Origin of the sequence: Arthrobacter sp. 9AX (assembly GCF_902506095.1) — a bacterium.
Lineage (GTDB): Bacteria > Actinomycetota > Actinomycetes > Actinomycetales > Micrococcaceae > Arthrobacter.
The window spans coordinates 2,805,677-3,267,049 of record NZ_LR733293.1 but is presented as its reverse complement, the minus strand read 5'-3'; the positions used below and the strand labels follow the sequence as shown (position 1 = coordinate 3,267,049).

General features: G+C 65.3%; 420 protein-coding genes, 5 tRNA genes, 1 other RNA gene, 4 pseudogenes and 2 riboswitches (2 of these 432 only partly in view). Of the genes and pseudogenes, 276 read left to right on the top strand and 154 right to left on the bottom strand.

Annotated elements, in window-relative coordinates:
- The 3 genes from BACI348_RS15080 to BACI348_RS15070 form a co-directional block, all read right to left on the bottom strand.
- Window positions 1–168 carry the start of an RNA degradosome polyphosphate kinase gene (locus BACI348_RS15080; RefSeq protein WP_159827107.1) on the bottom strand. Its footprint begins 2,082 nt before the window's first position, so only the first 168 of its 2,250 coding nucleotides appear in the window; it begins with the start codon at window positions 166–168; its stop codon lies off the left edge, out of view.
- 129 nt (window positions 169–297) lie between these two features.
- Window positions 298–1,266, bottom strand: coding sequence for a mycothiol synthase (gene mshD / locus BACI348_RS15075; protein WP_159827104.1), 969 nt, complete (start codon window positions 1,264–1,266; stop codon window positions 298–300).
- Between the two features lie 50 nt (window positions 1,267–1,316).
- Complete coding sequence (locus BACI348_RS15070) at window positions 1,317–2,015, bottom strand: winged helix-turn-helix transcriptional regulator (RefSeq protein ID WP_159827101.1); 699 nt, start codon at window positions 2,013–2,015, stop codon at window positions 1,317–1,319.
- Window positions 2,016–2,354: 339 nt separating this feature from the next.
- Between BACI348_RS15070 and BACI348_RS15065 the strand changes: the two genes are divergently transcribed.
- From BACI348_RS15065 to BACI348_RS15040, 6 genes are all read left to right on the top strand, one after another.
- Entirely contained in the window at window positions 2,355–3,122 is a 768-nt protein-coding gene (locus tag BACI348_RS15065; RefSeq protein ID WP_159827098.1) for a permease, read from the top strand.
- 170 nt (window positions 3,123–3,292) lie between these two features.
- Window positions 3,293–3,901 (top strand): nitrobindin family protein, encoded by a 609-nt coding sequence (locus BACI348_RS15060; RefSeq protein ID WP_159827095.1) that lies wholly within the window; start codon window positions 3,293–3,295, stop codon window positions 3,899–3,901.
- Window positions 3,902–3,940: 39 nt separating this feature from the next.
- Window positions 3,941–4,693 (top strand): flavodoxin family protein, encoded by a 753-nt coding sequence (locus BACI348_RS15055; RefSeq protein ID WP_159827092.1) that lies wholly within the window; start codon window positions 3,941–3,943, stop codon window positions 4,691–4,693.
- Window positions 4,694–4,772: 79 nt separating this feature from the next.
- Window positions 4,773–5,855 (top strand): CAF17-like 4Fe-4S cluster assembly/insertion protein YgfZ, encoded by a 1,083-nt coding sequence (gene ygfZ, locus BACI348_RS15050; protein WP_201298434.1) that lies wholly within the window; start codon window positions 4,773–4,775, stop codon window positions 5,853–5,855.
- A complete protein-coding gene (locus tag BACI348_RS15045) occupies window positions 5,855–6,271 on the top strand; it encodes an ankyrin repeat domain-containing protein (RefSeq protein ID WP_159827089.1) in 417 nt (138 codons plus the stop codon). Before ygfZ ends, BACI348_RS15045 begins: the two co-directional genes overlap by 1 nt.
- Window positions 6,272–6,319: 48 nt before the next feature.
- The gene (locus BACI348_RS15040) at window positions 6,320–7,831 is read left to right on the top strand and encodes a DHA2 family efflux MFS transporter permease subunit (RefSeq protein WP_159827086.1); all 1,512 of its coding nucleotides are present in this window, start codon (window positions 6,320–6,322) and stop codon (window positions 7,829–7,831) included.
- Here the strand turns inward: BACI348_RS15040 and BACI348_RS15035 are convergent.
- The 5 genes from BACI348_RS15035 to BACI348_RS15015 all read right to left on the bottom strand — a co-directional run bounded on the left by BACI348_RS15035 (window position 7,793) and on the right by BACI348_RS15015 (window position 11,886).
- The gene (locus BACI348_RS15035) at window positions 7,793–8,509 is read right to left on the bottom strand and encodes a GNAT family N-acetyltransferase (RefSeq protein ID WP_159827083.1); all 717 of its coding nucleotides are present in this window, start codon (window positions 8,507–8,509) and stop codon (window positions 7,793–7,795) included. The genes BACI348_RS15040 and BACI348_RS15035 overlap by 39 nt on opposite strands.
- Before the next feature lie 46 nt (window positions 8,510–8,555).
- Window positions 8,556–9,581, bottom strand: a complete 1,026-nt coding sequence (locus tag BACI348_RS15030) for an ATP-dependent 6-phosphofructokinase (protein ID WP_159827080.1) — start codon at window positions 9,579–9,581, stop codon at window positions 8,556–8,558.
- A gap of 192 nt (window positions 9,582–9,773) precedes the next feature.
- Window positions 9,774–10,031 (bottom strand): PspC domain-containing protein, encoded by a 258-nt coding sequence (locus BACI348_RS15025; protein WP_159827077.1) that lies wholly within the window; start codon window positions 10,029–10,031, stop codon window positions 9,774–9,776.
- Between the two features lie 3 nt (window positions 10,032–10,034).
- Complete coding sequence (locus tag BACI348_RS15020) at window positions 10,035–10,334, bottom strand: hypothetical protein (RefSeq protein WP_201298433.1); 300 nt, start codon at window positions 10,332–10,334, stop codon at window positions 10,035–10,037.
- Between the two features lies 1 nt (window position 10,335).
- Window positions 10,336–11,886 (bottom strand): PspC domain-containing protein, encoded by a 1,551-nt coding sequence (locus tag BACI348_RS15015; protein WP_159827074.1) that lies wholly within the window; start codon window positions 11,884–11,886, stop codon window positions 10,336–10,338.
- A gap of 124 nt (window positions 11,887–12,010) precedes the next feature.
- On the opposite strand from BACI348_RS15015, the gene BACI348_RS15010 reads away from it, so the two are divergent.
- On the top strand, window positions 12,011–13,489 hold the full coding sequence (locus BACI348_RS15010) for an ATP-binding protein (protein WP_159827071.1): 1,479 nt from the start codon (window positions 12,011–12,013) through the stop codon (window positions 13,487–13,489).
- Window positions 13,486–14,175 (top strand): LuxR C-terminal-related transcriptional regulator, encoded by a 690-nt coding sequence (locus BACI348_RS15005; protein ID WP_201298432.1) that lies wholly within the window; start codon window positions 13,486–13,488, stop codon window positions 14,173–14,175. Before BACI348_RS15010 ends, BACI348_RS15005 begins: the two co-directional genes overlap by 4 nt.
- Before the next feature lie 174 nt (window positions 14,176–14,349).
- On the opposite strand, the gene BACI348_RS15000 is transcribed toward BACI348_RS15005, so the two are convergent.
- Window positions 14,350–15,567: a pyridoxal phosphate-dependent aminotransferase gene (locus tag BACI348_RS15000; protein ID WP_159827068.1), complete on the bottom strand. Its 1,218-nt coding sequence runs from the start codon at window positions 15,565–15,567 to the stop codon at window positions 14,350–14,352.
- Window positions 15,568–15,845: 278 nt separating this feature from the next.
- Here BACI348_RS15000 and BACI348_RS14995 point away from each other — a divergent pair.
- The 9 genes from BACI348_RS14995 (at window position 15,846) to rplL (ending at window position 22,403) form a co-directional block, all read left to right on the top strand.
- Window positions 15,846–15,918 (top strand) — tRNA-Trp (locus BACI348_RS14995).
- Window positions 15,919–16,001: 83 nt separating this feature from the next.
- Window positions 16,002–16,286, top strand: a complete 285-nt coding sequence (gene secE / locus BACI348_RS14990; RefSeq protein ID WP_050054296.1) for a preprotein translocase subunit SecE — start codon at window positions 16,002–16,004, stop codon at window positions 16,284–16,286.
- Between the two features lie 113 nt (window positions 16,287–16,399).
- The gene (gene nusG / locus BACI348_RS14985; protein WP_159827065.1) at window positions 16,400–17,230 is read left to right on the top strand and encodes a transcription termination/antitermination protein NusG; all 831 of its coding nucleotides are present in this window, start codon (window positions 16,400–16,402) and stop codon (window positions 17,228–17,230) included.
- 129 nt (window positions 17,231–17,359) lie between these two features.
- Window positions 17,360–17,791 (top strand): 50S ribosomal protein L11, encoded by a 432-nt coding sequence (gene rplK / locus BACI348_RS14980; RefSeq protein WP_003803853.1) that lies wholly within the window; start codon window positions 17,360–17,362, stop codon window positions 17,789–17,791.
- Window positions 17,792–17,976: 185 nt separating this feature from the next.
- Window positions 17,977–18,684 carry a 50S ribosomal protein L1 gene (gene rplA / locus BACI348_RS14975; protein WP_115525236.1) on the top strand — a complete coding sequence of 236 codons (708 nt, stop codon included), beginning with the start codon at window positions 17,977–17,979 and terminating at the stop codon, window positions 18,682–18,684.
- 133 nt (window positions 18,685–18,817) lie between these two features.
- Window positions 18,818–19,945: a GNAT family N-acetyltransferase gene (locus tag BACI348_RS14970; RefSeq protein WP_159827062.1), complete on the top strand. Its 1,128-nt coding sequence runs from the start codon at window positions 18,818–18,820 to the stop codon at window positions 19,943–19,945.
- 7 nt (window positions 19,946–19,952) lie between these two features.
- Complete coding sequence (locus BACI348_RS14965; RefSeq protein ID WP_159827059.1) at window positions 19,953–21,071, top strand: GNAT family N-acetyltransferase; 1,119 nt, start codon at window positions 19,953–19,955, stop codon at window positions 21,069–21,071.
- A gap of 295 nt (window positions 21,072–21,366) precedes the next feature.
- Window positions 21,367–21,951: a 50S ribosomal protein L10 gene (rplJ, locus tag BACI348_RS14960; protein ID WP_159827056.1), complete on the top strand. Its 585-nt coding sequence runs from the start codon at window positions 21,367–21,369 to the stop codon at window positions 21,949–21,951.
- Window positions 21,952–22,028: 77 nt separating this feature from the next.
- Window positions 22,029–22,403, top strand: coding sequence for a 50S ribosomal protein L7/L12 (gene rplL, locus BACI348_RS14955; protein ID WP_159827053.1), 375 nt, complete (start codon window positions 22,029–22,031; stop codon window positions 22,401–22,403).
- 150 nt (window positions 22,404–22,553) lie between these two features.
- Here the strand turns inward: rplL and BACI348_RS14950 are convergent, their stop codons facing one another.
- The gene (locus BACI348_RS14950; protein WP_159827050.1) at window positions 22,554–23,039 is read right to left on the bottom strand and encodes an aminoacyl-tRNA deacylase; all 486 of its coding nucleotides are present in this window, start codon (window positions 23,037–23,039) and stop codon (window positions 22,554–22,556) included.
- Complete coding sequence (locus BACI348_RS14945; RefSeq protein ID WP_159830169.1) at window positions 23,039–24,238, bottom strand: acetyl-CoA C-acetyltransferase; 1,200 nt, start codon at window positions 24,236–24,238, stop codon at window positions 23,039–23,041. Before BACI348_RS14945 ends, BACI348_RS14950 begins: the two co-directional genes overlap by 1 nt.
- 440 nt (window positions 24,239–24,678) lie before the next feature.
- On the opposite strand from BACI348_RS14945, the gene rpoB reads away from it, so the two are divergent.
- From rpoB to BACI348_RS20915, 7 genes are all read left to right on the top strand, one after another.
- Window positions 24,679–28,188 carry a DNA-directed RNA polymerase subunit beta gene (gene rpoB / locus BACI348_RS14940; RefSeq protein ID WP_159827047.1) on the top strand — a complete coding sequence of 1,170 codons (3,510 nt, stop codon included), beginning with the start codon at window positions 24,679–24,681 and terminating at the stop codon, window positions 28,186–28,188.
- Window positions 28,189–28,302: 114 nt separating this feature from the next.
- A complete protein-coding gene (locus BACI348_RS14935; protein WP_159827044.1) occupies window positions 28,303–32,202 on the top strand; it encodes a DNA-directed RNA polymerase subunit beta' in 3,900 nt (1,299 codons plus the stop codon).
- Between the two features lie 341 nt (window positions 32,203–32,543).
- Window positions 32,544–32,918, top strand: a complete 375-nt coding sequence (rpsL, locus tag BACI348_RS14930; RefSeq protein ID WP_009358312.1) for a 30S ribosomal protein S12 — start codon at window positions 32,544–32,546, stop codon at window positions 32,916–32,918.
- Between the two features lies 1 nt (window position 32,919).
- Window positions 32,920–33,390 (top strand): 30S ribosomal protein S7, encoded by a 471-nt coding sequence (gene rpsG, locus BACI348_RS14925; RefSeq protein ID WP_026531948.1) that lies wholly within the window; start codon window positions 32,920–32,922, stop codon window positions 33,388–33,390.
- A gap of 69 nt (window positions 33,391–33,459) precedes the next feature.
- Window positions 33,460–35,574: an elongation factor G gene (fusA, locus tag BACI348_RS14920; protein WP_159827041.1), complete on the top strand. Its 2,115-nt coding sequence runs from the start codon at window positions 33,460–33,462 to the stop codon at window positions 35,572–35,574.
- Window positions 35,575–35,836: 262 nt separating this feature from the next.
- Entirely contained in the window at window positions 35,837–37,027 is a 1,191-nt protein-coding gene (tuf, locus tag BACI348_RS14915; RefSeq protein ID WP_003803827.1) for an elongation factor Tu, read from the top strand.
- A gap of 102 nt (window positions 37,028–37,129) precedes the next feature.
- Entirely contained in the window at window positions 37,130–37,255 is a 126-nt protein-coding gene (locus BACI348_RS20915; RefSeq protein WP_268892351.1) for a hypothetical protein, read from the top strand.
- A 9-nt stretch (window positions 37,256–37,264) separates the two neighbouring features.
- Here the strand turns inward: BACI348_RS20915 and BACI348_RS14910 are convergent, their stop codons facing one another.
- Window positions 37,265–38,701 carry a GH1 family beta-glucosidase gene (locus tag BACI348_RS14910; RefSeq protein ID WP_159827038.1) on the bottom strand — a complete coding sequence of 479 codons (1,437 nt, stop codon included), beginning with the start codon at window positions 38,699–38,701 and terminating at the stop codon, window positions 37,265–37,267.
- Window positions 38,702–39,085: 384 nt separating this feature from the next.
- Here BACI348_RS14910 and rpsJ point away from each other — a divergent pair, with 384 nt between their 5' ends.
- From rpsJ to BACI348_RS14755, 31 genes are all read left to right on the top strand, one after another.
- Entirely contained in the window at window positions 39,086–39,394 is a 309-nt protein-coding gene (gene rpsJ / locus BACI348_RS14905; protein ID WP_043119398.1) for a 30S ribosomal protein S10, read from the top strand.
- A 17-nt stretch (window positions 39,395–39,411) separates the two neighbouring features.
- On the top strand, window positions 39,412–40,062 hold the full coding sequence (gene rplC, locus BACI348_RS14900) for a 50S ribosomal protein L3 (RefSeq protein ID WP_013601833.1): 651 nt from the start codon (window positions 39,412–39,414) through the stop codon (window positions 40,060–40,062).
- 4 nt (window positions 40,063–40,066) lie between these two features.
- On the top strand, window positions 40,067–40,690 hold the full coding sequence (gene rplD / locus BACI348_RS14895) for a 50S ribosomal protein L4 (protein WP_159827035.1): 624 nt from the start codon (window positions 40,067–40,069) through the stop codon (window positions 40,688–40,690).
- A complete protein-coding gene (rplW, locus tag BACI348_RS14890; RefSeq protein WP_011692807.1) occupies window positions 40,687–40,992 on the top strand; it encodes a 50S ribosomal protein L23 in 306 nt (101 codons plus the stop codon). The genes rplD and rplW overlap by 4 nt, the downstream gene beginning before the upstream one ends.
- Window positions 40,993–41,021: 29 nt before the next feature.
- On the top strand, window positions 41,022–41,861 hold the full coding sequence (rplB, locus tag BACI348_RS14885) for a 50S ribosomal protein L2 (protein ID WP_043454598.1): 840 nt from the start codon (window positions 41,022–41,024) through the stop codon (window positions 41,859–41,861).
- A gap of 12 nt (window positions 41,862–41,873) precedes the next feature.
- Entirely contained in the window at window positions 41,874–42,155 is a 282-nt protein-coding gene (rpsS, locus tag BACI348_RS14880; protein WP_003803803.1) for a 30S ribosomal protein S19, read from the top strand.
- Window positions 42,156–42,193: 38 nt separating this feature from the next.
- Window positions 42,194–42,559, top strand: coding sequence for a 50S ribosomal protein L22 (rplV, locus tag BACI348_RS14875; protein WP_009358304.1), 366 nt, complete (start codon window positions 42,194–42,196; stop codon window positions 42,557–42,559).
- Complete coding sequence (gene rpsC, locus BACI348_RS14870) at window positions 42,560–43,390, top strand: 30S ribosomal protein S3 (protein ID WP_050054314.1); 831 nt, start codon at window positions 42,560–42,562, stop codon at window positions 43,388–43,390.
- Window positions 43,391–43,807, top strand: a complete 417-nt coding sequence (gene rplP, locus BACI348_RS14865) for a 50S ribosomal protein L16 (RefSeq protein WP_050054315.1) — start codon at window positions 43,391–43,393, stop codon at window positions 43,805–43,807.
- Window positions 43,808–43,809: 2 nt separating this feature from the next.
- Window positions 43,810–44,139 (top strand): 50S ribosomal protein L29, encoded by a 330-nt coding sequence (gene rpmC / locus BACI348_RS21015; RefSeq protein WP_013601828.1) that lies wholly within the window; start codon window positions 43,810–43,812, stop codon window positions 44,137–44,139.
- On the top strand, window positions 44,136–44,441 hold the full coding sequence (rpsQ, locus tag BACI348_RS14855; RefSeq protein WP_009358300.1) for a 30S ribosomal protein S17: 306 nt from the start codon (window positions 44,136–44,138) through the stop codon (window positions 44,439–44,441). Before rpmC ends, rpsQ begins: the two co-directional genes overlap by 4 nt.
- A 660-nt stretch (window positions 44,442–45,101) precedes the next feature.
- A complete protein-coding gene (gene rplN, locus BACI348_RS14850) occupies window positions 45,102–45,470 on the top strand; it encodes a 50S ribosomal protein L14 (protein ID WP_009358299.1) in 369 nt (122 codons plus the stop codon).
- A 3-nt stretch (window positions 45,471–45,473) separates the two neighbouring features.
- On the top strand, window positions 45,474–45,833 hold the full coding sequence (gene rplX / locus BACI348_RS14845; RefSeq protein WP_159827033.1) for a 50S ribosomal protein L24: 360 nt from the start codon (window positions 45,474–45,476) through the stop codon (window positions 45,831–45,833).
- Complete coding sequence (gene rplE / locus BACI348_RS14840) at window positions 45,833–46,414, top strand: 50S ribosomal protein L5 (protein ID WP_159827030.1); 582 nt, start codon at window positions 45,833–45,835, stop codon at window positions 46,412–46,414. The genes rplX and rplE overlap by 1 nt, the downstream gene beginning before the upstream one ends.
- An 88-nt stretch (window positions 46,415–46,502) precedes the next feature.
- On the top strand, window positions 46,503–46,901 hold the full coding sequence (rpsH, locus tag BACI348_RS14835) for a 30S ribosomal protein S8 (protein WP_050054318.1): 399 nt from the start codon (window positions 46,503–46,505) through the stop codon (window positions 46,899–46,901).
- Window positions 46,902–46,919: 18 nt separating this feature from the next.
- Window positions 46,920–47,456 (top strand): 50S ribosomal protein L6, encoded by a 537-nt coding sequence (rplF, locus tag BACI348_RS14830; protein ID WP_159827027.1) that lies wholly within the window; start codon window positions 46,920–46,922, stop codon window positions 47,454–47,456.
- 2 nt (window positions 47,457–47,458) lie between these two features.
- Window positions 47,459–47,842 (top strand): 50S ribosomal protein L18, encoded by a 384-nt coding sequence (gene rplR / locus BACI348_RS14825; protein WP_079596676.1) that lies wholly within the window; start codon window positions 47,459–47,461, stop codon window positions 47,840–47,842.
- Window positions 47,839–48,561: a 30S ribosomal protein S5 gene (gene rpsE, locus BACI348_RS14820; protein ID WP_159827024.1), complete on the top strand. Its 723-nt coding sequence runs from the start codon at window positions 47,839–47,841 to the stop codon at window positions 48,559–48,561. The genes rplR and rpsE overlap by 4 nt, the downstream gene beginning before the upstream one ends.
- A gap of 2 nt (window positions 48,562–48,563) precedes the next feature.
- Window positions 48,564–48,770: a 50S ribosomal protein L30 gene (gene rpmD / locus BACI348_RS14815; protein ID WP_142038794.1), complete on the top strand. Its 207-nt coding sequence runs from the start codon at window positions 48,564–48,566 to the stop codon at window positions 48,768–48,770.
- 2 nt (window positions 48,771–48,772) lie between these two features.
- A complete protein-coding gene (rplO, locus tag BACI348_RS14810) occupies window positions 48,773–49,264 on the top strand; it encodes a 50S ribosomal protein L15 (protein ID WP_159827021.1) in 492 nt (163 codons plus the stop codon).
- A 214-nt stretch (window positions 49,265–49,478) separates the two neighbouring features.
- On the top strand, window positions 49,479–50,789 hold the full coding sequence (gene secY / locus BACI348_RS14805; protein ID WP_159827018.1) for a preprotein translocase subunit SecY: 1,311 nt from the start codon (window positions 49,479–49,481) through the stop codon (window positions 50,787–50,789).
- A gap of 5 nt (window positions 50,790–50,794) precedes the next feature.
- Entirely contained in the window at window positions 50,795–51,364 is a 570-nt protein-coding gene (locus BACI348_RS14800; protein WP_201298431.1) for an adenylate kinase, read from the top strand.
- Window positions 51,365–51,434: 70 nt separating this feature from the next.
- Window positions 51,435–52,262, top strand: a complete 828-nt coding sequence (gene map, locus BACI348_RS14795) for a type I methionyl aminopeptidase (protein ID WP_159827012.1) — start codon at window positions 51,435–51,437, stop codon at window positions 52,260–52,262.
- A 33-nt stretch (window positions 52,263–52,295) separates the two neighbouring features.
- Window positions 52,296–53,303: a P1 family peptidase gene (locus BACI348_RS14790; protein ID WP_159827009.1), complete on the top strand. Its 1,008-nt coding sequence runs from the start codon at window positions 52,296–52,298 to the stop codon at window positions 53,301–53,303.
- A gap of 172 nt (window positions 53,304–53,475) precedes the next feature.
- A complete protein-coding gene (gene infA, locus BACI348_RS14785) occupies window positions 53,476–53,697 on the top strand; it encodes a translation initiation factor IF-1 (protein WP_009358723.1) in 222 nt (73 codons plus the stop codon).
- A gap of 70 nt (window positions 53,698–53,767) precedes the next feature.
- Window positions 53,768–53,881, top strand: a complete 114-nt coding sequence (gene rpmJ, locus BACI348_RS14780; protein WP_009358722.1) for a 50S ribosomal protein L36 — start codon at window positions 53,768–53,770, stop codon at window positions 53,879–53,881.
- 185 nt (window positions 53,882–54,066) lie between these two features.
- Window positions 54,067–54,441: a 30S ribosomal protein S13 gene (gene rpsM / locus BACI348_RS14775; RefSeq protein WP_003803743.1), complete on the top strand. Its 375-nt coding sequence runs from the start codon at window positions 54,067–54,069 to the stop codon at window positions 54,439–54,441.
- Between the two features lie 54 nt (window positions 54,442–54,495).
- Window positions 54,496–54,897, top strand: a complete 402-nt coding sequence (rpsK, locus tag BACI348_RS14770) for a 30S ribosomal protein S11 (RefSeq protein ID WP_009358720.1) — start codon at window positions 54,496–54,498, stop codon at window positions 54,895–54,897.
- Between the two features lie 131 nt (window positions 54,898–55,028).
- Window positions 55,029–56,039, top strand: a complete 1,011-nt coding sequence (locus tag BACI348_RS14765; RefSeq protein ID WP_050684374.1) for a DNA-directed RNA polymerase subunit alpha — start codon at window positions 55,029–55,031, stop codon at window positions 56,037–56,039.
- 71 nt (window positions 56,040–56,110) lie between these two features.
- On the top strand, window positions 56,111–56,683 hold the full coding sequence (gene rplQ / locus BACI348_RS14760) for a 50S ribosomal protein L17 (RefSeq protein WP_159827006.1): 573 nt from the start codon (window positions 56,111–56,113) through the stop codon (window positions 56,681–56,683).
- Window positions 56,684–56,715: 32 nt separating this feature from the next.
- Window positions 56,716–57,609 carry a tRNA pseudouridine synthase A gene (locus BACI348_RS14755; RefSeq protein ID WP_201298430.1) on the top strand — a complete coding sequence of 298 codons (894 nt, stop codon included), beginning with the start codon at window positions 56,716–56,718 and terminating at the stop codon, window positions 57,607–57,609.
- A 61-nt stretch (window positions 57,610–57,670) separates the two neighbouring features.
- Here the strand turns inward: BACI348_RS14755 and BACI348_RS14750 are convergent, their stop codons facing one another.
- Window positions 57,671–59,335: a sensor histidine kinase gene (locus BACI348_RS14750; protein ID WP_159827003.1), complete on the bottom strand. Its 1,665-nt coding sequence runs from the start codon at window positions 59,333–59,335 to the stop codon at window positions 57,671–57,673.
- Window positions 59,336–59,591: 256 nt separating this feature from the next.
- Between BACI348_RS14750 and BACI348_RS14745 the strand changes: the two genes are divergently transcribed.
- Window positions 59,592–60,383: a response regulator transcription factor gene (locus tag BACI348_RS14745; RefSeq protein WP_159827000.1), complete on the top strand. Its 792-nt coding sequence runs from the start codon at window positions 59,592–59,594 to the stop codon at window positions 60,381–60,383.
- Window positions 60,384–60,411: 28 nt separating this feature from the next.
- On the opposite strand, the gene BACI348_RS14740 is transcribed toward BACI348_RS14745, so the two are convergent.
- The 19 genes from BACI348_RS14740 to BACI348_RS14650 all read right to left on the bottom strand — a co-directional run bounded on the left by BACI348_RS14740 (window position 60,412) and on the right by BACI348_RS14650 (window position 76,284).
- Window positions 60,412–60,876 (bottom strand): Hpt domain-containing protein, encoded by a 465-nt coding sequence (locus tag BACI348_RS14740; protein WP_159826997.1) that lies wholly within the window; start codon window positions 60,874–60,876, stop codon window positions 60,412–60,414.
- 83 nt (window positions 60,877–60,959) lie between these two features.
- Window positions 60,960–61,844 (bottom strand): type II secretion system F family protein, encoded by an 885-nt coding sequence (locus tag BACI348_RS14735; protein ID WP_159826994.1) that lies wholly within the window; start codon window positions 61,842–61,844, stop codon window positions 60,960–60,962.
- 7 nt (window positions 61,845–61,851) lie between these two features.
- Complete coding sequence (locus tag BACI348_RS14730; RefSeq protein ID WP_159826991.1) at window positions 61,852–62,784, bottom strand: type II secretion system F family protein; 933 nt, start codon at window positions 62,782–62,784, stop codon at window positions 61,852–61,854.
- Window positions 62,785–62,792: 8 nt separating this feature from the next.
- Complete coding sequence (locus tag BACI348_RS14725) at window positions 62,793–64,289, bottom strand: TadA family conjugal transfer-associated ATPase (RefSeq protein ID WP_159826988.1); 1,497 nt, start codon at window positions 64,287–64,289, stop codon at window positions 62,793–62,795.
- Window positions 64,289–65,482, bottom strand: a complete 1,194-nt coding sequence (locus tag BACI348_RS14720; RefSeq protein WP_159826985.1) for a CpaE/TadZ family protein — start codon at window positions 65,480–65,482, stop codon at window positions 64,289–64,291. The genes BACI348_RS14725 and BACI348_RS14720 overlap by 1 nt, the downstream gene beginning before the upstream one ends.
- Window positions 65,479–66,222 (bottom strand): Flp pilus assembly protein CpaB, encoded by a 744-nt coding sequence (gene cpaB, locus BACI348_RS14715; protein WP_159826982.1) that lies wholly within the window; start codon window positions 66,220–66,222, stop codon window positions 65,479–65,481. The genes BACI348_RS14720 and cpaB (BACI348_RS14715) overlap by 4 nt, the downstream gene beginning before the upstream one ends.
- Window positions 66,223–66,260: 38 nt before the next feature.
- Window positions 66,261–67,217, bottom strand: coding sequence for a pilus assembly protein TadG-related protein (locus BACI348_RS14710; protein ID WP_159826979.1), 957 nt, complete (start codon window positions 67,215–67,217; stop codon window positions 66,261–66,263).
- Window positions 67,214–67,603: a TadE family protein gene (locus tag BACI348_RS14705; protein WP_159826977.1), complete on the bottom strand. Its 390-nt coding sequence runs from the start codon at window positions 67,601–67,603 to the stop codon at window positions 67,214–67,216. Before BACI348_RS14705 ends, BACI348_RS14710 begins: the two co-directional genes overlap by 4 nt.
- A 90-nt stretch (window positions 67,604–67,693) precedes the next feature.
- Window positions 67,694–67,879: a Flp family type IVb pilin gene (locus BACI348_RS14700; RefSeq protein ID WP_442858504.1), complete on the bottom strand. Its 186-nt coding sequence runs from the start codon at window positions 67,877–67,879 to the stop codon at window positions 67,694–67,696.
- Window positions 67,880–68,167: 288 nt separating this feature from the next.
- Window positions 68,168–68,380 carry a Flp family type IVb pilin gene (locus BACI348_RS14695; RefSeq protein WP_236557572.1) on the bottom strand — a complete coding sequence of 71 codons (213 nt, stop codon included), beginning with the start codon at window positions 68,378–68,380 and terminating at the stop codon, window positions 68,168–68,170.
- Between the two features lie 8 nt (window positions 68,381–68,388).
- Window positions 68,389–69,261 (bottom strand): type II secretion system F family protein, encoded by an 873-nt coding sequence (locus tag BACI348_RS14690; RefSeq protein ID WP_159826973.1) that lies wholly within the window; start codon window positions 69,259–69,261, stop codon window positions 68,389–68,391.
- 10 nt (window positions 69,262–69,271) lie between these two features.
- Entirely contained in the window at window positions 69,272–70,225 is a 954-nt protein-coding gene (locus BACI348_RS14685) for a type II secretion system F family protein (RefSeq protein ID WP_159826971.1), read from the bottom strand.
- Window positions 70,225–71,688, bottom strand: a complete 1,464-nt coding sequence (locus BACI348_RS14680) for a TadA family conjugal transfer-associated ATPase (protein ID WP_159826969.1) — start codon at window positions 71,686–71,688, stop codon at window positions 70,225–70,227. Before BACI348_RS14680 ends, BACI348_RS14685 begins: the two co-directional genes overlap by 1 nt.
- The gene (locus BACI348_RS14675; protein WP_159826966.1) at window positions 71,685–72,884 is read right to left on the bottom strand and encodes a CpaE/TadZ family protein; all 1,200 of its coding nucleotides are present in this window, start codon (window positions 72,882–72,884) and stop codon (window positions 71,685–71,687) included. Before BACI348_RS14675 ends, BACI348_RS14680 begins: the two co-directional genes overlap by 4 nt.
- Window positions 72,881–73,645: a Flp pilus assembly protein CpaB gene (cpaB, locus tag BACI348_RS14670; protein WP_159826964.1), complete on the bottom strand. Its 765-nt coding sequence runs from the start codon at window positions 73,643–73,645 to the stop codon at window positions 72,881–72,883. The genes BACI348_RS14675 and cpaB (BACI348_RS14670) overlap by 4 nt, the downstream gene beginning before the upstream one ends.
- Before the next feature lie 20 nt (window positions 73,646–73,665).
- Window positions 73,666–74,661 (bottom strand): pilus assembly protein TadG-related protein, encoded by a 996-nt coding sequence (locus BACI348_RS14665; RefSeq protein ID WP_268892350.1) that lies wholly within the window; start codon window positions 74,659–74,661, stop codon window positions 73,666–73,668.
- Window positions 74,649–75,047, bottom strand: a complete 399-nt coding sequence (locus tag BACI348_RS14660) for a TadE/TadG family type IV pilus assembly protein (protein ID WP_159826960.1) — start codon at window positions 75,045–75,047, stop codon at window positions 74,649–74,651. The genes BACI348_RS14665 and BACI348_RS14660 overlap by 13 nt, the downstream gene beginning before the upstream one ends.
- Before the next feature lie 71 nt (window positions 75,048–75,118).
- Window positions 75,119–75,346 carry a Flp family type IVb pilin gene (locus tag BACI348_RS14655; protein ID WP_159826958.1) on the bottom strand — a complete coding sequence of 76 codons (228 nt, stop codon included), beginning with the start codon at window positions 75,344–75,346 and terminating at the stop codon, window positions 75,119–75,121.
- Window positions 75,347–75,624: 278 nt separating this feature from the next.
- On the bottom strand, window positions 75,625–76,284 hold the full coding sequence (locus tag BACI348_RS14650; RefSeq protein ID WP_159826956.1) for a prepilin peptidase: 660 nt from the start codon (window positions 76,282–76,284) through the stop codon (window positions 75,625–75,627).
- Window positions 76,285–76,585: 301 nt separating this feature from the next.
- On the opposite strand from BACI348_RS14650, the gene rplM reads away from it, so the two are divergent.
- From rplM to glmM, 3 genes are all read left to right on the top strand, one after another.
- Window positions 76,586–77,029, top strand: a complete 444-nt coding sequence (gene rplM / locus BACI348_RS14645) for a 50S ribosomal protein L13 (RefSeq protein WP_009358699.1) — start codon at window positions 76,586–76,588, stop codon at window positions 77,027–77,029.
- 38 nt (window positions 77,030–77,067) lie between these two features.
- A complete protein-coding gene (gene rpsI, locus BACI348_RS14640) occupies window positions 77,068–77,571 on the top strand; it encodes a 30S ribosomal protein S9 (RefSeq protein ID WP_050054349.1) in 504 nt (167 codons plus the stop codon).
- A 135-nt stretch (window positions 77,572–77,706) separates the two neighbouring features.
- Entirely contained in the window at window positions 77,707–79,068 is a 1,362-nt protein-coding gene (glmM, locus tag BACI348_RS14635) for a phosphoglucosamine mutase (RefSeq protein ID WP_159826954.1), read from the top strand.
- A gap of 64 nt (window positions 79,069–79,132) precedes the next feature.
- On the opposite strand, the gene mscL is transcribed toward glmM, so the two are convergent.
- From mscL to coaA, 3 genes are read right to left on the bottom strand one after another with little or no spacing between them, the layout of a single operon-like run.
- A complete protein-coding gene (gene mscL, locus BACI348_RS14630; RefSeq protein WP_159826952.1) occupies window positions 79,133–79,537 on the bottom strand; it encodes a large conductance mechanosensitive channel protein MscL in 405 nt (134 codons plus the stop codon).
- A 23-nt stretch (window positions 79,538–79,560) separates the two neighbouring features.
- Entirely contained in the window at window positions 79,561–80,430 is an 870-nt protein-coding gene (locus BACI348_RS14625; RefSeq protein ID WP_159826950.1) for a M15 family metallopeptidase, read from the bottom strand.
- 5 nt (window positions 80,431–80,435) lie between these two features.
- A complete protein-coding gene (gene coaA / locus BACI348_RS14620; RefSeq protein WP_159826948.1) occupies window positions 80,436–81,401 on the bottom strand; it encodes a type I pantothenate kinase in 966 nt (321 codons plus the stop codon).
- A 136-nt stretch (window positions 81,402–81,537) separates the two neighbouring features.
- Here coaA and glmS point away from each other — a divergent pair, with 136 nt between their 5' ends.
- The 8 genes from glmS (at window position 81,538) to BACI348_RS14580 (ending at window position 94,313) form a co-directional block, all read left to right on the top strand.
- Window positions 81,538–83,424 carry a glutamine--fructose-6-phosphate transaminase (isomerizing) gene (gene glmS / locus BACI348_RS14615; protein WP_159826946.1) on the top strand — a complete coding sequence of 629 codons (1,887 nt, stop codon included), beginning with the start codon at window positions 81,538–81,540 and terminating at the stop codon, window positions 83,422–83,424.
- A 117-nt stretch (window positions 83,425–83,541) separates the two neighbouring features.
- Complete coding sequence (locus BACI348_RS14610) at window positions 83,542–83,889, top strand: holo-ACP synthase (protein ID WP_091721869.1); 348 nt, start codon at window positions 83,542–83,544, stop codon at window positions 83,887–83,889.
- A 25-nt stretch (window positions 83,890–83,914) separates the two neighbouring features.
- Window positions 83,915–85,507: an NAD(P)H-hydrate epimerase gene (locus BACI348_RS14605; RefSeq protein ID WP_159826944.1), complete on the top strand. Its 1,593-nt coding sequence runs from the start codon at window positions 83,915–83,917 to the stop codon at window positions 85,505–85,507.
- Window positions 85,508–85,576: 69 nt separating this feature from the next.
- The gene (gene glgX / locus BACI348_RS14600; RefSeq protein ID WP_159826942.1) at window positions 85,577–87,832 is read left to right on the top strand and encodes a glycogen debranching protein GlgX; all 2,256 of its coding nucleotides are present in this window, start codon (window positions 85,577–85,579) and stop codon (window positions 87,830–87,832) included.
- Window positions 87,829–90,156, top strand: a complete 2,328-nt coding sequence (gene treY / locus BACI348_RS14595) for a malto-oligosyltrehalose synthase (protein ID WP_159826940.1) — start codon at window positions 87,829–87,831, stop codon at window positions 90,154–90,156. The genes glgX and treY overlap by 4 nt, the downstream gene beginning before the upstream one ends.
- The gene (treZ, locus tag BACI348_RS14590; RefSeq protein WP_159826938.1) at window positions 90,153–91,922 is read left to right on the top strand and encodes a malto-oligosyltrehalose trehalohydrolase; all 1,770 of its coding nucleotides are present in this window, start codon (window positions 90,153–90,155) and stop codon (window positions 91,920–91,922) included. Before treY ends, treZ begins: the two co-directional genes overlap by 4 nt.
- 102 nt (window positions 91,923–92,024) lie before the next feature.
- A complete protein-coding gene (gene mgrA, locus BACI348_RS14585) occupies window positions 92,025–93,065 on the top strand; it encodes an L-glyceraldehyde 3-phosphate reductase (protein WP_159826936.1) in 1,041 nt (346 codons plus the stop codon).
- Window positions 93,066–93,227: 162 nt separating this feature from the next.
- Window positions 93,228–94,313, top strand: coding sequence for an inositol-3-phosphate synthase (locus tag BACI348_RS14580; RefSeq protein ID WP_159826934.1), 1,086 nt, complete (start codon window positions 93,228–93,230; stop codon window positions 94,311–94,313).
- Between the two features lie 263 nt (window positions 94,314–94,576).
- Here BACI348_RS14580 and BACI348_RS14575 read toward each other — a convergent pair whose 3' ends face one another.
- Entirely contained in the window at window positions 94,577–95,203 is a 627-nt protein-coding gene (locus BACI348_RS14575; protein WP_159826932.1) for a MerR family transcriptional regulator, read from the bottom strand.
- A 96-nt stretch (window positions 95,204–95,299) separates the two neighbouring features.
- On the opposite strand from BACI348_RS14575, the gene BACI348_RS14570 reads away from it, so the two are divergent.
- Window positions 95,300–95,818 carry a DUF2306 domain-containing protein gene (locus tag BACI348_RS14570; protein WP_159826930.1) on the top strand — a complete coding sequence of 173 codons (519 nt, stop codon included), beginning with the start codon at window positions 95,300–95,302 and terminating at the stop codon, window positions 95,816–95,818.
- A 17-nt stretch (window positions 95,819–95,835) separates the two neighbouring features.
- Here BACI348_RS14570 and BACI348_RS14565 read toward each other — a convergent pair whose 3' ends face one another.
- From BACI348_RS14565 to BACI348_RS14545, 5 genes are all read right to left on the bottom strand, one after another.
- Window positions 95,836–96,795 carry a DUF559 domain-containing protein gene (locus BACI348_RS14565; protein ID WP_159826928.1) on the bottom strand — a complete coding sequence of 320 codons (960 nt, stop codon included), beginning with the start codon at window positions 96,793–96,795 and terminating at the stop codon, window positions 95,836–95,838.
- Window positions 96,796–96,908: 113 nt separating this feature from the next.
- Window positions 96,909–98,585 carry a formate--tetrahydrofolate ligase gene (locus BACI348_RS14560; RefSeq protein WP_159826926.1) on the bottom strand — a complete coding sequence of 559 codons (1,677 nt, stop codon included), beginning with the start codon at window positions 98,583–98,585 and terminating at the stop codon, window positions 96,909–96,911.
- 77 nt (window positions 98,586–98,662) lie between these two features.
- A complete protein-coding gene (mshA, locus tag BACI348_RS14555) occupies window positions 98,663–99,928 on the bottom strand; it encodes a D-inositol-3-phosphate glycosyltransferase (RefSeq protein ID WP_159826924.1) in 1,266 nt (421 codons plus the stop codon).
- Window positions 99,929–100,002: 74 nt separating this feature from the next.
- On the bottom strand, window positions 100,003–101,403 hold the full coding sequence (locus tag BACI348_RS14550; RefSeq protein ID WP_159826922.1) for a family 4 glycosyl hydrolase: 1,401 nt from the start codon (window positions 101,401–101,403) through the stop codon (window positions 100,003–100,005).
- A 124-nt stretch (window positions 101,404–101,527) separates the two neighbouring features.
- Entirely contained in the window at window positions 101,528–101,773 is a 246-nt protein-coding gene (locus BACI348_RS14545; RefSeq protein ID WP_236557571.1) for a hypothetical protein, read from the bottom strand.
- 335 nt (window positions 101,774–102,108) lie between these two features.
- Here BACI348_RS14545 and BACI348_RS14540 point away from each other — a divergent pair, with 335 nt between their 5' ends.
- Genes BACI348_RS14540 through tsaD form a run of 6 tightly spaced genes read left to right on the top strand, consistent with a single transcriptional unit; the run spans window position 102,109 to window position 107,403 of the window.
- Entirely contained in the window at window positions 102,109–103,200 is a 1,092-nt protein-coding gene (locus BACI348_RS14540) for a carbohydrate kinase family protein (protein ID WP_159826920.1), read from the top strand.
- A gap of 37 nt (window positions 103,201–103,237) precedes the next feature.
- Window positions 103,238–104,476: an alanine racemase gene (alr, locus tag BACI348_RS14535; RefSeq protein ID WP_159826918.1), complete on the top strand. Its 1,239-nt coding sequence runs from the start codon at window positions 103,238–103,240 to the stop codon at window positions 104,474–104,476.
- Window positions 104,473–105,099, top strand: coding sequence for a tRNA (adenosine(37)-N6)-threonylcarbamoyltransferase complex ATPase subunit type 1 TsaE (tsaE, locus tag BACI348_RS14530; RefSeq protein WP_159826916.1), 627 nt, complete (start codon window positions 104,473–104,475; stop codon window positions 105,097–105,099). The genes alr and tsaE overlap by 4 nt, the downstream gene beginning before the upstream one ends.
- Complete coding sequence (gene tsaB, locus BACI348_RS14525; protein WP_159826905.1) at window positions 105,099–105,770, top strand: tRNA (adenosine(37)-N6)-threonylcarbamoyltransferase complex dimerization subunit type 1 TsaB; 672 nt, start codon at window positions 105,099–105,101, stop codon at window positions 105,768–105,770. Before tsaE ends, tsaB begins: the two co-directional genes overlap by 1 nt.
- On the top strand, window positions 105,767–106,318 hold the full coding sequence (rimI, locus tag BACI348_RS14520; RefSeq protein WP_442858503.1) for a ribosomal protein S18-alanine N-acetyltransferase: 552 nt from the start codon (window positions 105,767–105,769) through the stop codon (window positions 106,316–106,318). The genes tsaB and rimI overlap by 4 nt, the downstream gene beginning before the upstream one ends.
- On the top strand, window positions 106,315–107,403 hold the full coding sequence (gene tsaD / locus BACI348_RS14515) for a tRNA (adenosine(37)-N6)-threonylcarbamoyltransferase complex transferase subunit TsaD (RefSeq protein WP_159826903.1): 1,089 nt from the start codon (window positions 106,315–106,317) through the stop codon (window positions 107,401–107,403). Before rimI ends, tsaD begins: the two co-directional genes overlap by 4 nt.
- Window positions 107,404–107,416: 13 nt before the next feature.
- Here tsaD and BACI348_RS14510 read toward each other — a convergent pair whose 3' ends face one another.
- Complete coding sequence (locus tag BACI348_RS14510; protein WP_159826901.1) at window positions 107,417–108,568, bottom strand: glutamate--cysteine ligase; 1,152 nt, start codon at window positions 108,566–108,568, stop codon at window positions 107,417–107,419.
- Window positions 108,569–108,952: 384 nt separating this feature from the next.
- Here BACI348_RS14510 and BACI348_RS14505 point away from each other — a divergent pair, with 384 nt between their 5' ends.
- Entirely contained in the window at window positions 108,953–110,389 is a 1,437-nt protein-coding gene (locus BACI348_RS14505; RefSeq protein WP_159830159.1) for a glycoside hydrolase family 3 N-terminal domain-containing protein, read from the top strand.
- 88 nt (window positions 110,390–110,477) lie between these two features.
- Entirely contained in the window at window positions 110,478–111,296 is an 819-nt protein-coding gene (locus BACI348_RS14500) for a shikimate 5-dehydrogenase (protein WP_268892348.1), read from the top strand.
- A gap of 18 nt (window positions 111,297–111,314) precedes the next feature.
- Here the strand turns inward: BACI348_RS14500 and BACI348_RS14495 are convergent, their stop codons facing one another.
- A complete protein-coding gene (locus BACI348_RS14495; protein WP_159826899.1) occupies window positions 111,315–112,544 on the bottom strand; it encodes a THUMP-like domain-containing protein in 1,230 nt (409 codons plus the stop codon).
- A gap of 54 nt (window positions 112,545–112,598) precedes the next feature.
- Here BACI348_RS14495 and BACI348_RS14490 point away from each other — a divergent pair, with 54 nt between their 5' ends.
- Window positions 112,599–112,976: a hypothetical protein gene (locus tag BACI348_RS14490; RefSeq protein WP_159826897.1), complete on the top strand. Its 378-nt coding sequence runs from the start codon at window positions 112,599–112,601 to the stop codon at window positions 112,974–112,976.
- Here the strand turns inward: BACI348_RS14490 and BACI348_RS14485 are convergent.
- Window positions 112,901–113,830: a DMT family transporter gene (locus BACI348_RS14485; protein ID WP_159826895.1), complete on the bottom strand. Its 930-nt coding sequence runs from the start codon at window positions 113,828–113,830 to the stop codon at window positions 112,901–112,903. The two genes, BACI348_RS14490 and BACI348_RS14485, sit on opposite strands and share 76 nt — an antisense overlap.
- A gap of 226 nt (window positions 113,831–114,056) precedes the next feature.
- On the opposite strand from BACI348_RS14485, the gene groES reads away from it, so the two are divergent.
- On the top strand, window positions 114,057–114,350 hold the full coding sequence (groES, locus tag BACI348_RS14480) for a co-chaperone GroES (RefSeq protein ID WP_003805290.1): 294 nt from the start codon (window positions 114,057–114,059) through the stop codon (window positions 114,348–114,350).
- A 78-nt stretch (window positions 114,351–114,428) separates the two neighbouring features.
- A complete protein-coding gene (gene groL, locus BACI348_RS14475) occupies window positions 114,429–116,039 on the top strand; it encodes a chaperonin GroEL (protein WP_159826893.1) in 1,611 nt (536 codons plus the stop codon).
- 159 nt (window positions 116,040–116,198) lie between these two features.
- Here the strand turns inward: groL and BACI348_RS14470 are convergent, their stop codons facing one another.
- A complete protein-coding gene (locus BACI348_RS14470) occupies window positions 116,199–116,807 on the bottom strand; it encodes a dihydrofolate reductase family protein (RefSeq protein ID WP_159826891.1) in 609 nt (202 codons plus the stop codon).
- 59 nt (window positions 116,808–116,866) lie between these two features.
- On the opposite strand from BACI348_RS14470, the pseudogene BACI348_RS14465 reads away from it, so the two are divergent.
- From BACI348_RS14465 to BACI348_RS14430, 8 genes and pseudogenes are all read left to right on the top strand, one after another.
- A pseudogene (locus BACI348_RS14465) lies at window positions 116,867–118,389 on the top strand (ATP-dependent DNA ligase).
- Window positions 118,390–118,514: 125 nt separating this feature from the next.
- On the top strand, window positions 118,515–120,149 hold the full coding sequence (locus BACI348_RS14460) for a helix-turn-helix transcriptional regulator (protein ID WP_159826889.1): 1,635 nt from the start codon (window positions 118,515–118,517) through the stop codon (window positions 120,147–120,149).
- A gap of 143 nt (window positions 120,150–120,292) precedes the next feature.
- The gene (locus BACI348_RS14455) at window positions 120,293–121,399 is read left to right on the top strand and encodes a flavin-containing monooxygenase (protein WP_159826887.1); all 1,107 of its coding nucleotides are present in this window, start codon (window positions 120,293–120,295) and stop codon (window positions 121,397–121,399) included.
- 9 nt (window positions 121,400–121,408) lie between these two features.
- The gene (locus BACI348_RS14450; RefSeq protein WP_159826885.1) at window positions 121,409–123,487 is read left to right on the top strand and encodes an acyltransferase family protein; all 2,079 of its coding nucleotides are present in this window, start codon (window positions 121,409–121,411) and stop codon (window positions 123,485–123,487) included.
- A 231-nt stretch (window positions 123,488–123,718) separates the two neighbouring features.
- Window positions 123,719–125,230 carry an IMP dehydrogenase gene (gene guaB / locus BACI348_RS14445; RefSeq protein WP_159826883.1) on the top strand — a complete coding sequence of 504 codons (1,512 nt, stop codon included), beginning with the start codon at window positions 123,719–123,721 and terminating at the stop codon, window positions 125,228–125,230.
- Window positions 125,231–125,311: 81 nt separating this feature from the next.
- Complete coding sequence (locus BACI348_RS14440; protein WP_159826881.1) at window positions 125,312–126,682, top strand: hypothetical protein; 1,371 nt, start codon at window positions 125,312–125,314, stop codon at window positions 126,680–126,682.
- A gap of 91 nt (window positions 126,683–126,773) precedes the next feature.
- Window positions 126,774–127,181, top strand: coding sequence for a hypothetical protein (locus tag BACI348_RS14435; RefSeq protein ID WP_159826879.1), 408 nt, complete (start codon window positions 126,774–126,776; stop codon window positions 127,179–127,181).
- Between the two features lie 42 nt (window positions 127,182–127,223).
- Window positions 127,224–129,134, top strand: a complete 1,911-nt coding sequence (locus BACI348_RS14430) for an ABC transporter ATP-binding protein (protein WP_159826877.1) — start codon at window positions 127,224–127,226, stop codon at window positions 129,132–129,134.
- Window positions 129,135–129,411: 277 nt separating this feature from the next.
- On the opposite strand, the gene BACI348_RS21010 is transcribed toward BACI348_RS14430, so the two are convergent.
- Window positions 129,412–129,735, bottom strand: coding sequence for a hypothetical protein (locus tag BACI348_RS21010; RefSeq protein ID WP_328699962.1), 324 nt, complete (start codon window positions 129,733–129,735; stop codon window positions 129,412–129,414).
- A 49-nt stretch (window positions 129,736–129,784) separates the two neighbouring features.
- Here BACI348_RS21010 and BACI348_RS14420 point away from each other — a divergent pair, with 49 nt between their 5' ends.
- The 7 genes from BACI348_RS14420 to BACI348_RS14390 all read left to right on the top strand — a co-directional run bounded on the left by BACI348_RS14420 (window position 129,785) and on the right by BACI348_RS14390 (window position 140,792).
- Window positions 129,785–130,921, top strand: a complete 1,137-nt coding sequence (locus BACI348_RS14420) for a GuaB3 family IMP dehydrogenase-related protein (protein ID WP_159826875.1) — start codon at window positions 129,785–129,787, stop codon at window positions 130,919–130,921.
- 105 nt (window positions 130,922–131,026) lie between these two features.
- Window positions 131,027–132,766 (top strand): glycerol-3-phosphate dehydrogenase/oxidase, encoded by a 1,740-nt coding sequence (locus BACI348_RS14415; protein WP_159826873.1) that lies wholly within the window; start codon window positions 131,027–131,029, stop codon window positions 132,764–132,766.
- 39 nt (window positions 132,767–132,805) lie between these two features.
- A complete protein-coding gene (locus BACI348_RS14410) occupies window positions 132,806–133,294 on the top strand; it encodes a PTS sugar transporter subunit IIA (protein ID WP_159826871.1) in 489 nt (162 codons plus the stop codon).
- A gap of 61 nt (window positions 133,295–133,355) precedes the next feature.
- On the top strand, window positions 133,356–134,216 hold the full coding sequence (locus BACI348_RS14405) for an SURF1 family protein (protein ID WP_159826869.1): 861 nt from the start codon (window positions 133,356–133,358) through the stop codon (window positions 134,214–134,216).
- Window positions 134,213–134,749 (top strand): DUF3817 domain-containing protein, encoded by a 537-nt coding sequence (locus BACI348_RS14400; RefSeq protein ID WP_159826867.1) that lies wholly within the window; start codon window positions 134,213–134,215, stop codon window positions 134,747–134,749. The genes BACI348_RS14405 and BACI348_RS14400 overlap by 4 nt, the downstream gene beginning before the upstream one ends.
- Before the next feature lie 108 nt (window positions 134,750–134,857).
- Window positions 134,858–136,447 carry a glutamine-hydrolyzing GMP synthase gene (gene guaA, locus BACI348_RS14395; protein WP_159826865.1) on the top strand — a complete coding sequence of 530 codons (1,590 nt, stop codon included), beginning with the start codon at window positions 134,858–134,860 and terminating at the stop codon, window positions 136,445–136,447.
- A gap of 130 nt (window positions 136,448–136,577) precedes the next feature.
- Window positions 136,578–140,792 (top strand): DUF4011 domain-containing protein, encoded by a 4,215-nt coding sequence (locus tag BACI348_RS14390; RefSeq protein ID WP_159826863.1) that lies wholly within the window; start codon window positions 136,578–136,580, stop codon window positions 140,790–140,792.
- 117 nt (window positions 140,793–140,909) lie between these two features.
- Here BACI348_RS14390 and cpaB (BACI348_RS14385) read toward each other — a convergent pair whose 3' ends face one another.
- From cpaB (BACI348_RS14385) to BACI348_RS14375, 3 genes are all read right to left on the bottom strand, one after another.
- The gene (cpaB, locus tag BACI348_RS14385; protein ID WP_159826862.1) at window positions 140,910–141,641 is read right to left on the bottom strand and encodes a Flp pilus assembly protein CpaB; all 732 of its coding nucleotides are present in this window, start codon (window positions 141,639–141,641) and stop codon (window positions 140,910–140,912) included.
- A 99-nt stretch (window positions 141,642–141,740) separates the two neighbouring features.
- Entirely contained in the window at window positions 141,741–142,007 is a 267-nt protein-coding gene (locus tag BACI348_RS14380) for an FmdB family zinc ribbon protein (RefSeq protein WP_159826860.1), read from the bottom strand.
- A gap of 94 nt (window positions 142,008–142,101) precedes the next feature.
- Window positions 142,102–142,752, bottom strand: a complete 651-nt coding sequence (locus BACI348_RS14375; RefSeq protein ID WP_159826858.1) for a 5-formyltetrahydrofolate cyclo-ligase — start codon at window positions 142,750–142,752, stop codon at window positions 142,102–142,104.
- Between the two features lie 107 nt (window positions 142,753–142,859).
- On the opposite strand from BACI348_RS14375, the gene galU reads away from it, so the two are divergent.
- The 4 genes from galU (at window position 142,860) to BACI348_RS14355 (ending at window position 145,594) form a co-directional block, all read left to right on the top strand.
- Window positions 142,860–143,765 (top strand): UTP--glucose-1-phosphate uridylyltransferase GalU, encoded by a 906-nt coding sequence (galU, locus tag BACI348_RS14370; protein WP_159826856.1) that lies wholly within the window; start codon window positions 142,860–142,862, stop codon window positions 143,763–143,765.
- A 4-nt stretch (window positions 143,766–143,769) separates the two neighbouring features.
- Window positions 143,770–144,390, top strand: coding sequence for a GNAT family N-acetyltransferase (locus tag BACI348_RS14365; protein ID WP_159826854.1), 621 nt, complete (start codon window positions 143,770–143,772; stop codon window positions 144,388–144,390).
- 81 nt (window positions 144,391–144,471) lie between these two features.
- Window positions 144,472–145,389 carry a hypothetical protein gene (locus BACI348_RS14360; protein ID WP_236557570.1) on the top strand — a complete coding sequence of 306 codons (918 nt, stop codon included), beginning with the start codon at window positions 144,472–144,474 and terminating at the stop codon, window positions 145,387–145,389.
- A gap of 132 nt (window positions 145,390–145,521) precedes the next feature.
- Window positions 145,522–145,594, top strand: a tRNA-Ala gene (locus BACI348_RS14355).
- A gap of 21 nt (window positions 145,595–145,615) precedes the next feature.
- Here BACI348_RS14355 and corA read toward each other — a convergent pair.
- From corA to BACI348_RS14340, 3 genes are read right to left on the bottom strand one after another with little or no spacing between them, the layout of a single operon-like run.
- The gene (corA, locus tag BACI348_RS14350) at window positions 145,616–146,611 is read right to left on the bottom strand and encodes a magnesium/cobalt transporter CorA (protein ID WP_159826852.1); all 996 of its coding nucleotides are present in this window, start codon (window positions 146,609–146,611) and stop codon (window positions 145,616–145,618) included.
- A 37-nt stretch (window positions 146,612–146,648) separates the two neighbouring features.
- A complete protein-coding gene (locus BACI348_RS20910) occupies window positions 146,649–146,777 on the bottom strand; it encodes a hypothetical protein (protein ID WP_268892347.1) in 129 nt (42 codons plus the stop codon).
- 10 nt (window positions 146,778–146,787) lie between these two features.
- A complete protein-coding gene (locus BACI348_RS14340; RefSeq protein ID WP_159826850.1) occupies window positions 146,788–147,321 on the bottom strand; it encodes an Lrp/AsnC family transcriptional regulator in 534 nt (177 codons plus the stop codon).
- 169 nt (window positions 147,322–147,490) lie between these two features.
- Between BACI348_RS14340 and BACI348_RS14335 the strand changes: the two genes are divergently transcribed.
- Complete coding sequence (locus BACI348_RS14335) at window positions 147,491–148,747, top strand: MFS transporter (protein ID WP_159830145.1); 1,257 nt, start codon at window positions 147,491–147,493, stop codon at window positions 148,745–148,747.
- A gap of 5 nt (window positions 148,748–148,752) precedes the next feature.
- Here the strand turns inward: BACI348_RS14335 and BACI348_RS14330 are convergent, their stop codons facing one another.
- Together BACI348_RS14330 and BACI348_RS14325 are read right to left on the bottom strand one after the other, a co-directional pair.
- A complete protein-coding gene (locus BACI348_RS14330; protein WP_159826848.1) occupies window positions 148,753–149,256 on the bottom strand; it encodes an Lrp/AsnC family transcriptional regulator in 504 nt (167 codons plus the stop codon).
- A gap of 52 nt (window positions 149,257–149,308) precedes the next feature.
- Complete coding sequence (locus BACI348_RS14325; protein WP_159826846.1) at window positions 149,309–150,571, bottom strand: MFS transporter; 1,263 nt, start codon at window positions 150,569–150,571, stop codon at window positions 149,309–149,311.
- A 107-nt stretch (window positions 150,572–150,678) separates the two neighbouring features.
- Here BACI348_RS14325 and BACI348_RS14320 point away from each other — a divergent pair.
- Both BACI348_RS14320 and BACI348_RS14315 read left to right on the top strand, forming a co-directional pair.
- Window positions 150,679–151,686: pseudogene (locus tag BACI348_RS14320) on the top strand (LysR family transcriptional regulator).
- Window positions 151,687–151,695: 9 nt separating this feature from the next.
- Window positions 151,696–152,640 carry an N-acetylglucosamine kinase gene (locus BACI348_RS14315; RefSeq protein WP_442858502.1) on the top strand — a complete coding sequence of 315 codons (945 nt, stop codon included), beginning with the start codon at window positions 151,696–151,698 and terminating at the stop codon, window positions 152,638–152,640.
- Between the two features lie 4 nt (window positions 152,641–152,644).
- On the opposite strand, the gene BACI348_RS14310 is transcribed toward BACI348_RS14315, so the two are convergent.
- Window positions 152,645–153,658, bottom strand: coding sequence for a pirin family protein (locus BACI348_RS14310; protein ID WP_159826844.1), 1,014 nt, complete (start codon window positions 153,656–153,658; stop codon window positions 152,645–152,647).
- Window positions 153,659–153,903: 245 nt separating this feature from the next.
- Here BACI348_RS14310 and BACI348_RS14305 point away from each other — a divergent pair, with 245 nt between their 5' ends.
- The 6 genes from BACI348_RS14305 (at window position 153,904) to BACI348_RS14280 (ending at window position 159,663) form a co-directional block, all read left to right on the top strand.
- A complete protein-coding gene (locus BACI348_RS14305) occupies window positions 153,904–155,007 on the top strand; it encodes an ABC transporter ATP-binding protein (RefSeq protein WP_159826842.1) in 1,104 nt (367 codons plus the stop codon).
- Window positions 155,007–155,735, top strand: coding sequence for an ABC transporter permease (locus BACI348_RS14300; RefSeq protein WP_159826839.1), 729 nt, complete (start codon window positions 155,007–155,009; stop codon window positions 155,733–155,735). Before BACI348_RS14305 ends, BACI348_RS14300 begins: the two co-directional genes overlap by 1 nt.
- The gene (locus BACI348_RS14295; protein ID WP_159826837.1) at window positions 155,732–156,478 is read left to right on the top strand and encodes an ABC transporter permease; all 747 of its coding nucleotides are present in this window, start codon (window positions 155,732–155,734) and stop codon (window positions 156,476–156,478) included. Before BACI348_RS14300 ends, BACI348_RS14295 begins: the two co-directional genes overlap by 4 nt.
- Window positions 156,475–157,437, top strand: a complete 963-nt coding sequence (locus tag BACI348_RS14290; RefSeq protein WP_159826835.1) for an ABC transporter substrate-binding protein — start codon at window positions 156,475–156,477, stop codon at window positions 157,435–157,437. Before BACI348_RS14295 ends, BACI348_RS14290 begins: the two co-directional genes overlap by 4 nt.
- 99 nt (window positions 157,438–157,536) lie before the next feature.
- Entirely contained in the window at window positions 157,537–158,757 is a 1,221-nt protein-coding gene (locus BACI348_RS14285; RefSeq protein WP_159826833.1) for a pyridoxal phosphate-dependent aminotransferase, read from the top strand.
- Window positions 158,758–158,808: 51 nt separating this feature from the next.
- Window positions 158,809–159,663, top strand: a complete 855-nt coding sequence (locus BACI348_RS14280) for a PPK2 family polyphosphate kinase (RefSeq protein ID WP_159826831.1) — start codon at window positions 158,809–158,811, stop codon at window positions 159,661–159,663.
- 62 nt (window positions 159,664–159,725) lie between these two features.
- On the opposite strand, the gene BACI348_RS14275 is transcribed toward BACI348_RS14280, so the two are convergent.
- Complete coding sequence (locus BACI348_RS14275) at window positions 159,726–159,944, bottom strand: exodeoxyribonuclease VII small subunit (protein ID WP_159826829.1); 219 nt, start codon at window positions 159,942–159,944, stop codon at window positions 159,726–159,728.
- A complete protein-coding gene (gene xseA, locus BACI348_RS14270) occupies window positions 159,937–161,295 on the bottom strand; it encodes an exodeoxyribonuclease VII large subunit (protein WP_159826827.1) in 1,359 nt (452 codons plus the stop codon). The genes BACI348_RS14275 and xseA overlap by 8 nt, the downstream gene beginning before the upstream one ends.
- A 162-nt stretch (window positions 161,296–161,457) precedes the next feature.
- On the opposite strand from xseA, the gene BACI348_RS14265 reads away from it, so the two are divergent.
- Both BACI348_RS14265 and BACI348_RS14260 read left to right on the top strand, forming a co-directional pair.
- Complete coding sequence (locus BACI348_RS14265; protein WP_159826825.1) at window positions 161,458–162,303, top strand: hypothetical protein; 846 nt, start codon at window positions 161,458–161,460, stop codon at window positions 162,301–162,303.
- A gap of 9 nt (window positions 162,304–162,312) precedes the next feature.
- Entirely contained in the window at window positions 162,313–163,392 is a 1,080-nt protein-coding gene (locus BACI348_RS14260; protein ID WP_159826823.1) for a 4-hydroxy-3-methylbut-2-enyl diphosphate reductase, read from the top strand.
- Between the two features lie 73 nt (window positions 163,393–163,465).
- Here the strand turns inward: BACI348_RS14260 and BACI348_RS14255 are convergent, their stop codons facing one another.
- Complete coding sequence (locus tag BACI348_RS14255) at window positions 163,466–164,692, bottom strand: DNA recombination protein RmuC (protein ID WP_159826821.1); 1,227 nt, start codon at window positions 164,690–164,692, stop codon at window positions 163,466–163,468.
- 102 nt (window positions 164,693–164,794) lie between these two features.
- On the opposite strand from BACI348_RS14255, the gene ychF reads away from it, so the two are divergent.
- The 6 genes from ychF to BACI348_RS14225 all read left to right on the top strand — a co-directional run bounded on the left by ychF (window position 164,795) and on the right by BACI348_RS14225 (window position 173,469).
- Entirely contained in the window at window positions 164,795–165,880 is a 1,086-nt protein-coding gene (gene ychF, locus BACI348_RS14250; RefSeq protein ID WP_159826819.1) for a redox-regulated ATPase YchF, read from the top strand.
- Between the two features lie 146 nt (window positions 165,881–166,026).
- On the top strand, window positions 166,027–167,796 hold the full coding sequence (locus BACI348_RS14245) for an ABC transporter family substrate-binding protein (protein ID WP_159826817.1): 1,770 nt from the start codon (window positions 166,027–166,029) through the stop codon (window positions 167,794–167,796).
- A 280-nt stretch (window positions 167,797–168,076) separates the two neighbouring features.
- Window positions 168,077–169,762 (top strand): peptide ABC transporter substrate-binding protein, encoded by a 1,686-nt coding sequence (locus BACI348_RS14240; protein ID WP_159826815.1) that lies wholly within the window; start codon window positions 168,077–168,079, stop codon window positions 169,760–169,762.
- A 125-nt stretch (window positions 169,763–169,887) separates the two neighbouring features.
- Window positions 169,888–170,817, top strand: coding sequence for an ABC transporter permease (locus BACI348_RS14235; protein ID WP_159826814.1), 930 nt, complete (start codon window positions 169,888–169,890; stop codon window positions 170,815–170,817).
- On the top strand, window positions 170,807–171,751 hold the full coding sequence (locus BACI348_RS14230) for an ABC transporter permease (protein WP_159826813.1): 945 nt from the start codon (window positions 170,807–170,809) through the stop codon (window positions 171,749–171,751). Before BACI348_RS14235 ends, BACI348_RS14230 begins: the two co-directional genes overlap by 11 nt.
- A gap of 11 nt (window positions 171,752–171,762) precedes the next feature.
- Complete coding sequence (locus BACI348_RS14225) at window positions 171,763–173,469, top strand: dipeptide ABC transporter ATP-binding protein (RefSeq protein WP_159826812.1); 1,707 nt, start codon at window positions 171,763–171,765, stop codon at window positions 173,467–173,469.
- A 75-nt stretch (window positions 173,470–173,544) separates the two neighbouring features.
- Here the strand turns inward: BACI348_RS14225 and BACI348_RS14220 are convergent, their stop codons facing one another.
- Window positions 173,545–174,408 (bottom strand): SGNH/GDSL hydrolase family protein, encoded by an 864-nt coding sequence (locus BACI348_RS14220; RefSeq protein WP_159826811.1) that lies wholly within the window; start codon window positions 174,406–174,408, stop codon window positions 173,545–173,547.
- A 272-nt stretch (window positions 174,409–174,680) separates the two neighbouring features.
- Between BACI348_RS14220 and typA the strand changes: the two genes are divergently transcribed.
- Window positions 174,681–176,609, top strand: a complete 1,929-nt coding sequence (typA, locus tag BACI348_RS14215) for a translational GTPase TypA (protein ID WP_159826810.1) — start codon at window positions 174,681–174,683, stop codon at window positions 176,607–176,609.
- A gap of 422 nt (window positions 176,610–177,031) precedes the next feature.
- Here the strand turns inward: typA and BACI348_RS14210 are convergent, their stop codons facing one another.
- Window positions 177,032–177,271 carry a putative acetyltransferase gene (locus BACI348_RS14210; RefSeq protein ID WP_236557569.1) on the bottom strand — a complete coding sequence of 80 codons (240 nt, stop codon included), beginning with the start codon at window positions 177,269–177,271 and terminating at the stop codon, window positions 177,032–177,034.
- A gap of 151 nt (window positions 177,272–177,422) precedes the next feature.
- Here BACI348_RS14210 and fdxA point away from each other — a divergent pair, with 151 nt between their 5' ends.
- The 3 genes from fdxA (at window position 177,423) to BACI348_RS14195 (ending at window position 180,455) form a co-directional block, all read left to right on the top strand.
- Entirely contained in the window at window positions 177,423–177,749 is a 327-nt protein-coding gene (gene fdxA / locus BACI348_RS14205) for a ferredoxin (RefSeq protein ID WP_050685972.1), read from the top strand.
- A gap of 14 nt (window positions 177,750–177,763) precedes the next feature.
- Window positions 177,764–178,912 carry a succinyldiaminopimelate transaminase gene (gene dapC, locus BACI348_RS14200; RefSeq protein WP_159826809.1) on the top strand — a complete coding sequence of 383 codons (1,149 nt, stop codon included), beginning with the start codon at window positions 177,764–177,766 and terminating at the stop codon, window positions 178,910–178,912.
- 256 nt (window positions 178,913–179,168) lie between these two features.
- Window positions 179,169–180,455: a citrate synthase gene (locus tag BACI348_RS14195; protein ID WP_159826808.1), complete on the top strand. Its 1,287-nt coding sequence runs from the start codon at window positions 179,169–179,171 to the stop codon at window positions 180,453–180,455.
- 151 nt (window positions 180,456–180,606) lie between these two features.
- Here BACI348_RS14195 and galE read toward each other — a convergent pair whose 3' ends face one another.
- Window positions 180,607–181,620: a UDP-glucose 4-epimerase GalE gene (gene galE, locus BACI348_RS14190; RefSeq protein ID WP_159826797.1), complete on the bottom strand. Its 1,014-nt coding sequence runs from the start codon at window positions 181,618–181,620 to the stop codon at window positions 180,607–180,609.
- A 130-nt stretch (window positions 181,621–181,750) separates the two neighbouring features.
- Between galE and BACI348_RS14185 the strand changes: the two genes are divergently transcribed.
- Window positions 181,751–182,359, top strand: a complete 609-nt coding sequence (locus tag BACI348_RS14185; protein WP_159826795.1) for a TetR/AcrR family transcriptional regulator — start codon at window positions 181,751–181,753, stop codon at window positions 182,357–182,359.
- Between the two features lie 98 nt (window positions 182,360–182,457).
- Window positions 182,458–183,069 carry a hypothetical protein gene (locus tag BACI348_RS14180; RefSeq protein WP_159826793.1) on the top strand — a complete coding sequence of 204 codons (612 nt, stop codon included), beginning with the start codon at window positions 182,458–182,460 and terminating at the stop codon, window positions 183,067–183,069.
- A gap of 18 nt (window positions 183,070–183,087) precedes the next feature.
- Here BACI348_RS14180 and BACI348_RS14175 read toward each other — a convergent pair whose 3' ends face one another.
- On the bottom strand, window positions 183,088–183,939 hold the full coding sequence (locus BACI348_RS14175; protein ID WP_159826791.1) for a transglycosylase SLT domain-containing protein: 852 nt from the start codon (window positions 183,937–183,939) through the stop codon (window positions 183,088–183,090).
- 6 nt (window positions 183,940–183,945) lie between these two features.
- The gene (gene dapD / locus BACI348_RS14170; protein WP_159826789.1) at window positions 183,946–184,974 is read right to left on the bottom strand and encodes a 2,3,4,5-tetrahydropyridine-2,6-dicarboxylate N-succinyltransferase; all 1,029 of its coding nucleotides are present in this window, start codon (window positions 184,972–184,974) and stop codon (window positions 183,946–183,948) included.
- Between the two features lie 50 nt (window positions 184,975–185,024).
- Between dapD and dapE the strand changes: the two genes are divergently transcribed.
- Window positions 185,025–186,161, top strand: a complete 1,137-nt coding sequence (dapE, locus tag BACI348_RS14165; RefSeq protein WP_159826787.1) for a succinyl-diaminopimelate desuccinylase — start codon at window positions 185,025–185,027, stop codon at window positions 186,159–186,161.
- 87 nt (window positions 186,162–186,248) lie between these two features.
- On the opposite strand, the gene BACI348_RS14160 is transcribed toward dapE, so the two are convergent.
- From BACI348_RS14160 to BACI348_RS14145, 4 genes are all read right to left on the bottom strand, one after another.
- On the bottom strand, window positions 186,249–187,088 hold the full coding sequence (locus BACI348_RS14160) for an amino acid ABC transporter permease (protein ID WP_159826785.1): 840 nt from the start codon (window positions 187,086–187,088) through the stop codon (window positions 186,249–186,251).
- A complete protein-coding gene (locus BACI348_RS14155) occupies window positions 187,085–187,735 on the bottom strand; it encodes an amino acid ABC transporter permease (protein ID WP_159826783.1) in 651 nt (216 codons plus the stop codon). The genes BACI348_RS14160 and BACI348_RS14155 overlap by 4 nt, the downstream gene beginning before the upstream one ends.
- Window positions 187,736–187,820: 85 nt before the next feature.
- Entirely contained in the window at window positions 187,821–188,708 is an 888-nt protein-coding gene (locus tag BACI348_RS14150; protein ID WP_159826781.1) for a glutamate ABC transporter substrate-binding protein, read from the bottom strand.
- A 72-nt stretch (window positions 188,709–188,780) separates the two neighbouring features.
- A complete protein-coding gene (locus BACI348_RS14145; RefSeq protein WP_159826779.1) occupies window positions 188,781–189,536 on the bottom strand; it encodes an amino acid ABC transporter ATP-binding protein in 756 nt (251 codons plus the stop codon).
- Between the two features lie 104 nt (window positions 189,537–189,640).
- Between BACI348_RS14145 and BACI348_RS14140 the strand changes: the two genes are divergently transcribed.
- The 4 genes from BACI348_RS14140 to BACI348_RS14125 all read left to right on the top strand — a co-directional run bounded on the left by BACI348_RS14140 (window position 189,641) and on the right by BACI348_RS14125 (window position 192,545).
- Entirely contained in the window at window positions 189,641–190,423 is a 783-nt protein-coding gene (locus BACI348_RS14140) for an LOG family protein (protein ID WP_159826777.1), read from the top strand.
- Window positions 190,424–190,454: 31 nt separating this feature from the next.
- Window positions 190,455–190,901 (top strand): DivIVA domain-containing protein, encoded by a 447-nt coding sequence (locus BACI348_RS14135; protein WP_159826775.1) that lies wholly within the window; start codon window positions 190,455–190,457, stop codon window positions 190,899–190,901.
- A 92-nt stretch (window positions 190,902–190,993) separates the two neighbouring features.
- A complete protein-coding gene (locus tag BACI348_RS14130; RefSeq protein ID WP_236557716.1) occupies window positions 190,994–192,145 on the top strand; it encodes a putative hexosyltransferase in 1,152 nt (383 codons plus the stop codon).
- Between the two features lie 232 nt (window positions 192,146–192,377).
- The gene (locus BACI348_RS14125) at window positions 192,378–192,545 is read left to right on the top strand and encodes a DUF3117 domain-containing protein (RefSeq protein ID WP_009357720.1); all 168 of its coding nucleotides are present in this window, start codon (window positions 192,378–192,380) and stop codon (window positions 192,543–192,545) included.
- 45 nt (window positions 192,546–192,590) lie between these two features.
- On the opposite strand, the gene BACI348_RS14120 is transcribed toward BACI348_RS14125, so the two are convergent.
- Window positions 192,591–193,223 carry an O-methyltransferase gene (locus BACI348_RS14120; protein ID WP_159826773.1) on the bottom strand — a complete coding sequence of 211 codons (633 nt, stop codon included), beginning with the start codon at window positions 193,221–193,223 and terminating at the stop codon, window positions 192,591–192,593.
- Window positions 193,224–193,452: 229 nt separating this feature from the next.
- On the opposite strand from BACI348_RS14120, the gene sigE reads away from it, so the two are divergent.
- From sigE to BACI348_RS14105, 3 genes are all read left to right on the top strand, one after another.
- Window positions 193,453–194,067, top strand: coding sequence for an RNA polymerase sigma factor SigE (sigE, locus tag BACI348_RS14115; RefSeq protein ID WP_159826771.1), 615 nt, complete (start codon window positions 193,453–193,455; stop codon window positions 194,065–194,067).
- Between the two features lie 7 nt (window positions 194,068–194,074).
- Window positions 194,075–194,938, top strand: coding sequence for an anti-sigma factor (locus tag BACI348_RS14110; protein WP_236557568.1), 864 nt, complete (start codon window positions 194,075–194,077; stop codon window positions 194,936–194,938).
- Between the two features lie 69 nt (window positions 194,939–195,007).
- Window positions 195,008–195,415 carry a twin-arginine translocase TatA/TatE family subunit gene (locus BACI348_RS14105; RefSeq protein WP_159826769.1) on the top strand — a complete coding sequence of 136 codons (408 nt, stop codon included), beginning with the start codon at window positions 195,008–195,010 and terminating at the stop codon, window positions 195,413–195,415.
- A gap of 32 nt (window positions 195,416–195,447) precedes the next feature.
- Here BACI348_RS14105 and BACI348_RS14100 read toward each other — a convergent pair whose 3' ends face one another.
- The 3 genes from BACI348_RS14100 to BACI348_RS14090 are packed head-to-tail and all read right to left on the bottom strand — an operon-like array spanning window position 195,448 to window position 198,553.
- Window positions 195,448–196,587: an Mrp/NBP35 family ATP-binding protein gene (locus BACI348_RS14100; RefSeq protein WP_442858501.1), complete on the bottom strand. Its 1,140-nt coding sequence runs from the start codon at window positions 196,585–196,587 to the stop codon at window positions 195,448–195,450.
- Window positions 196,588–197,286, bottom strand: coding sequence for a DUF1003 domain-containing protein (locus BACI348_RS14095; protein ID WP_159826767.1), 699 nt, complete (start codon window positions 197,284–197,286; stop codon window positions 196,588–196,590).
- Window positions 197,270–198,553, bottom strand: coding sequence for a magnesium transporter MgtE N-terminal domain-containing protein (locus BACI348_RS14090; protein WP_159826765.1), 1,284 nt, complete (start codon window positions 198,551–198,553; stop codon window positions 197,270–197,272). The genes BACI348_RS14095 and BACI348_RS14090 overlap by 17 nt, the downstream gene beginning before the upstream one ends.
- Window positions 198,554–198,630: 77 nt before the next feature.
- Between BACI348_RS14090 and BACI348_RS14085 the strand changes: the two genes are divergently transcribed.
- Complete coding sequence (locus BACI348_RS14085) at window positions 198,631–199,539, top strand: YflT domain-containing protein (RefSeq protein ID WP_159826754.1); 909 nt, start codon at window positions 198,631–198,633, stop codon at window positions 199,537–199,539.
- Window positions 199,540–199,611: 72 nt separating this feature from the next.
- On the opposite strand, the gene BACI348_RS14080 is transcribed toward BACI348_RS14085, so the two are convergent.
- Entirely contained in the window at window positions 199,612–201,192 is a 1,581-nt protein-coding gene (locus BACI348_RS14080) for an aminopeptidase P family protein (RefSeq protein ID WP_159826752.1), read from the bottom strand.
- A 78-nt stretch (window positions 201,193–201,270) separates the two neighbouring features.
- Between BACI348_RS14080 and BACI348_RS14075 the strand changes: the two genes are divergently transcribed.
- Window positions 201,271–202,119, top strand: a complete 849-nt coding sequence (locus BACI348_RS14075) for a PHP domain-containing protein (RefSeq protein WP_159826750.1) — start codon at window positions 201,271–201,273, stop codon at window positions 202,117–202,119.
- A gap of 18 nt (window positions 202,120–202,137) precedes the next feature.
- On the opposite strand, the gene BACI348_RS14070 is transcribed toward BACI348_RS14075, so the two are convergent.
- The 4 genes from BACI348_RS14070 to thiE all read right to left on the bottom strand — a co-directional run bounded on the left by BACI348_RS14070 (window position 202,138) and on the right by thiE (window position 207,301).
- Entirely contained in the window at window positions 202,138–203,010 is an 873-nt protein-coding gene (locus BACI348_RS14070; protein ID WP_159826748.1) for a DNA-methyltransferase, read from the bottom strand.
- An 8-nt stretch (window positions 203,011–203,018) separates the two neighbouring features.
- On the bottom strand, window positions 203,019–204,698 hold the full coding sequence (locus BACI348_RS14065) for a DEAD/DEAH box helicase (RefSeq protein ID WP_159826746.1): 1,680 nt from the start codon (window positions 204,696–204,698) through the stop codon (window positions 203,019–203,021).
- Between the two features lie 290 nt (window positions 204,699–204,988).
- Entirely contained in the window at window positions 204,989–206,485 is a 1,497-nt protein-coding gene (locus BACI348_RS14060) for an RNB domain-containing ribonuclease (protein WP_159826744.1), read from the bottom strand.
- 84 nt (window positions 206,486–206,569) lie between these two features.
- A complete protein-coding gene (gene thiE / locus BACI348_RS14055; protein ID WP_159826742.1) occupies window positions 206,570–207,301 on the bottom strand; it encodes a thiamine phosphate synthase in 732 nt (243 codons plus the stop codon).
- Window positions 207,302–207,328: 27 nt separating this feature from the next.
- Window positions 207,329–207,447: riboswitch (TPP riboswitch) on the top strand.
- Between thiE and BACI348_RS14050 the strand changes: the two genes are divergently transcribed.
- The 4 genes from BACI348_RS14050 to BACI348_RS14035 all read left to right on the top strand — a co-directional run bounded on the left by BACI348_RS14050 (window position 207,440) and on the right by BACI348_RS14035 (window position 210,245).
- Window positions 207,440–208,813 (top strand): FAD-dependent oxidoreductase, encoded by a 1,374-nt coding sequence (locus BACI348_RS14050; protein ID WP_159826740.1) that lies wholly within the window; start codon window positions 207,440–207,442, stop codon window positions 208,811–208,813. (Overlaps the previous riboswitch by 8 nt.)
- A complete protein-coding gene (thiS, locus tag BACI348_RS14045) occupies window positions 208,810–209,046 on the top strand; it encodes a sulfur carrier protein ThiS (protein ID WP_050054466.1) in 237 nt (78 codons plus the stop codon). The genes BACI348_RS14050 and thiS overlap by 4 nt, the downstream gene beginning before the upstream one ends.
- A gap of 3 nt (window positions 209,047–209,049) precedes the next feature.
- Entirely contained in the window at window positions 209,050–209,850 is an 801-nt protein-coding gene (locus BACI348_RS14040) for a thiazole synthase (RefSeq protein ID WP_159826738.1), read from the top strand.
- A gap of 56 nt (window positions 209,851–209,906) precedes the next feature.
- Window positions 209,907–210,245 carry a 4a-hydroxytetrahydrobiopterin dehydratase gene (locus tag BACI348_RS14035; protein WP_159826736.1) on the top strand — a complete coding sequence of 113 codons (339 nt, stop codon included), beginning with the start codon at window positions 209,907–209,909 and terminating at the stop codon, window positions 210,243–210,245.
- A gap of 78 nt (window positions 210,246–210,323) precedes the next feature.
- On the opposite strand, the gene BACI348_RS14030 is transcribed toward BACI348_RS14035, so the two are convergent.
- The 3 genes from BACI348_RS14030 to BACI348_RS14020 are packed head-to-tail and all read right to left on the bottom strand — an operon-like array spanning window position 210,324 to window position 211,603.
- Window positions 210,324–210,626 carry a hypothetical protein gene (locus BACI348_RS14030; RefSeq protein ID WP_159826734.1) on the bottom strand — a complete coding sequence of 101 codons (303 nt, stop codon included), beginning with the start codon at window positions 210,624–210,626 and terminating at the stop codon, window positions 210,324–210,326.
- 36 nt (window positions 210,627–210,662) lie between these two features.
- A complete protein-coding gene (locus BACI348_RS14025; RefSeq protein WP_159826732.1) occupies window positions 210,663–210,887 on the bottom strand; it encodes a DUF3107 domain-containing protein in 225 nt (74 codons plus the stop codon).
- 50 nt (window positions 210,888–210,937) lie between these two features.
- Entirely contained in the window at window positions 210,938–211,603 is a 666-nt protein-coding gene (locus BACI348_RS14020; RefSeq protein WP_159826730.1) for a TetR/AcrR family transcriptional regulator, read from the bottom strand.
- Between the two features lie 84 nt (window positions 211,604–211,687).
- Between BACI348_RS14020 and moeB the strand changes: the two genes are divergently transcribed.
- Window positions 211,688–212,887, top strand: a complete 1,200-nt coding sequence (gene moeB, locus BACI348_RS14015; RefSeq protein WP_159826728.1) for a molybdopterin-synthase adenylyltransferase MoeB — start codon at window positions 211,688–211,690, stop codon at window positions 212,885–212,887.
- A gap of 182 nt (window positions 212,888–213,069) precedes the next feature.
- Here moeB and BACI348_RS14010 read toward each other — a convergent pair whose 3' ends face one another.
- Entirely contained in the window at window positions 213,070–214,395 is a 1,326-nt protein-coding gene (locus tag BACI348_RS14010) for a glutamyl-tRNA reductase (protein WP_159826726.1), read from the bottom strand.
- Window positions 214,396–214,553: 158 nt separating this feature from the next.
- Here BACI348_RS14010 and hemE point away from each other — a divergent pair, with 158 nt between their 5' ends.
- The 10 genes from hemE to hemL all read left to right on the top strand — a co-directional run bounded on the left by hemE (window position 214,554) and on the right by hemL (window position 225,697).
- Window positions 214,554–215,648: a uroporphyrinogen decarboxylase gene (gene hemE / locus BACI348_RS14005; RefSeq protein ID WP_159826724.1), complete on the top strand. Its 1,095-nt coding sequence runs from the start codon at window positions 214,554–214,556 to the stop codon at window positions 215,646–215,648.
- A 3-nt stretch (window positions 215,649–215,651) separates the two neighbouring features.
- Complete coding sequence (gene hemG / locus BACI348_RS14000) at window positions 215,652–217,073, top strand: protoporphyrinogen oxidase (protein ID WP_159826722.1); 1,422 nt, start codon at window positions 215,652–215,654, stop codon at window positions 217,071–217,073.
- 106 nt (window positions 217,074–217,179) lie between these two features.
- Window positions 217,180–218,175 (top strand): hypothetical protein, encoded by a 996-nt coding sequence (locus tag BACI348_RS13995; protein WP_159826721.1) that lies wholly within the window; start codon window positions 217,180–217,182, stop codon window positions 218,173–218,175.
- 113 nt (window positions 218,176–218,288) lie between these two features.
- A complete protein-coding gene (gene hemQ / locus BACI348_RS13990) occupies window positions 218,289–218,990 on the top strand; it encodes a hydrogen peroxide-dependent heme synthase (RefSeq protein ID WP_159826719.1) in 702 nt (233 codons plus the stop codon).
- A complete protein-coding gene (locus tag BACI348_RS13985) occupies window positions 218,987–220,276 on the top strand; it encodes a ferrochelatase (protein WP_159826717.1) in 1,290 nt (429 codons plus the stop codon). The genes hemQ and BACI348_RS13985 overlap by 4 nt, the downstream gene beginning before the upstream one ends.
- Entirely contained in the window at window positions 220,273–221,271 is a 999-nt protein-coding gene (hemC, locus tag BACI348_RS13980) for a hydroxymethylbilane synthase (RefSeq protein WP_159826715.1), read from the top strand. Before BACI348_RS13985 ends, hemC begins: the two co-directional genes overlap by 4 nt.
- A gap of 57 nt (window positions 221,272–221,328) precedes the next feature.
- The gene (locus BACI348_RS13975; protein WP_159826713.1) at window positions 221,329–222,198 is read left to right on the top strand and encodes a uroporphyrinogen-III synthase; all 870 of its coding nucleotides are present in this window, start codon (window positions 221,329–221,331) and stop codon (window positions 222,196–222,198) included.
- Between the two features lie 82 nt (window positions 222,199–222,280).
- Window positions 222,281–223,261 (top strand): porphobilinogen synthase, encoded by a 981-nt coding sequence (hemB, locus tag BACI348_RS13970; protein WP_159826711.1) that lies wholly within the window; start codon window positions 222,281–222,283, stop codon window positions 223,259–223,261.
- Window positions 223,261–224,352 (top strand): LLM class flavin-dependent oxidoreductase, encoded by a 1,092-nt coding sequence (locus tag BACI348_RS13965; protein WP_159826709.1) that lies wholly within the window; start codon window positions 223,261–223,263, stop codon window positions 224,350–224,352. The genes hemB and BACI348_RS13965 overlap by 1 nt, the downstream gene beginning before the upstream one ends.
- Window positions 224,353–224,365: 13 nt before the next feature.
- Window positions 224,366–225,697: a glutamate-1-semialdehyde 2,1-aminomutase gene (gene hemL / locus BACI348_RS13960; protein ID WP_159826707.1), complete on the top strand. Its 1,332-nt coding sequence runs from the start codon at window positions 224,366–224,368 to the stop codon at window positions 225,695–225,697.
- Window positions 225,698–225,796: 99 nt separating this feature from the next.
- Here the strand turns inward: hemL and BACI348_RS13955 are convergent, their stop codons facing one another.
- The 4 genes from BACI348_RS13955 to BACI348_RS13940 form a co-directional block, all read right to left on the bottom strand.
- Window positions 225,797–226,534 (bottom strand): amino acid ABC transporter ATP-binding protein, encoded by a 738-nt coding sequence (locus BACI348_RS13955; RefSeq protein ID WP_159826705.1) that lies wholly within the window; start codon window positions 226,532–226,534, stop codon window positions 225,797–225,799.
- Complete coding sequence (locus BACI348_RS13950) at window positions 226,531–227,295, bottom strand: amino acid ABC transporter permease (RefSeq protein WP_159826703.1); 765 nt, start codon at window positions 227,293–227,295, stop codon at window positions 226,531–226,533. The genes BACI348_RS13955 and BACI348_RS13950 overlap by 4 nt, the downstream gene beginning before the upstream one ends.
- Before the next feature lie 16 nt (window positions 227,296–227,311).
- Entirely contained in the window at window positions 227,312–228,247 is a 936-nt protein-coding gene (locus BACI348_RS13945) for a substrate-binding periplasmic protein (protein WP_159826701.1), read from the bottom strand.
- A gap of 323 nt (window positions 228,248–228,570) precedes the next feature.
- Window positions 228,571–229,281, bottom strand: a complete 711-nt coding sequence (locus BACI348_RS13940) for a 3'-5' exonuclease (protein WP_159826699.1) — start codon at window positions 229,279–229,281, stop codon at window positions 228,571–228,573.
- 63 nt (window positions 229,282–229,344) lie between these two features.
- Between BACI348_RS13940 and BACI348_RS13935 the strand changes: the two genes are divergently transcribed.
- The 3 genes from BACI348_RS13935 to BACI348_RS13925 all read left to right on the top strand — a co-directional run bounded on the left by BACI348_RS13935 (window position 229,345) and on the right by BACI348_RS13925 (window position 236,641).
- A complete protein-coding gene (locus BACI348_RS13935) occupies window positions 229,345–229,761 on the top strand; it encodes an MGMT family protein (protein WP_159826697.1) in 417 nt (138 codons plus the stop codon).
- Window positions 229,762–229,916: 155 nt separating this feature from the next.
- Window positions 229,917–233,114, top strand: coding sequence for an ATP-dependent helicase (locus tag BACI348_RS13930; protein ID WP_236557714.1), 3,198 nt, complete (start codon window positions 229,917–229,919; stop codon window positions 233,112–233,114).
- Between the two features lie 14 nt (window positions 233,115–233,128).
- A complete protein-coding gene (locus BACI348_RS13925; RefSeq protein ID WP_236557567.1) occupies window positions 233,129–236,641 on the top strand; it encodes an ATP-dependent helicase in 3,513 nt (1,170 codons plus the stop codon).
- Here the strand turns inward: BACI348_RS13925 and BACI348_RS13920 are convergent.
- Window positions 236,638–237,951: a macrolide 2'-phosphotransferase gene (locus BACI348_RS13920; protein ID WP_159826691.1), complete on the bottom strand. Its 1,314-nt coding sequence runs from the start codon at window positions 237,949–237,951 to the stop codon at window positions 236,638–236,640. The genes BACI348_RS13925 and BACI348_RS13920 overlap by 4 nt on opposite strands.
- 146 nt (window positions 237,952–238,097) lie before the next feature.
- On the opposite strand from BACI348_RS13920, the gene nudC reads away from it, so the two are divergent.
- The 3 genes and pseudogenes from nudC to BACI348_RS21005 form a co-directional block, all read left to right on the top strand.
- The gene (nudC, locus tag BACI348_RS13915) at window positions 238,098–239,120 is read left to right on the top strand and encodes an NAD(+) diphosphatase (RefSeq protein WP_159826689.1); all 1,023 of its coding nucleotides are present in this window, start codon (window positions 238,098–238,100) and stop codon (window positions 239,118–239,120) included.
- A 53-nt stretch (window positions 239,121–239,173) separates the two neighbouring features.
- Window positions 239,174–241,306 carry an ATP-dependent DNA helicase UvrD2 gene (locus BACI348_RS13910; protein WP_159826687.1) on the top strand — a complete coding sequence of 711 codons (2,133 nt, stop codon included), beginning with the start codon at window positions 239,174–239,176 and terminating at the stop codon, window positions 241,304–241,306.
- Window positions 241,306–241,860 (top strand): annotated as a pseudogene (locus tag BACI348_RS21005) (M48 family metallopeptidase); the annotation flags it as partial. The gene BACI348_RS13910 and the pseudogene BACI348_RS21005, both read left to right, overlap by 1 nt.
- Window positions 241,861–241,997: 137 nt before the next feature.
- Here BACI348_RS21005 and BACI348_RS13900 read toward each other — a convergent pair.
- Entirely contained in the window at window positions 241,998–243,461 is a 1,464-nt protein-coding gene (locus BACI348_RS13900; RefSeq protein ID WP_236557566.1) for a zinc-dependent metalloprotease, read from the bottom strand.
- Between the two features lie 328 nt (window positions 243,462–243,789).
- On the opposite strand from BACI348_RS13900, the gene BACI348_RS13895 reads away from it, so the two are divergent.
- The 5 genes from BACI348_RS13895 to BACI348_RS13875 all read left to right on the top strand — a co-directional run bounded on the left by BACI348_RS13895 (window position 243,790) and on the right by BACI348_RS13875 (window position 249,562).
- Window positions 243,790–244,815, top strand: coding sequence for a YlbL family protein (locus BACI348_RS13895; RefSeq protein WP_159830131.1), 1,026 nt, complete (start codon window positions 243,790–243,792; stop codon window positions 244,813–244,815).
- Between the two features lie 150 nt (window positions 244,816–244,965).
- Window positions 244,966–247,944, top strand: a complete 2,979-nt coding sequence (locus BACI348_RS13890; protein WP_159830129.1) for a UPF0182 family membrane protein — start codon at window positions 244,966–244,968, stop codon at window positions 247,942–247,944.
- A 132-nt stretch (window positions 247,945–248,076) separates the two neighbouring features.
- Window positions 248,077–248,150, top strand: a tRNA-Met gene (locus BACI348_RS13885).
- A 267-nt stretch (window positions 248,151–248,417) separates the two neighbouring features.
- Window positions 248,418–248,491 (top strand) — tRNA-Met (locus tag BACI348_RS13880).
- A 138-nt stretch (window positions 248,492–248,629) separates the two neighbouring features.
- Window positions 248,630–249,562 carry a cytochrome b/b6 domain-containing protein gene (locus tag BACI348_RS13875; protein ID WP_159826685.1) on the top strand — a complete coding sequence of 311 codons (933 nt, stop codon included), beginning with the start codon at window positions 248,630–248,632 and terminating at the stop codon, window positions 249,560–249,562.
- A gap of 43 nt (window positions 249,563–249,605) precedes the next feature.
- On the opposite strand, the gene BACI348_RS13870 is transcribed toward BACI348_RS13875, so the two are convergent.
- The 3 genes from BACI348_RS13870 to BACI348_RS13860 all read right to left on the bottom strand — a co-directional run bounded on the left by BACI348_RS13870 (window position 249,606) and on the right by BACI348_RS13860 (window position 254,093).
- Window positions 249,606–251,036, bottom strand: coding sequence for a cryptochrome/photolyase family protein (locus tag BACI348_RS13870; RefSeq protein WP_159826683.1), 1,431 nt, complete (start codon window positions 251,034–251,036; stop codon window positions 249,606–249,608).
- Window positions 251,037–251,137: 101 nt separating this feature from the next.
- Complete coding sequence (locus BACI348_RS13865) at window positions 251,138–251,929, bottom strand: PspA/IM30 family protein (RefSeq protein WP_159826681.1); 792 nt, start codon at window positions 251,927–251,929, stop codon at window positions 251,138–251,140.
- A 112-nt stretch (window positions 251,930–252,041) separates the two neighbouring features.
- On the bottom strand, window positions 252,042–254,093 hold the full coding sequence (locus BACI348_RS13860; RefSeq protein WP_159826679.1) for a TPM domain-containing protein: 2,052 nt from the start codon (window positions 254,091–254,093) through the stop codon (window positions 252,042–252,044).
- Window positions 254,094–254,379: 286 nt separating this feature from the next.
- Between BACI348_RS13860 and BACI348_RS13855 the strand changes: the two genes are divergently transcribed.
- The 4 genes from BACI348_RS13855 to BACI348_RS13840 all read left to right on the top strand — a co-directional run bounded on the left by BACI348_RS13855 (window position 254,380) and on the right by BACI348_RS13840 (window position 258,836).
- On the top strand, window positions 254,380–256,035 hold the full coding sequence (locus BACI348_RS13855) for a S1C family serine protease (protein ID WP_159826677.1): 1,656 nt from the start codon (window positions 254,380–254,382) through the stop codon (window positions 256,033–256,035).
- A 249-nt stretch (window positions 256,036–256,284) separates the two neighbouring features.
- On the top strand, window positions 256,285–257,085 hold the full coding sequence (locus BACI348_RS13850; RefSeq protein WP_159830127.1) for an electron transfer flavoprotein subunit beta/FixA family protein: 801 nt from the start codon (window positions 256,285–256,287) through the stop codon (window positions 257,083–257,085).
- Window positions 257,086–257,099: 14 nt separating this feature from the next.
- The gene (locus BACI348_RS13845; protein ID WP_159826675.1) at window positions 257,100–258,053 is read left to right on the top strand and encodes an electron transfer flavoprotein subunit alpha/FixB family protein; all 954 of its coding nucleotides are present in this window, start codon (window positions 257,100–257,102) and stop codon (window positions 258,051–258,053) included.
- A 3-nt stretch (window positions 258,054–258,056) separates the two neighbouring features.
- Window positions 258,057–258,836, top strand: a complete 780-nt coding sequence (locus tag BACI348_RS13840; RefSeq protein ID WP_159826673.1) for a PIG-L deacetylase family protein — start codon at window positions 258,057–258,059, stop codon at window positions 258,834–258,836.
- An 84-nt stretch (window positions 258,837–258,920) separates the two neighbouring features.
- Here BACI348_RS13840 and BACI348_RS13835 read toward each other — a convergent pair whose 3' ends face one another.
- The 4 genes from BACI348_RS13835 to BACI348_RS13820 form a co-directional block, all read right to left on the bottom strand.
- Entirely contained in the window at window positions 258,921–259,766 is an 846-nt protein-coding gene (locus BACI348_RS13835) for an anti-sigma factor (protein ID WP_159826671.1), read from the bottom strand.
- A gap of 10 nt (window positions 259,767–259,776) precedes the next feature.
- A complete protein-coding gene (sigK, locus tag BACI348_RS13830) occupies window positions 259,777–260,367 on the bottom strand; it encodes an ECF RNA polymerase sigma factor SigK (protein ID WP_159830125.1) in 591 nt (196 codons plus the stop codon).
- A gap of 219 nt (window positions 260,368–260,586) precedes the next feature.
- Entirely contained in the window at window positions 260,587–261,054 is a 468-nt protein-coding gene (locus BACI348_RS13825) for a tRNA (cytidine(34)-2'-O)-methyltransferase (protein ID WP_159830123.1), read from the bottom strand.
- A gap of 22 nt (window positions 261,055–261,076) precedes the next feature.
- Entirely contained in the window at window positions 261,077–262,012 is a 936-nt protein-coding gene (locus tag BACI348_RS13820; protein ID WP_159826669.1) for a J domain-containing protein, read from the bottom strand.
- 335 nt (window positions 262,013–262,347) lie between these two features.
- Here BACI348_RS13820 and BACI348_RS13815 point away from each other — a divergent pair, with 335 nt between their 5' ends.
- Window positions 262,348–262,908 carry a hypothetical protein gene (locus BACI348_RS13815; protein ID WP_328699959.1) on the top strand — a complete coding sequence of 187 codons (561 nt, stop codon included), beginning with the start codon at window positions 262,348–262,350 and terminating at the stop codon, window positions 262,906–262,908.
- On the opposite strand, the gene BACI348_RS13810 is transcribed toward BACI348_RS13815, so the two are convergent.
- A complete protein-coding gene (locus BACI348_RS13810; RefSeq protein WP_236557565.1) occupies window positions 262,905–263,324 on the bottom strand; it encodes a hypothetical protein in 420 nt (139 codons plus the stop codon). The genes BACI348_RS13815 and BACI348_RS13810 overlap by 4 nt on opposite strands.
- Before the next feature lie 88 nt (window positions 263,325–263,412).
- Between BACI348_RS13810 and BACI348_RS13805 the strand changes: the two genes are divergently transcribed.
- The 9 genes from BACI348_RS13805 to BACI348_RS13765 all read left to right on the top strand — a co-directional run bounded on the left by BACI348_RS13805 (window position 263,413) and on the right by BACI348_RS13765 (window position 273,999).
- On the top strand, window positions 263,413–264,078 hold the full coding sequence (locus BACI348_RS13805; RefSeq protein ID WP_159826666.1) for a helix-turn-helix transcriptional regulator: 666 nt from the start codon (window positions 263,413–263,415) through the stop codon (window positions 264,076–264,078).
- A 32-nt stretch (window positions 264,079–264,110) separates the two neighbouring features.
- The gene (locus BACI348_RS13800; protein WP_159826664.1) at window positions 264,111–265,340 is read left to right on the top strand and encodes a cysteine desulfurase family protein; all 1,230 of its coding nucleotides are present in this window, start codon (window positions 264,111–264,113) and stop codon (window positions 265,338–265,340) included.
- Window positions 265,341–265,494: 154 nt separating this feature from the next.
- On the top strand, window positions 265,495–266,616 hold the full coding sequence (mnmA, locus tag BACI348_RS13795) for a tRNA 2-thiouridine(34) synthase MnmA (RefSeq protein WP_159826662.1): 1,122 nt from the start codon (window positions 265,495–265,497) through the stop codon (window positions 266,614–266,616).
- 235 nt (window positions 266,617–266,851) lie between these two features.
- Complete coding sequence (locus BACI348_RS13790) at window positions 266,852–268,483, top strand: ABC transporter substrate-binding protein (RefSeq protein WP_159826660.1); 1,632 nt, start codon at window positions 266,852–266,854, stop codon at window positions 268,481–268,483.
- Window positions 268,484–268,604: 121 nt separating this feature from the next.
- The gene (locus BACI348_RS13785) at window positions 268,605–269,693 is read left to right on the top strand and encodes an ABC transporter permease (RefSeq protein WP_159826658.1); all 1,089 of its coding nucleotides are present in this window, start codon (window positions 268,605–268,607) and stop codon (window positions 269,691–269,693) included.
- Window positions 269,694–269,695: 2 nt separating this feature from the next.
- A complete protein-coding gene (locus tag BACI348_RS13780) occupies window positions 269,696–270,709 on the top strand; it encodes an ABC transporter permease (RefSeq protein ID WP_159826656.1) in 1,014 nt (337 codons plus the stop codon).
- Window positions 270,706–272,415 carry an ABC transporter ATP-binding protein gene (locus BACI348_RS13775; protein WP_159826654.1) on the top strand — a complete coding sequence of 570 codons (1,710 nt, stop codon included), beginning with the start codon at window positions 270,706–270,708 and terminating at the stop codon, window positions 272,413–272,415. The genes BACI348_RS13780 and BACI348_RS13775 overlap by 4 nt, the downstream gene beginning before the upstream one ends.
- A gap of 112 nt (window positions 272,416–272,527) precedes the next feature.
- Window positions 272,528–272,935, top strand: coding sequence for a chorismate mutase (locus BACI348_RS13770; protein ID WP_159826652.1), 408 nt, complete (start codon window positions 272,528–272,530; stop codon window positions 272,933–272,935).
- A complete protein-coding gene (locus tag BACI348_RS13765; RefSeq protein ID WP_159826650.1) occupies window positions 272,932–273,999 on the top strand; it encodes a uroporphyrinogen decarboxylase/cobalamine-independent methonine synthase family protein in 1,068 nt (355 codons plus the stop codon). Before BACI348_RS13770 ends, BACI348_RS13765 begins: the two co-directional genes overlap by 4 nt.
- A 3-nt stretch (window positions 274,000–274,002) precedes the next feature.
- Here the strand turns inward: BACI348_RS13765 and BACI348_RS13760 are convergent, their stop codons facing one another.
- From BACI348_RS13760 to BACI348_RS13735, 6 genes are read right to left on the bottom strand one after another with little or no spacing between them, the layout of a single operon-like run.
- Complete coding sequence (locus BACI348_RS13760) at window positions 274,003–274,707, bottom strand: DUF4166 domain-containing protein (protein WP_159826648.1); 705 nt, start codon at window positions 274,705–274,707, stop codon at window positions 274,003–274,005.
- 40 nt (window positions 274,708–274,747) lie between these two features.
- Window positions 274,748–276,040, bottom strand: coding sequence for a DUF58 domain-containing protein (locus tag BACI348_RS13755; RefSeq protein WP_159826646.1), 1,293 nt, complete (start codon window positions 276,038–276,040; stop codon window positions 274,748–274,750).
- On the bottom strand, window positions 276,040–277,065 hold the full coding sequence (locus tag BACI348_RS13750) for an AAA family ATPase (RefSeq protein WP_159826644.1): 1,026 nt from the start codon (window positions 277,063–277,065) through the stop codon (window positions 276,040–276,042). The genes BACI348_RS13755 and BACI348_RS13750 overlap by 1 nt, the downstream gene beginning before the upstream one ends.
- The gene (locus BACI348_RS13745) at window positions 277,062–278,273 is read right to left on the bottom strand and encodes a DUF4350 domain-containing protein (RefSeq protein WP_236557564.1); all 1,212 of its coding nucleotides are present in this window, start codon (window positions 278,271–278,273) and stop codon (window positions 277,062–277,064) included. The genes BACI348_RS13750 and BACI348_RS13745 overlap by 4 nt, the downstream gene beginning before the upstream one ends.
- Window positions 278,270–278,899: a DUF4129 domain-containing protein gene (locus BACI348_RS13740; RefSeq protein WP_159826642.1), complete on the bottom strand. Its 630-nt coding sequence runs from the start codon at window positions 278,897–278,899 to the stop codon at window positions 278,270–278,272. The genes BACI348_RS13745 and BACI348_RS13740 overlap by 4 nt, the downstream gene beginning before the upstream one ends.
- Window positions 278,889–280,127: a DUF7847 domain-containing protein gene (locus BACI348_RS13735; RefSeq protein ID WP_236557563.1), complete on the bottom strand. Its 1,239-nt coding sequence runs from the start codon at window positions 280,125–280,127 to the stop codon at window positions 278,889–278,891. The genes BACI348_RS13740 and BACI348_RS13735 overlap by 11 nt, the downstream gene beginning before the upstream one ends.
- Before the next feature lie 184 nt (window positions 280,128–280,311).
- Between BACI348_RS13735 and mtrA the strand changes: the two genes are divergently transcribed.
- From mtrA to secA, 7 genes are all read left to right on the top strand, one after another.
- Window positions 280,312–280,986, top strand: a complete 675-nt coding sequence (mtrA, locus tag BACI348_RS13730) for an MtrAB system response regulator MtrA (protein ID WP_159826640.1) — start codon at window positions 280,312–280,314, stop codon at window positions 280,984–280,986.
- A 40-nt stretch (window positions 280,987–281,026) separates the two neighbouring features.
- A complete protein-coding gene (gene mtrB / locus BACI348_RS13725) occupies window positions 281,027–282,871 on the top strand; it encodes an MtrAB system histidine kinase MtrB (protein WP_236557562.1) in 1,845 nt (614 codons plus the stop codon).
- Window positions 282,868–284,586: an LpqB family beta-propeller domain-containing protein gene (locus tag BACI348_RS13720; RefSeq protein ID WP_159826638.1), complete on the top strand. Its 1,719-nt coding sequence runs from the start codon at window positions 282,868–282,870 to the stop codon at window positions 284,584–284,586. The genes mtrB and BACI348_RS13720 overlap by 4 nt, the downstream gene beginning before the upstream one ends.
- An 81-nt stretch (window positions 284,587–284,667) precedes the next feature.
- Window positions 284,668–285,591 (top strand): ComF family protein, encoded by a 924-nt coding sequence (locus tag BACI348_RS13715; RefSeq protein WP_236557561.1) that lies wholly within the window; start codon window positions 284,668–284,670, stop codon window positions 285,589–285,591.
- 144 nt (window positions 285,592–285,735) lie between these two features.
- Window positions 285,736–286,461 (top strand): ribosome hibernation-promoting factor, HPF/YfiA family, encoded by a 726-nt coding sequence (gene hpf / locus BACI348_RS13710; RefSeq protein ID WP_159826636.1) that lies wholly within the window; start codon window positions 285,736–285,738, stop codon window positions 286,459–286,461.
- 31 nt (window positions 286,462–286,492) lie between these two features.
- Window positions 286,493–287,704 carry a winged helix-turn-helix domain-containing protein gene (locus tag BACI348_RS13705; RefSeq protein WP_159826634.1) on the top strand — a complete coding sequence of 404 codons (1,212 nt, stop codon included), beginning with the start codon at window positions 286,493–286,495 and terminating at the stop codon, window positions 287,702–287,704.
- A 99-nt stretch (window positions 287,705–287,803) separates the two neighbouring features.
- Window positions 287,804–290,542, top strand: a complete 2,739-nt coding sequence (secA, locus tag BACI348_RS13700; protein ID WP_159826632.1) for a preprotein translocase subunit SecA — start codon at window positions 287,804–287,806, stop codon at window positions 290,540–290,542.
- Between the two features lie 120 nt (window positions 290,543–290,662).
- Here the strand turns inward: secA and BACI348_RS20715 are convergent, their stop codons facing one another.
- Together BACI348_RS20715 and BACI348_RS13690 are read right to left on the bottom strand one after the other, a co-directional pair.
- Window positions 290,663–291,151 carry an Rv3235 family protein gene (locus BACI348_RS20715; RefSeq protein WP_236557560.1) on the bottom strand — a complete coding sequence of 163 codons (489 nt, stop codon included), beginning with the start codon at window positions 291,149–291,151 and terminating at the stop codon, window positions 290,663–290,665.
- Between the two features lie 49 nt (window positions 291,152–291,200).
- Window positions 291,201–291,995, bottom strand: coding sequence for a LysM peptidoglycan-binding domain-containing protein (locus BACI348_RS13690; protein ID WP_159826630.1), 795 nt, complete (start codon window positions 291,993–291,995; stop codon window positions 291,201–291,203).
- A 142-nt stretch (window positions 291,996–292,137) separates the two neighbouring features.
- Between BACI348_RS13690 and BACI348_RS13685 the strand changes: the two genes are divergently transcribed.
- The gene (locus tag BACI348_RS13685) at window positions 292,138–292,704 is read left to right on the top strand and encodes a hypothetical protein (protein ID WP_159826628.1); all 567 of its coding nucleotides are present in this window, start codon (window positions 292,138–292,140) and stop codon (window positions 292,702–292,704) included.
- A 39-nt stretch (window positions 292,705–292,743) separates the two neighbouring features.
- Here the strand turns inward: BACI348_RS13685 and BACI348_RS13680 are convergent, their stop codons facing one another.
- Window positions 292,744–292,959 (bottom strand): helix-turn-helix domain-containing protein, encoded by a 216-nt coding sequence (locus BACI348_RS13680; protein WP_018768505.1) that lies wholly within the window; start codon window positions 292,957–292,959, stop codon window positions 292,744–292,746.
- Between the two features lie 156 nt (window positions 292,960–293,115).
- Between BACI348_RS13680 and BACI348_RS13675 the strand changes: the two genes are divergently transcribed.
- From BACI348_RS13675 to BACI348_RS13660, 4 genes are read left to right on the top strand one after another with little or no spacing between them, the layout of a single operon-like run.
- Window positions 293,116–293,760, top strand: coding sequence for a hypothetical protein (locus BACI348_RS13675; RefSeq protein ID WP_159826626.1), 645 nt, complete (start codon window positions 293,116–293,118; stop codon window positions 293,758–293,760).
- Window positions 293,757–295,058 (top strand): CpaE/TadZ family protein, encoded by a 1,302-nt coding sequence (locus tag BACI348_RS13670; RefSeq protein WP_159826623.1) that lies wholly within the window; start codon window positions 293,757–293,759, stop codon window positions 295,056–295,058. The genes BACI348_RS13675 and BACI348_RS13670 overlap by 4 nt, the downstream gene beginning before the upstream one ends.
- A 56-nt stretch (window positions 295,059–295,114) precedes the next feature.
- Window positions 295,115–299,968 (top strand): NAD-glutamate dehydrogenase, encoded by a 4,854-nt coding sequence (locus BACI348_RS13665; protein ID WP_159826621.1) that lies wholly within the window; start codon window positions 295,115–295,117, stop codon window positions 299,966–299,968.
- A gap of 28 nt (window positions 299,969–299,996) precedes the next feature.
- Window positions 299,997–301,463, top strand: a complete 1,467-nt coding sequence (locus tag BACI348_RS13660) for a sensor histidine kinase (protein WP_159826619.1) — start codon at window positions 299,997–299,999, stop codon at window positions 301,461–301,463.
- Between the two features lie 93 nt (window positions 301,464–301,556).
- Here BACI348_RS13660 and BACI348_RS13655 read toward each other — a convergent pair whose 3' ends face one another.
- A complete protein-coding gene (locus BACI348_RS13655; protein ID WP_015937605.1) occupies window positions 301,557–301,805 on the bottom strand; it encodes a WhiB family transcriptional regulator in 249 nt (82 codons plus the stop codon).
- 231 nt (window positions 301,806–302,036) lie between these two features.
- Between BACI348_RS13655 and BACI348_RS13650 the strand changes: the two genes are divergently transcribed.
- The gene (locus tag BACI348_RS13650; RefSeq protein ID WP_159826617.1) at window positions 302,037–302,519 is read left to right on the top strand and encodes a hypothetical protein; all 483 of its coding nucleotides are present in this window, start codon (window positions 302,037–302,039) and stop codon (window positions 302,517–302,519) included.
- Between the two features lie 64 nt (window positions 302,520–302,583).
- Here the strand turns inward: BACI348_RS13650 and BACI348_RS13645 are convergent, their stop codons facing one another.
- Window positions 302,584–306,654: a type VII secretion EssC family protein gene (locus BACI348_RS13645; protein ID WP_159826615.1), complete on the bottom strand. Its 4,071-nt coding sequence runs from the start codon at window positions 306,652–306,654 to the stop codon at window positions 302,584–302,586.
- A gap of 155 nt (window positions 306,655–306,809) precedes the next feature.
- On the opposite strand from BACI348_RS13645, the gene BACI348_RS13640 reads away from it, so the two are divergent.
- The 5 genes from BACI348_RS13640 (at window position 306,810) to BACI348_RS13620 (ending at window position 312,313) form a co-directional block, all read left to right on the top strand.
- Window positions 306,810–307,394: an acyltransferase gene (locus tag BACI348_RS13640; RefSeq protein ID WP_159826613.1), complete on the top strand. Its 585-nt coding sequence runs from the start codon at window positions 306,810–306,812 to the stop codon at window positions 307,392–307,394.
- 122 nt (window positions 307,395–307,516) lie between these two features.
- Window positions 307,517–308,704 (top strand): UDP-galactopyranose mutase, encoded by a 1,188-nt coding sequence (gene glf / locus BACI348_RS13635; RefSeq protein ID WP_159826611.1) that lies wholly within the window; start codon window positions 307,517–307,519, stop codon window positions 308,702–308,704.
- Window positions 308,701–310,692, top strand: a complete 1,992-nt coding sequence (locus BACI348_RS13630) for a glycosyltransferase (protein ID WP_159826609.1) — start codon at window positions 308,701–308,703, stop codon at window positions 310,690–310,692. Before glf ends, BACI348_RS13630 begins: the two co-directional genes overlap by 4 nt.
- Window positions 310,693–311,562 carry an ABC transporter permease gene (locus BACI348_RS13625; protein WP_159826607.1) on the top strand — a complete coding sequence of 290 codons (870 nt, stop codon included), beginning with the start codon at window positions 310,693–310,695 and terminating at the stop codon, window positions 311,560–311,562.
- Window position 311,563: 1 nt separating this feature from the next.
- Window positions 311,564–312,313, top strand: coding sequence for an ABC transporter ATP-binding protein (locus tag BACI348_RS13620; protein WP_159826605.1), 750 nt, complete (start codon window positions 311,564–311,566; stop codon window positions 312,311–312,313).
- A gap of 33 nt (window positions 312,314–312,346) precedes the next feature.
- Here BACI348_RS13620 and BACI348_RS13615 read toward each other — a convergent pair whose 3' ends face one another.
- The 8 genes from BACI348_RS13615 to BACI348_RS13580 form a co-directional block, all read right to left on the bottom strand.
- Window positions 312,347–314,428 (bottom strand): DUF6541 family protein, encoded by a 2,082-nt coding sequence (locus BACI348_RS13615; protein ID WP_159826603.1) that lies wholly within the window; start codon window positions 314,426–314,428, stop codon window positions 312,347–312,349.
- Window positions 314,349–315,212: a glucose-1-phosphate thymidylyltransferase RfbA gene (gene rfbA, locus BACI348_RS13610; RefSeq protein ID WP_159826601.1), complete on the bottom strand. Its 864-nt coding sequence runs from the start codon at window positions 315,210–315,212 to the stop codon at window positions 314,349–314,351. The genes BACI348_RS13615 and rfbA overlap by 80 nt, the downstream gene beginning before the upstream one ends.
- A 68-nt stretch (window positions 315,213–315,280) precedes the next feature.
- Window positions 315,281–316,150: a glycosyltransferase gene (locus BACI348_RS13605; protein WP_236557559.1), complete on the bottom strand. Its 870-nt coding sequence runs from the start codon at window positions 316,148–316,150 to the stop codon at window positions 315,281–315,283.
- 52 nt (window positions 316,151–316,202) lie between these two features.
- A complete protein-coding gene (locus BACI348_RS13600; protein ID WP_159826597.1) occupies window positions 316,203–317,090 on the bottom strand; it encodes a glycosyltransferase in 888 nt (295 codons plus the stop codon).
- A 14-nt stretch (window positions 317,091–317,104) separates the two neighbouring features.
- Window positions 317,105–317,488 (bottom strand): DUF2304 domain-containing protein, encoded by a 384-nt coding sequence (locus BACI348_RS13595; protein ID WP_159826595.1) that lies wholly within the window; start codon window positions 317,486–317,488, stop codon window positions 317,105–317,107.
- A complete protein-coding gene (locus BACI348_RS13590) occupies window positions 317,482–318,240 on the bottom strand; it encodes a glycosyltransferase family 2 protein (protein ID WP_201298429.1) in 759 nt (252 codons plus the stop codon). The genes BACI348_RS13595 and BACI348_RS13590 overlap by 7 nt, the downstream gene beginning before the upstream one ends.
- Before the next feature lie 14 nt (window positions 318,241–318,254).
- The gene (locus tag BACI348_RS13585) at window positions 318,255–319,154 is read right to left on the bottom strand and encodes a glycosyltransferase (protein WP_159826593.1); all 900 of its coding nucleotides are present in this window, start codon (window positions 319,152–319,154) and stop codon (window positions 318,255–318,257) included.
- Between the two features lie 26 nt (window positions 319,155–319,180).
- The gene (locus BACI348_RS13580; RefSeq protein WP_159826591.1) at window positions 319,181–320,428 is read right to left on the bottom strand and encodes a polysaccharide biosynthesis protein; all 1,248 of its coding nucleotides are present in this window, start codon (window positions 320,426–320,428) and stop codon (window positions 319,181–319,183) included.
- 98 nt (window positions 320,429–320,526) lie between these two features.
- Between BACI348_RS13580 and BACI348_RS13575 the strand changes: the two genes are divergently transcribed.
- From BACI348_RS13575 to BACI348_RS13565, 3 genes are read left to right on the top strand one after another with little or no spacing between them, the layout of a single operon-like run.
- Window positions 320,527–321,294: a glycosyltransferase gene (locus BACI348_RS13575; protein WP_236557558.1), complete on the top strand. Its 768-nt coding sequence runs from the start codon at window positions 320,527–320,529 to the stop codon at window positions 321,292–321,294.
- A 41-nt stretch (window positions 321,295–321,335) separates the two neighbouring features.
- Entirely contained in the window at window positions 321,336–322,334 is a 999-nt protein-coding gene (gene rfbB, locus BACI348_RS13570) for a dTDP-glucose 4,6-dehydratase (protein WP_159826589.1), read from the top strand.
- 3 nt (window positions 322,335–322,337) lie between these two features.
- On the top strand, window positions 322,338–323,744 hold the full coding sequence (locus tag BACI348_RS13565; protein ID WP_159826587.1) for a sugar nucleotide-binding protein: 1,407 nt from the start codon (window positions 322,338–322,340) through the stop codon (window positions 323,742–323,744).
- Window positions 323,745–323,814: 70 nt separating this feature from the next.
- On the opposite strand, the gene BACI348_RS13560 is transcribed toward BACI348_RS13565, so the two are convergent.
- Both BACI348_RS13560 and BACI348_RS13555 read right to left on the bottom strand, forming a co-directional pair.
- Complete coding sequence (locus BACI348_RS13560; protein ID WP_268892344.1) at window positions 323,815–325,440, bottom strand: DUF2142 domain-containing protein; 1,626 nt, start codon at window positions 325,438–325,440, stop codon at window positions 323,815–323,817.
- A gap of 57 nt (window positions 325,441–325,497) precedes the next feature.
- Window positions 325,498–326,565: a substrate-binding domain-containing protein gene (locus BACI348_RS13555; RefSeq protein WP_236557557.1), complete on the bottom strand. Its 1,068-nt coding sequence runs from the start codon at window positions 326,563–326,565 to the stop codon at window positions 325,498–325,500.
- A 153-nt stretch (window positions 326,566–326,718) separates the two neighbouring features.
- On the opposite strand from BACI348_RS13555, the gene BACI348_RS13550 reads away from it, so the two are divergent.
- Window positions 326,719–328,047, top strand: a complete 1,329-nt coding sequence (locus BACI348_RS13550) for a hypothetical protein (protein WP_159826581.1) — start codon at window positions 326,719–326,721, stop codon at window positions 328,045–328,047.
- Between the two features lie 29 nt (window positions 328,048–328,076).
- Here BACI348_RS13550 and BACI348_RS13545 read toward each other — a convergent pair whose 3' ends face one another.
- Window positions 328,077–330,038: a DUF7657 domain-containing protein gene (locus BACI348_RS13545; RefSeq protein WP_159826579.1), complete on the bottom strand. Its 1,962-nt coding sequence runs from the start codon at window positions 330,036–330,038 to the stop codon at window positions 328,077–328,079.
- 293 nt (window positions 330,039–330,331) lie between these two features.
- Here BACI348_RS13545 and BACI348_RS13540 point away from each other — a divergent pair, with 293 nt between their 5' ends.
- Window positions 330,332–330,763, top strand: coding sequence for a GtrA family protein (locus BACI348_RS13540; protein WP_268892343.1), 432 nt, complete (start codon window positions 330,332–330,334; stop codon window positions 330,761–330,763).
- A gap of 110 nt (window positions 330,764–330,873) precedes the next feature.
- On the opposite strand, the pseudogene BACI348_RS21120 reads toward BACI348_RS13540, so the two are convergent.
- Together BACI348_RS21120 and BACI348_RS13525 are read right to left on the bottom strand one after the other, a co-directional pair.
- Window positions 330,874–332,132: pseudogene (locus BACI348_RS21120) on the bottom strand (ISL3 family transposase).
- Between the two features lie 273 nt (window positions 332,133–332,405).
- The gene (locus tag BACI348_RS13525; protein ID WP_236557555.1) at window positions 332,406–334,619 is read right to left on the bottom strand and encodes a GH25 family lysozyme; all 2,214 of its coding nucleotides are present in this window, start codon (window positions 334,617–334,619) and stop codon (window positions 332,406–332,408) included.
- Window positions 334,620–335,301: 682 nt separating this feature from the next.
- On the opposite strand from BACI348_RS13525, the gene BACI348_RS13520 reads away from it, so the two are divergent.
- The 14 genes from BACI348_RS13520 (at window position 335,302) to BACI348_RS13455 (ending at window position 346,809) form a co-directional block, all read left to right on the top strand.
- Window positions 335,302–336,525: a TadA family conjugal transfer-associated ATPase gene (locus BACI348_RS13520; protein WP_159826573.1), complete on the top strand. Its 1,224-nt coding sequence runs from the start codon at window positions 335,302–335,304 to the stop codon at window positions 336,523–336,525.
- The gene (locus BACI348_RS13515) at window positions 336,522–337,379 is read left to right on the top strand and encodes a type II secretion system F family protein (protein WP_442858500.1); all 858 of its coding nucleotides are present in this window, start codon (window positions 336,522–336,524) and stop codon (window positions 337,377–337,379) included. Before BACI348_RS13520 ends, BACI348_RS13515 begins: the two co-directional genes overlap by 4 nt.
- A complete protein-coding gene (locus tag BACI348_RS13510) occupies window positions 337,379–338,317 on the top strand; it encodes a type II secretion system F family protein (RefSeq protein WP_201298428.1) in 939 nt (312 codons plus the stop codon). The genes BACI348_RS13515 and BACI348_RS13510 overlap by 1 nt, the downstream gene beginning before the upstream one ends.
- A 69-nt stretch (window positions 338,318–338,386) precedes the next feature.
- Entirely contained in the window at window positions 338,387–338,683 is a 297-nt protein-coding gene (locus tag BACI348_RS13505) for a hypothetical protein (RefSeq protein WP_159830099.1), read from the top strand.
- 120 nt (window positions 338,684–338,803) lie between these two features.
- Entirely contained in the window at window positions 338,804–339,148 is a 345-nt protein-coding gene (locus BACI348_RS13500) for a TadE family protein (RefSeq protein ID WP_442858529.1), read from the top strand.
- A 100-nt stretch (window positions 339,149–339,248) separates the two neighbouring features.
- Complete coding sequence (locus tag BACI348_RS13495) at window positions 339,249–339,641, top strand: hypothetical protein (protein ID WP_159826567.1); 393 nt, start codon at window positions 339,249–339,251, stop codon at window positions 339,639–339,641.
- Window positions 339,642–339,670: 29 nt separating this feature from the next.
- The gene (locus BACI348_RS13490) at window positions 339,671–340,084 is read left to right on the top strand and encodes a pilus assembly protein TadG-related protein (protein WP_159826565.1); all 414 of its coding nucleotides are present in this window, start codon (window positions 339,671–339,673) and stop codon (window positions 340,082–340,084) included.
- Window positions 340,085–340,164: 80 nt separating this feature from the next.
- Window positions 340,165–341,280 carry a peptide chain release factor 2 gene (gene prfB / locus BACI348_RS13485; protein ID WP_050054571.1) on the top strand — a complete coding sequence of 372 codons (1,116 nt, stop codon included), beginning with the start codon at window positions 340,165–340,167 and terminating at the stop codon, window positions 341,278–341,280.
- A 181-nt stretch (window positions 341,281–341,461) separates the two neighbouring features.
- A complete protein-coding gene (gene ftsE / locus BACI348_RS13480; RefSeq protein WP_159826563.1) occupies window positions 341,462–342,241 on the top strand; it encodes a cell division ATP-binding protein FtsE in 780 nt (259 codons plus the stop codon).
- Window positions 342,238–343,152 carry a permease-like cell division protein FtsX gene (gene ftsX / locus BACI348_RS13475; RefSeq protein WP_159826561.1) on the top strand — a complete coding sequence of 305 codons (915 nt, stop codon included), beginning with the start codon at window positions 342,238–342,240 and terminating at the stop codon, window positions 343,150–343,152. The genes ftsE and ftsX overlap by 4 nt, the downstream gene beginning before the upstream one ends.
- 44 nt (window positions 343,153–343,196) lie before the next feature.
- Complete coding sequence (locus tag BACI348_RS13470) at window positions 343,197–344,606, top strand: M23 family metallopeptidase (RefSeq protein ID WP_159830097.1); 1,410 nt, start codon at window positions 343,197–343,199, stop codon at window positions 344,604–344,606.
- Between the two features lie 84 nt (window positions 344,607–344,690).
- Complete coding sequence (gene smpB / locus BACI348_RS13465; RefSeq protein ID WP_043453530.1) at window positions 344,691–345,164, top strand: SsrA-binding protein SmpB; 474 nt, start codon at window positions 344,691–344,693, stop codon at window positions 345,162–345,164.
- 77 nt (window positions 345,165–345,241) lie between these two features.
- Window positions 345,242–345,610, top strand: a transfer-messenger RNA (tmRNA) gene (gene ssrA / locus BACI348_RS13460).
- 215 nt (window positions 345,611–345,825) lie between these two features.
- Window positions 345,826–346,809, top strand: a complete 984-nt coding sequence (locus BACI348_RS13455; protein ID WP_159826559.1) for a S1C family serine protease — start codon at window positions 345,826–345,828, stop codon at window positions 346,807–346,809.
- Window positions 346,810–346,854: 45 nt separating this feature from the next.
- On the opposite strand, the gene BACI348_RS13450 is transcribed toward BACI348_RS13455, so the two are convergent.
- On the bottom strand, window positions 346,855–347,223 hold the full coding sequence (locus BACI348_RS13450; protein ID WP_159826557.1) for a hypothetical protein: 369 nt from the start codon (window positions 347,221–347,223) through the stop codon (window positions 346,855–346,857).
- Window positions 347,224–348,044: 821 nt separating this feature from the next.
- On the opposite strand from BACI348_RS13450, the gene BACI348_RS13445 reads away from it, so the two are divergent.
- Both BACI348_RS13445 and BACI348_RS13440 read left to right on the top strand, forming a co-directional pair.
- Window positions 348,045–349,832, top strand: a complete 1,788-nt coding sequence (locus BACI348_RS13445; RefSeq protein ID WP_236557554.1) for a hypothetical protein — start codon at window positions 348,045–348,047, stop codon at window positions 349,830–349,832.
- A gap of 196 nt (window positions 349,833–350,028) precedes the next feature.
- Window positions 350,029–352,824 carry a S8 family peptidase gene (locus tag BACI348_RS13440; RefSeq protein WP_159826555.1) on the top strand — a complete coding sequence of 932 codons (2,796 nt, stop codon included), beginning with the start codon at window positions 350,029–350,031 and terminating at the stop codon, window positions 352,822–352,824.
- Between the two features lie 11 nt (window positions 352,825–352,835).
- Here the strand turns inward: BACI348_RS13440 and BACI348_RS13435 are convergent, their stop codons facing one another.
- The 9 genes from BACI348_RS13435 to BACI348_RS13395 all read right to left on the bottom strand — a co-directional run bounded on the left by BACI348_RS13435 (window position 352,836) and on the right by BACI348_RS13395 (window position 360,902).
- Complete coding sequence (locus BACI348_RS13435; RefSeq protein WP_159826553.1) at window positions 352,836–353,255, bottom strand: fluoride efflux transporter FluC; 420 nt, start codon at window positions 353,253–353,255, stop codon at window positions 352,836–352,838.
- Window positions 353,252–353,653 (bottom strand): fluoride efflux transporter FluC, encoded by a 402-nt coding sequence (locus BACI348_RS13430; protein WP_236557553.1) that lies wholly within the window; start codon window positions 353,651–353,653, stop codon window positions 353,252–353,254. The genes BACI348_RS13435 and BACI348_RS13430 overlap by 4 nt, the downstream gene beginning before the upstream one ends.
- 41 nt (window positions 353,654–353,694) lie before the next feature.
- Complete coding sequence (locus BACI348_RS13425; protein WP_159826549.1) at window positions 353,695–354,408, bottom strand: metal-dependent transcriptional regulator; 714 nt, start codon at window positions 354,406–354,408, stop codon at window positions 353,695–353,697.
- A 31-nt stretch (window positions 354,409–354,439) separates the two neighbouring features.
- Window positions 354,440–355,198, bottom strand: coding sequence for a class I SAM-dependent methyltransferase (locus tag BACI348_RS13420; protein ID WP_159826547.1), 759 nt, complete (start codon window positions 355,196–355,198; stop codon window positions 354,440–354,442).
- A 55-nt stretch (window positions 355,199–355,253) separates the two neighbouring features.
- Window positions 355,254–356,687, bottom strand: a complete 1,434-nt coding sequence (locus BACI348_RS13415; RefSeq protein WP_159826545.1) for an aminotransferase class V-fold PLP-dependent enzyme — start codon at window positions 356,685–356,687, stop codon at window positions 355,254–355,256.
- A gap of 36 nt (window positions 356,688–356,723) precedes the next feature.
- Window positions 356,724–356,837: riboswitch (SAM riboswitch) on the bottom strand.
- Window positions 356,838–356,997: 160 nt separating this feature from the next.
- On the bottom strand, window positions 356,998–357,810 hold the full coding sequence (hisN, locus tag BACI348_RS13410) for a histidinol-phosphatase (protein WP_159826543.1): 813 nt from the start codon (window positions 357,808–357,810) through the stop codon (window positions 356,998–357,000).
- A 48-nt stretch (window positions 357,811–357,858) separates the two neighbouring features.
- The gene (gene rsgA, locus BACI348_RS13405) at window positions 357,859–358,974 is read right to left on the bottom strand and encodes a ribosome small subunit-dependent GTPase A (RefSeq protein WP_159826541.1); all 1,116 of its coding nucleotides are present in this window, start codon (window positions 358,972–358,974) and stop codon (window positions 357,859–357,861) included.
- Window positions 358,958–360,346 carry a 3-phosphoshikimate 1-carboxyvinyltransferase gene (gene aroA / locus BACI348_RS13400; RefSeq protein WP_159826539.1) on the bottom strand — a complete coding sequence of 463 codons (1,389 nt, stop codon included), beginning with the start codon at window positions 360,344–360,346 and terminating at the stop codon, window positions 358,958–358,960. Before aroA ends, rsgA begins: the two co-directional genes overlap by 17 nt.
- A gap of 7 nt (window positions 360,347–360,353) precedes the next feature.
- Window positions 360,354–360,902 carry a DoxX family protein gene (locus tag BACI348_RS13395; RefSeq protein ID WP_159826537.1) on the bottom strand — a complete coding sequence of 183 codons (549 nt, stop codon included), beginning with the start codon at window positions 360,900–360,902 and terminating at the stop codon, window positions 360,354–360,356.
- 281 nt (window positions 360,903–361,183) lie between these two features.
- Between BACI348_RS13395 and BACI348_RS13390 the strand changes: the two genes are divergently transcribed.
- Both BACI348_RS13390 and rsrA read left to right on the top strand, forming a co-directional pair.
- Complete coding sequence (locus BACI348_RS13390) at window positions 361,184–361,951, top strand: sigma-70 family RNA polymerase sigma factor (RefSeq protein ID WP_201298426.1); 768 nt, start codon at window positions 361,184–361,186, stop codon at window positions 361,949–361,951.
- On the top strand, window positions 361,948–362,208 hold the full coding sequence (gene rsrA, locus BACI348_RS13385) for a mycothiol system anti-sigma-R factor (RefSeq protein ID WP_050054586.1): 261 nt from the start codon (window positions 361,948–361,950) through the stop codon (window positions 362,206–362,208). Before BACI348_RS13390 ends, rsrA begins: the two co-directional genes overlap by 4 nt.
- Before the next feature lie 120 nt (window positions 362,209–362,328).
- Here rsrA and BACI348_RS21115 read toward each other — a convergent pair whose 3' ends face one another.
- The 5 genes from BACI348_RS21115 to BACI348_RS13365 all read right to left on the bottom strand — a co-directional run bounded on the left by BACI348_RS21115 (window position 362,329) and on the right by BACI348_RS13365 (window position 368,639).
- Window positions 362,329–362,403 (bottom strand): 50S ribosomal protein bL37, encoded by a 75-nt coding sequence (locus BACI348_RS21115; RefSeq protein WP_369299106.1) that lies wholly within the window; start codon window positions 362,401–362,403, stop codon window positions 362,329–362,331.
- A gap of 131 nt (window positions 362,404–362,534) precedes the next feature.
- A complete protein-coding gene (locus tag BACI348_RS13380) occupies window positions 362,535–363,149 on the bottom strand; it encodes a PadR family transcriptional regulator (protein WP_159826535.1) in 615 nt (204 codons plus the stop codon).
- Entirely contained in the window at window positions 363,149–364,000 is an 852-nt protein-coding gene (locus BACI348_RS13375; RefSeq protein ID WP_159826533.1) for a DUF4097 family beta strand repeat-containing protein, read from the bottom strand. The genes BACI348_RS13380 and BACI348_RS13375 overlap by 1 nt, the downstream gene beginning before the upstream one ends.
- Before the next feature lie 82 nt (window positions 364,001–364,082).
- Window positions 364,083–364,682, bottom strand: coding sequence for a GDSL-type esterase/lipase family protein (locus tag BACI348_RS13370; RefSeq protein WP_159826531.1), 600 nt, complete (start codon window positions 364,680–364,682; stop codon window positions 364,083–364,085).
- 141 nt (window positions 364,683–364,823) lie between these two features.
- A complete protein-coding gene (locus BACI348_RS13365) occupies window positions 364,824–368,639 on the bottom strand; it encodes a multifunctional oxoglutarate decarboxylase/oxoglutarate dehydrogenase thiamine pyrophosphate-binding subunit/dihydrolipoyllysine-residue succinyltransferase subunit (protein ID WP_159826529.1) in 3,816 nt (1,271 codons plus the stop codon).
- Between the two features lie 538 nt (window positions 368,640–369,177).
- Here BACI348_RS13365 and BACI348_RS13360 point away from each other — a divergent pair.
- From BACI348_RS13360 to BACI348_RS13340, 5 genes are all read left to right on the top strand, one after another.
- Window positions 369,178–370,572 (top strand): hemolysin family protein, encoded by a 1,395-nt coding sequence (locus BACI348_RS13360; RefSeq protein ID WP_159826526.1) that lies wholly within the window; start codon window positions 369,178–369,180, stop codon window positions 370,570–370,572.
- Window positions 370,572–371,642, top strand: a complete 1,071-nt coding sequence (locus BACI348_RS13355) for a hemolysin family protein (protein WP_159826514.1) — start codon at window positions 370,572–370,574, stop codon at window positions 371,640–371,642. Before BACI348_RS13360 ends, BACI348_RS13355 begins: the two co-directional genes overlap by 1 nt.
- Window positions 371,643–371,731: 89 nt before the next feature.
- Complete coding sequence (locus tag BACI348_RS13350; RefSeq protein ID WP_159826508.1) at window positions 371,732–372,721, top strand: metal ABC transporter solute-binding protein, Zn/Mn family; 990 nt, start codon at window positions 371,732–371,734, stop codon at window positions 372,719–372,721.
- The gene (locus tag BACI348_RS13345; protein ID WP_159826507.1) at window positions 372,718–373,533 is read left to right on the top strand and encodes a metal ABC transporter ATP-binding protein; all 816 of its coding nucleotides are present in this window, start codon (window positions 372,718–372,720) and stop codon (window positions 373,531–373,533) included. The genes BACI348_RS13350 and BACI348_RS13345 overlap by 4 nt, the downstream gene beginning before the upstream one ends.
- Entirely contained in the window at window positions 373,533–374,408 is an 876-nt protein-coding gene (locus BACI348_RS13340) for a metal ABC transporter permease (RefSeq protein ID WP_159826506.1), read from the top strand. The genes BACI348_RS13345 and BACI348_RS13340 overlap by 1 nt, the downstream gene beginning before the upstream one ends.
- Before the next feature lies 1 nt (window position 374,409).
- On the opposite strand, the gene BACI348_RS13335 is transcribed toward BACI348_RS13340, so the two are convergent.
- A complete protein-coding gene (locus BACI348_RS13335; protein ID WP_159830093.1) occupies window positions 374,410–374,913 on the bottom strand; it encodes a Fur family transcriptional regulator in 504 nt (167 codons plus the stop codon).
- A gap of 94 nt (window positions 374,914–375,007) precedes the next feature.
- Here BACI348_RS13335 and BACI348_RS13330 point away from each other — a divergent pair, with 94 nt between their 5' ends.
- Window positions 375,008–375,664 carry an MBL fold metallo-hydrolase gene (locus BACI348_RS13330; protein WP_159826504.1) on the top strand — a complete coding sequence of 219 codons (657 nt, stop codon included), beginning with the start codon at window positions 375,008–375,010 and terminating at the stop codon, window positions 375,662–375,664.
- On the opposite strand, the gene BACI348_RS13325 is transcribed toward BACI348_RS13330, so the two are convergent.
- Window positions 375,661–376,764, bottom strand: a complete 1,104-nt coding sequence (locus BACI348_RS13325; RefSeq protein ID WP_159826502.1) for a PLP-dependent cysteine synthase family protein — start codon at window positions 376,762–376,764, stop codon at window positions 375,661–375,663. The genes BACI348_RS13330 and BACI348_RS13325 overlap by 4 nt on opposite strands.
- Window positions 376,765–376,837: 73 nt before the next feature.
- Here BACI348_RS13325 and BACI348_RS13320 point away from each other — a divergent pair, with 73 nt between their 5' ends.
- The 3 genes from BACI348_RS13320 to BACI348_RS13310 are packed head-to-tail and all read left to right on the top strand — an operon-like array spanning window position 376,838 to window position 379,389.
- Window positions 376,838–377,764: a sulfurtransferase gene (locus BACI348_RS13320; RefSeq protein WP_159826500.1), complete on the top strand. Its 927-nt coding sequence runs from the start codon at window positions 376,838–376,840 to the stop codon at window positions 377,762–377,764.
- Window positions 377,765–377,773: 9 nt separating this feature from the next.
- Entirely contained in the window at window positions 377,774–378,967 is a 1,194-nt protein-coding gene (locus BACI348_RS13315) for an NAD(P)-dependent alcohol dehydrogenase (protein WP_159826498.1), read from the top strand.
- A complete protein-coding gene (locus BACI348_RS13310) occupies window positions 378,964–379,389 on the top strand; it encodes an HIT family protein (RefSeq protein WP_159826496.1) in 426 nt (141 codons plus the stop codon). The genes BACI348_RS13315 and BACI348_RS13310 overlap by 4 nt, the downstream gene beginning before the upstream one ends.
- 44 nt (window positions 379,390–379,433) lie before the next feature.
- On the opposite strand, the gene hrpA is transcribed toward BACI348_RS13310, so the two are convergent.
- On the bottom strand, window positions 379,434–383,399 hold the full coding sequence (hrpA, locus tag BACI348_RS13305; protein WP_159826495.1) for an ATP-dependent RNA helicase HrpA: 3,966 nt from the start codon (window positions 383,397–383,399) through the stop codon (window positions 379,434–379,436).
- Between the two features lie 93 nt (window positions 383,400–383,492).
- Entirely contained in the window at window positions 383,493–383,660 is a 168-nt protein-coding gene (locus BACI348_RS13300) for a hypothetical protein (RefSeq protein WP_201298425.1), read from the bottom strand.
- Between the two features lie 81 nt (window positions 383,661–383,741).
- Here BACI348_RS13300 and BACI348_RS13295 point away from each other — a divergent pair, with 81 nt between their 5' ends.
- Complete coding sequence (locus BACI348_RS13295; protein WP_159826494.1) at window positions 383,742–384,710, top strand: GlxA family transcriptional regulator; 969 nt, start codon at window positions 383,742–383,744, stop codon at window positions 384,708–384,710.
- On the opposite strand, the gene BACI348_RS13290 is transcribed toward BACI348_RS13295, so the two are convergent.
- Both BACI348_RS13290 and BACI348_RS13285 read right to left on the bottom strand, forming a co-directional pair.
- Window positions 384,707–385,024, bottom strand: coding sequence for a protealysin inhibitor emfourin (locus BACI348_RS13290; RefSeq protein WP_159826493.1), 318 nt, complete (start codon window positions 385,022–385,024; stop codon window positions 384,707–384,709). The two genes, BACI348_RS13295 and BACI348_RS13290, sit on opposite strands and share 4 nt — an antisense overlap.
- A 61-nt stretch (window positions 385,025–385,085) precedes the next feature.
- Complete coding sequence (locus BACI348_RS13285; protein ID WP_159826492.1) at window positions 385,086–386,129, bottom strand: M4 family metallopeptidase; 1,044 nt, start codon at window positions 386,127–386,129, stop codon at window positions 385,086–385,088.
- 433 nt (window positions 386,130–386,562) lie between these two features.
- Between BACI348_RS13285 and BACI348_RS13280 the strand changes: the two genes are divergently transcribed.
- The gene (locus BACI348_RS13280; protein ID WP_159826491.1) at window positions 386,563–388,332 is read left to right on the top strand and encodes an HNH endonuclease signature motif containing protein; all 1,770 of its coding nucleotides are present in this window, start codon (window positions 386,563–386,565) and stop codon (window positions 388,330–388,332) included.
- A gap of 293 nt (window positions 388,333–388,625) precedes the next feature.
- On the opposite strand, the gene BACI348_RS13275 is transcribed toward BACI348_RS13280, so the two are convergent.
- From BACI348_RS13275 to BACI348_RS13260, 4 genes are all read right to left on the bottom strand, one after another.
- A tRNA-Arg gene (locus tag BACI348_RS13275) sits at window positions 388,626–388,701 on the bottom strand.
- A gap of 164 nt (window positions 388,702–388,865) precedes the next feature.
- The gene (locus tag BACI348_RS13270; protein WP_159826490.1) at window positions 388,866–390,410 is read right to left on the bottom strand and encodes a ferredoxin--NADP reductase; all 1,545 of its coding nucleotides are present in this window, start codon (window positions 390,408–390,410) and stop codon (window positions 388,866–388,868) included.
- Window positions 390,407–391,279, bottom strand: a complete 873-nt coding sequence (locus BACI348_RS13265; RefSeq protein WP_159826489.1) for an FAD:protein FMN transferase — start codon at window positions 391,277–391,279, stop codon at window positions 390,407–390,409. The genes BACI348_RS13270 and BACI348_RS13265 overlap by 4 nt, the downstream gene beginning before the upstream one ends.
- Window positions 391,280–391,282: 3 nt before the next feature.
- Complete coding sequence (locus BACI348_RS13260; protein WP_159826488.1) at window positions 391,283–391,756, bottom strand: FMN-binding protein; 474 nt, start codon at window positions 391,754–391,756, stop codon at window positions 391,283–391,285.
- A gap of 181 nt (window positions 391,757–391,937) precedes the next feature.
- Between BACI348_RS13260 and argS the strand changes: the two genes are divergently transcribed.
- The 26 genes from argS to BACI348_RS13130 all read left to right on the top strand — a co-directional run bounded on the left by argS (window position 391,938) and on the right by BACI348_RS13130 (window position 421,238).
- Window positions 391,938–393,602, top strand: a complete 1,665-nt coding sequence (argS, locus tag BACI348_RS13255; protein WP_159826486.1) for an arginine--tRNA ligase — start codon at window positions 391,938–391,940, stop codon at window positions 393,600–393,602.
- A gap of 4 nt (window positions 393,603–393,606) precedes the next feature.
- The gene (gene lysA, locus BACI348_RS13250; protein WP_159826484.1) at window positions 393,607–395,076 is read left to right on the top strand and encodes a diaminopimelate decarboxylase; all 1,470 of its coding nucleotides are present in this window, start codon (window positions 393,607–393,609) and stop codon (window positions 395,074–395,076) included.
- Window positions 395,077–396,393: a homoserine dehydrogenase gene (locus BACI348_RS13245; protein ID WP_159826482.1), complete on the top strand. Its 1,317-nt coding sequence runs from the start codon at window positions 395,077–395,079 to the stop codon at window positions 396,391–396,393. It begins immediately after the preceding gene.
- The gene (gene thrC, locus BACI348_RS13240; RefSeq protein WP_159826480.1) at window positions 396,394–397,500 is read left to right on the top strand and encodes a threonine synthase; all 1,107 of its coding nucleotides are present in this window, start codon (window positions 396,394–396,396) and stop codon (window positions 397,498–397,500) included.
- A gap of 2 nt (window positions 397,501–397,502) precedes the next feature.
- Window positions 397,503–398,477 (top strand): homoserine kinase, encoded by a 975-nt coding sequence (gene thrB, locus BACI348_RS13235; protein WP_159826478.1) that lies wholly within the window; start codon window positions 397,503–397,505, stop codon window positions 398,475–398,477.
- Window positions 398,478–398,775: 298 nt separating this feature from the next.
- Window positions 398,776–400,950, top strand: a complete 2,175-nt coding sequence (gene rho / locus BACI348_RS13230) for a transcription termination factor Rho (RefSeq protein WP_159826476.1) — start codon at window positions 398,776–398,778, stop codon at window positions 400,948–400,950.
- Between the two features lie 245 nt (window positions 400,951–401,195).
- A complete protein-coding gene (prfA, locus tag BACI348_RS13225; protein ID WP_159826474.1) occupies window positions 401,196–402,269 on the top strand; it encodes a peptide chain release factor 1 in 1,074 nt (357 codons plus the stop codon).
- A 34-nt stretch (window positions 402,270–402,303) separates the two neighbouring features.
- Window positions 402,304–403,191, top strand: coding sequence for a peptide chain release factor N(5)-glutamine methyltransferase (prmC, locus tag BACI348_RS13220; RefSeq protein ID WP_159826472.1), 888 nt, complete (start codon window positions 402,304–402,306; stop codon window positions 403,189–403,191).
- Window positions 403,188–404,045, top strand: coding sequence for an L-threonylcarbamoyladenylate synthase (locus tag BACI348_RS13215; RefSeq protein ID WP_159826470.1), 858 nt, complete (start codon window positions 403,188–403,190; stop codon window positions 404,043–404,045). Before prmC ends, BACI348_RS13215 begins: the two co-directional genes overlap by 4 nt.
- Before the next feature lies 1 nt (window position 404,046).
- On the top strand, window positions 404,047–404,958 hold the full coding sequence (locus BACI348_RS13210) for a glycosyltransferase (protein WP_159826468.1): 912 nt from the start codon (window positions 404,047–404,049) through the stop codon (window positions 404,956–404,958).
- A gap of 6 nt (window positions 404,959–404,964) precedes the next feature.
- Window positions 404,965–405,924, top strand: a complete 960-nt coding sequence (locus BACI348_RS13205) for a glycosyltransferase (protein WP_159826466.1) — start codon at window positions 404,965–404,967, stop codon at window positions 405,922–405,924.
- A gap of 99 nt (window positions 405,925–406,023) precedes the next feature.
- On the top strand, window positions 406,024–407,889 hold the full coding sequence (locus BACI348_RS13200; protein ID WP_159826464.1) for a polysaccharide biosynthesis protein: 1,866 nt from the start codon (window positions 406,024–406,026) through the stop codon (window positions 407,887–407,889).
- Entirely contained in the window at window positions 407,886–408,911 is a 1,026-nt protein-coding gene (locus BACI348_RS13195; RefSeq protein ID WP_159826462.1) for an MraY family glycosyltransferase, read from the top strand. The genes BACI348_RS13200 and BACI348_RS13195 overlap by 4 nt, the downstream gene beginning before the upstream one ends.
- A 98-nt stretch (window positions 408,912–409,009) precedes the next feature.
- Window positions 409,010–409,492, top strand: a complete 483-nt coding sequence (locus BACI348_RS13190) for a hypothetical protein (protein WP_159826460.1) — start codon at window positions 409,010–409,012, stop codon at window positions 409,490–409,492.
- A complete protein-coding gene (locus BACI348_RS13185) occupies window positions 409,485–409,823 on the top strand; it encodes an AtpZ/AtpI family protein (RefSeq protein WP_159826458.1) in 339 nt (112 codons plus the stop codon). Before BACI348_RS13190 ends, BACI348_RS13185 begins: the two co-directional genes overlap by 8 nt.
- An 81-nt stretch (window positions 409,824–409,904) precedes the next feature.
- The gene (gene atpB, locus BACI348_RS13180) at window positions 409,905–410,705 is read left to right on the top strand and encodes a F0F1 ATP synthase subunit A (protein WP_091415702.1); all 801 of its coding nucleotides are present in this window, start codon (window positions 409,905–409,907) and stop codon (window positions 410,703–410,705) included.
- Between the two features lie 79 nt (window positions 410,706–410,784).
- A complete protein-coding gene (gene atpE, locus BACI348_RS13175) occupies window positions 410,785–410,988 on the top strand; it encodes an ATP synthase F0 subunit C (RefSeq protein ID WP_009356484.1) in 204 nt (67 codons plus the stop codon).
- 52 nt (window positions 410,989–411,040) lie between these two features.
- A complete protein-coding gene (locus BACI348_RS13170; RefSeq protein ID WP_159826456.1) occupies window positions 411,041–411,592 on the top strand; it encodes a F0F1 ATP synthase subunit B in 552 nt (183 codons plus the stop codon).
- A complete protein-coding gene (locus BACI348_RS13165) occupies window positions 411,592–412,419 on the top strand; it encodes a F0F1 ATP synthase subunit delta (protein WP_159826454.1) in 828 nt (275 codons plus the stop codon). Before BACI348_RS13170 ends, BACI348_RS13165 begins: the two co-directional genes overlap by 1 nt.
- Window positions 412,420–412,501: 82 nt before the next feature.
- Window positions 412,502–414,139: a F0F1 ATP synthase subunit alpha gene (gene atpA / locus BACI348_RS13160; protein WP_159830091.1), complete on the top strand. Its 1,638-nt coding sequence runs from the start codon at window positions 412,502–412,504 to the stop codon at window positions 414,137–414,139.
- 73 nt (window positions 414,140–414,212) lie between these two features.
- Entirely contained in the window at window positions 414,213–415,103 is an 891-nt protein-coding gene (locus BACI348_RS13155) for a F0F1 ATP synthase subunit gamma (RefSeq protein ID WP_159826452.1), read from the top strand.
- Between the two features lie 81 nt (window positions 415,104–415,184).
- Window positions 415,185–416,639 carry a F0F1 ATP synthase subunit beta gene (gene atpD, locus BACI348_RS13150; RefSeq protein ID WP_159826450.1) on the top strand — a complete coding sequence of 485 codons (1,455 nt, stop codon included), beginning with the start codon at window positions 415,185–415,187 and terminating at the stop codon, window positions 416,637–416,639.
- A gap of 1 nt (window position 416,640) precedes the next feature.
- Window positions 416,641–416,925 carry a F0F1 ATP synthase subunit epsilon gene (locus BACI348_RS13145; protein ID WP_079597677.1) on the top strand — a complete coding sequence of 95 codons (285 nt, stop codon included), beginning with the start codon at window positions 416,641–416,643 and terminating at the stop codon, window positions 416,923–416,925.
- A 10-nt stretch (window positions 416,926–416,935) separates the two neighbouring features.
- The gene (locus BACI348_RS13140) at window positions 416,936–417,367 is read left to right on the top strand and encodes a DUF2550 domain-containing protein (protein WP_159826448.1); all 432 of its coding nucleotides are present in this window, start codon (window positions 416,936–416,938) and stop codon (window positions 417,365–417,367) included.
- Window positions 417,368–417,372: 5 nt separating this feature from the next.
- The gene (locus BACI348_RS13135) at window positions 417,373–418,683 is read left to right on the top strand and encodes an alpha/beta hydrolase (RefSeq protein WP_159826446.1); all 1,311 of its coding nucleotides are present in this window, start codon (window positions 417,373–417,375) and stop codon (window positions 418,681–418,683) included.
- A complete protein-coding gene (locus tag BACI348_RS13130) occupies window positions 418,680–421,238 on the top strand; it encodes a bifunctional lysylphosphatidylglycerol flippase/synthetase MprF (RefSeq protein ID WP_159826444.1) in 2,559 nt (852 codons plus the stop codon). Before BACI348_RS13135 ends, BACI348_RS13130 begins: the two co-directional genes overlap by 4 nt.
- Window positions 421,239–421,601: 363 nt before the next feature.
- On the opposite strand, the gene BACI348_RS13125 is transcribed toward BACI348_RS13130, so the two are convergent.
- On the bottom strand, window positions 421,602–421,805 hold the full coding sequence (locus BACI348_RS13125; RefSeq protein WP_011692441.1) for a cold-shock protein: 204 nt from the start codon (window positions 421,803–421,805) through the stop codon (window positions 421,602–421,604).
- Window positions 421,806–422,131: 326 nt separating this feature from the next.
- Window positions 422,132–422,827: an endonuclease NucS gene (nucS, locus tag BACI348_RS13120; RefSeq protein WP_159826442.1), complete on the bottom strand. Its 696-nt coding sequence runs from the start codon at window positions 422,825–422,827 to the stop codon at window positions 422,132–422,134.
- A gap of 139 nt (window positions 422,828–422,966) precedes the next feature.
- Here nucS and BACI348_RS13115 point away from each other — a divergent pair, with 139 nt between their 5' ends.
- Together BACI348_RS13115 and BACI348_RS13110 are read left to right on the top strand one after the other, a co-directional pair.
- Window positions 422,967–423,323: an Rv1322 family protein gene (locus tag BACI348_RS13115; protein ID WP_159826440.1), complete on the top strand. Its 357-nt coding sequence runs from the start codon at window positions 422,967–422,969 to the stop codon at window positions 423,321–423,323.
- Window positions 423,324–423,346: 23 nt separating this feature from the next.
- Entirely contained in the window at window positions 423,347–424,147 is an 801-nt protein-coding gene (locus BACI348_RS13110) for an alpha/beta hydrolase (protein ID WP_159826438.1), read from the top strand.
- Between the two features lie 13 nt (window positions 424,148–424,160).
- Here the strand turns inward: BACI348_RS13110 and BACI348_RS13105 are convergent, their stop codons facing one another.
- Entirely contained in the window at window positions 424,161–425,468 is a 1,308-nt protein-coding gene (locus tag BACI348_RS13105; RefSeq protein WP_159826436.1) for an AI-2E family transporter, read from the bottom strand.
- Between the two features lie 190 nt (window positions 425,469–425,658).
- Between BACI348_RS13105 and BACI348_RS13100 the strand changes: the two genes are divergently transcribed.
- The 9 genes from BACI348_RS13100 (at window position 425,659) to BACI348_RS13060 (ending at window position 435,277) form a co-directional block, all read left to right on the top strand.
- Window positions 425,659–427,359: a DUF8094 domain-containing protein gene (locus BACI348_RS13100; RefSeq protein ID WP_201298424.1), complete on the top strand. Its 1,701-nt coding sequence runs from the start codon at window positions 425,659–425,661 to the stop codon at window positions 427,357–427,359.
- 51 nt (window positions 427,360–427,410) lie between these two features.
- Complete coding sequence (locus BACI348_RS13095) at window positions 427,411–428,388, top strand: tetratricopeptide repeat protein (protein WP_159826434.1); 978 nt, start codon at window positions 427,411–427,413, stop codon at window positions 428,386–428,388.
- Complete coding sequence (locus BACI348_RS13090; RefSeq protein WP_159826432.1) at window positions 428,388–429,485, top strand: NADH:flavin oxidoreductase/NADH oxidase; 1,098 nt, start codon at window positions 428,388–428,390, stop codon at window positions 429,483–429,485. The genes BACI348_RS13095 and BACI348_RS13090 overlap by 1 nt, the downstream gene beginning before the upstream one ends.
- 14 nt (window positions 429,486–429,499) lie before the next feature.
- The gene (locus BACI348_RS13085) at window positions 429,500–429,787 is read left to right on the top strand and encodes a DUF3253 domain-containing protein (protein ID WP_159826430.1); all 288 of its coding nucleotides are present in this window, start codon (window positions 429,500–429,502) and stop codon (window positions 429,785–429,787) included.
- A gap of 106 nt (window positions 429,788–429,893) precedes the next feature.
- Window positions 429,894–430,688 carry an ABC transporter ATP-binding protein gene (locus BACI348_RS13080; RefSeq protein WP_159826428.1) on the top strand — a complete coding sequence of 265 codons (795 nt, stop codon included), beginning with the start codon at window positions 429,894–429,896 and terminating at the stop codon, window positions 430,686–430,688.
- Entirely contained in the window at window positions 430,670–432,241 is a 1,572-nt protein-coding gene (locus tag BACI348_RS13075; RefSeq protein ID WP_159826426.1) for a transporter, read from the top strand. The genes BACI348_RS13080 and BACI348_RS13075 overlap by 19 nt, the downstream gene beginning before the upstream one ends.
- Before the next feature lie 20 nt (window positions 432,242–432,261).
- Window positions 432,262–433,044: a glucosamine-6-phosphate deaminase gene (gene nagB / locus BACI348_RS13070; protein WP_159826424.1), complete on the top strand. Its 783-nt coding sequence runs from the start codon at window positions 432,262–432,264 to the stop codon at window positions 433,042–433,044.
- Between the two features lie 119 nt (window positions 433,045–433,163).
- The gene (locus BACI348_RS13065; RefSeq protein ID WP_370455872.1) at window positions 433,164–433,496 is read left to right on the top strand and encodes a DUF3039 domain-containing protein; all 333 of its coding nucleotides are present in this window, start codon (window positions 433,164–433,166) and stop codon (window positions 433,494–433,496) included.
- Complete coding sequence (locus BACI348_RS13060; protein WP_159826422.1) at window positions 433,496–435,277, top strand: DEAD/DEAH box helicase; 1,782 nt, start codon at window positions 433,496–433,498, stop codon at window positions 435,275–435,277. The genes BACI348_RS13065 and BACI348_RS13060 overlap by 1 nt, the downstream gene beginning before the upstream one ends.
- Window positions 435,278–435,335: 58 nt before the next feature.
- Here BACI348_RS13060 and BACI348_RS13055 read toward each other — a convergent pair whose 3' ends face one another.
- Window positions 435,336–435,974 (bottom strand): isochorismatase family protein, encoded by a 639-nt coding sequence (locus BACI348_RS13055; RefSeq protein ID WP_159826420.1) that lies wholly within the window; start codon window positions 435,972–435,974, stop codon window positions 435,336–435,338.
- The gene (locus BACI348_RS13050; protein ID WP_159826418.1) at window positions 435,974–437,302 is read right to left on the bottom strand and encodes a nicotinate phosphoribosyltransferase; all 1,329 of its coding nucleotides are present in this window, start codon (window positions 437,300–437,302) and stop codon (window positions 435,974–435,976) included. Before BACI348_RS13050 ends, BACI348_RS13055 begins: the two co-directional genes overlap by 1 nt.
- Before the next feature lie 276 nt (window positions 437,303–437,578).
- On the opposite strand from BACI348_RS13050, the gene clpS reads away from it, so the two are divergent.
- The 6 genes from clpS (at window position 437,579) to rdgB (ending at window position 441,927) form a co-directional block, all read left to right on the top strand.
- Entirely contained in the window at window positions 437,579–437,962 is a 384-nt protein-coding gene (gene clpS, locus BACI348_RS13045; protein ID WP_159826416.1) for an ATP-dependent Clp protease adapter ClpS, read from the top strand.
- Window positions 437,955–438,521 (top strand): DUF2017 domain-containing protein, encoded by a 567-nt coding sequence (locus BACI348_RS13040; RefSeq protein WP_159826414.1) that lies wholly within the window; start codon window positions 437,955–437,957, stop codon window positions 438,519–438,521. The genes clpS and BACI348_RS13040 overlap by 8 nt, the downstream gene beginning before the upstream one ends.
- A 123-nt stretch (window positions 438,522–438,644) precedes the next feature.
- The gene (gene murI / locus BACI348_RS13035) at window positions 438,645–439,640 is read left to right on the top strand and encodes a glutamate racemase (RefSeq protein WP_159826412.1); all 996 of its coding nucleotides are present in this window, start codon (window positions 438,645–438,647) and stop codon (window positions 439,638–439,640) included.
- Window positions 439,637–440,434 carry an MBL fold metallo-hydrolase gene (locus BACI348_RS13030; protein WP_159826410.1) on the top strand — a complete coding sequence of 266 codons (798 nt, stop codon included), beginning with the start codon at window positions 439,637–439,639 and terminating at the stop codon, window positions 440,432–440,434. Before murI ends, BACI348_RS13030 begins: the two co-directional genes overlap by 4 nt.
- A gap of 60 nt (window positions 440,435–440,494) precedes the next feature.
- Window positions 440,495–441,253 (top strand): ribonuclease PH, encoded by a 759-nt coding sequence (gene rph / locus BACI348_RS13025; RefSeq protein ID WP_159826408.1) that lies wholly within the window; start codon window positions 440,495–440,497, stop codon window positions 441,251–441,253.
- On the top strand, window positions 441,250–441,927 hold the full coding sequence (gene rdgB / locus BACI348_RS13020) for an RdgB/HAM1 family non-canonical purine NTP pyrophosphatase (RefSeq protein ID WP_159826406.1): 678 nt from the start codon (window positions 441,250–441,252) through the stop codon (window positions 441,925–441,927). Before rph ends, rdgB begins: the two co-directional genes overlap by 4 nt.
- An 84-nt stretch (window positions 441,928–442,011) precedes the next feature.
- On the opposite strand, the gene BACI348_RS13015 is transcribed toward rdgB, so the two are convergent.
- On the bottom strand, window positions 442,012–442,788 hold the full coding sequence (locus tag BACI348_RS13015) for a VTT domain-containing protein (RefSeq protein ID WP_159830087.1): 777 nt from the start codon (window positions 442,786–442,788) through the stop codon (window positions 442,012–442,014).
- 164 nt (window positions 442,789–442,952) lie between these two features.
- On the opposite strand from BACI348_RS13015, the gene BACI348_RS13010 reads away from it, so the two are divergent.
- Together BACI348_RS13010 and BACI348_RS13005 are read left to right on the top strand one after the other, a co-directional pair.
- Complete coding sequence (locus tag BACI348_RS13010; RefSeq protein ID WP_159826404.1) at window positions 442,953–443,963, top strand: 3'-5' exonuclease; 1,011 nt, start codon at window positions 442,953–442,955, stop codon at window positions 443,961–443,963.
- Window positions 443,964–444,036: 73 nt separating this feature from the next.
- Window positions 444,037–444,516, top strand: coding sequence for a DUF4395 domain-containing protein (locus BACI348_RS13005; protein WP_159826402.1), 480 nt, complete (start codon window positions 444,037–444,039; stop codon window positions 444,514–444,516).
- Here BACI348_RS13005 and BACI348_RS13000 read toward each other — a convergent pair.
- Window positions 444,497–445,579, bottom strand: a complete 1,083-nt coding sequence (locus tag BACI348_RS13000) for an ADP-ribosylglycohydrolase family protein (protein ID WP_159826400.1) — start codon at window positions 445,577–445,579, stop codon at window positions 444,497–444,499. The two genes, BACI348_RS13005 and BACI348_RS13000, sit on opposite strands and share 20 nt — an antisense overlap.
- A gap of 163 nt (window positions 445,580–445,742) precedes the next feature.
- Here BACI348_RS13000 and BACI348_RS12995 point away from each other — a divergent pair, with 163 nt between their 5' ends.
- The 4 genes from BACI348_RS12995 (at window position 445,743) to BACI348_RS12980 (ending at window position 452,557) form a co-directional block, all read left to right on the top strand.
- Window positions 445,743–446,654 (top strand): aquaporin, encoded by a 912-nt coding sequence (locus BACI348_RS12995; protein WP_159826398.1) that lies wholly within the window; start codon window positions 445,743–445,745, stop codon window positions 446,652–446,654.
- Between the two features lie 67 nt (window positions 446,655–446,721).
- The gene (locus BACI348_RS12990) at window positions 446,722–447,915 is read left to right on the top strand and encodes an exonuclease SbcCD subunit D (protein ID WP_159826396.1); all 1,194 of its coding nucleotides are present in this window, start codon (window positions 446,722–446,724) and stop codon (window positions 447,913–447,915) included.
- Window positions 447,912–451,016: an AAA family ATPase gene (locus tag BACI348_RS12985; protein WP_159826394.1), complete on the top strand. Its 3,105-nt coding sequence runs from the start codon at window positions 447,912–447,914 to the stop codon at window positions 451,014–451,016. Before BACI348_RS12990 ends, BACI348_RS12985 begins: the two co-directional genes overlap by 4 nt.
- Before the next feature lie 122 nt (window positions 451,017–451,138).
- Complete coding sequence (locus tag BACI348_RS12980; RefSeq protein WP_159826392.1) at window positions 451,139–452,557, top strand: MFS transporter; 1,419 nt, start codon at window positions 451,139–451,141, stop codon at window positions 452,555–452,557.
- Window positions 452,558–452,579: 22 nt separating this feature from the next.
- On the opposite strand, the gene BACI348_RS12975 is transcribed toward BACI348_RS12980, so the two are convergent.
- Complete coding sequence (locus BACI348_RS12975) at window positions 452,580–453,314, bottom strand: IclR family transcriptional regulator (RefSeq protein ID WP_159826390.1); 735 nt, start codon at window positions 453,312–453,314, stop codon at window positions 452,580–452,582.
- Window positions 453,315–453,551: 237 nt separating this feature from the next.
- On the opposite strand from BACI348_RS12975, the gene BACI348_RS12970 reads away from it, so the two are divergent.
- Window positions 453,552–454,883: an MFS transporter gene (locus BACI348_RS12970; RefSeq protein ID WP_159826389.1), complete on the top strand. Its 1,332-nt coding sequence runs from the start codon at window positions 453,552–453,554 to the stop codon at window positions 454,881–454,883.
- 68 nt (window positions 454,884–454,951) lie between these two features.
- Here the strand turns inward: BACI348_RS12970 and BACI348_RS12965 are convergent, their stop codons facing one another.
- From BACI348_RS12965 to BACI348_RS12955, 3 genes are all read right to left on the bottom strand, one after another.
- Complete coding sequence (locus BACI348_RS12965) at window positions 454,952–455,599, bottom strand: phosphoribosyltransferase (RefSeq protein ID WP_159826388.1); 648 nt, start codon at window positions 455,597–455,599, stop codon at window positions 454,952–454,954.
- 96 nt (window positions 455,600–455,695) lie between these two features.
- A complete protein-coding gene (locus tag BACI348_RS12960; RefSeq protein WP_159826387.1) occupies window positions 455,696–456,523 on the bottom strand; it encodes an alpha/beta fold hydrolase in 828 nt (275 codons plus the stop codon).
- A gap of 180 nt (window positions 456,524–456,703) precedes the next feature.
- Window positions 456,704–458,083: an amino acid permease gene (locus BACI348_RS12955; RefSeq protein ID WP_159826386.1), complete on the bottom strand. Its 1,380-nt coding sequence runs from the start codon at window positions 458,081–458,083 to the stop codon at window positions 456,704–456,706.
- Window positions 458,084–458,270: 187 nt separating this feature from the next.
- Here BACI348_RS12955 and BACI348_RS12950 point away from each other — a divergent pair, with 187 nt between their 5' ends.
- The 3 genes in view from BACI348_RS12950 to nadB are tightly spaced (at most 17 nt apart) and all read left to right on the top strand, a layout consistent with a single transcriptional unit that may run on beyond the window.
- Entirely contained in the window at window positions 458,271–458,981 is a 711-nt protein-coding gene (locus BACI348_RS12950) for an NUDIX hydrolase (RefSeq protein WP_159826385.1), read from the top strand.
- Window positions 458,978–460,282: a quinolinate synthase NadA gene (nadA, locus tag BACI348_RS12945; protein ID WP_159826384.1), complete on the top strand. Its 1,305-nt coding sequence runs from the start codon at window positions 458,978–458,980 to the stop codon at window positions 460,280–460,282. Before BACI348_RS12950 ends, nadA begins: the two co-directional genes overlap by 4 nt.
- A gap of 17 nt (window positions 460,283–460,299) precedes the next feature.
- A protein-coding gene (nadB, locus tag BACI348_RS12940) for an L-aspartate oxidase (protein WP_159826383.1) crosses the window boundary here: on the top strand, window positions 460,300–461,373 show its 5' portion. 840 nt of this gene lie beyond the right edge of the window; only the first 1,074 of its 1,914 coding nucleotides appear in the window; its start codon is at window positions 460,300–460,302; its stop codon lies beyond the right edge, outside the window.

The window sequence follows — 461,373 nt, the reverse complement described above, 5'->3', positions numbered from 1 at the left end:
GCGGTCCGGCCGGATATCCCCTTCGGGCTCGAGGTTGGGCGCAAAGTCCGGGATGTCAATGCGGTCCTGCGTGGCCCGCGACGCCGGGACCTCCGAGGAACCGAAGCGCGCACGCACCGGGACTGGAGCCTCTTGGGACGTGGCTGCTCCGGACGGTTCCGGGTTCATGGCATCTCCTTTACCTGGCGCTTGATGCTGCCGTTTCCGGCCGGCGCGGTTCTGTTTCAACCTTACAAGCTTTCACGGCGGCAAAGCCCTCGATTTAGTGTCCGGAACCCCATGCGTCAGGCGATTGGACTAACCCGCCGCCGGGCCGTACATCACGTCCATGTCCCAGCGGGTGAAGCCCAGCCGCCGGTACAGGGCAACAGCCGGCGCGTTATCGGCGTCGACATACAGCATCACGGCGTGCAGTCCCTGGTCCTGCAGGTGTTTGATGCCTGCCACCGTGAGGGCCTTGCCCAGCCCTGACCCCTGGGCCCCAGGGGTTACGCCTACCACGTAGATCTCCCCGATGGCGGGATGCGAGCCGTGCCGGGGATGGACCTTGGTCCAGTGGTAGCCGAGCAGTTGGCCCTCCCCGTCCACGGCCAGCAGGAATCCTGCCGGGTCGAACCAGGATTCGGCCATCCGGGCGTCAAGGTCCGCCCGGGTGAGGCTGCCCTGCTCCGGGTGGTGGGCGAAGGCGGCGCGGTTGGCAGCCAGCCAGGCGTCCTCATCCTGCCCCGGCACAAACGTGCGGATGGCCACGCCGTCCGGCATGGCGGCGTCGGGAAGGTCCGCCGCCGCGGTGGTCATCCGCATCTTCCACAGCTCACGCACGGGCACGTAGCCGTAGCGGGCGGCGAGGTCAGCGGCGGCCTCGTGGTTGCCGTGGGACCAGGCCTTCAGGCCGTGGAACCCGCGCCGGTCCTGGAGGGCGCCCACCAGGCGGTCAGCCACACCCTGGTTGCGGTAGCTGGGGTGGACGGCGATCTCCACCACGCCGGTGCCGTCTGTCTCCTCCACCACTGCGGCGAACCCGGCCAGGTCCTGGCCGGAGGAAGGATCCGAGTCCTCGTCCGGTGCGTACAGGGCCAGGGTCAGCAGCTTGTGGTCAGCGGAATCGCCGGCGCGCATGCTGATCAGGGTCTGCTCGGAGATGGACGGGTTTCCGTCCGACTCTTCCGCCGCTGTCAGGAGGTTGCCGCAGTCCTTCAGAAGCTGCTGGTCAACCGCGCCGTAGACTGCATGGACGGGCCACTTCTCAGGGTGCGCTGGGGTCATGAAGCAAGGCTATACGGGTTCGCCGCATCCGGGACCGAAGCGGAGCCGTCTCAGGCTTCGGTCAGTTCGTCTTCCTGCTGCCGGACCAGGGTGAGCCGGTAGCCGACGTTGCGGACAGTGCTGATGAGGTTCTCGTGGTCCGCGCCCAGTTTGGCGCGCAGCCGCCGCACGTGGACGTCCACGGTGCGCGTGCCGCCGTAGTAGTCATATCCCCACACCTCGGTGAGCAGTTGCTGGCGCGTAAATACGCGGCCCGGGTGCTGCGCCAGGTACTTGAGGAGCTCGAATTCCTTGAACGTCAGGTTCAGCGGCGCACCGTTCACACGGGCCGTGTAGCTCGCTTCGTCGATAACGACGCCGGCGGCCCGGATCTCGGACGGGGCATCCTCCTGCTCGGGGACGGCCCGGGCAACGGAGAGCCGGATGCGGGCTTCCACTTCGGCAGGGCCGGCGGATTCGAGGACGATGTCGTCCACAGCCCAGGCGGAGGAAACGGCAGCCATGCCGCCTTCAGTCAGGATGAGCACCAGAGGGGCGCTGAGGCCGGTGGCCTTGAGGAGCTGGGTGAGGGACCGGGCGCCCACGAGGTCCTTGCGTGCGTCGAGCAGCACGATATCGCAGGGGTCGGTCTCCAGGAGTGCCGTTGGCTCGGCCGGGAGGATATGTACGCGGTGGTTGAGCAGTTCCAGGGCAGGGAGGATGTCCACCGATGATCCGGTGCTGTTCGTCAATAACAGGATGTGCGACATTGTTCCTCCAAGGGCCGTCCGCGCATCTTTGGGCGACTGAACCGGGTTCTCACCGGCCGGTACCAGCTCCCGGCCGCGGTTTTTGGGGCCGCTGCAACCGCAGCGATCCTGCCACCTCAGCAGGGAACTTAGCTGAGCCTCGAGTATACCCGGCAGGCCCGCAACAGGTATGGATAAGTTTCGGATCAATATACGTTTTGCGACATATCCCGTTCACATAAGGCAGGATTGGAGCAGGCTGGATGCCCTGGCACTGAGGGCGGACGCCGTCTTCGTACGCCAACGCAGGATGGGATGCAGCGCAGTGAGTGCACAGACTAAGCCCCGGCCGGGATCCGCATGACGCCGGAACTTCAGGCACCCGTGCGCTCCCTGGGCTCGTGGACCATCGGTGTGGCGGGCATCGCGGGGCTGGCAGCCATCATTGCCGGGGTTTATACGTCCCGTGAGGCCCTTGTGGGCGTCGCCGTGGCCATCGCTGCCGCTGTTGGCACCGGCTGGCCGCATTTCCTCAGAATTCCCGCCAAGAAAACCCTTGCCGCGGTGATCGGCCTCGCCGGGGCCGGGTCGGCCCTCGCCGCCGCCTACGCGCCTGCCCCGGGTTACCTGGACTGGTCACCGCCTTTCATCGCGCTGGGAATCATGGCGGTCTTTGTAGTCCAGCTCATCCGCGGAACCGGGCAGGCGCAGCGCCTGGAGTCCACCCTCGGATGTTCGGTGGGCGTGCTGCTGTCCTGCCTGGGCGCCGGATGGATCGCCGGTGCCAGGTTCAACGGGGTGCGCGAGATGCTGCTCGTGGCGGCCATCAGCGCGGCGGTGGCCCTGCTGGCGGGGCTGATCCGCTGGCCGGACAGCATCGTGGCGCCGCTCGGGATTGTCCTCGCCGGGCTGGCCGGTCCGCTGGCCGGGCTGGTCCTCTCCGACATTTCGGTCCTGCCGGCCGCCATCTTCGGTGTGGTGGTGGGCGCCGTGCTGGTGAGCTTCCGGCGTCTCGTCACCCTCCGCGGGGCTCCGCTTAATATTCCTGCTGCCCTTGGCATGGGCCTGGCGCCCGTTTCGGCGGTGGGTTCGTTGGCCTACTTCATAGACAAACTACTCATCTACTAACGGTTAGGATGGCATCATGTCCGTACTTGCATTTGAAATCTTCTTCCTTGTCCTGCTCGGCATCGCCAGCGTATCCATGGCGTGGTTTGCCGGCTTTGTTGTCTACCGCCTCTTCAAAGGGCAGAAGTAGACCCCTTTTCCGCACTCACCAGTTTCCCGAGGTAACCGCTGTGCCGATTGAGATTCCCACAGACCTGACTCCAGAACTCGTCCCGCTTTCCTGGCTCATTGGTGAGTGGGAGGGCCGCGGCCGGCTGGGCAGCGGGGACGAGGATTCGGAGCATTTCCTGCAGCACGTTTCGTTCACGCACAACGGGTTGCCGTACCTGCAGTACCGTGCGGAGAGCTGGCTGACGGACGACGACGGCACGCGCCTGCGGCCGTTGACGGTCGAGGCCGGCTTCTGGGCACTGGAGCGCGAACAGCTGGATGCCGACGGCGGCCCCGGCCTGATCCCTGCGGACATTGTGCCGGTGCTCAAGAGCGCGGATGAGGTGGAAGCGCTCCGCAACAGCGACGGCGGCTTCAACATTTCCGTCTCCATAGCCCACCCCGGTGGCATTTCGGAACTGTACTACGGGCAGATCAAGGGCCCGCAGATCCAGCTGACCACGGACATGGTGATGCGGGGAAGCCATTCCAAGGACTATAGTGCTGCCACCCGGATCTTCGGGCTGGTGGACGGTAACCTCCTCTGGCGTTGGGATGTGGCCGTTGGCGGTAAGGAAGGCAAGGGGCTTGAAGCCCACGCGTCTGCCTTCCTCAAAAAAGTTTCCTGACCCCAACAGGCCCGGAGGAACGAAAGAGGGGCGCGCCACATGGAAGATCCCCGGAACCTGCAGGCCCCACCGGATAAGCGGGACTACAGCGACCTGAAGGCCGTTTTCTTCAACGGGACCCTCAAGAGATCACCGCAGACCTCCAACACGGACGGGCTGATCGCCATCAGCCGGCTCATCATGGAAAAAGAGGGCGTCAGCACCCGGGTGATCCGCACCGTGGACCACGATATTGCCAGCGGCGTCTACCCGGACATGACCCAGTACGGCTGGCCCACCGACGAATGGCCCCGGCTGTATCCGGCGGTGCAGGAAGCGGACATCGTGGTGGTGGCCGGGCCCATCTGGCTCGGCGACAACTCCTCCCAGACCAAGAAGCTGATCGAACGCCTCTACGCCCACTCCGGCGAACTCAACAGCAAAGGCCAGTGGGCGTTCTATCCCAAAGTAGGCGGCTGCCTGATCACCGGCAACGAGGACGGCATCAAGCACTGCGCCATGAACGTCCTCTACAGCCTCCAGCACATAGGCTTCAGCATTCCGCCGCAGGCCGATGCAGGCTGGATCGGTGCTGTGGGTCCCGGCCCGAGCTACCTCGATGTTGGCTCCGGCGGTCCCGAAACGGACTTCACCAACCGGAACGCCACCTTCATGACCTGGAACCTGCTGCACCTCGCCCGGACCCTCAAGGACGCCGGCGGCTACCCCGCGTACGGCAACCTCCCCAAGGAATGGACTGCCGGAACCCGCTTCGATTTTGAAAACCCGGAATACTCCCCACCCGCACCCTAGCCTCGCAAGGCCGCACCGGCTCCTTGCCCCCGCAAGCTCGGGCCGGAATACTCCCTGACCAAAGGACGTTGCCCCCAGTATGACTACTCCCAGCCCTCTGTTGTCGCGCCCCGGAGCCGTTGAGGCGGCGGGTGCGGACGCCGGCGTCGCTGCCCACTACGGCGAGCCCCTTCGCGAGCAGCGCGCTCTCGCGGCCGGAACCGCCGTCGTCGACCTCTCCTCCCGCGGTGTGGTGACGGTCAGCGGGCCGGACCGCCTGAGCTGGCTCAACACGCTGTCCTCCCAGCAGGTCACCGGCCTGCAGCCGGGCGAGTCCAGCGAGCTGCTCCTCCTGAGCGTGCAGGGCAGGATCGATTTCGACGCGCGGGTGATTGACGACGGCGTGACCACCTGGCTGATCGTGGAGGCTGCCGAAGCTGCCCCGCTGGCAGAGTTCCTCAACAGGATGAAGTTCATGCTGCGGGTGGAAATCGCCGACGTCTCCGCCGACTGGGCCGTGGTGGGCAGCACCAAAGCGGTCCCCGAATGGCCGCAGCGGCTCGTATGGCTGGACCCCTGGCCCAACGTTGGGGCGGGCGGCTACTCGTACGCCACTGTTGAGCCGGCTGCCCACCCCGGGCTTGAGCGCCCGTGGTTTGAGTACCTGGTTCCCGCCACCGAGCTTGAGGACGCCGTGGAGGGGCGCCCGCTGGCCGGAGTCCTCGCCGCAGAAGCACTGCGCGTCGCTGCCTGGCGTCCCCGGATCGGCGCCGAAACGGACGACAAAACCATCCCGCACGAACTGGACCTCCTCCGCACCGCCGTCCACCTGGCCAAGGGCTGCTACAAGGGCCAGGAAACCATCGCGCGGGTGCACAACCTGGGGCACCCGCCACGGCGGCTGGTGTTCCTCCAGCTCGACGGGTCCCAGCACACCCTGCCGGAGGCCGGCAGCCCGGTCTTCGTCGGGGAGCGGAAGGTGGGAACCGTCACGTCCGTGGCCCAGCATTACGAAATGGGGCCCGTGGCCCTGGCAGTCATAAAGCGTTCCGTGGCGGCGGATGAAATACTGACGGTCCTGGACGGGGACGAGCCCTATACCGCCGCCCAGGAACTCATCGTTGCCCCCGACGCCGGCCAGGTGGTGGGGCGCCAGACCGGATTCCTCAGGGGGCCACGCTAATGACAGACAACGCCGGAACCAACGCGGAAACCAACGCCGGGCCCGACGACGAGGCGCTGGCTTTGGCGCACTCGCTCTTCCAGGCTGCCCGGGAGGGGGACTCGGCGCTGCTGCGCGCCTATCTCGAGGCCGGTGCTCCCGCCACCTTGACCAATGCCGCCGGCGACTCGCTGCTGATGCTGGCCGCCTACCACGGCCATGCGGACACCGTTGAGCTGGTCCTGAAGCACGGTGCCGACGCGAACGCCGCCAACGACCGGGGCCAGACCCCGCTGGCCGGGGCCGCCTTCAAGGGCTACACCGATGTTGCCCGCGTCCTGCTGGACGCCGGAGCAGACCCGGACGCGGGATCGCCGTCGGCCCGCGCCGCCGCGCAAATGTTCGCCCGGACGGAGATCCTGAACCTCCTGGGCTAGTATTTCCGGGTCCCGCCCGGCAGCAGCAACCTGACGAAGGATGACCCAGTGGAAAACGTAGCAAAGCAGTGGCCGGCCCTTTGGTCTCTGGTGATCGGGTTCTTTATGATCCTGATCGACACCACCATCGTGTCCGTGGCAAACCCGCGGATCATGGAGGGCCTGAATGCAGACATCAACGCGGTCATCTGGGTCACCAGCGCCTATCTGCTCGCCTATGCCGTCCCGCTGCTGATCACCGGCAGGCTGGGCGACCGGTTCGGGCCCAAGAAGCTTTACCTGTCAGGGCTGGTGGTGTTCACCCTTGCCTCCCTGTGGTGCGGCCTCTCCGGCGATGTCACCACCCTGATTGCCGCCCGGGTGCTGCAGGGCCTCGGCGCCGCCATCATGACGCCCCAGACCATGGCAGTGATCACCCGCATCTTCCCGCCGGACCGGCGCGGTGCGGCCATGGCGGTCTGGGGAGCCACAGCCGGCGTGGCCACGCTGGTGGGCCCCATCCTGGGCGGTGTTTTGGTGGACGGGCTTGGCTGGGAATGGATCTTCTTCATCAACGTGCCGGTCGGCATCGCCGGCTTCATCCTCGCCTGGCGGAACGTTCCCGCCCTCAGCACCCACCCGCACCGGTTCGATATCCCGGGTGTCCTGCTCAGCGCCGTCGGACTGTTCCTGCTGGTCTTCGGCATCCAGGAAGGCGAAACCTACAACTGGGGCACCATCACCGGGCCCATCACCGTGTGGGGCCTGATCATCGCGGGGATCGCCGTCCTGGTGCTGTTTGTCCTCTGGCAGCGCTTCAACAAGGGTGAACCGCTGCTGCCGCTCGCCCTTTTCCGCGACCGGAACTTCTCCCTCGCCAACATCGGGATCACCACCGTGGGCTTCACCGTGACGGCGTTCAGCCTCCCGCTGATCTTCTACTACCAACTGGTCCGCGGCCTGACACCCACCCAGTCGGCGCTCATGATGGTGCCCATGGCCCTGATCTCCGGCGGCCTGGCGCCCGTGGTGGGGAAGGTCATCGACAAGGTCAACCCCAAGTTCATCACGGCCGCGGGCCTGGTGCTGATGGCCGTGGCGCTGGTCTGGAACTCTGCGTTGATGCAGCCGGACACGCCCATCCTGATGTTCCTGCTCCCCAGCGCCGTCCTGGGGTTCGCGAACGCAGGCATCTGGGCGCCGCTGAGCACCACCGCCACGCGCAACCTTCCGCCGCGCCAGGCCGGTGCCGGCTCAGGGGTCTACAACACGACGCGCCAGATCGGGGCGGTGCTGGGCAGCGCCGCCATCGCCGTGCTGATCCAGTCCCGGCTGGCGGCCGAGCTTCCCGCGGGCGGTCCCGGCGGAGGCGCCGGCGGGGGCATGGCGTTCTCCGGAAGCCTTCCGGAGGCCCTCCACGGTGGATTTGCGACGGCGATGGGCCAGTCCATCCTGCTTCCCGCCGGAGTGATCCTGGTGGGCGCAGCCGTGGCACTGTTCTTTGCCAAGCCCCAGCCCGTTCAGAACTGGGGCGCTTCGACGTCAGCCAAGGTGGACGCTGGTCTGGATTCCGCCGGTTGACAGGCCGAGCTTCCGGGCCAGCGCCAGGGACCCGGTATTGCTGACGTCGGTGCGCCACTGCAGGGTGAGTCCGGCGGCAAGGGCTTCGTGGGCGGCGATGGACACCGCAAGGGTGCCCAGGCCGCGGCGCCGCCAGTCCGGGTCCACCAGGACCCCGAGGTGCGCCAGCAGGCCCACCCACTCGGAGTAGGCGCCGCAGGCCAGGGGCACGCGCCGGCCCTCCACCTCGTGGACGATCGTGTAACGGTTTTCGAGGTCCGACAGGCCTACTTCGTTGACGTCATCCGGAGGGCAGCGGCCCTCAAGCTCGATGGCTTCCGGGTTGCCGTGCGAGACCGTCATCTCTTCCGGCGGCTGCTTGAGCGGCAGGTCGTCCGCGAAGAACAGCGCGGCGGCGCCCAGCCCATGGCCCCCGTGGGACCGGGTCAGAGTCAGGAGCGTAACGTGCTGGGCCATCTCCTCGTCCGGCAGGTCCGCGGCGGCGTCGATGACCCACTGCGGACCCACCAGCGCCGAACTGCCGAAGAGCCGGACGAACTCCACGGTCCGGGCTGATTCGTCCGCGCGGACAATCCGCTCCCCGGAGGCCAGTGCATTTCCGAAAGCGTCGTCGTCGAGGCCCAGGCGCCGGGCCCAGGCAAGCTGGATGATGGCGGCGGAACCGGGGTCAAGTGTCATAACCCCAGCCTAGGGCGGCGGGCAGGCCCAGCCGGGCAGGACACCTTTAGCCGAAGAGGACAGCGGCTTCGTCGTAGCGCTTCTGCGGGACGGTCTTGAGCTGGCCCAGGGCCTCCTGGAAGCCCACGTGCTCGATGTCCGTGCCCTTCAGCGCCACCATGGTGCCCCAGTAGCCTTCCACCACCGAGTCGATGGCGGCCATGCCCAGCCGGGTGGCGAGGACCCGGTCGAAAGCGGACGGCACGCCACCGCGCTGGATGTGGCCCAGGATGGTGGCACGGGTCTCGATGCCGGTGCGGGCCTCGAGTTCAGGGGCGAGCTGGTCCGCGATGCCGCCCAGGCGGGGCCGGCCGAAGGTGTCCAGCCCGCGTTCGGAGTGCGGAGTTTCCATGTGCTCGGGCACGAAGCCTTCGGCCACCACCACCAGCGGCGCACGGCCACGGGCGTGGGCGTCGTTCACCCATTCGGTGATCTGCTCGATGCTGACCTTCTGCTCCGGGATGAGGATGGCGTGGGCGCCGGCGGCCATGCCGGCGTGCAGGGCGATCCAGCCCACGTGCCGGCCCATCACCTCGGCGATCATGCAGCGGTGGTGTGATTCCCCAGTGGTGCGCAGCCTGTCGATCGCTTCGGTGGCGATCTGCACGGCGGTGTCGAAACCGAAGGTGTAATCGGTGGCGTCGAGGTCGTTGTCCACGGTCTTGGGGACGCCCACGATTTTTAGTCCGGCGTCGGTGAGGCGCTTGGCCGCGGCCAGGGTTCCCTCACCGCCGATGGCGATGATCGCGTCAATGCCGAGGCGATCCATGTGGGCCTTGATGACCTCGGGGCCGCCGCCGTTTTCGAAGGGGTTGGTGCGGGAGGTCCCCAAAATGGTGCCGCCCTGCTTGGCGATACCACGGACCATGGTGCGGGGGATGTCGATGATGTCGCCCTCGACCACGCCGCGCCAGCCGTCGAGGAAACCCACGAATTCGTGACCATGGATGGCGATGCCCTTGAGGACGGCCCCGCGGATCACGGCGTTCAGTCCGGGGCAGTCGCCACCGCTGGTAAGAATTCCAATTTTCATGTCTCTGGCTCAAATCCTGGGAGAAGGTATACAGGCAGAGCGCCACGCTGAGCTCACATAGAGTCTAGTGGGGGGTGTGGGGTACGACACAAACCGGTTACATTGGCCGCTCCCGCGATGGAGCCGCCCCGGAGGCAAGAATGCGGAAGGCTCCCGCTCCGTAGGAGGAGCGGAAGCCTTTGGCTGCAGGGCTTAGGAGCCGTTGATGGACCGCCGCTGAAGGAACGTCTCAAGCGGGATGGCGTTTCGCTGGTCCGGCAGGACCACCCAGGCCAGCAGGTAGAAGATCACGGCCGGACCGGGGAGCAGGCAGAAGATCAGGAAGGCAATCCTGACGAAAGCAACATCCACGTTGAGCTTGGCGGCGATACCTCCCAGTACCCCTCCCAGCCAGCGTTCCGGTCCGCGCTTCAGGCCCAAGCCCCTGACGATGCTGAAAAACTTGTCCATGGTTCAAGACTTCCGTGTTGAGGGGCTGTTGTCACGTTTCCGGGCGGAGAGGAGGCCGCCCACCACCAGGGCGGCGCCGGCGCCGATCATCAGGCCAATCAGGACGTAGGTCCCGTTCAGGGTGACGATGCCCAGCTGGGCGATGATGATCAGTGCGGCGAGGGCCAGGACGATCAGGCCCCACACCACGGTGCCCACCCTCGCCCCTGCAGGAGGGGCAGCCGAGGTGCCTGCCGCCGTCGTGCTTCCCGGGACGTAGGGGTCTGGAACGTAAGGGTCCGGGGCCGGAGTTTGGCTGCTCATCTTAGTTACCTTCCTTGATGGTGACGTTGCTGACGGTGCCGTCGATCTGGATCACCAGGTGGCTGCCGGGCTTGTCGGTGTTGTAGCTGGTTTCACGGGTGGAGATCCCGCCGCGCTGGCTTCCCCCCTCGTTCAGGTTGCCGAGGGTCATGTTGGCCCTGACGTCCACGGGCACAGTGTCCGGGATGACCACCGTGACGTTGCTGGCCGTGATGTCCAGCGGGACCAGGACCTCGGACTGCAGTGGGGCGGTCAGGGCCAGCCCGGTAAGGTCCACCGTGCCGCGGCCGGCGGTGATGTTCAACCCGTCTGTTGCCTGCTGGGTGCTGGTGGGGGTCCAGTTGACTTCCTGGAAGCGGACGCGGTCGGCGTTGTTTCCCACTACGTTGAAGATGCCGCCGATGATGAGCGCCGCCACCGCGAAAAACGAGAGGATGCCGGCTGTCCTTCCGCGGAGGCCCATCACAAGGATCCCGAGGCCAAGTACCACTGCCGCGCCGGCCCAGGCGATGGCGTTGGTGGAGTCGCCGAGGTTGATGATGTTGGTGACATCCAGTGCTTTCAGGCCGGCGCCCACCAGTAGGGCGCTGCCGGCAACGATCGCGACAGCGGGTGCGCCGGGACCAGCGGGACGCACCTTAGGTGCCGGGGGAGGACCTTGGGGCGGGCGGGTGCCCCCGGACCGTCCGTTGTCCCAGCCGCTGCCGCCGTAGGCGCCGCTGCCGCCGTAGCCGCTCCCGGAAGGAATGCCCGCGGAGGTGCCGCCGTAGGGGCTTCCGGTGAACGGACCGGTTCCTGCGACGTCGGAGTAGGGCGGTGTGGTCGCCGAGGACATGCCCGCAGCGTAGGCGTTGGTGCCGGCCGATGCTGCGGCCGCCGGGGTTCCCACTGCGGCCTTGTTCCGCTGCACGAGGTAGTAGATCAGGTAGATGGCGCCGCCTACCCAGAAGACGGTCCAGAGGAAGGCGCCGAAGCCGTGGTTGCCCCAGCCCCAGAAGCCTCCGCCCAACCCGCTGAAGCCGAGGATGGTGGCGATCAGGGAACCGGTCATGCCGCTGGTCCAGCGGCCGGCACCTGCCTCCTGGACGTGGATACGGCCATCGGGTTCAGGCAGGAACGCCCAGGACAGGCCGTAGAGGAGGACGCCGATGCCGGCGAAGAGGGTGAGGACGATGAAGACTCCGCGGACGATCAGTGGGTCGATTCCCATGCGGTGCGCGATGCCGCTCGATACGCCGCCGATCCAGCGGTCCTGGCCGCGGCTGATGCCGTGGCTGCGCAGCCAGCCGAAGAAGTCAGACTGCTGGCCGGGCATCCCGGCGTAGGCGTAGCTTCCGGTGTTCGGTGCGGAGTAGGTTCCCGCGTTCGGCGCGGAGGAGGAGCGGTTGGATTCGTTTCCCTGGTCCTGCGGCTGGTCCGGCGTCTGGTTTTGCGTCCGGTCCTGGGGGCTCCCGGAGGTTGGCGGCAGGGGTTCGGTGGGGTGGGCGTTCGTCCGCTCAGGGAGGGGTTCAGTTGGATGGCTGTCGTCGGGGGTGGGTGTTTGCGAGTTCATACCTCGATCCTTCCGTCCGCGGCGCTTCGGCTCTACTGGGGGACACCCTGAGCCGTCCCTGAGCGGCCCCCGGTTCAGGCCGGAACCGGGTCCGGGAAACCCTGATCCGTGTTTGGATTGACTTATGACAACAGCCCCCCTCCGGCCTCCGCTGGTCCGGCGCAGCGACCGCTTCATCGCGGGTGTGTGCTCCGGCCTTGCCGCACACCTGGGCTGGCCGGTCCGCAACGTGCGGGTGGGGATGATCCTGGCTTGCCTGGCGGGCGGGGCCGGCGTGGTCTTCTATGGCTGGCTGTGGATCATGGTCCCCACGGCGGACGAACACGCCCGCCGGCAGGCACGGCGGCCGGCGTCGCCCATTGCACCTGCGGTGAGCCAGGAGCCCTCTCATGCCTTTGCCCGCGGTGGTGTCCAGGGCGGCGTCCCGGGCGGTATCCACGGTGTCCCGATCCCGGAACCGGGCATGCCGCTGCCTGGTATGCCGCCGCCGGGTATGCCAGGCGCCGGCGCCTTCAGGGACGGACCCGGCGACCCGGCCTACGCTGCGCCGGGGGACTTCGGCGGAACCACTCCGGCGGCAGCACGCCCGCCATGGTTCCAGTTCCGGGACATGCGGTACGGCAAGGAAATCCTGCTCGGCGTCGGACTGTTGCTGGTGGCGGGCATCCTGATCGCGCAGATCCTCGGCGTCGACGTTCCGCTGGGCACGTTGATTCCTGCCGCAGCAGTCCTGGGCGGCGCTTCCATCGCCTGGATGCAGCTGGATGAAACCCGGCGCGCCGGGCTGGTGGACAAAACCAAAGCAAACCAGGCCGGCGGCTGGGCCCGACTCGCGGCAGGCCTGGCGCTGGTGGTGGCGGGCGTCCTGGTGATGGTCTCCGGCTCCGGTTCCTGGGAACAGACCTGGCTCGCTTTGCTGGCTTCCGTTGCAGTCCTGGGCGGGGTGGTGCTGGTCCTCCTTCCGTGGGCGCTGAAATTCTGGCGTGACCTTGAGGCCGAGCGGGCCGGCCGGATCCGGGAAACCGAGCGCGCGGAAATCGCGGCCCACCTCCATGACTCCGTGCTCCAGACCCTGGCACTGATCCAGCGGCGGGCATCCAACGAACACGACGTCGTCCGGCTGGCCCGCGCCCAGGAACGGGAGCTGCGGGGTTGGCTGTTCGCCGATCCGGGAAAGGATGCCGGGCAGCTGTCGGACCGGATCAAGGCAGTCGCTGCCGAGGTAGAGGACCTGCTGGGCAACGCCGTGGAGGTGGTGAGCGTGGGGGACACCGCCGTCACCGAGGGCCATGAAGCGCTGATCCAGGCCGGCCGCGAGGCGATGCTGAACGCTTCCCGGCACGGCGGCGGGACCGTCTCGGTGTATCTGGAGGTATCCGGCGGACGGGCCGAAATCTTCATCAAGGACCGCGGCCCGGGCTTCGAACCGCAGCACGTGCCGGAGGACAGGCTCGGCGTCCGTGAGTCCATCATCGGCCGGATGAACCGCCATGGCGGCACGGCCACCATCACCAGCACCGCAGAGGGCACAGAGGTGCGGCTGGGCTACCCCGCCGTCCCGCAGGCCGACAAAGCATCGCAGAGCACGGAAGGTAAACCATGAACACCACGCAGGGACCCGGTACGGGCCCGGTCCGGCCCGCCACCACAGTCCGGGTGGTGATCGTTGACGACCATGCGATCTTCCGCTCCGGCCTCAAGGCGGACCTGGACCCGAGCATCCAAGTGGTGGGGGAAGCAGCCACGGTGGAACAGGCGATTGCCGTGATTGCGCAGGAGCGCCCGGAGGTGGTGCTGCTGGATGTCCACCTGCCCGGCGGCCTGGGCGGCGGCGGGCGGGAAGTCATCGCCGGTTCGGCCGCGCTCCTGTCCACCACACGGTTCCTGGCGCTCAGTGTCTCGGACGCCGCCGAGGACGTGGTGGCCGTGATCCGCGCGGGAGCCCGGGGCTACGTCACCAAAACCATCTCCGGGAAGGAGATCACCGACGCCGTGTACCGGGTGGCCGGCGGAGACGCCGTCTTCTCGCCGCGCCTTGCCGGCTTCGTCCTGGACGCCTTTGGCACCGCCCCGGCGGACATCGCCGACGACGAACTGGACAAGCTCTCCGCACGGGAACTTGAAGTGATGCGCCTGATTGCCCGCGGGTACAGCTACAAGGAAGTGGCGAAGGAACTTTTCATCAGCATCAAGACCGTGGAAACCCACGTCTCGGCGGTGCTCCGCAAACTCCAGCTGTCCAGCCGGCACGAGCTCACCAAGTGGGCCGCCGAACGCCGCCTCCTCTGACCAGCCCAACGCTCTCTCACTTAACGCACGGCTTTTGCCAACGCTCTCTCACTTGATGCGCCTTAACCCGGAACGCTCTATCACTCGCTTGAAGGAAGTGATAGAGCGTTCCGGTTTTTTAGGTTTTAGGTGATGGGGCGTTTGGGATTTTCCGACGTTAAGTGAGAGAGGGTCCTACTGGGCCTTGCCGAGGAAGTCCTGCAGCCGCTGCACGCCTGTGGCGAGGTCCTCGTCGCCCAGCGCATAGGAAAGGCGGAGGAAGCCGGACGGGCCAAAAGCCTCGCCCGGAACCACTGCCACCTCAACCTCGTCCAGGATCACAGCAGCCAGTTCGGCGGAGGTCTGCGGCGTGGAGGTGCCGGACGCCGTCGGGAATTCCTTACCCAGCAGCGCACGGACATCCGCGTATACGTAGAAGGCACCCTTCGGCGTCGGGCATTCCACGCCCTCGATGGCGTTGAGGCCGGCGACGATGGCCTTCCGGCGGCGGTCGAAGGCCACCTTCATCTCGTCCACAGCGGTCAGCGGTCCGGATACGGCGGCGAGGGCCGCCACCTGCGGGATGTTGGAGACGTTGGACGTGGCGTGCGACTGCAGGTTGGTGGCGGCCTTGATGACGTCGGCCGGGCCGATCATCCAGCCCACGCGCCAGCCGGTCATGGCGTAAGTCTTGGCCACACCGTTCAGGATGACCACTTTGTCGCCCAGTTCCGGGGCGGCGGTGGCGATGGAGGTGAAGGGAACGCCGTCATAGGTCAGGTGTTCGTAGATTTCGTCGGTGACCACCCAGAGGCCCTTGGCGGCGGCCCACTTGCCGATCTCCGCCACTTGCTCCGGCGAGTAGACCGACCCGGTGGGGTTGGACGGCGAGACGAACAGGAGGATCTTCGTTTTCTCGGTGACAGCGGCCTCAAGCTGATCGATGGTCACCAGGTAGTCCTGCTCGGGACCGGCGAAGACCTCGACGGGCACACCGCCGGCAAGCCGGATGGCCTCCGGGTAGGTGGTCCAGAACGGGGTGGGGACGATGACCTCGTCGCCCGGATCCACCAGGGTGGCGAAGGTGTTGTAGACGGCCTGCTTGCCGCCGTTGGTCACCAGGACCTGGGAAGGGTCGACGGCGTAGCCTGAGTCGCGCAGGGTCTTCTCTGCAATGGCTTTCTTCAGCTCGGGCAGCCCGCCGGCAGGGGAGTAGCGGTGGTACTTCGGCTGGCTGGCGGCTTCGATCGCCGCCTGGACGATGTACTCCGGGGTGGGGAAGTCCGGTTCGCCTGCGCCGAACCCAATAACCGGCCGGCCTGCTGCCTTCAGCGCCTTCGCCTTGGCATCAACGGCAAGGGTGGCGGATTCGGCAATTGCGGATATGCGCTGGGAAACGCGGGCGGCAGACATGGCAGGTCCGTTCTTCGCTTGCAGCCCGAAGGCTGGAATGTGGGATTCGACGAGTTCTACTCTATGCTGTTCACCGGACCCTCCGGGTTGCCGGTTTTGAATGTGACTGCCCTGCAGTCAATGTCAGGACAGTGCAACGGGAAGGGCCGGAAACGGGCCGGTTCGACGAACGCGAAGTTGTTGCGTAGACTGGTTCACCGGTGTTGAAAACACGGATGATGGCGTGCGCCCCAGTGCAAACTGGCGGTTCGTTCTGGTCCGGGTGACATTCACTCCATAGGGTAGTGGCGCAATTGGTAGCGCAGCGGTCTCCAAAACCGCAGGTTGCAGGTTCGAGTCCTGTCTGCCCTGCGCAAGCTGTCCCGGGCGAAAAGCCCGGGGCAAGCGCAGCAACCATGGTTCTGATCAGGGCCGGGTAATCCACCATTGCAAAGATGAGCGAGGACCAGGTGACCGAAACAGCTGCCAGCAGCTCCAAAGGCCGCCCAGCTAAGAAGGACGCCAAGGCAAACTTCTTCGCCCGCATTGCATTGTTTGTCCGCCAGATTATCGGCGAACTGAAGAAGGTTGTTGCACCCACCCGCAAGGAACTGATCAATTACACGCTCGTGGTGCTGGTGTTCGTGGCCATCATGATGGTCATCGTCAGCCTGCTGGACATCGGTTTCGGAACTGCTGTCGGTTGGGTCTTCGGCGGTACCGGTCCCACGGACAGCTAAGGCTGAACCATCCGCAGCTGCGTGTTCCGTCCGGGAAGCCGGAGGGGAACACCGGTGTGCGGAATTGAGCCATTTAAATAGGCATGTTAGGCAATGAGGAAGCAGGAGACCAAGTGTCTGAGCAGGAGCTCGAGGTAACCGAGACTGAGCTGGAAGAGTCCGCGGACATCACGGCAGAAGCCGGTGACGAGTCTGAGGTTGATTCCTCCGCGCCCGAAGCCAGCGACGCCGATTCCGACGACGACGCCGACTCTGACGACTTTGACGCAGAGGACGACGACGAGGCCGGCTCCGACGAGGAGTCCGCTGACGCCCTCGCCGTTGCCGCCGCCAAGGCCGACGTTGACCCCGCCGAGGAGTTCAAGGCCAAGCTGCGCCGCCAGGAGGGTGACTGGTACGTCATCCACTCCTACGCCGGTTACGAGAACCGCGTGAAGGCGAACCTGGAGACCCGCATCCAGACCCTGGACATGGAAGATTACATCTTCGAAATCCAGGTGCCCATGGAAGAAGTCGTTGAGATCAAGAACGCCCAGCGCAAGGTCATCAACCGCGTCCGCATCCCCGGCTACGTCCTGGTCCGGATGGACCTGACCGACGCCTCCTGGGGCGCCGTCCGCCACACCCCCGGCGTCACCGGCTTCGTGGGCAACGCCCACAACCCCGTGCCGCTGCGCCTCGATGAGGTTTTCTCCATGCTCGCTCCCGTCTTCGAGGAAGAGCAGGCAGAAAAGGGCAAGCCGGTCAACAAGCAGCACCAGGCCCCGGTGGATGTCGACTTCGAGGTCGGCGAATCCGTCATCGTCAAGGAAGGCCCGTTCGAGACCCTTCCCGCCACGATCTCCGAGATCAAGGTCGAATCCCAGACCCTTGTGGTGCTGGTTTCCATCTTCGAGCGCGAAACGCCCGTCACCCTGGCGTTCAACCAGGTCACCAAGATCTGACAACCCAAGAATTCGTCCCGGCGCTGCCCGCTTTGGCAGCACCGGAACGGCCGGCCGCCTTGCCATGGCGGCCAAAAACCTGAGGCACGCTCCTGTGCCCCAGGACGTTATTGAGAGAAGGACCCTACATTGGCTCCCAAGAAGAAGGTCACCGGCCTCATCAAGCTGCAGATCCAGGCAGGTGCCGCTAACCCGGCTCCGCCGATCGGTCCCGCGCTTGGCCAGCACGGTGTCAACATCATGGAATTCTGCAAGGCGTACAACGCTGCGACGGAAGCCCAGCGCGGAAACGTCATCCCCGTGGAAATCACGGTCTACGAGGACCGTTCCTTCACGTTCATCACCAAGACCCCGCCGGCTGCAGAGCTCATCAAGAAGGCTGCAGGCGTCGCCAAGGGTTCAGCAACCCCGCACACCGTCAAGGTTGCCAAGCTGACCCAGGCCCAGGTCAACGAGATCGCTTCCACCAAGATGGAAGACCTCAACGCCACCAGCCTCGAAGGCGCAGCGAAGATCATCGCCGGCACCGCCCGCTCCATGGGTATCACTGTCGAGGGTTAATCCCTTCCGCCGCCTTTGGGTCGGGCCCGGGAAACCGGTCACGACGACGGGCGGCACCGCCGGGACACCGGCACCACCAAAACTGAAATGTTGGACATCCGGCACGGATAACGGGTCGGAGCACCAACTGTGGCAGGGCCCAGCGCGGTCCGCAGACCACAACTGCACAAGGAGAAACAAGCAGCATGGCAAAGCGCAGCAAAGCATATGAGGCAGCAGCCGCCAAGATCGACGCGGAGAAGTTTTACGCACCGTTCGAGGCAGTGACGCTGGCCAAGGACACCAACCCGTCCAAGTTCGACGCCACCGTTGAGGTTGCATTCCGCCTCGGCGTCGACCCCCGCAAGGCTGACCAGATGGTCCGCGGCACCGTCAACCTGCCCCACGGCACCGGTAAGACTGCACGCGTCCTGGTTTTCGCAACGGGTGACAAGGCTGAAGCAGCAATCGCTGCCGGCGCCGACTTTGTTGGTTCCGATGACCTGATCGAAAAGATCGCCGGCGGCTGGACCGACTTCGACGCCGCCGTCGCCACCCCTGACCTCATGGGCAAGGTTGGCCGCCTCGGTAAGGTCCTGGGCCCGCGTAACCTGATGCCGAACCCGAAGACGGGCACCGTGACCCCCGATGTCACCAAGGCCGTCAACGACATCAAGGGTGGAAAGATCGACTTCCGCGTCGACAAGCACTCCAACCTGCACTTCATCATCGGCAAGGTGTCCTTCGACGCCGTCAAGCTGGCCGAGAACTACGCAGCAGCTCTGGAAGAGGTGCTTCGCCTGAAGCCTTCCGCTTCCAAGGGCCGCTACATTCAGAAGGCCACCGTTGCCACCACGTTCGGTCCCGGCATCTCCGTTGACCCCAACGTCACCAAGGTTCTGACCGAGGCCTAAATCCTCGTCTGAACTTTCGCCCCGGCACTCCGCGGCAGACAAAACCGCCCGGCGCCTGCCGGGCGGTTTTGTTTTAAGCTTCTTGTCGCAGGACACTTACCGGACGGGGCACATTCCTGCCTAAGCTGGGGAAATGGCCGAACCCGCTCCAGCTGCAGGCGAAAACGCTCTAGTGACCATCGCCGCCGTCGAGGTGCCGCCGCGGGGCTGGGACACGGCCACCGGGCCAGGCCAGGCTTACAGAGAGTTCCTGGAGTGCCATGCCCTACGGGTCGCCCACGAACGCGCCCTCTGGGGCAACTTGGACCGGTGCGACACGCTCGAGGAAGCCGTGGAGTATTGGCGGGGCAACGAGTACGAGGAACGGCGCCTTTACCTTGCCAGGCGGGGCCCTGAAACCGTGGGATTCTGCTCGGTCACGCTCCCGTTGCGCGAGAACATGCACACCGCCGGGATTGATGTCTTGATAGTCCCAGGGCGCCGCCGCGAGGGCCTGGGACGTGCCCTGCTGGATCATGCCGAAGCCGTGGCCGGAAACAGCGGCCGGACTTCCCTGGGCGCTTATCACGAGGTCCCTGCCCACGCGGCGGTGGGACCAATGCTGCCGGCGAAATCGGGTGCCGGCGGACTGCCGCTCGGCGACCCGGCCGTCGCCTTTGCCGTTGCCGCCGGCTATGAGCTGGAGCAGGTGGAACGGTCCAGCCGGCTCGCCCTGCCCGTGCCGCCGGAACTGCTGGACCGGTTGGTCACCGAAGCTTCGCCCCGGGCGGAGGACTACGCCATCACCGGCTGGGACGATGCCTGCCCGGAAAACCTGGTGCAGGCCTACGCCCGGCTGAAGGCAACCATGACCACGGACGTACCCATCGCCGGGATGGACTGGGAGGGCGAGGACTGGGACCCGGCCAGGGTCCGCGCCGAGGAACAAACCCTTGTCCGGGGCGGAACCCGGTCTGCCGTCACGGCGGCGGTGCACCGGGCCACGGGCGAGTTGGTGGCCTACACCGTCCTGAACTGGCGCCCCGGTGTCCCGGATTCCATCCTGCAGCAGGACACCCTCGTCACGTCCGGGCACCGCGGCCGGCGCCTCGGCATGCTCATCAAAGTGGCAAACCTGAAGCGCGCCCGCCACAGATGGCCTTCGGCCCGTTCGGTCCTGACATGGAATGCCAACGAAAACCAACATATGCTGGCCATAAATATCGCACTTGGATTCGAGCCTGCAGGTTATGAAGGCGAGTGGCAGAAACGGCTGGGATGATGCGCCTATGGCACACGATGTAAAGATCGAGCAGCTTTGGATTCCCGATTCACTGGACTCGCCGGACGCAGCGGACTTCCTTGCCGCCGTCGAGGTGGGACGAAAAGTCCGGATGCAGACCTGGGGGAGTGACGACCTCGCCTACGCTCCGCTTGAGAAGCTGCTTGAGTTCCAGGACCCCTACGAGCGTCAGCTCATCCTCGTCGCCAAGGTCGCGGGGGAGATCGTGGGCACGGTCGATATTGCCCTGCCCCTCACCGACAACCTCGACCTTGCGGAGTTCACTCTCGACATCCTGCCCGAGTACCAGCGCCAGGGCGTGGGGCGGCGCCTGCTTCAGGCAGCGGAACAGCTGGCCCGCGAGGAAGGCCGCACCATGATTCTGGTGGACACCAACCACCCGGGCGCGTCCCTGCACGAATTTGAACGCGCCCAGCTGGTCCCCGGCTCGGGGCAGGGCTTTGTGCCGCTCGAAAGCCGCGAAGTCGAGTTCGCGCAGCGCACCGGCTACACCCTGCAGCACATTGAACAGTTCAGCTCGTGCGCCCTGCCGTTGGACTCCAAGCTCGTGGCCGACCTGCAGGCGGAAGCGGATGAGGCCAACAATGGGCGGTACCGGCTGCACCACTGGACGGACCGCTGCCCGGACCCGTGGCTGGAGGCCGTCGCTGCCCTCGAGAACCAGGCGGGGGCCGACGTCGATCCCTCCTTGGATCCGCCCGTTGAGCAGGAGATGGTGTTCGACGGCGCCATCCTCCGCGAAGCGGAGGAGGTCGCCATTGCTCAGGGCAGGCGGACGGTGGTCACCGCCGTCGAGCATCTCGCATCCGGTGCGCTCGTGGGCCTGACGACCATCACCGTGCTGGCGCACCGCGCCGACGTCGTCTTCCAGGACGACACATTGGTCCTGCAGGAACACCGCGGCAACAAGCTGGGCCTGCTGATCAAGGTGGCCAACATGGAGCGGCTCACCGAGCAGTTCCCCGACGCGCGGATCATCTACACCTGGAACGCGCCGGAGAACCGGTACCTCCTGACCGTCAACAAGCAGCTGGGCTTCCAGACGGCCGGAGTGACCGGGATCTGGCAGAAAGAGCTTCCACACCTGCATACCAGCACCAGCTGAGCCCCGATTTGGCGGACCCCGGGCTCTCCCGTAGACTGGGATGACCAAAGACCGTCGGTTGTTGGAAATCCACTCTCTCGAACATGGCTCAACTCTGCAGTTGTGCTCGGGAGAAGCAGTGGGTTTCTGGACGAAGGCCCCTCAACGCAGGGCGGCCGGCGCAGGTGAACGAAGCAACGCTCCATGGATTGATCCGTGTTGAGCCAAGCCCCGTGCATCTGCGCGGGGCGTTTTTAGTTTTAGCTCATCTGAGCGGGGACCGTCGCATACCGGCACTATCCCCGGAAGGAGGGTTATGGCAACGCCTACCAAGGTTTCAGCAGTAGCTGAGATCACTAACGATTTCAAGGAATCGAACGCCGCTGTCCTGACCGAATACCGCGGGCTCACCGTTGCACAGCTCAAGCAGCTGCGTGTTTCTCTCGGCCAGGACACCAAGTTCGCGGTCGTCAAGAACACCCTGACCGCCATTGCAGCCAAGGAAGCCGGTGTCGAAGCATTCGACGGCCAGCTTGCCGGCCCCACTGCAATCGCGTTCATCAAGGGTGACGCAGTTGCCGCTGCCAAGAGCCTGACGGATTTTGCCAAGACCAACAAGCAGCTCGTCATCAAGACCGGTTACTTCGAGGGCAAGGCACTGAACGCCAGCGAGGTTGCCGCACTGGCAGCGCTCGAGTCCCGTGAGCTGCAGCTCGCCAAGGTTGCAGGCGTCCTCAAGGCACCTGCCGCAGCCGCTGCACGCATCATTGACGCACTGCGCCTCAAGCTTGAAGAAGAGAACGGTGCACCGGCAGCTGCCGAAGCGCCTGCCGCTGAAGAAGCACCCGCCGCCGAAGCCGAAGCTCCCGCAGCTGAAGCTCCTGCTGCCGAAGAGAACTAATTCTCTTTACCCCACCAGACTCCGGTGTGACGCAAGGCTTTGCCCGTGCCGACACCACAACAGGAAGGACGCCTACCATGGCGAAGCTCACCAACGAAGAGCTCATTGAAGCTTTCAAGGAACTGACCATCATCGAGCTCTCCGAGTTCGTCAAGCTCTTCGAAGAGACCTTCGAAGTTACCGCTGCTGCTGTTGCTGTTGCTGGCCCCGCCGGCGCTGCTGCAGAAGAGGTTGAAGAGAAGACCGACTTCGACGTCGTCCTCGAATCTGCCGGCGACAAGAAGATCGCAGTGATCAAGGAAGTTCGCGCCATCACCTCCCTGGGCCTCAAGGAAGCCAAGGACCTGGTTGACAGCGCACCCAAGGCTGTTCTCGAAGGCGCCACCAAGGAAGCTGCCGAGAAGGCCAAGGAGCAGCTCGAGGCTGCAGGCGCCACCGTTACCCTCAAGTAACAACGCCTTTTCCGCAAAAAGCCCCGTCCACGTTTGTGGGCGGGGCTTTTTGCGTTCCCCCAGGTGGCCACCTACCCAACCAAGTAAGGCCAGGCGTCATTCCGGGACCCCAAAACGACACGTGGCGCTGCCTGATTGGGAGAGCCGGGGTCAGGTGGGGTCGCTGATGTCCGCCACCACTGCACCCAGGGCTCCGGTCAGGGCGTCGGCGTCTACAAAGGCGCTGTATCCGTGAGCTCCCGCCCCCATCGATATCCTGCGGCCGGTGATGGTGGCGTCCGCGTAGACCGGCCAGCTGTTGGTGCTGCCCAGCGGCGTAATGGTCCCCCGCTCGTAGCCGGTCGCGTCAAGCGCAACATCCGCCGAAGGCAGCGACAGCTTGTTGACGCCTACAAGATTCCGGAGCTTGGGCCAGGAGATCTGGCGGTCACCCGGCACCAGCGCAAACAGGAACGAGCCGTCCTTGTGCTTGACCACCAGCGACTTCACGATGTCCGCGGGACTGATCCCCAGGATGCCGGCGGCTTCCTCCAGGCTCTTGGCCGCCGGCCTTTCCACGACCTCCACCTGCAGTCCGCGGGCCGCGGCATCGGCAAGGAACCTGTCCCGGCCTGCACCCGCTGCGTGGCGGGCCATCAGTCGCGGTAGAGCAGGAGCGCTTCGCCCTGCCCGCCGCCGCCGCACAGGGACACCGCGGCCTTGCCCGAGCCCCGCCGCTTGAGTTCGTGCGCCGCATGGCCTGCCAGGCGCGCGCCGGATGCGCCGATGGGGTGGCCAAGGGCGATGGCCCCGCCGTGGATGTTGCACTGCTCCAGGGGGTAGTCCAGGTCCTTCAGCGACTGCACCGCAACGGAGCCGAACGCCTCGTTGATCTCGATGAAGTCCAGATCTGCGGTGCTCCAGCCTGCCCGTCCCAGGGCGTCCCGGATGGCGTTGGAGGGCTGCGAGTGCAGCGAGTTGTCCGGCCCGGCCACCTGCCCCGGCTTGCCCACTACTGCCAGGTATTCCAGTCCGTGCTCTTCCGCGAAGGCCCGGGAGGAGAGGACCAGGGCAGCCGCGCCGTCGGACAAGGGAGACGAGTTGCCTGCGGTGATGGTGCCATCGGTGACGAAAGCCGCCCGCAGCCCGGCCAGCGATTCCACCGAAGTGTTGGGGCGCACGCCCTCGTCGGTGGAGACCACCAATGGGTCGCCCTTGCGCTGTTTGACGCTGATGGGCACGATTTCGTCGTCGAACGTTCCGTTCTTGGCTGCCAGCGCGGCCCGCTGGTGTGACTGCGCAGCCACGTTGTCCTGGGACGTCCTGTCGATGCCGAGCGCGCGGTTGCGGGTTTCGGTGGACAGGCCCATCGAGTGGCCGTCGAAGGCATCGGTCAATCCATCGTGGGCCGCCGCGTCGAGTGCCTCGATGGATCCGTAGGTCCAGCCCTGCCGCGAGCCGGGCAGCAGGTGCGGTGCGCGGGTCATGGATTCCTGCCCGCCTGCCACCACCACGGAGGCCTCCCCGCTGCGGATCAGCCGGGCGGCGTCAATCACTGCCGTGAGCCCGGACAGGCATACTTTGTTCACGGTGACAGCCGGGACGTTCCAGCCGATGCCGGCCCCGATCGAGCTTTGCCGCGCCGGGTTCTGCCCGGCGCCGGCCTGCAGCACCTGGCCCATGATCACGGCCTCCACCTGGCCGGCGTCCACCCCGCCGGCGTTAAGCGCTGCCCTGATGGCATGCGCCCCGAGGTCGACGGCGGTAAAGCTCGCCAGCTGCCCGTTGATCCGGCCCTGCGGCGTGCGCGCCGCTGCAAGAATGACAACGTCAGTGTTGTCCGCGGAGTTACCCATGTTTATCTCTCCCGAGTTGATCCGGTTGTAGGCCACCAAGGCTACCGTGACGCTGGTCACCCAACTATTCAAACGTCCGGGGAGCCACCGGCATTCCGGATCCACAGCCCTGCCGGGAGAGCGGCACCCTGCGTCTCATCAGCCGCCCAGGAAACGGTAAGGAAAACCAATGCTTGCATTCAGGCCGGATGTGGGGTAGACATGTAGGTTATTTTGCCGTATCGTAGATATTTGCGTCTTCCCTGTTTACCTTCAGCCTTCATATAGCGGTGGGCTTTCGCCTGGCAGCTGGCAATCAACGTGCCGTCAACAACGTCACAGCATGGTCAGCACCGGCCCCGGGTCATATAGCGGAACCGGATGGTAGCACTGCGGAGTCATTCCGCAGGGTGCAGCGGGGGAGATCTGAAAACGCCTGAAGGTCTGTGGAAGGATCCCTCTTGGTCGCCTCGAGCACCTCTAATAACGAAACCGCTAACACCGCCGACAGCACTGATGGTGCCACTCGCCGGCTTTCATTCGCAAAGATTCACGAACCTCTTGACGTTCCGAATCTGCTGGCCCTCCAGACTGACAGCTTCGACTGGCTGGTCGGAAACGAGCGCTGGCAGGCACGCGTAGCGAAAGCCGTTGAAGAAAACGATCTTAGCGTCGCCACCACGTCCGGTCTCTCGGACATCTTCGAAGAGATCTCCCCGATCGAGGACTTCCAGGGCACCATGTCCCTGAGCTTCTCCGATCCGGAGTTCGCTGACCCCAAGTACACCATGGCCGAGTGCAAGGACCGGGACGCTACGTACTCGGCTCCGCTGTACGTCAAGGCCGAGTTCATGAACAACAACACGGGCGAAATCAAGCAGCAGACCGTGTTCATGGGTGACTTCCCGCTGATGACCGAGAAGGGCACCTTCGTTGTCAACGGCACCGAGCGTGTCGTCGTCTCCCAGCTGGTCCGTTCCCCGGGCGCCTACTTCGAGCGCGCCGCCGACAAGACCAGCGACAAGGACATCTTCACTGCGAAGATCATCCCGTCCCGCGGTGCCTGGTTCGAGCTCGAGATCGACAAGCGCGACCAGGTGGGCGTACGCCTTGACCGCAAGCGCAAGCAGTCCGTCACGGTGCTGCTGAAGGCCCTCGGCTGGACCGAAGGCCAGATCCTCGAAGAGTTCGGCCAGTACGACTCCATGCGGGCTACCCTGGAGAAGGACGCTACCGAAACCCGCGAAGACGCGTTGCTGGACATCTACCGGAAGCTGCGCCCGGGCGAGCCGCCCACCGTCGAGGCTGCCCAGTCGCTGCTGGACAACCTGTACTTCAACTCCAAGCGCTACGATCTGGCCAAGGTTGGCCGTTACAAGATCAACCGCAAGCTTGGCATCGACCGCTCCCTTGGCGACAAGGAAGCCTCGGTCCTGCACGTTGAAGACATCGTTGCGATGATCAAGTTCCTCGTTGCGCTGCACGCCGGCGAGAAGACCATCAAGGGCACCCGCGATGGCCAGGAAGTGGACCTGCGCGTCGAAATCGACGACATCGACCACTTCGGCAACCGCCGTATCCGCGCCGTCGGCGAGCTCATCGAGAACCAGGTCCGCACAGGCCTGTCCCGTATGGAGCGCGTTGTCCGCGAGCGTATGACCACCCAGGACGTCGAGGCCATCACGCCGCAGACCCTGATCAACATCCGCCCCGTCGTGGCAGCCATCAAGGAGTTCTTCGGAACCTCCCAGCTGTCGCAGTTCATGGACCAGAACAACCCGCTCTCGGGCCTGACCCACAAGCGCCGCCTGTCCGCGCTTGGCCCCGGTGGTCTGTCCCGTGACCGCGCCGGCATGGAGGTCCGTGACGTGCACCCGTCCCACTACGGACGTATGTGCCCCATCGAAACCCCTGAAGGCCCGAACATTGGTCTGATCGGTTCGCTGGCTTCCTACGGACGCATCAACCCGTTCGGGTTCATCGAAACCCCGTACCGCCTGGTCAAGGACGGCGTCGTTTCCGACGACGTCCAGTACCTGACGGCCGACGACGAGGCTGAGGTGCTGATCGCCCAGGCCAACGCGCCGCTGGACGAGAACAAGAAGTTCGCCGAGGACACCGTCCTCGTGCGTGCCCGTGGTGGTGGAGGCGAGCCCGTCCTCGTTCCCGCCGAGGACGTCGAGTTCATGGACGTTTCCCCGCGCCAGATGGTGTCCGTGGCTACCGCCCTGATCCCGTTCCTCGAGCATGACGATGCAAACCGCGCACTCATGGGTGCCAACATGCAGCGCCAGGCCGTGCCGCTGGTCCGTTCCGAGGCTCCGTTCGTGGGCACCGGCATGGAGCGCGCCGCAGCCGTCGACGCCGGTGACGTCACCATCGCGAAGAAGGCCGGTGTGGTCACCGAGGTTTCCGCCGAGCTCGTCATCATGCTCAACGACGACGGCACGGAAACCAACTACCGCATCAACAAGTTCGCCCGCTCCAACCAGGGCAACTGCTACAACAACCGCGTACTGGTGAACGAAGGCCAGCGCCTGGAAGTTGGCGGCATTATTGCTGACGGCCCGGCAACGGACCAGGGCGAGCTCGCCCTCGGCAAGAACCTGCTCGTGGCATTCATGTCATGGGAAGGCCACAACTTCGAGGACGCCATCATCCTCTCGCAGCGCATTGTTGCCGAGGACGTTCTTTCCTCCATCCACATCGAGGAGCACGAGATCGACGCCCGCGACACCAAGCTTGGTGCCGAGGAAATCACCCGTGACATCCCCAACGTGTCTGAGGAAGTCCTGGCCGGCCTGGACGAGCGCGGCATCATCCACATCGGTGCCGAGGTTGAAGCAGGCGACATCCTGGTCGGAAAGGTCACCCCCAAGGGTGAAACCGAACTGACCCCGGAAGAGCGCCTGCTGCGCGCCATCTTCGGTGAGAAGTCCCGCGAAGTCCGCGACACCTCCCTGAAGGTGCCCCACGGCGAGTCCGGCACCGTCATCGGCGTGCGCGTCTTCGACCGCGACAACGACGACGAACTGCCCCCGGGCGTCAACCAGCTGGTCCGCGTCTACGTGGCTGCCAAGCGCAAGATCACCGACGGCGACAAGCTCGCCGGCCGCCACGGCAACAAGGGTGTTATCTCCAAGATCCTCCCGATCGAGGACATGCCCTTCCTTGCCGACGGCACCCCCGTTGATATCGTCCTGAACCCGCTGGGTGTCCCGGGCCGTATGAACGTGGGCCAGGTGCTCGAGACGCACCTCGGCTGGGTCGCCAAGACCGGCTGGAAGATCGAAGGCGAGCCCGAGTGGGTCAAGCAGCTGCCGAACCTGCCGCGCGAGAGTGGCCAGACCACTGTTGCCACGCCGGTGTTCGACGGTGCCCGCGAAGAGGAAATCACGGGCCTGCTGGACTCCACCAACGTGACCCGCGATGGCCAGCGCCTGATCGACTCCTCCGGCAAGACCCGCCTGTTCGACGGCCGCTCCGGCGAGCCGTTCCCGGATCCGATCTCGGTCGGCTACATGTACATCCTGAAGCTCCACCACCTGGTGGACGACAAGATCCACGCACGCTCCACCGGCCCGTACTCCATGATCACGCAGCAGCCGCTGGGTGGTAAGGCACAGTTCGGTGGCCAGCGCTTCGGTGAAATGGAAGTGTGGGCGCTCGAAGCTTACGGCGCCGCCTACACGCTCCAGGAACTCCTCACGATCAAGTCCGATGACATCCACGGCCGCGTCAAGGTCTACGAAGCCATCGTCAAGGGCGAGAACATCCCCGAGCCGGGCGTTCCCGAGTCCTTCAAGGTCTTGATCAAGGAAATGCAGTCGCTGTGCCTGAACGTGGAAGTCCTCTCCACGGACGGAACCACAATTGAAATGCGTGACTCTGATGACGCAGTCTTCACGGCTGCGGAGGAACTGGGTATCGATCTGTCCCGTGCAGAGCCCAGTTCCGTAGAAGAGGTCTAAGGAGGCGTGCCGGAAAAGGCAACGCGCCGCCCGCGCCGCCTTTTCCGGTACCTCACCTTCCTCATCCCGCACCAAGACTTCAGAATTTAGAGAACAAGAGAGAACAGGGACCATATGTCCAGCGAATCCTCCTTCGGCCTCATGCAGATCGGCCTCGCCACCGCGGAAGACATCCGCGGCTGGTCTTACGGCGAGGTTAAGAAGCCGGAAACCATCAACTACCGCACGCTCAAGCCCGAGAAGGACGGCCTCTTCTGCGAGAAGATCTTCGGCCCGTCCCGGGACTGGGAATGCTACTGCGGCAAGTACAAGCGCGTGCGCTTCAAGGGCATCATCTGCGAGCGTTGTGGCGTTGAGGTCACCCGCGCAAAGGTACGCCGTGAGCGCATGGGCCACATCGAGCTCGCCGCTCCCGTCACGCACATCTGGTACTTCAAGGGTGTTCCGTCCCGCCTGGGCTACCTCCTTGACCTGGCACCGAAGGACCTCGAAAAGGTCATCTACTTCGCTGCCTACATGATCACCAGCGTTGACGAGGCTGCCCGCCACGAGGAACTGCCCAACCTGCAGGTTGAGCACGACATCGAGAAGAAGCAGCTGATCGACAACCGCGACTCCGACATCGCGGCGATCGCCCGCGACCTCGAAGGCGAGATTGCCCGCCTCGAGGGTGAAGGCGCCAAGGCTGCCGACAAGAAGAAGGCGCGCGACTCGGCCGACCGCCAGATGGCCAACGTGCGCAAGCGCGCCGACGCCGACATCGAGCGCCTCGAGCAGGTCTGGGACCGCTTCAAGAACCTGAAGGTCGCCGACCTCGAAGGTGACGAAGGCCTGTACCGCGAGCTGCGCGACCGCTATGGCATGTACTTCGAAGGCTCCATGGGTGCCGAAGCCATCAAGAAGCGCCTTGAAGGCTTCGACATGCAGGCCGAGTCCGACCTGCTGCGCGACATCATCGCCAACGGCAAGGGCCAGCGCAAGACCCGTGCCCTCAAGCGCCTGAAGGTGGTCAACGCGTTCCTGACCACCAACAACAGCCCGCTTGGCATGGTCCTTGACGCCGTCCCGGTGATCCCGCCGGAACTGCGCCCCATGGTCCAGCTGGACGGTGGCCGCTTCGCGACCTCCGACCTCAACGACCTCTACCGCCGTGTGATCAACCGCAACAACCGGCTCAAGCGCCTGCTTGACCTCGGTGCTCCGGAGATCATCGTCAACAACGAGAAGCGCATGCTTCAGGAAGCTGTTGACAGCCTCTTCGACAACGGCCGCCGCGGCCGTCCGGTCACCGGACCGGGCAACCGTCCGCTGAAGTCCCTGAGCGACATGCTCAAGGGCAAGCAGGGCCGTTTCCGCCAGAACCTCCTCGGCAAGCGTGTTGACTACTCCGGCCGTTCGGTCATCGTCGTCGGCCCGCAGCTGAAGCTGCACCAGTGCGGCCTGCCCAAGCAGATGGCGCTGGAGCTCTTCAAGCCGTTCGTGATGAAGCGCCTGGTTGACCTCAACCACGCCCAGAACATCAAGTCGGCCAAGCGCATGGTGGAGCGTTACCGTCCGCAGGTCTGGGACGTGCTCGAAGAGATCATCACCGAACACCCGGTGCTGCTCAACCGTGCACCTACCCTGCACCGCCTCGGCATCCAGGCGTTCGAGCCGCAGCTTGTTGAAGGCAAGGCCATTCAGCTTCACCCGCTGGTGTGTGGCGCGTTCAACGCTGACTTCGACGGCGACCAGATGGCAGTGCACCTGCCGCTGAGCCCCGAAGCGCAGGCTGAGGCCCGCATCCTGATGCTGTCCTCTAACAACATCCTGAAGCCCTCCGACGGACGCCCGGTCACCCTGCCTTCGCAGGACATGATCATCGGCCTGTACCACCTGACCACCAAGCGTGCCGGTTCAGCTGGTGAAGGCCGCGTGTTCGGTTCGGTTGCGGAAGCCATCATGGCGTTCGACGCCCGCGAGCTGCACCTGAACTCGCAGGTCAAGATCCGCCTCGAAGGCTTCGTGCCGTACGCCGGCTGGGAAGCTCCGGAAGGTTGGGAGCAGGGTCAGCCCGCACTCGTCCAGACCTCCCTGGGCCAGGTCCTCTTCAACGAGACCCTGCCCGAGGACTACCCCTGGGTTGAGGCTGTTGCCGACAAGGGCGAACTGTCCCGCATCGTCAACGACCTCGCCGAGCGCTACCCGAAGGTAGTCACGGCGGCAACGCTGGACAACCTGAAGGATGCCGGTTTCTACTGGGCCACCCGTTCAGGCGTCACCGTTGCCATCTCCGACATCGAGGTACCGGCCGCGAAGCCGGCCATCCTTGCCGGTTACGAGGAGCGCGCCGCCAAGATCCAGGGCCAGTACGACAAGGGCCTGATCGATGACGACGAGCGTCGCCAGGAACTGATCGAGATCTGGAACAAGGCAACGAACGAGATCGCCCAGGCGATGCGTGACAGCCTGTCCCCGATGAACACCATCAACCGCATGGTGTCCTCCGGTGCACGTGGTAACTGGATGCAGGTCCGCCAGATCGCGGGTATCCGTGGCCTGGTGGCCAACCCGAAGGGTGAGATCATCCCGCGTCCCATCAAGTCCTCCTACCGCGAGGGCCTGTCGGTGCTGGAATACTTCATCGCCACCCACGGTGCCCGTAAGGGTCTGGCTGACACCGCGCTGCGTACCGCCAACTCGGGCTACCTGACCCGTCGTCTGGTGGACGTCTCGCAGGACGTCATTGTCCGTGAAGAGGACTGCGGCACCGAGCGTGGCCTGGTCACGCCCATCGCCGTCGCCGACTCCAACGGTGAGCTGGTCCTGGACGAGAACGTCGAGAACAGTGCCTACGCACGCACGCTCGCCGTCGACGTCGTGGACTCCGAGGGCAAGGTCCTCGCAGCCGCCGGCACCGACTGCGGCGACGTGGTGATTGACGAACTCTTCAAGGCCGGCATCACCGAGGTCAAGGTCCGCTCCGTACTCACCTGTGAGTCCAGCGTTGGCACCTGCGCCCTGTGCTACGGCCGTTCACTGGCCACCGGCAAGACCGTTGACATCGGCGAGGCCGTGGGCATCATCGCCGCACAGTCCATCGGTGAGCCCGGTACCCAGCTGACCATGCGTACGTTCCACACCGGTGGTGCTGTTTCCGCCAGCGGTGGCGACGACATCACCCAGGGTCTGCCCCGTATCCAGGAGCTCTTCGAAGCCCGTACTCCGAAGGGTGTTGCACCGATTGCAGAAGCAGCCGGCCGCATCACCATCGAAGAGTCCGAGCGTCAGATGCGCCTGGTTATCACCCCGGATGACGGAACCGAAGAGATCGCCTACCCGGTCCTGCGCCGTTCACGCCTGCTGATCGAGGATGGCGACCACGTCACCGTCGGCCAGAAGCTGATCAACGGACCGGTCGATCCCAAGCAGGTCCTGCGCATCATGGGTCCGCGTGCGGCACAGAAGTTCCTGGTGGACGAAGTCCAGGGCGTGTACCGCAGCCAGGGCATCGGTATCCACGACAAGCACGTCGAGGTTATCGTCCGCCAGATGCTGCGCCGCGTCACGGTCATCGAGTCCGGCGAATCGGACCTGCTGCCCGGCGAGCTCGCCGAGCGCAGCCGCTTCGAGGAGGCCAACCGCCGCGTTGTGTCCGAAGGCAAGACTCCGGCTTCCGGACGTCCTGAGCTCATGGGTATCACCAAGGCGTCGCTGGCCACCGAGTCCTGGCTGTCCGCAGCTTCCTTCCAGGAGACCACCCGCGTCCTGACGCAGGCGGCCATGGAAGGCAAGAGCGACCCGCTGCTGGGCCTCAAGGAGAACGTCATCATCGGTAAGCTGATCCCGGCCGGCACGGGCCTCCCGCGCTACACCGAGGTCACCGTGGAGCCCACTGAAGAAGCAAAGGCCAACCTGTTCACCGGCCCCAGCGCGTTCAGTGACTTCTCGTACGACACCCTGGGCGGTGACGGAGCTCCTGAGTTCCACGCCATCCCGCTGGATGACTACGACCTGGGAAACGACTTCCGCTAAGCGTTCCTGAAAAGGCCTCGTCTCCCTCTGCCCAGGCAGGGGGAGGCGGGGCCTTTCGTATACACCCGATTAAGGCCCAGGATCAAGCCGTGCTAGAATTTTGGTAATTGTTCTGTGTGGCAGTGGATGAAGGCCGCCGCAGCATCATTTTGGTTTTGTTCTCATGATGCTGGGTGTGAGCTTGTTTCCGGGTTGCGGGCTAGGTGCGCAACGAATGCCACTCTTTTGCACGCCTGGGCACGATTCGAGTAACCAAGGCTGCAGGGACAACGCCAAACCGACGCAATGAGGGCTGACGCCTGAATGTTCCGGTAGAGATCAAACCAACGGAGAACACGAGAGTGCCTACGATTAACCAGCTGGTCCGCAAGGGCCGCACGCCTAAGGTCTCCAAGACCAAGGCCCCCGCGCTTAAGGGCAGCCCGATGCGCCGCGGTGTTTGCACCCGCGTTTACACCACCACACCGAAGAAGCCGAACTCGGCTCTGCGTAAGGTGGCACGTGTGCGCCTCAACGGCGGCGTCGAAGTAACCGCCTACATCCCCGGTGTGGGACACAACCTGCAGGAGCACTCCATTGTGCTTGTCCGCGGTGGTCGTGTGAAGGACCTCCCGGGTGTCCGCTACAAGATCGTCCGTGGCGCCCTCGATACCCAGGGTGTGAAGAACCGTAAGCAGGCCCGCAGCCGCTACGGCGCAAAGATGGAGAAGAAGTAATATGCCTCGCAAGGGTCCGGCCCCCAAGCGGCCGCTCGTACTAGATCCCGTTTACGGCTCCCCGCTGGTCACCCAGCTCATCAACAAGGTGCTCGTTGACGGCAAGAAGTCCACGGCAGAGCGCATCGTCTACGGTGCCCTCGAAGGCGCACGCGCCAAGTCCGGCGGCGATCCCGTAGCAGCCCTCAAGAAGGCCATGGACAACGTCAAGCCTTCCCTCGAGGTCCGCTCACGCCGCGTCGGTGGCGCCACCTACCAGGTTCCGGTTGAGGTCAAGCCGGGCCGCTCCACCGCACTCGCCCTGCGCTGGCTGGTTGGCTACTCCAAGGCCCGCCGCGAGAAGACGATGACCGAGCGCCTCCAGAACGAAATCCTGGATGCCTCCAACGGTCTCGGTGCCGCTGTGAAGCGTCGCGAAGACACCCACAAGATGGCCGAGTCCAACAAGGCCTTCGCACACTACCGCTGGTAATACTTCCCGGACGCCGCCGGCTCTCACGGGCCGGCGGCGAACGTGTAGTCCATCCGAAAGGGAGACACCGTGGCACAGGACGTGCTTACCGACCTTAGTAAGGTCCGCAACATCGGCATCATGGCCCACATCGATGCCGGCAAGACCACCACCACCGAGCGCATCCTGTTCTACACGGGTGTGAACCACAAGATCGGCGAAACGCACGACGGCGCTTCGACGACTGACTGGATGGAACAGGAAAAGGAACGCGGCATCACCATCACGTCTGCCGCCGTGACCTGCTTCTGGGAAAACAACCAGATCAACATCATCGACACCCCCGGCCACGTTGACTTCACCGTTGAGGTTGAGCGCTCCCTGCGCGTCCTCGACGGCGCTGTCGCCGTCTTCGATGGCAAGGAAGGCGTTGAGCCCCAGTCTGAGACCGTTTGGCGCCAGGCTGACAAGTACAACGTTCCGCGCATCTGCTTCGTCAACAAAATGGACAAGCTCGGCGCTGACTTCTACTTCACCGTTGACACCATCATCAGCCGCCTCGGTGCCAAGCCGCTGGTTATGCAGCTGCCGATCGGTGCCGAGAACGACTTCATCGGCGTCGTGGACCTGCTTTACATGCGCGCACTGGTGTGGCCCGGCGATGCCAAGGGTGACGTGACCATGGGTGCCAAGTACGAGATCCGCGAGATCCCGGCTGACCTCCAGGAAAAGGCTGAAGAGTACCGCGCGACCCTCGTTGAGACCGTCGCCGAGTCCTCCGAAGAACTCATGGAGAAGTACCTCGAGGGCGAAGAGATCTCGATCGACGAGCTCAAGGCCGGCATCCGCAAGATGACGATCAACTCCGAGCTCTACCCGATCTTCTGCGGTTCCGCGTTCAAGAACCGTGGCGTTCAGCCGATGCTCGATGCAGTTGTCGACTACCTGCCGAACCCGCTCGACGTCCCGCCGATGGTCGGCCACGACCCCCGCGACGAAGAGAAGGAACTGACCCGCAAGCCTTCCGCTGAAGAGCCGTTCTCCGCACTGGCCTTCAAGATTGCTGCGCACCCGTTCTTCGGTCAGCTCACCTTCATCCGCGTGTACTCCGGTCACGTGGAAGCAGGCGCCCAGGTGGTCAACTCCACCAAGGGTAAGAAGGAGCGCATCGGCAAGCTGTTCCAGATGCACGCCAACAAGGAGATGCCCGTCGAGGGCGCTACCGCCGGCCACATCTACGCAGCCATCGGTCTGAAGGACACCACCACGGGTGACACCCTGTGTGATTCCGCCAACCAGATCGTGCTCGAGTCCATGAGCTTCCCGGAGCCCGTGATCTCGGTTGCCATCGAGCCGAACACCAAGGGTGACCAGGAGAAGCTCTCCACGGCCATCCAGAAGCTCTCCGCTGAGGACCCCACCTTCCAGGTGTCCCTCAACGAAGACACCGGCCAGACCATCATTGCCGGCATGGGCGAGCTCCACCTGGACATCCTGGTGGACCGCATGCGCCGCGAATTCAAGGTCGAAGCCAACGTGGGCAAGCCCCAGGTTGCTTACCGCGAAACCATCAAGCGCGCCGTCGAACGCCACGACTACACGCACAAGAAGCAGACCGGTGGTTCGGGCCAGTTCGCAAAGATCCAGATCGCGATCGAGCCGCTGGACACTGCGGAGGGCGAGCTGTACGAGTTCGAGAACAAGGTCACCGGTGGCCGCGTTCCCCGCGAGTACATCCCGTCTGTTGACGCAGGTATCCAGGATGCCCTGAACGACGGCGTCCTGGCCGGCTACCCCGTGGTGGGCATCAAGGCCACCCTGGTTGACGGTGCGTACCACGACGTTGACTCGTCGGAAATGGCGTTCAAGATCGCCGGCCGTATGGCTTTCAAGGAAGCCGCACGCAAGGCGAACCCGGTTCTGCTTGAACCGCTGATGGATGTAGAGGTCCGCACCCCTGAGGAATACATGGGTGAAGTTATCGGTGACCTCAACTCCCGCCGTGGCCAGATGCAGTCCATGGAAGATGCACAGGGCGTCAAGGTCATCCGTGCGCACGTTCCGCTGTCCGGCATGTTCGGCTACATCGGTGACCTGCGCTCCAAGACCCAGGGCCGTGCTGTGTACTCCATGACGTTCAACAGCTACGCCGAGGTCCCGAAGGCTGTTGCCGACGAGATCATCCAGAAGACCCGCGGCGAATAGTCTTTCGGACTTTCAAAGCGAACAAACTCGGGTGCGCTGGCCGGCAACGGAAAGCACAGCCGGTGCAGGCGGCCGGGAACGGCCGGATCCATCCGGACAAGCCGGTTCCCGGCCATCTGCACGAACAGGCTCTAGGGACTAGTATTAGTCTCTGAATCTGCAATTTCACCAATCCAAAGCCCCCAAGTAGACTTACCTGAGTTTCTGCCGCGACAAGCGCGGCCGAAGGGTATGTCATTTGAAAACGTTCTAGGAGGAACCTGTGGCAAAGGCAAAGTTCGAGCGGACTAAGCCGCACGTTAACATCGGCACCATTGGTCACGTTGACCACGGTAAGACGACGTTGACGGCCGCCATTTCCAAGGTGCTGTACGACAAGTACCCGACTCTCAACGAGAAGCGTGACTTCGCGTCGATCGACTCTGCTCCCGAAGAGCGTCAGCGCGGCATTACCATCAACATCTCCCACGTTGAGTACCAGACCGAGAAGCGCCACTACGCACACGTAGACGCCCCCGGTCACGCCGACTACATCAAGAACATGATCACCGGTGCTGCACAGATGGACGGTGCAATCCTCGTGGTTGCCGCCACTGACGGCCCGATGGCACAGACCCGCGAGCACGTTCTGCTCGCCCGCCAGGTTGGTGTTCCCTACCTGCTGGTCGCCCTGAACAAGGCTGACATGGTTGACGATGAGGAACTGCTGGACCTCGTTGAAATGGAAGTTCGTGAGCTCCTGAGCTCGCAGGGCTTCGACGGCGACGAAGCTCCGGTTGTTCGCGTTTCCGGCCTGAAGGCCCTGGAAGGCGACCCCGAGTGGGTCAAGTCCGTCGAGGACCTGATGGCTGCTGTGGACGAGTCTGTTCCGGACCCCGTACGTGACCGTGACAAGCCGTTCCTGATGCCGATCGAAGACGTCTTCACGATCACCGGCCGTGGCACCGTTGTTACGGGCCGCGCCGAGCGTGGAACCCTTGCCATCAACTCCGAGGTCGAGATCGTCGGCATCCGCCCGGTCCAGAAGACCACGGTTACCGGTATCGAGATGTTCCACAAGCAGCTCGACGAAGCATGGGCCGGCGAGAACTGTGGCCTGCTGCTCCGCGGTCTGAAGCGCGATGACGTAGAGCGTGGCCAGGTTGTCGTCAAGCCGGGTTCCATCACCCCGCACACCGACTTCGAGGCTAACGTCTACATCCTCTCCAAGGACGAAGGCGGACGTCACAACCCGTTCTACTCCAACTACCGCCCGCAGTTCTACTTCCGCACCACGGACGTAACCGGCGTTATCACCCTGCCCGAGGGCACGGAAATGGTTATGCCTGGCGACAACACTGAGATGACCGTTGCGCTCATCCAGCCCATCGCTATGGAAGAGGGCCTCGGCTTCGCTATCCGCGAAGGCGGCCGCACCGTTGGTTCAGGACGTGTCACCAAGATCATCAAGTAATTCTTGTTGAACTGAAGAACGGCCCCGCTGCAGATGCAGCGGGGCCGTTCTTTTTCGCGTTAACCGGCCCTGATAGGGTTGCTGGACCGAAAGGAGTTCATCGTGGGGTGGCTTATATTCCTCATCATCGCTGTAGCCGTAGTGGCCGGAGTTCTCTGGGCCAGGCGGTACTTCCGGCACGAGATTGACCGTGCCAAGCGGATCAACCGGTCCAACAAGAACCAGTAAGCCCAGCGGCTAGCCCTGCAGCCTCCGCCGGGCCTTGCTGAGCTCCTGGTACCAGTAGAACGACTGCTTGGGCGTCCGTTCCAGGGTCTCGAAGTCCACGTGCACCAGGCCGAAGCGCTGCGAGTATCCGGCGGCCCACTCGAAGTTGTCCATCAGCGTCCAGACGTAGTAGCCCCGCAGGTCCACGCCCGAGGCCGGGCCGCCGGGGGAAGTCGCGTCCAACGCAGCCCGCAGGTGTGTAGCGAGGTACTGCACGCGGTCCGCATCCTCGAGGGGGCCGGACACCCGGTCAGGCTCAGGGAAACTGGCTCCACCTTCGGTGATGTACACCGGCGGCAGGGCGTCGCCGTACCGGTCCTGCATTTCTTTGAGCAGGATGCCAAGGTGATCCGGCGCCACCGGCCATCCGAAGCCGGTGCTGCTGTACTCGGGGTAACCCACTTCGTGGAACGGCAGTTGCGCCACGGCCTTGTGCATATCAGCCGGAATGGGGGTCACTCCGCGGCCCAGGGCAACCTTCACCGGGAAGTAGTAGTTCAGGCCATAGAAGTCCAGGGGCTGGTGGATGGTTCTCAGGTCCGCGTCGGAGATGCGGCCGATGGAGCGCAGCCAGGGCCTGGCATACAAGGGAAGGCTTGGATAGCGGCCCAGCAGCACCGGGTCGGCGTAGATCCTGTTCATCAGCAGGTCGTACAGGCGGGCCACCATCCGGTCTCCGGCCTTGCGGGTGGCGGGGCGGACGGGGGAATGCAGGTTGGTCACGCCCACAGCGCCTTTGACGCCGGCACCGCGGAGGGCCTGGGCGCCGAGCCCATGGGCAAGGAGTTGGTGGTGGATGGACGGAAGGGCGTCAAACATCAGGGTACGGCCTGGGGCATGGACGCCCAAGGCATAGCCGTTCAGTGTGACCGAGAGCGGTTCGTTGAGGGTGACCCACTGTGCCACCCGGTCCCCGTAGCGGTCGCCGGCTGCTGCGGCGTAGTCACCGAACCGTTCGGCTGTCTCCCGGTTCATCCAGCCGCCACGGTGTTCCAGCGGCAGGGGTGTGTCCCAATGGTACAGAGTGGCCATGGGGGAGATCCCGGCTTCGAGCAGCTGGTCGATCAGCCGGTCGTAGAAGTCCAGCCCCTCGGCGTTGAAGGATCCCCGGCCCTCCGGCTGGATCCTGGGCCAGGACAGGGAGAACCGGTAGGAGTCCACGCCCAGCTCCTGGAGGAGGGAGACGTCTTCCTCCAGCCGGTTGTAGTGGTCGCAGGCCACAGCAGGGGAGTGCCCGTCAATGATGCTGCCCGGCTTCTCGGCGAAGGCGTCCCAGCCGGACGGTCCCCGGCCTCCTTGGGTGAGGGCCCCTTCAATCTGGAAGGCGGCGGCCGCTACCCCCAAAGTGAACGACGGCGGCATGCGGCTGGCGAGTTCCATCACGGATTCGGTGCTTTCCAGCGTCATGCCCCTATCATCCGTTCCGGCGTTGCCGTTGGCAATGACCGCCCCGACGGGCCGCAGGCAAGGGCCGATTCGCTTCTGCAACCAAATTCCGGCATACTAGATGAGTTGTTCAAGCGCTTCTTCGCGTCCCGATCCGGATAATGCCGGGTGCCAGGGTCCAGGTGGAAGACCAAACATAACCCACTCCCAAGGAATTGCGGACGTGCATGCGCGAAAAGCGCGACACGCCCGACCGCGGGGGTCGGTTGCGCCGGCAAGGTGAGGAACCCGGATTTATCCGGATTCAGTTTGTGCGGCGGGTGGTAGTTACGACTTCAAATGCTTCGGCAGCCATACAACACGTAAGTAAACAGAGCAGCATTTACTGAAAGAGAGTCAGGCGACATGGCGGGACAAAAAATCCGCATCCGGCTGAAGTCATACGACCACGAGGTCATTGACACTTCAGCACGGAAGATCGTTGAGACGGTCACGCGCGCAGGCGCAACGGTAGTGGGCCCCGTGCCGCTGCCTACGGAGAAGAACGTGTACTGCGTGATCCGCTCTCCGCACAAGTACAAGGACAGCCGCGAGCACTTCGAAATGCGCACGCACAAGCGTCTTATCGACATCATCGATCCCACGCCGAAGGCTGTTGACTCGCTCATGCGTCTCGACCTGCCGGCTGACGTGAACATCGAAATCAAGCTGTAGGGAGGTGCTGAGAGACTATGACCGCAACCCGTAACGTAAAGGGCCTGCTGGGCACGAAGCTCGGCATGACCCAGGTCTGGGACGAGAACAACAAGCTCATCCCCGTCACTGTGGTCCAGGCAGATTCGAACGTCATCACCCAGCTGCGCAACGCAGAAGCTGATGGCTACGTCGCCGTTCAGATCGGCTACGGCCAGATCGATCCCCGCAAGGTCACCAAGCCGCTGGCTGGTCACTTTGAAAAGGCAGGCGTCACGCCTCGCCGCCACGTCGTCGAACTCCGTACCGCAGATGCTGCTGAGTACGAGCTGGGCCAGGAGCTCTCCGTAGAGGTCTTCGAAGCCGGCCAGAAGATCGACGTCATCGGCACCACCAAGGGTAAGGGCTTCGCCGGTGTTATGAAGCGTCACGGCTTCCACGGCGTTGGAGCTTCCCACGGTGCCCACAAGAACCACCGTAAGCCCGGTTCAATCGGTGGCGCATCCACCCCGAGCCGCGTCTTCAAGGGCATGAAAATGGCCGGCCGCATGGGCGCCGTTCGTCACACCACGCTGAACCTCACGGTCCACGCGGTTGACGTCGAGAAGTCGCTGCTCCTTATCAAGGGTGCCGTTCCCGGCGCCCGCGGCCAGGTCGTCCTCGTACGCACCGCCGTGAAGGGAGCCTAGTTCAATGGCTAACACTGTCCAGGTTGACCTGCCTGCAGAAATCTTCGACGTTCAGACCAACGTGCCGCTGCTGCACCAGGTCGTCGTTGCTCAGCTTGCTGCTGCTCGCCAGGGTACCCACAAGACCAAGACCCGCGCTGAAGTTTCCGGTGCAGGCCGCAAGCCGTTCAAGCAGAAGGGTACCGGCCGCGCCCGTCAGGGTTCCATCCGTGCTCCTCACATGACCGGCGGTGGCGTTGTCCACGGTCCCACCCCGCGTGACTACAGCCAGCGCACCCCCAAGAAGATGATTGCTGCTGCACTGCGCGGCGCACTGTCTGACCGGGCACGCAACGGCCGCATCCACGTTGTGGCCGAACTGGTTGAAGGCACCAAGCCGTCCGCCAAGACTGCACTGGCAACGCTGCGCGGCGTTTCCGACCGCAAGAACCTGCTGGTTGTCATCGAGCGCGCCAACGACGTTGCTGCACTGTCCGTGCGCAACCTCGGCGGTGTTCACGTTCTGTACGCAGACCAGCTGAACACCTACGACGTTCTCGTGTCTGATGACGTTGTCTTCACCAAGGCTGCCTACGAAGCATTCGTTGCCGGCAAGGCAGTGGCAAAGAACGAGGAGGATGCCAAGTGAGTGCAGCCACCATCAAGGATCCCCGCGACGTCGTGCTTGCACCCGTCGTGTCGGAAAAGAGCTACGGCCTGATCGACGAGGGCAAGTACACCTTCCTGGTGGACCCCCGCTCGAACAAGACCGAGATCAAGCTGGCCGTGGAGAAAATCTTCTCCGTCAAGGTCGAATCGATCAACACCATCAACCGTGCCGGTAAGCGCAAGCGCACCAAATTCGGATGGGGTACCCGCAAGAACACCAAGCGTGCGATTGTCACCCTCAAAGAAGGCACTATCGACATCTTCGGCGGTCCGCTCGCGTAGCGGAGACCACTTTAACGAGGAAATAAATTATGGGAATCCGTAAATACAAGCCGACTACCCCGGGCCGTCGCGGCTCGAGCGTAGCGGACTTCATTGAAATCACGCGGTCGACGCCGGAAAAGTCGTTGGTACGTCCCCTCCCCAAAAAGGGCGGCCGTAACAACACCGGTAAGATCACCACCCGTCACAAGGGTGGCGGACACAAGCGCCAGTACCGTCTGATCGACTTCCGTCGCCACGACAAGGACGGCGTTGACGCCCGCGTTGCTGAAATTGAGTACGATCCGAACCGTACGGCCCGCATCGCCCTCCTGCACTACGTTGATGGCACCAAGCGTTACATCATCGCCCCGAACAAGCTCTCCCAGGGTGACTTCGTAGAGGCCGGCGCCAACGCTGACATCAAGCCTGGCAACAACCTGCCCCTGCGCAACATCCCCGTGGGTACCGTTATCCACGCGGTGGAACTGCGTCCGGGCGGTGGCGCCAAGATGGGCCGCTCCGCTGGTGCGTCCATCCAGCTTGTTGCCAAGGAAGGCCGGTTCGCCCAGCTGCGTCTGCCCTCCGGCGAAATCCGCAACGTTGACGTGCGCTGCCGCGCAACCGTCGGCGAGGTCGGCAACGCCGAGCAGTCGAACATCAACTGGGGCAAGGCCGGCCGTATGCGCTGGAAGGGCGTTCGCCCGACCGTCCGTGGTGTCGCCATGAACCCGGTTGACCACCCGCACGGTGGTGGTGAGGGTAAGACGTCCGGTGGACGTAACCCCGTCAACCCGAACGGTAAGCGCGAAGGCCGTACGCGCCGCCCCAACAAAGAGAGCGACAAGCTTATTGTTCGTCGCCGTCGTACTGGCAAGAACAAGCGATAGGAGCCTGGACACATGCCACGCAGCCTGAAAAAAGGTCCTTTCGTTGACCAGCACCTCTTTGTGAAGGTAGCCAGGGAAAACGAAAAGGGCACCAAGAACGTCATCAAGACCTGGTCCCGCCGTTCGATGATCATCCCCGACATGCTTGGGCACACGATCGCCGTACACGACGGACGCAAGCACATCCCGGTGTTTGTCACTGAGTCGATGGTCGGGCACAAGCTCGGCGAATTCGCTCCCACGCGGACATTCCGCGGCCATGTCAAGGACGACCGTAAGGGCAAGCGCCGCTAGGCGCCTGCACTTACGTCAAAGACGAGAGAAGGAAAGCAATGGAAGCCAAGGCAATTGCGCGTCACATCCGCGTAACGCCTATGAAGGCCCGGCGCGTCGTCAACCTTGTTCGTGGATTGCAAGCGAATGAGGCTCTGGCAATTCTGAAGTTTGCCCCGCAGGCAGCTTCGGAGCCGGTATTCAAGGTAGTTCAGTCGGCAATCTCCAACGCCCGGGTCCTCGCGGACCGCGACGGCGTGGCGTTTGACGAAGGCGACCTCATCATCAGCGAAGCGTTTGTTGATGAAGGCCCGACCATGAAGCGGTTCCAGCCGCGTGCCCAGGGTCGTGCATTTCAGATCAAGAAGCGCACCAGCCACATCACCGTGGTAGTCGCTACCCCGGAGAAAGAGGAGGCTCGCTAAGTGGGACAGAAAGTAAACCCGCACGGGTTCCGACTCGGCATCACCACCGATCACGTATCGCACTGGTTCGCTGACAGCACCAAGGCCGGCCAGCGGTACAAGGACTTCGTTCGCGAAGACATCCGCATCCGCCAGCTCATGTCTACAGGCATGGAGCGCGCCGGTATCGCCAAGGTTGAGATCGAGCGCACCCGTGACCGTGTCCGCGTGGACATCCACACGGCCCGCCCGGGCATCGTCATCGGCCGCCGTGGAGCAGAAGCAGACCGCATCCGCGGCGAGCTCGAAAAGCTCACCGGCAAGCAGGTCCAGCTGAACATCCTCGAGGTCAAGAACCCCGAGATGGAAGCACAGCTTGTTGCCCAGGGCGTTGCTGAGCAGCTGACTTCACGTGTGGCTTTCCGCCGCGCCATGAAGAAGGCCATGCAGTCCGCGCAGCGTGCAGGTGCCAAGGGCATCCGTATTGCCTGCTCGGGTCGACTGGGTGGCGCTGAAATGTCCCGCTCGGAGTTCTACCGCGAAGGCCGTGTGCCCCTGCACACCCTCCGCGCGAACATCGACTACGGCTTCTACGAAGCCAAGACCACCTTCGGCCGTATCGGTGTGAAGGTTTGGATCTACAAGGGTGACGTCACCGCCAAGGAACTGGCCCAGCAGGCCGCTTCCGCCCCGTCCCGCGGACGCTCCGGCGACCGTCCGGGCCGCCCGGGTGGCGCTGACCGTGGTGACCGCCGCCGTCGCAACGACCGTCCGGCCGCTGAAGCAGCTCCTGCTGCCGAGGCTCCGGCAGCTGAAGCTGCTGCTCCCGCAGCAGAAGGAGGACAGGCTTAAATGCTTATCCCACGTCGAGTCAAGCACCGTAAGCAGCACCACCCGGGTCGTTCCGGCGCTGCTACGGGCGGCACCAAGGTCACCTTCGGTGAGTACGGCATCCAGGCCCTGAGCCCGGCATACGTCACGAACCGTCAGATCGAATCCGCCCGTATCGCGATGACCCGCCACATCAAGCGTGGCGGTAAGGTCTGGATCAACATCTACCCGGACCGTCCCCTCACCAAGAAGCCTGCCGAAACCCGCATGGGTTCCGGTAAGGGTTCACCGGAATGGTGGGTCGCAAACGTCAAGCCGGGTCGGGTTCTCTTTGAGATCTCCGGCGTCGAAGAATCGGTAGCTCGCGAGGCACTGCGCCTGGCAATCCACAAGCTCCCGTTGAAGGCACGCATTCTGCGTCGCGAAGGTGGTGAATAGAAATGGCAGTAGGATCCAAGGATCTGGCTCCCGCACAGCTGGACGGTTTCGACAACGAGCGTCTCGTTGAAGAACTCCGCAAGGCCAAGGAAGAGCTGTTCAACCTGCGTTTCCAGTCCGCCACCGGACAGCTGGAGAACCATGGTCGGCTGCGCGCGGTAAAGAAGGACATCGCCCGCATCTACACCGTTCTCCGTGAGCGCGAGCTGGGCATTCGTGCTGAGGTTGCCGCACCTGTTGTGGAAGCCAAAGAAGAGAAGAAGTCCAAGAAGGCTGCAACCAAGAAGGCCGAGCCGGCTGAAACGGTTGAGACCGAGGAGGATGCCAAGTGAGTGAAAAGGACCAGAACGTGACGGAAACTGCTACCGCAGCCACGGCTGAGCAGCGCGGTTACCGCAAGACGCGTCGCGGCTACGTGGTCTCGGACAAGATGGAAAAGACCATCGTTGTCCAGGTTGAAGACCGCGTGAAGCACGCGCTGTACGGCAAGGTCATCCGCCGTACCTCCAAGGTCAAGGCACACGACGAGAACAACACCGCCGGCATCGGCGACCTCGTTGTCATCGCCGAGACCCGTCCACTGTCCGCCACCAAGAACTGGCGGCTCGTGGAAATCCTCGAGAAGGCCAAGTAGCACCTGCTGCTTAGCCGGAAGCCCCTTCTCCACTGGAGCGGGGGCTTCCTCGTTTTTAGCCCGCTTCCCGTCACGCCGGGCTTGCTTTTGGCGGACGGACGACGCCGGGTCCCCGACGTTGCGGGGGAGTGGCACCCAGGGTGGGCCAAAAGGCTGCCGTGCGTGACGCCGTCGTCCGTCCCCCGACGCTCTCTCACTTAATGCCGGTTTTTGGCCGTCGCTCTCTCACTTCTCTAAGGAAAGTGAGCGAGCGTGAGCCGAAAGGGCGCATTAAGTGAGAGAGCGTCCCCATGGGGCCACGGGTGGCGGGCACCAAGGGTGGGCCAAAAGGCGGCCGTGCGTGACGCCGTCGGACGCCTTGCGGGGGAGCGCCCAGCGGTGATATGGGGATGGGCGGAAAACGTGCTAAGATTTTGAGTTTGTATGGCGCCTTTCGCGCGCCGTCATCAAACTCGTAAACAAGCGTGCCACAGCATAGTGCCCCCTTGCGCCCAGGAGCAGTCCTGGACCGGATGGGAGCAACTGCTTCTGGCACGGGCGTTTAGGCCTGGTCTGGCAAAATCCAGGCAGGTCAAGAGACACCCCGATCAACCGTTCCGCAAGGCTCATTCCGTAGGAAGATTTTCGGTCTGAGAACCGGCGCGACGCAAGGAGTAAATAGTGATTCAGCAGGAGTCGCGGCTCAAGGTCGCCGACAACACGGGTGCTAAGGAAATCCTTACCATTCGCGTTCTCGGTGGATCCGGTCGTCGCTACGCAGGCATCGGTGACGTCATTGTCGCCACCGTCAAGGATGCAATCCCGGGCGGCAACGTAAAGAAGGGCGATGTTGTCAAGGCAGTCATCGTCCGTACCAAGAAGGAACGCCGCCGTGCGGATGGTTCCTACATCAAGTTTGACGAGAACGCAGCTGTAATCCTGAAGGGCGACGGTGACCCCCGCGGTACCCGTATCTTCGGACCGGTTGGTCGTGAACTGCGTGACAAGAAGTTCATGAAGATCGTTTCTCTGGCTCCGGAGGTGCTCTAGTCCATGGCTAAGATCAAGAAGGGTGACCTCGTTCAGGTCATCACTGGCGCCAAGGCTGAGCGCGGCGGCGACCGCGGCAAGCAGGGCAAGGTCCTGCGCGTGTTCCCCGAGACCAACCGCGTGTTGGTTGAAGGCATCAACCGCGTCACCAAGCACACCAAGGTCGGTCAGTCGCAGCGCGGCACCAAGACCGGTGGCATCGAGGTTGTTGAAGCTTCGATCCACATCTCCAACGTGGCTCTGGTAGACCCCTCCACCAAGAAGCCCACCCGCGTTGGCTTCCGCACTGAAACCGTTGAGCGCAACGGCAAGCAGCGCGAAGTGCGCATCCGCGTGGCCAAGAGCTCAGGGAAGGACATCTAATGACTGAGACTCTCGAGACTCCGGCAACGAAGATCGTTCCTCGTCTGAAGACCAAGTACGCCGATTCCATCAAGAGCACGCTCATTGAGGAATTCAAGTACCAGAACGTCAACCAGGTTCCCCGCCTGGTCAAGGTCGTTGTGAACATGGGTGTTGGAGATGCCGCCAAGGACTCCAAGCTGATCGACGGCGCTGTCCGCGACCTGACCCAGATCACCGGCCAGAAGCCGCAGGTAACCAAGGCCCGCAAGTCCATCGCACAGTTCAAGCTGCGCGAAGGTATGCCCATCGGTGCACACGCTACCCTCCGTGGCGACCGCATGTGGGAATTCCTGGACCGCCTCGTGACCCTCGCACTGCCCCGCATCAGGGACTTCCGTGGTCTCTCCGGCAAGCAGTTCGACGGTAACGGCAACTACACCTTCGGTCTGACCGAGCAGGTTATGTTCCACGAGATCGACCAGGACAAGATCGACCGCGTCCGCGGTATGGACATCACGGTTGTCACCACTGCCAAGACCGATGACGAAGGCCGCGCGCTGCTCAAGGCGCTTGGTTTCCCGTTCAAGGCCGAAGACTAATCTAACTACGTAAAAGGTCCGGCGGTACGGCTCCCACCTGTGGAAGCGGCACCGCGGAAACCGTTATGAGGAAGGGCAAGAGCCCACCATGACAATGACAGATCCTGTCGCAGACATGCTTACGCGTCTGCGCAATGCAAACTCGGCATACCACGATTCCGTGTCCATGCCGTACAGCAAGCTCAAGGCACGCGTTGCTGACATCCTCAAGGCCGAAGGCTTCATCGCCGGCTGGAAGGAAGAAGACGCTGAGGTTGGCAAGAAGCTGACCATCGAGCTCAAGTTCGGACCGAACCGCGAGCGTTCAATCGCTGGTGTTCGTCGTATTTCCAAGCCGGGCCTGCGTGTTTACGCAAAGTCCACCAACCTGCCGCACGTGCTGGGTGGCCTGGGTGTCGCAATCCTGTCCACCTCTTCCGGCCTCCTGACTGACAAGCAGGCCGGCAAGAAGGGCGTGGGCGGCGAAGTCCTCGCTTACGTCTGGTAACGGGAAAGGAAGAGAATAATGTCACGTATTGGACGTCTCCCCATCACCGTTCCTGCCGGCGTTGAGGTCAAGGTTGACGGCTCTGTCGTCAGCGTCAAGGGATCCAAGGGCGAGCTGAACCACACTGTGGCCAGCCCGATCGAGGTCACCCTGGAAGCAGACACCCTGACTGTCGCCCGCCCGAACGACGAGCGCGCCTCCCGTTCACTCCACGGCCTGACCCGCACCCTGATCTCCAACATGATCGAGGGCGTTACCAAGGGCTACGAGAAGAAGCTTGAAATCGTTGGTACCGGTTACCGCGTTCAGGCCAAGGGATCTGACCTTGAGTTCGCTCTCGGTTACAGCCACCCGGTCAATGTCTCCGCACCGGAGGGCATCACCTTTGCAGTTGAGACCCCGACCAAGCTCTCTGTTTCAGGTATCAACAAGCAGCAGGTCGGCGAGGTTGCTGCCAACATTCGCAAGCTGCGGAAGCCGGACCCCTACAAGGGCAAGGGCATCCGTTACGCCGGCGAAGTCATCCGCCGCAAGGTCGGAAAGGCTGGTAAGTAACCATGGCCATCTCAATTAACAAGAAGCGTACGAACAAGAGCAAGTCTGCTTCGCGCAGCCGCCGCCAGCTTCGTATCCGTAAGCGCATCTCCGGTACGGCTGTACGTCCTCGTCTGGTCGTCAACCGCTCCGCACGCCACGTATTCGTCCAGGTTGTCGATGACACCAAGGGCCTGACCGTAGCGAGCGCCTCCACTCTGGAAGCCGACCTTCGTGCATTCGACGGCGACAAGACTGCCAAGGCCAAGCGCGTTGGCGAACTCGTCGCAGAGCGTGCCAAGGCTGCCGGTATCGAAGCTGTTGTCTTCGACCGCGGTGGTAACAAGTACCACGGCCGGATCGCCGCCGTCGCTGACGGCGCACGTGAAGGTGGGCTGTCACTGTGACGGAAGCAAACAAGGAAAAGGACACTGTGTCTGCAGATCAGAAGGCTACTGAAGCCGTAGCTGCCGCTGAGACCACTGCTCCCGCAGCTGCCGACGACCGCCGTGGCGGCGCTCGTCGCGGCGAGCGTGGCGACCGTGGCCAGGGCCGCGGCGACCGTGGTGGCCGTGGCGGCCGCGACGGCGGCCGTGAAGCCGAGAAGAGCCAGTTCGTAGAGCGCGTTGTCACCATCAACCGCGTCTCCAAGGTGGTCAAGGGTGGTCGGCGCTTCAGCTTCACCGCCCTGGTCGTCGTCGGTGACGGCAACGGTATGGTCGGCGTTGGCTACGGCAAGGCTAAGGAAGTTCCTGCCGCAATCGCGAAGGGCGTTGAAGAGGCCAAGAAGTCCTTCTTCCGCGTTCCCCGCGTTGGCAACACCATCCCGCACCGCGTTCAGGGTGAGGCCGCCGCAGGCGTTGTAATGCTGCGTCCGGCTTCCGCCGGTACCGGTGTTATCGCCGGTGGCCCGGTCCGTGCAGTACTGGAGTGCGTGGGCATCCACGACATCCTCTCCAAGTCGCTCGGTTCCTCCAACGCCATCAACATCGTTCACGCGACTGTTGATGCCCTAAAGCGCCTCGAAGAGCCGGCAGCAGTGGCAGCACGCCGCGGCCTGCCCCTCGACGAGATCGCTCCGGCGGCACTGGTGAAGGCCCTCCTGGCCCCGAAGGCAGGTGTCTAGTCATGGCTAAGAACCTGATTCCCTCCGACGCACAGTTGGAGATCACTCAGATCAAGTCCGCCATTGGCGGCAAGCAGAACCAGCGCGACACCCTGCGGTCCCTCGGCCTGAAGCGGATCGGACACACCGTTGTCCGCACCGCCGACGCCGTGACCGTTGGAATGCTCAACACGGTTCCGCACCTGGTACAGGTAGAGGAGGCGAAGTAACAATGGCAGAGAACACTCCTGCAAAGGCAGAGAGCGCCGCTGCTGAGAAGCAGAACGCACTGAAGGTTCACCACCTGCGTCCCGCCCCGGGTGCAAAGACCGCCAAGACCCGCGTTGGTCGTGGTGAAGCATCCAAGGGTAAGACCGCCGGTCGCGGTACCAAGGGTACTGCAGCCCGCTACCAGGTGAAGGCTGGCTTTGCCGGCGGCCAGCTGCCGCTGCACATGCGCCTGCCCAAGCTGCGCGGCTTCAAGAACCCGTTCCGCGTTGAGTTCCAGGTTGTGAACCTGGACAAGCTCAACGAGCTGTTCCCGGAAGGTGGCGCTGTCACCGTCGAGAACCTGGTCGAAAAGGGTGCCGTTCGCAAGAACCAGCCCGTCAAGGTGCTGGGCACCGGCGACATCACCGTCAAGGTAGACGTCACCGCCCACGCATTCTCGGCCAGCGCTGCTGAAAAGATTGCTGCAGCAGGCGGAAGCACCACCGCTCTCTAGAGCAGGTGGGCGAAAGCCCGTTGTTGAACTCCCGGTATGGGGGCCTTGGCCCCGGTACCGGGAGTTTTTCACATCCGCCGGACGTGTTTTTCCCGCCATCGGGCGCACTCCGGCTTCCGCGGATTGTTCGCATGGCGCATCCAACCGTTAGACTCGGTTGTTGGGATTCTTAGATCCCCATCACACACTCTTAGACAAACCACCAGGAGGACGCTTGCTTAGCGCATTTGGCCGGGCCTTTCGCACGCCTGATCTGCGACGCAAGTTGTTGTTCACGCTGGGAATCATCACCATCTTCCGCTTGGGTGCTTTCATTCCCTCGCCGGGTGTGAACTACCAGAATGTCCAGCAATGCTTGCAGAACGGTCAGACCGCAGGCGGCCTGTACCAGCTCGTCAACCTGTTCAGCGGCGGCGCGTTGCTCCAGGTGTCCATCTTCGCGCTGGGCATCATGCCGTACATTACGGCCAGCATCATCGTCCAGCTGCTCCGGGTGGTTATTCCCCGGTTCCAGGAGCTTTATGAAGAGGGCGCGTCCGGGCAGTCCAAACTGACCCAGTACACCCGCTACCTCACCATCGCCCTGGGCCTTCTTAACGCCACCACGCTGGTGTCACTGGCGCGGTCCGGCCAGCTTCTTCCCGGCTGCAACCTGCCGATCATCCCTGACGACAGCGTGATCACCACAATCCTGATCATCATCACCCTGACGGCCGGCACTGGCCTGATCATGTGGATGGGCGAGCTCGTCACCGAGAAGGGTGTGGGCAACGGTATGTCCCTGCTCATCTTCACCTCGATCGCAGCCCAGTTCCCCACCTCGCTGGGTGCCATCTGGACGTCGCAGGGCCCCGGAACCTTCTTTATTGTCCTGGCCGTCGGCCTGCTGACGGTGGCGCTGGTGGTCTTCGTCGAGCAGTCGCAGCGCCGCATTCCGGTGCAATACGCCAAACGGATGATCGGCCGCCGCACTGTGGGAGGTACCAGCACGTACATCCCCATCAAGGTCAACATGGCCGGCGTCATCCCCGTGATTTTTGCTTCCTCAATGCTTTACCTGCCTGGACTGATTTCCCAGTTCAACCAGCCAAAAGCGGGGGAGCAGCTCCAGCCGTGGGTCGAATGGATCAACAACAACCTGACCCGCGGCGACCACCCGATCTACATGGCGATCTACTTCGCCCTGATCGTGTTCTTTACCTACTTCTACGTCGCGATCACCTTCAACCCTGAAGAAGTCTCAGACAACATGAAGAAGTACGGCGGCTTCATTCCAGGTATCCGCGCCGGTAAACCGACCGCTGACTACCTGCAGTACGTGCTGTCCCGGATCACGCTTCCCGGTGCCCTGTACCTGGGCTTCGTGGCGCTGATTCCGCTGGTGGCACTGGTACTGATCAACGCAAACCAGAACTTCCCGTTCGGTGGCACCTCGATCCTGATCATGGTGGGCGTTGGCCTGGAGACCGTCAAGCAGATTGATGCGCAGCTACAACAACGTCACTACGAAGGGCTTTTGCGATGACGAGAATGCTGATTATTGGACCTCCCGGTTCCGGAAAAGGAACGCAGGCGGAGCGGATTTCAGAGCGCCTCGGCGTTGTGGCAATCTCCACCGGCGACATTTTCCGGGCCAACGTGAAGGGCGAGACGCCGCTTGGCATTGAAGCCAAGAAGTACATGGACAACGGCGACTTCGTCCCGGACAGCGTCACCAACAAGATGGTGCGTGACCGTCTAAGCGAGTCCGACGTCGAAAACGGTTTCCTCCTGGACGGTTACCCCCGTACCACGGCACAGGTTGACTACCTCGACGAGATCCTCGCCAAGGACGAAGCGAAGCTCGACGTCGTCCTGCAGCTGACGGCGGATGACGAGGAACTGGTGCACCGGCTTCTCGGCCGGGCCAAGGAAACGGGCCGGAGCGACGACAACGAAGCCGTCATCCGCCACCGCCTTGACCTGTACCACGAGCAGACCGAAGCAGTGGTGGCAAAGTATGCCGAGCGCGGCATCCTCACCCAGGTTGACGGCATCGGCCCGATCGACGAAGTAACGGACCGCGTGATGCAGGCCATCAAGGCTGCACAGGCCGCCTGATCCAGGCAAGCATTTCCGAGGCTCCTCCCGGTACACGGGAGGAGCCTCAGCCATTTGAAAGGAATTACCCATGGCCTTTGGCCAGCCACGCATCGAATACAAGACCAACGCCCAGATGCGCACCATGCACGAGGCAGGGCTGGTCCTCAGCCGTGCCCTGGATGCCGCTGTTGCCGCCGCCGTTCCCGGCGTGACCACCAAGCACCTGGATGACGTGTTCGCCGCTGTCCTGAACGAGGCCGGCGCCAAGTCCAACTTCCTCGGCTACCACGGGTTCCCCGCCACCATCTGCACCTCCGTCAACGAGGAAGTGGTCCACGGCATCCCCGGCAGCCGCGTCCTGAACGACGGCGACATCATCTCGATCGACGGCGGCGCCATTGTGAACGGCTGGCACTCCGACTCCGCACGGACTGTAATCGTGGGGACCGCCGACCCCGAAGACCAGCGCCTTTCCGACGTGACCCACGCAGCCCTGTGGCGGGGAATCGCGGCGCTGGCCACCGGCAAGCACGTGGGCGACATCGGAGCGGCGATCGACGACTATGTTTCCTCCGTGCCCGGCAAGCCGCTGGGCATCCTCGAGGACTACGTGGGCCACGGCATCGGCTCCGAAATGCACATGGCACCCGATGTCCTCAACTACCGCACCAGCCACCGCGGCCCCAAGATCCGGCCGGGTCTGTGCCTGGCGATCGAGCCCATGCTGGTCCGCGGCGGCATCGAGACCGCAGTGCTGGAGGATGACTGGACCGTCATCACCACGGATGGCGCACGCTCCTGCCAGTGGGAGCACTCCGTTGCGGTCCACGAGAAGGGCATCTGGGTGCTTTCAGCGCCCGACGGCGGTGCGGAGCACCTGGTGCCCCTCGGCGTCACTCCGGTGCCGATCCCGTAGGTCCTGCGCAGGGGAAGGGAAAGAATGGGTGGCATGGGAGCGATCACCGATGTGCCCGGGATCCGGGTTGGCCAGGTCCAGAGGTCCGACGACGGCTGGCTGAGCGGGGTGACCGTGGTCCTGCCGCCGCCGGGCACCGTCGGATCCGTGGACGTGCAGGGCGGGGGACCGGCCACCCACGAAACCGATGCGCTCGATCCCACCACCCTGGTTAGTGCCGTGGACGCCGTGGTCCTCACCGGCGGCAGCGCCTACGGTCTCGCCTCGGCCTCAGGCGCCCAGCGCTGGTGCGAGGAAAACGGCCGCGGCTTTGCCGTCCCCGGGGGAGTAGTTCCGATCGTCCCGGCGGCCGCCATCTTCGACCTTGGCCGTGGCGGTGACTTCGCAGCGCGTCCGACCCCGGACATGGGCTACGCGGCAACTGCCGCCGCCGCTGCACAAACAGAAGGTCACGACGTCGACCGCGGGAACGTGGGGGCCGGCACCGGAGCAGTCATCGCCCGGACGTACAAAGGCGGCGTAGGCAGCGCTTCGGTCACCCTGGAGAACGGAGTGGTTGTCGGCGCGCTGGCGGTCGTCAACGCGCTTGGTTTGCCGGTGGTTGACGGCGGGCAGGAGCCGCGGCCCTCCGCGCGCTCGGTCGTTCCGCCCCACGAGCCCCCTGGCCTCGCAAGCTCGGCCAGGGAACCCGGCTCGCGTGGGCCCACCTTAGACGCGCCGTTGAATACGACCCTTGTCGTTGTCGCAACCAACGCCGTTCTGGACGTGGCCGAGTGCAAGCGGACTGCTTCTGCCTCGCATGCCGGGATCGCCCGGGCACTGAATCCTTCGCACACCTTGGCGGATGGGGACACCGTCTTCTGCCTGTCTACCCAAGCCTTGGCACTCGACCGCAGTGACGAAGCTGCCCGGCAGGTCAGCCTCATCACGCTGCAAAGTGCGGCGGCCGACGTCGTCCGCCTGGCCATCCTCGACGGGGTGGCCAGCGCCCGGGCTGTGAGCACTCCGGCCGGAGATTATGGTGTGTACGGCACCGGGTAGGTTACTATTGCCGATTTAACTTTTACGTCGATAGAGAGTAGTGTTGTCTGTTGGTTGTCTGGACTGCCACGCCCTTTTGGGGCCTGGAACCGGCAATCGATCCAACAAAAACGTTCGTGGTCATGACCGGTGCAATCCGGCGGGACTGCGGCAACAACAGTTAGCGGAGGGTATGGCCAAGAAGGACGGGGTCATTGAGATCGAAGGCGTTGTGACTGAGGCGCTGCCTAACGCGATGTTTCGCGTTGAGCTGACCAACAAGCACATCGTACTGGCACACATCTCTGGAAAGATGCGTCAGCACTACATCAGGATTCTCCCGGAGGACCGCGTAGTGGTGGAGCTCAGCCCGTACGACCTCACCCGTGGTCGTATCGTCTACCGCTACAAGTAAATTGCTGGGCGGCCTCAGTGCGAACTGAACGCCGCTTCAGTTGACCAACTGTTACACGCAAAGGAATGCCATGAAGGTCAAGCCGAGCGTCAAGCAGATCTGCGAAAAGTGCAAAGTGATCCGCCGTAATGGCCGGGTCATGGTGATCTGCGAGAACCCGCGCCACAAGCAGCGCCAGGGCTAATTTCCTTCCCTGAAGGAAATCCTGGGTTGCTAACCCACGCAAGTAAATAAAGGCAGCACAAGCTGATCTGGAACATTGAGCTCGAAAGAGTCCGGACAGCTGACCCCCGGTCGGAGGCTGGGGCCGCACAGAACGTGCGGGTGTACTGCCTACGACCTCCGGTTTATTCAAGGAGTACTGCCACTATGGCTCGTCTCGCTGGCGTAGACATTCCCCGCGAAAAGCGGCTGGAAATTGCGCTTACTTACATCTACGGCGTGGGTAAGACCCGTGCACACGAAACCCTGGCTGCCACTGGCATCAGCGCTGACGTTCGCGTCAAGGACCTGACTGATGCCCAGCTGGTTGAGCTGCGTGACTACATTGAAGGCAACTACAAGGTTGAGGGTGACCTTCGCCGCGAAGTAGCAGCAGATATCCGCCGCAAGGTTGAAATCGGCAGCTACGAAGGCCTGCGCCACCGCAAGGGCCTGCCCGTACGCGGACAGCGTACGAAGACCAACGCCCGTACCCGCAAGGGCCCGAAGCGCACCGTCGCCGGCAAGAAGAAGGCCCGTTAAAATCCCCGCCGGGATTAACGGACTTTTCCCCAATAACTTTCTGTAGGAGAAATAATGCCCCCGAAGACTCGTGGCGCGGTTCGCAAGCCGCGTAAGAAGGACAAAAAGAATATCGCGCTGGGCCAGGCGCACATCAAGAGCACGTTTAACAACACCATCGTTTCCATCACGGATCCGACCGGCGCTGTTATCTCTTGGGCTTCCTCAGGTGAGGTTGGCTTCAAGGGCTCGCGTAAGTCCACCCCGTTCGCTGCCCAGATGGCTGCCGAGGCTGCTGCGAAGCGCGCCCAGGAGCACGGCATGCGCAAGGTTGACGTTTTCGTGAAGGGTCCGGGCTCCGGACGCGAGACGGCGATCCGTTCGCTGCAGGCCGCCGGTCTCGAGGTTGGCTCCATCCAGGACGTCACCCCCGCTGCACACAACGGCTGCCGTCCGCCGAAGCGCCGCCGCGTCTAAGGCTTCCAGCGCCGCTTAAGCTTGCCCGGACCATCGATGGTCCGGGCAAGCCCAGCGCGTTAAGTCTTCAGACCGAATTTCCACCACCTGTGTTGCGTCATATAGCGGATGCTCGCCGAAAGGAAACCTAAGTGCTCATTGCACAGCGCCCCACCCTCTCCGAAGAGGTAGTCTCCGAAAACCGTTCGCGTTTCATCATTGAACCGCTGGAACCGGGCTTCGGCTACACCCTCGGAAACTCCCTCCGCCGTACCCTGCTCTCCTCCATCCCCGGTGCCGCTGTAACCAGCATCCGGATCGATGGCGTGCTGCACGAGTTCACCACGGTTCCGGGTGTCAAGGAAGATGTCACTGAGATCATCCTGAACATCAAGAGCCTGTCGGTCTCCTCCGAGCACGATGAGCCGGTTGTTGCCTACCTGCGCAAGCAGGGCCCCGGAGTCGTCACCGCCGCGGACATCGCTCCGCCGGCCGGCGTCGAATTCCACAACCCGGATCTGCACATCGCCACGCTGAACTCGAAGGGCAAGTTCGAACTCGAACTGACCATCGAGCGCGGCCGCGGCTACGTTTCGGCAGCTCAGAACAAGTCCGGCGATGCAGAGATCGGCCGTATTCCGGTCGACTCCATCTACTCGCCGGTACTGAAGGTTACTTTCCGCGTGGAAGCAACCCGTGTTGAGCAGCGCACCGACTTCGACAAGCTGATTGTCGACGTCGAGACCAAGCAGGCCATCGCCCCGCGCGATGCCGTTGCTTCCGCAGGCACCACCTTGGTGGAGCTCTTCGGTCTGGCACGTGAGCTGAACACCGCAGCTGAAGGTATCGAGATCGGACCGTCGCCCACCGACGCTGCCCTGGCAGCCGACATGGCACTGCCGATCGAGGATCTGGACCTCACCGTCCGTTCCTACAACTGCCTCAAGCGTGAGGGCATCCACTCCGTGGGTGAACTCGTTGCCCGCTCCGAGGCTGACCTGATGGACATCCGCAACTTCGGTGCCAAGTCCATTGACGAGGTCAAGGCAAAGCTGGTTGAACTGGGCCTGTCCCTCAAGGACTCGCCTCCCGGTTTTGACCTCGCAGCACGCGCCGCAGCAATCGAAGAGGACGACGCCGCCTTCGGCGACGACGAACTCTAAACCAGACCTTGGCCGGCTGGCAGGCACCATGGTGTGCAGGCCCAACGGCTTCCATTTGAGGAGAAACAACTATGCCTACCCCCACTAAGGGTCCGCGCCTCGGAGGCGGCCCGGCTCACGAGCGCCTCATGCTCGCGAACCTGGCAGCATCCCTGTTCGAGCACAAGCGGATCACCACCACGGTGACCAAGGCCAAGCGCCTGAAGCCGTACGCAGAGCGCCTGGTGACCTTCGCCAAGCGTGGCGACCTCGCTTCCCGCCGCCGCGTGCTCGGCCTGATCAGCAACAAGGGCGTCGTCCACGAGCTGTTCACCGACATTGCCCAGGCAGTGGAGAACCGCGACGGCGGCTACACCCGCATCACCAAGATCGGCAACCGCAAGGGCGACAACGCTCCCATGGCTGTCATCGAGCTCGTCCTTGAGCCCGTTTCCGCCAAGCAGGCCGTTGTAGCCGAGGCTACCCAGGCTGCTGCCAAGGCTGCTCCGGCTGCCGAGGAAGCTCCCGCCGAAGAGGCTCCGGCCGCTGAGGAAGCTGCTGAGGAAACCACCGAGGCGCCCGCCGCTGAAGAAGCTGCAACCGAAGAGGCTCCGGCCGCTGAGGAAGCTGAAGCTCCGGCTGCCGAGGAAAAGGACGCGAAGTAATTCGCTGATTTTCTTCGCATAGACTTGAGTCTATGAACGACCAAAAACCCGCGGCCCCCGTATTGGGGGGCGGCGGGTTTTTGCGTGTCCGGCTTGATGTGTCGTACGACGGCGGCCCCTTCAGCGGGTGGGCCCTGCAGCCGGGACTGCGGACCGTCCAGGGTGCCCTGGAGGAAGCGCTGCAGCTTCTGGTCCGGCGTCCCGTCCGTGTAACAGTCGCCGGCCGCACCGACGCCGGCGTGCACGCCCGCGGCCAGGTGGTCCACCTGGACCTCACCGAAGCCGAGTGGCAGGGACTGCCGCGCGGACACGAACTCGATCCCGCCGTCGCCATGCTCCGAAGGATCCGGGGCGCCCTCAGCCGCATCCTCGGCGACCTTACCGGGGCGGTGGAGGTGCACCGGATCTCGCTGGCCCCGGAAGGTTTTGATGCCCGGTTCTCGGCCCTGTGGCGGCGCTACAGCTACCGCATTGCGGACGGGCCGGCGCTCTGGGATCCGCTGGGCCGGTACTCAACCCTGTGGCACAAGAACCCGCTGGACGTTTCGCTGCTGAACGAGGGTGCGTCCAAACTGCTGGGGCTGCAAAATTTCCTGTCCTTCTGTAAGCCGCGGGAGGGCGCCACCACCATCCGTGAGCTGCAACGCTTCGAATTCGCCCGGTCTGAAGACGGGGTCATTGTGGCCACGGTCCAGGCTGATGCCTTCTGCCACAACATGGTGCGCGCCCTGATCGGTTCTGCCCTGTATGTGGGCGAGGGCGTGGAGGAGCCGGGGTGGCTGTACGAGCGGCTGCTGGCTAAGAAGCGTGACGCAAAATCCGTGCTGGCCGCGCCGCACCCGCTGGTGCTGGAGGAAGTGGCCTACCCGTCCGACGACGAACTGCTGGCCCGCGCGGAACTCACCAGGGCGCTCCGGGAGTACTAATCCCCACCCGCACCCTAACCTCGCAGGCTCGGCCAGGGAACCCTCCGGGCGTGGGCCCAGCCTAGAACGACGGCGGGCCCTCGGCCGGGAGGGTGAGGGTGAAGGTGCTGCCTTCCCCTTCACCGCTGACGCAGCTGATCTGCCCGCCGTGCCGCTCCACAATCATCTTGGTGATGGACAAGCCCAGCCCGGCCCCGGCGATGGACGCCTCCCTGGCGGACTCAGTGCGGAAGAAACGCTTGAAGACCCTGTCCTTGTCCTCACCGCTGATGCCCATCCCGGTGTCGCTGACGCTGAGCTGGACCCACTCTTTGGTGCTGCGGGCGCTGATGCTGACGTTGCCGCCGTCGGGGGAGTACTTGATGGCGTTCGACACCAGGTTGTCCAGGGCCTGCCCGATCCGGAGCGGGTCTGCGTAGGCCCACAGCGGCGAGGGGACGTCCGCCGACAGCTGGATGTGGGCCAGCTCCGCCTGGGCCTGCGCGGAACCGATGCTGGTTTCCACCAGGCTGGCGAGGTCCGTGCGTTTTGGGTGGACGTTGAGCGCAGCCGACGCTGACGCCGAGAGGTCAGCCACGAGGGCCAGCAGCCGCTCGGCGTTCCGCTCGACCACCAGCAGGCGCTGGGCGACCTGCGGCGGAAGGGCGGCAACGTCGTCGAGCACCAGGTCCACGTTGCCGATGATGGAGTTCAGCGGAGTCTTGAATTCGTGCGTGACGTTGGAGACCAGTTCCTGGTTCGCAGCCAGCGCCTCAACCCAGCCGGTCACGTCGCTGTAGACCACCACGGCGCCGGTCAGCTGACCGTCCTCACTGACAAGCGGGCGGGCTGCCGTGGAAACCGCCCGCTGCCCGGCTCCCTCCCCGGCCCAGACGAGGTAATCGGCGAAGGACTCACCGGCGATGGCCCGGCTGATGGGCCGTTTTTCCGGTGGCAGCAGGGTCTGCCGGTCCTGCCCGAAGATCAGCTGATGGCCCTGGCCGGGGGCGGTGTCGTCCGCGTGGGTGGCCTGGCGGAAGTTCCGCTGCCGGTCGTTGGAGACCAGGAAGTGGCCGGAACGGTCGACGGCCGCAATTCCGACGTCGGTAGCGTCCAGGACCGTCAGGAGCAGCTTTTCCCGTTCCCGGCTCTCGCGCAGCAGCTCGCGGAGCTCCATGTCCTTCTTCGCCAGCTCCCGCTGCTGCAGGCGGACGTGGGCACTCGCGAAGCGGATGGACAGGGACACCGCGAGCATCATCAGGGGAAAGAGGAACGTGCTGGTGATGTCCGAGGGTGTCAGGTTGGGGAACCGTCCAGCGAGGGTGGGAATCATGATGAACATGGGTCCGAAGAAACTCAGGACCAGGCTGCCGCGGGTGAGCATCCCGGAGGCGGACAGCCAGATGACCGGGAAAACCGCCATGACGGCCAGGCCGGGTAGCAGGGGAGAGGCACCGTTCCGGAGCAGCCCGATGGCCACGAAGTCGAGGACGGGAATCAGCAGGTACGGACGGTGTGCCAGCCGTTCCCACGGGACCAGGAAGCAGCCGAAAAAGAGTACAACGGAAAGAAAGATCCCGGCCAAATACGGGGGGCTGTGCATCAGCGTAGGCCAGGCAAAGGGGGTGGCCACAGCAAGGGCAACCACCATCAACGTCAGTGGGAGCTGGCACAGTGCCACCTGGGAACGCGGCCCGAGAGCCTGGAAAATCCGGGCAGGTCCGCGCGGAAAAAGACGCTCAGCCATGGATCCTGCCCCGGTCAGGCGAGGCGGCAGTGAAACGAAGTGCCAGCGCAGGCGCAACCGAATTGCTGATAAGCACCTGGCACACTTCCTCTCCCATCGTATTCCACATGCTCTGTCATAATAATTGACTTTTCAAATGCAATGTTGAAACAGGTGTCATCAGCTCTGCTTACTTGTAGCGTATAAAGGGTTGGAGCGGGTATGGCATTGGCGCTGGGCCAATGGGGGGCCATGACCGCCTGGCGCAGGGATATCAATGGACGATCTTGGTGTGGCTGTAGTAATCGAAGACGACGCCGATGTGCGCAACCTCCTCGAGGGAGTGTTGAGCCAGGCGGGCTTCGAGGTGCATACAGCGGTTGACGGGCGGGCCGGCGTCGAAGTGGTCCGCAGCAAGCAGGCCAATGTGGTGACACTGGACATCGGGTTGCCGGATATCGATGGCTTTGAGGTCCTGCGGCGGATTCGTAATTTCAGTAACGCCTATGTGGTGATGCTTACCGGACGGACTGAGGAGCCGGACCTGCTGTCCGCCCTCAACGCCGGTGCTGACGACTACATTGCCAAGCCCTTTCGGCCTCGGGAGCTGCGTGCCCGGGTGGCCGCCATGATGCGCAGGCCCCGGCATGAGATCACAGGCCAGAAGCCCGCCCCGGCGGGGTGGGGAACCGCGCCGGCAACGGCAGTCCGTGCGGAGGATGCCGCAGTCCTGCAGCACAACGGCCTGGAACTGAACCACCGGACCCGCACCGTTGAAGTCAGTGGTGAACCGCTGACCCTCACGCGCAGCGAATTTGATCTGCTGCACGTGCTCCTCCGCGGCGCCGGGGCTGTGTGCACCCGGGCGGACCTGGTGCGGGCAGTGCGCGGCGATTTCTACGACGAGGACACCTACATCAGCGAGGCCGACGAAAGGGCGGTGGAAGTCCATATCGGCAACCTGCGGCGCAAGCTGAAGGAAGACCCCGTCTCACCCCGGTGGCTGCAGACCGTCCGCGGCGTGGGTTACCGGTTGGCGCCGAGCAGGCAGGACGCCCCGCAGGGCTGACCGCGGGCAGGCGCATCAGTAAGGCGGCTCAGCCGTTCTTGAGGATATACGTGCTCTGCAGTTCGGACACCGTCTCGCCGCCGTCCTGGGCAACGCGTTCCATGAGGACCTGGCCCTGGCCAAAATCGCCCTGCCGGATCAACGTCTCCAGCAGTTCCGCCAGTTTTGCCAGGCGGACCCCGCCCACCATGGCGGAACTGATTTTCAGGCTGATGGCGGCGTCCAGGGCGGACTCGCTGTCCCGGCTGTCCACGGCCGCTGCCAGGCGGGCGCAGCGCTGGTCCCACATGGCGGCGTAGTCACGGGCGAAACGCTGGGCGAGGCCCGAGCCAGCCAGTTCGTCTTCCAGTTCCTCAAGAACGGCGGCGTCAACGAGCGGCAAGAGCCCGGCCGCTTCCTGTGAAAGAGCGGAACCGGCAGGTGCGGTGATCCCGGGCCGCGGCGGGTCCGCGGCTGCGCCCCTGTCGCTGGAGCCGGGATCTGGACTGTGCATTCTCCAAGGCTACTTCCTGGAATCGTTTAGGTGGCCTATTTTCGGTGATCCTGTGTAAACCTTGAGCGATCCTTGCTGCCGGACTATTGGCTGCTGAAAGTCACTACGGTGTTGATGACTGCGGGTCCGAGAATTGCAATGAAGAGGACCGGGAAGATGAAGAACAACAGCGGAAACAGGATCATCACCGGAAGTTTCATCGCCTTTTCCTCGGCCCGCTGGCGGCGCTTTACCCGCATCACTTTCGCCTGCACCCGGAGTACCCGGCTGATCGCTATGCCATATGTGTCCGCCTGGACCACGGCCTGCACAAAGCTGCGCAGCTCCGGGATGTTGGTCCGCTCGGCCAGCGCGAGGTAGGATTCGCGGCGGCTGCGGCCCACCTGCATGTCCTGCAGGGTCCGGACCAGTTCCTCGGCCAGCGGTCCTTTGCCGTTGTCCCCGGCCCGCGCCATCGCGCCCTCAAAGCCCAGTCCCGCTTCGACGGAGATAAGCATTTGGTCCAGGGTGTTGGCCAGTTCCAGCTGGATGACCTTCTGGCGCTCCTGCCCTTTGCTGTAAAGCAGGAGGTCAGGGATGAAGTAGCCCAGGAACAGCAGGAACAGTCCCGCCAGCTTCATCAGGGGGGTGCCTCCGATGGCCGTTAGATAGATCCCTGCAGCTGCTCCCGCGAAGCCAATCCCGAGCTTGGACCCTAGAACTTTGCCCAGAGGCATGGACGCGGGCCTGCCGGCGAGGGCCAGCAGCCGGTCCAGGAAGGCGACATACGCCGGAGGTGTGAGCCGGCGTCCGAAGCCTTCGAGCAGGCCGGGTTTGGCCGCGGGAGCGGCCGCCGCCTGTGAAGCCCCGCGGGAGAGCAGGTCATTGACCGCCACGCGGCCCTGCTTGTCCACCGTCAGGACTGCCCACGCAAGGGTGCCAACAGGGACGCAGACCAGGAGGACGGAGAGGAGGACTATCAGGTTCATGGCGTCCTCAGAACTTCAGGTCGATGATCTTGCGCATCCAGAGCGCGCCGATGGTCATGAGCACGAACGATGCGCCGATCATCACCCAGCCGAGGGGATGGGTGAACATCGAGTTCATGTACGTGGGGCTTACGGCCAGGAGCATGGCCACAATGCCGAAGGGCATGGCGATGAGGATGTAGGCGGAGAACTTGCCCTCCGCCGCCAAGGCCTTGATGTGTCCCTTGATTTCGGCGCGCTCGCGGATGGTTTCGTTGACCTGGTCCAGGACGTCGGCCAGGTTGCCGCCCACTTCGCGGTTGATCTGTATCGCCTGGGAGATCCAGACAAAGTCCTCGTTCTTCATCCGGTCGGCGGTGTCGTTGAGTGCGGCCAGGAGGTCGCGGCCCAGGCTGGTCTCGGTGATCACCCGTCGCATCTCCTCCGACGTCGGCTTCTGGGACTCGGCGGCGGCAGCGTCAATGGCGCGCAGGATGCTGTGGCCCGCGCGGAGGCCGCCGGAGAGGAGCTGGAGGGTGTCGCCGAGCTGGCTGTCGAACGTCGCCCGGCGTTTTCCGGCGAGGAATCCCAGGACGAGCTTTCCCACGAAGGGTGCGAGGATGGCCAGCAGGATTCCCACCAGCGGTCCCACAGTGACCATCCCCACCAGCATGCCGACGCACGCGACGATGCCCAGGAGCAGGAAGAACTCGGCCTGGCTCAGGCGGAGCCCGGCGTTTTCGAGCTCCGCCCGGGAGAAGAGGCGGACGTTCCGCCCCTGCAGGAGCCGTTCGAAGGACCGGACGCCGGAGAGCGCCAGGCGGGAGATCGACGACGGCGGCTCGGGTTCGAAGGGACGGCGGCGGTCCAGGGGCACATCCGGAGTGCCGGGCAGCAGTACGGCCACGCCCAGGAGGGTGACGGCGAGCAGCAGGATGACTGCTCCAACAGCGAGGATCACAGTTGCGCCTACCTTCCGGGCGGTGGGGATGCGGGGTTCTGGGGACCGGCGAAGACGCTGGGGGAGACATGGATGCCCAGGTCCTCGAACCGGTCGATGAAGCGCGGCCGGATGCCGGTGGCCACCGGTTTGCCCAGGAATCGGCCGTTCGCGTCCACGCCGGCGGAGTAGTCAAAAACGAACGCGTCCTGAAGGGTCACGATGTCCCCTTCCATGCCCTGGACTTCGGTGACGTGGGTGATGCGCCGGGAGCCGTCGCGGAGCCTGGAGATCTGGACGATGAGGTTGACGGCGGAGGCGATCTGCTCGCGGATGGCCCGCAACGGCAGGTCCATGCCGGCCATCAGCACCAGGGTCTCGAGGCGGGCCACGGCGTCGCGGGGCGAGTTGGAGTGCACGGTGGAGAGGGAGCCGTCGTGGCCGGTGTTCATGGCCTGGAGCATGTCCAGCGATTCCCCGCCACGGACCTCGCCTACTACGATCCGGTCCGGGCGCATACGCAGCGAGTTCCGGAGCAGTTCACGGATGGTCACTTCGCCCTTGCCCTCGGTGTTGGGGGGACGGCTTTCCAGCCGGACAACATGCTGCTGCTGGATCTGGAGTTCCACCGCATCCTCAATGGTGACGATCCGTTCGTCCGAGGGGAGGAAGGAGGACAGCACATTAAGCAGTGTGGTCTTGCCGGTGCCCGTACCGCCGGAGACGATGATGTTGAGCTTGGCTTTGACGCAGGCGTTGAGCAGCTCGGCCATTTCCGGGGTCAGGGTTCCGAAATCGATCAGGTTCCGGACAGTCAACGGAGTCTTGCTGAACTTACGGATGGTGAGCGAGGAGCCGCCCACGGCCAGCGGCGGGATCACCGCGTTGACACGGGAGCCGTCCTCGAGGCGTGCATCCACCAGCGGGGAGGACTCGTCGATGCGGCGGCCCACCTTCGAGACGATGCGTTCGATGACCTTGCGCAGGTGCTCTTCTGAGCTGAACCGGGACTCCGTAAGGGTGAGCTTGCCTTTGCGCTCCACATAGATCTGGTCCATGCGGTTGACCATGATTTCGGTGACGGCGGGATCGTCCAGCAGGCGCTGAAGGGGGCCGTAGCCCAGGACGTCGTCCGCGACGTCCCGGACCAGACGGGTGCGTTCCTCGGGGGAGAGGGGCACCTGTTCGGCGTCGATGATCCGGGTCAGTTCCTCCTTGGCGGTGGCACGGAGTTCCTGCTCTGTGACGGCTGCGTCGTTGAAGCGGCTGCCCATCCGTTCGAAAAGGGCTGTGGCCGCCCTGTCCTTCATGGCGGCGAAGACATCCACCTTCGGTGACGTGGGCACCTGCTGGGCGCCGGCGTCGTACGTTGGCGTTGCGGGAGCCTGCGGGGCAGGAAGGTGCCGGACCCCGCCGTCTTGAGAGGGGGGCACGACGGCGGGGCGTGGCGGCTCGAGCACGGCAACGTTGTTGCCGTCCGGCTGGTTGCGGTCCTGGGCTGCGCTGAGCCGTTCGGAGAGCTTCATTAGATGACCACCCTTCGGTGAAGCTTGCGCTGGGCCTGGGCGCGCCATGCCGGGTTGAACCTTTCCACCAGCTGGCGGAGGCTTTTCACGGCGGGGTCCCTTTTGGATTCCTGGAGGACGGGGATGCCGCGGTTGGTGGACAGTGCCACGGCGCGGGAGCGGGGGACGCTGACGTCCACGGGCGCGCCGATGGTGGATTCGACGTCGCGGACGTTCAGGCCTGCCTTGGCGTCCGCCATGTTGAGGACCACGTGGCGGGATTCGGGCATGATGTCGAGCTGGCGGAGCACTTCGAGGCCGGAGCGGAGGCCGCGCAGGCTGGGGATGTCCATGGCGCTGACCCACACCACGTCGGTGCAGTGTTCCATGGCGGCGAGGCCGATTTCGGGCATGCCGGGGGCGGTGTCCAGGACCACGTACTGGAACTCGTGGGACAGCTGCTCCACGAGGCGGCTGACCTGTTCCGGGGTGATGTGGTCCGCGTCCACGGGGTTGAGCGGTGCGCAGAGGGCATAGATGCCGGCGGGGTGCACGGTGAGGAAGGCCTTGAGGACCAGGGAATCCTGGGCTGCTGCGGGGGTGACGGCGTCGGTGACGGTGTGCTCCGGGTTGAGGTAGAGGCCGGAGGCGACGTCGCCGAACTGCAGGTCCAGGTCCACGATGACCACGCTCATGGGTGCGATCCGGCCCAGGCCGATGGCGATGTTGGTGGCGAGGGTGGTCTTGCCCACGCCGCCCTTCGGCGAGAAGACACCGATGACCAGGCCCTTGCCGTTGGTTTCCCCTTGCGCTTCCGGGGCGCGGTGGCGGGTGGCGAAGGACTGGCAGGCGCGTTCGAGCAGCACGCGGATCTCTGCGGCGTCGGCCTGGGGGCTGAGGATGTCCCTGATGCCGGCGCGCATGGCGTTGAGGAGGTGCGCCGGATCCACGTCGCTGACCAGCACCAGGCTGAGGCCGGGGAGCTGGACGTCGAAGACCTTGGCGAACCGCAGTGCCTCCTCGTAGGGGACGTCGGGGCCGATGATCAGGACTTCGGGCTGTTCCTGGTTGAGGAGCGCGAACAATTCCTGCGGGCCGGCCGGGAGGATGTCACTCGCGATGGTCTGGACGGACCCCCGCAGGCCGTTGGCGACGGCGGCGCGCAGCTTCTGGTCGAACTCGCCGTTGGGGGAGAGGAGGACGAAGCGGCTCACTTGTACACCACTTCCTTGCGTTCGATCCGGGGGCCGTTGTCCTGGGCATCGATCGGTTCTTTGGTGAGCCAGAGGCTGCCGAACTCGGACGCGAAGATGATTTTGTTGGCGTCGATGTCGTTGACAGCGACGGTGATCATGAAGGCGCCCTGGGGGAGCGCAGTGTCCTGGGACTCGCCTTCGGCGGGCTTTTCTGCGCTCGCCGCACTTTGCACCACAGTCACCAGAACCTTTCGGAGCGTGAGCTGTGTGGTTGGAGTTGCGGGGTCTGCCTTGTAGGCGCCGTCCTTGAAACTCAACGCGATTCCGACGTGATCTCCTGCTTTGATGCGGCCGCCCGCTACCCGCTGCGGCTCCAGCTGGAAGGAAACTTCCTGGAAGCCGGCGGGCACCTTGGTGGATTTTGCGTCCGCAGTCTCTGCGGGGGGCACAAGCCGTTCGGCCAGGAGCTGTTCGCCCGGGATGAGGTCGACGGCGGCGACGGTGCCGGCTTTGTCGTCCAGGTTGCTAAGCGCGCTCTTGGCTACTCCTGCAGCGGGCACTTTCTCTGTAACCAGCGACGCTGCGATTGCGTCGATGGAGGTGCCGGCTGGGATTGCGGTCTTGACCACCAGGACGTCCACCGTTTCGAGAGTCCGCAGGGCGCGTTGATCCGCTCCCTGGGCGTAAAAGACGATGAGGAGGGCTCCCACGAGCGCCAGGGCGACGGCGGCCGTTCCGGCGAGCAGGCGAGACTTCACTTATTACTCCTGGTTAGGGTGGTGCTGGGCTTCGGTTCTTAGAGGACCGGGCGCACGATGGTGGCGCCGTAATTGGAGGTGTTGCCGAGTTCAAAGCCTTGGGCCAGGGAGACGTACTTTACGAAGTAGCCGCGGATGGTCTTGTTGTCCACTTTCGCCCCGGCAGTCCAGCCGATGCTTGCGAAGCGGTAGCCGGTCACATGAAACGCAGCGAAGCCCTTTATGTAATATTTGCCGCTGGAGCCGGTGCCCGTCGCTACGTCGTACAGGGGCAGCAGGACGGTTTGGTTGTTCATTTGGGTGAAGTCCGCAGCGGTGCACATGGACGGGACACTTGCTCCCGTGTCGCTGGAGAACCAGATGCCAGAGGTGGTGGAAGCTCCGGCCGTTGCGTTTACGGCACATGTAGATGAAGTGGTTTGGATCCAGCCGAATCCGCCTGGAATGCCGCCGCAACCGTTCACCGACTGCTCCAGCACCTGCTCGGCGCCAACAGTTCCGCCGTCAGGGATGTTCAGCTTGCAATGAGCTATGGCCAAGGGCAGAATGATCGGCCCCTTGGAGGGGCTGCCCCATTCCGCGGACGCCCGAGCGCCGACCTCTTTGCCCGGGATGCCCAGGACGTCCGCGAAGAAGAGCGAGACAGAGTTGTCCGTCCCGCCCTTTTCCTTGGCGGACGTGGTGACGCTGACTTTTTGCGCAGCCGTCTCCAACTCAATGCTGTACACCTTGCTCATGCCATCGAGGGCGTTCTGGTTCGCCAGGCTGGTGGCGAGGGCGGACGTCGTCGAACAGTCTGGGTTGGTTGTCGCTTTTGCGCACTTCTGGGCTATCGCCAGGGCGGAGGCGTCGGCGCCACTCTGCAGTTGGGCGCGTTCCGAGTGGATGACACCGACGTCAACGGCGATGGCCACGAAGCCGAGGAGGGTCACCAGGAGGATCGCGACGATGACTGAGATGGCCCCGCGCTCGTTTGCAGCTGTGTCTGTGGTCATCCGCCGCACAGCATGACCCCTTTGCCTGTGATCGGGAAAGGCCCCGCGACACCGGTGATGGTGGAAAGCGTGTAGTTGATGGTGAAAGTGGTTTGCGGGCTTGTGCCAGCGGGAATAGTTGAGGGACACACCGTGCCGAACTGTATGTTCGTGTCCTGCAATCCGGGGGAAAGCGAAGCTGCTGCGTTCCTGGCCGCCGAACGCGCGGCGGTCTGGTTCCCGGAGATGGCCATGACGCGGACGCCGTCGCGGGCTGCGTTGGTAAGCGTGATCTGCGCGTTGTAGGCGCGGCCGAATTCGATGGTTCCCAGGACAAGCATCAGGAGGAGGGGCAACAGGATCGCGAATTCGACGGCGGCCGCGCCGCGCTCCGAATCGTGGGACACCTGCTGCACCTCCTCTTGGGTTGCTTGTTTCTGCCGGCAGAGTCCCGCCGTTTCGATATGGGGTCCGGAACGGAAGGGGTGGTTTGCCGACTAGTTGGCGGCGGGGGCGGCAGGTGCGGGAGGGTTGAGGATGTCATCGTTGACGCCATTGAACATGTCAGTAAGCGTGCCCCCAAGGGTGCTGACAGCGACGATGATGACGACCGCGATAAGGGCAACCATAATGCCGTATTCGACTGCGGTGGCGCCCTTTTCGTCGTTGCGAAGACGGGTCATGAGGTTAGTGTAGAGAGAAAGCATTTTGACTCCTGAGCGAGACGGATGGCTGGCCCTGCACCAGCACTAGAACGAAGTTAGCAACGGTTTACCGGGTTCCCGCCTGATCTTGGAACATCCTGCGCAAACGCTTTCACCGCCGCACTTTTCTTGCGCTTTTGCTCGGTTTTCGCTGCGCTAATGCTGGGACTTTGGCCTTACTCGGGCACACAAACGGACCCCCTCGGTTCTGGGTGCCGAGGGGGTCCGGTCTATGGGGCGCCAGATGGCGCGAAGGGCATGTCGTGGCTAGGGGATACCTAGTGCTGTCCTGATGCCCGTGGTAAGAAACCCGAAGACGGAGTCGAGTGCAACCCCAAACAAACCGACTCCGGCCACAATGACTATGGCGATGAAGCCGACCAGAATGCTGTACTCAGTGGCGGTGGCGCCGCGTTCCTGGTCGCGCAAGGCAACGAAGTATGCCGAAGCCACGCCCAAAAGCCGCGTTAGGTGTTTCACAAGTCCTCCTAGGAGAAAGCTGCGACGATGTTCATAACAGCCGGCCCCAGCAGGATGATGAAGAGGGTCGGGAAGATGAAGAAAATCAGCGGAAAAAGAATCTTCACGGGGATCTTCATGGCATGCTCCTCAGCCCGCTGACGGCGCTTGAGCCGCATCTCGTTGGCTTGAACCTTCAGCACCTTGGCGATGGCAATGCCGTAGGCGTCCGCTTGGACAATGGCCCGGATAAAAGACCGCAGATCCGGGACATCAACACGGTCAGACATTGACAGGTAGGCTTCCTTCCGGGAACGACCTACCTGCATGTCCTGCAGAGTGCGGGTCATTTCGTCTGCGAGCGGCCCGCTTCCGTTTTGGGCCGTCCGGGCCATTGCAGCCTCAAACCCCAGACCTGCCTGTACGGAGATCAGCATTTGGTCCAGGGTGTTAGGCAGCTCTTGTCGGATCTTGGCCCTACGTTTTTCCGCGTTGCTGCGCACGAGCAGGTCAGGTGCGAAGTATCCGAAAGCAATGGCAGCCAGGAAGATTGCAAACCTGGCTGGCTCTGGAGAAGCGAGAAAGTAAAGCAGTCCAAGCATCCCGCCAGCGAGCGCCAACAACGGCTTAACGACCAAGAGTCGTTCAAGGGGCCATTCCTTTGGCCGGCCGAGGGCTGCAAGCTGTTTGTCCAGCCAGGCAACGTATCCCGCAGGGGTAATTTTGCGGGCGATGGCAGTCGCATCCACAGAAAAAGTCTGTTGAGACGCATTCCTGGCCCGTTGTCCCAGGTTGGCCTGGATGTTGCGTATGGCTACCCTGTCCGTAGCGAACACCGACCAAACCAAATAGGAGATCGGAAGAACAATTGCCAACATCGCGCCCAGTGCTATTGGTGACATGTCATTGCTCCTAGTACTTAGGCTTGATCAGACGGCTGAGCCAGACACCGCCGGCGGTCAGCATGACAGCGGCAACCCCCAGCATCAGATAGCCGGGCACAGTGCTCGTAAAAGTCTTCGAGTACTGCGGATTAATAAAGATCAACGCAAAGAAGAGGACCACAGGAAGACCCATCAGGACGGCGGCGGACATTTTGCCTTCCGCACTCAGAGCTTTCACTTGGCGTCGGATCTGGTTTCGGTCCCGGATTGTTTCGCCAACATGATCCAAGACCTCTGCCAGGTCCCCGCCAACTTCACGGTGGATTTCGATCGCCTGTGAGATCCATGCGAAGTCCTCACTCCCAGTGCGCTCAGAAACATCCGTCATGGATTCGCCGAGGTCCCGACCGATCCTGGTCTCGTTGACGATTCGGCTCAGCTCTTCCGACATCGGTGCCTCAAACTCACGTGAAGAAGCATCTATTGCCCGGAGGAGGCTGTGCCCGGCACGCATACTGCCGGTCAACATCTGCAGCATGTCCGGCAGTTGTTCGTCGAACTTGCTCTTACGCCTTGAGGTCAGAACGGTGAGATAGGCAAGCATGCCCGCCGGGACGACCGCAAGTGCCAGAACTGCGAAGAAGAGGCCGCCCAGTAAGAATCCCAGAACCGCGCCTGCCAGCGAACCTGCTCCCATCATCAGAAGGAAGTCGGCCGGCTGAGTCTTTAGCCCGGCCCGCTCCAGACGTTCCCGGCTGACCAGGAAATCGTTCTTCCCTTTCAGTCTCTTGTTAATCGCCCCGACAGCGGTATCGGTGAGGAGGGTGAGCTTGGAAGCTGCCGCGGCGACGTCCGGCCGGCGCCTCTCGATCGGAATCACATGACTGGACTTCAGAACCACTGTGAACAGCACGGTGATCGCTGCGAGAATCATCAGCACACCCAGGACCATAGGTGCGATTGAGGCCTCTGGTAGTTCCATCACCGGCTCCTGGCTGCCTGGGCACCGAACACGGAGGGGGAGATCCTGATGCCGAGTTCCTCGAACCTGTCAGTGAAGCGAGGGCGGACGCCTGTGGGTACTGGCTTCCCCAAGAACCGGCCGTTGGCATCGATGCCGGCAGAGTAGTCGAACACGAAGGCGTCTTGGAGCGTAACGATGTCCCCTTCCATCCCCTGTACTTCCGTTACATGCGTTACCCGACGGGACCCATCCCGAAGCCGGGAAATGTGCACGATCAGATTCACAGCCGAAGCGATCTGCTCCCGAATGGCCCGCAACGGAAGATCCATGCCGGCCATAAGCACGAGGGTTTCCAAACGCGCGACCGCGTCCCGTGGCGAGTTGGCGTGAACAGTCGAGATCGAGCCGTCATGGCCGGTGTTCATCGCTTGAAGCATGTCCAGCGACTCACCTCCACGGACTTCGCCGACAACAATTCGGTCAGGCCTCATTCGCAGCGAGTTGCGGACCAGGTCGCGGATTGAAACTTCGCCCTTTCCTTCGATGTTGGCCGGCCGGCTTTCCAGCCTGACCACGTGATCCTGTTGAAGCTGTAGCTCCACTGCGTCCTCAATGGTTACGATCCGGTCCGAAGCCGGGATGAAGGAGGACAGAACGTTCAACATGGTCGTCTTGCCAGTGCCGGTACCCCCGGAAACGATGATGTTCATCCTGGCCAGCACGCAGGCTCTGAGCAGCTCCGCCATCTCTGGCGACAAGCTTCCAAAGCCAATGAGCTTCTCAACCGTGAGTGCTTCCCGCGAGAACTTTCTGATCGTGAGGGAGGCGCCGTTGACGGCCAAGGGCGGGATGATGGCGTTGACACGGGAGCCGTCGGGGAGCCGGGCGTCCACCAAGGGAGAAGACTCATCGATGCGGCGGCCAATTCGGGTGACGATGCGCTCAATCACTCGCCGCAGGGCTTCTTCGCTGGTGAACTTGGTATCAGTCAGAAACAGTTGGCCGTTGCGCTCCACGTAGATCTGGTCCGCCCGGTTCACCATGATTTCCGTGACACTGGGGTCGTCGAGGTAGCGCTGCATAGGGCCGTGACCCAGAACGTCGTCGATTATCTCGCGGGTCAGCCGTTGGCGTTCCCCTTGCGACAGAGGTACCTGTTCTTCGTCGACCACGGCCCGCAGTTCATCCTTGACGAACTGGTGTAGCTCGGACTCTTCAAGGGACGAGTCGGTGATCCTTGAGCCAAGCCGTTCATACAAGGCCTGGCTCGCCCGCTCCTTCAGCCCCGCCAGTGCTTCGCTCGCGATTCCTTCAGTGAGTTGGACGTGTGTGGAAGCCTGAGATTGTTCGGCGGCCTGGGCCTGCTGCAAGGCGCTCAGCGTAGCTGTCGGCGCCTGCGGTGCAGGTGAAGTGTCTATGCTCACATCGGGAGTGCTGCTTCCATCGGAGCGCAGCCTGGCAAATCGGTTAGAGAGTGTCATTGCACTACCGCCCTTCTGTGGAGCTTCTTGCGTGGGGCTTCCCAGTTTGGTTTGAAACGGTCAACCAAATGCCGGAGGCCCTTGGCTGCAGAGTCACGGCTCCCGTCCTGCAGGAGGGGAACACCCTTGTTTGTTGAAAAAGGGACAGTCCGTGAACGGGGGAGCACAATGTCGACGGGAGCTCCGATGGTGGCCTCCACATCCTGGACGCTCAGGCCGGTCTTGCGGTCGGCCATGTTGAGGACAACGTGCCGGTGGTCTGGGAGGAGGTCGAGTTCGGAAAGAATCTGGAAGCCCGTCCGCAGGCCACGAATGCTGGGTACGTCCATTCCGCAAACCCAGACAGCGTCTGTGGCCTGCTCAAGGGTTGCCAGCACATGCTCACCAAGACCAGGTGCCGTGTCTACGACTACATACTGGAACTCGGCCCGCAGCTGACGCAGAAGATGGCTGACATGTTCGCCTGTGATCCTGTCCATGTCGATCGGGTTGCGGGGGGCGCACAGTACGTAGATGTTGCCTGGATGAAGAGAGAGGTAGGTCTTGAGTACCATGGCATCCTGGCTCGCGGCTCCGACTACGGCGTCGGTGATGGTGAAATCAGGATCGAGCATGAGCCCGCTGGCTATGTCACCGAACTGAAGATCGAGGTCAACCACCACTACGCTCATCGGTGCTATCTGCCCCAAGCCGATGGCCAGGTTGCTCGCGATCGTAGTCTTGCCAACGCCGCCCTTCGGCGACATGACTGCGATCACCCGACCGCCTTCAGCAGTTGGTCGCTCTGCCGTATTAGGGCCCAACCCGCGACGACGTCCTGCAGCAGCCAGGCTGGCCCGCTCCACCAAGGCGCGGACCTGATCCATGTCTGCGGACGGCGGCATCAGGTCCCGGATACCGGAGCGCATGGCACTCAAGGCAAGCTCGCCGTCGTCGTCTGCGGCAAGCACGATGCTGATCTCCGGGTACTGCAGATCCATCACGGCAGCGAACTTTAGCGCCTCGTCCTTGGGCAACCCCGGCCCCAGGATCAGAACTTCAGGCGGTTCTCCGGCCTGCTGCCGAAGGATGTCATCCGGAGATTCGGGCAAGTACGCGGCTTGAAAGAATTGCAGGGATCCGCTGAGCGGAGCCACCGATGCTCGAACCTTCCGCTCGTACTCTACCGACGGTGATATCAAGATAAAGCGGCTCATTTGAATACCTTCGTCTGATTGACAACACCGCTGGTGCCTTCAGTCGCATCAGCCGGCTCCTTGGAAAGGTAGACCTTGCCGAACTCGGCCGCGTAGACCAGTTTCTCGGTATCCACAGCGTCACGAGCGAAGGTGATCAGGTACGAATCGCTCGACGTCTGTGCGGACTTGTCGGCGTTCAGTGACCCTGTGGAGCTCGCCTGGGTGGCTTGAGCCTGGGTCTGGGCGGCTGCCCCCGAACTGAACTGAACAGCCGTCACCAGGACCTTGTGGAACGTGAGCTGCGTGCCGTTAGCACCACCGGAGTCAGCCATGGAGATGAAAACGCCTACCGTGTCACCGGCCTGGATTTTGCCGCCGACAACTCGTTCGATTCCCAGACGGAGGGTGATCTCCTGCAGTCCGGCAGGAACGGCGACCCGTGAGGGGCCGAGATACGCGTTTGCGTCGACCAACCGGCTGCTGAGCAGTTGCTCGCCCGGGACTAGTGCCACCGAGGTGACCATGGATCCCAGGGCGCCAAGATCCTGTACGCCATCGGCTGCCACGGCGCTGCGCGGCACAGGCTTCGAGATGACGTACTGTGACAGTTGGCTTGCCGGCGTTCCAGCCGGCACCTCCTGTTTGACCACCAGGACGTCCTGCGTTTCCGTGTTTGCAAGGGCGCGGCGGTCCGCGCCCTGGACGTAATTGAAAAGAAGGACGGTGCCTATGATTGCGACAACTAATGCGGCAATGCCTCCCAGTAGGCGTGCTTTCATTGCTTTCCCCTTGGTAGTGACTACTTGATGAGTTGAGGTGGGAGTGTGGCCCCGCCTTCGCTGTAGCCACCTCCCGTGTAAAGGCTGGGGTCGGCTACCCACTTCTGGAAGTGCCCCTGAATCCCGTTTTCCGATCCGCCGCATTTGCTTGCAATCAGCGAGTAGTTACCAGCACAGTCACTTCCACCGATCTTGAAGCCTTCCAGATAGAAGGCTGCGAAACCTTTGATGTAATACACCGCGTTATCTCCGGTGCCGCTGGTGCCGCTGAAAACGGGGATAAGAACTACTTGGCCCACATAGGATGCCATCGCCCCTTTGCTGCACTCAGATGGCATGCTCGCGCCCGTACCCGATTTGACGAACGGCAACGTAGTATCCTCATTCGTGGCGCTTGGCGGGTAGACCTGAGACGTGCACTTGCTGTTGATGGTCTTGATAAATTCAAAACCGCCTGGGATCACTTTCCCCGATGAAGAGGAATCCCCGGCACAGTTCACGTTCTTACCTTTGCTGAACATGGCCACTGTTTTGCCAGAAAAGTCGAACTGGCATGGCGCAAATGTCATTGGAAGAGTAGCCGGACCGGTCAAGGGGGCTCCGCCCCACGTCGCGGTCGCGCTGGCGCCGACTGTGACCGGGCCAGCGTCAAGTGCGCTGGCAAAAAGTTTCACTAGAACGCTGGATGACCCGGTTTTTGTTGACGTAGATACAGTCACCTTCCCGGGTGCGGTCAGGTCAACGCTAGCGTTGCTGGAGTTGTCATTCGAATTAGCATTTGCTAAAGGTGCCGCAAGTGAAGGGGCGCAGGGGCCGGGATCGCAGCTGCGTGCCACTGCCAGGGCACCCGCATCCGCTCCATTCTGAAGTTGGGCCCGCTCAGTGTAGATTTGACCGACGTCAACGGCCATGGCGCCAGCTCCAATGAGGACGAGCATCATCACGGCGACTGTTACTCCCGCCGCTCCGCGTTCGCCTTCTTTCGCAGACCTCAGCTTCTTGACTAGCCGCCGCATTGCATTGCTCCTTTGCCTGTAACGGAGAGCGTGGTGCCGAAGAACCCTGTCAATGACGAGCCGCTGTACTTCACCGTCACGACGGCGGTTGAGGCTGGCGTCGTCGCGGGGCAGGTTGCGGCCGAGTAGTCGAATGTGAGCAGAGAAGCGTCGATTGAAGGTGCGCCGGCTTTGCCGGCCGTGGTTGCTTTCGTCGCATCCTTGGTGATCGCCATCGTCCGGGCAGCCTCACGGGATGCTTGGGTCACTGAAACCTGGATGTTGTAGACGTTGGCAAATTCGACTATCGCAATGATGAGTGCGATTAGGATCGGAGCAACAAGGGCGAACTCTACGGCGACTGCGCCTCGCTCCTTTTGCTCAACATTTTTGTACCTGCGGTTCACCGTGGCTCCCTGGTCGGTTGGCAAAATGACGAAGGGCCCGCGCGTCGTGTGACGCGCGAGCCCTTGACCAATCAGGTGGCAGGGGTGCCCGTCTTGGTTACCCAGCCACCGACGGTGCCACCGAGGTTGGTGAACCACGTGTTCAACGCCGTTCCAAAGATTCCAACGCCGGCCACGAGGACAAGAGCGATAAGCCCAACCAGGAGTGCATATTCGGTTGCTGTGGCACCCTTTTCGGAGGAGAAGCGATCCTTGACGCTGGCGACGAAAGCCATCATCGAGACCATGAGAGAAGCCATTGTATTTTCCTTTAATTCGGTGAAATGGGTTGTTTGATTTCAACGAATTTCCAGCTGCCCCCATAAGTCCTTAGCGGCTGGACTTCGCTAAGAAGAGATTGTCATTCGGGGGCTGGGCCAACAATGCGTAGTGGTACTCGATTTTCTTATGGGGTAAAAAAAGTACGTACTCGAAAGATTGGCGCAGTACTCGGAAAGGTAAGCAAGTAAATTGCCACGCTACTTGGACCGGGCGCGCAGCTGATCAGAGGTGGCGCCCGAAATGGCGCCGGAGAAAGTTACGGGAGCAGCAGGGTGACCACCAGCGTGGCGCCTAGCATCGAGGGGCCGTGGGCTACCTCTGTGGCTTTGCTCCGGTTTTTTTGACTCAGAATCATGACTGCTATGAGGCCGTTCAGGATAAAGCCCAAGAGGCCTCCGTAGAGCAGTTGACTCCAGCCTGAGTACCCGAGGTAGAGACCGACGGGCGCTGCGAGCTTTACATCGCCCATCCCGATGCCTCCGGGCGAAATTAGACCCAAGATTAGGTAGCTGGCAAACAGAACGACTGCCCCAAGAAACGCACGCAAGAGATCATCAGCATGCTTATCGAATAACCCGGGCATTAAAAAGAGTAAAAAACCACCCGCCAGCAGCATTATTACAAGCGGGTTCGGCAGCAAATGCAGTGCCACGTCAATCCGGGCGAGTTGAACGCCCAATGCGGCCAGAAATATAAAGGCCGGCAGGGCAAGGCTTACTCCAAAGCGTAGAGTAAAGGCTGCGCACGCCAAGGCGGTGAGTGCCGCCGTCGTGATCCTGACAGGAAGGGCGGGAAGCCCGCCCAAACGGGGAAGTCGCTTGGCGATGAGGACCTCGGCGAGGGGGGAGATGGCAAAGCCCAGGACTCCGGCGCCGACGACCAAGAGCCACTCTGGAGAACCGTCATGACCCGTCATAAACACTGCGACCCCCTGCGTCCGTCAGGCCGGTCAGCGCTGACGCAGCATCCGGCTACCCCATTTTGACCCCGAACCCCTTAACGCGCTAATCTTGGTAGTCGTTGTGCGTGTCCTATTCCGATGGTGCGTGCCCGCTTGAGAATCCGGTTGCAGGATGACTACTCAACGTGCACATTCGGAACCTCAGGATGACTGGTTACATAGAGCCCTCACCTCTGTTCCGGTAGCGCGCAGACAGTAGGTGCACGAGCTAGTGACACCTAAACAAGAACGCCAGAACAAGAACGAGGCAAACACCGTGCGTACGTACACCCCGAAGCCCGGCGATATCAACCGCCAGTGGCACGTCATTGACGCCACAGACGTTGTCCTTGGTCGTCTTGCAAGCCAGACCGCAATCCTGCTGCGCGGCAAGCACAAGGCCACCTATGCATCCCACATGGACATGGGCGACTTCGTCATCATCATTAACGCTGAAAAGGTCGCCCTCACCGGCGCCAAGCTGGAGCAGAAGCGCGCATACCGCCACTCCGGCTACCCGGGCGGCCTGACCTCCGTCAACTACGCGGAACTCCTGGAATCCAACCCGGTCCGCGCCGTTGAGAAGGCCATCAAGGGAATGCTCCCCAAGAACTCGCTCGCTGCACAGCAGCTGGGCAAGCTGAAGGTATACCGCGGTGCTGAGCACCCGCACGCCGCCCAGCAGCCCAAGACTTTCGAAATCACCCAGGTCGCCCAGTAGTCCTGGCCACCAAACAACTTATCTATACAAGGAGAACCGTGGCTCAGAACGAAGAGACCACCGAGGCCGTCGAGGCCGAGGAAACCCTGACCAGCTACACGTCTGAAAGCTCAGCTGCTGAAGCTGCGCCGAAGAAGGAGCGCCCGGCACTGACCGTTGCCGGCGCAGCAGTTGGCCGCCGCAAGGAAGCCGTTGCACGCGTTCGCGTTGTCCCCGGCTCCGGCAAGTGGACCATCAACGGCCGTGCGCTGGACAACTACTTCCCGAACAAGCTGCACCAGCAGGACGTCAACGAGCCCTTCAAGATCCTTGATCTCGAAGGTGCCTACGACGTCATCGCCCGCATCCACGGCGGAGGCATCTCCGGCCAGGCCGGCGCCCTGCGCCTCGGCATCGCCCGTTCGCTGAACGAGATCGACGTCGAGAACAACCGCGCCACGCTGAAGAAGGCCGGTTACCTGTCTCGCGACGCCCGCGTCATCGAGCGTAAGAAGGCCGGTCTCAAGAAGGCCCGCAAGGCCCAGCAGTACTCCAAGCGCTAAACACGTTTGCCCAGAAGCCCGTTCCGCCATTGGCGGGGCGGGCTTCTGCCGTTAACAGCGGGTTTGCTACGACGCCCAATTGACTGCTGACCTGCCGTTTCAAGCCTCCCCGTACCCATCCTCTAGACTTGACCGGTGTCTAGATTATTTGGAACTGATGGTGTCCGGGGCCTGGCGAACGGTCTGTTGACCGCGGAGCTTGCCATGCAGCTGGCCCAGGCGGCCGCCGTCGTGCTCGGCCACGACCGCAACTCCAACGGCTCCCGGCCGCGCGCCGTGGTGGCCCGTGACCCGCGGGCCAGCGGCGAATTCATCGCCGCCGCCGTGGAGGCCGGGCTCTCCAGCTCTGGCGTTGATGTCTATGACGCGGGTGTTCTCCCCACCCCCGCGGCGGCCTATCTCGTGGCCGACCTGGACGCGGACTTCGGCGTGATGATCTCCGCCTCCCACAACCCGGCTCCGGACAACGGCATCAAGTTCTTCGCGCGCGGCGGCCAGAAGCTCCCCGATGAAGTGGAGGACGCCATCGAGGCGCAGATGTCCAAGGAAGCGGTCCGCCCGGTGGGTGCAGACGTCGGGCGCATCCAGCGCTTCTCCGACGCCGAGGACCGCTACATCGTCCATCTTCTCCAGACGCTCCCGCACAACCTTGAGGGCCTCAAGGTGGTCCTCGACTGCGCCCACGGCGCCGCGAGCGGCTGCTCCCCGCAGGTCTTCAAGGACGCCGGCGCTGACGTCGTCGTCATCGGGGCCGACCCGGACGGCCACAACATCAACGACGGGGTTGGCTCCACCCATCTCGGCCCCCTCAAGGAAGCTGTGGTGAAGTATCACGCTGACTTGGGTATCGCCCACGACGGGGACGCGGACCGCTGCCTCGCCGTGGACCACGAAGGCAATGAGGTGGACGGTGACCAGATCATGGCCATCCTCGCGCTGGCCCTGAAAAAGTCCGGCAAACTCAGGGACGATGTCCTGGTCGCCACGGTGATGAGCAACCTCGGCCTGAAGATCGCCCTGCGGGACGCGGGCATCAGCATCCGCGAAACGGCCGTGGGGGACCGCTACGTCCTCGAGGAAATGCGCGACGGCGGGTTCAACCTGGGCGGCGAACAGTCCGGCCACGTCATCTTCGCCGACCACGCCACCACGGGTGACGGCGTCCTCACCGGCCTGCAGCTCGCCGCCCAGATTGCACTCACCGGGAAGCCGCTCAAGGAACTCGCCACGGTAATGACCAAGCTCCCGCAGGTGCTCATCAACGTTAAGGGCGTGGACCGCACCAAGGTGCGCAGCAACGAAGTCCTGGCCCAGGCCGTAGCCGCCGCCGAAGCCGCCCTGGGTGACACCGGCCGCGTTCTGCTCCGCCCCTCCGGCACCGAACCCGTGGTCCGCGTGATGGTGGAAGCAGCTGACGAAGAAACCGCGCAGTCCATCGCCGAGCACCTCGCCCAGGTGGTCCGTGCAGAGCTCGCCCTGGAACTTGTCTCCGAATAACCCAGACCAAACAAAAGCGGCCCGCCTCCGTCAGGAGCCGGGCCGCTTTTGTAAGTGCAGTAAGTTACAGGCTGCGTTCCTTCAGCGCATCGCGGATCTCCGTGAGAAGCGCGATCTGTGGGTCCTCCGCCGACTCCTTCTTCACGTCCTGGTTGATCCCCAGCCGGCGGTTCCGGCGTTCGATCATCAGGTTCATCGGCATCACCACAACGAAGTAAATGGCGGCCGAAATCAGCAGGAAGTTGACGATTGCCGTCAGCAGGACGCCGAACTCGATGGCGTTGCCGTTGAGTTCGACCCGTGCGAAGCTGTCGAAGTTGGGGGAGCCCACAATAGCGGCAACAAAGGGCATCAGGACCTTGTTCACCAGCGCCGTCACCACGGCGCCGAATGCGGTGCCAATCACGACAGCAACAGCAAGGTCAACAACGTTGCCCTTCATAATGAAGTTCTTGAATCCTGTAAGCATAGGAATCACGCTAGCCCATCCGTTCATAAATACCCCGGTGCCGCCTCGATGCCGAAGTACTCCTCCAGCGTGTTGATGCCGCGGTTCGCCATGTCCGTGGCCGCCTCCACTCCGACGTACCGCAGGTGCCAGGGCTCGTAGTAGTAGCCGGTGATGGGGTGGAACATCCACGGATACCGCACCACAAACCCGAACCGGTGACCGTTCGCCTTCGCCCACACCGCCGCGGGCTGTTCCGCGAAGCACGGCTGGAAAGCACACGCTCCTCCGCCGTCGGCAATGTCGAACGCCCAGCCGGTCTGGTGCTCCGAGTAGCCGGGCCGCGCGCTGGCCGTATCCGCGTCGGCCTGCCCGCGCGAGGCGACATATCCGTTGTAGGTGGCCACCTGCGTCGTATAGGACCGGTAGCCGCTCGCCAGGACCATCGCCACCCCTTGCTGCGCGGCCGCCGCGAACATCGACTCGGCCGCGGCCGCCGTCGTGCCGTTCAGCAGCACGGACTCGCCGGACGCGGTGGTCGCCACGGCGGGCTGCACCAGGTCCGTCGGGACATAGTCCGCGGGAACAAGCGGCCGGCGCTTGTTGACCACCAGCCACGGGCTCGCCGGGTCAGTGAGCGAGTACTGCCGCGGCAGGGCAGAGGAGGGCGACGGCGTGGGGGACGGCTCAGAAGGCGGGGGAGCCGGAGTGGCCGCCTCCGCCGTCGTAGTCGCCGAGGAGATAGAGGGTGACGCGGAAGGGGAGGCCGACGACGGCGCCACCGCCTTGGGTGCTTCAGGCGTGCAGGCAGTCAAAACAGTTAGTCCTGCCCCCACCGCGAGGAAGCGGGCGAAGGTGCGCCGGGTGGTTGCCGCCTCCCCGGGTCCGGAAGTAGGTGGGCAGTGGTAGCACACCTGTGCTAGACCTTCCGGAGCAGCATGCGGCGGATGGAATGGTCCGCTTCTTTGGTGAGCACCAGCTGGGCCCGGCCACGCGTGGGGAGGACGTTCTCCTCCAGGTTGGGCTCGTTGATGCGCTTCCAGATGTCCCGTGCAGTGCTTTCGGCTTCGTCGTCGGAGAGGCTCGCGTACCGGTGGAAGTAGGACTCCGGCTGAGCGAACGCCGTGCTGCGCAGCTTGCGGAACCTGTCCACGTACCATTCCTCAATGTAGGAGGTTTTGGCATCCACATATATGGAGAAGTCGAAGAAATCACTCAGCGCCAGCCCCTGTTTGCCGTCATGCCGGGGCCGCGCCGGGGCCAGCACGTTCAGCCCTTCAACAATCAGCACGTCGGGGCGGCGGACCACCACTTCCTTGCCGGGGACGATGTCGTAGGTGACATGCGAGTACCAGGGCGCCCGCACTTCCTCGGCACCGCTCTTGATTTCGCTCACAAAACGCAGCAGCGCACGGCGGTCATATGACTCCGGGAAGCCCTTGCGCTCCAGCAGCTGCCGCCGCTTCAGCTCGGCCAGCGGGTACAGGAAACCGTCCGTGGTGATCAGTTCCACGTTCGGGGTGCCGGGCCAGCGCCGCAGCATCTCGCGGAGCACTCGGGCAATGGTGGACTTGCCCACAGCGACAGAGCCTGCCACGCCGATCACGAAGGGGGTGCGCTGGGTCTGCTCGCCCAGGAAGGTGGTGGTGGCGGCATGCAACTGGCCGGCCGCCTCGACATACAGGTGGAGGAGCCTGGAGAGCGGCAGATAGACCTCCCGGACTTCCTTCAGGTCCAGGGGGTCGCCAAGGCCGCGGAGACGGAAGATGTCCTCCTCGTTAAGAGGCTGTTCCATCTCGTCTGCGAGCCGGGACCAGGTCTGCCGGTCCAGCTCAACGAACGGGGAAACACCTTCGCCGTTCGCTTCGTTGCGTTGCACAGTCACTTTAGAGATTCTGCCCCCAGCCCGGCTGAGAGCGAAATGCGGGCAGCCTGGCGCGCACTGTTGAACGCAACACAAGCGGCCCTGTGCACGGCTGCCTGGTTTAGATCTGGCGGCCCCTGCCGATAGTCTTGAGCCTATGTGTGGAATCGTAGGATACGTGGGCCGTTCTGTTAACGGCGGAAGTCACAGTGCGCTGGACGTGGTTCTTGAAGGACTGCGCCGCCTGGAGTACCGGGGCTACGACTCCGCAGGGGTCGCTGTTGTGTCCCAGGGTTTGATTGAGTCCCGCAAGAAGTCGGGGAAGCTGAGCAACCTGCTCGCCGAACTGGAGGAGCGCCCGCTGCCGGAAACGGTGACCGGCATCGGGCACACCCGCTGGGCCACCCACGGCGGGCCGACGGACCGGAACGCGCACCCGCACCTGGCCGACGACGGCAGGCTCGCCGTGATCCACAACGGCATCATCGAAAACTTTGCCGAGCTCAAGCTTGAGCTGGTCGAAAAGGGCGTCACCTTCCTCTCCGAAACGGACACCGAGGTGGCCGCGGCGCTGCTGGCGGACATCTTCCGGAACAAGCTCGACGGCGATGCCTCCAACGGTCGCCTGACCCGCGCCATGGAACTGGCCTGCCAGCGGCTCGAGGGCGCCTTCACGCTCCTCGCGGTCCACGCTGACCAGCCGGACGTCGTGGTAGCGGCCCGCCGCAACTCACCCTTGGTGGTGGGCCTGGGCGAGGGCGAGAACTTCCTCGGTTCGGACGTGTCAGGGTTCATCGACTACACCCGCCGCGCGGTAGAGCTGGGCCAGGACCAGATCGTCACCATCACCGCGGATACGGTGGAGATCACCGATTTCTTCGGCAACCCGGCCGCGGGCAAGGAATACCACGTGGACTGGGACCCCGCTTCTGCCGAGAAGGGCGGCTTCAGCTCGTTCATGGAGAAGGAAATCCATGACCAGCCCGACGCCGTGGCGCAGACGCTGCTGGGCCGATCCGACCTGGACGGCAAGCTGACCCTTGATGAGATCCGGATCGACCCGGAACTGCTGAAGCAGGTTAACAAGATCATCGTGCTGGCCTGCGGTACCGCCGCGTACGCCGGCACCGTGGCCAAGTACGCGATCGAGAACTGGTGCCGGATCCCCACGGAGGTGGAGCTCGCCCACGAGTTCCGCTACCGCGATCCCATTCTGGACCAGAACACCCTGGTGGTCTCCATCAGCCAGTCCGGCGAGACCATGGACACCCTGATGGCCGTCCGCTACGCCCGTGAGCAGGGCGCGAAGACCATCTCGATCTGCAACACCAACGGCTCCACCATCCCGCGCGAGTCCGACGCCGTGCTGTACACGCACGCCGGCCCGGAGATCGCGGTGGCCTCCACCAAGGCGTTCCTCGCCCAGATCACCGCCGCGTACCTGCTCGGCATGTATCTGGCCCAGCTGCGCGGCAACATCTTCTCCGGCCAGATCAAGGACGTCCTGGCGGACCTGTCCAAGATCCCGGAAAAGATCCAGACCATCCTGGACGGCGCGGGCCCGCTGCGCGAGCTCGCCCGGAGCATGGCGAACGAGAAGTCGGTGCTGTTCCTGGGCCGGCACGTGGGCTACCCGGTAGCCCTCGAAGGCGCGCTGAAGCTCAAGGAAATCGCGTACATCCACGCCGAGGGCTTCGCCGCCGGCGAGCTCAAGCACGGCCCCATCGCCCTGATCGATGAAGGCCAGCCGGTGTTCGTGATCGTCCCGTCCCCGCGCGGCCGCGAATCGCTGCACGCCAAGGTGATCAGCAACATCCAGGAAGTCCGCGCCCGCGGCGCCCGCACCCTGGTCATCGCCGAGGAAGGCGACGAAGCCGTGAAGGCCTACGCCGAGCACGTCTTCTACGTCCCCGAGACCCCCACCCTGCTCATGCCGCTGCTGACCACCGTCCCGCTGCAGATCTTCGCCGCGGAACTCGCCGCAGCCAAGGGCTACGACGTGGACCAGCCGCGCAACCTCGCCAAGAGCGTCACGGTCGAGTAACCGGTTTTCACGGACAGCGGAAACCCCAGGCCCAACAGCCCGGGGTTTCCGCTTTTAACGGCTCCTGCGCTGCGCGGTGGCAGGGAGGGTAACGGGCGTCACCGTAGAATAAGCCGCATGATTGTTGGCATTGGCGTAGACGTTGTAGACATCGAGCGGTTTGGCCGCCAGCTTGAGCGCACCCCCGGCCTGCGTGACCGGCTGTTCGTTCCCGCCGAGCGCGAGCTGAACACCCGGTCCCTGGCCGCGCGGTTCGCCGCGAAGGAAGCAGTGGCCAAGGTCCTCGGTGCGCCGGCCGGCATGAACTGGCAGGACTGCTGGATCGGCCTGGACCACAACGGGCCCACCGTCCAGGTCAAAGGCACGGTCCTGGCCGTCGCCGAGGCCAAGGGCGTCAAGCGCTGGCACCTCTCCATCAGCCACGACGGCGGCATCGCCACGGCCACTGTCGTGGCGGAAGGCTGACCGGCGGGCCGACGCCACCGACACCGTGATCAGCGCCTACACCGGAACGCAGGTCCGGCACGCCGAGGAACCCCTCCTCGCTGCCGGCCTTGGTGATGTCCTCATGCAGCGCGCCGCCCACGGTCTGGCCCACGCCGTCATCCGGGAGCTGAAGGCCCGCGGCCTCCGCACCTACGGCGCCCGCGTCGCCGTGCTCACCGGCAAAGGCAACAACGGCGGAGACGGCCTGTACGCCGCCGCATTCCTCGCCGGCCGGGGAATGCGTACGACGGCGGTACTCACCGCAGACGCTGCCCATCCCCAGGCCTTGGCTGCTTTTGGGCGGGCAGGCGGCCGGGTCCGGCACCTGAGTGAAACGGCACTCGCTGAGTTGGCCGCCGAAGCGGCGGACGCCGCCGTGGTGATTGATGCTGTGCTGGGGACGGGTGCCAAAGGCGGCCTGCGGGGGAGCGCCGCCAACCTCGTCCAAGCCATCGCGGAGGCCCGGACACAACACGGCCAGGGCTTTGTGGTGGCCTGCGACCTGCCCAGCGGCGTGGATGCCGATACCGGCGCAGTCTCGGAACCGGTACTTCCCGCGGACCTCACCGTGACATTCGGAGCTGCCAAATCAGGCCTGCTCGCGGATCCCGGCGCCGACTTTGCGGGCCGCGTGGAAGTCGTCACCATCGGCATCGAAGACCACCTGGAAACCCCGGAGCTGCGCCGGCTCGAAGACATGGACATGGCCCGCCTCCTGCCGCACCCGGCGCGGCGGGCGCACAAATACTCGCGCGGAGTCCTGGGCGTGGTTGCCGGCTCCGCAGACTACCCGGGCGCCGCCGTCCTTGCCTGCCGCGGCGCCCTGGCCGCTGGCGTGGGAATGGTGCGCTACCTCGGGCCGCCGGAGGTCGCGGACCTGGTGCGGCAATCCTGCCCCGAAGTGGTCTGCAGCAGCGGCGCGGTGGCCGACAACCGCGTCCAGGCCTGGCTGGTGGGCTCCGGAATGGGGCCGGGGGACCATGACCAGCTGCAGCGCGCCCGGGACGCCGTAGCGTCCGGCCTGCCGGTGGTTGCCGATGCCGGCGCCCTGCCCGCCCTGCCCGACGCACTGGCCCCCCACGTGGTCCTCACCCCGCATGCGGGCGAACTCGCCGCACTGCTGGCAAGGCTCGGCCGCGATGGGGACCGCCCGGCGGTGGAAGCCGGAACCCTTGCCGCTGTCCGCCGGGCCGCCGCCTTGACCGGTGCCACCGTCCTGCTCAAGGGGGCCACAACGCTGGTGGCCGCACCGGGAGGGGATGTCTTCAGCCAGGCGGACGGGACGCCGTGGCTCGCCACTGCCGGCAGCGGCGACGTGCTCGCGGGCATCATCGGTGCGCTGCTCACCCAAGCGGCCCCCGACGTCGAACGCTTTCATGAGGTTGGTCTGGCGCCTGAGGCAGGCTGGGCTGCGGTGGCCGCGCTGGGAGCGGCGCTGCACGGCAGAGCCGGGAGGGCGGCGTCGGACACGAACTCCGGCGGCCCGATCGCTGCTGGCGGAATCGCCGACTCTTTACCTCAAGTGTGGGGTAAAGTAAGCACGCTTAGTAACTCTGGGGTCCGGAAACGTAATAGTCACACCCAGCCGTTACGGTAGGCATAAGTTCGCACGGACAGCAGAAGCGTTCCATGGGCCTCTGCTGTCGAATCATAAATGAGGAGCATTATGGAAGTCTGGCCTGGATCGGCTTATCCCCTTGGCGCCACGTTTAACGGAACCGGCACCAACTTTGCGCTGTTCAGCGAACGTGCCGAAAAAGTGGAACTGTGCCTCTTCGACGAGGACGGCGAGGAAACCCGCATCACCCTGGACGAGGTGGACGGGTACGTCTGGCACTGCTACATCCCGCAGGTCCAGCCGGGCCAGAAGTACGGTTACCGGGTCCACGGACCTTACGACCCCGCCTCGGGCAACCGCTTCAACCCCCACAAGCTCCTGCTGGACCCCTACGCCAAGGCCGTCCATGGCCAGGTTGACTGGGACCCGTCTCTGTTCACGTACAACCTGGGCGAGCCGGACTCCATCAACAACGAGGACTCCGCCAGCCACATGATGATGGGCGTGGTCATCAACCCGTTCTTCGACTGGGAAGGCGACCAGAACCTCCGGATCCCTTACCACGAGTCCGTCATCTACGAAGCCCACGTCAAGGGCCTCACCCAGCTGCACCCGGAGATTCCCGAGGAACAGCGCGGCACCTACGCCGGCGTGGCGCACCCGGCCGTCATTTCGCACCTGCAGAAGCTGGGCGTCACCGCCATCGAGCTCATGCCCGTGCACCAGTTCGTCAATGACGGCACCCTGCAGGACAAGGGCCTGAACAACTACTGGGGCTACAACACCATCGGCTTCTTCGCGCCGCAGAACACCTACAGCTCCACCGGCGACACCGGCCAGCAGGTCCAGGACTTCAAAGCCATGGTCCGTTCCCTGCACAAGGCCGGCATCGAGGTCATCCTGGACGTGGTCTACAACCACACCGCCGAAGGCAACCACCTGGGCCCCACGCTGTCCTTCAAGGGCATCGACAACGCCGCCTACTACCGGTTGATGGAGGGCGACGAAAAGCACTACATGGACTACACCGGCACCGGCAACTCGCTGAACGTCCGCCAGCCGCACTCGCTGCAGCTGCTGATGGACTCGTTGCGCTACTGGGTCACCGAGATGCACGTGGATGGCTTCCGCTTCGACCTCGCCTCCACCCTGGCCCGCGAGTTCTACGACGTGGACAAACTGTCCACCTTCTTCGAACTCATCCAGCAGGACCCCGTAGTCTCCCAGGTCAAGCTCATTGCCGAGCCGTGGGACGTGGGGCCCGGCGGTTACCAGGTGGGCAACTTCCCGCCGCAGTGGACGGAGTGGAACGGCAAGTACCGCGACACCGTCCGCGACTTCTGGCGCGGCGAGCCTGCCACGCTGGGCGAGTTTGCCTCCCGCATTACCGGCTCCGCTGACCTGTACGAGCACTCCGGCCGCCGGCCTGTGGCATCCATCAACTTCGTCACCGCACACGACGGCTTCACCCTGGCGGACCTGGTGTCCTACAACGAGAAGCACAACGACGCCAACGGCGAGGGAAACAACGACGGCGAATCCCACAACCGGTCCTGGAACTGCGGCGTTGAAGGCCCTACGGACGATCCCGAGGTCCTGTCACTGCGGGCCCGCCAGCAGCGGAACTTCATCGCTTCGCTGCTCCTGTCCCAGGGCGTGCCGATGCTCCTGCACGGTGACGAGCTGGGACGCACCCAGCAGGGCAATAACAACGGGTATTGCCAGGACTCCGAGCTGACCTGGATCAACTGGGAAACCATCGACCAGCCCCTGGTGGAATTCACCGCCGCAGTCAACGCCCTGCGCGCCAAGCACCCAACCTTCCGCCGCAGCCGCTTCTTCGACGGCCGTCCCGTCCTGAGAGGCGAAGGTGAGCGGCTGCCGGACATCGTATGGCTGGACCCCGAGGGCGAAATCATGAAGCCCGAGGCCTGGGACAGCGGCTTCGGCCGGTCTGTTGGCGTGTTCCTCAATGGAGACGGCATCCAGGGCAAGGACAGCAGGGGCCGCAGGATCACCGACGTGAACTTCCTGCTGTACTTCAACGCTCACGACGACACCGTCAAGTTCACGCTGCCCTCGGACGAGTTCGCTCCTGCCTGGGACATCATGATCGACACCGCCGGGCACAACGCGGACACCGAGCCGGTTACCGCCGGGGTTTCCCTGCCCGTGGAAGCCAAATCCCTGGTGGTTCTGCGAGCCCACCAAGTCGAGGAAGTAGAGCCTGACCACTCGGTGGCCGCCTCCCTGGCAGCCTTGACCCAGGCCACTACAAGCGAGGCTGAGTCCATCAGCACCCCTGTGATCGCTGAACCCGGGAAAACAACAAAGGTGGGCTCGCGGAAGGACAGCAAACAGTGAGGGTCCCGGCCTCCACCTACCGCCTCCAGATCCGCAGCAGCTTCACTCTGTTTGATGCCGCCGAGCAGGTCCCGTACCTGAAGTCGCTCGGGGTGGACTGGGTGTACCTTTCACCCATCCTGACGGCGGAGCAGGGCTCGGACCACGGCTACGACGTGACCGATCCCTCCGCCGTTGATCCGGAGCGGGGCGGCCCGGAAGGGCTGCTGGCGCTGTCCCGCGCGGCACGGGAGCACGGTATGGGCGTTCTGGTGGATATCGTGCCCAACCACGTCGGTGTTGCCACCCCGGTGCAGAACCCCTGGTGGTGGTCCCTGCTTCGGCTTGGGCGGGAGTCGCCGTACGCCGAGGCGTTCGACGTCGAATGGGAACTGGCCGGAGGCAAGATCCGGCTGCCCATGCTTGGCTCGGATGAGGACCTGGACAAGCTGGAGATCAAGGACGGCGAGCTCCGCTACTACGACCACCGCTTCCCGATCGCTCCCGGCACGTTCTCGGAAGGGGACTCGCCGCAGGAGGTGCACAGCCGCCAGCACTACGAGCTGATTGGCTGGCGCCGGGCGGACGCCGAGCTGAACTACCGGCGCTTCTTCGCCGTGACCACGCTGGCCGGGATCCGGGTGGAAAACCCGCACGTGTTCGAGGAAGCCCATGCCGAGGTGGGCCGCTGGTTCCGCGAGGGGCTGGTGGACGGCCTCCGGGTGGACCACCCGGACGGCCTGGCCGACCCTGTGGGCTACCTGCGCTGGCTGAAGGACCTCAGCGGCGGCGCCTACATCCTGGTGGAGAAGATCCTCGAGCCGGGCGAGACCCTGCCGGGGGAGTTCGCCACGGAAGGGACTACCGGGTACGACGCCCTGGCTGACGTGGACCGGGTTTTTGTTGACCCGGCCGGTGAGCAGGCGCTGGACTCGCTGGATGCCGCGCTGCGGGGCTCTGACGTTCCGGCAGACTACGCGGAGATGATCCGTGGCACCAAGCGGATGATCGCGGACGGGATCCTGCGGTCCGAGGTGCTGCGGCTGGCCCGGCTGGTTCCCGATTCCCACGGGCTTTCGGTGGAGGCGGCGGCTGATGCCCTCGCCGAGATCATTGCCGCCTTCCCGGTGTACCGGTCGTACTTGCCCACTGGCGCTGACGTCCTCAAGGAAGCCTGCGAGTCCGCCGCGGCATACCGGCCCGAGCTGGAGGTCGCGGTGGGTACGCTGTTGCCGCTGCTCCTGGACCCGGCCGACCCGCTCGCGGTCCGCTTCCAGCAGACCTCGGGCATGGTGATGGCCAAGGGCGTGGAGGACACAGCGTTCTACCGCTATACCCGGCTGGGCACGCTGACGGAGGTGGGTGCTGAACCCACCGAGTTCGCCGTGTCACCGGAGGAATTCCACCGCCGGATGGTCCGGCGCCAACAGGAGCTTCCCCACTCCATGACCACCCTGTCCACCCACGACACCAAGCGCAGCGAGGACGCCAGGGCCCGGATCTCCGTCATTGCCGAGGTGCCGCAGGAGTGGAGCGAAGCTCTGCAAACCCTGCGCAAGCTAGCCCCGATTCCGGACGGGCCCTACGAGAACCTGCTATGGCAGGCCATTATTGGCGCGTGGCCGGCGAGCAGGACGCGGCTCCAGGGGTATGCCGAAAAGGCTGCCCGGGAGGCAGGGAACTCCACCAAATGGACGGACCCTGACGAAGAGTTCGAGTCCCGGGTCAAGGCCGCTGTTGATGCGGTGTTCGACGACGAGCGGGTCACCAGGGTGGTGGAGGACTTCGTGGCGCGGATCGATTCCTACGCCGCCTCCAACTCGGTGTCCGCCAAGCTGGTCCAGCTGACCATGCCGGGTGTTCCGGACGTGTACCAGGGCAGTGAGTTCTGGGAACGGTCCCTGACCGATCCGGACAACCGGCGCCCGGTGGACTTCGCAGTCCGCCAGGAGGAGCTGGCAAAGCTCGACGGCGGCACGTTGCCTGACGCGGGAACGGAAGCCAGCAAGCTGCTGGTCACCTCGCGCGCCCTCCGGCTGCGCCGCGACCGGCCCGAACTGTTCCAGGGCTACACCGCGGTGAGCGCGTCCGGCACTGCGGCAGGGCACCTGCTCGCGTTCCACCGCGGAACGGAAGGAACGCCCGGCGCCTTGACGCTGGCCACCCGGCTGCCCGCCGGACTGGCGGCCGGCGGCGGCTGGCGGGACACCGCCGTCGAACTTTCAGTCCCTGTCCTTGACGAGCTGACCGGCGCCGCGTACGGGCCCGGCGCGGTTTCGGTGGCTGATGTGCTGGGTACCTACCCGGTGGCTTTGCTGGTACCCGTGGACGGAGATAAAGCATGACCCTCGTCAACAGCGGGCCCGGGCGTTTCGACGTTTGGGCACCGGACGCGCAATCGGTGATCCTGCAGGCGAACGGCCGGCAGTATCCGATGGTTCAGAAAGAGACAGCACCGGGAACAGAGGGGTGGTGGACCGCTCCAGACGCTCCGGATGAGGCTGAAGTGGATTATGGCTACCTGCTGGACGGGGACGGCCACCCGCTGCCCGATCCGCGCTCGCGCCGGCTGCCCGCCGGAGTCCACGAGCTCTCCCGAACCTTTGATCCCTCCGCGCACGTCTGGCAGGACGCCGGCTGGAAGGGCAAGGACCTGCGGGGCTCGGTGATCTACGAACTCCACGTGGGCACCTTCACGCCCGAGGGGACGCTGGACGCCGCCGCCGGGAAGCTGGGCTACCTGGCGGACCTGGGCGTCGACTTTGTGGAACTGCTCCCGGTCAACGGCTTTAACGGCACGCACAACTGGGGCTACGACGGCGTGCAGTGGTACGCCGTCCACGAGGGCTACGGCGGGCCTGCGGCCTACCAGCGTTTCGTGGACGCAGCGCACGCCGCCGGCATCGGCGTCATCCAGGACGTGGTGTACAACCACCTCGGCCCCAGCGGCAACTACCTGCCCAGGTTCGGCCCGTACCTGAAGCAGGGGGACGCCAACACGTGGGGCGACTCCGTGAACCTGGACGGTCCCGGCTCTGACGTGGTGCGGGAGTACATCCTGGACAATCTGGCGCTGTGGCTCCGGGACTACCATGTGGACGGGCTGAGGCTTGACGCCGTACACGCCCTGCGCGACGAGCGGGCCGTGCACATCCTGGAAGAGTTCGGTGCACTGGGCGACGCGGTCTCGGCCGAAACCGGGCTGCCGAAAATCCTGATTGCCGAATCGGACCTGAACAACCCGCGCCTGATCTACCCGCGGGACGCCAACGGCTACGGGCTGGACGGGCAGTGGAGCGATGACTTCCACCACGCCGTGCACGTGAACGTCAGCGGCGAAACCACCGGGTACTACTCTGATTTCGAATCACTCGCAGTCCTGGCAAAGGTCCTGAAGGACGGTTTCCTGCACGACGGAACCTACTCCAGCTTCCGCGGCCGGCACCACGGACGGCCCATCAACGCCTCGCTGGTCCACCCGGCGGCGCTGGTGGTGTGCGACCAGAACCACGACCAGATCGGCAACCGGGCCACGGGGGACAGGCTCTCGCAGTCGCTGTCCCACGGGCAGCTGGCGGTGGCCGCAGTCCTTACGCTGACGTCGCCCTTCACGCCGATGCTGTTCATGGGGGAGGAATTCGCCGCCAGCACGCCGTGGCAGTTCTTCACCTCGCACCCGGAACCGGAGCTTGGCAAGGCGACTGCGGAAGGGCGCATCAAGGAGTTCGAGCGCATGGGGTGGGATCCCGCCGTCGTGCCCGATCCCCAGGATCCGGAAACCTTCCGCAGGTCCAAGCTGGACTGGAACGAGGCCGCCGGCGGAGACCACGCCAGGCTCCTGGAGCTTTACCGCGCTCTCACGGCGCTGCGGCGGGAGCATTCCGAGCTGGCCGGTCTTGGGTTCAGGGAGACGGACGTAACGTTCGACGACGACGCCGGCTGGCTGCGGTTCCGGCGGGGGAGCGTCGAGGTGCTGCTGAACTTCTCCGACGCCAAGGTGCGTCTGGACGATGTTTCCGGAACGGTGCTGCTGTCCACCGACGAGGCAACCGGCCTGGATGGCGAGGCCCTCGCCTTGGCGCCGTGGAGCGCGGCGATCCTGAAGTCCTGATTCCTGCCGGAAAGTTACGCCGCGTGCTGCCGCCTGTCAGCCCGCGGCGTAACTTTCCCGGCATCCTCTGTTGCGCCGGTCACAACTGGCAGGATGGAACGTATGACTTATTCCGCGGCGGAAAACCGCTACGACACCATGCCCTACCGCCGCGTCGGTCGCAGCGGCCTCAAACTTCCGGCCATCTCCCTGGGCCTGTGGCATAACTTCGGTGACGACAAACCTTTCGAGGTGCAGCGCGCCATCCTGAGGCGCGCCTTCGACCTGGGGGTCACCCACTTCGACCTCGCCAACAACTACGGCCCGCCCTACGGAGCCGCTGAGACCAACTTCGGCCGGCACTTCAAGGACGACTTCAAGCCGTACCGCGACGAACTCGTCGTCTCCAGCAAAGCCGGATACGACATGTGGCCGGGCCCGTACGGCAACTTCGGCTCCCGCAAGTACCTGTTGGCCAGCCTGGACCAGTCGCTGGCCCGGATGGGCCTGGACTACGTGGACATCTTCTACAGCCACCGCCCGGACCCTGAAACTCCTTTGGAAGAGACCATGGGAGCCCTGGACCAGGCCGTACGCTCTGGCAGGGCGCTCTACGCAGGCATCTCCTCCTACACTCCGGAGCAGACCCTGGAAGCCGCACGGATCCTGAAGGAACTGGGGACACCCCTGCTGATCCACCAGCCGAGTTACTCCATGCTGAACCGCTGGACGGAGAACGGCAGCCCCAACCTCTATGAGGCCCTGGACCAGGTGGGCGCCGGCTCCATCGCCTTCTCCCCGCTGGCCCAGGGGATGCTCACTGACCGCTACCTCACCGGCGTACCCTCGGATTCTCGGGCGGCACAGAACAAATCCCTGAACCAGGACCTGATCACCGATGAGAAGCTGGACCGGATCCGCGGCCTGCACGCGATCGCCGAAGGCCGCGGGCAGTCCCTGGCCCAGATGGCCATCGCGTGGATCCTGCGGGACCAGCCCAAGGGCTCCCCGGTGACCTCCGCGCTGGTGGGCGCCTCCAGCGTCGCCCAGCTGGAGGACACCTTGGCCGCCATCAACAACCTGGACTTCACGGCCGACGAGCTGAATGCCATCGACGAGTTCGCTGTGGAATCCGACATCAACCTGTGGAAGCAGCCCGCCTAGCTTCCGCTCTGTCATTCCAAGAGGCGGGACGGGGGAACAAGCCTCCGTCCCGCTGTGTTGGGTAATATGAAAAGGCGCCGCGCGGCGCCGAGCCTGCCGGCCGTCGTCGTACTTCCCCTCGAAGCCGAACCGGCCGGCTGACGTTTGTCCTAAAGGAGTTCCGTGTCTTCACATCCGATTCGTGTTGCAATCGTCGGCGTAGGAAACTGCGCCGCTTCGCTGGTCCAGGGCGTCCAGTACTACAAGGATGCCGATCCCAAGGCCACGATTCCGGGCCTGATGCACGTTGAGTTCGGCCAGTACCACGTCGGCGACGTTCAGTTTGTCGCCGCGTTCGATGTCGACGGCAAGAAGGTGGGCGTTGACCTGGCCGACGCCATCCTGGCAAGCGAAAACAACACCATCAAGATCGCTGACGTGCCGCCCACCGGCGTCACTGTCCAGCGCGGCCACACCCTCGACGGCCTCGGCAAGTACTACCTCGAGACCATCGAACAGTCCACCGAAGAGCCCGTGGACGTTGTCCAGGCGCTCAAGGACGCTGCTGTTGACGTGATGGTCTGCTACCTGCCCGTTGGTTCGCAGGAAGCTGCCGAGTTCTATGCCCAGTGCGCCATCGACGCCGGCGTGGGCTTCGTCAACGCCCTGCCCGTGTTCATCGCCGGCACCAAGGAATGGGCGGACAAGTTCACCGCCGCGGGCGTGCCGATCGTGGGCGACGACATCAAGAGCCAGATCGGGGCAACCATCACGCACCGCGTGATGGCCAAACTGTTCGAAGACCGCGGCGTTACCCTGGACCGTACGTACCAGCTCAATGTCGGCGGCAACATGGACTTCAAGAACATGCTGGAGCGCGACCGCCTGGAGTCCAAGAAGATCTCCAAGACCCAGGCCGTGACCTCCAACGTCGAGGCCGAGCTGGCTGCCAAGGACGTCCACATCGGTCCGTCCGACTACGTCCAGTGGCTCGATGACCGCAAGTGGGCCTTCGTCCGCCTCGAGGGCCGCAACTTCGGTGACGCCCCGGTGTCCCTGGAGTACAAGCTGGAGGTCTGGGACTCACCCAACTCTGCCGGTGTGATCATCGACGCTATCCGCGCCGCCAAGATCGGCCTGGACCGCGGCATCGGCGGCCCGCTGCTCTCCGCATCGAGCTACTTCATGAAGTCCCCGCCGGAGCAGTTCAACGACGACCTCGCCCGCGAAAAGGTGGAAGCCTTCATCCGCGGGGACCTCGAGCGCTAAGCCCCACAACGCTCTCTCACTTCCTGCAGGTTTTCACGCAACGCTCTTTCACCTACTGCAGTTTTTGACCTGACGCTCCCTCACCGTGATCGGTGGGGGAGCGTCCGTCGTTGACGCGCCATCACCTTCCGCGGGTTTGCTGGGGACGCGCCATCACCTTCCGCGGGTTTGCTGGGGACGCGCCATCACCTTCCGCAGGTTTGCTGGGGACGCGCCATCACCTTCCGCGGGTTTGCAGGGACGCGCCATCACCTTCCGGCCGGCTAACCAGCGCCCGGTTCAAAACGACGGATGCTGTGGCTGGTTTGGGCTAGGGCAAGCAGTCTCAGCAGCAGTTGGCTGTGCATATGCATGCCGACGGCGGCTGTGAGGATAAGCCGGTCGGCGCTCCCCGGGGCAGCGGTGACTGCGATGTCGAATCGAGCGACGTCGTCCATCGCTCTGCTATAGATGTCCAGCAACTCTTCACCCACCTTGATGTTCAGGCTGTCCATCAGCTGCAGGTGAGCATTCAGGGCATCTCGCGCTTCGCTGGGATAGTCAGGCCATCTCCTGAGGCGCACGACGGCGTCTGACGGCGCTGCGCCTGCCTCGCCGCTGCCGGTGCCAGGGGCGTCCAGCTTCAGCACCACTCGCTGAACTGCGGCCAACAGCGAAAGTCGCGGGGCGCGGTCATCCGCCATTCTGACGAGCGAGCGGATCTGCTCGATCGTGAGTCCAACCACGCGGCGCAAAACCTGTATCAATTCCAAGCGTTCTACGTGCCGTTCCGAGTACTGCGCACGCGTGGCGTGGATAGTCTCACCCACAGGCAACAGCCCCTCCCGCAGATAGAACTTTATGCTGGCAGTGGGTGTTTTTGCCCGCTCGCTCAGCTCCTGCAGTTGCACGGCACCTCCTTACTGCTTTGTCCAAGCTCTTGGATAGTAGTTGGCCCGATATCTATCCAGATATACATCCATAGATAGTGCTTCTATCCTATGAGCATGGAGCACGGGAATGCGCTGCTTGCCAGCCACGTGATCGCAGCACTGTTTGTTTTGGCAATCGGCCCGATTCAGATTCTTCGGCGACGCCGTGACCGCGTCCACCGGACGATGGGATATGTGTGGGTCCTGGCCATGTACTACGTCTGTTTTAGCAGCTTTTGGATCGTGACGGCCGGGCATTTCACCTGGCTGCACGGACTCTCAGCATTCACCATCTTGACGGTCACGTTGGGACTGATCAGCGCCATACGCGGGAACATCCGCGCCCACCTGGGAAACATGGTTGGTAGTTATCTCGGTATCGCAACGGCTTTTGCCTTTGCTGTTACCGTGCCGGGGCGGGCCATTCCGCAGCTCCTCTCCAAGGACCCCGCCACCGCAATGTTTGTTGCCAGCGCCGTAATGATCTCCGCGGTGGTCGTTTTCGTTTCTCTGAAACAGGGCAGCCGCGGGCGGAAAACGATCCACCCGGGTCAATCGGAAGAAGTGCGGCAGTCCAGCGGCACCGTTTCCTGAGCCGTCCCGCGAGTGCTTCACCCAGTACTGACAAAACCAGCGGCGTACGGATGATCAGTCCATGCCGCGCGCAGGCACCGCTTGATCAACCTAGTGGCGCGTTCGAAGCCGTCAGCTGCATCGTCTTTTGTGAGTACCAGTACGGTCCAGCCGGCCGCTTCGAAGGCCCTGTCCCGTCTGCGGTCCCTATGTTGCTGAGCATCAAGAAGGTGATGCCCTCCGTCGTATTGGATAGCGAGGCGCTGGCGACGGTAGCCAACATCGGCAGTAGGCGAAGCAGCGTCATCCGGCCGAAGCGCGACTTGAAGGTCCGGCTCCGGTAAATTCGCGTCCGCCATGGCCATCCGCAGCATTGACTCGGGAGCCGAGTCAGCGCCAACCCTCATCAGCTCGAGTGCCTTCCTCGCGCGGACGATGCCCTGAAGGTTGGGGTGTCGGCCAACCAAGGCCTGGAGCCCGTCCAGAGTGTCATAAGGCTTCGATCTGCCCTCGAATTGCGGTCGTGGAGTGCGAATAATTTGATCTCCGAGGCAGACCAATTCAACCAGAGACAGCCGGCGGGCCAAGTCGAGCCAGGTCCGCGAGCGGGTGCTGATCCGGATGCCGTTGACTGATTCAATCTCGGTTTCCCTCGCGATGACGCTATGCGCGATCACGCCCTTTCGCCGCACTTGGGGTAGTTGATTGGGCTTGCTTCGATGCAGTTCGGTGGAGTCCGAGAGCCATGCCGGCAATAGTTGGCAGTGCAGGCGCGCCGCAGTGACATGGGAGATCCAGGCACCTGGTGACACTTCGGATAGCGCCCGCGCGGCGGCTTCCAGGTCAAAGCTCCAGTCCGACGGTCGGTACAACTCCCGGCTTACATGGACGACATCACGTCCACGCAATCTAGTGGCCGGCACACCATTGGCTATCGCCGAGGTGAAGGTAAACGGGGCACTGGCCAAGCGGAGAGGCAGATCAGCGGGATTACGCATGCTGGCATTCTGGCTCAAATGTCCGCGACCCCGCAGAAGTTATCCACAGGCGCTTCTTGTCTGATGCCCCAGGTGGTGGGGCGTTGGTGGGTTGGGTGCGGGAGGTGGCGGGGTTAGGTGAGGCCTATGGGGTTGCCGGCGTCGTCCACGTCCATGCGCATCGCTGCCGGGGCTGCGGGGAGGCCCGGCATGGTCATCACGGCACCGGTCAGCGCCACGATGAATCCGGCGCCGGTCTTGGGCAGCAGGTCGCGGACATGGATGGTGAAGCCCTTGGGTGCGCCCAGGCGTGAGGCGTCGTCGGTAAACGAGTACTGCGTCTTGGCCATGCACACTGGCAGCCCGGACCAGCCGTTCCGTTCAATGTCGGCCAGCCGCTTCAGGGCCGGCACGGAGAACTCGACGCCGTCCGCCCCATAGATCTCCTGCGCAATGGTGCGGATCTTCTCCTCCACAGGCAACTCCAGCGGGTACAAGTGCCGGAAGCTGCTCGGCCGCGCCACCGCCTGGGCCACCAGGGCCGCGAGTTCATCGCCGCCGTCACCCCCGCCGCCGCGGCCCCAGACATCGGCGACGGCAGCGGGAACTCCCTCCGCCGCGCACCACGCCAGCAGCCACTCGAGCTCCCCGGCAGTATCAGAGGAGAACTTGTTGATGGCCACCACCGGCACCACATTGAATTTCTCCACGTTGCGCACATGCCGCCGCAGATTGGCCACACCGGCCTCAAGCGCCGCCAGGTCCGGGACGGTGAGCCGGTCCTTCGCCACGCCACCGTGCATCTTCAAGGCCCGCACCGTCGCCACCAGCACCACCGTTGAAGGAGCCAGGCCACCGAACCGGGCCTTGATGTCCATAAACTTCTCGGCACCCAGGTCGGCACCGAAGCCGGCTTCCGTCACAACAATGTCCGCCAGCCGCCGGGCCGTCTGGGTGGCAATCAGCGAGTTGCAGCCGTGCGCGATGTTTGCAAAAGGACCGCCGTGGACCAACGCCGGAGTACCCGCGATGGTTTGCACCAGGTTGGGCTTGATGGCTTCCTTGAGGAGCAGCGTCAGTGCCCCCTGCACTCCGAGATCGGCCACCGTCACAGGAGACCGGTCAAAGGTGTAGCCGAACGTGATCCGGCCCAGGCGCGAACGGAGGTCGGCCAGATCCGTGGCGAGGCAGAAAACCGCCATGATCTCCGATGCCACCGTGATGTCGAAGCCGTCCTCGCGGGGGACTCCCTGGGCCGGTCCGCCCAAGCCGATCACCACTTCCCGCAAGGCTCTGTCGTTCATGTCCAGGACCCGTTTGAAGGTCATCCGCCGGGGATCGATGTTCAGCCCGTTCCCCTGGTAGATGTGGTTGTCCACCAGCGCCATCAGGGCGTTGTTGGCCGACGTCACGGCATGGAAGTCGCCGGTGAAGTGCAGGTTGATCTCGTCCATCGGCAACACCTGCGAATAGCCGCCGCCCGTGGCTCCACCTTTCATGCCCAGGACAGGACCAAGCGAGGGCTCCCGCAAGGCGATCATCACCCGGTGCCCGGCCCGCGCCAGGGAATCCGCAAGCCCCACGGTGGTGGTGGACTTCCCTTCACCGGCGGGTGTGGGGGACATGGCCGAAACCAGGACCACTTTCCCGTGTGGTGGAGGCGCCGAAAGCCGTGCAGGGTCGATCTTCGCCTTGTACCGTCCGTACAGCTCCAGGGCTTCCGGATTGATGCCCGCGGCAGCGGCAATCTCGTCGATGGGCCGGATCCGGGCAGCCCTGGCAATCTCAAGATCAATCGGAAGACCAGACATCCTTGTCCTTTCCTGCCCCGGCCGGCGCCGGACACCTGCCCCTAAGCTAACAGGTGCGCACGCCCGGGGCGGCAGGTTCAGGAGGCTGGAAGGGCGCCGGCCAGATGGGGCCGGACAAAATTGTCGACGGCGGCATGGTAGCTTTCCAGCGTGATGGCGGCAGTGCGCTGCCATCCTGAGCTCTGGGCCCGGATGGCGGCGGCCCGTCCCATATCGTCCCGCGTGACGGGGTCGTCGTACAAAGCCTCCAGCGTATCCGCCCAGTCAGCCGCGTGGTGGCCGTCCACCAGCAGCCCGGTCCTGCCATGGAAGATGGCCCGGGACAGCCCGCCCACGCGGGTTGCCACCACGGGCGTGCCGCAGGCCTGGGCCTCGAGCGCCACCAGCCCGAAGGACTCGCTGTAGGAGGGCATCACCACCACGTCCGCCGAACGGAACCAGGCTGCCAGCTCAGGTGCCTTGACCGGCGGAAGCTGCGTGACGACGTCGTCCATTCCTGCTTCCGCCACGAGGCGCCGCAGGTTGAACTCCTTGTTGCCGCTCAGCGAGCCGAGGATGGTGAGCCGAAGGTCGATGTCCGGGCGGCGGCTCCGCAGCAGCGCGGCTGCCTTGACCAGGACCTGCGGCCCCTTCAACCGCTGGATCCGCCCGGCGAACACCAGGTGGAAAGTGTCCGGGCCGATGCCCCGCTCCGTCCGTGACCGGGCCCGGAACGCAGGAGTAAAGGTGCTCAGGTCCACGCCGGGCGGGGCGATATCGATCCGGTCGTATGAGGCCCCGTAGTGCGACACGAGTTCGGCGGCTTCGGAACTGGTGTTGGCGATCAGCCGCGCGGCCCCGTCCACGATCCGGTGCTCGCCCAGTTCGCGGCGGCGCGGCTCGGGTTGCTCACCGGACTCGAGCAGGAGGTTCTTGACCTTGGCCATGGTGTGCATGGTGTGGACCAGCGGCACGCCCCAGAGTCCGGACAGCTCCAGCCCGGCGATCCCGGACACCCAGTAGTGGGAGTGGATGACATCGTAGTGGCCGTGCGGCTGCCGCTGCCGGATCTGCTCCACCTCCTCCACCATGTGGTGCAGGAGGCCGGGAAGCTCTTCCTTGGGGATCTTGGTAGGCGGCCCCGCCAGGACGTTGTGGACGCAGACACCGGGGTCCGGGTGCTCGACGGCGGGCTGGCCGACGTACGTGGATCGCGTGAAGATTTCCACTTCGACGCCCGCCTCGGCCAGGGCCGAGGCCAGTTCACGGATGTAGACGTTCATCCCGCCGGCATCGCCGGAACCGGGCTGCTCCATGGGGGAGGTGTGGAGGGACAGCAGGGCCACCCTGCGGACAGGCGCCACGGGACCTCCTTCCGGCCGGCGAAGACGTACGCGCCGGTTCAGTGCTGGGCATTCGATAAAACACTACTCCTGTGTCAACGCCCGGAACCGCGCCACATCTTCCCCAAGGCAGGAAACGCCTGCTCGTAGCCTGCGAGCAAGGACGCGCCGAGCTCCTCGGACGCCACGAGCGGGTGCCGGGCGAAGGCCTGCAGCGCCGCATCCCGGCTGCCCTCGGTCACAGCCCGCACGGTCAGCCGCTCCACGTCCTTCACCTGCTGCAGCAGGGTGAGCCGCTCTGCAGGGGGACCCTCCTGGGGCAGTGGCAGCGCGCCGTCGGCCGTCACCGTACAGGGAAGTTCGACGACGGCGTCCGCCGGCAGCCCCGGAATCGCGGCCTGCGGGGTGGCCGGGGCAGTGGTGGCTGGCCGGGCAGGCGCCGCAGTGTTCCGCGTATTAAGGATCAGCTGGGCTTCCCCGGAACCTGACAGGGCCCGCATGGCTGCCAGCGCCACCCGCTCGTAGCCGCCGCCTGCGAGGTCATCCTCGTCCCGGCGCTCATCCTTGCCGCGGGCTTCGGCCAGGTATCCCTCCTCGCGGGAGCGGCGGGCCGCCTCCCACAACCCGAACGCCGCGGAGCCGGCCGCGGCCAGCCGAGGATAAAGTTCCTGCTGCTGGCTGTGAATGGACTCGCCGCGGGTCTGGCCCATGGCCCGCATCGCGTTGCGGGCCTTGTCGTGTTCGTAGAAGTAGTACAGGTACTCATTCGGCAGGGCGCCCAGGCTCTCGAGGAACGGCTGGGGGAACAGCCTGCCTTCCTCGAAGGACTGAAGGGCTACCGGGTCGGACAAAAGTGCGGGCAGCACGTCACGCCCCCCGGACTCCAGCCGGTACAGCCACCCGAGGTGGTTCAGCCCGTAGTAGCCCACGCCGTCGAGCTTTCCCTCGGGCAGCCTGACGCCGGCCGCCCGTGCCGCGCGCTGCACCAGGCCGCCCGCCGAGTCGCAGATCCCGATGACGCGCCGGCCGAGCACGGGCACGAGGGCTTCGGTGACCATGCCGGCGGGGTTGGTGAAGTTGATCAGCCACGCGTCCGGGCAGTGTTCCTTCATCAGGCGCGCGAGGTCCAGCATGTGCGGGATGGTGCGGAGCGCGTAGGAGATGCCGCCGGCGCCGGTGGTTTCCTGGCCGAGCACGCCGAGGTCCCGGGCCACCGTTTCGTCCGCCATCCGGCCTGCCGTGCCGCCGGGCCGGATCGCGGCAAACACCATCCGGGTACCGCTCAATGCCTCGGCGAGGTTGGTGGTGGGATGGACCGGCAGCCGGGTGGAAGGACCCGGCATGCTGCGCAGGACCGCCGTCACCGCGGCCAGGCGGGAGAGGTCGACGTCATACAGCACCAGTTCAGAAACCAGGCCGGAGAAGGGCCCGGAGGCCAGCGCCCGGTAGATCAACGGAACCCGGAAGCCCCCGCCGCCCACAATCAGAAGCCGCATAACCAGCAGTCTAGCTTCGCGTCCAGGGCCGGACGCGGGACCGGACGTGACACTGCCGGCAACAAAAAAGCCCCTGCCGCCCTTTCGTCCGAAAGGGCGGCAGGCGCCGTGGTGCTTTGGCGCGTCAGCCGACGCGCGTGTAGCTCAGTTCCGTCTCTCCCGCAGGAGCTGAGTGAAGCGTCACGTATGTGCCCTGGGCCTTGTTGGCATTGCCGGGAAGGACACCGGGCAGCGAAACGTAGCTTCCCTGGTAGCGGACGGGAAGTTCCCGGTCAGCCGGCAGGGTGACGTAGCTGCCGCCCCGCGGTGTGGTGTTGCGGACGGTCGCTTGGGTTTCCTGGGTTACGGCCAGTTCAGAATGCAGGGTCATGGTTTTCTCCTGTTTTTTTGGGGGGCTTGTCGGCGTTGTCGATGCCGGTACTGCCGGGCGCGCCATTTGGGATGGGTACGGGCTCACGGCGGCGGGATTGTGGCGGCCGGGTCCAGTGCGCTGGGGCTGCGCTGGGGCACCATCTGGGGATTTCGACGGCCTGCCCTCAATTCTACCGAGTTAATTTGAGTAACTCATAATAAGGTGGGGGATCTCACGGAAGTCCGCATCATGTCCTGGCAGTTACTGCGCCCTGCTGCCTTCGAGGTGCGGGTTGCGGCAGCACCCGCGGCCGCCCCTATCGCCTGTCGGCAGCACGGCGTAGTGTGCCGAACATGGACGCGATACCAGCACGCCCTTTTGATCCGTTGGCCGCCGTCCGCTCGCCCTCGGACCCTGGTTTCGATGTGCTGCTCGCCGGGACGGTGTTCCAGGACATCATCTTCACCGGGCTGCCGCACGGCCCGGAACCGGGAACGGAAATCTGGAGCGACGGCATGGGCAGCTGCCCTGGCGGGGTGGCCAACCAGGCCATTGCGGCGGCGCGCCTGGGGCTGCGCACAGGCCTGGCAGCCGCGTTCGGGGACGACGGTTACGGGGACTTTAACTGGAAGATCCTCTCCGGGCAGGAGCACGTGGACCTGAGTCTGTCGAAGAAGGTCCCCGGCTGGCATTCGCCGGTCACCGTTTCGCTGTGCGTGGACAAGGACCGGTCGCTGGTGACGCACGGCCATGCCGCCCCCGTGACGTCCTCGGAGCTCATCGGGGACCCGCCGCCCGCGCTCGCCGGCATCGCGGAAGTGGGGATGGAGGTGGAGCCCTGGGCCAAGTCGGCGTACCAGGCCGGGGTGAAGCTGTTCGGCGACGTCGGCTGGGATCCCAGCGGGGTCTGGGCGCCGGTCCGGTTGGACAACCTGCAGTACTTCCACGCGTTCCTGCCCAACCAGCGCGAGGCGATGGCCTTCACGGGCAAGGACGATCCTTGGACTGCCCTGTATGCGCTCGCCGACCGTGTCCCGGTGGCAGTGGTGACGCTGGGGCCCCAAGGTGCCATGGCGGTGGACTCCGAAACGGGGGAGGAGGAGTGGGTGCCCTCCCTGCCCGTCAAGGCCTATGACCCCACCGGCGCGGGGGACTGTTTCGACGCCGCGTTCATTGTGGGGAGCCTGGCCGGTTGGCCCCTGGGGAACAGGCTGCGTTTCGCGAACCTGTGTGCCTCGCTTGCCGTCCAGGAAGTGGGCGGATCGCTGGCCGCACCCGGCTGGGGCGACATCGCCGACTGGTGGAAGCGCGCCAACGCCCGCCCTGAGCGCCAAAGCAGCCAATGGTTGCGGCGCTTCTCCTTCCTGGCGGACATCGTCCACGACGTTCCACTCGCCGCCCAGCGGCGGGCGTCAGCCACCATCGCCCACCTCTCGGATGCGTGATTATTCGGCCTGAAGCGCCAGCACTAGAATCACTAAGGTGACTTACCGCGCTGCAACCGGAGATTTCGACGCTGCCCCGGCACAGGACCCCCGCTACGAACGGTCTGCCGTGATCGACCTTGATGCCATTCGGCACAACGTCCGCCGGCTGGCCGCAACGGCGTCCCCGGCAAAGGTGATGGCCGTGGTGAAGGCTGACGCCTACGGGCACGGTGCGGTACCTGTGGCCCGGGCGGCACTCGAAGCGGGCGCAGCCTGGCTGGGCGTAGCCCACATCTCCGAGGCCCTTGCCCTCCGGGCGGCCGGCATCGATGCGCCGCTGCTCGCCTGGCTGCACACCACGGAAAGCAACTTCGGCGCGGCAGTGGCTGCCGGCGTCGACATTGGCTGCTCCGGCTGGGAGCTGGAACGGATTGTGGCGGCGGCCCGGGAGCAGGAACGCCCGGCCCGGATCCACCTGAAGGTGGACACTGGCCTGGGACGCAACGGCGCCACCATGGACACCTGGGACCACCTGGTGGGCGAAGCCATGGAATACCAGGACCAGGGGCTGCTGCGCGTGGTGGGAATCTTCTCCCACCTTGCTGTCGCGGACGAACCGGAGCGGCCCGAGACAGACCAGCAGCTCGCCGCGTTCCGGGACGTGCTGGCCGTTGCTGCGGACGCCGGGGTGGACCCTGAGGTCCGCCACCTGGCCAACACCCCGGCCACGCTGTCCCGTCCCGACACCCACTTCGACCTGGTCCGTGTGGGCCTGGGCATCTACGGTCTGTCGCCGTTCGACGGGCAGACCTCGGCCGAGCTGGGACTCCGGCCGGCCATGACGCTGCGGGCCGTGGTGTCCCAATGCAAGGAAGTACCGGACGGGCAGGGCGTGTCCTACGGCCTCCGCTACCACACGAACGGCGCCAGCACCCTGGGCCTGATCCCGGTGGGCTACGCCGACGGGATCCCGCGTGTCGCCACCGGCGGGCCGGTCCGGGTGGCCGGCAAAACCTACCCCGTGGTGGGGCGGATTGCCATGGACCAGATGGTCATCGACCTCGGGGACGTTGGCCCGGCGGGCGCTGGCCTCTTCGGTGCCGAGGCCGAGCTGTTCGGTAACGGAGCCGACGGCGGACCCACGGTTGACGACTGGGCACGCGCCGCGGGGACCATCAACTACGAGATCGTCACCCGGATCAGCCCCCGGGTTCCGCGCCGCTTCATCAATGAACAGGCGCCGGCTCCCGGCGGAGCAGCCGCCGTCGTGCATGGCGGCGAGGGGGCAGCATGAGCGCGTCCGGCCTGCCCGGCCAAGAAGCCGCTGAGCTGCTTCCCAACTGGGAAAAGACGATAAGGGCGACGACGGCGGACCAGACCCACAGCCTCGGCGTGCGTCTGGCGGGGGTCCTGGATGCCGGGGACCTGCTGGTGCTTTCCGGTGAGTTGGGTGCCGGGAAAACGACCTTCACCCAGGGACTGGGGGAGGGGCTGGGTGTTCGTTCCGGCGTCATTTCGCCCACCTTCGTCCTGGTCCGCATCCACCCCAATCTGCCAGACGGGCCCCGCCCGGGCGGACCGGACCTGGTGCACGTGGACGCGTACCGCCTGGGTTCGGCCGCCGAGATCGACGACATCGACCTCGAAAACACCATGGATTCCTCCGTTACGGTGGTCGAGTGGGGCCATGACAGGGTGGAGCACTTGAGCGAGAGCCGGCTGGAAATTGACCTGCACCGGGCAATAGGGCTCAGCTCAGCGCTGCCAGCCGGATCCGGACCCGCAGACAGCCCCGGTGAAACCCTCGATTTCGAAAACGAGGACACCGACGAGCCCCGGACTATCGTGCTGCGCGGGTACGGTCCGCGCTGGCCCGCCGTTCCGGAACCGGTGGCCACCTTTGAAGGGACATCCTGATGCTGATCCTCGCCATCGACACGTCCGCCGTGGCCAGCGCGGCGCTGGTCTCCGATGACGCACTGGAAGGCGTGGTGGCTGGCTTCTCCACGGAGGACACGCGCAGCCACGCCGAAGTCCTTGCCCCCGGCATTGAGCAGATGCTTGCCGAGGCCGGCGTGAGCGGGGCTGACATCGACGCGCTGGTGGTGGGCGTTGGTCCGGGCCCGTTCACCGGGCTGCGCTCCGGAATCGCCACTGCGCGCACCCTGGCCTTTGTGTGGGGCAAGCCGCTTTACGGGCTCATGAGCCTGGACGCCGTGGCCCTGGAAGTGGCCGAGTCCACCGCCGCCGCCCCGGAATTCCTGGTGGTGACCGATGCCCGGCGCAAGGAGGTCTACTGGGCCCGCTACAGCCTGCCGGAAGGACAGCTCCCGGTATTGGAGGACGGCCCGCACGTCAGCTTCGCTGCGGACCTGCCGGACCTGCCCGCCTACGGTGCCGGCGCCGGGCTCTACGCAGATGCCCTGAAGGCGGACGCGGAGTTTGCGGCAGAACAGCCGGACGCCCTGTATTTGGGCCAGTTCGCGCTGGCCCGGCTCGCCGCGGGTGATGAGCTGCTGGATTCCACGCCCCTGTACCTGCGCGAATCGGACGCCCAGGTTCCCGGACCGAGGAAGAGGGCACTGTGAGCACCGCCCCGGACATCAGCAGCCACGGCGTGTCCGTGCGCGAGATGACTCCAGACGACGTCATCGCCGTCAGTGTTCTGGAACAGCGGCTGTTCCCGGTGGATGCCTGGCCACTGCACATGTTCTACGACGAACTGGCCCAGCCGGAAACCCGCTGGTACCTGGTGGCCGAGGATGGTGACGGCATCGTGGGTTATGCAGGCCTGATGTGCATCGAGCCCATCGCGGACGTCCAGACGATCGCGGTCGTGCCTGAATACGAAGGGCGGGGCATTGGCACCACACTGCTGACCCGGCTCATCGAGGAGGCGCGCAGCAGGCACGCCGCGGACCTCCTGCTGGAAGTCCGCGCCGATAATCCGCGCGCACAGCAGCTTTATGTGCGGTTCGGCTTCGAACAGATCCATGTCCGCCCCCGCTACTACCGCGACGGCGTGGACGCCCTCATCATGCGGCTCCAGCTCACCGGCGATGCCCAACCGGCCGCGGGGGCGGATGCCCAACAGGGCACCGCAGCCGACACATCTACGGAAGCAGGCCAACCATGAACCGCGCGCAGCCCCTGGTGCTCGGCATCGAATCGTCCTGCGACGAAACCGGCGTGGGCATCGTCCGCGGGACCACCCTCTTGACCAACACGGTGTCCTCCTCGATGGATGACCATGTCCGGTTCGGCGGGGTGATTCCCGAGATCGCGTCACGGGCGCATCTGGACGCCTTCGTCCCCACCCTTGAGCAGGCACTGTCCGAAGCCGGCGTAACCCTCGACGAGGTGGACGCCCTCGCCGTCACCTCCGGCCCCGGACTGGCGGGTGCCCTCATGGTGGGGGTCTGCGCCGCGAAGGCGCTGGCAGTGGCCACCGGCAAGCCGCTGTACGCCATCAACCACCTGGTGGCGCACGTGGGCGTGGGCCTGCTGGACGGCAAGGAAGGCCAAGCCCCGGAACTGCCCGGGAACCTCGGCGCCCTGCTGGTGTCCGGCGGGCACACCGAGATACTGAAGATCAACAGCATCACCGATGACGTGCAACTGCTGGGTTCCACCATCGACGATGCCGCCGGCGAAGCCTACGACAAAGTGGCCCGCATCCTGGGCCTCGGCTACCCTGGCGGGCCCGCGATCGACAAGATGGCCCGGACCGGCAACCCCAAGGCCATCCGCTTCCCCCGCGGCCTCAGCCAGCCCAAGTACATGGGGACTGCCGAAGAGCCGGGCCCGCACCGCTACGACTGGTCCTTCAGCGGCCTCAAAACGGCAGTGGCGAGATGCGTTGAGCAGTTCGAGGCGCGCGGCCAGGAAGTTCCGGTCGCCGATATTGCGGCTGCCTTCCAGGAAGCCGTGGTGGACATCATCTCGTCCAAAGCCGTGCTGGCGTGCCGCGAAAACGGCATCGAGGATGTGCTGCTGGGCGGCGGTGTAGCTGCCAACTCGCGACTCAGGGAGCTGACCGGCCAGCGCTGCGCCTCTGCCGGTATCAGGTTGCACGTCCCGCCGCTGGATCTGTGCACGGACAACGGCGCCATGGTGGCGGCCCTGGGGGCGCAACTGGTGATGGCAGGAGTGGCACCGAGCGGAATTGGTTTCGCCCCGGACTCTTCGATGCCGGTCACCGCGGTCTCCCTCCCCGCCTGAAGACCCGAAAGTATCAGGCGGTGGGGCCGTTCCGCATCTGCTTCACCAGGTCCAGGACCACGGCCTGGAGGTCCCCGCCGTGTTCCTCGGCCACCCGGCGCTGGCGCTGGTAGCCGGCACCGCGGCGGATGATCTTTTCGACGTCGGCCAGCTCATCGGGGCAGCCCAGCTTGGCGGCAACGGGCTCCAGCCGGTTCAGGGTCTCCAGCAGGTGTTCGGTGACCAGCTGCTCCTTGCCTGCAGCGTCCAGGATGATGATGGCGTCCATCCCGTACCGGGCGGCGCGCCACTTGTTTTCCTGGACGTGCCAGGGCGGCATGGTGGGGATGGTGCCGCCGTTGTCCAGGGTGGTGGAGAACTCATCCACCAGGCACTGGGTCAGGGCGGCGATGGCCCCCACTTCCTCCAGCGTGGCCAGGCCGTCGCAGATGCGCATCTCGATGGTTCCCAAGGCAGGCACCGGCCGGATGTCCCACCGGATCTCCGATATGGTATCGATCACCCCGGTGGTGAACATGTCCTGCACGTATGACTCGTATTCCTCCCAGGAGCTGAACTGGAAGGGCAACCCGGCGGTAGGCAGCTGCTGGAACATCAGGGCACGCTGCGATGCGTACCCGGTGTCCTCACCGCCCCAGAACGGGCTCGACGCCGAGAGCGCCTGGAAATGCGGAAAGTAGTTGACCAGCCCGTCCAGAACGGGAAGTGCCTTCTCCCGGCGGTCCAGCCCCACGTGCACGTGCACGCCGTAAATCACCATCTGGCGGCCCCACCACTGCGTGCGGTCGATCAGTTTGGCATAGCGTTCCTTGTCCGTCACCGGCTGCAGCTGCGGGGGGCTGAACGGGTGGCTGCCGGCGCAGAATATCTCCACGCCCATGGGATCGGTGATCTCACGGACGGCCGCGAGGGACCGGGTGAGGTCCTCCTTGGCTTCGCCGGCGGTCTCGCAGATGCCGGTGACCAGCTCAACGGTGTTCAGCAGCAGTTCCTGCTTGATGTGCGGGTGCTCGTCGTCCTCGTTCAGCTCGGGGTGCCGGGAGGCCACTCCGCGCAGCACCTGGTTGGCAACGGAGGCGAGTTCGCCGGTCCGGCCGTCCACCAGCGCGAGCTCCCATTCCACACCGAGGGTCGATTGCCTCGATGAAGCGAAGTCAATCTTCACGCCTATCCTCACTGTCCGGTTTGCCGCTGAGCACGCCGCTGACAGGCTGCTCTGGCAGTCGAACGGGTGTTCCAAGTCTAGTGCAGGGGTAGCATCGTATTGATGGCTCCGTTCCAAGACCTGCGTGACAGTTTTCACAAATCCCTCCCCGTCCTGGCTGCAGCCTCCGCCGCGATCGTGCTCGCATCCTGCACCGCAGCTCCGGCGCCGGTCCCTTCGCAGGCACCGTCAACTTCTGCCGCACCTTCAGCGCCACCGCGTACGACGCCGGCACCCGGCACTGCCTCCCCGTCACCTTCCGCGACCGCTGACCCTGCCCTGCGGCCGCTGGGATGGGGGCCCCGGCAGGGGGACCAGGATGCCGCTGCCGCGGCAGTTGCCGCGATGTCACCCGAACAGAAGGCGGGCCAGGTACTGCTTCCTTTCTTTACCGGCACGGACGCAGCCGCCCATGCCGCCGTCGTCGAACGCCTGCATCTGGCCGGGACCATCATCATGGGCGACAACATCCCCTTGGATCCGCAGGGGAAAATGGATATTGCCGCCATGACCGCGGTCAACCAGCGGCTCGCGCAGGCCTTCCGGGCCGATGGCAGGCCGTGGCCCGGGCTCATCGGAGTGGACCAGGAAGGCGGGATGGTGGCCCGGCTGGGGGCGCCGCTCACGGAATGGCCGGCGCCCATGAGCTACGGTGCTTCAGGCAGCGGCCCCCTCGCGCAGGAAGCGGGGCAAGGGCTGGCCAGTGAGCTCGTGCCGCTGGGTTTCAACACGGATTTCGCTCCAGACACTGACGTGACCGTCGGGCCGAAGGATCCCACCATCGGTGCCCGCTCCATGTCCGGCGATCCCGGCGCGGCCGCGGGGCTGGGCGTGGCGTTCTCGCAGGGCATGCTCGCCGCGGGGGTCCTGCCCGCCGTCAAGCATTTCCCCGGACACGGGTCGGTCTCAGCTGATTCGCACCTGAACCTTCCCGTGCAGCCTGCTTCGGTGGAAGCGCTCCGCGGCCGGGACTGGAAGCCTTTCGAGGCCGCCGTCGCCGCCGGCGCACCCATGGTGATGACCGGCCACATCGCGGTGCCGGCGCTGGAACCCGGGGTCCCGGCGTCGCTCTCCGCGCCCACGTATGCCGCGTTGCGCGGGCTGGGCTTCAAGGGGGTGGCTGTGACCGATGCCCTCAATATGGGGGCGGTGAGCAAGCAGTACCCGGCCGGGTCCGCTGCGGTGAAGGCCCTGGCCGCCGGGGCCGACCTCCTGCTGATGCCGGTGGATGTCCAGCAGGCCCACGCGGCCATTGTTGGCGCTGTGGCCTCCGGCGCACTTCCGGCAGCCCGCCTCGATGAAGCGGCCCTGCGCGTGGCCACCATGATGACCTGGCACGCCCGCACAGCAGCCGCGCCGCAAGGCGCCCCCGCCGGGAGCGGGGCCGCGTTGTCCGCCAAGGTATCGGCCGCCGCAGTGACGGTCCTGACGGGCCAATGCTCGGGGCCCTTGGTGAATGGTGCGGTGCAGGTGGCAGGCGGTAGCCCTATGGACAGGGAACGGTTCGCGGCGGCTGCTGCGGGGGCGGGTCTCGCCGTCGGCTCCGGACCCGTGGTGAACCTGATCGGGTACGGCGGCCGGCCCGCCGGCGGGGACATCGCCGTGTCCCTCGATGCTCCCTGGCCGCTGCAGGACGCCACAGCACCGGTCAAAGTTGCACTGTACGGGCGCAGCCAGGGCGCCTTTGATTCCCTCGCAGCCGTCCTGGCCGGAAAGGCGACCGCCCCCGGGAAGCTGCCTGCCGCCGTCGGGAGCTTCCCGGCCGGCACCGGCTGCCCCTGAGCCCCACTGGGTGGCTACGTGTCATTTTGGCGGGTCGAAACGGACACATAGCGCGACCTGGCAGGGAAGGAGCGGGTTAAATGGTGGGGTGCCCATTCTGAATAAAGACATGACCCTCTGCATCTCGCTCTCGGCCCGGCCCAGCAACAACGGGACCCGGTTCCACAACCACCTCTATGAGCAGCTGGACCTGAACTGGATTTATAAGGCGTTCGCCCCCACCAACCTGGAGCAGGCCATCGCCGGGGTCCGCGGCCTGGGTATCCGCGGGTGCGCCGTGTCCATGCCGTACAAGGAGGATGTGATTGCCCTGGTTGACGAGATGGACCCCTCCGCCAAGGCCATCGACTCCGTCAACACCATCGTGAACACGGACGGGCACCTTAAGGCGTACAACACCGACTACACGGCGATCGAGCAGCTCCTCGCATCCAACAAGGTCCCCGCCAGTTATTCCGTGCTGGTCCAGGGCGCCGGCGGCATGGCCAAGGCTACGGTGGCCGCACTCCGGGACGCCGGGTTCACCGACGTCACAGTCCTCGCCCGGAACGAAGCCACCGGCCGGCCGCTCGCTGACCAGTACGGCTTCCAGTGGCGTGCAGGGCTCGACGGCGGGACGGCGGACCTGATCGTCAACGTGACGCCCCTGGGGATGGCCGGAGGACCGGACGCGGACACCCTGGCGTTCCCGCAGGAAACCATCGACGCCGCACGGGTGGTCTTCGACGTGGTGGCACTGCCAGCGGAAACCCCGCTGGTCAAGGCAGCGCGGGCCGCCGGGAAACCGGTGATCACCGGCGCGGAAGTGGCCACCATCCAGGCGCTGGAGCAGTTCGTGCTCTACACCGGTGTGCGGCCCACTGACGAGCAGGTGCGCGCGGCCGAGGATTTCATGCGCGCCCAGTAGGGAGCATCTGGCAGAACGCTAGACCGGCTCCACCACGATGGCCACCCGGTCCTCCCCGATGCGGGTCAGGACCAGGGTGGCTGTTTTGTTTCCGGCCTTCTTCGCTGCTGCCTTTCCGCCGGGAAGAAGTTGCTTGCGCAGTTCCTCGGGCGTCACGGCTGCGCCGCGCTTCTTGATGTCCAGCACCCCGATGCCCTCCGCCTTCACCCAGGCCTTGAGCGCCTTGACGTTGTACGGCATCATGTCCAGGACCCTGTAGGCCCGGGCGAACGGTGTGTCCACCAGTTGCGGGGCAAAGATGTAGGCGATGTGTTCGTCCACCAGGTGCCCGCCCAGTTGGAGCGCGACGTCGGCCACCAACCCTGCCCTGATCACGGCACCGTCGGGCTCGTAGAGGTAGCCCTCTGCCGGACCGACAGGGGCGGCGGGTCCGGCGCCGAAGTCCTCGCCGCTGGTCAGCTCGGCCGCGCCGGACGGACCCAGGACCAGGGCGGCGCGCCGGATGCCGGGCCGGCGGACGGCGTTGAACCACAGCGAAACCTCGGTCACGTCACCGGCCACGGACACCCATTGGGCCTCGCAGCCGGGCGGTACGGAGTCATGCGGCATGCCCGGGCCCATTTTGACTCCCACGGCCTTCCCTGCCGCCGCGAGGGACTCCGCGAAGGACAACGGCGGCGAAAACGCCTCGGGATCCCAGATCCTTTTGGTACCGGAGGTGGAGGTGACGCGCCGGGCAGGATCCAGCCAGACGCCGTCGATACCCTCCAGCGGAACAGAGGTGGCGTCCGCGTGGACCACCGTGGCATTGGGGAAGGGGATGAGGTTCACCGTGGCGCAGGCCGCGGTGGTCTCGTCCATCTCCACGGCGGTGACGTTGATGTCCAGGGATGCCAGGGCCAACGAGTCCGCGCCGAGGCCGCACCCCAGGTCCGCCACGGAGCTGATGCCGGCCGCGGCAAACCTCTGGGCGTGGCGCGCGGCGACGTTGAGCCGGGTGGCCTGCTCCAGGCCGGCCTGGGTGAACAGCATCCGGCGGGCGAACTCGCCGAATTTCGCCTCGGCCTTGGTGCGGAGCCTGGACTGGGTCAGGACGGCGGAGACGAGCCCGGGGGAGTGCCCGGCCTTGCGCAGCGCCGAATTGAGCTCAAAGGATGTGTCTTCCCGGTACGGGCCCAGCGACGCCAGCAGGTCCCAGCCTTCAGGGGTGAGTAACGGCGCGATCTGGTCCTGGGCAGCGTGAGACATGCGTTCCAGCCTAGTGGAGGAGGTCCGGCCGCGATGCGGGATAGTGTTGAAAGCATGGAAGAGAGCGCGGTCCCCCAGCAGTCCAATGAACCAGCCAGGCACGGGGGACCTGCCAAATTCGCCAGGACGGCGCTGATTACCGGCTCCCTGGTGGCCGTAGTCTGCCTCGGGCTCCTGGTGGTCATCTTCTTCCTCGATACGTTCAACGCCACCGTCTACTCCGTGGGTGGAAATGACATCGCCAGTGACACGCAGGAGGCGCAGGACATCCGCGGACTGTACGACGGCGCCCGGGCCGGAAGCATCGCGGTGCTGGTTGCCGCGCTGCTGGTGGCTGCGGCGGCCGGTGCGCTGCTCTACCGGGCCCGGAATTCGGCCGCCGGCGAGGGTGACGGCGGGGAAGACGTCGACTTCGACGACCTCGGCCGCTGAGGCCCGCCGGCGCTCGTCAGCAGGACTCCGGAGATCACCAGCAGGCCGCCGAGGACCTGCGGCAGGGTGATGGGCTGGCCCAACGCAATGGTGATGATCGCGGTGAAGACGGCGATCAGGTTGAGGTAGTTGCCCGCATTGGCTGCGGTGGTGCGCTTGAGGGCCAGGTTCCAGAGCAGGTAGGAACCGAGTGACGGGAACAGGGCGATGAAGGCAAGGGACCAGCCCTCCGGGGCCGTGGCGGGCAGGCCGGCGCCGGTGATGAGGGCCAGTGGAGTGAGGACGACGGCGGCCATCGCCACCTGGAGCGCCGTGGACGTGATCGCGGGGATGTCCACCCGTCGGGCCAGGATGGTGTAGAAGCCCCACACGGTGATGGCTGCGAGGATCAGCAGTTCGCCGGCGTCGATGGAGAACGTCAGCAGCCGGTGGAGGTCGCCGCCGGTAAGGACCAGCAGGACGCCGGCCAGGCCCAGGCCGATTCCCGCCCAGCCCAGCGGGCGCGGCCGGTCCCGCAGCAGGACCACGGCCAGCACCACAATCAGGGCCGGGTTTGCCGCCGTCACCAGGGACGCGTTCAACGCTGAGGTGTGGCCCAGCGCGCTGTAGAGCAGCAGTGTGTAGGCGCTCATGCCCAGGCAGCTCAGGAGCAGCAGGACCGGCCAGCGGCGAAGGACGCTCCGCCAGTCGGGGCGCTCCACCGCATGCGCCAGGACCAGCAGCGGCGCCGCGGCAAGGGCCCACCGCCAGTAGGTCAGCTGCAGCGGCTGCATGGTTTCCATGGCGGCATGGCCGACGACGAAGTTTCCGGCCCAGAAGAGGGTGGCAAGGATCAGGTAGGCAGCGGCTCGCACCGGTCAAATCTACACAAAGAAGGTTCGCGGATGACGAAATGCTGGCACTCGCCTTGACCGAGTGCTAACCCTTACATAGAGTCTTCATTAGCACTCTTCCCAGGAGGGTGCTAATACATGAAGAGCTTCCAGCCAGGCTGCTGCCGGCACCGCGACGACGGTTTGCCAGCCAACGGCGGGACGGCTTTCCAGTCCACGAATTTGCTGACGAAAAGGAGAGGTCCGAGTGTCGGTCTCTATTAAGCCTCTTGAGGATCGTATTGTTGTCCGCCCGCTCGAAGCCGAGCAGACCACGGCTTCCGGCCTGGTCATCCCGGACTCCGCACAGGAGAAGCCGCAGGAAGGCGAAGTTGTTGCAGTAGGCCCCGGCCGCTTCGAAGACGGCAACCGCGTCCCGGTCGACGTCGCCGTGGGCGATGTTGTTATCTACTCCAAGTATGGCGGAACCGAAGTCAAGACCGGTGGCACCGAGTACCTCGTGCTGTCCGCCCGCGACGTCCTGGCGATCGTCGTAAAGTAACTCTTTCGGATCCCCGTGCCGCTGGTCATGCCTTCTGCTGGTCAGCTGCGCGGGGTTCTGTCTTGAAAGGACTGAATCATGGCAAAGCAGCTTGCGTTTAACGACGCTGCACGCCGGTCTCTTGAAGCCGGCATCGACAAGCTCGCCAACACCGTCAAGGTAACGCTGGGCCCGCGCGGCCGCAACGTTGTCCTGGACAAGAAGTGGGGCGCGCCCACCATCACGAACGACGGCGTCACCATTGCCCGCGAAGTCGAGCTGGACGACCCGTACGAGAACCTTGGCGCACAGTTGGCCAAGGAAGTTGCCACCAAGACCAACGATGTTGCCGGCGACGGCACCACCACCGCAACGGTCCTGGCCCAGGCACTGGTCAAGGAAGGCCTGCGCAACGTTGCGGCAGGCGCTGCCCCCGGCCAGATCAAGCGCGGCATCGAGGTTTCCGTTGAAGCCGTCGCCGCCCGCCTGCTGGAGAACGCCCGCCCCGTCGAAGGCACCCAGGTGGCCAGCGTTGCCGCCATCTCCGCCCAGAGCGACGAGGTCGGCGAGCTCCTGGCCGAGGCTTTCGGCAAGGTGGGCAAGGATGGTGTGATCACCATCGAGGAGTCCTCCACCACGCAGACCGAGCTGGTCCTCACCGAGGGCATGCAGTTCGACAAGGGCTACCTGTCCCCGTACTTCATCACGGACGCGGACCGCCAGGAAGCCGTCCTCGAGGACGCCCTCATCCTGATCAACCAGGGCAAGATCTCCTCGCTGCAGGACTTCCTGCCGCTGCTGGAGAAGGCGCTGCAGGCCGGCAAGCCGCTGTTCATCATCGCTGAAGACGTCGACGGCGAGGCCCTGTCCACGCTGATCGTGAACCGCATCCGCGGCACCCTGAACGTTGTTGCCGTCAAGGCACCGGGCTTCGGCGACCGCCGCAAGGCTATGCTGCAGGACATCGCCACCCTCACCGGTGCGCAGGTTGTTTCCCCGGAGCTGGGCCTGAGCCTGGACACCGTTGGCCTCGAGGTGCTGGGTACTGCCCGCCGCATCACGGTGACCAAGGACAACACCACCATCGTCGACGGCGCCGGTACGGCAGAGGACGTGGCGGCCCGTGTGGCACAGCTGCGCGCCGAGCTGACCCGCACCGACTCCGACTGGGACAAGGAAAAGCTCCAGGAACGCCTGGCCAAGCTGGCCGGCGGCATCGGCGTGATCAAGGTTGGCGCAGCCACCGAGGTTGAGCTGAAGGAAAAGAAGCACCGCATCGAAGATGCAGTGTCCTCCACCCGGGCTGCCCTCGAAGAAGGCATCGTCGCGGGCGGCGGTTCGGCCCTGATCCACGCCCTCAAGGCACTGGATGAGGACCCCGCCGTCAAGGCACTCGAAGGCGACGCTGCCGCTGCTGTGGGCATCGTCCGCCGCGCCCTGGTCCAGCCGCTGCGCTGGATCGCCCAGAACGCCGGCTTCGACGGGTACGTCATCACCGCCAAGGTTGCCGACCTCGACACCAACAATGGCTTCAACGCCAAGTCGGGCGAGTACGAGGACCTGATCGCCGCCGGCGTGATCGACCCCGTCAAGGTCACCCGCGCAGCCCTCCGCAACGCAGCCTCCATCGCTGCCCTGGTTCTCACCACCGAGACCCTCGTTGCAGAGAAGCCTGCCGACGAAGACGAGCACGCAGGCCACAGCCACTAGCATTTCCGCCGGCTCCCGGGTCCCGCTACGCTCGACGTGGGTCCCTCGCCGGCGTGGCCCTGCAGCCGCACAAAAAACCGGTCCAGCATCCGCTGGGCCGGTTTTTTGCGACAGCGGCTGGACCGCGCCGTCAGGGTCCGCTGGCCGGGCGAAGCGAGGTTAGGGGGCGGTGGGGACCATTTCCTGCGTCTCAACCTCGCCGGCCCGTTCGTACACCAGCGACACCGCCCCCTTGGGGAAGCTGCGCGCCGGCTCGGCGAGCCGGAAGGAGGCGGGGATGGTCCCGGCATCAAAAAGCCGCTTGCCCTGGCCCAGGGTCACCGGATACAGCCAGATATGGAGGCGGTCCAGGACCCCGGCAGCGAGGAGTGAGCGGATGAGGACACCGCTGCCGAACATGTGCACCTCGCCGTACTCCTCGCGGAGCCTGCCGGCAGCGATGGCATCCGGCAGTACCGTGGTGCCCTCCCAGCCTGGCGCTGAAAGGCTGTGGGAGACAACGAACTTGGGCACCCGGTTGAGGGTTCCGCCGATCTCGTCAGACTGGTGCGGCCAGTAGGCGGCGAAGATATCGTAGGTCTTCCGGCCGAGCAACAGGGCATCAATCTTCGCGACCTCCGCGCCAATGGCCGCACCGGCCTCGTCATCGGACACCGGCGCCTGCCACCCGCCGAAGGCGAAACCGCCTTCAGCGTCCTCCTCGCGGCCGCCGGGCGCCTGGTACACGCCGTCAAGGGTAAGGAACAGGTTCGCGACGATGATTCCCACCCGTCCAGTCTGGAACAGCCTCCGGGCGCTGTCCAGCATCCCCGTGGCAGACTGATCCCATGCTGCTCGACGAGCTCGTGAAAACCACGGACGCAGTCGCGTCCACCCGCTCCCGGCTCGCAAAGGTGGAAGCGCTGGCGGACCTGCTGCGCCGCCTGGACGCTGCGGAGATCCCGACGGCGGTGGGCCTGCTGAGTGCCAGGCCGCGCCAGGGCCGGGTGGGGGTCGGTTGGCGCGGCATGTCGGCGGCCATGGGGAAGCCGGCCGCCGAACCCAGCCTCACCGTGGCCGACCTCGACGCCGCGCTGGACCGGCTGCTCGCCACCGCCGGCGCCGGATCCGCCGCCGGGCGCGCCGTCACCCTCCGGACACTCACGGCGGCGGCCACCCAACGGGAGCAGGACTTCATCGCCGGCGTCCTCCTGGGCGAGCTGCGGACCGGTGCGCTGGAGGGCGTCCTGACGGATGCGGTGGCGCGCGCTGCTGACCGGCCCTCCGAGGCCGTGCGACGCGCGGCCATGCTTTCGGGCGATCTAGGGGCCACCGCCCTGCTGGCGCTGACGGGCACGGCGGCAGAGCTGGACGCGGTTGGCCTTGTCGTCGGCCGTCCCGTGCAGCCCATGCTTGCTTCCACGGCCGCCAGCGTGGGCGCGGCGCTGGAAGTCACCGGCGAAGCGTCCGTGGAATACAAGCTCGACGGTGCCGCATCCAGGTGCACCGCATGGGGGATGAGGTACGCATCTACACCCGCACGCTCGCAGAGGTGACGCACCGGCTGCCGGAGGTGGTGGAGGTGGTGCGCGGACTGCCGGTACGGGACGTGATCCTTGACGGCGAGACCCTCGCCCTTGATGAGGACGGCGGCCCCCGGCCTTTCCAGGAAACGATGTCCCGGTTCGGGGCGGAGGCGGAGGGCACCACGCTGTTGCATCCATGGTTCTTTGACGTACTGCACCTCGACGGGCGCGACCTCCTGGACGAACCGCTGGCCACACGCATTGCCGAGCTCGAACGCATCGCGCCCGGGCACCGCATCCCGGGGGAAATCACCGCCGATGTGGCCGTGGCCGAGCGTGTGTCCCGCGACGCGCTCGCCGCAGGCCATGAGGGTGTGATGGTGAAAGCGGTGGAATCGGCTTATGCCGCCGGACGGCGCGGGTCCAACTGGATCAAGGTGAAACCGGTGCTCACCTACGACCTGGTGGTCCTCGCCTGCGAGTGGGGCTCGGGACGACGCACCGGAATGCTCTCCAACCTGCACCTCGGCGCCCTGGACCCGGCAGGCGAGTTCGGCCCGCCCGGCGGTTACGTGATGGTGGGCAAAACCTTCAAGGGCCTCACCGATGCGTTGCTCCAATGGCAGACCGAACGGTTCCAGGAACTCGAAGTCCGCCGCACTGCCGGCACCGTCTGGGTGGAGCCCGTCACCGTCGTCGAGATTGCGATCGACGGCGTGCAGCAGTCTCCGCGCTATCCGGGCGGCATCGCCCTGCGCTTCGCACGCGTCAAGCGCTACCGCGACGACAAAACCGCGGCGGAGGCAGACACCATCCAGACCCTGCGCGGGCTGCTCCGCACCTAGCCGGACGGGCTGTTGTCTCAGCTGCCCCGCGGGCGTACCGTGGCGCTTAAGTACGGCCCGCCGTTCAGGGCGGGGATGTCATTCACGACGACGGCCGGCTGGGGTGGTATCCGGAAGGAGGCCAGGTGACAGCTGAGACGGGGCTGGACCAGGGCCGGTCTGCTTTTCGTGAGCAACGCTGGACCGACGCCTTCGAAAGCTTGCACGAAGCCGACCAGCGCGGGGGACTGCCCGCCGCGGACCTGGAACGGCTCGCCACTGCCGAGATCCTGACCGGCAAGGCCGTCACCGGACTCGAGTCCCTCACCCGCGCCCACGAGGAGTACCTGGTCATCGGCGATATCGTCGGCGCTGCCCGGTGCGCGGCCTGGATGGCGCTCCACCTGATGAATACGGGGGAGAGCGCCCGCGCAGGGGGCTGGCTGGCGCGGGGCCAGAGGCTGGCGAATGAACTCGCTCAACCGGACGCAGTGGAAGGCTTCCTGCTCATCCCGGAGTGCCTGGGCAAGCTGTACGGCGGGGACCCCCAGGGCGCGCTCCTGCTGTTCACCCGGGCCGCGGACATCGGCCAGCGGTTCCAGGACCGGGACCTGTCCGCGCTCGCAATGATCGGCACCGGCCAGGCGACCCTCGAGCTGGGCCGTCCCGCCGAGGGCCTGCGGATGTTCGATGAGGTGATGGTGGCCGTCACGGCGGGGGAACTCTCAGCGGTGCCCTCAGGGATCGCCTACTGTGCGGTGATCGGAAACTGCCAGGTTGCCTTCGACCTTGAACGGGCGATGCAATGGACGGCGGCCCTTGACCGCTGGTGCCGGGACCGTCCGGACATGGTGGCCTTCAGCGGCCAGTGCCAGGCACACCGGGCCGAGCTCTTCCGGCTGCACGGGGCCTGGGCGGAAGCGCTGGAGGCGGCCGCTGCAGCCCGGGAGCGGTCCGGCCACGGTGACCCCCAGGCACGGTACGGGGGCTATTACCAACAGGGGGAAGTGCAGCGGCTGACCGGGAAACTCGGCCTGGCAGAAGAGTCCTTCATGCAGGCGGCGCGCAGCGGTTACGAGCCCCAGCCCGGACTCGCCCTCGTATCCTTGGCACGGGGAGACGTGAAGCAGGCCCAAACAATGATCCGCAGGTCTGCCGCGCTCGCTGACACGGCCACCCGCCGGCACCTGCTGCCCGCACTGGTGGACATCGAACTGGCCGTGCCTGACCTGGCGGCCGCGCGTGAGGGCGCCGAGGAGCTGGCCCGATTCGCCCGTGAGTGCCCCGTCCCCATGGTGCGCGCGGTGGCGCACCAGGCCGACGGCGCCGTCCTGCTGGCGGAACACCATCCCGCCGGTGCATCCCAATCCCTGCGGCAGGCCTGGCAGCTCTGGCTTGAGCTTGGCGTCCCCTATGAGGCCGCCCGCTGCCGGGCGCTGGCCGGGCGGGCCTGCCGGGACCTCGGCGACGAAACCTCGGCGCGGATGGAACTCGAAGCGGCCCATGCCGAATTCCTGGAGTTGGGAGCGGCTCCGGCCGCCGCGTGGGCGGCGTCGCTCATGCGGAAGGACGACGGCGGCACTTCCGGACCGCTGACAGCCAGGGAGGCGGAGGTGCTTCGGCTCGTGGCCTCGGGCCAGGGCAACCGGGCCATTGCGGCAGGCCTCTTCCTCAGCGAGAAAACCGTTGCCAGGCACATCAGCAACATCTTCCTGAAGCTGGGCCTCTCCTCAAGGGCCGCGGCCACCAGGTACGCCTTCGAACATGGAATCGCGGGGTAGCGGGGACTGCACAAAATTGCCCATTCGGCCGCTTTGCACCATTGCATCATCTGCCCGACGCGGGCCCGGGTGGCCCGCCCGTAGCCTCAAAACATGGACCTGCAGAGCGCAGGGATCCTTGTCAGGAACGCAGGAGCACAGCCATGGACAACAACAGCGTGACCGGCATGCTGGACACGATGATCATCGGCGGCGGCCAGGCAGGCCTCACCCTGGGCTACCACCTGAAGGAGCAACAACGGAACTTCCTTATCCTGGACGCGAACCAGCGTGCCGGCGACGCCTGGCGCCAGCGCTGGGATTCACTCCGGGTGTTTACGCCCGCCAAGTACGACGGCCTGCCGGGGGAGCCGTTCCCGGCCGACCCGCTGTCCTTCCCGACTAAGGACGAACTGGCCGGATACCTGGAAGGCTACGCCGAACGGAACGCCCTTCCCGTGCTCCACGGAACCAGGGTGGAACGCCTGTGGCGTGAAGGCGGCCACTTCGTCGCAGCGTCCAACGGCCGCCGCTGGGAGGCGCGGAACGCCGTCGTCGCCACCGGGGTCAGCCAGGAACCCAAGGTTCCGGCTTTCGCCACGTACTTGGCAGCCGGCACTGTCCAGTTCCACTCAGCCGCCTACCGGAATCCGGGACAGCTGCAGGACGGCCCTGTCCTGGTGGTTGGCTTGGGAAATTCCGGCGCCGAGATTGCCCTGGAAGTGAGCCGGACACACCAGACCATTGCTGCGGGGAAGCCGGGCGGTGAACTGCCGGTCAAGCATGGCCGGACCGCCGCCCGCTACGCCCTGCCGATAGTGCGTTTCCTCGGCCTGCACGTCCTGACCCTCGACACGCCGGTGGGACGCAAGGCGGCACCGGCCTTCAAAGCACACGCCGCGCCGCTGATCAGGACCAAAACCAAGGACCTCGCCGCAGCGGGAGTGCGGCTGGTGCCACGGGTCACCGGTGTGGAGGACGGTCAGCCGGTCCTGGCGGACGGAACGCGGCTGGAGGTGGCAAACGTCATCTGGTGCACGGGATTCCGGGACGACTTCAGCTGGATCGATCCGGAGCTGCTCGACGGCGGCGCGCTGCCCCGGCAGCACCGGGGAGTGGCCCTCGACACCCCGGGACTGTTCTTCCTGGGACAGGAATTCCTGTACGCGGCGGCGTCCGCAACGCTGCCCGGAGCGGGTCGCGACGCGCGGTACCTGGCCGGGAAAATACCGCAATTGGGTAGAATTGATGTTTTGCCTATGCGCCAGTGAGGTCTATTTGTGTCGATAGCGAGAACAGAGGCTGCAGCAAAACCGCTGCCCGGAGCCAGTGCCAAGGACCGGAAACCAACCTTCCGGCCCGAGGTCCAGGGGCTCCGGGCGCTCGCCGTCCTGATGGTGGTTGCCTACCACGTGTGGTTGGGCCGGGTGTCCGGCGGCGTGGATATCTTCCTGCTGGTCTCCGCCTTCCTGCTGACGCTGTCCTTCGTCCGGAAAGCCGAGGCGGGGCACCCGTTCGGACTCCTGGCGCACTGGCTGCACCTGTTCAAGCGGCTGCTGCCGGCCGCCGTCGTGGTGATCCTCGGCGTCCTCGCCGGAACGTGGCTGATCCTGCCGCAGAGCCGCTGGCCGCAGGTGCTGGACCAGGCTTGGGCGTCGCTGCTGTACAGCCAGAACTGGCTGCTCGCCGACACCGCCGTTGACTACTACGCGCAGGACCATGCCGGGGCCAGCCCGCTCCAGCACTTCTGGTCTCTCTCCATCCAGGGCCAGGTGTTCATCCTCTGGCCGCTGATCTTCGCGGGCGCTGCCGGAGTGCTGGCGCTCGTGCGCCGCGTACCGGCCTGTGCCGGGCTGACCTACCGCGGCCTGCTGGCATTGGTTTTCGGAGCCGTCTTCGCCTTTTCGCTCGCCTATTCGGTAGAGCAGACCGCCACGAACCAGGCGTACGCGTACTTCGACACCAGGGCCCGCCTCTGGGAGTTCGCCCTCGGGTCCCTGCTGGCGCTGGCGCTGCCGTACCTCAAACCCGCACGGGCGCTGCGCGTGGTGCTGGGCTGGGCAGGGCTGGCCGCTATGCTGTCGTGCGGGCTGCTGCTGACCGTGGACCGGTCCTTCCCCGGGTATGTTGCACTGTGGCCCTTACTTGCCGGGGCCGCCATTATCTCCGCCGGGCAGTCCGGCAGCCGCTACGGTGTGGACAGGATCCTCAGCAGCAAGCCGCTGGTGGCGCTGGGCGACAACTCGTACGCCCTGTACCTGTGGCACTGGCCCGTGCTCGTCCTGGCCCTCGCAGCCACCGGCGTGGAGGCGCCCAACCTGGTCCAGGGCCTGGCCATCGCCGGCGCCTCCGTGGTCCTGGCCGTCCTCACCACACGCTTTGTGGAAAAACCGCTCCGGGACTGGCACTGGCCCAAACGGCAGGCCTGGCGCACCGCCGTCGTGATTGTTGCCTGCGGTGCCGTGCTGGCTGGTCCCGTGGCCATCTGGCAGACCACGCTCACCGCCGAGGAAAGCGCGACGGCGGCACAACCCCGCGAGCTGACGCCGGGGGCCGCGGCACTCACCCCCGGGAACGCCGCCGCACCGGCTCCCGATGCGCGGATCATTCCCGGCCCCGCCGCCCTGGACAACGACTGGGCCGGCATCCAGGCCCCGTGTGTCGGCGCCAATGCCACCGCCGACCCCATCCTGGAAGGCTGCCGGCAGGAGCTCCCGGACGGCGAAGTGACCAAGCGGATTGTGGTCCTGGGCGATTCGCACTCGCAGCAGTACCTGGGCGCCCTGGCCCCCATCGCGGCCGCGCGGGGCTGGGAACTTGTGACCCTGCTGATGCCCGCCTGCCGCTTCGGCGCCGAATCGGAAACGCGGAATGCGGAGTGCAACGCGTACAACCGGGCCAGCTCTGCCTACGTCCTGGAGCACCGGCCCGATGCCGTGTTCACGGTGGCATCGCTGACGCATGAGGAAGCACCGTTCGAGACGGAGGTGCCGGCCTATCTTGACGGCGTCCGGCCGTTCGCCGACGCCGGAATTGAGATCGTGGGGATCCGGGACAACCCGCGGTTCACGTTCAACATGCCGGAGTGTGTGCAGCGCAACGGTGCCGACGCCCACGAGTGCAGCGTGCCGCTGGAGGAGTCCCTGGCGGACCCTTCACCGCTGGAGGGCTACCGGGGCACGGTGGACGGACTGCACCTGATGGACCTGAGCGACTTCATCTGCGCGCGCGGGATCTGCCCCGGAGTGGTGGGAAACGTGTACGTCTATAAGGACGACAACCATCTCACCCGCACCTATGTGGAAACCATGATCCCCATGTTTGAGGAGCGCCTCCTCGGCGCGACGGGCTGGAAGTAGCCCTTTTCCCTGACGGCCTGCCGCGGAGAGTTCGTGCGGTTGCTCACATTGGGCACCTGGAATAGGGGGATCGGCGCCGAGGTTCTAATATTTACTCAACACTTTCTGACCTCCGGTCCGCCGCACCACGCGGTGGCCTGCACGATTTTCTGCACAGGCCAGTCCCGTAATGACGGGCTGGTCATCGGCTGCAACCCCTACCCGCACGCAACCATGGTAAGAGGCGCACTCATGACCGAGCCCGAACACAACCCCTTTGGCTTCATCGGCCTGACCTACGACGACGTCCTGCTCCTGCCCGGCCACACTGAGGTCATCCCTTCGGAAGCGGACACATCTTCCCGGATCTCCAAGCGGATCACCGTGCAGACGCCCCTGCTCTCCGCCGCGATGGATACGGTCACCGAATCCCGCATGGCCATCGCCATGGCACGCCACGGCGGCCTTGGCGTGGTGCACCGCAACCTGTCCATCGCGGACCAGGCGGACCAGGTGGACCGCGTGAAGCGCAGCGAATCAGGCATGATCACCAACCCGCTGACCATCCGGCCCGAGGCCACGCTGCGCGTACTGGACGACCTCTGCGCCCAGTACCGCGTGTCGGGCCTGCCGGTGGTGGACGAGGACAACCGCCTGCTCGGCATCGTCACCAACCGCGACACACGCTTTGTGCCCGAGGCGGACTTCCCGCTGCGGCTCGTCAGCGACGTGATGACCAAGATGCCCCTGGTCACCGGGCACGTGGGGATCAGCCGCGAGGAGGCCTCGCACAAGCTGGCCACCAACAAGATCGAAAAGCTGCCGCTGGTGGACGACCAGGGCAGGCTGAAGGGCCTCATCACCACCAAGGACTTCACCAAGGCCGAGCAATACCCGCTGGCCACCAAGGATGACGAAGGCCGCCTCCGCGTGGGCGCTGCCATCGGCTTCTTCGGGGACGGTTGGGAGCGCGCCATGGCCCTCGTGGACGCCGGTGTGGACGCCCTGTTCGTGGACACCGCCAACGGTCACTCCCAGGGCGTGCTGGACATGATCCGCCGCCTCAAGTCCGATCCTGTGGCAGCACACGTTGACGTCATCGGCGGCCAGGCTGCCACCCGCGAGGGCGCCCAGGCACTGATCGACGCCGGCGCTGACGGCATCAAGGTGGGCGTGGGCCCCGGCTCCATCTGCACCACCCGCGTGGTGGCCGGTGTAGGCGTCCCGCAGATCACCGCCATCTATGAATCCGCCAAGGCAGCCATTCCCGCCGGAGTTCCGCTGATCGCCGACGGCGGCCTGCAGTACTCCGGCGACATCGGCAAGGCCCTGGTGGCCGGCGCCGACACCGTGATGCTCGGCTCCCTCCTGGCCGGTTGCGACGAGTCGCCGGGCGAGCTGATCTTCGTCAACGGCAAGCAGTTCAAGTCCTACCGCGGCATGGGCTCCCTGGGTGCCATGCAGTCCCGCGGCAAGAACACGTCCTACTCCAAGGACCGCTACTTCCAGGCCGACGTCTCCGGCGATGACAAGCTCATCCCCGAAGGCATCGAAGGCCGTGTAGCCTACCGCGGCCCGCTCGCTTCGGTGGCGTACCAGCTGGTGGGCGGCCTGCGCCAAACCATGTTCTACACCGGTGCCCCCACCGTCCCGGAGCTGAAGGCCCGCGGCAAGTTCGTCCGCATCACCCCGGCCGGGCTGAAGGAATCGCACCCGCACGATATCCAGATGACCGTCGAGGCGCCGAACTACGGATCCCGCTGATCATCGAGAAGGGATGGGCACTACTGCCCATCCCTTCTTTTTGAGCCATAAAGTACATTCGATGGATAAACATTCGGGCATTTGGGGGACGGTTTGGGCGGCGGATTCTACGGAGCCGATGTTGAGCAGCTGAGGCAGCTGGCAACCACCATGCGGACGGCGGGGCGCAAGCTGGACGCACAGCGGCTGGCTCTGAACGGCGGTGTGGCCGGCACGCCGTGGCCCGGGCCGGACGCGGAGGTATTCCGGCAGGAGTGGAAGTCGGTCCACAGCCGGTCGCTGGGGGCTGTCGTGACGCTCCTGCAACAGGCCGCGGAGGACCTGACGCGGCAGGCGGACGAACAGCAGTCAGCAAGTGCGGCAGGCGGTGCCTCAGCAATGCCGTCCCTGCCCGGCGTCGAGCGGTTACCGGAGCCCCGGCCGGAGGACCTGGAGGGCAAATCCGCCGCGGACATCAGGGCCTGGTGGCTGGGGCTGTCCAGCAGCCAGCAGGAGGCGTTTATCCGCAACCACCCGCAGCTGGTGGGAAACACCAACGGGATCCCGTTCGATGCACGGATCCAGGCCAACCGGCACAATGCGCAGGACCGGATTGACTGGTTGCGGAACAACGATCCTGAACCCCAACTGAATCCCTGGATCCTCGACTCAAGCTATCCCGCGCGTTTCGCTGAGCAGCATGAGGAGTGGCGCAAGCGCCAGGACGGGATCGGATACTTCCAACAGGTTGTGGACGGCAAAGTGCAGCTCGCCGCCTACGATCCCGGAAACCACTCCATCGTGGAGCTCAAAGGTACGTACGACGAGAACACAACGACGATCATCACCTACGTTCCCGGGACCCTGAGCAATGAGGCGTCGTTCTATGATGGCCGCGGCCCGCAGGCCATTCCAGGCCACTTGGTCAAGGCCGACACGTCCGGGGGCACGGCGGCCTTCGTCTACAAGGGATCCGAGTTCCCCGACGGTGGTCCCGTGGAGGCATTCCTGGACGAGGCCAAGAGCGACGAATTCGTGGCTGCATCGGCGCCTGTCCTTGCAGCCTTCCAGAAGGCGGTTGACCTGGAGCTGCCGCCGCAGGCCCAGACGGTTGGCATAGGGCACAGCTGGGGAGCACGCAACGTGACGGGCTCCGAAATGGAGGGCGCGTCCTACAACAAGGTCCTCGCGCTCTCCGGTGCCGCCATGCGGCCGGGCTGGACGCCCACCCCGGGGACCGACTATGCCAGCTACACCTATCCCGATATCCTGCTCACCGCCGAGGCCAACGGCCTGGTCGGCGAAAACTACCCCATGCGGGAGCCCGCTTTTGAAAAACACATCTATGCTCCGCCGGGCGGCATCACGGTGGGGGAGCTCTACAGTATCGACAATCACAAGCTGATTGCCACCACGGATCCCGAAAACGAGAAAGCCCTTGATGACATCGAAGAGAAAATCAGCGGCCGGTAAGTCCAGGTGCGCTCCTGCTTGGCGGATTGCCGGAGCAATAGTACTGCTAGCAACGGTGGCCTCGTGCGGGCAGGCCGGGAATGGAAAAAACATGGACATCACCCTGGAATCAGCCAAGGACAAAGTCATGTCCACCGAACAGGAGATTTTGGGCCTGCTGCCTCAGGACAAGGTGCTGTCGAGATTCGCCCACGACACCTCGCCGCTGATGCCCTGTTCCGGCGAGCAACGAAAGTGGACCGGCGACGCCGAGGCGGAGCTTGCTCCGGGAGTTGACCGCGACGTAATCCTGGACGAGGTCCTGGAATCGATGTCCGCCAAAGACGGCTGGACGGTGGATGACGGCAAAACCGCCGGCGGAAAACGGCGAATCGACCTGCTGCACAGTGACGGTACCCACCTGCTTGTGTCCTTCCGGGATTCACCCGAGACCCTCAGGGTGTCCGGCTACAGTGCCTGCTTCGACTTCCCGGAGTACCAGTACGGCGAGGAGTACTGACACCCGCCTCTGTACGCGGGGCCGCGGCACTAGGCTGATTCCATGCCCCCTTCACGCCATCCGGCGGAACTGGCCCCCAAGCGGGAACCCTCGCGGCGGCTGGCCCTTCGCCCATACGCCCGCGCCGTAGCCCAGGTACTGCGGGTCAGCTTCCGTGCCTCCCCGGGCGCTGTGGTCATGAAAGTGCTCGGCTCGCTGATCTCCGCCGTCCTTCCGCTGGTGACCACCTACTTCGCCGCGCTCACCACCACGGCGCTGGCAGCGGCCTACGGCGGTGACGCCGGCGCAGGGCAGCTGGCCATCGTCTATGTGATCATCACCGCCGCGCTCGGCCTGTTCTGGGGCGCCTTCAACAGCGTGGACCGCTACATCCAGCAGCTGATGAGCTTCAAGGTGGGCGCCATCGTGGGCGACCAGATGTACGAGCGGTTCCTCGCCCTCGAGTTCTGGCGCTACGACGACAAAGAAACCGTTGACCTGTACGACCGTGCCAAGCGGTTCTCCGACTCGTACGCCCGGGTACTGGACCGGATCGCCGCCATTTTTACCCAGCTCGTCTCCGTGGTCCTCGCCATCGGCGCACTGCTGCTGGTCAGCTGGTGGATCGCCGTGATTGTCCTGGTGGCCATCGTGCCCAGCGTCTACCTGCAGTTCAAGCTCTCCCGGGAGCAGATCGCGCACTGGAACACGCAGGTGGACTCCCGGCGGCAGCGCAGGATGATCGAACAAAACCTGCTCCGGCCGCAGCACATCGCCGAAATGCGGCTGTACGGCATCGTCGGCTTCCTGATGGACCTCCGCTCCCGCCTGCGCGACGCAGACGAGCGCCGCCGTCTTGATTTCCAGCGCCGCTACATTCCCAAGCAGCTGGCCGCCGACGCCCTGCAGTACGGTGCGGAAGTGGTGTCGCTGATCTGGGTGGTGGGGCAGATCATCGCCCACGCCCAGCCGGTGGGCCAGTTCCTCTACGTGCAGCAGATCGTCAGCCGCGCACTGTCCACGGCCAACAACCTGGTTTCGTCCCTCAGCTCGATCGACGAGGACCTGGCCAACCTCAAGGACTACGAGCTGTTTATGGCGTTGCCGGTGCATTCGGAGCACGCCCCGCCGCTGCTCGGATCCCCGAAAACCGTTGAGCTGAAGGACATCCGCTTCACGTATACGGGCAGCGACATCGAAGTCATCCGCGGCATCAGCCTGACCATCCGGGAAGGCCAGCACATCGCCATCGTGGGGGAGAACGGCGCAGGGAAGTCCACCCTGATCCGCATCCTCGCGGGCCTGTACCGCCCGGACTCGGGACGGGTGATGCTCGACGGCGTTGACCTCGCCGCCGTCGACGTCACCTCCTGGCACCGGCACCTGGCCGTGCTGAGCCAGGAGTTCCTCAAGTACGAGTTCGCCACGGCAGCGGAAAACATCTACTTCGGCGACGTCGACTCGCCCCGGGACGAGGACCGCATCCGCAGGGCTGCCGGGGACGCGGAGGCGCTCGACTTCATCAACAAGCTCCCCAACGGGCTGGACAACCACGTCAGCAACTGGATGGAGGATCCCCGCGGACGCAAGGGCAGCGGACTCTCCGGCGGCCAGTGGCAGCGGCTGGCGATGGCCCGGAACTTCTACCGCGATGCCTCTTTCATGGTGATGGACGAGCCAACGTCGGCCATCGACGCCCTGGCCGAGCACCGCATCTTCACCCGCCTGTTCGCGGACCGGAGCAGCACCATCATCGCCATCAGCCACCGGCTGGCCACCATCGAAAAGGCGGACATTGTGTACATGCTGGAGGACGGGCAGATCGTCGAACAGGGCACGCACAAGGAACTGGTATCACTGCGGGGCCGCTACTTCCGGATGTTCGAATCCCAGCTCAGCGTTCCCACCAGCCCCCTAACCTCGCACGCTCGGCCAGGGAACCCTGCTGGCATGGGCCCAGCCGAAGGGGTATAGGTTCCTCCACCGTGGTGCGGACCCGGGCGATGTTTGGCCTGGGCGGGACACTGCTGAAGCCAAAGGTCACAGGCGGCGTGATGGGTGCCAATGTGCCGGCATCAGTGTTGTTCCAGCGAACGACTGCGGCGGTGATGTTGTGCAGGTCGCTCACCCCATAGAACTCCCGCCGTCCCCTTCCCGCCGTGCCGGCAGTCCGGGATCCTCCGCTCAACAGGCCTGCTGCCGGGCTCACCGCACGCAACCAGCACGGCTGGACGGCAAGTGGCCGGGGGACTCACCTGAGGGCGTGGCCCAGGAGGGACCGCCCGCCGAGACGCGCGCTGATAGCCAGCGGGCCGGCGTCGACCGTCAAATGCCCCGGCGCCAGGGTGGCGTGGACCTTCACCACACGGACCTCATCGAAGGTATAGGTGCCGGCGATGAAGTCAGCCACTTCCGCGCCGGGAGCGAGCAGCAGCCGGTGCCCCGAGGGCTCCTGGAGCATTACGTCGGAGAAAGGCCCGAACGGGGATGACTTCCAGACGCCCACCACCAAACGCAGGCCGGAGGCCGTTCCGATGCCGGCGATGTGGCCGTCGAAGATCCAGCGCGTGCCCATAGAGCCACTGTAGCCAAGGACAGCAGCACGGCTGGGATAACCTAGAGCAGTGACTTACGAGATCGAGATTGGCCGTGGCAAGCGTGGGCGTCGTGCCTACTCCCTGGATGACATTGCAATTGTCCCTAACCGTCGTACCCGCGACCCGAAGGACGTCTCCGTCTCATGGCAGATTGATGCCTACCAGTTCGAGATGCCGGTGATCGCCGCCCCCATGGACTCGGCCATGTCCCCGGCAACAGCCATCGCCCTGGGCAAGCTCGGGGGCCTGGGCGTGCTTGACCTCGAAGGGCTCTGGACCCGGTACGAGGACCCGCAGCCCGTCCTGGACGAGATCGGCGCCCTTGAGGACGAGGTCAACAGCCCCGCCGTGACCGGCCGGATGCAGGAGCTGTACAAGGCTCCCATCCAGCCCGAACTGATCACCTCCCGCCTGGCCGAGATGCGCGCCGCCGGCGTCACGGTGGCCGGCTCGCTCACCCCGCAGCGCACCCAGGAGCACTACAAGACCGTCGTGGCTGCCGGCGTCGATATTTTTGTGATCCGCGGCACCACCGTGTCCGCGGAGCACGTGTCCAAGGACCACGTGCCGCTGAACCTCAAGCAGTTCATCTACGAACTCGACGTTCCCGTCATCGTGGGCGGCGCGGCAGGCTATACGCCCGCCCTGCACCTCATGCGCACGGGTGCTGCCGGCGTCCTGGTGGGCTTCGGTGGCGGCGCCACCACCACCACCCGCCGTGCCCTGGGCATCCACTCGCCCATGGCCTCGGCCATCTCCGACGTCGCCGCGGCCCGCCGCGATTACATGGATGAGTCCGGCGGCCGGTACGTGCATGTGATTGCCGACGGCGGCATGGGCACCTCGGGCGATATCGTCAAGGCAATTGCCATGGGCGCCGACGCCGTGATGCTGGGCAGCGCCCTGGCCCGCGCGGAAGAGGCGCCCGGCAAGGGCTGGCACTGGGGCCAGGAGGCACACCACCTGGAACTGCCCCGTGGCGACCGCGTCAACGTCGGAACGGTGGGGCCCCTCGAAGAGGTCCTCTTCGGACCCGGCCACCACACCAACGGAACGGCAAACCTCATCGGTGCCCTGCGCCGTTCCATGGCGACCACCGGCTATTCGGACCTGAAGGAATTCCAGCGCGTCGACGTCGTCGTTTCCCCCTACGCCGGGAACTGACGTGCAGGTCAGGGCCACAAACGTTCCCGGCCCTGACCTGCACAAGCGCGCCGCAACGAAGTAGTGTGGTTCCACTACCGGGACTAGCGGCACTGGAGGCGTTCAATGAAGAATTTTCCTGACAACGGCGGAGCCTTGGGACCTGCAGCCAGGGAGGCTGCAATTGCGCGGCTGAAGGCCACGGCGGAGCCAGGCCAGGAACTGGACATCCTCATCGTCGGCGGCGGCATCGTGGGCACGGGTGCGGCCTTGGATGCCGTAACGCGCGGACTGGACGTCGGCATTGTCGAGGCAAGCGACTGGGCGGCAGGAACATCCTCCCGGTCCTCAAAACTGATCCATGGCGGCCTGCGCTACCTGGAGATGCTGGACTTCGCCCTGGTCAAGGAGGCGCTGCAGGAACGCGGGCTGCTGCTCTCCGAACTCGCGCCGCACCTGGCCCGGCCCGTCCCGTTCCTGTACCCGCTGACCAAGCCTTTCGTGGAGCGCCCCTACGTGGGTGCCGGCATTGCGCTGTATGACGCCATGTCGGTCTCCAGCGGCCACAGCAGGGGAGTGCCGTTCCACAAGCACCTCAGCAAGCGCGGAACGCTGCGCGCGGCGCCCAGCCTGAAGGACGACGCCTTCGTGGGCTCCATCCGGTACTACGACGGCCAAGTGGATGACGCGAAGTATGTTGCCAACCTCATCCGGACCGCCGCCTACTATGGCGCCCACGCCGTGAACCAGATGGCCGTGGTGGACTTCCTGCGCGAAGGCGAACGCGTGGTGGGCGCCAGGGTGGTCAACCACGAGGACGGAACGCAGTTCAACCTCCGGGCCAAGCAGGTCATCAACGCCACCGGCGTCTGGACCGACGAAACCCAGGCCATGGTCACCGAACGCGGGCAGCTGAAGGTCCGCGCCTCCAAGGGCATCCACCTGGTGGTTCCCCGCGACCGCTTCCAGTCCACGGTGGGCCTGATCCTGCGCACCGAGAAGTCCGTGCTGTTTGTTATCCCCTGGGGGCGGCACTGGATCATCGGCACCACGGACACGGACTGGCACCTGGACAAGGCCCATCCCGCGGCGTCCAGCAAGGACATCGACTACATCCTGGAGCACGTCAACAAGGTCCTCAAGCGGCCGCTGACCAGGGAAGACGTGGAAGGTGTGTACGCCGGCCTGCGCCCGCTGCTGGCCGGCGAAAACGACTCCACGGCCAAGCTGTCCCGGGAACATGTGGTGGCGCACCCTGTCCCGGGCCTGGTGGTGGTGGCCGGCGGAAAGTGGACCACCTACCGGGTGATGGCCAAGGACGCTGTTGACGAGGCCACCCGCACCATGGACGAACGGGTCCCGCCCAGCTGCACGGAAACCATCCCGCTGCTGGGTGCAAGCGGATTCAAGGCGGCCTGGAACCGGCGGAACCGGACGGCCGAGGAATCGGGCGTGCACGTGGCCCGGATCGAACACCTGCTCAACCGGTACGGGTCCATGACGAACGAGGTCCTGGCCATCATCAAGGAAAATCCGGAACTCGCCGAACCGATTCCCGGCGCGGACGACTACCTGCAGGCCGAGGCCGTCTACGCCGCCACCCACGAGGGCGCGCGCCACGTCAACGACGTCCTGACCCGGCGGACCCGGATTTCGATCGAGGCGTGGGACCGCGGCGTGTCAGCCGTTCCCGTAGTCGCTAAACTGATGGGTGACGTCCTTGGCTGGAGTGACGCCCAGCGTGAAAACGAGGTCAGGCACTACATCGCGAGGGTTGAGGCAGAACGCCTCAGCCAGCAACAGCCGGACGACGAATCCGCAGACGCCGCCCGCCTGGGCGTGGAAGACATCGTGCCCTTGCGCTGAGGGGCCCGCGGCACCAGCTCCTCACTGAAGGGAAACGCCTTGGCGGAACCACTTGACCGGTACGATGCCGAACTCACCACCCCCGAGATGGTGATCCTGGAGCTGGAGGCAACGGACAAGGCGGACGCCGCCACCCAGCTCGCGGAGCGGCTCTTCGCCGCGGGCCGGGTATCGGACCTGCCCGGGTTCCTTGAGCACGTCAACGCCCGTGAGCACCAGCTGGCCACCGGGCTGCCGGGCGGCATCGGCCTGCCCCACGCCCGCAGCGAATTCGTGTCCCGCACCTCGATAGCCGTTGGCATTGCCAAGTACGGCCACGCCCTGGACTTCGGCGCGGCGGACGGCCCGGCAACCGTGATCCTGCTGATCGCCACCCCCGCCAGTTCGTTCTCCGACCACCTCGAAGTCCTGGCCACCCTGGCCCGATCGTTGTCCAAGGAGTCCTTCCGGGAATCGCTCCGGCGGGCTTATGACCCCGAAGTCATCGCGGAGCTCATCAACTCCAGCCTGGTGTTTTTCGACCACTGACGCCCTGGCCCCGCCACCTGGCGTTTAGTTGTTCTACAGCGCGACGAAGTACGGTTAAGACGTGTGGAAAACTGCCCTCAAGCCCCGATGGATCGCAGGCTTTGTTTTTGCGATCGTGGTATCCGGGGTGTTCGTGCTGCTCAGCCAATGGCAGTTTGGACGCTCCACCCAGCCGGAAGCGCCGGTCAACCCGGCCACCGAACAGGTGCAGCCCCTCACGGAAACCCTTGAGCCCGGGGACTTCTTCCACGGGACCGACGCCGACCAGATGGTCAGTGCGCAGGGCACCTACGACCCCGCCAGGCAGGTCCTTGTGCCCGGCAGGCTGCACGACGGCAGGACCGGCTACTGGGTGGTTTCCGCCTTCGCCGTCTCCGGTGCCCCCGCCCTCAGCGGTGTCGCCGCCTCACCCCAGACGTGGATCCCGGTGGCCAGGGGATGGGTGGCCGATCCCGCAAAGGCCGGCGCCCCGCCGTCGGGCACTGTTGAGCTCACAGGGCGGCTCCTGCCGTCAGAGGCGCCACTGGCCGGCACGGCTCCCGCGCCCGGCCAGGCCACCGCGGTGTCGGTGGCCGAGCTGATCAACTACTGGGACGTCAGCAGCTATCCCGGTTTCGTCGCTGCCACAGCAGAGGTGGCCGGCGGCGTGGACGTCAGCGCCGCGGCAGTGCCGGGGGACATGCTTCCCCTCGACATCGGTCCGCAGCCGCCCGCGCAGAAAATCAACTGGCTGAACCTCTTCTACTCCCTCGAATGGGTTGTCTTTGCAGGTTTCGCGCTCTTCATCTGGTGGCGGCTGGTCAAGGACGACTACCACCGCGACCTCGAGGAAGCCCTCGACGAAGCCGAGGACAGCCAGCCGCCCGCCGGACACGGCCAGCACCAGCAACCCGAACAGAACCAGCAAAAGGTAAAGCCATGATTGATCCCAAACCCGCCAGTCCGGCTGGAAGCACCAACACGGCCGCAGGCAATAACGCCGGCACCAGCGGCAAGGCGTCGGGCAGGAAGCGGCGCTTCGGCGGCACCGAGGCGCAGATCCGGTCCGCGCTGAAGTTCTACAAGGTGCTGGCCTACCTCACGGGAACCATGCTGCTGCTGCTCTGCGCCGAACTGATCGCCCGGTACGGGTTCGGGCAGTACCTGTTCGCGGGCGGCACCAACGCTGTCACGGGCCAGCCGTTCGGCTTCGGATTCGCCGACGCCGATCCCCAGGGCGTGCTGGGCGGTGTCAACCTGTCCGTGGCGGTCCTTATTGTCCACGGCTGGATGTACGTGGTGTACCTGATCTCCAACTTCCGGCTCTGGTCGCTGATGCGGTGGCCGTTCCTGAAGCTGATCCTGCTGGCGCTGGGCGGCGTTGTCCCGTTCCTGTCCTTCATCGTGGAGAAGAAGTTCCACGCCGAGGTGGAGGCCGAGCTCGCGGCCAACCCCCAGGCACCCCAGCGGTACTGACGCCGCGGGCCGGCGCGGCCGGGCGTGCTGCGCTGCGGGGGAGTTCGCTCCGTCACAGCGCGGCTTCTCAAGGTGCGCCGGTGCAACGGCGCCCAGTAGGCTAGTACGGTGACTACTCCCACTGCATCCCAGACTTCCCAGAAGCCGGTGCTGGTTGTTGACTACGGTGCCCAGTACGCGCAGCTGATTGCCCGACGCGTCCGGGAAGCGAACGTGTATTCGGAAGTGGTTCCGCATACCTACACCACCGAGCAGCTCCTGGCCAAGAACCCCGCCGCCATCATCCTTTCCGGTGGACCGTCCAGCGTTTATGCCGACGGCGCCCCGAGCGTAGGTGCCGACCTCTTCGAAGCCGGCGTCCCCGTCTTTGGTATCTGCTACGGCTTCCAGGCCATGGCCAACGCACTGGGCGGCAAGGTGGACAAGACCGGGCTGCGGGAGTACGGCTCCACCCAGACCACCCTCCTCGGCGAAGGCCGCTCGGTCCTGGCCGGCATGCCCCAGGACCAGAACACCTGGATGAGCCACGGCGACTCCGTCCATGAGGCTCCCGAAGGCTTTGAAGTCCTTGCCACCACGGCCGGCGCCGAAGTGGCCGCCTTCGCCAACGAGGAGAAGGGCCTGTTCGGCGTGCAGTGGCACCCCGAAGTCAAGCACTCCGCCTACGGCCAGCAGGTCCTGGAGAACTTCCTCTTCAAGGGAGCCCGGCTGGAACCGAACTGGACGACCGGCAACATCCTCGAGGAGCAGGTGGAGCGCATCCGCCAGCAGGTCGGCGATGCCCGCGTGATTTGCGGGCTCTCCGGCGGTGTTGACTCTGCCGTCGCCGCTGCCCTCGTCCAGCGCGCCGTGGGCGACCAGCTCACCTGTGTGTTCGTGGACCACGGACTGCTGCGCGAAGGCGAAGCTGAGCAGGTGGAGCGCGACTTCGTGGCCGCCACCGGCGTCAACCTGTACGTGGCCAACGAGCAGGAACGCTTCCTCTCGGCCCTGGCCGGGGTCAGCGATCCCGAGACCAAACGCAAGATCATCGGCCGTGAATTCATCCGGGCCTTCGAAGAAGCCGAGCGCGCCATCATCGCCGACGCCGCCGCGCACGGCGAGAAGATCAAGTTCCTGGTTCAGGGCACCCTGTACCCGGACGTCGTCGAATCCGGTGGCGGCGAAGGTGCAGCGAACATCAAGAGCCACCACAACGTGGGCGGGCTCCCCGAGGACCTGCAGTTCGAACTCGTCGAACCGCTGCGCGCCCTGTTCAAGGACGAAGTCCGCGCCGTCGGCGCCCAGCTGGGCCTGCCGCAGGAAATCGTAGGCCGCCAGCCCTTCCCGGGCCCGGGCCTGGGCATCCGCATCGTGGGTGAAGTCAATAAGGAGCGGCTGGACCTGCTGCGGAAGGCCGACGCGATTGCCCGCGCCGAGCTCACCGCAGCCGGCCTGGACAACGAGGTGTGGCAGATGCCGGTAGTCCTCCTGGCCGATGTCCGCAGCGTCGGCGTGATGGGCGACGGCCGGACGTACGGGCACCCCATCGTGCTCCGTCCGGTGTCCTCCGAGGACGCCATGACCGCGGACTGGTCGCGCCTGCCGTACGAACTGCTCGCACGGATCTCCAACCGCATCACCAACGAGGTGGACGGCGTCAACCGCGTGGTGCTCGATGTCACCAGCAAGCCGCCGGGAACCATCGAGTGGGAATAGCAGCATGAATGGCCGGCCTCCGCTAAAGAGGCCGGCCATTGCTGTTTCTTCCGGTGAAATCCTCGGCAATTTAGCCTGCCCCAGTGTTGCGGTCTCTCAGTCCGGCGCTGGAGCGGCTACTCTCGAATCTATGCCGGTATGGTCCAGGGCGTCACGCGCAAGCGCAGAAAAGAAGGCAGTAGTGTCAGTAGGTCAAGCCCACCCGGAAGGCTCCGAGGAGCTCCGTAAATGGCTGTCCGGGCTTAAACCCGTCACCGGGGCGGACACTATGCTGCGCTTCACCAAGACTCCCGAGGGGTCCATCGACCTGACCCACGCCCACCCGTCCGGCCTGGCCCAGCTCATGGCCGGGCGCCGCACGCGGCTCTCCACCCTCATCCGCGACCGCCAGCAGTACGTGGTGGCGGCCCGCGCCTCCCGGAACATCCGGTCCAAGATTTTCGAGCTTGCCAACGACCGCGGCATCGACGCGGGCTACCTGTCGGCAGGCACCGTGGTGTGGACCTCCGCAGTGGGCGGCAAACCGCAGCGCATCTCCGCGCCGGTGATGCTCACGGCCATCTCGCTCACCGTCCGCCCCGGCGAGGACGACTACGAACTGCAATTGACCGAGCAGGCGCACATCAACCCGGCCCTGGTGCGGCACCTGAAGAGCATCCACGGCATCGTTTTTGACGTCAACGCCGTCACCCGGCTCGCCTACAGCACGGCACGGTTTGATCCGCAGCCGGTCCTGGACCGGCTCGCATCACTCATCCGGCCCATCCACGGGGCCGAGGCGCAGCACAACCTGCTGGTGTCCACCTTCGCGGATCTTTCCGGGAACCTGGATGACCCCTGGATCAAGGACTCCAACCCCATCGTCGCGGCCCTGGCCACTGCCGCCGGCGGCGAAGTGGTGGACGTTGAGGAGCCGGATCCGTCTCGGTTCCCGCCGCTGGACACCAGGCACCCGCAGGACGAGATGCTTTTGCTCGATGCCGACGTCGACCAGCAGTACGTGATCGACGCCGCCCGGGCAGGTGATTCCCTGGTGGTGAGCAGCCCTCCCGGCACCGGCCAGACCCAGACGGCCATCAACACCATCGGCGCCCTTGTGGACGCCGGCAAGACCGTCCTGGTGGTGGGTGACCGCCGGGCCAGCCTCAACGAAGTGTCCGGCCAGCTCGAATCGCTGGGCCTGGAGTCCATCCTGTTCCAGCTGTCCGGGAACGTCACGCCGCAGCAGCTCAAGGGGCAGTTGGTCCGGGCCATTGTGCGGAACGAAAAATCCCTGGAACCCCAGCTGGGGAACCTGCACAACACACTGACCGAGCACCGCCACGCCCTGATGGACCATGTGGCGTCGCTGCACAACGTGCGCCAGCGCTGGGGCTGCTCGCCGTACCAGGCCATGCAATCCCTTGCGGAGCTGACCTCGATTCACCCGGCCCCTGCCACCACCGTCCGGTTGAAGCGAAGCGTCCTGGACAGCATCCGGGACCGCAACGAGCTCGCCGAACGCCTTCGCCGGGCCGCGGAGCTGGGCAGCTTCAGCAAGGCCTCCACCACCAGTCCCTGGCACGGCGCGCGGCTGCTGACCCGCAAGGAAACGGAGGAGGCGCAGGACCTGGTCCGGTCCGTTGAAAAGAGCCTTCCCGCCCTGCGGGAACGGATGAACGCGGTGGCCGAGCACGCCGAAATCCGCCTGGGCGCATCCTTTGCCGAATGGGGCGAACAGCTCGAACTCCTGATGGCTGTCCGGGGGAGCCTGGACAAGTTCACGCCGGACATTTTCGACCGGCCCGTCACGGATCTGATTTCCGCCACCGCCCCGTCTGCGTGGCGCCGCGAGCGGGGCATCGAAATGACCTCCATGCAGCGGTCCAGGCTGCGCCGGGTGGCCAAGGAATATGTCCGGCCCGGCGTGCACATCGCGGACCTGCACAGCTCCCTGGTCCTGGTGCAGGAGCAGCGGGCGCTGTGGGCAGGGTACGCCACCACCCAGCGGCATCCGGCCGTGCCGTCCGGGCTCGCGGAAATCAGTGTTATGTACCGTGCCCTGGAGCGCGAGCTGTCCGAACTGGGCCAGGCGCTCCTGCACACCGAAGCCGGTGGGGACCTGTCCACTGCCCGGTATGAGGTGCTTATGGAGCGGCTTGAGCGGCTGGTGGCGGATACCGGCACCCTCAAGACCCTGCCCGAGCGGACCCTCCTGGTCGAAAATATGCGCGAACACGGGCTCGGCGAGCTCCTGGCCGACCTCGCGGACCGCGAAGTTCCCGCACATTCGGTAGCGGCAGAACTGGAACTCGCGTGGTGGCAGTCGGCGCTGGAAGCCATGATCAGCGGCGACGACTACCTGGCGATGTCCGACGGTGACGCCCTCCGGCAGCTTGAGGCCGAATACCGGCTGGCGGACAACGCCCATATCGCCAGCGGCGCCGCCCGGCTCCGGTGGGACCTGGCCGAACGGTGGCGGGCCGCCATCGCCGCCCATCCCCGCCAGGCCGACCTGCTGCGGAGCCTGCTCAAGGACGGCCGGGTGTCGCTGCCGGCGTTGACTGCGCAGGCACCTGACCTCATCGGCACCCTGGTGCCCGTCTGGTCCGTCAGCCCTTACCTGATGACGGGCCTCCTGCCGGCGGAACAGCACTTCGATGCCGTGGTGATCCTGGACTCCGAGGCCACATCGCTGCAGGCCGTGCTGCCCTCCATCGCCCGCGCCCGCCAGGTGATCGCCTTCGGCGACGCCAGGATCGCCAGCCCGCGCACCTTCACCGTGGGCGTGGAACGGCTGGCGGCAGGGGAGACCGCCCACCAGCGGGTAGAGAGTGCCTTCAACGCACTGTCCGCCGTGCTTCCCATATGGCGGCTCAACTTCGTCTACCGTGCGGTGGACGAGGACCTGGTCCTGCAGCTGAGCAAGAACTTTTACGACGGCGGCCTCCGCCGGCTGCCCGAGGGACAGTCCGCCACGGGCCTGGACCGTTCGCTCCTGGTGGAGTACCTTCCGGACGGCACCGGACTTCCCAGCGCCGACCATGAAGGTGTGGAGTCCGTGGTGGCCGAGGTCAACCGCGTGGTGCAGCTGGTCTTCGAACACGCCCGGACCCGCCCCCGAACGTCCCTGGCAGTGGTGACCGCCAGCCTTCGCCACGCCGCCCGGATCGGCGAATCCATCCGTCTGCAGCTGCCGAACCACCCCGGCCTGGCAGGGTTCTTTGGTGCCGGGCCCGAGTCCTTCCGGGTGGTTGACCTGGAACGGGCGCAGGGCCTGGTGCGCGACCACGTCATCTTCTCCCCGGGCTTTGGCCGCACCCCGCACGGGCGCGCGCTGCACAACTTCGGCCCGCTTTCCGCCGAAGGGGGCCGGGAAAAGTTCGCCCTGGCCATGACCCGTGCCCGCCGGTCCATCCACGTGCTCACCTGCTTCCGGCCTGAGGACCTGGACCACACCCGGCTGACTTACGGCGCGGTTGACCTGTATTCGTTGCTTGACCGCGAGATCTCGGGCAACACGGACCTTGGAACGCCGGCGTCCCGCGCGGCGGCGAGCGAGCAGGCCCTGGGCGCCGACCCGCTGGTGGCCGACCTGGGTGACAGGCTCCGGGCACGCGGCGCCCGGGTATGGCACCAGTACGACGGCGCCATCGACGTGGTGGCCGCCGCGGATCCGCTGGGCACCATGGGCCAGGAGGATGCAGACCTGCCGTGGCCTGTGGCCATCGAGTCCGACGGCACCGAACAATACCGCACCATGAGCGTGCGGGAACGGAGCCGGCTGCGCCCGCAGCTGCTGGAGCGGCTGGGCTGGCGGTACATGCCACTGTGGACCATCGAGGTGTTCACCGACCCGTCCGCCTGCGCGGACCGCATTGCCGGGTACCTGGGCCTGGAGCGGCTGGCGCTGCCGGGCAGGGGCGCCACGTCGACCGGGTTCCTGGATGACGACGTGGACCAGGCGCTCAATGGTATAGATGCCGGGGAGCAGCGGTCCCGGCGAAGCAACAGCCCGGAACAATATTTGCCCCGTGGGGGCCGGGGCCACCTGCAGCTAATTCACCAGGACAGCAAGGAGGCGGTCCCCGTGGCCACCGAGGATAACAACAACGGCTCCGCGCAGGAGCCGTCCACGCCGGCCGCTGCCGCACTGCACGAGGACCAGGTGCAGGGCCAGGAGGAAGGCCGGGCCCCGGACGAGGGTCAGGAACTGGAGCAGGGGCCGGCGAAGGACAAGACACAGCCCGGCATCAGCGGAATCCTGCCCACCAAGGCTGCCGAAGATGACCCCCGCCGCTGGGGCGATGCCGACGACGATCACGACGCCTGGTTGAAGGAGCAGAGGCCGCCGCACTGGGGCTAGGAATACCCTGCCCGGAAGTGCACATGGTCTGGAATCACCACGTTGCAGGCCACGTACTGAGGGGCCATGTAGTGAGGCGTCAGGTACTGGGAGCATGAGGTATCAGGGCACCGCCGCTTATGGCCCCACCAGGACGAAGAAGAGTTTTCCTTGCGTTGAGGCGCCCGCCAGGCGGGCGGCCTGCTCGGCGCTTGCCGCCACCACGATGAGGCCCTCGGTCTCGGCGGTGCCAAGCCACTGGCCGCTTTGCCCGCCTTTGCCCGAGGTCCAGAGCACCGGTACGGCTGTTGCCAGGACCTCCGGGGATGCCTGCTGGTCGAAACCGTTGGCGGCTGTCAGCACCACGTTGACCAGCTGCCCCGGGGAGACGAGCTGGATGGATGACGGGTCAGCCATCCTGAGGGGGACGGCGGCCGACCCCGGCGGTGTCCCGGCCAACAGCCCGGGGCCGAGCAGTTGGGCGTCGGTCAGCAACTGGCCCTTCCGCAGCGGAGCCGCGAGTTGCTTGCCTGCCACGTTGCTTTCCTGGCCCAGGAAGCCTGCAGACATCATGTCCGGCGGCACCTGCACACGCGCCAGGTCGGACGACGCCAGGGCAGAGCCGGCGGGAAGGTCCCTCGAGGCAGCAAGGGCAGTGACCGTGTAAACCGGGGCGGGAGTGAGCTGTTGGACGGTGACTGCGGCCGCCACGCACAGCAGCAGGGCAACAGCCAGCCGGCGGTTCCGGCTCAACAGCGCGGCAAAACGGGCACCGGCCGGCCTGGCCGCTGAGGGCTGGCGGCCCCGGCCCCGTGAACCGCGCGGATGGTTTGAAGCGCCGCGGCCGGGACGGAGGAGGTTTGCAGGCATGCGCCAACGCTAAGGCCGGCCGGAATGCCAACAACAGGCGCAAGGCGCCCTATGTGGACAAACCGGCCGGCCGCGTCGAACAGTGCTGTTGAGCTGGCCCTAGCTGGCGGCAGCTGCGGCAGGTGCCGCTGCGGGCGCCGGGGCCGGGGAAGCCGCGGCCGGAGCGGCCGAGACGGTGCTTCCCTTGGCGTCCCGGGAATCGGTGCGGTAAAAGCCCGATCCCTTGAAGACGACACCCACGCTGTTGAACTTTTTGCGCAGTGTCCCCTGGCACTCGGGGCATGAGGTCAACGTGCTGTCCGAAAACGACTGGACGATGTCGAAGGCATGGCTGCAATCCTTGCAGGCGTATGCATACGTTGGCACTGGTGCTCCTCCTCTTGGACAAAACGAGAGGTCCCGTGCTGCCCGGCCGGATGGTCCGTCCGTTAGCAGTCGCAGGGCCTGAGTGCTAATTCTATCATCCCCGCAGGAACCAGGGGAGTTGGCCCTGGCCTTGCCCGCCCAGGACCCGCATTCCTGACGGCGCCAGGATGGCAGGTACCGGACGGTCGAACTCCTCCTCGGGAATCTGCCCCGCGGGAAGCAGTTCCTCGTCGTAGATAACGGCAGCCAGCGGGATATTCTTCCCGGCCGTGGCCAAGTGGCCCAGGAACTTGTCGTAATAGCCCCCGCCTTGCCCGATCCGGTTACCTGCCAGGTCCACGGCGGTTGCGGGGATAAAGAGCGCAGCAGCTGTTCCTGCCACGTCCGGTCCGTGCCGCTCGCCCCTGGGCTCGAGAATCGGGGCGAACCGGCTGCGCTCGAAAACCGCAGCAGGGTCCCAGAAGACCCAGGCCAGTTCCCGGCCCGGCTCGCACACGGGGAGCAGGACCCTGTGACCGTTGTTGTACAGCGCACTGATCAGTGGCAGCGTTGGCGGTTCCACGCCCACACCGAAGTAGACGCAGAGGACCGCCGGTGCTCCGCCGGTCAGGGTATCGGCCCAGGCTGCACCGTGGCGTGCCAGTGCGGCGCCCGCCGCCTCAAGCTGATGCTCGGTCAGCGCCGCCCGCCGTTCACGGTGCGAAGTGCGGATTCTGTCCTTGACAGCCCTGGCATCCTCCAGCATGTCCATTCCTCCCTCGCCCGCCGGCGCGGCGGTCCTGCCCCGGCCACGAGCGGCCGGAAGCCCTTCAATGATTACTGATTGCTTGACGCTGACGTTAGATTAGTCGGGTGACTACCAGTAACCCGAAAGTTCGCAAAGCCGTTATCCCCGCAGCCGGACTTGGCACACGGTTCCTGCCTGCCACCAAAGCCATGCCCAAGGAAATGCTCCCCGTTGTGGATAAGCCTGCCATCCAGTACGTGGTGGAGGAGGCCGTGAACGTGGGCCTCAACGACGTCCTGATGATCACCGGACGCAACAAGCGGGCCCTGGAAGACCACTTCGACCGCGTTCCCTCCCTGGAGTCCACCCTTGAGGGCAAAGGGGATTCCGAGAAGCTGGCATCCGTCCAGGCCGCCAGCAACCTCGGCGACATCCACTACGTCCGCCAGGGAGATCCCAACGGCCTGGGCCATGCAGTCCTGCGGGCCAGGCAGCACGTGGGTCACGAGGCCTTCGCCGTCCTCCTGGGCGATGACCTCATTGATGCCCGCGACGAACTGCTCAGCACCATGATTGAGGTGCACGAAAAAACGGGAGGCTCCGTCGTCGCCCTCATCGAGGTGGAGCCGTCCCAGATCAGTGCGTACGGCTGCGCCGACATCGAGGAGATCGACGGCGAGGGCTACGTCCGCATCAATCGCCTGGTCGAAAAGCCGGCCGCTGATGAAGCTCCGTCCAACCTGGCAATCATTGGCCGCTACGTGCTTCACCCCGCCGTTTTCGATGTCCTGGAACACACGGGCCCGGGGCGCGGCGGCGAAATCCAGCTCACCGATGCGCTTCAGGAGCTCGCCTCCGGAAAGGGCGGGGGGCAGGGCGTTTACGGTGTGGTGTTCCGGGGACGCCGCTACGATACCGGCGACAAGCTGAGCTACCTCAAAGCCTGCGTCCAGCTCGCCATCGACAGCGACGACCTTGGTCCCGGCCTCCGGGAATGGCTGCCTGGCTTCACCGCCGGCCTGTCCAAGTAGCCCAGTGCGCCCCGGCCCTATCTGGCCCGTCACCTTGGAGTGCGGCGACCTGGTCCTGAGGCCCATCCGGTACCGGGACAAAAAAGAGTGGACGGAAGTGCGGGGCCGCAACAGCGAATGGCTCGCGCCGTGGGAGGCCTCCAACCCGGATCCCGCCGGAGGGCTTCCCGACTACCGGCAAATGGTCCGTTCCCTCAACGCCCAGGCCGCCCAGGCCACCGCGCTGCCTTTCGTGATCACCGAACGTGTACCGGCCGCCCGGAACCCGGTGATCGTGGGGCAGCTGACCGTTTCGTCGATCGTCTGGGGTTCGGCCCTGATGGCAACACTGGGGTACTGGGTGGACCAGGCTCGGGCAGGGCAAGGGATAGCGCCCACGGCCGTAGCGCTGGTGACGGACCACTGCTTCAGGACGCTGGGCCTGCACCGGATGGAGATCAACATCCGCCCCGAGAACGGGCCCAGCCTGCGGGTGGTGGAGAAGCTGGGATTCCGGGACGAGGGATACCGGCCCCGTTACCTCCACATCGACGGCGACTGGGCGGACCACCGTTCGTTCGCACTGACGTCCGAGGAAGTCCCGGACGGGCTGTTGAAGCCCTTCCTGGCGTCAAAAACGTCATAAATCCAATGAATTGCCAGCCGCGCCACGACACACCGTAGCCAATGCGGCTGCGGCCCGCGTGTTGCTCATACGGTTTTGAGTGTGGACTTCCCCCTTAGCAGCTCAGTGATCCTTGTGGTTGCCGTTGTGCTCTGGATTGTATGGGTTGCCCCCTACGTCCTCCGGAACCGCCGGCACCAGTTCCAGCCCGCCGGCGACTTCCTGGCAGACACCCCCGCCGAGGATGTGCCGGACCCGCGAGCCGGGCTGGTCTTGAAGATCGCCGCCCAGCAGGAGAATGCCATGGACACCAGGAAAAGCACAGGATCCGCGACGCCGGCAGGCAGCACGGCTACCACGGGTCATTTCAAGATCCGGTACGGCCGCACGGCGATTGCCCTGGTGGGCCTGCTGTCCCTCCTGACAGCGTTCGTTTCTGCCGTGCTGCTGGCGTTCGGGCTGGGAAGCCCGGTCCTCCCGCTGGCCTGCACCGCAGTGACGGTGGCGTCCGTAGTCCTGCTCCGCACCCTTGCCGTCCGTGACCGGAAGTCCAAGGTCAACGCGGCTTTCCGCTCGGCCATGGCCGCACCCGCTCCAAAGCCCGCAGCCACGCACGTACCGCCGAAGCCCGAGACTGCGCCGGCGCGTCCCGAAAGCCCCCTTTTTGACGCCGAGGCCCACCGGCCGCAGGTCAAACCGCTGACGGCGATTGAACTTCGCGAGGCGGCATTGGCCGTTGCCGTGGCCGCCGGTGACACCAGCGCTGCACAGGCCGCGCCGGGATCCACCTGGGAGCCGGTGGAGGTTCCCAAGCCGGTCTACGTGGAGGCGGCAAAGGCTGAGCGTCCGGCTCCCGAGCCCCTTGAGTTGCCCGAGGCGCCCAAGGCTACCGGCAAGCCGTCCCTCAAGCAGGGTGCCGCGGGCGTCCCCGCGGCAACGGCCCCCGAAGCCGAGCAGCTCACCAAGGCGCAGAGCGCACTGAGCAATCTCGACGACGTCCTGCAGCGCCGCCGCGCCTGACACTTTGCGAAGGCGGCCGGGCATTCCGGCCGCCTTTTGTGTGCCCGTGGTGTGTGCAGTTGGCATTGGGCGCGGAAAATTTGTAGCCTAAGGTCACCGGCGCCGAACGGCACCTGCAGGGCGGCTGGTTCCGGGGTTATAGCTCAGTTGGTAGAGCGCTTCGTTCGCATCGAAGAGGTCAGGGGTTCGAATCCCCTTAGCTCCACAGGTTTTTTCCATGGCGGGCCTACAGCCAGCCCTTCTTCTTGAAGATCGCATACATCACCGCAGCCGTCGCTGCCATCAAAACGATGGCCATCGGATAACCCAGCGTCCAGTGCAGTTCGGGCATATGGTCGAAGTTCATGCCATAGACGCCGGCCACGAACGACGGCGCGAAGAAGATGGCTGCCCAGGACGAGATCTTCTTGACTTGTTCGTTCTGTTCCGCGCTGGCCTCGTTCTGCCGGTTGGCGGTGAGGGTCCCGTCCAGGGTCAGGGCGTTCTGCAGCAGGTCCCGGAAGGAGTCCGCCCGGGAGATGACACGCTCCACGTGGTCCTCTACATCGCGCAGGCTGTGCCGCAGGTCGCTTTCCACATCGTATTTTTCGAAACCGCGCTTAAGCTGGCGCATCATGTCCGGCAACGGGTGGATAGCGCGCTGGAACTGGATGACCTCACGCGCGAGTTCATAGATGCGGCGTGATACCGCGGTGTCCCCGCTGAAAAGCTGGTCTTCAATTTCGTCAATGTCGTTCTCCAGCCCCGCCACCACCGGCCCGTAGTCATCCACCACCCGGTCCAGCAACGCATACAGGACGGCCTCGGGCCCGTGCCGCAGCAGATCCGGCCTGCTTTCCAGCCGCTCCCGTACCTCTGCCACGCCCGCAGTTTCCGCGTGCCGGACAGTAACCACAAAGTTCCTGCCCGTAAAGATGTGCAGTTCACCGAACTCCACCGTTTCGGTGGCGTCCAGGTACCGGGCGGGCCGAAGCACCGTGAACAGGTTGTCCTCGTACCGCTCAAGCTTCGGGCGCTGGTGCGCCGAGATGGCGTCCTCCACCGCCAGCGCGTGCAGCCCGAACTCCCTAGCCACCGCCGCCATTTCGTCGGCCGTGGGCCGGTACAGGCCGATCCAGGCCATGCCACCGTGCTCTGCCAGCGTCTCAAAGGTCTGTTCGAGGCTTTCGGGCTCGGCGTGGCGGACGCCCTTGACGTACACGGCGTTGTCAATGATCGTCATGCCAGGATTCCCTTCGCAGGACGGTTCATCAGCGGCATCAGGACACCCCGCCGATGATGGCCCCTGCCACCGTCATGGCCACGAGGTGGTGGCCGGAGTCGATCAGGGTCACGGCGGCAGGCCGGCCCGCGAAGCCGTTCTGCAAGATGTAAGAGAGCCAATCCATTCTCGAAATCCTAGCCGTCCGCCCCTTCGCCGCCGGTCCGTGAGGCCTTGGCCTGACCGCGTTGGCCCGCTGCGGACGCCTTGGCCAGGCCGCTGATCAGCGGCTCTGTCCGGTAGGGGATGTGTGTGTGCAGGGCCAGTACGGTTTCGGTCCGGATGACGCCTTTGATCCTGAGCACCTGCCGCAGGGCAGCCTGGAGGTTGTGCGTATCCGTGGCCACCACGCGGCACCAGACGTCACCCCGGCCCGAAATTTCATGCACCTCCAGGACCTGCGGAATCATCCGCAGCGCACCCACCACCCCGTCCAGCTCCCGGTGGGAAACCTCAATGGTCACAAACGCCACCACGTCGTAGCCGACGGCATCCAGGTCCACCTCACGTCCGCCGGCGCGCAGCACCCCGGCCCGGAGCAGGCGCCGGACGCGGGACTGGGCTGTATTACGGGCAACACCGAGCGAATCACTGAGTTCCCCGATCTGGATCCGCGGATCGCGGATGAGTTCCAGGAGGATCTTCAAGTCCGTGGAGTCCAAATTGTCCAAATGATCACTCTCCGTCACATGCACATCAATCTTTTGACGATCATGCTCAATTCTGGCACCTTACACCGTCTAAATGAGCAGGATTGCTCCACGCTGGAGCTATCCAGTATCCATCCGCCCCGGGCTCCCACAAGGACCACCCGCCGTGGCAGCAGCAAAGGCAACCCCTATGACGGTCTTCAGCGAGCTCCGCATGCGTCCGGCTCCAGCCACCACCGCCGGGTGGGACGCGTCCACCACCGCGCGCCTGGTGTTGGCCGGTGCTGTCATTTTCACGCTCCTGGTGGGCGCCAACCTGGCAACGCCGCTGTATCCGCTGCTGCAGGTCCAGCTGGGCCTGTCCCCGCTGGATGTGACAGCCGCCTTTGCAACCTACGTCCTGGCGCTGGTTGCTGTGCTCATTCTGGCAGGCCACTGGTCTGACCATATTGGACGCCGGGCAGCCCTGATCCTGGCTGTGGTGGCAGGCCTTGCAGGCGGCTGGCTGTTCGCCGGGGCCCACACGCTGGCCGAACTGTGTGCCGCGCGTGCGCTCCAGGGTGCCGCGGTGGCCCTCGCCACCGGTGCCAGCGCCGCTGCATTGCGGGAGCTGCTGCCGGCACGCCCGGAATGGGCCTCCCGCTTCACCTTGCTGGCGTCAGCCGGGGGAGTGGCGGCGGGCCCGGTCATCGGCGGGTTGCTGTCACTGCTCCCCCGGGCTACCTCGGCCCCCTACTACGTCCACTCCGCAGTCCTCGCCGCACTCCTGGTCCCGCTGTACCTGCTGCGGGCCCGCCCCGCCATCCAGTTGCCGGCGGGCCCGCGCCCGCTGCAGCTGCTGGCCCCGCGCCGCCCCTCCGTCACTGGTGAGGCGCGCGGCGCATTCTGGCTGGCCTCCGGCGTCGGCTTCCTGAGTTTTGCGGTCTTTGGCTTCTGCCTCTCGCTGGCTCCGGGCTACTTTGCCCGCATGATGGGCGTGGAGAGCCGTCCGCTGATCGGTGTCCTTGCCTGCCTGACACTCGCGGCATCGGCGCTGACGCAGCTGGTGACCGTCCGCAGCCGGTTCGTTGTGCCCGGCGGCCTGGCAGTCCTGGGTTCCGCAGTACTGCTGCTCGGCGCAGCGGGGGCCTGGAACAGCGCGGCGCTGCTGGTGGCGGCCAGCCTTGCCGCAGGCGCAGGGCAGGGCCTCGCTTTCCGCACTGTCTTCAACGATGTGGCCTGCCGCGTGGAGCCCGCACGGCAGGCCCAGACCATCAGCTCGCTGTACGTCATCACCTACCTCGGCAGCGCCGTTCCCGTGCTGGGCCTTGGCTGGGCCTCGAGCGTCTTCGGCCTGGAACGGTCCGTTGCAGGATTCGTGGTGCTGTGCGGCTCGGCAGCATTTATTCTGGCTGCCGTCACATGGCGCCGGGCCGTGCACAGCTGCGAGGCGCCGGGCCACGCCTAGCCGGGTTACTCCGGCAGCGGCCCGTGGTTGCCCTGGATATGTTCGAACACCAGCGTGGTCTCCGTGTGCCCCACCACGGGATCGGTGGCCAGGTTGTCCAGCACCCAATCGCGCAGGTCCTCCGTGGTGGCGACGGCAATGTGCAGCAGGTAGTCCACCGAACCTGAGGTGTGGAACGTGGACAGCACGGCCGGCAGGTGCGGGACGCGGGCCGTGAAGCGGTCGATCTGGTCGCGGTCGTGGGCGCGAAGCCGCACGGCCACCAGGGCCTGGACGGACCTGCCAATTGAAGACAGGTTGAGTTTCGCCTCGTAACCCTGCACAATTCCCCGTTCGGAGAGCGCGCGGGTCCGCATCAGGGCCGTGGAGGGAGCGATGCCCACAAGTTCGGCGAGCTGCTTGTTGGAGATCCTTGCATCCGCCACCAGGGCCGCCAGCAGGCGCTCGTCGATGGCGTCAAGGGGCTCCAGATGCACTCCCGGCCTGATGTTCCTGGCATTCGTGCTCACGGCGGCTCCTCACAAAGTTCCTGCGTTTATCCTAGACGCCCCGCGGCGGCGTTCAGGCGGCGGCACCTGCTTCCCCCGGTTGGGCTGCTTCCCGTGGATGGACGACGGCGACAGTCACCGCGGTGAGGCAGGCCAGGATCATCACCGCGGCGGCCAGGGCGCTCCAGCCGAACGACTGGAAGAGCAGCCCGCCGGCCCAGCCGATGATGCTTGACCCGAGGTAGTAGGCAAGGTTGTACAGCGAGGCCGCCTGGGCCCGGCCCGCGCTGGCGATGGCACCCGTCCACCCGGCGCCGATGCTGTGGGCGGCGAAGAAACCGCCCGTGAAGACCACCAACCCCGCCAGGATCAACGGAAGGGCCGGGGCCAGGGTCAAGGCAAGGCCCGCCGTCGAAAGCGCAAGACCGGCGAGCAGCACGTTCCGGCGCCCGAAACGCATGGTCAGCCCCGCGGCCCAGCGGGATGTAAAGGTCCCGGACAGGTAGGCCAGGAACATCAGGCTGACCACGGTGGCGGGCAGGCCAAAGGGTGCACCGGACAGCCGGAACCCCAGGTAGTTGTACACAGCCACGAAGCCGCCCATCATCAGGAATGCCTGGATGTACAGGGCGAGCAGGCGGATGTTGCGCACGTGGCCGCCGAGGTTCCGCGCGGCACCGCGGAGTCCGGGCGCCTTGGCTGCCGTAAAGCCCTGAGCCCGCGGAACGAGGACCAGGAAGGCGACGGCGGCGAGAGTAGCGAGCACGGAGACGGCCAGGGCGGCGGCACGCCAACCCCACAGTTCTCCGGCAGGGCCCGCCACAAGCCGTCCCGCAAGTCCGCCCAGCGTGGTGCCGGCAACGTAGCTTCCCGCGGCGAGTGCGGTGTGGGCTTTGGTGACCTCTTCGTTGAGGTAGGCAATGGCGATGGCCGGGATGCCGCCCAGGGCCATGCCTTCCAGGAGCCGCAGGCCCAGGAGCACGGGGAAGCTGGTGGCCAGGGGAACCAGCAGGCCCAGGACGGTGGCCACCGAGATGCCCCACGCCATCGCCTTGACCCTTCCAATCCGGTCTGCCAGGAAAGACCAGGGGATCACCGTGACCGCCAGGCCGACGGTGGCCAGCGAAATGGTCAGTGCTGCCTCGGCAGCCGTGACTTTCAGGTCCGAGGCAAGGATCGGCAGGACCGCCTGGGTGGAATACAGCTGTGCAAAGGTAGCTACCCCGGCGAAGGCCAGGCCGAGGATGATCCGGCCGTAGCCCGTGGATCCTTTGGGATGTCCGTCCCAGCCTTCGTTCGAAGCCTGGGGAACGGGGCGGGGGGAACTTTGCTGCATGCGGCCAGCGTAGCCCCGGCCGGACATAAGGCTCCAATGCATGTTTTATGCAAAACTCATAGCAAATTCGGAATAGTGGCCCTGCCGGGCCGCAGCGAGGAGGCCCCATGGAGCCCGACCACAAACAACTGGTGCAGCTCCTTCCGCTCCTGCCGGTGCTGGCCAAGCTGGGCCGGACATAGCATGTTACGGAAACGGCCGAACTCCTCGGAGTACCCCAGTCAACGGTGAGCAGGGCGCTGTCCCGGGCCAGCGCCGTCGTGGGAACTGAACTGCTGGTCAGGGACGGCAGGGGAGTCCGCCTCACTCCCGCAGCCCGCTCCCTGTTGCCCTATATCGAGCGGGCGCTGTCGGAGTTCCAGGCCGGGCTGGACCTGGTCCGCAGCGAGTCGGATGTTGTCCGGGGCAGGATTCCGGTGTCCTTCCAGCACACGTTCGGCGAGTCCACCCTGCCGCTGCTTATCAGCGCCTTCCGCGGCCGCCACCCGGAAGCAGTTTTCACGCTGACCCAGGGAGCGCGCGATACGTGCCTGGCCCAGTTGGCCGCCGGTGAATCCGACCTGGCACTGACCGCGCCCGTCGCCGCCGAAGGCAGGAACCTGCTGTCTGCCGTGCTGTACCGTGAGCCGCTCCGCCTGGTGGTCCACCACACCCACGCGCTCGCCGGGCGCCGGCTGGCCTCGATGGCCGACATCCGCTCCGAGCCGTTCGTGGCGCTCGGTCCCGGGTACGGCATGCGTTCCCTCACGGATGCTTTGTTCCGGGAAGCCGCCTACCGGCCCCGGATCGCGTTCGAAAGCCAGGACACGCACACGGTCCGGGGCCTGGTCTCGGCCGGACTCGGGGTCAGTATCCTGCCGCCGGGCGGGGATGCTCCAGGGCGGCACGTCAGCGCCGAGACAGGCAACCTGGGGTGGGTGGAGGTACCCCTTGATTCAGCCCTTGCCTTCCGCGATGTGGGCCTGAGCTGGAGGCAGCGCAATCCGGACCTGGAACCACTGGGAGTCCGGCTGTTCCGCGGCATGGTCCTCACGGAGGGGCCGGGACTCCTGGCCGGGCTGGTCAAGCGGCGGTCCCGCCCGCCCGGCGCCGAACCACCCACCCGTGACCAGTAATCTTGTGACGTGACGAACACCGAGAAGCCCCAGTCCCTGCCCGCAGATCCGACCCCGCCGCTCAACGCTCCGCGCGGCGTGGTGATCGGCATGGATATCGGCGGGACCAAGACCCGAGGCGTCCGGTTCGAGGACGGGGTTCCGGTGATGGACGAGTCCGTCGGAAGCTCGAACGTGCAGAACGTCACCCGCGACGAGGCGGCGCGCAACCTGGCCAGCCTGTTCGAGCGGATCGGCGGCGAAGGGGTTTCCCGCGTCTACGCCGGGTCGGGTGGCATCGATACCGAGGAGGACGCGGCCGCCCTCGCCGCGTTGATTGAACCTCACGTCCCAGGTGCACAGATCACGGTGGTCCACGATTCGCGCCTGCTGCTCGCCGCCGGCCATGCCAGCACCGGCGTGGCAGTCATTGCCGGCACGGGCTCGGCAGCCTGGGGCAGGAACGCCGACGGCGGCGAGGCCAGGGCGGGCGGCTGGGGTTACCTCCTCGGAGATGAAGGCAGCGGTTACTGGCTGGGGCGCGAAGCGGTGCGGCACAGCCTGCGGCGGATGAACCAGGGCCTTCAGGTGGACCAGCTCACGGCGGCCCTGCTGCAATCCTGCGGCGTGGACCACCCCAACAAGCTGATTGCGCTGTTCCACTCCCCGGACACCGGCCGGCGGTTCTGGGCCCAGCAGGCACGGCTCGTGGTGGAAGCGGCGGCGGCGGGACATACCGCCAGCCAGGAACTGCTGGAGCAGGCGGGGAAGGACCTTGCCGCACTGGCTTTGCAAGTGCTGCAGCAGCTGGGCATCCCGGGCCCGGTGATCCTGGGCAGCGGGCTGGGAATGAACGTGGTGCCACTGCAGGATGCCTTCCGGCGGCACCTCGCGGAGGGGGGCGTCACCGATACCCGGGTCCTGGACCGGGAACCCGTGTTCGGCGTGCTGCAGCTCCTGGCGGAAAAGGCCTGACGAACTACACCGCGCGCTTGCGCGGGGTGAGCCGCACGGCGGGCAGCGGGGGAGCAGGAATCCGGCCGGCCTCTGCGCCGGCCTCAGGACCGTGCCCAAGGACCAGCCCGTACCGGGCCGCCGCTGCCCTGGCATCCGGCATTCCGGCCTGCGCCTCCCAGTCGTCCCGGGCCTGCTCTATTTCCTCGTGCGTGCGGCCCACAAAGTTCCACCACATCAGCAGCTCCTCCTGCAAGGGCTCGCCGCCGATGATGAGGAAACGGGTGTCCGGCGCCGCTTCAATCCTCAGTTCCCGGCGCCCGATGCCCAGGTAGCCCAGCGGTCCCGGCGGGATGTCCTGACCGTCCACCGCCAGGGCGCCGTCGAGCACCAGAATGCCGTGCTCAAAATGCTCGTTCAAGGGAAGCACACCGCTGCCGGCGCAGGAAACCTCGGCTCCCACAATGGGCGAATACATGGTGGCCGGGGAGACCACACCGCCGAATTCACCCACCATCACCGCGGCCGTGAAACCTTCGCCCGTGGCCTTCGGAAGATTACGGTGCTGCTCGAACGCGGGCTTCCGGTGCCGCTGCTCGTCAGGAAGCGCCACCCACAGCTGGAGTCCGCGTTGCACCGGCAGCACGCCATCGGAAGGGAGCACGGCGAATTCCGAATGCGATACCCCGTGCCCGGCTGTCATGATGTTCAGCTCGCCGGGACGCACCAACACGTCGCTTCCCACGCTGTCCCGGTGGCGGATGGTGCCGGCCAGCGGCCAGGTGACTGTCTGGAGCCCGATGTGCGGGTGCGGGAGCACTGACATGGCCGTGCGGTCGGGGCCAAAACTGTCCAGGAAACACCACGCCCCAATGGTGGGCAGCCCGCGCTGGGGCAGGGTCCGCTGCACGTTCATGGCCCGCACGCCGCCCAGCGGCACCTCGCGCTCCGGCCACAACTGCAGGCAGGGGCCGGCACTCCCTTCCGGGGTTGCCGGCGGGCAGACTTCCTGCTGTGGGGATACTTCCAGGTTGGTCACCTTCCCACTTTAGGCCGGGTCGGGAGCCGGCGGTACGTCCGCCATACGCGCCCGCGCCCTCGTCCGAATCGGGCCCATCCTCCGGCCCGGCGGCCCCGAATGATTACAGTAGGGATTCCTTTGCCGGAAATGGGGAGCAATGCAGGTGTTGCCCGGTCCGGTTTGGGCTACCGTAACTATCAGCGTGCTGTGACAAATTTGCGTTGCTTTCGAAAGCCGTCCAACAGAACAGGTAAGTCCGCACCATGGACCAGGCCATGATCGAGTTCCAGAGCGTCACCAAGCAGTACCAAGGCGGGCAACCTGCCGTGGACCAGCTCACCATGTCCATCAGCAAAGGGTCCATCACCGTGTTTGTGGGGCCCTCCGGTTGTGGAAAAACCACCTCGCTGCGGATGATCAACCGGATGGTGGAGCCCACCTCAGGCGTCATCACTGTGGACGGCAAGGACGTCACCTCCGTGCCGGCATCCGAGCTTCGCCGCTCCATGGGATACGTGATGCAGTCCTCCGGCCTCCTGCCGCACCGCTCGGTGCTGGACAACATCGCCACGGTGCCCCGGCTCAACGGAGTCCCGAAGTCCGAGGCCCGCAAACGTGCGGAGGAACTGCTCGACGTCGTTGGCCTGGCCCGCGTCCTGGGCAAGCGCTACCCCTCGCAGCTTTCCGGCGGCCAGCAGCAGCGCGTGGGCGTGGCCCGTGCCCTCGCCGCGGATCCGCCGGTCCTGCTGATGGATGAACCCTTCAGTGCTGTGGATCCGGTGGTCCGTGACGAACTTCAGCAGGAACTCCTGCGGCTGCAGAAAGACCTGGCCAAGACCATCGTTTTTGTCACCCATGACATCGACGAAGCCACGGTCCTGGGCGATAAAGTGGCCGTTTTTGCCACCGGAGGAAAGCTGGCACAGTACGCCACACCGGAGGAGATCCTGCGGGCTCCGGCGAACGACTTTGTGGCTTCCTTCGTGGGCCGGGACCGCGGGTTTCGCCACCTGGGATTCACCGCGTCCGACGGCGTGACAGTCCACCCGGTGCCCACGGTGGTCCGCAGCCCCGGAGGCTCCCTGGACCCGGAGCCCGGGCCGGGGGCCGGTTGGCAGCTGGTGGTGGATCACGCAGGGCGTCCGCTGGGATGGACCGGACCGGGAAACGGTGCCGGACTCATCCCGGGCGGCTCCCTCTTCCGTGCGGGAGAGAGCCTGCGCCGCGCACTGGACGCAGCCCTGTCCTCGCCGTCGGGCCTCGGCGTTGCGGTGGACTCCGAAGGCAGGGTCCTCGGCGTCGTCAGGGGTGGCGAAGTCCTGGCCCTGATCGAAGAGGCGCGCCAGGTCAGGCAGGCTGCCCTCTGATGGACTGGTTCCTGGCGAACAGCGGCATGGTCCTGGAACGGGCCGGCCAACACCTGGTGCTTGCCTTGGTGCCCATGGTCCTGGGCCTGGTGATCTCCATCCCGCTGGCGCAGCTGGCACGCCGCCACACGGTGCTCCGCTCCGTGGTGCTCACCGCCTCCTCGCTGCTCTACACCATTCCCTCGCTGGCACTGTTCATCATCCTGCCCACTCTCCTGGGCACCCGGATCCTTGACCCGCTCAATGTGGTGGTGGCCCTGACCATCTACGCTGTGGCCCTGCTGGTCCGGGCAGCGCTGGACGCCTTCGACTCAGTGGACAAGGACGTGAGCCAGGCCGCCGTCGCCATGGGGTACAAACCCCTGGCCCGGTTCGTGCAGGTGGACCTGCCGCTGTCCTTGCCCGTGATGTTCGCCGGCCTCCGTGTGGTGTCGGTCAGCAACATCTCCCTGGTCAGCGTGGCGGCACTGCTGGGCGTGGGAAACCTGGGCATGCTCTTCACCGACGGCCTGCAGCGCGACTTTGTCACCGAAGTGGTGGTGGGCATCATCGCCATCCTGGTCCTTGCACTGTTGATGGATGCACTCCTGGTCCTGCTCGAGCGGATCCTCACGCCATGGGAACGGGCCGGCCGGCCAGGACACCGGCAGCCGGCAGCCGGCCCAGGAGACGCAACGGACGCGGCCCGGCGGCTGGCCGGGCCTAAGACCGGAGGAGGAAACGCGTGAGCAACGTCTTCGCCGATACCTTCGCCTGGCTGGCAGACCCCCTGCACTGGACCGGCAGTGCCGGCATTCCTGCGCGGCTGGCCGAACACCTCCAGTACACGGGACTCGTGATGCTGATCGCGGCGGCCATCGCCGTCCCGGCCGGCCTGTACGTGGGCCATACGGGCCGGGGCAGGGTAGCGGTCGTGGCCATCGCCGGTGCCCTGCGCGCCCTGCCCACGCTCGGCCTGCTGACGCTGTTTGTCCTGCTGGCTGGAATCGGACTGATGCCGCCCATCTGGGCGCTGGTGATCCTCACTGTGCCGCCGCTCCTTGCGGGCACCTACGCCGGGATCTCCAGCGTGGACCGCAACGTGGTGGACGCCGCCCGCGCCATGGGAATGACCGAGCTTCAGGTGTTGTTCCGGGCGGAGCTGCCCAACGCACTGACGGTGATGTTCGGCGGCTTCCGCACCGGTGTGCTGCAGGTGATCGCCACGGTCTCCGTGGTGGCGTACATCAACCTCGGCGGCCTGGGCCGCTACCTGTTCGACGGCCTGGTCCTCAGCGACTTCCCGCGGATGCTCGGAGGGTCGCTGCTCATCGCCGTGCTGGCCATCGCGGTCGACCTCGTCCTGTCCCTTTTCCAGAGGCTGTTCCTGACCCCAGGGCCCTCGAAGCAGTCCCACCGCGGCCAGCAGGCCGCGGTCGATCGCACAGACTCCGTCCTCGCGGAGGCTGCGGCACAAGGAGGTAAATCATGAAAGAAAGCCGACCTCAAGGCCTTGGCAGGCGGACGTTCGGTGGCCTGGCCGCCGGAGTGGGCCTGGCCGTTGTGCTCTCCGCCTGCGGTGGATCGTCCGATCCACTCAGCAAGGCCCCGGCCACCAGCGGCACCGCCTCCGGGGGAACCACCTCGCTGGTAATCGGTTCCGCTGATTTCCCCGAGAGCCAGATCATCGCCGAACTCTACGCCGGGGCACTGAACGCCGGCGGCGTCACCGCCACCACCAAGCCGAACATCGGTTCCCGCGAGGTGTACTTCAAGGCAGTCCAGGACGGTTCAGTGGACGTGGTCCCGGACTACACCGGAAACCTGCTCCTGCACGTGGACAAGGAAGCCACCGAGATCGCGGCGGACGAGATCGCCAAGGCGCTGCCGGGCAAGCTGCCGGACGGACTGGCCGTGCTAGATGCAGCCAAAGCCGAAGACAAGGACGCCATGGTGGTCACCAAGGCCACCGCCGAGAAGTACCAGCTGAAGTCCATCGAGGACCTCGCGAAAGTCTGCAGCGAGATTGTGGTGGGCGCACCCGCCACGTTCGCCGAGCGCGCCTACGGTTTGCCGGGGCTGAAGAAGAACTACAACTGCGAGCCCAAGAAGCTCGAGCCCTTCAGCGACGGCGGCGGCCCCGTGACGCTCAAGGCCCTGCTCGAGGACCAGGTGCAGGTGGCTGACATCTACACCACCACGCCGTCCATCGCGGACAACGACCTCTTGGTGCTGGAGGACCCGAAGAACAACTTCATCGCCCAGCAGGTCATCCCGCTGTACAACAAGGCCAAGATGACGGACAAGGCCAAGGATGCCATCAACTCGGTCTCCAGGGTCCTCACCACCGAGGACCTGATCAACCTCAACCGTGCCGTCAGCGGCAGCCAGAAACAGGGCGCCAAGGAAGCGGCCGATGCCTGGCTCAAGGACAAGGGCATCGTCAAGTAGGCATTGCCCGCCAAGCAGTACGACGGCGCCTATGGAGGCACCGGCGTGTGTGGCTGACGTCTCACCGGAGATGCATCCTCCCTGTGGCATATTTGATGGATGGCAGAATTCAGGCAGTCCACGAAGCTTCACAACGTCCTTTACGACATCCGTGGACCGATTCTTCAGGCCGCCCAGCAGATGGAGGCGGAGGGCCACCGGATCCTCAAGCTGAACATCGGCAACCCCGCACCCTTCGGCTTCGAGGCGCCTGATGCCATCCTCGTGGACATGATCCGCCACCTGCCGCACGCCCAGGGCTACAGCGATTCCCGGGGTATTTTCTCCGCGCGCACCGCCGTCTCGCAGTACTACCAGACCCGCGGGATCCAGAACATCCATGTGGACGACGTCTACCTGGGCAACGGCGTCAGCGAACTCATCACCATGTCCCTGATGGCGCTGCTCGACGACGGCGACGAAGTCCTCATCCCCACCCCGGACTACCCGCTGTGGACGGCATCGGTGGCACTCGCCAGCGGCAAGCCGGTGCACTACCTCTGCGACGAGGAATCCGGCTGGCAGCCGGACCTTGAGGACATGGAAGCCAAAATCACCCCGCGCACCAAGGGAATCGTGGTCATCAACCCGAACAACCCCACGGGCGCCGTCTACCCTGAAGAGACACTGAAGAAGATCGTGGCCCTCGCCGAGAAGCACGGCCTGGTGATCTTCGCTGACGAGATCTACGAAAAGATCCTCTATGAGGACGCCGTCCACGTGAACCTGGCCGGGCTCACCGGCGACCACGTCCTCTGCCTCACCTTCAGCGGACTGTCCAAGGCCTACCGGGTGTGCGGCTACCGCGCCGGCTGGATGGCCATTTCCGGACCCAAAAAGGACGCCGCGGATTACCTTGAGGGCATCAGCCTCCTGGCCAACATGCGCCTCTGCGCCAACGTCCCGGCCCAGCACGCCATCCAGACGGCGCTCGGCGGCTACCAGAGCATCAACGACCTCATCCTCCCGGGCGGCCGCCTGCTGGAGCAGCGCAACAAGGCCTACGACATGCTCAACGCGATCCCCGGCGTCAGCACCCAGCAGGCCAGGGGCGCCCTCTACCTCTTCCCCCGGCTGGACCCCGAGGTCTACCACATCAGGGATGACGAAAAGTTTGTCCTCGATCTCCTCCGGGAGCAAAAAATCCTGGTCTCGCACGGCCGGGCGTTCAACTGGGTCCGCCCGGACCACTTCCGGATGGTCACGCTGCCCAACGTCAAGGACATTGAAGAAGCCGTGGGGCGGATGGGGGACTTCCTAAGCAGGTATCAGGGGAACTAGCCTGTGGTCACGGGCGCTTCGGACCCGTGAACCTTTGCGGAAGGATTCCCCATGGCCGGCCCCGTCCAGTTCGATCAGCACCCCTCCGAGACGCTTCGGGCAGGGGAGGGGTTTTCGCTCAGTGAGATGGATCCCGATTCCACCCCTGGCTACAAGGGAACCAAGGAAGACGGCCGCGCCCTCCTCGCCAAGCTGGATGATGAACTCACCGAGCTGCAGGAGAAGCTGTTTGCCGAGTCGCGGTTTGGCGGGCGCAAGCGCATCCTGCTGATCCTGCAGGCCATGGACACTGCAGGCAAGGGCGGCATCGTGAACCACGTGATGGCGGCCATGAACCCGCAGGGCGTCCAGTTCAAGGCATTCAAGGCCCCCACCGAGGAGGAAAAGTCCTACGACTTCCTGTGGCGGATCGAGAAGGAAGTTCCGGCCGCCGGCATGGTGGGTGTGTTTGACCGGTCCCAGTACGAGGATGTCCTGATCCACCGGGTCCACCGCTGGGCCAGTCCGGCGGAAATCAAGCGCCGGTATGTGGCCATCAATGAGTTCGAGGCACGGCTGACCGACTCCGGCACCAAAGTGGTCAAAGTGATGCTGCACATCAGCGGGCAGGAGCAGAAGGAACGCCTGCTGGCCCGGCTGGACAATCCGGCCAAGCACTGGAAGTACAGCCGGGGCGACCTGGACGAGCGGGCCTTCTGGGACGACTACATGAGTGCGTACGAAGCGGCGATAGCCGAGACCAGCACTGCCGAGGCGCCGTGGCACGTGGTTCCCGCCAACAAGAAGTGGTACGCCCGCATCGCCGTTCAGCAGCTGCTGCTGGGCGCGCTGGGCGGACTGAACCTCAAATGGCCCAAGGCCGACTTCGACGTCGCCACCGAGCGGGAGCTGGTCCTTCGCTCCTGACCCTTCTTCCTGGCGCGGGCTGGGTCTGCCGTCCGCCGTCTGCCGGCTGAAGGGGACGGGTACTACATCGGCTGGTCCCGGGCGGCGGCCAGCCGTTTCCGTGCACCTTCCAGCCACTCCTCGCAGCGTGCGGCCAGCGCCTCGCCCCGCTCCCACAGCGCCAGGGATTCCTCCAGGCTGGCACCTCCGGCTTCCAGCCTGCCCACCACGGCAATGAGCTGCTCGCGGGCTTCCTCGTAGCTCAGCGCTGCGACATCGGTTCCTGGCGTGGGCTCAGTCATGGGGTTCTCCGGTCTCGGGGTGGTGCTGGTCAAGTGTTCCCGCGTGCTCAACGGCCCCGGTGGAGGTGGCGCCAAAGCGGCCTTCGGCCACGCGGACGGACAGGGCAATTCCGGCCGGGGCTTCCGCTGGGCGGCGCACCACGGCATGCCCGGCGCTGCTGCGGCGTGCTGCCTCCGGATCGGCGAGTTCGACGACGGCGTACCCCCGGTCGAGCGTCTTCTGCGGCGACAGGGCGCGGACCTGCGCTTTGAGGTGCTCCAATTGGTCAGCGGCGCGGACCACCGTGGAACTCACCGCGGCGGAGGACCTGCGCAACAGCCGTTCCACCTCTTCGGAACGGATGGTCACCAGGCCTTCAGGCGCTGCCAGCACCGGCCGTGAGCGAAGCGACGCCAGCCTGTCGGTTTCCCTGTCCACCAGGCGCTCCATGCACCGGCGCAGCTGCTCCCGGGCCTGGCGCACACCGGCCAGCTCTTCGGAGACTTCGGGCACGATCCGTTTGGCCGCATCCGTGGGAGTGGAGGCACGGAGGTCGGCGACGTCGTCAAGCAGCGGCCGGTCCGCCTCGTGGCCAATGGCGCTCACCACGGGAGTAGCGGCGGCAGCGACGGCGCGGACCAGCTCCTCGCTGTTGAAGGGCAGGAGGTCTTCAAGGGCTCCGCCGCCGCGGGCGATCACAATAACGTCCACCTCCGGCCGGCCGTCCAACTCCCGCAGCGCGCGGATCACCTGGGCCACGGCCGTGTTTCCCTGGACTGCCACCTCCCGGATTTCGAACTCGACGGCGGGCCAGCGCAGGGCGGCGTTGCGGAGGATGTCTTTTTTGGCGTCCGAGTCCCTGCCCGTGATCAGGCCGATGCGGTGGGGCAGCAGCGGCAGCGGCTTCTTGCGTGAGTCAGCGAAAAGCCCCTCGGCGGAAAGCGCCTGGCGGAGCCGTTCGATCCGGGCCAGCAGGTCACCCAGTCCCACCGGGCGGATGTCCCTGACCAGCATGTTCAGCCGCCCGGTCTTCATCCAGAACTCAGGCTTGAGCAGTGCAACCACCCGGGACCCGCGCTCCAAGGGCAGGTTCTGGCGCTCCAGCACCTTGGTCCACACCGAAGCGGGCAGCGAAACCTCGGCATCAACATCCCGCAGGGTGAGGTAGGCGTTGCTGCCGCGCCGGTTCAGTTCAATGACCTGCCCTTCCACCCAGGCCGACGGCGTCCGGTCGATGTGGGCCTTCAGCTTCTGGGACAGCAGCTGGAGCGGCCAGGGATTGTCCGGGCTGGTTTCCGCCGCCGTTGCCGGAAGGGTGGTGGGGGCGGCCAGTTGCTGGCCTGGCACCGGAAGCGCGGCCTGTTCAGACATGCGGGCACCCTTGCGGGGCTGGAGCTGAGGGCATGAGGTCCTTTGTCTGTTGTGCGGCGGTCATTCAACCATATCCATAAGCTCTACCATCCGGGACTGACAGTGTCCGGCCAGCATGCCCGCCTAGGATGGGGTGACCGCCATCGACCCGAAGGATCTGCTGTGCGTACTTTTGTTTCCGCTGTCGCCACCTTGCTGGCCATACTGCTGGCAGCAGTGGCGGTTCCCGCCATCTGGCTCGACCGCAATATCGTCCAGGAGCAGGGCTTCGTGGAGCTGGCCGCCCCGCTGGGAACGAACTCTGAATTCCAGCGGGGGCTTGCCACGGCAGCGGTGGGAACCATCGATACCAGTGCCGTTCCCGGTTTCCTCGAGGACCTGGTCCGGCCGGCCCTGGAAGACGCCGCCGCATCCATGACCGGGCTTCCCGGGTACCCGGCGGCCTGGGAAGAAACACTGCGCAGAAGCCACCGGCTCAGTTTTGCCGCGCCGGAGGCCACCGGCGGCGAATCCGCCTCGTCCCTGACCCTCGACGTGGCGCCGCTGGTAGCCCTGGGCGCCGAAGAGATCTCGCGCACCACCCGGCTTCCCCTCGACCCGCCCGACCAGACCCTGATCAACGTGGGGCAGACCGAGCAGAAGCAATGGACTGAACGGTTGAGCTCCTTTGCCCCGGCCGGCTACCTGCTGGCCGGAGGAGCAGGTGTGGCCCTGCTGCTGGCCCTGGTGGCAGCCCGCCGCCGGTGGACCGTGCTGGTGGGCGCGGGAATCGGTGCCCTTCTACTGTCAGCGGTCTGGACATTCGGCTCGCAGCTGGCCTCGGCCGCCGTGCTGGCCAGGGACAGCGGAAGTGAAGTGGCCAACATGTTCCGGGACGGGTTCGCTGCGGCCGCCAGCGCGGACTTCCAGGGCTGGACACTGGCGGCGGCGATCACGGGCGGAGCGCTGCTGGTGGTGGGGATTGTGGCAGGGTTCATACCGCGAAAGCGGGCGCAGGCAACCCGGTAGCATGGAGTAATGACCCCCTCAGCTGTTTCCCTTTCGATGCCCACCATCCCGCGTAGGCGCCGCTCACCTGAGGACGTAGCTGCTGCAGCCCCGGTATCCGGAGCCAAGAAGGTGCTGCTCGCTGCTCCCCGCGGTTACTGCGCCGGTGTGGACCGCGCCGTGATCGCCGTCGAGAAGGCCTTGGAACACTACGGCCCTCCGGTGTACGTGCGCAAACAGATTGTGCATAACGTCCATGTGGTCAGCTCCCTGGAGGAAAAGGGCGCCATCTTCGTCGACGAAACGGACGAGGTGCCGGAAGGCGCCCTGGTGATATTTTCTGCCCACGGCGTGTCGCCGGCGGTGGTCCAGTCCGCTGAGGACCGCGGCCTGCGCACCATTGACGCCACCTGCCCCCTGGTCACGAAGGTCCACAAGGAAGCCGTCCGGTTCGCGAAGGACGATTTCGACATCCTGCTGATCGGCCACGACGGCCACGAGGAAGTCGAAGGCACAGCCGGCGAGGCACCGGAACACATCCAGATCATCAACGGCCCCCACGAAGTGGACAAGGTCACGGTGCGGGATCCGGAAAAAGTCATCTGGCTCTCGCAGACCACGCTCAGCGTTGACGAGACCATGGAAACCGTCCGCCTGCTGAAGGACCGGTTCCCCACGCTGCAGGATCCCCCCAGCGACGACATCTGCTACGCCACCACCAACCGCCAGGTGGCCATCAAAAAGATCTCCCCGCAGGCGGACCTGGTCATCGTGGTGGGCTCGGCCAACTCGTCCAATTCCGTGCGGCTGGTGGAGGTTGCCCTCGAATACGGGGCGAAGGCCTCCTACCGCGTGGACTTCGCCAATGAAGTTGATGAGGCGTGGTTTGAGGGCGTGGCCACCGTGGGCGTAACTTCCGGGGCGTCCGTTCCCGAGGTGCTCGTGCAGGACGTGCTGCGGCTGCTGGCCGACTACGGCTACGGCACCGTGGAAGAAGTGGTTACGGCCGAAGAGGACCTGCTGTTCTCATTGCCCAAGGAGCTGCGCGCAACCCTGAAGCAGGCCGGCGACGTCAGCCGCGCCCTGGGCGGCCGCAAACCGCGCAGCTGACGGCAAACAGCACAAGGAAAAGGGCCCGGCGACCAACAGTTGCCCGGCCCTTTCCCCTGTCAGCAAACTTGTCCTAGGCGGCCTCGTCCTGGCTCTGCAGTTCCGGGGCGGCCACGGCCCGCGGTGTGACGTCCACCAGCGGGGGAGTGGCCAGGCCGGACTCTTCGAGGGTGTTCAGCTTCCGTGCGGTGGGCAGGACGCGGGCTTCCAGCGTGCCCACCATCGAGTTGTAGCGGTCCACCGATGTCTTCAACGATGACCCCAGCTTGCTGACGTTCTCGCCCAGGGTTCCCATCCGGTCATACAGCTGCCGGGCGAGGTCGAACAGTTCGCGGGCACTGTCTGTCAGGACGTCCTGCCGCCAGGTGAAGGCAACGGACTTCAGCACCGCCAGCAGGGTGCTGGGGGAGGCCAGGACCACATTCCGGGACAACGCGTGGTCCAGGAGTTCGGCGTCGGCGGTGAGGGCGGCAGCCAGGATGGACTCGGCCGGGATGAAGCAGATCACCAGCTCCGGGGAGTTGCCGGGAATGTCCCAGTACTTTTTGTTTCCGAGTGCGTCCACATGTGCCCGCAGCGCTTTGGCGTGCGCGGCCAGGAGCGTTTGCTGCGAGCGGCGGTCGATCCCCGAACCGGGCCCGGCCAGCCCCGCCCGGGACTCATGCGGCCCCAGCTCCTGGGCCTCGAGGTAGGACGACAGCGGCACCTTGGCGTCAACCACCAGCTGCTTTTCGCCGGGCAGCTGGACTACAAGGTCGGGGCGCACGGACGACTCGCCGCCAGTGCTGTGGACCTGCTCGACGAAATCCACGTGGCGCAGCATGCCGGACGCTTCCACCACGCGCCGCAACTGGACCTCGCCCCACTGGCCGCGGGCACTGTTGGACCGCAGCGCGGACTCCAGGGCGTGCGTGGACCGGATCAACTGCTCGTCCGAGAGCCTGGCCTCCTGCAGCTGCTGGGCGAGCTGGCCGTACTGTTCCAGCCGGTCCCGCTCCAAAAGCGCCACCTGCTGCTGCACTGCCGTGAGCTTCTCTGCCACGGGCGCAAGGGCACGCAGCACGCTGCCGTCCTGGGACCGTGATTCGCCCAGCTCCCGGTTTTGTGCCGCCAAAAGCCGCCGCTCGGCGTCGGCCGCTGCGAACTGGGCGCTGACCTCCGAAAGCCGGGACGAGACGGCGTCGAAGTCCTCCTCCACGGCGCGGGTGCTTTTCCGGAGCACAAAGTACGTGGCCGCAGCGCCAGCCAGGGCGCCCAGTAACAGCATGAACAAAGCCAAAATCAACGCGAATGCATCCATGTGCCCACTGTCGCACGGGGCTCCGACATTTTTGCCGAAGCGACATTTCCGGCCGCCGTCGCCGAACCTGCATGATGCCCGCTGCGGGTAGAATCAATGCTCGTGGCTCTTACTATTGGCATCGTCGGACTGCCCAACGTCGGCAAATCAACCCTCTTCAACGCACTGACCCGCAACCAGGTGCTGGCAGCGAACTACCCGTTCGCCACCATCGAGCCCAACGTGGGCGTTGTCAGCCTGCCGGATCCGCGGCTCCAGCAGCTCGGTGAACTCTTCGGCTCCCAGCGCGTCCTGCCCGCAGCCGTGTCCTTCGTGGACATTGCCGGCATCGTCAAGGGCGCCAGCGAGGGCGAAGGCCTCGGAAACCAGTTCCTGGCCAACATCCGCGAAGCGGAGGCCATCGCCCAGGTGGTGCGCGTCTTCGACGACCCGGATGTAATCCACGTTGACGGCAAAGTGGATCCGCGCTCGGACATGGAGACCATCAACACTGAACTGATCCTCGCGGACCTGCAGACCATCGAAAAAGCCATTCCGCGGATCGAAAAAGAAGTCAAGATCAAAAAGCGCGAAGCTGCGGAGCTGAACGCCATCCTGGCCGCGCAGAAAGTGCTTGAGCGCGGCGACACCATTTTCTCCTCCATCAAGAGCGACAAACTGGAGATGGAGCACCTCAAGGAGCTCAGCCTGCTGACGGCCAAGCCCTTCATCTACGTGTTCAACGCCGATGAAGGGATCCTCGGCAGTCCCGGGAAGCAGGAAGAGCTGCGTGCCCTGGTCGCTCCTGCCGACTGCATTTTCCTCGACGCCAAGCTCGAAGCCGACCTCGTGGAACTGGACGAGGAAGAAGCCCGCGAAATGCTGGAAATGAACGGCCAGGAAGAGTCGGGGCTGGACCAGCTGGCGAGGGTCGGCTTCCACACCCTGGGACTGCAGACCTACCTCACGGCCGGTCCCAAGGAAGCACGCGCCTGGACCATCCACCGCGGCGACACGGCTCCCCAGGCGGCAGGCGTGATCCACAGCGACTTCCAGCGCGGATTCATCAAGGCCGAAGTAGTGTCCTTCGATGACCTCATCGATGCCGGTTCCATGGCTGAAGCCAAATCGCGGGGCAAGGTCCGGATCGAAGGCAAGGAATACGTGATGGCCGACGGCGACGTGGTGGAGTTCCGCTTCAACGTCTGACGCGTTTCACGCGGCGGCCGGCGGGTACATAAGGTACGTTCGTTCCAACTCCTGATGGGTTCGCCGGGGACTTTATCCTGACTACAGGAGCGTGCTCCCGGCGCTTTCGGCTGGACCGCCCGGGCAAAGCAAAACAAGGAGGCGGCATGCCGGTCAGGCGTCTGATGCAGTTCATCACCGCGGCGGCAACCGCTGCCCTGGTGCTTTCGGGCTGCTCCGGTGGCGAGGGCGGCAGCAGCACGCCCGTTGTTGCGGGGGAGGCCAAGCGCGGCGGAAGCGTCACCGTTGCCGAGGTCAATGCGTTCTCCTCGTTCAATCCCTACAGTGCCGACGGTAACACGGACATCAATTCGAAGATCGGCTCGATCACACACTCGGGGTTTTACTACCTCGACGATGCCTCCAAAGTGGTCCGGAACGAAAAGTTCGGACGCATCGAGAAGGTCTCCGATGATCCGTTGAAGGTTCGGTACACCGTCAACGAGGGCGTGAAATGGTCCGACGGCGACCCCATCGACGCCGGTGACCTCCTGCTGAGCTGGGCCGCGGGCTCGGGCTACTTCAACGATGCCGATCCCAAGGCCGGAACAGGAACCACCTACTTCACCACCGCTGCTGACACCAACGGCCTGGCAGGAACCGGCCTCCCCGGGATCGGGGAGGACGGACGGTCCATCACCCTGGAATACGCCGAACCGTACGCCGACTGGGAAGTGGCGTTCGACGTCGGCCTGCCGGCCCACGTGGTGGCCGCAAAAAGCGGCCTGAACGATGAGGCCGACCTCATCGACCTGATCAAGGCTTCACCCCGCGGGGACGTGGGGAAGCCTGCCGTTAACAGCGCCCTGAAGCAGGTCAGCGACTTCTGGAATTCCGGGTTCGACACCAAGTCGCTGCCCCCGGACCCCTCCGTCTACCTCTCCAGCGGCCCCTACATCGTCCGGGACATCGTCCCGGAATCGTCCATGAAGCTGGTCCGCAACCGCGACTACAGCTGGGGCCAGGAACCTTGGCTGGATGAAATCAACGTCCGGTTCACCGGCGCATTGCCTGCCGCTGTGGACGCCCTCCGGAACGGACAGGCGGACATCATTTCGCCGCAGCCCTCCGCCGAAGCAGACAGCCTCTTCGCCGGCCTGGCCGAGCAGGGCAACACGGTGGACCGCTACAGCCAAGCCGGCTATGACCATCTGGACCTGGACTTTTCCGGACCCTTTGCCGCCGAGGACGTCCGGAAGGCGTTCCTCAAGGCAGTGCCCCGGCAGGCTATCGTTGACGCCGTCGTGGGCGACCTCCTCCCTGATGCCAAACCCCTCGACTCCCACGTGTTCCTGCCGGGCCAGCCCAAGTACGCGGACACGGCGAAGAACAACGGCTCCGGTGACTACGCGGAGGTGGACATCGACGCTGCGAAAGCGCTCCTCAACGGCAGAACCCCCTCCGTCCGCATCCTGTACAACCGCGACAATCCCAACCGCGCCAAGGCTTTTGCCCTGATCCGGGACTCCGCGGCGCTGGCCGGCTTCCAGGTAGTTGACGCAGGCCAGGGCAGCGCGGACTGGGCGAAGGCCCTGGGGAGCGGCGGCTATGACGCGGCGCTCCTGGGGTGGCTCGGAACCGGGGTGGGCGTGAGCCGCGTTCCGCAGATCCTCCGCACCGGGGCGGGCAGCAACTTCAACGGATTTTCCGACGGCGACGCGGACAAAGTGATGGAACAGCTCGCCGGCACCACCGACCTCGCCAAGCAGGACGAACTGCTCGCCGAAATCGACAAAAAGGTATGGGAGAGTGCCTACGGCCTGCCGCTGTACCAGACCGTCGGCACGACGGCGTACAGCGCCCGCGTCACCGGGGTGAAACCCAGCCCGGGACCGCTCGGCGTCTGGTGGAATGTCTGGGACTGGCGCCTCGCCTAAAGGGCCTTAAAGCACCGCCGCTCCTCTAGTGGCGGGCTTCACACTTTCAATTCGCCGATCCGACTACCGGCGAGTAGCATGTGACTTGCACAACTTCCGTTCACCGACAAAGCCCTTGGAGCAGTCCGGTCACGGTTTGGCAACGGAGTACCAGTATCTGGACTTCGTGCAGTTAGGCTACTCGTATATGTAGGCTGCGTCACAGTCCAAAAGCTGCGTCTAGCCTGCGGGGAAGCACAATGATTCCCCTCGTTTTCTCCCACAACTCATAGGAGGCGGAATGCGTTTTGCGCGCACTTCCAAAGCACTGGGCATCGTGGCAATCGCCGCACTTGCCCTGACCGGCTGCGGCGCTGGAGGCGGCAGCAATGACGGTGCCAGCGACGCTGCCGGCGACCCGAACAAAGTCATCACTGCCTACAGCAACGAACCACAAAACCCGTTGCTGCCGGCAAACACGAACGAAGTTTACGGCGGCCGCGTGGTCGAGCTCCTCTTCGAGGGCCTGCGGACGTACGACGCCGACGGCAAGCCCGTCAATGCGCTGGCAGAATCCATCGAATCCGCAGACGCCCAGAACTGGACCATCAAGGTCAAGCAGGGCACCAAGTTCACCAACGGCGAGGCAATCACCGCCAAGACCTTCGTGGATTCCTGGAACTTCGCGGCCAACTCGAAGAACCTGCAGAACAACGGCTTCTTCTTCGAATCCATCGCGGGCTACGAGGAAGTCTCGGCAGTAACCACCGAGAAGTCGGCGGACGGCAAGACCACCACCACGCCGGCGCCCACCGCCGAAACGATGTCCGGCCTGGTGGCCACCGATGACTCCACCATCACCGTGAAGCTGGCCCAGCCCGAGGCTGACTGGTCGCTGCGCCTGGGCTACTCCGCCTTCTTCCCGCTTCCCTCGGCCGCACTCGCGGACCCGAAGACGTTCGGTGAGAACCCGGTAGGCAACGGCCCGTACAAGTTCGAGAAGGAGGGCGCCTGGGTGCACGACACCTCCATCGCCCTTGTCAAGAACGCCGACTACAGCGGTCCCCGCGCATCCAAGAACGGCGGCGTGACCTTCAAGTTCTACACGGATCCGGGCCCGGCTTACACCGACCTGCAGTCCGACAACCTTGATGTCACGGACGTCCTTCCGTCCAACGCGCTGAAGACCTACGTTTCCGACTTCCCGGACCGTAACGCCACCAAGGCCGTTGCCACGAACTCCACGCTGAACATCCCGCCGTACAACCCGAACTTCCAGGGTGAAGCCGGCAAGCTCCGCCGCCAGGCTCTTTCCTACGCCATCAACCGCGAGGAAATCGCGAAGGTCGTCTTCAACGGGACCCGTACCCCGGCCAAGGCTTTCGTCCCGCCGGTCATCGAAGGCTTCAAAGAAGGCCTGAAGGGCAGCGAAGTCCTCAAGTTCGACGCCGCCAAGGCCAAGGACCTGTGGACCCAGGCTGAGAAGATCCAGCCGTACGATTCCTCCAAGCCGCTGCAGATTGCCTCCAACACCGACGGCGGCAACAAGGAATGGATCGACGCTGTTGCCAACGGCTTCAAGAACAACCTCGGCATCCAGGCTGAAATCCAGCCGTTTGCCAAGTTCGCCGAAGTCCTGAACCTCCGCAAGTCCCAGGAACTGCCGGGCCTGACCCGTGCAGGCTGGCAGGGTGACTACCCGTCGCTCTACAACTTCCTTGGACCGGTCTGGGCCACGAACGCTTCCTCCAACTACGAGAAGTACTCCAACCCCGAGTTCGACAAGTTGCTCAAGGAAGGCCTCGCAGCCAAGAGCACTGACGAAGCAAACGACAAGTTCAACCAGGCGCAGGAAGTCCTCTTCACGGACCTGCCGGGCCTGCCGCTCTGGGATCAGGCACGCCCGATCGTATGGAGCAATAACGTTGTGAAGGCCGAAACCGGCTGGAACGGCAGCATTCTCTACTACAACGTCACTGCCAAGTAAGTCCCAGATCTAACTTGCCGCCAGGTGCATTGGGGGTCCGGTCACGGCCGGGCCCCCATTGGCTTGCAACGGCAGGAAGGCACCAATGAACCTGCATTCTTCCCAACCGGAAGGCTGGTGATCCCGTGGTCCGCTTCATTCTGCGCCGGCTCCTACAGGTGATCCCTGTTTTCCTCGGCACCACCCTTTTGGTCTATTACATGGTGTTCGCCCTTCCCGGCGACCCCATCGCGGCGCTGTTTGGCGACCGCCAGCCTCCGCAGGCAGTCATTGACACCCTGCGCAGCCAGTACCACCTCGACGAACCTTTCTGGGTCCAGTACGGAATCTTCCTGAAGAACCTCTTTACCTTCAACCTGGGCAACGACTTCACCGGCCAGCCCATCGCCGCAGCCCTGGCCCGGGTATTCCCCGTGACCGCCATGCTGGCGATCGAAGCACTGGCCATCCAGGCAATCTTCGGCGTAGCCTTCGGCGTCTTCGCCGGCCTCCGCCGCGGCGGCTGGTTCGACTCCACCGTCCTCGTGGCGTCCCTGGTGGTCATCGCTGTCCCTACGTTCGTCCTCGGCTTCGTGTTCCAGCTCGTCTTCGGCGTGCAGCTGGGATGGGCGAAACCGACCGTAGGCGCCAACGCCGACTGGGGCAGCCTCCTGCTCCCGGCAGTTGTTCTGGGGCTCGTGTCCTTCGCTTATGTGCTCCGCTTGACCCGCACGTCAGTCAGCGAGAACATGAACGCCGACTACGTCCGGACCGCCACCGCCAAGGGCCTCTCGCGGCCCCGGGTGGTCCTGGCGCACATCCTGCGCAACTCGCTGATCCCAGTGGTGACCTACCTTGGCGCCAACCTGGGCGGCCTAATGGGCGGTGCCATCGTCACCGAAGGCATTTTCAACGTTCCCGGCGTAGGCAACAAGCTCTACCAGGCAGTCCTCCGCAGCGAAGGACCCACCATCGTTTCCATCGTCAGCGTGCTGGTGCTGGTCTTCGTGGTGGCCAACCTGCTTGTTGATCTCCTGTATGCCTGGCTTGACCCGAGGATCCGCTATGACCAGTAATAACAGCCACTACGTGGCGCCCATCGAGGAAACCCCGCTGTTGGCAACCGATGCCGTCAAGACTGACCAGGCACCCCTCAGCCTGTGGGCGGACGCCTGGCGCAAGCTCCGCCGTCGTCCGTTGTTCATTATCTCGGCCCTGCTGATCCTGGCACTGACGGTTGTTGCCCTGTTCCCCGGCCTGTTTACGTCCGTGGCCCCCAATGAAGGCTGCGAGCTGGCAAATTCCGAGGGCGGCCCCACTGCCGGGCACCCCTTCGGCTTTACCTTTCAGGGCTGCGACATCTACTCCCGCGTCATCCACGGCACGCAAGCCTCCATGTCCGTCGGTATCCTCTCGGTGCTGTGCGTCCTGGTGATCGGTGTGACCCTCGGCGCCCTCGCCGGCTACTACGGCGGCTGGATCGACGCGGTGCTGGCCCGGCTGGGTGACATCTTCTTCGCCCTGCCCCTGATCCTCGGTGCGCTGGTCATCACCCAGCTGCCCCTGTTCCGCGAGAACAAAAGCGTCTGGACAGTCGTGTTCGTGATCTCGCTCCTGGCCTGGCCGCAGATGGCACGCATCACCCGCGGAGCGGTGATCGAGGTGCGCAACTCCGACTTCGTCACCGCGGCCCGTTCGCTGGGCGTGTCCAAGTTCGGCGCACTGGTCCGGCATGTGCTGCCGAACGCCCTCGCGCCGATCATTGTCCTGGCCACCCTGGAACTCGGCGTCTTCATCGTCGCCGAGGCAACGCTTTCCTTCCTGGGCATCGGCCTTCCGCAGAGCATCATGTCCTGGGGTAACGACATCGCAGGCGCGCAGGCATCCATCCGTACCAGGCCGGAGATCATGCTGTTCCCGGCCGCGGCACTGTCCATCACGGTGCTGAGCTTCATCATGCTGGGCGACGCCGTACGTGACGCCCTTGATCCGAAGAGCCGCCAGCGATGAGAGACAACGAGATGACAACTCCAGAAATACGCATCGCGGAGGCCGGCACCACGGGGATCAGGCCGCTGCTTGAGATCCGCGACCTCGCCATTACCTTCAAGACCAGCGGCGGCGAAGTCCAGGCGGTCCGTGATGCGCACCTGACCATCATGCCCGGCGAAACCGTGGCGATTGTGGGTGAGTCGGGATCCGGCAAGTCCACTACCGCGCTGGCCGCAATCGGTCTCCTGCCCTCCAACGGCCGTGTTTCCGGCGGCCAGATCCTGCTGGACGGCGAAGACATCGCGCATGCCCCCGAAAAGCGCATGATCGAGCTTCGCGGCAACACCATCGGCATGGTGCCGCAGGACCCGATGTCCAACCTGAACCCGGTGTGGAAGATCGGTTACCAGGTCCGGGAAACGCTGCGTGCGAATGGCCAGCCCAACGGTCCGGATGACGTCGCCAAGGTACTTTCGCAGGCCGGCCTGCCAGACGCCCACCGGCGTGCCGGCCAGTACCCGCACGAGTTCTCAGGCGGCATGCGGCAGCGGGCCCTGATCGCCATTGGGCTTTCCTGCCAGCCCCGGCTGCTGATTGCGGACGAGCCCACCTCCGCCCTCGATGTCACGGTGCAGCGGCAAATCCTGGACCACCTGGACACCATGACCACCGAACTGGGCACCTCGGTGCTGCTGATCACGCACGACCTGGGCCTGGCAGCGGAACGTGCCGACAAGGTAGTGGTGATGTACCAGGGCCGCGTAGTGGAGGCAGGGCCTTCCCTCGAACTGCTGCGGAACCCGCGGCACCCTTACACCAAGAGGCTTGTGGAATCGGCGCCGTCGCTGGCCAGCCGCAGGATCCAGGCCGCCAAGGAACAAGGCGTGGAAACTGCGGATCTGCTTGCTCCGGCCGCCGAGCCTGCAGCGGCTGACAACGTCCTGCAGATCCAGGACCTGCGGAAGGTCTACAAGCTCCGCCAGGGCCTGGGGAAATCCTCGGACTTCGCGGCCGTGGACGGCGTCAGCTTCGACGTCAAGCGGGGAACCACGACGGCGATCGTGGGGGAGTCGGGCTCCGGCAAGTCCACCGTGGCCAAGATGGTGCTCCAGCTGGAGAAGCCCACCGACGGCAGGATACTGTTCGACGGCGTGGACACCTCCGTCCTGAAACCCGCGGACCTGTTCAAGTTCCGGCGTCGGGTGCAGCCGATCTTCCAGGATCCGTACGGTTCCCTGGACCCGATGTACAACATCTACCGGACCATCGAAGAACCGTTGCGGGTCCATAAAATTGGTGACAAGGCCAGCCGGGAAAAGAAGGTCCGGGAACTGCTGGACCAGGTGGCGCTGCCCCAGTCCGCCATGCAGCGGTATCCGAACGAACTCTCCGGCGGGCAGCGGCAGCGTGTTGCCATCGCCCGTGCCCTGGCCCTGGATCCCGAAGTCATCATTTGCGACGAAGCGGTGTCCGCCCTGGACGTGCTGGTGCAGGCACAGGTGCTGAACCTGCTGGCAGACCTCCAGGCCAACCTGGGGCTGACCTACCTCTTCATCACCCACGACCTCGCTGTGGTCCGGCAGATCGCCGACCATGTCTGCGTGATGGAAAAGGGACGCCTGGTGGAGACCGGGTCCACGGATGACGTCTTTGAATCACCGCGGCAGGACTACACCAAGGCGCTGCTCAACGCGATCCCGGGCGCCAAGCTGATGCTTCCGCCGGAAGTGGCTTAGCAGCCCTTCCCTGTTGACCGGTTGGAGCCGGAGCCATTCGGCTCCGGCTCCAACCGGTCAAATACTGTGTTGCTGTCAGTCCTGGAACGAGTCGGTGCCGCCGCCCGTAGCCAGTGCCGGCGGCTGGTCCGATGCCGGCTTCCGCTCCAGGCCCAGGTCGCGGAGCCTGCGCTCCAGCAAGGTCCCCAGGACGCGGCGGCCGCTGGGATTCATGTGTACCGCGTCCGCCAGATCCTTTTCCAGGCCGTACCTGGTCAGCCAGTCACCCACGGAAACAAAGGGCAGGTTGTGCGCCGCTGCAACCGAGCCCAGCAGGGCATCGACCTCCGTGCGACGTCCGCCGCCGTTGGCTTCGCCCCGGGCCAGTGTTCCAATCATGGCAATCCGGGTTCCGGGGTAGCGGGCCTTGAGCGCAGCGAGCAGCCGCTCGGCGTTTCCGGTGATCCTGATGTCGGATGCCCCGCCGGCGGCGTCATTGCCGCCGCCCTGGACCACGATGAGCGCCGGAGTGCCGGAGGGCAGGAGCCAGTCGCCACGCAGGAGCGCATCAATGTAGTTGCCGGTTTTTCCGTTGGCGGAGACAAACCCCGTGCCGCCCCGCCCGCAGTAATAGACTTTGTATCCGGCCGCCTCCAGGCCCTGGCGGGGCCAGCCGTCCGAAGGTTCTGACTGCGAATCACCGATCAGGAGGACGGTCCGGCTGATGTCTGGAACCACGGCTTCGAGCCGCCCATTGGCTGGATTGAGGATGCGCGAACCGGCGGAAGCCTGGTTGACCACACCGGCCCCAGGTTGCCCCGAAGCGGCGGCCTGCACCGGGGAAACGGCAGAAGACCGGGCAGGCGTGGCGCAGCCGGACAACCCAATAAGGCTGGACACCGCCATGACGGCGGCGGCTCCGGACATGGAAGCACGGGTCCGGGCCATGGCTTTTCGCATGTGGTGTCTTTCAGGCTTGCATAAAGTGTCAGAGCAATCATGTGGCACGCATGCAGGAATAGCCAGTGATTTTGCTCACTAATCTATTCGCGTTGCGCAGCGGTGGAGCGGCCGCCCCACCTGCAGGCTGCCGGAAAATTTAGGCCTATTAATGCCACAGACGCTAGACTGGGGGAAGCAGCCCTGTGCAAAGGGCCTTATCCGTCGTGCGTTCCAGTTGGAAATGTCGCGATACAACAGCTGACTTTCACCACTGAATCGAGCCCTCACGCATGTCTGAAACCACCACCAACACCGCGGTAGCCACTGCATCGCGCAGTGACCTGCGCAACGTCGCGATCGTGGCCCACGTTGACCACGGCAAGACCACCCTGGTCGACGCCATGCTCAAGCAGACCAACTCCTTTGCCGAGCACAACCACCTCGAAGACCGCGTGATGGATTCCGGTGACCTTGAGCGCGAAAAGGGCATCACCATCCTGGCCAAGAACACCACGGTGGCCTACAACGGTCCGTCCTCCAACGGCGAGACCATCACCATCAACGTCATCGACACCCCCGGCCACGCCGACTTTGGCGGCGAGGTGGAGCGCGGCCTCTCCATGGTTGACGGCGTTGTGCTGCTCGTTGACTCGTCCGAGGGCCCGCTGCCGCAGACCCGCTTTGTGCTCCGCAAGGCCCTTGCCGCGCACCTGCCGGTGATCCTCCTGGTCAACAAGACCGACCGTCCCGACGCCCGCATCGACGAAGTGGTGCACGAGTCCATGGACCTGCTCCTGGGCCTGGCTTCCGACCTCGCGGACGAAGTTCCGGACCTGGACCTGGACAAGGTCCTCGAAGTGCCGGTTGTCTACGCAGCAGCCAAGGTTGGCCGCGCCTCCCTCGAGCAGCCCGCCAACGGCTCCGCCCCGGAGAACGAGGACCTCGAGCCGCTGTTCAAGGCCATCATCGAGCACATCCCGGCCCCCACCTACAACCCGGAAGGTGTCCTGCAGGCTCACGTCACCAACCTGGACGCTTCTCCGTTCCTGGGCCGCCTGGCACTGCTCCGCATCTACAACGGCACCCTCCGCAAGGGCCAGCAGGTTGCCTGGGCCCGCCAGAACGGCGAGTTGAAGACCGTCAAGATCACCGAGCTCCTGGCCACCAAGGCCCTGGAGCGCGTGCCGGCCGAATCCGCCGGCCCCGGCGAGATTGTCGCCGTCGCAGGCATCGAGGACATCACCATCGGTGAAACGCTCACCGACGTCGAGAACCCGCAGCCGCTGCCGCTGATCACCGTGGACGATCCCGCGATCTCCATGACCATCGGTATCAACACCTCGCCGCTGGCCGGCAAGGTCAAGGGTGCAAAGGTCACCGCCCGCCAGGTGAAGGACCGCCTGGACAAGGAACTGATCGGTAACGTCTCCATTAAGGTGCTCCCCACCGAGCGTCCTGACGCCTGGGAAGTCCAGGGCCGTGGCGAGCTCGCCCTGGCCATCCTCGTGGAGCAGATGCGCCGCGAAGGCTTCGAACTGACAGTGGGCAAACCCCAGGTTGTCACCAAGACCATCGACGGCAAGATCCACGAGCCGATGGAGCACATGACCATCGACGTGCCCGAGGAATACCTCGGCGCTGTGACCCAGCTGATGGCAGCCCGCAAGGGCCGCATGACCAACATGGCCAACCACGGAACCGGCTGGTGCCGGATGGAATTCATCGTTCCCGCCCGTGGCCTGATCGGCTTCCGCACCAAGTTCCTCACGGACACCCGTGGTGCCGGCATTGCGGCTTCCATCTCCGAGGGCTACGAGCCGTGGGCCGGCCCCATCGAGTACCGTACCAACGGCTCCATGGTCGCTGACCGCGCCGGTGTGGTGACTCCGTTCGCCATGATCAACCTGCAGGAACGTGGCTCCTTCTTCGTCAAGCCCACCTCCGAGGTGTACGAGGGCATGATCGTTGGCGAGAACTCCCGCGCCGACGATATGGACGTGAACATCACCAAGGAAAAGAAGCTCACCAACATGCGTGCAGCTTCCTCGGACACCTTCGAGAACCTGACGCCGCCGCGCGACCTCACCCTCGAAGAGTCACTCGAATTCGCCCGCGAGGACGAGTGCGTCGAGGTTACCCCGGAAGCCATCCGCATCCGCAAGGTCATCCTGGACACCAACGAGCGTGCCAAGGCCAACCGCGCCCGCGCCAAGGCTTAATTACCCCGTAGTTCCACAGAATGCCACCGGCACCATGCCGGTGGCATTCTGCGTTCCGCCCTGTTTCGTAGCGCACTGCGCCGTGAAACGCGGGCTTACTGCGCAGGGGCGGTCCGGGCGCAGTGAGCCGCGGCTTCACCGCGCCGGGCCATTCTCCACATAGGCGATCCTGGCCGCTGTATCTGGGCCTCGCGGCGGGCAGCATGCACTCATGCGAACTGTCACCCAAGCACTGGGTCGCCATTACGCGGTTCCCGGGTTTGTCATGGCGGCCACGGCAGCTGGGCAATGGGTTGACCTTCGCGCTTGACGAGCCCCAGGATTTCGTGAGGATGGTCCACCAGGCTCTGGCCATGTACCGCCGTTCGCAGTGAAATTCGGGTTCGTTGCGCAGCGACAGTCCCTGCGCAGCGGGAGTGGCCTTAGGCGCGCGGCCGGCGCCGCTCGGGGGCCGGCGGGACCTCCTTGGCTGCCACAACTTGCCCCAGCGGAATCACGACGTCGGCCTGCCGCGTACGGACGGTGCACGCACCGGCCTCGCACGTCACCAGGAGGCCCAGCGCATCGGTGAGCCCGCCCTCGATCCTGTACCGCACTACCACCCTAGTTCCGGGAACGGCGGCGGAGAGGAAACCGGCGGGGGTGGGGGCAGGTCTACTCACCACTTCATACTAAGCGGCTTCACACTAGGTGCCCGGCTAGGTTCGCGGTAAGAGCCTGGGAGATAATAGGCTGAGATGTCAAGAGTCCGGCCCAGGTTGCCGGACGCGAGAACCGGCGGGAAGCCGGACCCAACGTGGAGAGGCCAGGGACGTGACGTACGTAATCGCGCAGCCGTGTGTAGATGTCAAGGACAAGGCATGTATTGAAGAGTGCCCGGTCGACTGCATCTATGAGGGTGAGCGTTCGCTGTACATCCATCCGGACGAATGCGTCGACTGCGGAGCCTGCGAACCGGTCTGCCCGGTCGAGGCGATCTACTACGAGGACGACACCCCGGACGAATGGGCGGACTACTACAAGGCCAACGTGGAGTTCTTCGACGACCTCGGCTCTCCGGGCGGTGCCGCCAAGGTGGGCAACACCGGCAAGGACCACCCCATGATCGCCGCACTGCCACCGCAGAACCAAGACCACTGACGCAGGCAGGACCGGTGACCGCAGCAGTGAATACGTTCGGCCTTGACCTGCCCGACTACCCGTGGGAGGCCATGGCGCCGTATCTCGCGAAGGCCTCGGAGCACCCCGGCGGAGCCGTCAACCTGTCCATCGGCACTCCGGTGGATCCCACGCCGGGCCTGATCCAGGACGCCCTCAAGGCTGCCGCGGACGCCCCCGGCTACCCCGCGGTCCACGGCACCCCCGCCCTGCGCGAAGCCATCGCCGGATGGTTCGAGCGCCGCCGCGGGGTGGCCGGCCTGGACCCGCGTAACATCATGCCCACGGTGGGCTCGAAGGAACTCGTGGCGTGGCTGCCGCTGCTGTTGGGTCTCAAGCCAGGGGACGTCGTCGTCCGCCCCAAGGTGGCCTACCCGACGTACGACATCGGCGCCACCCTGGCCGGTGTCACGTCCGTGGCAACAGACAACCTGGACGAGCTCGACGACGCCACCCGCTCGCGCGTCCGTCTGATCTGGGTCAATTCCCCCGGAAACCCCACCGGCAGTGTCCGCGGCGTCGCATCCCTGAAGGCGCTCGTGGCGCAGGCCCGGGAACTGGGTGCCGTGGTGGCGTCCGACGAATGCTACGCAGAGCTGGGCTGGGGTGACTGGGACGTCCAGCGCGGCGGCCAGGCCGTCCCGAGCATCCTGGACCCCCGGGTGGCCGGCGGTTCTCACCAGGGGTTGCTTGCCGTGTACTCGCTGAGCAAGCAGTCCAACGTGGCCGGCTACCGGGCAGCGTTCGTCGCGGGCGATCCGGACCTCATGCCCAACCTCGTCAACAGCCGCAAGCATGCCGGCATGATCGTTCCCTACCCCGTGCAGGAAGCCATGCGGGTGGCGCTGGGTGACGACGCTCATGTGGAGGCCCAGAAGGACCTGTACCGCGGCCGGCGGGAACGGCTGGTTCCGGCGCTGCTGGACTTCGGGCTGGAGATCAAGGAATCCGACGCCGGCCTCTACCTTTGGTCGACGGCGGGGGAGAGTACCTGGGACACCGTGGCGCGGCTCGCGGAGCGCGGCATCGTGGTGGGCCCGGGCGTTTTCTACGGCGAGGCCGGCAGCGGCTACGTCCGCGTGGCACTCACCGGGACGGATGAAAGGGTCGACGCAGCCGTGGCCCGTCTGGCTTCGGCGTCATGATCCGACGTACTGCAGCCGGCGCCGCACCGTAACAAAGGTGTGACTCCGGACACATCCGCTCCACTTTAGGCCATTTTGGAAGGTCGCCGATTAGTGACACCCGCCAAGGGGCGGTACTTTTTAACTGATCAATGGTGGCTTTCTACAAGAAGGCAGCCCGGGTGTTGGAACCTGTGTCCTCAGGGTCAGTGCGCGGCTCACCTGATATTGGATCAAGCTTTCGACAGAGGCCCAGACGCCTCATGAAGGGGACTCCATGACTGAGACCAACAATGCTGCGACCCTGCTCCATGCAGGAGGCGAGCTGAAGCTCCCGCGCATCCAGGTTGTTGAAGGAAACGAAGGCTACGACGTTTCCAAACTGCTGAAGCAGACGGGCGCAGTCACCTTTGACCCCGGCTTCATGAATACAGCAGCCACAACTTCGGCTATTACCTACATCGACGGCGATGCTGGCATCCTGCGCTACCGCGGGTACCCCATCGAACAGCTGGCACAGCACTCCAGCTTCCTCGAAGTGTCCTACCTGCTGATCTACGGCAACCTGCCCACTCCCACCGAGCTGGACGAATTTGACCAGAAGATCCGCCGGCACACCCTGCTGCACGAGGAGCTCAAGGGCTTCTTCGGCGGCTTCCCGCGGGACGCGCACCCCATGCCCGTCCTGTCCTCGGCCGTTTCGGCGCTGTCCACGTTCTACCAGGACTCGCTGGATCCGTTCAACGCTGAACAGGTGGAAGTCTCCACCATCCGCCTGATGGCCAAGCTTCCGGTCATAGCGGCCTACGCGCACAAGAAGTCCATCGGCCAGCCCATGCTGTACCCGGACAACTCGCACAACCTCGTGGAGAACTTCCTGCGTCTCAGCTTCGGGCTTCCGGCTGAGCAGTACGAGGTGGATCCGATCGTGGCGAAGGCGCTGGACCTGCTCCTCATCCTGCACGCGGACCACGAGCAGAACTGCTCCACCTCCACGGTGCGCCTGGTGGGTTCCTCGAACGCCAACCTGTTCGCGTCCGTCTCCGCAGGCATCAATGCCCTCTTCGGTCCGGCCCACGGCGGTGCAAATGAGGCCGTCCTGAAGATGCTCCGCCAGATCCAGGCCGACGGCACCAAGCCCGAGGACTACATGGAGAAGGTCAAGAACAAGGAAGACGGCGTCCGCCTCATGGGCTTCGGGCACCGGGTCTACAAGAACTACGACCCCCGGGCCAAGATCGTCAAGGCCACCGCCCACGAGATCCTCACCAAGCTCGGCGGCAACGACGAACTGCTGGAGATCGCCCTTCGCCTGGAAGAGAAGGCGCTCAACGACGATTACTTCATCCAGCGCAAGCTCTACCCGAACGTCGACTTCTACACCGGCCTCATCTACAAGGCCATGGGCTTCCCGGAGAAGATGTTCACTGTGCTGTTCGCCATCGGCCGCCTCCCCGGCTGGATCGCCCAGTGGCGCGAGATGATCAGCGACCCGAACACCAAGATCGGCCGCCCGCGCCAGCTGTACATCGGTGAGCCCGAGCGCGACTACCCCGCCCGCTAAATCCCGACCTGCCGAATAACGACAACGGCCGCCCACCTCACTGAGGTGGGCGGCCGTTTTCTTTAGTTACCGGCTTTATCTCATCGATTGCTCCGTAACTGCCGTTTTGAGGGCTCAAACGGCAGTTACGGAGCAAGCGACGCGGAAATGGTCAGGCGTTGTAGCCTTGGGGGTTGTTTTTCTGCCAGCGCCAGTGGTCTTCGCACATCTCGTCCACCGTTTTGGTGGTGGACCAGCTGAGGTCCGCGAGGGCTGAGGTGGCGTCGGCCCAGAAGGCGGGCAGGTCCCCGGCGCGGCGGCCGGTGATCTCGTACGGGATGGGCTTGCCGACGGCCTTTTCGAAAGAGCGCAGGACCTCCAGGACGGAGGAGCCCTTCCCGGAGCCGAGGTTCCAACGGAACACCCCGGCGCGGCCGGCGATGTGGTTCAGGGCGGCGACGTGGCCTTCGGCGAGGTCGGTGACGTGGATGTAGTCGCGCAGGCAGGTGCCGTCGGGGGTGTCGTAGTCGCCGCCGAAGACCATCAGTTTCTCGCGGCGGCCGACGGCTACCTGGGCGATGAAGGGCACGAGGTTGTTGGGGATGCCCTGGGGGTCTTCACCAATCCGGCCGGAGGGGTGGGCGCCGACGGGGTTGAAGTAGCGCAGCAGTGCGATGTGCCAGCGGGAGTCGGCGGCGCCGAGGTCGGAGAGGATGTCCTCAATCTGTTCCTTGGTGCGGCCGTAGGGGTTGTTCGCGCCGATTTCCATCTTCTCGACATAGGGGATGGGGTTGTGCTCGCCGTAGACGGTGGCAGAGGAGCTGAAGACGATGGACCGGACATCATGCTTGTCCATGGCCCGGATCAGGTTCAGGGTGCCAACGAGGTTGTTGTAGTAGTAGTTCAGCGGTTCACGCACGGATTCGCCCACGGCCTTGAGGCCGGCGAAGTGGATGACGGCATCCACATCGTTGCCGGCGAAGACACGCTCGACTGCGGCTTCGTCCACGAGGTCAACGTTATGGAAATCCGCGGTCTTGCCGGTGAGTTCGGCGACCCTGCGGAGGGACTCCTCGCTGGAGTTGACCAGGTTGTCGATGACCAGCACGTCGTGGCCGGCTTCCTGCAGGGACAGAACAGTGTGGGAACCGATGTACCCGGTGCCCCCTGTGACCAGAATTTTCATGGTCCCAACGCTATCCCACAAGCCGCCGGTTCCGCCGGTGCCTTTCGAATTCCGGGCAGGATGACGGGGCTTTACGGCAGAAGCCGTGCCCACAACCTGGATGTGAGCACGGGTGTGCTAAATAAGAACAGTGCCTAAAATTGTTCATGCCGCAGCCCGGCGCCAGGAAGTGGTGGAAGCAGTCTGGCGGATCATCGCCGTCGACGGACTGGAGAGGGCGTCCCTCCGTGAGGTGGCGGAAGAGGCCGGTCTCGCGGTCGGCTCGGTGCGGCACTACTTTGCCGGCAGCGAGGAACTGCTGGCCTTCTCCTTTGCCACGGTGATCGACAGCATTGTGGCCAGGGTGGAAAAGGCGTTGCCCGAACTGCAGCGCCACGCCCCCGCAAGCCCCGAACATCTGGGGGCGGTTTTAACACTGCTGGGCGAACTCCTGCCGCTGGACGAGCAGCGCGCGGTGGAAGCGTGCGTGTGGATGGCGTTCCGCAACGCCGCCAGGATCCGCCCTTTCCTTGCCGCGGAGGCCGACCGCAGCCACCGGGAGGTGGCCGCCCTGATGGGCCGGGTCATCACCGCGCTGGTGCCTGCCGATGAATCCGAGGAGGCGCTGGTGGTGGAGGCGGAGAGGCTCCTGGCCACCCTGGATGGACTGTGCATGCACGCGCTCCTTCAGCCGGGCTGGATGACGGCCCGGATGTGCACCGATGTCCTGGAGCGGCACCTCAACGGGTTGGCACGGTGAATTCCATTAACCTCGGCAAGGTGTGGGAATAGACTGATAGCCGGGGCGTAACACGGGATCACCAGACCCGGCAGGAGCGCGCCAGGGAAGGACCACGGATGCAGCAAAAGACCGGTTCCGGGTGGCAGATCACCACCGACACGTCCGGACCGATGATGATCGCCCTGTTCATCCGCGATACCGCCGGACTCGACGGAGCGGGCCATCCGGCCCTTTCCCATGCAGCTCCCAAGGTCCGCCCTGCCGACCATTCCCATCTCACTGCCGATGTGGGCGGGCTGAGCGTACTCAAGACCGAATGGGAGGCCTGGTGGGAGCAGCTGCTGAAGGCTTACCCGCAGACGTCGCCGGAACTGTCCCCGCCCGGCTTCGAGGCCTTCGGCAACTCGCCGGCCCTGCAGCGCGTCCTCCAGGCGCACTTCGGTTCTGCCCTCACCTGGGCACGGGAACGCCGGAGCGAGTACGCCGAACTTGAAGCGGAGCGGGCCGCCAACGGTGCCGACCAGCTGCTGGAGGACATGGTGGACGACAGACTGATGGAAGTGGGCCGCAACGCCAGGGACTTCAAGCTGACCATTATCGAACTGCCGTTGAATGAGCAGCGGGCCTGGTACCTCGAGCCGGACAAGATCATCATGAGCCGCCAGCTGATGGGCCAGCCGGAGCTGTTCCGGAGCTATGTCCAGCCCGTGGTGGAAATCCTCGTCTAAAGGACCGGCGGGCGGATCTCAGGCGTTGGCCGGGGACACCGTAATCCGCACCTGGCCATCTGGGGCATCAGACTCCTGCCAGCCGTCCCGCTCTGTCCGGTTCCAGCTCCGCCCGGCCACCTCCACCTCGGTGACGTCCAGTGACTTGGCGTTGGCTACGGCCCACTGCGCCACGGACCATGCCTGGCTGCCGTCAGCGTCCACCACCAGCGTCTGACTGTCCAGGGCCGACGCCGGGACGCCGTAGGCCTGGGCAAGCTTGTCGGCAACGGCCGCGGGATCGCCCGCGGCACCTGCCGAGCGGAGGGTGCACTGGACTGCCTCAGGAGTCTGGCCGGACAAGCCAGAGGCAAAGAAGCGTCCCATCTGCTCATGCTGGGCATACGCGGCGGGGAAGGCGGAGCGCTGTACGCGCTGAGCCGCGTCCGTGATTTCCAGCGACTCGTAGCCCGGGATCTTCACCAGTGCATCGTAGAAGGCGTTGGTGGCGTAGAAGGGGTCCATGACCTGCTCCTCCGTTCCCCAGCCCTGTGAGGGACGCTGCTGGAAGAGGCCCCGCGAATCCGGGCCGGCCTGGTCCCCGTGCCCGATGTTGCGCAGCTTGGATTCCTGCATCGCGGTGGCCAGGGCGATGGTGGCGGCCCGCGGCGGGAGGCCCCGCTGGACGGCCACGGCGGTGATCAGGGAGGCGTAGACAGCCTGGTCGGGAGCCAGTTCCGCCGTCTGACCATTAACGACGGCGGTGCAGCGCTCCGAAACGAGGGTCTCGGAACGCTGCACAAAAAACACCGCCGCATAGACGCCGCCAGCCACCAGTGCGAGCGTGAGCAGCAGCACCAGAAGGCGGCGCAGACCGCGTCGTCGTGACATCCAGGATCAGTTGGCGTGCAGGGCGTCGTTCAGTTCCACGGTCTGGCCGGCGCGGGGGAGTACCTCCACGGCGCCGGTGGTGGAGTTGCGGCGGAACAGCAGGTTGGGGACGCCGGAGAGTTCCGCGGCCTTAACGATCTTGGTGGTGTCCTCGCCCACCTCGTCCTTGGGGCCGGGGATGCGGACGCGGGTGCCCGCCGTGACGTAAAGGCCGGCTTCCACCACCGAGTCGTCGCCGATGCTGATGCCCACGCCGGAGTTCGCACCGAGCAGCACGCGTTCGCCGATGGTGATCTTTTCCTTGCCGCCTCCGGACAGGGTGCCCATGATGGAGGCGCCGCCGCCCACGTCGCTGCCGTCGCCGGTGACCACACCGGCGGAGATGCGGCCTTCAACCATGGACGTGCCCAGGGTGCCCGCATTGAAGTTGACGAAGCCTTCGTGCATAACGGTGGTGCCTTCAGCAAGGTGCGCACCCAGGCGGACCCGGTCGGCGTCGGCAATCCTGACGCCGGTGGGCACAACGTAGTCCACCATGCGCGGGAACTTGTCGATGCCGTAGACGGTGACTGCGCCGCGGCGCCGCAGCCGGGCGCGGGTCAGTTCGAAGCCCTCCACGGCGGCCGGGCCGAAGTTGGTCCAGACGACGTTGGGCAGCTTGCCGAAGATCCCGTCCAGGTTGATGGTGTTCGGCCGGACCAGGCGGTGCGAGAGCAGGTGCAGGCGCAGGTAGGCGTCAGCGGTGTCAGCCGGGGCTTCGTCGAGGTTGATCTGGACAAAGACCACCTTCTGTTCGGTGCCGCGGTCCTCGTCCGTGCCGGCTTCGGCGATGCGGGTGAGCGCTTCTTCCGCGTTCTCCACTGCGCGCAGGTGTTCTGCAGCGACGCCCAGGGCCGGTGCGGGGAACCAGACGTCCAGGACAGTGGCATCACCGTTGCCGGTGGCAATGGTGGCCACGCCAAAGCCGTAGGCGGAGCGGTGGTCGGTGGTGGCGTTCAGTGTTTCGGGCACAGCGGAGGAAGCAGTCTCAGTCATTGCCCCAGTCTATCGACGGGCAGGGACCTGCTCCGAACTAGACTGGCTTCGTGACTGCCGAAACCGCCCCGGACTCATCCATCCTTCCCCTTGACCTCCGCCAGGACGTTGCCCTCCTGACTGCCGCCATCATGGACATCAACAGTGTGTCCGGCAACGAAACGGAGCTGGCCGACGCCGTCGAAGCTGCCCTGCGCACCATCCCGGAACTGCACATTGTGCGGGACGGCGACGCCATCATCGCCCGGACCGAACTGGGCAACCCCGAACGCGTCATCCTCGCAGGACACCTGGACACCGTCCCGCTGCCCCTGACAGAGGGTTCGCTGGGAACGGTTCCGATCACCTGGGAGTCTGGGGTCCCCGGGCAAGGGGTCCTGTACGGCCGCGGCGCCACGGACATGAAAGGCGGGGTGGCCGTGCAGCTCGCCCTCGCTGCGGGAATGTTCGACGGCGGGACCGCCCCAAAGCGCGACGTCACCTTTGTGTTCTACGACCATGAGGAAGTGGAAGCCGTGAAAAGCGGCCTGGGTCGGCTGGTCCGTAACCACGGGAACCTGCTCGACGGCGACTTCGCCATCCTGCTCGAACCCACCGACGGCACCGTGGAGGGCGGATGCAACGGCACCAGCAGGTTCGAAGCCACAACGGTGGGCGAGGCCGCCCACTCGGCCCGGGCCTGGATGGGCAGCAATGCCATCCACGCGGCGGCTCCCATCCTCGAAAGGCTGGCCGCGTACCAACCGCTGACAGTCAACGTGGACGGACTGGACTACCGCGAGAGCTTAAACGCGGTCCGGATCAACGGCGGGACTGCGGGCAACGTCATTCCGGACAAGTGCGTGGTGGAGATCAATTACCGGTTCGCACCGGACAAAACGCCGGACCAGGCCGAAGCCGTGGTGCGGGAACTGCTTGAGGGCTTTGACGTGGTGCGCACTGACGCTGCCGCGGGGGCGCGTCCCGGGCTCCAGCACCCGGCTGCCGCGTCCTTCGTGGCCGCAGTGGGAGCCGAGCCCAAGCCCAAATACGGCTGGACCGACGTCGCGCGTTTCAGTGAACTGGGCATCCCGGCAGTGAACTTCGGCCCGGGGGACCCCCTGCTGGCGCACAAGGACAACGAACACGTGCACGCGGACGCCATCCGGAAGTGCCTGCAGGCACTGCAGGCCTGGCTGGCGGGCTGACCCGAGAAGACAGGCCCTCAAACACAAATGGCCCGGACCGCCGCCCCCAAAAGGGGCCAAAGGTCCGGGCCATCGCTGTTTGATCCGCTAGGGGACGGCTGCTTCGGCTGCTTCCGGCTCGGCCTTGGCAACCCCACCGGCGGCCTTCCTGGAACCGCGCCGCTCGATCCAGACCGCAATCCTGGATACGAGGATGTTGATGGCGATGTAGATCGCCGCGGCCACAAAGAAGATGGGGAACAGGAACTGGGTGCCCAGGAAGTCCGCCATCACCTGGACGGCACGCAGGAGTTCGCCGTACGCCACGATGTAGCCCAGTGAGGTGTCCTTCAGGAGGACCACCATCTGCGCAACCAGTGATGGCATCATGCGCCGGATGGCCTGCGGCAGTTCGATCAGCATGCGCGACTTGAAGCTGGTCAGGCCGATGGCCATGCCGGCTTCGCGCTGCCCCTTGGGGAGGGACTGGATGCCGGCGCGGATGATTTCCGCGAACACCGCGGAGTTGTACAGCACCAGGCCGGTCACGACGGCGACGAAGGACGACGTGCCAAAGCCCAGCAGGACGAACAGCATCATCAGGACCACCGGCATGCCGCGGAGGAACTCCAGCACCACCCGCGTGGGAACCCGGATGAACGCGGCATCCGAGATGCGCAGCAGGCACAGCGCCAGTCCCAGCGGGAAGGCGATGACTGCCGCCAGGGCCGCGGCGCTGAGGGTGGCGCCAAGGCCGTTGGCGAGGAGCGTCCAGACATCGCCGCGGGTGAAGATCTGCCAGCGGCGGCCCTCGAAGATCCCCTGCTGGGCAAGGGTCATGATGATCCAGGCGAGCAGGCCCAGGATCAGCAGCGAGCCCACCACCGAACCGATCAGGGAGATGCGCCGGGCTTTGGGGCCGGGAACGTCGTAGAGTACCGAGCTCATCGGGCAATCGCCACCTTTCGTTCCACCGTGCTGGCCAGGATGCCCAGCGGAACGGTGAGGAGCAGATAGAAGAACGCAACGCCGAGCAGGACGGGGATCACGGCGTCACCGTTGGCATTGGCCAGCTGGCGGCCGTAGCCGAACAGTTCGAGGACAAAGAAGGCGCCGGCCACGGACGAGTTCTTGACCAGGGCGATCAGGATGTTGATCAACGGCGGGATCACCGTCCGCAGGGCCTGCGGGAGGATGATGAGGTTGAGGACCTGGCCGAAGTTCATGCCGATGCTGCGGGCGGCTTCGGCCTGGCCAACGGGAACACTGTTGACACCTGAGCGGACAGCTTCGGCGATGAACGCTGCGGTGTAGGTACTGAGGGCGATGATGGCGGCCACTTCGAACTGCTCGAATTTCACGCCGAGCCGGGGGAGCACGATGGCTGCGAAGAAGAAGGCGATGGTCAGCGGGGTGTTCCGGAGAACTTCCACGTAGACGGTGCTGAAGCCGCGGAGGGCTGCCACCGGGGAAACGCGGGCTGCCGCGAGCAGGGTCCCAAGCACCAGTGCGATGACTCCGGAAACTGCGGAGAGGAAAAGTGTGCGGAGAAAACCGTTCCAATACAAGGGCAGGTTTTCAAGAATGACGTCCATTGGATCCTTCGGCTGTGGGCGTGGACGGGGGTGAAGGCGGTGGTTGCCGGGGCCTGGATGCGGCCCCGGCAACCACTGGCATTACCTAGTAGCGGTCAATGGCGGGCAGCTGAGGAGCAGTCTTGATGACTGAACCTGCGGTTGCTTCCCAGGCCTTCTTATAGGAGCCGTCCTTGTCGAAGGCCTCCAGCTGGTCGTTGATCCAGTTGCGGAACTCGGTGTCGTCCTTCTTCAGGCCGATGCCGTACGGCTCCTTGGTGAAGGTCTCGTCCGAGGCGAGCTTGAAGGCGTCCGGTTCCTTGTCCACGAAGCCGGCGAGGATCACGTTGTCCGTGGTGACTGCTTCAACCTGCTTGTTGCGCAGCGGCTCAAGGCAGGCGGAGTACGTGGCGGCCGGAACCAGTTCGGCCTTGTACTTGTCCACAATGGTGGCGGCAGGGGTGGAGCCGGTCACGGAGCAGACCTTCTTGCCGGCAACGTCCTCGGGCTTCTTGATGGAGTCGTTGTCCTTGTTCACCATCAGCGCCTGGCCGGCCTCGTAGTACGGTCCGGCGAAGCTGACAACCTGCTTGCGCTTGTCGTTGATGGTGTAGGTGGCGATCACCAGGTCAACCTTGCCCTGCTCGATGAAGGGTTCGCGGTTGGCCGAAACGGTCTCGGACCACTCGATCTTGTCCGCGGCGATGCCCAGCTTGGCAGCGATCAGCTTGCCGATTTCAACGTCGAAGCCGACAGGCTTGCCGTCCAGGCCAACCTGGCCGAAGAGGGGCTGGTCGTACTTGGTGCCGATCTTGATGGTGCCCGCGGAGGCGAGCTTTTCCATGGTGGTGCCGGCAGCGAACGTGGGCTTCTCGGCCACGGTGGGATCACTGGTGGTGCCGGTTCCGCCACCGCCGCAGGCGCTCAGGGACAAGGCGAGGGCAGCGGTAGCCGCCACGACGAATGACTTCCGTCGGGTCAAAAATGCCTTCATGACATTCCTTTCATTGGTGGCCGTGGGTCACGGGCCTGGATGCGAACTGGGAGTGTTTGTCCGGTGGGTAAATCAGTGGGTGAGGAGCTTGGAGAGGAAATCCTTGGCGCGGTCGCTCTTGGGGTTCGTGAAGAACTCCTCCGGCGTGGCATCCTCAACGATCTGCCCGTCCGCCATAAAGACGACGCGGTCAGCGGCCTTGCGGGCGAAGCCCATCTCGTGGGTGACCACGATCATGGTCATGCCCTCCTTGGCGAGCTGGACCATCACGTCCAGGACCTCGTTGATCATTTCGGGGTCCAGGGCGGAAGTGGGCTCATCGAAGAGCATCACCTTGGGCTTCATGGCGAGGGCCCGGGCAATGGCGACACGCTGCTGCTGGCCGCCGGACAGCTGGGCGGGAAGCTTGGGAGCCTGGTGCCCGACGCCGACACGCTCAAGCAATGCCATGGCGTCCTTGTCCGCGGCTGCCTTGGCTACGCCCTTGACCTTGATGGGGCCCAGGGTGACGTTCTCGAGAATGGTTTTGTGTGCGAAGAGATTGAACGACTGGAAGACCATTCCGACGTCGGCACGCAGCTGCGCGAGCTCCTTGCCTTCCTCCGGAAGGACCTTTCCGTCAATGCTGATGGTGCCGCCTTCAATGGTTTCAAGGCGATTGATGGCGCGGCACAGGGTGGACTTACCGGAGCCCGAAGGCCCGATGACCACAACAACCTCGCCCTTGCGGACCTGCAGATTGATGTCCTTCAAAACGTGCAGCTGGCCATAATGCTTGTTTACGGCGTTCAGGGAGACGAGGGCATCGCCGGGCACATGAGTAGTCATAGAACGAATCTAGCGAACAACGGCAGCTTATGACGCGAATCACCACAGGTTCCTGTGGATCGTGATTCAAGAGATACCTCGCAGGCGCAGGTTAGCCTAGGGGAATGAGCATCAGTGCAGATCCGGCCAAAAACATCCAGCCGCGCCGTAAGGGACCCCTTGAGCTTCGCCGCAATCAGGCGGCCGTGGAAATGTCTGACCAGCATCTGCTTGATACCAAGGGGCCCGGCCAGTTTGTCCATACCGACCCGTGGCGGGTCATGAGGATCCAAAGCGAATTCGTGGAAGGCTTCGGCGCCCTGGCGGACCTCGGCCCGGCTGTAAGCGTGTTCGGTTCCGCCCGGACGAAACCCGGCAGCCCTTACTACGAGATGGGCGTCGAGGTGGGACGGAAGCTGGCAGAGGCCGGCGTCGCGGTGATCACCGGCGGCGGTCCGGGCTCCATGGAGGCGGCGAACCGCGGCACCGTTGAAGGCAACGGGGTGTCCGTAGGGCTGGGCATCGAACTGCCGTTCGAGCAGGGCCTCAACCAGTGGGTGGACCTGGGCATCAACTTCCGGTACTTCTTTGCGCGCAAGACCATGTTCGTCAAGTACGCGCAGGGATTCATCGTCCTGCCGGGCGGATTGGGCACACTGGACGAACTCTTCGAGGCCATGGTCCTGGTGCAGACCCGCAAGGTGACCTCATTCCCGATCGTGCTGCTGGGAGTGGACTTCTGGGGCCCCATGATTGAGTGGATCAAAGGAACCCTCGTTGCCGAGGGCATGGTCTCGGCGAAGGACCTGGACCTGATCCAGGTGGTGGACGACCCCGCAGAAGCGGTGGACCGTGTGCTCCACGGGGCCATCACCCCGTCCCTGAACGGCGAGCAGCGCCCGGAGTAGCGGTGGCCGCCAGGTCTGGCACGATGGGGTGGTGAGTTTTTTTCTGGTCTTCCTTGCCGTGCTGCTGATCGGCGCGGTCCTGTGGGCAAGCGTCGGGGGCCGCCCGGGCAAAAAGGGCGGCCGGCAGTTGCCTGCCTTGCTGGAGGCCGGCTTCGAGGAGCCTCAGGCAAACCTGCCGCCGGTCCTGCTGCCCGCCAACGCCGCGCCCCAGGACGTGGACAGCGTCCGCTTTGCCCTTGGCCTGCGGGGCTATCGCATGGACCAGGTGGACCAGGTACTCGATGAGTTGCGGGACCAGCTGGCTGCCAGCCGGCAGGAAGTGGAAACCCTGAAGTGGCGGCTGGCCGCGCTGGAGCAGCCGGCGCATCCGGGCGGCGTTCCGGCGGAGTTGCCGGACGCATCCGGCCCGGCGGCGGAGAAGCCCGGAGCAGTAGGTCCCGGAGCAGTTGAAGCCCAGGCCGGGGAGGACCGGGCTTGAGTACCGCCACCCGAGGCGGAACAGGAGTTCCGGCGTCGATCCAGGCGCTGGTCCTCCGCTACCGCTCAACGGTGCGGGCCTGGCCGTGGTGGATGCAGGTCGCGGCCCTTTATGTCGCGGCCCGGCTCGTCAGCGCCGGAATCTTTATGGCTGCCGCCCTGCAGCAGGGAACCAACCCCTGGTTCCCGCCCAAACCTGACTACTGGAACTTCATCAATATCTGGGACGCCCGGTGGTACGCCAGGGTGATCGAGGACGGCTACCCCACCACCCTTCCGGTGGATGCAGCGGGGAACGTGCAGGAGAACACCTGGGCGTTTTATCCCCTCTACCCATCCCTGGCCGGTGGCCTCAGCAGCCTCACCGGGTTGGCGCCCGCCGCCTCACTGACCATCATCGCGATGTTGGCCGGCCTCGGCGCCGCCTTGGTGACGTACCTGCTGTTCCGGCATAAGGCCGACCATGGAACCGCGCTGTGGGGTGTGGCGTTCTTTGCCACGTTCCCTGTGTCCGCCGTGCTCCAGGTCCCTTACGGCGAGCCGTTGTCACTGTTGCTGCTCGCGGCCGCGCTGCTGCTGGTGATCCGGCGGCAGTACCTGTGGGCCGTCCCGGTGGTGGTGCTGCTGTGCCTGTCCCGGCCGGTGGGCGTTCCCTTCGCTGCCATGCTCGGGCTCCTCTTGATCTTCCGTGTGGTGCAGCGCATTCGGCGCAGCCAGGCGGACGTCCATACCACGCGGGACCTCCTCGCCCTGACCGGCCTCACGGCGATAGCAGGCCTGTCAGCCCTTGCCTGGCCTGCCGCTGCCTGGGCGGCGACGGGGGATATCGAGGCCTACACCAAGACCGAGACCGTATGGCGGGGCCACGACCTGGTCCCGTTCAAGCCCTGGTTCGATACCGGCGTCGATCTCTTCGGCCCTGTGCTGGGCATCCTTGCACCGTTCATTTTTGTGGTCCTTTTCGCCGTGATGCTGTACCTGCCCCCGGTGATGAGGCTCGGCGTCGAGCTCCGGCTGTGGTGCGCGTGCTACATGGGCTACCTGATCACCTTCCTCCACCCGCAGACCAGCACCTTCCGCATGCTGCTGCCGCTTTTTCCCCTGGCGCTGGGGGCTGCGCTGCTATCCCGGTCCAGGGCGTACCGGGGCACCGTGGTGGTGATGTTCCTGCTGCTGCAGATTGTTTGGATTGTCTGGCTGTGGGCCTGGGCCCAGTTGCCCGGCGGGGGCGATTATCCGCCGTAGTATTTTGGACTTCCTTGCAGGTCAGGGTGCAAATTGTGCCCCGCCGGAAATGTCCATCGATTAGCTACGCGCGGGTAATTCCGCGATAATGGTAGGTAAGCAAGGACAAAAAGCATTCAGAATACGCGAGGCCCTGGCGGTGTCAATTCACCTGCCGTGGCAGCTTGATCTACATGCGGACACAGCCCGCCCGGGCTGATCAGTCCTGGGACTAAATGGAGGGGAATTCCTCATGGCGGCTATGAAACCACGCACCGGCGACGGCCCAATGGAAGTCACCAAGGAGGGCCGCAGCCTGATCATGCGCGTCCCGCTCGAAGGCGGCGGGCGCCTGGTGGTCGAACTGAATGCCGCCGAAGCGGCCAACCTTAAGGAATGCCTCGTCGGCGTCACCGAATAAGTGTGTGGGCAGGATCCGCAGCCTCGCAAGGCTGCGGATCCTGTCTTATTTTTTGACCGCTACCAGCAGGCCGTCGCCGGTGGGAAGCATGGCGGAGGCCAGCCGGTCGTCGTCGCGGATGCTCTTGCCTATCTGGCGCAGGACTACCGTGGTGGCGTCGCGGCCGGCAGGGTTTGCCACCTTGTCCTTGTCCAGTGCGTCATTGATGATGAGCAGCCCGGCCCGCTTCAGGAGCCGGATGGCCTGCTCCACGTAGCCGGGAAGTCCGGGCTTGTCTGCGTCGATGAACACGAGGTCGTAGGCGCCGTCCGTGAGCCGCGGCAGGACATCGCCCGCGCGGCCGGAGATGGTACGCGTCCGGTTGGCCGGGCTGCCCGCCTCGGAAAATGCCTCGCGGGCAGCCTTAAGGTGTTCAACGTCCACGTCGATGGTGGTGAGGACAGCGTGCGGGCCCAGGCCCCGCAGCAGGCAGACCCCGGAGACCCCGGCGCCGGTACCGATTTCGACGGCGGTCTGGGCTTTGGAGGCAGCGGCCAGAACCGTGAGGACGGCTCCCACCCCGGGCCCGATAGGGGTTACTCCGAGTTCGAAAGAGCGCTCCCGGGCCCGAAGCATGACCTCATCCTCAGCGGGCAGATCTTCTGCATAGGACCAGCTGATGGACTTGTCGGCGCTCATGGATTTTCGCTTTCTGGGCGGAAGGGGGAGTGTCTTCTACAGCCTACTGTGTCAGGTGCCGGCAACAGGGAAGGCGGGCTGTTGCGCCTACGGCTGAAGTTTTCCCGCAGTCAGGAAATTCCCAGCCAAGTTTGAAATGATTATTATCCGCTCATCCATCGGATGGTCGGCGCCGAATCAGAGATGTCAACAGTATCCGGGCGTTAGCATTCCACGAGGGGAGTGGACGATGTCATCACCAGTTGTGGCACCTGTCCCTGCAGCACATAATCCCGAGACCGAGTGGGTCCGCCCCACTTGGGAAGAAGTGGTGACCAACCACTCCGCGAAGGTGTACCGGCTCGCCTACCGCCTGACCGGAAACAAGTTCGACGCCGAAGACCTCACCCAGGAGGTCTTCGTCCGCGTCTTCCGTTCGCTGGAAAACTTCAAGCCCGGAACGCTGGACGGGTGGCTGCACCGCATCACCACCAACCTCTTCCTGGACCAGGCCCGCCGGAAAACACGTATCCGTTTCGATGCCCTTGCCGAGGATGCCGAGTCGAGGATCCCCGGACGCGAGCCCGGACCGGAACAGAGCTTCGAGCTGAACAACCTCGACCTCGACGTCCAGGCCGCCCTGGAGGAACTGCCGCCGGACTTCCGCGCCGCAGTGGTCCTGTGCGATCTCGAAGGCTTGTCCTACGACGAGGTGGCAGCAGCCCTGGACGTCAAGCTCGGCACGGTGCGTTCACGCATCCACCGCGGCCGCACCATGCTCCGCGAGAAGCTGGCCCACCGCGACCCGCGTCCGCAGCAGTCCCGGCCCAAGCTGTCCCTGCCGCGCATTGCCGGCATCCTCTGAACGGCGCATGAGGCCCCGGATTCCGCTCGGACGCAGGCACCAGCGCACCGCCAGCCACATCCAGTCGTGCCATGAATGCGCAGCTGCCGTGCGCCGGGAGCGCCAGTACCTGGAGCGCCTGCGGGACGCCCCCATTCCGCCCGCCAGCGATGACCTGACCGCCCGGCTCCTGGCCAGGACGCAGGAGCTCGCGGCGCGGCCGGCGCGTCCCGGTCCCCACCGGCAGGCGCCCCGCACGGCAGTCCGAATTCTGGCGATGTCGGCCGGCGGCACCGTGGCGGCAGCCGGTGTCCTCGCCGCCGGGGCCTTTGCCGTTGCCGGCGACCCCGCCCGGGCCGGCGGTACCGCAGCTGCGGCCACCCTTGCCCACGTTTCCTCGCAGACTCCGGCCGACGGCAGGGCACTCAGCGCCGAACGGCTGTCCGCGCTGCGCTCCGAAGGCTGGCTGTGCCCGGAACTGGAGGAAATGGGTTTCCGCCTTGAGTCGGCACGGGCTTTGGTGCTCGACGGCGGGCCCGCCGTCGAGCTGAAGCTCTCCGACGGAACGCACTACGCCACCCTCACGGAACGCCATACGTCGGCTGGGGCACAAGACCAGGCCATCGCCTCTGTCGGGGAGCGGCTGCAGGTCCTCGGCTCCGCACCCTGGGCTGCAACGTACCGTGCGGCTGGCCGGACTTTCACTTACGAGTCCAACCTGCCCGCGGACCAGGCCGACGACGCCGTCCCCATCCTGCAGCAGCTCAGCGACTACGCAGCGGAAGGTGTTTCCGCCGACGCCGCGGACGGGACCACCCCGCAGGGCGGGGAACCGGTGACAACCCGGCTGCAGCGCGGACTGAACAAGATCGTGGCCCTTTTTATCCAGTAGTGCAGACAGTTTCCGCCGCCCATGGACGGGAATCGTCACTGGCAGCCCGGAGAGGGTAATCTTCCTAAAGTGTTTGGAATCAACGGCCCGGAGTTCTTTCTTCTGCTGATCATTGGCGTCCTCGTGATCGGACCCCAGCGGCTGCCCGAATACACCCAGAAACTGGCCAACCTGGTGAAGGAAGTCCGCCGGATGGCCTCCGGCGCGCGCGAGCAGATCAAGGAAGAAGTGGGGATCGACATCGACGATGTCGACTGGAAGAAGTACGACCCCCGCCAGTACGATCCCCGGCGCATCATCAAGGAAGCCCTTCTCGACGACGATCCCAAGCCTGTCAGCGCGGGCGCGCCTGCCGCCGTTGCGGCTGTCGCCGGCGCCGCAGCCGCCGGGACCGACGCAGCACCCGTACGGCCGGAGCGTGTTATCCAGTCCCTTCCGGCCGGCGAAGCCGCACCGTTCGATACAGAAGCCACGTAGGCGCACCCGCCAACCCCGCCAGGCGCGGCGGCTCAGCGCGGCTGGAGGCCCAGCTTCATTCCTGCCAGGCCGCGCGGCTTCGCCGCCAGCCGGCCGGCAATCCCCGATAATGCGTCAGCAGCAGGTGTTCCCGCCTGGCCCAGGACGATCGGCGTCCCCGCATCGCCGCCCTCGCGCAGCTTGATGTCCAGCGGAATCTGTCCGAGCAGCGGAACCTCCTCGCCCACCGTCACGGTCAGCCTCTCAGCAAGCACCGCCCCACCGCCGCTGCCAAACAAATCCATCCTGCCGCCGTCGGGCATTTCCAGGTAGGACATGTTCTCGATGACGCCGGCCACCTTCTGCCCGGTCTGCGTGGCGATGGCGCCGGCCCGTTCGGCGACGTCCGCCGCCGCGGCCTGGGGCGTGGTGACCACCAGGATCTCGGCCTTCGGCAGCAACTGGGCCACGGAAATGGCGATGTCACCGGTGCCGGGCGGCAGGTCCAGGAAGAGGGCATCCAGATCGCCGAAGTACACATCAGTCAGGAACTGTTCCAGCGCCCGGTGGAGCATGGGCCCGCGCCAGGCCACCGGCTGGTTCCCGCTGACGAACATCCCGATGGAGATCACCTTCACGCCGTAGGCCACCGGCGGAAGGATCATGTCGTCCACCCGGGTGGGCGCCTGCGTGATCCCCATCAGGGCGGGCACGGAGAAGCCGTAAACGTCCGCATCCACGATTCCCACGCGCAGCCCCTGCGCGGCCAGGGCGCAGGCCAGATTGACGGTCACGGAGGACTTGCCCACGCCGCCCTTGCCGCTGGCCACGGCGTAAACCCTGGTGAGGGAGTCGGGCTGGTTGAAGGGGATGCCCCGCTGGCCTCCGGCGCCGCGGAGCAGCTCCTTGAGGGCGTCGCGCTGTTCCTGGGTCATCACCTTCAGTTCAACGTCGACGGCGGTCACTCCGGGCACTGCCAGCAGCGCCTTGGTGGCGTCGGCCGTGATGGTGTCCCGCAGCGGGCAGCCGGCGATGGTGAGCAGGACCGCAACGGTGACCCTGCCATCGTCGGAAGTTCGCACCGACTCCACCATGCCCAGTTCGGTGATGGGGCGGCGGAGTTCGGGATCGATGACAGTGGCCAAAGCGGCATTGGCCGCCTCGGACAGGGGGCCGGCAATGGGTGCGCTCACTTAACGTTCCTGGGTTGAATGGCCCGGTTTGACCCGGGGAATCTGCTGCGTGCGCGGGTTCCGCTGCCGGTCACGCTGCTCCTTGAGTTTTTCCCGCACTTTGTCGCGTGGGGACTCGTGCTGCCCCTGCCCGGCCGGCTCGTGGGTCCGGAGTTCCTCCTGGGCTTCGAGCATGTCCTCGAGCAGCGAACGCAGCTCGGCGCGCACGTAGTCGCGTGTCGCCACCTCCCGCAGTGCGATGCGCAGCGAGGCCAGCTCCCGGGTCAGGTACTCGGTATCGGACAGGTTACGTTCGGCGCGCTGGCGGTCCTGCTGCAGCGAAACCCGGTCACGGTCGTCCTGGCGGTTCTGCGCCAGCAGCAGCAGCGGCGCGGCATAGGACGCCTGGAGGGACAGCATGAGGGTCAGCAGCGTAAACCCAAGGTCGCGGGAATCGAACTGCCAGTCCAGCGGCGCCCACGTATTCCAGGCCAGCCAGATGACAACGAACACCGTCATGTACACCAGGAACTGCGGCGTACCCATGAACCGGGCAAAGCCCTCAGTGGCGTGGCCGAAGGCGTCCGGGTCCGGGGAGAACTTGGGCAGGATCCGTTGGCGGCCGCTCAGCGGGGTATCCAGGCTCCCCGCGGGCCCCGGCTTGGAGGCGGGGCGCTGGCCGGGGTTCTTCGGAATGCTGTTGTCAGCCAATGCGGCCACCGAGCCTTCTTATCGGGGCTTCGCCGTCGTGTGCGCGCCAGTCATCGGGCAACAGATGATCTAAAACGTCATCGACAGTCACCGCCCCCACAAGCCGGCCGGCGTCATTAACTACCGGAAGCGAGTTCAGGTTGTAGGTAGCCAGGGTCCGGGCCACTTCGCTGATGTGGGCCTGGTCGGACAACGGCTCCAGGTTCTTGTCCACCAGGTTGCCGAGCGACTCGAAGGGCGGAAACCGGAGGAGCTGCTGGATGTGGACCACGCCCAGGAACCTGCCGGTGGGCGTCTCCAGCGGCGGCCGGGCGATGAAAATGGAGGAGGCCAATGCGGGGGAGAGTTCCTCGCGCCGGACGTGCGCCAGGGCTTCGGCAACGGTTGCCTCGGGTGGCAGGATCACAGGCACCGGGGTCATCAGGCCGCCGGCGGTGTCTTCGTCGTATTCCAGCAGGCGCCGGACGTCCTCCGCGCCCTCCGGCTCCATCAGCTGGAGCAGCTCTTCGGCCTGCGCGGAGGGGAGCTCGCCGAGGAGGTCCGCAGCGTCGTCGGGGTCCATCTCCTCCAGAACGTCGGCGGCGCGCTGGACATCAAGGGCGGAGAGGATCTCCACCTGGTCATCCTCCGGAAGTTCCTGCAGGACATCGGCCAACCGTTCGTCCTGGAGCTCGCTGGCCACCTCGAATCGGCGTTTGTCGCTCATTTCCTGCAGTGCTTCGGCGAAGTCAGCGGGCTTGAGGTCCTCGTGGTTTGCCACGAACTGGGTGGCGGCCTGGGGCTCGGTGCGTGCACCCTGCAGGGCGTCGGCCCAGTCGATGATCAAGGTCTCGTTGCGGCGCAGCCGGCTCAGCGGGGACAGGGAATGGCCGCGCCGGACAAAAAGCTTGCTGACGAACCAGTCGCGGGAGCGGCTCTGGTCCATGGCGATGTCCTCGATGGTGGCGTCGCCGCTGCCGTCCCGCAGGGTAACGCGGCGGTCGAACATCTCGGCGACCACCAGCGTCTCGGCGCCGCGCTGTTCGAAGCGGCGCAGGTTGACCAGGCCGGTACAGATGATCTGCGTCTGGTCGATGGAGGTAATCCTCGTCATGGGCACAAAGACGCGCTTTTTCCCGGGAACTTCCACCACGATGCCTACCACGTGCGGGGCTCCCTGGGTTCCCCGGGACAGCACAACAACATCGCGCAGCCGGCCCAGCCGGTCGCCCAGCGGGTCGAAGACGTCGAGGCCCAGCAGGCGCGCCACGAAGACGCGGGTAGGTGTTGTGCTCACTCCTACAGGCTACCGAGTCTGCTCTCTTTTAGCTGAATTTACAGGCAGCACCCATACTGATGGGCAAGAATGGGACTATGGCAAACATATTTGGTGCTCCCAAGGCAGGTGGCCCCAACGGCATGGACGAAGCCAGGGCCGTTCCCACCGGCGACACCGTCGGCTCCTACACTTCCTACCTTGACGCCCAGAAGGCGGTGGACTACCTCGCGGACCAGCAGTTCCCCGTGCAGATGGTATCCATCGTGGGCAACGAACTGAAGATGGTGGAGCGGGTTACCGGGCGTCTGAGCTATCCCCGCGTTGCCCTGTCCGGTGCGCTGAGCGGCATGTGGTTCGGCCTGTTCGTCGGCGTGATGCTTTCCTTCTTTGCACCGTCGCCGGGGTATTTCTCCATCCTGACGTCCGTGCTGATGGGTGCCGCATTCTTTATGCTCTTTGGCATCGTCACCTACGCCATGCAGCGCGGAAAGCGCGACTTCACTTCCACCAGCCAGGTGGTGGCCACCAACTACGACGTCATCGTCGCCCCCGAGGCCGCGCACGAGGCCCGCAGGCTCCTGCAGCAGCTGCCCATGACCCGCTCCGATGCTGCCGCGGGTGGCGGTCCCTACACGCAGCGGGACTTCCATAACCAGCCCTACCAGCAGCCCGGCCAGGGCCCGGCCCGCCCGTCCGGCTGGACCGACCCCTACGGGCAGGCTCCCGGTTCGCCCGTGCAGGATAACCCGGCGTATGGGGCGCCCGCCGAGCAGCAGCCCGACGCCGGCGCGCAGCCGGCTTCCCCGGCCCCGTCCCGGGCAGTGCGGTACCCGGACCTGCCCGACGGCCGGCCCCAGTACGGGGTCCGGCTCCCGGAGAATGGTCCGGACGCGAGTGCCCAGGCGGCCCCGCACCACGCTCCCGTCCAGGCTTCCGAAGGCCAGCGCCCGGCCGACGATCGCCCCGCCGATGAGCAGCGCCCCTCAGGCGAGCCGCGGCAGTAGCAGTTCCGCCAACGCAAAAAGCGGGGCCACCGGATGATCTCCGGTGGCCCCGCTTTTGCGTTGCGCGGTTCCTTAGCGGGTCCCCTCGGCTTCACGGTAGATGCCGGCCATCCAGTTCTCCACGTCCTCCGCCTTGCGGGGCAGGGCGGCGCTGAGGTTGACGGGCCCCTCGGCGGTCATCAGGATGTCGTCCTCGATCCGCACGCCGATGCCGCGGTACTCGGCCGGGATCGCGAGGTCCTCTTCCTTGAAGTACAGGCCGGGTTCAATGGTGAACACCATGCCCTCGGTGAGGATGCCGTCCAGGTAGAGCTCCCGCTTGGCCTGCGCGCAGTCGTGGACATCCAGGCCCAGGTGGTGGCTGGTGCCGTGCGGCATCCACCGGCGGTGCTGCTGGCCCTCCGGGCTGATGGCCTCCTCCACGCTGACCGGCAGGAGGCCCCACTCGGCGAGCCGTTCGGCCAGCACTGTGGTGGCGGCGGTGTGGATGTCGCGGAATTTGGTGCCGGGCTGCGCCGCGGCGAACCCGGCATCTGCCGCGTCCAGGACGGCCTCATACACTTTGCGCTGGACGTCGCTGAATACACCGGTGGCGGGCAGGGTCCGTGTGATGTCGGCGGTGTACAGGGAGTCGGCCTCCACCCCGGCGTCCACCAGCAGCAGCTCGCCGGCGTTGATCCTGCCGGTGTTGCGGGTCCAGTGCAGGATCGTGGCGTTGTTGCCTGCGGCCGCGATGGTGTCGTAGCCCAGTTCGTTCCCCACTTCGCGGGCGCGGGCGAAGAAGGCACCCTCCACCACGCGTTCGCCGCGGGCATGCGTCAGGGCGCGGGGGAGCGCCTTCACCACTTCTTCGAACCCTTCCACGGTGGCGGCGACGGCGAGCTGCATCTGCTCCACCTCCCACTCATCCTTGAGCAGCCGCAGTTCGGAGAGGGCTTCGCTGAGCTTTTCGTCCAGTGCATCGAGGACACCGAGGTCCAGGTTGTCCGGATCCTTGGCGGTGTTGTAGCGGGCCGTGTCCACCAGGGCGTCGATGTTCTCGTCCACCTTGCGCACCAGGCGGATGGAGATGCCGCCGATCTCGGGGGCCCCCACGTTCTTGGTGATGGCGGTTTCGAGCTGGTCGATGTGGGCGGTGGCCAGGCCCAGCCGGGCCTCGAACCCGGCCAGCGTGGGGCGTGCCCCGATCCAGAACTCGCCGGACCTTGAATCGGCGTAGAACTGTTCGGTATCGCGCCCGGCCAGGGGCCGGAAGTACAGCGTGGCGCGGTGGTTCCCGCCGTCGTCGCCTTTTCCTTCTTCCACCGGCTCCAGGATCAGGACGGCGTCCGGCTCATGGTCCAGGCCCAGCCCGGTGAGGTGGGCGAAGCCCGAGTGGGGGCGGAAGCGGTAGTCGCAGTCGTTGGACCGGACCTTCAGGGGGCCGGCGGGGATGACCAGGCGTTCGCCTTTGAACTGGCCGGAGATGGCTTTGCGCCGGGTCGCGGCGTAGCTGGCCACGGCGTCGCGCGCCGGGAGTTCCTGGTTGGACGGCGCCCAGTTACTGGCCATGAAGGCCTTGAACGCGTCGGAACTGGGCCGCTGGGAGCGGTTGTTGACGCGCTCGTCCAGGGGCTGGGAAGCAGAATCGGGGGTGTTATCGGCATCGTTCACGGCACCATCGTCTCACCAGCATGAAGGCTTGGGCGAATACCCGCATGAAGGAAGCCCGGGGTCAACTAGGCTGGACAGGTGAGGATTGACCTGCATGCGCACTCGAACGTTTCCGACGGCACGGAAAAACCGGCCGACGTGATGGCCTCGGCGGCGCGTGCCGGGCTTGATGTGGTGGCGCTGACCGACCATGACTCCACGGCGGGCTGGGCGGAGGCGTCCGTTGCTGCCAGGGAGTACGGCGTTGCCCTGGTGCCGGGCATGGAGGTTTCGTGCCGGACGGAACAGGGGATCAGTGTGCACCTCCTGAGCTACCTGCACGATCCTGAACACCCCGGATTGCTCGAGGAAATCACCAAGGCCAAGGACGCCCGCCTCACCCGGGCGGAGCGGATGGTCACCCTGCTGGCCGAGGACTACCCGCTCACTTGGGACGACGTCATCCACCATGTGGCTCCCGGCGCCACCCTGGGCCGCCCGCACATCGCCGACGCCCTGGTGGCCGCCGGCGTGGTGGAGGACCGTTCCGAGGCGTTTGCGTCCATCCTCACCTCCCGGTCCCGCTACTTCATCCAGCATTACGCGCCGGACCCGGCCATCGCCGTCGAACTTGTCCGTGCGGCAGGCGGCGTCCCCGTATTCGCCCACCCGGTGGCCTCGGCGCGCGGACGGATCGTGGGGGAGCGCGTGTACCAGGAAATGATCGACGCGGGACTGGCCGGCCTGGAAATCAACCACCGCGACAATCCGGAAGAGGGCCGCGGGTTCCTGCGCAGGCTCGCCGCGAAGCACGACCTCCTGATCACCGGGTCCTCGGACTACCACGGAACCGGGAAACCCAACCTGCTCGGCGAGAACCTCACCACCCCGGAGGTCCTGGCCCGCATCGAGGAGCTGGGGACCGGGACGGCCGTCGTCCGCGCCTGAGCCGTTCAGCCCAACTACCTACGTGGCTGGGAAGGACGTGAACTCGGCGTGCGCACCCAGGCGCTTGGCCATGATGTCGATGGCGGGCTGGTTCTGGTCCACGCACACAAACTTCCGGCCAAGCTTGGCGGAGACAGCCCCCAGGGTCCCGGAACCGGCAAAGAAGTCCAGGCACCAGTCGCCGGGCCGGCTTGAAGCTGCCACCACGCGGCGCACCAGGCCTTCGGGTTTCTGCGTGGGGTAGCCGGTTTTTTCCTTGCCCGTAGGGGAGACGATGGTGTGCCACCAGACGTCGGTGGGCAGCTTGCCGAGTTCGCGTTTGGCGGGGGTGACCAGGCCGGGTGCCATGTAGGGTTCCCGGTCCACCTCGGCGCTGTCGAAGTGGTACTTCGCCGGGTTTTTCACATACACCAGGATGTTATCGTGCTTGGTGGGCCAGCGGTTCTTGGCCCGGGCCCCGTAGTCGTAGGCCCAGATGATCTCGTTCAGGAAGCACTCGCGGCCGAAGATCGCATCCAGCATCACCTTGGCGTAGTGCACTTCGCGGTAGTCGAGGTGCAGGTACAGTGTGCCGTCCTCGGCCAGCAGGCGCCAGGCTTCCACGAGCCGCGGTTCAAGGAAGGACCAGTAGTCGCTGAAAGCATCGTCGTAGCGGTGCAGTGCGCCCTTGATGGTGTCGTAGGACCGCCCCTTGAACCCCACCCGGTCGCCGGTGCCCTCAGCATTGGCCACCATGGTGGTCTGCTGCCGTTGCTGGGGCCGGCCGGTGTTGAACGGCGGATCCACGTAAATCAGTGTGAAGGCGCCGTCCGGCAGCGAGGGGAGGAACTCCGCGTTGTCCGCGTGAACCACCAGGCTGCTGCCGTCCGGCGCCCAGACAGTGTCAGTCATGAAGGGGGTTAGGCCTCGGCGCTGCCGGGCTGTGTCCCTGTGTCGCTGCCGGCCACTACCTCGCCGTTGCGGCGGCGGGTGCGTGTCCGCGGGCGGCGGGTACGCGAGGGCTGTTCGGTCTCGGCGGCTGCAGGAGCCTCAGCGGCTGCCGGGGCGGCAGCTGCGTCGGACGTACGACGGCGGCGCTCACCTGAGCGGGCAGCGTCACCGCTGCGTCCGGCGTCGCGGTTGCCGCTCCGGCTTTCGCGGCCACGGCCCTCACGCTCGCGTGAGCGGCCGGTGTCACGTGCGCCGCGGCTGTTCTTCTTGCCGGTTTCGCCCAGGTCCTCCAGCACTTCGGCGTCAACCCCGGCCAGGGTGCGCTTGTCGCGCGGCAGGCGTCCCTTGGTGCCTTCGGGGATGTCCAGGTCCGTGTAGAGGTGCGGCGAGGACGAGTAGGTTTCCACCGGCTCCGGCACGCTCAGGCCCAGGGCCTTGTTGATCAGGCCCCAGCGCGGCATGTCGTCCCAGTCCACGAAGGTGACGGCAGTGCCCTTGTTGCCGGCGCGTCCGGTGCGGCCCACCCGGTGCAGGTAGATCTTCTCGTCTTCAACGCACTGGTAGTTGATGACGTGGGTGACGTCCTCAACGTCGATGCCGCGGGCAGCCACGTCCGTTGCCACCAGGACGTCCACCTTGTTGTTGCGGAAAGCCCGGAGCGCCTGCTCGCGGGCGCCCTGGCCGAGGTCGCCGTGGATGGCGGCGGCTGCGAAACCGCGGTCCACCAGTTCCTCGGCCACCTTTGCAGCGGTGCGCTTGGTCTTGGTGAAGATGATGGTGCGCCCGCGGCCCTTGGCCTGCAGGATGCGGGCCACCACTTCGGTCTTGTCCATGCTGTGCGCCCGGTAGATCAGCTGGCGGATGTCGCGTTTGGTCAGGCCCTCATCCTCCGGATCCGCGGCGCGGATGTGGGTGGGTTGCGTCATGTAGCGGCGGGCCATGGCGATGACCGGGCCGGGCATGGTGGCGGAGAACAGCAGGGTCTGGCGCACGGCGGGGGTGGCCGCGATCAGGGTCTCGACGTCCGGCAGGAAGCCGAGGTCCAGCATTTCGTCCGCTTCGTCCAGGATGACGATCTTAACGTTCTTCAGGCTCAGGTGCTTCTGCTTGTAGAGGTCGATCAGGCGGCCGGGGGTGCCTACCACAACCTCCACACCGTTCTTCAGGGCTTCCACCTGGGGCTCGTATGCACGGCCGCCGTAAATGGTTGCGATCCGGGCGTTCCGCTTGCGCGACGCCGTCTGGAGGTCGTTGGCCACCTGCACCGCGAGTTCACGCGTGGGGACGATGACCAGGGCCTGCGGGGCGCCGGGGACCGCAAGTTTTTCGTAGCCGGGATCGTCCTGGCCCACCACGCGCTGCAGGGCCGGGATGCCGAAACCGAGGGTCTTGCCGGTACCGGTCTTGGCCTGGCCGATGATGTCGTGGCCGGACAGGGCCACCGGAAGGGTCATGGCCTGGATGGGGAAGGGGTGCGTGATCCCGGCGTCGGCCAGGGACTCCACGATGTCGGCGCGCACGTTGTAGTCCGCAAAGGACTTCTCCGCGATCTCGTGCGGCTTCTCGTCCGAGATGATGGTTTCTTCGGGCTCGATGGTTTCGATGCCGGAGTCGTCGGTCAGAAGCTGGTGGGTATGCAATTCACTCACTGGGGAGTTTCCTTATTCATTTGGGCAATGGGCGCTGCCTGCTCAACGGGCCTGCCATAAGGCTGTTCCGGAGCACGCTCGGGCGCACAAGCAATTCCAGTGGAAGCCGATCGCGGGCTATCTAAATGCTGGCACTGGTGACCAGCGGGTAAATCTCAAGATCGCGTAGGGGCGGGCTTGTTGGTTTCAAATCAAGGAAATCAACGACCGGGCATCCATTTCTACCTCTTCAGTCTAGCCGCAGGGAGCCGAAATCCCGGCTTTGGCCCCTCAACGGAGCCAAGCCCCTGCTACTGCACCAGCTCGAAATGGACTTCCCTGGTGGCGATGTCGGAGGAGACCAGGCGCACCAGGACCTTGGTTCCGGACTCCAGTTCGCCGGCGCAGCGGGCCGTCACGGCAGGGTCCGCGATCTGGATGATGCCCGACCCGCCGTTGCCATTGCCGTTCCCGTTCTTCCCGTTTCCGTTGCCGTTCTTTCCGTTGTCCTTTTGGGGTCTTGATCCGGAGATCACGATCGCCTCGAACTCCTGGCCAACATGGTTGACCAGCAGCGCAGCCTCCACCGTGTCCAGGGCCATGCGCTCCATCCGCGACGCCAGCTGGTCGGACCCGGCCATGATCTCCGGCAGCGACGGCAGGGCCTCCCGTGCCCAGGCCGGCACCTGGCCGCCGTTGCTCAACGCCTCGCAGATCACCAGGACAAAGCGGTCCACCAGGCGGCGCAGTGGGGCAGTGGTGTGCGCGTAGGCGGCCCCGATGGCTGACTGGACGGCGTCCTCCGGCACGGAGCTGTCAAAGGCCGTATAGGCCGCGCCGCGGAAGAGCGTGCCGGCCGAATGCAGGATGGCCAGTTGCCGTGGATCCGTAGGGTCCAGGCTCCGCAGGTATTCGCCATAGCTGACGGCGCCGTCGTCCCAGGGCTTGCCCAGGGCCTCGGTCTGCAGCCGGAAATGGTTCAGGGAGCGCTCGTCCGGGGAAGGCATGGTGCGCAGGATGCCCACCTTTCCCGCGAGCATAAGCCGGGCCGCCGCCATGCCGGTCATCAGGGAGATCTGCGCGTTCCAGTCCTCCACCGGAAGCTGGGGAGCCGCGGCGATCCGGTAGCCGCCGTCGGGAAGCTGGACGATCTCCTGCTCGGGCATGTTCAGGCTGGCGCCGCCACGGGCCCGCTCCAGCTCCACCCGCTTAAGGCCCACCTCCTTCAGGAGGCGCAGCACCGGCCTGGCAGTGCCGGCGTCGAGTTCCGCCTGCGCTCCCTTGTAGCTGAGCTTTGCACGGCTGCGCATCCGCGCCCGCCGCACAGCGACGGACGTGACCTCTGCGGCGCTGTCCAGGCGGAAATCCCAGACGAACGCCGAGCAGACCTGGTCCGGCAGCAGGCTGCCGGCCTGTTCACTGATGACTTCCGGGTGCAGCGGGATCCGCCCGTCCGGAGCGTAGAAGGTCTGCCCGCGGCGGCGTGTTTCCGCGTCCAGGGGGCCGCCGGGAGTAACGAACGCAGGCACGTCGGCGATGGCGTAGAGCACGTGGTATCCGTCGCCGTCCGGCTCTATGAACAGGGCCTGGTCCAGATCCGTGGAGGATGCCGGGTCAATGGTGATGAACTCGACGGCGGTCAGGTCGTAGCCGGGAAGCTCCAAGGATTCCACGGCTGCCTTCGCGTCCGCTACGGCGTCGTCGGGGTAGGTGCCGGGCAGCTCCAGCTCGGTCCGCAGCGCACTGAGCGCCGCCTCAAGCGCGTTGTTGTGCTCGTGGACGTTGGGAGCCAGCCGATGGTGTGACACGAAAATCAGCCTAGCCCGAATTCCGGCGGGAATGCAGGCACCGGGGCCGGGAGCGGCGCAGCATGCGGCGCCGGGCCCGGAGCCTCAGGAAACGGAGGCGTCCAGGGCGGCGAGCAGTGACGCGGCAGCTGCGGCGGGATCGTCCGCCTCGGTAATGGCACGCACCACCACGATCCGGCGTGCACCCGCTGCCACCACCTGCTCCACGTTGCCGTGGTCGATGCCGCCGATCGCAAACCAGGGCACACCGCCGTCGGACTGCCCTTCCTGCGCGGCCGCAGCAGCTGCGGCGTAGTTCACCAGCTCAAGCCCCACCGCCGCCCGCCCCGGTTTGGTGGGTGTTGCCCACACCGGGCCAACGCAGAAGTAGTCCAGCCCGGCGGGCCCGGCGGCTGCAGCGAGTGCGGCATCCACCTGCTCCGGTGCATGGCTGGACAGGCCGATGGCCGCATTGCCGTTGAGCAGCGTGCGCGCAGCAGCCAGCGGCAGGTCCTTCTGGCCGATGTGGAACACCGGTGCCCCGGACAGCACGGCGATGTCCGCCCGGTCGTTGACCGCCCACAGCCGGCCGTGGCGCTCCGCCGCTTCCTTCAGCACGGCCAGGAGTTCCAGTTCCTCGGCGGCTTCGATGGTTTTGTCCCGAAGTTGGATGATGTCCACGCCACCGGCGAACGCCGCGTCAACGAACTGCCCGAAATCGCCGCGGTCTTTGCGGGCGTCCGTGCAGAGGTACAAGCGCGCGGTGCTCAGGCCGTTGCTGATCCTTGTGGTACTGAGGACATCGGTGCCGGCGGCAGGGGTGTGGGACACATTCATGGGGGCAAGCCTAGTTCCTCTACACTGGCCTCGTACTGCGGGAGCCCGCGGCAGCTGTCACAAAGCGCCGGGCTGAGAGGGCGTCAGAGCCGACCGCTTGACCTGATCCGGCTAATACCGGCGTAGGGAAGGAGGCGCATGAGCGCACCATCAATCTCCGCGGCAACCGCACAGCAAGCCGCGCCCACCGTCCGGGCTGACGTCGCGGTCATCGGCGGCGGAGTGATCGGACACGGCATCGCCTGGGAGGCGAAACGCTCGGGCCGTTCCGTGGTGGTTATCGATGACGCACCCGGCTCCGGGGCCAGCTGGGCGGCCGCCGGGATGCTTGCCGCGGTCAGCGAACTGCACTACCAGGAGGAGGACCTCCTGCCGCTGATGCTGGACGCTGCGGGCCGCTGGCCGGCTTTTGTGACCGGTATCCGGGCAGCATCAGGCGCTGACCCGGGATACATCACGACGCCGACCCTCGCCCTGGGTGCCGACGCCGCCGACCGTCGCGCGCTGATGGACCTGCGCGCGGTCCAGCAGGCCAACGGCCTCACCGTGGAACCGCTCACCGTCCGCGAGGCCCGCCAGCGTGAGCCACTGCTCAGCCCGGCGATCGCCTGCGCGCTGGACACCCCGGCCGACCACCAGGTGGACCCGCGGCTCCTCGTGGACTGCCTCCGGCGCGCGCTCGCCGGCCACAGCGTGAACGGAACCGGCAACCAAGGTGCCCACCCCGGGAGCGGGGATAACGGGACAGCAGTAGCCGGCGCCGTCGACGGCTACTCGGTGCCGGACAAAGCCAAGGGGCTGCTTTGGCAGGGCGGGACAGTTACCGGCGTGCGGCTCGCCGGAGGTGGGACTGTGCTCGCCGGCGAAACGGTGGTGGCCAACGGACTGAATGCTGCAGGGCTGGAGTCGCTCCCGGAAGGCCTCCATCTTCCGCTGCGGCCCGTGTACGGGGACATCCTGCGCCTGGCGGTGCCCAGGCATTTGCAGCCGCTGGTGGCATCCACCGTACGCGGACTGGTGCGCGGTGTCCCGGTCTATATCGTTCCCCGCCGGGACGGCACAGTGGTCATCGGGGCCACCCAGCGGGAGGACGCGCCCTCTTCACCCGGCGCGGTATCCGCCGGCGGTGTCTACCAGCTCCTCCGCGACGCGCAGGTGCTGCTTCCCGCCGTCGCCGAACTCGAACTGCTGGAATGCACAGCCCGTGCCCGTCCCGGAACCCCTGACAATGCGCCGCTGCTGGGACGCGTGCCCGCCGCGGGCGGCGGGGCGGATCCGGCCGGCGGCCCTGCGCACGCCGGGCACATTTCCGGCCTCATCATTGCCACCGGATTTTTCCGCCACGGCGTCCACCTGACACCGGCCGCCGCCGCCATCTGCAGGGACCTCCTGGACGGCCGCGGGGACCCCCGCTGGGCGCCCTTCAACCCGGCCCGCTTCAGCGGCGCACCTGCAACGCCCACCCCAACCGGCCGCCTGAGCCACCAACCGCCCACAAAGGAAACAGTATGAACATCACCTTGAACGGAACCCCGCATCCCGTGCCGGATGGTGCTTCCATCACCCTGCTCGTCAGCCAGGTCACTGGGCGCCCCCTGGGTGCGGACGGCCAGGCAACCGACGGGCAGAAGCTCGGCGTGGCCGTGGCCCACAACGCGCAGGTAGTTCCCCGCAGCCAGTGGTTCGCCACTGCGCTCGCGGACGGCGACGAGGTTGAACTCGTCACGGCAGTTCAGGGAGGCTGACCCATGAGTGGAACCATTACCCCCGCGGCCCTGCAGGACCCGCTGGTTATCGACGGCGTGGAGTTGGAATCCCGGCTCATCATGGGCACGGGCGGCGCGCCCAGCCTGGACGGCCTGGGTGCCGCGCTCCTGGCTTCGGGGACCAGCCTCACCACGGTGGCCATGCGCCGCTACTCGACGGCGGAGACAGGCTCGCTGTTCCAGCTGCTGGTGGACCACGGCATCCGGGTGCTGCCCAACACCGCCGGCTGCTTCACGGCCCGGGACGCCGTGCTGACGGCGGAGCTGGCCCGCGAGGCGCTGGAAACCGACTGGGTGAAGCTCGAAGTCATCGCGGACGAACAGACCCTGCTCCCGGACGCCGTCGAACTGGTGGATGCCACCGAACAGCTCGTCAACAGGGGCTTCAAGGTGTTCGCGTACACCAACGACGATCCTGTCCTTGCCCTCCGGCTCGAGAACCTCGGGGCCACCGCCGTGATGCCGCTCGGCGCGCCGATCGGTACGGGGCTGGGCATCCTGAACCCGCACAATATTGAACTGATTGTCTCCAGGGCATCGGTCCCGGTGGTACTGGATGCCGGCATCGGCACTGCCTCGGACGCGGCCCTGGCGATGGAGTTGGGCTGCGATGCCGTCCTGCTGGCCACGGCGGTCACGCGGGCGCAGAATCCTGCGCTGATGGGGGAGGCCTTCAAACACGCGGTGATCGCCGGTAGGCTGGCGAAAGCGGCGGGCAGGATACCGCGCCGCGAACATGCACTGGCGTCGTCGGCCATGGAAGGCCGGGCCGAGTTCCTGTAGCCCGTCCGGCACGCGGCGGCATCCATGCCAGCGCGCACGGCAGAAGAGGAGCAGTCATGGCCGGCAACGACGTTCTTTCCCCCGAACGGCTTGAGGACGCCCTGGCGGTGCTGCCCGACTGGCGCTACCGCGGCGGCGCCCTCCTCACCGTCTACAAAGCGCCTACGTCGGCTGCCGCACTCGAACTGATTGCCGCCGTCGGGCGCCTTTCCGAGGAACAAAACCACCACCCGGACCTGGACTGGCGGTACAACAGGGTGTACCTGCGCTATACCTCCCATGACGCCGGGGGAGAGGTGACCGCGCGCGACGTCGGGGCGGCGGAGGCAGTGAGTGAAGCCGCCGCAGCGGTCCATGCCGTCGCCGAGCCGGCCAAGCATCCGGCCAGCGCCTGATCCTGCCGGTTGCCTTAAACGCCCGTGACCACTGCCCCAGGCAGTGGTCACGGTTTGCGTTGGAGGTGGTTCCTCCGGCTAGAGCTTAAGCGCCGCGGTGAGCCGTTCCAGATCCCGCTTGGCGCGGGTGCGGCCCAGAAAGATGACTGCCGCCACGGCCGCTGCTGATCCGAGCACCATGGGCAGGACCCACGGCATCCAGGTCAGCCCGGGCCTGTAGCCAAAACCGGCGGTTACCAGGATGATCCAGCTCAGCGCCCCCACACCAACGGCAACCGCGGCCGGCACGGCCATGCCGTACTTGGTGTGGCGCTTGTCGTTGGCCCAGACGATGAAACCTGCGGCGGCTGTCACCAGCACCACGATAGTCAGCGAAAGCATGGCCCTCCTCGGATTACTCGCCTCGCGGCGGGCGGGCTAGAACTGGCCGAACCCAACGCGGCGGACCTCTTCAGCACCGATTTCCACGTACGCCAAGGCCTTGCCCGGAACAATGATGAGGCGTCCCTTGTCATCCTTCAGGCGCAGTTCACCGCCGTTGCTGATGGCTTCCTCGACGACCTTGGCCACGGCGTCTGCATCCTGGTTCGACTCCAGCACAATTTCACGGCCAACGTTTTGAACGCCGATCTTTACTTCCACAGGGGGCCTCCCAGCCAGTTACGTTTCATTGGGTATGTCTTATTTGTAGTCTAGGACTCTTTGGGGAAGCGAGAGATTCCGCGCCAAGCTAAACGGTAGATGAGGTCGCTCGCCACATTGATGTCCAGGTTGCCGTCCGTTTCGAGCCAGTAACGCGCACTGACCTGGGCCATGCCGGCCAGTCCGCGGCCCAGCAGTTCGGCTTCGAGGTGGGGAAGTTTGGTGTCCTCGGCGATGACGCGGGCAATGGCATCGGCGAACGTCCGGTTGAAGGTTTCCAGCCGCGAGCTGACATCGGGATCGTTGATGAGGTCCGATTCGAAGACCAGCCGGTGGGCCTGGTCATCATTGGCGATGAACTGAAAATAGGCGCGCATGACGGCCTGGACGCGTTCATCGTTGTCAGTGGTGGAGTTCAGGGCCCCCAGCATCAGGTCTGTCAGGGATGCCAGATGGCTTTCCAGCAGGGCCAGGTACAGTTCCCGCTTCGAGGGAAAGTGCTGGTAGAGGACGGGCTTGCTGACGTGGGCGGTCTCGGCGATCTCGTCCATCGCCGCGCCGTGGTAGCCGTTGGCGACAAAAACTTCCTGTGCTGCGGAAAGGAGTTGTGCCCGTCTTTCGTCCCTGGGCAGCCGGGCGGACCGTTGCCCGGCGGGGCGCGGGGCGGTTTGCGGTTCGGCTGCGGCCGGGCGGCCAGCCCGTGCTTCATGGACCACGGTTGTCCTTCTTTCCCTTGCTGTTACCCCCACTCTACGTCGGGGTAATATGACCCGGCGGTATCCCGGGGCATACATTGAAGTATGGCTTCGACATTCACCGCAAATGTTTCAACAGTTTCACTGGATCCGCTCGTTGAGCCGGCGGGTGAGCTCACACCTGCGGAGGTGGAACGCTACTCACGCCACCTCATCATTCCTGAGATCGGTGCGCTGGGGCAGCGGCGGCTCAAGAATGCAAGGGTGCTGGTGATCGGCGCCGGCGGGCTGGGGTCACCGGCACTGCTGTACCTGGCGGCCGCCGGGGTAGGAACGCTGGGCATCATCGACGACGACGCCGTGGACCTCAGCAACCTGCAGCGCCAGGTCATTCACGGGGTGGCGGACGTGGGCCGGTCCAAAATCGAGTCGGCACGGGATTCCATCGCCGCCCTCAACCCGCTGGTGGACGTCCGGCTGCACGATGTCCGGCTGGATGCCTCCAACGCCCTGGAGCTGTTCGCGGATTATGACCTCATCCTGGACGGCGCGGACAACTTCGCCACCCGCTACCTGGTCAACGACGCCGCCGCCATCCTGGGAAAGCCCTACGTCTGGGGCTCCATCTTCCGGTTCGACGGCCAGGTAAGTGTCTTCTGGGAGAAGCACGGCCCCACCTACCGCGACCTCTACCCTGAGGCGCCGCCGGCAGGCTCTGTGCCCTCGTGCGGTGAGGGCGGTGTGTTCGGCATGCTCTGCGCCGCTGTGGGATCGCTGATGGTGACGGAGGCAGTCAAGCTGATCACCGGCGTCGGACGTTCCCTGCTGGGCCGCGTGGCACTGTTTGATGCCCTGGGCGGAAGCTGGCGCGAGATCCGCGTGTCAAAGGACCCGGCAGCGGCGCCCATTACGGAACTGACGGACTACGAGGCGTTCTGCGGCATTGCGCCGGCAGCGCCGTCGGACACCGAACACACTGTCACGGCAACCCAGCTGGCCACCATGCTCGCGTCGCGCAAGGCGGGACTGAAGGACTTCGAGCTGGTGGATGTCCGGGAATCCGGTGAGTACGACATCGTCCGCATCGACGGCGCGAAGCTCATCCCGCAGGGGCGGATCCTCGCCGGGGAAGCCTGGAATGAACTCCCGCAGGACCGGGACATAGTGTTCCACTGCAAAGCCGGAACCCGTTCAGCCAATGTGTTGGCCGCGGCGCAGAAGGCGGGCTACCAGCGGGTGAGCCACCTCGACGGCGGTATCCTCGCCTGGGTGCGCGACGTGGAACCCCACAAGCCCGTCTACTGATTCCCATCGGACCCTCTCTCATCTAATGCGCGTTTCTGAAGGACGCTCTCTCACTTCCCTGAAGAGAGTGAGAGAGCGCCGCCCGGTAAAGCGCGTTAAGTGAGAGAGCGTCGCCCGGTAAAGCGCGTTAAGTGAGAGAGCATCGGCCGGTAAAGAGCGTTAAGCGAGAGAGCGTCGGGTGCTCAGGCGGTTTCGCGGCCGTTGCCGCTGTGGTCCACGGGGCACTCTGCCTGGGGGACGGCGCGGACCGCGGGCTGTTCCACGGTGATGCCGTAAAGGGCTTCCAGGGCCGCCACGTACTCGTCCTGCTGGCCGTTCGCGGCCAGTTCGCGGGCGCGGACGGTGGGGACGTGCAGGAGCTGCTTGACCATGCGGCGGAGCGCGAACTCCACTTCCTCGGCAGCGGCGGTGCAGCCGTGCCTGGCCCGGACCTTTTCCATCTCGGCGTCCAGGACGCTCATGGTGTGCCGCCGCAGCGCTACGATCGCGGAGTCCACGGACCGGGCCTCCCGCTCCTGCTCGAAAGCCTTGGCAGCGCCGCTGACGATTCCGCTTGCCTGGGTCAGGGACTCAGCCTGTTCCTGCGGTGCAGCCAGCCGCACGGACTCCAGGGTCAGCAGCTCAACGCCGTCCAGTTCGCCCACGCCGGGATCAAAGTCATGGGTGAGGGCGAGGTCGATGGCGATCAGCGGCTGGGGTGAGTCCGCCCGCACGAGGGCCAGTTCATCGGCCTCAACGCGGGTGTCCGAACCGCTGCAGCCGATCATCACATCGGCGGCCGCCACAGCCGGGCGGAGCGAATCGGCGTCCAGGGCGGTGCCGCCGCGGGTGGCGACGAAGCCTTCGGCGCGCCCGGAGGAGGAAAAGACGGAAATGTCGGTGCAGCCGCGTTCGCGCAGCAGTGCCATGGTGGCGCCGGCGTAGGCTCCAGTGCCGAAGACCACCACTTTTTTGGTGGACCAGTCCGGGCTTTCGGAAAGATCAGTGGCAAGGTCGAGGGCCACCGAGACGATGGAGAGGCCGCGGGACCCGAGGGCGGTCTGGGCGCCCACGTCCTTGGCCGTCTTGGAGGCTGCCTGGAACAGCCGGACCAGTCCGGAGCTGGCGGTGCCCTCGTGCTGCGCGGTGATCAGTGCGCGCCGTACCTGGCCCGCGATTTCCCGTTCCCCGACGACGGCGGAATCCAGTCCCGCGCTCACGGCGAAGAGATGCTGGGTGACTTCCGGGCCCGTGCGGGTGCTGAAGGAACGGGAGACGAGCGGTTCGCTCAGTCCGCTGGCTTCGCTGATCTGGGCAACGAGGGCGGCGCGGGCAGCCTCAACATCGTCCGGATGCGGGGCCTCGCCGTAGATTTCGTAGCGGTTGCAGGTGGCAAGGACAACCGCACCCGACACTGCCGGCGATCCGGAGAGGGCGGATGTGGCGATCCCCGAAGCACCGTTGCTCAATTGAGCAACGGTTTCAAGATCGATGTCGGCGTGTGTTGCCACCAATGAAAAAAGAACCACAGCGGATCAATCATAGCTTTTTCGTTCCCAGGTAGAACAACTGTTGGGCGCGGGAGCCGCCGGTTGATGCTGTGATTCCTGACACTGGGCCGCCAGGGGCGTTCTGCGTGACAGCCTGTCGTTATCTTTTGTGGCTGTTTTTGGGCACAATCGAAGGCATGACTTCCAGCCCTGCCATGTACGCTGCCGGCGCCCTCGCTGCAGACCATCCGCTCGTGGACGGGCGCACCGCTGACTCGCCGCTGATCACTGCCTACCGCGGCGGGAAGCCATCCCGGCGCCCCGTCTGGTTCATGCGGCAGGCCGGGCGCTCCCTTCCCGAGTACCTGAAGCTCCGTGAAGGCATCGCCATGCTGGACTCCTGCCTGCGGCCGGAACTGGCGTCGGAGATCACGCTCCAGCCTGTCCGCCGGCACGACGTTGATGCGGGCATCTTCTTCTCGGACATCGTGATTCCCCTGAAGCTGGCCGGCGTTGGCGTGGACATTGTGCCGGGCGTCGGTCCGGTCCTGGACAAGCCGGTCCGCACGGCGGCGGACGTTGCCGCCTTGCCCCGGCTGACGTGGGAGGCGCTGGAACCCATCCGCGAAGCCGTGCGCCTCACCGTGGCCGAACTGGGCAAGACACCCCTGATCGGCTTCGCCGGCGCGCCGTTCACCCTCGCGGCCTATATGGTGGAGGGCAAGCCGTCCCGCGACCACCTCGGCCCGCGCACCATGATGCATGCCGACCCCGAAACCTGGAACGCGCTGGCCAACTGGGCAGCCGACGCATCCGGCATGTTCCTGCAGGCCCAGCTTGAGGCCGGCGCCTCCGCGGGACAGCTGTTCGATTCCTGGGCAGGTTCCCTGGGCCTTGCCGACTATACAAAATATGTCGCACCGGCATCCGCGCGCGCCCTTGACCACGTGCGGCACCTGGGCGCGCCGCTGATCCACTTCGGCACCGGCACCTCCGAACTCCTCGTGGCCATGCGCGACGTGGGCGTTGACGTGGTGGGTGTTGACTACCGCCTCCCGCTGGATGAAGCCAACCGCCGGCTCGGCGGGTCAGTCCCGCTCCAGGGCAACATCGACCCCGCCCTGCTGTCAGCCCCCTGGGAGATCCTGGAGGCCCACGTGCGCGACGTCATCAAAGCCGGGGCCGCGGCGCCGGGCCACGTCCTGAACCTCGGTCACGGCGTTCCTCCGGAAACCGATCCTGCGGTCCTGACCCGGGTTGTAGACCTCATCCACTCCATCTCCCCGGAGTAGATCGTGGACGCCAGCCAGGCCGGGACCGTGGACGCCCTGGTGCTGGGTGGGGGGATTTCGGGGCTTCTGTCCGCGCGGGAACTTGCCGCTGCCGGGTACCGGGTCACCGTCCTGGAGGCGGGCCAGGAGTGGGGCGGCTGCGTGGGCAGCCACGTGGTGGCCGGCCTTACCTTGGACAGCGGGGCCGAATCCTTCGCCACGCGGTCCGACGCCGTTGCCCGCCTGGCCGGCGAACTGGGCCTGGCCGGCAGGATTGTCCACCCGCGCCCCGGGGGCGCCTGGGTGCAGCTCCCGGACGGTCCGCGCGAACTTCCCAAAGCCGGTGTCCTGGGGATCCCGGCGAATCCCTGGGACCCTGAGGTGCGCCGGTCACTGGGCCTGCTGGGATCCCTGCGCGCCTCGCTGGACAGGATCCTCCCCGCGTCGACAGTGGCGGCCGCCGATGTTGTCAGCGTCGCAGCGTTGGTCAAGGCAAGGATGGGCCGCCGCGTCCTGGAGCGCCTCGTGGAGCCAGTGGTGGGAGGCGTCCACTCGGCTGACCCCGCCCTGCTCGACGTCGACATGGTGGCACCGGGACTCCGCGCGGGACTTCGCGAGCACGGCTCCCTGGCCGCAGCCGTGGCCGCCCAACGGCGCAACAGCACCGGACCCGCCAAGGCAGGTTCCGCCGTCGCCGGCCTGGACGGCGGCATGCATACGCTGGTGGGCGCGCTGCTCAGTGATCTCCGCGGCCGGGGCGTGACGCTCCTGTCCGGCACGCGCGCCCTTTCGGTGACCCGGGTTGGCGAAGGATGGCGAGTAGGCACCGCAGGAAAGACGTACGACGGCGGCCTGCTGGTAGTTGCCGTGGACGGCCCGGCCGCCGTGGGGCTGCTGGAGGAATCAGTCCCCGCGATCGCGGGGAGGAAGCCGGGCGCCGGGCCCGACGTGCAGCTTGTCACCCTGGTGCTGGACAAGGCCGAACTGGATGACCGTCCCCGCGGCACCGGCATCCTCGTGGCACCACAGACTCCAGGCATCCGGGCAAAGGCCCTGACCCATGCGACGGGGAAGTGGGACTGGCTCGCGGACGCGGCGGGCCCGGGGCGGCATGTCCTCCGGCTCTCCTACGGGCGCGTTGACGGTGCAGGCCAGCAGCCCGCAGGCCTTGATGCTGATGACGAACTCCTGGCAGCTTCGCTGCGGGACGCCTCGGCACTGCTGGAGGTTTCCATCGTCGCGCAGGACGTTGTGGACTGGGACGTTGTCCGGTGGCCCGGGTCCCTGCCGTTTGCCGCCGTGGGACACCGTGCACGGGTGACTGGCATCCGGGAAGCCTGCAGCGCCGCCGGCGGCCTCGCCGTGGTGGGCGGCTGGGTGGCCGGCAACGGGCTCACCGCAGTGGTATCCGACACACTGCAACAAGTCCGGAAACTTTCCGCCTAAACGTCGTTACTGGTCAGCGCGGCGAGTCCGAGGGGCGGGCCATTTAAGGGCCGCCGTCCGGCGGCCTTGCCGGCTTTCAATTCCCCGCGCGGCATGGATAGGGTCGATGACCATGGTCCAACACAAGTCCGAGCTTTCAACGTCCCGGACTGGTATCCATGGGGGAATCCGGCGCGGCGCTGCAGCCGCGGCAATCGGAGCGGTACTGGTTCTAACCACAGGCGCCTCGGCGTCCCAAGCCGAGGAAGGAACACCGGACCCCGGCGACTCCGCGGCCCCGGCCGTGGACACCAAATCCCTCCCGGTAGTGTCCTCGCTGACAGGCCAGTCCGCGCAGGAGGATGCGCCCGGCCAGAACCGCAGCAAGAACCCCAACGCCGGCGGGAACGGCAAGGCCGGTGCCCGTCCGGCGGCCAGTGCTTCGGCTTCCGCTTCAGCGGTTCCCTCAGCTCTTTTGCCGGCCATCAGTGCTACCCAGTCGCCCAGCTCCAGGCCGGCGCCCACCGCCACGCCTTCACCTGTTCCGACGGCCGGTGCAACCAGCGCTCCGACGGCAACCCGCCCGGCCACCTCTCCCGCAGGATCCGCTCCGGCGTCGCCGGGAACGACCCCGGCCTCCACCGTCCCGGCTTCTGCGCCAGCATCGGACGCAGCGGGGAATCCGGCTGCGGGGTCACCGGCCACGGGAACCCCGGCGGCGGGTCCGCCGGCCGCGGGAACTCCAGCCGCCGGGGGCAGCGCTGCGCAGAACCCGGCAACGGGTGCCGCCGGGACACCGTCGGCACAGGCAGGGCCCGGATCCGGCGCGGCTCCGCTTCCGGAGACCGCCAAGGGCGTGTCCGGAATTCCAGCCAGCGCAGGAACCGCACGCAGGGCAGCGGCGGCCGGGCAGGCGTCCTACGTGCCGATCTATGCGGTGCCGCAGGCCAACCCGGCATGGACCCCCTCGTACAGTGTGGCCGCGCAGGGCAACAGCGTACGGAGCAACGCAAAGCTGAACGCGCAGCCCGAGCCGAAGAGAGCTCTGGTGTGGCTGGGTTCGGGTCTGGTGGGTGTGGCCGGGGCTTCGGGACTGGTCTTTTTCCGCCTGCGGAATCCCTGACCCCCGGGCCCCGGTGGCGGGACGGCGGACCTTTCTGTGACTTTAACCACTTCTACCGGTTGTAGAACTCGTCGGTTTCGACTTGGCGGGTACGAAGGGGCAAACTGGTAACCATGAGCCACACTTCTGCCGAATCTGTCACTAAAACCGAAGAATCAGCCGAGCAGTTCTTCACCCTTTGGACGGTCTTCAAGCGCTCCGAAACCCTGATCCGCAGCGCTGATGCGGCCACTGACTTCGAAGCCCTGCTGGGCCGGCTTACCGCGGCGGGCGTGACACACCGCGGCAGCTATGACGTCTCAGCCATGCGCGCTGACGCTGACGTGATGGTGTGGCTCCACGGCCCCAAGCCTGAAGCCCTGCAGCAGGCCATCCGCGACATCCGCCGCAGCACGCTCTTCGCCGGAACCGAGATTGTCTGGTCCGCCATGGGCGTGCACCGCGAGGCCGAGTTTGCCAAGAACCACACCCCGGCCTACTCCCGCGGCGTGGAGCCGGCCGAGTGGCTCTGCGTCTACCCGTTTGTCCGCTCCTACGAGTGGTACATCCTGCCCGAAGCCGAGCGCGGCAAGATGCTCCGCGACCACGGGCTGCTGGGCCGCGACTTTCCGCAGGTCATCTCGAACACCGTGTCCTCGTTCGCCCTGGGCGACTGGGAGTGGATCCTGGGCCTGGAGGCGCCCGAGCTCGTGGACCTCGTTGACCTGATGCGGCACCTGCGCGCCACCGAGGCCCGCAACCACGTCCGGGAGGAAATCCCGTTCTACACCGGCCGCCGCATCACCGCCGCCGAGGTAGCAGAGGTCCTGGCATGAGCCCGCTCGAAGCCCGGAATGCGGCCGGCCTGACGGCCGTGAATCCCGTTACCGAGGCCGGGCGCATGGCCCCCAAGGACTACGACGCCGTGCTGCTCGCCTCTTTCGGCGGGCCCGAGGGCCAGGAGGACGTGATCCCGTTCCTCCGCAACGTGACCCGCGGCCGCGGCATCCCCGATGAGCGGCTGGAAGAGGTCTCGCACCACTACAGGGCCAACGGCGGCATCAGCCCCATCAACCAGCAGAACCGTGAGCTCAAGGCGGCCCTGGAAGCCGAACTGTCGGCCCGCGGCATCGACCTGCCCGTGCTGTGGGGCAACCGCAACTGGGCGCCGTACATTCCGCAGACCCTCCAGGACGCGTACGACGCCGGCCACCGCCGCCTGCTGATGCTCACCACGAGTGCCTACTCCTGTTACTCCAGCTGCCGCCAGTACCGCGAGGACATTGGCATGGCCCTGACGGAAACCGGCCTGGACGGCAGGCTCGAGGTGGACAAGGTGCGCCAGTACTTCGACCACCCCGGTTTCGTGGAACCCTTCATCGAAGGCACCGCCGCCGGCCTGGCCACCGTCCGTGAACAACTGGCCGCGGCTGGCACTCCGGACGCGCCGGTCCAGATCCTGTTCGCCACGCACTCGATCCCCACCCGGGATGCGGAGGCAGCGGGCAGGTCCGCGGAGGAGCCCCGCGAATTCGAAGAGGGTTCCGCCTACGTGGCCCAGCACCTGGCCACCGCAGCCGCGGTGATGCAGCGGGTGGAAGAAGAATCGGGCCTTTCGGCACCCTGGTCCCTGGTGTACCAGTCCCGTTCCGGCGCCCCGCACGTGCCGTGGCTTGAGCCGGACATTAACGACGCCATCGAGGAACTCGCCGGCCAGGGCGTGAAGGGCATCGTTATCGTGCCGCTCGGGTTCGTCAGCGACCACATGGAAGTGGTCTGGGACCTCGACACCGAAGCCCTGGAAACCTGCGCCAACCTTGGCTTGGCCGCTACCCGGGTGCCCACCCCCGGCACGCACCGTACATTCGTTAGCGGCCTCGTTGACCTGATCTCCGAACGGACCCGGGCCAACAACATCAGCGACCGTCCCGCCATGACCGGCCTCGGCCCCTGGTACGACGTCTGCCGGCCCGGCTGCTGCGCCAACTTCCGCGGCGAAAAGCCCACCATCGCCGGAGCGGACACCTCCGTGGGTAGGGGTCACGACCCCTACCCGGGCGAAGCCTCAGGTGGAGCCGGCGCTGTGCAGTCCGGAGTTGCCGGGGGAGCGCCGCACCAGTGACGGTCCGCATCGGAACCCGCGCCAGTAAGCTCGCGCTCACCCAGACGCAGCAGACGGCGGACCAGCTGGCCGCCGTCGGAGGCTTCCCCGTGGAGCTGGTCCACATCCGCACCGACGGCGATGTCCTCACCGGTTCTTTGTCCCAGATGGGCGGCACCGGCGTTTTCGTCGCCGCCCTTCGCGATGCCTTGCTGCGCAGTGAGTGCGACGTCGCGATCCACTCGCTCAAGGACCTGCCTACCGGCGCCGCAGTGGGGCTCAGCCTGGCAGCCACGCCGCGGCGGGTGGACGTCCGCGATGTCCTGTGTGCCCGTGACGGGCTCAAGCTCGCCGACCTCCCGTCCGGCGCCACTGTAGGGACGGGTTCGCCCCGGCGGGCAGCCCAGCTCCGCGCTGCCCGTCCGGACCTGGACATCAAGGACATCCGCGGCAACGTGGATACCCGCCTGGGCAGGGTCCCCGGGCTGCCGGGCAACGCTGTGGCGGAAGTGGTTCCGGGGAAGTCCTGCGACCTCGATGCGGTGGTCCTGGCCGCGGCCGGACTGGAACGCATCGGCCGGCTGGACGCCGTCAGCGAATTCCTGGAAACGGACGTGATGCTGCCTGCCGCCGGCCAGGGATCGCTTGCCATCGAGTGCCGCACCGCCGACGCCCCGCCGCGGCCCGGGTCAGCGGAAGGGTCCAGGGAAGTCCTGGCCCAGGCACTGGCCGCATTGGATGATCCGGATACCCGGCTGGCTGTCACCGCCGAACGTGCCCTTCTGGCCCGGCTCGAAGCAGGCTGCGCCGCGCCGGTGGGCGCCTACGCGTACCGCAAAGGCAGCATGCTCCACCTCGAAGGCGTGGTGTGCGCCGTGGACGGCACCGCCTCGGTCCGTGACAAGCGGGCAACGGACGGCCTGACCGAAGTCGGCGCGACCCTCCTGGGCATTGAGCTCGCCGAGGTCCTGCTCGCCGCAGGCGCCGCGGACATCGCAGACCTGCAGGCTTCCTGAGCCGGCCATGGGACTGCTCTCCCGCCACCGGAACCCCGTCCGCGGGGGCAGCTGACCATGGCGCCCAGCGCCGGCAGCGGGCCCGGCCGCAACACGCTTGAGGGGTTCCGGGTGCTGATCACCCGCAGCCCCGAACGTTCGCTGCCGCTCGTGGCGGCCCTCCAGGGGGCCGGCGCGCAGGCGGTCCTCCTGCCGCTCATCGACTTCGAACGCGCCGCCGACCAGCATTCACTGGACGTGGCCTGCGACGCCCTGGGCGCCGGCGCCTTTGACTGGCTGGTGGTCACCAGCGCCACCACGGTCCATGTGCTCCTGTCCAAAGCCGCCGAACGCGGCCTCAGCCTGCGGGAGTGGATCCCGGCCGGCACCCGGATGGCAGCAGTGGGACCGGCCACGCGCCGCCTCCTGGAAACGGCCGGCCTGCCGGTAGAACTGACACCCAGAGACGAACAGTCCGCCGCGGGCCTCCTGGAGGTATGGCCGGCCGGGCCCGGTAAGGTCCTGCTGCCCCAGGCAGACATCGCTCCCGCCCGGCTCGCCGAAGGGCTGAAGGCTGCAGGCAGCACCGTCACGGCAGTCACCGCCTACCGGACCGTCGACTACCCGGCGGCAGCGGAGCGCAGGCTCTCCATCCCGGTGGAGGACGGGGATCCCGGCCAGGCGACGCCGTCGTACTCCCTCCTGACCGCCGAAGCTGCCGCCGCGGAAATCGCCGCCGGACGGATCCACGCGGTGGTGGCCGCTTCACCCAGCGCCGTGCGGCGGATCCATGCGCTCTCGCCGCTGCACGGCTGCCGGTTGGTGGCCATTGGACGGTCGACGGCGGAACAGGCCGCCGCGCTTGGCCTGCCCGTAGCGGCAATCGCCGCAGAACCGACCCCGCCTGGCCTGGTGACCGCCGTCGAAGAGGCACTCACCCCAGGGTGACGGGCCAATCCACGCCGCAGGGTTGTCATCGGCCGCCCGCGGGTACGAACACACTCAAGAGACAACGTGAAGGACGTCGAACATGACATTTCCGAGCCAACGCCCCCGCCGCCTGCGCACCACACCGGCCATGCGCCGGCTGACCGCAGAAACCCGGCTGGCACCGGCCGAGCTGATCCTTCCCGCCTTCATCCGCGAAGGCCTGTCCGGGCCCAACCCGATCACCTCCATGCCCGGAGTGGTCCAGCACACCACCGATACCCTGAAACGTGCCGCGGCGGAAGCCGTTGAACTGGGACTCGGCGGAATCATGCTGTTCGGCATCCCGGAAACCCGCGACGCGGAGGGGACCGCCTCGCTGGACCCGGAGGGTGTCCTGAACAAGGCCATCCGGGATGTCCGGGCAGAGGTTGGCGATGACCTGGTGATCATGAGCGACGTGTGCCTGGACGAGTTCACGGACCATGGGCACTGCGGGGTGCTGGACGCCGACGGCTATGTGGACAATGACCGCACCGTTGAAATCTACGCCCGGATGGCAGTGGCACAGGCCGAGGCCGGCGCTCACATGCTGGGCCCGTCCGGCATGATGGATGGCCAGGTGGCAGCCATCCGGTCTGCCCTGGACCAGGCAGGGCACGCCAACACCTCGGTAATTGCCTACGCCGCCAAGTACGCCTCGGCCTTCTATGGACCGTTCCGCGAGGCCGTTGACTCACAGCTCAAGGGCGACCGCCGGACCTACCAGATGGACGCCGGCAACCGCACCGAAGCCCTCCGCGAGGTGGAACTGGACCTCGCCGAAGGCGCGGACATCATCATGGTGAAGCCGGCCATGAGCTACCTGGACATCGTTGCGGACGTGGCGGCTATGAGCCCGGTCCCGGTGGCTGCCTACCAGATCTCCGGAGAGTACGCGATGATCGAGGCAGCCGCCGCCAACGGCTGGATCGACCGCCGCGCAGCCATCACGGAATCGGTGCTGGGTATCCGCCGCGCAGGCGCCCATATGGTCCTGACCTACTGGGCCGCCGAGTTGGCCGGCTGGCTGAAGGAGTCCTGATGACTGACGTCCCGCCGAACCCCACCGCGCCGGTTGGCCCGCACCGGATCCTGCTTGGCCTGAACACCTTCGGCGACGTAGGTGAGCACGCAGACGGAAGCCCGCAGCTGCACGCCAAGGTGCTGCGGAACCTGCTGGAACAGGCGGAACTGGCGGACGCCGTCGGACTTCACGCCTTTGGGGTAGGGGAGCACCACCGCAAGGACTACGCGGTGTCCGCGCCCGAGGTCTTCCTGGCAGCAGCCGCCGCCCGCACCACCAGGATCCGGCTTGGTTCCGCCGTGACCGTGCTCAGCTCCGACGATCCCATCCGGGTGTTCCAGCGGTTCGCAACCGTGGACGCCCTCTCCAACGGCCGGGCCGAGGTGATGCTGGGCCGCGGCTCCTTCATCGAATCCTTCCCGCTGTTCGGGCTTGACCTTGCCGACTACGAGGTCCTGTTCGAGGAGAAACTCGAATTGTTCGACAAGGTGCGGGCACAGAAGCCGGTGCACTGGGATGGCCGCACCAGGCCCGCCCTCGCCGGGTTAAGCGTGTATCCGCCCCTGGAACACCACTTGTTGCCCACCTGGATTGGCGTGGGCGGAACCCCTGAATCCGTGCTCCGGTGCGCGCAGTACGGCTATCCCATCATCTTCGCGATCATCGGCGGCCAGCCGCGCGCCTTCCGCCCGCTGGTGGACCTGTACCGCGAAGCCATGGCGAAATACGGCCATCCGATGCAGCAGGTTGCCACGCACTCGCCCGGCCACGTTGCCGCGACGGACGAGCAGGCCCGGGAGGAACTCTTCCCGCACTGGCTGAAGCTGCGGAACAAGCTAGGAGCCGAGCGCGGCTGGGGCCCTGCCGGCCGGGGCGAATTCGATGCCCTGTGCGCTCCGGAGGGTGCCCTTTATGTGGGATCACCGGAAACCGTGGCCCGGAAAATCGTCGAGCTCAAGCAGAACCTTGGTGTGGACCGTTTCGACTTCAAATACAGCAACGGCCCGCTGCCTCACTCGGCCATGATGCGCTCCATCGAGCTGCTGGGTACCCAGGTGGCGCCCCGCGTGGCCGAACTGCTGGCCGAAAATGACCGGCCGGCCAACTGAGAGAATAGGAACCATGACTTCCAGCAATCCTCGCAACGAGGCACTCTTCGACCGCGCCCGCCAGCTGATGCCGGGCGGGGTCAACTCACCGGTGCGCGCCTTCGGGTCCGTGGGCGGAACGCCCCGCTTTATGGTGTCCGCCAAAGGCCCCTACCTCACGGACGCCGACGGCAAGGAATACGTGGACCTCGTCTGCTCGTGGGGTCCGGCACTGCTGGGCCACGCGCACCCCGCCGTACTTGACGCGGTCCACGCAGCCGTGGACCGCGGCCTCTCCTTCGGCGCCTCCACCCCGGACGAAGCCAACCTGGCGGAAATCGTCAAGGAACGCGTGCCCGCCGTCGAACGCGTCCGCATGGTTTCCACCGGCACCGAGGCCACCATGACTGCTGTGCGGCTGGCCCGCGGCTTCACCGGCCGCAACCTCATCATCAAGTTTGCCGGCTGCTACCACGGCCACCTGGACGGGCTTCTCGCCGCGGCAGGCTCGGGCGTTGCCACCCTGGCGCTGCCCGGTTCCGCCGGTGTCACCGAAGCCACGGCTGCGGAAACCCTGGTGCTGCCGTACAACGACCTCGGCGCCGTCAAGGAAGCGTTCGCCACTCACGGCCCCAACATCGCCGCCGTCATCACCGAGGCCGCACCGGCCAACATGGGGGTGGTGACACCTGGCGAAGGCTTCAACCTGGGCCTGTCCCGGATCACCCGGGAACACGGCGCGCTGCTGATCGTGGATGAAGTCCTCACCGGCTTCCGCACCGGCTACTCCGGCTACTGGGGCCTCACCGGAGGCGCGCCGGACGCCGCAGAGCCGTGGACCCCGGACCTGCTCACCTTCGGGAAGGTCATCGGCGGAGGAATGCCGACGGCAGCCCTCGGCGGGCGTGCCGACGTGATGGATTACCTCGCTCCCACCGGTCCCGTCTACCAGGCCGGCACCCTCTCCGGAAACCCGGTGGCGATGGCCGCCGGTGTGGCCACACTGACCCACGCCACCCGGGACGTGTACTCCTTCATCGACGTCCGCTCGCTGGAACTGTCCTCAGCACTCTCCAGTGCCCTGGACGCCGCCGGAGTGGACCACTCCATCCAGTTCGCCGGGAACCTGTTCTCGGTGGCTTTCGGCACCTCGGCCAACGGAGTCCACAACTACGCCGACGCCCAGGCGCAGGAGGCCTTCCGCTACGCACCGTTCTTCCACTCCATGCTGGAGTCCGGGGTCTACCTGCCGCCGTCCGTCTTCGAAGCCTGGTTCCTGTCCGCCGCACACGACGACGCCGCCATGAACCGCATCTTCGACGCCCTGCCTGCCGCGGCTAAAGCCGCCGCCGCAGCCCAGGGCTAGGCACCCAGGCGGGTCCCGCCGTCGTCCATTCCTTGCGCGGCAAAAGAAAATCCCCGGTTGCATTCCGCAACCGGGGATTTTCTGTAGGTGCTTCAGGGGTTACAGGACGTCCGAGAGGAAGCCCTTGAGCCGGTCAGTCCGCGGCTCGGTGAAGAGCTGCTCCGGGGGACCGGACTCCACCACCACACCGGCGTCCATAAACGTCACGGTGTCCGAGACGTTGCGGGAGAAGCCCATTTCGTGGGTCACCACCACCATGGTCATGCCGCCCTTGGCGAGGTCCGTCATCAGCGCCAGGACACCCTTGACCAGCTCGGGGTCCAGCGCGGATGTGGCCTCGTCGAAGAACATCACCTCCGGCTTCATGGCCAGTGCACGGGCGATCGCCACGCGCTGCTGCTGGCCGCCGGAGAGGTTCGCCGGGCGGGAATCGGCCTTGTGCTTCAGGCCCACCAGGTCCAGCTGCTCCAGGGCCTCGGCACGCGCCTGGTCCTTGGACAGTTTCCGCAGCTTCCGCAGCGCCAGCGACACGTTGTCCGCCACCGTCTTGTGCGGGAACAGGTTGAACTGCTGGAACACCATGCCGATCCGCTGCCGGAGCTCATCCGGGTTGTCCTTCAGGACGGAGCGGCCATCCAGGAGGATGTCGCCCTGATCGGGCTCGATCAGCCGGTTCATCACCCGAAGCAGGGTGGACTTGCCGGACCCGGACGGGCCGATCACCGAGGCCGTGGTGCCCTTTTCCACGTGCAGGTCAATGCCGCGGAGAACATGGTTGTGGCCGAACGAGAGGTGCAGGTTCTTGCCGGTCAGGGTTCCGGATGCGAATTCCGTCATGCCTGTGCCCCCTTGCCGATAGGTGCTGCGAGCTCATCCGGTTCCTTCTTTTCCGGCTTGCCGGTGCGCAGCCGGTTGTCGATGAAGTTCACGAAGTGGGTGAGCGGGACGGTCAGGATCAGGTACAGCACGCCTGCAGCCACCAGCGGAGACAGGTTGCCCGTGTTGGCCATGGCATCGTTGCCGATCCGGAAGATTTCCCGGTCGGAGGCAGCGAGGCCGAGCATAAACACCAGAGAGGAATCCTTCAGCAGCGAGATGAACTGGTTCACCAGCGCGGGAAGGACCCGCCGGATACCCTGCGGAACCACCACCAGGCGCATCGAGCTGCCGTAGCTGAACCCCAGCGCCCGCGATGCCTCCAGCTGCCCCTTCTCCACGCTCTGGATGCCGGAGCGGAAGATCTCACCGATGTAGGCCGCAGCGATCAGCGTCAAAGCCAGGATGCCCAGCGGGTACGGGTTCCGGGACCCGGTGATTTCCCTGGCAATGGGGCTCAGGCCGATACCGATGACCAGGATCACCAGGATGGCCGGGAGGCCGCGGAAAATATCGGTGTAGATGCGTGCCGCCCAGCGGGCACCAGCGTTGCGGGAGATGCCCATCATGGCCAGCCCGAGCCCGAGCAGGGAGCCGAAGATCCCGGAGGCAACGGCCAGTATCAGGGTGTTGGGCAAGCCCACCGCGAGGAGGGCGGGAATGACTTTGGCCATTTCCTCCCAGTTGAAGAAGGTGTCAGCCAGCTGGTCCAAGAGATCCATGAACGTCCCGGCTCAATCAGCTCTGGGGAAGCGTGGCGGCCTTGCTGCCCGGCTTCCAGTCGGTCGGCATTTCGCGGTCCGGGTACCATTCCTTGGTCAGCTTGGTCCAGGTTCCGTCGGCAATAACGGCGTCCAGGCCGGAGTTCAGTGCGTCGATCAGCGGCTGGTTGTCCTTGGCCACGGCGTAGGCGGTGAAGTTCTGCGTGTTGACCACGGATTCGACGATCGCGGTGCCGTCGCCTTCCTTGACCTGGCCGGTGGCCTGCTGGGACGGTGCCACCCAGGCGTCAACCTGGCCGTTGCGCACGTTGGCGTACACGGTGGCGTAGTCCGGGAAGCGGATCGGCTCGAGCTTGAGGGTGTTGGTGACGTAGTCATCCTGGACGGTGCCCTGGACGACGCCGATGCGGAGATCGCCCTTCAGGTCGGCGAAGCCCTTGATGCCGCTGTCAGTCTTGGCAACTACTGCCATGAAGCCGAAGTCGTAGCCGTTGGTGAATCCCACGTTCTGGCGGCGGGCGTCAGTGGTGGAGATGGAGGAGGACCCCACGTCGAACTGCTTGGTGGATACCTGGGAGAGCAGCGCGGAGAAGTCCGTGGCAACGAATTCGACCTCGAGGCCGAGCTTGCCGGCGATGGCACGCAGCAGTTCGTTGTCGTAGCCGGTGAACTTGCCGGACGGGTCAATGAAGATGTTCGGCGGGGCGTCCGAGAGGGTGCCCACCTCGAGCTTGCCTTCAGTGTTCAGGCCGAGTTTGGTCTTGTCGATCTTGTCGATCGGGGTGACGTCGGCGGTGGTGTACTTGTCCAGCGTCTGCTGGTCGCTGCCGGCGAGGGCGTCCGTGGGGGTGCCGCTGGGCGCGGACGATCCGGAGCCGCAGGCCGCCAGGGAAACCGCGAGGGCGAGAGCCACAGGAGCGGCAGTCAGCCACTTCATCGCTTTGATTTTCATCAGGTTGTCACTTTCATTTCAGTGTTGAGTCAACCGGGCCGCAAGGCTGCGCTGGTGGCGCCTGGCACCTGCCCGGTGCTGGTCGAGCACGGCCAGGGCAGGGGTGACCGCAAAACTTTATTGTCTCACTTTGGGGTTTTGTGGCCGTGAGATGAAGGAACGAGTACCCCGCGAGCCTTATGCCGAACTAAATTCGGTGGGCAGGGTCGAGAGGCATGCCAAGACGCTGATGGGCAGAAGGTTGGGCGAATCAAGAGGCCAGGAAATCAGTCAGCCTATGGAGCGGTGTGACAGATATCTCCAGCGGAAAGTGGCCGGCCAGGCTAGAAGCCGCCGGTGCTGGCGTCCTGCGGCGGCAGTACCGGCCAGTCGCCTTCGATGACGGCGGTGGGCTTGGTCTTGCGGAGATAGCCCTGGAAATCCGCTGCCTGGCTCACGGCCCAGTCCACCTGCAACTGGTGCAGCTGGCTTGCCGGCATGCTGAGTTTGGGAAACTTTCCGGCCATGGCGTCCAGGACCCGCAGGGTTGCCAGAGCATCGGCTGCAGATGTGTGGGCGTTGTCCAGGACCACGCCGTACTCCTCGCACAAGGCCGTCAGGGTGCGCTTGCCCTTCCGGTAGCGGTCCACCTGCTTGTTCATGATGTACGGGTCCAGGACCGGAAACCGGGTCAGCTGCGGCACCCCGTAGCGGGCCGATTCGGCGGCGAGCACCGTGAAGTCGTAGCTGGCGTTGAACGCGATCACGGGAACGCCGTCGTCGAACAGGCCCTGCAGCACCGCCGCGAGCTCCTTCGTCACCTCGTGCGCCGGCCGGCCGTCCCGCCTGGCCTGTTCAGTGGTGATGCCGTGCACGTCACTGGCTTCGGTGGGAATCTCCACGCCTGGATCCGCCAGCCACTCATGCTCGGTGATGACCTCGCCCTGGTGGTCCACCACGGTGACGGACGCGGTGACGATCCGGGCGGCGCGCGAGTTGCGGCCGGTGGTTTCAAGGTCGAAGGCTGCGCGGGGAAGGGTGTTCCAGGTGCTCATGGATCCACGCTAACGGGGGCCACCGACAATTCCCGGGAGCGCCACTGCGGATACATTGGATCAATGCGGATTGAGTATGTGGAGGCGGTACTGGCCATCGTGAGGCTGGTTCCGCCAGGGTCCGCAGTCTCCTACGGCGACGTCGCCGAACTCCTCGGATCAGGCGGGCCCAGGCAGGTTGGCTCGGTGATGAGCCACTATGGCAGCGGCGTCCCCTGGTGGCGGATCCTCAAGGCGAGCGGGCACGCGCCCGAGGGGCACGAAGCAGAAGCGCTCCGCCACTACCGCCAGGAAGGAACCGCCCTTAGCGGCGCCCACGAGTCCTACCTGCGGACCGGAGAGGGCTCCTGGCGTGTGGATCTGCGGGCCGCCCGGTGGGCTCCTGCGGAGGATGACTTTGACCACATCGACGCGATTGCGGCGGAGCTGGAGCGTGGGCTCCGGGAATTGTCAGTGGCTGATGATGGAATGTCGGCGTGACAGTAACAGTTCCTTTTACAGGTCCACGTGACGAGTACCGTGGGCCGGCAGATTCCGGGGCCGGCTTCGATGACCTGCCCGGAACAACGGACGACGCCGGCACCTGGGCCCGGGACGCAGGGCACCAGCGTGCGCCGGGCTTTGCGGGGCTCAGGCTGCTGCCGCCGCGGCACCTCCAGGCCGAAGCCCCGTCCCTGACGCCGGATCAACAGGCAGCCGTTGACGTCGCACAGGGGTCCGGGCCGGTCCTGGTACCGGGCGCGCCGGGAACGGGCAAAACCACCGTTCTCATCGAAGCGGCCGTCACCCGGGTTCTCCGCGACGGCCTGGATCCCGAACAGATCCTGATCCTGGCCCCCAGCCGGCTCGCGGCGGATTCCCTGCGGGACCGGTTCACGGCCCGGCTGGACAGAAGCCTCAGCACCACGCCCGCCCGGACCTGGGCGTCCTACGCCTTTGACGTGATCCGGCGGGCCAAGGCCGAGGGCGTGCTGCCGCTCGCCAGGCCGCCGCGGCTCCTCTCCGGGCCGGAACAGGACCTCATCATCAAGGAACTCCTCGAAGGCCACCGCCTGCCGGGACTGGAGCTGCCCTGGCCCCAGGATCTCGCCGGAGCACTGGAGACACGCGGTTTCCGCCATGAGGTGCGCCAGCTCTTCGACCGCGTCATCGAGTCCGGGCTCACGGCCGGGGACCTCGCGGACCTTGGCCGGCGATGCGGCAGACCGGACTGGACGGCCGCCGCCGCACTGTATGCGGAGTACCGTGATGTCCTTGACCTGCGGATGCCCGAGGCATTCGATCCGGCCGGCATCATCACCGCGGCCCGCCATGTCTTCCAGGACGCCCCGGATTTCCTTGCGGCCGAACGTGCGCGCCTGCGGCTGGTTGTGGTGGACGACGTCCAGGAGGCCAACCCTGCCGTGTTCGAGCTCCTGGCAGACATTGCCCGCGGGAAGGACTGCTATGTGGCGTTCTCGCCGGACACGGTGGTCCAGGGCTTCCGGGGGGCCAGGCCGGACCTGGTCGCGGAACTGCCCCGGCTGCTCTCACCGGCTTCCCCGGTCCTGGAACGTCCCCTGCAGTATGCGCACCGCCATGCGCCGGCGCTGACCGAAGCGTGGTTGGGTGTTGCGGGCCGGATTTCGCAGCGGGCCGGCGGGCAGCTGGCCAGGCGGCTTGAGCCGATAGGGGACCGGCCGCAGGGAATAGTGGAAGCGCACCTGGTGCCGTCCGCCGTGCACGAACTCCGGTATGTAGCCCAGCGCATCCTTGACCAGCACATCAACCACGGCCGGCACCTGGCCGGGATCGCGGTCATAGTGCGCAACGGGGCCCAGGTCAGCGAATTGCAGCGGTACCTCTCCGGCCAGGGGATACCCGTGCGTGTTCCGGTAGCGGAATCCGCCGTCCGGGACGAGGTAGCTGTCCGCCCACTGCTGGACGCGTTCGCCATTGCCGTTGATCCTGACCGGTTAACCCCGGAAACTGCCGTCTCCCTCCTCACTTCGCGGATCGGCGGCGCCACCTCCATCGAGCTGCGCAGGCTGCGGCAATCGCTGCGGCGCGAAGAGCTGCTGGGCGGAGGAGGACGCGCCAGCGATGCTTTGCTCGTCGAAGCACTCCTGGCCCCGGGCGCCCTGTCTGCCCTCGGTATGGAGGGCCGGGCGGCGCGCCGTACGGCACGCATGATCCAGGCCGGGAGGCAGGCCGCCGTCGAGCCCGGAGCCAATGCCGAGTCCGTGCTGTGGGCATTGTGGAACTCCACCGGCCTCGCTGCTGCCTGGACAGAAACAGCGCTCGCGGGCGGACCGCACGGGGCCCGCGCCGACCGCGACCTTGACGCCATGATGGCGCTCTTCCACACGGCGGAGCGCTACGTCGACCAAGTGCCCGGCGCCGGGCCGGAGCAGTTCCTGGAGTACCTGCTGAACCAGGAGCTGCCGATGGATACCTTGGCCGCAAGGGCCCAGGTGGATGACGCCGTCGAACTCATGACACCCGCCAGCGCGGCCGGGCGGGAATGGCCAGTTGTCCTGGTGGCCGGTCTGCAGGAGGGCGTGTGGCCCAATACCCGGCTCCGCGGCGAGCTCCTGGGCAGCACCCTTTACGCCGACGCGGTGGAGCACGGAGTTGAGTATGCGCTTCAGCGGGACCCGCTGAGCCGGCTCAGGGACATCCGCTACGACGAACTGAGGAGCTTCTCCACGGCGGTGTCACGCGCCCGCGAACTCCTGATCTGCACTGCAGTCTCGTCCGAGGACGATCAGCCGTCGTCCTTCCTGGATTACGTGGCCCCGCTGGATCCCGGCCGGGACGCCAGGGCTTTCACCCCGGTGGAACGTCCCATGACCCTGCGGGCCCTCGTGGCCGAACTGCGGCAGTACGCCCAGCTGGACGGCAAGCATGAGGCGGAGGCCACCGAAGCGGTGAAGGTCCTCGCGGGGCTCGCGGCTGCCGAGCCGCCGGTGGCGGGGGCGCATCCGGACAGCTGGTGGGCACTGCCGCCGCTGACATCGTCGGCAGCGGTGGTTCCTGCGGGCGGGACAGTGTTTGTGTCGCCGTCGAAGGTGGAGACGGTCCAGAAGTCCCCGCTTGACTGGTTCGTGCAGGCCGCCGGCGGTGAGGCGGCCACCGATTTCGCCAGGAGCCTGGGCACGCTGGTCCACGCCATCGCGCAGGAACTTCCCGATGCCTCCGGGGCTGAGTACGTTGCGGAACTGGTCAGGCGCTGGCCCGCCCTGGGCATGAAGGACAACTGGGAGGGCAGGCTCGACTATCAGCGCGCGGAGGCGATGGTACGCAAGCTTGCCCAGTATGTGCTGGTCATGCGGAGTGAAGGCAGGAGCCTGCTGGGCGTGGAACAGGACTTTGATGTGGCACTCCCGGACGTCGTGGTTGGTGATGGCACGCCCCGGGCGGCGGTCCTTCGGGGCCAGGTGGACCGCCTGGAAATCGACGGTGAAGGAAGGCTGGTCATCGTGGACCTCAAAACAGGCAAGCGCCAGCCCGGCAAAGCGGAACTGGCCGCGCATCCGCAGCTTGGCGCCTACCAGGCCGCGGTCCTCGCAGGGGGTTTCAACGCCGGGGAAAACGGCGCCTCCAGTGTTCCAGGTGGCGCGGTCCTTGCCCAGCTGGGGACGGTGGCCAAGAGCCCGGGCATCCAGCAGCAGGCGCCCCTGGATCCGCAGGAGAACTGGGCCATGGACATCGTGACAGAGGCCGCTGCCGTGATGGGCGGGAGCGTCTTCGAGGCACGGCATGATCCCTCCAAGGGGAGTCATGGCGGTCATGGCTGCCGGCTGCCCGAAGTGTGTCCATTATGCGTGCGGGGAAGGCAGGTCACGGAATGAGGCCGGAGCCACCTATGGACGCCCCTGGTGTTCCCGAACCGCGGTTCACCCCGGAGGAGCTTTCCCGGCTGCTGGGGGAGAAGAACGTTCCCACCCCGGAACAGTCCGCCATCATCAGCTCACCGCTGACGCCCCGGCTGGTCATCGCCGGCGCAGGTTCAGGCAAAACAGCCACGATGGCCGACCGCGTGGTCTGGCTTGTCGCCAACGGCTGGGTACGGCCGGAAGAAGTCCTGGGGGTGACGTTCACCCGGAAGGCCGCCGGTGAGCTGGCGTCCCGGATCAGGGCGAAGCTGGCATCCCTGCAACGCTTGGCCGCCCAGGACGGCGCCCGCAGCCTGTTCCCCGAACAGCCGGTCTCCAGCGATTCACTCGAACCCAAGGTGTCTACTTACCACTCGTTCGCCAGCGGCATCGTGTCCGACTACGGGCTGCGGCTCGGCGTGGAACGGGACGTGGTCCTGCTCGGCGGCGCACAGGCCTGGCAGCTGGCCAGCGAAGTGGTGGAAGCGTACGACGGCGAATACGCCCACTTCCGTGCCGCGAAATCCACCCTGGTCAAGGCCGTGATCCAGCTCGCCGGGGAATGCGCGGAGCACCTCCAGGAGCCTGAGGACGTGGAAGCCTGGCTGATGGCGCGGCTTTCGGAGTTTGAGTCCCTGCCGTACATGGCGGACAAAAAGAAGAACCCTCCCCAGGCGGCCGCCGAGCTCGCCGGGATGCTGCGCACCCGGGCCAGTGTGGCCGACATGGTGGGCCGTTATGCTGCCGCGAAGCGCGCCCGGGGGGCCCTGGACTTCGGGGACCTTGTGGCGCTCGCCGCCCGGGTGGCGCAGGATGTTCCCCTGGCCGCGCAGATGGAGCGGCAACGGTACAAGGTGGTGCTGCTCGACGAGTTCCAGGACACCTCGTATGCCCAGCTGGTGCTGTTCTCACGGCTCTTTGGCGGCGGCCATGCTGTGACAGCCGTGGGTGACCCGAACCAGTCCATCTACGGGTTCCGCGGGGCGTCGGCCGGGCAGCTCTTCCACTTCGTCCGCGAATTTCCTGTGCGCACCGGTCCGGGGGATTCACCGGGGGACTGGGCTCCGGCACCTACGTCCTACCTCACCACGGCCTGGCGCAACGGGCGGTCCATCCTGGCGGCAGCAAACGTGATGTCGGAATCCCTGGGCAAGGCCGCGGCGGCCCGCGGACCGGCCGGCGGGGGCACTACACCGGCCCTGGGCACGGCAGCGGCAGCGGATGTTCCGCCTTTGCAGGCCAGCCCGTTCGCGGTGCAGGGCACGGTGGTCATGGGGCGCTTCGGCACCGATGCTGACGAAGCCTCCTCGCTGGCGGACGACGTCCTCAAATACAGGGTCACCGACTTTGAGCTGAAACCGGACGGAACTCCGGTGCCGCCGGCCATCGCGGTCCTGTGCCGGCGCCGCGCCCAGATGGAAACTGTCCGGCGCCAGTTCGAGGCGCGGGGCATCCCGTATGAAATCGTCGGGCTTGGCGGGCTCCTGGACACCCCGGAGATCGTTGACCTGGTGGCCACCCTGCGTGTCCTCGCGGACCCGGGCCGCTCCGACTCGCTGATGCGCCTCCTCGCGGGGGCCCGCTGGCGCATCGGCCCGGCAGATTTGATGGCCCTGCGCGACTGGTCAAGCCAATTGGCGCGCCGGCGGGGACATGGGCCCGGGCCTGCCGGCGGCGGACTGGCCGTGGACGGGTTGGCGGACGAAACCAATGACACCGTCCTTGAAGGGGACCTGACGGATGGTGCCAGCCTGGTCGAAGCCCTGGACTGGCTGCCCCGGGAGGCTTGGGTGTCTGCCCATGGCCGGTCGCTCAGTGAAGCTGCCCGGAGCAGGCTTGCCCGCCTGTCAGCCGAACTGCGCCAGCTCCGGGGTTACCTGGGGGATGACCTCACCACGCTTTTGGGTGAAGTGGAACGGGCCATGTTGCTGGACATCGAGGTGGCGGCCCGGCCGGGCGTCAGCATCCACCAGGCCCGGCGCAACCTCGACGCTTTCCAGGAGGCGGCTGCGGGGTTCCTGCGGACGTCCCAGCGGGTGGACATCCTCGCTTTCCTGTCGTGGCTGGAGGCTGCGGCCGCGGAAGAAAACGGGCTGGAAGCTCCGGCTGCGGACGTCAACCGCGAAGCGGTGCAACTCCTGACGGTCCACGCCTCCAAAGGCCTGGAATGGGATGTTGTTTTTGTTCCCGGACTCAATGCAGGGGCTTTTCCCAGCGACAGGGACTCCCGCTGGAGCAGTGGATCGGCTGCCCTGCCCTGGCCGCTCCGTGGAGACCGGGCGGACCTTCCGCAGTGGGACCTGGACCAGCCGGACCAAAAGGGCTGGCTGGACGCGGAAAAGGATTTCAAGGCTGCAGTCCAGGTCCACGGGGAGTCGGAGGAACGCCGGCTCGCCTACGTTGCCTACACCAGGGCAAAGCACGTGCTCTGGGTCTCCAGCGCGGCGTGGGTGGGATCCCGGGCTGGACGGGCTGACATGTCGCTGTTCCTTGCCGAGCTCGAGCCGCTGGCACACGCGGCCGACGGCAGGCCCCGGGACGCCACGGTCCATCCCGCATCGCAGGATGAGGCTTCCCTTCCGGAGTCGAGCCCGCTCACCCTGGAGGCGGAAATTGCCAACTGGCCCTACGATCCCCTCGAGGGCCCGGTGGATCCTCGAACCGGGGAGCGCCTCCGTCTTTCGTCCGGACGGCGGGTGGCCATGGAGGCTGCGGCGGCCAAGGTGCTGGCCGCGCTGGAAGACCACGGAACCGTTCCCGCCGCGGCGGGGGCAGGAACTCCCGGCGGGGATCCGGCCGGCGGCAAGAACCTCAGCGGGGTGGCCCGGGGATGGGCACGCGAAGCGGCGTTGCTGCTGGAACGCCGGTCGAGGCGGTCCGCCGGCCGCGACGTACACCTTCCGGGCCACATCTCGGCCTCCACGCTGGTGGAACTGCGCGAGGACGCCGCAGGTGTGCTGGGGAGGCTCCGCAGGCCGGTGCCGCGGGAACCAGGCATGTCAGCCCGGAAGGGCACTGCCTTCCACTCCTGGGTGGAGGAATACTTCGGTGCCGCAGGCATGCTGGACCTCGACGAAGCTCCCGGTTCCGACGACCACATCGATGCCGCCTATGACCTCGACGCCATGGTGGCAACGTTCAAGGCGTCCCCGTGGGCAGACCGGTCGCCGGCGTTCGTGGAAGTACCGGTGGAGACCCGCGTGGCCGATGTTGTGGTGCGGGGGCGCATTGACGCCGTTTTCCGCGATGCGGACGGCCGGTGGGACCTGGTGGACTGGAAGACCGGACGGCGGCCCTCCGCTGCAGCGTTGAAGACAAAAACCGTGCAGCTTGCCGTGTACCGGCTGGCCTGGGCACGGCTGAAGGGCGTCCCGCTGGAGGAGGTGCGGGCAGCCTTCTTCTACGTCGCGGACAACGAGGTAGTGCGGCCACACGATCTCGGAACAGCCCGCGAGTTGGAGCAGATCGTCAGCGCCGCACTGGGTTCTCCGGAACTGCCTTAGTTCTTGGTGATGTCGATGATGGAGATCGCGGCGGTGGACGTATCGTCCGGCCCTGCGGCGACCTCTGCTTTGCCGCCGGGGTTGTCCGGGTTCTCCCGGTCCGGATCGCTGCTGTGGTCCTCTGCATCCCCGCCGGCTGATGACGCGTCCCCGGACCCGACTCCGCCGTCGGCCCCGGCCTCAGGCTCCACGGGAATGGGGGTGACGCGCACCGCGGGCCGGACCGGGGCGGGGACGGGCAGCGGCACTACCGTAACGGACGGCACGGAACCGGCCGGACCGGCGTCGGCCGCCCTCACTACGGGCGCAGCGCCGGCAGCCGGGGCAACGGCAGTTGTACCGGCTGCAGCCGGAGCGGCCGCAGCCCGCTGCGGCTCCACACTGATCGGCTGCCCGCCGTGCTCTTCAATATCCCGGGCGAGGGTTTCAAGCATCTCTTCCGCCTCGGAAACCATGCTGCTGTCGTCCGAGGCAATGCCCTTCACCAGGTACTGGGCCAGGGCGAACTCGGCGGACAGTGCGGCGCGGCGCAGGAGGTGGTTGTCAACCGTGTCCTTGCGGCCGCCCGTGTAGGCGTTTAGTACCGCATCGACGAAGTCCTGCTCATTGGAGGCAACCAGCCAGGCGAAATCGTCCGCCGGATCGCCGATCCTCAAATCGGTCCACCCGGTCACGGCGGTGACGCGCTGGCCTTCCACCAGGAGGTTGTCCTCGTGCAGGTCGCCGTGCACCACGCTGGGATTGAAGCGCCACAGGGAGACGTCTTCGAGCGCGTGCTCCCAGCGCAGCAGCAGGGCAGGCGGGATCTTTCCGGTGGTTGCTGCCTGGTCGAGTTCATTCAAGCGGCGCTGCCGGAACTCGTTGGGCGTGTAGCTGGGAAGGTCGGCGTTGCTGACCAGAGACCGGGGAAGGTCGTGTATGGCGGCCAGGGCAACGCCGATTTCGCGGGCCAGGACATCCGGGCCGGCCGTGAGTTCCTCGACGCTGCGGGTGGACCCGGCCAGGTGCGAGTACACAAACGTGCTCAGGGTCCCCAGCCGCACGCTGCCGGCGACGGTGGGCATGAGGAAGGGAAGTTCGGCGCGGATGGCCGGGGCGAAGGCACGCAGCACCAGGAACTCCGTTTCCAGCCGGGCGCTGGCCTCCGCATGCCGGGGCGACCGGACGCGCCAGCGCTTGCCCTCGGAATCGAGCAGCAGGGCGGAGTCGAAGTCGGCGGGATCATCCGGGGCAGAGCTAACGGCCGTCGGGGTCAGTCCGGGGACTGCCGCGGTTGCAACGGCTGCCAGTTCAATCGGTTTTCTTCTCACTGTTCCACGGTAGATTGCGCGCAGTCCAAGAGACCGGTCCAAGGACGGCGAGTCTCCAGATATAGTCCAAAACAGGGGAGGCGCAGCACTCCACATAGGGATGCGCCCAAATATCAATTGTCGGTCCCAGTCAGTACGGTGGACACATGAGCCACGCGGAGTCTGCAACACCGGTCCATCAGGGCAACGCTGCCCGGCTGCCGGCCAACCACCTGATGGACACAGTACTACCAGTGCCGCCCGCGCTGGTTGACCGGGGGTCCGTGGCACGGGCCAGGCCGGGAATGGTGGAGGATTTGCTCGCCGGGCCGGACACCCTGGCCGTTCTCCTCGCCGGCCGGCAGGGCCTGGTCCATGGCGGCGGACTCTACCTGTCCAACGCCCGCGAGCTGCAGTCCGCACTCGCCGCCGCAGGTTCCGTTCCCCAGTTGACGGTCTACCTGGGCTCCGCCCTGCCGGATTCGGACCTGTCCCCTGGAACTCCGTTGCTGCTGTTCGTCCTGCCGGAGGCAGTGGAGCCGGGGACGGCAGGGATCCCGGAGGATGCTGCCTGGGCCGGTTTCCGGGAGGTCGCGGGCGGGCTCACTCCCACGCACACAGCACTCTTCATCGAAGCCAGCGCAATCGCCAACTGGCACGCCACCCATACGCATTGCCCGCGCTGCGGCGCCCCCACGGACATCGAAGCCGGCGGGTGGGTTCGGCGCTGCCCCGCAGATTTGTCCGAGCATTACCCGCGGACCGATCCTGCCATCATCGTCACCGTCGTGGGCCCGGACGGCCGCCTGCTCCTGGGCGGAGGCGGGGCACGTGATGCAAAGAACTTTTCCACCCTCGCAGGGTTTGTGGAACCGGGGGAGTCCCTGGAACAGGCCGTCGTCCGGGAGATTTACGAGGAAGTGGGGGTCCGGGTTACTGCATGCCAGTACCTGGGCTCGCAGTCATGGCCTTTCCCGGCCTCGCTTATGCTTGGATTTACCGCCATCACCGAAGACGCCGAGGCAACGCCCGACGGCGTGGAGGTCACCAGGGCGCGCTGGTTCAGCCGGGAGGAACTCCAGGAAGCAGTGCTCGCCGGCGAGATCACCATTTCCACCCGCCTGTCGATTGCCCGCTCCCTCATCGAGCATTGGTTCGGCGGGCGGATTCAGGACCTTACCGGCCACTGAAGCCTTATCCATCAGACTCCAGTACGCGGTAGTCGAGACGAAAAAGCAGCAAAGTGACTACACAGAATTTTGACGGCGCAGCATCCCTGGAGGACCGTATCCTCGGCGGCCTGGACGCCGAACAGCGCGAGGTCGCCAGTAGCCTGAACGGGCCGCTGTGCGTCCTTGCCGGTGCCGGCACCGGCAAGACCCGGGCCATCACCCACCGCATCGCCTACGGGGTCCATTCGGGGGTCTACACACCCCAGCGGCTGCTGGCCGTGACGTTCACGGCCCGCGCGGCCGCGGAGATGCGCAGCCGGCTGCGCGACCTCGGTGCAGGCAACGTCCAAGCACGCACGTTCCACGCCGCGGCGTTGCGCCAGCTGCAGTTCTTCTGGCCGCAGGCCGTGGGCGGGACGCTGCCCAACCTGCTGGACCACAAGGCCCAGCTGCTTGCCGAAGCTGCCCGGCGGCTGCGGCTGAGCACGGACAGGGCGTCCATCCGCGACCTCGCCTCGGAAATCGAATGGGCCAAAGTGTCCATGCTGACCCCCGCCAACTACCTGGAGAACGCGCAGGACAGGGGGACTCCCGGCGGGTTCGACCTCACCGCCGTCGCCCGGGTCTTCCAGTCCTATGAGGACGTCAAGACGGACCGCAACGTCATCGACTTCGAGGATGTCCTGCTGATCACGGTGGGCATCCTGCAGGAGGACGAGAAAGTCGCCGCCACCGTCCGCGAGCAGTACCGGCACTTCGTGGTGGACGAGTACCAGGACGTTTCCCCGCTCCAGCAGCGGCTGTTGGAACTGTGGCTGGGCGGCCGCGACGAACTGTGCGTGGTGGGTGATGCCAGCCAGACCATCTACTCGTTCACCGGCGCCTCCCCGAAGCACCTCCTGGAATTCAAGGCCCGCTACCCGCAGGCCAACGTGGTGAAACTGATCAGGGACTACCGCTCCACGCCCCAGGTGGTGAAGCTCGCCAACGACCTCCTGGCCGGCAGGCGCAGCGGCGGACCGGTTGCCGACTCCGCCTGGGCTGCCCCGCTGCAGCTGGTGGCCCAGCGCCCCGCCGGGCCGGCACCGCAGTTCACTGAGTGCTCGGATGATGAAGCGGAAGCCGCCACGGTGGCCCAGAAGATCAAGGCACTGCTCGACGCCGGCACCCCGGCCAGCGAGGTCGCGGTCCTTTTCCGCACCAATGGCCAGTCCGAAGCCTACGAGCAGGCCCTGGCAGCCGCAGGCATCGGCTACCAGCTGCGCGGCGGTGAACGGTTCTTTGCCCGCAAGGAGGTCCGCGACGCCATCCTTCAGCTGCGCGCCGCCACCCGGGCCGTCTCCGCTGAATCACCGGAACCGCTCGGCCAGCTGGTCCGCGATATCGTGGCTTCCCTTGGCTACACGGAGTCGCCTCCCCACAACGGCGGAGCGCTGCGCGAACGCTGGGAATCGCTGGCGGCCCTGGTGGCCCTCGCCGACGAACTCGTCCAGTCACGCGGGCCGGAGTTCGGCCTGGCCGAGTTCGTGAACGAACTCCAGGAACGTTCCCTGGCGCAGCACGCGCCCACGGTTCAGGGAGTGACCCTGGCGTCCCTGCACGCTGCCAAGGGCCTGGAATGGGATGCCGTGTTCCTGGTGGGGCTCAGTGAAGGATTGATGCCCATCTCCTTCGCGGACTCGCCCGAATCCGTCGACGAAGAACGGCGGCTCCTCTATGTGGGCATTACCCGGGCCCGCGAACACCTCGCAATGTCCTGGTCCACGGCCCGCACTCCCGGCGGCCGGGCCAACCGCAAGCCCTCCAGGTTCCTGGACGGGCTGCGCCCTGATTCGGTGGCCAGCTCAAGCGCCCGTGGCAAAGGGCCGGCACCCCGGCGCAAAGCCGCAACGCCGGCGGTCTGCAGGGTCTGCGGCAGCATGCTGAGCACGGGCGCGGAGCGCAAGGTGGGGCGGTGCAACGCCTGCCCGCCAAGCTATGAGGAACAGACCTTCGAGGCCCTGCGGAACTGGCGGCGGGAAACGGCGCTGTCCGCAGACGTGCCGGCCTTTGTGGTGTTCACCGACGCCACGCTCACCGCTATCGCCGAGGCGCGGCCTGCTTCTCTTGAGGAACTTGCCGCACTTGCCGGCGTGGGACCGTCCAAGCTGGAACGCTACGGCGAAGACGTCCTCCGGGTCCTGGTGGAAAGCACCTCGCTGTGATGACCACGGCCGGCGGGGCTCCCGTCGAAGTGCGCCGCTCTGCCCGCCGGACACGGACGGTCGCCGCTTTCTGGGAGAACGGTACGGCGGTGGTGGCCATCCCGGCGCGGTTCACGGCAGCTCAGGAAAAGGAATGGGTCCAGCGCATGCTGGCCAAACTGCACAAGCAGGGGGAACGGCGCGCAGCCTCCGGCCGGAAGCGCCCAGCCTCCGACGCCGCCCTCGCCGCCCATGCAGCCCAGCTGTCCGAACGGTACCTTGGCGGGCGTTCCAGGCCTGTGTCGGTGCGCTGGGTCAGTAACCAGAACTCACGGTGGGGTTCGGCCACACCGTCAGAGGGCACCATCCGCCTCTCGGACAAGCTGCGTCCCATGCCCCAGTGGGTCATCGACTACGTGCTCCTCCACGAACTCGCCCATCTCCTGGTAGCCGGGCACAACGCTGCCTTCTGGAAGCTGCTGGAGGCCTACCCCGAGACGGCACGGGCGAAAGCCTTTCTTGAGGGGGTTAGCTTCGCCATGGCCCGCGGCCTGAAAGACGAAGCAGCGCCAGAGGCACCTGGTGCCGTCCGGCCAGCGCAGGAACCCCGGCCAAGGCAGGAACCCGGCGGGATGAACGCTGGCCCGGCGACCCTTGGCCGGATGGACTCTGGCGTGACGAGGACTGGCCGGACGACGCCGACTAGGCCGGCTTAGCTTTTCGGCGTACTGTCCGGGCCATCCTGGCCGCCGCCAGCCGTGCCGTTCCCGCCAGCGTCGCCGCCGCGGGCCGTGCCGTCGTCGGCCTCGTCCGTCGCGCCCGAGGGGGGCTCGTCAAAGCCGCCGCTCAGCAGCTTCTGCAGGGCGTCGTCCACTTCGCTGTCGCTGGCCTCGGCAAGTTTGCGGCGTCCGCTGAAGCCCTTCGGATCGTTGAGGTCCTCGGCGGTGGGCAGGAGGTCGGGGTGCTGCCAGATCGCGTCGCGGCCTTCGATGCCGCGTTCGTCCTTCAAAGTGGCCCAGAGTGTTGCGGCGTCCCGCAGCCGGCGCGGACGAAGTTCCAGCCCTACCAGGGCGGCGAAGGCGTGCTCGGCCGGCCCGCCGGTGGCACGGCGTCGCCGGACGGTTTCCCGCAGCGCCGCGGCGGAAGGGAGCAGCTTTTCGGTGGCCGCTGCCGTGAGTTCGTCCACCCATCCCTCCACCAGGGCCAGTGCTGTTTCCAGCTTTTCCAGGGCCTGGTCCTGGGCGGGCGTCCGCTGGGGCATAAACACGCCCTGGGACAAGGCTTCCTGGATGCCCTCGGGGTTGCTGGGGTCCAGGTCCCTGGCCAGTTCTTCAATGCGGGAGGTATCGATATGAATGCCGCGGGCGTAAGCCTCGATGGCACCCAGCAGGTGGCCCCGCAGCCAGGGGACCTGCACGAAGAGCCGCGCGTGGGCAGCTTCCCGGACGGCGAGGAAGAGGCGGATGTCATTTTCAGGCAGGGAGAGACCCTCGCCAAAAGCGGTGATGTTCACGGGCAACAGTGCCATTTCAAGGTCTGCCAGCGGAACGCCGATGTCAGTTGAACTGACCACGTCCTGGGAGAGGGCGCCGATGGCCTGGCCCAGCTGCATGCCAAAGATTGCGCCGCCCATGTTCTGGAGCATGGACGATGCCCCGCCCATCATCGACTTCATCTCTTCGGGCATCTGCTCGGTCATGGCGGAGGAGAGGGCATTGGCGATGCTGTTCGCCACCGGCTCGGTGAGCCGTTTCCAGGTGCCCAAGGTGGCCTCAACCCATTCCGCGCGGGACCATGCCCGGCCGATCAGGCCGGTGGCGGGAAGATCGGTGACCGGGTCCAGCCACAGTTCAGCGAGCCGCAGCGCCTCATCCACTTCGCGGGACTGCTGCGAGGTAACGGACGGGTCGGCGCTGGACGCTGCCACGCGCCGGGCATTCTCGTGGGCAAGCTGCCAGTTGACCGGCCCCTCGGAGGGCGCGGACATCATGGCCTGCACTTGGGAGAACATCTGCGCCAGCAGGTTGGGGTCGTTGGGCAGGCCTGCTGCTTTCGCCAGTTCGGCGGGGTCGAAATTCTCCATCCCCTTGCCGCCCATGAGGTTTTGCAGCATCTCGGTCAACGGGTCCTTGGGGGTGTCGTCGCCGTTGGACGGATTAAGTGGGTTGGAGGTCATGATCCCGCCGATCGTCGGTGTGACTGGTGCTCAACCTTCACGGTACCCCGGTGCCGGGCGGCTGTCTGCCGCACTGCGTTACCGTTCGCTGTAGGCAAAGAACTGCAGCTGCCGGGCACCGCGTAGTGTTGGTGCAGTGACTACAACCCGTGGCGGACACCCTTCCGAGGACCGCGCCGCCGACCTCCAGTCCGGCTCCTGGCATGCCGAAACAGAAGCGTACGACGCCGGGCAAGGGCCAGCCGGTGCGCAGGCCGGGCCAGCCGGTTTCGCCTCCGCGGGGACCCCCGGCACACGGGAGCGCCGAAACCCGAAAGTCTCGGCCACGATGGTGGCCGGCGTGGCGGCCCTGGGCCTTGGAGTCGCAGTTGGCACCCTGCCCGTGCCCTACGTCATCGAATCACCGGGCCCCACATTCAACACCCTGGGGCAGAGCCAGGGAAGCCCGGTCATCAGCGTCACGGGCCGGGAAACCTACCCCGCGGCGGGAAACCTCGACCTGACCACCGTTTATGTCGACGGCGGCCCCAACGGTCCGGTGAGTATCCTTGGCGTGTTCTCCGCATGGCTGGACCGTTCAAAAGCGGTGTATCCCGTGGAGATGATCTATCCCACGGGCACCACCAAGGAACAGGCGGAAGAACAGAGCTCGGTGGCCATGACCACCTCCCAGGAGAACGCGGTGGCGTCCGCCCTCACCGAGCTGGATATTCCGTTCGGGCAGCAGTTGCAGGCGGCAGGGCTCTCCGACGGCTCCGCCGCTGCCGGGAAAATCGAGCCCGGGGACATCCTCAAGACCATCAACGGCAAGGAGATCACCACCCTCGCCGTCATCCAAGGGGAACTGGCGGCAGGCAAAGGAGCGCCCGCCACAGTGGTGGTGGAGCGGGACGGCCGGGAAATCAGCCAGGCCATCACGCCGAAGGACAACGGCGAAGGGCGCTTCATCCTGGGTGTCATGCTCAAATACCTGTTCACCTTCCCCTTTGACGTGAAGATCTCCCTGGACAAAGTAGGCGGACCCAGCGCCGGTCTCATGTTCTCGCTGGGCATCATCGACACCGTCACCCCGGGCGACCTGACCGGCGGGAAACACATCGCCGGAACGGGAACCATCACCCCGGACGGCACCGTCGGACCCATCGGCGGCATCGGGCAGAAGATGCAGGGTGCCCGGTCCGGAGGAGCCACGCTGTTCCTCGCCCCCGCTGCCAACTGCGGTGAAGTGGCAGGCCACGTTCCCGACGGCCTGCAAGTGGTCAAGGTGGAGAGCCTCGCGGAGGCAAGGCACGCCGTCGAACTCGCCGGTTCCGGCCAGGACACCACCGGCCTCCCCGCATGTACAACCAACTAGACTGGGCAGGAACTAAGCTCTACCGCCACTCGTGGCAAATATGACGGCTAAACCAGTGTTTGACCGGTAAGGACGTCGCTCGCACGCACGCTTCGAATATTCTGACCGACCAGCTATGAGGTACCGAGTTTGTCCCGACCTGCCAGCACCATGTCCACAGGTAAACCCCCTTCAAGACGCGGCGCGCTCACGCCCACCCTGATCGTTGTTGCCCTGGTGGTTGTGGGCTTCATCTTCTTCGCAAACGTCTGGACTGACGTCCTCTGGTACCGCCAGCTTGGCTTCATCGAGGTGTTCGTCACCGAGAACCTGGCCAGAATCGGCATCTTCCTGGCCGGCTTCGCCGTGATGTTCCTTGGGGTCTTCTTCGCCATCCGCATCGCGTACCAGTCCCGGCCGGTCTACGCACCGGATTCTGAAATCCGCGACAACCTCAACCGCTACCAGGCACAGCTGGAGCCGGTCCGCCGCGTGGTGATGGTGGGCCTGCCCATCCTCTTCGGCCTTTTCGCCGGCAGCGCCGCGGCCAGCCAATGGCAGAAGGTCCTGCTCTTCTTCAACCAGGAGCCCTTCGGCCAGCAGGATCCGCAGTTCAACCTGGACATCAGCTTCTACCTGATGACCCTGCCGTTCCTGGGGTTCGTCACCGGCTTCCTCATCAGCGTTGTAGTCATCGCCGGTATCGCCGGCATCCTCACCCATTACCTGTACGGCAGCATCCGGCTGATGGAACGGGGCGTCTTCACCAGCCGTGCCGCCCAGATCCACATCGCCGTTACCGGTGCCGCCTTCCTGGTGCTCCTGGGCATCAACTTCTGGCTGGACCGTTACTCCGCCGTGCAGAGCAACAGCGGCCGCTGGGCCGGTGCCCTCTACACGGACGTTAACGCCGTGATTCCCACCAAAGCCATCCTGGCTGTGGCGGCCGCACTGGTGGCCATCCTGTTCATCGTGGCGGCGGTCATTGGCCGCTGGCGCCTGCCCGTCATCGGCACCGCCATGCTGGTCATCACCTCCATCCTGGCCGGCGGCGTGTACCCCTGGGTGATCCAGCAGTTCCAGGTACGCCCCTCCGAAGAGACGCTGGAAAAGGAATTCATCCAGCGGAACATCAACAACACCCGCACGGCGTACGGCCTGGATAAGATCCAGGTGAACCGGTACGACGCCACCAACACGGCAACCACCGGAGCCCTCGCTCCGGATGCGCAGACCACGGCGAACATCCGGTTGCTGGACCCGAACCTGATTTCGGATGCGTTCTCGCAGCTCGAGCAGTACCGGCCGTACTACCAGTTTCCCGAAGCCCTGAACGTGGACCGTTACGAGGTGGACGGCAAGATCCAGGACACGGTGATCGCTGTCCGCGAGCTGAACCCCACCAACGTGGCCACCAACCAGCAGGGCTGGCTGAACCAGCACGTGGTGTACACCCACGGTTACGGCGTTGTGGCGGCCAAGGGCAACAAGTTCACCGTGGACGGCAAGCCGGACTTCCTGCAGTCAGGCATTCCGTCGACGGGTGTGCTGGGCGACGATTCGACGTACCAGCCCCGGATCTACTTCGGCGAGTCCTCGCCGGAATACTCCATCGTGGGTGCTCCGGACGGTGCCCCGGCCCGTGAGCAGGACCGGCCCTCCGGCCGTGAAGGGGAGGGGGAGACCCAATACACCTTCGAAGGCAACGGCGGCCCCAACGTGGGGACGTTCTTCAACCGGGTGCTGTACTCCATCAAGTTCCAGTCCTCTGACCTGCTGCTCTCGGACGGCGTCAACGCGGAGTCCCAGATCCTGTACGACCGCAATCCCCGTGAACGCGTGGAAAAGGTAGCCCCCTACCTGACCGTGGACGGCAACGCCTACCCCGCCGTGGTGGACGGGCGCGTGAAGTGGATCGTGGACGGCTACACCACCAGCCAGTACTACCCGTACTCCCAGCAGGAACAGCTGTCCAACGCTACCGCAGACACCCAAACAACGTCGGGACGCGCCGTCGCGCTGCCCAACAGCACCGTCAACTACATCCGCAACTCCGTCAAAGCCACGGTGGACGCCTACGACGGTTCGGTCACCCTGTACGCGTGGGACGACCAGGACCCACTGCTGAAGTCCTGGCAGAAGGTGTTCCCCACATCCCTTAAGCCCTACTCGGAGATGTCTGGCGACGTGATGAGCCACGTCCGTTACCCGGAGGACCTGTTCAAGGTGCAGCGCCAGCTCCTGGGGCAGTACCACGTTACTGATCCGTCCAGCTTCTACAAGACCAATGACGCCTGGAGCGTGCCCGCGGATCCCACCGTAGACACCGACGTCAAGCAGCCGCCGTTCTACATGTCGCTGCAGATGCCGGACCAGGACAAACCCGCCTTCCAGCTGACGTCGTCGTACATTCCACAGATCGTCAATGGAAACGCGCGCAACGTGCTTTACGGCTTCCTGGCCGCCGACTCGGATGCCGGCAACCAGGCCGGTGTGAAAGCCGACAGCTATGGCAAACTGAGGCTGCTGCAGATTCCGCCGGAAATCCAGGTCCCCGGGCCGGGCCAGGCGCAGAACAAGTTCAACTCCGATCCCACCGTGTCCCAGGCCCTGAACCTGCTCCGCCAAGGCGCCTCGGACGTGCTGAACGGCAACCTGCTGACCCTTCCCGTGGGCGGCGGCATCCTCTATGTCCAGCCTGTCTACCTGAAGTCCACAGGTGAGACTTCCTACCCCACGCTGCAGCGCGTCCTCGTGGCGTTCGGTGACAAGGTTGGTTTTGCCCCCACCCTTGACGAGGCGCTGAAGCAGCTCTTCGGTGGTGATTCCGGGGCTGCTGCTGGGGACTCCGACAACAACGGCCAGACGCCTGCCAATCCGGGTCCTCCTGCCACTCCGGCCGGAGCTGACGCCAAGGCTGAGCTGAAGGCGGCACTGGACGAAGCGAACGCCGCGATCAAGGCCGGCCAGGCAGCACTGGCCGGCGGCGACTTCGCCGCTTATGGCGAGGCGCAGAAGCGGCTTTCGGCGGCCCTTGATAAGGCGGTCCAGGCTGAGGCGAAGATCCCCGTGGCGGCTCCCGAGGCCACCCCGGCCCCTGCTTCCTCGCCTGGCCCGGAAGCGACGCCGTCGCCCTCGCCGAGCAGCTGACGGACAGCAACTGATCACGACGGCGGCAGCCGGCACCCGTTCCTTGCAGAGCGGGTGCCGGGCCGGCGAGACGGAGATCACGCCCTCCCGATTTGGCCTGCTGTTCACCTCCCGGTAAAGTAGTTCTTGCGACGCGGGGTGGAGCAGTTCGGTAGCTCGCTGGGCTCATAACCCAGAGGTCACAGGTTCAAATCCTGTCCCCGCAACTGGAGAAAAGGTCCGGACACTGGAAACAGTGCCCGGACCTTTTGCTTTAACCACCGACCGCCGGTGACGCTTAGTGGGGCCAGTCCGGTTTGCAGGACAAAACGCCCCATCGCCTCCCGCACCAAAATCGGCGGACGCCCCATCGCCTCCCGCACCAAAATCGGCGGACGCCCCATCGCCTCCCGCACCAAAATCGGCGGGCAGAGACCCCGGAATCGCGGGGTGGAAAAACCTGCCGCAGAAATAGGGTAGTGTTGATTCTGCGACGCGGGGTGGAGCAGTTCGGTAGCTCGCTGGGCTCATAACCCAGAGGTCACAGGTTCAAATCCTGTCCCCGCAACTTATGTGAAGACCCCGACCGGCAGACAAGCCGGGCGGGGTCTTCTTTTTCCTTGAATGCCGGCAGTTCCTAGTATTCTCTTTCGCAGAGCCTCACAGACCGTGAGCACCACGTCATTCTCGAGAGGAATGTTGCTCGATGTCCACACCCACGAAGAAGCCCGGCACCGCGGCGGGCAAGCGGACCCGTCTCTATTGGGGTGTGCCCGCCGTCCTCGTGGCGTTGGTGCTGGTGGTGCTGGTCGCCAAATGGCTCGTGGGCTTGCCCGCTGTCGCTTCCTTCATCGCGGAGTACCCGGGCCATTCCGAGCTTCCGGCGGGGGCCCCGGAAGGCTTTCCGGCCTGGCTGGCCTGGCAGCACTTCCTGAACGCATTCTTCCTGCTGTTGATCATCCGGACGGGCTGGCAGGTGCGGACCACCACCCGTCCCAGCGGCCACTGGACCCGGAACAACAAGGGCCTGATCAAAACCAAGACCCCACCCACAAAGATCAGCCTGGAGCTGTGGTTCCACCTGACGCTTGACGCGCTGTGGATCCTGAACGGCCTGGTGTTCGCCGTCCTGCTCTTCGCCACCGGGCAGTGGATGCGGATCGTTCCCACCAGCTGGGACGTCTTCCCCAACGCGCTCTCGGCCGCCCTGCAGTACGCGTCACTGGACTGGCCCACGGAAAACGGCTGGATCAACTACAACGCCCTCCAGCTCCTCACGTACTTCCTCACGGTGTTCATCGCGGCGCCGCTGGCCTTCATCACCGGCCTGCGGATGTCCTCCGCCTGGCCCAAGAAGGCGGCCGGCCTCAACAAGGCGTACCCGATCGAATGGGCGCGTGCCGTCCACTTCCCGGTGATGATCTACTTCGTGGCCTTTATTGTGGTGCACGTCTTCCTGGTGCTCGCCACCGGGGCCCTGCGCAACCTCAACCACATGTACGGCGTCAGGGACGACGACGGCTGGTTCGGGTTCTGGGTCTTCCTCGCCTCCGTGGTGGTTATGGTTGCTGCCTGGTTCCTGGCCCGCCCCATCTTCCTGCGGCCCATTGCGTCCCTGATGGGCAAGGTCAGCCGCTAGAGCCGCCAGGCGGGCCGCCCAGGTCACGCCAAGCCGGAGCGGGTCAGTCCTTGAGCCTGGCGTAAGCCTCCAGCGCCCGCTCGCGGGATTCCGGCAGCCCCACCAGCGGATCGGGGTAGCCGGGCACGTCTCCGGCTTTCCAGGGTTCGTGGATCGCCTTCCCGTCGAGGTCTGCGAGCTCCGGAACAAACCGGCGAAGGTACCCGCCCGCGGAATCGAACTTCTTGCTCTGCGTCACCGGGTTGAAAATCCGGTAGTACGGGGAGGCGTCCGCTCCTGAGCCGGCCACCCATTGCCAGTTCGCCGGATTGCTGGCGGCGTCCGCATCCACGAGGGTGTCCCAGAACCATTCCTCGCCGATGCGCCAGTCCGCCAGGAGATTCTTGACCAGGAATGACGCCGCCGCCATCCGCACCCGGTTGTGCATCCAGCCTGTCTGCCACAGCTGGCGCATCCCGGCATCGACAAACGGGTACCCTGTGCGGCCCTGCTGCCAGGCCGCCAGTTCGCTCCGGTTGAGTGACTGCCACTGGAACCTGTCAAACTCGGGACGGTAGTTCCGGGTGGCCAGTTCAGGGTTGGTGTACAGGAGGTGCCAGCAGAATTCCCGCCAGCCGAGCTCCGAACGGAAGATCCCGACGTCGGCCGGTATCTTGTGCGGGAACCGTCGCCTGATTTCCCGCCACACCCGGAACGGGCTGACCTCGCCGAAGCGCAGGTGCGGTGAGAGGCGGCTGGTGCCTTCCACACCCGGCACGTTGCGGCCGGTTCCGTAGTCCTCGGCCGGGCCGTCCAGGAAGTCGTCGAGGCGGCGCCCTGCGCCTTCTTCTCCGGGCTCCCACGTGTCGGCCAGGCCACCGCTCCAGTCGGGGGAGTGCGGCAGAAGGTCCCAGCTGTGCAGGTCTTCGCTTTTTGGCAGGCCTCCGCTCTCCCCGGTGGCGGGGGACGGCAGTTGCCGGGGTGGTTCCAGGGGTTCGCGGACTTCGCCGCCGGCAAGGCACGAGCGCCAGAACGGCGTGAAGACCTTGTACGGGCCCCCGGCTCCGGTGCGTACGGTCCACGGCTCGAACAAGAGGTTGGCCTGGTAGCTCGAAGCCTGCACGCCGTTGTTGCCGGCCCACTCCTTGATGGCGGCGTCCACGGTCCGCTCGGGCAGCCCGTAGCGCCGGTTCCAGAACAGATGCGTTGCAGAGGTTTCGGTGGCCAGGTCCTTGATGGCCTCGGCAGCCGGTCCACGGCGCAGTACCAGGCACGAGCCATTGGCCTCCAAGGCTGCAGCCAGGGCCGCTAGGGAGTGGTGCAGCCACCAGCGTGTTGCGCCACCCAGGGGCCGAATGCCGTCAGACGCCTCGTCCAAAACGTAGACCACCGTCAGGGGCAGGCCAAACTCTGCTGCTTCGGAGAGTGCGGGGTTGTCATCCAGGCGGAGGTCATCGCGCAGCCAGACAAGCGATGTTGGGTGGGAAGAAGCCATGAAGCCACGCTACACAAGGACACAATGAAAGGCCGGGGCTACGGCCCCGGCCTTTCATTCAGGTTCCTGATGGTGTGCCGCAGGAAACCCTGCCGTGGCTGTCAGAGCTTGTCGAAATCGGCTTCGTTGACAGTGGATTCAGCGCCTGCAGAACTACCTGCACCGATGGCGGGTTTTGTGGTGCCGCCGGACTTCAAGGCAGCCAGGCGCGCCTCGATCTCAACCTGCTCGCCGAGGTCCTCCAGCTGGTTGAACTGTGCGTCCAGGCTGGACTCGGTGAGTTCCTGCTGCCCGCGGACCCGGGCTTCTTCGCGGCGGATCTTCTCTTCGAAGCGGCCCACCTCGCTGGTGGGGTCCATGATGTCGATGCTCTTGATGGCATCGTGCACCTGGGACTGGGCAGCGGCGGTCTTGGAGCGGGCCACCAGTTCGTTGCGCTTGCTGGTCAGCTGGTTGAGCTTGCCCTTCATCTGGTCCAGGCCGGTCTTGAGCTTGTCCACCACTTCACGCTGGGACGCAATGGCAGGCTCAGCGCCCTTGGCTTCGTTCTCGGCTGACATCTGCCGCTGCAGTGCCACCTTGGCCAGGTTGTCGAACTTCTCGGCGTCGGACACGTTGCCGCTGGCACGGTACTCGTCCGCCTTGCGGGAGGCAGCCAGGGCCTTGTTGCCCCAATCGCGGGAGTTTTTGACGTCCTCGTTGTAGTCGTCCTCGAGCATCCGGAGGTTGCCGATGGTCTGCGCCACGGCCGACTCCGCCTCGGCGATGTTGTTGGTGTAGTCCCGGACCATCTGGTCCAGCATCTTCTGCGGATCCTCAGCGTTGTCCAGCAAGGAGTTGATGTTTGCCTTTGCCAGCTGCGCGATACGGCCGAAAATGGACTGCTTAACCATGGTGCTACCTTTCGTCCTGCTCTGTGATGACCACTGAAATCAGTGAACAGTTGTGTGTTGCTTGTGTCGTTCCCAAACCGTTGTGGTTCGGCCGGGCCGAGCCATCCAAGGCCTAGAAGTCTCCGCCGCCGCCGGAGTCTCCGCCCCAGCCGCCGCCCATGTCTCCGCCGCCGCCGAAGTCTCCGCCACCCCAACCGCCGCCGTCGCTGTGGCCGCCGCCCCAGCCGCCGCCACCGCCGCCGTTGAGGATCGAGTTGATCAGGATGCCGCCCAGGATGGCGCCGCCGAGTCCACCGCCGCCACCTCCGCCGAACATGCCGCCCCGGCCGTAGCCCTGGTTGGCGTAGCCGTCGAAGTGGTCTACATCCGCCTGTGCAAGCTGCGCTGCCTGGGCAGCGAGTGCGTGTGCCTGCTGGGCGTACGTCAGGGCTGTTACGGGATCTGTGCGCGCGATGGACAGCGCGTAATCCAGGTTGCGCTGCGACTCCGCCAGGCGGGTGCGGGCTTCGGTTCCCACACCGCCGCGGCGGGCGGTGATGTAGTCGGAGGTGGCGCTGATCTGGGCCTGGGCAGACATGATGGTCTGCTGCAGCGACGCCTGTGCCCGGCGTGCCTGCTCCTGCTGGTCCCGGATCCCGCTCAGGGCCTGGTCCAGCGACTGGTGGGCGGTTTCCACCCGCTGCAGGGTTGCGATGGGATCGATCTTCCCGCCCTGGATCTCCGATTTGACCTGGGCGAGCGCGGCTTCCACGGCGGCGACGGGACCTGCCAGTTCCGGGTGCGCGCCGGACTGGATCATGGCACGTGCCTGGGCGAGGTCCTGGGAGGTATCCACCACCGCGGCCTCCAGGCTGTTTCGGGCGTCATCAAGGTTTGACGAGACCTTGGAGATCGCATCGAGGAGTACGTTCGTCTGATGCAGGCTTTCCTCCGCCGCCCGGACAGCCACCGCCGCCAGGCTTCCTTCGCCTTCGCCGAGCTTCTGCTCCGCCAAGGCGGACGCGTTCTGGACGAAAGCGAGCCGCTCCTTGGCCTGCAGGATGTTGTCCGAGACCTGCGCCAGGGCGCTGTCTGCGTACTTGGCACGCAGCGTGGTCAGGGACTGTTCGGCGCTGGAGATTTTGGCGTCCGCTTCGCGGGCGCCGGCGTTGACGCGGGCCAGTGCCTGCGGCGCGTTCTTCTCCAGTTCACGCAGGGAGTCGAAGTCCGCCTTCTGCTCCTGCAGCGAAGCCAGCGCGGCCTCCGAGCGCCGGATGATCTCGCCCAGCCAGGTGCGCTGTTGCTCTTCCGTATCCGGGATGTGGTCGTCCAGTTGCTGCTGCAGCTTGAACGACTCCGTCATGTGGCCCTTTGCTTCTTCCAAGGCTTTGGTGAAGTTGCCGACGGCCGAATCGCCGTATTGTGCCTGTGCGAACATCAATTCCTGTTCGCTGGACTTGATGGCGTCGTCCGCTTCGATGAGCAGCGACCCGCTCTTGCGGCGCAGTTCCTCAACGCTGAGGGACGCGAGCGGATCCACCTGGCCGCCCTGAGGACCGTAGCTTGCGCTGGACGACTGGGCTGCGGCAGCCTTCTTCCGCCGGTTGCGGAAGTAGAGGTACGCACCCGCGCCCCCTGCAGCCACTACGCCGGTGCCCACCAGGACGGCCGCCCCGGCGCTCCCGTCGGAGGGGACGTTTCCACTGCCGCCGCCGGCTGCATCGCCGATTGCTGAAGCCGCGTTGATGGCAGCCTGCGCGTAGTTGTCGTTGGCCAGCTGCGGGCCGATGGCCTTGCTCTTGATGTTTTCGACTTGGGCGTTGGTGATTTTGCTGCCGCCCTTGTTCAGGATGTATTGCCTCGTATCGGTGGCAATTGCGAGAATCAGGGCATTGGAGCCGAGCTTGGCCTTGTCAGCCACCGCGTCCGTCCAGGCCTCCCGGTCGGCCGGGTTCTCGAACTTTTTGACAGTGACGACGTGAAGCACCAAGGCGTGTTCGGTGCCAAGCTTCTTGATGGCTTCCTGCACCTCAGCCGTTCTCCCACCCAGGACACCGGCGGAATCCACAATCTTGGTTGTGGGATTCAGTGTGACCGGGTCCTCGGCCCAGGCCGCACCGGCGGGAACCGCCAGCAGCCCGGTAAGGCCGATCACGGCGAGAATACGCTTGAACTTTGACCGCATGTGCAACCCTTCAGCACGCCTGACACCGATTCGGGACGAACCGGTCGTCTCAGAATGCAGCAGCGCCCCCACGCATGGTGTAAAGCCGCAGGTCGCTGTGGCAATCATCTTGATTCTATGGTGCACCCGGAAAGCAGTCCATTGAGCTGAATATGCCACCAGCGAAACGGCGGAAGGCATGGAAATCCCGGCGAAAACCTGGTTCAGCAAGCTCTCAGCAAACATCCGAGCTTGTTACAGGGAGGGAGTCCATAGTTAATGGCAGACGAGGATGAAAGGAAATCCCATGACTGAGAACCAAACCCCCGGCGCCGGTCCCGAGAACCGCGGCCCGGGCCGGCAGGACCCCTGGCAGCAGCGCGGTGCCCAGCCCGGGAACAACCCTGCAGAGGTTCACGATGCGGATAACCCAGGAGCCTCGACTCCGGCCGCGGCCAATGAAGCAGCGGGTCCACGTCAGTACCCCACCGAACGACTGGACTCCACGGAACGTCCGGACCCGGCCGGCCGGGACCGGGCGCAGTCCCCGGAGAATCCCACCCAGGAACTTCCCGGAGCGCGCCCGGCGTACCCCCAGCGCCAGCCGTACCCGAACCACCAGCCCTACCCGCAGCACCAGCCCTTCTACGGGCAGGCTTCTGGCGGACATGAAGGGCATCACACGGGCCCGCACAACAGCCATCACACCGCGGCCGGCGCCCCGGTCGGCCTGGCTCCGAATCCCAAGGACGCTCCGCGTAAAAAGGCATCTTTCGGCGTCGGTACCCTGGTAGCCAGCATCCTCGCCGCCGGCCTGGTGGGCGGGGGAGTGGCCACCGTCGGCTCCAACGAACTGTTCGGCAGCGGCGCCGGCTCCACCGCGATCACCAGCAGCAACAGCCAGCCCGGCACAGTCATCGTCAACAACAAGGACAACGTCAATGCCATCACCGCAGCAGCTGTGAAGGCGTCCCCCAGTGTGGTGACCATCAGCGCGACCAGCGGCAGCGCCGGCGGCACGGGCTCCGGCATCATCCTGGACGACCAGGGCCACATCCTCACCAACACCCACGTCGTGACCCTGGATGGCCAGACAGCCAACGCGTCCCTCGAAGTGCGCACCAGTGACGGCAAGGTACTCACCGCCAAGCTCGTGGGTACGGACCCGTTGTCCGACCTCGCGGTGATCAAGGTGGACAACGCCGCCGGCCTCACGCCGGCCACGCTGGGTGATTCCGGCAAGCTCAATGTGGGGGACACCGCCATCGCCATTGGTTCTCCGCTGGGCCTGACCGGCACCGTCACGGACGGTATTGTCTCCACGCTCAACCGGACCATCAGCGTCTCCTCCTCCGCGGCTCCTGAAGAGGACAGCGCGGAAGGCAGCGACGGGGGCGGATTCCAGTTCGCCCCTCCGGGCGGCGGCCAAAGCCAGCAGACGGGCACGGGCGAGATTGCCATTAACGTCATCCAGACCGACGCCGCCATCAACCCGGGCAACTCGGGCGGTGCCCTGGTGAACAGCAGCGGAGAGATCATCGGCGTCAACGTGGCCATCGCTTCGGCCGGATCAGGTTCATCGTCCTCCTCCAGCGGCAACATCGGCGTGGGCTTCAGCATCCCCATCAACCACGCCAAGCGGGTGGCACAGGAAATCATCGACACCGGCAAGGCATCGCACGGCCAGCTCGGCGTCAGTGTCAAGAAGAAGGCCGCCTCCAGCGCCGCCTCCGAATTCTCGGTGGGAGCCGAAGTGGCCACCGTGGAGGCAAATTCGGCCGCCGCAAAGGCAGGGATCAAGGTGGGCGACGTCATCACAAAGTTCAACGACCTCGCCATCGGTGAACCCGAGCAGCTGACGGCAGCCGTCCGGGAACAGTCCGCCGGCTCCGGCGTCAAGATCACCGTCCTGCGCAACGGCGCAGAACAAACCCTCGACGTCACGCTTGGCACCGCGAGCTAGCAGCGGCTCTGCGCGGGCAACCTTAAGGCAGGTTCGACGGCGGCGCTTCCCACCCAGGTGGGGGCGCCGCCGTCGCGTTTCATGCCGCCGTCGGCCATGATCTGACACAGGCGTTAACGGGGCGTCATATGACGAGCCCAATATGGTTAGCTAGGAGCTACCCGTACCCCGGGCATTCCGCGGCCATGACCCTACCCGGCTGGCTGTCCACAAGCATGGAAGGCTGCTGTCGATACAGTGGAGAAGACATTGAAGATCATCGTCCTGGTCAAGCATGTACCGGACGCCCAGTTCGACCGTCACCTCAACGGGGAGCGCTACACGACGGACCGTGACGAAAGCATCCTGTCCGAGCTGGACGAATACGCCCTGGAAGCCGCACTGCAGCTGGCGGAGGCGCGGGGCGGCAGCAAGGCCGGCAACCAGGTCATTGCCCTGAGCATGGGCCCGGCCGGTGCTGTCAACGCCGTGAAGAAGTCCCTGCAGATGGGCGCCACCGAAGGCGTCCACCTGACCGACGACGCCCTGGCGGGTTCCGACGCCGCAGCCACCTCGCTGGCCCTGGCGGCTGCCGTCCAGCGGCTGGGCCAGGACGGTCCCGTGGACCTGGTCATCACCGGAATGGCCTCCACCGACGGCGAAACCTCCCTGGTGCCCGCGCAGCTGGCGGAGCGCCTTGGCCTGCCCCAGGTCACCTTCGCCTCGTCCCTGGACGTGGACGGCGAACGGCTCGTGGCCCGCCGCGATGCCGACACAACGTCGGAAACCGTGGAAGCCACCCTGCCTGCAGTGGTGTCCGTTACCGACCAGATCAACGAGCCCCGGTACCCCAACTTCAAGGGCATCATCGCCGCCAAGCGCAAGAGCATCACCACCTTGTCCCTGGCAGACATCGGGCTGGACGCTGCCCAGGTGGGACACTCCGGTTCCTGGACTGCGGTGACCAGCGCGGAGGAACGCCCGGCCCGGACCGCCGGCACCATCATCACCGACGAAGGCGACGCCGGCATCAAGCTGGTTGACTTCCTGGCCGCCCAGAAGCTGCTCTAAGAGGGATCACCGACATGGCAAAAGTACTTGTATTTATTGACAACCCGGGCAACGCGCTCAAGAAGAGCAGCCTGGAGCTGCTCACCCTCGCCCGTTCGCTCGGCGAGAGTGTTGTGGCCGTCAACGGAAACCTGAACGGCGACGTAACTGCCACCTTCGCGGAGTACGGTGTGGGCACGGTCCTCCGACCCTCGGCCGAAGACCTGGACGATTACCTGGTGGCGCCCAAGGCGGCCTACCTGGCCGCCGCTGCGCAGAGCACCGGGGCCACCATCGTCCTGCTCGACAACTCGCCCGAGGGCAAGGAAATCGCGGCCCGTCTTGGCATCCGCCTCAACGCCGGTGTTATCACCGACGTGGTGGGAGTGGACGCAGACGGCACGGCACACAAGTCCGTCCTGGCGGGATCTTACAACACGGCCTGCAAGGCCAGCACTCCCGTTTCCGTGCTGACCGTCAAGGCCAACAACGTGATCCCCGAGCCGGCCGCCGCAGCCAGCACGCCGGAAACCGCCACGGTTGACGTTCCGGCCGGCAGCACCGCTGCGGCCGCGCGTATTACCGCCCGGGAGCAGAAGGTGGCCAGCGGCCGCCCGGACCTTACCGACGCCCGCATTGTGGTGGCCGGTGGCCGCGGCGTGGACGGCGACTTCGGACCGGTGGAGGAACTCGCCGACGCCCTCGGCGCGGCCGTGGGCGCATCGCGTGCAGCCACCGACGCCGGCTGGATCAGCCACGATGCCCAGGTGGGCCAGACGGGCAAAACCGTCTCTCCGCAGCTCTACATTTCGGCTGGCATCTCCGGCGCCATCCAGCAAAAAGCAGGCATGCAGACCGCCAAGGTCATCGTCGCCGTGAACAAGGACGCCGAATCGCCGGTGTTTGAGATCGCGGACTTCGGCATCGTCGGAGACCTTTTCGACGTTCTCCCGCAGGCCACGGCAGAGATCAAGAAGCGCAAGGGCTGATTTTTGACTGCCTCAGCCAGCCAGGCACAGAGCCCGTTCAACCCGGCCACGCACCGGGTTGGGCGGGTGCTCTGTTTTGCGGCCCACCCCGACGACATCGACTTCGGCGCCGCGGGAACCATTGCCGCGTGGACGGCAGCCGGCGTGCAGGTCAGCTACTGCATCATGACCGACGGCGACGCGGGCGGCTTCGATCCCGCGCACCGGGCCAACATCATCGCCATGCGCGACGCCGAGCAGCGCCGCGCCGCCGAACTGGTGGGAGTCTCGGACATCCACTACCTCCACCAGCGTGACGGCTACCTCGAACCCTCGCACGAGGTGATGCGCGGCGTGGTGAAGCTGATCCGCGAACTGCGTCCCGACGTCGTACTTTCCATGCATCCGGAACGTAACTGGCGGCGGATCCAGAAGAGCCACCCGGACCATCTGGCGGTGGGGGAGGCCGTGACGCGGGCCGTCTACCCGGCGCTGGAAAATCCGTTCGCCTACCCGGAACTGGCCGAGGCCGGTCTGGAGGCGTACAAGCTTCCCTGGCTGTGGCTGTACGCGGGGCCGGATGAGCGGGAGAACCATTTTGTGGATGTGACGGAGCACGTGGGGGCCAAGCTAAAGGCCATCCACGTCCACGTCAGCCAGCATCCCGACGTCGAGGCGATGGAAACAGCAGTCCGCCAGGGGATGCTGGCCAACGCTGAACGGGCCGGGCTGCCGGCCGGGCGAAGCGCCGAAGCGTTCCACGTAGTAGCCGTCAACGGGCCCGGAACCATCGCCGGGTTCTGAGCCTTCGACGCCGGAGTCTTAAAAAGAGGCGCCCCGCGGCCTTCCTTTCGGAGGATCGCGGGGCGTCCTTTATATGCCGGCCCGCTACGCACCCAAGGGAGCGGCTGCGACGGTAGGCAGCGTCGGGGAGGCGGACCCGCCGACGGGCTCCACCGTGATGCCCAGCGCCGCTGCCGAGTGGATGCCCTCCACAACAGCCGGCTTGGACAGGGCCTCTGCGTCCATCAGGCCCTGGGAGACAGGTGCGGAGCCGTCCTTCGGGATCAGCCACATCTGGTAGACCTTGCCGGCAGGCGGGGCGGCAACGCCGTTCATCTTGACCACCGCGGCGTCCTTCGAGGTGGAAATCAGCAGGGTGGCGGTACCTCCGCCGGCCACTTCCACTGATGCCTCCCGCACGTCTCCGGCCCGGACCACCTGGTTCAGGGGGTCGTTCTGGTCCGCAATGTAGGATCCCACGCCGACACCGCCCAGGGCGATCGCCGCAGCGGCCGCGATTCCGGCGAGCCAGCGGCGGGTTCCTGCCGGACGGCGCCGTTCCTCACGGCGCTGCCGGGCCTTAGCCAGTTCGTCGCCGGCCGCCTCGTCGCCGGCTGGCTGGTCGGCTGCAGTGTCGAGGGCCGCGGTTTCCTGGGGGGTCTCCTGGGCCGGAAGGTGGGCAACGATCCGGTCGAAAAGGTCCGACGGCGGCTCTTCCTCGGCTTTGAACGTCAGGGTAAGCGTCTCCCTCGACTGGCGGACGCGTTCGAAGAAAGAGTCCCGCTCCGCTGCCGGGGCAGCTGAAATGTACTCCTCGATGGCCTGGCGTTCCTCGTCCGACACCGCATCCAGGGCGTAGAGCTCTGCCAGGTCCACGGCACGGCCGGAAGCGAGGTCAGCTGAAACGGTATCGCCGAAGGCACCCGGGCGGCCGCCTCGGCCATGATTCATTTCTGTCATTTCAACTCACCCCCAAACAGGTCTTCAAGCGGATCAGTCCATCGCGGATGCGGGACTTTATGGTGGGAACTGCTGCGTTCAGCCGTTCGGCGACTTCCCGGTACGTGAGGCCGCCGTAGTAGGCCAAGCGGACAGATTCCTGTTGCGTTTCGGTCAGGGTTCCCAGGCACCGGACCACGGCCTCGGCCTCGAGCCTGCTGCCCACCTCGTCCGAAACGGTGTCGTGGTCGATGTCCTGGGTGCTGGCGCCGTAGCGGGCTTCCCGGTCCGTGGCCGACTGCGCGGACCTGACCCGGTCCACGGCCCGCCGGTGGGAAATGGTCATCAGCCACGAGAGCGGGCTTCCGGCGGCGGGATCGAAGCGGCCTGCGTTCTGCCAGACCTGCAGGAAGACCTCCTGGGTGGTGTCTTCGCTGAGCTCGGCATCGATCAGGACCCTGCGTGCCATGCCGAAAACCCTGCGGGATGTCAGCTGATAAAACTCGGCAAACGCTGCGCGGTCGCCCCGGGAAATCTGCCCCAGGAGGACTGCGAGTCGTTGACTGAGCTCGGCCGGCGTGTCTGTGACCGCCGGAGCATCGGGAGTATCCATCACTACCAAGCATAAGTCTCCAGGAGGTGACGGATCCTCCGCGGTGCCGCCGGGGATGCCCCGGCTGGTCCTGGAACCTGCCCGGAGAAGTGTCACCTGCGGCTCCTTGATCGTCTAATGGACTGTTCTCAGAAGGGATTCGGCGCAGGTGGGTATCCGGATGGGGCAGGCTGGAAAAATGTTTCGCGGAGTGTGCCGGCGGCTCCGGGCGTGGCGGCCCTACACTTTGGCGCCGGCGAAGCCCTGCTGGCGCCAGGCCTCGTAGACGGCGATGGAGGCCGCGTTGGCCAGGTTGAGCGAGCGCAGCGCCGGGAGCATGGGCAGCCGCACGGTGGCGGTCACGTGGGAATCCGCTTTCAGTTCGGCCGGCAGTCCCACTGATTCCCGCCCGAACATCAGCACATCGCCGGGCCGGTAGGAGATGTCCGTGTAGCTGGAGGTTCCGTCCGAGGTGAAGGCGTAAACACGTTCAGGCTGCAGATGCTGCCACGCGTCCTCGATGGTTTTGTGCACGGTGACCACGGCGAGGTCGTGGTAATCGAGTCCGGCGCGCCGCAGTTTGGCGTCCGAGAAGTCGAACCCCAGGGGTTCCACCAGGTGCAGTTCGGCGCCGGTGATGGCTGCCAGCCGGATGGCGTTCCCGGTATTGCCGGGAATTTCGGGTTCGTGGAAGAGGATGCGGAACACCATCCCATCCTAGTCAACCCGGTCAGTGCATGCCGCGCAGCAGCCTGGCGAGGACTGGAACGTTGACGGTGTTGGGGGCCGGCCCAGAGGCCAGGAACTCCTTGATGCCCCGCACTACCCCGGCCCCGTTAACGATCCGTACGGTCTCCAGGTCGCCGGAGGACCGGCGGTGGTTGTCGATCACCGGCTCGTGAAGGTTGCCGCCCGGGCTGAGGACCACTGTCCAGCCGGTCACGTTCAGCTCTGGAAAGATTTCCTGCATGGCGCGGACCACGAGCGCCAGTTGCGGCGGAGCTATGGAGCGTCCGCCGTGGTTCAGGGTCCTGCCGTCCCACGCATACGCCCCCTTCGGCAGCAGCATGGAGCCCACCAGCGCCAGCCGGTACCCGGACAGCACAGCGTGGTCGATGTGGCTGTTGTCCGCCGGCGACTGGAGCCCGTTGATCAGGCGCGCCGCCGGAATGGCCGGCAGCACCTGGCGGGTCAGCAGCTGGACTGTCCGCATCTCCCGCTGGATCCGCGCTTCGGCGCCAAAGATGCCCCGCTTCCGCGGCATGCCGTGGACCTGCTGGCTGGCCTGTGCCATTGGAATCAGGGGGACGCCCTCCCCTGGGCCATAGGGTGGAACGTACACCGGCGGATCCCCGGCCGTGTTCCGGGTTCCCGCGGTCTTGTGGACGGTGGCCGATGCCCTGCTGCCCGCAGGCGGGGCGTCAAAGTGCGGCTCGGCGTCGGGCTTGTTGGCGGTTCCGGCGGCGTAGGAGCGGTCGTACGCTTTCCTGCGCTGCGGGTCGATCAGGGTTTCATAGGCGCTGGTCACCCGGCGGAACGCGGCAGGGTCGCCGCCGTGGTCGGGATGGGCCAGACGGGCCGCGCGGCGGTAGGCCACCTTGATTTCCTTCTCGGTGGCGGTGACTGCCACGCGCAGCACCTGGTAGTGGGAGTTGCCCTCGGTCAAGCACTCATCCTTCGTGTTGAAACGGCCAGGCCCCGAATGGGCAGCCCGGTCCGGCCAGCTTATCGGCCCTCGACCTGACAACGTCCGCCCCGAGGGTTCGGGTTCCCTGCCCGCAGGGATGCGGCGGAAGTCTAGACTCGTCAGATAACAGCCGCGGGAGCGGCAAGGAAAGGCAGGTAGGGGGAACAGTGGGGGCGGACGTGGAGGGACGGACGACGGCGGCAGCGGCCGGCAGGATCCGGCACCGGCGATTGCCGCTTGCGGCAGCAATTCTCGCCTCCGTGATGACTGCCGGGTGCAGCGTTGGCGTTCCCGACCCATCTGCGCCCCGACCCGTGGAAACAGCATCCACGCTGGCCACCCCCACCATCACGCCGGGCCACGACGCCGAGGCCGTGGCCGGCCAGGACCTGCCGTTCGGGTCCGGCGGCATCCTGGCCAGGGGAGTGCCGGTGGGCATCGCGGGCGGCCTGGAGAAGGCCCCCGGCTGGAAGCTGGTCAAGGACAACGTTGCTGGCGAAAGCCAGTACCTCAAGGCCGACGGATGCCTGGTCGCCGCAAAGGTCCGGACCAACCAGGCGGCGCTGGCACGTGCTGACGACCGCGAGTCAACGGTTGCGCTCTTCCAGTACCTTGATCCCACCATCCTCCCTGAGTACCTGAAGACCGCAACGCTGCGGTGGGGCGGTGATGAGTCCACCCCGGGCCACGCGGTGGAGGTACTGGCCTTGGAAGAGGCGGCGCCGGGTGGCAAGGCCACAGCGGTGCTTGCCAGGCTTTTCGCTACGTCCGGATCGTCGGTCTACATTTCTGTTTCATGCCCGGACGCGTCCGCCTTGGCTGCGGCCAGGGCGGACGCTGTCCGGTTCCTCCCGGTCCAGCCTCCTTCGGCCTAGATACCTGGTTGCCGGGCGGGCAGGCGGGATATCCGGTTCAGGGCCAGGGCGCCCACCAGCAGGCCGAAGTCGCGCAGCGCCACGTCGAAGAATGCTCCCAGCAGCAGGAGGTTGACGATGATCCCGGCCAGCCAGGCTGCGACCAGGAGCGACCCGAACCGTGGCCGGACCGCCACGGCAATGCCGGCCGCTACTTCCACCACGCCCACCACATACATAAAGGTCTGGGCAGGCAGCGGAACCACCGCTGTGGCCTGCGGCGCAAGGTAGATGGTCCAGTCCGCCAGGATGTTCGTGAATTTATCGAGCCCAAAGAGCACCGGCGCCACCGTGAAGACAGTCCGCAGCAGCAGGAACGCCTGCCTGGCCGGGTCCATGGTGGTGACGTTGGCACGAAGTGCTGATGTGGTTTTCACAACTGACTCCTTCTAAAAGTAGGTTCTACTATTTTAGAATCGTAGCGGGTTTATAATCAATGCATCTTGACTTTGGATTGGTGGAGCAATGGCCAGACTTTCCTGGGCGGACCGCATGGCGGCGCTCGCCTCCCTCGGTGACGAGAAGCGCCGCCGGCTTTTTGAGCTCGTAGCGTCTTCGGCCGGGGCCCTGGGCCGTGACGATGTTGCGCGGATCGCCGGCATTCCCCGCAGTACGGTCTCCTTCCACCTGGACCGCCTGGTGCAGGACGGCCTGCTCGCGGTCGAATTCCACAAACCGGCAGGAAAGACCGGCCCCGGCTCGGGCCGCCCGGCGAAGATGTACCGTCCTGTCGCCGGCGAGATCGGGGCCTCCGTCCCGGACCGCAACTACGACCTCGCCGGGGAACTCATGGCCGCGGCCATCGAAAAATCCACAGCCGCGGGCAAACCCGTCACAGAGACCCTGCCGGAAGAGTCGTTCAGGTTGGGGAACGCCATGGCAGAGGGGGCATCAACCCTCGAGGAGTTCCTGGTCCAGGCAGGCTACCGGCCGCAGCCTGACGGCGATGGCGGCCTACTGCTGGCGAACTGCCCGTTCCACCGCCTTTCCGACAAACATGCGGGCGTGGTGTGCGCCATGAACGGGGCCTTCCTGCGGGGGGCGGCAGCCCGCCTGGACGCGTCGGGCGGGAGGGTGGAGCCCGCCGATCTTCCGGGCCACTGCTGCGCCAGGATCACACCGGCCAACTGAACCGGAGAGGCCGCGGCGGCTAGAATTGCAGGGTGCCTGTTTACCTCGACCATGCTGCCACCACCCCTCTTTCGCCTGAGGCGCTGGCAGCACTGACGCGCGAACTTGCCCGCACCGGCAACCCCTCATCGCTCCATGGTTCAGGCCGCCGTGCCAGGCGTGCGGTGGAGGAGGCCCGCGAGGCGCTCGCCGCAGCGGCCGGCGCGCACCCGTCCGAGGTGATCTTCACCTCGGGGGGCACGGAGTCGGACAACCTCGCGGTCAAGGGACTGTACTGGTCCCGCGCGGCCGAAAAGCCGGCCCGGCGGCGCATCCTGTGTTCCGCCGTCGAACATCATGCGGTACTGGACACCGTGGAGTGGCTGGAGCGGCACGAGCGCGCCGACGTCACGTGGCTTCCCGTGGACGGCGACGGTGTGGTGGACCTTGCGGTGCTGGAGGCTGAACTTGCACGGGACCCGGATTCCATCGCACTGGTCACCGTGATGTGGGCCAACAATGAAGTGGGGACCATCCAGCCCATCCACCGCGTGGTGGAACTGGCGCACGCGGCGGGCATTCCCGTCCACGCCGACGCCGTGCAGGCTTTCGGTTCCCTGCCGGTTGACTTCAAGGCCTCCGGGCTGGACGCCATGTCCGTTTCGGGGCACAAGATCGGCGGGCCCGTGGGAGTGGGGGCGCTGCTGCTGGGGCGGTCGGTGAAACTCACCCCCGTCCAGCATGGCGGCGGGCAGGAGCGCGACGTCCGCTCCGGCACCCTGGACACTGCCTCAATTTCCGCTTTCGCTGCGGCCGCGGAACATGCCGTCGCTAACCTCGGCGTGGAATCTGCCCGGATTTCCAGCCTTCGCGACCGGCTGATCGACGGCGTGCGGGAACGTGTACCGGAGGCGGTCCTTCGCGGCGCACCAGGGAACGGCCGCCTCCCCGGCAACGCTCACTTCACCTTTCCCGGCTGCGAGGGCGACTCCCTCCTCTTCCTCCTGGATCTTGCGGGAGTGGAATCGTCCACGGGCTCGGCATGTACCGCGGGTGTGCCACGGCCCTCACACGTGCTGCTCGCCATGGGGCTGGACGAGGAAACAGCGCGCGGAGCGCAGCGCTTTACGCTGGGGCATTCCTCCACGGACCAGGACATCGATGCGCTGCTGGCGGCCCTTCCGGGCGCCTATGCCCGGGCCCGGCAAGCTGGAATGGCCGGGCACGAGTCATCCATTCAGACCGCCGGCACCGTAGCGCGGCAGGGTTTGACCGGCCGCTGAGGGGGCTCTTGCGGGCAGGCCGTAGAATAGATAGGCGAAGATCGTTTCCGGGGCGCAGGACTGATGCCCCGGCGGCGCCACCAGCCGGCGCATCCAGCCAATGCCGGCAGCAACCACCGGCCCGGAGCCGGAACCACCCCAACAGGAAGCCACCATGCGAGTTCTAGCAGCCATGAGCGGCGGCGTTGATTCCGCCGTCGCAGCCGCCCGCGCCGTCGAGGCAGGGCACGACGTCGTCGGCGTCCACCTGGCGCTGTCCCGCATGCCCGGCACGCTGCGCACCGGAAGCCGGGGCTGCTGCACTATCGAGGACTCGCGCGACGCCTGGCGGGCCTGCGATGTCCTGGGCATTCCCTACTACGTGTGGGATTTCTCGGAGCGCTTCAAGGAAGACGTGGTCCAGGACTTCATCGACGAATACGCTGCCGGCCGCACGCCCAACCCCTGCATGCGCTGCAACGAGCGGATCAAGTTCGCCGCGCTGCTGGAAAAGGCTATCGCACTGGGTTTCGACGCTGTCTGCACCGGCCACTACGCCAAGGTCATCGAGGATGCCGACGGCAACCGCGAACTCCACCGCGCCGCCGACTGGGCCAAGGACCAGAGCTATGTCCTGGGTGTCCTGACCCATGAGCAGCTCAAGCACTCCATGTTCCCGCTGGCGGACACACCTTCCAAGGCTGAAGTGCGGGCAGAAGCCGAACGGCGCGGCCTGTCCGTAGCCAACAAGCCCGACAGCCACGACATCTGCTTCATCCCGGACGGCGACACCGCCGGCTGGCTGGCAGAAAAAATCGACATGGCCACCGGAGACATCGTGGACGAGAGCGGCGCGAAGGTGGGCGAGCACCCCGGCGCCAACGCCTTCACGGTGGGCCAGCGGCGCGGGCTGAAGCTCGGCACACCGGCCGCCGACGGAAAGCCCCGCTTTGTCCTGGAAATCCGGCCCAAGGAAAACAAAGTCGTGGTGGGCCCGGAGGCGCTGCTCGCGATCGATGAGATCCGCGGCATCAAGGTGTCCTGGGCCGGGCTGCCCATCGCCGAAGTGGAAACGGGCATGGAGTTCGAATGCTACGCGCAGGTCCGTGCGCACGGAGACCCCGTTCCCGCGACGGCACGCATGGAGCCGGACGGCGCCGGCCAGCTGGTGGTCACCCTCACCAACCCGTTGCGCGGTGTGGCGCCCGGCCAGACGGTGGTCCTCTACCAGGGCAGCAGGGTCCTGGGCCAGGCAACCATCGACGCCGCCCGTTCACTTCAGCGCGCCGCGCTCTAGCCTCCCGAATTTCCTTCACCGCCCCGGCCTGGCCGGGGCGGTTTTGTTCGTTGTGCCCCTGCCACGGGGGAAGCGCCGCCGGTCAGGTAAATTTTGTGTCTCAACTCACTAAATGGGCCGCCGTGAGGGTTGACTCTCTGATTGAATCTAGGCATCAGCACAGCGTGCTCCCGCCTGGCCAAAGGTATCCAGCAGTGGCCGGCGGGCACGTATTCATCGAACAGAAAGTTCACAGATGACGAAGAGCATCAAGGCACTGCACGGCGCTATCGCGCTGGCAGGCATTTCCGCGCTCGCACTGACGGCCTGCACGGGCCCGTCGGGTGGTGGCGGGACCGCAACCGGCGACGCAGCGGGCGGCGCCATTACTTTCGGAACGACTGACAAGGTGGTCACGCTCGATCCGGCCGGCTCCTATGACGCCGGTTCCTTCCTGGTGATGAACCAGGTGTACCCGTTCCTGCTCAACGCGAAACCCGGAAGCGCCGACGCCTCGCCGGACATCGCCGAATCCGCCTCCTTCACGGCCCCTACCGAGTACACCGTCAAACTCAAGTCCGGCCTCAAGTTCGCCAACGGCCACGCCCTCACCTCCTCCGACGTGAAGTTCTCCATCGACCGGGTGGTCAAGATCGCCGACCCCAACGGGCCTGCATCCCTGCTGGCCAACCTGGATTCGGTGGAAGCGTCTGATGACTCCACCGTGGTCTTCAAGCTCAAGGCCGCCAACGACCAGGTGTTCCCCGGCGTCCTCGCGTCCAACTGCGGACCGGTGGTGGATGAAGAAGTCTTCCCCGCCGACAAGGTCCTGGGCGATGACGACATCGTCAAGGGCAAGCCCTTCGCCGGCCCCTACAGCATCGACAGCTATAAAAAGAACGAGCTCGTCAGCCTCAAGCCCAACGCGGACTACCAGGGCCTGCTGGGCAAGCCCGCCAACAGCGGGGCAAACATCAAGTACTACGCCGATGCGAACAACCTCAAGCTGGACGTCCAGCAGGGCAACATCGATGTTGCCGGCCGGTCGCTGACGGCAACGGACGTGGCGGACCTGGAGAAGGATTCCAAGGTCAAGGTCCACAAGGGTCCAGGCGGGGAGCTGCGCTACATCGTCTTCAACTTCGACACCATGCCGTTCGGTGCCAAGACGCCGGAAGCGGATCCCGCCAAGGCACTGGCCGTCCGCCAGGCCATTGCCAACATCGTTGACCGCGACGCCATCGCCACCCAGGTGTACAAGGGCACGTACCTGCCCGCATACTCGGTTGTGCCCGAGGGCTTCCTCGGAGCTGAACAGCCGCTCAAGGACCTGTACGGCGAGGGCGGCAAGCCCAGCCTGGACAAGGCCAAGAAGGCCTTTTCCGACGCCGGTGTGACTGCGCCGGTCAATATCAAGCTCCAGTACAACCCCGACCACTACGGCAGCTCGTCGGGAGACGAATACGCCATGGTGAAGGAGCAGTTGGAGAAGTCGGGGCTGTTCACTGTTGACCTGCAGTCCACCGAATGGGTCACCTACTCCAAGGACCGCACCGCCGACGCCTACCCGGTGTACCAGTTGGGCTGGTTCCCTGACTACTCGGATCCGGACAACTACCTCACGCCCTTCTTCGTGCCGGGCAACTTCCTGAAGAACCACTACGACAACCCCACGGTCGCGTCACTGATCCAGAAGCAGCTGACCACGGTGGACAAGAATGAGCGCGTGAAGACCCTCGGCGAGGCGCAGGAAGCCGTTGCCAAGGATCTCTCCACATTGCCGCTCCTGCAGGGCGCCCAGGTCCTGGTGGCCGGAGCGGATGTGAAGGGAGTGGAGACCACCCTCGACGCGTCCTTCAAGACCCGTCTGGGTGTCATCTCCAAGTAGTCCCACACTCATTCGGCCCTGGCCGGCGGTGGAGGCGGGACGCCAAGAGCGTCCCGCCCCGTTGCCGGCCATCGGCCAGCATCGGGGGACGGCTGGCCGGGCACCAAATTTTAGGTAAGCCATGACCACATTGATTGAATCCCCGCCCGCAGACGCGGACGGGCTGCTTCCGGCCAAAAAGAAGTCCTCCGGCGGGGGACTTGGCCAATACATCCTTATCCGGTTCCTCCTGATCTTCCCCACGATTTTTATCCTGGTCACCATGGTCTTCTTCCTGATGCGGATCACCGGTGATCCGATCACCGCAGCCATGGGCGGGCGGCTCCCGCCGGAACAATTGCAGGAACGGATCCACGCGGCCGGCTACGACCGGCCACTCTTTACCCAATACATCGAGTACCTCGGCCAGCTTGCCACCGGAAACTTCGGAACCACCCTCTCCGATAACCGCAAGGTGACCGAAATGCTCACCACTTACGGCTCGGCCACCCTGGAACTGAGCATCAATGCCCTCATCGTGGCACTCCTCGTGGGGATCCCGCTGGGCATGCTGGCGGCACACCGCCGCGACCATCTCGACGCCGTCCTGCGGATCTTCGCGATTCTCTGCTACGCCACCCCGGTGTTCTTCGCAGGCCTCCTGCTGAAGCTGACGTTCTCCGTATGGCTCGGCTGGTTGCCCGTTGCAGGCCGTGCCAAAACCTCCAGCGAGCTTGCCCTGACATCCTTGCAGGCCCCCACCGGAATCTACTGGCTGGACGCACTGCGCAGCGGAAACATGGCCGCGCTGGGTGACGTGATGGCCCACGCCGTCCTGCCCGCCGTTGCCCTCGGACTCCTCACGGCCGGCATCTTCCTGCGCCTCGTCCGGACCAACGTCATTGGAACGCTGGGCAGGGACTACGTGGAGGCAGGCCGTTCCCGCGGCGTGAGCGAGTTCCGGCTGGTGACCAAGCACGCCTACAAGCCGGCGCTGATCCCCATCATCACCGTGATGGGCCTGCAGATCGCCGTGATGCTGGGCGGCGCGGTGCTGACGGAAAAGACCTTCGAATGGAAGGGGCTCGGTTTCCAGCTGGCCACCTATCTCACTGCCCGGGACTTCGTGGCTGTCCAGGGCATCGTGGTGCTCCTGGCCGTCATCGTTGCCATGACCAACTTCATCGTGGACATCATTGCCGCGCTGATCGATCCCCGTGTGAGGTACTGACCATGAGCACACCTGACGTTCCCGTGCCCGTGGCCAACCCGCGCGCCCCGTTCTACCGGCGCCTGCCGGTGGTTTCGCATTTCAACAAGAGCGTGGGCCTGCAACGCGGAATGCTGGTCATCGGCCTGATCCTGACCGGCCTGTTCCTGTTGACTGCCCTCCTTGCCCCGCTGGTCGCCCCTTATGGCTTCTCGCAGCTCTCTGATGCGGACGGCAGCTTTCCCACCCAGCAACCGCCCGGCGGGAAACACCTCCTGGGCACCACTGTGGGTGGCTACGATGTCCTCTCCCGCGTCATTTGGGGAACCCAGACCGCGCTGCTGGTCATCGTGGTTGCCGTGGTCCTGTCCATCTTCGCCGGTGTTGTTCTCGGCCTCGTCAGCGGTTACCTGGGTGGCTGGCTGGACCGGGTCCTGGTGGTGGTGGCGGACGCCATCTACGCCTTCCCGTCACTGCTCGTGGCGATCGTGATGGCCATCGTCATCAGCGGTGGCCAGTCAAGCCTGCTGGGCGGAATCATGGCAGCCGCCGTCTCCATTACCGTGGTGTTCATTCCCCAGTACTTCCGCGTGATCCGTGCCGAGACCATCCGGCTCAAGGCGGAACCCTTTGTGGAATCGGCAAAGGTGGTGGGCGCCTCGAATCTCCGCATTATCACCCGGCACATCTACCGGAATGCCACCAGGACGTTGCCGCTGATTTTTACGCTCAACGCCTCCGAAGCGATCCTGACGCTTGCCGCGCTGGGCTTCCTCGGATTCGGCATCGAACCAAGCTCCGCCGCGGAGTGGGGCTTCGACCTGAACAAAGCACTGGCTGACACCACCTCAGGAATCTGGTGGACGGGGTTGTTCCCCGGCCTCGCGATCGTCTGGACGGTCCTCGGGCTGACCCTGGTGGGCGAGAGCATCAACGATTTGAACGATCCGCGGCTCCGAGGCCGGAAACGCGCCGGCGGCACGTCCACGGCGCCGGCTAACACTGCGGTCATCACCGCGGAAGGAAGTGCATCATGACCGCCAATACCGATCCGTCACCGGGCCACCAGCCCGACGCCGGCCATCCGGTCCTCGACATCGACCACCTGAAGGTCACGTTCGCTACCGACGCCGGTGACGTCCATGCGGTGAAGGATGTCAGCCTCGAAGTCAGGAAAGGTGAAGTGCTGGCGATTGTGGGGGAGTCGGGGTCCGGCAAAACGGTCACCGCCAAAACCATCCTGGGACTGCTCCCGGAGACCGCCACCAGTTCCGGCACCGTGCTGATCAACGGGGCCAACGTGATCAGTGTGAGCGCCGCACGCCTGCGCCAGATCCGCGGCCGCGACGTCGCCATGGTCTTCCAGGAACCGTCCACGGCACTGAACCCGGTGTTCACCGTGGGCTGGCAGATCGCCGAAGGCATCCGGGCGCATGCGGGCGGCGGAAAGCGCGTTTCGGCGAAGGAAGCGAAGTCCCGCGCCATCGAAGCACTGCGCAAGGTAGGCATCCCCGATCCCGAGCACCGCGTCAACTACTACCCCCACCAGTTCTCCGGCGGGCAGAAGCAGCGGGTAGTCATTGCGGCAGCGCTGGCACTGAACCCCGGCCTGATCGTGGCAGATGAACCCACCACCGCCCTGGATGTCACCGTCCAGGCCGAGATCCTGGAGCTGCTGCGGAACCTGCGGGACAAGTACGGCACTTCCATCGTGCTGATTACGCACAACATGGGTGTGGTGGCGGACCTCGCCGACCGTGTGGTGGTGATGTACCAGGGTGACGTGGTTGAGGAGGCGCCGGCCCGCACCCTGTTTGCCGAACCGCGGCAGGACTACACCAGAAAACTCCTGGCCGCGGTGCCGCACCTGGGCCACAATTCGGCCTCCGAGGGGCTCGCCCGCCGTGCCCACCAGGAGGAGGAAATCCTGGTGGAAGCGACCAACCTCACCATCGAGTATCCGGGCAGGCTGGGGACTCCGGCGTTCAAAGCAGTGGACGGGGTGAGTTTCACCCTGTCCCGGGGCGAGGTTTTCGGGCTCGTGGGGGAGTCCGGCTCCGGTAAGACCACCATCGGCCGGGCTATCGCCGGATTGAACAGGACCACGGGCGGCAGCCTTAAGGTGCTGGGATACGAAATGCTCAACCTTCGGGAGCGGACCTTCAAGCCGCTCCGGAAGGATATCGGCTTCGTGTTCCAGGACCCCGCTGCCTCCTTCAACCCGCAATTGACCATCGGCGAATGCATTGCCGAACCCATGCTCATCCACACCAGGCCAAGCCCGACGCAGGCGCGCAAACGTGTTGGTGAGCTGCTCGAATCAGTCCAGCTGCCGGCGTCGTACGCGGGACGGTATCCGCATGAACTGTCCGGCGGACAGCGGCAGCGCGCCTCTTTGGCGCGGGCGCTGAGCCTTAACCCGCGGCTGCTGATAGCTGATGAGCCGACGTCGGCTCTGGACGTTTCAGTGCAGGCGAAGGTTTTGGAGTTGTTCAGGGATATTCAGCAGGAATTCGGCTTCGCGTGCCTGTTCATCAGCCACGACCTCGCGGTAGTGGACATCCTGTCCCACTGGGTGGGGGTGCTGTACAAGGGCAGGCTGGTGGAGCAGGGCATCGGCAGCCAGGTGATGGGGGACCCTCAGCACGACTACACACGGCGGCTGATTGCGTCCCTGCCCGTGCCCGACCCGCAGGAGCAGGCAAAACGGCGTGAAGAAAACAGGGCATTGCTGGGTATCTGACAACCTGGGGCTCAGGATACAGCTCCGGCTGACGTGAACAGCGCCGGTGCCGGCGGCATGCCGGCACCGGCGCCACCCGGGTGATTGCTTGCGCTGCCCATAGACTTGAACCATGACGCAGCACAACCTTCACGCTCCTGACTCCGACGACTTTGATCCTTCGGCCAGCTCACTGGCCGGCCAGGTGGACAAATCGGTGATGGCTGAACTGCTGTCCATCCGTTCGAGCATCGACAACATTGATGCCACGCTGGTGTATCTCCTGGCCGAGCGCTTTAAGGCAACCCAAAAGGTGGGGTTCCTGAAGGCCGCCCACCGCCTGCCGGCAGGGGACCCGGGCCGTGAAGCGGCGCAGATTGCCAGGCTCCGCAGGCTGGCGGAAGACGCGCACCTGGACCCCGCCTTCGCGGAAAAGTTCCTGAACTTCATCATTGGTGAGGTTATCCGGCATCACGAAGCGATCGCCGAGGACCATGAAGCCGCCTCCGGCCAGCACCCGCAGGCATCAGCACTCGCGTGACGGAGCAACGGCACAACGCCGGTTCCAGGCCTGCGGAGGTCCCGGCACCGCCGCGGGAGGTAACAGCCACCGGCTTGGGCAGTTGGCCGGGGGAGGACCCGGTCGAGGCGGCCAGGATCATCCGCGGTGAGCTCGGCAGCCCGCACCTTCCCTTCCTGGCCGAACTGCCGGACCGGGGTGTTGGTTCAGATGCCCTGGGCCGCACGGCGTCCATGCTGGAGGAGCTCGCCGTGGACGTCCAGCCCTACGGTTGGCGCCTGGTGGACCGGCCCGGCAAGGACTACCGCCGGGCCGCCTCGGCCCTGGCCACCGACATCAACATCCTGGCCGACGTAGCCGGCACCGAGGACAGGCCTGCGGCCGAGATCAAACTGCAGCTGGTGGGGCCGCTGAGCCTCGCCGCCGGGCTCCACCTGCACAACGGCGAGCGCGCCCTGATCGACTACGGTGCCCGGCGGGACCTTGCCGCCTCGCTCGCGGCCGGCGTGGGCCGGTACGTCTCCCGGGTGTCGGCTGCCGTTCCGGGGGCCCGGCTGGTGGTGCAGGTTGATGAGCCGGATATCGCGGCAGTCCTGGCCGGCACCATTCCCACCTCCAGCGGCTACCGCACCCTGCGGGCGGTCCCGTCCTCGGAAGCCCGGGAATCCTGGCGGGTGGTGCTGGACGCGTTGAGGGGAGCCGGTGCCGCTGAAGTGGTGATCTCCGTTCCCGGGATCGAGGCCCCGTTCGAACAGATCCTGGCGGCGGGAGCGGATGGTATTGCCGTGCCGCTGCGGTCACTGACGTCCCGGCAGTGGGAACAGCTGGCCGGAGCAGCAGAGGCAGGCAAGCGGTTGTGGATCGGAGCGCTGGACGTATCGGGGCAGTCCCTGCCCCGGACCGCTGACTGTGTGGACAGGGTATGGCGCCCGTGGCGGCAGCTGGGGCTGGCCCCGGCGGGTCTCAGCACCGTGCGGGTCACCCCCTCGTCCGGCCTCGCGGACCGGACACCGGCAGAAGCCACGGCGGTCCTTGGCCGGCTGACCCAGATAGCGGATGGCCTGAACCAGCTGGCGCAGGACTAGGCTCTAGACCCGGTTCTCCCAGCGGTCCGGTTGCGCGTACCGCGGGAGGAAGCTCTGCGCGGAGCTCCCGCCGGAGTAGGGGCGCAACCGGTAGTCGAAGCTGCCGGCGTAGACCAGGACCAGTCCGATCTGGGGCTGGATGACTTTGACCTGGATGCGGTGCTTGCCGCTGCCCGGGTCCCACCACTGCTCCGCATAGGCCTTGGCATCCAGGCCGGCGGGAAGGGGTATGCGCAGGGGGCCAAGAAACAGCCGCGAGGCTTCCGAGACCCCGCGCAGCCGTCCCTCCGCCGTCACACCCAGGTTTAGGTCCGTCACCAGCCGCCGGTACCGGCCCACATAGTCAACGAGCTGTGGGGCACCGTTGCGGGTGGTGACGCTGGTGGTGTCCTGGAAAATGCGTGTCCGGCCGGGAAACCGGATTTCGCGGCGGGCGGTCAGGCTGGAACGGCCGAAGGGATCCTGGTGGGCGTGGTTCTCGATCCGGAACGCTATGTTCTCCCCGTATTCGGGAAAGAACGCTTCCTCGCCGCCGGTGAGCCGCAGGAGGGGACGCAGCCAGTCCTGCCGGCAGCCCACCACATCGAACGTTCCTTCGCCCACACCGTATTGGCCTGAGCCGGGTGCGAGGGCAAAATACTCCTGCACTTCGGGCTGCAGCAGGTTGAAGTCCGATCCGAGGGCCTGCTGGTAGATGGGGACGTTCAAGGGAGGACCTCCTCGGGACGGGGACGGACAGCCGGGACGTTCACAATCTACCTGCCGCCTTCAGCCGGATGTACATGTCGGCGAGCCGGGGCGGAAGCTCCTGTGGCTCCGCATCCACCACTTCCACACCGTGCTGCCGCAGCTCGGCCGTGACCGCTGCCCGCTGCAGGAGGGCTCGTTCGGCCGCGGCTGCCCGGAACACTCCGGCGGCGGTGTCGCGTTCCTGCAACATCAGGCCGAGCTGGGGGTCCCGCACGGCCGCCACCACCACAACATGCCGGCGGGCCAGCTGCACAGCTGTGGGGATAAGGCCTTCTTCCGGTGCGCCGCCCTCCAGCGAGGTCAGCAGCACCACCAGGGACCGGTGGGCGGACAGGCTGCGGACATGGGCGGGGATGGCGGACCAGTCCAGCTCGATGAGTTCCGCTTCCAGCGGAGCCATTGCCTGCACCAGCTGGCCGAGGAGGTTCCCCTTGCCGGCGGATCCGGCCCGTGCCCGGGTCCGCCGGTCGAAGGCCAGGAAGTCCACCCTGTCCCCGCCCCGCTCTGCGAGGACGCCGAGCAGCAGGGCCGCTTCCATTCCGGTGTCCAGCCGCGGTTCGTCACCGATCCGGGCCGCGGTGGTCCGGGACGTATCCAGCACCATCACCACACGCCGGTCGCGTTCAGGGCGCCACGTACGCACCACCACCGCGGACCGCCGGGCCGTGGCACGCCAGTCGATGGACCGCACGTCATCGCCGCGGACATAATCACGCAGGGAATCGAACTCCGTGCCGGCGCCCCTGATCTGCACGGCAGCCTTGCCATCCAGCTCCCGCAGCTTCCGCAGCTTGGATGGCAAGTGCCGCCGGGAATGGAAGGGTGGCAGGACCCTCAGCATTCCGGGGCAGTCAATGGTCCGCTGGCGCGCTGCGAGCAGCAACGGTCCAAAACTGCGCACGGTGACGTGCGGGGCCTTGAGGTCACCACGCCGGACGGGCAGCAGGCGCACGGTGACCCGTCGGCTTTCACCGGCCGGAATGTCCATGTTCTGCACAGGATTGTGGGCTCCGGCCGACGGCTGCCAGGCATCCCGAAGAGTCCCGCGCAGCCGCCGCCCGCCGGCGTTGGTGACAGTGAGCACCGATTCTGCCGTGGCGTGCAGGGTCACGTTGCCGGGCTCCCGGCGCACGATACGGATCCGGCGCGGCGAACCCGCCAGGACCAGGTCAATGGCGGCAAGGGCCACAAGGGTGCCGGCCACCAGGAAAAACGTTCCCCACCTTGGCAGCAGCAGGACCGGTACCAGGCCCACGAGCGCCAGGAGAACAAAACGCCCCGAGACGGCCATCAGCGGGGTACGGGCACGGATGCCAGGATACTGCCCAGCACGTCATCCACCCGGACCCCGTCCATCTGGGCTTCCGGCTGCAGTGTCACCCGGTGCCGCAGGCAGGGCAGCGCCAGGGCCTTGACGTCGTCGGGGGTGACGAAGCTCCTGCCCGAGAGCCACGCCCAGGAACGGGACGCATTCAGCAGCGCCGTGGCACCGCGGGGCGAAACGCCCAGCTGGAATGACGGCGCGGAACGGGTGGCCCGGACCAGGTCCACGATGTAGCCGATGATCTCCGGCTCCACGGACACCGCGGCCACCGCCTGCCGGGCCCGTTCCAGGTCGGCGGCACCCGCCACGGCACGGACTCCGGCCGCTGCGAGGTCGCGGGGATCAAAGCCCGCCGCGTGCCGCCGGATGACTTCCATCTCCTCGCGGCGCTCCGGCAGCGGCATGGTGAGCTTGAGCAGGAACCGGTCCAGCTGCGCCTCGGGGAGGGGATAAGTTCCCTCGTACTCCACCGGGTTCTGGGTGGCGGCAACCAGGAACGGTGCCGGCAGCGGCCGGGAGGCGCCATCCACGGAGACCTGCCGCTCCTCCATGGCCTCAAGCAGCGAAGCCTGGGTTTTCGGCGGCGTCCGGTTGATCTCGTCGGCCAGGAGGAGGTTGGTGAACACCGGACCTTCCCGAAACGAGAATTCCGAGGTGTGGGAGTCGTAGACCAGTGATCCGGTGACGTCGCCTGGCATCAGGTCCGGGGTGAACTGCACGCGCTTGGTGTCCAGGCTCAGAGCCGCGGACAAGGCGCGCACCAGCAGCGTCTTGGCCACACCGGGCACACCTTCCAGCAGCACATGACCCTGCGACAGCAGAGCGATCAACATGCCGGTGACCGTGGCATCCTGCCCCACTACGGCTTTTGCCACCTCACGGCGGACATCCAGGAGGGCCTGCCGGGCCGGGTCATGCCCGGCCGGGCCGTGCCCCGCAGGATCCTGTCCGGTGGAATCCAGGACCGGGGGTCCGCTGCCTTGTTCGCTCATCGGCTACTGACCTCTTTCTCTAGGGTGTTCAGATCCTGCGCCCAGGCCACAAGCCGGGCCTCGGAGCGCGGATGTTCGTTGAGGAGCTGTTTGATCTCGTGCGGAGGCCGGCCCAGGTACCGGGCCACCGCTTCGGCGGCGTCGTCGGCGGTGGCGCCCGGGCCAAGGCGGAGCATCCCGGCGAGCCGCACCAGGGTCCCGGCCCGCAGGTTGTCCCGTGCCTGGCCGACGGCGTGCGCGTCGTGATACAACCGGGCCCTGCCCTCAGCTGTTTCCACTGCCTTGACCACCACGGGCAGCGGCTCGAACACCAGGGGCCCGTGCCGCCGGCCACGCCACACAATGGCCGCCAGTGCCACGAGGGCAAGCCACGGCCCAATAAAACGAGACCAGTCCGGCGCGAGCTCATTGAGTGTTTGCGGAGAACCGGAGGTGTCCAGGTCCTCTACGGACGGGAGGTACCAGACCAGGTCCGCGGAGCTGCCGAGCGTCCGGATTGCCAGCGCAGCGTTCCCCAGTTCGTCGAGCTTTTCGTTGCTGAGCACAGCGGTGCTGCCCAGCACCGTCAACCGGCCGTCGCCGCTGACGGCAAGCAGCCCGGCGGCAGAGCCTGCGGGCCGGTAACAGGACGTCCCGCCGTCGTACAAGAAGCCCGACTCCCCGGTGACCGCACCGGCTGCTCCGGCATCCGGCTGGAAACAACCGGGCTCCAGCACCGGCGACGATTCGGGCACCACGCCTGCCTGCCGGATGCCGCTGTCCAGGGCGGTGAGGGTCTGCAGCCGGGGTGAAATCACCACAACCCGTCCGGCGGAGGCTGCCAGCTCGCCGATCCGGTCCTCGTCCAGGAACCCGTTCCTGTCGTACAGGAGGAGGGTGGGCGAGCCGCTGGCCTCCAGTGCCGCCATGGCGGACTCGAAATTCGCCACCTCGTGCACCTGAACCCCGTGGCGGCCGAGGATTTCGCTGACGGCCCGCGCTCCCTCCGGTCCGGGGTTTTGGACGGACAGGGGGAGGCCGTCGCCTTTCGGAGCCAGCTGCCCCCAGATGACCAATGCCAGTGCGGTAGCCACCACGGCAGCCAGGGCCGCCAGACCGCGGTGCCGGCGGACCCGGCGCAGCGGGTTCCTGGGCGCCGCCGCCTGGGGGCTCTTGCCTTCGTCCCCAGTGTTCTCCCGTGGTGCTGCTTCCTGGACCGCGTCCGTCATGGCAGCGCCTCGAGCCGTACGGGCCTGGCGGCCTCCAGGTCCGTATCGAGCCGCTCCATTGCCTCATAGTCACCACGGTCCGCCGTCCAGTTTCCGAAGCGCACCGCGTCGAATGTCCGCGCAGCGCGGTCCAGGCGCGTTGCGTCCGCAGGGAACGGCCCCGCGAGGGCGAGTGCGGCTTCGTCCGCGGTCCGGCCCGGCTGCGCTTCGAGCAGGATGCGGTCTTCGGCTGAACGGACCAGGGCCCGGAAACGGTCGACGACGGCGTCCCCCCACTTCCGGGCCGCGGCGGCAGCTTCTGAGCGCTGCCGGTAGTCCGCGGCAGTAAGTGCGCTGTCCGGCTCGAAGACGTCCTTGGCCTGCCGGGACTTGGGGTTCAGGCGGGGCCGGGCCAGGATTACGGCTGCGGCGATCACAACGGCGATGACGATCCCTATGACGGGGCCCGGCACGGGCGCGTCGGATGCGGACGGCCCGTCGAGTGACTGCAGCCAGTCCAGTAAGCTGCGCCAGAGCGAGTCGAGCCAGCCGGATTCCGCGTCCCGGTATTCGGATTTGGCCAGTTCCTCGGCGGCCCAGCGCCGGGCTTCCTCGGCTCCAGGGAGCACCGGGGGTTCAGCGGACATCCGGCCAAACCCCGGCCTGTCCGGGACCGGAAACCGGACCCGGCCTGGTGACCGCGATGCCACGGCCCGGAATGCCGTCCGGGTCCGCGCCGCTTTCCAGCTGGCGGAGCAGCGCGATGTCCAGTCCGTCCTTGCGCATCCGCAGGTCCATGTACATCAACGCCATCACCGAGGTCTGGAAGGCGTATCCCACTGCTCCCACCAGGGCGCCCACAACGGCGGTGGCCACCCCCACGGCAACTGCCACCGTGATCTCCTGCTCACTGCCCGCGTGCGGTGACAGGAAACCGGAGAGGAACGTGGGCAGCAGGCTCACCGGGATCATCACCACCTGCCCTATCACGCCCACCATGATGCCCACCACCAGGGTGATCCCGAAGATCCGCCACCAGTTGGCGCCGGTCAGCGACCATGAGCGGCGCAGGGCAGCCAGGGCGCCCAGCTCCTCGATGACAACGGCGGCGGGTGCCACCGTCAGTTTGATATAGATCCACAAGAGCAAGGCCATAACGGCAGGCAGGAGGGGGATGAGCACCGGAATTCCCGCGCGTTCCATGGTGGCGAACACCGTCACCACGATTGCTGCGGGCAGCAGCAGCGCCAGCAGCCCTGCCAGCATCATCAGAACCGCCAGCCGGACCAGCGTCCAGGCGCGGGAACGTGACAAGAGCCACATCTGACGGAACCCGGTGGGGCGGTTGAGGATGGACCGTGCCACGGGCACCACCATGGCTCCCTGGAGCACGGCTGAGATGAACAGTGTCAGGACTGTGACCAGCAGGACGGCGGCCAGGAACCCCAAACCAACTGATGCTAAGTCGGCAGGAGTGGCGCTCTCCGCCCAGGCTTCGATGGAGACCATCGAAGTGGCGGTGACGGCCGTGATGACGGCCGCCAGGATCGCAGCGAACGACTGTGCGATAAGGGAACCGCCGAGCATGGCTTTGGCGTTGCGCCGGATTGTCTGGAAAGAGCCGTCCAGGATCTCGCCGAACATCAGGGGCCGAAGCGGGATGATCCCCGGCTTCGGCGGCGCCACGTAACGCGGCTGGCCGTAGGGGCTGTACTGGGGTTGGCCCCAGGCCGGGGGCGTGCCCCACCCTGGTTGCTGGCCCCACGCTGGTGGTCCGCCGGGCGCGGGTGGCTGGCCCCACTGGGGCTGCTGGCCCCACCCAGGCTGCCCACCCGGGCCCTGGGGCCGCTCCGCGCCCGGATCCTGTTCTGACACCCGTGTTCCTTCCCCCTGTACCAGCGCCTTTGCAGCCAGGCCCGGACCGCTCGAGCACGGTGGGCACCGGGAACGTCCGGCAATGCTCCCAGCCTATAGTTCCGCGGGCACGGCCACCTAGCATTCCGCCATGCCGCAACGCACTGAACAGGACAAAGCCTGCCCGATAAGGGAATATATAACTATGAAGGCACGCATTCTGGTGGTAGACGATGACGAAGCGCTGGCCGAAATGATCGGAATTGTTCTTCGGAATGATGGCTTCGAACCGGTCTTCTGCGCTGACGGCGCCAAGGCGCTGGACATTTTCCGTTCATCGAGGCCGGACCTTGTCCTGTTGGACCTGATGCTTCCCGGCGTGGACGGCATCGAGGTCTGCCGGCAGGTCCGCGCGGAGTCCGACGTGCCCATTGTGATGCTGACCGCCAAGTCGGACACCTCCGACGTCGTCCGTGGCCTTGAATCGGGGGCCGACGACTACGTGCCCAAGCCGTTCAAACCGGCCGAACTCGTGGCACGCGTCCGTGCCCGGCTGCGTCCTGGCGACCAAAAGGCCCCCGAGACGCTCAAGATCGCCGACATCACCATCGACGTCGCCGGCCACACCGTGAGCCGCGGCGGCGAGCGGATTTCCCTGACGCCCCTGGAGTTCGATCTCCTGGTGGCACTCGCGCGCAAACCCTGGCAGGTGTTCACCCGCGAGTTGCTGCTTGAACAGGTCTGGGGCTACCGCCACGCCGCGGACACGCGGCTCGTCAATGTCCATGTCCAGCGCCTCCGGTCAAAAATCGAGCAGGATCCGGAAGCCCCGGAAGTTGTCCTGACGGTGCGTGGTGTCGGCTACAAAGCAGGGGCCTGAGCCCGCAGTTCCCCCCGGGGGACCTGCCAACGAGCCCGCCATGGAACGCCCTGCCGAGCCCCTCGGGGGGCCCCACCGGCAGGAGCATCACAATGTTCCCGAACACACTGACGCCCGCACCGCAGGCCTGAGGCGGCTGTCCTTCCAGGCCGGGATCTGGCGACGCCGTGCCGTGATTGTCAGCCTGCGCGTGGCACGGCTTGTGCGGACAGGCATCCGCAGGTTCCTCCCGGCCCTCCGCTACATCATTCGGGCAGTCCAGACGCGGTGGCGCCGGTCCTTGCAGTTCCGCACGGTCCTCACTACCTTGCTCCTGGCGATTACATCCTTCGCTGTGGTGGGCGCCTACCTTTCCAACCAGATCGCCAACAACCTCTTCCAGGAGAGGCTGACGCAGGCGGAGTCCGAGACGCGCTACAACGTGAAGCAGGTGCAGGACACGTTCGACGGCGCCCAGGTCACCGACCAGTCCAGCGTCATCACCCTGGTCTACGACACCCTCAACGCAGTGGAGGGCCGCGGCTCGGTGATCCAGCGGAGGTACGTCTTCGAGGCCATGCCTGAGCAGACAAAACCGCGGAACCGCTGGGTGGAGTCACGGGCTTCGGACCAGCTGACCGTCAGTGTCATTCCCCCGGAACTTCGCAAAGCCGTCCAGGAATCCGGGAAGGACCAGTACTGGGCATCCACGGTCATCCCGGTAGGCACCGAGGACCGTCCCGGCATCGCCGTGGGCAACAAGGTGACCTTCAACGGCACCGTCTATGAGCTCTACCTGATCTACGACCTCAACACCGCCCAGCAGACCCTCAACGAAATTCAGAGCGTCCTGTGGGCCGGCGGAGCAGTGCTGGTGCTGATGATCGGCGCCATTGCCTGGTACGTCACGCGCAACGTGGTCAGCCCGGTCAGCCACGCGGCCATGGTCTCCGAGAAGCTCGCCGCCGGCCAACTGCAGGAGCGGATGGTGGTCCGGGGTGAAGACGAGGTGGCACGCCTTGGCGCCTCCTTTAACCACATGGCAGCCAGCCTCCAGGAGCAGATCACCCAGTTGGCCACACTGTCCCAGATGCAGCAGCGCTTTGTCTCCGACGTCTCGCATGAGCTGCGGACACCATTGACCACCGTCCGGATGGCCGCCGAGGTACTGTACGACGCCCGCGACGATTTCGACCCCATTAATAAGAGGTCGGCGGAACTCCTGTACAACCAGGTGGAGCGGTTCCAGTCCCTCCTCTCGGACCTGCTGGAAATCTCCCGCTTCGACGCCGGCGTTGCCATGCTCGACGCCGAGCCGGAAGACATCCTGCAGGTGGTGGCGCATGTGATCGAAGGGGCGGCGCCCGTCGCCGCCGAATACGGTTCCCAGATCATCCTCAGCGCCCCCGCCGGTGCCGTCGTTGCCGAAATGGATGCCCGCAGGATTGACCGGATCCTGCGCAACCTCATCCTCAACGCCGTTGAACATGGCGAGGGCAGGCCGGTAACCGTTACCGTCGCAGCCAGCCAGACCGCCGTCGGAATTGCCGTCCGGGACCACGGCATTGGCATGACGCCCGCCGAAGCTGCCCGCGTCTTTGACAGGTTCTGGCGTGCAGACCCTGCCCGTGCCCGGACAACCGGGGGCAGCGGCCTCGGACTGTCCATCGCCATGGAGGACACCAAGCTCCACAACGGATGGCTGCAGGCGTGGGGCAAAAGGGGCAGCGGTGCCAACTTCCGGTTGACGCTGCCACTGCGCCAGGGGGAAGAGATCGATAAGTCACCTGTACAGCTGGAACCGGAGGACATCACCATCCCTGGCGGAACAGACAACAGGAACATGCTGGTCCTTGAGGCCGGCACTCCGCTGGCACCGGCGTCCGCTTCGAAGGAAACCCCATGACCGGCCGCGCCACGCCCCGGGCCAGGCTCGCTGCCTCAGCGCTGGTACTCCTGCTTGCCGTGCTGGCAGGCTGTGCACGGATTCCCACGTCCGGGCCGGTGGGCAAAAGCAGCGAGAGCAGCGCCGGAAACCTCAGCGCACCGGTGTTCCTGCCGGCAGCGCCGCAGCCCGGTGCGTCACCCGAGACCATCATCGACTACTTCTACCGTGCCGGCAGCGGCTACGAGGACGACTACGCTGTGGCCCGCCAGTACCTGACCCAGGCATCTTCGGTTTCTTGGAAGCCGGACCAGCGCGCGCTCGTTTACCGTGAAGCACGGGTGGTCCCCGGAGAGGCCGAGAACGTCTACAACTACGAGCTCGACGTCGCCTACACCGTTGACGCCGACGGCATCGCCACCCAGTCACCTGAGGGGACGATCGAAAAGATTCCCGTCACCCTCACCCAGGTGGACGGGGAATGGCGCATCTCTTCCCTTCCCGACGGGACGGCCATCGCCGAGGAAACGTTCAAGGTGATCTACGGCGCCTACCCCATCTACTTCTACGACCCCAGCTTCACGTACGCGGTGCCGGACGTGCGGTGGTTCATCAAGAACAAGACCGTCAAGGCGATGACCAGCGCCCTGCTCGCAGGCCCGGCACCATACCTGCGCGGCGCCGTGGCCAGTGCCTTTCCCTCAGGCATCAAACTGGCCCGGGAATCGGTGCCCGTTGTCTCCGGGGCAGCCCAGGTGGACCTGACCGCGAAGGAACTGACTGAAACGTCCCCGGAAGACCGGCTGCGCATGCAGATGCAGCTGACGCTGACCTTCCGCAGCCAGCCGGACGTGGTTAACGTCGAGCTCCGCGCCAACCAGGACCTGGTCCGGGTGGAGGACAACGGCTCAGTCCTGCCGCCGGTGGTGGACAAGAGCGTGCCGTCGCGGCAGATCGCGGTGAGCGGCAACGAGCTGGTCCGGTACGAGAACAACAGGATTTCACCGCTGCCGGACATGCAGCCGGTGTCGTCGCTGACCCCGCGGTTCCCTGCTGAATCGCCGGTATCGCAGACGGCGGCCTTCCTCAATGACAGCCGCACCACCCTCTACAGCATCAATCCCGGCCAGCCGGCACGGGCCCTGACAACACGCAGCACCCTGACCAGGCCATCCTTCGGCCTCAACGGCTGGCTGTGGTCGGCGGGCCCCGGAGCCACCGGCGGAACCGAAGTCGTTGCGTTCCGCCCCACCGGCGTGGCTGAGGGCGCCAACGTTCCCTCGGCCACCCTGACGCCGGCCTGGCTGGCCGGGCGGACGGTCAAGGAGTTCCGGATTTCGCGTGACGGAGTACGCGCGCTGGTGATCTCTGAACAAAACGGAAAGACGCGGGTGCAGGTAACCGGAATTATCCGCGGCGGAGACGGCACGCCCCGCGAGCTCACTCCTCCTGCCACCCTGGCCACCGAAAGCGCACCGGACCAGGGCGTGTGGGTCAGCGACACCACCGTAGCCGTCATGAAGGGGGCAGCCGGTTCGAACGTCACGCCGGAGCTGCTCTCGCTCACATCGGGACAGCCGCAGCAGCTCGCACCTTGGCCGGGCCTTGTGGCACTCAGCGCCGGCAACGGCCCGGAGGAAATCTACGCGCAGTCCGCGGAGGGCGTCTTCCAGCGGCTGGGCAACGGTTGGTCGCCGCAAATCAAGGGACCCATCGATCCGTCGTTCCCCGGCTGACTCTTTTCCCGATCCTCGGCGTTGTCCACATACATGCCCCTGCGTATGTCCCACACGGGCAAGGCAAGCAATGCTTGATCCGTGGGCAACAAGGCCAGGGCTTCAGCCGGAACACCGCGGACCGTCCGGGTGGATCCGGACCTCGTCCCGGCGGCGGAGTGGCCTGCCATGCACAGGTCCGGGCACCGGAGCACCTTGCTGCGCCTGCTGGACCAGGCGGCAGGCGCGGCGGGAGATCTCCTCGCGCTGGCTGTCCCGGTGGACTGCGTGTGCTGCGGTGCCGAGGACCGCGCCCTGTGCATCCCATGTGGACGCAACGTCCGCCGGCTGACACGCCAGCCGTTCCGTGCTGAACAGGGAGCTCCGGCCCTGGTGGATGTCGGGGGAAGGGTGCTGTTGCCGGTGGTGGCCGCCGGGGTGTACCGGGAGGAACTGGCACAAGCCTTGTTGTCCTTTAAACGGCACGGCCAGCACCAGCTCGCCGACAGCCTGGGGCGGGCGCTCGCCGTTGCCGTCCGGGCGGCCACCGACGGGACCGGCCCGGCCTGCCTGGTGCCGGTCCCCACCAGTAACGCAGCCTTCCTGAAGCGCGGCTTCAGCCCGGTGCACCTGCTCCTGCGCAACGTGTCCCGGCACATGCCGATACTCTCCGTGGAGAACGTCCTGGAAAAGAGCGGAACGGGATTGCTGCAGCTGCCCGGAGGCCAGAAAGGCCTGGACCGCGGCGGCCGGGCGAGCAGGGTCCGGGGATCCATGCGGGTCCGACGGCGGCTGCACAGCAGGGTGGCTGGACGCCGGTGCGTCATTGTCGACGATGTCCTCACCACGGGTGCCACACTGGCCGAAGCGGCCCGGGCTCTGCATCTGGCGGGCGCAGTTGTGACTGGCGCGGTGGTGCTCGCCGCGACACGCCCGCCCGATTCCGCGGGCTCCGGCGCTGCATCCCCTCAAGCCCGCGGCGATGAGCATGACTTAGAAAAAAATAAACCAGGAAAGGATGAATAACGGATGGCTATGAACTAACGTCGGTGGTGGGTACCAAGAACAGAATGTACCTGTCGATGGCGGCTCGGAAAGGGGCTTGACTGTCAATCAGATCGGCCCAGCGAAGTGCTGCCGTCGTGTCACCGAAGTCATTTGGAGGGCACCATGGAGTTTATGATCAGCGGACGAAATCTGACAGTCTCAGACCGGTTCCGCGAATATGCCGGTGAGAAGATCTCAAAAATTGAATCGCTGGGGGACAAGGTCCAGCGCGTCGATGCAAAAGTTTCAAAGGAGACCAATTCACGGCAGACCGGCGACCAGCTGACCGTTGAAGTGACAGTACTGGGCAGGGGACCGGTGATCCGCGCTGAAGCAAGCGCCGCTGATAAGTTTGCCGCATTCGACCTCGCATACAACAAGCTGCTTGAGCGGCTCCGCCGCGCGAAGGACCGCAAGAAGGTCCACCACGGACGCCACACACCGAAAGCCGTCCGTGAAGCCACTGCCACGCTGGAACCTGCCAGCGCCCACGAACCCATTTATGTCGAGGCGAGCCACCGCAGCGAAGCTGCCCAGGCCACCGCAGAGAAGTCTCCCTACGATGTCGACAACGACATCCCGGCCGGCGATTCCCCGGTCCTGATCCGGCGCAAGGTCTTCCCGGCATCCCAACTTTCCCTCGACGATGCCGTGGACAACATGGAACTGGTCGGCCACGATTTCTACCTTTTCGTGGATAAGGCCACCAATACACCGTCTGTTGTGTACCGGCGTCGCGGCTGGACCTATGGGGTCATCACCCTGGACCACGAGTGCGAACCGGGCAACACTGTGGTTGAGGAAAAAATTCTCGCGTACCGTTCCGACGACGCAGCAGCCAACGCCTAGGTGGTAATCACCACCCACAGAGAGGACTGATGTGGCGACGCTGAGCCTTGACCAGGCCCGGCGGATCGCTTTGGCAGCACAGGGACTCGACAAAGGACGGCCCACCGGCCCCGTGACATCACGGACGGTGGGCCGGACCTTTGCCCGGCTCCAGCTGGTCCAGATCGATTCCGTCAATGTGCTCGCCCGGAGTCATTTCCTCCCCTTCTTCTCGCGCCTTGGGAACTACGACCGCACCATCCTTCAGAGGATGTCAGCCAGTCATCCGCGGCGCATGGTGGAGTACTGGGCGCATGAAGCCAGCTACATCCGGCCCGAGCACTTCCCGGACCTCCGGCTGTGGCAGAAGCGCACCTGGGTCGGCGCCCACAGCATGGACCCAGCCCTGCGTGCCACCATCTCCGCCAGGATCCTGGAAACGCTCGCCACGGCACGGCCTCTGACCGCCTCCCAGCTTGCCGACAGGATCGGCCATGTCGAGGAAAAGCTGAACGACAACTGGGGGTGGAACGGGAGCGCCGTCAAGCGGGTGCTGGAGCACCTCTTCGAGGAGGGCCTGGTGTCGGCGGCCTCCAGGACTGAGCAGTTCGAGCGGCGGTACACGCTGGCCGCGAAGGTGTTTCCGGATTTGCCCATTGCGGAACCAGGGAATCTGGACCCCACACCTGCCCTGCACCGGCTGATCGATGCAGCTGCGCAGGCGCACGGCATCGGCACCGTGCGGTGCTTTGCTGACTACTTCCGCACCCCGGTTAAGGCAGCGGTGGCATCAGTGCAGCATCTGGTGGATGCCAGCAGGCTGAAGCCCGTCACGGTGACGGGCTGGAACCGTGAGGTGTTCCTCCACACGGAGGCCAGGTTGCCGCGGAGTGCCACAGGCCGGGCCCTGCTGAGCCCGTTCGACTCCTTGGTCTTTGAACGGCGCAGGCTCGAGGAACTGTTCGGCTTCCACTACCGGATCGAGATCTACACGCCGGAACACAAGAGACGGTACGGGTACTATGTCCTTCCCTTCCTCCTGCGGGACAGGATCGTGGGGCGCGTGGACCTGAAGGCGGACCGCGCAGGCGGGACACTGCTGGTGAAGTCCTCCTATGCCGAGCCTGGCGCCCCGCCGGACACCGCCGTCGAACTCGCGGCGGAACTTTGGCTGATGGCCGGCTGGCTGGGACTGTCCGGCGTGCAGGTCTGCCCCCGGGGCGACCTCGCCGGAGAACTGGCCAGGGCGGTGGCCGGCGGATAGTCCGCTCTCCGCTCTGAGGGAAAACAAGTACCGGTCCGGTGTCTCTCCCGTAGACTAAAAACGCCAGAATTCGGCGGCAAAGACTGGGAGCATCTTCACGTGGCATCACTTATCGAAAAACTTCTCCGCACGGGTGACAAAAAAACCCTCCGGCAACTGCGGAACTATGCCGACTCCATCAATGCCCTGGAAGACTCATTCAAGACCTTCACCGATGCCGAACTCCGCGAGGAAACGGACCGGCTGCGCGAACGCCACCAGGACGGTGAGAAGCTGGACGACCTGCTTCCGGAAGCCTTTGCCGCGGTCCGTGAAGCGTCTTCACGGACCCTGGGCATGCGCCACTTCGACGTCCAGCTGATGGGTGGCGCTGCACTGCACCTGGGCAACATCGCGGAAATGAAGACCGGTGAAGGCAAAACCCTGGTGGCAACCGCTCCTGCCTACCTCAATGCGCTCACCGGCAAGGGTGTCCACGTGGTCACCGTGAATGACTACCTGGCCGAATACCAGTCCGACCTTATGGGCCGTGTGTACCGCTTCCTTGGCCTCACCAGCGGCTGCATCCTGGCCAACCAGGATCCGTCCGTCCGACGCCAGCAGTACGCCGCCGACATCACGTACGGCACCAACAACGAATTCGGTTTCGACTACCTCCGCGACAACATGGCGTGGGACAAGGCCGAGCTGGTCCAGCGCGGGCACAACTTCGCCATTGTTGACGAAGTGGACTCCATCCTCATCGACGAGGCCCGGACACCGCTGATCATTTCCGGTCCGGCCCAGGGCGACACCAACCGTTGGTACAGCGAGTTCGCGAAGGTGGTCCTGCGGCTTCAGCCCGAGAAGGATTACGAGGTTGACGAGAAGAAGCGCACCGTCGGCGTCCTGGAAAGCGGCATCGAAAAGGTCGAGGATTATCTCGGGGTCGAGAACCTCTACGAGTCCGCCAACACGCCGCTGATCGGGTTCCTGAACAACGCCATCAAGGCCAAGGAACTGTTCAAGCGGGACAAGGACTACGTCATCCTTGACGGCGAAGTCCTGATCGTTGACGAGCACACCGGCCGTATTCTCGCAGGACGCCGCTATAACGAAGGCATGCACCAGGCCATCGAAGCCAAAGAAGGTGTCGAAATCAAGGCCGAGAACCAGACCCTGGCCACGGTGACGCTGCAGAACTACTTCCGCATGTACCACAAGCTTTCCGGCATGACCGGTACTGCCGAGACCGAGGCAGCCGAATTCATGGGCACGTACAAGCTCGGTGTGGTGCCGATCCCCACCAACCGGGACATGCAGCGCATCGACCAGTCAGACCTCGTTTTCAAGAACGAGACCGTCAAGTTCGACGCCGTGGTCAAGGACATCGCCGAGCGGCACGAAAACGGCCAGCCTGTGCTGGTGGGCACCACCAGCGTGGAAAAGAGCGAGTACCTGTCACGGCTCCTTGCCAAGGAAGGCGTCCGCCACGAGGTCCTGAACGCCAAGAACCACGCCCGCGAGGCCGCCATCGTGGCCCAGGCCGGCCGCAAGGGCGCCGTCACCGTTGCCACCAACATGGCCGGCCGCGGTACCGACATCATGCTCGGCGGTAACGCTGAATTCACTGCGGTGGCCGAGCTGGCCAAACGCGGCCTGGACCCGGAAGAGAACTCGGAGGAGTACGAGGCGGCGTGGCCGGCAGCCCTGGAAGCCGCCAAGCAGTCCGTCAAGGATGAACACGAGGAAGTACTGAACCTGGGCGGCCTCTACGTGCTGGGCACGGAACGGCATGAATCACGCCGGATCGACAACCAGCTCCGCGGCCGCTCCGGCCGCCAGGGCGACCCCGGAGAATCCCGGTTCTACCTTTCCCTCACTGACGACCTCATGCGGCTCTTCAACTCCGGCGCGGCGGAACGCCTGATGAACAGCTCGGTGCCGGACGACGTCGCACTGGAGTCCAAGCTCGTCTCCCGCGCCATCGCGTCCGCGCAGGGCCAGGTGGAGGGCCGCAACGCCGAGCAGCGCAAGAACGTCCTGAAGTACGACGACGTCCTCAACCGCCAGCGCGAGGCCATCTACGGCGACCGGCGCCGGATCCTCGAGGGCGACGACCTGCACGAGAAGGTGCAGTTCTTCGTGGAGGACACCATCACGGCGCTGATCGACGCGGCAACGGCGGAAGGCAACGGGGATGACTGGGACTTCCACCAGCTCTGGACCAACCTCAAGACCCTCTACCCGGTCAGTGTCACCGCCGAAGAGATCATCGAAGAAGCCGGCGGAAAGTCCAGGCTCACCGTGGAGATGCTGAAGGAAGAGCTGCTCTCCGACGCCCGCGTGGTCTACCAGGCCCGGGAAGAGTCAATCGGCTCCGAGAGTATGCGGGAGCTGGAACGCCGGGTCGTGCTGTCTGTTATCGGGCGTAAATGGCAGGAACACCTGTACGAGATGGACTACCTGAAGGAAGGCATCGGCCTGCGGGCCATGGCCCAGCGGGATCCGCTCGTTGAGTACCAGCGTGAGGGCTTCGCCATGTTCCAGAGCATGATGGAAGCCATCCGCGAGGAAAGCGTAGGGTTCCTCTTCAACCTCGAAGTCGAAGTCACCCCCGCCCAGGACGTGGTTGTGGCCGACGACCAGGGCGGGCACACCGAGCATGTCGAGCCGCAGGTGCGGGCTGCCGGCCTGGAAGCCCCGGCGCAGCCTGCCCAGCTGCAGTACACGGCCCCCCGTGAGGATGGCGGCACCCAGACCCGGGTGGAAACCCGGTCCTCCGGACGCTCCGGGAACCCCGCCAAGGCGGCAGCGCAGGATGCGGCAAAGCGTCCTGCCAAGAAGAAGAAGCGCTGACCGCAGGCTGAACAGGCGGGCGGAAGCAGAAGAATAATGGAGCAGGGCCGGGATGAATGTCTTCCGGCCCTGCTCCGCTTTTCGCGGCATTTACCGCAGCGCTCCCGCCAGGCCGGCCCCTCAGCCGATAACAAGCTCGGTTACCCGCCATACCTGCTTGCTCCGCTCCAGCCGGATCGCCACGGCGCGGGCACGGACGTCATCCACCACCACGGCGCTGGCCTCATATATGCCCTCGTCCACCTCACAGACACGGACCGCACGGACCGCGGAATTCCTGTGCAGCCGTGCCAGTGCGGGGTTGTTCGTCCGGGCGGCTTCGCGCCTAATCAGGCACGCGCGGTGCTGCAGTGCCGACAGGCACCGCGGATCGAGCCGGCCGGCAAGCTGGTGGATGGGACGGATACCGGCCAGTACTTCCATTGCGGCCTGCACGGTGCTGCGGGCGACGGCACGCACCTCGGGGAGCTCGTCAATAGGCCGCAACCCTGCCGGGGGCCCTGAGTGGGTTGGTGTCAATCCGCGGCCGGGACCCGGCAGGACACTCCGCGGTGGGTTCGCTGTTCTGGCAAGTTCGTGGCCGGCCCGGATCGGTGTCACTGCAGTCATTGCTTTCCCCTTAGTTGGCGGCTGAGATGGTCCCGAGCCGTGTGGTTGGTTATGCCGCGGAGGGCGGCTGAAGGATTTGTCCCGGAAGCAATACATCGGGATCCATGCCGATGACGGCCCGGTTGGCCTCGTACCATCGGGGCCACTGCATGGCGATTTCCACGTCCGACGCGCCCGGCCCCATGGCGGCGGCGGCAATGTCCCACAACGTGTCTCCGGCGAGGACCGTCACTGCTGCGGAGTCTGTTCCCGTGCTATTGATGCTGCGTGCTGCCGGGGCGGCCAGCAGCCCCGGGCTCACCACCGGGGCGGCAGGTTGCCAGCCCGGATCGATTGTGGAAGGGGCAACTGCGGCGTCCGTTAGCGCTCTTTCCAGCGGTGGAGGAGCTACCGCTGGACTGCTGGGGTTTGTGTGAGGTGCCGGCGCGCCGGACACGTACTCCTGGGTAGGAGCCCACTGCGGACCTGGAACGGCCGCATCGGCGTGCGCAGCAGGCCCGCTTACCAACTGGACTGAAAGGGCGGCCAGAACCAGCCGTTGCATGAATGCCGGTGAGAGCCTGCGCGTTATTGCTGCGGCGCGGAATTGTCCCATCTTCTGGAGGGCTGCCGTAGCTCCGGCCAGAAGCAGGGAGAGAAACCACCAGGCCACCAGGACGGTTCCGCTGACGGCCGCCGCCGCGCCCAGCAGGTCCTCCGCATGGCGCCCCTGTCCGCGGGCGGAGGACAGGTGCCACTGCTCAAGCAGACCGGCTCCCGCAGACCAAAGCAGGACCCCAAGCAGCAGTATTGCCACGGCGCTTGCGGCGTCCGCCCGGGTAGCCGATGCTGATTGCTTTGCCATGAATAATTCCTTTTTGATGCAGTTTGATGTCGTTTGATGCAACTGGGTTCAGTTTGCCCTGAGTTTTCCTGCTTTGTCCAGACGTTGGAGAGAAAAACCCGGGTGCGTTGACCCGGCGCCAGCGGCGCCCTACGCTGGCCGAATGCGCTGGGATGCACTCTTTTATGACCTGGAAAGCCAATTCACCGAGGCGGACAGGCTGGCTATCGACGCGGAAGTCAACGAGCGGGCCAGGGTGGAAATGGTCGGACTGGAACTTGCGGACCGGCTGCGCGGGGTGCTGGGCTGCCGCATTACCGTCCACCTGGCGGCAGGGGACTCGTTTTCAGGCACGCTGATGCACGTAGGCGGAGATGCCCTGGTCCTGCACGAGGAGCAGCATCAGATCCTTATTCCCTATGCGGCGGCAGCGCGTTACCTGGGGTTGGGCAGGCTCTCGGCCACGGAAGCGTCGTCGGTCCGGCGGCGGTTGGGGCTTTCCCATGCTTTGCGTTCGATGGCACGGGACAGGGCGGTACTTACGGTCCTCGTGGGGAATGCGTCGGGGTCTGTTGGGTTGGCCGGGGTCATTGACCGGGTAGGCAAGGACTATTTGGACCTGGCTGTCGTTGTTCCCGGTGAGGCGAGGCGCAGCAACCAAGTCAGCCAGGTTGCCACCATTCCCTTTGCGGCCCTGGCCGCCATCAGGTCACGCCGGACAGCGGAGTGAGCGCGGGCCCGCGTTCAAGGGATCGACAGCGGGCGGGAGTCAGACCGACTTGGACCTGGACTCCTGGATCATGCGGCTTGCCTCCGCATAGCGTTCCTCGATGTACTGCTCAAGCATCTTTTCCTCGACGCGCCACTGTCCGCGGCCGCCCACCTGGATGGCCTTGAGCTCGCCGCTTCGCACTAAGGCATATGCAGCCGGGGAATTGATCTGGAGCTGTTCCGCGACATCTGCGAGCGTTAGAAACCTGGGCATGCATCCATTTTGCCACCGGTGGGTGCGCTTTGCTGGCCTTATCCACAATTTGACCTTGTTTGTGGTTATGACTTTCGTTCCTGGGCACCCGCGGCAACAATTGGAAGTCCGGGCACACTGTGCAGTCCCGGGGCACATTGGGGGGAGAGAAAAGTCATGGTTCCTGAGTCATCTGCTGCGGCGGCCAGGCTGAAGCGGCCTTCCTGGAAGGATCCGCGCCTGCTGGTAGGTGTGCTCCTCGTGCTGGTATCCGTGGCCGGCGTAGTTTTCCTGGTGGGCAGCGCGGACCGGACCACGGAAGTCTTTGCTGCCCGGGACGGCATCGCAGTGGGGGAAAAGCTCACATCCGACAACGTCGTGCGGGCCAAGGTCAGGCTAGGGGAAACCGAGTCCCAGTACATAACGGCCGAGTCGGGGTTGCCCGAGGGCATGGTTGCCGTGCAACGGATCGGCAAGGACCAGCTCGTTCCGCGGGCCAGCCTCGGAGCAGTGGATGAACTCGACCGTAAGCCCGTCGCCCTCACGATTGAGGAAACCCTGCCGGCCCAGGCTGTCCCGGGCGCCAGGGTTGACGTGTGGGTGGCACAACCCGACGCCCGGAATGGATTCAGTGAACCCAAACTCCTGCTCCCCGGGGCTGAGATTGCCGAGGTTACCCAAGGCGCCACTGCTCTCGGATCGTCCCGGACCACTGTAATGATGGTGCTCGTCGAGGACTCCCGGATGCCGGCCCTTCTCGGCGCGCAAGCCAATGAGGCGAAAATCTCCGTGGTCTGGAACCCGGGAGGCGGCACCCGATGAGCATTCCCGTCGTCACCGTCGGGCAAAGCCGCGAGGACGTGGTGGGCGGGCTGGAACGCCTGCACGGTCCGGTGACCGTGGTGCGACGATGTGCGGAACTGACCGAACTGTTGGCGGCCTGCCAAAGCGGCCTGGCGCGGGCTGCGGTGGTGGCCGACGGATCCGAGGACCTGACCGCCTCCCTGGTAGACCGCCTGGGTGCCGTCGGCGTGGCCGTCATCGCCCTGACCGACTCGGCTGAAGAAGCTGCCCGGCTGCGGGGGATAGGAGTGGCCTCAGCCCTGACCGGGGTGGAATCAGCGGTCCTCTCGGACAGGATTGCCGAGGCCGTGGCCCACCTGACGGGGGGTGGATCCGGATCCCTAAGCGCCACTGCCGACCCAGGCGCGGCCCTCACCCCCGTTCAAGCGGACGCGGGGAAGAATCCCCACGCCCCCGGCCGTGGGGAAATCATCGCAGTTTGGGGTCCCGCCGGCTCCCCGGGACGGACGCTCGTTGCAGCAAATATCGCGGGGGAACTGGCCGCCGAAGGAAAATCGGTCCTCCTCGTGGACGCCGACAGTTACGGTGCAAGCATCGCGGCGGTGCTGGGGCTGATGGATGAATCCGCCGGACTCGCCCAGGCCTGCAGGCTCGCTGACCAAGGCCTGTTGGATGCAGAAACGCTGCGGAGGGTGGCCACTCCCGTCGCCACGAAACTCGGCTCCTTTCGTGTGCTCACCGGAATCACGCGCGCGGACCGCTGGACGGAACTTCGGGCATCAGCACTCGCACTGGTTTTTGAATGCGCCAGGCAGGTTGCCGACGTTGTTGTGGTGGACACCGGCTTCTGCCTTGAGGCTGATGAGGAGCTGAGTTTTGACACCATGGCTCCGCGCCGGAACGCGGCCACCCTGCGCTCCCTTGAACTTGCCGATACTGTTTACGCGGTGGGCGCCGCCGACCCCGTTGGCGTGCCGCGGCTGGTACGTGGCCTTGCGGAGCTCGAGGCTGCGGTGCCGCAGGCCGCGCCTGTCGTGGTGATCAACAAGGTCCGCTCCTCATCCGTCGGACGGGGTCCGGAGCGGCAGTTGCAGGATGCCTGGGCGCGGTACGGCCCGGCGTCGGAGCTCAAAGCATTCCTGCCCCACGATGGAGCAGCGACGGACGCGGCGCTGCTCGGCGGATCGCTGCTGCTGGAGGCGGCACCCGATTCGCCGCTTCGCCGCGCCATTGCCCAACTCGTTTGTGCACCCGCCCAGCAAAAGTCAAAAACCTTTGTATTTTCTTCCACAGCACGGCGGAAACTAAAAGACTAGGCTCGCCGTAAGAGCTGCGACGGTGCAGCGAAGACTTGTGATGGAGGCGTTTGTCGATGTCGTCTGGATCCAGCGTGGAGGATCAGCCCCTTTCCATTGACGGCCATGAAGGCTTTCTTGGGGACTACTATGAGCACCTCGCCGAAGAAGACGCCCGGAGCTACACCGGGAACGTGCTGACCGCCCGGGCCGAAGGCCACCGGAACGTCGCTTCCCTCCGGAAGCCCGGCGAAGCCAACATTTCCATCGTGGACGAAGAAGACAGCAGTGTGGTCTTCGTGGTCACCGACGACATGCCCTTCCTCGTTGACTCCGTCAACGCGGAGCTCGTCCGTCAGCACGCTGCCATCCGGCTGGTGGTCCATCCGCTGTTCGTTGCCACCCGAAACCGGGAAACCGGCGCCCTGGTGAAGGTCAACAAGGTCCCGTCCCACATCGGCATCTCCAGCGGTGACACCGCTGCCATGCCCAATCTTTCCCACCTCATTGCCCAGGGCGAAAACGCCTCGTACATGGAGTCGTGGATCGCCGTCGAAATCAGCCGCGTTTCCGATGAAGCCAAAGCGGCGCTGCTGGAAGGCCTGCGGCGGGTCCTCAACGATGTCCGGGCCGCGGTGGAAGACTGGCCGAAAATGCGCCAGAAAGCCCTGGAAATCGCCGAGAACCTGGACAAGGTGGCCAACCCCGCGCAGATAGCGGAGCTGCGCCAGGCCCAGGACCTCCTGCATTGGCTCGACAACGGCAACTTCACGTTCCTGGGCTACCGCGAATACGATCTGGTGACGGTGGATGGGGAAGACGTCCTGGAACTGCGCGAGGGCAGCGGCCTGGGGCTGTTGCGCCCGGCCGCGGATTCACCGCACATCCAGCACCTCACGGACACCGGCCGGAAGAAGGCCCGGGAAAAGCGTGCCCTGGTCATCACGAAGGCTAATTCCCGCTCTACTGTCCACCGGTCCGCATACCTGGACTACATCGGCGTCAAGAGTTTTGACGCGGCGGGCAACGTCAACGGTGAACAGCGCTTCATCGGCCTCTTCGCCACCAGCGCCTACACCGGCTCTGTGCGCAGCATCCCCATCGTCCGGGAAAAGGTGGACGCCGTCCTGAACCGCGCAGGCTTCCCGCCGGACTCACACTCAGGCAAGGACCTCCTGGGCATACTTGAAACCTACCCCAGGGATGAACTCTTCCAGATTGAAGTCCCGGACCTTGCCGCCACAGCCCTGGGCATCCAGAAACTGCAGGAGCGCCGGCGCACCCGGCTGTTCCTGCGGCCGGACATCTACGGCCGTTTCATGTCCGCTGTGGTGTACCTGCCCAGGGACAGGTACACCACCAACGTCCGGCTCCGCATCGAGCAGGAACTGCGCGAAACTTTTCAGGCCGTGTCCATCGACTACGAAGCCCGGATGACGGAGTCCGCCCTCGCCAGGCTCTTCTTCCGCATCCGCCTGCCCAAGGGCGCCGACGTCAGCCACGTCAACACCGAAGAACTGGAAAAACGGCTGGTTCTCGCCGCCCGCTCCTGGAGCGAAGGCATCGCGGACGTGCTGCGTGAAAGCCGCGACGTCCCCAACGCCAAGGAATTGGCGGCCATCTGGTCGGAGGCTTTCCCCGCCAGCTACCGGGTGGACTACGAAGTCGAGGATGCCCTCGAGGACATCGCCCGCTTCGAAAAGTACGGTGCGGCCGCGGAACGGACGGCAGGTGCTAAACAGGAACGCCCCGGCGTCCACGTCTACCTTCCGGAAGGGGCGGGCGCCACGCTGGAGGAGGACGCCCGGGTCAAGCTCTACATGCTGGAGCCGAAGAGCCTGAGCCAGATCCTTCCCTTCTTCCACAACCTTGGCCTGGAAGTGCTGGACGAGCGCCCGTTCGAAATTGAAACAGCGGACCGCCGCGACTTCTTCCTTTATGACCTCGGCTTGAAGTACCCGGCCGGGGTGGATCCGCTGGCCACCAGCCAACTGCTGGCCGATTCCTTTGGTGCCGCGGTGACCGGTGCAGCCGAGTCCGACGCGTTTGACAGGCTGGTCCTCCGGGAGGGCCTGCAGTGGCGGCAGATCACGGTGCTGCGTGCCTACGCCAGGTACATGCGCCAGATGGGGAACACCAACTCCTTCGGGTTCATGGCGGACACCCTCCTTGCGAACCCCGATGTGACCAGGGGCCTCAGTGCGCTGTTCGCCGCCCGCTTTGATCCCTCGCTGAGTGCAGAAGAGCGGCTTGAGGCTCAGGCGTCCGTGCACGAGGAGCTGTCGGAGGCCATTGAAAAGGTGGCAACCCTTGACGCCGACCGGGTGCTGCGGACCTTCGTGAACCTGATCGAGTCAACCCTGCGGACCAACTTTTACCAGTACAAGCCGCATCTGAGCTTCAAGCTCGATCCGGCACAGATCAAGGGCCTGCCCTTCCCGCGCCCGATGTTCGAGATCTGGGTCTACGCGCCCCGCGTCGAGGGCGTCCACCTCCGGTTCGGAAAGGTGGCCCGCGGCGGCCTGCGCTGGTCCGACCGGCGCGAAGATTTCCGTACCGAGGTCCTTGGTCTCGTGAAGGCGCAGACGGTGAAGAACGCCGTCATCGTGCCCACCGGTGCGAAGGGCGGTTTCTTCGCCAAGCAGCTCCCGGACCCCGCCGTGGACCGCTCCGCCTGGATGACCGAAGGCATCGAAAGCTACAAGACGTTCATCCGCGGCCTGCTCGACCTCACGGACAACCTGCTCACGGAGGGCGACGGCGAACGCCTCGTGCCGCCGTCGGACGTTGTACGGCACGACGGCGATGATTCGTACCTCGTGGTGGCGGCCGACAAGGGAACCGCCACCTTCTCCGACATCGCGAACGGGCTGGCCGGCGAATACGGGTTCTGGCTGGGCGATGCCTTTGCCTCCGGCGGATCGGTGGGCTATGACCACAAAGCCATGGGCATCACCGCACGGGGCGCATGGGAATCAGTGAAGCGCCACTTCAGCGAGCTCGACCTGGACACCCAGACGGAGCCATTCAGCGTGGTGGGCGTGGGAGACATGTCCGGCGACGTGTTCGGCAACGGCATGCTCCTCTCCCGCCACATCCGGCTGGTCGCGGCGTTTGACCACCGGCACATCTTCCTGGACCCCAACCCGGACGAGGAGACCTCGTTTGTGGAGCGGCAGCGCTTGTTCGAGCTGCCCAGGTCCTCATGGGACGACTACAACAAGTCCCTGATCAGCGAAGGCGGGGGAGTATTCGCCCGCCAGGCGAAGTCGATTCCGTTGTCAGCCCAGGTGCGCGCGGCCTTGGGGCTTCCTGCGGACACCACGGAACTCAGCCCGCCCGAACTCCTCCGCGCCATCCTGCTGGCGCCCGCGGACCTGCTGTACAACGGCGGCATCGGAACGTACGTCAAGGCGAGCACCGAATCCAACGCCTCCGTGGGGGACAAGGCGAATGACGCCATCCGCGTGGACGGCAAGGACCTGCGGGTCAAGGTGGTCGGCGAAGGTGGAAACCTTGGCATGACGCAGCGTGGCCGTATTGAAGCAGCGCTGCAGGGGGTCATCCTCAACACTGACGCCATCGACAACTCTGCCGGCGTTGACTGCTCGGACCACGAGGTCAATATCAAGATCTTCGTGGACCGGATGGTGGCCGCCGGGAAGCTGTCGGCGGAAGAGCGTGCAGGGTTCCTGGCTTCGATGACCGATGAGGTGGGCCGCCTGGTCCTTGAGGACAACATCGACCAGAACATCCTGCTGCTGAATGACCGTACCCGCGTGGCTGAGTGGAGCCCGAGCTACGAGCGGCTGATGGATTGGCTGGAGAAGAAGGCCGACCTGAACCGGGAACTGGAGGCACTGCCCACCACGGAGGAACTGCACGAGCGGCTCCAGCAAGGCCAGGGCCTGACCTCCCCGGAGCTGTCAGTGCTGGCCGCCTACGCCAAGATCGAACTGGCGTCCGCGCTGCGGGACAGTGACCTGGCGGACGATCCCTGGTTCCGGAAGACGCTGCGTGCCTCCTTCCCTGAGCAGTTGCGGGAACGCTTCGACGCGGACCTGGACACGCATCCGCTGCGCCGCGAAATCATCGCCACCGTGGTGGCCAACGACATGATCAACCTCGGCGGCATCACCTTCGCCTTCCGGACCATGGAAGAGACGTCGGCCTCCGAAGTCGCTGTGGCCAAAGCATTTGTTGCCCTGCGTGAGGTGTACGAGCTTGATGAGATGGTGGAGGAGCTGAACAGCCTGCCGGCGTCGTTCCCCACTGAGCACTGGAGCAACGTCCACCTGGACATCCGGCGGCTGCTTGACCGGGCCGTCCGCTGGTTGCTGGGACAGGGCAGTGTGTCCCGGCCCATCGCGGAGGTCGTGGACGAAGTCAAGCCCCTCGTGGAGCCGATGCGGGCCCGCCTGCTGGACTACCTGCGCGGCGATGACCGGGACCGGGTGGCCGGGTGGCTTGAAAAAGCGCGTGAGTGGGAGCTTCCCGAAGGGCTGGCGCTGCGCTGGGCGGAGCTCTTCGAGAGCTTTGCCCTGCTGGATATCGCCAAGATCGCCCGGGTGCGCAAGAACCCCGTGGAGGAGATAGCGGCGGTCTACTACACCGTCTTCAACCGCTTCCACGCTGATTCGCTCCTGGAACGGATCAGTAGCCTGCCGCGGCAGGACCGCTGGCAGGCACTGGCCCGTGCCGCGCTGCGCGATGACCTGTACTCCACCGTTTCGGACATTACGACGGCGGTGCTGGACGCCACCGCCGCGTCCGACTCGCCGGAGGCGCGGCTGAAGGACTGGGAAGCGCAGAACGCCGAGCAGCTGAGCAGGGCGAAGAGCATGTTCGATGAGGTCAATGCCCTCGAGGCCGACGATATGGCCTCACTGTCGGTAGCATTGAGGCTCTTGAGGTCAATCGTTCGACGCTAGCCGGTGCGGCGTCGCAAATGGAGGTGCAGTGGCAATCTTTACGGACCCTATCAGGGAACACGCTGATTTCGGGCCGGGCGATGCCGAATGGCTGCACCTCCTGGTGGGGGACTGGCAAATGGTGGCGGACCTGGCGTTCGCTGACCTGGCACTCTGGTTCCCCCACCCAGACCACGGGTACGTGGCTCTGGCGCACGTCCGGCCATCCACCACCCACACGGTGTTCCATGGCGACTTCGTGGGCGACCCCATCCGGTCGGATCTCCAGCCGCTGGTGGACAAGGCCTGGAACAGCCGGTCCATCGAGCGATCCAGCGAAACCAACTGGAGCAGCGACATGGCGCTTCGGGTGGAAGCCGTTCCGATGGTGCGGAACGGGCGCACCCTCGCCGTGGTCACCACGCACATGGACCTTTCGAGTTCGCGGATGCCCTCACGGCTTGAGCTGACGTACCGGCAATGTGCCTATGACCTGCTGCGGATGGGTACCCTGGGGCTGTGGCCGGACTTCGCCTCGCCTACGGGTTCGCGCCGCGGCGCCCCGCGGGTGGGGGATGGGCTGATCAGGCTGGACGCCGAGGGCGTGGTGCAGTACGCGAGCCCCAACGGCGTGTCAGCTTTCCGGCGCCTCGGTGACGGCGAATCGCTCGAGGGACGCTCGCTTGCCGAGGTCACGGCCAGCCTGCTGAAGGACCGCCGGATGGTGGACGAGACCTTGCCGCTCGTAGTCACGGGCCGGATGCCGTGGCGCAGCGAAATCGAGTCCCGGGGTGTGAGCTTGTCACTTCGGGCCATTCCACTGCGTGACGAGCAGCAGCGCTTCGGCGCGCTGGTCCTCTGCCGCGACGTGTCCGAGCTCCGGCGCCGAGAGATGGAGCTGGTGACCAAGGATGCCACCATCCGCGAAATCCACCACCGGGTGAAGAACAACCTGCAGACCGTTGCCGCGCTGTTGCGCATGCAGTCCCGCCGGATGGTGAGCGACGAAGCGAAACAGGGGCTCGAGCAGGCGATGCGCCGCGTGGCCACCATCGCCCTGGTTCACGAAACATTGTCCCAAGGCCTGACGCAGAGCGTGGATTTCGACGAGCTGATCGGCCGGCAGTTCCGGTTGTCGGCGGAGGTTGCGTCGCCATCTCAGCAAGTGCGGACTAAACGTTCCGGAATGTTCGGCGAGCTGCCGAGCGATTTCGCCACTCCGCTGGCGTTGGTGATCAACGAGCTGGTCACCAACGCTGTGGAGCATGGACTTGAGGGAAGGACGGGAACGGTGTGGCTTTTGGCCGATCGTTCCGACGGTGATGAGGGCGAGGAACTCACCGTCACCATTGCCGACGACGGCGTGGGCCTTCCCGATACACCCCGTGTTGAGGGGTTGGGGCTGCAGATCGTCCGCACGCTTGTCACCAGCGAGCTTGGCGGGACCATCCAGTGGCTGCCCCGCGACGGCGGCGGCACCTCCGTCCAGATCCGGCTGAACCTGACGGCCAAGTAAGCTGGAGCCATAAAAAGGCCCCGGCCGCATCCCTTGCGGGTTGCGGCCAGGGCCTTTTCTAAGTTCTTCAGCCGTTAAGGTGCCTTCGAATAATCAAGAGGCCCGGCGGGCGCGGGCTGCCCGGCGCTTCAGGGCGCGGCGCTCGTCTTCGCTCATGCCGCCCCATACCCCGGCGTCCTGGCCCGACTCCAGAGCCCACTGCAGGCATGTGTCCACTACCGGACACCGGCGGCAGACGCTTTTGGCTTCCTCGATCTGCAGGAGCGCCGGACCTGTGTTTCCTACGGGGAAAAACAGTTCCGGGTCCTTTTCGAGGCACGCTGCGCGGTTACGCCAATCCATGCTGATCAGTTGCTCCATTTCTGGGAAGTGCCCTTTGTGAAATTATTCACTAGTAGCTACAAAGGAAAGGGGCCCGGCAGGGCCCCGTTGGTCATCTGAATCAAGCCTGTCATGTTAACGCTGTGTAAACAAGGGGTAATTAGGCTTGAAATCCCCGGAGAGCTGAGCGATACATCACAGTGGTGGTATTGGGCCTCACCACTGTCCGACTATGTCCGGTAGGGTGCCAGTGTGTCAAGAGCTCCCGAAAACCCCGCAGACCCCCGGAATCCGTCAGAGGGGTCCTGGCCGAAGCAGCCGGATGGGGGAGCCAGCCGGGTACGGCCGCCCGCTGTGCTTGTGGTGGCGGTGATTGTCGCCGCCGAGGCAACTGCCCTGTTGGCGGCGGCGGCCTGGTACGGCTACCAGCTGTTTGCTGGAAGCCCGGTGATGTCTTTCTGGGGCGCTGTCTTTACCCTGGGGCTGCTGCTGGCTTTTTCGACCTGGCTGTACACGGTGTCACTGTATCTCTACCGGGGTTACCGGTGGACCAGGGCCGCTGCCTTGGTGGCCCAGTTGTTTGTCCTCACCATAGGCTTCCCCACACTGAGTGCCGGCCTTCCCATCGCGGGGCTGGCGATGCTGCTCCCCGCTGCCACCGCGGTTGTGCTCCTGTTCCACAACAAGGTCATCAGTTTCGCCTCCCGCACGGGAAGCTCGACGCCGGCCCTCTGACGGGGGGGCTGTACCTTTGCCGGACGGAGCCTGAATGCTGCGCCCCGTTTTGGCGTGGGGCCGGTCAGTTCTGTTGCGGGCTGCCTGCAGCCCGGCCCGCCTGGATGCTCCGTGCTATGCCGTCAGTGATGAGCACACCCCTCCCGGCTGGTGGATTGGCCTCCGTTTCGAACCGGGTGCCGAACAGATCGCCGTCCGAGAGCGAACGCGGCGCCAACAAAACTCCTGTGCCGGCCCCGCGTGACTTCATCACCAATGGCACGCGCTGCAGGAGCAACGGGCTGTAGTTGGCCGTCAGCACTACTGGGTAACCCAACGCGTTGAACTCTGTCAGGTACTGCAGCGCCCCGGCCGTGAGGAGGTCAGCATCGTCGGCGAGCGCCACTGTCCCGGATGGAAGGCCGCCCGCTGCTGCACTTGCCAACGACTGCCGCCAGAAGACTTCCGGGTCGTTTCCGTCTGCGGGACGGAGCCATGGCCCGCCCTCCGGATTCATCAGGGGCAGCGCCTGAATGACATTGGTTTTCCCGGCTCCGGGCCCGCCCAGGACGGTGAGCACTCCTCCGTCCGTCAACCTGGCAAACGCCGGCACGGGTTCATCGCCGCAGACGCCGATCACCAGGTATGTGGCCCGGCCGCTGCTTGATCTTGGAATTGCGTTGATCTTCGTGGCCGGCACCAGCGCCGGCAGCGGCTCGACCCGGAAAGGACGGTGGGCGGGAGCGTTCCCCGGGGCGGCGTCGGACTGCCATCCGGATTGCGGACCCGCACTGTAGAGCTGGCAAACAGCCGGGCCACCACCGGAGACCGGACCGAACGCCACAGCGCGTCCCTTGAGTGCGGCCGTCGCTGGCAGGCGCGGCCACGCTATTTGGCTGTCCGCGTTGGATCCGGTGGGGAAGTAGAGCCGGTTTGGAAGGGAAGCGAACGCGCGGGAATTGACAAGCTCCCGGTCACCCGCGATCAGGACTACGATGTTGGCGCGGCTTCCGTCCCGGACCAGGTCCTGGATGAGGTCTTCGGCCCAGGCCAAAGGGCCTGCCCGGAACGCCGAGATCCACGATCCCCACCCGGAAACCGCAAGCACCAGTGGCGGCACGCCCTCCGTGTTGCCGTCACCCAGCCTGCGCGCCATCTCCTGTTTCAGTCGCTCCAGCACCCGGACTGCCCGTCTCAGCTCGTGGGGGCCAACGTGTGCCCCGACGCGTCCGTGACCGCCCAAGCCGGGGAAGTTGTTTCCGGCATCCAGAAGGTAGCAGTGTGCCTCGACCGGGTCGAGGAGCAGTCCGGTGACGGCAAGCTCCAGCGCCTCCGGTGCACCGGAGGATGGGCCGCCGATGAACGCCAGATGGCTGTGCTGCGCGGGCCTCCAGTCGAGGGGGACAACCTTTTGCTGTTCCGGCAGATCCATGAGGCCGAGTTCGATCAACCAGTCCGTGTTTCCGACCCCCGGCCGGACTGCCGGCGATTTCTTCGAAGGGGCCTGAAGGTCAGTGGGCAGTGGAGTGGCCACCGGTGACCGCGGCGCCGGTCCCTCCTGTCCGTGCCACAGGTCCTGAACCCGCGTCACCAGTGGGAGGGCGGCCTGGGCGGGTGTCTGCGGCCCGGCCGGCTGAGGAGCGACGTTGAGCTGGCCCTCAACACCCCTGCTGCCCGGGCCCTCAGATCCACTTGAGCCCAGGCAGTCGATGGCGAGGTGCACTGTAACAATGCCTGTTTCGGCGGAGCCGGCCGGAGGCGTCCCGATTGTCGCGGCCTGAAATTCCTCCGCAGCTTCAGTGCCGCGGACTACGAAGGCGCGTCCGGGTGTGTCCACGCTGATCCCGGCTGCGTCCTTCGTGTTGATGATGTCGCAGGATTCCATGTCGGATTGCACCCTGAGGGCAATGCTGGAGGTGACGTTTGCCCGGATGTCCGCAGTGATGGCACCTTGCGGCCGCTGGGTGGCCATAACCAGGTGGATTCCCAGCGAGCGGCCGATGGCTGCGATCCGCATCAATTCCCGGAGTGCGTCGGGCGCATCATCAACAAGCATCCTGAACTCATCGATGAGGATGACCAGATGGGGGAGCGGGAAGCTGAGTGAGTGATCCGTGGAGCGGTAGGCGGCCAGATCCGGCACCCGGGCGGCGGCCAACGTTTCCTCCCGCAGCCTGATTTCCGCTCTGAGGGATGCCAGTGTCCGTTCGAGTTCGTAGCTGGACAGGTCCGTCAGCATGCCGACGCAGTGGACCAGGTCTGTCAGCGGACCGAGCCCGGACCCGCCCTTGAAATCCACGAAGAGGAAGTTGACCCGGTCAGGTGGATGGCTGAGGGCCAAAGCGAGGGTGAGGGTACGCAGCAGTTCTGACTTGCCCGAGCCGGTGGTCCCCGCGACCAGCAGATGCGGGCCGTCGGCGATGAGGTCAAGGCTGCGCGTTCCGGCAGCGCTCATTCCCAAAGGTACGGGCAGCCCGTTGGTTTGGCCGCTCAATTGCCATCGGGCAGCAATACTTTCCGGAGAGAGCGCCAGAAGGTCCTGGAGTGAGGCGGAACTGGGGACAGCTCGCTGGCCAGTGTCTGCCGGCGCCGGATGTCCAGCGAGTTTTCGGCAGAAATCGTTGAAGGTCTCCTCCGCGGCCAGATCAGGGACGAAGACAACGTCACCTGTCGGACTCGTCAGGATGGATGCCCGCTCCGAAAGCTGTACCTGGCAGGTGCCGTCATTTCCGGCGTCAGCCACGGCAAACTGAAGGACTTGCCAGCCGAGCCGTGTGGCCAGGGCCGCCGTTACGTCGTCGTCTGGCCGCGCGCTGCCCACCAGCAGAAGGACACCGCGTTGGCAGCCGTGTCCGAAGCCTTCGCCCAGAATCCGGCGCGCCTCGTCCGGGGAAGCGGTAAGGGCAGTGCGGGGCAGGTACCGCGCCCCGAGGGGAAGGCGATGCGCCTCGCCCACGATGAGGATGCGGGTGCCGCGCGCCCTGGGGTATCCCGCGAGCTGCATCATGAGCGAGCGGATCAGGCCGTCAGCAACAACAAGTGGCCCGCGGAATGTCGTCCTGGAGATGCCCGGATCCAAGGCAACGGGGACGGTGCCCGCGGACGGAATGCTGACAAACGAACCGGCCGGCTCAATCTTCACGTTCGCAGGTTGGGGCGCTTCACCGAGCCGCAGCCACACTTCGCTGCCTTCAGCGGGTGATTCGGGGCCTTCCTGCGGACGGCTGCCCTGCTTCCGTTCGCCCTGTGCCTGGGGGCTTTGCTTCTGACGTTCAGCCAACACCAGGCAGGCCAACGACGGACCCGCCCGCCGTCGTCGTTCGCGGTCTTGGGCCACCGCAGCCGCGACGGCTTTGGCGAGTTCACGGCGCTGGCGGCGGCCGGATGCAAGGGGCACGAGGACGGACACGGCCGAGGCGGCCGAAAAAGCAAGGAACATCCAGATGCCTGTGGCCACCGCAAGCACCACCCCGATCAGCAGCGGCAGGGCAGCCGCCAGGATGAGCGTGGCCCGGTTGCCTGTCTCAGCTCTGCCGGTGACGACGACGGGCTCCTGGGTCGACATTCCGGAGTCAGCGAGCGCGTATGCCGGCGGGTCCATCAGGGCCAATGACATTGCGGTGTTCCCGCAGCGGACGGCGGAGTCGGTTGAGATAACGGCGTGCCGGACCCTCTGACCGTCCACGTGAATGCCGTTGGCGCTGTCCAGATCGACGAGCACTATGTCCGTATCGCTGACATCGAGCCGGGCGTGTTCGCGGGAGAGCTCGGGGTCGGGGACAACAATCCTGGTACCGCTCCGGCCGATGGTGTACGAACCGCGGCGCAGTGGAACCACGGTGCCGGCGCCGACGCCGCTGTGGACCGCAAGGGCGAGGCGCGCATCTTCGGTGGGCGCCCGACGTCGTAATTTACGGGCACCCGGGTGGGAGGCCCCGTTCACCAGCACGGCACCGTTTGTTAATGGGGCGGCCCCTACGGTGAGTGATCTGAGGTCCTTACCCTTGATGGAGACAGGACCGGTGCCGAACTGACAGGTGAGTTCGGCTTGGAGGAGGGCGCCGGGGGTGCCTTCGGAAGCCTGGATGGTGAGTTCCAGGGGTTCGTCACCTGCCCCGGATGCCGGGCTGCAGACGAGGGTGCAATGGAATTTCATGGGTACAGATCCTCACGGCCTTTGAACCCACGCTAGCCAAGCAGAGCGGCACGCCGCCCGGGTGACTTTCTCTATGTGGACAATCTCCGGCGGCGCTCGGTTAGGATCGCTACAACTTCGATCGCGGACGCGGTCCCTGCCACTAAGGAGCCCTTGTGAGCACTGTTGCAGCCAGCGCTGATGTGTCCGATGAATCCGTGATCGGGGCAGGGACGAAAGTATGGCATTTGGCACAGGTCCGCGAGTTTGCGCGGGTGGGGGAGAACTGCGTCATCGGCCGTGGTGCGTACATTGGTCCCGGCGCAACGCTGGGCGACAACTGCAAGGTGCAGAATTATGCGCTGGTGTACGAGCCGGCAGTGCTGGAGGCCGGGGTCTTCATCGGCCCCGCTGTGGTGCTGACCAACGATGTGTTCCCCCGTGCGGTGACTCCCGACGGCGCCCTCAAGACTGAGGATGACTGGGACAAAGTGGGGGTCACCATCCGCGAGGGCGCGGCGATCGGGGCGCGGGCCGTGTGCATCGCGCCGGTGACCATCGGGGCATGGGCAACGGTCGCCGCAGGCGCTGTTGTCACCAAGGACGTGCCCGATTTCGCGCTCGTGGCGGGTGTTCCTGCCCGGCGTGTCGGCTGGGTGGGGAAGGCGGGGCACCCGCTGAAGCAGGACGGCGGGGAATGGGTGTGCCCCCACTCCGGGGCCCGGTACCTTGAGCAGGACGGGCTTCTGACCGAGGCCTGAACCGCGTCTTTTGGGCGGGTTCCCGGCCGCCTTGATTCGACGTGGGCTGTGGTGGCTCGGGTAGGCTAGAACAGCAGACTTTGGACGACATTGTGCTGCCCGCATTCAAACCAGGAGATTTTGTGACCGCTGACCTCGTCATTGTAGGGTCCGGCTTTTTTGGCCTGACAATCGCAGAACAGGCTGCCACTGAGCTCGGCTTGAAGGTCGTTGTGATGGACCGCCGCCACCATATCGGCGGTAATGCCTACAGCGAAAAGGAAGAGCAGACCGGTATTGAGATCCACCGGTATGGGGCCCACCTTTTCCACACGTCCAATGAACGGGTGTGGGAGTACGTCAACAGGTTCACCACCTTCACCGACTACGTGCACAAGGTCTATGGCGTGCACAAGGGTGAGGTGTATTCCCTGCCGATCAACCTCGCGACCATCAACCAGTTCTTCCGGGCCAACCTCACCCCGGGCCAGGCGAAGGATCTCATCCATGAGCAGGCCGGCGAGCTTGCAGGGACTGATCCACAGAACCTCAACGACAAGGGCATCCAGCTGATCGGCCGCCCCCTGTACGAGGCCTTCATCAAGCACTACACCGGCAAGCAGTGGCAGACCGACCCCAAGGATCTTCCGGCCGGCATCATCTCGCGGCTCCCGGTGCGCTACAACTACGACAACCGGTACTTCAATGACAAGTACGAGGGTTTGCCCACCAACGGCTACACCGCCTGGATTGAGAAGATGGCCGAGCACCCCAACATCGAAGTGCGGCTGAACACCGACTTCTTTGACGAGTCGCATGAATACAGCAAGAACAAGGTCGTCGGGAACATCCCGGTGGTCTACACAGGCCCCGTCGACCGGTATTTCGAGTACGCGGAGGGCGACCTCTCCTGGCGCACCATTGACTTTGAGGAAGAGGTTCTTGAGGTCGGTGATTTCCAGGGAACGTCCGTTGTGAACTACAACGACGAGGACGTGCCCTTCACCAGGATCATCGAACCGCGCCATTTCCACCCCGAGCGTGACTACCAGACCGAGAAGACGGTCATCATGCGCGAATTCTCGCGTTTCGCCGAGAAGGGTGACGAGCCGTACTACCCGGTCAACACCTCCGCGGACCGCGAACGCCTGCTCAAGTACCGCGACCTCGCTGCCGCAGAGAACGATGTGCTGTTCGGCGGCCGCCTGGGCACCTACAAGTACCTGGACATGCACATGGCCATTGGGTCAGCGCTGACTATGTTCGATAACGCTATCCGTCCGCATTTTGATGGCGGCGCCAAGATCGTAAGTGGAGGAGTCACCGCATGAGTGCCGCGGACGAAGTAATTGACTGGCGCACGATCCAACGGGTGATCCTGCCTTCCGCCGACCAGACGGACACCATCCCGCTCTACGTGGACGCCGGCCCTGCCAGTGGGATCCGCCTGCGGGAGAACGACGAACTGGCGCGCGCGCCGAAGCTGCCTGAAGACAAGCTGCAGATGTTCAGCTCCGGGGTCAGCCAGGCGCATTTCGAAGACTTGCTGTCACGTGAGTCCATGAGCGTTCGATCCGGCGAGCAGATCTCGTTCGGCACTTATTTCAACGCCTTCCCCGCAAGCTATTGGCGGCGCTGGACGTCTGTCCGGGATATTCGGCTCGTCGTCAGAACCCGGGGCGCCGGAACGGTCACGGTCTACAAGTCAAACGCCCGGGGCTCGATCCAGCGCGTCGACGGCCGGCACGTCGAAGGGGACACCACCTCCGTTTTTGAGCTCTCCCTCAAACCTTTTGGCGATGGCGGCTGGTACTGGTTCGATCTCGCAGCGGGCGCCGAGGGGCTGCTTCTTGAAGGCGGACAGTGGGAGACCGCGGAAGCCGCCCGTGAAAGTGGCCAGGTCACGCTGGAAATCACGACGATGAACAAGCCTGACTTTTGCTTGAACAACGCCCGAATCCTCGCGGAGAACCTGGACGTCCTGTCAAATGTCAAGGAGATCCTGATCGTCGACCAGGGTACACAGAAGGTGCAGGACCAGCCCGGTTTTGCCGACGTTGCAGCGTCCCTCGGCGGCAAGCTGCGCGTCATCAACCAGGCCAACCTGGGCGGCTCCGGCGGGTTTGCCCGGGGCATGTACGAGGCTGTCGGGAACGGCAGTGACTACGTCCTGTTGCTTGACGACGACATCGTAGTTGAACCCGAAAGCATTGTCCGGCTGCTGACCTTCGCTGACCATTGCCGTAAACCGACCATTGTCGGCGGGCACATGTTCGACCTCTACAGCCGCAGTGTCCTGCACACCTTTGGCGAGGTCGTCGACCCATACCGCATTGTGCCGGCACAACCGCATGCCGACATGGAGTTGCGCCACGATTTCAGTGTCGCCAACCTCCGACAGACTGCGTGGCTCCACCGCCGCGTGGACGTAGACTACAACGGCTGGTGGATGTGCCTGATTCCCACCAAGGTGATCGAGGAAATCGGGCTGTCCCTTCCGTTGTTCATCAAGTGGGATGACGCCGAATATGGCCTCCGTGCCCGGGAAGCTGGCTTTGCAACCGTCTCCCTGCCTGGTGCTGCGGTGTGGCATGTCTCATGGGCCGACAAAGACGACATGGTTGGCTGGCAGTCCTACTTCCACGGGCGGAACCGGCTCATCACCACCCTCATCCACAGCCCGTACGCCAAGGGCGGCCGTGTGTTGCGGGAATCCGTCCAGGCTGACGTCAAGCACCTGGTGTCCATGCAGTACTTCACCGAGCACGGCCGGATTGAGGCTCTGAAGGATCTCCTCAAGGGACCCGACGACCTGCACAGGGTCCTTGCCACGAGGCTTCCGGAGATCAACGCACTGAAGTCCGAGTACCCGGATGCCCAGCTGAAGGAGGACGTTGACGACTTCCCTGCACCAAAACTGAGCAGGGGTCCCATGGGCGGCGCCGCCATTGGCATGCCCCGCAAGAAGGACCTGGTTTCATGGGGCATCAAAACCGTGTCACGGCAGCTGATCAAGGCTCCTGCGCCGGAGAGCTCGGAACGCCCCCAGGGCTTCCTGGCGCATCGCGATAATCGCTGGTTCCGGCTTGCCCATTACGACAGCGTCATTGTCTCCAATGCTGAGGGCACGGGGGCATCCTGGTACCGGCGCGACCCCAAGAAACTGAAGTCAATGCTGGCTGAAGCCACAGCACTGCACCTCCGGCTCTACAGGGAATGGGACAAGCTGGCCGAGCAATACCGCGCTGCTGTTCCCGAGATCACCTCGATTGCAGCATGGAAGAAGACGTTCGACGCCGATTCCAAGGACAACAGCTAGATGGCCCGACAGTTGGACCAGCTAGTCAAACCTGGGGTGGGCCGCGGCCTCCTCGACATCTACGGCGACCGTTTCCTGCTGAAGCTGCTGGTCCGGAAAGAAATAAAAATCCGTTACCGCGGATCGGTGCTCGGCCTGATGTGGTCCTACGTGAAACCGCTGATGCAGTTTCTGATCTACTTCATCGCCTTGGGGATCTTCCTGAACCTTGAACACGGGACGCCCAACTACGCGGTTTACCTCTTTTCGGGGATTGTGCTGGTCAACTTCTTCACCGAATCATTGTCAAACGCCACGCGGTCCATCGTCGACAACCGGGACCTTATCCGGAAGATCTACCTGCCGAGGGAATTGTTCCCCGCAGCGACCGTGTGGGTCTCGGCCGCACACTTCCTGCCGCAGCTTGTGGTGCTGATCGCGGCATGCCTGGTTGTGGGCTGGACGCCATCTGTGCTGCAACTGGCCGCCGCTGTGCTGATCTTCGTCATGATGGCGGTGCTTGCCACTGGTCTCGGGCTGATGTTCGGCGCCGCTAACGTCTATTTCCGCGATTCCGAGAACATCGTGGACATGATCGTAATGGTTGTCACCTGGGCCTCGCCGGTGCTCTATGTCTGGACGATGGTGGAACGCGTCATGGGACCCTGGTACTGGATATACCAGCTGAATCCGATCACAACCGCCGTGGAAGTCTTTCACTGGGCATTCTGGGAACCGACCCTGAAAGCAGACCAGGTGGTCCGCGATACCATGCCTCCCGATCTGCTGAACTTCTGGCTGCCCATCTCATTGTTTACTTCCCTCGCCATCCTGTTCCTTGGCCAGTTGATGTTCCGTAAACTTTCCGTCCACTTCGCCCAGGAGCTCTGACATGACGCCGCACGGCCACGTTGCAATCAGCTGCATTGGCGTCCGCAAACAGTTCGTCCTTCGGCATACCAGGTCCCTGAAGGAAGCCCTTGTATGGCTGGTCAAAGGCCGCAAGGGGGATCTGTCCAAGAAGTTTATGGCGTTGACGGACGTTTCCTTGGAGGTGAAGCAGGGTGAGACGGTGGCCCTCCTTGGACTCAACGGCTCCGGCAAGTCCACTCTGTTGAAACTGATCTCCGGTGTACTTCAGCCGGACGGAGGCTCCGTGCGTACCCGCGGACGCGTAGCAGGCCTTATCGAGGTTGGTGCCGGCTTCCACCATGACCTCAGTGGACGCGACAACGTCTACCTGAACGGGGCCATCCTCGGCATGACCGAGCAGCAGATCGATGACATGTTTGATTCCATCGTTGAGTTCTCGGAGATTGGCGAATTCATCGATACCGAGGTGAAGTTTTATTCATCGGGGATGTACCTGCGCCTGGCGTTTTCCATCGCCGTCCACACGGACCCGGAAGTCTTCCTCATCGACGAGATTCTGGCGGTGGGGGACGAGCCTTTCCAGAGAAAATGCATCGCAAAGATCAAGGAACTCTCAGATCACGGCAAGACCCTGTTTGTGGTCAGCCATGATCTTGACCTGGTCTCCACTGTGTGCGAGCGCGGAGTTCTCCTGGAACACGGGAAAGTAATTATGGACGGCGAGGTACATGAGGTTGTTGCAGAGCTCCGGAGTCGCTCGGATGCCTGAGTGCTGCCCCCCGCCTGCGGTGCATGAGCGCACTCATGCACCGCAGGCGGTTATCTCGTAGAGCTTCGCGTCACCCTCGCTGTCAATCAGCTGCAGCCCCGGGTTGCTGTCCAAGTGCGTCAGTCCCCGCGGCGTGTGCTCGCCGCCGTGAACTTCCTTGGTTCCGAAGTCGAGGACGTAGAACGCTTTCTCGTGCTCGACGGCGGCGCAAACTTCAGGATCCGCGGCAATTGAGCCAAGGTTGTTGTAGATTTCTTCAAGCTCAGGTGACACGTAGCTGAGGATGTGAAGTTGGGCGGCTTTCCGGCCGCTCAAGGCGTAGGAGAGCGCCGCACCAGTGTAGGGGTTTCCAATAAGAGTGGAATCTGAAGGAACGGTTTGCGGCAGCCGGTGAATCAGTTCCAGTTCGTCTGCCGACACCAGGGGCGAGTCGCTGCTGATGGCGTAACGCGTGGAGGCCTGTCCAGCTTCGTGCTTCACGCTGCCCTGCTGGCCCACGGCGACGGCGATCACAACTAGAACTGCAAGCCCTCCCAGGCGGATCAGAGGGCTCCTTCCAAGGGAAGCGGGCAACCGAAGACGTCGCAGGAGTGGCGCTGCTGGCACACGCCACTGGCCACACCTGAGTTGGGACTCCGCCCAGTCCACTCCCAAGGCCACCATCAGAACGGCACCCACGGGAAGAAGCGCTGCGACACGATAGCTGTCGTTGTACCAGACGCCTGCCACAAAATTTCTGATCGGTGAACTCGGGAACCCTGCGACCAGGACGAAGATCCCCGAAAAAATCACGAACGCGAGTCCTGCCCAGGCGAAGCTGCGGGGGCGTTGAAAACACGACCACAAACCAAGGAGCGCCAGTGGCGCCACGAGCCAGGCGGGGGCCAGCCCCATGGGGGCTACGAGAATCGCTTCGCCCAGGGCTTGCGCGACCGTATGGTAGGGACCCCAGAAGGAGGCTTCTTCAGGGGGCCGAAGGGTTAACCACAAAATGAGGAACAGTGCGCAATAAGCAAAGACTGCAGACACGTAGATGTTGAATCGGCGCCGGGCGATGGCACGGTCTTTCCAGAATTGAGGAGCGGACCTGTAAACCGAGAGAGCGGCCATGGGAAGCGTCCACAGGAGCCAGGCCATGAACGTCGTTGGATGCGCAACCACCAAACCCGAAAGAGATAACAGGAGCGCCAGGACAGCCGGCACTTGTCCGGGGCCGCCCGTTGCCGCGCCGGAGCCTGTCAGGCGTGCTGCCAAGGCAACACATGCCGGTAGGACACTGATTGCCAGCAAGTTAGGGTACAGAACTCCAAAGTCCATCATCAGCAACGGAAAGGCTCCCAGGGAGGCGCAGGCGATGCCGGCCAAGACTGTCGGTGCTGTCCGGCGTCCTGCAATCCAGGTGGTCATGAGCAGGCAACTCAACGGCCAAAAAACCGAGGCAAGGATGACGCTGGTGATGTTCACTGCAACCGGAACATCGGTTGCAGTTATCGACGCGACATAGGTCGCTACAGCATTCCAACCTGCTGGGTAGAACCCGCCTCCGGTCATTGCGCCGATAGTCAGCGACGACGCCTGCCCCGTATCGAGGGCGAAGCGGACTGAGTTGAGGTGGAACACCGCGTCGTAGGTCTGGGAGATGGATCCAGGAGTCCCAATGACCTGCAGGGTCCTTAACGCGGTGAGTGCTCCGGCCACAGCAAACGCCGCGAACGGTGCCAGCTGCCTCCACTTTTGAGATGGGCTGGCCCCGGGTTCCGGAGGCCTGACCGCAACTGGGGTGAGCCTGCCTGCGAGAAATCCCGCTACCGCCAGGAGGATCGTCACGGCACCCACGGGAAGGAGACCGTAACGCAGTCCCAACAAGGGCGTGGCAGTGGAAGCCAGCACAATGACGCCCACCGACAAGGCCGGGGCAAGCGCTAAAGCGTCGAAGGACCTAAGGCGCAGCACCCAAGCGATAGCCAGCCCGGGAGCGAGCAGAAGGACAGCGGCGAGAACTATTTGGGGGACAAGCGGCAACCACATAAGGTTTTTACGGTTCGAGCAGGCCGAGAAGGTACGCTCCGTAACCGCTCTTGACCAGCGGTTCAGCCCGCTGTCGAAGTTCATCATCCGTCAGGAAGCCTTGGCGCCAGGAAATCTCTTCCGGTGCACCTATTTTGAGTCCTTGCCGGTTCTCCACTGTACGGATGAAGTTTGAAGCATCATTGAGGTCATCGAACGTTCCGGTGTCCAGCCATGCCGTACCGCGTGGAAGTATCTCCACCCTTAGGTTGCCCTTCTCAAGGTAGGTCCTGTTTACATCGGTGATCTCAAGTTCGCCGCGGGGCGAAGGTTTGAGGTTCTTAGCGATTTCGACGACGTCATTATCGTAGAAGTAGAGGCCTGGCACCGCGTAGTGCGACTTAGGCTGTTGAGGTTTTTCTTCCAGCGATATGGCTGTGCCCTGTCCGTCAAACTCGACGACGCCGTATGCCTTGGGGTCCTTGACCCAGTATCCGAAGACCGCCCCGCCTTCAAGGTCTGCGTACTTCCGCAGCTGGGTGCCCATGCCCTGGCCGTAAAAGATATTGTCGCCGAGCACCAGCGCTACGGTTTCACCGCCGATATGCTCCTCCCCAAGGATGAAGGCCTGGGCGAGGCCGTCCGGCGAAGGCTGCTGGACGTAGGTGAGATTGATGCCGAATTGGGAGCCGTCCCCGAGCAGCCGCTGGAATTGCTCTGCGTCGTGAGGGGTGGTGATGATAAGGATGTCCCTGATACCCGCCAGGATCAGAGTTGACAGCGGGTAGTAAATCATCGGCTTGTCATACACCGGGACCAGTTGCTTGCTGATGCCGTGCGTGATGGGGTGAAGACGTGATCCGGTCCCGCCGGCAAGAATAATTCCGCGCATGGACTATATCCTCCCCCACGGCTCAGCGGTGAACCAAACCAGAGCAGGCCAGGGGCGGCCGCTTGCCTTCACGCGCCTGGCTTTTTGCCCGTCCGCCCACGCAGCCCGTCCCGCAGGCCCGCTCCTGCCGCAGCAAGGCGCGCTGCCCGTCCAGGTGCCAAAAGTGTCACCACTGCAAGATGGCGGAGGTCGGCCCAGTAACCGGCAGCCACCCACAGCGGGTGCCTGCGCGCGTACTGTCGCGAGACCAAAACACGGTTCCTGAAGATGTAGTAATACCGCCAAGTGGCTGCGGTCCGGACCCTGAGGGGGCCGGATGGAAGCCGGAGGCCCCGGCCCAGGATTCGCGCGTCAACGAATGTCCCCAAAGAATGATCGAACTCGGCTTCGGCAAGGACAGTTGCCCACCCCGCAGTTTTTGCACGAAGGTAGAACTCAGTATCTACCAAGTCGATGAAGAGTTCCTCCTGGAAGGCGCCCACGGCATCGAGGACGTCTGTTGTGATCATCAGGCCGGACTGGATTGGTTCCTTGCCCAGGAGAATGCCGTTTCGACGTCCGGCGGACATTACCGGGTTGCCGCGTATACGGGCCGGTCCGATAAGTCCCGTTCGGAGGCCCCGTGCCCGAGCGGCAGCTTCCCCGGCGAGCAGTGACTGAATATAGCCAGGGGGCAGGGTGGAGTCTTGATCGACCGTGAGGACGTAACGGACTGTTGCGGACTGGCGCGCCCGTTCTATCCCTTTGTTGAGCGCGGCCCCGATGCCGGAGTTGATCGGGAGGCGTTCGACGTCGGCACCGGCGTCCGTGAGCTGGTCCAGGATGTGGCTGTAGCCGGGCCCACTGCCGTCGTCCACGACTACAACGTTGGGAGATTGCGCGAGCAGGGCCCTAACGTTTTCTACCAGTTGCGGTGCAGGTTGAAATGCTGTGACCACACATGCCACGTCAGCTGACAGTTCGTGGGCGGGGAGGCCCTCGTTGTGCCTCTCATCTGCCGAACGCATGACCCACCAATCGTTTCAATGTGTCGCGTTTCTTCTGTCGGACGGCGTAAGGCACAAAAAGAAGGGCGTGAGCTCTGGACGTCAAGCGAAGACGGGCTGCCCGCCCTGCCTTTTGCCAGCCCTTCGCTTCGCAGAGTTGGGCTGCGAGGTCGAAATAGTCGCGCTCGCCGTCGAAACGGGATCCGTCCAACAGCTTCGCGCCTGAAGCGCTGCTGGTGTGCCGCCGATAGGCGAAGCAGACTTCGGGCTCGATGAGCAGCGCGGCACCGTCGAGGACCATGTCCATTACCAGAGCAAGGTCCTGAATAACGGGGAAGCCGTCGCGGAAATCAAACCTGCTGATGCTTTCGCGGCGGAAGGCCAAGGAGGGCCAATACAGCCAGTCTCCGTGGAGGAGGCTGACGGCCAGATCCTCACCGCCAACCAGCCTGGCACCACGTCCGCGCGGCCGAACAAGGCGCTGCTTTACCACGTCCGTCAGTGGATTCGTCGGGTTTCCGGCTTCATCAATAACGCAAACACCCGGCTGAATGATGGCGGCATCGGGGTAGTTCCTGCCGGCCCGGAGAATAGTGCTGACGTAGTTCGGAAGAAGCACGTCGTCGCAACCCATGACAACGACGATGTTCTGGCTGGCCAAGGAGATGCAGGTGCGAAAATTCTCCGTTATGCCCTGGTTCGCCTCTTTGCGAATGTAGGTGATGCGTTCATCTTCCAAGGTCTTGACATATAGCTGCACTTCGTCGTCGGGGTAAGCGTCATCGACGATCGTAAGTAACCAATCGTCAGTGTCTTGGGCCAAAACGCTGTCGATTGCCAACTTCATGTAGTTGGGGTCGCCCCAATAGGGAATGAAGATGTCCAGTGCCATTCGCGCGTGCTTCCTTACTGAGAGCTGGGCGAAGTTGCGGTGTCGCCTTTGTGCTCTTCTGCCGCGGGCAGTGCTTCAACTATGGCCCGGAGGATGGCTACCTCTTCGGCAAGCGTTCTGGTCTCGTCCTCAACAACCGAGATTTCCCACGACAAGTGAAGGCAGACTCCGAGGAGAAGGAGAATGCTGATGATGAACAACAGGTTGGAGGGCAACTGCACCCCAGCGAATTCGGTAACGATGGTCAGCAGCCGTGGAAATGCCGCCAAAACCAGGGTGCCCGTGCCGACAATCAGCCAAAGCGCTGCATACTTCTCCCGGAGCTTCTTCCGCCGCAGCATCTCAAAAACAACACCCACTATGGCGAGGGCGAGAACAAAGGCGGCTAGGTTCAGCATGCTGCAGGCTCCTGACTGACTACGCTGCTGGTTTGGATGTTGGACCGCTTGCGTGTCAGGGCAAAAAGTAATGCGAAAACGGAGCGGCCAAGATAGATGGCCGCCTTTACGGGGTTGTGGCTCGGGGTCCCGCCTTGCCGCGGACGCATGGCAACGGGTATCTGCGTCACTTTGCAGCCAGAACGTACGGCGACAACCAAGGAATCAATGGTGTCGCCCAAATACTCAGCCGGATAGTGGTCAAGATACTGGGCGATAGCTCTTTCATTCGCGGCACGGAAACCGGACGTTACGTCCGTGAGTCGGGTCTTGGCCAGTCCAGAGATAACGCGGGCGAGAAACTGCATGGCCCATTTGCGGGGACCCTTCACTTCGTAGTCACCACGATCAGCGAAGCGGGCACCGATGGAAATGTCTGCACGGTCAAGGCCGGCCAGGACCTCTTCAATGTTTCGCGGGTCGTGTTGCCCGTCAGCGTCGACCTGGATGACGCGCCGATACCCCGCCCGTTGCGCATATTTGAATCCAGCACGCATTGCTCCACCCACCCCAAGATTAAAGGGGAGGTTCAGCACAGTGGCACCCGCTGCTGCAGCGAGCTCCGCGGTCTCATCCCGGGAGCCGTCGTTCACCACAAGGACGTCATAAGGCATCCCCACCGAGAGAACCTCGCGAACAGTGTTGCCAACAGATTCTGCCTCATTCCAGGCAGGCATAATGACGAGGACCCGCGCAGAGGTATCAGTATTCATAGGGCTCCAATATATCAACGGCTCGTGACCCGGCTCGCCAGTTCGCTGCTGATGCGCCCCTGCCGGCCACCGAAGGAGTCCCGCAGGCCAGCCCAGGCGGCGGCGGCGAGTTGACCGCGGTCAGGGCTGAAGGTAAACCTCAACAGCTGGGCCTTGGCATCCTCAATCAGCCGGCGCAGCACCCACAGTGGCGCTTTCGCAAGGTAGCGCCGGGCCAACGTTGTTCCGTTGCGCATGATGTAGTACATCCTTAGCGGCGGATAATAGTTGAAGGACAACTCAGATCCGCCAAGCCGCACGGCATGTCCCATCAAGCGTGCAGGCAATCGCCGCCCCAGCCGATGGGCCACCTCACATCCCTGTCCTGCCAAAACCGAAAAACCCGAAGCTCGGGCGCGGGCGGTGTATTCAGAATCCACGCAATCAATAAAAAACCCTGCCTCGAACTGACCCAAGGAATCGATTGTTTCCATAGGAACGAAGAAGCCTGATTGCATGGGGTCGAAGGCTTCGTGAAACTGATGCCGGGCCTTGACCGTCGGTACCCGGTGGCCAGAAAAGGACTCTGCAGTTACAAAGCCGACTTTGATGCCGGCCCCAACGGCGTCGTCGTAAGTATTCAGGGCAGACGAGACATAGTTGGGCACCGGCATTGAATCCTGGTCAAAGGTCAGCACAAAGTCAGGAGTGGCGTTGCTTGCCAGAGCCTCGATACCACGGTTCAGTGCTGCGCCAATACCCGAATTCTCAGGCTGGTGAACAACGGTTATGCCAAGGGCCGCGAGATCGGCGAAGATGCTTTCGGCGTTTGATCCACCGCTGCAGTCATCCACCACGACCAGCTCATCTACCTGCTTCAGGATTGCTTGAGCGTTGGCAATGAGATCGGTATCGGGGTTATATGCTGCGATCACGGCGCCGATGCGCCTCTGTCGTGTTGTCAAAGTGTGGATCCTACTTTCTGACTTTCCCCGGGCATTGCGCGCAGCAAGCCTGCGGCAGGTATGAGCAGGCCAACGAACAGCACCGCCTCGCTGACCGCCATCCCCAGGGCTACGCCGGGAACATTTGAGCTTAACCCGGAGGCCACCATGAGGGATATGCCGATCACGGCCGAGACTGCTGTCCATCGAAGAACAGTGTTTTGACGCCCGGCCGGTATCAGGACGTTGCGGATGAACGGGGTGGAAGCTGAGAGAAACAAAAAGGAGAGTCCGTAAAAAAGTGAGGTCAGGTGATCCGCTTTGACATCCTCGCCGAACATCACGCTGGAAATCCAGGGACATAGGAGTGCAAGCACCAACCCGCCGCCTACACCGAGCAGGATATGTGAGGTCAAGGCGATAGCGTGACGTCGCTTTGGATTGAGTGCATCGTGTTCCAGCGCCCAACCCTGAAAGGTATTCCCGAGTGCCACGATGCTGAACAGGCCCAAACGATAGATACTGTCGGCTGAAGCAAAACCTGCAGTGTCGGCGGCTGTGGGAACTGTTGAGGTTGCAATCGGTACAGGCGAGGAAGCATAGGCGCTCCCAGTCAGATTAACTCCTGCCGTGCCGGCCTGGGCAATGAGTTCGCGGTAGGCCGCAACCGGGCTTTTGGGGAACCAGGAGCCCTTCTCGCCGAATCTCCGCTGAAAGCTGGTCAGCGCTGAGACGGTGGCGACGACAGAAAGTACTCCGTATATCCAGATCTGCCCTGTTGCAAGTATTAGAGGGGCGCTGAGCAGGGCGGCCAGGAACCTGGGAAGGGTGTCAAAGATTGCCAGGATACGCGGTTGACCAATGCCAATCCCGAACCAGGCAGGCGAAAATCCAGTCAGGGCCGTTGCCCATGCCATCGTCACGGCGTCCAGCCGGTATCCATCATGTGCGACGAAGATCACCAAGACGCTCATGACGGGCAGAACGACGGAGGCAATGATCAGGCGGGAACGCATACTTGCCGAGTACGTCGCAGCGCGCTCCTGCGGCGTCCGGCTCCGGGCAACAGCCACAGGCCCCGCGATGTTCCAGCTCCAGAGAATGAACGTGGCAGCAAAGACACCGATGGCTTGCCCCGCCGTGATGCTTGACCATCCCGGCGCCCCAACCACCCGTGCAATGACAGGCAAAAGAAGGAAGGGAAGTACCAGCGCGAGAAGGGGGAGGATCGTGAAGCCTGCCAGCCGGAGCAGTACGGGTTTCATGGCAGGTAGAATCCTATTGCTCGACGGCATGACCATTCGATGATACGCGATCGGTTACGGCTGACCTCCGTCACCAAACCCATGTGGAGTAGTGAAAAATGAACGATGCAACGTCCGGGCATCCTGCACAAATTCGGGCAAGCGTCTGCATGGCCACCTACCGGGGAACCCAGTTTGTCGAGGAACAGGTAACCTCCATTCTCCGGGAGTTGGGACCCGACGATGAGCTGGTCATCGTGGACGACGCGTCACCCGATGAAACCGCCGCCGTCGTCCGAGGCATCGACGACAGCCGGATCCGACTGGTAGTCGCGCAACAAAACCAGGGTTATGTGCGCACCTTCGAAGAAGCAATCCGGCTCAGTCGTGGTCAGTTCATCTTTCTCTCCGACCAGGATGATATCTGGATCCAGGGGCGCCTGGATCGCATGGTGGCAGCACTGGAATCTGACCAGGTCGTCGCAAGCAACTTCGATATTCTGGGCGGAGGGCCGCGCCCCTGGATCCCCGAATTGCGCTCATCGGACTCGACCAGGAACGTGGCTAACCTTTGGGGAATACTCATCGGCTATCGCGCCTACTACGGCTGCGCCATGGGGTTTCGGCGGGAAGCCCTGCCACTGGTGGTGCCGATCCCTCCGTATGTGCGGGAGTCGCACGACCTGTGGCTGGCTATTTGCGGGAACATGATCCGCTCCGTGGCCCACCTGGACCAGTCGACAGTACTCCGTAGGCTTCACGACGATAACCAAACACCCGCGGGCTGGCGCTCCCTGCGTAAGATCGTAGCCGCGCGCATCATGCTGGTCAGGCTCATGGTCGAGGCGTTCAAGCGGAGGCGCAAGACGCGCTGGTCGCCGGCCTAGGAAGTTAGAGTCCCCGAATAAACGTTGGGTAGGCTGGTCGCATGCAGAAACTTCTTGTGACCGGTGGTGCCGGCTTCATCGGTTCAAACTTTGTCCACTACGTCCTTGAGAATACCGGGGACCACGTCACGGTGTTGGACAAGCTGACTTACGCCGGAAACTTGGAATCATTGAAGGGCTTGCCGGGGGACCGGTTCAGCTTCGTCCAGGGCGACATTGCCGATGCGGGCCTGGTGGACCGGCTGGTGGCCGAGACAGATGTTGTGGTCCATTACGCCGCTGAATCGCACAACGACAACTCTTTGCACGACCCGCGCCCGTTCCTGGACACCAACATCATCGGCACGTACACGCTGATTGAAGCGGCCCGGAAGCACAACAAGCGCTTCCACCACATCTCCACGGACGAGGTCTACGGCGACCTGGAGCTCGACGACCCGGAGCGGTTCACCGAGCAGACACCGTACAACCCCTCCAGCCCCTACTCGTCCACAAAAGCCGGCTCCGACTTGCTGGTCCGCGCCTGGGTACGCTCCTTTGGGCTGCGGGCGACCATCAGTAACTGCTCGAACAACTATGGCCCGTACCAGCACGTGGAGAAGTTCATCCCGCGGCAAATCACCAACGTGATCGATGGAATCCGCCCGAAACTCTATGGCAAGGGCGAGAACGTCCGGGACTGGATCCACGCCAACGACCACTCCTCCGCGGTCCTGGCCATCATCGCCAAAGGCAAGATCGGCGAAACCTACCTGATCGGCGCGGACGGGGAAAAGAACAACAAGGACGTCGTCGAACTGATCCTGAAGCACATGGGCCAGTCGCCCGATGCGTATGATCACGTCGTGGACCGGCCCGGCCACGACCTGCGCTATGCCATCGATTCCACCAAACTGCGCGACGAACTCGGCTGGGAACCGCAGTTCTCCAACTTCGACGCCGGCATCGAAGACACCATCGCCTGGTACCGCGAGAACGAAGACTGGTGGCGCCCCCAGAAAGCCCAGACGGAAGCGAAGTACAAGGAACAGGGCCAGTAGAGGATGTCCATCGAGTTCGCGAAGAAGTTGGCAACCCACGAAACTCCCATCCCTGGCGTCGTCGTTTATGACCTCCCTGTTCACGGAGATAACCGCGGTTGGTTCAAGGAGAACTGGCAGCGGGAAAAGATGGTCGCCCTAGGGCTGCCCGACTTCCGGCCGGTCCAGAACAATATTTCCTTCAACGAGAAGGCCGGTACCACGCGCGGCATCCATGCCGAGCCGTGGGACAAGTTCATTTCTGTCGCTACCGGGAGGATCTTTGGGGCTTGGGTTGATCTTCGGGAGGGTCCTTCGTTCGGCGCTGTATTCACTGCCGAACTGGACGCGAGTCAGGCGATTTTCATTCCTCGGGGCGTGGGCAATGCTTTCCAGACATTGGTAGATAACACTGCCTACACTTACCTGGTGAATGACCATTGGTCGGCGGACGCCCAGGGAAAATACACTTTCCTGAATCTGGCCGACGAGTCAGCCGCCATTCAGTGGCCTATCTCCTTGGACCGGGCAGAGCTCTCTGATAAAGACAAGGCCCATCCGAGGCTGGGTGACGTCGTGCCCATGCCTCCAAAGAAGGTCCTTGTTGTTGGTGCGGACGGCCAGCTTGGTAGGGCGTTGCGGGCAGAGTATGCCGGCGATGCGTCAGTCGAGTTCGCTGGTCGCCGTGAGTTTGATATCACCAGCGCCGAGGCCTTCGCCCACCGTGACTGGAAGAACTACTCGACGATTATTAACGCGGCGGCGTACACGGCTGTGGATGCCGCTGAAAGCGCAGAAGGCCGGACGGCGGCCTGGGACCACAACGTGTCTGGTGTGGCACGCCTGGCGAGAACCGCCGTCGAACATGATCTGGTCCTCGTCCACGTTTCCTCCGACTATGTCTTCGACGGGGCTCGCGACGTGCATGATGAGAGCGAGAAAGTCTCGCCTCTTGGCGTCTACGGTCAGACAAAGGCCGCAGGGGATGCTGTGGTCAGCGTAGTGCCAAAACACTACATCGTTCGCACCAGTTGGGTTATCGGTGACGGGAATAATTTCGTCCGGACCATGGCGTCCCTCGCATCCCGAGGAGTCAAACCCTCAGTGGTAAACGACCAAATCGGGCGGTTGAGCTTCACCCAGGACATCGCTGCGGGCATCCGGCACCTACTTGACAGCAATGCCCCGCATGGAACCTATAACCTAAGCAACGACGGTGAACCCCAGACGTGGGCAGACATTGCTGCCGATGTATACGCTCTGGCGGGGGCGGGGCGTGACGCCGTGACGGGCGTGAGTACAGCAGAGTACTTCAATGGGAAGGCTGCTGCTCCCAGGCCCCTTAACAGTCTCCTGGACCTTACCCGCATCAAGGCAACAGGGTTCAGTCCAGAGTCTGCACAAAAGCGCCTCCGGGAGTACCTGGGCTGAGCCCGGGCGCTGACAAAAAAGTGCCGGGTGTGGTTCCTTTTAGGAACTGCACCCGGCACTTTTGTTGCCGCTACCGCTTGCCTGGTTCTGTTCCTGGCTTAAACCGTGTCCTGCGCACAGGAACACGCAGCAGGCGGTGACCCGGATAGAGATATGCATAAAGCCGATGAGCCGCAGTGGCAAGCACAACTGCGTACAGGACCGTCAGGGCAAACCAGCCCAGGGGCGGCTGCCAACTTGGCTGGCTGATCATGGTTTGCCAGTTACTGATCTCCTCGATCCCAACCACATAGCGGCGCAGAACGTAGAGGAAGGATAATACGTGCGCCACGACTGCGGTAACTATGAGGATCCGTGCGATCGCCCGGCTTTTTGATCCTTGGGGAAAGTGCTGTGTGCGCATGGCCATTCCAGCCGAAACAAGAGCGATCAGCACTAGAGGCAAGTTGTATCGTCCCTGCCAGAAGAACCCCACCGTAGTCACCAGCGATGCCTGAAGAGCCGCAGGAACAATCGCCAGCGCACCAAGTGCAAAGAGCGCGCCCCAAAGAAGTTTCCGCGGCTTGGCAAGTAAGGCCAGTAGGAGCAGAGCGATGAACAACAGACTCCAATAGGCGATGGCGGCCTGGGGTACAGGAGTGTCCAGCCACCCAACCACGCCTACATACTGTGGGATGAAATCGAAGGTTCGGTCCAGCATTGTCAGGAAGGCCCGGTACAGCGGTACCCCGGGTGCAGGGTTGGCGATCCCCTCCGGGGCGGTGCCAGTGGAGGGCGGGGCGTTCATGCCCACGAATATCCAGACCAGCCCAAGTACCACACCTATGGCGGCCAGGCAGCTGGCTCCCCAGACATATCGGTTGGCCAGAAGGGGCCGTATCTGCGACCATCGGAAAAAGAGGGCTGCAGTAACTACAGCGCAAAAAAGCCAGACCAATGATACTGAGCGCGTGTTGGCGAGGACTGCTGCGCTGACCCCGACAGTGAATATCGCGGGCACGACCGTCTGTAATTTGTTTGAGTTGTCCAGCACTGCAAGAAGCCCACAGAAGGCTGCCATGGTTGCTGCGATTTCTATGGAGTTTGGGTTGATCCCGGACGACAGAAAAAGAATCATAGGAGTGACGCTGACAGAGGCGGCGAGGGTTGGCCACTTCGGTTTTCGAAGCTGACCCAACGCCCTAAACGCCGCCGCATAGAAGAGGGCAGACGCAACTACGCTGACAATTCGCATCGCGTAGATATTGGCGGCGCCCGTCAACACAAGGCTTGGCAGGCCAACCGCCCAATAGTACAAGGGGTTATATGTTCCCGCCGAGGTAACGCCAATCACATTAAAGTTGTCCCCTGCCGGAATTTCGGGTGCACAGTCTGCCGTGCGCTCACGATAAAACGCGAAACATTTCTGCGCCTCGAGGTTAGCAATCTGAGAGGGCACCTGGGCATGCACGCCATTCCCAAACGATTGCCCTGGTTCTACGGCGACCTGGCCGCGTACCACCGCCGCCGCCCTGATCGTATGTGACGGCTCATCCGGATAAGCCATGAGGGGAGTCGCAAGGGCCCACAGGGTGCCTAGGGCTGCGAAAAGCACAAATAGACGGACGAAGGAACGCTGCCCGGCTTGTGGCGGTATAGCCACGGAAAGACGAGCGCGCAAGGCATTCGTCCTGTCCGCGAGTGATGAGGCCGACATGTTACTCCGTCTGCTCGTGTCGTGGTTGGTTGGCCGGGGATCCGGGACTGCCATCGGTCAGCGTAAGGGCTCTATTGTGCCAGCGAGCCCCCGGGAAGCCCTAAGTGCGTCATCGCTCGGAGAGTAAATTCCTGCCAGGATACGTCCCTTGGTTTGGCCTGGCTCGCTGACTGTGTATTGCGCCCAGGACTTCACTAGCGTGGCGATCACCTCGTTCCCGTAACCCGAACAAAACACTTGGTAATTCACCATTGCCAGAGGGTATCCGCCGGTGGCCGACTCCGTGTTCACCGATACGCCGTTGGGGCTAATGGCAACTCCGCTTGCCGCGATGGCTTCGTTGATGGCTTCCGTAGTTGGCTGTGCAAATCCGTCGGCGAACTTGACTGCCACCGTATTGAAGCGGGTTCCGATGTCGCCGATGGGCATGAAGGCAATAGTTCCGAAGTGGTCATCCACCTCCTGCGCGATATCACCTTCCTTCTCAACGGCAGTGCCCGGCGGAGAGCCGGGCCAGGTTCGTGACGCACCTTGAGTCCATTCGCCGCCGCCGTCCGCCGCCAGATGTGCGGTCGCAGCCATGGTGAGCGCTGTTGATTCCTTTGTCGTAACCGGAACTATGTCGTCTTGGGGAAGGTCAAGCGAGGGATTGAGCGCTGCAATGGCCGGGTCATCCCACTCTTGGATGGTGCCCGAAAAGATTGCCGCGAGAATGGGAGTGTCCAACTTCAGTCCGCGGGTGGCGCCGAGGTTGTAGGCGACGCCAATAGGAGTTACGGAGGTAGGCAGCGAGAAAGCTCCTTTGGGTCCGCATTGTGCGGTCGACGCCGCTGCGTCCGCCTCGCTTAGTGGTGCGTCTGTGGTCGCTACGTAGGTGTCCCCGCTAAGCAATGCCTGTAGGCCCACTTCCGGCCCGTCGGGTGAGTAACTTACTGAAGTCCCCTTATTCAGGCTTGACCATTCCCGGCTCCAAGCATTGATGGCGCCTTGCTGCGTGCCGCTGCCGACTATGATCAAGGCGCCGCGTACCGTGTCTGGACTTCCGGCGGAGGCACAGCCTGTGAGCAATGCAAGGCAGCAGGCACCTATTGACCATGAGTACCTCGTGGACCGCCGGCTAAACACAAGGAATTCCCTTCTGTTGGATTGGATTCAAAGTGGACCGATATCGGCTACCGGCTCTCACTAGACTAGCGTTGCTGTCGTGTGCCGCCGGAATCGTCTGTACGAGTAGCAGCCTCCGTTTGCCTGGTATCGCCACGAACGCGAAGGAGAACCGTGAAGTTCCAGATGGGCCTCTTACGGCCATTTGATCTCCGTACGAGCCTCCGCCGTGCCTGGCTCGTTGCATTGGCGATCCTCATGTTGTCGCTCGTCGCCTTTGGCAGGATACCGGCGTCCGCCAGGGGTGTCCTCTGGGCGGAGGATGGTGGCATCTTTCTCCGTGATGCTATGGCCAGGAGAGGCCTCCTGGACATCACCGCTCCCTATGATGGGTACCTGCACCTCATACCCAGGCTGGCTGCCAAAATCGTTGTGCGTTTCTTCGGCGTGGATGACTATGCACTGGCGATGAACTTTCTTGGTTGTCTTGTGGCGGCAACGGTTGCTGTGGCGGTGTTTTACTGCTCGAAGGAATTGACGTCCAACCTGTATGCCCGATTGGCGTGGGCTTCGATCACTGTACTTGTTGCACCTGCGCCCTTGGAAACGCTGGGAAATTTCGCGAACATCCACTCATACTTCCTTTGGTTAACGCCCTGGCTTCTTTTGAAGCGGGCAAGTTCGCGAACTTCAGCAGCACTGCTTTTCCTTGCGGCATTGGCTGTTTCCCTTACCGAAATCGTCGCCGTACTGTTCCTGCCTTTGCTTGCATTCCAGATCCGTGACAGGACACTCTGGCCGGCGAGATTCGGATTGGCTGCAGGGCTCACCTTCCAAGCTATTGCGACAGTGGCCAGTCCTCGATCGCATCCCGAAAGTTTCCCGCTAAGTTTTCCATCCGTCATTATTGGCTGGTTTCTCAATAGTCCGGCTGCCTTGGTTTACGGCAACTCAGCCACCATCATCAGCTCGATCCAACATCACGGGGCCTGGGCTGTTGTGGTGGCGACTGCGCCATTCGCATTTGCCGTGGGGTTCGTGTTCTGGAAGGGCTCGCGGCAACAGAAAGCGCTGGGCATTCTCTTTCTCTACGCTTCGGCTGGTGTTTGGATTATGACGCAATTCGTGAATTTCCAGGAGTACTTCGACTATGCGGCCTTTGACGCTGAACGCTGGAAAACGTTCTTCTTGTCCCGTTATTCAACGGTGCCGTCCATGTTTGTCTTGGCATTGCTTCCCCTCGGGGCGTTGTGTGGTCGAGACCCCATCCGCTGGCCGGGAGTAACGCTGCTCACCGGGTTCGTGTTGTTACAGCTGGTGTATTTCTTTCCCCAAAACACCGCACGGAACGACGGGCCGGACTGGCAGACGGGTGTGCGGGCTGCCCGCCAGGAGTGCACCAACGATCCTGCCCTTCAGAACGCATTCGTAGACATAGCGCCGGACGATTGGCTAAAGGGGGGACTGGCACTCAAATGTGCGGAGTTGAGGCCAAGCCCGTGACAACCTGAACTGGAGCCGGCCGGCCGGTCCTAGAGGAACTTGTAGACAAACATTGTTTGTCCCGACCAGGTCAAGACGCGCCCCGGTACCAGACAGCTGCTGGTCAGGACCTGGAGAGAAGTTATGCCGGCGAGGTTGGGAACCTTTTGTTTCAGCTCGCAAGGATCGGCGCGAACTATCGCCGAATCGGAGCCGTTATTATCGAATGTCACTGGCTGTCCGGGCAACCACTGGAAGTAAATGAACCCGCCGCCGCGGTTCCATTCATGGGCATGCTCTGATTCCGGGTCGAGTTTTGACCAAGCTGCTTTATTCGGTCCCGACCTTTGAACCCCGCTCAGGGAGGGGACGCCATTGGCGAGCATGACGGTGTCCAGAGCAGGTGAGTCGGATACCCAGACTTCACCGCGGGCGGCCGCGGTTTTGCCCTCCTCGCGTAAATATGTTGCGGTATCCGACGCCCTTAGGTCTCCCAGTCCAAAGAGCAGGGGATTCGTATCGATCACAGGCAGCGTGACCAGGGCTGCTGTGAGAATCAGGGGCCAAAGCTTAGTGTGGAAACGCACAAGGCAAAAGGTAGCCAAAGCCACCGCAGCAGCAACGGCAAGTATCAGTGGCTGTGTAATAACGGGTAGGTAGGACTGCTGCAGTGCGGATGCAGCGTATGCGGAGATTAGGCCGCACACCACACCAGCCACCGCGGCAATCCGAAGGTTCTTCCCCTGTTGCAGGCGGGAAAGGACGAGGCAAACCAGTATCGCCCCGAGGATTCCACAAACCTGTGCAGCCCGTGCAGGCTGCACGTAGTTGAGGAGCGGTATAGCTGCGCCTCTGTCACCGAAGTTGACCGTGCACCACGCCAGCCATATCAAGCCAAATACTGACATCACGATGAGGACGACGTTGTCCCGCAGCTTACCGAACTCCCTGAGGCCTACGAGTAGCAGGGCGGCAAGGACAAATGTGATGGTGTAAGCAGTGGAAAGTTCGCTTTCATTGCTTCCGACAGGTGTCATATCACGCAAAGAACCAAGCGCTGGAGCTCCGAACAGCATGCCGAATGGTTGCGCCGCCCCGGTCGAGCGCCGCGACCCGGGGTATACCGTTTCCAGCAAGGCAGCAATGCCCGCACGATTTTCCCAAAGCATGCCCGCCGCGAAGATAACGGCAACAGATCCCGCGGTCGCCAACGCCATAATCTTCGGCCGCCAGGCGCCCCGCGCGGCAAAGATCCAAGCGACGCTCGCCGAAAGCAACGGCAGGCCGAGGACCAAGGACCAGGGAATATAAAAACTCGGCAGCCCGGCTAAGAGAATTCCCGAGGTGATGCACTGGGCCACAGGGATGAGCCGCTGGCCTAGAGCAAATCGCTTGTACGCGGAAAGCAGCAAACTCGACCCGGCCAGGGTGTATGCAATCAATTGAATCGGCATCATTGTCCACCAGGAAGCGGCGGGGGAAAGTGCTATTAGAGTGGCAGCCAGCCAACCCCAACGTCGTCCGGCTCCGATCTGAGTGAACCATTTCGGCAAGAATAAGAAGAGAACGAGCGCCGGAAGCCACCAGTGCGCGGCGAACACCATGGCATCCGGCAGGAACTGGGCGGTTCTTAGGAGGGTTGAGTCAAAGAACACGAACGTCTCGAAAAAACCGCCGGAGGGATAGCGGTGGACGAGGTCGGCTGCTGCGGCCAAAACACTCGTTGTCGGAGCACCTCCCGTCGCCATAATCGAAAGCACTATCGGTGAGAAAGCGTTATATTCGTCCGCGCGAATAGGCGAGGAGTCGCCCACCTGATAACCAAGCGGATTAGCCGGATCCTGCCGCAGGGTCGACATTCCGATCGAAGAAGTCGTTGCGCCGAGAAGTGTGGCCAAAATATATGCCACAATCACCAGTAGTTTCAGTATGTTGTCATTCCGTATCAGCCACTCTTTTATCCGCCGCTTATTAGGAACGGCGAGAGAAGAACGTGATTGTAATAATGTCAACCTAAAAGTCCTCGGTGTCGATGTGGCGGTGCGAAAAGAGGCCTGCGCGGAGCCTTCTTCCGGTAAAAGCTTGGCTGGAGCCCAGTATGCTAGCCTATACCGTGGCATGGCTTGTCGAAGACGGAGCATCGGCACCGTCACCATCTCCGCCTACACGAGCCGCGGCAAAGCTGCGATGGCGGTCTTACGACAATCCGCTCTTGTCCTCCCTGAGCCAAGCGTTGCTCAGCGCGTCATCGGCGTCATGATGCGGCGAGTCGGACGTCCCTATATCTCGAAAATTAAGAGGATAAGTGCTTAGAAGGCATTCAAAGCGTGTACTGAATAATGAGCTGGCTCGATTTGTCATCGTAGGCGGCCTGTCATTCGCGATTGATCTTGGCCTTTTAATGCTCCTCCATGAGGTTTTTTTCGTGGAGCTGTGGATTGCCACTCCTATTGCCTTTCTGACCAGCTTGGCATTCAATTTTGCGCTCCAGCGGGTCTTTACGTTCCGCGCGACGAATGGTAAGAGTGTCAGTTTTCTGAAGTACTGCCTTCTCGTTGTTTTCAACACTCTGGCCGTGGATGTCATCGTCAATCTCATTGACTGGCTTGGGGCAGGCTATCAGGTGGGAAAAGTCGTTTCCACCGTAATGATCACTGCCTGGAACTTTCTCCTGTATAAGCACTGGATATTTCGAGGTTCCTCTTCTGCCGCGGAAACGCAAAAAATGAGCGCTTGAGGGTTTCCGCTGCCATATCGCGTAGAGCCCAGCGGCAGTACAGACCAATCCCCCACCCCGTTTTGACGGCTCGTCACGGTTCGTGGTGAATGTTCTGCCGTGATGGGTGTTCATGCCGCTGTTCCGGCGGGACTGCACACCAGGATACGAGTTCTGGTTGCCTGCGTTGGTGAATCCCCGGCCTGTCCGTTTTATGCGCTCGATCGCGGTGTTGTTGGCTTCTACTTTGGTCGTTGTCGCGCCCGTAACGATGAGGACTTCGATTTCTTTCCACCACCTGCAAATGGTGTGCCGGAGCCGGTTAGATTCCGGCTGGGCGGCTTTCTCGACCAGAGCCTGCAGCAGGTCGTTGCCCTGGCTGCGTCGGCGAGAGACACGGTGGCGAGCAGCGACCGGAGCTGCTCTTTCACCAGCCAGGCGGCCTGCAGCGTCCCGGTGGCGTCGTCGGTCGCGAACACGGTGGCCAGCGTGTCCCCGGCCCGCAGGAGCAGCCGCCGGTTGGCCCAGACCCGGTCGATCGGGCGTACCACCGGCCGTGGACTTGCTCTGTGAGGCGTTGACGAACTTCTGTGAGCGTGTCGTTGCCGAGCTTAACCAGGTGGAACGCGTCGACCGGGACTGCGGTGCGCGGGAGTCACATCCGCGACGCCTTGCGGAACGCAGCTGAGGGGTCGATGGCGACGACCTGCACGCCCAGACGCCATTCAAGGGGCCGGGCGAAGAGCCAGTCTCCGAGACCCTCCCTGTCGCGGCCGAGCACTTGTCCGGTGTCCAGATCGACGATGGTGGCCATCCAGGGTTCGGAGGGTTTCCAGGCCTTGGTGGCCGGGTCGCGAAAGAACCGCACCGACCGATAGCGGTGTTGGTCAATGCCCGGCATTCGCGGTTCCAGGGCGCCGACATCCGGCAGCGTCAGCGCCCCTGAGTCCAGGGCCCGCTGGACCAGCCACCACGAGACACCGAACGAGGACGCCGCCTCCGTGGCCGCCCTTCCGGCTCGTATTACGGTGGCCACCAGGGCGTCACGGAGCCGGCGGGTGGACCGGGTCCGCCGCGGGACCTGGGCTGTTTCCTCGGTGAATGTCTGCTGCGGGCACAGGCCCTCGGCGCAGAAGAGCCGCCGCTTGGTCCAGACCACCTCAACCGGGCCGGCGAGAGGTACACCGCGCAGCCGTTGTTGCCGGCGCGAATGCAACCTGCTGCTGATCACTCCGCAGGAGGGGCAGCCCGCCTCTGCGGGTTGAACTGACTCGGAATCCGCCGCTGTCCGGAGGTTGAAAATGGCAGTGGCAGCATCGGCGCGCAGCGAAATAGGCTCGCTCAAGGCTCGTAGCTCCTGACTCTTGATGAATGCGTAGAGAACATCCATCACAGCAGGGCTACGAGCCCTCCAGCTTTCAAGACACGGAACCTGTTCACCATCGACCGTGAAGAGCCGTTTCGAGGGGTGGCGCGCATTCCCGGCGACGTAGTCCCGGGATGCGGCGGCGTTGCTGGTCCGCCCGCGCGGCGACTCCGTTCGCGATGCGGCCAGGCGGATTGTGATCGCATCGGTGCGGCTTCGTGCCCCGTCATAAGTTAACGGCTGCCAGCTAAGGCCGCGGGTTCCCAGCTAGCGTGCCACAGCCTTCGACTACGAGTCCTAAAGAGTTCCGGCCGCCTTTGCGCCCTGGTAGCCGTCGGTGCGCATCCCGTCGCCTGGGTAGAACCATAGCGTTCCGTCTGCGCGGCGGCCGAGGAGGTCGGCTTTACCGTCGTTGTTGTTGTCTCCTACGCCGAGGATTTGGTCGTAGATGGTCCAGCCGGTGCCGATTTGGCGGCCGGTGCGGTATCCGCTGGTTCCGTTGCCGGGGTAGAACCAGATGCTGCCGTTGGGGTGGCGGGCCAACAGGTCCGATATTCCGTCGGAGTCGAAGTCTCCGGTATTGATCAGTTGGTCGAAGATGTGCCAGCCGGTGCCGATTTTCTGTCCGGTCTTGTAGCTGCCGGTGCCGTCGCCGGCGTAGGACCATAGGCCACCATCGGGGTGGCGTGTGACCAGGTCCGGGATGCCGTCTCCGTTCGAGTCGCCGGCGTTGACGATCTGGTCGAAGATATGCCAGCCGGTGCCAATCTGGCGTGCTGGCTGGTAGTTTCCTCCGCCGTCGCCGGCGTAGAACCACAACGTGCCGTCCGACCGGCGCCCTATCAGGTCCTGCTTACCGTCCCTATTTGAATCTCCGACCCCGGTAATCCGGTCATAAATACTCCAGCCCGTCCCGATAGGACGTCCGGTCTGGTAACCGCCATTCCCGGCTCCGGCGTAGAACCACAACGATCCATCCGAGTGACGGGCCACTACGTCCGGCTGTCCGTCGCTGTTTAGATCGCCAACGTTTGTCATGCGGTCGAAGATGTTCCACCCGGTTCCGGCCGCCTTTGCGCCCTGGTAGCCGTCGGTGCGCATCCCGTCGCCTGGGTAGAACCATAGCGTTCCGTCTGCGCGGCGGCCGAGGAGGTCGGCTTTACCGTCGTTGTTGTTGTCTCCTACGCCGAGGATTTGGTCGTAGATGGTCCAGCCGGTGCCGATTTGGCGGCCGGTGCGGTATCCGCTGGTTCCGTTGCCGGGGTAGAACCAGATGCTGCCGTTGGGGTGGCGGGCCAACAGGTCCGATATTCCGTCGGAGTCGAAGTCTCCGGTATTGATCAGTTGGTCGAAGATGTGCCAGCCGGTGCCGATTTTCTGTCCGGTCTTGTAGCTGCCGGTGCCGTCGCCGGCGTAGGACCATAGGCCACCATCGGGGTGGCGTGTGACCAGGTCCGGGATGCCGTCTCCGTTCGAGTCGCCGGCGTTGACGATCTGGTCGAAGATATGCCAGCCGGTGCCAATCTGGCGTGCTGGCTGGTAGTTTCCTCCGCCGTCGCCGGCGTAGAACCACAACGTGCCGTCCGACCGGCGCCCTATCAGGTCCTGCTTACCGTCCCTATTTGAATCTCCGACCCCGGTAATCCGGTCATAAATACTCCAGCCCGTCCCGATAGGACGTCCGGTCTGGTAACCGCCATTCCCGGCTCCGGCGTAGAACCACAACGATCCATCCGATCGATGCGCCACTAGATCCGGTTTCCCGTCGCTGTTGGAGTCTCCTACCGCGGTAACTTTGAATGAAGTGGAAAGCGCCGGAGGCTGAACTGGGACACCGCTTGAGGCAAATGTCTTCAGTTGGTTGTAGTCCCCGTTCCAGACATTTGAGTCGCCAGCGAATGGGCCCGTGCTGCTGTACTGCCAGATGCTGTAGCTGCTCCAGCTTGAAGTGGGAACCGGACCAGCATTATTTGTTGCGGAACTGGGGTAGGCCGCGATCCAGAGGGGGTAGTCACCGAATCCTGCGGGATTACCGAGGCACTGGTTCCACCAGCTTGTGTTGGTGTATATGACCGGAAGCCTTCCGGTCAGAGCCCGCATTGTGTTTCCGAAGTCCCGCACCCATGACTGGAGCTGCGCGGGTGACATGTCGTAGCAGGTATTGCCGAAGTAGAAGCCGTTGATGGTCCGGCCCTCGTAGGGGTTGAACTCAAAGTCCAGCACCGGAGGCATGGTGTAGCCGTCCGCGGACCAGCCTCCGCCGTTCTGGACAAAGTACCTGGCTTGATCGGCTCCAGAGGACCAGTTGGGAATAGCAAAGTGGTAAGCACCCCGGATCATCCCTACGCTCCGGGACCCCTGGTACTGCGAACTGTAAGAGGGGTTCGTGTAGTAATTGCCTTCCGTAGCTTTCACGTATGCGAACCGCGCGCCCATGTTCCACTGTTGCTGCCAGTCGACGCTGGGCTGGTGACCGCTGACGTCCAGTCCCTGAATGCCGAAGGTGGGCATCCATGTACCTTCGGTGGATAGTGACTCCGTGCTAAGCCTCTTGACTGCACTGGCGGGCGAAGACGCGGTGACGCGGGCGGACCGCTGTCCCATTTCAGCTCCGCCCACCCCGACGGCGTCCGCCATCGACTGTGTAGCCTCGGGGGAGGGGTGGGCAGTTCGCGTCTCCCCAGGGGCCGTTGCTTCCGGTGTTAAGGGACCCGACGGAACGGCGGGAGAAGGTGCCGCCGTCTCCGGCGTGCTAGTTAACGACGGGGAGGCTGTCGGCGTGGGAGATGGTTCAACGGCGGTCGCAACACCCGCCAGACCTGGACCCGCTACCAGGGAGGCAGCCAGGAGTGCTATCCCCACGGACTTCAGTACGGGGCGACGTGACTGAGACAGGTTCCGCTTCATGTTTGCTCCGGAAACAATGCGGCGCTCCGGCGAGCGCTCATTTTGGTTGCTGCTCAGGGTGTGTCCCCTAAGGAAGACACCCGACAGGTGGTAACTGACAATTAACGCGCCCACCATAGCATTGCTGTTACCAACGTAACCAGTGGTACTTGTGTTACTGGTGTGATAGAGGTAGGCGACTGTTATCAACAGGCTTGCGGAATGACTTGTCGCCGTGTTGTACCCTCCCTAGGCTTGACCCAGTTGCACTGCCTCCGCCGGGGGCGGCAGTTGTATTGGGGAACGCATGGACGCGCTGGGAATTGTCGAGGACGAAGTCCGCGAACTGATCCGTCGGAGGGGACTGGATCCGCTGCATCAGGCAGGAGAGGTCCGCCGCCTCGTTGAAGCCGCAGTGACCGACTACGACGAACGTGCCCTCATGGGGCCGCTGCCTCCCATTGGTCCCTTGGACGCCGCCCGGAAGTTCCTCTTCGACGCGGTCGCCGGCTTCGGTGTGCTGCAACCGCTTCTGGATGATCCGACTATTGAAGAAGTCTGGATCAACGCGCCGAACGAAATCTACGTCGCCCGGAACGGTGAATCGGAGCTAACCTCGCTGAGCCTCACCGGGCAGCAAGTTCGTGACCTGGTGGAGCGGATGCTCAAGAGCTCCGGCCGCCGCTTGGACATGTCTTCTCCTTTTGTTGATGCTGCCCTGCCTGACGGGTCCCGGCTGCATGTGGTCATACCCGACGTGACGCGGCGGCACTGGGCAGTCAACATCAGGAAGTTCGTGGTCAAAGCGAGCAGGCTTGAACACTTGGTTGAGCTTGGCACCCTGACGCCCCAGTCCGCCCGGTTTCTGGGCGCTGCCGTTTCCAGCGGGCTCAACATCCTCGTTTCCGGAGCGACCCAGGCAGGCAAAACAACCATGCTTAACTGCCTGGCAGCCAGCATCGGGAGCCGGGAACGTGTCATCACCGTGGAAGAGATCTTCGAGCTGCAGTTTCCCCTGCGGGACGTTGTGGGCTTGCAGTGCCGCCAGCCAAACCTCGAGGGCGAGGGTGAAATCCCGCTCCGTCGGCTCGTCAAGGAAGCGCTCCGAATGCGACCCGACCGACTGGTAGTCGGCGAAGTCCGGGAAGCGGAAAGCCTGGATATGTTAATCGCCTTGAATTCAGGGCTTCCCGGGATGTGCAGCGTCCACGCCAATTCAGCACATGACGCCGTGACCAAAATATGCACGCTGCCGCTGCTGGCAGGCGAGAATATATCCTCTGCCTTCGTTGTGCCCACCGTCGCGTCCTGCATTGACCTGGTGGTCCACTGCAGCCGCCGGGCGGACGGACGCCGGGAAGTGACCGAAATTCTGTCGCTGGGCCGGCGTGTGGAGAACGGCATTATAGAATCATCGCCGGTGTTCGCCATGACGGACGGCGTACTGCAGCCACGGGCCAGCTCCATGCCCGCACAGGAGAAATTCGCCAGGGCAGGCTATGACGTTGCCGCACTCCTGGATCCGCGATGATGTCGGCCCTTCTTGGAATAACCGCCGGCATTGGCTTTTTCCTGATCTGGTGGTCCTTCTGGGAGTCACCACAACGGGCAGTTCCCAAAGAAAGGGCCAGCCGTGTCGCGGACCTGCTTGCAGCGGCCGGCATCGAGAAAGTTTCCGCGGGCGGTCTGGTCGGCACGTGTATCGGCCTGGGACTTTTTGTTGCTCTTGTTTTCTTCGCCGTAACCCGCACTTGGCCGATCTCTTTCTGCTTCGGACTTTTCGGCGCCTGGCTGCCCATCACTGTCCTGCGCTGGAGGGCAAAGAGAAGGAGCGCCTTGCTGCGGACCCTTTGGCCCGACGTCGTAGACCATCTGCGGTCAGGCATCCGGGCAGGGTTGCCCCTGCCGGAGGCCCTCATACAACTGGGCGACAAAGGACCCGAGGAACTGCGGCACGTATTCCGTGATTTCGGTGCGGATTACCGGGCGGGCGGGCAGTTCGATGCATCGCTCAACCAGCTCAAGCACCGACTTGCTGACCCCGTTGCAGACCGGATCGTTGAAGCCCTTCGCCTCACCAGGGAAGTGGGCGGCTCGGACCTTGGCAAGCTCCTTGGAACACTGGCCGAGTTTCTGCGCGAAAACGCCCGCACACGCAGCGAACTGGAAGCACGGCAGTCGTGGACCATCAACGCGGCAAGGCTTGCCGTCGCCGCACCGTGGATCGTGATGATGCTGCTGGCCACCAGGCCGGAGGCCGTGCAGGCCTACAACACCCCGATAGGCGCGGGCGTCCTCCTTGGCGGCCTGGTGGTTTCCTTGGTCTGCTATTCAATCATGCTTCGAATCGGCGCCCTGCCGCAGGATGAGAGGGTGCTCCGGTGATGGAAATTTCAGCTCCCGCCGCCGTCTGCGGAGTGCTGCTGGGCATCGGACTGTGGCTGATCATTTTCCGTTCGCCCTTGATGCGTGCCGTTACGCTCTCCCAACGCATTGAACCGCAGCTCAAGTCCCAAAATCTCGAGTCCCGGTTGCTCCGGGCAGGCGAGCAGTACGTCACACCATTCGGTCCTCTGGAGCGGATTCTTAGCCCCCTGCTGAGGGACGGCCTTGCTGCTCTAGGCAGGCTGAACCCGGTCTCGAAAGCTACGGTCCGAAGGCTGGCGCAGGCGGGAATCAGTAAGTCGCCGGTCGATTTTCGGGCAGAACAGCTGATGTGGGCAGCCGCCGGATTCGCTCTTTCGACCACCTTCGTTGTTGTGGGTGCCGCCTCCGGGAGGTTCAACCCGTTGCTGGCAGCCGCGGCCGTGTTGGGGTGCGCCGTCGGCGGCTTTATGTTCCGCGACTACTGGCTCGGCGTCCAGATCAAGCGCAGGGAGTCGAGGATGATGGCTGAATTCCCGAGCCTTGCCGAACTGATGGCCCTCGCCGTCAGCGCCGGGGAGAGCGCCACGGGCGCCCTGGACAGGGTCTGCCGCAGCGCCAAAGGCGAGCTCACGAAGGAATTCTCGAAGGTTCTTGCGGAAACCAGGGCCGGTAAACCACTGGTTCAGGCGCTGCAGGAGTTCTCGGCGCGCACGGACCTGGCACCCTTAGTCCGGTTTGTGGACGGCATCGTGGTGGCTGTTGAGCGCGGCACACCGCTGGCGGATGTGCTCCGTGCGCAGGCACAGGACGTACGCGATACGGCCAAGCGGGATCTGATGGAGGCAGCGGGAAAGAAAGAAATCGCCATGATGGTGCCGCTCGTATTTGGCGTGCTGCCACTGACCGTGGTCTTTGCAGTCTTTCCGGGCATCGCCGCGATCAACCTGGGTTTCTGAGCGCAAGAGCAAAAAGGCATACAGATCAGTGCTGCAATACAGCGCAGGGATAGGAATAGGACGGAAATGATTGAGAAAATGGGGATTCGCTGCACGGTGCTGTTCCTTTCACTGGGGGCAGTGTTCCTTTCCGGGACGAAGACCGGGAGGCGCGGGAGACTCGGGCAGGAGAGGAACCGAAGCGGGAAACCAGCTGGCAGCCCTTCGAGGAGGGCTGGGTACCTTGATAATCCCGAGAGGGGGGACGTTCCTGGCTGGGTCATGATCACTCTCATGTCCGCAGTGTTGGTTGCCGCATTGCTGGCGCTCGCAGGCCCCGCGCTGGAAGCCATGTTCAACCAGGCGATGGACAAGGTCGGAAGCTAGCCGATGACGCCGTCCACCAGCGGCGGGAACACCTGCCGCTTTCTGGACAGCAAGCGGCAGAGCCCGCTCAAGTTTGAACGTGAAGCCGGGGTCGAACCCGTCGAGCGGGGTTCCGCTGTGGTGGACTTCGTCCTCGTGGGCAGCCTGCTCACCTTGTTTTTCCTCGCGATCATCCAGTTGACACTGGTCTTGCACATTCGGAATACGTTGATTGATGCCGCGGCTTCGGGAGCCCGCTATGGAACCCTCGCCGACCGAGGGGCAGCTGACGCAGAGGAACGCACGCGAAGCCTGATTCAAAAAGCGTTGAACCCGGGGTTCGCCGAACATGTCAGCACCAGCGAGGTGAACTACCAAGGACTGCGGACACTGGAGGTTACTGTCCGGGCGCCCATGCCGGTGATTGGGCTTATCGGACCCAGGGACCTGCTGGAGGTGAAGGGCCATGCAGCGGTGCAGCCCTAAGCCGGTGCACGGCAGATTCCGTGCCCGATTCAGCGAAGCTTTGGGCCGCTGTCCTGAGAGTCGGCGGCGGCACGGCCACCACCACGAACGGGGGAGTGCCGTGGTTGAGTTCACGTTCCTGGCATTGCTGCTGATGGTTCCGCTGGTGTACTTCATCATCACCGTAAGCCAAATCCAGGCCGGCTCCTTCGCGGTGGTGGGCGCTGCGGACCAGGCGGCCAAGGTCTACATAGCCCAGCCTGATGCGGTCGCCGCGCAGGCTGCCGCTGAACAGGCTGTGACAATAGCGCTGGCGGACTTTGGCCATTCGGCACAAGGAGCCCGCGTGGCAACAACATGCAGTCCGGCAGATTGCCAGGCGGCCGGAAGCACGGTCACAGTGACGGTGCGCCTCACCGTGCCGCTTCCGTTCCTGCCCTTCAACGACGACTTCCGGCTCAACGCCAGCGAGGTAGAGGCCTCATCCACCCAAATCGTGGGTCGGTTCCGGTGAGGACACTCCGGAGAGGCGAAGACGGCCAGATGATGGTGATGATCCTGGGTTACGTCGTGTTGGCCTTACTGGTCACCACAGTGGTCATCGGCATCTCCTCGGTGTACCTCGAACACAAGCGGCTGCTGTCCCTGGCCGACGGTGCATCCCTCGCCGCCGCGGACAGCTACAGCCTTGGCGAAGTGGCAACGCAGGGCGGCACCCCTTCCGCGGTCCTCAACCCCGCCAGGGTCAGGAACGTGGCAGCAGACTTCGTGTCCCGGACCCCGGCGTCGCAGCGCTTTGACGGCCTCTCCATCGCAGGGGCGACGGGCACGCCTGACGGTTCCACCGCCGTCGTGGTCCTCACGGCGGTTGTGCACCCTCCGGTGGTGAACTTCGTGATGCCCGGCGGGATAACCATCGAGGCGACGTCCACGGCACGCTCCCGCCTCACCCGGTAGCGGGCCAGGAGCGCGCCAAGGTCGAAGCGGAAACGCCAGGGGCAAGCCCCTTCCTGCGGATAGCGTAGGCTTAAACAACCATGGCCAATATTGATTTTTCCGCTGAAATCCGCGCCCTTCGCGCCACCTACGACTCCATTGAAAGAGTCTCCGACGTAGAAACGCTGAAGGAAGACATCGCTGAACTCAGTGAGCGTGCGGGCGAACCGGACCTTTGGGACGACCCAGCGGCGGCCCAGAAAATCACCTCCCGGCTGTCCCACCGGCAGTCCGAACTGGAACGCCTCAACAGGCTTGTTTCCAGGATCGATGACCTCGAAGTCCTGGTGGAGCTGGGACAGGATGAGGACGACGCCGATTCCATGGCAGATGCGGCGGCCGAACTCGAGTCGATCAAGAAGGCCCTGAAAGAACTCGAAGTCGTCACCCTCCTGTCCGGTGAGTACGACGAGCGCGAGGCGGTGGTCTCCATCCGCGCAGGAGCCGGCGGCGTAGACGCGGCCGACTTCGCCGAAATGCTGATGCGGATGTACCTCCGCTGGGCCGAACGCCACGGATACCCCACCACCGTGATGGACACGTCCTACGCCGAGGAAGCGGGCCTCAAATCGGCAACTTTCGAAGTCAAGGCACCCTACGCCTTCGGGACGCTCAGCGTTGAAGCCGGAACCCACCGGCTCGTCCGGATCAGCCCCTTCGACAACCAGGGCCGGCGCCAGACGTCCTTCGCCGCCGTCGAAGTCATCCCGCTCATCGAGCAGACCGACTCCATCGAGATCCCGGACAACGAGATCCGCGTGGACGTGTTCCGTTCCTCCGGGCCCGGCGGACAGTCCGTCAACACCACTGACTCCGCCGTCCGCCTGACGCACATTCCCACCGGGACCGTGGTCTCCATGCAGAACGAAAAATCTCAGCTGCAGAACCGCGCCGCCGCCATGCGCGTTCTGCAGTCAAGGCTCCTGCTCCTCAAGAAAGAGCAGGAAGACGCCGAAAAGAAGGCCCTCGCCGGAGACGTCAAGGCATCATGGGGTGACCAGATGCGGTCCTACGTCCTCAACCCTTACCAAATGGTCAAGGACCTGCGGACCGAGCACGAAGTGGGCAACACCGCTGCTGTCTTCGACGGCGAAATCGATGACTTCATCGACGCCGGTATCCGCTGGCGCACCGACAACCGCAACGCAGAGAAGTAGCACGCGGCAGCTGCAAGAGAAGCAGCAGCCGGCGACACGCCCCTGGAAAGCCGCCTGATTCCCAGGTTCGCCTGCGTATAGTCGAGGGGCCGGGGCCCTACTTCCCCCAAACGAAACCCGCGCGCCGGCTGCAGAACTGGGCTGCACAGAATCAGCTATGCCCTGCAGGGTACTTAGGGCCATGATCCGATTCGAAAATGTCACCAAGGTCTACGACCAGAAGGCCCGGCCTGCGCTGGACTCCGTCAACCTTGAGATTGACCGTGGCGAATTCGCCTTCCTCGTTGGCGCCTCGGGCTCCGGCAAGTCCACCTTCCTCCGGCTCGTCCTGAAGGAAGACCGGGCAACCTCCGGCGCGGTCTACGTCGCCGGCCAGAACGTCGCCAAGATTTCCAGCTGGCGCGTGCCGCGGCTCCGTAGGGGGATCGGCGTCGTCTTCCAGGACTTCCGGCTGCTGCCCCAGAAAAACGTCTTCGCCAACGTAGCTTTCGCCATGCAGGTCATCGGCAAGAGCCGCAGCGTCATCCGGGATACCGTTCCCGAGGTCCTGAAAACAGTAGGCCTGGAGGGCAAAGAGCACCGCATGCCGCACGAGCTCTCCGGCGGTGAGCAGCAGCGCGTCGCCATCGCCCGCGCTGTGGTCAACAGGCCAGGAATCCTCCTCGCCGACGAGCCCACCGGAAACCTGGACCCCACTACCTCGATGGGCATCATGGGCGTCCTGGACAAAATCAACCAGAACGGCACCACCGTTGTGATGGCCACACATGACGACGACATCGTAAACGAGATGCGCAAACGCGTGGTGGAGCTCAAGAACGGCGTCGTCATCCGCGATGAGGCCAAGGCTCTGTACACCTCCATGATCCCCGTGGTGGGCCAGTCGCGCAGGCTCAAGGACGCCAGCGGCCGGGACACTCCCGACGCCGGGCAGTCCGGCGAAGGCGAGGGACAGCGATGAGGCTCGCGTTCATCCTCAGTGAAATCGGCAGCGGCCTGCGCCGCAATGTCTCGATGGTGGTTTCGGTCATCCTGGTCACCTTCGTCTCGCTCACCTTCGTGGGCGCGGCCGGCATGCTGCAGATGCAGATCAACCAGATGAAGGGCTACTGGTACGACAAAGTCCAGGTGGCCATCTTCCTTTGCAGTGAAGGGTCGACGGCGGCCGGTTGCGCCAGCGGGCCCGTCACCGCCGAGCAGCAGGAAAGCCTCAACTCCCTCCTTGAGTCACCGGCCGTGGCCCAGTACATCAACAACTTCCAGTACGAGTCCAAGGATGAGGCCTACAAGCACTTCAAGGAGCAGTTCTCGAATTCGCCCATCGTGGACTCCGTGACGCCGGACCAGTTGCCGGCCTCCTTCCGCATCAATATGAAGGATCCGGAAAAATACCAGATCATCAGCGAGACCTTCGCCTCCCAGCCGGGCGTGGAAACCGTCATTGACCAGCGCCAGCTCCTCGAGCGGCTGTTCTCGGTCATGAACGGCGCGTCCCTGGTGGCGGTCAGCATCGCCGGTGTGATGATCGTCTGTGCCATCCTGCTGATAGCCACCACCATCCGGCTCTCGGCCTTCAGCCGCCGCCGTGAGACGGGCATCATGCGCTTGGTGGGCGCCTCCAAGACAGTTATCCAGCTGCCGTTCATCCTTGAGGGCGTCATCGCGGCCGTTGTTGGCGCCGCGCTGGCCTCCGCCACACTGTGGGCCGTTGCGCACTTCTTCCTGGGCCAGTACATGTCACAGCAATACCCGGACACGGCCTTCATCTCCGCAGGCCAGACACTGATCCTGGCGCCGGTTTTGATAATCCTTGGCGGATCCTTGGCGGGAATTTCGTCTCTCTTGACCTTGCGCCGATACCTTCGCGTCTAGGTATGCAAACCGAACAAGGAATGCCCATGAACTTAACGGAACACATGTTCCCGCACAGCGGACACACCAGCCTGCGGAAGACACCGCGCCGTGCCGGCCTGGTGAGCGCTGTGCTCGCTGTTGTCCTCGCCGCAGGCCTCGCATCCTCCACCCCGGTGGCTTTCGCTGATGAGCTCGAAGACAAGCAGAAGGCGCTCGAAGCGGAGGCGGCCAGGGTCCAGCAGTCACTGGAATTCGTTGATTCCCGCATTGCCAAGGCCGCAGGCGACCTGGTCATTTACCAGGGCCAGCTGCCGGGCGCCCAGCAGTCCCTGCTGGAAGCCCAGGGCCGCGTGGCAGGAGCCGTCAAGGAAGTTGAGGCGCTGTCCGCGCGGGTGGACATGGCCCAGCAGAACAAGGCCAAAATTACCCAGCAGCTTGAAACAGACAAGCAAAAGATCGCCGACACCAAGAAGCTGATCGGCCAGATCGCCACCCAGGCCTACAAGTCGGGTGGCGTTCCCTCCAACCTGTCCCTGTTCTTTGGCTCGAACAACGGCGGAAGCCTGACCGAAACCATGGACCTGGCCGACCAGGCCATGCGCAGCCAGAACGCCGCCATGGACAAGCTGTCCCAGCAGAACGCCACCAACGTGAACTCCGAGGCACGCCTCCAGGCAGTTGAAGCCGAGATCAAGGACCTGAAGGCCAAGGCTGACGCCGCCCTGGAGCGGGAGAAGGCAGCCCGGGATGAAGCCGCAGCGAAGAAGGACGAAGTGGACCGGCTGATCGCCGACACCACCCGCCTGGACGCCGAACTGCAGGCCGCCAAGCCCGGCATCCAGTCACAGCTTGCCAGCGTCCAGGCCAGCCAGAACGCGGTGGCGGCGGAGCTCGAAGAACGCGACCGGAAGCTGCGCGAAGCGTGGGAAGCCGAGCAGCGCCGGCTGGCCGCAGAAGCAGCTGCAGCGGCTGCCGCTGCAGCAGCAGCGAAGGGCCAAGCACCCCCACCGGCCCAGCCGTTCGTGCCGCCCGTCGGTTCGCCGTCGGCCTTTGGACTACGCCACCCCTTCGCGTCCAGCGTTCCCATCACGTCCGGCTTCGGCTGGCGTGCAACGCCGCCCGGAACCATCGACTTCTACGGCCAGGGAGGCTACCTGCACACCGGCATCGACTTCGGCGCGGCGTGCGGCACGCCCGTGTACGCGGCGGCAGCAGGCGAGGTCTTCAGCTCCGGCTGGAACTCGGCCGACGGCGGCGGCTGGCGGGTGAAGATCTCGCACGGCCTGGTGCAGGGCAATACGCTGAACACCATCTACTACCACAACTCGAGCATTGTGGTGTCGAACGGCCAGCGCGTCTCGCAGGGGCAGCTGATTGCCTATTCAGGCAACACCGGCAATTCCACCGGCTGCCACGCCCACTTTGAAACCTGGCTGAACGGCAACGCCGTGGATCCGATGGGGCTGCTGTAGGGCTCATAAGCCTGCCGTACACTGGTATGACTCCGCGCCGGCTGGCCCGGAGGACATCCGATTCTTGAACTGAGGAGCTTTCCCTTGCCGAAAGAAAGTGGCCGTAAAGTGGTGGCCACCAACCGCAAGGCCCGGCACGACTACCACGTGCTGGACACCTACGAGGCTGGAATCGCGCTGATGGGAACCGAAGTGAAGTCCCTGCGCGAGGGGCATGCCTCCATGGTGGACGGATTCTGCACCTTCTACAACGACGAGCTGTGGATGGAAGCCATCCACATTCCCGAGTACAACCAGGGCAGCTGGACCAACCACGCCGCGCGCCGCCGCCGGAAGCTCCTGCTGCACCGCGAGGAGCTCATTAAGATCTCCCGCAAAGTCCAGGAAGCCGGCTACACCATAGTGCCGCTGCAGCTCTACTTCGTGGACGGCAGGGCCAAGGTGGAAATTGCCGTTGCCCGCGGTAAGCGCGAATACGACAAGCGCCAGACCCTCCGCGAACAGCAGGACAACCGCGAAGCGCAGCGCGAAATGCGGGAGCGCAACCGCCGCCGCTAGGGTGGAATGAATCCCGTCCATGATGCGTTATGATAGGTAGTCCGGCGGGCTTGCCTGCCGGTTTGGTAACAAAATATGGGGATGATCGGTTTCGACGATGTTAGTCGCGACAGGTGAAGCGGGCCGAGGATGCAGAATTATCTCGTAAACGCTTTCTGCAAACCAATAAGTGCCGAATCTAAGCGCACTGACTTCGCTCTTGCTGCCTAAGCAGTAAGACAGTCCGTCAGCCCGAGGTTGCTATTGCCCCGGATCCTGGCGTCATTTAGATAGCCACTGCTGTTCACTCCCGTCACCGGAGTGAATGGGACTTTTAGGTGACTGGGCCCGGATCAGCCAGCTGTTTGCAGCATGGCTGGGGCCGAGAAAGTCCGACGCAAACTGCGCCCGGAGAAGCCCTGACAACACGACATCGGACGGGGGTTCAATTCCCCCCATCTCCACATTTGCGATGAGTTCATCCCTCTCGGATGGACTCATCGGAACAGCACCCCGGTCTTCGGACCGGGGTGCTTTTCTTTGCCCTGCGGGCGCTGTTACGTAGCGGCGGCGTCCGTTCACCGACGGCGTAGCGCGCGGGGGACTAGGAGCCCGCCGCGGATCGTTGTCTCCGGTAGGACCCGGAACAAAGCCGGGATCCGGCAACGCCAGGAGGTGCCCCATGAACCAGGGGAGCGAGCCAGTTTCGCAGGCGTCCGACGTCGACGCCCTGGACTCGTATTCAGAGACCGTCATGCGGGTGGCCGCCACCGTCACGCCCCACGTGGCTGCCCTGGAGATGTCGGCCAGCCGCCGCAACGGACGCGTCCGGGTAGGCGCAGGTTCCGCGGTGCTCTTCACGGAGGACGGCTACCTACTGACGAATTCCCACGTGGTGGCCGGCACCGACCGCGGCCACGCGGTGTTCGCCGACGGCAGCCGGATGGACCTGGAACTGGTGGGCGCCGACCCACTGTCGGACCTCGCCGTAGTCCACGGGCGGCCGCCCAGGATCCCGCCGGCGCAATTTGGAAACGCCGAGTCCCTGCGTGTAGGCCAGCTGGTGGTGGCCGTGGGTAATCCGCTGGGCCTGGCCGGGTCAGTGACGGCAGGGGTAGTCAGTGGTCTGGGGCGCGCCATCCCGGTGTGGTCCGGCGGCAACCGGCGCGTCATTGAGGACGTCATTCAGACCGACGCCGCTCTCAATCCCGGAAACTCCGGGGGAGCGCTGGCCGACACGCACAGCCGGATCGTGGGAATCAACACCGCGGTGGCAGGAGCCGGACTGGGCCTGGCCATCCCCATCAACGTCACCACCCAGCGGATCATCTCGGCGCTGCTGGCGGACGGACGCGTACGCAGGGCCTACCTGGGCCTGGTCAGCACACCCACCCGGCTCAGCCCCAGCGCCGTGATCAGGACCGGTCAACACGACGCCCTGCGGGTGGTGGAGGTGCTGGCCGGCTCACCGGCGGACAAGGCGGGCCTGACAGCCGGTGACATCCTCCTCGCGGCGGGCGGCCGGCCCGTCAGTGACGCCGAAAGCCTGCAACGGCTGCTGTTCTCTGACGCCATCGGCGAACGGCTCGAGCTCGCCGTGCTGCGGGACGGGAAGGAAATGCATCTCGTCGCGCTGCCTGAAGAGATGACCAGCAACGGAAAGTAGCCAGCCCCGTTCGGCCCGAGCAGCAAAGGACTGAAGCAGCCGGACCTAGTCCTGGCCTGCCACGTCCGCGATGCCTACGAAACGTGTGCCGACGCCGTCAAACTCGCTGCGGACGTACCCCTGGCGCAGCGGGGGTACATCGGCAGGGTTGTGGTGCGCGCAGACGACGTACGTGAATTCCGGCCACCACTTCTTGGGGCGCGCCGCTTCCTCATAACCGCAGACGGCGCACTCCAGGTGTACCCAGACCGGGCGTTTGCCGGTGCGGTTGGCGCGGGACTGGACAAGCCATGGCGGGGGGTTGTCCAGGATCTTCCCCAGCTCGGCCTCGGTCATCCACTTGGGAAGGCCATGGCGCTGGGCCATTTCCATGGGTACATCAAGGGCAATGGCCGCATCGCGTCTGCTAATCATCACCATCCACGATACGGGAGGCCGCCAAATTGCAGACCTCATGAGCCTCTGCAGCAACGTGCAAAACCTGATCTTCCATGGAAGGCCAATGGGCCTGGGATGATAGCGAGGTCCACAACCGGGCTACCCGTAACAGTAATGCTGCGCCGCGGCCTCGGCGTTCCGACTGTACCCGGGGGATTCCCGCCCGAGCTGGGCGGTGTCAGTCTGACGGCGGGGAAAGGGAAGCCGCTCGGGTCATCATCCCGCGCGACCCCGGGACATGCCGGCCGAACGCGTCGAACCTGGATCTCAACACCGGGCAGAGCAGATTGTGTTGAACGTCTGCGTTCCGGGCGGCGCAGTCGGTGGGACCGCCGAATAAATCCTCAGGTTCAACCATATGCTCGCCGGCGTCGCACAAAACTTCCGACCGCCACCTTTGCACGGTACGGCGACTCCTGACGGTTCCTGTGAATTCCTAGGGACGGCCTGATTGACAAGTTTGGGCTAAATAAGTTGATCTTTCTCATATCTTGGTAATACCTCGTGAATATTTCCTCACCTAGAGGCGCGGCCGATCTTTTAGCGGACTGAATGACGAGTATTTCCCAAGGTGCGCAGCCTAGCTTGTGCCCTAAGCGTACAGCCGTACGCCAGGACTCAGGATCAGTGAGGTTGTCATGAATGGGCAATTGTACGAATCGTCAGACGCGCGATATCGGGTGACCAAGCAAGGCAAAGCTGGAATTGTCGCAACGGTCGCTACGGTACTCTGCACCACTTCTCTTTTGGCCATCCCCGCCGCCAGCGCGGCTGTCCCGTCGTTCCCGGACAACCTGGTGGTTTTCCCCGACCGGGACTTCGTTACGGTTGAGGGCTACCAGGACAGGATCGGCCAGACAGCCACCGTGGAAGTCAGGCGCCCCGGAGGCGGGATAGTAGGCTCTGCCCAGAGCGTCGTCGCGGCGGGTGATGTGGCTTTTGAAGTCAACCACCCGGGCGGAGTCTGTTGGGGTGCAGGGACAGGCCTCAACGTCACTCCGGACATTAGGCCCGGCGACGTGGTGTCTATCAGGTTCGGCCCGACCGAGGTCGGGGCCACCACTGTACAGGACGCTTACGTCAATGCGGACTCCGTGCTGGACGGCACCACCGTGACTGTGAGGGGATATGTAGCGGCGGGCGTGAACAAAAACCAGATGGAACAACGCATTGTGGAACCTGCCTTGAAGGACACCGGCGTGGGGCGGCGTGACGTTCGTGCAGTCCCCGGACCGCTGACGGTCGACGCGGGTTACCGATCCGGCCTTGAGTTCGATGTTGATGGCCCGAACACCTTCACCGCTACCTACATTTTTGACGAACCAAATGCCGCCAGACTTGCCGCCGAGGCTGTTGGCGCGAGTGCCTTGGCCTGGGAGGCGCAGGATGCCAACGACAACCGGCAGGGCTTGACCATCGCCGAGTTCCGCGAGGTAGGCGGCCCCGGGATGGGCGGCTGCCCGCCGCGTGGGGAAGTAGCGACAGTGCCGGGTTCGCTAATGCCGGTGACACCGTTCCGGGCTTTGGATACACGCGACAGCACAGCCGTCGGGGCGGACTCAAGTGTTTCGTTTCAAGTCGCCGGCGTGAACGGGTTGCCTGCGGAAGTGTCCGCCGTCGTCTTCAACCTGACGGTGGCAGAGGCAAAGTCGCATGGGTTCGTCACGGCCTATGCATCCGGAACTGACAAGCCAGATGCGTCCAACCTGAACTTTGGTGCCGGTCAGATAGTTGCGAATGCTGTAACGGTGCCTGTCGGTGCCGACGGGAAGGTCACGCTGTTCAATAGGTCCGCCGGGACCACGCACCTGCTGGCGGACGTCTCGGGGTACTACCTGCAAGGGACGCCGACAGCTGCGGGTGCGTTTGCGGCCGTGGCGCCCACAAGGTTCCTGGATACGCGGAGCAGTAAGGCCGTCAGTCCCGATTCGACGACTACTTTCCAGGTGGCAGGGGCAAATGGTTTGCCAGCCAGCGTGTCAGCCGTTGTGTTAAACCTGACAGTTGCGGAGGCACAATCCTTCGGATTCGTCTCGGCCTACCCAACCGGTATGGACCGGCCCAATGCGTCAACCGTGAACTTCAGTGCTGGGCAGATCATCCCTAACTCCGCAACTGTGCCGGTAGGTGCTGATGGGACGGTGACTCTGTTCAATCGGTCTTCCGGCAACACGCATTTGGTGGTGGATGTGTCGGGTTACTACCTGCCCGGCACTCCGACTGCGGCGGGAACGTTTCAGGCGGTAACGCCAAAGAGGTTTCTTAACACGCGGGATACTACCGCGGCAGGAAAGGATTCAACAGTGTCCTTCCAGGTGGGAGGGGCCAACGGGATTCCCGTTAATGCTGCGGCAGTTGTATTCAACCTGACGGTGGCACAAGCGAATTCCTTCGGGTACATAACCGCCCACGCCACCGGGACGAGCCGACCCGCAGTTTCGAACCTGAACTTCGGCGCTGGTCAGATCGTGCCTAACTCGGTCACCGTTCCCGTAGGAACAGACGGTCGCGTCAGCCTCTTCAACAGGTCCACAGAATCCACCCACTTATTGGCAGACGTCTCCGGTTACTTCCTCCCGAACTGACCAGGGGTGGCCGGGCAGGCACCCTGCTGGCCCAGTCGCACTGCGGGTTTTCCCAACGACACAGCACCTATCCTCCTGACCCTCGCTTGCGACGGCCGTTTCTGGCTAGAATCAAGCGGGGGTCAGCTGGTGATTCCCGGCTGCCTGTACCGAGTCCCGCTGTTGCTTGGTGCCCGTTCCCGAGGATTCCCTGCTCATGCCCAACAGAATACCGCGCTCATCGAAGCTCCCGGTCTTGGGATTGACCCTGTCCGCCATCCTTGCCAGCGTCGTAATGGCAGTCCCGGCACACGCAGATGCCAACCTTGAGGTCCGGAAGGCCAGCCCCCGCACCGGGACCGCGCAGGCCACCGCCACGGACCAGTTCATCGTGGGACTCAAGACCCGGCCGGGCATCGCGTCCGAGGCTGCTGCAACAGCGGAGGCTGCAAGGACAGCTGCGGCCGGACTGGGCGTAGCCGCCCAGCGCGTCCGCGGCACGGCTACCGGCGCGCAGGTGGTCAGGACCAGCAAGGCTCTTCCCGCCGCTGAGGCCGAAACTTTCCTGGCTGCCCTCCGAGCCAACCCGCAGGTGGAGTACGCCGAGCCGGATGTAATCATGCACACTCAGGCCGCGGAGCCGAACGACCCCGGCTACGCGGTGCAGTGGGGACTCTGGGAAGAACCCGCCGGCGTCCGCATTCCCGGCGCCTGGGACGTCAACCGCGGGGAGGGTGCCGTGGTGGCTGTGGTGGACACCGGCATCACCAGCCACTACGAGCTGAACGGGAAGGTGTTGCCCGGCTACGACATGATGTCCGACGCCGTGTGGAGCCGTGACGGCGGCGGGCGGGACGCCAACCCGCAGGACGAAGGCGACTGGACTACCGCCGGCCAGTGCGACCCGGGCACGCCCGAAAGCATCTCCTCCTGGCATGGAACCCACGTTGCGGGCATCATCGCGGCGACTGCCAACAACAATGACGGCATCTCCGGCGTCGCGCCCGAAGCTAAAATCCTGCCGATCCGGGCCATTGGCGCCTGTGGCGGCTATTCCTCGGACATCGCGGACTCGATCGTCTGGGCGGCAGGGGGGCAGGTGGCCGGCGTCCCCGCCAACCCCAATCGTGCCAACGTGATCAACCTCAGCCTCGGCGGCCTCGCGCCCTGCTCGGCGACCCAGCAAGCTGCCATTAACTTCGCACACAACGCCGGTTCCGCAGTGGTGGTGGCTGCCGGGAACTCAACCCGCCCCGCAGCGGACGTGAGTCCGGCGAACTGCCAGAACGTGATCACCGTGGCGGCAGCCGGCCGCAACGGTGGCCGCGCTCCGTACTCGAACTACGGAGCGGCCGTGGATGTCACCGCACCCGGCGGTGACCTGTCCGGCGACGACTACCGCGCCGGGATCCTGTCCACGTCCAACTTCGGCAGTACCACGCCCGAAACCGAAGCGTACGAGTACCTGCAGGGGACCTCCATGGCGGCCCCGCACGTGGCCGGCATTGCCGCCCTCATGATGTCCGAGATCGGCGGCACTTACACCCCGGCCGCCGTCGAGCAGCGCCTCAAGGCGACTGCGCGTCCCACGGCCATCGCATGCACGGAAGGATGCGGGGCCGGGCTGGTGGACGCAACGAAGGCACTGAACTTCTCTGACGCGGACCTGCCCGCCAATACTGTCAGGCCCGCTGCAGTGACGTTCAGCGACAAGGACGGCACAGCACAGGACACGTTCACCGTTCCCACCTCCCAGGGGGTGGAATACCTGGCCGGCGGGACGGTGGTGCCCGCCGGAGTGCGCCCTGGCGCGGGCACCGTGACGGTCTCCGCGCGGGCGCTGCCCGGCTACATCCTGGTGGCCGGGGCTGCCTCGCAGTGGTCAAAGACCTACACTGCCACCTACGCCCCGGTCCCGGGTTCGCTGATTCCAGTCACCCCTTTCCGCGCCCTGGATACCCGGAACAGTTCGGCGGTGGCGCCGGATTCAACGGTCTCCTTCCAAGTGGCCGGGCAGGGAGGGGTTCCCGCGAAGGTATCTTCTGTCGTCTTCAACATGACGGTGGCCGAGGCCCAGTCTTTCGGCTTCGTGACCGCCTACGCCTCCGGCGCTGCCCGTCCGGATGCCTCCAACATGAACTTCAGTTCGGGCCAGATCGTGGCGAACGCCGTCACCGTTCCCGTCGGCGCCGACGGCAAAGTTACTCTGTTCAACCGCTCGGCAGGGGCCACGCATCTGCTGGCGGACGTCTCCGGGTACTATCTTCCGGGAATTCCGACGGCGGCCGGCGCCTTTCAGCCCATCGCCCCTTCGCGGTTCCTGGACACCAGGAGCGGCGCTCCCGTCGCTTCCGACTCGTCGATTTCCTTCCAGGTGGCAGGGGTGGACGGGGTGCCGGGGAGTGTTTCCGCGGTGGTTCTGAACCTGACCGTGGCCGAGGCAAAGTCCTTCGGTTTCATCACTGCCCATGCCTCGGGGACGGACCGTCCGAACGCCTCCAACGTCAACTTCGGCCCCGGGCAGATCATCCCCAACTCCGTGACTGTTCCTGTAGGCAAGGACGGCAGGGTGACCCTGTTCAACCGGTCTTCCGGGACAACGCACCTGCTAGCCGACGTCTCGGGCTACTACATGCCCGGGACGCCCCTAGCAGGTGGCACGTTCCAACCGATCGCGCCCACGCGCTTCCTTGATACTCGGGCCGGCTATCCTGTGCGGGCGGACAACAGCACTGCCATCCAGATGACAGGGGAGCACGGAATTCCTGCCGGAGCATCGGCCGTAGTGTTCAACCTGACGGTAGCCGAGGCGAACTCCTTTGGTTTCGTCACCGCCTATCCCATGGGACCGGCCATGCCCAACGCCTCGAACATCAACTTCAGCGCGGGCCAGATCGTGCCCAACTCGGTGACTGTCCCTATCGGCTCATTCGGCAAAGTGATTCTCTTCAACCGCTCCTCGGCCGCGAACCACTATGTGGCGGATGTCTCGGGCTACTTCCTTCCGGGCTAACACCAGCAGCCTCAGGAAGCCACCGCGAGGCCCGCCGCGGCCGCGCCAAAACCAAGGACCAGGTTGCCGGCCAGGTTCAGCGCCGCTGATCCGAACCGTGCCTCACTGAGCAGGCGCACCGTTGCAGTGGTCCAGGAACTGAAGGTGGTGAGCCCGCCGGCCAGCCCGGCAGCAAGAGCCGTTTGCCATTCCGGAGCCAGCCCTAGCCGAAGGGTCAAGGCGTGGGCGGCGCCAATGATGAAGCACCCCGCAACGTTCACCACCAGCGTGGCCCAGGGCCAGTGCAGCCGTTCCCCGGGTCCGGTGCCCGGGGAACCCGCGGCAGGCTGGATAGAACGGACGGATGTGTGCTGCGCGAACCAGCTGTCCACGGCAAAACGCAGCAGCGCGCCGGCAACGCCGAAGACGCCCACCAGGGCGGCAGCCATCATGGCCGGCCCCCGGAGGACCTTCCATTGCGCCCGTCCAACCTGGCGGCAACGACCTTCCCGGACCGCCACCCCGCGCCGGCAGCAGCAAGCCCCAGCAGCAGTGACAGCACCAAGTACAAAACCCAAACAAAGTGTTCACCTGCGCGCGCCAGCTGGTCCACTGCAAACACCACCGCGGAGAACGTGGTGAAGGATCCCAGCAGGCCCGGCCCGAGCCCGGCGCGGAGCCAGAACGCGGTCTGCGGCCGGGCCATCCAGACCGTGGTCAGCAACGCCAGGACAAAGCTGCCGCCCACGTTAATCCACAGTGTGGCCCACGGTACGGACCCCGGCAGTTCCGGAAATGCCAGTCCCAGCCCGTACCGCAATTCAGTGCCAACGAGGCCTCCGACAGCCACGGCAAACCAGGCCCGGGCCGCAGGAAGTCCCGCGGGCAATGTCAGCTGTCCCCGAGCAGGCAACCGGGGTGGGGGTGGTCGCTCTGCACCCACAGGGCGGAGGTAATCTCATCGGCCAGGTCGTAGTCCCGGGTCCTGCCCGAGTTCCGGATCCGCACCACCAGGGCCCCGCCGAACGGCTTGCGGCCCACCACCTCCACCTCGGCGTCGAGGTCGATCTCTTCAGCAGAGAGGTAGCGCAGCAGGTCCGGGTTCTCGTCGCTGATGCGGGTAATCCGGCCGGTGTGCCCCTGGTCCAGCTCGCCCATCCGGTGGGCGCTCGGCATCAGGACTTTGCCGTCTGCAGTGGGGATGGGGTCCCCGTGGGGGTCCCGCTGCGGGTCCCCGAGTTGGGCGGCGACGCGCTCGATGAACGTGTCCGAGACGGCATGCTCCAGCAGTTCCGCTTCGTCGTGCACCTCGTCCCAGCTGTAGCCCAGCTGCTGGACAAGGTAGGTCTCGATCAGGCGGTGGCGGCGCACCATGGAAAGGGCCAGCCGGACGCCCTGGTCCGTGAGCGTGATGGCGCTGTAAGGCTTGTGGTCCACCAGGCCCTGGTCCTTCAGCTTCCGGACCATTTCGGACACCGATGAATTGGCCACGCCCAGGCGCTGGGCGAGCTGGGAGGACGTGATGGGCTTGTCCTGCCATTCCGTGAACGAGTAGATGACCTTGACGTAATCCTCAATGGAGGAGGAGGGCGCGCTGGTCTTCACAGCATCAAGCGTACCCGTTGACCGCCATCCGTTATGTTTTGGTGGCCCGCCAGGCCAGCGTGAGATAAGGCAGCTCCAACACTTCCTCCGTGGCGTGGCCCAGGTGGTCGTGCAGATACCAGTCGAGGTTGGCCAGCACCTTCGCGCGGGTGGCTTCACCGGCCCGCAGGTAATAGCTCCGCGACTTCGTCAGCTCCACGAGATCAGTGGTGGTCACGCGGTCCTGCCAGTGCGTCACATGGCCTTCGAGGTCGCGGAACTCCGGCCCCACCTGAGGCCGGAAACCTGGCTTGTACACATCTCCGGCGTGCATGATCCGTGAAAGCCGATGGACCCAGGGAACCGAGGTGTCCAGCTGGTTCCATACCAGCCCCAGCGTTCCGTGCGGGCGCAGGACCCGCGCCAGTTCGGTGCTCGCCGTGGGGGCATCGCACCAATGCCAGGCCTGGGCAACGCTGACGACGTCGAACGCCGCCGCGGGCAGGCCGGTCGCCTCGGCGGTGGCCTGGACAGCCGTGGCGGCGGGACAGTGCGCGCGTAACTGTTCGAGCATGTCCCCGGAGGGGTCCACAGCGGTGACGCTCAACCCCATGCCGAGCAGGAGTTCGGTGAACTTGCCGGTGCCGGCACCGGCATCCAGTGCATCACGGGCCCCTGCGGGCACCAGCCATTGGGCTGATTCTGCCGGGTAGCCCGGCCGGACCTGCTGGTAGTGCTCGCCGCCATCCTGGAAGCTCTGGCCGAGCTCCCGGCGCCGTCCGTGATCCAGTTTGGGGCCACCCCGTACCACGTGTGGCCTCCTTCGTTTGATGCCCTTGGGTATCCTCCGAATTTACCGCAAGTGCCTAGTCGTCGATGCAGGGAGCGGCGCCGGCAGTGCCCGGGGTGTTAGGTGCCCACTGCGGGTAGGTCCGTGTGTCGTTCGCCGGAACCCAGCGCCCGGCATCCACCACGTAGTCCCAGCCGAGCCCGTTGCTGCGCAGTGCGGCAATACCTGCAAGGAGCCGTTCGGCGTCCTCCAGGCGGGAGCCCACGCCGAAGCTGGCGCGCAACGAACCGGAAGGCAGGCCCAGCCGCTTCAGCAGCGGGTGGGCGCAGAAGCGGCCGTCGCGCAGGCCCACGCCGTGCTCGGCGGACAGATAAGCCGCCACCAGTCCTGCGTCGTAGCCTTCCACCGAGAAATTGACCACGCCGATGGTGTCCGTGTCCGGGTTGGTGTCCTTGAAGATCTGGTGGACAGTAACGCCGGCGATCTGCTGCAATCCTTCCACCAGGAAGGAACGGATGGCGGATTCGTGGGCGTGCCACTGCTCCAGGTCCAGCCCGGCGATCACCTGGGTGGCACGGGCCAGGGTGGCTGCGCCGAGGACGTTGGGGGAGCCGCCCTCGTGGCGGGCCGGTCCTGTGGCCCAGCTGACGCCGTCGAGCCTTGCTTCCTTAACGGCGCCGCCGCCGGCAAGGTGCGGCGTTCCGGCGTCGAGCCAGTCGGGGCGGCCCACCAGGACGCCGGCACCGAAAGGTGCGTACAACTTGTGGCCGGAGAAGGCGAGGTAGTCGACGTCGTCCGCGGCGATGTCCACGCGGCGGTGCGGCGCCAGCTGGGCGGCGTCCACCACAATCCGGGCACCGTGATCGTGGGCCAGGGCGGCCAGGGTGCGGATGGGCAGGATCTCGCCGGTGACGTTCGACGCGCCGGTGACGGCGAGCAGGCTGACGCCGCCCTGCTCCAGCTCCGTACGGACGGCGGCGATGGTGCCAACGATCGTGTCGGCGGCCACGATGCTGCGGTGCGGGACGCCCTGCCACGGCAGCAGGTTGGCGTGGTGTTCGATGTCCAGGTAGAGGACGTCGCCGTCAGGCCGGCCGTCGGTGACGGGCAGGCAGCCTGCGAGCAGGTTCAGCGAATCCGTGGTGTTGCGGGTGAAGATGACGGAATCGTCCGGACGTCCGCCCACGAATTCGCGGACGATGTTGCGTGCGTTTTCGTACACGGAGGTGCTGATCTGGGAGGCGTAACCGGCGCCGCGGTGGACGCTGGCGTAGTACGGGAGGATCTCGTTGAGGTATGCAGAAACCACGGAGAGGGCCGGAGCCGAGGCGCCGTAGTCAAGGTTTGCGTAGCGGATGTGGCCGCCGTGGATCAGCGGAGCCTGGATCTCAGCGCCGGTGACGGCAGCGAGCGGACGTCCGGCGGCGGCGCGGCGGGCATCAAAGCCGGCCTCGGATCCGGGAATTTCAGTTGCGGCGGTGGCATTGGGAGAGACGGTGGCAGTTGTCACGAAAGACCTCACTTCAAAAGGACTCCCTCACCCGGGAATCCGCGCTTGCCGCATCCGCTCCGGACCGGCCTGGTCGTCACCCGGGGCACCCCACCGCGGTTGGAGGGTTGCCGGCCAGCAAACCGGGGTTTCGCGCTGGCACTCGTGACCTGCTTAAGAGCGTAAAACATGGGGCGTATTGGTATGTAGCCGGGATAAATGTTAAGCGCTTTGTTACGCACCGGATGAAAAGGGCTCCTTTTGCCGAAGAAACGACGGCGGGCGCCTCCGTTGTGGAGGCGCCCGCGGCGGATTCTTCGGCGAAGTGGGTTCAGAGGAGGTCGTCCAGGCCGGGGTTCAACCGGCGGAGCACCTCGGAGTGCAGGATGGAGTTGGTGGCCAGCGCGTTGCCGCCGAAGGGCCCGTCGTCCCCTTCCAGCGATGTGAAGCGGCCGCCGGCTTCCACCACGATGGGCACCAGTGCGGCCATGTCGTAAAGGTTCAGTTCCGGTTCGCAGGCGATGTCCACGGAGCCTTCCGCCACCATGCAGTAGGACCAGAAATCGCCGTACGCCCGGGTCCGCCACACGTCCTCGGTGAGGCCCAGGAACTGGTCCAGGTTTCCCCGCTCCTTCCACCCGCTGAGGCTGGAATAGGACAGCGAGGCGTCGGAGAGTTGGGAGACGTTTGAGACCCGCAGCCGTGTGGCCGAAGCAAGAGAACGGCCCATGTAGGCGCCCATACCTTTGGCTGCCCACCAGCGCTTGCCCAAAGCCGGCGCGCTGACCACACCCACCACCGGCTCGCCCTCATCCACCAGTGCAATCAGGGTGGCCCAGACCGGCACGCCGCGGACAAAGTTCTTGGTGCCGTCGATGGGATCGATAATCCAGCGGCGCGATCCGTGCCCGGTGCTGCCGAACTCCTCGCCCAGCACGGCATCGCGCGGGCGGGAGCGGGACAACTGGCCGCGGATGGCTTCTTCGGCGGCCTTGTCTGCGTCGGTGACCGGCGTCAGGTCCGGCTTGGTCTCCACCTGGAGGTCAAGGGCCTTGAAGCGGCTCATGGTCTGGTCATCCACGGAGTCGGCCAGGACATGGGCCAGGCGCAGGTCATCGTTGTAGCTCGAGGCGGGTTGGATCATGCTTCCAAACTACCGTCTGCCTGCGGTTCTGCTGGGAGATCGGCCTTGTCAGTTAACGCTGCCAAGCTCCTTGGCCTCCTGGGCCTCCATACGGGGATCGGTGCCGAGGAGCCGCCGCAGGGAGGCCAGCCGGGCTTCTCCGGTGGCTCCGGCATGGCCGCCCGCCACCCACGCGTCCAGGCCGCAGTTAACGGCCGTGGCGGTGTGCTTGCAGCCCCGTTCACAGTCTTCGATGCCGGGGGAGAGGTCCGGGAAGGACCGCAGGATCCGGTCCGGGTCCACGTGGGCCAGGCCGAATGAGCGGATGCCGGGAGTGTCGATGATCCAGCTGCCGGACGGTGCGTCCGCCAGCCTCAGCGCCAGGGCAGACGACGACGTGTGGCGGCCCCGTCCCGTCACCGCGTTGACGCCGCCGGTGGCACGCTCGGCCCCGGTCAGCGCGTTCACCATGGTTGACTTGCCCACGCCCGAATGCCCGAGCATCACGGTGACTTTTCCGTCCAGGTGGCCGCGCAGTTCCGCTACCGCCCTGCTGTCCAGCCGGGCCGACAATCCGTCGTCGGAGCGGGCATCAATGCCCGAAGCCGCCGAGTCCGCCGTCCGGCTGATGATCACGGGGAAGTCCAGGTGCGTGTAGTTGGACAACAGCTCCGCGGGGTCCTTGACGTCCGCCTTGGTGACGAGCAGGATCGGCTCGATGCCGGCGTCGTACGCAGCCACGAGGGCGCGGTCAATGAAACCGGTGCGCGGTTCGGGGTTGGCGGCAGCAACCACAATGACCAGCTGGTCGGCGTTGGCCACCACCGCCCGTTCCACAGGATCGGTGTCGTCGGCGCTGCGCCTGAGCAGCGTTTTCCTGTCCTGGATTTTCACCAGCCGCGCCAGGGTGTCCGGCTCGCCGGACACGTCGCCCACGAGCGAAACAAAGTCGCCGGCCACCACGGGGTTCCGGCGCAGCTCGCGCGCCCGGGCGGCGATGACAACGCGCTCCTTGCCCGAGTCCTCGCCCACTACTGCCGTGTACCGGCCGCGGTCAACGGTGACGATCCGGCCGGTGACGGCGTCGTCGTGGCTTGGCCGGTCCTTGGTGCGGGGCCTGGATCCCTTCTTGCTGGGCCGGATGCGGACATCCGACTCGTCCCAGGAGTCAGTGCTCCGCGCCACCGGTTGAACCTTTCGCCCCGGCGCCGGAGGCGCCCGCCTGGGCCAGCATGTCGGCCCACAGCCGGGGAAAGTCCGGCATGGTCTTGGCGGTGGTCCCGATGTCTTCCACCTGGACCCCTTCCACAGCCAGGCCAAGGATGGCTCCGGCGGTTGCCATCCGGTGGTCCGCATAGCTGTGGACGACGCCGGGGTGCAACCTTGCGGGCCGGATCACCAGGCCGTCGCTGGTCTCCTCGGCGTCCCCGCCAAGGCGGTTGATCTCGGTGACCAGGGCAGCCAGCCGGTCCGTCTCATGCCCTCGCAGGTGCGCGATGCCGGTGAGCCGGGATGGGCCGGTGGCCAGGGCGCAGAGCGCTGCGACCGTGGGAGCCAGTTCGCTGGTGTCCGCAAAATCAGCCCCCTTGATCTCCGGCCCGCCCGTAACGGTGAGGACGCCGTCGCGAAGGCTGACCTCTGCACCCATGTCGGCCAGGATGGTGCGCCACAGATCCCCTACCTGCTGGGTGTGCTCGGGCCAGCCAGGAATCCTGACGGTTCCGCCGGAAGCCAGGGCAGCGGCAAGGAAAGGCCCGGCGTTGGACAGGTCCTGCTCGATCCGCTGGTCGAAGGCGCGGATGGGCCCGGGCGAAACCACCCAGTGGTCGGGGACCGAGTCATCCACCAGCACGCCGGCGCCGCGAAGAACGGCAACGGTCATGTTGATGTGGTCCAGGCTTGGCACGGGTTTGCCCACATGCTCCAGGTGCAGGCCCTCGGTGAACCGGGCACCCACCAGCAGGAGGGCGGACACAAACTGTGATGAGGCACTGGCGTCGATGACCAGGTGGCCGCCACGGACGTTGCCGGAGCCTTCTACCACAAACGGCAAGGACGACGGCGTGCCGCCATCTTCCGCGGAAACTGCCACGCCCAGGGCCTTCAGCGCCTCGATGATGGTTCCCATCGGACGCTTCCGGGCGTGCGGGTCGCCGTCGAACAGGCTGGTGCCGTTCCGCAGCGCGGCCAGCGGCGGCACGAACCGCATCACGGTTCCGGCGAGCCCGCAGTCGATTTTAGCGGCGGTGGGTGCCCCGCCGGCCGTGAGCGGAAGGACCTCAAGGTCAGGCCCGAAGGCGCCGTCGCCGGGCACCTCGGTGATAGTGGCGCCAAGCTGGCGGAGCGCCTCGATCATCAGCGCGGAGTCCCTGGAATGCAGCGGTGCGCGCAGTCGCGACGGCCCGTCGGCAAGTGCCGCGAGCACCAGATACCGGTTGGTCAACGACTTCGAACCCGGCACGGTGACGGTGGCATCCACAGGGCGGGAGGCGAAAGGGGCAGGCCAGTGGGGGAAGGACGCTCCGGCGTTGTCCCGGGCGGCGGCTGGTGCGGTCATGTCCTGCTTATGCCCCCGTGGCGTGTTCGACGGCGCGGCGGACAACCTTGTCGGCCTTGTGCAGCTTCTTGTTGGTGGTCTTGCGGGCATCCGCGGCGAGGTGCGCGGCGCCCTTCCTCGCGTCGGCCGCCAGGTGCTCGGCCCGCCAGGCCAGTCCAGGCCTGCCTGCTGTGTCCACGGAGGCAAGCAGTGCCCCGCCGCTCAAGGACAGGTTCTTCAACAGCTGGCTGCGGCGGTTCCCGCGGCCTTCCTTGCTGCTGATGTCTGCGCTGCGCCACTCAACAAACGTGTTGAGCAGCGAAACCACGGTCAGGACGGTGGCGGAAAGACGGGAAAACTTCCCCAGCCCGAACAGGACGCCGGCGCCCACCTGCGTGCCGCCGATAATCCGGGCCAGAGTCTTCACGTCTGTCTGGAACGGCAGCGCGGATGCGGCCTTGCTCAACAGGGGCGAGAGCTGTTGCGCGGTATCGTCAGCGTTCTTGAGCTTATCCAGTCCGGCAAGAACAAAACTGGAAGCCAGCATGGGCCGTGCGAGCGTGCGGACAAAGGACATGGATTTCCTCCTGGGTGGACGAACCGCGTCGGGTGCGGCGGAGTCCGTTCTAGTCTTGCACTTTTAGGGAATATTTGCCCGAAAGCCGGGGTTATGGATGCTGGACCCTGCTAAGCCGGGCCCACAAGACAAACCACCGGACAGCAGAGCGGAGTTGGCCCTTGAGGCGGGTGTTGGACGGAATCGATGCAGCAGGCCCGGTAGCCATGGACTCGTTGGGGACCGAACCCCCCGAGTACGGGTCGCCGCGCCCACAAAGCCTGACAGTAGACTTGAAGGCAATGAGCACCCTGGATCCGGCCGTTTCGGCCATGTATGAGGCTTCGCAACGCGAAACCAAGAGCAGCGCCGGTAACCGGCCCGAGCCGGCAGAGCCAACGGAAGACTCCGTGCAGCCCGCGGAATCAGCCGAGGAAGCGGTCAACGTTTCCACGGAATCCGCGGAGGAGCGCCGCGCCAGGTTCGAACGCGATGCGATGCAGTATGTCGACCAGCTGTATTCGGCAGCCATGCGTATGGCCCGGAACCCGGCAGACGCTGAAGACCTCGTCCAGGAGGCCTACACCAAGGCCTTCTCCGCGTTCCACCAGTACAAGCCCGGAACCAACCTCAAGGCCTGGCTGTACCGGATCTTGACGAACACCTACATCAATCTGTACCGCAAACGGCAGCGCGAACCCCTCCAGTCCAACTCGGACACCATCGAGGACTGGCAGTTGGCGCGGGCTGAATCACACACCTCCAGCGGGCTGCGTTCCGCTGAGGCAGAGGCGCTGGATCACCTTCCGGATTCCGACGTCAAGCGCGCCCTTCAGGCTATCCCCGAAGAATTCCGCCTCGCGGTGTACTTCGCGGATGTTGAGGGGTTCGCGTACAAGGAAATTTCAGACATCATGAACACCCCCATCGGCACAGTGATGTCCCGGCTTCACCGCGGCCGGAGAATGTTGCGGGACATGCTCGCGGAATACGCCGCCGAGCGAGGGTTCAAAACAGCCGCAGACACACCGGCCGCGGCGGAAAGCACACAACAGGAGAACAGGAAATGAGCGACTGCCAGGGATTGGGCGACTGCGACGATACCCGGATGCAACGCATCTACGAGTACCTTGACGGCGCGCTGACCCGTGAGGACATTACGGAAATCAAGACCCACCTTGATGAGTGCCCGGAATGCACGGAGCAGTACGACCTTGAGTGCGTGATCCGCAACATGGTCAAGCGTTCCTGTACCGAAGCTGCTCCGGAGAACCTGAAGAATGCCATCCTGGACCGGATCCACTCGATCCGTCCGGTGGATGCATAGCGCTTCACATCGGCAGCACCGGTCGCGCGGGCCGCGAACCGAAGGATTAAACACAAAGGACCCCGGATGCCACAATGGCTTCCGGGGTCCTTCGCTTTAACCGCTGTACCTGGCATTTGCCTAGGTGTTGGGGCGCTTCCCGTGGTTCGCGCCGCCACGCTTACGGTCACGACGCTTGCGTGCACGCTTGCTCATAGCTGGCCTCCTTAATGTTGTACTCAAAAGAGCTGCCCTCAAGTCTCCCACATCATCAGGCGCCCCGCGAACCGGCAACCGCCGCATGACCTGCGGTTCGACCGCTGCCGGCGGAGGACCCCGGTCCGGGCCTAATCGCGGAGCGAATTGCGGATGGCGATACCGGCCTGCTCCAGCACGGTCCTGACTGTTTCCAGGGCCACCGGACTCAGTGGCTGCTTGCCTGCCTGTAGCCGGAGTTCAGCACGCAGGTCATCCCGGAACGCCTGGAGCATGAGCTCGGCTTCCTTGAGGGTCCCTTTGCCCTCCGCTGCTGCCCCGCCTTTGAGGGCTGTAAAGGCTGCTGACGCTGCACCGGCCCGGGCAGCCTCAGCGGTGGCCGCAAGGTCAGCACGGAGCCCGCGCATGTTGCTGCGGATGTCTTCCCGGAGGTTGTCTGCCAGCCGGCGGACGGAAGCGGAGATTTCCTGTTCCACCGCTGCAAGTTCCTCACGGCGAAGGTTCAGTTCTGCCAGGCCGGCGGGGGTGATGCGGTAGTTGGTGCGGCGGCCGAAGGCTTCGGTGGCCACCAGCCCCTCCTCCTCGAGTTTCCCCAGCCGCGGGTAGATGGTACCGGCGCTGGGGGAGTAGGTGCCGCCGAACCGCTCCTTGAGCGCCTTAATCAGTTCGTAGCCGTGCTTGGGCCCGGACTCCAGCAGGGCAAGAAGGTAAAGCCGCAGGGCGCCGTGGGCGAAAACAGCGGGCATCAGCGCCGTTCTTCCGAAGACCCGGTGGGATTCCCATTCACGCCCTCGGGCGGCGCGCCGTGGAGGATAGAGGTCTTGCCGGACACCGAGTTGGTCCTGACCAGCATCAGCTTCGCGTCCGGTCCGGCGATGGTCTCCACCTTCCCGCCCGCCACATGGTAGTGCTGGTTGCCGATCACTACTGCCCCGCTGGCCGACTTGGCCACGATATCCACTCCGACGTCGTACGGGATCCTGATGGTCAGGTCTCCGGACACGGAATTCGCGCCGAAATCCTGGGTGAAACCGAGCAGGTCGAAATTCATGTCGCCGCTGACCGTGTTGGCCCGGATGTGACTGAGGTGGCCGGAGGCCGTTACTTCGCCGGAGACAGTCTTGGCGGTGAGGACGCCGCTGTGGTGCCGGGCGCTGACCTCGCCGCTGACCGTACTGACGAACAGTTCGCCGTCGGTGCTGTCGGCCATCACGGAACCGGAGACGGTGTTCAGGCGCGTGCGGGCGGCCATGCCTGACACGAGGCCGTCGCCGCTGACCGTGCCGGCTTCGACATCAACGGTGGCAGGAAGGGCGATGCTGATGACGGAATAGTTCTCGCTGTTGTGGTTGACCGTTCCCATCAGGTTCTTGAACCAGCCCTGCGGCCCGTGCAGCTGGTGCCGGACTTCCAGCCGGCCGTCTTCCAGCGAAACTGCCACGGGATCACCCTGCACCTCGGAAATCTCGATCCGGGTGAAGGGCTCCTCATGGGCTACGACATCGAACCGGCCGCGCACAATTCCCAGTTTCAGCGACGAGACAGACTCGACGTCGATGGTCTGTGCGCCGGCGACAGTCCAGCTCTGATCAGCCATGGTTCCTCCAAAGACGATATATCGTGTTTGTCCCAACCTACTCCGGCTGCGGACGGACTTCAAGATATATCGCGAAAAGCCCCTATTCCGGAACTGCCATCCCCAACCACTGGAACCAGCCGCGGTGGAGTACCAGCCAAGCCATCAGTCCGTACCCGGCCTGCCCCGGGGTTCCCCCGTTGGCGGCGAGGTCCTGGCGCCACTGCTCGTGGTTCAGGAGCGGGGAAAAGGTGTCCACGTAGAGGTGCTTGCGGCGCGTAGTGACGTCGGCGAAGGCGGTGTTCAACTCATCAAGCCGACGGTTCTGAGCCGGGTCCAGGGTTGGCGGCGGCCCAACAACAAACACCTCCAGCCGGTTCTGCGAGGCGGAATCGAGGATGTTGGCCAGGTTGAGCCGGCTGCGTGCCGTGGAAAGCCCGAATTCGATGTCGCGGCCGGAGAGCCCGATCACCAGGCGGTTCTCGGCCTGATCACTGAACCTGCGGCCGGCCTCGCCCAGCCAGCGGGCAGCCAGGCCTTCCGTCCCTTCCTGCGGACAGGGGAGTGCGTAGCTTTCCAGGACCATCCCGTCCTGGGGAGTGCGGGCCAGTACGCGGCCCAGCCAGCCAAGCGCGCGGGGGTCACCCAGTCCGGCCAGCAGTTCGTCTCCTACAGCTGCGATGCGCAGCTTCCTGTCTTCCACACGTTCCTCTTTACTTCGGTGCCTGCCGGCCGCCACCCGGGGTTGTTTCCCTGACCGGGCAGGCGCTGTTCTTCCCATTAAACAGAACTGCCCGGCCGGAGTCTGGTATTTCGACGTCCGGCCGGGCAGCCTTACTGGTTCCTACCGTGCAAATGCCTGCTTCAGCAGGGCATCCTGCTCCGCGGCGTGGCGCTTCATGGAACCCGCAGCCGTGGAGGCCGAGGCCGGGCGCGACACGAGGCGGACCCTGCGGCCAAGCGCATCCGGAAGGTTCAGGCCCATGAACGGCCACGGTCCCTGGTTGGCAGGCTCGTCCTGCGCCCAGACAACCTCGGCGTTCGGGTACTTGGCCAGTTCCGCTGCGATCTCTGCATGCGGCAGCGGGTAAAGCTGCTCCACCCGGACGATCGCCGTGGTCTTGTCATCGGTCTTCTGCCGGGTGGACAGAAGGTCGTAGTACAGGCGGCCGGAGACCAGCAGCACGCGCTCGACCGCGTCTGCTGCCAGCTGCTCATGGTCACCGATGACCGGGCGGAAGGTGCCGTTGGTGAAGTCCTCGACGGACGACGCAGCGGCCTTGAGGCGCAGCAGCTGCTTGGGCGTGAAGATGATCAACGGCTTCCGGGGCCGGCTGTACGCCTGGCGGCGCAGCAGGTGGAAGTGCGAGGCCGCCGTGGTGGGGTTGGCCACGATGATGTTCTCTTCGGCACACAGCTGCAGGAATCGCTCGATCCTTGCGGAGGAGTGGTCCGGGCCCTGGCCCTCGTAGCCGTGCGGGAGCATCAGCACCAGCGATGAACGCTGGCCCCACTTCTGCTCGGCGGAGGAGATGAACTCATCGATGATGGTCTGGGCACCGTTGACGAAGTCGCCGAACTGGGCCTCCCAGAGGACCAGGGCGTCCGGGCGTTCCACGGAGTAGCCGTATTCGAAGCCCATGGCCGCGTATTCGGACAGCAGGGAGTCGTAGATCCACAGCTTGGCCTGGTTTTCGGAGAGGTTGCCCAGGGGCAGCCATTCCTTGCCGTTGGCGCGGTCGTGGAAGACTGCGTGGCGCTGCACGAACGTGCCCCGGCGCGAGTCCTGGCCCGCGAGGCGGACGGGGACGCCTTCCATGATCAGCGAGCCGAAGGCCGCGATCTCGCCGAAGCCCCAGTCGATGCCGCCTTCACGGGACATCTGCTCGCGCTTCTCCAGCAGCTGCTTGAGCTTGGCGTGGACTGTGAAGCCTTCGGGGATCTCAACGTGCGCCTTGCCGATCCGGGCCAGCGTGTCAGCGGAGATGGCCGTGGAAACCGGTGCGTTCGTGCCGGAATCGGACTGTTGGGCGATGGGGCGCTCAATGTCGGACACTGCTGCCGAATCCGCGGTGATGATCGGAATCGGTGAGGTCTGGGCTGCATGGGTCTCAGCGAAGACGCGCTCCAGCCGCTCCTGGTAGTCGCGGAGCAGCTGCTCGGCTTCTTCCTCGGTGATGTCGCCGCGGCCGATGAGCGACTCGGTGTAGAGCTTGCGCACCGAACGCTTGGCTTCGATCAGGTTGTACATCAGCGGCTGGGTCATCGAGGGGTCATCGCCCTCGTTGTGCCCGCGGCGGCGGTAGCAGACCATGTCGATGACGACGTCCTTGTGGAACCGCTGGCGGAACTCGTAGGCGAGCTGGCCGATCCGGACTACGGCCTCGGGGTCGTCACCGTTCACGTGGAACACCGGTGCCTGGATCATCTTGGCAACGTCCGTGGAGTACGTGGACGAGCGGGACGAAGACGGCGCCGTGGTGAAGCCCACCTGGTTGTTGACCACGATGTGGATGGTTCCACCGGTGCGGTAGCCACGCAGTTGGGACAGGTTGAGGGTCTCGGCAACCACACCCTGGCCGGCGAATGCGGCGTCACCGTGGACCACGATGGGGAGGACCGGGAAGGACTCGCCCTGGTCAAGGCGGTCCTGCTTGGCGCGGACGATGCCCTCGAGGACGGGGTCCACCGCTTCAAGGTGTGAGGGGTTGGCGGCCAGGTAGACCTTGGTCTCCTTGCCATTGTCCGAGGTGAACGTGCCCTCGGTGCCCAGGTGGTACTTCACGTCACCGGAACCCTGGACCGAACGCGGGTCCTGGGTGCCCTCGAATTCCCGGAACACCTGAGCGTAGGTCTTGCCGGCGATGTTGGTCAGCACGTTCAGGCGGCCACGGTGGGCCATTCCGATGGCTACCTCGTCCAGGCCGTCGTCGGCGGCGTCGGACATGATGGCATCCAGCAGCGGAATGAGGGACTCGCCGCCTTCAAGCGAAAAGCGCTTCTGGCCCACGAACTTGGTCTGGAGGAAGGTCTCAAAGGCCTCGGCAGCGTTCAGCTTGGAGACGATCCGCAGCTGCTCTTCGCGGCTGGGCTTCGAGTACGGGTGCTCGAGCTGGTCCTGGAACCACTTGCGCTCGGCAGGCTCCTGGATGTGCATGTACTCGATGCCCGTGGTGCGGCAGTAGGCGTCGCGCAGGACACCCAGGATGTCGCGGAACTTGAGCATCGGCTTGCCGCCGAAGCCGCCGGTGGGCCACTCGCGGTCCAGGTCCCACAGGGTGAGGCCGTAGGTGAGGACGTCGAGGTCCGGGTGCTTGCGCTGGACGTACTCCAGCGGATCGGTGTCCGCCATCAGGTGGCCGCGGACGCGGTAGGAGTGGATCAGCTGCTGGATCCGGGCTACCTTGTTGATCTCGTCGGCCGGGTCAACCTGCTTGTCCGCGCTCCAGCGGACGGGCTCGTACGGGATCCGGAGGGACTCGAAGATCTCGTCGTAGAAGTTCTGCGCACCCAGCAGCAGCTGGTGGACGAGCTTGAGGAACTCGCCGCTGCCGGCACCCTGGATCACGCGGTGATCGTAGGTGGAGGTCAGGGTCAGGACCTTGCTGATGGCGTTCTGGGCGATGATCTTCTCGCTGGCGCCCTGGAATTCGGCCGGGTAGTCAAGGGCGCCGACGCCGATGATCGCTGCCTGGCCCTTGGAAAGGCGGGGCACAGAGTGCACGGTGCCGATGCCGCCCGGGTTGGTCAGGGAGACGGTGGTGCCCTGGTGGTCGTCGGCCGTCAGCTTGCCGTTGCGGGCGCGCTTGATGAGGTCCTCGTAGGTGTGCCAGAACTCGGAGAAGTTAAGGGTTTCGGCCTTCTTGATGTTCGGAACCATCAGCAGGCGGGTTCCGTCGGGCTTGGGCATGTCGATAGCGATGCCGAAGTTGACGTGTGCCGGCTGGACTGCGGAGGGCTTGCCGTCCACCTCGTCGTAGTACACGTTCATGGAGGGGAACTGGGACAGCGCACGGATGACGGCGTAGCCGATCAGGTGCGTGAAGGAGACCTTGCCGCCGCGGGCGCGGGCCAGGTTGGAGTTGATGACAACGCGGTTGTCGATCAGCAGCTTGGCCGGGATGGCCCGGACGCTGGTGGCGGTGGGCACCTCAAGGCTGGTGACCATGTTGGTGGCAATGGCCTTGGCCGGTCCGCGCAGGACCGACACAACGTCCTCTTCCGGAGCCGTGGGGGCCTTGACGTTTTTGGGGAGCTGGGCCGGGATGGGCTGCGAACCGGTGCCAGGTTCAGTCTTCTTTGCGCCGTCCCGAGCCACCGTGGCGGGGGCTTTCGTGACCGGCGCCGGTGCGGATGCGGCAGGTGCCGGAGCTGCGGCGGGCGGTGCGGACGGAGCAGGCGGGGCTGCAGCCGGCGGCGCTGCCGGTGCTGCGGGAGCCGTGTTCACGACCGGAATTTCCCTAGTTGCGGGGTGGGCTGTGGCTTGCGCCGAATTTCCGTTGGAAGAAGAACTGCTGCCCGAGCCGAAGGATTCAAACAGCGGCCACCACTTGGCATCGACAGCGTTCTTGTCCTTTTGGTACTGCTCGTACAGTTCGTCAACGAGCCACTCGTTTCCGCCAAATTCCTCTGGTAGACGGTGGCTAGGCTGCTCTGGCACTTGAAATACGCCTCTTCCATGAGTTTGATTTCTCTCCGGCCCACGGTGCTTCAACACTACGTTTCAACCGGTTTCTGCGTCCTCTGAACCCAGACCATTGCCAGTCTAGTGAGCATCTTGTGGTAACTGCCAATAAGGGTGACCCAAATCATGATGAGACGCGAAATGAGCTGAATATGGCGGCCGCGGGACGGTTGCTTTCCTTGTTCGGCTGCCCCGGCCTGTCGGGCCTCGCGGCCGAACAAGTGAGCACGGGGGAGGAAGCCTGCTCCTGTAGACTGAAATTCTTATGGACAGTAAATCCAGGTGCCGGCCTGGGGGCTGTCAGCGGGGCGTAAGCAGCGCCGCACAGTCCACCCGCAGTGCCGGCAAACCCCGAACGCGCGCCCATCACCACTCGCCGGCAATGCCGGCAGGAGCTGCAAAGGAAGCTGCGTCGGCCTCCGCTGACCACCCTCCGCCGGACCGGTACCGCCCGCGCCGCTCTTCTACCACCAAACTGATGCCCTCGGCCATGGCCGTACAGGCGGGATGCTGAATGGAGTGGCTTCTCCTCGCAGCCGGCTTGCTGCTGATCGCAGGCACGGGCTTCTTTGTCGCGGTCGAGTTTTCCCTGATTGCCCTTGACCAGGCCACCGTCCAAAGAGCCATTGACGACGGCGACGACGGCGCCATCCCTTTGCTGAGATGCCTCAAGTCGCTCTCAACGCAGCTTTCCAGCTGCCAGCTGGGCATTACCCTCACCACCTTGTTGACCGGTTACGTGATGGAGCCTTCGGTGGGCAGGCTCCTGGAAGCCCCGCTGGCCGCCGTCGGACTTCCTGACGTTGCCGTGGCGTCCATCTCCCTTGTCCTGGCGATGGTGCTCGCCACTCTGCTCTCCATGCTCCTGGGCGAACTGGTGCCCAAGAATATGGCCATCGCCCTGTCCTTCCCGGTGGGCCGCGCCCTGGCCGGGCCTCAGTTGATGTTCACGGCGGTGTTCAAGCCTGCCATCGTGGTCCTGAACGGCTTCTCCAACAAAGTCCTGCACGTTTTTGGTCTCGAAGCGAAGGAAGAGATTTCCGGTGCACGGACCCCTGCCGAGCTCGCATCGTTGGTACGGCGCTCAGCGGCCATGGGAACGCTCGATGCCGGTACCGCCAACTTCGTGGCGCGCACGCTGAATTTCTCCACCCGTACGGCGGCCGATGTGATGACTCCCAGGATCCGGGTGGAAACCATCGAGGCGGGCCAGCCAGTGTCCGACATTGTGGACGCCGCGCGCCGCACCGGGTACTCACGATTTCCTGTCATCGGTGAATCCGCCGATGACATCCGGGGCCTGGTCCATGTGAAGAAGGCCGTGGCTGTGCCATGGGACCGCCGGCAAAACCTCGAAGCCGGCGCCATCATGACCGAGGTCCTCCGTGTCCCGGAAACCATCCACCTGGATGCCCTGCTGGCTGAACTGCGCGAAGGCAACCTGCAGCTTGCGGTGGTGCTCGACGAATACGGCGGAACCGCCGGGATCGCAACCCTTGAGGACCTCGTGGAGGAAATCGTGGGCGAGGTGTCTGACGAGCACGACAAGGTGCGCCCGGGCCTGTTGCAGAGCGCATCCGGCGACTGGTACTTTCCCGGCCTGCTCCGTCCGGACGAACTGTCCGAGCAGATTCCCGGCCTGACCGTCCCGGACGAGGCAGCCTACGAGACTGTGGGCGGCTATGTGATGAGCAAGCTTGGCCGGATCGCGTCAGTCGGGGACACCGTCCCCGTGGAAGGCGGAACACTGAGCGTCACCAGGATGGACGGCCGGCGGATCGACCGGATCTGCTTCCGCCCGGCCAGGCCCGAACCCCGGACCGGGGACACTGCAGGGAGAACTCCTGACGGGGAAACCGATGAGGGCAGGATCGGCCGCGGCCGCACCAACCACGACAGGACGGAATGATGAGCGACTGGGCCGGGATTCTGTGGCTGGTTGTCCTCCTGTTCGCCAACGCCTTTTTTGTTGGCGCCGAGTTCGCCGTGATGTCGGCCCGCCGCAGCCAGATCGAACCGCTGGCCGAGGCCGGTTCCAAGCGGGCCCAGACCACGTTGCGCGCCATGGAGAACGTTTCCCTGATGCTGGCCTGCGCCCAGCTGGGCATCACGGTCTGTTCGCTGCTGATCCTGCTCGTGGCAGAGCCGGCCATCCACCACCTGCTGGCAGTGCCGCTGGGCGCCCTTGGCGTGCCCATGGAGGTCGCTGACGTGGCGGCGTTCGCCGTGGCGCTGATGCTGGTGACGTTCCTGCACGTCACCTTCGGGGAAATGGTGCCGAAGAACATCTCGGTGTCCGTGGCCGACAAGGCCGCCCTGTTCCTCGCCCCGCCGCTGATGTTCGTTGCCCGGTTGGTCAATCCCGTGATTTCCATCCTCAACTGGTCGGCGAACCGCATCCTCAGGCTGCTCCGGATTGAGCCCAAGGATGAGGTGAACTCCTCCTTCACCCTGGAGGAAGTGCAATCGATCGTGCAGGAGTCCACGCGGCACGGCCTGGTGGATGACGAGGCGGGGCTGATTACCGGTGCGCTCGAATTTTCCGAGTACAACGCGGCGGACATCATGGTGCCCCTCGACAAACTGGTCATGCTGAGGGCGGCCACCACGCCGGTCGAGTTCGAGAAGGCAGTGAGCCGCACCGGATTCTCCCGCTTCCCGATGCTCGACGAGGACGACATGCTCTACGGCTACCTTCACGTGAAGGACGTGCTGTCCATTCCCGAGGAAGCTTATGAGCGGCCCATCGCCGAGAGCCGGATCAGGTCCCTGGCCAACCTCGCCCTGGACGACGAAATCGAACAGGCGATGTCGGTGATGCAGCGTACAGGTTCGCACCTGGCCCGGGTGATCGGTCCGGACGGTAACACCAAGGGCGTCCTTTTCCTTGAGGACGTGATCGAGCAGCTGGTGGGTGAGATCCGTGACGCCACCCAGGCCAGGGGTGTCCGACGGTTGGGCCAGCCCAACGGGGCCTAGCGTTTCGCTTATACCTAAATAGGAATCATTCCTATTTAGGTATAAGCTTGAATGGTCCTCTCCGATCCACCACTGAACCGAGGTTTTCCGTGCGCCGTTCCGCCGCCGCCCGAACGTCCCTTGCCGTCTTCGCCGGGCTTGGCCTGCTGCTCAGCGCCTGCAGCCCGCAGCCTGAGGCATCTGCCGGGAAAACAGCTGACGGGATCAACGTGGTGGCTACCACCAACGTCTACGGGGACATTGCCAAGACGGTGGGCGGCGATAAAGTCAGCGTCACCGCCATCATCAACAAGACCAGCCAGGACCCGCACTCCTACGAGGCCACCGCCCAGGACCGGCTGGCAGTCTCCAAAGCTGACCTGGTGATCGAGAACGGCGGAGGCTACGACGATTTCCTCCACACCCTGGTGGAGGACAGCAGCATTGACGCACACAACGTGCTGAACGCCGTCGAACTCTCCGGCATGGCGCACCCCGAGGACGAAGCCACGGGTGAAGCGACACCTGCCGGATCCGCTGAAGCCGATGACCACGCACACGACCACGGCGGGTTCAATGAGCACGTCTGGTACAGCCTGGACGCCATGGGCCGGCTCGCTGACGACCTTGCCGAACGCCTCGGCGGGCTGGATCCTGCCTCCGCCGCCACTTTCACGGCAAATGCCGGCACCTTCAAGTCAGAACTGGACGGACTGGCCGGAAAGCTGACCGCACTGAAGTCGGAAGCAGCCGGGGACACCGTCGCCGTCACCGAGCCGGTCCCGCTCTACCTGCTGGCCGATGCCGGGCTGGAGAACGCCACACCCGAGGGCTACACTGCTGCGATTGAGGAGGGCTCGGACGTACCGCCGGCCGTGCTCAAGGCCGCAACCGACCTGGTGGCCTCCAAGTCCGTCCGGTTCCTCGCCTACAACGGGCAGACCGAAGGTCCGCAGACTGAAGCGCTAAAGAGGGCAGCCGATTCTGCCGGCGTGCCGGTGGTCGATTTCAGTGAAACACTGCCCGAAGGAAAGACCTACCTGCAGTGGATGACGGACAATGTGAACAACGTCAGCAAAATTCTGGAGACAAATAGTTGAAACCCGTGGTCAGCCTCGCCGGGGCGTCCCTCGCCTTCGGTCAGCGGAAGCTGTGGGAGGACCTGGACCTGGAGATCATGCCCGGCGAGTTCTTCGCCGTGCTGGGCCCCAACGGAAGCGGTAAAACCAGCTTCCTCAAAGTACTGCTGGGCCTGCAGAACCTGCACCGGGGCAAGGCCACGCTCGGCGGACACCCGGTGGAGCGCGGCAGCAGCCTGATCGGCTACATCCCGCAGCAGAAATCGTTCGCTCTCGACACGCCCATGCGGGCAAGGGACCTGGTGGGCCTCGGCGTGGATGGTCACCGCTGGGGACTTCGACTGTCGTCGGCCAGGGCCAACCGCAGGATTGACGAGCTGCTGGAGCAGGTGGGCGCTGCAGACTATGCCAAGGTCCCGGTGGGCCAGCTCTCCGGCGGCGAACAGCAGCGGCTACGGGTAGCCCAGGCACTGGCAACAGACCCCAAAGTCCTGCTCTGCGACGAGCCACTGCTCTCCTTGGACCTGCATCACCAGCAGGCCGTCAGTGCGCTGATCAACAAACAATGCCACGAGCAAAACAGCGCGGTGGTTTTTGTCACCCACGAGATCAACCCCATCATCGAGTACGTAGACCGGATCCTGTACCTGGCCGGCGGCCGCTTCAAGGTGGGCACGCCCCAGGAAGTGATGACCACCGAGGTCCTCTCCGACCTGTACGGCAGCCACGTTGAGGTCATCCATGCCAACGGGCGCATCGTGGTGGTTGGCCTGCCGGACGCCACCACCCACCATCACACCGAGGCACATGCCCTCGCCGGGGAGGTGGCCTGATGGACGCCGACAGCATCATCGGCGCGATCTTCAGTTTCGAGAACTACGGCGAATTGCTGGTCCTGGTCCAGAACTCCATCTGGGCCGGTGCCGTGCTGGGACTGCTCGGCGGCCTGGTGGGCACCTTCGTGATGAAGCGTGACCTGGCGTTCGCTGTGCATGGCATTTCGGAACTGTCCTTCGCCGGCGCGGCCTTCGCCCTGCTGATTGGCGCGGACATTGTTTTCGGTTCTCTCATCGGCTCGGTGGCTGCTGCGCTGCTGCTGGCTCTCATGGGAGTCAGGGCCAGGGACAAGAATTCGATCATCGGGGTGATCATGCCCTTCGGGCTGGGCCTCGGGATCCTGTTCCTGTCCCTGTATGAGGGCCGTGCCGCCAACAAGTTCGGGCTGCTGACCGGCCAGATTGTTTCGGTGGATACCGTTCAGCTCCAGGCGCTGGCCGGGACTGCCGTAGTGGTGATGCTGGTCCTGGCGGCCATTTGGCGGCCGTTGAACTTCGCGAGTGTGGATCCCGAACTGGCTGAGGCCCGCGGCGTTCCGGTCCGGACCCTGGGCATCGTGTTTATGGTCCTGCTGGGCATCAGCGTGGCCCTGTCCATCCAGGTGGTGGGCGCACTCCTGGTGCTCGCGCTCCTCATCACACCGGCTGCGGCAGCCCTCCGGGTGACCTCGTCACCGGTGGCAGTGGTGGTGCTCAGCGTAGCCTTTGCCATTACGGCGACCGTGGGCGGCATCCTGCTGGCGCTGGGCGGCCGCATCCCCATCAGTCCCTACGTCACCACGCTCTCGTTCCTGATCTATGTGGTGTGCCGGATTATCGGTTCCGTCCGTGCTTCCCGCGGGATTAACGGGCGGGTGCTGCAGCCGCAGTGACTTAGAGGGTCCCGGCTGCTTTGCGCGCGGTGCACTCCGGGCAGAGGCCGAAGATCTCTACGGTGTGCGCCACCTCGGTGTAGCCGTGTTCGCTGGCGGTCCGGGCGGCCCATGTTTCCACGGCCGGCGCTTCCACTTCCACCGCTTTTCCGCAGTTCCGGCAGAGCAGATGGTGGTGGTGGCCCGTGACGGCGCAGCGGCGGTAGACCGCCTCACCGTCGCCGTTACGCAGGACGTCAACCAGGCCTTCGTCGGCGAGGGACTGCAGGATCCGGTAGGCGGTGGCGAGGGACACCGAGACACCCTGGTTCTGCAGGATGCGGTAGAGCTCCTGGGTGCTGACAAAGTCGTCGAGTTGGTCCAGCGCGGCACTGACTGCCAAGCGCTGCTTGGTGACCCGCTGTTCCTTGACCGCGCCCGGAACGGCCGTGCCCGCCGCCGTTCCCGCGGCGGTTGCCGCCGCTGAAGCAGGCTTGGTGGACTCAGCCTTGGTGCCGAACGGCATGGATGGACTCGCTTCCCTAAGGATGGTGGCAAAGATCCAGATTACCAGCCGGAGCTTCATGGACACGGTTCGGGCCGGACCCTAGGCTGGCGCTATGAAGCTGACGAAATACACCCATGCCTGCGTCCGCCTCGAGAAGGACACCGGCGTCCTGGTGCTGGACCCCGGGACGTTCTCGGAATCGGCAGAGGCGCTGGCGGGTGCGGACGCCGTCCTGGTCACCCACGAACACGCCGACCACATCGATGTCCCGGCTGTAGTGAGTGCCTTAAAGGACAACGGAAGCCTGGCAGTCTTCGCGCCGGCCGGGGTGGCGGAGAACCTGCGCAGCGAAGCCCCCGATGCCGTAGGCCGGATCAGCACGGTGGACCCCGGATCATCCTTCGAGGCGGCGGGCTTCGGGGTCCGGAGCTTCGGCGGGCAACACGCGCTGATCCATCCGCAGATCCCGGTGGTGGCGAACATCGGCTACCTCCTGGACGGGAACGTTTACCACCCCGGCGATTCGTTTGTTATCCCGGACGGCATCACCGTGCAGACACTGCTGGTTCCGCTTCATGCACCGTGGAGCAAGTCTGCGGAGGTGGTGGACTTTGTGATCGGCGTCCGCGCCCCCCGGGCCTTCCAGATCCACGACGGCCTGCTCAATGACAACGGGCTAAAAATCGTGGAGGGCCATGTCACGCGGCTGGGGGCAAAGTACGGCACGGAGTACCGGCACCTGGCAGCGCGGGAGCAGGTGGAAGTCTAAACGGCGTCCCCGTCCCAGGAGCCGGTGTGGAAGAAGCGCTTGATCACCGATTCGTATGGTGCCGGGTCCAGGCCCTGGGACGCCAGCCAGCCGGCGCTGTAGTAGTTGCCCGCGTAGCGTTCCCCGCCGTCGCACATCAGCGAAACGATGCTGCCCTTCCGGCCTTCGGCGACCATCCCGGCCACCAGTTGCCAGACTCCCCACAGGTTGGTCCCGGTGGAGGGGCCGGCGTGGAGTCCGGCAAGGGTGCGGAGGTGGCGCATCGCAGCAACCGAGGCGGCGTCCGGAACCTGGAGCATGTGGTCGATCACGGCCGGAACGAAGCTGGGTTCCATGCGGGGCCGGCCGATGCCCTCAATCCGCGAGGGCAGGCCGGTGGCAGGGCCGGACGCTGTGCCGGACGCCGTGCCGTGCCAGCCCGGGTAGAAGGCCGAATTCTCCGGATCGACCACCAGCAGCCGGGTGGGGTGGCTGTGGTAGCGGAGGTACCTGCCGATCGTGGCACTCGTTCCGCCGGTCCCTGCGCCCACCACGATCCAGTCAGGTATGGGGTGTTCTTCCAGACCCAGCTGGCCGAAGATGGACTCCGCGATGTTGTTGTTGCCGCGCCAGTCCGTGGCCCGTTCGGCATACGTGAACTGGTCCATGTAGTGCCCGCCGGACGTGGCGGCTACCTCTTCCGCGGTGGCATAAACCTCTGAGGCGTGGTCCACCAGGAGGCAGGAGCCGCCGAACCGTTCTATCAGGTCGATCTTTTCGCGGCTGGTGGTACGTGCCATGACCGCGATGAACGGCAGCCCCAGCAGTTGGGCGAAGTACGCTTCGGACACCGCCGTGCTGCCGCTGGAGGCCTCAACGATGGTGGTGTCCTCCCTGATCCACCCGTTGACCAGCCCGAACAGGAACAGGGAGCGGGCCAGCCGGTGCTTAAGGCTGCCCGTGCGGTGCGTCGATTCATCCTTGAGGTAGAGCTGGACGCCCCAGTGTTCCGGCAGCGGCACGGAGTAGAGGTGGGTATCGGCGGAGCGGTTGTTTTCTGCCGTGATTTTCCGGATGGCTTCGTCCGCCCAGGCCCTGCCTGCGCTGCGCTCGATCTTCACCGGACCAGCCTACCTGCGGCTCCGCGGGCCGCCGTTAGAGTGGAAGGGTTGGCCGCCCGACGTGAGGAGCACCATGAAGCCACTGCTGGATGTCGCCGCTTTGGAGGAGCGCCGTGCCGGCGGCAGCCGAACGGTGCTGCTGGATGTTCGCTGGGCGCTGGGCGACCCGCACGGCCACGACCATTACCTGCAGGCGCACCTCCCGGATGCCGTGTTTGTTGACCTGGCCACCGAACTTGCGGACCCCGCCGTGCCGGAGCACGGCAGGCACCCGCTGCCGTCGCCACTGAAGTTCCAGGACGCGGCCCGCCGCTGGGGCATCAACAACGGTGATGTTGTGGTGGCGTACGACGACAGCGCCAACATGGCCGCGGCCCGTGCTTGGTGGATGCTGAGGAACGCCGGCCTTACCGAGGTTTACCTGCTCGACGGCGGCCTGGCAGCCTGGCGCGCGGCCGGCCTCCCGCTCGAACAGGGCGAGGTCCTGCCTCCTCCCGGGGATGTGGCACTCGCGGACGGGCGGATGCCCGTGCTGGACGCACGCGCCGTGGCCGCGTGGATGGAAAAACAGCCGAACCCGGAGGGGGCCCGCATGGATAGCCCGCGGCCTGGCCGGCTCCTCCTCGACGCGCGGGCGGCGGAGAGGTACCGGGGCGAGACCGAGCCTGTTGATCCGCGGGCCGGCCACATTCCCGGCGCTGTCAGCGCACCCACCACCGGGAACGTGGACGGCAGCGGACGGTTCCTTCCCCCGGAAGAGTTGCGGAGCCGCTTCAAGGCGCTGGGCATCACCGGCGACGTCGAGGTGGGAGTCTATTGCGGTTCCGGCGTCACGGCCGCGCACCAAGTGGCTGCCCTGGAGTTGGCGGGATTCCGCGCCGCACTGTACCCGGGCTCCTTCTCGGAGTGGTCCAACAACCCGGGACTGCCGGTGGTGACAGGCCCTGGTCCTCTCGGCGATGGGCCCGCGAAGTGGAAAGACCCAGGGGCGCAAGGGTAGCGTCGCAGTATGAATCCTGGACGTCCCGTGCCGCCGCCCCTTGCCAAACCTGCCACCCCCGAACCTGCTGCCCCGGAAACGGTCGCGCCCGGTTCCGTTACTACCGGATCAAATGATTCCGACGACGGCAGCCTGGCCGCCGCGTACGGCGCCACGTCCGCGAACAGCGGCCTGGTCCCGCTGACCCTTGCCAGGCGCTCACCCCAGGCTGACGACGTCGAAATTGCCATCGAGTTCTGCGGCCTGTGCCACTCGGATGTCCATGCAGTCCGCGGGGAATGGGGCGGCCAGGCCTGGCCTCTGGTACCCGGCCACGAGATTGTCGGGACCGTCAGCCGGGTCGGGGCGGCCGTCACCGACTTCGCTCCGGGGGACCGGGTGGGAGTGGGTTGCATCGTAGACTCCTGCCGCGAATGCGAGAGCTGCCTGGACGGCCTGGAACAGTACTGCGAAAACGGGATGACCGGCACGTACGGTGCCGCTGACCGCCGGAACGGCGATGCAATCACCCAAGGCGGCTATTCCTCTTCCATCGTGGTGGACCGCCGCTACGTCCTTCGGGTGCCGGACTCCCTGGACCCGAAGGCTGTGGCTCCGTTGCTGTGCGCCGGCGTCACTACCTACTCCCCGCTGCGGCATTTCGACGTCGAAGAAGGCGACGTTGTGGGTGTGGTGGGTCTGGGCGGACTCGGACACATGGCCGTAAAGCTAGCCAAGGCCATGGGAGCGCGAGTGGTGGTGTTCACTACGTCCGAGTCCAAGGTGCCTGCCGCCCTGGAGCTCGGCGCCGATGAGGTGGTCCTGTCCCGGGACGAAGCCGCCATGGACGCAGCCAACCGCACCATCGACCTGATCATCGACACCGTTGCCGCACCGCACGACCTGAACCCGCTGTTCCGCACCCTCCGGGTGGACGGCGCGCTCTTCCAGCTGGGCCTGCCGTCCGAGGCCATGCCGCCCGTGAACCCGCGGGCGCTGATCCGGCGCCGGATCGCTTATGCCGGCTCACTGATCGGCGGGATTGCTGAAACCCAGGAAATGCTGGACTTTTGCGCGCAGCACGGGGTGGTGGCGGACATCGAGGTGGTCCGCGCCGAACAGCTGAATGAGGCCTACGACCGGATGGTGGCAGGCGACGTGAAATACCGGTTTGTGCTGGACACCAGCACCCTGCGGGCACCCGCCGAGGAGGCAGACGCATGAGCACGCTATTCACGAGGATCCTGAACGGCGAAATCCCCGGCCGGTTCGTGTGGCGCGAAGATGATGTGTCCGCGTTCCTCACCACGGGTCCGCTGGCAAACGGTCACACACTGGTGGTCCCTACCGAGGAAGTGGACCGCTGGACGGACGCTTCCCCTGAAACCCTGGCAAAGGTCATGGAGGTTGCCCGCCGCATCGGCGCCGTCCAGGTGGACATCTTTGACGCGCCCCGCGCCGGGCTCATCGTAGCCGGGTACGAGATCAACCATCTCCACGTGCACGTGTGGCCTTCAAGGAGCATGGCCGACTTCAACTTTGCCTCCGCGGACCAGAACCCCGATCCCAAGGTCCTGGACGCCAACGCCGAGAAACTGCGGCAGGGGCTGCGGGACGCCGGGTACGGCGAGTTCGTCCCGGCCTGAACCGGTTGCCGTGGCCGCTCACCTGGCCAGCTGGCCCCGTCCTCCTAGGCCGGGGCCAGCGCCTTATTGAGAACTGCCCGGATCCGCTTCTCGGATACCGAATAGGCGGTGCCAAGTTCGACGGCGAACAGGCTCACCCGGAGTTCTTCGATCATCCACCGCACCTGGGCGAGTTCACCCCCGGCCCGCCTGCCTGGAAGCAGGGCGGACACGGCGTCGTCGTAGTCATCCTCGAGCCGCTGCACGACTGCCATGTTGAGGGAGTCCCGCTGGACGTTTCCGGACAGGCGCTCCAGGCGCTTTTCGATGGCCGCCAGGTAGCGGGGGAGTTGGCTGAGTTGGGCGTAGCCCGTCCGTGCCACGAAACCGGGGTACACCAGATGCTCCAGCTGGCTCTTGATGTCGTTGAGCGCGCTGATGAGAGCCAGGCTGGTGGTGCCCTTGAGCTGTTTTTCGATCCGCCGGGTGCTGGCCAGGATGCGCTCCACCACGGCGGTGACGCTGAATACCGTATCGATGAGTTCGGCACGGACCACTTCGTAAAGCGCGTCGAAGGACTTCCGGTCCCAGGGAAGTTCCGCCGGCGTGAGCTTGTCGATGGCGGCAAGGGCACAGTCTGCGATCAGGGCCGAAACTGACCCGTGCGGGTTCTGGCTGAATGTCAGCTTCTCGGTGTTGCTCAGGTGCTCCAGCACGTAGCGGTCAGGAGCCGGGACCCGCAAGGCCAGCAGCCTGATCACGCCGCCGCGCATGGCGTCCTGCTGCTCGTCGGCCGTCTGGAAAACCCGCAGCGCCACGGTCTTGCCCTGGTCCACGAGGGCCGGATAGCCGGTGACGGTGTGGCCCTTGACGATGTTGCTGACCTGGCGCTGGATGGTCCCGAAGCTCCACTCGGTCAGGCCCTCCTGCTCGCGGAGCCCGGCAGGGGCTGAGCCTGCCGGCACCTGGGTGGGAGCCTGCGCCCCGGAAGTCCCGCCGTCGTCGGACTTCCCGGCCGCACGGCCCGCCTTGCCGCGCGGAGCGGTAGAGGAAGGCGTGGCTCCCAGGGACTCGGCAATCGCGCGGCGGGTGGCCGGCGCCAGTTCCTCCTGGAGCGCAGCAAGGTCCTTGCCTTCGCCCAGGACTTTGCCCTGGCTGTCCACTACCTTGAAGGTGACCCGCAGGTGCGGGGGAACAGCGTCCCAGTTCCACGAACCCGGAGGAATGATGTGCCCCCGGATCCGGCGGAGCGCCAGCTCAAGTGACGGTTCCAGCTCATCGGAGGCCGGATCGAAATCGGATTCCAGGACCGCGACCGCCTGCCGGGCCACATCCGGGGCGGGCACGAAATTCTTGCGGATCTGCTTGGGCAGGGACTTGATCAGGGCGGTCACCAGCTCCACCCGCTGGCCGGGAATCAGCCAACGGAACGCCTTGTCATCCAACTGGTTCAGGAACAGCACCGGCACTTCGGCGGTCACGCCGTCGGACGGATCCGGCGGTGATCCCGGAGCCACAGGATGGAACTCATAGGTCAGCGGGAGTTCAAAGCCCTTATGGAGCCAGGTCTTGGGGTAGGCGGATTCGTCCAGGTTGTCCGCGTCATCGCTGAGGAGGAGTGATTTGTCGTAGTCGAGGAGGTCCGGGTTATCCTGGCGGGCCTCCTTCCACCACTTGTCAAAGTGCCGCTCGGAGACGACGTCGGGGCCAATCCGCTCGTCGTAGAACTCGAAAAGTGTCTCGTCATCCACCAGGAGGCCCCGCCGGCGCATACGGGCTTCCAGCTCTTCCACCTCCTGCAGGAGGGCCCGGTTGCGGTGGAAGAACTTGTGGTGCGTTTTCCAGTCACCCTCCACCAGGGCATGCCGGATGAAAAGCTCCCTGGCTACGACCGGATCCACCCTGCCGTAGTTGATCCTGCGCTGGGCGATGATCGGCACGCCATACAGGGTGACCTTCTCGTAGGCCATGACGGACCCCTGGCGGGTGGACCAGTGCGGCTCGCTGTAGCTTCGCTTCACGAGGTCCGGAGCCACCAGCTCGGCCCAGAGGGGATCGAATCTCGCGGCAACCCGGGCCCAGAGCCGGCTGGTTTCCACCAGTTCCGCTGCCATCACGAACGTGGGCGGCTTTTTGAACAGTGCCGAGCCGGGGAAGATCGCGAACCGGCTGCCGCGGGCGCCGACATACTCGCGCTTGCGTTCGTCCAGGATGCCAATGTGGCTCAGCAGACCGGACAGGAGGCTGATGTGGACGCTGTCGTGGTTCCCTACGGGGTCAACGAGGCGCTTGTTGTCCAGGCTGATGCCCAGAGGCCGGGCCAGCTGGCGCAGCTGGGCGAACAGGTCCTGCCACTCGCGGACCCGAAGGTAGTTGATGAACTCTGCCCGGCACAGCCTCCTGAACGCGGAGGAGGACAGTTCCTGCTGCTTTTCCTGCAGGTAGTTCCAGAGGTTCAGGAACCCGGTGAAATCCGAGTTCTCGTCTTTGAACCGGTTGTGCTTTTCCGCCGCGAGCTGCTGCTTGTCCGTGGGACGCTCGCGCGGGTCCTGGATGGTGAGGGCCGCTGCCAGGATCATCACTTCGCGGACGCAGCCGCGCTTGCCCGCTTCCACAATCATGCGGCCCAGGCGGGGATCCACCGGCAGCTGGGCGAGCTTTTGCCCGACGGCGGTAAGGCCGCCGCCGCTCTTAGGGCCGCCTTTTCCGTTCTGCAGCGTAGCCGGCGCCAAGGCGCCGAGCTCGCGCAGAAGGGTGACGCCGTCGTTGATTGCCCGCGTTTCCGGCGGCTCCACGAAGGGGAACTCTTCGACGTCCTTGGGACCGCGGGCCACTCCCATGGCGGTCATCTGCAGGATGACGGCGGCAAGGTTGGTGCGGAGGATTTCCGGATCGGTGAAAAGGGGGCGGGATTCGAAGTCTTCCTCCGAGTAGAGGCGGATGGCGATGCCGTCAGAGACGCGGCCGCAACGGCCCGAGCGCTGGTTCGCCGACGCCTGCGAGACGCGCTCAATGGGCAGGCGCTGGACCTTGGTGCGGTGCGAGTACCGGGAGATGCGCGCCGTACCTGTGTCGATGACGTACTTGATGCCCGGCACGGTCAACGACGTTTCGGCCACGTTCGTGGCGAGCACGATCCGGCGTTTGTTGCCCGGATGGAACACCTTGTGCTGTTCCTGCAGGCTCAGGCGGGCGAACAGGGGGAGTACCTCGGTGCCTGCGAGTCTTCGATTGGACTGGATGCGTGCCTGCAGGGCGTCAGCGGCGTCGCGGATTTCGCGCTCGCCGGAAAAGAAGACCAGGATGTCGCCGGGCGCTTCGAGGGCAAGTTCGTCCACGGCGTCGCAGACGGCGTCGAGCGGGTCCCGGTCCTCCTCGAGTTCGTCGTCGGAGGCGTCCTCTTCGTCCGTTCCGACGGGCGGCTGCGATAGCGGCCGGTAGCGGATTTCCACCGGGTACGTCCGCCCGGAGACCTCAATGATGGGCGCGGGTTTGTCCGGCGTGCCGAAGTGGTTGGCGAACCGCTCAGGGTCGATGGTGGCGGAGGTGATGATCACCTTCAGGTCCGGCCGCTGGGGCAGGATGCGCTTGAGGTACCCGAGGATGAAGTCGATGTTGAGGCTTCGCTCATGGGCTTCGTCGATGATGATGGCGTTGTACTTGCGCAGCAGTTTGTCGCGCTGGATTTCCGCCAGCAGGATGCCGTCGGTCATCAGCTTCACCTTGGTGGCGCGGCTGACCTCGCCCGTGAAGCGGACCTGGAAGCCCACTTCCTGGCCGATGTCCACGCCCAGTTCCTCGGCAATGCGCTCGGCCACGGTGCGGGCCGCCAGCCGGCGCGGCTGGGTGTGTCCAATCAGGCCGTTATCGCCCAGGCCAAGTTCGAGGCACATCTTGGGGATCTGGGTGGTCTTACCGGAGCCGGTCTCGCCGGCGATGATGGTGACCTGGTTCGCTGCGATGGCTGCCATCAGGTCTTCGCGACGCTCGGAGACCGGCAGCTCGGCAGGATAGGAAATGTGTAGTGTCATGGCTGCTGCAAGTCTACTGCGGGAGCCCGGGCTTCCCGTTTCGACTGCTTGCAGCTGTTGCGCCCTTGGGGGGGGGCTGATGGGGCGGTGGTTCTAGAAGATGCGGAGTGTGTAGTTGGTGCTGGGAAGGTCCAGGGCGGACCAGGCCTCGTGCGACTGCACGGGAGGGGTGTGTCCCCGGCCGTCGCGCAGGAGCGCTGAAACTGTGGCGGCGAGGATAACGAGCAGGAGGACGATGAGAAGGGTTATGAGGATTTCCATGCCTCCATGCTTCTCCGGTGCAGGTTCAAGAAAAAGTGGCAGAAATGCCCAAAAAGCTAAAATTCCTGCCACAATGGAAGCATGCTGAAATCAGTAGCAGTCATCGTGGTTCCCAACTTCTCGATGTTCGAATTTGGCACTGCCTGCGAAGTGTTCGGGATCGACAGGTCCGGCCGGGGAGGCGGCGTCCCCGCGTTCGACTTCCGCATTTGCACGCCGTCCCCGGGTACCGTCCGGCTCAAGTCCGGCCTGTCCATGAACGTGGAGCTGGGCCTCGAAGCCACGGCCGACGCCGACCTTGTCATCATGGCGCCCTACGGCAGGGAGGATGAGCTGCCCGAGTCGGTCCTTGAAGCGTTGCGCGCTGCCGACGCCAGGGGAGCCTGGGTGATGTCCATCTGCTCCGGCGCCTTCGCCCTTGCCCGGGCCGGACTCCTGAACGGCAGGCGCTGCACCACGCACTGGCACTATTCGGGTCAGCTGGCCGCCGGGTATCCGCAGGTGCAAGTGGACGAAAACGTCCTCTATGTGCAGGACGGCAACATCATTTCCTCCGCCGGCACCGCCGCCGGTATCGACGCCTGCCTGCATCTGGTCCGGGTGGAACTCGGTGCGCACGTGGCTGCCGCCATTGCCCGCGACATGGTGGTTCCCCCGCACCGCGACGGTGGCCAGGCCCAGTTCATCGACCGGCCGATGCCCACCTGCGGCTCAGCCCCGATGGAACAGCTCCTCCGCTGGATGGTGGAGCACCTGGACCGGGAGCACACCGTGAATGAACTGGCGGCGCGGGTGCACATGTCGCCCCGGACGTTTGCCCGGAAGTTCCGGTCCGAAACCGGTGCAACGCCGGCGGCCTGGCTTAACTCCCAGCGGGTGCTTCGGGCCCAGGAACTGCTCGAGTCCAGCGACCTGAATATCGAGGAGATCGCGCGGGAATCAGGTTTCGGGCATCCGGTGCTGCTGCGGCACCATTTCGCGAAAGTACTGGACACGAGCCCTCAGTCCTACCGCCGGGCTTTCCGCGGGCAGCTGGCGGAAGTAGGTTAAGCCGGCGCTTCTGAGCCGCGTGATTCCTCAGAGGCCGCCCTGGTGCTGTCCACCAATACTCGCCAAGGTCCTGTGACCGCCTGCTCGGGCAGGGCCGCGCGGCGCTGGCCGGCGCGGATGGAGTAGATGAACCGGTCCGGCTGCGCTCCCAAGAATTCCGCGGCAGCAGCCCTCGGGGTCCGGGGCACGGCGTCCCAGGGGCAGGCTTCCACAATGGGCTGCCACCGGTTCCTCGCCGTCTCCGACGCAGCGTTGACAGTCCATACCCGGGTCATCGCCGCGATGCCGCCGGTGCGCTCCACACTGATCTTCATGGCCTGGTTCCTGGGGTACCTCGAGCCTGGTGGCCCGAGGTACGGCGGCCAGGCATCTTTGTTAAAGCTTGACCTTCACAGTTTCCCACGCGTTCCGCACGGCGTCATGCTCTTTTGATCCGGAGCCGAAAAGCTCGACGGCGGTGGCGGCAGTTGCCCGGGCAAAGACGGTGAACGTGGCGCCTTTGGGCAATGAACCGCCGGTGAGTGTCTCGTACCAGATCCGTCCGGGGGAGTCCCAGGCATTGCCGCCCAGCTGTTCCGCCAGCAGGCAGAACGCCCGGTTGGGGATGCCGGAATTGATGTGGACGCCGCCGTTGTCAGCGCTGGTCTTCACGTACGAGTCCATGGAGTCCGGCTGCGGATCCTTGCCCAGCACGTCGTCGTCGTACGCCGTGCCCGGGGCCTTCATGGAGCGCAACGCCTGCCCCTCCACCCTGGACGTGAACAGGCCCTCGCCGATCAGCCAACTGGCTTCAGCGGTGGACTGGTTCTTCACGTACTGCTCAACGAGGGCGCCGAACACGTCTGACATCGACTCGTTGAGGGCGCCCGCCTGGTTCCGGTACAGCAGTCCGGCCGAATACTGCGTGACCCCATGGGCGAGCTCGTGGCCGATGACGCTCAGGGACCTGGTGAAGCGCTCGAAAACCTCGCCGTCGCCGTCGCCAAAGACCATCTGCGTGCCATCCCAGAAGGCGTTGTCATACAACTTGCCGAAGTGCACAGTGGCGTTCAGAGGCAGCCCGCGGCCGTCGATGGAGTTCCTGCCGAAGACATTCGCGTAGAGCCGGTGCGTGTGGCCCAGCCCGTCATAGGCTTCATCGGTTGCTGGGTCCCCGGTTGCGGTTTCGCCTTCCTTGCGGACGAGTTTGCCGGGGAGCACTTCTGAACCCGCGGCGTCGAAGACGGTGCGGTTCGATGGCCCCGGTTTCGCCTGGCGCACTCCTGCGGGAACCTCGGGAGTGGCCTGAGTGCGTGCCGCGTGGACTGAACGGACATGGCCCAGCGCTTCCCTGGCGGCTCTGGCTGCCGCGGAAAACTCCGGCGCATCCTGTCTGGCCAGGCGCCGCAACAGGTAGGGCGGAATGATGGAGCAGTACATGTGAGACCCCTTTGCTTCTGCTGGTGTGAACAGCCTACGAGGGGGCACTGACAAAGCGTGGGAGCACGCAGGGCCACGCCGCCTGCACGCCGCATCTGGGCAATGCTCTGTTTCTTTCGATGGAAGCCCTGCAAGGGATTGGAAGGCTCTGACGGGGTTCCGCTTCGGGGGTCTGTTTTGTCAGACCCCTCAGGATGATGGAGGTACGGACAGGAGCCGGGCAGCGCCCGAGGCAGAAAATGCGGTTGGGGCTGCCTCTGTGTCTTTGGCCGCGCCTGGGATTGTCTTACCCTCCGGGGATGATGTGGGTATGGGAGCGGATCCGGTGGTGGAGGCGGTGGAAGCGGTTGGCGGTGCCGCTGTGCCACTTGCCGCGCCCGCTGGAACTGGGGCCGCACCTGGGAGTGTCGTACCCTCCGGGGATGATGTGGGTATGGGAGCGGATCCGGTGGTGGAGGCGGAGGGAGCGGTTGGTGCTGCTGTGGCTTCGTTTTTGGTTGCCCTTGGTGGGAGGGCGCCGGCCGTTTCGGCAGCCGTTTCCGGTGGCGCTGATCCCGGTGGCATTGGTCCCGGTGCCGGTGCGGGTGGGTTTGATGTTGGCGGGTGTGGTGATGATCCGGTGCAGCGGGTGGTTGATGGGGCGTTGGAGGTCCTGGCCTCGGTGGGGCGGTCGGAGGCGAAGCTGGCGGCGGTGAAGGCGACGGCCGCGGCGGTCCTGGCCGGGGCCACGAAGGCCCTGAATCCTCCGCCTGCCTCCCCGTATGAGGCGTCAGCGCAGGAGCGGAGCCTGGTGGCCGAGGTCGGGTGTGTACTGGCCATTGGTGACCGGGCCGCGGGCCGGTTGCTGGCCGATGCCCACGCCCTGACCACGTCGCTGCCCCGGTCGTTGGCAGCGTTGCGGGCCGGGACGATGTCCTGGGCGCACGCGAAGACCATGGTGGACCAGACCGTGGGCCTTGACCGGGCCGCGGCCGGGGCGTTGGAGGCGCATTTCCTGGACCCGGACGCGCCCGGCGCCGCCCGCGGCTGCCCTGTCGGGCAGATCCCGGCGTACCGGTTCAAGGCCAAAGCCCGGCACTGGCGCGAACGCCACCACCCGGAGAGCCTGGAGAAACGCCACACCCGGGGTGTCGCGGACCGGCGGGTGGAGTTCTGGCCCGACAGTGACGGGATGGCCTGGGTCGCGGCGTTGCTGCCCGCGGACCAGGCCTCGGCGATCTGCAACCGGCTCACCGCCATCGCCCGCGGGAAGCAAGGCCCCCACGAGCCCCGCACCCTGACCCCACTCAAAGCCGACACCTACACCGAAGCACTCCTCACCAGCGGCACCACCAACAGCATCCACCACCGCGGGACCACCAGCCCAGGGGCTAAGGGCGGCCATGACGGAACCGCTGCAGGAACAGGAACTTGTGGCGGTGATGGGCTCGGTGCGGGAAGCGGTGCCGGGCTGTCCTCGGGGATCAGGGCCCAGGTGTTGGTCACCGTGCCGGTGTTCTCCCTGCTGGGATTGACCGATGAGCCGGCGGTCCTGGACGGGTACGGGCCGATCCCGCCCTCGATGGCACGCCAACTCATCGCCGAGGGTGCGGGTTCGTTCTACCGGGTCCTGGTCGACCCGAGGGACGGGGCGCCGCTGGAGATCGGGCGCACGAACTACCGCGTCAGCAAGGCCATGCGGAACTGGCTCAGGCTGCGGGACGGAAAATGCCCATTCCCCGGCTGCAACAACAACTCGCTCGACAACGAAGCCGATCACCTCCTCGCCTGGCACCACGGCGGCAACACCGGGATATCGAACCTCGGACAACCCTGCCCCAAACACCACAAGCTCCGCCACACCAGCGGCTGGAAACCCACCCCGGCCAGCAAAACCGAACCACCAGGCTGGACCTCACCCACCGGCAGGCACTACACAAGCGAACACCAGGACTGGGAACCACCCCACTGGCCAGACGCCGCCGTGCCAACCGACATCCGGGAACTCGACGACCTCCTCGACCGACGGTCAACCCCCGGAACCCCAGCCGAACAATGGGCCCGGCCAGAAGACCCGCCCGCTGATGGCACGCCGCCAAAGACCCTTACCCGCATGAGCTGCATTCCGAAGAGGACGTCCAGGACGACACCTACGCCGGCTGGTTCCAGCCCGGATACCGCCCACCCCAAGACCCCATACCAGAAGACACATGGCGGGCAATGACCCCCGGAGCCAACGCTGTCATCTCATAACGCAGCCCCACTCAGTGGCGCCTCGCAACGGTGTGGCCGGAGGAGCCGCGGAAGACGTGATGCCGGCCACCGAAAAAAGGATGTGGGCGTGGTCCGGATGGGCCTGCGGCCACTAGCCCGACCGTCACCGACACCCTCTGATCCAGACAAAGCCGTCTGACCCAAAAGCGGCGGCACTGGTCAGTGTCAGGAGGATGTGGGTCAGAACCTGGGTTAGCGGGCAAAAAGAGAAGCACCCCGGCCGTGAGACCAGGGTGCTTCTGATGGTGCCCTCGATAGGATTCGAACCTACGACCTTCTGCTCCGGAGGCAGACGCTCTATCCCCTGAGCTACGAGGGCAATCCGGGGGTTCCTGCCGTTGCTGGCGGGACGTCCTAGAGCTTAGCAGGAAGGTGGCCCGCAACGGAAAATCGCCACGACGAACCGTGTCCCTGTGGCGCTCGGCCGAGCACCCGGGCCAGGCAATAAGAGCCCAATAACGAGCCACGTCCGCACGGTAAAAATCAGTAGCCCGAGAACGAATCCACGTGCACCCGCCGCGCCCCCGCCTGCCTCGCCGCGCGCCGCAACGAAGCCACACTGGCCGGAGAACCGGAGATATAAATCTCGCGCCTGGCGGCATCCGGGACCAACAATTTGAGGGCGTCGCCGTCCAGCCTGGATCCGTCAGCCGGGGCCGCCGTAATGTGCGACGGCGGCTCGGACCCGTCGGCGATCCGGGCGACCACCCGGACCCCTGGGGCTTTCAGTTCTTCGGCATAGGCAACCTCGTCGGCACTCCTGGCCAGCACGAGGAGGACGGCGTCCCGATCCTGCAGGCCGCCGGAGGACAGATGCGAGAGGAAGGGCGTGATGCCGATTCCGGCTGCGATCAACAGCACCGGAGCTCGCGGGTCACGGGGGAGCACAAAGTCGCCGCCCACGGATGTGGCTGTCACCTGGTCGCCCGGCTTGAGTGAAAGCAGGACTCTTTTGGCGGCCGATATCGGCTCCGCGGTCCGCACACCGAACTTCACGAGCTGCTCACTGGGGGAGCCCGTCAAACTGAACACCCGCCGTCGGCCTTTCCCGTCCGCCTTGCCATGCGGAAGGTCCAGCTCCATGTACTGCCCGGGCTGGAAACGGACGGGCCGGGAAGGTTCGAAGGAAAACTCGGTAGTGCTGGGCGTCAGCGGCCTCGTCCCGGTGAACCGCAACCTGACCCCGCCCCGCTGGCCCACCATAAAGGCAAGCAGATTGCCCAGCAGCAGCGCGGCTTCGGGGGAGTTCGCCAGGAATCCGAAGTTGTAGGGGACGGCAAAAACCGCACCCACCACGGCCGCGAGCCCGAGCTGCTGCCACCTGCGCGGCGGAAGCGTCAGGGGTTCGGTGAGCATAAAGCCCACGAAGAACAGCAGCGGGCGCTGGGCAATGGCCTGCCACAATGCCATCCCCACCGACATGCCGGCCTGCAACAGTTCCGCGCCGATGATGGCGGTGGCCACCACCAGGAACACGGCGGCCATCAGGAATTTCCGGGTGCGGTACAGGACCAGGAGGACGCCGGGAACCAGCAGCCACAGCATCGCCGGGGTAGCTGCCCACCACGTGGCGATGTTCAGCCCCGTCAGTCCTGCCACAAACGCACCGACAGCGGCCGGATTGAAAATGTGGCGCCCGCGCCACGCCAGCGCGTACTTCGACGCCGACGCCAGCACGCAGGCCAACGCAATGCCGGCAACATCCATGGGCGCAAAGGACGGCCAAAACAGGAAATACAGCAGCAGGCCGGTGATCAATGAGGATTCCGAGTGCGGCCGCACGTGGAACAGCGCGGCCAGGGCCCGGTTCGAGGCGTATGTCAGGCCGAGGCACAGGACGAGATGCCCCAGCATTTCGGGGATGCCGAACGTCAGCCAGCCAAGGGCATCGAGCAGGAGGCTGTAAGCGGCAAGTGCAGCGAGGACCAGGAGGATGAGCCGGTACATGGTGAACCGGCCCAGCATCGTGTCCAGCCGGCCGGCAACGGAGGGAACCGGCCGTGTTTTCGGCGTTTCAACGGGGCTCATGTGAACAGTGTCCCTTCAAAGTCGGCGGAATGGACTGCGCTGCCATCGGAAAACACTGTGAGCCAGGAAAATTCGAATTCCTCCCGGAGCCGGTCCCCGGGGACAAAGAAAAGTGCGGTGGCCAGGGCGTCGGCCAGCATGGCTGTGTCGGCCAGTGCCCAGGTGGCGACGGCGGTCCGCACCGGCTGCCCGGTGGTTCCGTCCAGCACGTGGTGCAGTCCGTCACCCCAGGCGCGGCGGTTGGCTGCGGAGGCACACAATGCCCGGCCGGCCAAGGGTACGATCCCGATAGCCTGGGCCGGGTTGTAGGGGTGTTCCAGGGCCACCTGGGTGGGCTGCGGACCGCGGGCGAGCAGGTCGCCGCTGGCATCGATGACAAACGCCTCGACGCCCTCGGCAGCCAATTCATCCGCCAGCAGGTCCACCAGCAGGCCCTTGCCCGCCGCTCCGACATCCAGTACCACCGGGGCGGTGGTGGTGATGGTGGAGCCGGTCCACTCCAGGACGTCGTCCCACGGAGGCGCCGCGAACGGGGAACCCGCGGGCTTGAGGGTGTAGCGGGCGTCGTACCCCAACTGTTCAAGGGAAGCCCCAATGAGCGGGGTCATGGCGCCGCCAGTCATCCCGTACAGCGTCCGGTACAGCACGCCAAGCCGCACGGCCTCGTCGGGAAACTCATACTGCCCCGGCCCGCGGGTGAGCGCACTGACGCGGGAATCGGAACGGAAACGGGACCAATCGGCGTCGTACCGCTCTACCCGGTCCAGGAGGCGCGCCTTGACCGGCCCGCCCAGCGGCTCAGGGGTCGAGATCTCCCACTGCGTTCCGATCCCCTCAAACGCGAAGTCCGCCCAGCCCGAACCCGGCACCGTCTACTGCGCCTCCTGCTTGATCTTTTCCACGGCCTCGTTGAAGCCGCCGCTGGTCAGGGAGGAGCCGGCGACCTTGGACACGTTGAGCTCGTCGATGTTCTTCCCCACCACCTGCCCTGCGATTCCGCCGGCGAACTCACCCTGGAACTTGCGCGTGTTGGGGTTGGACGGGTGCTGGGTGATGCTGACGTCGGTGATTTTGCCTTCGGCGAGGGTCAGCTGCACGCCCACAGTCTCGGTGCCGTTGGGCGAAACGTAGTTTCCGTCCGCACTGTAGGTCCCGTCCTTGTACGTGGAACCGCTGCTGGCCAGCGACGACGTCGCTGCCGACGGGGTGGCGGCCGAGGTCCCAGCAGCGCCGCCGGTGGCAGCAGGCGCGGGCTCGGCCGCGGACGGCGCGCAGCCGGCCACGGTTCCGGCGAGGGACAGGCCAGCGATGCCGGCGAAAACACTCTTGCGGACTGACGGTCTCATAAAGGCTCTCATTTCGTCTAAGTGTTTGAGGCTTGCCTACGCTGGTGTCAACGTAGAACCCAGCGTATTGGTTCAACTTGTGGCGGGGTTGTGTCCGGCTTGTAGTTTTCCTGTGGATTGCCTGCAGTGCGGGTGCAGCCCCAATTCTTTTGCTGTCACCGGCCCCCGGTAGGCTAGGGGGGTGACTCCCGAAGAACTCTCCCTCGCCATATCCGCCTGCCTGAAAGATGCCGTCGCCGCCGGCGAAATTGCCCTTTCAGCATCAGCAGTGCCTGACGAGGTACGCGTGGAGCGACCCAAGAACCGCGACCATGGCGACTGGGCCACCAACATTGCCCTGCAGCTTGCCAAGCAGGCCGGCACCAACCCGCGCGAATTCGCCACGGTCCTGAGCACGCGGCTGAAGTCGATCGAGGGCGTCTCCGCCGTGGACATCGCCGGGCCCGGCTTCCTGAACATCACCGTGGACGCGGCCGCCGCCGGCGCCCTCGCCAAGGTCATCGTCGAGGCCGGAACACAGTACGGCACCAACACCGCGCTCGCCGGGCACACGGTCAACATGGAGTTCGTCTCCGCCAACCCCACCGGCCCCCTGCACATCGGGCATACCCGCTGGGCCGCCCTGGGCGATGCGATTGCGCGCGTGCTGCGTGCCTCCGGAGCCGATGTCACGGCCGAGTACTACATCAACGACGCCGGCTCGCAGATGAACACCTTTGCCACCTCCGTGTACTCCCGCCTGCACGGCCTCCCCGTGCCCGACGGCGGCTACCCGGGACAGTACATCGCGGACCTTGGCCACGATGTACTCACGGCTCACCCGGACATCCGTGAACTCACCGAAGTTGCCGCGCTGCCGGTGATCCGTGCGGCAGCCTATGAGGCCCAGATGAAGGACATCAAGGCCACCCTCGCGGACTTCGGCGTCGAATTCGACGTGTTCTTCTCCGAGCAGGAACTGCACGACGCCGGCGCCATCGAAAGTGCCGTTGCCCGCCTTCGCGAGCAGGGCCATGTGTTCGACGACGGCGGTGCGGTCTGGCTGCGGACCACCGACTTCGGCGACGACAAGGACCGGGTGATGATCCGCGCCAACGGCGAGCCCACCTACTTCGCCGCCGACGCCGCGTACTACCTCTCCAAGAAGGACCGCGGCTTCACCGAGAAGATCTACCTGCTCGGCGCAGACCACCACGGCTACATCAACCGGCTCAAGGCCATCGCCGCCTGCGCCGGGGACGACCCCGAAGTGAACATTGAGGTGCTGATCGGCCAGCTTGTGTCCGTCAACGGCGCCAAGCTGTCCAAGCGCGCCGGCAACATCATCGAGCTCAAGGACCTGATCGACTGGCTGGGCAAGGACGCCGTCCGCTACTCGCTGGCACGGTTCCCGGCCGATTCGCCGCTGACGCTGGACCCGGAGCTGCTGAAGAAGCACAGCAACGAAAACCCGGTGTTCTACGTGCAGTACGCCCACGCCCGTTCCCGCGGGGCTGCCCGCAACGCCGTCGCCGCCGGTGTGGAGCGCAGTGTGGACGGTAAGGACAGTTTCGACGCTTCGCTCCTGGACCACGCCACTGAGAACGAGCTGCTCTCCTACCTGGGGAGCTACCCCTCCATCGTGGCCAAAGCCGCCGAACTGCGCGAACCGCACCGTGTGGCACGGCACCTCGAGGCCATCGCCGGGGCCTACCACCGCTGGTACGACGCCTGCCGTATCGCCCCCATGGGCGATGAGGCGGTGACGGACGTGAACCGTACCCGGCTGTGGCTCAATGACGCCACCAGCCAGGTGCTGGCAAACGGCCTTGACCTGCTCGGCGTCTCCGCACCGGAACGGATGTAGCCCCATGACTGCACAGGACACCACCAACGCCTCACCGCTGGCCCCTGAATGGCTCACAGTCCCCAGGGACCTGAATGCCCTGCAGGAACCGATGTGGGCCAGGACTGTTGAACGGAACGACGACGGCGGCCTGGCAGTTGCCGGCGTTTCCGTCGCCGCCCTGAAGGAACAGTTCGGCACGCCGCTGTTTGTGATGGACGAGTCGGACTTCCGCGCCAGGGCACGTGCCTTCAAAGACTCCTTTGACGCCGCCTTTGCCGATATCTGCGGCGGCGTGGACGTCTACTACGCCGGGAAATCGTTCCTCTGCACCGCCGTGGTGAAGTGGGTGGAGGAGGAGGGGCTGCGCCTGGACACCGCCTCCGGCGGCGAATTGGCCGTGGCCGCGCGTGCCGGGATTCCGGGGGAGCGTGTGGCCCTGCACGGCAACAACAAATCCGACGCCGAGATCAACCGGGCACTGGACATGAAGCTGGGCCGCATCGTGGTGGACAGCCTCGCCGAGCTGGAACGCGTCGGGGCAACCGCCCAGGCCCGCGGTGAAGAAGCCAAGGTGATGCTGCGGCTTACCCCGGGCGTCCATGCCCACACCCACGAATTCATCGCTACCGCCCACGAGGACCAGAAGTTCGGCCTCTCCATGGCGGAGGACACCACCGGGCAGGCCGGCCTGTCAGCCGCGGAGGAAGCCGTTGCGGCTGCCGCAGCGCACCCGGGCATTGAACTGCTGGGATTGCACTGCCACATCGGCTCGCAGATCTTCGAACCGGACGGCTTCGCGCTGGCCGCGGAGAAACTGCTCCGCTTCCTTGCAGCCATGCAGGAAAAGTACTCCATCGTGATGCCGGAACTGGACCTCGGCGGCGGCTACGGCATTGCCTACACGCCGGTGGACACCCCCCGCCCAGCAGCCGAGATCGCGGAAGCGATGGCCGCCGTCGTGCGTTCAACCTGCGCTGAACTGGGCATTGACTCGCCCCGCATCTCCATTGAGCCGGGCCGCGCCATCGTTGGCAGCACCACCTTCACCCTCTATGAGGTCGGCACGCTGAAAACCGTGCGCGTGGATGCGCCCGGGACTGCCAGTGACGGCGGCAACAACGTTACGTATCCGCGCCGCTATGTTTCGGTGGACGGCGGCATGAGCGATAACGCCCGGCCGGTGCTGTACGACGCGGATTATTCGGCCGTTCTGGCCTCCCGCACGTCGTCCGCCGCGCCGCAGCTGTCCCGCGTGGTGGGCAAACATTGCGAGAGCGGCGACATAGTTGTTAGAGATGTATATCTGCCCGAGGACGTGGCAGCCGGTGATCTGCTTGCTGTACCGGGAACCGGCGCCTACTGCTGGGCCCTCTCGAGCAACTACAACTATCTGGCCCGGCCGGGCGTTGTCGCGGTGCGCGACGGATCTGCCCGGCTGATTGTCCGCGGGGAAACCGAAGAAGATCTGCTCAACCGCGACATGGGAGTCTGAATGACTGAATTGCGAACCCTGAAAGTAGCCCTGCTGGGCTGTGGCAACGTTGGGGCCCAGGTTGCGCGGATTCTCATTGAGGACGCCGATGCCCTTGCCGCCCGCACCGGTGCACGCCTGCAGCTGAGCGGCATTGCAGTGCGAAACGTCAACGCTCCCCGCGACGTTGAACTGCCGCAGGACCTGTTCACCACCGACGCCGAGACCCTGGTCAAGGACGCGGACCTGGTGATCGAACTGATGGGCGGCATCGAGCCGGCCCGCACGCTCATCCTCTCCGCGCTGCGCAACGGTGCCTGCGTGGTCACCGGGAACAAGGCCCTCCTCGCCCAGGACGGGCCCACCCTCTACGAAGAGGCTGACAAGGCCCACGTCCAGCTGTCCTACGAAGCCGCCGTGGCCGGTGCCATCCCCATCCTGCGCCCCATCCGCGACAGCCTTTCGGGCGACCGCATCACCCGTGTGCTGGGCATCGTCAATGGCACCACCAACTACATCCTGGACCAGATGGACTCCACGGGGGCCCAGTTCGCCGACGCTCTGGCCGAAGCACAGCGCCTTGGCTACGCCGAAGCCGACCCCACGGCCGACGTCGAGGGCCATGACGCCGCCGCGAAGGCCGCGATCCTCGCCTCCCTCTCGTTCCACACCCGGTTCGCGCTGGAAAACGTGCACTGCGAAGGCATCACCTCCGTCAGTGCTGCCGACATCGCCGCAGCCAAGGACGCAGGGTTTGTCATCAAGCTGCTGGCCATCGCGGAAAAGCTTTCGGATGCCGACGGCGGCGAGGGCGTTTCCGTCCGGGTCCACCCCACGCTCCTTCCGCGCGAGCACCCACTGGCCGCCGTCCGCGGTGCCTTCAACGCCGTGTTCATCGAGGCGGAGAACGCCGGCGAACTGATGTTCTATGGCCAGGGCGCCGGCGGCACTCCCACGGCCTCTGCTGTCCTGGGCGACCTCGTTTCGGCTGCCCGCCGCCTGGTCCTTGGTGGTCCCGGCCGCACCGAGACCACCACCGGCCATGTGCCGGCGCTGCCCATCGATGCAGCCGTCACCAGCTACTACATCGGACTCGACGTGGCCGACCAGCCCGGCGTGCTCGCACGGATCGCCCAGCTGTTTGCCGAGCACGGCGTATCCATTGAAATCATGCGGCAGACCATCCACCGTGACGCTGAGTCCAACGTGGAGTCGGCCGAACTGCGGATCGTTACGCACCGCGCGTCAGAGGCTGCCCTTGCAGCCACCGTCGAGGCCGTGAAGGGCCTGGACGTCATCAATTCAGTTACATCCGTTCTGCGGGTAGAAGGAGTCTAAGTGGCTCACCAATGGCGCGGCGTCATCCGCGAATACGCTGACCGTCTGCCCGTGACGGAATCCACCCGGGTCATCACCCTGGGTGAGGGCGGCACCCCGCTGGTGCACGCGCAGAAGCTCTCCGAGCTCACCGGCTCCGAGGTGTACCTGAAGGTGGAGGGCATGAACCCCACCGGCTCGTTCAAGGACCGCGGCATGACCATGGCCATGACCGCCGCAGTGGCGGCCGGGGCCAAAGCCGTTGTGTGCGCCTCCACTGGCAACACGTCCGCCTCTGCCGCTGCGTATGCCACGGCGGCCGGCCTGAAGTGCGCTGTCCTGGTGCCCGAAGGCAAGATCTCCATGGGGAAGCTCAGCCAGGCCATCGCCCACGGCGCAACCCTGCTCCAGGTGGACGGCAACTTCGACAACTGCCTGGACATCGCCCGGAAGCTGGGGGAGTCCTACCCCGTCTTCCTGGTGAACTCCGTCAACCCGGCCCGCATCCAAGGACAGAAGACCGGCGCCTTCGAGATCGTGGACGCGCTCGGTGACGCCCCGGACATCCACGTCCTGCCCGTTGGCAACGCAGGCAACATCACTGCCTACTGGAAGGGCTACAAGGAGTACTCGGCTCCCTTCGAGTCCGACACAGCCGGCACACTCCCCGCCGTTTCCACCAGGACGCCCGCCATGTGGGGCTTCCAGGCCGCGGGGGCCGCGCCCTTCGTTGCCGGCCACCCCATCACCGAGCCGGACACCATCGCCACCGCCATCCGGATCGGCAACCCAGCTTCCTGGGACGGCGCCATCGCGGCCCGCGATGAGTCGGGCGGCTTCATCGACGCGGTCACCGACGAGGAAATCCTTAACGCCCACCGCTGGCTGTCGGCCCGCGAAGGCGTCTTCGTGGAGCCCGGTTCCGCCGCGGGCGTAGCGGGACTGCTGAAAAAGCACGCCGCCGGTGAGGTACCGTCCGGCAAGACAATCGTTATCACCGTCACCGGACACGGCTTGAAGGACCCCCAGTGGGCCCTGCGCACCGAGGACGGCAGCGATGTCCAGCCGGTGAAGGTGTCCAACGACGTTGTCACCGTTGCTGCTGAATTGGGACTGGAAGAAAAATAACCTTGGACACCACCTCGCAGGCCACCGTCGGCGTGCAGCTTATTGAAGCCGGACAAAGCGTAACGGTCCGCGTTCCGGCCACCACCGCCAACCTGGGCCCAGGCTACGACAGCCTGGGCCTGGCCCTGGCCCTGCACGACACCCTGACGGTGGAGAGCCTCGAATCCGAGGAACTCGTGTTCGAGCTCACCGGCGAGGGCGCGGACACGCTTCCCCGGGACGCCAGCCACCTCGTCATTCGCGCCATGGAGGCCGCCTTCGAACGGCTGGGCTTCCGGCACGGCGGCCTGAAGGTGACAGCCGAAAACGTGGTTCCCCACGGCCGCGGCCTGGGTTCTTCCGCCTCAGCGGTGGTGGCAGCGATTTCGGCAGCAAACGCGCTGGTGCCGGAGGCCAGCCGCCGCGGGAAGGAATGGATCCTGCAGCTCACCAGTGAGATTGAGGGCCACCCGGACAACGTGGCACCCGCCATTTTCGGCGGACTGGCGCTGTCGTGGCAGGACAGTGACCAGTACAGCAGCACCAGCGCGGCTGTGTCCGGCACTGTGGTTCCCGTAGTAGCGGTTCCTGACTTTGAGCTGTCCACGGAAACCGCCCGGGCGCTGCTTCCGGCATCCGTGGGGCACCACGCCGCGGCCATGAACTCGGGGCGCGCAGCCCTGCTGATCCACGCCCTCACCACAAAACCCGAATTCCTCCTCGCCGGTACCGAGGACTACCTCCATCAGAGCTACCGGGCCGAAGCCATGCGCCCCAGCGCCGCCCTGATCTCGGCGCTCCGCGCGGCCGGACATGCAGCAGTTGTCTCCGGGGCCGGGCCCACCGTGCTGGTACTGGCTGAGGGACAGGCTGATGCGGCCGCCGTCGTCCGTTTCATCGAGGAGTTCACCGCAGCGAACACGCCGGACATCGGATGGCGCGTACTGAAGCTGGCAGTGGACGTTGAAGGTGCTAAGGTGGAGTTGCACCGGCGGTAATTGACGCCTATCTGATCTGCATATGCACTTAGTTGCAACCTGATCTCCTACTGCGCAATCTATTCCGGTGCCACCTGCTTGGTCTGTCGCAGGAATCTGCAGCATTGAAACTGCCCCTGAAACGTCAGTCCACAGTTCCACCTTGGGCGGAGCGCAGCGTGAATCAGTATCCGGCCCTGCTGGCCGATATCCAACCGGCAAGGCCGAACAATCCCGGCTGCAGATCTGAACTGCAGCCCAGATCAAATCATCGCGCCCAGCTCCTCGTCTGGACGCCGTCGAGGGGGAAGGATCCTTCGTGACCGAAACCACTGAGCTGTCGCCAGCTGTGGAACTATCATCTTCTGCTGCCGATTCGGCAGCACCCGCCAAGAGCAGCGGCCTTGCCGGCCTGAAGCTCGCCCAGCTGCAGGCACTCGCCAGCCAGCTCGGTATCTCCGGCGGTTCCCGGATGCGCAAGGGGGACCTGGTTGCGGCCATCTCCGCCCACCGCGCCGGCACTCCCATGACCAAGGCTCCGGCCAAGTCAGCCGAAAAGCGCACCGAAAGCGTTGCAGCGCCGGCAGCCGCAGCCCCCGCTGCTGCTGCTCCCGCAGCCTCCGCGCCGGCCGAAACTGCGGAAGCACCCGCCGAAGGCACCCGTGCCCGGGGCCGTGGCCGCAGCCGCCGCGCCGTGAGCGACGGAGTTGTGGCACCGGCAGCTGCCGAAACCGCCGCCGAAGTTCCTGCCGCTCCGGTTGAGGCTCCCGCCGCCGCGGAAGCTCCCGAAACAACTGAAGGTGCCGCCGAGCGCCGTCAGCCCCGTACCCGCAACCGCCGCCGCGGCGAAGCAGCCGCAACAGCACCGCAGGCGGCCGATGCCGTTGAAGCGCCGGCAGAGCAGGCCGACACAGAGCAGCGCAACACTGAGCGCACCGCCGAGCCGCGCACCGCTGAGCGTGCGGCCGAGACGCGCACTGAAACCGAAGAAGCCGGGCAGCGCACCGACCGCCGCGAAGGTGGCCGCGGCCGTGGCCGCGACACCCGTGATGGCGCCGAGAGCGGCCGGGACAACGCCGGCAGCCGCGAGGCAGGCCAGCGCGAAGGCGCCCGCCGCGACGACAACCGCGACTCCCGCGACGGCGACGACGCAGACGGCGGCAACCGCCGCAACCGCCGCAACCGCCGCGACCGGAACGACCGCAATGACCGCTCCGGCGGCCAGGACCGGGACAACAGCTCACGCAACGACCGCTTCCGCGACCGGAACGACCGCCGCCGCGGACGCGCCCAGGGACCCGACGTCGACGACGTCGAAGTCACCGAGGACGACGTCCTGCTGCCCGTCGCAGGTATCCTGGACGTCCTGGAGAACTACGCGTTCATCCGCACCTCCGGCTACCTGCCCGGCCCCAACGACGTCTACGTCTCCCTGGCACAGGTCAAGAAGTACAACCTCCGCAAGGGTGACGCCGTAGTTGGCGCCATCCGCGCACCCCGCGACGGCGAAGACCGCAGCCAGCAGTCAGCCCGCCAGAAGTTCAACGCCCTGGTCCGCGTGACCTCGGTCAACGGCAAGACGACCGAAGAGCTCAAGGACCGCGTCGAATTCGCCAAGCTGGTTCCGCTCTACCCGTCAGAGCGCCTGCGCCTGGAAACGGATCCCAAAAAGATCGGCCCCCGCGTCATCGACCTCGTCGCCCCCATCGGCAAGGGCCAGCGCGGTTTGATCGTCTCCCCGCCCAAGGCCGGCAAGACGCTCATCCTGCAGTCCATTGCCAACGCGATCACCACCAACAACCCTGAGGTCCACCTCATGATGGTGCTGGTTGACGAACGTCCCGAAGAAGTCACGGACATGCAGCGCACGGTCAAGGGTGAGGTCATTGCCTCAACCTTCGACCGTCCCGCCGATGACCACACCACAGTGGCCGAACTCTCCATCGAACGCGCCAAGCGCCTCGTGGAAATGGGTATGGACGTGGTTGTCCTGCTGGACTCCATGACCCGCCTGGGCCGCGCCTACAACCTGGCAGCACCGGCCTCCGGCCGCATCCTGTCCGGTGGTGTGGACTCTGCCGCACTGTACCCGCCCAAGCGGTTCTTCGGTGCAGCCCGCAACATCGAAAACGGCGGCTCACTCACAATCCTGGCCACCGCCCTCGTGGAGACCGGTTCCAAAATGGACGAGGTCATCTTCGAAGAGTTCAAGGGCACCGGTAACATGGAGCTCCGCCTGTCCCGCCAGCTGGCAGACAAGCGCATCTTCCCGGCTGTGGACGTCAACGCGTCCGGCACCCGCCGCGAGGAAAACCTGCTCTCGCCCGAAGAAGTCAAGATCATGTGGAAGCTGCGCCGCGTCCTTTCCGGACTCGAAACGCAGCAGAGCCTTGAACTGCTCACCAACAAGATCCGGGAAACGCAGAGCAACGTTGAGTTCCTGATGCAGGTCCAGAAGACGACGCTTGGTGCGAAGTCGGATAACGACAAGTAGCTGAGTAAAGGGGCGGGGTGCGGTAAGTCCCGCGGCTTGGGGCCGCGCGGATTTTCCGCCCCCGCCCCTTCGCGTGGCGGCTCAGTCCTGACGGACGTGAGCCGCCACGCTCCGGCAGGCCCGATGCCACTCCCGGGGCGGAAAACCCGCGCGGCCGGCGCCAGCTCACCGGGTGCCCGCCACGCTTTGGGATGGGATTCCTGTGCCTGACTAAACTAGGCACAGAACGAAAGAGGTTTTGAAAAATGTTTGAGTCCGTACAGGGCCTGCTTGATGAGCATGATGCTATCCAGGCGCAGCTGGGGGATCCTGCTGTTTATGCTGACCAGCGGCTTGCCCGGAAGCTGGGGCGGCGGTCGGCTCAGCTCAACGGCATTGTCGAGGCCTACCACAAGTGGGAATCCATCCAGGATGACCTTGCTGCTGCCAAGGAAATGGCTGCCGAGGATCCTGAGTTCGCTGCCGAGGTTCCTGAGTTGGAGGAGGCGCTTGAGGTTGCCGCGGCGAAACTGCGCCGCCTGCTCATTCCCCGCGATCCGGACGACGCCCGCAACGTGATCCTTGAGGTCAAGGGCGGTGAAGGTGGCGACGAGGCTGCCCTCTTCGCCGGTGACCTCCTTCGCATGTACACCCGGTACGCGGAATCCCGGGGCTGGAAGACTGAAATCATTTCCGCTACCGAGTCGGACCTTGGCGGCTACAAGGACGTCCAGGTGGCCGTAAAGGGCAGCTCCAACGATCCCGCCGAAGGTGTGTACGCCCGGCTGAAGTTCGAGGGCGGCGTCCACCGCGTGCAGCGGGTGCCCGTCACCGAATCGCAGGGCCGCATCCACACCTCGGCGGCCGGTGTGCTGGTCCTGCCCGAAGTGGACGAGCCCGAAGAGCTCGAGATCAACCAGAACGACCTCAAGATCGACGTCTACCGTTCGTCCGGCCCCGGCGGCCAGTCCGTGAACACCACCGACTCCGCGGTGCGGATCACCCACCTTCCCACGGGCATCGTGGTGGCCATGCAGAACGAAAAATCACAGCTGCAGAACCGCGAAGCCGGAATGCGCGTCCTGCGCGCCCGTATCCTGGCCCACCAGCAGGAGCAGATCGACGCCGAAAACTCGGCCCAGCGCAAGTCGCAGATCCGCACCATGGACCGGTCGGAGCGCATCCGCACCTACAACTACCCGGAAAACCGCATTGCGGACCACCGCACCGGCTACAAGGCGTACAACCTGGACCAGGTGATGAACGGCGACCTTGAGCCGGTCATCCAGTCCGCCATCGAGATGGACGAACAGGCCCGCCTGGACGCCATCGGCGACTAGTCCGTCCCCGGTACCAGGACACGACATTCAGGACATGACATTCGGGCCAGGCCAGTCGCTCGCTGACGCCGTCAGCGAGGCCACAGCCATCCTCCGGGATGCCGGTGTCCCCAGCCCGCGGGTGGACGCGGAACTGCTCGCTGACCACCTGCTGAACGTGGGGCTGGGCCGGCTTCGCGCCATGATGCTCGGTGACACGCCGGCGCCGGAAGGCTACGGCGCGCTCGTGGCCGAGCGCGCCAGCAGGATTCCACTGCAGCACATCACCGGCGTGGCGTACTTCCGCTACCTCGAACTCGCCGTGGGGCCCGGCGTGTTCATTCCCCGGCCCGAGACTGAATCCGTGGTTCAGCTGGTCATCGACCACGTCAAGGACATGGCGCATCCGCGGATCGTCGACCTCGGAACGGGGTCCGGCGCCATCGCCGGTTCCATTGCCCATGAAGTGCCCGGTGCCGAAGTCCACGCGGTGGAATTCAGCGCCTTCGCCCACGCCTGGGCAGCCAAAAACCTCGCCCCCCTGGGCGTCCACCTCATCCTGGGGGACCTGCGGAACGCACTGCAGGAGCTGAACGGGACCTTCGACGTCGTAGTTTCCAACCCGCCGTACATCCCGGCGGAAGCCGTCCCCAACGAGCCCGAAGTAGCCCTGCACGACCCGCCTGAAGCCCTCTACGGCGGGGGAGCGGACGGCATGGAACTTCCGACGGCGGCTGCCGCCTCGGCTGCCCGGCTGCTGGTACCCGGCGGCTACTTCGTGATGGAACACGCAGAAGTGCAGGCTGGGTGGATCGCGGCGATGCTGGGCCGGTCAGGATTCTGGCGCAGCATCACCACGCACACCGACCTCAACGGCAAGGAGCGCGCCACCAGCGCCGTGCTCGCGGACCAGACCATACGGAATGAAAGAATGGGCCAGTGACCACAACCTATGACTGCACCAGCGATGACGAGCGGGCGCGGGGCCTGGAACATGCCCAGCGCGCCATCAGCGAAAAGAAGTGCGTTGTACTTCCCACGGACACGGTCTATGGCATCGGCGCCGACGCTTTCTCGCCGCAGGCCGTCACCATGCTGCTCGTCTCAAAAGGGCGCAGCCGCACCATGCCGCCGCCCGTGCTGATTCCGCGCATCAACGCACTGGACGGGCTGGCCACCGACGTCTCGGCCGATGCCCGCAAGCTTGCCGAGGCATTCTGGCCCGGCGGGCTGACCCTGATCCTGCACGCCCAGCCGTCGCTGGACTGGGACCTCGGCGAGACCAAGGGGACCGTGGCGCTGCGCATGCCTGCTGACGATGTTGCCCTTGAGCTCCTGACGCTGACCGGCCCGCTTGCCGTTTCCTCTGCCAACCGCACCGGCCACGCTCCGGGACAGACCGCTGCCGCCGCACGCGAGCAGCTGGCAGAGTCCGTTGAGGTCTACCTCGAGGGCGGCTTCCGGCCGGTGGAAGGCGAGACCGCCGTTCCGTCCACCATCGTGGACGCCACCGGCCCGCTCCTGCGCGTTGTCCGCAACGGCGCAGTCAGCCTCGAACAGCTGCGGGAACACGTGCCGGGTGTCCTGGGCCTCGGCGAGATCCCTATGGCTGCCGGAGAACCGGAAGCGGCTGACGCACCCGGGACTTCTGACGCATCGGAGACCTCTGCCGCGCCGAAGGGTGCAGAGGTCCCTGCGGAGGTCCCTGTCGAAACACCCGTTGCCCCCGCGGCCGAAGCCCGGACCACCGGCGGCAGCAGTGCTGTCAGCGCCACCGACAACAAGGCGGGAAACTGACATGCAGCCCAAAGTAGCCGTTGCGGCCGTAACCTTTGACCGCCACGAAGAGCTGGCGCTGCTCCTGAAGGGCCTGGCCGCGCAGACCGCGCCGATCCATTCGATTGCCCTGGTGGACTCGGGCACTGCCCCTGCTGCCGACGTCGTCAACGCCGGGGGAGCGCAGAACATCAACTACCTGCGCTCCGAAGCCAACCTCGGCGGCGCGGGCGGCTTCGCTTACGCCATCCTGGCGGCCATGGCCAGCGGCGCCGAGTGGATCTGGATGATGGACGACGACGGGCACCCCGAAGACGCCAGCTGCCTGGCCGAGCTGCTCCGCACCGCCGAGGAGCACCAGCTGGACATCATCAGCCCGCTGGTAGCCGCCACGGCCGACCCCAACCGGCTGTCCTTCAATTTCCGCATCAACGGACTGCTGACCAACGACCGGTCCCGGCTGGCGCCGATGGGCTACCTTCCGGACATGGTGCACTTCTTCAACGGGGCACTTATCCGGACCGAGGTTTTCTACCGGATCGGGATTCCCGATGTGAAGTTCTTCATCCGCGGAGACGAGGTGGACTTCCTCTCCCGCGTAAAAAAGGCCGGCCTCAAGTACGGCACCCTCGCCACTGTCGCGGTGCAGCACCCCGCGACTTGGACCGAGATGAAACCGGTGTTCGGCGGATTTATCACCCCTGTCATCCCCGAGGGTGAGTTCAAGCGTTACTGCTATTTCCGCAACCGCGGCTACCTGACCCGCAAATACCGGAACCTGCGGTGGTTCAGTGCGGACATCGTGGGCTTCCCCTACTACTTCCTGAAGGCCGGGGACCTCAAAGGTCTCGCGCGCTGGTTCAGGGCCTACTCCACCGGCTTCCGCGGCAAGGGCTTCGGTTCGCCCGCGGAACTGATGTCCGCCAACAGCTAGGCTGCCGTGGATAACCTGTACGCCGTCGTCGTCACCTACAACCGCGCCGACTTCCTGCGCAACCTGCTCGATTCCTTCGCCCGGCTGGACACTGCGCAGGCGCGGATCCTCGTGGTGGACAACGCGAGCGGTGACCATACCCCGGATGTTGTTGCCCAAGCAGCCGCGGCCGGGCTGCCCATCCAGTACGAACGGCTGGAGCAGAACATTGGCGGGGCCGGCGGGTTTTCCCGTGGCGTGGAACTGGCGCTGGACGCCGGAGCCGAATGGCTGTGGCTCATGGACGACGACGTTGAGGTCCTTCCCGGCGCGGTGCAGGCGCTGGAGAGATTCACGCCGGACTACTCCTGTTTGATCGGCCGGCGCTACGACGCCAGCGGCAAACCGTTCTTCTGGCAGCACCACTTTGTCGAGGCGCTGGGCATCTTCCTCCCGGTCTCGCGCGATGTTTTCCGGCATTCCGAAGTGTTCCCCACGAACGTCGGAAACTTCGAAGGCATGCTTATCCACGCGTCCGTGGCCCGCACCATCGGCCTGCCCGATCCACGCTTCTTCATCACTTGGGACGACCTGATCTACGGCTGGCTTGCCGCGCAACAAACCCCGGTGGTGTACGTCAACGCCTTTGTGATCAAGAAGGTACGGGCCCAGCGCCAAGTGGACCTGGGCCTGCGCCATCTCAATGATTCCTCCGACCTCAGCCGGCGCTACGTGATGCGCAACCGCGGGCATGTGGCGCATTACCTGCGGGCCCACGGCAAGTTCAACCGGGCCGGTTTCGCGACCGGCACCGCGCTGACCTTCCTGAAGGAACTTGTCCGCCTGGTCCTCGTTGAGCGGACCCTCAAAGGGACCGGTGCGCTCTGGCAGGGATGGCGTGAATCACGCACCATCCTTGCCGACGCGGACTGGAAACCCATGCCTTCGCTGCCCGCCTTTCCGGGCAGCGGAACCCGAAGCGATTAGTATCGTTCTAAGCCCCGACGCCGTCCGACAGTGTCGCGGCGGGGCATTTTGAATCAGGCGCCTGGCCGCCGTGGTAGTGGAAGTCGGTTGCATCTTTCGTTGAGTACACAATCAGAAACGCGCGCACCTGCCGCAGTACGGGACGAGAAGCCCGCCCTCTGGATCTGGATCCAGCTCTTCCTCGACTCCATGTCCTGGGTGGTGGCGATCGGCCTGGCACTGCTCCTGCGCTACGAGATGGGCATCCGGGTGGAACAGCTCCCCGGAGCCTGCCTCATCGCTGCCATCGCCGTAGTGGCACAGATGTTGGCCGGTTATTCCCTCGCCCTGTACCGGGGAAGGTACCCGTTCGGCAGCTTCCAGGAAGCCAGGGCGCTGGTATTCGTCACCGTCATCGTGGCGGCCACCATCACCGCGAGCCTGCTGGTGCTTTACGCGGAGATCAACATCGGCCGCAGCGTCGGCCTCATCGCCTTCCCCTTCGCCTGCCTCTTTATGTGCGCCGCCCGCTACGCCAAACGCCTCTACGTCGAGGGCAAGACCCGGCCCGGTGACGGGGCGCAAAACACGCTGGTTTACGGCGCCGGCTTCCTCGGCAACTCGCTGGTGACCCGAATGCTGCAGGACCCGGATTCCCCTTACTTCCCTGTGGGCCTGGTCGACGACGACCCCGCCAAGAAGCATCTGCGGCTCTCCGGGGTCCAGGTCCAGGGCCGCGGCGACGACCTGCCCGCGATTATCCGCCGCACCCGCGCCAAAGTCCTGGTCCTGGCCTTCGCCAACGTCGAGGCCACCGTGGTCCGGCGCATCTCGGACGCCGTCGCCGGCCTGAACGTGCGTGTGCTGGTTCTGCCTCCGCTGCGGGACATGCTGGGTACCGGCGCACCCGCCGGTTTCTCCGATTTCCGCGACGTGGCGGTGGAGGACCTGATCGGCCGGCGCCCCGTGGACATCGAGGTGGACGAAATCGCCGGGTACATCAAGGGCAAGCGTGTGCTGGTGACTGGAGCCGGCGGCTCCATCGGCTCGGAACTATGCCGGCAGATCGTCCAGTTCGACCCCGCAGAACTGATCATGCTGGACCACGACGAGACCGGCCTGCAGCAGACCCAGATCTCCATCACCGGCCATGGCCTGCTGGCCGGCCGCGACACGGTACTGGCCAACATCCGCGACGGCCAGGCCCTGCAGGACATCTTCGAGGACCGGCGCCCTGAAGTGGTGTTCCACGCCGCCGCACTCAAACACGCGCCGCTGCTCCAGCAATACCCGGTGGAAGCGTGGAAAACGAACGTCTGCGGCACGCTGAACGTCCTGCGCGCCGCCCAGCTCGTGGGCGTCTCCCACTTTGTGAACATTTCCACGGACAAGGCGGCGAACCCCACCACCGCCCTGGGCCACTCCAAGCGGGTCGCCGAGAAGCTGACCGCCTGGATGGCAGGGCAGACGTCCGGGAAATACGTATCCGTCCGCTTCGGCAACGTGATGGGCAGCCGTGGCTCGATGCTGCCGCTTTTCACCGAGCAGATCCGCGTCGGCGGTCCCGTCACGGTCACAGACCCCGATGTGACGCGCTTCTTTATGACCATCCCCGAGGCTTGCCAGCTGGTGATCCAGGCAGGTGCGATCGGCACCGGGGGAGACGTGCTGATCCTGGACATGGGCGAACCGGTCCGGATCCTGGATGTGGCGCAGCGGATGATTGCGATGTCGGGCAAGGATGTGGAGATCATTTACACCGGCCTGCGGCCGGGGGAGAAGCTGCACGAGGAGCTGGTGGGCACCGGTGAGCTGGACAAGCGCCCCCTGCATCCGAAGATTTCGCACACCCGGGCAACGGAGCAGGACCCGGACAAGCTTGACCTGAACGTCTGGCTGGCCCGCTGCGAGGCAGAACAGGGCGCCATCACAGTCATTCCAGATGACGAGGCCAACGATGCCGGTGAGATCCGGGTGGCATCATGATGCCGCTGGCGCTCGTGGCCGTGATCACGCTGGCAGCCAGCCTGCTGCTTCCCTTCGCCGTGAAGCCCTGGCTGGTCCGGATGGGCGTGGTTGATGTTCCGTCCGCCCGTTCATCGCACGTGAAAGTCACCATCCGCGGCATGGGAGTGGCCGTGGCCCTGGCCACCGCCATCGGCTACGCCGCGGCGCTGCTGTTGGGGGTTGTCACGGTGGACCGCTCCGTAGCCGCCGTGGTGCTTGGCATCATTGCCGCTTGCGCGGCCGTGGGCTGGATCGAAGATCTGCGCGGCATGTCCATCCGCGGACGCGCTGCTGCCCAGCTGGGCATCGGGGCGGCCGGCTCTGCGGTGCTTATCGTCCTGACGGGACAATCGTTCTGGTGGCTGCCGCTGGGGGCCCTGGCAATCGCCGCCTACGTCAACATTGCCAACTTCATGGATGGCGTCAATGGCATCTCAGGCCTGCACGGTGTCACCGCCGGCGTGGCCTACGCCGTGGCCGGCATGCTGGCCGGGCAGCCGTGGCTGACTGCCGGCGGCACGGTACTGGCCATGTCCTTCCTGGGGTTCCTCCCATGGAACCTGGGGCGCGGTTCCGTTTTCCTGGGCGACGTCGGCAGCTACCTCTTGGGTGCCTCGATAGCAGCCCTCGCCGTGGCCGGCTTCCTCGGCGGCGTCTACGTCGAGTACGTCCTCTCACCGATCCTGGTCTACGCGGCTGACACGGGCTACACCCTGCTCCGCCGCATCAAGGCAGGGGAGCGGTGGTACGCGTCGCACCGGGAGCACGTCTACCAGCGGCTCACTGACGTCGGTTTCTCGCACCTCCAGTCAGCCGCCACTGTTACGCTGTGCACCGCCGCCGTCATCATCCTCGGATTCATTGCCGCCACCGCTGCGCTTCCCGTCGTCGCCTTGTGCGTGGTCTCGAGCGTGCTGGTGCTCGCCCTGTACCTGGCCAGCCCCGACCTGATCCGGCGTTACCGGCGGCCGTCAAAGGTCACCCGCCAGCCGGTGACGTAGCAGTGTTCTATCTCGTGTAGAATTTGAGGGCAGCCAAAGCTGCCCTCCAAAACCTGCCGATTGGCCTCCTGCCTGTTGGTGCCGACGATTGGGATCGAATGACCTCCAACGCCGAGTCCGGACCTGAGTCCGGCAACGGAATCGTTGGCGCATCCGGTCCCACCCCCTCCCTGTGGCTGAACCTCCTGAAGCGGAGTTCGGTGGCGGCCGCGGCCGGACTCGCAGTCTGCACACTTGCCGCTGCTGTCCTCGAAGGCCCCGCCGGGGCGCTGTCCAGCACAGCCGGCGGCCTGCTGGTGATGCTGTTCTTCGGCATCAGCCTCCTGGTGGGCCACGTCATGGGCCGCAACAATCCTTCCGGGGCCATCGGTATGTTTGTGGCCACCTACTTTGTCAAAGTGGTTGGCTTCGCCGCGGTCCTCTTTGTGGTCGGTACTCCAGCGTGGCTGCACGGCCGTTGGTTCGTCGCCGGCGCAGTCACCGCCGTTGTCCTGTGGCAGGCTGCTGAGATCCATGGTTTCAGCAAAGCCCGGCTGCAGATCTACAACGATCCAGAAACCAAGGAAACCCCCGATGCGTGATTCCCAAAAGCCCAAGGAAGGCTCGAACGGCAACAGCGGATCGAACGGTTCTGCCCCCGGTGTCTCGAGCGACGGATCCAGTGGCGGATACAACGCCGGCATGGCCGTATTCAGCTACATCATTGGCGGAATCATCGTCTGGAGTTTGATAGGGTGGGGACTGGATTACGTGTGGGGAACGCGCTGGATCGTGCTCGCAGGCGCTCTGCTTGGAGCCGTCGGAGGTTTTTACCTTTCCCACATGCATGGCCTGACCAGTTCTCGAAAAAATGCTGGGGAGCGCCATGCTGCCAGCGGGCCGTCCCAGGACGGCGACACTAATGCCAAATAATTTCACAGGGGGAACTGCAGGCCTTGCGGCTGCCGGTCCCCGCCCAACGCCCAATGATGGACACTGCAGAGAGGAAACGCGTTGATCGCGCTTGCGCTCCCGGCCCAAGATTCAGGAGAGTTCACTCCTCCTGGTATTAACGAAATGCATTTGCCGGCAATCCTGCCGTGGGGTGCTGCAGAAGGATTCTCCAAGCAGATGCTGCTGGTCCTCCTCTCTGTCGTCTTTATCGCCGTCTTCTTCGTGCTCGCCGCACGCAAGCAGCAGCTTGTACCCGGCAAGCTCCAGTTCGCGGGTGAAGCCGCCTACGGCTTCGTCCGCAACGGAATCGCCAAGGACATCATCGGCGGCAGGGACTTCATCAAGTACGTCCCGCTGCTGTTCAGCCTGTTCTTCTTCATCCTGGTGAACAACATTTACGGCGCCATCCCGTTCTTCCAGCTCCCCACGTTCTCGCACGTTGGCGGCGCCTACGTCCTGGCGGGCATTGTCTACTTCACCTGGATCGCCATCGGCGTGAAGAAGAACGGACTCCGTTACTTCAAGCTGGCCACTGTGCCCTCCGGTGTTCCCTGGTTCATCCTCCCGATCGTTATCCCGATCGAGATCATCTCCAACTTCCTGGTCCGGCCCGTCACGCACAGCCTCCGTCTGTTCGCGACCATGCTCGCAGGACACCTCATTGTGATGATCGCCGGCTACGGCATCGAGTTCCTCATCATGCAGGAGAACGTCCTGCTCAAGGGAACCTCCGTCCTGGTCCTGGCCGGTGCCATCGCCATGTACATGCTTGAAGCCCTGATCATGGTCCTGCAGGCCTACGTATTTACCCTGCTGACAGCGATCTACATTGAAGGCGCACTTCACGCCGACAGCCACTAGGCACCCCTAAGCTTCCCCTCGCGGGGATGAAGCAACCCAAACAACCTGCCACATGGGTGGCATCTTGAAAGGAAGAAAAATGGAAGGCAATCTCAACCTCGTAGGTTACGGTCTGTCCGCAATCGGCGGTGGTATCGGTGTTGGTCTCGTATTCGCTGCCTACATCAACGGCGTCGCCCGCCAGCCGGAAGCACAGCGTGTCCTGCAGCCGATCGCATTCCTCGGCCTTGCGCTGACCGAAGCCCTCGCCATCCTCGGCCTGGTCTTCGCCTTCGTTCTCTAGTCCTTAGAACGAAGCGAACTAACAGAACCGAGTAGATAAGGACGGGTGAAATATGAATCAGCTGATCATCTCAGCCGCCACTGAGGGTGAAGTCAACCCCCTGATGCCCAACATCTGGGAAATGGGCGTTGTCTTCGTAGGCTTTGCCATCCTCTTTTTCATCGTGGTCAAGTTCGTTGTCCCGATGTTCGAAAAGACCTTCGCCGAGCGTGCCGAAGCCATTGAAGGCGGCATCGCAAAGGCTGAAAAGGCCCAGGCTGAGGCGTCTGCTGCACTCGAAGAGTACAAGCAGCAGCTGACCGACGCCCGCGCCGAAGCCAACCGCATCCGGGAAGAAGCCCGCGCCGAAGGTGCCCAGATCCTCGCGGATCTCAAGGAAAAGGCAGCTGCAGAGTCTGCCCGCATCACGGCCCAGGCCCACGCCCAGATTGAATCCGAACGTCAGGCGGCCGTTGTGTCCCTGCGTGCGGAGGTCGGCACCCTGGCCACCACCCTCGCCGGCCGCATCGTCGGCGAAGCGCTGACCGACGACGAGCGTGCAGCACGGGTTGTGGACCGCTTCCTTGCAGATCTGGAGACCCAGAGCGCAGGTGCAGCTAAGTAATGGCAGGCGTATCGAGCGAATCGCTGGCAACAGCCCTGGCCTCGCTGGAAGCAAAGCTTCCGACGGCGTCGCTGCAGCTGGCAAAGGAACTCTTCGGAATTCTGGCAATAGTGGACAGCTCGGCCGGCTTGCGCCGCGCCCTGACTGACCCGTCCCGTAACGGTGACGAAAAGGCGGCGCTGGTCAGGCGGCTGGTTGGCGGAAAAGTCTCCGCTGATGCTGCAGAGATCGCAGGCGAAGTGGCCAGCTTACGCTGGGCCAATGCCCGGGATATCGGCGATGCACTCGAGACTCTTGCCGCAACGGTGGTCATTTCCGTTGCTGAAAACAAGTCGGCCGTTTCTGCCTCCGGAATCACTGGCCTGGAAGAGCTGGAGAACGAGCTGTTCTCCTTCAACCAGGCTGTTGCCTCCAGCCACGAGGTACAACGTGCTCTGTCCGAACCACAGGCAAGCGCTGCAGCCAAGGCGAAGCTGGCCGAGAAGCTGGTGCCCGGTGCCAGTGAGGAAGCAAAGGTCCTCATCATCCAGGCAGTTACCCAGCCCCGCGGCATCAAGCCAACGCGCCTGGTGGAACGGTTTGCCGAGCTGGCAGCCAAGCGGCAGCAGCGCTGGATTGCAACGGTCAGCGTGACCCGTCCCCTGACGCAGACGCAGCTGGATCGCCTCCAGGCGGGCCTGAATGCACTGTACGGGCGGGAATTGAAGATCAACATCAACGTTGATCCGTCACTTATTGGCGGCGTACGCGTCCAGGTCGGCGACGAAGTGCTCGACGCTTCGGTCATCAGCCGCCTGAGCGAGCTGCAACGCCAGCTGGCCGGCTAGCCGGACAAGCACAACACAACTGATAGAAACCCCGGTCATCGTGGACAACGATGATCACAAAACAGGAGAGCAGGGACTGCAGATGGCCGAATTGACCATCAACGCCGACGACGTCCGTAATGCGCTGAACGAGTTCGCGGCGTCCTACGAACCCGGAAACGCAGAGCGCGTAGAGGTCGGCCGCGTAACCACCGCTAGTGACGGCATCGCCCGTGTTGAGGGCCTTCCCTCGGTCATGGCGAACGAGCTGCTGCGCTTCGAGGACGGCACCCTGGGCCTTGCCCAGAACCTGGACGTCCGCGAAATCGGCGTTATTATCCTCGGCGACTTCACCGGCATCGAAGAAGGCCAGGAAGTCCACCGGACGGGACAGGTTCTGTCTGTCCCCGTCGGCGACGCCTTCCTCGGCCGTGTTGTTGACCCGCTGGGTGTGCCCATCGATGACCTCGGCGAGATCAAGGCTGAGACCACCCGCGCACTGGAGCTCCAGGCTCCCGGCGTGACCCAGCGCAAGTCGGTGCACGAACCGATGCAGACCGGACTCAAGGCCATCGACGCCATGATTCCGATCGGCCGCGGCCAGCGCCAGCTCATCATTGGTGACCGCCAGACCGGCAAATCCGCGATCGCGATCGACACCATCATCAACCAGAAGGCCAACTGGGCTTCGGGCGATGTTACGAAGCAGGTCCGCTGCATCTACGTCGCGATCGGCCAGAAGGCGTCAACCATTGCCGCCATCCGCCAGACCCTCGAGGACAACGGCGCGCTGGAGTACACCACCATCGTGGCGTCTCCCGCATCTGACCCCGCAGGCTTTAAGTACCTGGCACCGTACGCCGGCTCGGCGATCGGCCAGCACTGGATGTACGGCGGCAAGCACGTCCTCATCGTGTTTGATGACCTGTCCAAGCAGGCTGAGGCATACCGTGCAGTGTCGCTGCTGCTCCGCCGCCCGCCGGGACGCGAAGCCTACCCGGGCGACGTCTTCTACCTGCACTCCCGCCTGCTGGAGCGTTGTGCAAAGCTCTCCGACGAGCTGGGCGCAGGGTCCATGACCGGCCTGCCGCTGATCGAAACGAAGGCAAACGACGTTTCGGCCTACATCCCCACCAACGTGATCTCCATCACCGACGGGCAGATCTTCCTGCAGTCGGACCTCTTCAACGCCAACCAGCGTCCTGCTGTTGACGTTGGTGTGTCGGTGTCCCGCGTGGGCGGTGCCGCACAGGTGAAGTCCATGAAGAAGGTTTCCGGCACGTTGAAGCTGGACCTCGCCCAGTACCGGGACATGCAGGCATTCGCCATGTTCGCCTCGGACCTGGACGCCGCTTCACGCCAGCAGCTCACCCGCGGTGCACGCCTGATGGAACTGCTCAAGCAGGGCCAGTACTCGCCGTTCCCGGTGGAGAACCAGGTTGTGTCCATCTGGGCAGGCACCAACGGCTACCTCGACGACGTGCCGGTTGAGGACATCAGCCGCTTCGAGTCCGAGTTCCTGGAGCACCTCGCCCACAAGTCCTCGATCCTCACCACGCTGGCGCAGACCAACGTGCTGGACGATGACACCGTCGCAGCTCTGAAGTCCGCCATCGTGGACTTCAAGAAGGGCTTTTTCGGTGAGGGCGACAACCACCTGGTAGGCGCCGGCCACGAGGAGCATGATGCTATCTCCGAGGGCGAAGTCGACCAGGAAAAGATCGTCAAGCAGAAGCGCTAGTTCCACTGACCGGGTGTGCCGGGCCGCCAAGGTCCGGCACACCCGGTTTACGGAATGTTAGGAAAGGATAAGTATGGGAGCCCAGATCCGGGTCTACCGCCAGAAGATCAGCTCGACCACGTCGATGCGCAAGATCTTCAAGGCGATGGAACTGATCGCTACCTCGCGCATCGGCAAGGCCCGTGCGCGCGTAGCAGCTTCACTGCCTTACGCGAACGCGATCACGCGCGCCGTTTCTGCTGTCGCCAGCCAAAGCGAAATCGACCACCCGCTGACCACTGAGCCGGAGCAGATCCGCCGTGCCGCCGTCCTGGTAATCACCTCGGACCGCGGTTTGGCCGGATCCTACTCGGCAAGCGTGCTCAAGCAGGCGGAAGGTCTCAACGAGCTGCTCCACGCTGAAGGCAAGGAAGTCAAGACGTACCTCGTCGGACGCAAGGCGCAGGCCTACTTCGAGTTCCGGAACCGTGAATATGCACGGGTCTGGACCGGAGGCACCGACGCACCGGAGTTCGCCACCGCCCGTGAAATCGGCGAGGCGCTGCTCACGGAATTCGCCACCGACTACGAAGAGGGCGGCGTGGACGAGATCCACGTGGTGTACACCCGCTTCAAGTCCATGGTGACCCAGGAGCCCACGGTCATCCGCCTGCTTCCGCTGGAAGTAGTGGAAGAGCAGGCTGCCTCTGAGTCGGACCTGTTGCCGCTGTACGAGTTCGAGCCGGAAACCGAGCAGGTTCTTGACGCCCTGCTGCCGCGCTACATCGAGTCGCGTATCTTCGCAGCCATGCTGCAGGCAGCGGCTTCCGAGCTCGCTGCACGCCAGCGGGCCATGAAGTCTGCCGGCGACAACGCCACGGACCTCATCAAGAAGTACACGCGTCTGCGCAACACGGCCCGCCAGGCTGAAATTACGCAGGAGCTTTCCGAGATTGTTGCCGGCGCCGACGCCCTCGCGTCCTAGCCTGCAGCGCCCGGTTCCGCTGGACCTGCAACACCACAGATAAACTTAAACCCACGCCATCTACTGAGTGAAGTGAGAGAGATGACTGCCACTGCTACCGAACACGTAGCCGCAACGTCCGGTGCCACCGGCCGCATTGCGCGCGTAATCGGCCCGGTTGTCGACGTCGAATTCCCGGCTGACGCAATCCCGTCCATCTACAACGCACTCACCACCGAGATCACTCTCAACGGTGAGACCAAGACCATCACGTTTGAGACCTCCCAGCACCTGGGTGACAACCTCGTCCGCGCCATCTCCCTGCAGGCCACCGACGGACTCGTCCGCGGCACGTCAGTAGTGGACAGCGGTGCCCCCATCTCCGTGCCTGTCGGCGACGGCGTCAAAGGCCACATCTTCAACGTCCTGGGCCAGCCCCTGGACGTCGAAGAGTCGGAACTGCAGATCAGCGAACGCTGGCCCATCCACCGCAAGGCGCCGAGCTTCGCTTCGCTCGAAGGCTCCACCGAGATGCTGGAAACCGGCATCAAGGTCATCGACCTCCTCACCCCGTACATCAAGGGTGGAAAGATCGGCCTGTTCGGCGGCGCCGGCGTGGGCAAGACCGTTCTGATCCAGGAAATGATCACCCGTGTTGCCCGCAACTTCGGTGGTACCTCGGTATTCGCCGGCGTGGGTGAGCGTACCCGCGAAGGTAACGACCTCTGGGTTGAAATGGAAGAGGCAGGCGTCCTCAAGGACACCGCCCTTGTGTTCGGCCAGATGGACGAGCCGCCGGGAACGCGTCTGCGCGTGGCCCTGTCCGCACTGACCATGGCGGAGTACTTCCGCGATGTGCAGAACCAGGACGTGCTGCTCTTCATCGACAACATTTTCCGCTTCACCCAGGCAGGCTCCGAGGTTTCCACCCTCCTCGGCCGCATGCCTTCGGCCGTGGGCTACCAGCCCAACCTGGCGGACGAGATGGGCCTCCTGCAGGAGCGCATTACGTCCACCAAGGGCCACTCCATCACCTCGATGCAGGCCATCTACGTTCCCGCAGATGACTACACGGACCCGGCTCCGGCAACCACCTTCGCACACCTCGACGCGACCACGGAACTTTCCCGTGAAATCGCCTCCCGTGGTCTGTACCCGGCTGTTGACCCGCTGACGTCCACCTCCCGCATTCTGGATCCCCAGTACATCGGCAAGGACCACTACAACACGGCTGTCCGTGTGAAGCAGATCCTGCAGAAGAACAAGGAACTCCAGGACATCATCGCCATCCTTGGTGTTGACGAGCTCTCCGAAGAGGACAAGATCGTCGTGTCGCGTGCACGCCGCATCCAGCAGTTCCTCTCGCAGAACACCTACACGGCCAAGCAGTTCACCGGCGTCGAGGGCTCCACGGTTTCCATCAAGGACACCGTTGAAGGCTTCTCCGCCATCTGCGACGGCGAGCTGGACCACATCGCGGAGCAGGCGTTCTTCAACGTCGGTGGCCTCGATGACGTTGAGCGCCAGTGGGCCAAGATCCAGGAACAGACCAAGTAATATGGCTGAGCTTGAGGTTGAGATTGTCGCAGCGGACCACTTCGTGTGGTCCGGAGCGGCCAAGATGGTCAAGGCCCGCACCAGCGATGGTGAAATCGGAATCCTGCCCGGCCACTCGCCCCTGCTGGCGATCCTGGCCGAGGGTGAACTGGCTATCCAGCCGGTGTCCGGGGACCGTATCGCCGTAGATGTTGACGGCGGGTTCTTCTCCGTGGACAACGACCGCGTGGTTATTGTTGCTGACAACGCCCACCTGGGCGGCTCGGCTACCGCTGGGATCCGCTAGCACCACCTTGATGGGCGCACCAAGTCTTCCGTTCATCGCCATAGCAATCACTTTTGGATTGCTGATCTTTGCACTGTGCCTTTCGGGGGTGCGCCGCTTCAACCTGCGGCGTGCCCTCGGCACGGTGGACGCCTCCATTTGCATGGCTGGAAACAGCTGGCAAATGGGGGTTTGTCGTTATCAGGACAACGACCTCGAGTGGTTCCGGCTGCTCTCCTTGAGTGTCCGGCCCAAGCACAAATTCAAGCGCCACTCGCTGGAGCTGCTGGGCCGCCGCAAGCCCACGGAGGCCGAGGCAGTAAAGGTCCAGCCCGACGTCGTGATCGTCGAACTGCGGTACGAGGGGCAGGACCTCCGCCTGGCCATGAAGTTCGACGCCTATGCCGGACTGTCGTCCTGGCTGGAAGCCGGGCCGGTCATCGGCATAGGCACCTGGCGCTAGCCCACGTGGACTGGATTCTTGACGTACGCCTGACCGACGGCCCGGTGTACTGGGCCTCCCTGGTCCTGGGCCTTGCGGGCGCCCTGTACCTTTTGGTGCCGCCTTCACCCACCCGCCGCCGGCGCTGGTTCCTTCAAATCGTTGCTGCCACCGCCGCAGCCTTCGCGCTGGTGGCAACGGTCCACTGGGCGCTCATCAACATCTTCTCCGTGTTCCCGGAAAACATCCCGGACGCCGTCCTGCTGTGGGTGGTTCCCGGTGTGGCGGCCCTTATTCTCCTCCTGCTCCGGCTGCCGCGAAGCAGCTGGGGACGGCGCGCCGCCGGCCTGGCGGCAGTACTCCTTGTGGCAGCGCTGTCGTCCGTGCAGGTCAACGCCTACTTTGGGCTGAACCGTACTGTGAGCGATCTGCTGGGCACCGCCGTGGCGCGGATCCCCACGCTGGAACCTTCGCTGATGCGGCAGCAGGGAGCGGACGACGGCGTCCCTCTCCTGGGGTGGGCACCGCAGGGTGACCTTCCGGCCGGGGGAGTCCTGCGCAAGGCTGCCATCCCCGGCACCGCGTCCGGTGTGGCAGCCCGCGACGCGTACATCTACCTGCCGCCGGCCTACTTCGCCCGGAACCGGCCGGCCCTCCCGGTACTGGTCCTGGTGGCGGGCCAGCCGGGCGGGCCGCCCGACTGGCTGACCGGAGGCGCCCTGGACGGACATATGGACTCCTTCGCCGCGGCCCACGGAGGCCTGGCGCCGGTGGTGGTGATCCCTGACCCCAACGGATCCCAGACCGCCAACACCATGTGCATGGACAGCCGGATCGCCCAGGCTGACACCTATCTTTCCCGTGATGTTCCTGACTGGATCAGTTCCACCCTCTTCGTGGACACCAACCACCATCAGTGGGCCATTGGCGGTTTCTCCTTCGGGGGCACCTGTGCCCTGCAAATGGGCACCCGGCACCCCGATCTGTACCCTTCCGTCCTTTCTTTTTCGGGCGAAGCCGAACCCGCCATTGCGAAGGAACGGCAAAAGACCATCGAGGCAGCCTTCCCCGGCCGCCCGGAGGAGTTTGACCGACAGACGCCGCTCGCCATCATGAAAGAGAGCCGCTTCGACTCCAGCGCCCTGTACTTGACCGCCGGGCAGAACGACACTGAATTTGTGGGCTATCTCCGTACGCTGGCCGCCGCCGCCCGGGACGCGGGGTTCGACGTCCGCGCATACGAGGTGGAACATACCGGCCATTCCTGGGATACGTCGTCCAAGCGCATAGCCGATGCGCTGCAGTTCCTTGCCGGCCGCTGGGGGCTGGGACAATGACAACAGGCAACCAGGTGCGTACCGCGTCCCTTGCGTGGGCGACTGTGGTCCGTCCGGCGCTGGATCGGGGCATCGCTGCCCTCAAGCTGATGCCTTTTTCCGTGGCGGTGCTGGCAGTATTCCTCGTCACCGGCGCCATCACCGGCAGTTTCCTCGCCGGGCCCCCGGAGCACCTGCTCGACACAGCGGGAGTGAGCGGACCGGGGTTGCGGGCGGGAAACTGGTGGTCCCTGTTTACCAGCCTCTTTTTCGCCACCAACCCGCTGGCGTATGTAGCCGCGTCGCTCATGATCCTCCTGCTGCTCGGTCTCGCCGAACGCAAACTGGGCAGCCGCACGGCCGCCGCGTTCTTTTTTGGCGGCCAGTTCGGTGCCGTCACGGTCTTCCTGCTCATTACGCAACTGGCGGTCTACGTTGGTGACGGCTGGCTTGACCGGATGGCCGACGACATCCTCATCGGACCCTACCCGGCAGTCCTGGCGGCAGTACTGGCCGCCACCGGAAAACTGCCGGTCCTGTGGCAGCGGCGGCTGCGGACCGGTGTGCTCTCTATTTCACTGCTGCAGGTGCTTTATATCGGCCACGCAGAAACCGTGATCGGCCTCATAGGCGCCGTCCTGGGCCTGCTGGCCGGATGGTGGATCCAGGGCGACCACGGCCAGCTTCACCGGCACCGCTCCACCGGCCGCGAGGCGCGAAACCTCTTAGCCCTGACTGTTGCCGTTTTTGCCGTTGGACCTATCCTTACGGGAATTGCCAGGGCGCCCACAGGGCCCCTGGCGCTGCTGCGCGATGTGGTGCTCAATCCCATGCCGACACTGGGCCAGTTGGCCTTCAACTGCGGCGCCACTGTTGAATCATCGTGCCTCGAAGCGGGCAGGGCAGGATTTGCCGGCCCCTTCGGGTTGGCGCTTGCTGTGGTCCCGGTGGTCCTGCTCCTGATCTGCGCGGATGGCATCCGCCGCGGCAGGCGCCTCGCATTGAATATCGCGATCGTCATCCAACTCGCGGTCACCGCCCTCGCCGCGGTCTACCTTGCGCTGTTTGCCCTCATTCCGTCCAGGCCGCAAAGCACTTCCGCTCCGGCCATGGGCTCGGCCTTCGCCCATGTCCTGCCGTTGGTTTTCGTACCCCTGTTACTGGCCGTACTCCTGTGGTTGAACCGGCGGCAGTTCCGTGTCCAGACCAGGCCTTCGGCGCGCAGGACTCTCGCAGTGATCGTGGCCGGATCATGGCTTGTCCTCGCCGGTGCATATGCAATCGCGTGGTTCTGGGCCGGTGGATTAATGCGCGACGGCGGCCTTCTGGGCTTATTCGCGGAGCTCGCCCGGCAGTATGTTCCGGTTCCCATCCCGCAGCACTACCACCGTGTTTTTGCCGACCGGAACACCCTGGAAGCTGTCCTTTTCGCCTATTCCGGCCCGGTGTTCTGGGTAACCGCCCTGGTTGCCGTCTGGTGGGCCTTACTCAGTGGCCACCATGGCAACGACTCCGGGAGGCAGGACCGGATCCGGGCACGCAACCTGCTTCACCGGGGAGGCGGACCGCTGTCCTGGATGGCGTTGTGGGAACCCAACACATACTGGTTCAGCCCCGACGGCCGCGGCGGCGTGGCATACCAGCGGCACGGAAGTGTGGCACTGACGCTGGGCGGGGCCTTCGGACCGACGGCGGCCCAGGGGCAGGTGACCGAAGGCTTCCTTGACTATTGCAGCCGCGAGGCCCTCATACCCGCCCTCTATTCCTGCGACGATTCGTTGTGGCCCATGCTGCAGGAACGCGGATTCTCCCGGGTGGCTGTTGCGCAGGAGACCCGTCTGGCCATCCGCGAACTCGAATTCAAGGGCAAGGAATGGCAGAACGTCAGAACAGCCCTGAACAGGGCCGCCAAGCTGGGTGTACAGGCTGTATGGGGCACGTACCAGACGCTGCCGCCGGCGCTGCGGGCCAGGCTGATCGAAGTTTCCGAAGAATGGGCCGCCGGCAAAACCGTTCCCGAGATGGGCTTCACCCTTGGCGGCATCGATGAGCTCGATGACCCGGAGGTGTCGTGCTGCCTGGCAGTGGACGGCAACGGTACAGTCCACGGGGTGACCAGCTGGCTACCGGTTTACGAGGACGGCGTGCTGGTCAGCAGGACACTTGATGTGATGCGCAGGGGCGCTGAAGGATTCCCCGGCGTGATGGAGTTCCTGATAGCTTCCGCAGTGCTTGAACTGCGCTCTTCGGTGGAAGTAATCTCGCTGTCGGGGTCGCCGCTGGCCAGCCTTCCCGAACAACCATCCGGTGCCGCGCCGGATGCTGGCTCCAATGGACACCGGGCGGACAACCTTGTCCGGATCCTGGACCTCGTGGGGCACGCGCTGGAACCGGTCTACGGGTTCCGTTCCCTGGCCGCATTTAAGTCGCGTTTCAAACCGGAGTATCGCGCACTTTACCTGTATTACCAGGACGCCTTGTATCTGCCTGCGATCGGCAGGGCATTGACGCGCGCCTACTTGCCCGGGCTTTCCCTTCCGCAGGGCGCCAGGCTGGTCCGCAAACTGGTGAACTGACCCGGCCGCGTCCGGCCTGGGAAGGCTCCCGCCCTCCGGACTCCCCATCACCTTCGGGCGGGTTCGACGGCGGTGATGCCGCGGGAGGGTGCCGGGGTGTCTTCGCGAGATGGATCACATGACGGAGCGTTCGGTGATTTGCTGCGAAAGGTGATGGGGCGTCGTCGGATTTGATGCGAAAGGTGATGGCGGGTTTCGCGTCAGCCGCCAATAGTGGTGGCCGCCTGCGACAGCCTGCTCCCATAACGCGGAGCCCCGATTTACACGTTTGTCTTATAACCCTTTAATAACAATGATCCCCGGCACAATTGCCGGGGATCATTGTTTCGCTGTTGGCCGCATTACGCGGCCATCCGGCGGGGACTAAACCAGCGTGACGCCGGTAGCCTGGGGGCCCTTGGCACCCTGGCCGATCTCGAACTGAACGCGCTGGTTCTCGTCGAGGGTCTTGAAGCCACCGGTCTGGATCTCGGAGTAGTGAACGAAGACATCACCATCGGAGTCATCCGGGGTGATGAAGCCGAAGCCCTTTTCAGCGTTGAACCACTTGACGGTTCCCTGTGCCATTTATTTCTCCTCATTGTGGAACTTTTTAAGATCGGCACACTTCGTGCCGGCCTTGGTCACTCCGCGAGAAGAATCCTGGATTGCCCGTCCGGAAAAGGGACCGGCGCTGCAGGAGCTTCGCGCTCGCAACATGTCTTGCGAGCATGAAAAACACCTACACAAAGACTGAGATAAGAATTTCACGCCGGTCGGCGGAGGTCAACGGTTTGGGCGGCTAAACGCATAAATTTTGGGTAAAAAGGCGGTTAAATGTCCTTGTCGGAACGAATTCAGCGCCGCCGAAAGGGCAGCCTGCTGATTATCACGCGAACCGTCGAAACGAAACGTCAGAAAAGCCGGGACTCAATATCGTCCACACCGCGCATGGCGTCGTAGTCGAGGGTTATGCAGTCAATCCCGCGGTCGTTCGCGAGGACCTTTGCCTGCGGCTTGATCTGCTGGGCGGCGAAGATCCCGCGGACCGGAGCCAGCAGCGGATCGCGGTTGAGCAGTTCAAGGTAGCGGGTAAGCTGCTCCACACCGTCGATGTCGCCGCGCCGCTTGAGCTCGATGGCCACCGTTGCCCCGTCGGCGTCCCGGGCCAGGATGTCCACCGGTCCGATCGCGGTGAAGTACTCCCTGCGGATCAGCGAGTAGCCTTCGCCAAGCGTTTCAATCTGCTCGGCCAGGAGCCGCTGCAGGTCAGCCTCAACGCCGTCCTTGATCAGGCCCGGGTCGACACCCAGGTCATGGGAGGACTCACTGAATTTCTCATGGATGTTGATGATGAGGCGGTCGTCGGTCTTGGCCGACTGCACGGTCCACTGCTCAACGACGCCCAGTTCAAGGTCCACGTCCTCCGGGGAGGAGACGCGCAGGGTGGCCGGCGGGCTCATCCAGTTCAGCGGCTTGTACGAGCCACCGTCCGAATGGACCAGGACGGAGCCGTCGGCCTTGACCAGCAGCAGCCTGGTGGCAAGGGGGAGATGGGCTTTGAGCCGGCCAACGTAATCAACAGAGCATCGGGCTATGACAAGTCGCACGCCGTACAGACTACCGTCTGGCGCCGGCGGCCCTTGCCTCGACGCGTGGTAGCGACGGGCCCCCTGCCATGGCCGGCCTGCCTGTGGCGGAAGGGGAGGGAGGCAGTGGCAGGGGCCGGGACTGGGGCAGAATGGAGGCATGCCGCGTTCCAACCGACCCCGCCGCCCAGTGTCCGGAAAAGCCGGAGCGGGTTCCGGCCGGGCCGCAGGAAAGAAGGGCAGCGGCGAGGTTCCCGAACTGGACCTGGAACGCGCGCGGGCGGGCATCGCCCGCCGGGAAAGCGCCCCGGACGGCGAGTGGATGGTCCGCACCATGACCGCCAAAAATGCCGAAAAGACCTACATCTGCCCGGAGTGTTCCACGGCAGTGCTGCCCGGAGTCGCGCACCTGGTGGTCTGGAAGGACGACCATCTGTTCGGTGCGGCCGCCGGCCTGGCTGAACGGCGGCACTGGCACACCAACTGCTGGATGAGCCGCAGTTACCGGTACCGGTAGCGGCTGTCGCTAAGCTGGCAGGCATGACTTTTGATCCGGCGTCGTATGAATTCAGCCAGTCCACCGGCCCCACTCCCATCCGTGCCTCCACTGTCCTGCCCGCAAAGCGGGAAAACGTGGAGCTGCAGACAGCGGACGGGCACACCCTGGTGGGTGAGCTGGCCCTGCCGGAGTCCGGCCCGGTCAAGGCCACGCTGATCACGCTGCACCCCCTGCCCACGCACGGCGGCTTTATGGATTCGCACGTCTACCGCAAGGCGTCCTACCGGCTGCCGGCCTTGGCCGGGATCGCTGTGCTCCGCTTCAACACCCGCGGCACGGAGTCCCCCCGCGGCACGAGCTCGGGCGCGTTCGAGGAGGGCATCGGGGAGCAGCATGACGTGGAGGCGGCAGTCCGCTTCGCCGTCGAACGCGGCCTGCCGAACCGCTGGCTGGTGGGCTGGTCCTTCGGCACTGAGCTGGCCCTGATGTACGGTGCGGTTGAGCCGGTGGCGTCGGAGATTGAGGGTGCCATCCTGCTCTCGCCGCCGCTGCACCGGGCCAAGGACTCCCACCTTGAGCAGTGGGCCCGGTCCGGCAAACCGCTCAAGGTGCTGGTGCCCGAGCATGATGACTACCTGCAGCCCGAGGCTGCGTCGCAGCGCTTCAGCCTGGTGCCGCAGGCCAGCGTTGTTGGCGTCAAGGGTGCTAAACACCTGTGGGTCGGGGAGAAGTACGCCGGGCGCGTGCTGAACGAGATTGTGCACGAGGTCACCGGCGCAGGCCCGGCGGAAGACGCCATTCCGCAGGAGTGGGACGGGCCGGTGGCCAGCGCGCCGGCCTAGTGCCCGTGCAGGTTCAGTGCTTGTCCTGCCGGACGATGTAGATCTCCTTGATCAGCAGCAGGATGGCGGCAGCGGTGGGAATGGCGATCAGGGCACCGAGGACCCCCAGCAGGCTGCCGCCGGCAATAACCGAGATGACAGCCACCGCTCCCGGAACGGCCACGGCCTTCTGCATGATGCGCGGCGAGATGAAGTACGCCTCGAACTGCAGGTAGGCGAAGTAGCAGATGCCGTAAAGCGTGGCTGTCTGCCAGCCCACCGTGAGGGCAACGAGGACCACCACCACACCGGCGATCATGGCCCCGACCAGGGGGATAAAGGCGAGCAGCGCCACCACGAACGCCAGCAGCAGGGCGAACGGGACGCCCACGATGGACATCACGATGAAGGCGAACGTGGCATTGAGCGCGGCCACGCAGGCCTGCCCGATGACGTAGTTGCCCACCGACTTGGTGATTTCCTCGGACAGGGCCTCCACCCGGTGGCGCCTGGAGCGCGGAGCCAGCCGGTAGCCCCACTTCTTCATGGCCGGCAGCGCCGCCAGGAAGTACAGGCTGAGTACCAGGACAATCAGGGCGCCGAACAAACCGTTCGCCACCGTGGATCCGAACCCCACTACTCCGCCCGCGATCCCGCCCATGGCCTCGGGGTCGTTGACGAACTTGTTCACTTCCTCGGCTATCCTGTCGCGGACGCCGAACTGGTCATCCAGGGTACGGAACAGGTCCGAGTTCATAAAGTCCCTGACCCAGATGGGCGCCTGCTCCACGATCTCGGTGACCTGCTCCACGATGGTGGGAATCAGGGTGGCAAAGAAGCCGACGACGCCGACCACCAGCACGCTGACGGACACCAGGATGCCGGCCGGGCGGGGAATCCTCCGGCGCTCCAGCCACCCGACCACCGGTTCAAGGCCGAGCGCGATGAAAAGCGCCGCGACAATCCATAGCAGCAGCTGCGTGGTGTGGGAGCCGATCCAGTAGACCAGCAGCGCCACGCCCACGCCCACAGTGCCCATAAAGCCCATGTAGAGCGGGTGCTGGGGCGACATCCGGGGGCCGGGATCACCGAACTGGGGGCGGGGCACACCGTCCGGGTCCTCGCTGGATTCCTCCTGCTGCAGGTACTCCGGCGGCATCTCGAACCTGAGCCGCGGCTGGGCCCCCGGCAGCGGCTGGCGCAGGCGGCGGACCACCATCACGAGGGCAGCGCCCGGTCCCCTCCGGGGTGCCGGCGCAGGCTCCTGCGACGCCTTGGCCGAAGGCTCTGCGCCCTCCGGATTCTCGTATGCCGCGGAGGACTCGTCCGTCTTGTCAGTCACTGAAATGTGGGCCTGTTCGATGCGTGGCGCCGCTGCTGCGGGCCGGTGTGATGATCATCGCAAACACTATCAGCAGCCTTGTCAACACCCGCTGAGGGCCCTTCCCGGGCGGCGGCCGCGGGCACCGTTCTGGCCATCGATCCCTGGGCCTGGTAACAAAACGGTTACTATTGAACCTAAACCCCCGCTGATGATAGGTGTTCCCTTGCGTTTAAAGACTGCAGTCGCACTCGTGCTGCTCGGCCTCCTGACACTGCTGGCCGGCATCGGCCAGAGAACCATCTGGGCCCCTTCCGAGACGTTCACGGCCTCTGCGCCGGCTGATGCCCAGGCAGCGCCGCTGACCGTCATAGACGAAAAGCTGCGGACCCTGCACGGCGGAACCGTCAAAATCACCGTGGAAGGCGACGGCAACTTCCTGCTCGCGGCAGGCCGCCCCGACGACGTGGACGCCTGGGTGGGCCAGACAGCGCACAACACCGTGACGGGGGTTTCCGAGGACGGCAAGTCCCTCCAGGTTGAGCATGCCGACGGCGAGGCCACTTCGCCGAGCCCTGCCGGCTCGGATCTTTGGGTATCCACGGAGAACGCAAGCGGCGAACTGGAGTACTCCTGGACACCGCCGGCCGACGGCGACTGGACGCTCCTGCTGGCCGCGGACGGCACCCAGCCGGCGCCCGCCTCCATCTCCATGACGTTCCCGAACGATACCTCCACGCCGTGGGCCATCCCGCTGATGGTGCTGGGCTCGCTCCTGATCCTTGGCGGCATCGCACTGGCCCTGCTCCCGGCACGCAAGGGCGACGGTGAAGGCGACGGCCAGGGCAGCGGCTTTGCCCAGCGTGCGCGAGTCCGCGCCGAAGCCCGCTCATCCTCCCGCCTGGGCATGGTGGCCGCCGGCGTGGTAACCGTCGCCGTGGTGGCCGGTGCCGGTACCGCCGCCACCGCCGCATCGCCGGCGCCCTCATCGGACCCTGCAGGGTCCGCCGCCCCGCAGCAGCAGGCCGCCTCGCCGGTCCTGCTCGATGCCCAGTTCCGCCGGATCCTGGAGCAGGTCTCCAGCGCGGCCGATGCCGGTGATGCAGCCAAGGACGCCGCCAAGCTCGCCGAGCGCGTGGGCGGAACCGAACTTGAGGTGCGGACGCAGAACTACAAGATCCGCTCCCAGGTGGCATCCTACGAGGCACGCATGCCCGTACGTTCCACCAAGCTCCTCACCACCGTGGTCACCAAGGACCGGGAGTGGCCCCGCTCTGTCCTGGCCGTAACGCAGGGTGACGGCAACGTTGTGCCGCAGTTGCTGACCCTCGTCCAGGCCTCACCGCGCGAGAACTACAAGCTGGTGGAAACCAATCCGCTGCAGCCGGGCACCACCTTCCCCACCATCAACCGTGACGGAACGGAAACCCTCGCCCCCGCTGACAAGAACGGACTGCTCTACAGCGGTGAAGAGGCCATGGCCGGCCTGGCCGACCGGCTCACCACCGCAGATTCCGCCTTCAAGGACAGGCTCGTCGAAGGCGAGTCCTCTCCGTACATCGCCGACACACTGTCCTACCAGGCAGAGGTGGTCAAGGCCGGCGAGAACGGAAACTTCTCGTTCACCCACAAGGTTGTTCCGGAAAGCACCGTGGTGTTCCGGACTGCCGACGGCGGCGCGCTGGTCCTGGGCAGGATCAACTTCGGCTTTGAGGGCACGCCCAAGGCCGCCGGCGACAAACTGACCATCGGTGACGACGCCGCGGCCCTGGCCGGCGGCAAGGAAACCACCACCGGCATGGTGCTCAGCTTTGCCGAATCCATGGCCGTGTATGTTCCGCCCGCAGGATCCAGCGACCCCATGAAGCTCGTGGCCGCAACCCGCGGCCTGGTGGGAGCAACCTTCAAGTAGGCCCCACCTGCAGTACCCCCGGCAGCGGCCGGAGTGGCTAAAGTGGAAAGCATGAGTTCGCCAGCTTCCCGCCCAGTCCCTCCTGCCGCTGCCAGCCTGCTTAACCTGCGCGGCGCCGTCGACCTTTCCTCGCTGAAGCAGCCCCGCCCAGCGACGCCCGCCGTGCCGTCCGGAACCCCCGGAGCGGAACCCGGTGCGGCTCCCGGCGGTCCCGAACTGAAGGTCAACGTCACAGAAGGCAACTTCCAGCAGCTGGTGGAACTCTCGGCACAGGTGCCGGTGGTTTTCGCCCTCTGGGCCTCATATTCGCCGGAGTCGGCCGGCATGCTTGATGTCCTGGGCCGGGTTGTGGACAGCTACGGCGGCCGGCTGGTTCTCGGCGCCGCCGATATCGAAGCGTTCCCGCAGCTTGCCCAGGCCTTCCAGGTGCAGGCGGTGCCCACTGCAGTTGCCGTGGTGAAGGGCCAGCCTGTCCCGCTCTTCCAGGGCGGCGCCGACGAACAGCAGGTCCGCAGCCTCTTTGACGAGCTGCTGAAGGTCGCGGCCGCAAACGGCGTGACGGGCAGCCTCGGCGGGGGAGCCGGCACCGAAGCCGAGCCCGCCCCGCTGCCGCCGCTGCACCAGGCCGCTTTTGACGCCATCGAATCAGGCGACTACGCCGCCGCGGCTGACGCCTACCGCCAGGCCTTGAACGAGATGCCGTCCGACCCCGAGGCGAAGGCGGGGCTGGCCCAGGTGGAGCTGATGCTCAGGCTTCAGCCCCTCACCGCACAGGACAGCGAGGCCGTGCGCACCCAGGCAGCCGACGAACCGGACAACCTGGACGCCCAGCTTGCCGTTGCCGACCTGGACGTGGCCGGCGGGCATGTGGAAGATGCGCTGAACCGGGTGGTCAGCTTCATCGGCAGGAACTTCGGGCCGGAGCGTGAGACTGCCCGCGTCCGCCTGCTGGAGCTGTTCGAAGTGGTGGGAACGTCGGACGAGCGGGTTGCCAAGGCGCGGCAGGCCCTGGCCCGGGTGCTCTTCTAGTGCCAGCACTGTTTGAACCGCTCAAGCTGCGCTCGCTCGAGTTGCAGCACCGCGGTTGGCTCTCGCCCATGTGCCAGTACAGCTGCGATCCCGACGACGCCCCGGGGGTCCCCAACGACTGGCACCTGATGCACCTGGGCTCCTTCGCCGCCGGCGGCGCTGCCCTGATCCTCACCGAGGCGGCCGCCGTGAACGCCGAAGGCAGGATCAGCCCCCGCGACGCCGGCCTCTACAACGATGCCCAGGCGGAGGCCTGGGAACGGATCACCTCCTTTGTGCACCGCCACGGGGCCGCGGACGCGAAGATCGGCGCCCAGCTTGCCCACGCGGGCCGGAAGGCCTCCACGTACTGGCCCTTCTCCGGCCGGCAGGGCAGTGTTCCGGAGTCCGAGGGCGGCTGGCCCACCGTGGGACCCTCGCCTTCCGCGTTCGATGGCTACGCCGTGCCCGCCGAGATGACCGAGGAACAGATCAGGGGAGTCATCAGCGACTTCGCCGCGGCCGCAGTCCGTGCCGTTGACGCCGGATTCGACACCCTGGAGATCCACGGGGCTCACGGCTACCTGCTGCACCAGTTCCAGAGCCCGCTGATCAACGCCCGGACCGATGCGTGGGGCGGGGACGAAGCAGGCCGGAACAGGCTGATGCTGGCGGTGGTGGATGCGGTGCGGGAGGTTATTCCTGATTCGATGCCCCTGCTGCTGAGGATCTCCGCAAGCGACTGGGCCGAGGGCGGGGTGGACCTGGCAGCCTCCGTTCGCCTTGCCCGGCTGGCGCACGAACGCGGTGTGGACCTCATCGATGTTTCCAGCGGTGGAGCAGTGGCCCATCAGCAGATCAAGGCCGGTCCCGGGTACCAGACCGGGTTCTCCGCCGCGATCCGCAGCGAGGCGGGCGTGCCCACCGGAACCGTGGGGCTGCTGACCTCTGCCGGCCAGGCCGAGCACGCCATCGCCACCGGCCAGGCCGACGGCGTTTTCATAGCCCGGGCGGCCCTGCGGGACCCGCACTGGTGGTTGCGCGCAGCGTTTGAACTGGGCCACAACATCGCGTGGGTGCCGCAGTATGAGCGCGCCGTGCCGCGCCGGACTTTCTGACAGTAGGGTGTGTGATGGCCGGCGGGCGGGATGAGGGGGCGCAAGCCCAAGGCGGCACCCTGGGCCAGCGGTTGGAGGCCAGCATCCTGGCGCTCCTGGCGGCCCGGGCACCCACGTCCACCATCTGCCCGTCCGATGCCGCACGCGACGTCGGTGACGAAAACTGGCGGGAACTGATGGAACCTGCCCGCCAGGCGGCGCGGCGGCTGGTGGACGCCGGCGAGGTGGAGATCACCCAGGGCGGCTCGGTGGTTGATCCGTCCGCCGCCAAAGGCCCCATCCGCATCCGCAAGGCGCGGTAGTCCCGGACCGGTCCATGAGCAGTCGTCCGGAAGGGCAGTTCTAAGCCTTTCTTACTACTCCTGCAGGAGGACCCCGTTGCCGCAGCCCGAGGACTAGTCTGGCTTCATGACTGCTCAGCAACCTGGCCCGGCAGGGCCTGACGGCCCCGTCGCCGCCCTTTCGATCCGCGGACTGGCCAAGCGCTTTGGACAGAAGATTGCGGTGGACGGACTCAGCCTGGAGGTGCCGGCGGGTTCCTTCTTCGGGATCGTGGGCCCGAACGGAGCCGGCAAGACCACCACCCTCTCAATGGCCACCGGGCTGTTGCGCCCCGACTTCGGCACAGCCGTGGTGCATGGGGTGGACGTCTGGGCCCGGCCCCTGGAGGCCAAGCGCCTGATGGGGATCCTGCCCGACGGCGTGCGGCTGTTCGACCGGCTCACCGGTGAACAGCTGGTAACGTACGCCGGCCTGTTGCGCGGCATGGACAAGGACGTGGTGGCCAGCCGCGTGGGCGAGTTGCTGGCAGCCCTGGACCTGGCACAGGACGCAGGGACCCTGGTGGTTGACTACTCCGCCGGCATGACTAAAAAGATCGCCCTGGCGTCCGCGTTGATCCACGCGCCCCGGCTGCTCGTGCTGGACGAACCCTTTGAAGCAGTCGATCCGGTTTCAGCCTCCAACATCCGCTCCATCCTGGACAGCTACGTGGCCTCGGGCGGGACGGTCATCGTCTCCAGCCACGTGATGGACCTGGTGCAGCGCATGTGCGACCACGTTGCCGTGGTGGCTGCGGGCCGGCTGCTGGCGGCCGGCACCGTGGACGAGGTGCGGGCCGGGGCATCACTGGAAGACCGATTCGTCCAGCTGGTGGGCGGCCGCAGCCGTACGGAGGGGCTGAAATGGTTGCGCACCTTCTAAGGCTCAAGCTGACGCTGCTGCGCAACGGCCTGCGCCGCAGCCCCTGGCAGCTGGTGGGCATGGCCTTTGCCGGGCTTTATGCGCTGGGACTGGTGGCCACGCTGGTGCTGGTGCTGGTGCTGCTGCGCCGTGCTGACCACGAGCTGGTCCAGACAGCCGTGGTCCTTGGCGGAGCGGCGGCCATCCTCGGCTGGGGAATCATTCCGGTGGTTGCGTCAGCCACGGACATGACCCTCGATCCTGCCCGCTTCACCACCTTCGCCATTCCCATGAAGCAGATGCTGGCCGGGCTGGCGCTGGGCGGGCTGATCGGCATTCCGGGCCTCGCCACAACGCTGGTGGCACTGTCCACGGTGGTGACCTGGTCCCGCGGGGTGTTGCCCGCGCTCGCAGCCCTCATCGGTGCCGTGCTGGGTGTCTTGACCTGCATTGTGCTGTCCAAGGTGGTGACCACCGCAACGGCAAGCCTGGCCGCCTCCCGGCGCTTCAAGGACGTCAGCGCCATCGCGTTTATGGTGCCCCTGGTCCTCCTCGGCCCGATAGTGGCGGGGGTGGGTCGGGGAATCTCCGCCTCTGCCGGCTTCCTGCCGGAATTTGCGCAGACGGTGTCGTGGACTCCGCTGGGCGCCCCGTGGGCCATCGCCGGAGACCTCGATGCCGGGCAGCCGGGACAGGCTGCCCTGAAGCTGATGATCTCCGTTGCGGTCCTTGCCGGGCTTGCCTGGTGCTGGAAGCTGCTGCTCGAGCGGGCCCTGGTCAATCCGCCCTACTCGGGCAGCGGCAAACGCAAAGGTGGAAAGCTGGGACTGTTCGGTCTCCTGCCCGCCGTTCCAGCCGGCGCCGTGATGGCCCGGTCCCTCACTTACTGGATCCGTGATCCCCGCTACTCCGGCTCGCTCATCGTGGTACCGCTGCTCCCGGTGCTGTTGGTGTTCCAGGGAAGCCAGACCGGTGACTTCGGCACTCTTGCTGCCCTTGCCCCGCTGACCGCGTTCATCCTCGCCTGGTCCATCTCTGCCGACGTCTCCTACGACAACACTGCCTTCGCACTGCACCTGGCCAGCGGAGTCCGCGGCGTGGACGACAGGCTGGGCCGCGCCCTTGCCTGCCTGGCCTTCGCGCTGCCGGTGGTCCTGGTGTTCGCGATCGGCCATTCCGCCGTGAGCAGCGACTGGGCACCTCTGCCCGGCCAGCTGGGGCTGAGCCTGGGGATCCTCTTCACCGGCGTGGGATTGTCCTCCGTGGTCTCGGCCCGCTACACGGTGGCCGTTCCGCTGCCGGGGGACAGCCCCTTCAAGAAGCCGCCGGGCAACGTGGGCCAGACGCTGGCCGTGCAGTTTGCCGGAATGGGAATCCTGTTTGTCCTGGTCCTGCCCGAAGCGGCGCTCCTGGTGGCCCAGCTCGTCACCGGCAACAGCCTTTTCGGCTGGCTGAACCTTGCCGCGGGGCTCCTCCTGGGGCTTGGACTCCTGGTGGCCGGTGTAAAGCTGGGCGGCAAATGGCTGGATGCCCGGGGTCCCGAGCTGCTGGCCCAGGTCACCGTCAACCGCTGAAAACCCCCGGAAGGAACAGCATGGAAGTCGTTATCCTCAGCGGCAGCAAACAGATCGGCAAGCTGGCGGCCGACGCCATCGAGGAGCTGGTCCGGCGGAAGCCGGACGCCGTCCTGGGCCTGGCCACAGGTTCCTCGCCCTTGCCCACCTACGATGAGCTGGCGGCCCGGCACGAGCGGGACGGCCTGGACTTCAGCCGGACGCAGGGGTTTGCCCTGGACGAATATGTTGGCCTTCCGGCCGGCCATCCCGAGTCCTACCGCGAAGTCATCCGGCGCGAATTCACCAACCGGGTGAACATCGCCCCGGAAAACGTCCACGGCCCCGACGGAACGGCCACGGACATCCCGGCCGCCTGCCGTGCCTACGAGGAATCCATCGCGGCAGCGGGCGGCATCGACCTGCAGCTCCTGGGCGTGGGCACCGACGGCCATATCGGCTTCAACGAGCCGGGATCTTCCTTTGCCTCCCGCACGCGGATCAAGAGCCTGATCGAACAGACACGCCGGGACAACGCCCGGTTCTTCAGCAGCCTGGCCGAGGTCCCGCACCATGTCCTCACCCAGGGCCTGGGCACCATCATGGAGGCCCGGCATGTGATCCTGGTGGCAACGGGGGCGCAAAAAGCGCAGGCTGTCCGCGACTTCGTCGAAGGTCCGGTGGCTGCCATCTGCCCGGCGTCGGTGCTGCAGTTCCACCCGCATGCCACCGTCCTGCTGGACGAGGCGGCCGCCTCGGCCCTGAAACTGGCGGATTTCTACCGCCACACCTACGACAACAAGCCTGCCTGGCAAGGCCTCTGACCGCGGTTCCGGCAGCCTGGCAACCACGGGAGAAGTACGACGGCGGGAGGTTCGACGGCGGCGGGGCGGGAGCCTCCGGCGTCGAACGTCCGCCCTCCGGAACGGCTAAGATGGATCGCATGACTAGCATGACGGACCCTCTCGACAACGACCCGATGCGTGAGCTTTCCGGGGCTGGATCGTCCACAGCCACCATTGAGCGCGAAGAACTGCGCCAAGAGGTGGAACCCGGGGACCGGGAGCGCTTTTCGCACTATGTGCGCAAGGAAAAGATCATGGAGTCCGCGCTGACAGGTGAGCCTGTCATCGCCTTGTGCGGCAAGGTCTGGACGCCCGGCCGGGATCCGCAGAAGTTCCCGGTATGCCCGATGTGCAAAGAGGTCTATGACGGCCTCCGCCCGGGCAACGACGGCGGCAAGGGTCCCGGAGGGGACTCAGGCAACAACAAGTAGTGACGGAGACGCTCTTTGGCGGCCCCACCCTGCCTCCGGCTTATCCGGAACGTGCAGCCTGGGGAACCGCCCCGAAACTCCGTGCCTGGCAGCAGGAAGCCCTGGACCTCTACCTGAGGACTAGTCCCAGGGACTTCCTGGCCGTGGCAACGCCCGGCGCGGGTAAGACCACCTTCGCACTCCGGATCGCGTCCACGCTGATCGACTCCGGCGCCGTCAACCGCGTGACCATCGTTGCGCCCACGGACCACCTCAAGCGCCAATGGGCGGATGCGGCGGCCAAAGTGGGCATCGCCATCGACCCCAACTTCAAGAATTCCGACGGCCAGCACGGCCGCGGCTTCATCGGCGTCGCTGTCACGTACGCCCAGGTGGCCAGCAAACCGATGCTGCACCGGGCTAAAACCGAGGCCGCGCGAACACTGGTGATCCTGGACGAAATCCACCACGGCGGCGAGGCACTGTCCTGGGGCGACGGCCTGCGTGAGGCCTTCGACCCCGCGGCGCGCAGGCTGTCCCTGACCGGTACCCCGTTCCGCTCGGACACCTCTCCCATTCCGTTTGTGGAGTACGCCGAGGACCGGGACGGCATCCGGCGCTCCAAAGCGGATTACACCTACGGCTACGGCAATGCCCTGCGGGACCACGTGGTCCGGCCGGTGATGTTTATGGCCTACTCCGGCCAGATGCGCTGGCGGACCAGTGCCGGCGAGGAAATGGCGGCGTCCCTTGGCGAGTCCGCGGTGACCAAGGACATCACCTCCCACGCCTGGCGGACCGCGTTGAACCCGGCCGGCGAATGGATTCCGGCCGTCCTCGCCGGTGCCGACAAGCGGCTCAGCGAAGTGCGGCGGACCGTGCCGGACGCCGGCGGACTGGTCATCGCCACCGACCACGAGGACGCCCGGGCCTATGCGGGGCAGCTGAAAAAGATCACCGGGCAATCACCCACCGTCATCCTGTCCGATGACGCGAAGGCCTCCAGCAAGATCGAGGAGTTCTCCGCAGGCGAACAGCGCTGGATGGTGGCCGTCCGGATGGTGTCTGAAGGCGTGGACGTCCCGCGGCTGTCCGTCGGTGTGTACGCAACCTCCACGTCCACCCCGCTGTTCTTCGCCCAGGCCGTGGGCCGCTTCGTGCGTGCCCGCAAAAGGGGCGAGACGGCGTCGGTCTTCCTGCCCTCGGTGCCCCAACTTATGGCGCTGGCCAACTCCATGGAGGCCGAACGGGACCATGCCCTGGACCGGCCGGAGAAGGAGGACGGGGACGGGCTGTTCAACCCCGAAGACTCGCTGATGGACGAGGCCAACCGCGAGGAGAAGGCTTCCGACAGCCTGACCAAGGGCAAGTTTGAGGCCCTGGACTCGCAGGCGTCCTTCGACCGTGTCCTGTTCGACGGCGGCGAGTTCGGGACCGGCGGTGAGGTGGGCTCCGAGGAGGAACTGGACTTCCTGGGCATTCCCGGGCTCCTGGACGCCGAACAGGTGGGCACCCTGCTGCGCCAGCGCCAGCATGAGCAGCTCAACCGGAAAAACCGGCGTGCGCCCGCGGCCGCGGAAGCCCCGGCGCCGGCGGTTCCGGACCACAGGATGCTAATGGAACTCCGGAACGAGCTGGCCAAGAACGTCGCTGCGTGGTCAGCCCGTACCGGTACGCCGCACGGAGTGGTGCACACCAAGCTGCGCACCGTGTGCGGCGGTCCGCCGGTAGCCCAGGCAAACGAGGAACAGCTGCAGTCCCGCCTGCGGAAGCTTCAGGACTGGTTCGTCGGCAGGAAATGACAGGCAAACGGATGTGGCCCGGTGCAGAGCACCGGGCCACATCCGTTTGTACGGGCGTTTAGCCGACGTCCACGCCGCCCAGTTCCAGCTCGGCGATGGTGTCCTCAAGGTCCTCCGCGATTCCCGCCGTCAAAGAACGGATGACCGTCACGGAGTAACCCGCCTGCACGGCATCGAGGGATGTGGCCTTGACGCAGTAGTCAGTGGCGATGCCCACCACCACAACGTCCTCCACGTCATTGCTCTGGAGCCAGTCGTCCAGGCCGATGGCGTCTTCAGCGGCGGCATATCTTTCCGGGTTTCCCGGACCGGGCAGCGCGCCGGGGTTCCGCTCACCGGTGGGGACTGCGTCCTCGGGCGCCAGCAAGCCCTCAAACCCGGAGTAGGCGGCCGCAAACTGCCCCTTCTGGAAATAGGCCTCGATGTATTCGGTGTCCAGGTCCGGGTGGAGCTCCGCACCGCGGGTCCCGGCCACGCAGTGCGGCGGCCAGCTGTCGACGAAATCAGGGTTCTCGGAGAAGTGGTCCCCGGGATTGATGTGCCAGTCCTGGGTGGCCACGATGTGGTCGAACTCGTTGTGGTGCGCGTCCACGTACTCGCTGATGGCGCCGGCCACGTCCGCGCCGCCGGCGACGGCCAGCGAGCCGCCCTCGCAGAAGTCGTTCTGGACATCAACGATGATCAGGGCCCGGGACATCAGTTCTCCTCGTAAACAGTGGGAATGGCTGCCTCACCCCGCTGGAGGCGGTTGACCACGGCCGGCAGTTCAGCCATGGTTTCGGCGTGCCGGCGCCGGGCACGGACCACGCCTTCATGGCCGGTCCAGCCCGGCATGAGTTCGCCGTTTTTCATAAACTGCTGCAGCAGCGGACGGTCGTTGCCGTCGTCCTCGGGTCGGTGGCCCACCCCAACGACTTCCGCCGTGGCGGTGCCGCGCTCGTTCAGCTTCCGCAGGGCGTATTTCCGGCCGCCCACGCTGGCCTTGTTCTTGGCGGCTTTGGCCACGGACACGAAGTTCCCGTCATCGTCGGTGCGGCTCACCAGCTTGTAGACCATGCTGGCGGTTGGCGCGCCTGATCCCGTGACCAGGGATGTCCCCACGCCGTAGGAATCCACCGGGGCGGACTGGAGCGCTGCGATGGCGAACTCATCCAGGTCCGAGGTGACCACGATCTTGGTGTTCTCGTTGCCCAGGTGGTCCAGGAGCTGGCGCACCCATTGGGCCTGCGCCACGAGGTCGCCGGAGTCCAGCCGGACCGCGCCCAGGCTGGGACCCGCAAGGTCGACGGCGGCACGCACGGCCGCTTCGACGTCGTACGTATCTACCAGGAGCGACGTCCCCTCGCCGAGGGACGCTATCTGTGCCTCGAAGGCATCGCGCTCGGTGTCGTGCAGGAGGGTGAAGGAGTGGGCGGCAGTGCCCACTGTCTTGACCCCGTAGCGGATGCCCGCTTCGAGGTTGGACGTGCTGTCGAAGCCGGCAATGATGGCTGCCCGGGCGGAGGCGGTGGCAGCTTCCTCATGCGTGCGGCGCGAGCCCATCTCGATGCACGGACGGCCGCCGGCGGAGCTGACCATCCTGGATGCGGCGGACGCGATGGCGCTGTCGTGGTTGAGGACCGAGAGGAGGTAGGTCTCCAGCATGCAGGCTTCGGCGAAGGTGGACTCAACGATCAGGATAGGGGAGTACGGGAAGTAGGCTTCGCCCTCGGGGTAGCCCCAGATGTCGCCTGAGAAACGGTAGGACGCCAGGTACTCCAGCGTCTGGTCGTTCACCACGTTGGTGCGGGCCAGGAAATCCAGTTCCGGCTCGCTGAACCGGAAGTTCGCGATGCCCTCCAGCAGCCGGCCGGTGCCCGCCACAATGCCGTACCGCCGGCCGTCCGGGAGCCGGCGGGCAAAGGCCTCGAACACCGACTTGCGGTGCGCGGCGCCCGAATGCAGCGATGCCTGCAGCATGGTCAGCTCGTAGTGGTCTGTGTAAAAGGACGTGCGGGGATGGTCCCAGCCGGCAGAGGTGCTCACGAAAATCACTCTAGTCCCCACCGGCTCCCACGTCTCGCTGCGCTTCGCCGCGGGGCCCTCGCCGGCGTGGCCCCACCCACCGGCTCCCACGTCTCTCTGCGCTTCGCCGCGGGGCCCTCGCCGGCGTGGCCCCACCCACCGGCTCCCACGTCTCGCTGCGCTTCGCCGCGGGGCCCTCGCCGGCGTGGCCCCACCCACCGGCTCCCACGTCTCGCTGCGCTTCGCTGCGGGGCCCCGCAGCGAGGCGTGGCCCCTCCCAGCCCATAGAATGGACAGATGACCTTAAGCGTTGCGCTCGGCCCTGATACGCAAGAGGGCACCCGGACCGGCACTGCGGAGTCCACCGACTTCCTGGCCGCACCGGACATCCCCTGGAACCTGGTGATCTGGAACGACCCCGTTAATCTCATGAGCTACGTCAGCTACGTGTTCCAAAGCTACTTCGGCTACTCGGAAACCAAAGCGAACAAGCTCATGATGGAGGTCCACAAAAAAGGCCGCTCGATCGTTGCCTCCGGCAGCAAGGAACAGGTGGAGCGGCACGCGGTGGCCATGCACGGCTTCGGACTGTGGGCCACGGTGGAGAAGGCAAGCGGCGGACCGGGCGGCAATTCAGGGAAGTCCGGCGGGTCCGGCCAGGGTAAGGGGAAACGTGGCTAAGGCGTTCAAATACGGACTCAAGGGCATCACCGGCTACCTGGAACCCACCGAACGGGAGTTGCTGCGCAGCCTGATCGACGACGTCATCTCCATGCTCCAGCCGGAGGAACGCGAGGGCCAGGACCCGCTGGCGGCCATGATCGGCCTCGACATGGACGTTGCCGAGCCCACGGACAGGGCAGTCAAGCGCCTCCTTCCCAACGTGGTGAAGAACGACGGCGCCGCGTCCCTTGAGTTCCGCCAGCTCACCGAGCGTTCGCTGCGGGAGACAAAAATCGGCGCCCTCCGGGCGGCGGCGCTGGATCTGGACAAGGACGAAATCGTCCTGACGCCCGAGGGTGCCCGGCACTGGTCCATGGCGCTGAACGATGTCCGGCTGGTCCTGGCGGAGCGGCTGGACATCCAGGACGAGGAGGACGCCGAACACGTCCACCTGATGCAGGACTGGTCCCAGGCCGAGGATGTGGAGAGCTACCTGGCCCTGGTCTACAACTTCGCCACCTGGCTCCAGGAGTCGCTGGTCCAGGCCATGCTGCAGTCGCTGGACACGCGCCGTTGAGCGGTGGCCCCGGCCGTCCCTATGAGCCGTGTGACAAATTAGACATGAGTCGCAGGCCACAACATGATGGCTGAGGCACCGGGGAAGACCTATCCTCGAATAATCATGACAACAGCCTCGAGCATGGATCCGTCAGCTGCCGCAGCGGGGTCCGAAGCCAGCGACCTGCCGGCCGCCGCCGTGGAATCACGGCCCATCGGTGTCTTCGATTCGGGAGTAGGCGGCCTCACGGTGGCCCGCTCCATTATCGACCAGCTCCCCAACGAGTCCATCCTCTATGTCGGGGATACCGCCCACGGGCCCTATGGCCCGTTGCCCATCGCGGAAGTCCGGGCGAACGCCCTGGGCGTGATGGACGAACTGGTGGACTCCGGCGTCAAGCTGCTCACCATAGCCTGCAACTCGGCGTCGGCCGCCGTGCTCCGCGACGCCCGGGAACGGTACACGGCGAAGTACGGCATCCCTGTCATCGAGGTCATCCAGCCGGCCGTGCGGCGTGCCGTAGCCGCGACGCGCACGGGCCGGGTGGGCGTGATCGGCACCTCCGCCACTGTGGGCTCGCGGGCCTACGAGGATACGTTCGCCGCCGCCCCGGATCTGCAGATCACCTCCGTGGCCTGCCCGGAGTTCGTCAGCTACGTCGAGGCCGGAATAACCACCGGCCCCGCCCTGCTGGCGGTGGCGGAGGAATACCTTGCCCCGCTCAAGGCCGCCGGTGTGGACACCGTGGTCCTGGGCTGCACGCACTACCCGCTGCTGACGGGCGTCATTTCCTACGTCATGGGTGGGGACGTAACCCTGGTATCCAGCGCGGAGGAAACCGCCAAGGACGTCTACCGTGCCCTGGCCACCCATGACCTCCAGCGCACGGACGGCACTCCGCCCGAACACCACTTCGTAGCCACCGGCGACGCCGCCCAGTTCGAGGCGCTGGCCCGCAGGTTCCTGGGCCCGGAGGTCCTCTCGGTCCGGCACGTGGATCACGTGGCCGCCCAGTATCCCACGGGCAGCCTGGCACGTATCACCCCGGAAATGATCGCGGCGGCGCAGCGCGGCGGCACCCGTTCCCGGATCTCCAACTTTGTGGGCAGCTCCGTCACCGGGGGTCCCGGCCAGTGAAGCTCACCATCGTTGGCTGCACGGGGTCCTTTCCGGGACCCGGTTCCCCCGCGTCGTGCTACCTGCTGACGGCACACGACGGCGAGCGGACCTGGAAAGTTGTCATGGACCTGGGCAGCGGCGCGCTGGGCGCCATCCAGCGGTATACCGACCTGGAAGACATCGACGCGATCTTCCTCACCCACCTGCACCCCGACCACTGCATGGACCTCTGTGGGCTGCACGTTGCGGTCCGCTGGAAGCCCGGCGGCTGGGGCAGAGGTCGGATTCCGGTGTGGGGACCGGCCGCTACGGCAGACCGGATGGCTACCGCCTACGGCCTGGAGCTGGACCCGGGCATGCACGAGGAATTCGACTTCACTAACTGGGCTGAGCGCGAGCCGGTCACCGTGGGGCCGTTCACCGTGACCCCGTTTGCCGTAAACCACCCGATCGAGGAGTGCTATGCACTCCGGGTGGAAGTGGTGGAGCCGGACAAGCAAGGCAACCGGATCGCCAAGACCCTGACGTACTCCGGCGACACGGATTCCTGTGCCGCCCTGGAGGAGGCCGCCAAGGACGCTGACCTCTTCCTCTGCGAGGCAGCGTTCGAGGAAGGCCGCGATGACGCCATCAAGGACGTCCACCTCACCGGAAAGCGGGCCGGCGAAGCAGGTGCCGCAGCCGGTGCGCGCCGGCTCCTGCTCACCCACATACCGGTATGGACGTCCCCCGCCACCGTGATGGCGGAAGCCCGTCCGGTGTTTGGCGGCGACGTTGCCGTTGCCGTGGCCGGCGTGCACTACACCATCTAGGCGCTTCGCTGCGGCTCTTGCCCGGAACATCGGCGGGCCCGCAGTGGATAAGCTAATGGCATGACTTCTGAAGCAACTGCACTGCCCATCGTGCGCGCAGACGGCCGCGCCCCGGACCAGCTCCGGCCCATCAGCATCACCCGTGGATGGTCCAACCAGGCTGAAGGCTCGGCCCTGATCGAGTTCGGCAACACCCGGGTCCTGTGCACCGCTTCGCTCACCCCGGGAGTTCCCCGCTGGCTCAAGGGCGAGGGCCGCGGCTGGGTCACCGCCGAATACGCCATGCTGCCGCGTGCCACCAACACCAGATCCGACCGCGAATCCGTCAAGGGCAGGATTGGCGGCCGCACACACGAGATCTCCCGGCTCATCGGCCGGTCCCTGCGCTCCATTATCGACACCAAGGCCCTGGGCGAAAACACCATTGTGCTGGACTGCGACGTCCTGCAGGCCGACGGCGGCACCCGGACGGCGGCCATCACCGGCGCGTACGTGGCGCTGGCCGACTCCATCCGGTTCGCCCGCGACAACAAACTGATCGCCAAGAACGCGCAGCCCCTTATTGACACCATCGCAGCAGTCTCCGTGGGCATCATCGATGGCGTGCCCATGCTGGACCTGCCCTACGTTGAGGACGTCCGGGCGGAAACCGACATGAACGTGGTGGTCACCGGTTCGGGCAAATTCGTGGAGGTCCAGGGCACTGCCGAGGGCGCACCCTTTGACCGCGCCGAACTGGACCAGCTCCTGGACCTGGCCCTGCTCGGCACCGCCCAGCTTGCCGCCATCCAGCGCGAGACCCTGGCAGATACGCTGTGAGCGCGGCGCCTGCCGCCGCCCCGGGGCAAGGCACGGCTCCGCGCCTGGTCCTGGCCACGCATAACAAGGGGAAGCTCCGGGAGCTCCGAGAGCTGCTGCGCGGGCAGGTGCCCGGGCTCGACGTCGACACCCAGGTGGTGGATGCCGCCGCGGCAGGTGCCCCGGACGTCGTCGAAACGGGTGTGACGTTCGCCGAGAATTCCCTTCTCAAAGCGCGGGCCGTTGCCGAAGCGACAGGCCTGGTGGCCATCGCCGACGATTCCGGCCTTGCCGTTGATGTGATGGGCGGAGCGCCCGGCATTTTCTCGGCCCGGTGGGCGGGGAGACACGGGGACGACGCCGCGAACCTGCGGCTGCTGCTCAACCAGCTCTCCGACGTGCCGGACGCACACCGCGGGGCCGCCTTTGTGTGCGCGGCCGCGCTGGCGGTCCCCGGGACTGCCGGTGATTCGGGGCGTGAAGTGGTGGAGTACGGGCAACTTGAGGGCGTCCTGCTGCGCGAACCCCGCGGTGCCGGCGGGTTCGGATACGACCCCGTGCTGCAGCCGGCGGGGGAGACCCGCAGCTGCGCCGAGCTGTCCGCCGAAGAGAAGAACGCGATCAGCCACCGCGGCAAGGCCTTCCGGTCGCTGTTGCCTGCCATCGTTGCAGCCCTGCAGGAAGCCGATTCCTGACGCTTCAGGAGTTTTTGTCCCGATATGCGGACCTGCAAGGCGTTGAGGCCTGCATATCCGGACAAAAACTCCTGCCCGTGGGGGTTACGGGTGGCGCGGCGTCTTGTGCTCGTCCTCGGGAGCGTGCTCCTCGATGAATTCGTCCACCGGGTCGGTGCCATAGGCCTTGGCCTGCCGCTTGGCTGACATACCTCGCAGCACTTCCACGCCGATGGGCAGGACCGAGACCAGGACGATGGCGATGAAGATGATGTCCAGGTTGTCCCGGACCCACGGCACACGGTCGCCCAGCACGTAGCCCAGGAGCGTGACGCCGCCGCCCCAGAGGACCGCGCCGATGACGTTGTAGAGGAAGAACTTCTTCTTGCTCATCTGGGCCACACCCACAATGACCGGGACGAACGTCCTGATGATCGGGACGAAGCGGGCCAGAATCAGCGCCTTGCCGCCGTGCTTTTCGAAGAAGGCGTGGGCGTTCTCAACGTTCTCGCGCTTGAAGAGGCGTGAATTCGGCTTGTTGAAGATGGCCGGGCCTGCCTTGGATCCGATCAGGTAGCCGGTCTGGTTGCCGATGATGGCCGAACCGATGATCAGCAGCGCGAAGAGGAAGACGTTGAACTTGATGGTGTCGGTGGCCACCAGCAGGCCCGCGGTGAAGAGCATTGAGTCTCCCGGCAGGAAGAAGCCCACCAGCAGCCCGGTTTCCGCGAAGACGATGCCGCATACGAGCAGGACCACCCAGGGTGCCAGGGCAGGATCGGCCAGGAAGACCTGGGGGTTCAGCCAGTCGGGGAGGAAGGATGCCAGCTGTGGCTGCACCGGTCCCGCACCGCCCAGCATGGACACAGCGAAGTCGTTCATCACAGGAAAGTTCACCCTTCAAGGGTACTTGACAGGCTGCGGGGCGCAGGTCGCACTGATTAGTACGCCCCCTGGCCCCGCCGCCGGCATCGGGTGGGTGATCTCCGCGACAGGGCCGCCGCGGCGACACGGGAAGGGCCGGGTCCGGCGGTAAGGTGGGGCCCGTGGGTTTGGACTTTACGGCGATCGACTTTGAGACTGCGAACGGATTCCGGGGCTCACCGTGTTCGGTGGGCCTGACGAAAGTCCGGGGCGGCAAGGTAGTCGAGGAAGCCTCATGGCTGATGCGTCCGCCGGCCAGCCACGACCACTTCGACTACCACAACGTCCGCATCCACGGCATTACCGCGGCCGATGTCGCAGGCAGGCCCCGCTTTGGTGAGCTCTTCCCGGAGATCGGCGCCTTTATTGGTGCTGACATCCTGGCTGCACACAACGCCGCCTTCGACCTGGGTGTGATCCGCTCCGGCCTGGAAGTGTCGGGGCTCCCCGGGCCGGCCTACGACTACGTCTGTACCGTCATGCTGTCCCGGCGCTGCTACTCCCTGGTGTCCAATTCCCTGCCCTTTGCCGCGGAAGAGGCCGGGGTTCCCCTGGTCAAGCATCACGACGCCGCCGAGGACGCCCGTGCCTGCGCGGGTATCCTGATCGACATCGCCGGCCGCAACGGGGCGAACAGCATCGCCGAACTCTACCTTTCACTGGGACTCGTGATGCCCCGCCAGGAGGCGTTCGATCCCGCACGGGATACGTTGTCCAAGCCCAGTCTCGCTGCCCTGTCCAGCGCGGCGGGCAGCGGCGCCGGGCTGGTCCGGCAGTTCCAGGGCGGCTGGCCGGAAGAGGGCGCCAACCCCGAACCCAACCCTCTTGCCGAGCCCGGGCACCCGCTCTACGGCCAGACGGTCGTCTTCACCGGCCAGCTTTCCATCGGCCGGCCCGAAGCGAAGCAGCGGACTGCCGATTTCGGCGCCCGGCCGGAGAGCCGCGTCACGGGGCGCACCACGGTCCTTGTGGTGGGGGACGGCTTTGTGGCCTCGGACCTGCGCTCGGGCAGGCTCACCGGCAAGGCCCGGCGGGTGCTGGAACTCCACGAGCGGGGACAAACAATCGAGGTTCTCTCCGAGGGCGAGTTCCTGCAGATGGTGGGCAGTTTCGCCGGAGCCGTCAGCGCCTGAGCTGCCACGCGCCCGTGTTCACGCGGCGCAACAAACTTTCCGCCCGGCGTCGGCCGCACCCTAGCCTTGCCTCATGCGCACCCTTTTTGCCTTCCCCAATCCCGTGAACGAGTATGCTGCCCGCGTGACGGCAGGGCTGGTGGTAGTGCTGGCGCTCGTGACGGTGGCGGCCGGATCCGGATGGGGCCTGCTGGCCATCGCCGCCGGGTTCTGGCTCCGCGTGCTTTTCGGACCCCGGATCTCGCCCCTGGCATTGCTGTCCGTGAAAGTCATCACTCCCCGGCTGGGGCGGGTGAAGCTGGTTCCCGGGCCGCCCAAACGCTTTGCCCAGGGCATGGGGGCTGTTGTCTCCACCGCGGCACTGGTCCTTTTCGCGGCCGGCGCTGCCCCTGCCGCCTGGGCTGTGCTGGGCCTGCTGATCGTGGCGGCGTCGCTGGAAGCGTTCGCCGGCTTCTGCTTTGGCTGCGTAATCTTCGGGTTTCTGCAGCGGCGCGGGCTGATTCCGGAGGACGTCTGCGAGGCCTGCAACAACATCAGCCTTCGCCGGTCGTGACCTTTACCAGTTGATCGGCCATGCCGCGGATCACGTCCTGTCCTTCCAGCGACGCAAGCCATTCCGGGGGCAAACAGGCCTCGCCGTAGTAGGCGCCGAGGATGTTTCCAGCAATGGAGCCGGTGGAATCGCTGTCGCCGCTGTGGTTGATGGCCAAGGCCACTGCATCGCGGAAGTGCTGCACAGGATCTGCCGCCGCGCCATCGGGGAGCGAGGCCAGCACAGCGTAAAGCGCGACGGCGAATGCTTCCTCAGCGACCCAGCCCTCGCCGAGTGCCTGGACCAGTTCCTCCGGCGTCACAATGCCCTTGCCCGCCAGCAGGAAGGCGGCCTCCAGCCGTTCCGGCAGCTCAGGCGCCACGCCATCGAGTCCGGCAGCCTGGGCCAGTGCCCTGGTTGCTGCCTCGGCAAGCCCGTCGCCGGCCACCAGGCGGTGGATGAGGAAGCTGAATGTCCCCGCGCTCTGGCGGGCTGACGGGTGGCCGTGCGTGAGCGAGGCGGCGTCGGCACTCAGCTTATAGACGGCGTCGGGCGTGATATGCGGGATAAGTCCGAACGGGGCCGAGCGCATCACCGTCCCGCAGCCCTTCGAACCGGGGTTCACGGGACGTGCGGCGGTGCCCATTTCCCCGGTGGCGAGTCCGGAGATGCATGCTTTGCCGGGATGACGGCGCTGGCGCAGCACCTGCTGGCCATCGATCCAGCGCGGCTGGGGGACCGGTGCCGACGGCGGCGCCGTTTCCCCCTGCGTGGCAAGCCAGCGAAGGTAGGCGAGCCACAGGCAGGCGTTGACGTCCGCCCCGACACCTGAGTTCGCCCACTCCAGTGCCTCCACCAGGGCGTCCACCGTGTAAAGCGTCATCTGGGTGTCGTCGGAGAAGTGGCTGGTGCCGGTGAGGTCTTCGAAGCCCCGCAGGCCTGCCGCGCCGTAGCGGGCACGGATTTGCTCGATGGTGTCGAACTCCACGGTGTAGCCCAGGGAGTCCCCGAGCGCGCCACCGAGCAGGGATCCGTGGATACGGGACTTGAGGGAGGGTGGCGAAGCGTCCGGCTCGATACTCATGGTTGTAAATTTACCGTGGACGTCGTCAGTTGCCTGACGCCGGCGGCCGCCGCTGTTGGTCCGGTATGGGACCGCTGTCCAGCGAACGCACAGCCTGCGCTGGAATAATGTCCGGGTTGCCTGACCGCGACTTTCCCCTTTGCCTACCTCTGAGGTCACCACCATGAGCACGCCCGTTCCGGCCCGTCACGATGCACTTGAGCCTTCCCTTGCTGAAGCAGTGGAGTCGAGGCTTCTGCCGCGGCTTGTCGCCGAGGCGTTCGGCAGCTTCTTCCTGGCCTTCGCCGGACTCGGCGTGCCGCTGTTCAGCATCCCGCAGTCCAGCCCGCTGCCTGCGGCACTTGCTGCCGGGCTTGCCGTGACCGCGGCCATGCTTGCTTTCGGGCGTGTCTCGGGAGGCCATTTCAATCCGGCCATCACGGCCGCCCACCTGGTGGCCGGCCGGATCCGCGCGGGCTCTGCCGCCGCCTATGCCGGAGCGCAGCTGGCCGGTGCCCTGGTGGCTGCGCTCGCCCTGTATGGCGTCCTGCGCACGCTGCCCGGGATCGCGGACAGCCGGGCGGCATTCGATACGGTGACGGCGGGCTTCGGCGAGCATTCGATCATCCAGGCGCCGCTGGCAGCAGTGTTGCTGCTGGAGATGATCGGGGCCGCGATCATCACCGCCGTCTTCCTGGGGACAGCCCGGCGGGACAGCAATGGACGTTCCGCGGCACCGGTAGCTGTTGGCCTGACCTTCGCCGTTCTGCTGCAGCTGGGGCTGTCCGTGGGAAACCTGCCCTTCAACCCTGCACGGGCCATTGGCTCCGCAGTCTTCAGCTCCGGCTGGGCTCTTGAGCAGCTCTGGGTGTTCGTTGTGGCTCCTCTGGCGGGTGCGGTCATCGCCGGGCTGGCGTTCCGGAGTTTCAGCGGAGGTCCTGCCGCGTCCGGAGAAACCCTGGTTGCCGGTGCGGACGATGACGGTGAGGCGCCGATTGATGAGCCGACCGGGGACACGGTGGAAGAGCCTGCCGCAAAGGCCACAAAAAATGAAGCCAGCGAAGCACAGGAATTCTTCGACGGCAGGCGCGGCTGACCCTGCCGGGATCCCGGCAGCTGCGGCGGTTTCCGGAACTGTCAGTGGCAGCCGATAGCTTAGAACCATGAGGTTACTTCACACATCGGACTGGCATCTGGGCCGGTCTTTCCACGGCGTCGGGATGCTGGCTGCGCAGCGGGCCTTTGTGGACCAGCTCGTGGATGCCGTTGACCGGCATGCCGTGGACGTTGTCCTCATCGCGGGGGACGTCTACGACCGCGCACTGCCGGGAGTCGATGTGGTGCACCTCCTGGACGACGCCCTGGTCCGGCTGACGTCCGCAGGAGCCCAGGTGGTGCTGACCAGCGGCAACCACGACTCCGCCATCCGCCTGGGATTCGCTTCGCGCTTGCTGGAGCGTGGCGGGGTACACCTGCGGACCCGGCTGGACAGCCTGGACCAGCCACTGCTGCTTCCGGCCGGAAGCGCGGCTGCCAAAGACGGTTCCAGTGCAGACGGAGCCGTGGTGGCCATTTACGGTATCCCGTGGCTTGAGCCGCGGCTTGTGGCCGACCAGCTGGGCGTCCAGGCTGCCAGCCACTTCGAGGTGACCCGGGCGGCAACAGAACTGATCCGGCAGGACATTGAACGGCGCTCTGCTTCGGCAACTGTCCATTCGGTGGTGCTGGCGCACACGTTTGCCAGCGGCGGGATCAGCTCGGACAGCGAACGCGACCTCAGCATCGGTGGGGTGGGAGCAGTGCCGCTGGACCTCTTCGACGGCTTTAGCTACACGGCCCTCGGCCACCTGCATGGGCGCCAGTCCCTCTCGCCCCGGGTCCGGTACTCGGGATCGCCGATCGCCTACTCCTTCTCGGAAGCGTCGCACCAGAAGGGCGCCTGGCTCATCGACATTGATGCCGGCGGTGTGAACGGGGTCCAGGAAATCCTGTGGGACGCCCCGCGCACACTGGCCGTGCTCCGGGGGCCCCTGTCCGAACTGCTTGAGTCGCCCCAACATTCATGGGCTGAAACCGCCTACTGCCAGGTGACCCTCACCGACCCCCAGCGTCCCGCCCGGGCCATGGACCAGCTCCGCACACGGTTCCCGGACACCCTGGTCCTCGCCTTCGATCCCCAGGGCGCCGCCGCAAGCAACTCCTCCACCTACAGCAGCAGGCTGGCTGAAGCACCGGACGACCACGCCGTGTGCTGCGGCTTCCTGGAGCACGTGCGCGGACGGACCCCGGATGGCGCCGAAAAGGCGGCGCTCGCAGCCGCACTGGAGAACGTCCGGCTGCAGGAGGCTTCGCTGTGAGGATCCACCGCCTCCGCATCTCCGGTTTCGGTCCCTTTGCCGGTACGGAGGAGATCGACTTCGACACCCTCAGCGCCCATGGCCTGTTCCTGTTGAACGGACCCACCGGCGCGGGTAAAACCAGCGTGCTCGACGCCATCTGCTTTGCGCTGTACGGTTCAGTGCCGGGAGCACGCCAGGACGGAAAACGGCTCCGCAGCGACCACGCCGAGCCCGGCCAGGAACCCGCCGTGAGTTGTGAATTCTCCGCCCAGGGCCGCCGTTTCGAGGTCACCCGCTCGCCCGCCTGGGAAAAGCCCAGCGCGCGGGGGAAAAACGGGTTCACTACCCAGCAGGCCAAAACCCTCCTGCGTGAACGCGTTGACGGAGCATGGGTGGAGAAGTCCGCCCGCAATGACGAAGCGGGGGCAGAGATCCTCGCCCTGCTGGGGATGGACCGTGAGCAATTCACCCGCGTAGTGATGCTGCCGCAGGGCGATTTTGCCGCCTTCCTGCGCTCCAAGGCCACAGACCGGCTGGAACTCCTGCAGAAACTCTTCGGCACTGAGCGTTTCGAAGCCGTGGAGCAGGAACTCTCCCGGCAGGCACAGGCAGCAAAGGAGGAAGTGGCCGCCCTCAACAGCCAGCTTGAACTCCTGGCGGCCCGGGCGGAGTCGGAAGCGGCAACGCTGCAGCTCGGGGACACTGACGGGCCGGCCGGGGACGCCGCAGCGGCGGATGAACCGGCGTTGGACCCCAGGGCGGCGCGCCTTGAGTGGCTGGTGGAAGCTGCTGCTGAACGCAAGAGTGAACTTTCGAAGCTGGCGTTGGCCGCAGAGTCGGCAAACCAGGAGTGCAGGCGGGCCGTTGAAGCGGAGGCTGCGCTCCGGGACCGTCACCGCAGGCTGGAGGAGGCAACAGCAAGGCAGGCCGCCGTGCAGGACGCCCTGCCGCGGGTCGAGGACCTGAGCCTTCGGCTTGGCCGGCACCGCCAGGCGGAAGTTCTTGCCGGGCAATTGCGCAGCGTGGACGCGGGCGCTGCCAAAGTCCGGCGGGCAGCTGAGGCGATGGAATCGGCGTTCACACTGCTTCGCCTCGCCGCCGACGAAGACCCGGAACTCGCGCAGCTGGACCTGGGTTCCGGCCACCCTGCCGCTGATGAGGACAGCGGACCGGCGCTGTTTCCCGGCGCCGCGGATGAGTTGAACCGGCTTCGTTCCCTCCTGGCCGTTGTGGAGGCGAGGCTTCCCGACGAAGACCGCCTCAAGACGCTCCGGTCAAAGCACCGGCAGTTGACAGGAAAACAGCAGGAACTCAAGTCAGCCAATACCGGACTGGACGGTCGCGTCCAGGCCCTTTTCGACGAGCGGGCGCACCTCACTTCCGGGCTGGAAACCCTTGAAGTCCGGGCAGGGGCGGCCGCTCTGCGCACGAAGGAAGCAACGGCCGCAGTGGAACTGCTGGACGTGGTCCGGCGCTACGCTGCAGCCGTGGCACAGCGGGATGCGGCACATCTGGAACACGACCGCACACGGGGAAATCAGCTGGAGCTCAAACAGCGCTGGCTCGATGTGCGGGAGCAGCGACTGGCCAATGCCGCAGCTGAGCTCGCCGCCAAGCTGGTGGGCGGGGAAGAGTGCCCGGTATGCGGCAGCCTTGATCACCCTTCGCCGGCGGCAGGCGGAGGAGGCGGCTCGGGGCTGGAACAGGAAGAGGAAGCTGCGCATCAGTTGTATGAGTCTGCCGACGCCGAGTTCGCCCGTGCCGGCCAGCAGCTGGCCGAGGCAAACCAGCTGGTGGCGGTCCTGGCCGGCCAAGGCGGCGGGACCGCGATGGAAGAGGCCGTCAGCGGGGCTGAGGAAGCACGCCGGGCCGCAGCCGATGCCGAACAGGCAGTGGCCGAACTCGCTGCCGCACGGTCGAGGCTTGAGGCCCTTGAAACGGGCATCGCCGCAGCCCAGGCGTCCCGGGCCAGTGCTGAGGCCGAGCTCGCAACAGTGGTATCGTCCCTGGCTGACCTCGCCGAACAGTCGTCGTCGCTGGACCAGGCGCTGGCCGGGCTGAGGGCAGGACACCGCAACCTTGCCCAGCGTTTGCGGGCACTGGAAAACGCGGCCGCGATGCTGAACAAAGCCGTAGAAGCCCAGTCTGGTCTTGCCACGGCCAGGGTTCAGTCCGCGGAAGCCCGGGAGCAGCTGGAACTGGCGCTGCCCCAGGCAGGCTTCGCTTCTGCGGAGGAAGCCCGTGCACACCTGCTGCCGGGCAACGAGGCGGCCGAACTCGCAGCCGGCATACGGTCCGCCCAGGATGAGGCAGCCCGGGTGGCCGAACTGTTCGCCTCGGACGAGGTGGTGCTCGCCTTGGAGGAAGCGGAGGCCGGGATTGAGGTGGACCACCAGCGGCTGCCCGCCCTGCAGGCAGCTGCTGCCACTGCCCTGCAGGAAGCACGGGACGCCGAGGTGGCCGTCGGCCTGGCAGCGCGCTGCCTTGAATCTTTGACAGCCATCGCTGCCGGTTTCAACGAACTCGCCGGCTCCTCCCGGGGCCCCGCCGCCCGCGCCCGGATGCTCGCCGGCCTGGCGGATGCGGCAGCCGGCCGGGGAGAGAACACCTACCGTATGAGCCTGAACAGCTATGTCCTCGCAGCACGCCTGGAGCAGGTGGCCCTGGCCGCCTCGGAACGGCTGGTGGCCATGAGTGACGGACGCTACCTCCTGCAGCACAGCGACGCGAAAGCGGCACGCGGCGCCAAGTCAGGGTTGGGCCTGGAAGTGGTGGACCAATGGACCGGCTACCACCGGGACACGTCCACGCTCTCCGGCGGCGAGTCGTTTATGGCGTCGCTGTCCCTGGCACTCGGACTGGCCGACGTTGTCCAGCAGGAGTCCGGTGGCGTGGAAATTGAGACGCTCTTTGTTGATGAGGGATTCGGGAGCCTGGATGAACAGTCCCTGGAACAGGTGATGGACGCCCTCGAAGGCCTGCGGGACGGCGGCCGGGTGGTGGGCCTGGTCAGCCATGTGGCGGAGATGAAGCAGCGGATCGGCATGCAGCTCCAGGTGCTCAAGGGGCGCAACGGGTCCACGCTGCGGATCTCCGAAGCCCTGGACGTCCCGGCCTGACCCGGAAGGCAGGCCCGGTCACGGCAACCCCGTAGCCAGGAAACGGCCGATATACTGGGACAGTTACCGGGTTCAGCGCATCGGGAGGAGGGACGATGCGCAACGACTGAACGAGCCCGGAATTGAAACCTTCGACCTCCCTTTCTCCCCACCAGCCTTCGCCGAATGTACCGGCCACCAAGGATCTTCCCCCGGGTGCCGCCGGCCCTTCCGGTGGCCCGGACGGCGTTTCCGGCAGCCGGTTCGCCAGGCTCCCGCACCTTGCCGGCCGCAGTTTTATCCCCTTGGGCCTCTTCGCCCGCCTGCCTCTGGCCATGCTCACGGTGGGAACCCTGACCCTGGTCACGTCGAACAGCGGTTCCTACGCCCTGGGCGGCACGGCGGCTGGCGCTGTTGGCATCGGCTCTGCACTGGGCGCCCTGGTCCTGGGAACCCTGGCGGACAGGCGCGGCCAGCGTCCCGTGCTGCTCTCCGCGGCTGCCCTCAACACCGTGGCGGTGGTTGCGCTGATCCTCGCCGCCGCTGTCCTGGGAACGCCTGGGAGTCCCGCTGACGGACGTGTGGCTGCCGGGGTGCTGGCCGCCGCGTTCCTCTCCGGAGCCAGCTGCCCCCAGGTGGGACCCCTGGCCCGGGTGCGGTGGATGGCAATGACCTCACAGGGGAGCGCGCCCGATAACAGGCGCGACCTCGACACGGCTCTGTCCTACGAGAGCACCGCCGATGAAATCACCTTTGTGCTGGGCCCGGCCCTCGTGGGAATCCTGGCAAGCCTCCTGGCGCCCTGGCTGCCGCTTGCACTGGCTGCAGCCATGACCATCACGCTGGTGCCCGCTTTCGCGGCGCACCCCACCCACCGGGCAGTCCGAGGAATCCGGCGCCCGGCTGCCGCCGGACGGCAACGCCCGGCTCTGCCGGCCGGCCAGCGAACGGATGGGCAAGTAACGGATGGGCAAGTAACGGCCGGACAAGGGGGTGCGCACAGGGTGCCCGCCGCCGTCGCCGTCCCGGTGGCGGCCATGGTCTGCATGGGCACATTTTTTGGCTCCACCCAGGCGGCCTTGAGCTCCTTTTCCGCGCACTTCGCGAGTTCTGAAATCGCCGGGCTGCTGTATGCCGTGATGGGGCTCAGCTCCGCCGCGGCCGCCCTCTCTGTTGCCTACTGGCCGCAGCAGTTCGGCCTGTCCTGGCGTTGGGTGGTGTCTGCTGTGCTGATGGCAGCGCTGGCCGTACTCCTGCTGGTGCCTGCGTCACTGGGGTCCATGGTGGTGGTGCTGCTGATCCTCGGGGCCCCGGTAGGGCCGGTGATGGTCACCGTCTTTGCTGTCGGCGGGGTGGTGGCCCCTGCGGAGCGGCTGGGGGTTGTGATGACTGCCCTGGCCAGCGGCATCGTAGCGGGGACCGCAATCGGTTCAGCCGTGGGTGGCCGGCTCGCCCAGGATCATGGCTACGCGGCGGCATTCCTCGTCCCCGCCTGCGCGGCAGGTGCCCTGGCCCTCCTGGGTGCCGGGGCCGCCGTCGTACTTCAACGACGCCGCGCCTGAACTGGGTGTGAGCGGCCGCGTCTTACGCGAGCTGCCGCTCGATTCTCGCCGCACTTTCCGCCAGCGCCGCGCCCACTACCGCGGGATCGTGGGCCGATCGGATGTAGACGACGGCGAGCGCTGCCGGGCGTCCGCCCGGAACCCGGACCGGTGCCGCCAGTGAGGAGACGCCCGCGATGACTTCGTCGTGGCTGGCGGAGTATCCGGTGCGCCGGGCCTCGGCAGCCTCCGGCCGGTACGCGACGCCGGTCTCGAGGCGGTCCCACTCCGCTTCGGTCAGCGCCGACTGGATGGCGATGCCGGGTGCGCCGGCGTTGATGGGATGCCGGGTGCCGGGGTGCTGCGCCACCGTGGCCCCGGAGTGCCTGGGCTCCACGGTGACCAGGGTGATGCAGTCGTGGTGGTCCCACAGCGCCACGAAAGCTGTCATGTCCAAAGTGTTGGCCAACTGCGTCAGTTCGGGAAGGGCCGCGCTCTGCAGGTTTCTGGAAACACCGCGCGCCAGGACAGCAAGGCCGGGACCGGGCTGGACCCGCCCGGCGTCGTCCCGGACCAGCAGGGAGTGGTCTTCCAGGGTGCGCAGGATCCGGTAAGCCACGGAGCGGTGGACACCCATGGCGTCGGCAAGTTCGGCAATGGTCAGCGGGCCGGGGGCCGCTGCCAGGATTTCCAGGGCGCGGATGCCCCGCGACAGCGTCTGGGAGGGCGAAGCCGGCGCCGGCGCAGGTCCGGCGGGGGCAGCAGCGGTGGAAGTCATGGTGTCCATCCTAGGCGGCGGCATCCGGATAGCGAAGCGTCTGTTCGCATATGGAACTCGTGGCACCCCGCCTCCAGGCGCGGCTCCCGCTTTGCGGGGAGCAAGCCATGAACATCAAATTGCCAGGAATGCGTGCCCTGGCTCACATTTTCGTAGTACCCTACTAACTAACTGACCGTTCTGTCGGTAATCCTTAAGGCGTCCGCAGCCCCGCTGCCAATGAACAATGGAGTTTCAATGACCACACCTTCCAAGGTGGATACTCTCTCCGGGCCCAGCACCCGGCGCGAGGAACGCAAAGTCCTGGCCGGCACCCTGGTCGGCACCACCATCGAATGGTACGACTTCTTCATCTTTGCCCAGCTGACAGCAACACTGCTGTCGCCGCTGTTCCTGGCACCGCTGAACCAGTCCAACCCAGGCCTGGCACAGATCCTTTCCTTCGCCCTGATCGGCATCAGCTTCCTGTTCCGGCCGCTGGGCGCCGTGGTGGCAGGTCACCTGGGCGACCGGCTGGGACGCAAGGCGATGCTCGTCTTCACCCTGGTGATGATGGGCGCCGCCACCGCCCTGATCGGCATGCTGCCCACCTATGCCCAGATCGGCGCCTGGGCGCCGGTCCTGCTGATCCTCCTTCGGGTCGTCCAGGGATTCTCGGCAGGCGGCGAATGGGGCGGCGCGGCTCTGATGGCCGTGGAACACGCACCCCTGAACAAGCGCGGCCTCTTCGGCGCCTACCCCCAGATCGGTGTGCCGGTGGGGATGATCCTCGCCACGGGCCTGCTCTTCTTCCTCAACAGCAGCATGTCCAAGGAAGACTTCGCGGCCTGGGGCTGGCGGGTGCCGTTCCTGCTCTCCATCGTCCTCATCGTGGTGGGTTACCTGATCCGGCGGGCGGTCGCGGAAAGCCCGGTCTTCCAGGAGATGGCCGCGCGGAAGCAGGAAAGCAAAGCGCCCCTGGGTGAACTGGTCCGGAGCCACAAAAAGCCGGTCCTGTACTCCACCATGATTTTCATCGGCAACAATGCCGCCGGGTACCTGCTCATCGCGTTCTTTATCTCCTACGCCACCAGGTCCTTGCAGATGCCCACGCCCCAGGTTCTCCTGGCCACGACGCTTGCGTCCTTTGGCTGGCTGATCTTTACGCTGGTGGGCGGGTGGCTCTCTGACCGCATCGGCCGGGTCAGGACGTTCCTCACCGGCTACGCGATTGTTTTCGCCTGGATGATCCCCATGTTTGCACTGATCGACACCAGGAACATCTGGCTGTACGGCGTTGCTCTGTTCGTCCTGACCATCGGCCTTGGACTGTCCTATGGACCCATGTCCGCGATGTACGCGGAGATGTTCCCGGCCAATGTGAGGTACTCCGGCATCTCCATCGGCTACGCCTTCGGCGCCATCCTGGGCGGGGCGTTCGCCGCAACCATCGCCGAAACCCTCCTGCAGGCCACCAAATGGGCAGGGTCCATCGGTATCTACATCATGGTCCTGTGCGTCATCTCAGCCATCGGTGTGCTGCTGGCCAAGGAAACCAAGGGGCGCCCGCTCGGCGTCAGCCACCACTAGTTCCCACCGTCCCCTTAGGCAGCGGCGGGCCTGGACCACAAAGGTCCGGGCCCGCCGTCGTCATGGGGTTACTGCTTCAGGAAGCGGATGGCGTCGTCGTCCGTGAGCTGTTCAAAGTGCCGGTAGAAACTGCCCACCGCGCGGAACTTGCCCGGCAGATGCAGGCACATCACGGCGTCACACACGCGCTCCACCGAGGCTTCCGCTTCTATGGAGCCCACGGGCGCGGCGGCCACCACGGTGCCGGCACCACCTTCGCGGACGGCCTCGACGGCGGCCCTCATGGTGGCGCCGGTGGCGAGTCCGTCGTCGATCAGCAGGACCGTTTTGCCGGAAACCCCGTGCTCCGTTCCGGGGTAGAGGTCCACGCGGCGGAGCAGTTCCCCGCGCTCGCGCTTCTCCACCTCGTCAAGGAGTTCCCGGCGGACGCCGTGTTCCAGGACCCGGTCCAGCAGTGGTTTATTGAGCAGGCGGACAGTCCGGCCGCGGGCCCATGCCAAGGCACCGTACGCCGTTTCCTCGTGCCCGGGAATGCCGAGTTTGCGTACCAGGACGGCCCCCAGCGGAAGGTAGAGGGCCTTGGCTGCTGCCGCCGCGACCGGGATCCCGCCGCGGGCAAGGCCAAGGACAACGGTCCCGGGCCGCTCCCGGAATTGCGTCAGGACTGCAGCCAGCCGCTCGCCGGCCTCGGTGCGGTCTTCGAAACGCATATCCATGTGGCCCTCCCGGCTGTTCCAGCCCCCGCTTTCAGCCTACCGCCGTGGGCCGGACGGCAGGAGGGGTCCCGGCGGGCGGGAATTGCTTCCGACGGATCAGACGGCCAGGAAGGAAATGGCTGCCTGTTTGAAGGCGCGGCTGGTCACGGCGTTGGTGTGGTTGCGCCCCGGCAGCGTCAGCTGTTCGGCCATGGCGCCGGCGCCCTGTGCGAGTCCGGCGAGTTTCGGCAGGCTGCCCACGCGCTCGTCCTGGTCCCCGGCCACCAGAAGCATCGGGACGTGCGGAACCGCTTCGGCGGGGTCGTAGGGTTCGGCTTTGATGGCCTCCACCAGCGACAACAGGGCGAAGATGTTGTTGCTTGGCAGCAGCAGCGCCATTTTGAGGAGCCTGGCCGTGGACTCGTCGGCGATGGGAGTCCCGTCCGCCAGGTAGTCCTGTGCGGCCACGAGGTCGAACTCCGCCAGCGGGTCAGCGGTGTTCGGCCCGCCCAGGACAATGCGGTGCACCAGCTCCGGCTGGGTGGCGGCGAACTCCCAGGCGAGCCGCGAACCCAGGGAATAACCCACAACGTCCAGGCCGCTGGCAGGGTCACCGGCCTGCAAAGGCCGCACTCCGGCGTCGAACGCTACCTGCAGCAGGTCCGCGCGGATCCGGCTGGGCGAGTAGGAGTCGCGGTCCTCCGGGGCGCCGCTGCGGCCGTGCCCGGGCAGGTCCACCATAATGATGCGGCGGCCGGCGTCGAGCAGCGCGGCCGCCCAGCCGGTGTCCTCCCAGTTGAGTTTGCTGGACGACGAGAAGCCGTGCAGCAGCAGGACCGGCCGCAGTCCGGCGTCCACGGCGGGGTCCTGCACCGCCACATACAGCTGGGGGTCCGTGCCCTCCACGGTGTGCGAATGCTGTTCGCCGGTGTGCCTGCCGCTCATGGTGTCAGTCCTCATCAACTACGGCGCCCTGGGAGACCCGGCGCATCGGAACCTCGTGCTTCGGGATTTACTCTACCTGCCGGAAGGCCCGCTCGATCCGCGGCGGATTTCCCGCACGCACCGGCCAAACCGGGTAGCGCAAGTGCCGTTCCGGGCGTTCGTAACGACACTGGGCGCTATTTACTTAGGCTGGTGCCTCCGGGCGGTGAGCCGGGCGCCCACCGCACAAGCCGCGGCGATCCCCGCAATCAGCGCGAAAGTGCTGAACAGCTGGATACGGCTGTCCTCTGCGCTGAAGCCAACGGCGAAAATCAGGCCCAGCAGGACGAGCCCCACATACGTCAGCGCCGGGAAACCCTTCATCCTCAGCGGCAGGGCAGTGCCGTCCCGGTCAGCCCGGCGCCGCAGGATCAGCTGCGAGACCAGCGCGCTGCCCCAGACCACCAGGCAGGTGGACCCCACCAGCTGGAACAGGGCGGGAAGGATGCGCTCCGGGAAGAGCAGTTCCAGCACGGTGGCCGCAAAGCCGAAGGCGACGGACACAGCTACGGCCAGCATCGGCACGTTCGCACCGCTCAGCCGGGTCAGGAAGCCCGGAGCCTCGCCGCGTTCTGCAAGCGAGTAGACCATCCGCGACGCGCCGTAGAGGTTGGCGTTCAGTGCCGAGAGAAGCGCGACGACGGCCACCAGGGTGATTGCCGTGGCGGCACCGGGGATGCGGGCTGCGTCCAGGACGCCGGCGAAGGGCGAGGCAAGGCTTTCCGACGTGGCGGGCAGGACGGCGGCGATCACCAGGACGGATCCGATGTAGAACACCAGGATCCGCCACACCACCGTCCGGATGGCTTTGCCCACGCTGTGTTCCGGGTCCTCGGTCTCGGCCGCCGCCACGGAGACAATTTCCGTGCCGCCGAAAGCGAAGATGACCACAAAGAGGGCCGCGGCAATCCCGCCCAGTCCAGCGGGGGCGAAGTCGGAGGTCAGGTTCGCCAGCCCCGGAGAGGCGACGTCCGGCAGCAGCCCCAGGAGCAGGGCGGCGCCGATCACCAGGAACAGGACGATGGCCACCACCTTGAGGATGGCGAACCAGAACTCGAACTCGCCGAAGTTCCGGACCCCCGCCAGGTTGATGGCGGTGAACAGCATCATAAAGATGAGCGCGAGCGCCCAGACGGGGAGCACTGGCCAGACCGTGAAGAGCAGCCCGGCAGCACCGAGCGCCTCGGCGGCAATCACTACCACCAGCTGCAGCCACCAGAGCCAGCCGATGGTGGCACCGGCCGTTTTGCCCAGTGCCCGTTCGGCGTAGACGGAGAAGGCGCCGCTGTTCGGGTTGGCGGCCGCCATTTCGCCCAGCGCCCACATCACCAGGATGATCAGGGTGCCGGCCACCAGGTAGGAAATGAGCACGGCAGGGCCGGCGGCCTGGATTCCGGCGCCCGAGCCCAGGAAGAGGCCGGCGCCGATCGCGCTGCCAAGGCCCATCATGGTGAGCTGGCGCGGCTTCATGTTGTGGCCCAGGTGGCCTTGGGGACGGGCTTGGGTGGACTTCATCGTCATGTGCTGCTGAACCTTCTTGGGGTATGGATGGTGGCTCCTCGTGGGACCTATCGAATTTACCGTCTCCGGGCATGCAGCAGAAATATTTGGCAATTGATGGGCAGTTGCCCGTAAAATCAGTTATGGTCAGTTTGACCATAACTCGGTGGGATCAACGGCGGCCAGCAGGCCCGGAAGGCGGTGGGAAATGTACTCGAGTTCAGCGAACGTCTCCGAGCGCCAGGCCGCGCCGCCGTCACTTGCCATCTCCACCGTCATCTTCGCGCTGCGGCCCAGTGAAAGCTCCGGCCGGCCCACGCTCTGGCTGCCGCTGGTCCGGCGGATCCGGGAGCCGTTCAAGGGACTGTGGGCACTGCCGGGAGGCCCCCTCAGCCACTCCGAATCACTGCAGGACGCTGCATCACGGAACCTGCGCGAGACCACCGGCCTCGCGCCCAGCTACCTTGAACAGCTGTACGCCTTCGGCGGCCTCCACCGCTCACCCACGCAGCGGGTGGTCTCCATCGTCTACTGGGCATTGGTCCAGCCGACCGAAGCTGCCCTGGCCGACGAGTCAGAGAACGTCCGCTGGTTCCGCGCGGACCGGCTCGGCGAACTCGCCTTCGACCACAACGCCATCGTGGACTACGCGCTCTGGCGGCTGCGGAACAAACTGGCCTACGGATCCGTGGCCTACCACCTGCTGGGGGAGTACTTCACCCTGGCCCAGGTCCGGGAAGTCTACGAGGCTGTGCTGGACCGTGAGCTGGACCCCGCGAACTTCCGGCGTCAGCTCAAATCCACGCCGGAGATCGAGGAAACCGGCGAATACCTCCAGGGCGGCAAACACCGCCCTCCCCGCCTCTACCGCTTTACCGGCCGGCCCGGCCTCGACCCAGACAACAGGAGCACACTATGAGCAGCGTCAACACAGCAATCCAGCTGATCACGCGCGAACAGGCCGAGAACGGCACCACGGCCGCGGGCGCCACCTGCAGCCCGGCCCTGGCCAAGGGCCCGTGGGACTACGACCTCGCCGAGGCGCTCGCCGGCGTTCCCGCCTATGGCCCCGGCGCCTCCAGCGCGGACGTGGCCCCCGCCGCGACCCCCCGCCAGGGGCAGCTTCCCGAGGAGTACAAGCAAGCCAGCGACGCCGAACTGGGCCAACGGATCCTCGTCGCCAAGGCAGCGCTGGGGGACCGCGCCGTCATCCTGGGACACTTCTACCAGCGCGACGAAGTCATCCAATACGCCGACTTCGTGGGCGACTCCTTCCAGCTTGCCAACGCAGCCCTCACCCGGCCGGACGCGGAAGCCATCGTCTTCTGCGGCGTCCACTTCATGGCCGAAACCGCCGACATCCTCTCGGCCCCTGACCAGGCCGTCATCCTGCCCAACCTCGCAGCCGGCTGCTCCATGGCGGACATGGCCGACGCCGACTCCGTCGCCGAGTGCTGGGAACAGCTGGAGGAAATCTACGGAACAGAGCCCGACGCCGAAGGCCGGGTTCCGGTCATCCCCGTCACCTACATGAATTCCTCCGCAGCCCTGAAGGCTTTCTGCGGCGAGCACGGGGGCATCGTCTGCACCTCCTCCAACGCAAAAACGGTCCTTGAATGGGCCTTCCAGCGCGGCCAGCGGGTGCTGTTCTTCCCCGACCAGCACCTGGGCCGCAACACCGCCAAGGCACTGGGCGTGCCGCTGGAGCAGATGCCCATGTGGAATCCCCGCAAGGACCTCGGCGGCAACGACGAACAGGCGCTCCTGGACGCCCGGGTCATCCTGTGGCACGGATTCTGCTCCGTGCACAAGCGCTTCAGCGTGGCGCAAATCGAGAAGGCCAGGGCAGACTTTCCCGGCGTCCAGGTGATTGTCCACCCCGAATGCCCCATGGAAGTGGTGGACGCCGCCGATTCGGCCGGCTCCACCGACTTCATCCAGAAGGCCATCGCCGCGGCCGCCGAGCCCACCACCTTCGCCATCGGCACTGAAATCAACATGGTTAATCGGCTCGCCGCCGAATACCCGCAGCACACCATCTTCTGCCTCGACCCGGTGATCTGCCCGTGCTCCACCATGTACCGGATCCACCCGGGCTACCTGGCATGGGTCCTTGAGGAGCTCGTCGCCGGGCGGATCGTCAACCGGATCACGGTGGCGGACTCCGTGCAGGACAACGCCCGCACCGCCCTTGAGCGCATGCTCGCCGCCAGGCCGTAATGTCCAGGCGGCCGATCATGCTTCCCCCTGCAGGCAGTGTAAAACCGGATTCCGGCGCCCTGGCCTGCAGCGGCGCCAGGGCCCGCGGCCGCGGGTCCGCGCACCGGCGGCTGATCGTCGTCGGCAGCGGCATCGCCGGACTCTACGCCGCACTGCTGGCTGCCGGCGCCGGCACCCACGTGGCGCTGCTGAGCAAAGGCCGGCTGCACGAAAGCAACACCTGGTACGCCCAGGGCGGCATCTCGGCAGTACTGGATGAGCCCGCCCCCGGAGACACCGTTGCGGCCCACATCGCCGACACCCTTCAGGCGGGAGCGGGGCACTGCAACGAAGAGGCAGTCCGGCTCATGTGCACGGAGGCACGCCGGGACATCGCCGGGCTGGAACGGTTCGGCCTGCGCTTCGATCCCGGTGCCGACGGCGGCCGTGCACTGGGACTGGAAGCCGCCCACTCCGCACCCCGCATCCTGCACGCGGGCGGGGACGCTACCGGCGCGAAGGTCGCCGCGGCCCTGATCGATGCCGTGCTTGCCCGCCAGGCGGACGGTGTCCTGACAATCCGCACAGGCGCCCACGCCACCGGGCTCCTCCAACAGGAAGGCCGCGTCAACGGGGTGGAGTTCCTGCAGAACGGCCAAACGCACACCCTGCACGGTGACGCAGTCCTGCTGGCCACCGGGGGGGCGGGCCAACTGTTCGCGCAGACCACCAACCCTGCCGTGGCCACCGCCGACGGCCTGGCGCTCGCAGTCCGCGCAGGGGCAGCAGTGGCCGACCTGGAATTCTTCCAGTTCCACCCCACCTGCCTGGTCCCAGCCGCCACCTCGGCACCGGGCACCGCACCCGAACCCGACCACGATCCGCTCCTCATCTCCGAAGCCGTCCGCGGCGAAGGGGCCATCCTCGTTGATGGCAACGGCAAACGGTTCATGCGGGCCTACCACCCCGACGCCGAACTCGCCCCGCGCGACGTCGTCTCCCGCAGCATCGCCCTGCACCTGGCCAAGCTCGGCGACCCCAACGGCCACGTCTACCTCGACGCGCGCCTCGTCGAAGAGGCGAAGGGTCCGGGCTTCCTGGCCACGCGGTTC

Excerpts from the sequence above, each read along its gene's own strand:
- mshD (WP_159827104.1), bottom strand. The coding sequence starts at position 1,266 with ATGACCCCAGCGCACCCTGAGAAGTGGCCCGTCCATGCAGTCTACGGC.
- BACI348_RS15070 (WP_159827101.1), bottom strand. The coding sequence starts at position 2,015 with ATGTCGCACATCCTGTTATTGACGAACAGCACCGGATCATCGGTGGAC.
- BACI348_RS15065 (WP_159827098.1), top strand. The coding sequence starts at position 2,355 with ATGACGCCGGAACTTCAGGCACCCGTGCGCTCCCTGGGCTCGTGGACC.
- BACI348_RS15055 (WP_159827092.1), top strand. The coding sequence starts at position 3,941 with ATGGAAGATCCCCGGAACCTGCAGGCCCCACCGGATAAGCGGGACTAC.
- ygfZ (WP_201298434.1), top strand. The coding sequence starts at position 4,773 with ATGACTACTCCCAGCCCTCTGTTGTCGCGCCCCGGAGCCGTTGAGGCG.
- BACI348_RS15045 (WP_159827089.1), top strand. The coding sequence starts at position 5,855 with ATGACAGACAACGCCGGAACCAACGCGGAAACCAACGCCGGGCCCGAC.
- BACI348_RS15035 (WP_159827083.1), bottom strand. The coding sequence starts at position 8,509 with ATGACACTTGACCCCGGTTCCGCCGCCATCATCCAGCTTGCCTGGGCC.
- BACI348_RS15030 (WP_159827080.1), bottom strand. The coding sequence starts at position 9,581 with ATGAAAATTGGAATTCTTACCAGCGGTGGCGACTGCCCCGGACTGAAC.
- BACI348_RS15025 (WP_159827077.1), bottom strand. The coding sequence starts at position 10,031 with ATGGACAAGTTTTTCAGCATCGTCAGGGGCTTGGGCCTGAAGCGCGGA.
- BACI348_RS15020 (WP_201298433.1), bottom strand. The coding sequence starts at position 10,334 with ATGAGCAGCCAAACTCCGGCCCCGGACCCTTACGTTCCAGACCCCTAC.
- BACI348_RS15015 (WP_159827074.1), bottom strand. The coding sequence starts at position 11,886 with ATGAACTCGCAAACACCCACCCCCGACGACAGCCATCCAACTGAACCC.
- BACI348_RS15010 (WP_159827071.1), top strand. The coding sequence starts at position 12,011 with ATGACAACAGCCCCCCTCCGGCCTCCGCTGGTCCGGCGCAGCGACCGC.
- BACI348_RS15005 (WP_201298432.1), top strand. The coding sequence starts at position 13,486 with ATGAACACCACGCAGGGACCCGGTACGGGCCCGGTCCGGCCCGCCACC.
- BACI348_RS15000 (WP_159827068.1), bottom strand. The coding sequence starts at position 15,567 with ATGTCTGCCGCCCGCGTTTCCCAGCGCATATCCGCAATTGCCGAATCC.
- secE (WP_050054296.1), top strand. The coding sequence starts at position 16,002 with ATGAGCGAGGACCAGGTGACCGAAACAGCTGCCAGCAGCTCCAAAGGC.
- rplA (WP_115525236.1), top strand. The coding sequence starts at position 17,977 with ATGGCAAAGCGCAGCAAAGCATATGAGGCAGCAGCCGCCAAGATCGAC.
- BACI348_RS14970 (WP_159827062.1), top strand. The coding sequence starts at position 18,818 with ATGGCCGAACCCGCTCCAGCTGCAGGCGAAAACGCTCTAGTGACCATC.
- BACI348_RS14965 (WP_159827059.1), top strand. The coding sequence starts at position 19,953 with ATGGCACACGATGTAAAGATCGAGCAGCTTTGGATTCCCGATTCACTG.
- rplJ (WP_159827056.1), top strand. The coding sequence starts at position 21,367 with ATGGCAACGCCTACCAAGGTTTCAGCAGTAGCTGAGATCACTAACGAT.
- rplL (WP_159827053.1), top strand. The coding sequence starts at position 22,029 with ATGGCGAAGCTCACCAACGAAGAGCTCATTGAAGCTTTCAAGGAACTG.
- BACI348_RS14950 (WP_159827050.1), bottom strand. The coding sequence starts at position 23,039 with ATGGCCCGCCACGCAGCGGGTGCAGGCCGGGACAGGTTCCTTGCCGAT.
- BACI348_RS14945 (WP_159830169.1), bottom strand. The coding sequence starts at position 24,238 with ATGGGTAACTCCGCGGACAACACTGACGTTGTCATTCTTGCAGCGGCG.
- BACI348_RS14935 (WP_159827044.1), top strand. The coding sequence starts at position 28,303 with ATGTCCAGCGAATCCTCCTTCGGCCTCATGCAGATCGGCCTCGCCACC.
- rpsG (WP_026531948.1), top strand. The coding sequence starts at position 32,920 with ATGCCTCGCAAGGGTCCGGCCCCCAAGCGGCCGCTCGTACTAGATCCC.
- BACI348_RS14910 (WP_159827038.1), bottom strand. The coding sequence starts at position 38,701 with ATGACGCTGGAAAGCACCGAATCCGTGATGGAACTCGCCAGCCGCATG.
- rpsJ (WP_043119398.1), top strand. The coding sequence starts at position 39,086 with ATGGCGGGACAAAAAATCCGCATCCGGCTGAAGTCATACGACCACGAG.
- rplC (WP_013601833.1), top strand. The coding sequence starts at position 39,412 with ATGACCGCAACCCGTAACGTAAAGGGCCTGCTGGGCACGAAGCTCGGC.
- rplD (WP_159827035.1), top strand. The coding sequence starts at position 40,067 with ATGGCTAACACTGTCCAGGTTGACCTGCCTGCAGAAATCTTCGACGTT.
- rplB (WP_043454598.1), top strand. The coding sequence starts at position 41,022 with ATGGGAATCCGTAAATACAAGCCGACTACCCCGGGCCGTCGCGGCTCG.
- rpsS (WP_003803803.1), top strand. The coding sequence starts at position 41,874 with ATGCCACGCAGCCTGAAAAAAGGTCCTTTCGTTGACCAGCACCTCTTT.
- rplV (WP_009358304.1), top strand. The coding sequence starts at position 42,194 with ATGGAAGCCAAGGCAATTGCGCGTCACATCCGCGTAACGCCTATGAAG.
- rplP (WP_050054315.1), top strand. The coding sequence starts at position 43,391 with ATGCTTATCCCACGTCGAGTCAAGCACCGTAAGCAGCACCACCCGGGT.
- rpmC (WP_013601828.1), top strand. The coding sequence starts at position 43,810 with ATGGCAGTAGGATCCAAGGATCTGGCTCCCGCACAGCTGGACGGTTTC.
- rplX (WP_159827033.1), top strand. The coding sequence starts at position 45,474 with ATGGCTAAGATCAAGAAGGGTGACCTCGTTCAGGTCATCACTGGCGCC.
- rplE (WP_159827030.1), top strand. The coding sequence starts at position 45,833 with ATGACTGAGACTCTCGAGACTCCGGCAACGAAGATCGTTCCTCGTCTG.
- rpsH (WP_050054318.1), top strand. The coding sequence starts at position 46,503 with ATGACAATGACAGATCCTGTCGCAGACATGCTTACGCGTCTGCGCAAT.
- rplF (WP_159827027.1), top strand. The coding sequence starts at position 46,920 with ATGTCACGTATTGGACGTCTCCCCATCACCGTTCCTGCCGGCGTTGAG.
- rplR (WP_079596676.1), top strand. The coding sequence starts at position 47,459 with ATGGCCATCTCAATTAACAAGAAGCGTACGAACAAGAGCAAGTCTGCT.
- rpmD (WP_142038794.1), top strand. The coding sequence starts at position 48,564 with ATGGCTAAGAACCTGATTCCCTCCGACGCACAGTTGGAGATCACTCAG.
- rplO (WP_159827021.1), top strand. The coding sequence starts at position 48,773 with ATGGCAGAGAACACTCCTGCAAAGGCAGAGAGCGCCGCTGCTGAGAAG.
- BACI348_RS14800 (WP_201298431.1), top strand. The coding sequence starts at position 50,795 with ATGCTGATTATTGGACCTCCCGGTTCCGGAAAAGGAACGCAGGCGGAG.
- map (WP_159827012.1), top strand. The coding sequence starts at position 51,435 with ATGGCCTTTGGCCAGCCACGCATCGAATACAAGACCAACGCCCAGATG.
- BACI348_RS14790 (WP_159827009.1), top strand. The coding sequence starts at position 52,296 with ATGGGAGCGATCACCGATGTGCCCGGGATCCGGGTTGGCCAGGTCCAG.
- infA (WP_009358723.1), top strand. The coding sequence starts at position 53,476 with ATGGCCAAGAAGGACGGGGTCATTGAGATCGAAGGCGTTGTGACTGAG.
- rpmJ (WP_009358722.1), top strand. The coding sequence starts at position 53,768 with ATGAAGGTCAAGCCGAGCGTCAAGCAGATCTGCGAAAAGTGCAAAGTG.
- rpsM (WP_003803743.1), top strand. The coding sequence starts at position 54,067 with ATGGCTCGTCTCGCTGGCGTAGACATTCCCCGCGAAAAGCGGCTGGAA.
- rpsK (WP_009358720.1), top strand. The coding sequence starts at position 54,496 with ATGCCCCCGAAGACTCGTGGCGCGGTTCGCAAGCCGCGTAAGAAGGAC.
- rplQ (WP_159827006.1), top strand. The coding sequence starts at position 56,111 with ATGCCTACCCCCACTAAGGGTCCGCGCCTCGGAGGCGGCCCGGCTCAC.
- BACI348_RS14755 (WP_201298430.1), top strand. The coding sequence starts at position 56,716 with ATGAACGACCAAAAACCCGCGGCCCCCGTATTGGGGGGCGGCGGGTTT.
- BACI348_RS14750 (WP_159827003.1), bottom strand. The coding sequence starts at position 59,335 with ATGGCTGAGCGTCTTTTTCCGCGCGGACCTGCCCGGATTTTCCAGGCT.
- BACI348_RS14745 (WP_159827000.1), top strand. The coding sequence starts at position 59,592 with ATGGACGATCTTGGTGTGGCTGTAGTAATCGAAGACGACGCCGATGTG.
- BACI348_RS14740 (WP_159826997.1), bottom strand. The coding sequence starts at position 60,876 with ATGCACAGTCCAGATCCCGGCTCCAGCGACAGGGGCGCAGCCGCGGAC.
- BACI348_RS14735 (WP_159826994.1), bottom strand. The coding sequence starts at position 61,844 with ATGAACCTGATAGTCCTCCTCTCCGTCCTCCTGGTCTGCGTCCCTGTT.
- BACI348_RS14725 (WP_159826988.1), bottom strand. The coding sequence starts at position 64,289 with ATGAAGCTCTCCGAACGGCTCAGCGCAGCCCAGGACCGCAACCAGCCG.
- BACI348_RS14710 (WP_159826979.1), bottom strand. The coding sequence starts at position 67,217 with ATGACCACAGACACAGCTGCAAACGAGCGCGGGGCCATCTCAGTCATC.
- BACI348_RS14700 (WP_442858504.1), bottom strand. The coding sequence starts at position 67,879 with ATGACCCGTCTTCGCAACGACGAAAAGGGCGCCACCGCAGTCGAATAC.
- BACI348_RS14690 (WP_159826973.1), bottom strand. The coding sequence starts at position 69,261 with ATGTCACCAATAGCACTGGGCGCGATGTTGGCAATTGTTCTTCCGATC.
- BACI348_RS14685 (WP_159826971.1), bottom strand. The coding sequence starts at position 70,225 with ATGGAACTACCAGAGGCCTCAATCGCACCTATGGTCCTGGGTGTGCTG.
- BACI348_RS14680 (WP_159826969.1), bottom strand. The coding sequence starts at position 71,688 with ATGACACTCTCTAACCGATTTGCCAGGCTGCGCTCCGATGGAAGCAGC.
- BACI348_RS14675 (WP_159826966.1), bottom strand. The coding sequence starts at position 72,884 with ATGAGCCGCTTTATCTTGATATCACCGTCGGTAGAGTACGAGCGGAAG.
- cpaB (WP_159826964.1), bottom strand. The coding sequence starts at position 73,645 with ATGAAAGCACGCCTACTGGGAGGCATTGCCGCATTAGTTGTCGCAATC.
- BACI348_RS14665 (WP_268892350.1), bottom strand. The coding sequence starts at position 74,661 with ATGCGGCGGCTAGTCAAGAAGCTGAGGTCTGCGAAAGAAGGCGAACGC.
- BACI348_RS14655 (WP_159826958.1), bottom strand. The coding sequence starts at position 75,346 with ATGGCTTCTCTCATGGTCTCGATGATGGCTTTCGTCGCCAGCGTCAAG.
- BACI348_RS14650 (WP_159826956.1), bottom strand. The coding sequence starts at position 76,284 with ATGACGGGTCATGACGGTTCTCCAGAGTGGCTCTTGGTCGTCGGCGCC.
- mscL (WP_159826952.1), bottom strand. The coding sequence starts at position 79,537 with ATGCTTACAGGATTCAAGAACTTCATTATGAAGGGCAACGTTGTTGAC.
- glmS (WP_159826946.1), top strand. The coding sequence starts at position 81,538 with ATGTGTGGAATCGTAGGATACGTGGGCCGTTCTGTTAACGGCGGAAGT.
- BACI348_RS14610 (WP_091721869.1), top strand. The coding sequence starts at position 83,542 with ATGATTGTTGGCATTGGCGTAGACGTTGTAGACATCGAGCGGTTTGGC.
- glgX (WP_159826942.1), top strand. The coding sequence starts at position 85,577 with ATGGAAGTCTGGCCTGGATCGGCTTATCCCCTTGGCGCCACGTTTAAC.
- treZ (WP_159826938.1), top strand. The coding sequence starts at position 90,153 with ATGACCCTCGTCAACAGCGGGCCCGGGCGTTTCGACGTTTGGGCACCG.
- mgrA (WP_159826936.1), top strand. The coding sequence starts at position 92,025 with ATGACTTATTCCGCGGCGGAAAACCGCTACGACACCATGCCCTACCGC.
- BACI348_RS14570 (WP_159826930.1), top strand. The coding sequence starts at position 95,300 with ATGGAGCACGGGAATGCGCTGCTTGCCAGCCACGTGATCGCAGCACTG.
- BACI348_RS14565 (WP_159826928.1), bottom strand. The coding sequence starts at position 96,795 with ATGCGTAATCCCGCTGATCTGCCTCTCCGCTTGGCCAGTGCCCCGTTT.
- BACI348_RS14560 (WP_159826926.1), bottom strand. The coding sequence starts at position 98,585 with ATGTCTGGTCTTCCGATTGATCTTGAGATTGCCAGGGCTGCCCGGATC.
- BACI348_RS14550 (WP_159826922.1), bottom strand. The coding sequence starts at position 101,403 with ATGCGGCTTCTGATTGTGGGCGGCGGGGGCTTCCGGGTTCCGTTGATC.
- BACI348_RS14545 (WP_236557571.1), bottom strand. The coding sequence starts at position 101,773 with ATGACCCTGCATTCTGAACTGGCCGTAACCCAGGAAACCCAAGCGACC.
- BACI348_RS14540 (WP_159826920.1), top strand. The coding sequence starts at position 102,109 with ATGGACGCGATACCAGCACGCCCTTTTGATCCGTTGGCCGCCGTCCGC.
- tsaE (WP_159826916.1), top strand. The coding sequence starts at position 104,473 with ATGAGCGCGTCCGGCCTGCCCGGCCAAGAAGCCGCTGAGCTGCTTCCC.
- tsaB (WP_159826905.1), top strand. The coding sequence starts at position 105,099 with ATGCTGATCCTCGCCATCGACACGTCCGCCGTGGCCAGCGCGGCGCTG.
- tsaD (WP_159826903.1), top strand. The coding sequence starts at position 106,315 with ATGAACCGCGCGCAGCCCCTGGTGCTCGGCATCGAATCGTCCTGCGAC.
- BACI348_RS14505 (WP_159830159.1), top strand. The coding sequence starts at position 108,953 with ATGTCACCCGAACAGAAGGCGGGCCAGGTACTGCTTCCTTTCTTTACC.
- BACI348_RS14495 (WP_159826899.1), bottom strand. The coding sequence starts at position 112,544 with ATGTCTCACGCTGCCCAGGACCAGATCGCGCCGTTACTCACCCCTGAA.
- BACI348_RS14490 (WP_159826897.1), top strand. The coding sequence starts at position 112,599 with ATGGAAGAGAGCGCGGTCCCCCAGCAGTCCAATGAACCAGCCAGGCAC.
- groL (WP_159826893.1), top strand. The coding sequence starts at position 114,429 with ATGGCAAAGCAGCTTGCGTTTAACGACGCTGCACGCCGGTCTCTTGAA.
- BACI348_RS14455 (WP_159826887.1), top strand. The coding sequence starts at position 120,293 with ATGGACAACAACAGCGTGACCGGCATGCTGGACACGATGATCATCGGC.
- guaB (WP_159826883.1), top strand. The coding sequence starts at position 123,719 with ATGACCGAGCCCGAACACAACCCCTTTGGCTTCATCGGCCTGACCTAC.
- BACI348_RS14435 (WP_159826879.1), top strand. The coding sequence starts at position 126,774 with ATGGACATCACCCTGGAATCAGCCAAGGACAAAGTCATGTCCACCGAA.
- BACI348_RS14430 (WP_159826877.1), top strand. The coding sequence starts at position 127,224 with ATGCCCCCTTCACGCCATCCGGCGGAACTGGCCCCCAAGCGGGAACCC.
- BACI348_RS21010 (WP_328699962.1), bottom strand. The coding sequence starts at position 129,735 with ATGGGCACGCGCTGGATCTTCGACGGCCACATCGCCGGCATCGGAACG.
- BACI348_RS14415 (WP_159826873.1), top strand. The coding sequence starts at position 131,027 with ATGAAGAATTTTCCTGACAACGGCGGAGCCTTGGGACCTGCAGCCAGG.
- BACI348_RS14400 (WP_159826867.1), top strand. The coding sequence starts at position 134,213 with ATGATTGATCCCAAACCCGCCAGTCCGGCTGGAAGCACCAACACGGCC.
- BACI348_RS14390 (WP_159826863.1), top strand. The coding sequence starts at position 136,578 with ATGCCGGTATGGTCCAGGGCGTCACGCGCAAGCGCAGAAAAGAAGGCA.
- cpaB (WP_159826862.1), bottom strand. The coding sequence starts at position 141,641 with ATGCCTGCAAACCTCCTCCGTCCCGGCCGCGGCGCTTCAAACCATCCG.
- BACI348_RS14375 (WP_159826858.1), bottom strand. The coding sequence starts at position 142,752 with ATGCTGGAGGATGCCAGGGCTGTCAAGGACAGAATCCGCACTTCGCAC.
- corA (WP_159826852.1), bottom strand. The coding sequence starts at position 146,611 with ATGACGATCATTGACAACGCCGTGTACGTCAAGGGCGTCCGCCACGCC.
- BACI348_RS20910 (WP_268892347.1), bottom strand. The coding sequence starts at position 146,777 with ATGGATTGGCTCTCTTACATCTTGCAGAACGGCTTCGCGGGCCGGCCT.
- BACI348_RS14335 (WP_159830145.1), top strand. The coding sequence starts at position 147,491 with ATGACGGTCTTCAGCGAGCTCCGCATGCGTCCGGCTCCAGCCACCACC.
- BACI348_RS14325 (WP_159826846.1), bottom strand. The coding sequence starts at position 150,571 with ATGCAGCAAAGTTCCCCCCGCCCCGTTCCCCAGGCTTCGAACGAAGGC.
- BACI348_RS14305 (WP_159826842.1), top strand. The coding sequence starts at position 153,904 with ATGGACCAGGCCATGATCGAGTTCCAGAGCGTCACCAAGCAGTACCAA.
- BACI348_RS14300 (WP_159826839.1), top strand. The coding sequence starts at position 155,007 with ATGGACTGGTTCCTGGCGAACAGCGGCATGGTCCTGGAACGGGCCGGC.
- BACI348_RS14290 (WP_159826835.1), top strand. The coding sequence starts at position 156,475 with ATGAAAGAAAGCCGACCTCAAGGCCTTGGCAGGCGGACGTTCGGTGGC.
- BACI348_RS14285 (WP_159826833.1), top strand. The coding sequence starts at position 157,537 with ATGGCAGAATTCAGGCAGTCCACGAAGCTTCACAACGTCCTTTACGAC.
- BACI348_RS14280 (WP_159826831.1), top strand. The coding sequence starts at position 158,809 with ATGGCCGGCCCCGTCCAGTTCGATCAGCACCCCTCCGAGACGCTTCGG.
- BACI348_RS14275 (WP_159826829.1), bottom strand. The coding sequence starts at position 159,944 with ATGACTGAGCCCACGCCAGGAACCGATGTCGCAGCGCTGAGCTACGAG.
- xseA (WP_159826827.1), bottom strand. The coding sequence starts at position 161,295 with ATGTCTGAACAGGCCGCGCTTCCGGTGCCAGGCCAGCAACTGGCCGCC.
- BACI348_RS14260 (WP_159826823.1), top strand. The coding sequence starts at position 162,313 with ATGACCCCCTCAGCTGTTTCCCTTTCGATGCCCACCATCCCGCGTAGG.
- BACI348_RS14255 (WP_159826821.1), bottom strand. The coding sequence starts at position 164,692 with ATGGATGCATTCGCGTTGATTTTGGCTTTGTTCATGCTGTTACTGGGC.
- BACI348_RS14245 (WP_159826817.1), top strand. The coding sequence starts at position 166,027 with ATGCCGGTCAGGCGTCTGATGCAGTTCATCACCGCGGCGGCAACCGCT.
- BACI348_RS14240 (WP_159826815.1), top strand. The coding sequence starts at position 168,077 with ATGCGTTTTGCGCGCACTTCCAAAGCACTGGGCATCGTGGCAATCGCC.
- BACI348_RS14230 (WP_159826813.1), top strand. The coding sequence starts at position 170,807 with ATGACCAGTAATAACAGCCACTACGTGGCGCCCATCGAGGAAACCCCG.
- BACI348_RS14225 (WP_159826812.1), top strand. The coding sequence starts at position 171,763 with ATGACAACTCCAGAAATACGCATCGCGGAGGCCGGCACCACGGGGATC.
- BACI348_RS14220 (WP_159826811.1), bottom strand. The coding sequence starts at position 174,408 with ATGCGAAAAGCCATGGCCCGGACCCGTGCTTCCATGTCCGGAGCCGCC.
- typA (WP_159826810.1), top strand. The coding sequence starts at position 174,681 with ATGTCTGAAACCACCACCAACACCGCGGTAGCCACTGCATCGCGCAGT.
- BACI348_RS14195 (WP_159826808.1), top strand. The coding sequence starts at position 179,169 with ATGACTGAGACCAACAATGCTGCGACCCTGCTCCATGCAGGAGGCGAG.
- galE (WP_159826797.1), bottom strand. The coding sequence starts at position 181,620 with ATGAAAATTCTGGTCACAGGGGGCACCGGGTACATCGGTTCCCACACT.
- BACI348_RS14180 (WP_159826793.1), top strand. The coding sequence starts at position 182,458 with ATGCAGCAAAAGACCGGTTCCGGGTGGCAGATCACCACCGACACGTCC.
- BACI348_RS14175 (WP_159826791.1), bottom strand. The coding sequence starts at position 183,939 with ATGTCACGACGACGCGGTCTGCGCCGCCTTCTGGTGCTGCTGCTCACG.
- dapD (WP_159826789.1), bottom strand. The coding sequence starts at position 184,974 with ATGACTGAGACTGCTTCCTCCGCTGTGCCCGAAACACTGAACGCCACC.
- BACI348_RS14160 (WP_159826785.1), bottom strand. The coding sequence starts at position 187,088 with ATGAGCTCGGTACTCTACGACGTTCCCGGCCCCAAAGCCCGGCGCATC.
- BACI348_RS14155 (WP_159826783.1), bottom strand. The coding sequence starts at position 187,735 with ATGGACGTCATTCTTGAAAACCTGCCCTTGTATTGGAACGGTTTTCTC.
- BACI348_RS14150 (WP_159826781.1), bottom strand. The coding sequence starts at position 188,708 with ATGAAGGCATTTTTGACCCGACGGAAGTCATTCGTCGTGGCGGCTACC.
- BACI348_RS14145 (WP_159826779.1), bottom strand. The coding sequence starts at position 189,536 with ATGACTACTCATGTGCCCGGCGATGCCCTCGTCTCCCTGAACGCCGTA.
- BACI348_RS14140 (WP_159826777.1), top strand. The coding sequence starts at position 189,641 with ATGAGCATCAGTGCAGATCCGGCCAAAAACATCCAGCCGCGCCGTAAG.
- BACI348_RS14130 (WP_236557716.1), top strand. The coding sequence starts at position 190,994 with ATGCAGGTCGCGGCCCTTTATGTCGCGGCCCGGCTCGTCAGCGCCGGA.
- BACI348_RS14125 (WP_009357720.1), top strand. The coding sequence starts at position 192,378 with ATGGCGGCTATGAAACCACGCACCGGCGACGGCCCAATGGAAGTCACC.
- BACI348_RS14120 (WP_159826773.1), bottom strand. The coding sequence starts at position 193,223 with ATGAGCGCCGACAAGTCCATCAGCTGGTCCTATGCAGAAGATCTGCCC.
- sigE (WP_159826771.1), top strand. The coding sequence starts at position 193,453 with ATGTCATCACCAGTTGTGGCACCTGTCCCTGCAGCACATAATCCCGAG.
- BACI348_RS14110 (WP_236557568.1), top strand. The coding sequence starts at position 194,075 with ATGAGGCCCCGGATTCCGCTCGGACGCAGGCACCAGCGCACCGCCAGC.
- BACI348_RS14085 (WP_159826754.1), top strand. The coding sequence starts at position 198,631 with ATGGCAAACATATTTGGTGCTCCCAAGGCAGGTGGCCCCAACGGCATG.
- BACI348_RS14070 (WP_159826748.1), bottom strand. The coding sequence starts at position 203,010 with ATGACTGACACTGTCTGGGCGCCGGACGGCAGCAGCCTGGTGGTTCAC.
- thiE (WP_159826742.1), bottom strand. The coding sequence starts at position 207,301 with ATGAATGTGTCCCACACCCCTGCCGCCGGCACCGATGTCCTCAGTACC.
- BACI348_RS14050 (WP_159826740.1), top strand. The coding sequence starts at position 207,440 with ATGAGCGCACCATCAATCTCCGCGGCAACCGCACAGCAAGCCGCGCCC.
- thiS (WP_050054466.1), top strand. The coding sequence starts at position 208,810 with ATGAACATCACCTTGAACGGAACCCCGCATCCCGTGCCGGATGGTGCT.
- BACI348_RS14040 (WP_159826738.1), top strand. The coding sequence starts at position 209,050 with ATGAGTGGAACCATTACCCCCGCGGCCCTGCAGGACCCGCTGGTTATC.
- BACI348_RS14035 (WP_159826736.1), top strand. The coding sequence starts at position 209,907 with ATGGCCGGCAACGACGTTCTTTCCCCCGAACGGCTTGAGGACGCCCTG.
- BACI348_RS14030 (WP_159826734.1), bottom strand. The coding sequence starts at position 210,626 with ATGCTTTCGCTGACTATCGTGGTGCTGGTGACAGCCGCCGCAGGTTTC.
- moeB (WP_159826728.1), top strand. The coding sequence starts at position 211,688 with ATGGCTTCGACATTCACCGCAAATGTTTCAACAGTTTCACTGGATCCG.
- hemE (WP_159826724.1), top strand. The coding sequence starts at position 214,554 with ATGACTTCCAGCCCTGCCATGTACGCTGCCGGCGCCCTCGCTGCAGAC.
- BACI348_RS13995 (WP_159826721.1), top strand. The coding sequence starts at position 217,180 with ATGACCATGGTCCAACACAAGTCCGAGCTTTCAACGTCCCGGACTGGT.
- hemQ (WP_159826719.1), top strand. The coding sequence starts at position 218,289 with ATGAGCCACACTTCTGCCGAATCTGTCACTAAAACCGAAGAATCAGCC.
- BACI348_RS13985 (WP_159826717.1), top strand. The coding sequence starts at position 218,987 with ATGAGCCCGCTCGAAGCCCGGAATGCGGCCGGCCTGACGGCCGTGAAT.
- BACI348_RS13975 (WP_159826713.1), top strand. The coding sequence starts at position 221,329 with ATGGCGCCCAGCGCCGGCAGCGGGCCCGGCCGCAACACGCTTGAGGGG.
- hemB (WP_159826711.1), top strand. The coding sequence starts at position 222,281 with ATGACATTTCCGAGCCAACGCCCCCGCCGCCTGCGCACCACACCGGCC.
- BACI348_RS13965 (WP_159826709.1), top strand. The coding sequence starts at position 223,261 with ATGACTGACGTCCCGCCGAACCCCACCGCGCCGGTTGGCCCGCACCGG.
- hemL (WP_159826707.1), top strand. The coding sequence starts at position 224,366 with ATGACTTCCAGCAATCCTCGCAACGAGGCACTCTTCGACCGCGCCCGC.
- BACI348_RS13955 (WP_159826705.1), bottom strand. The coding sequence starts at position 226,534 with ATGACGGAATTCGCATCCGGAACCCTGACCGGCAAGAACCTGCACCTC.
- BACI348_RS13950 (WP_159826703.1), bottom strand. The coding sequence starts at position 227,295 with ATGGATCTCTTGGACCAGCTGGCTGACACCTTCTTCAACTGGGAGGAA.
- BACI348_RS13945 (WP_159826701.1), bottom strand. The coding sequence starts at position 228,247 with ATGAAAATCAAAGCGATGAAGTGGCTGACTGCCGCTCCTGTGGCTCTC.
- BACI348_RS13940 (WP_159826699.1), bottom strand. The coding sequence starts at position 229,281 with ATGAGCACCTGGAACACCCTTCCCCGCGCAGCCTTCGACCTTGAAACC.
- BACI348_RS13935 (WP_159826697.1), top strand. The coding sequence starts at position 229,345 with ATGCGGATTGAGTATGTGGAGGCGGTACTGGCCATCGTGAGGCTGGTT.
- BACI348_RS13925 (WP_236557567.1), top strand. The coding sequence starts at position 233,129 with ATGGACGCCCCTGGTGTTCCCGAACCGCGGTTCACCCCGGAGGAGCTT.
- nudC (WP_159826689.1), top strand. The coding sequence starts at position 238,098 with ATGAGCCACGCGGAGTCTGCAACACCGGTCCATCAGGGCAACGCTGCC.
- BACI348_RS13900 (WP_236557566.1), bottom strand. The coding sequence starts at position 243,461 with ATGACCTCCAACCCACTTAATCCGTCCAACGGCGACGACACCCCCAAG.
- BACI348_RS13895 (WP_159830131.1), top strand. The coding sequence starts at position 243,790 with ATGGTGGCCGGCGTGGCGGCCCTGGGCCTTGGAGTCGCAGTTGGCACC.
- BACI348_RS13890 (WP_159830129.1), top strand. The coding sequence starts at position 244,966 with ATGTCCACAGGTAAACCCCCTTCAAGACGCGGCGCGCTCACGCCCACC.
- BACI348_RS13875 (WP_159826685.1), top strand. The coding sequence starts at position 248,630 with ATGTCCACACCCACGAAGAAGCCCGGCACCGCGGCGGGCAAGCGGACC.
- BACI348_RS13870 (WP_159826683.1), bottom strand. The coding sequence starts at position 251,036 with ATGGCTTCTTCCCACCCAACATCGCTTGTCTGGCTGCGCGATGACCTC.
- BACI348_RS13865 (WP_159826681.1), bottom strand. The coding sequence starts at position 251,929 with ATGGTTAAGCAGTCCATTTTCGGCCGTATCGCGCAGCTGGCAAAGGCA.
- BACI348_RS13860 (WP_159826679.1), bottom strand. The coding sequence starts at position 254,093 with ATGCGGTCAAAGTTCAAGCGTATTCTCGCCGTGATCGGCCTTACCGGG.
- BACI348_RS13855 (WP_159826677.1), top strand. The coding sequence starts at position 254,380 with ATGACTGAGAACCAAACCCCCGGCGCCGGTCCCGAGAACCGCGGCCCG.
- BACI348_RS13845 (WP_159826675.1), top strand. The coding sequence starts at position 257,100 with ATGGCAAAAGTACTTGTATTTATTGACAACCCGGGCAACGCGCTCAAG.
- BACI348_RS13835 (WP_159826671.1), bottom strand. The coding sequence starts at position 259,766 with ATGAATCATGGCCGAGGCGGCCGCCCGGGTGCCTTCGGCGATACCGTT.
- sigK (WP_159830125.1), bottom strand. The coding sequence starts at position 260,367 with ATGGATACTCCCGATGCTCCGGCGGTCACAGACACGCCGGCCGAGCTC.
- BACI348_RS13805 (WP_159826666.1), top strand. The coding sequence starts at position 263,413 with ATGGCCAGACTTTCCTGGGCGGACCGCATGGCGGCGCTCGCCTCCCTC.
- mnmA (WP_159826662.1), top strand. The coding sequence starts at position 265,495 with ATGCGAGTTCTAGCAGCCATGAGCGGCGGCGTTGATTCCGCCGTCGCA.
- BACI348_RS13790 (WP_159826660.1), top strand. The coding sequence starts at position 266,852 with ATGACGAAGAGCATCAAGGCACTGCACGGCGCTATCGCGCTGGCAGGC.
- BACI348_RS13785 (WP_159826658.1), top strand. The coding sequence starts at position 268,605 with ATGACCACATTGATTGAATCCCCGCCCGCAGACGCGGACGGGCTGCTT.
- BACI348_RS13780 (WP_159826656.1), top strand. The coding sequence starts at position 269,696 with ATGAGCACACCTGACGTTCCCGTGCCCGTGGCCAACCCGCGCGCCCCG.
- BACI348_RS13775 (WP_159826654.1), top strand. The coding sequence starts at position 270,706 with ATGACCGCCAATACCGATCCGTCACCGGGCCACCAGCCCGACGCCGGC.
- BACI348_RS13770 (WP_159826652.1), top strand. The coding sequence starts at position 272,528 with ATGACGCAGCACAACCTTCACGCTCCTGACTCCGACGACTTTGATCCT.
- BACI348_RS13755 (WP_159826646.1), bottom strand. The coding sequence starts at position 276,040 with ATGGCCGTCTCGGGGCGTTTTGTTCTCCTGGCGCTCGTGGGCCTGGTA.
- BACI348_RS13750 (WP_159826644.1), bottom strand. The coding sequence starts at position 277,065 with ATGAGCGAACAAGGCAGCGGACCCCCGGTCCTGGATTCCACCGGACAG.
- BACI348_RS13745 (WP_236557564.1), bottom strand. The coding sequence starts at position 278,273 with ATGACGGACGCGGTCCAGGAAGCAGCACCACGGGAGAACACTGGGGAC.
- BACI348_RS13740 (WP_159826642.1), bottom strand. The coding sequence starts at position 278,899 with ATGTCCGCTGAACCCCCGGTGCTCCCTGGAGCCGAGGAAGCCCGGCGC.
- mtrA (WP_159826640.1), top strand. The coding sequence starts at position 280,312 with ATGAAGGCACGCATTCTGGTGGTAGACGATGACGAAGCGCTGGCCGAA.
- mtrB (WP_236557562.1), top strand. The coding sequence starts at position 281,027 with ATGGAACGCCCTGCCGAGCCCCTCGGGGGGCCCCACCGGCAGGAGCAT.
- BACI348_RS13720 (WP_159826638.1), top strand. The coding sequence starts at position 282,868 with ATGACCGGCCGCGCCACGCCCCGGGCCAGGCTCGCTGCCTCAGCGCTG.
- hpf (WP_159826636.1), top strand. The coding sequence starts at position 285,736 with ATGGAGTTTATGATCAGCGGACGAAATCTGACAGTCTCAGACCGGTTC.
- BACI348_RS20715 (WP_236557560.1), bottom strand. The coding sequence starts at position 291,151 with ATGACTGCAGTGACACCGATCCGGGCCGGCCACGAACTTGCCAGAACA.
- BACI348_RS13690 (WP_159826630.1), bottom strand. The coding sequence starts at position 291,995 with ATGGCAAAGCAATCAGCATCGGCTACCCGGGCGGACGCCGCAAGCGCC.
- BACI348_RS13685 (WP_159826628.1), top strand. The coding sequence starts at position 292,138 with ATGCGCTGGGATGCACTCTTTTATGACCTGGAAAGCCAATTCACCGAG.
- BACI348_RS13680 (WP_018768505.1), bottom strand. The coding sequence starts at position 292,959 with ATGCCCAGGTTTCTAACGCTCGCAGATGTCGCGGAACAGCTCCAGATC.
- BACI348_RS13675 (WP_159826626.1), top strand. The coding sequence starts at position 293,116 with ATGGTTCCTGAGTCATCTGCTGCGGCGGCCAGGCTGAAGCGGCCTTCC.
- BACI348_RS13670 (WP_159826623.1), top strand. The coding sequence starts at position 293,757 with ATGAGCATTCCCGTCGTCACCGTCGGGCAAAGCCGCGAGGACGTGGTG.
- BACI348_RS13665 (WP_159826621.1), top strand. The coding sequence starts at position 295,115 with ATGTCGTCTGGATCCAGCGTGGAGGATCAGCCCCTTTCCATTGACGGC.
- BACI348_RS13655 (WP_015937605.1), bottom strand. The coding sequence starts at position 301,805 with ATGGATTGGCGTAACCGCGCAGCGTGCCTCGAAAAGGACCCGGAACTG.
- BACI348_RS13645 (WP_159826615.1), bottom strand. The coding sequence starts at position 306,654 with ATGAAATTCCATTGCACCCTCGTCTGCAGCCCGGCATCCGGGGCAGGT.
- BACI348_RS13630 (WP_159826609.1), top strand. The coding sequence starts at position 308,701 with ATGAGTGCCGCGGACGAAGTAATTGACTGGCGCACGATCCAACGGGTG.
- BACI348_RS13625 (WP_159826607.1), top strand. The coding sequence starts at position 310,693 with ATGGCCCGACAGTTGGACCAGCTAGTCAAACCTGGGGTGGGCCGCGGC.
- BACI348_RS13620 (WP_159826605.1), top strand. The coding sequence starts at position 311,564 with ATGACGCCGCACGGCCACGTTGCAATCAGCTGCATTGGCGTCCGCAAA.
- BACI348_RS13615 (WP_159826603.1), bottom strand. The coding sequence starts at position 314,428 with ATGATGAACTTCGACAGCGGGCTGAACCGCTGGTCAAGAGCGGTTACG.
- rfbA (WP_159826601.1), bottom strand. The coding sequence starts at position 315,212 with ATGCGCGGAATTATTCTTGCCGGCGGGACCGGATCACGTCTTCACCCC.
- BACI348_RS13600 (WP_159826597.1), bottom strand. The coding sequence starts at position 317,090 with ATGGCACTGGACATCTTCATTCCCTATTGGGGCGACCCCAACTACATG.
- BACI348_RS13595 (WP_159826595.1), bottom strand. The coding sequence starts at position 317,488 with ATGCTGAACCTAGCCGCCTTTGTTCTCGCCCTCGCCATAGTGGGTGTT.
- BACI348_RS13590 (WP_201298429.1), bottom strand. The coding sequence starts at position 318,240 with ATGAATACTGATACCTCTGCGCGGGTCCTCGTCATTATGCCTGCCTGG.
- BACI348_RS13580 (WP_159826591.1), bottom strand. The coding sequence starts at position 320,428 with ATGAAACCCGTACTGCTCCGGCTGGCAGGCTTCACGATCCTCCCCCTT.
- BACI348_RS13575 (WP_236557558.1), top strand. The coding sequence starts at position 320,527 with ATGAACGATGCAACGTCCGGGCATCCTGCACAAATTCGGGCAAGCGTC.
- rfbB (WP_159826589.1), top strand. The coding sequence starts at position 321,336 with ATGCAGAAACTTCTTGTGACCGGTGGTGCCGGCTTCATCGGTTCAAAC.
- BACI348_RS13565 (WP_159826587.1), top strand. The coding sequence starts at position 322,338 with ATGTCCATCGAGTTCGCGAAGAAGTTGGCAACCCACGAAACTCCCATC.
- BACI348_RS13560 (WP_268892344.1), bottom strand. The coding sequence starts at position 325,440 with ATGTCGGCCTCATCACTCGCGGACAGGACGAATGCCTTGCGCGCTCGT.
- BACI348_RS13525 (WP_236557555.1), bottom strand. The coding sequence starts at position 334,619 with ATGCCCACCTTCGGCATTCAGGGACTGGACGTCAGCGGTCACCAGCCC.
- BACI348_RS13520 (WP_159826573.1), top strand. The coding sequence starts at position 335,302 with ATGGACGCGCTGGGAATTGTCGAGGACGAAGTCCGCGAACTGATCCGT.
- BACI348_RS13515 (WP_442858500.1), top strand. The coding sequence starts at position 336,522 with ATGATGTCGGCCCTTCTTGGAATAACCGCCGGCATTGGCTTTTTCCTG.
- BACI348_RS13510 (WP_201298428.1), top strand. The coding sequence starts at position 337,379 with ATGGAAATTTCAGCTCCCGCCGCCGTCTGCGGAGTGCTGCTGGGCATC.
- BACI348_RS13490 (WP_159826565.1), top strand. The coding sequence starts at position 339,671 with ATGATGGTGATGATCCTGGGTTACGTCGTGTTGGCCTTACTGGTCACC.
- prfB (WP_050054571.1), top strand. The coding sequence starts at position 340,165 with ATGGCCAATATTGATTTTTCCGCTGAAATCCGCGCCCTTCGCGCCACC.
- ftsE (WP_159826563.1), top strand. The coding sequence starts at position 341,462 with ATGATCCGATTCGAAAATGTCACCAAGGTCTACGACCAGAAGGCCCGG.
- ftsX (WP_159826561.1), top strand. The coding sequence starts at position 342,238 with ATGAGGCTCGCGTTCATCCTCAGTGAAATCGGCAGCGGCCTGCGCCGC.
- BACI348_RS13470 (WP_159830097.1), top strand. The coding sequence starts at position 343,197 with ATGTTCCCGCACAGCGGACACACCAGCCTGCGGAAGACACCGCGCCGT.
- BACI348_RS13455 (WP_159826559.1), top strand. The coding sequence starts at position 345,826 with ATGAACCAGGGGAGCGAGCCAGTTTCGCAGGCGTCCGACGTCGACGCC.
- BACI348_RS13450 (WP_159826557.1), bottom strand. The coding sequence starts at position 347,223 with ATGATTAGCAGACGCGATGCGGCCATTGCCCTTGATGTACCCATGGAA.
- BACI348_RS13440 (WP_159826555.1), top strand. The coding sequence starts at position 350,029 with ATGCCCAACAGAATACCGCGCTCATCGAAGCTCCCGGTCTTGGGATTG.
- BACI348_RS13435 (WP_159826553.1), bottom strand. The coding sequence starts at position 353,255 with ATGATGGCTGCCGCCCTGGTGGGCGTCTTCGGCGTTGCCGGCGCGCTG.
- hisN (WP_159826543.1), bottom strand. The coding sequence starts at position 357,810 with ATGATCCAACCCGCCTCGAGCTACAACGATGACCTGCGCCTGGCCCAT.
- aroA (WP_159826539.1), bottom strand. The coding sequence starts at position 360,346 with ATGACCGCACCAGCCGCCGCCCGGGACAACGCCGGAGCGTCCTTCCCC.
- BACI348_RS13395 (WP_159826537.1), bottom strand. The coding sequence starts at position 360,902 with ATGTCCTTTGTCCGCACGCTCGCACGGCCCATGCTGGCTTCCAGTTTT.
- BACI348_RS13390 (WP_201298426.1), top strand. The coding sequence starts at position 361,184 with ATGAGCACCCTGGATCCGGCCGTTTCGGCCATGTATGAGGCTTCGCAA.
- rsrA (WP_050054586.1), top strand. The coding sequence starts at position 361,948 with ATGAGCGACTGCCAGGGATTGGGCGACTGCGACGATACCCGGATGCAA.
- BACI348_RS13380 (WP_159826535.1), bottom strand. The coding sequence starts at position 363,149 with ATGCCCGCTGTTTTCGCCCACGGCGCCCTGCGGCTTTACCTTCTTGCC.
- BACI348_RS13375 (WP_159826533.1), bottom strand. The coding sequence starts at position 364,000 with ATGGCTGATCAGAGCTGGACTGTCGCCGGCGCACAGACCATCGACGTC.
- BACI348_RS13360 (WP_159826526.1), top strand. The coding sequence starts at position 369,178 with ATGGAGTGGCTTCTCCTCGCAGCCGGCTTGCTGCTGATCGCAGGCACG.
- BACI348_RS13355 (WP_159826514.1), top strand. The coding sequence starts at position 370,572 with ATGAGCGACTGGGCCGGGATTCTGTGGCTGGTTGTCCTCCTGTTCGCC.
- BACI348_RS13340 (WP_159826506.1), top strand. The coding sequence starts at position 373,533 with ATGGACGCCGACAGCATCATCGGCGCGATCTTCAGTTTCGAGAACTAC.
- BACI348_RS13335 (WP_159830093.1), bottom strand. The coding sequence starts at position 374,913 with ATGCCGTTCGGCACCAAGGCTGAGTCCACCAAGCCTGCTTCAGCGGCG.
- BACI348_RS13330 (WP_159826504.1), top strand. The coding sequence starts at position 375,008 with ATGAAGCTGACGAAATACACCCATGCCTGCGTCCGCCTCGAGAAGGAC.
- BACI348_RS13320 (WP_159826500.1), top strand. The coding sequence starts at position 376,838 with ATGAAGCCACTGCTGGATGTCGCCGCTTTGGAGGAGCGCCGTGCCGGC.
- BACI348_RS13315 (WP_159826498.1), top strand. The coding sequence starts at position 377,774 with ATGAATCCTGGACGTCCCGTGCCGCCGCCCCTTGCCAAACCTGCCACC.
- BACI348_RS13310 (WP_159826496.1), top strand. The coding sequence starts at position 378,964 with ATGAGCACGCTATTCACGAGGATCCTGAACGGCGAAATCCCCGGCCGG.
- hrpA (WP_159826495.1), bottom strand. The coding sequence starts at position 383,399 with ATGACACTACACATTTCCTATCCTGCCGAGCTGCCGGTCTCCGAGCGT.
- BACI348_RS13300 (WP_201298425.1), bottom strand. The coding sequence starts at position 383,660 with ATGGAAATCCTCATAACCCTTCTCATCGTCCTCCTGCTCGTTATCCTC.
- BACI348_RS13295 (WP_159826494.1), top strand. The coding sequence starts at position 383,742 with ATGCTGAAATCAGTAGCAGTCATCGTGGTTCCCAACTTCTCGATGTTC.
- BACI348_RS13290 (WP_159826493.1), bottom strand. The coding sequence starts at position 385,024 with ATGAAGATCAGTGTGGAGCGCACCGGCGGCATCGCGGCGATGACCCGG.
- BACI348_RS13285 (WP_159826492.1), bottom strand. The coding sequence starts at position 386,129 with ATGTACTGCTCCATCATTCCGCCCTACCTGTTGCGGCGCCTGGCCAGA.
- BACI348_RS13280 (WP_159826491.1), top strand. The coding sequence starts at position 386,563 with ATGGGAGCGGATCCGGTGGTGGAGGCGGAGGGAGCGGTTGGTGCTGCT.
- BACI348_RS13270 (WP_159826490.1), bottom strand. The coding sequence starts at position 390,410 with ATGAGCCCCGTTGAAACGCCGAAAACACGGCCGGTTCCCTCCGTTGCC.
- BACI348_RS13260 (WP_159826488.1), bottom strand. The coding sequence starts at position 391,756 with ATGAGACCGTCAGTCCGCAAGAGTGTTTTCGCCGGCATCGCTGGCCTG.
- lysA (WP_159826484.1), top strand. The coding sequence starts at position 393,607 with ATGACTGCACAGGACACCACCAACGCCTCACCGCTGGCCCCTGAATGG.
- BACI348_RS13245 (WP_159826482.1), top strand. The coding sequence starts at position 395,077 with ATGACTGAATTGCGAACCCTGAAAGTAGCCCTGCTGGGCTGTGGCAAC.
- prfA (WP_159826474.1), top strand. The coding sequence starts at position 401,196 with ATGTTTGAGTCCGTACAGGGCCTGCTTGATGAGCATGATGCTATCCAG.
- prmC (WP_159826472.1), top strand. The coding sequence starts at position 402,304 with ATGACATTCGGGCCAGGCCAGTCGCTCGCTGACGCCGTCAGCGAGGCC.
- BACI348_RS13210 (WP_159826468.1), top strand. The coding sequence starts at position 404,047 with ATGCAGCCCAAAGTAGCCGTTGCGGCCGTAACCTTTGACCGCCACGAA.
- BACI348_RS13195 (WP_159826462.1), top strand. The coding sequence starts at position 407,886 with ATGATGCCGCTGGCGCTCGTGGCCGTGATCACGCTGGCAGCCAGCCTG.
- BACI348_RS13190 (WP_159826460.1), top strand. The coding sequence starts at position 409,010 with ATGACCTCCAACGCCGAGTCCGGACCTGAGTCCGGCAACGGAATCGTT.
- BACI348_RS13185 (WP_159826458.1), top strand. The coding sequence starts at position 409,485 with ATGCGTGATTCCCAAAAGCCCAAGGAAGGCTCGAACGGCAACAGCGGA.
- atpE (WP_009356484.1), top strand. The coding sequence starts at position 410,785 with ATGGAAGGCAATCTCAACCTCGTAGGTTACGGTCTGTCCGCAATCGGC.
- BACI348_RS13170 (WP_159826456.1), top strand. The coding sequence starts at position 411,041 with ATGAATCAGCTGATCATCTCAGCCGCCACTGAGGGTGAAGTCAACCCC.
- BACI348_RS13165 (WP_159826454.1), top strand. The coding sequence starts at position 411,592 with ATGGCAGGCGTATCGAGCGAATCGCTGGCAACAGCCCTGGCCTCGCTG.
- atpA (WP_159830091.1), top strand. The coding sequence starts at position 412,502 with ATGGCCGAATTGACCATCAACGCCGACGACGTCCGTAATGCGCTGAAC.
- BACI348_RS13155 (WP_159826452.1), top strand. The coding sequence starts at position 414,213 with ATGGGAGCCCAGATCCGGGTCTACCGCCAGAAGATCAGCTCGACCACG.
- atpD (WP_159826450.1), top strand. The coding sequence starts at position 415,185 with ATGACTGCCACTGCTACCGAACACGTAGCCGCAACGTCCGGTGCCACC.
- BACI348_RS13145 (WP_079597677.1), top strand. The coding sequence starts at position 416,641 with ATGGCTGAGCTTGAGGTTGAGATTGTCGCAGCGGACCACTTCGTGTGG.
- BACI348_RS13140 (WP_159826448.1), top strand. The coding sequence starts at position 416,936 with ATGGGCGCACCAAGTCTTCCGTTCATCGCCATAGCAATCACTTTTGGA.
- BACI348_RS13130 (WP_159826444.1), top strand. The coding sequence starts at position 418,680 with ATGACAACAGGCAACCAGGTGCGTACCGCGTCCCTTGCGTGGGCGACT.
- BACI348_RS13125 (WP_011692441.1), bottom strand. The coding sequence starts at position 421,805 with ATGGCACAGGGAACCGTCAAGTGGTTCAACGCTGAAAAGGGCTTCGGC.
- BACI348_RS13115 (WP_159826440.1), top strand. The coding sequence starts at position 422,967 with ATGCCGCGTTCCAACCGACCCCGCCGCCCAGTGTCCGGAAAAGCCGGA.
- BACI348_RS13110 (WP_159826438.1), top strand. The coding sequence starts at position 423,347 with ATGACTTTTGATCCGGCGTCGTATGAATTCAGCCAGTCCACCGGCCCC.
- BACI348_RS13100 (WP_201298424.1), top strand. The coding sequence starts at position 425,659 with ATGATAGGTGTTCCCTTGCGTTTAAAGACTGCAGTCGCACTCGTGCTG.
- BACI348_RS13095 (WP_159826434.1), top strand. The coding sequence starts at position 427,411 with ATGAGTTCGCCAGCTTCCCGCCCAGTCCCTCCTGCCGCTGCCAGCCTG.
- BACI348_RS13085 (WP_159826430.1), top strand. The coding sequence starts at position 429,500 with ATGGCCGGCGGGCGGGATGAGGGGGCGCAAGCCCAAGGCGGCACCCTG.
- BACI348_RS13080 (WP_159826428.1), top strand. The coding sequence starts at position 429,894 with ATGACTGCTCAGCAACCTGGCCCGGCAGGGCCTGACGGCCCCGTCGCC.
- BACI348_RS13075 (WP_159826426.1), top strand. The coding sequence starts at position 430,670 with ATGGTTGCGCACCTTCTAAGGCTCAAGCTGACGCTGCTGCGCAACGGC.
- nagB (WP_159826424.1), top strand. The coding sequence starts at position 432,262 with ATGGAAGTCGTTATCCTCAGCGGCAGCAAACAGATCGGCAAGCTGGCG.
- BACI348_RS13065 (WP_370455872.1), top strand. The coding sequence starts at position 433,164 with ATGACTAGCATGACGGACCCTCTCGACAACGACCCGATGCGTGAGCTT.
- BACI348_RS13055 (WP_159826420.1), bottom strand. The coding sequence starts at position 435,974 with ATGTCCCGGGCCCTGATCATCGTTGATGTCCAGAACGACTTCTGCGAG.
- clpS (WP_159826416.1), top strand. The coding sequence starts at position 437,579 with ATGACCTTAAGCGTTGCGCTCGGCCCTGATACGCAAGAGGGCACCCGG.
- murI (WP_159826412.1), top strand. The coding sequence starts at position 438,645 with ATGGATCCGTCAGCTGCCGCAGCGGGGTCCGAAGCCAGCGACCTGCCG.
- rph (WP_159826408.1), top strand. The coding sequence starts at position 440,495 with ATGACTTCTGAAGCAACTGCACTGCCCATCGTGCGCGCAGACGGCCGC.
- BACI348_RS13015 (WP_159830087.1), bottom strand. The coding sequence starts at position 442,788 with ATGAACGACTTCGCTGTGTCCATGCTGGGCGGTGCGGGACCGGTGCAG.
- BACI348_RS13005 (WP_159826402.1), top strand. The coding sequence starts at position 444,037 with ATGCGCACCCTTTTTGCCTTCCCCAATCCCGTGAACGAGTATGCTGCC.
- BACI348_RS13000 (WP_159826400.1), bottom strand. The coding sequence starts at position 445,579 with ATGAGTATCGAGCCGGACGCTTCGCCACCCTCCCTCAAGTCCCGTATC.
- BACI348_RS12995 (WP_159826398.1), top strand. The coding sequence starts at position 445,743 with ATGAGCACGCCCGTTCCGGCCCGTCACGATGCACTTGAGCCTTCCCTT.
- BACI348_RS12990 (WP_159826396.1), top strand. The coding sequence starts at position 446,722 with ATGAGGTTACTTCACACATCGGACTGGCATCTGGGCCGGTCTTTCCAC.
- BACI348_RS12975 (WP_159826390.1), bottom strand. The coding sequence starts at position 453,314 with ATGACTTCCACCGCTGCTGCCCCCGCCGGACCTGCGCCGGCGCCGGCT.
- BACI348_RS12970 (WP_159826389.1), top strand. The coding sequence starts at position 453,552 with ATGACCACACCTTCCAAGGTGGATACTCTCTCCGGGCCCAGCACCCGG.
- BACI348_RS12965 (WP_159826388.1), bottom strand. The coding sequence starts at position 455,599 with ATGGATATGCGTTTCGAAGACCGCACCGAGGCCGGCGAGCGGCTGGCT.
- BACI348_RS12960 (WP_159826387.1), bottom strand. The coding sequence starts at position 456,523 with ATGAGCGGCAGGCACACCGGCGAACAGCATTCGCACACCGTGGAGGGC.
- BACI348_RS12955 (WP_159826386.1), bottom strand. The coding sequence starts at position 458,083 with ATGACGATGAAGTCCACCCAAGCCCGTCCCCAAGGCCACCTGGGCCAC.
- BACI348_RS12950 (WP_159826385.1), top strand. The coding sequence starts at position 458,271 with ATGTACTCGAGTTCAGCGAACGTCTCCGAGCGCCAGGCCGCGCCGCCG.
- nadA (WP_159826384.1), top strand. The coding sequence starts at position 458,978 with ATGAGCAGCGTCAACACAGCAATCCAGCTGATCACGCGCGAACAGGCC.